Genomic DNA, 461,373 nt, shown 5'->3' with positions numbered 1-461,373 from the left:
TCTCCTTTAAACTTAATCCACAATTCTTTAAAAGTCAAAATTCCTTCCCTAAGATCCTTGTAATTAGAAAAAGCAGCGGTACAATCACTATACATTAAATTATAAAAATCAGAATCTTGTTTGTCTTTAAAAAAATCTATACTTGGTATTTTTTTAGCAAAGGCAAATCCTCTTTCATAGGCTGTACCTGCATCAACATAGTTAACCAAGGCTAAAACAATATCGCTACTAACTAGCTCTTTTAAATCTATTTCTCTTATCTTCTCTCTTATATCTCTATTTGCAAACTTATAATCAACCTTCTCAAGCAATCCCATCTTTTTGACAGCATGATGCTCTGGAGAAAATACATCTAAATTAAACTCTTCAAGAAATTTCAAAACCTCATCCCTTAGTTTAATTTCCTCTTCCTTAAAAAATGGAGAAGCTAAATAAATCTTCATAAAAACCCCTATCAAAATTCAAGTATAACACAATAAATCAATCGGGTAAAATCAACAATAAATAAATTTTTGAAATCTAAGTAGAAAATATTTACTATGAACGACTTCTGCTGACTAAAATAGTAAACTCTCCTTTAACCTTCTCCTTGCTAGATTCAAAATATTTTTTTAATTCTAAAGGTTTGCCAATTTGATATTCTTCATAAATTTTTGTCATCTCGCGACCAATAAGAACCTTTGCATCTAAACTAACAGAAGAAATTTCAATAAGCAATTTCAAAATTCTATGACCAGATTCAAGCAAAACAAAAGCATCTCCTCTTTTATATAGCTCAGCAATTCTTTTGAATCTTTTAAGGCCTTTGTTAGGCAAAAATCCCTCAAAAAGCACCGATTTATCTCTAAAAGGATTAACACTTACAATTGCATTAAAAGAACTTGCTCCAGGAATTGGACAAACTTTGTATCCCTCTTTAAAAGCAGCAGCAACTAATAAGCTACCAGGATCACTAAGCCCCGGAGTACCAGCATCACTAACAAAAGCAACAGAATCTCCTTTTGCTAAATAATCCAATAGTAAGCTTATCTTCTTATTTTCTGTTACGGCATTACAAGAAATCATTTTTTTATTAATTTTATATCGCAACAAAAGTTTACTAGTGACTCTCGTATCTTCTGCAAAGATAACATTTACCGACTTTAAAATATCAATTGCTCTATAAGTAATATCTTCTAAATTGCCTATTGGCGTACCAACAATATATAACACGGCTCCTTTTAATTCCTCCAAAACCAAAAATAAATAAAGTAATAAAATATATTAAAAGCATTTCTATTAATGATAAAAATCTAAAACCCCTTATTCGCAAAATACAAGAATAAGGTATAAGCTATATTTTATATATCTATCAAAATACTTGCTTTTGTATTACATTTAGTTATATCATTAAGTATTAATAATTAAAAAGTTAAAAGAAAGGGAAAATTTATGTTTGCATTGATTAGAAAAATATTTATGATCTATTTTCTATGCATTACTCTTGCAGGTTTTGCCATGATTTTTATTGACAGCAAATTTACCGAACAGCCTGATGCCAAAGAAAATCAAAACAAAATTAATCAACATACAATTGAACCCAATTTAATCATGTTTACATCTTCTATAGGAGGATTTTTAGGTGTTTATGCTGGAATTTGGATCTTCAACTATGATAAAAGCAATTTTTACCTAAATTGGGGAAATTTAATAATATTAATATACAACATAGCCCTAATTATTACTGTATACTCAAAGTCACGTAGTTAGCAAAACATAGCTCAATTATTTTCACACTTTATAAATTATTAACTATAATACCTCTTTTAATCATATACTTATAAACCTCTTCAGGGTTTTCCAAGCTTTCAATCAAGCTTTCTGCTCTGTCATTTATTTTTTCCACCAATTTTTTATAAGCTACTTTTATTCCTCTGCTTTCTAAAAAATCCTTTGCGGGTTGAGAAACAACCCCAGCTTGAACATTTTGAAGCCCTATATTATAAATAATAACGGCTGCTGCCTTGCCCACAACTTTATCATAAATTTCAAGCCCTTCTTTATTCTGGATATACTTATTGATAAAATTATCTACTTCTAAAAGAGGTTTCAATCCTCTTTCCATGTTAGAATAAAGTATTTTATGATCTTTAAATAACCTTAATGTTGGATTCAAGCCTGATATCATTTTTACCTCTTTTCTGGATATTTATAACAATCAATAATAAAAACAAACACTATTAATGATATACATAAACAATAAATACTGCAATATCTAAAAAGATAGTATACTTACGTTATATGATATTCGTGCCAAAAAACAGTAGTAATTCTAAAATTGAAATAAAGAAATCCATCTTTGTTTCATATATTTTTAATATTGAAAAAAAAGATGATATAAATAAAACTATTAAAAAATATAAAATAAAATTTAAAAATGCCACTCATGTAGTTTATGGATTTAGAATTGGAAACAAGAACTCATTCCTAAATGGAATGAGTGATGACAGAGAGCCTAACTTAACAGCTGGAAAACCTACATTGGATGCCATAATACATAATAATTTAACTGATACCTTAATAATCACATTACGATATTTTGGGGGCACTTTGCTTGGAAGGGGGGGATTAATCAAGGCATATTACAAGTCTGCCAAAGAAGTTATTAAAAATACATCTATAATGGAAAAAGAGGAATTAGAAACTTTAAGCTTAAATTTAACTTACAACCAATACAATTCACTATTAAAAATGAAAAATAAACTTGAAATAGAAATAATAGATTCAAACTTTTCAAACAAAATAAACACTTCAATTAAATTCAAAGCAAAAAATAAACAAAAAATATCGGAATTTTTTATAGAAAATGGCTTAATTCAAGAAATTTTAAAGTTTCATAAAGAATAATATGCATGTCAAATAATCAAATATTAAAAAACTAATTTAAAGTATTATTATTTTTATCATTTATGTTTTAAAATATAAAAACAAAACCAAATAAAAAGAGAAAATTTATATGAAAATAATATCTGTAATCAATCAAAAAGGGGGAGTAGGAAAAACCACAAGCGCCATTAATATTTCTTATTCAATGACCCTGCTTGATAAAAAAATTCTTCTAATAGATATTGATTCACAAGGAAATTCTACTAGCGGTACAAACACCTCAGAGTATATAGCCGAAAACTCAAGTTATGAACTTATTAATAAAAAAATAAAGGTCAAGCCTTTAAATCATTTTAAATTAGACATAATTCCTTCTAGTATTAAATTAGCTTTACTCGAAAAAGAATTGATAAATGAACTTTCAAGAGAAAATTTTTTAAAAAATGCATTAACACTGTATGAAAAAGATAAATATGATTTTATCATTATCGACTGCCCTCCTACGCTTTCAATATTAACTATAAATGCCCTTATTGCAAGTAATTACTTGTTAATACCAATTGAAACGGAATTTTTTGCATTTGAGGGCATAAATCAACTAATAGATACAATAAATACTGTAAAGCAAATAAATAAAAATTTAGAGATTGCGGGTGTTTTTATAAATAAATACGATATAAGGAATAAAAGTAAAGAAAAATATGTAAGCTCGTTAAAAAAAGTTTTTAAAGAAAAACTTTTAAATACAAAAATAAGGAAAAATATAACTATTTCAAAATCTCAAGAAGCAAAAATGCCTGTATATGAATATGATAAAGAAAGCAATGCTGCAAAAGATTTCTTAGAACTCTCAAAAGAGATAATAAACAAAATTAAGGAATAACTATGTCTGACAATTTAGAAACTTTAATGTTTCTAATGGGTAAAAAATTAGAAACATCTTCAAACAATTCAGAAAATATTGAAAAAAAAGAAATTATTTCGATCGAAAAAAAAGACTTTGACTACAATAAGCTAGATAAAGATATTTCTGATTTTTTAAAAAAAAAGCAATATGAAATTTTCAATATTTTCAACAACACTTATACAAAAATTGGAAAGATACTTAAAGATGCTCAAGACAAATTAAAAGGAAATAATCAATATAACGGGCTTTTTTATCAGTGGTTTAAAAGTATGGGATTTAAAAAAGATAAGGTTTACGCTTTAATATCAAGATATAATCTGCTTGTCGAAAATTCCGACAAGCAACTAACTATAGAAAAATTACCCTTATCATTATCATATGAAATATCTAAAAAATCTTGTCCCTCTATTTTAAAAACTGAAGTTCTAAATGGTAAAATAAATTCTTTAAAAGAATTTAAAATTGTTTATAAAAAAAGCTTTGATTTAAAGAATACACACAAATCATTACTTAAGAAAAACGAAAAATATGAAAACGACATAAAAGAAGCGCTGGATTTTATATTAAAAAATATAAAAGAATTTAAAAATATCGAATTTAACAAATTAAGGCAAGAAAACTTAAAATTATTGTTTCATTCTATTTTAGAAATAAAGAAAAAAATAAAATATATTAAAAATAATTCTATTTAAATTTAACTAAAAATAATAAAATATAAACTTTGCCTTTCATTTAAAGCTCAATATTTTTTAGAAATTAAACAATTTTAAAACAAGTTTAAAAAATTCATGTATTGTGATAAATACCTAGAAATAAAAACTCTTATAAAATTAAGAAAAGATATTTTACAATCATTAAATTATAAAAATAATTTAGCTACTATGCCCAAAAAAGGAAACAATCCTTTTTAAATCCCCCGCAGTAAAATACTCTATCTCTATTTTGCCCTTATTTTGATTCCCTTTAATATCTATTTTTGTTTGGATTTTATCAAATAAAAATTCTTTTATATTGCTTAAAAAAGGATCTTGTTCTGGTTCCCTTTTTTTTACTATGGATTTGGAAAAATTTTTAACATATTTTTCTGCATCTCTTACAGAAAATTTTTTTTTCAATATTATTAAATAAAGATTATACCTGTCTTGCCTGTCTTTTAAAGACAAAATAACTTTAGCATGACCAAAAGAAATTTCTTTTCTATGTACTGCATTTAATATTTCTTGCTCAAGATCCAAAATCCTAACTAAATTTGAAATATAGGTCCTACTTTTGCCAATTTTTTCAGATAAATCCTTTTGGGTTAAAGAATATTTATTCATTACATTTTTATAGGCATAAGCCTCCTCAACAGGAGTAAAATTTTCTCTTTGAATATTTTCAACCAAAGGCATAAAATCTCTACAAGATTCTTTTATGTTAACCTCAATAACAGGAATATTTGTCATCTGAATAAGTTTAGCAGCCCTAAACCTTCTTTCTCCTACTATTATTTTATACCTATCATTTGCTTTACAAACAATTAAAGGTTGCAAAATTCCATTTTCTTTTATGGAAATGCTTAACTCTTCTAATTCAACAAGATTAACAGACTTCCTTGGCTGATCATTATCAATATCTAAAAGATGAATATCTATCATTTTAAAAACTCCACCCATATTATCAGAACCTCCTACAACAAAAAATTTTACCAGGTTATAATATTGAATTACAATTTAAGAATAAAAAAAAAGAATGTTCCACGTGGAACATTCTTAAATAAGAAAAACCAATTCTTTATTTAATAAATTTTGAAACAGAAATCAAGCTATCATTATCAAGAAATAATACTTGAATTCCTCTAGCATCTTTACCTTGTTCGGATACTTTTCCAGCTACTGTTCTTAAAGCTTTTGAACGTTTACTTACAAGCAAGATTTCATCATCCTCTGAAACTGCTATAGCATCAACAACACTACCCGCTTTTTTATCAGATTTTTTATAACTAGTATAACCAGTGGCTCCTCTCTTAAGCTCAGATATTTTAGACATGCTTAACCTTTTTCCATACCCATTCTCAGAAACAATCAAAAGATAAGGATTTTCTCTAACCGCCAAAGCTTTAACAAACAAATCACCTTCTTTTAATTTCATTCCACAAACACCTTGGGTACCTCTATTAGTAAGCCTAACATCCCTTGAATTAAATATAAATGCACTACCCTTTTTGGAAAGACAAATTACTTTTTCATCCTTAAAAACAATCTCTGCACTTGTAACAAAATCTTTATCATTAAGTTTAATAACAATAACACCTCGTGATTTTACTGCTTTAAAATCTGTAGATTCGAATCTAGCTATCTTTCCACTTGCAGTTGTAAGCAATAAATAGGCATCATCAGTAAAATCCTTACTGTTCTTAATAGTTAATATTTCTTCTTGATCTCCCAAATTAATAAGCTCACTAATATTTTGACCTTTTGAAGCTCTTGAAGAATCTTTTATTTCATAAGCATTGATTAAATAAAGCTTTCCTTCATTTGAAATCATAAATAAAGAATCATGAGTATTGACACACAAAGCAATAACAATCTCATCTCCATCATTTAAATCAAACGAACTGAGACCTTTTCCTCCAGTACCTTGCAATTTATACTCATTTTGTGAAAGTCTTTTAAGGAAACCTTTCTTTGTAAGCATAACAACAATATTTTCTTTTTGCATTAAATCCGACATACTAGTTTTTAAAACCTCCTCATCATAAATTATTTTAGTTCGACGTTCATCGCCAAATTTCAAACCTAAATTAATAGTTTCTTCTCTTATAATATTAATAATCCTTACTGGATTCAAGAGAATATCTTCATAATCTTTTATTAAGCTTAACAGTACATTAAGCTCCTCTTCAAGCTTAAAAATTTCAAGGGCTGTAAGTTTTTGTAACTTCATATCAAGAACTGAATTGGCCTGAATATCTGAAAGACCAAAATTTGAAACAAGCCTCTCCTTTGCATCTTTTGCTAATTTAGATGATTTAATAATCTTAATAACCTCATCTATATTATTTAAAGCAATATTTAATCCCTCAAGAACATGTGCTTTCTCTTTTGCCTTTCTCAAGTCAAATTCAATACGTCTTTCGATAATATTTTTTCTATGCTCAATAAATTCAAATAATAATTCTTCTAAATTCAACTGTTTGGGAATACCATTAACAAGAGCTAAATTATTTATACTAAAATGCTTTTTAAATTCAGTATATTCATAAAGCAAGTTCATAATAACATGAGGATCAAATCCTCTTTTAACTTCAAGAACTATTCTAATGCCTTCTCTATCAGATTCATCTCTTATGTCTAAAAGTCCTTCCAACTTTTCTTCTTTTGCCAAAAGCGCAACTTTCATAAGAAGTGTAGATTTATTTACTGTATAAGGTATTTCTGTAACAATTATAGCATTTCTATCTTCTGTTCTTTCTTCAATATGATATCTTGCTCTAATAACAACACTTCCCTTGCCAGTTTTGTATGCTTTAATTAAATTATCATTATAAACAATCTCTCCAAAAGTTGGAAAATCAGGACCTTTAACTATCTTAAGCAAATCAAACATGGAAGCATTCTCATTGTCCAACATATAAACAATAGCATCACAAATTTCCCTTAAGTTATGAGGTGCCATATTAGTAGCCATTCCAACAGCAATTCCACTAGAGCCATTTACCAAAAGAAACGGAAATGATGACGGCATAATCTCGGGCTCACTTAAAGAATCGTCATAATTAGACTTAAAATTAACAGTCTCTTTATCTATATCCTTAACAATATATTCAGTTATTTTTTCCATTTTAGCTTCAGTATATCGCATAGCAGCAGGGGGATCTCCATCAATAGATCCAAAATTTCCCTGCCCCCGTATTACAGGATATCTAAGTGAAAAATCTTGAGCAAGTCTTACAAGAGCATCATAAATTGATTGATCTCCATGAGGATGATATTTTCCAAGAACATCTCCCACTATTCTACCGACTTTTTTAAAAGCTTTATCAGAGCGAAGTCCCATTTCATACATAGAATAAAGTATTCTCCTGTGAACTGGCTTAAGACCATCTCTTACATCTGGAAGAGCTCTGGAAACAATAACTGACATTGCATAATTTAAATAAGAAGTTTTTATTTCATCTTCTATCTTAACATTTAATATTTGTTCTTTATTTTCTCCAACTGCCATTAACGCTCCAATTACACATCAAGATTAATTACATTAAGTGCATTCTGTTCAATAAATTCTTTTCTAGGCTCAACTAAATCTCCCATAAGAGTAACAAAAATTTTTTCAGCTTCAATAGCATCATCTATATTCATCAATCTCATTTTTCTTCTAGCAGGATCCATAGTCGTTTCCCAAAGCTGCGCTGGATTCATCTCCCCAAGCCCTTTATATCTCTGAAGAGAAATACTATTGCGATTTTCAGTTTCAATAGAATCTAAAAATTTTTCTTTTTCTTTCTCTTCATAAAAATAATAAATACGATTGTCATACTTTATTTTATAAAGAGGAGGCATGGCTATATATATATATCCATTTTCAATTAAATCCCTCATATATCTAAAGAAAAAAGCTAAAAGCAAAGTTCTAATATGAGATCCATCAACATCAGCATCTGCCATAATAATAACCTTGTGGTAACGAAGTTTTCTAATATCAAAAGTTTTACCAACTCCTGCACCAAGAGATGCAATTATGGGAATAAGCTTATCATTGGTAATTACCTTGTCTTCTCTTGTTTTTTCAACATTAAGCATTTTCCCCCACAATGGCAAAATGGCCTGAAAAAATCTATTTCTACCCATTTTAGCACTTCCTCCAGCAGAATCACCTTCTACAATATAGATTTCTCTTTCCAAAGGATTTTTAGAAGCACAATCAGCCAATTTGCCGGGCAATGCCAAGCTTTCAAATGCATTTTTTTTTCTTTCTGATTCTCTTGCTTTTCTTGCAGCTTCACGAGCACGAGCAGCTTTTATTGCTTTCCCAAGAATGGTATCTATCTCTAAAGGATTTAAATTAATAATTTCAAGTAAATGCTCATATACAACAACCTCAACTATTTTTCTTATCTCAGAATTACCAAGCTTACTCTTTGTTTGACCTTCAAATTGAGGTTCTGGAACTTTGACAGAAATAACGGCTGTAAGCCCCTCTTTAAAATCATCTCCTGTAAGATTGGGAATATCTTTTTTGCTTATTTTTGAATTTTTAAAAGCTTCATTCATGGCCTTAGTAAGTCCACTTCTAAATCCCATAACATGGGTCCCCCCTTCTCTTGTATTAATATTATTAACAAAAGAAAGAATGTTGTCAGAATAGCTTTCAGTCCATTTAAGCCCCACATTAACAATAACATCATTAATAGAACCATCAATATAATAAGGTTCTGATTGAAAAGCTTTACTGTCATTAGTTAAATAATCTACAAAAGATTTTATTCCACCTTCAAAATAAAATTTTGAAGATTTTTCTTTACCAATTCTTTTATCTTCAATTGAAATGTATATTTTATCGTTTAAAAAAGCAAGCTCTTTAAGCCTTTTCTCAAGAATATCAAAACTATAATCTAAAGTTTCAAAAATTTCAGAATCCGCTAAAAAAGTAACCTTGGTCCCCGTAACAGAAGATTCTCCCACAACATCTACTTTAGAAGTTGGAATACCTTTTGAAAAAGTTTGCCTAAAAATTTTTCCATCTCTATTAACATAAACCTCTAAAAACGAAGACAGGGCATTTACGACCGAAATTCCAACGCCATGAAGCCCTCCAGAAACTTTATAAGTACCTTTATTAAACTTACCACCAGAATGCAATTTTGTTAAAACAAGTTCAAGAGCACTAATACCCTCTTCTTCATGAATATCGGTAGGAATCCCTCTCCCATTATCAATTACAGTTATAGTATTATCTAAATTGATAATAACATCTATTCTATCACAAAACCCAGCTAAAGCCTCATCAATACTATTGTCAACCACCTCATAAACCAAGTGGTGCAACCCATTAACAGAAACAGAGCCTATATACATGCCAGGCCTTTTCCTAACAGCCTCAAGTCCCTTTAAGACCTGAATGTTACTAGCAACATAATTCATAAACCTTCCATTCATTTAATCAAAATCTAGACACAGATAAATTCTACATTAAAAAAACAATAATATCTATTACATAGAAAGTACCAAAAACTTTTAAAAATTCACAAACAATTTAGATAGAATCCTAATTTAACATTATACTATATAATGTTAAAAGTATAGTACTAAAACCAACAAGGACAAAAAAATGGAAAAATCAAAAAATATATGGAGCTTGATTTTAACAGAAATAAAAAAAGAACTATCAGAAGAAGAATTTTATGTTTGGTTTGAAAATTTATACTTTTTAGAATCAATAGGTGACAATATTAAAATATCTACTCCAAATTTATTTCACAAAAATCAAATAGAAAAAAGATTTACAAAAAAAATTAAAGAAATCCTCAAAAACAATGGCTACAATAATGTAGTCATTGTTTTTACAAATCAACCACCTAAAAACCAATCCAACAAACAAGAAAGCATAAAAACAGTTTTTAACGAAACTTTTCCAAATTTAGACAAGTTAAAAGAAAAAACACTCTCTAAAGAACCAACTCAAAGTATTCAAGATCATATAAAAATGTATATCAAAAAAGAAGAAGAGCCCACAAATTTCAAAAACCCTTTTCTTAAAAAAAGATATACATTTGAAAATTTTATCATAGGACCAAATAATAAACTTGCATACAATGCCAGCTTGTCAATCTCAAAAAATCCTGGAAAAAAATATAATCCATGTTTAATTTATGGCGGGGTTGGACTTGGAAAAACACATTTGCTTCAAAGCATAGGAAACAAAACAGAAGAATTGCATCATAACCTTAAAATATTATATGTTACTGCTGAAAATTTTTTAAATGAATTTGTAGAAAGCATAAAGACACACGAAACAAAAAAATTTAAAAAAAAATACAGATACTTAGACATGCTACTTATAGATGATATCCACGACTTACAAAAAAAAGAAGGAATACAAGAAGAGCTTTTTCACACATTTAATGCCCTTTATGAAGACAATAAACAATTAGTATTTACATGTGACCGATCTCCTTCTGAGCTTACAAATTTTACAGATCGATTAAAAAGCAGATTCACAAGGGGACTAAATGTTGATATATCAAAACCCAATTTTGAACTCAGAGCAGCTATTGTCGAAAAAAAAGCAGAAGAAGATGGCATAAATGTCCCTAAAAATATACTAAATCTGGTTGCTCAAAAAGTTACAACCAATGTAAGAGATCTTGAAGCTGCTGTAACAAAACTAAAAGCATATATAGATTTAGACAATATAGAAATTGACATTGATATTGTTGAGAAAATAATCAAAGAAATAATAATTTACGAAAAAGAAACAACCAATGAACCAAATAATAAAATTAATATCGAAAATATAAAAAAAATACTCTTAAGAGAGCTAAAAATCACACACAAGGATATTGAAGGGCAGAGTAAAAAACCAGAGATAACAAAAGCCAGACATATTTATGCATACCTTTTGAGGAATTTTACAGAGCTATCAACAGTTGAAATTGGAAAAATTATTGGAGGCAAAACCCATTCAACAGTGCTTTATTCGATAAATAAAATAGATAGAGACAGAAATAATGACAAAGAAATTAACAATCTAATCACAGAACTTATGAACAAAATAAAAAAAAACTAAAATTAATTGAAGAATCAAAAATTCTTTTAAACAATTGAACCAAATAATTTATCAAAAATACAACAAAAAACAACATATAATTCAACAAGTTATTTACTTGCATTACATAACATTAAATACAATTGAACAATCAAACAGGGACTTACTACTATTACTACTATATATCTCTATAAAAACTAAAAGTACAAAATACAAAAAATCTTACAAAGATAAAATGTAATAGAATATATAAGGAGGCATTATGTTACATAACACATTTTTTATTTGCGAATCAAATCAAATTATAAATGAGATAGAAAAAGCAAAGGGAATAATATTGAACAGGAATATGAATGATATTTGGAGTGCATTATTAATAGAAGTAAAAAAATCCAATCTCATAATTAAATCAACAGACAGAAATATATTTTTTGAAAGCACAATTTCAATTGTTTCAGAGACAGATTTTAAAGTATTAATTAATGCTTCAAATTTTTATGATGCAGTAAAAGCATTCAGTTTTTATAAGAAAATCAAAATAGTTTTTAATGAAAATAATAGTAAATTGGAAATTATGGGAGAATTAAAGGATGAAAAAGAAGAATATGAAGATCATTTAAAGGAACCTACTTTTTCATACGAAGAAATAGAAAATTACAATTATGATATGACTAATGAAGATTACACCTTTGAAATTGAAATAAAACAAAAAACTTTTAAAAAAATAATAAATAGAATAGCTTTTTCAGCACATCTCGATGAATCTAAGAATGTGTTAAATGGTGTATATTTTACAAAAGATGAAGATTCTAAATTGCTACTTGTTTCTACTAATGGTCACAGAATGTCTATCTGTAAAACAGAAGTCATGGTTGAAGAAGGCGTGAATTTTATAGTTCCCGTAAAAATATTTAATTTTTTAAAACATCTTATGTCAGGAGAAGGTGTTGTTAAAATAAAATCTTCGGATAAAAAGTTTTATGTTGAATTTGATAATTATAAAATAGCTTGTAGTTTGATTAATGGTAACTATCCGGATTATAAGAGCATTATACCCAAGGAGCAGAAGAATAAATCTTTGGTTTCGCTAGGCATTTTAAAAGATAGACTTGCAAGAGTTAATTTATATGTTGATAAATCAAGAAAGTTAGTTTTAGCTTTTTCTGAAATGCAATTAAAGCTTCTTGGAGAAGATTTGATTACTGGAAGAAAGGGTGAATTTTTTATTAAAGATCCAAACTATCTGTATGACGGAGCAGATGAGGTTATGGCTATTAATATTTCATATTTTGTTGAAGCTATTAGTGTTTTTGAAACTTCAAAGATAGAAATACAATTTAATTCGGGCAATGTATTAAAATTAAGCGAACCTGAAAATTTTAATTTTACGCACTTGATAATGCCGATGTCTTTAGGTTAAAGTGAGTTATTAATGCTATTTTAAATCTATTTTGAATATTAAAATGAACTTTTCTGGGTTTATCTAATATTGTTTTTTTGTATTGTGGTATAAAAAATTGCTATGAATGATTCTGCTTTTAAAAAAATAGGCAATGTTCTTAAAGATTATTTAGAATCTAATTTTCTTGTTAATAAAAAAATGAGTTCGAAATTATTGATTGCCGATAAATGGAATCAGATCTTTGAGACGTTATCAGATGATGTAAAATTTTTAGATTTTAAAAATGAACAGATCCTTTTTATTGAGGTAAGCAATTCAAGTATTTTGTATAGTATATCGATTAATAAGGCAAAGATAATAAATTCAATAAAAGAATTAACAGGTATTAAAACAATAGATATAAAAGTTTTGGTAAGGTAATTATTATTGACAATTGCATTTATATGCTATACCATGGTAGTGTTCAATTTGTAGCTTGGCAGCATAAAATTGTTTTTAATGGAGGAGTGTTTTGAAAAGGACTTATCAACCCAGTCGTGTTAAAAGAAATAGAAAATTTGGGTTTAGAGCTAGAATGAAAACTAAAGGTGGAAGACTTATTCTTTCAAGGCGAAGGGCAAAAGGAAGGATAAAATTAACTGTTTCTGATGAGAAAAAGAAATATTAGTCTGAAATCAAAAATAGAAATTCAAAAAATTTTCAAAGAAGGTAATCTAATTAGATTTAGCAATCTTAATCTTAAAATGTTCTATAAATCAAATCATTTGGTTTATTCTAGAATTCTTGTTACCTTTTCTAAAGGTTTTAGAGGATCTGTTAGAAGGAATCGCATTAGAAGACTTTTTAAAGAAGCTTTTAGAAAAAGATTAGAATTGTTAGAAGGTATAGCTTTGGATATTATTTTTGTAGTTTCTTACAGCAAGTTAACTTTGACTTATTTTAGTATTGAATCTCTTATTAAAAGTTTGGTTTTAAGGTGCGAAAGGGGCATAAGTGAATCAAAGTAGAAGAATTTTAAGGACAGTTTATTTGTCTTTATTTTTAATAGGTCTTTTCATGCTTATTAATGATATTTTTTCTTCATACATTTTAAGTTCTAAGTCTTCTGACAAGGAAGTGCAGTTTGATTTAAACAAAAGTTTTGATGATAATGAGATGTTTTCAAGTAAGAGCAATGGCTTTAATTTGATTAATAAATCTCAAGATATTATTGTAGAAACAGGGATATATGTTGCTACTTTTTCTACATTTAGAGGAAATTTGGTTTCATTAAAGCTTAAAAATCATTTAAATTTGGAAAAAAATCCTACAGATTTGATTAATATTGATTACAAAAATGAAACTTTTTTTGATGTTAGTTTTGACTATTTAGTAGAGGATTTGTTTTTGTATAAAAAGATAGATGATTTTAATCATGAATTTAAAGCTTATTTTCAAAATAATGGTAAAACTTATGAATATGTAAAGAAATATACATTTTCTAAAAAAAATGAGTACTTGATGAAATTTAAAGTTACTGTAAATGGTCTTGAGGATTATAACTTATTTGATACTGATTCTTATAAAATTATTTTTAGTTCTGAAATTGAAAGGTTGAGTGATAAAGCAAAGCTACAATATAATAATTATTTATCTCAAATAATTTATTATGATAATAAGCTTAAATATGGTAAAGATGGTCTAAGGATTACCAATCCCAAATGGATTGGTTCTAGTACTAAGTATTTTGGGGTGTTAGTTTCTAAAGAAAATATGGAAGTTGAATTTAAGAAGGAAAGAGGAACTCTTAAATCGTTTATTATTAATAATGTTAGAAATAAAAAAAATATTAGCGATGAGTTTTTTATTTACGCTGGGCCTAAGGATAATAGATATCTAGACATTTTTGACAAGAATGTTGACAATACCTTTGGTTTATCTGATATTTCTTTTGGAATGTCGGTGGAAAAGAGTTTGTGGTATTTGATTCAAGTTCCCATGCAAATGGTAATGCAAGTTTTTTATGATGTTATACCTAATTGGGGGCTTTCAATTATCTTTTTGACAATTGTTGTTAGAATACTTATATTTCCTTTGACATTTAAAGGATTTAGAGCTACTGCGGAGCTTTCCAAGCTTCAACCTAAAATGAAAGAGCTTCAAGTAAAGTTTAAGCATGATTCTAAAAAGTTGAATGAAGAGATGGGAAGGCTTTATAAAGAAGAAGGGGTTAATCCTCTTGGGGGGTGTCTTCCTGTAATTTTACAGCTTCCTATATTTTTTGCTCTTTATTCACTTGTAAATAATTTATTTTTATTAAGAGGAGCTAGTTTTATTCCAGGATGGATTGATGATTTATCTATCGGTGACAGTGTATATCATTTTGGATATAAGCTTTATTTTGTTTCTTGGACCGATATTAGAATTTTGCCTTTTATTATGATGTTTACTCAATTGGGATCTACAATTGTTAGTTCTAATATGGATTTAAAAAATCTGGGATCGCAGCAGAAATTTTTATATTTTGGAATGCCCATTATGTTTTTTTTCATACTTTACAATATGCCATCAGGGCTTTTGATATATTGGATTACAACAAATATTTTTACTATTTTGCAACAATACTATATAAAGATGCATTTGTCTTAAAGGGGGAATAATATGAGCTATGAATTTTACGGAAAAACCGAACAAGAAGCAATAAAGAAAGCAATGAGAGATCTAGAATTAAAAGAAGGTGAGTTTGATGTAGAAATTTTAGATAAAGAAAGGGTTGGATTTTTATTTAAGAAAGAAATGATTAAAATAAGGGTTTCTCCTCATGTAAAGGAGGTTAAGAAAGGTGGCTTTGAAATTAAAATTGGTGATGAAATTTGTGATAAAATTTTAGAATTTGTAAAAGAAATGCTAGTTAAAATGGGATATTCTGTGCATTTGACAATAGAGTCCAAAGAAGGTGGATATGTTAAGATTTCTATTGAAACAGATAGTCCAAATATTTTGATTGGACGAGAGGGAAAAAATTTAGATTCTTTGCAGCTTTTAACAAATGTTTATGCCTCTAAGCTTATCGGTGAAAATGGTGCTTTTAATAGGGTTATATTGGATATTGGAGATTATAGAGAGCGATTTAAATCTAGGTTTATTAATTTAGCAATAAATTCTTTTCATAAAGTCAAAAGAACCAGACGTTCTATTTTGTTGCCATCAATGAATCCTTTTGAAAGAAGGATTGTTCATACAACTTTAAATCGTTATAGTGACATAAAAACTGAAAGTGAAGGAGATGGGAATATAAAAAGAATAAGAGTCTCTTATGTTAGAAATAATAGGTTTGGTATCAACAACAATTCTCGTAGTTATCAGAAGAGAGATATTGGTTTTAAAAAATAGATTGATGGTGTTACTTTGTATTGAATTTTAAAGAGGAACAATAGTATGAAGATTTTTTTAACCGGAATTGCAGGGTTTATTGGATTTCATGTAGCTAAAAAGCTTGTAGAAGAAGGGCATGAAGTTTTAGGTATAGACGTATTAAATGATTATTATGAACTCAAATTTAAGCATGAAAGGTTAGAAGCTTTAGGGTTTTGTTCTAAGGATGTCAAAATGCATAAGATTATTAAGAGTGAAAAATATAATAATTTATCTTTTGCTTATCTTGATATCCTAAATAAGGATAATCTGCTAGAGCTTTTTAAAGATCATAAGTTTACACATGTTTGCCATTTGGCTGCTCAAGCGGGCATTAGAGATAGTCTTGAAAATCCTGATAGCTATGTTTCAATAAATATTGTTGGATTTTTTAATGTTTTAGATGTATGTAGAGTTTATAAAGAAAACATCGAGCATTTTGTTTATGCTTCAACGTCATCGGTTTATGGTATAAATGAAAATATGCCGTCTAGTGAAGATTCTATTACGGATCACCCTTTAAATTTGTATGCAGCTAGTAAAAAATCTAATGAGATGATGGCGCATGCTTATAGTGCATCTTTTAATATTCCTACAACAGGGCTTAGATTTTTTACAGTTTATGGTACTTATGGAAGACCCGATATGGCTTTATATTTATTTTCAGATGGAATTAAAAATGGCAAGCCTATTAATATTTTTAACAATGGGAATATGGCTAGAGATTTTACATATGTGAGTGATATTGCAGACGGTGTTTATAAAGTCTTGAAAAATCCGGCTAAGAGCGATTGTAATTTTGACGTTAAAAATCCAAATTCGTCAACCTCTTCTTTTCCTTACAGAATATATAATATAGGAACCGGACATGCAACCAAACTGCTAGATTTTATTAGCGAACTTGAAGAAAATTTTGATAAAAAGGCCTTAAAAAATTATATGCCTATGCAAAAAGCAGATGTTGTGGAAAGTTGTTGTGATATTTTAAAGCTTAAAAATGATGTTGGATATGAAGCTAAAATTTCTATTAAAGAAGGAATAAAAGAATTTTCACAGTGGTATAAAATGTTAGGGTCTACCAAGAAGGCTTGATTTTAAACTTTTTTATGTAAAATGATAAATTTTTAATAAATTTTATGTTTGTTTTTGGTTTAATAATTATTTATTGATTTAAATTCAATTCAACTTCTTAGGTGTATAATTTATTATAGGCATTTTATAAAAGAAAAAATAAAATGGAAAGGAGTGATATAAATGGGTGTTTTAGATAAGATTAAACCGGGCGTAGTTTATGGAAAGGAACTACATTTTTTATATGAAATATGTAAAAAAGAAGGATTTGCTATCCCTTCTATTAATTGTATAGGAACAAATTCTATTAATGCAGTTTTGGAGGCAGCAAAAGAAATTAATTCTCCTATTATGATACAATTTTCTAATAGTGGCTCTGCTTTTATTTCTGGGAAAGGATTAAAGATGGAAAAACCACAAGGAGTTTCAATAGTCGGAGCTATTTCTGGTGCTATGCATGTTCATTTAATGGCAGAGCATTATGGTGTTCCTGTTGTTCTTCATACTGATCACTGTGCTAAAAATTTGCTTCCTTGGGTTGAAGGGCTTTTGGAGTATGGAGAAAAATACTATAGTCAGCACAAAAAACCATTATTTTCTTCACATATGTTAGATTTATCAGAAGAGCCTATTAAAGAAAATATTGAAATTTCTAAAAAATTCTTAGAAAGAATGGCAAAAATTGAAATGTTTTTAGAAATAGAGCTTGGAATTACGGGTGGGGAAGAGGATGGAGTTGATAATTCAGATAGAGCTTTGCATGAACTATTTTCTACTCCTGAGGATATTTATTATGGATATTCAGAACTTTTAAAAGTTAGTCCAAATTTTCAGATTGCAGCAGCTTTTGGGAATGTTCATGGAGTATATAAGCCAGGGAATGTTAAGCTTACTCCAAAAGTTTTAAAAGATGGTCAAGATTATGTCATATCAAAAACAGGAGTAAATGTTGCTAAGCCAGTTTCTTATGTTTTTCATGGCGGGTCTGGATCTACAATTGATGAGATTAATGAGGCACTTTCTTATGGCGTTGTAAAGATGAATATTGATACAGACACGCAGTGGGCTGCCTGGGAGGGCGTTTTAAATTATTACAAAAAAAATGAAAATCGTTTACAAGGTCAATTAGGAGATGGCAAGGACATTGATATTCCAAATAAGAAATTTTATGATCCAAGAGTTTGGTTAAGAGAAGCTGAAGTTTCTATGAAAGACCGTGTGAAAATTGCATGCAAAAATCTTAATAATATTAATAGGAATTAAATAAAAATTCACTAATTTTTATTTGCAAGCTGCTTTTTGAGCGGCTTTTTTATTATTCTAATTATATTATAGGTATTTAATTATAAAATTATTGATTGATATATTTTTTACTATTTATTAGGTACCTTTTTTTGTTATTTTTGTTTAATTTTTCAAAACATGAATAATAATTTGATAAAAAAATATTATTCAATGCTGCGTGTGTGTTTGTTGTTTGTGAAAAATTAAACCTTGAGATTTGAGACTTAATTTCTTGAAAGAACGGCAGGATATTGAAAAATTCTAAGGGTGGGTTAAGCTGATTTTATAATTTTAAAGGTATATGGTATGGCTTGCATTATGAATTAAGTGTCATCAGCAACAATATTGATTCCCAGTTCTTCGAGTTGTTCATTTGAGATTTTAGAGGGGGAATTATCAAGAGGGCTTGCTGCAAAAGAATTTTTAGGAAACAGTATTACATCTTTTATTGAAGTTGATTTTGTCATTAGCATTATTAGTCTATCAATACCAATAGCAATGCCACCATGATTAGGAGCTCCATATTCTAATGCTTTTAGAAAAAATCCAAATCTATCTTCTGATTTTTCTTTTTGAAATCCTATTATATTGAAAATTCTTTGTTGAAGTTCTTTATTATGTATTCTAATTGAACCTGAGCCAAGTTCTACACCATTTAAAACAAGATCGTAAATTTCACCTATAGTTTTTTTTGGATTTTTTTCTAAATTGTCAATATATTGCTTTTTAGGAAGCGAGAACATGTGGTGAGCTGGTGAATAGGTTTTTGTATTTTCGTTATATTCAAATAGTGGAAAATCATAGACCCATAGAAATTCAAATTTATTTTCATCTATTAGTTCAAGATCATTTGCAATTTTTATTCTAATTTGACCCATTGCTTTACATGCAGTTTCCCAGTTATTATTAGCTGTAAAGAAAATTATGTCATTATTTTCTAAAGAATAGGTTTTTATTAATTGCTGTTCTTCTGTTTTTAAAAATTTTGCAATTCCTCCAGAAAATTTATTGTTTTCAATTTTTGTAAAATAGAGCCCTTGTGCTTTGTAAAGCTTTGCAATTTCTTCTAAATTATTTATTTTTGTTCTTGAAAATTTGTCAGCTTTATCTTTTACTATTAAAATTTTAATTGACCCTTTGTTTTTTAGAGTATCTTTAAATATATTAAATTCTGAATTTTTTAGATTGCGACTTATATCTTGTAATTCAAGTTCAAATCTAGTATCTGGTTTATCGCTTCCATATTTGTTCATTGCCTTTTTGTATGTTATTTTTTTGAATTTTTTAGGTAAGTTAATACTAAGGCAATTTTTGAATATTAAAAAAAGCATATTTTCTATTAATTTAAAAATATTTTCTTTTTTGACAAAGCTCATTTCAAGATCGAGCTGGGTGAACTCTGGTTGCCTATCTCCTCTTGAATCTTCGTCTCTATAGCAGCGTGCTATTTGAAAGTATTTGTCAAATCCCGCTATCATTATGAGTTGTTTGTAAAGCTGTGGAGATTGAGGCAATGCATAAAAAGATCCCTTGTGAATCCTTGATGGGATTACAAAATCTCTTGCACCTTCTGGTGTTGATTTTACAAAAGTTGGAGTTTCTAGTTCTAAAAATTTTCTTTTTATTAAAAAATTTCTAATAAGATAAGTAGCTTGACATCTTAAAATTATTTTATTTTTCAAGGAATCTCTTCTTAGGTCTAAGTATCTATATTCAAGTTTTGAGTTTTCACTTGCATTATTGTCATCTTCTATCATAAACGGCAATTCATTACACTTTGAAATAATTTCAATGTTTTTTGCCAATATTTCAAAATGTCCTGTTTTCATATTTGCATTTATCATGTTAGGAGGTCTTTTGATCAACAGTCCTTGAATTTTAATGCAATATTCAAGTTTTATTTTTTCTGCGATCTTTAAAAGGTGTTCTTCATTTACCAGAACTTGAGCTTTTTCATATCTGTCTCTTATATTTAGAAAGATAAATTTTCCGTGGTGTCTAATTTTTTTTACCCAAGCATTTATTTCAACTTTTTTGTTTATCAATTTTTCATTCAATTCATTACATTTGATAACTTTAAACATAATTCAGCTCACTATTATATTATAAATTTCTTTATCTGTTTTTGCATTTAAAATTTCTTTTTTGTACAGATCAACTTTACCCACAACAGATGCTAAAATTCTAGGGTAGCTAACGTAATCTTTTGCTGGGCACAGTATTAATATGAAAACATGACTTAAGTTCTTGTCAAGAGCATTAAAGTCAATTCCCTCATGGCTTATTCCTATTGCAATATGTATTTTTGATATTAAATTTGTTTTTAAATGGGGAATGGCAAAGCCTTCTTTTAGTGCAGTAGTAATTAACTTTTCTCTTTCCATTAAATCTTGGAATATTCTTTCTTTATCAATTTCAATGTTTATTACGCTTAGAAGCTCTCTTATTACATCAGCCTTATTGCTTGATTTTAATTCTAGAATAATGTTTTCCTTTTTTATTCTTTTATTTAGGTTGATATTGCTAAGGATTTTATCGTAATTTATTGAGTAATCTAGTTTTTTTGCTCTTAAAGAGACCGTTTCAACTTCTTTGGTTATTTTTTCTAGGTTTAAGATTGTTTCTCTAAAAAGATCTTGTATTATAATTAAGTGATTGTTTGGGCATTCGAATGTGATTTTGCTACCTTCTCGTTTTATTGAGAAGGATATGTTATTTTTTCTTGCATTAATATATTGTGAAGAATCATTTTTAATTTGTTGCGTGAAAAATCCTTCTTTTCTTAACTCATTTTTAAAGTCCCATATAAGAATTTTGGCTAAATTATCATATTCAAATGATACACATATGTGTGTATTTTGATCTATTGGGAGTTCTTTTTTAAGTCCGCTTTTATTTATTTTAAATAAAAAGTTTATTATAGGTGTTGCAACGATTGTTGGCAAAAATACCATTATTATTATGATTCCAAATATTTTTTGGCTAATAAATCCTGAAGATAATGCTACATTTGCCATAATAAGTGAAACTTCTCCTCTTGGAACCATTCCAGTTGCAATTTTTAAGGCTCCAAGTTTATTAAATCCCAAAAAGAGTGCTGGAATAAAGCAAAATATACTTTTAGTAATTATTGCTATTGCACTAATTGCTAATCCTAAAATAAGAACTTCTTTTGAGAGTATTTCATTAATATCTGACATAAGTCCGATTGATGTAAAAAAGATCGGGATAAAAAATCTTTCAAAGATTGTTAGTTTATCTTGAATTACGTATACAATGTCTGTTTTTGACATGGCAAGTCCAAATACATAAGCTCCAACAACAAAAGACATTCCTAAATTTTGGAAAATGCTTGCAATAGTAAGGGTTAGAGAGAGTGTTATTACGGTTGCTAAGGTGACACTGTTTAATTTTTTCAACAGGCTTGAGAGTGTTTCTGATATATATATTAAAGAGAAAGTTAAGCATAGCCAAATTACTATGTTTTGAATTATGGTTTTTATCGAGCTTGCTATATCAAGATCTGATATAGATCTTGATATAGTTATTACGCTTGTAAGCATAAGCATTGAAAGCACATCATCAATAATTGAAGTTGAGATTATTGTCACTCCTTCTGAGGTACTCATTTTTTTCTTTGCTGAGAGTATGCTTGCTGCGATTCCTGCTGATGTTGGGGTTCCAATTATTCCAATAAAAAGTGAGGTTGGACTTATTAAGGGAACGTTAAAAATTATGCTTGCCATTAGTACAAAACTTGTGAAGGTTCCGACAACCTCTGTTATTCCAATAATTCCTCCACGAGGCAAAAATTTGATAAACAATTTTAAGTCAGTTTCAAGTCCTGCTGTGAAAAGCAATATTATTGAGGCTATGGTAGAGATTGCAAATATTTTTTCATTTATTAAATAATTTTCTCCAATTTGAGTTATTCCTAATGGGAATAATAAAGGTATTTGAATTTTTCCAAAGGCATTCGGACTTAGAATTATTCCTGCCGTTATTTGCCCTATTACTTTTGGAATTCCTATTTTAGCTACTAGATTGCCTATTGAAATAGATGAGATTACGATGATTGCCAGACTCATAACAAAAGCCGACATTTTTGCTTCAATGTCATATTTTGTTGAGTATGAAAATAGAAGATTAGGTAAGTGTAGCAGTATTGTTATGTAAAAAATTTTTTTGTTCATTTTTCAAGCTCTTTTGAAAAATTGTATTTTAGCAAATTTAACAAATTTTTAATTGCCAGTTTTTCTTTTTTTCCTGCGACTGTTATTTTTATTTTTTCTTTGTATATTATTCCCAATATGATAATTTCGATTGTAGACTTTGCATCAGCTTTTTTGCCATCTTTTGTTGTTATTTTTATGTCGCACGAAGAGTGTTTATTCGCAAATTCGGCAATGATGTTTGCCGACCTTGAATGTATTCCATCTTTATTTATTATCTCAATTTCTGCTTCTTGCATTTTTTACTTATCTTATTTGTTGTTTTTTTTCTCTTTCTCTTTAGTTGCTGTTTTATAAAGTTTTGCTATTGCGCTATCAATAAGATTGAGAAGTATTTTGTCATCTTCTCTTATATGTATTATTTTCCCCCAATTAAAGTGAATATGTGCGTCCAATTCAAAAAGCTCATGTTCTTTTTTAATTGTAATTTTTAAATTATCAACATGTTTTTTGATATGAGTATCAAATTTTTCTAGCTTTTTGAGAATAAAATTTTTTTCATTCTCATTTAAGCTATAATTAACCGTTTGAATTTTAGGTTCCATAATATGTTCTCCCTTTCTCAGATTTCAATTCATTTCTATACTTGTTCACTGTTCTTCTAGAAATAGAGATTCCTTTGGATTTCAGTATAACAGAAATTGCTTTGTCTGACATCTTTTTATTTGCTTCTAACAACTTTTTTACTGTTATTTTAATGCTTAATTTTGAAAATTCATTTGTTTTTGCTCCACCAACAGAGCTAAAAAGCTCTTTGATTAATATTGTACCCCATTCGCATTTTAAGTATTTATTTTTTATTGCTCTTGATATTGTTGATTTTGATACACTAATTTTTTCTGACAGAATGCTCAAGTTCATTGGCCTTAAGCTTTTAAACCCTCTTCTTAGAAATTTTTTTTGCAATGTATATATAGCTATTCCTATTTTTGCAAGTATTTCATCTCTATATCGTAAGGATTCGATCAACCATTTTGCTTTTTTTTGTTTTTGGAGATTTTCAGTTGTCCTTTTAAGTTCTTTTTTAAAGATGCTAACTTCTTTAATTTTGATTTTAAATTTATTATTGTGATTTATTATTAATATATCTGGATCGACATAGAAATTGGTGTCGTCTGGGTCTTTAAATTCGAGTGTTGGGTTGGGGTTAAGCTTTTGTCTGATAATTTCTAAAGCCGTGTTAAATTCTTTGCTTCTTATTTTGAGCTCCTCTTTTAACTTTTCTTGAGTTTTTTCAAGAAGCTCTGCTTTTTCAAGAATTTTAATAATATTAGTTTCTAATTTATGATGCTTTGCTTGCAAAATTAACGATTCTATTATGTTGGGGACACAAATTCCAATTGGATCAAATTTTTGAATAAGTTCAATTATTTTTTTTACTTTTTCTTTTTCTTCCTTTTTAAAAAGATCGTAAGGGTTTGTTATATGAAAACCTTTGCTGTTTAGATTGTTTATTAGTATTTCGCCTATTTTAATTTCATCTTCATTTATTCTTTGAATTCTTAATTGTAGTAACAGGTGTTCTTTTAAAGAAGTGTTTGTTTGTGTTTTTTCAAGAACCATGTCGTGTTGGTTTTTTATCACATCATCTTCTTTATAAAAAACTTTTTTAAATCGATATGTTTTTAATGTTTCAAAAAATATTTTATTTGGGTCTATTTCTAGGCATTCATTATTTTCGCTTTCTTCTAATATAAGCTTTGTTAATTCTTTTTGATTGAGGCCTAATATTTTTATTGTTTGTATTTGAATTGAGTTTAAATTTTGGGATAATTTTAATTTTTGTTTAATCATATTTATAATATTTATATTAATGTATAAAAAACCCCACTAAGTATAATTACTAATGCTGGGCTTATTTTATTATAAAAAAATAAAATAAAAAAATTAATTCCCACAATAGCCAGGGTTCTCAAAAGTTCTGTTTTGTTGTTTTCTATTTTTAAATATGTATTTTCAAGTAAAATGATTATTGTAATTATCCATAGTGCAACAATAATAGGTTTTAGATTCTCTAGGCAATAATTTAGAAAGCCGATTTTGTGCAGTATTAAGAGGATTATGATCATGATTACTATTGGAGCTGTTATTAATGCTACTGTAGCAATTATTGCTCCTGCAATTCCTGCAGTTTTCATTCCAACGTATGTTGCTATGTTTGTTGCAATAGGCCCTGGGGTTATTCTTGATATTGTAATCATATTAACAAATTCTTCTTTTGTTATCCAATGTTTATTATTAATTATTTCGTTGTTTATTATTGCTGCAATTCCATTGCCGCCTCCGAAATTTAATAATCCGATTTTTAAAAATGTAATGAATAAATTTATTAAAATCAACCGATATCCTTTTTCTATTTAGTTAATATTTTTTTATTGTTATATATTTAAATGTGTATACTAAAAAGAAAATTAACAATATGTATGATATTCTTATTTTTAATTTAAAGATTGCAAAAATTACAAGAAAACATATTGTCCATTTTATTATAGAATTATTCAACATTTTTTTTGAAAATTTTAAAACAACGGTTATCATTATGATAATTGAAGATATTTTTGCACCTTCGAGAAATTTTTCAACATGTATGTTGTCTGGTACTAATTTTAGGTACAGGAAAACCATTATTATTGCAATAATAGAAGGTAAAATTCCTGCAACAACGAGCAAAAGTGCGCATGGGAAACCCCCAAATTTTCTTCCTATTAGAAACACAAAATTAATCGCCGTAACTCCAGGAATAACATTTGATGTTGCTAGTATTTTGTTAAAATCGTCCTCAGATATTATTTTTCTTTTTTTAACAAATATTTTTTTAAGCTCAGATATAATTATTAATCCTCCGCCAATTGTAAGTGTTGTTGTTTTAAAGACAAGTAAAAACAAGTCCAGAATTTCATATATTTTTTTTTGTTTCTTTTTATACATTTGTTTTGTCAAATTTAGTAAAAACCTTTGAATACTAATTCTATCACAAATATTGTTGTAATGTTCATTTTGTTGTTGAATGGCAGTGATGAAAACATGCTTTATTGTGGTTTTAAAACATTGACCTATTGTGTTTATTAGGGGTTTTATTGGAAGGCTTGTTTGTTTTTCGTGCTATAATTCAATTAATTTATGTAAAACTTGGAAGGAAAGTTTAATTTGTTTAAGGAGTTTTTTATATTTCAAGATTATTTTAATTATATTGTTGAGGGCGTGGTAGGTTATGGTTTAAAAGTTTCGATTGCTATAGCGCTATGGTATTTTTTAAAGTTAATAGTTAATAAAATGGGAAAAATTTTATTTAAGACTTTGGAAAAGTCCAGATTAGAGGAGAAGTTAGAGGTTACAGTTTTTAACTTTTTAAAATCTTTTTTCAAAATATTAACAGACTTTGTTATTGTTTTAATAATATTGCCATATCTTGGAGTGCCTATAACATCTATTATTGCTGTATTTGGATCATTAGGGCTTGCCATTGGACTTGCTGCCCAGGGTATTTTATCTAATTTTGTTAGTGGATTTATTGTTTTGAATTCTAAGTTTTTCAAGTGTGGAGATCATATTCAATGTGGAGATGTTGAAGGCTTGGTTGAGGATGTCCAAATTTTTTTTACTACACTTAAAACATTTGACGAAGAAATTATTAAAATTCCAAACAGCAAGCTTACATCCAATTTTGTTGTTAATTTTTCGGCAAATCCCAGAAGAAGGGTTGTGTTTTCATTTCAAGTTCCTTATGATACGAACATTGGGTTATTAAAAGATAAAATAGAAGATTTAATGATTTTCAATAATAAGAAATTTGATGTTGAGATTTGTTCTCCTACTCTTATTGTCAAAAAGTACACTCCCTATTATATAGTTTTGCAGGTTCGATTTTTTGTTAATACAGAGGTTTTTTGGGATTTTAAATATTTTATTGGGGAGTCTATTAAAAATGTTTTATTGGATATGAAAATTAAGTTTCCAATTTGTTTTGTGCCTTTTGATAAACTATATTAATGATTTTTTCTTGCAATAATTTCTGAGTAATAGTTTTCAATTTTTTTTGTGAAAAAATAACTTGAAAATTTAGTGGAGTATTTTTTTGCATTTTGTTTAAATGTTTTTAGTATTTCATCATCTTTTATTACTTTGTCTATACATTGAGATAAGTTTTCGTACTTTTTTATTAAGAATCCGTTTACCCCCTCTTTTATTACGTCTTTATATATATAATCATTTATTAAAATAGCAGGTATTCCGGCAGTTAATGCTTCTATTACTGTCATTGGATATACTTCGCTTCTTGATAGACTAGCAAAGATATCAGAAATTTTGTAGTAATAGCATATTTCTTCCCATGGAATTGTTCCTATTAACAATATTTGTTTTTCAAGCCCATGTTTGATGCTAAAATTTTTTATTTCCTTTTCTTCACTTCCTTTGCCAATAATGATAAGCTTGTAATTTTTGTTTTGCATTAAAAGATCTTTTAAGTGTGTTACTAATAAATTTATGTTTTTTTCTTTGTTTATTCTTCCAACAAATATGATTATTTTGTCTGTTTGCTTTATATTGTGTTTTTTCAAAATTTCATCTTTTTTTTCTTTGCTTAGAGTTTTTATAAAAAGCTTTCTGTCAACTCCATTTGGAATTATTTTATAGTTAGAAGAATTATTTGAAAGTTGAAAATACCTCTCTTTTGCTTTACTTGATGGGTAAATAAAATATTTTATTTTATTATAATGTTTTTGCATCATTTTGTCGGGCTTAATAAAATATTTAAAAATTCCTAAGTAATGCAAATAATAATCCCACATTGTATGGCTTGTATGAACTATTGGTATGTTTTGTTTTAATGCAATTTGTTTCCCAATTTTTCCCATAGAAAACTCGGAGTGAGTATGAATGATGTCTGGTTTATAGCTTTGTATTATCTTGTATATTTTTCTTTTGTTGGGAAAAGCTATTACAGCATCAAGTTTTTTATTTATTTGAATAGATGAACATCTGTAAACGTTTTTTTCGTTTAAAGCTGTTTTGGATTTTGGACAAAATATGTAAACTTCATAGCCATTTTTTTCAAATCCCTCTTTAATTTGTTTTATTGATGTTGCCACTCCATTTTTTTCTGGGATATATGTATCTGTAAATATTGCAACTTTCATATTCTCCTCCTAGCTTAAGTATAATATATTTAGCACTTGGATTATAATTTACTTTGATGCAAGCGGTTTATTTATTGTTGGGTAATGAGCAGGGTTTAAAAGAGGCTTATTTAAAAGAGCTGTTAATCAAGATGGATGCTTTTAAATCCAAAGTTTCAGTTACTAAAATTTTTTTGTCAGAACTATCAGCTTTAGAATTTGCTGAGAAACTATTTTCTAATTCTTTTTTTTCAAAAAAAGAAATTTTTATTGTTTATGAATCTGAACTTTTAAAATCAGGAAAAGATTTAGAACTAGTATGTAATGCAATTTTAAAATCTAGAAATAAAACTGTTATTTTTATTTCTAATAGCAATACATGTAATATTGATTTTAAAAATAAGCTTAAGTTTATAAAAAAAGTTTTTTATGAGATTCCTGATGATGATAAATTTACATTTGTGAGAAGAAATTTTTTTAATCTTAATATTAAAATTACAGATTCTGCAATAAATTTAATGCTTTTAATGTTAAATTCAGATACTAAAATTTTGAAATTTTATATAGATTCTTTTGCACTTTTTGCCAAGAACAATACCATTGATGAGGAAGATATAACTTCTTGGATTAGTTTTATTCGCTTTGAAAACACCTTTTCCTTATTTAATTCAATTTTGAGAAAAGATATGACGCATTCTTTGATCAAGATTAAGTCTATTTTGGATCAAGGAGAAGATTTGCTTAATGTTTTAATGAGTCTTATTTGGCAATTTAAAAGATTATTAAAGGTACAAATAGATTATAATGCATGTGGTAGCTTGCAGAGTGCATTGAATAAAAATAAAATCTTTTTTTCATTAAATAAAATTTATAGAGTAGGGATTAAAAATTATTCAATTCCAGAAATTAAAATTGTTTTGAAAATTTTATATAAGTTTGATTTATATTTGAGAATTTATTCTAAAAATATTCATAAAAATTTGTCATATTTTTTAATATTCTCAATTTTAAAGCTTAATAATAATTTTTTAATGCATTATTCTGCAGAGTCAAAATTTGATTTTTAATGTATGAAGCAAAAATTAATTTGGATTGTATTATTTTGCTTTTTGTCTTGTAAATCTGAATCTAGATTGGCAGAAATTGTTTTAATAGAGTTTTTTGATTCTATTAAAAATTTTCAAAGCAGTCCTGAAATATTTTTTAATTATTTAAATATTCCAAGTGATGATGATTTGAAGGCAAAAATCCGTGGGTTAAAATCTCAGGCAAAGGACGATTACATTTTTTATCCTTTGTTTTTTAATAATATAAGATATGAGATAATAGGTAGAAAAAATATTTTTAAGGGTTTTGAATTTGAAGTTGTTATTAAAAATATTAACTTTCAAAACGGGATAGAAAAATTTTTGGCTAAATTAAATAAAATTGAAGGAAGATCTTTAAATATTAAAAATTTAGGGAAAAAAGAGCGTAAAAAAATATTTGACAATTTAATAAATGAGGTTATTGGAGAGCTAGATGATTTTGATTACACAGAGATTGTTCATTTTTTTAGAGTAGTTAAGAATTCTTCTGAAAATTATAAAATAGAGCTTTTGGGAGATGTTTTAAATATACAGGTTAGAAATAAACTTATTAATGATCTTTTTTTGGTTTTATCGCCTGGAATTTCAAATGGTGTTTTATTTTAAAAAAATATTAATAAACAATAATCTAGTTTAAAATTTATTTATCTTGATTATAATTTTTTATTGAGTTTTCTTTTATTGCAAATTCTTTTATTCTTTTTGCAAGTTGAATATTTACTTTTATTTTTTCCGAAATTTCGTTTTCACTTAAAGGCAATATGTCCTTATAGGTTCCAATTGATTTTAATATTTTTTGGGCTGTTTTTTCTCCAATTCCGTATATTTTTGTATACAATAGGGTTATTTTTTCTCGTCTTTTTTTGTTAAATCCGTTGGCCTTTCTGTGTGCTTCATCTCTTACATTTTGTAGTATCCTAAGAGCAGGATGTCCTTGGGGTAGATTTATTCCTTTTTTGTTAGTTGTTAAAAATATTGTTTCTTGTTTTTTTGCCAACGAACAGACTTTAACTTTGTTTTCTATTTTTAAGCCCTTTAAGATAGAAAGTGCAGCATTTAATTGCCCTTTGCCCCCGTCAATTAAAATCAAATTCGGTAGTTCTAAGTTATTATTAATTATTTCTAAATATCTTCTTGAGATTACTTCTTTTATTGCTTTACAGTCATCAATTTCTCCTTTTAATAGTGAATTTAGTTTGTAAAGTCTGTAGTTTTCTTTAAAGGGCATTCCCATTTTAAAAGTTACCATAGAAGCTACTGTTTCTTGACCTTTAAGATGAGCAATGTCAAATCCTTCAATTATTTTGGGAAGTTTGTCCATTTCTAGAAAAATTTTCAAACTCTCAAGTGCTTTGTTGCTTTTATTTTCATATTCTCTTAAAGATAATTCAGCATTAGATATGGCCATTTCCATTATTTTTAAAATTTCTTCTGTTTCTTTGTAAATAATTTCTGTTTTTGTATTTTTAATTTCATTTATTAGTTTTTCAGCATTTTTAGTGTCGATATCTTTGAGAAAAATATGAATTTTGTCTGGTACTATCATATTAATAGATGTGTAATATTGAATTAAAAATTGTAAAATCAGCTCATTTTCTTTACATATACTCTCATCAAAGTTTGCATCTCTTTCAACTAATTTTCCATTTCTATATTTTAATACTATTATTGTATTTACATTTTCTCCTGGATGAACATGTACATAGTCTATGTTTAAATTGTTGGTTTTTGTAATGATTTGGATTTTATTGATTTCTATTAAAGAATTTTTAATTTCTTTTAATTTGATAGCAGTTTCAAAATCTTCTTTTTGTATGGCAAGTTTTAATTTGATATCAATTTGACTTAATATTTCTGATGTATTTCCATTTAGTATGGATTTTGCCTTATCTAGTTCTTTTTGATATTCTTTTTCAAGGTTTTCCTTATAGCATACTCCAAGGCACTGCCCCATATGATAATATAGGCAAGGAGTGTTGGATTTTTTTTTACATTTTCTAATCTTAAATGTTTTGTTAATGAAATCTAGTACTTGGTCTAATTTTTTTACATTGGTAAATGGTCCAAAATATTCGCTTTTGTCATTAATTATTTTTCTAGTTTTGAAAATTCTTGGATATTTTTCATGGGTTATCCTGACCATGGGATAACCTTTCCCATCTTTTAATTTTACATTGTAATCAGGTTTGTGGGTTTTGATTAGATTGCACTCTAGAAGCAATGCTTCGTATTCGCTATTTGTTGTAATAACTTCTATTGATTTTACATTTTTCATTAATATTTTGATTTTGTGGCTATTTTTTTCTAAAAAATAACTTTTTACTCTTGATCTTAGATTTTTTGCTTTTCCAATATAGAGTATTTTTTTATTTTCATTTAGCATTTTATAGCAACCGCTTGTGGTTGGTAATTTTATTACTTTTTCAAATAAACTTGTTGGGTTCTCTTTCATAATGTCAGGTAGTTTTTAGATTTTAAAAATCATCTTATGATATAATATTGTAACATAAGGCAGCTTGGTTTATGTTTTGAGGTATTTAAAAATATGAATAATAACAAATAAAAGGTCAAAAATGAGATTAATTTTAATGCTCTTGCTATCTTTTTTGTGCTTTTCTATTCTTTTATCTCAAGAATTGAAGTTAATACTTGATTCGAAAAAAAATTTTAAATTTATTCAAGATTCTAACAATGTTACTTTTGAAAGGGATATGAGGGGTTTGCTTGGTATTTATTTGGATAGATATAAAGCTGTTTTAGATTTGAATAATATTGATTTGCGCTTAGAAATAGGAAGGGATAATAAATTAAAAGACACATCTTCAAATTATTTAGTTAGTGCAAAAAGTTTGAGAGTTTCAAATGAATTTCGTAATGTTTCTAATGGCTCTTTAATTTTTTATTCAAATCAAAATCCCGTTAAGTTTAAGCCGCTGACAAAGAAAGCTTTCTTTTTTTCAGGCAATACTGTTTCTGATTTTACTATTAAGTTTTGGGTATATCGAACAACTTCTGTTACAGGAGAAATTATTTTTAGTTGGGATGGTTATAAAAAGATTAATAATTCGTGGGTAGATCAGTCTATTAGATTGGAAAGCGATGAGGGAAATTTTGTTTGGGTTTTAAACAATGTCTTTTTAAAAGACAATAAAAATCCTATCAAAATTAGAATGAAAAGTAATGATGATTTTATTCCAAAGAAATGGCATTTACATACTTTAAGATATAGGCAAAAGGATGGCATACTTGAATATTTGATAGATTCTAAACCTCAGGCAATAGAATATATAACAGATGATAAGAAGGAAGGATCAGGGTATTTATTAAGCATTGGTAATTTTATTGATTTTACCTTGGGAACTTATTTTACTGGTGCGGTTGAGAATTTTGAAATACATAAAAGCTTTGAAGAGGTTAGTAATGCTTTTTTTTCAAAAAATATGGGATACATTATTACAGAGCCTATTAAGCTTTCTAAATATTATTCTCAAGTATTATCCTTTGATGTTGATTCCAATGTTCCTAAGGATACAGAGATTGTTTATTATTACAGATTAGATAATAAGGTATTTTATGATACAGATAGTCATGGGAATATTAAAAAAAATTTAACTGGGGCGTGGATTCATTTTGATCCTAAAAAAGATTTTCCAGATTCAAAGATATCAAAATATATTCAAATAAAAGTTGAATTTTATCCTAGTGGAGATTCTGTAAGCAGTCCTTCTCTTTATAGTATGTCAATTACCTATGTTCCTGAAGCAGCTCCATTCCCTCCTGTGATAACAAAAGTTATTCCAGGTTCTAGAGAAGTTTTTATTGAATGGATTCCTGTTGTTAATAGTAGCGTTGAAGGGTATTACATTTATATTGGCGTTACTTCTGGCAATTATCATGGAAAAACCAGTGGTGTTTTAACTTCTCCTATTGATGTTGGAAATCAAACTTCTTTTAAGATTACAGGACTTGAAGACGGAAGACTTTACTATATTAGTATTGCTGCTTACAATTTGGATAAAAGTGTTAATAAAACTTCTTTTTCAAAGGAAATTTCTGTAAGGCCTATGGAGATTTTTAAAAAATATGAATAACTTTAGTTTCGAGAAGGCTTTAAATTTTTATAAAAATGGTGATTTTAAAAGTTCTCTTGATAATTTAGATGTTTTTGATGAGAATTTTGATTCTCTTTCACTTAAAGCACTTATTTATTTTAAGAAAAAGGACTATAAGGCTCTTTTATATGTTTTAAATACTTATCCCGTTGTTTTGAGTGAGTATAATTTTTTAGTTAAACTTATAGATTATGGCAAAATTGAAAAAAATAAAGATGATCTAGGCCCTTTTGAGAATTATAATTTAGGTGTTTTTTATTTCAATTTAAAAGAATATGAACTTGCTTTAAGTTGTTTTTTAAAAGCTAAAGAGCAAAAATCTGATTTTGTACAAGCTTTAAACAATAGTGCTGTATTATTTGAAATGTTGGGTAACAAGGACGAAGCTTTAAAGTTATTTTTTGAGGCTAGAGATTTGGATCAAAACAATTCTTTAGTTAAGCTTAATATTTGGATTTTAAAAAACAGCGAATCTCTTCAAACAGCAAACTTTTTAAAATTAGATAAAAAATTTTTTGATGCCAATCTTGCTTTTGTTGTTAATTATTTAATGTATTATTTCTATTCTATTGGGGAAATAAGCAGAGCAATTAGGCTTTCTGAGAAGTTTTTAACAGATTCTTATTATTCTAAGTATATTTGGCACAATAGGGCAACTATTTTCCATAAAATAGGCAACATGACTCAAGCCACAACATCTTATGTTAAAGCCATTTTAAATTTTCCAAATATTTATACAATCTACAATATGCATATTGCAACAGTTGAGCTTTTAAAATTTTCTCCTAAAAAGTCTATTGAGAGAATGGTTAATGATTATTCTAATCTAGATTTAATATATTTGTATGCAACCTTATTTTTTCTTAGAAATCGTGATCTTGAAGATGCCTATTTTTACATGAAAAAACTTTGTGAGCTTAATCCAGAGCCTTATTTAAAATTTTTAAAATTATTAGAGTCCAGTGAGGATATGTTAATTGAAACTCTGCTTGAAGAATTTGCATTATCTTTAAGAGTAAATTGGTATTTAGAGTATTTATTTTTTATTGACAATTCTTTAAATTTGAGAGATCCTATTTTTGTTTTTGATCACAATATGAGAGTAAATACATATATTTGGAGAATTAAAGATGAGTGCATTGAATTAAAATTTAGCAACAATGAAGAAAAAATGGTTCAAGAGATCTTGCATAAAGAATGTGTTTTGCCTGAAATTGACATTTCTATTAGGGATTTTCAAAATTTAATAGAAGCTTATAAAGAGTTTAGAATAAATTACCAATATTTATAATTTATTTGGTTGACAATAATAATATCTCTAAGATAATATGTATTAATGTTATAGGAGAGATGCCAGAGTGGCCGAATGGGGCTTCCTGCTAAGAAGTTGTCCTTTTAAAAGGGGACCATGGGTTCGAATCCCATTCTCTCCGTAATTATTTAAATCTTGACAGCGTGTACTTTATTTATTAAAATTTGTTTTAACTCTGGAGAGGTGGCAGAGTGGTTTAATGCTACGGTCTTGAAAACCGTTGTAGGTGTAAGCCTACCGTGAGTTCGAATCTCACCCTCTCCGTAATTATCATTTAATTTTAAGTATTAATATTAAGAGTTAAGGTTTTTGTTTGATTGATATTCATTTTCTGTATTTTCATGTATGGGAAATTGAAACTCAATTTTATCGCAGTCATTACAATCATTTGAGAATGGATCATAAAAAACTATAATTTGGTTATTTTTAAAGTAATATTTATATCTTGGAAAGATTGTTGTGAATTTTTTTTCCAATTCTTTTGGACTGTGTTTTTCTTTAACATAAAAATCTTTAATTCTACTTTTTAGTTGTTCTTTTAATACGTTTATTAGAGAGTCTAGCTGATCTTTTGATATTATTTCTGAAATTTCTATTTTTTTGTTTCCTTTTAAGTTTAAAGAATAATATTTCCAGAAAGTGCTTGATTCTTTTTCTCTAAAAGATTCTTTGTATAAAATAGATGTAATGCCAATATTTTCATTTTTAAATATTGTAAAGCTGGAAAAATAAAAATATTCATTTTTTGAGTTTTTGGGTTTTGATATTTTATTTTCGATATCTTTTTTCCATTTTTTTATAAGATTTTCAAATTCAAAGTTTGTGTTTTCCATAAAAGGAATTTTTGCATCTATGTGGAGAATATTATTGTTTTTTAGTATTTCATTTTCTTTGATATTTTTAGTTTTAATTGCAAATTCAGAATTAACTTCACTTGAGACTGGCTTAGAGCATGATAGAATAGATATTATTGAAAGCAAAATGATTATTTTAGTTTTCACAATTTCTCCATTTTCTGTTGAATGTTTTTATTGTAATAAATAGTAATTTTTATTACAATAAAAATTAATTGTTTGTGTCCATAGCTCAGTTGGATAGAGCGTTAGATTGCGATTCTTAAGGTCGGAGGTTCAAGTCCTCTTGGACACGGAAAATTTGTTGTTAGTTTGGAGAGATGGCCGAGTGGCTTAAGGCGCACGCTTGGAAAGCGTGTATACAGTAAAATGTATCATGGGTTCGAATCCCATTCTCTCCGATTCCTAGGGCCCGTACTATCAAATATTGCTGAATCCCGTCAGGACTGGAAGGTAGCAGCGGTAAGCTATTTTTTTGATGAGTACGTAAGTCTTAGGTTTAATTTTAAGCCAAAATGTAATACTTTGCTTATGTTAAAATATGGATTTGTCTTTTTGAAACTTTCAATTTTATTATATTTTTTAGGAAGCTTTTCTTTGTTAGATATTTTTTATGTTTTATAAAATTCTTTGCTAATTCTTTTAAATAAATAGTCCTGAGATATAAATATGTTGTATATTATATATTTATTAGTGTTTTACTTATTAAAGCATAGGGAGGTAAAAAGTTAATGGCGTCTTCAAGAGGCACTGCTCTTAAGAAACGCCCCAGAGATTTCAACTCTCTTGAAGGGCAAGACTTTGTTGTTGAAACTCTAAAGCATTCTATAGAGAAAAATAAAATAGCCAATGCTTATATCTTTTCAGGGCCAAGAGGTGTTGGCAAAACTTCATCAGCCAGGGCTTTTGCCAGATGCTTAAATTGCAGGAATGGTCCAACAGTTATGCCATGTGGGGAGTGTAGCAATTGCAAATCTATTGAGAATGACAGCAGTCTTGATGTTGTTGAAATTGATGGTGCTTCAAACACTTCGGTCCAAGATATTAGACAAATTAAAGAAGAGATAATGTTTCCTCCTGCAATTTCTAAATATAGAATATATATTATTGATGAAGTTCATATGCTTTCCAATTCTGCTTTTAATGCTCTTTTAAAGACAATTGAAGAGCCTCCAAATTATATTGTTTTTATTTTTGCCACTACAGAGTCACACAAGCTTCCAGAGACAATAAAAAGCAGATGTCAGCATTTTAGTTTTAAACTTTTATCTTTAGAAAAGATTTATAATATGCTTAAGAAGGTTTGTTTAGAGGATCATATTAAATATGAAGATGAAGCTTTAAAATGGATTGCATATAAAAGTAGTGGTAGCGTAAGAGATGCCTATACCCTTTTTGATCAGATAGTTTCTTTTACTGATTCTAACATTAAATTAGATCAAATAAGATCCAAAATGGGCTTAACCAACGATGAATTTTTGGAAAAGTTGTCAGTTAGCATTCTTAGTGAAGATGTAAAAGAGTTAATTTGTGTTCTTGATTCTATTTTTTCATCTGGAGTGTCTTATGAGCAATTTCTTTTAGATTCAATCGAATTTTTTAGAGAGGCATTATTTTTAAAGATAGGTATTAAAAATTTTGAGTTTATTGGAATTAAATCTGAGGATTTTAGAAAGAAATTAATTGAGTTTGATTTGAACTATATTGAGAGAATTATTGTTGTTTTGCTTGAAACTTATAGAGATTTGCAATTTTCGGTTAATCCAAGATATGAACTTGAGATTAATTTTATTAAAATTTTAAGACTTAAAAATTATATTCCAAATCATGTTTTAATAAAGCAAATTCAAAATCTTGAAGACAATTTGTTAGAAAATATTGCTGTAGATTCAAACAATTTTAATGTTTTATCAAATGATAAGAGCGAAGATGATTTAGCTTTTATTCCAGCAAAATCTAGCTTAAAATGTGAATTTTCCGAAATTAAATCTTTAAAAAAAGAGGAAACTAATCATGATGAAAATTTGTCAATAAAAATTGATAAAAATATTTTAGAGACTAGTACCATTGACGAGATTGATGAGATTTTTATTGAAGATGATAATTCGAGCAATTCAAATGATTTTATTGATATAAGAGATAAATTTATTTATATTGTTTCAAGATATGTTCAAACTTTAGTTCATTCAGGAGAGGTTGCTATTGATGGCAATGTTCTTTATTATAAGGTGTTTAGTGAGTTTGAGTATAATGAGCTTCAAAATTATAAAGGCGAGATAAGATCTGAATTTTATAAAGAATTTCCCAATTTAAGCATTGTGTTTCAGAAAAATTTTAAAAACCCTGAAAAGGATTTTGAAAAATTAGAAACTGTAAAAAATATTTTTGGAGCAAGTGAAGTTTTGGAGGGATAAAAATATGGCAGTAAATCCGTTAGATTTTTTGAAAAATATGTCTAGTGTTAAGAATAATATTGACAATATTAAAAAGGAAATTTCTAAAATTACGGTTTGTGGTAAAGCTGGTAGCAATATTGTTACTATTGAGATGGATGGCGAATTTAATATTAAAAAAGTTTCAATTAATAAGGAATTTTTTGATGATTTAGACAATGATGCTTTTGAGCAAATGGTTAAATCTGCTTTAAATGATGCTGTTTCTAAGGTTAAAGAAGAGATAAAATTAAAAACCATGGGAGTTCTTCCTTTTGGAATGTAGTTTTTAATTTTATAAAAGTTATATTTTGATTTTTCAATATAATATTAAGCGTTTTGCAACTTGTAGTATTCCATATAAATTTAATTAATCAGATATAATTTTTGTATTGAATAAGTGTTTTTATTTATTCAATTATTTTTAAATACATGTCCTAAATTTAGGAGGATTTATGTCAATGTTATTGCAAAAAACTTTATGTATTATTAAGCCAGATGGAGTTAGAAGAGGCTTAATTGGTGATGTAGTTTCTAGATTTGAAAGAGTAGGTTTAAAGATGGTGGCTGCTAAAATGCTTATTGTTGATGAGAGTTTAGCAAAAAGACATTATTTATACGATGATATTGTCTTTAGACATAGTGAGGCGGTTTGGAATTCTTTAATTAAATTTATTTCAAATTCTCCTGTCTTTGCATTTGTTATTGAAGGGGTTGAAAGCATTGAGGTTGTTAGGAAGCTTTGTGGTGCTACTGAGCCAAAATTAGCTATTCCTGGAACAATAAGGGGAGATTTTTCTTATCATAGTTTTAAATATTCAAATGAAAAAGGTTTTTCAATTTACAATGTGATTCATGCATCTGCAAATGAGTTAGATGCGATTCGAGAAATACCAATTTGGTTTAAAGACAATGAAATTTTAAACTACAAAAGAGATGATGAATGTGAGCATTATTATTGTTAATTTTTATAAGGCTCTCTTCAAAGGAATAAGTTTTAAATTGCTTTTAATGCTAGTCTAAAATAAGAGCAATTTTTAAATTTTGTTTTTAGGAGAATTCTTATACAGAAGATTGTTCTTAGGGATGGTGTTTTGACCTTAATTTTATGCTTTACATTATAATTGATTATGTAAATAAATTTTGTTTGATAAAGTTTTTAATGTTATGTTGTTATGTTTAATGGATTGTTAATTAAAGTAGAAAAAATTTTTAGTTTTGTGAAAAATATTTATGAAAATACTTAGACTTTATTTATTATTTTTGTTTTTTTCTTGTACTTTCGATTATGATGAATATTCTAGTAGATCTGATGAGGCTAAAAAGTTTCCTTCAATACAAATATTAGGAATCAAGTATTATGATGTTGTATACAATAAGGAGCAAACCGTTTTAAATTCTTTAAGTTTCAGTTATTTTAATGACTATAAAATTTATAAGGCAGAGAATGGAAGGTTTTTATATCATTCGCTAGATAATGAAATTTCAGGGAAGTTTAATAATTTGGAGGGTTCTTATATTACAAAGGATTTGGATATGAGAGATTCTGTAGAATTTAAAATAGAAGATAAAAATAATTATTATTTGCTTAATTCAAATAGGCTTTTATGGAAGAATAAAGACAAGAAGTTGCAATCTCCTCCAAATGAGCTAGTATTAATTAGATTCAATGATAGCAAAATAAAAGGAAAAGGATTTTCTTATTTTTTAAAGAGCAATGTTTTTTATTTTGATTCTGGGGTTAAAGGAATCATGAATTGAAGGATTTAATTTTATTAATATGGATTTTTATTATTTTTATTAACAATATTCAAGCAACACAATTAGAATCCGGTCTTAAATCTGAAAGGCTTAAGGGAAGTGATGAGAAAAGCACTAATTTTACCTTTAAGTCAGATTTTGCACAAGGAATAGTGTCTTCTTTTTATAAAAAAATTGTTTTAAAAGGGAATTCAGAGGTTATTTCGTCAAGTTTTAAGCTTAGAGCAGATGAAATTGAAATTTATGGAGAAAATGGCTCTTATCTTGAAGCTAGAGGCAATGTTTTTTATGAAGATTATAAGAATAAGATGCATGTTAAGGCTCAGTTTTTGTTTTTTAATAGAAAATTGGATAATTTTTATCTTCAAAAAGGGGTTGAGCTTGAAGACTTAGAAAATAATATGCTTATTAAAGCGGAAAGGGTTGAAGGCAGCAATAAGGCTAATGTTTATATTATGCAATATTCTGTTAAAATATATAAGGACGATACTTTTGCAAGAGCTGAGAACGGGACTTATAATAAAGAAGAAAAAGAAATGCTTCTTGAGGGGGTTCCAGTAATTTACCAGAAAGACAACTATTATTCTGCTTCAAGGATAATTTTTAATACAAAAACTAACAGGTATAAACTTGAGGGAAGCGTTGAGGGAGAATTTACTCAAGTTGAGGACGATGTTTCTAAAGAAAAAAAATAAAATAAAAGAGATTAAGGAGAGTCTTAATCTTAATTCTATCAATAATGTTGTATTAAAAGCAGACAACATTATTAAGAAGTATGGTGAAAAGGTTGCTGTTAATGGCATTACGATTAACATTCATAAAGGCGAAGTTGTGGGGCTTCTTGGTCCAAATGGAGCTGGCAAAACAACAACATTTTATACTATTGTAGGCTTTATTAGGCCTAATTCAGGCAAAGTTTTAATAAATGATTATAACATTTCATCTCTTAATATGTATGAGCGCGCACGAATAGGAATTGTATATCTTCCCCAAGATGCTTCAATTTTTAGAGAACTTACAGTTGAAGAGAATATTATGGTTGCTTTAGAGAGAAGAGAGGATCTATCTAATGCTGAGCGCAAGATAGAGCTTGTGAATTTGCTTAAAGAATTTGAGATAAAAAGAATACAAAGCCAAAAAGCTTATACTCTTTCTGGTGGAGAGAGAAGGCGAGCAGAGATAGCAAGAGCTTTGGCTGTAAATCCCTATTTTTTACTCTTAGATGAACCTTTTGCCGGTATTGATCCTATTGCGATTGGAGATATAAAGAATATAATAAAAATTTTAAAAGATAGAAATATAGGGGTTCTTATTACTGATCACAATGTAAGAGATGCTTTTGATATAATCGATAGAGCTTATATTGTTTATCAGGGGCAAGTGCTTGATGAAGGTGATGTTGATTATATAATAAGGAGCGAGAAAGCCAAAAAGCTTTATTTAGGAGAAGAATTTAGATTATGAAAACAATAGATCATGAACTTTATTATGAATTTAGGATAGCCGATGATGTTAAAATGATTTATACTAAAAGACCTTTTAATCTAAATTTAAAAGAACTTAGTAATGATAATTTAAACTTTGTTCCTAAGTCTAAGAAAATAAAATATTTAAAGCAATTGCATACAGATATTATTCATAAAGTTGAAGATGATTTTATTAATTTTCAAGAAGGAGATGGTCTTATATCTAGTTCTTTAGATGTAGCTCTTGTTGCTTACTTTGCAGATTGTCTTCCAATATACTTTTATGATTCGGTGAAAAAAATTATAGGACTTATTCACAGTGGATATAAAGGAAGCTTTAATTTGATTATTTTAAAAATGTTGTTTATGTTTGAAAAAATGGGATCAACTTTTAAGGATTTGAAAATTGTTTTTGGGCCTTATAACAGATCTTGCTGTTATGAGGTTTCTGAAATTTTCTTAAAAGAAGTAAGTAATAAATTTAGCAAAGGATTGTTAAATGCTTCTTTTATCACAAGAGATGGTAAAATATATTTTGACAATGCTAGCTTTAATTTAAATTTACTTTCTAGTTTTAATTTAAATGTTTATAATTCAAAGCTTTGTACGTATTGTTTGAAAAATCTTTATTCTTATAGAAGATTAAGAGAAAGTCAAAGTTATGCTTTAATTTGGAGAATTTAATGTGAACGTAAGAGATTTGTCTTTTAAGCTTAATTTAATTTTTGATATAAATAAGTATGAGCATGTTGATAAAAATTTAAACGGACTTCAAGTAGGAAATCTTAATGCCAAGGTTAACAAGGTTGCCTTTGCTGTTGACGCCAGCTTTTCAACTTTAAAAGAAGCAAAAGGAAATGATTTTTTAATTACCCATCACGGTATTTTTTGGTCAAAAAAAGATCGCATTGTTTCTAATATGTATGATAAAACGAAATTTTTGATTGAAAATAATTTAGCTCTTTATTCGGTGCACTTACCTATGGACGCTCATTCTGTTTATTCGCACAGCAAAGTGTTCTCAGATTTTTTGGGATTAAAAAATCCTTTTGCTTTTGCAAATTATGGGGGGTTTGATTTAGGAATTATTGCTGATTCTGTTTTTAGCTTTTCTGAAATTTTAGAAAAAATCAAAAAGGAAAATAAACATATTCTTTTTTCGAAAAAGTTCAAAGAATCGGTGAATAAGGTTGCAATTGTTAGTGGTTCTGGATACTCTTTTTTTGAAGAAGCTTTATGTCATGATGTAGATTTGTTTATAACCGGTGACACTTCTCATCAGATATATTCTTTGGCAGAAGAATTCGGTGTGAACTTGATTTTTGCAGGTCATTATTTTACTGAAACTTTTGGTTTAATTAAATTAATGGAAGATTTCAAAATTCAAGAAGATTTAGAGGTTAAATTTATTTGTAAAGATACTAATTTATAAGGATTTTTGTATGGGCGCTAAAAGTAAGCAATATTTCAATATTTTTGTATTTATTATTAGTTTAATTTTTTTTGATCAACTTTCTAAGTATTTGGTTGTAAAGTATGTCAAATTGGGTTCAATATATTTTTCCTTTTTTGATGATTTTTTTAGGATAATACATGTAAGAAACACGGGCATTTTATTTTCTCTGGGTTCCAATATCCATTATAGCTTGAAAAAAATTTTTTTTCTTGCAATGCCTATTTTCATTTTAATATTTGTTTTTTATCTTTCTTTGAAAGAAAGAAATTGTATTGCTAGAATTTCACTTTTATTAATTTTTTCAGGAGGAGTTGGAAATGTTATTGATAGATTGTTTAGACCTTCTGGGGTTGTAGATTTTTTAGATTTGAAATTTTATGGAATTTTTGGACTTGATAGATGGCCTACTTTTAATTTTGCAGATAGCTATGTTGTTATAGGTATGATTTTATTTTTGGTTTATGATTTTTTTATAAAAAGAAAAGCGCTTAATAAATGAAGATTTTGGGTTTTATTTTATGCATGTTAATGAACTTATTTTTAATGTTTTTAGTTTTCTTTTTAGAGTTTTTTTTAGTTGTTAAATTTAGCATTATTGTAAAGCCCTATTTGCAATTTATATTGATTTTTATGATGATTGTTTTTGCTGTTTTTGTGGGGTATTTTGTGTCAATTTTTATTGTAAGAAGTTTGCTTATTAAGTTGTTTGAACTAGATCAATAAAAAGAGAGGCTTTGTGTCTTTAAGGGTTTTAATTACTGGCGAGGTTGTTGGCAAAGCTGGGATTATTGTTATAAAATCTTTTTTATCATCCTTTAAGGTTGAAAAAAAGATTGATTTTGTAATATCTGGTAATAATTTTACTACAGGTTTAAGAGGTCTTGGCAAGAGGCATGCCTTTTTATTAAAAAAGTATGGAATTGATGTTTTGACTTTAGGTGAAAATGCTTTTGCAAGGCCTGATTTGTCCGGCGATTTTGATAAATATAGTTTTATTTTAAAGCCTTTAAATTGTCCTGCAAAATTAAAAGGATATTCTTATTTTATTTATAATATTAATGGAAAAAAATTGGCTGTGATTAGAATTGTAGGTCAAACAGGAATAACTAAATATAAATTTAATCATCCTTTTTATAGTTTTGATTTTTTTTATCAAAGAATCAAAATGCAAACAAATAATATTATTGTTCTTTTTGATTCAAATACTACAGCTGAAGTTAATGCTTTGTTTTTTTATCTAAAATCAAGAGTTAGTGCTTGTCTTGGAACGGGGAAAAGGATTTTAACAGCTGATTTGAGAATTTTAGATAATACTGCCATTATAACTGATTTGGGTAGAGTTGGGAGCCTGGACAGTGTTATTGGATATTCTCCTAATTTCGAGGTGGATAAATTTTTGAAAGGATTTTTAAATCAGAGATTTAATGAATCTTGGGAAGGCCTTGGTTTTAATGGCGTTTTAATTGATATCGATGAGAATGGTCATTCTTTTTCTGTAGAGACTATTAGGGAATATATAGACTGTAAATCAAGTTTAAAAGATGTGGATATTGTTTGATATTTATATCTTCAGATATTCTTTAAATTTTAATAATCTTATCTGTATGATTTAATTTTATTAAGTTTTTATATATAGGAGGATGGATTATGCATAGTTATATTGTAGAAGGCGGTTATAAAATAGGTGGTCAAATTACAGCTAGTGGGAATAAGAACGCTGCTTTGCCTTGTATTTTGGCCACTTTGCTTACCGATGAAGAGGTTGTTTTAGAAAATATTCCTAATATTAATGATGTAAAAGTTGTTTTAGATATTTTAAGTGATATAGGAGCAGATATTGTAAGAGAAGGAAATACTTTAAAAATCAAAGTTTTAAATATTGTAAAAACAGAAATAGATTCCTCTCTTACGGATTTAATTAGGGCTTCCATACTTTTATTAGGACCCTTTGTTTCTAGATTTGGAAAAATAGATATGGCGCTTCCAGGAGGAGATGTGATTGGAAAGAGGCGCCTTGATACTCATTTTTACGGGCTTTGTAAGCTGGGAGCCAAGTTAAGCACAAAAGACGGAAGGATTGTTTTAGAGGCTAAAAAGCTTATTGGAGCTGAAATGTTTTTAGATGAAGCTTCTGTTACAGCCACAGAAAATATCGTTATGGCTTCAGTTCTTGCTGACGGAAATACTGTTATTATGAACGCTGCTTGTGAGCCACATGTTCAAGATTTATGTAATATGTTAAATTCAATGGGTGCTAATATTTTAGGAATTGGCTCAAATGTTTTAGAAATAAAGGGTGTAAAAAAATTAAGTGGAACCGTATTTAGAATAGGAGCCGATTTTATGCAGGTTGGTTCTTTAATTAGCCTTGCTGCATTAACAGGGGGTGAGCTGGAAATTAAAAAAGCAGATCCTAGGCATTTCAGATTAATTAGGCATGTATATTCGAGGCTTGGCATTAATTTTGAATATGACAGGGAAAATGTATATATAAGAGATAAACAAGAATTAAAAGTTAATTTAGATTTTGGTGGGCACATTCCAAAAATCGATGATGGTCCATGGCCAGCCTTTCCAACAGATCTTATGAGTATTATTATAGTCACTGCAACTCAAGTAGAAGGCACAGTTTTGGTTTTTGAGAAGATGTTTGAATCTAGGATGTTTTTTGTAGACAAATTAATAAAAATGGGTGCTCGAATTGTGCTTTGTGATCCACATCGTGTAGTGGTTACGGGTAAATCTTCTCTTAAGGGTAATGTTTTATCTTCTCCAGATGTGCGGGCGGGAATGTCTCTTCTTATTGCTGCTTTTGTTGCGGAAGGTCGCAGTGAGATTCAAAATGTTTATCAAATTGAAAGAGGATACGAAGATGTGGTTAGCAAATTAATTAATTTGGGTGCAAAAATCAAGAAAGTTAAAAGTCAATAGCTTGGTGTTGAGTTTTATTATGTGTATGATTTATTGAAGATGTTTTAAAGAGAAGATAAAAATAAAGTATTAAGAGGTTGAATTATGCATGAAAATATATTACATTAATTTTTATTGTTGGGATTTTTTATAATTTTATTTAGTTCGGCTGTAATTTGAAGTATTATTAGGGTTTTAGTATTTTTATCTAATCTATTAATTTTTTTATTATATATTTTAAAAATATTGATAAAAATTTGCAGAGAGGTATTTATGATTTTGAATTTTTGTTTTTATAATATTAATTATTCTTTTAAATAAAGTGTTTATTGCTCTGCTTTAATTCGCAAGAATGGTTTTAATTTTATTAATTACTGTTTATTTGTAATTAACATCAGAATTATTAAATTTTTGCTATTTATTATATTTGGTTATGATTTTTTAGTGTGGCAGGTTAATAGATTTTATTTGTATTTTGACCATTTAATGCATAACATGTTGACTACTAATTGTTTTGACGTTGTATATTAATGTTTAATTTTTGAAATTAGATATTAAATACTTGTTTATTACTGATGAATAAATTTGAGTTTAGATTTCTAATAAAAAATATTTTAGATGGGGATAAAATTTTATGTCTACAGATAAGAGCAAGACTAGGGAATTAATATTAAATGGCAATTTATATAAGGTTCTTTTTTTAATAAGCTTTCCTATTGTTATAACCAATGTTATTCAAGCTTTTTATGATCTTACCGATATGTTTTATGTTGGCAAGCTTGGAGCCATGCCTTTGTCAGCGCTTTCACTTGCTGGTCCTGTAAATTTTTTTATTATGGCTATTGCTATGGGAATGGCTACAGGAAGCATTTCTTTGATGTCAAAATGTATAGGAGAGGGAAATTTTTCTCGTTTTTCAAGGTATGCAGGGCAACTTATTGTTTTAAACTTTGCTTTATCCTTATTTGTTACTATTTGTGCTTTTTTTTTTATTGAGCATCTTTTAGATTTGTTAGGCGTAAAGGGGGAGCTTAAAGAACTCTCAAGAGTTTATTTTTATGTGACAATTTTTGGAATCCCTATTATGTTTTTAAGTATTTCAATTACATATATTTTAAATGCTCAAGGAGAAACCATCCTTTCAATGATAATAGTTATATTTGCCAATATTGTTAATTTTATTCTTGATCCAATTTTAATATTTAGTTTTAATATGGGTATTGCTGGAGCTGCTTGGGCCACTTTATTTTCAAAATTGTTAACCGTTGCTTTTTATTTATTTTTGACTTACAGGTTAAATTATGGATTTAAAATTTATTTGAAGGATTTAGTGATAGATATAAGATCCATTAAAGAAATTGTTAACCTGGGATTACCTTCAACTTTTGGGCAAATAATGGTTTCATTTTCTTTTTTTATTTTCAATTATATAGTTATTGATATTAGTCCGAAATTTTTGGCGGCGTATGGACTTACAAATACCATTATTTCTTTTTTATTTCTTCCTGCTATGGGAATTGGTACCGGAATTATTTCAATTGTTGGTCAAAATCTTGGTGCTAAGAAAATCAATAGGGTGGGAGAAGTTTTGAAAAAAGGGTTTTTTATTTCTTTAGCAATTTTATTGGTAATAAATTCGATTGTTATTTTTAATAAACAGCTTATACTAAGGTTGTTTACAAATGATTTAGAAGTTTTAAATTATGCTAATAATTATTTATTGTTAACAACTATTGGTACTTTTGGATATGGACTCCAACAAGTATTTTTTGGGGGACTTATTGGGTCTGGTAGGACAAAAATTGCAATGATTGTTATTTTTATTAGATTGTGGCTTATTCGTCTCCCAGTAGTTTTTATTTTTCAATATTTTGGCATAATTGAAAATTCTTTAGGTTATGCTTTTATAATTTCAAATTATTTAGCAATTGTAATTTTAATTGCTTTTACTTGTACTCGTTATTGGGCTAAGCCCATTTTAATTAAAAAATACAAATAGTAATTAAGATTTATTTATATTTGCATTTTACCAAAAGAAATGGTTGATGTATTTTTGATAAATTTAATGTTTTTGGTCTTATATGTAGATTTTAGATTCTTTGTTAATCTATTTTTAAGTGTAGTTGTTTGTTTGCAATAAAGCTTATTTAAGTAGAATTAATTTTAATAATTTTAGTTTTAAATCGTTTCTCTTTGTTATTGTTTTTCAAAAATATATAATGTGTTTTTTCTTTTAGTGTTGATTTTAGTTTTTAAATGAAAAGTTTTTGTTTCAAGCCCATTAAGCTTTTCTCTAATTAATTCACCTGTTTTGCTGCCTTCTTTAAAAATTGCCAATGAATTTGCATTTATATCTTCTGCGCTTTTATTTTTAAGAGTAATTATTAGATTGTTTTTGCTGTCGGATTTGTAGTTTACTATTTCCACTTTTTTGTTAGTTTTTATAGTGCTAATAAGATAGGTAATTTCTTTTGCATGTTCTTTTGATTTTATTGTGCTTGTTTTCATGCAAGACATAAAAGCAATTGAAATGCCATGAATTGCAAGTATTGATAGTAATTTAAGCTTAAATTTTTGAGCTTTCATCATTTTTATTATATTTTTTTATTGGGGGAGTGTTAACCTTTTTGATAAAATAAAGGTGTTTGCTCAATTTTAAATAGTTGCTAGATTTAAAGAAGTATTTACTATTGTTTTGAATTTTATGTTTTTGAATGTATTAGTTGAGCATTGTTTATTTTAAGTGGTTGCTTTTAAAACTTTATTTTTAAGAATTATGTGCTTTTCTTTAATTAATATAAAGTTTATGTTAGTTTTTGATGATATATTATTATGTGTGGTGAATTGAGTTTAAAAGTTTAAGCGTATTGACTATATTTTATAAAATGTGTAGAATTTTAAAGCTATTAAAATTTTTTAGAAAAACACGTGTAGTGCGGGTCAATTTCTAAGAAATTGATTTTTTATTTTTTTGATTATTTGTAGCTATTTTCTTATTTTGGTAAGAATTAATTTGTTAAAAATTTTTTAAAGAGATTAAATGTAAGTAGCTATTTAGAATGTGAAATTTAGGAGGTTAATCATGGCAAAAGAAGTTTTTCAAAGAACAAAGCCGCACATGAATGTTGGAACAATAGGTCATGTTGATCATGGTAAAACAACGTTAACAGCGGCTATTAGTATTTATTGTTCAAAATTAAATAAAGATGCAAAAGCGTTAAAGTATGAAGATATTGATAATGCACCTGAGGAGAAAGCAAGAGGGATAACAATTAATGCTAGGCATATTGAGTATGAAACAGCTAATAGACATTATGCTCATGTAGATTGTCCGGGCCATGCTGATTATATAAAAAATATGATTACAGGAGCAGCTCAAATGGATGCAGCGATACTTTTAGTTGCTGCTGATAGTGGTGCTGAGCCTCAAACAAAAGAGCATTTGCTTCTTGCTCAAAGAATGGGAATAAAGAAAATAATAGTTTTTTTAAATAAATTAGACTTGGCAGATCCTGAACTTGTTGAACTTGTTGAAGTTGAAGTTTTAGAACTTGTTGAAAAATATGGCTTTTCAGCTGATACTCCAATAATCAAAGGCTCAGCTTTTGGGGCCATGTCAAATCCAGAAGATCCTGAAGCTACAAAATGCGTTAAAGAACTTCTTGAATCTATGGATAATTATTTTGATCTTCCAGAAAGAGATATTGACAAACCATTTTTGCTTGCTGTTGAAGATGTATTTTCTATTTCAGGAAGAGGTACTGTTGCTACTGGGCGTATTGAAAGAGGTATTATTAAGGTTGGTCAAGAAGTTGAAATAGTTGGTATTAAGGAAACTAGAAAAACCACTGTTACTGGTGTTGAAATGTTCCAGAAGATTCTTGAGCAAGGTCAAGCGGGGGATAATGTTGGCCTTCTTTTAAGAGGAGTTGATAAAAAGGATATTGAGAGAGGACAAGTTTTGTCAGCTCCAGGTACAATTACTCCACACAAGAAGTTTAAAGCTTCAATTTATTGTTTGACTAAAGAAGAAGGCGGTAGGCACAAGCCATTTTTCCCAGGGTATAGACCACAGTTCTTTTTTAGAACAACCGATGTTACTGGAGTTGTTGCTTTAGAAGGTAAAGAAATGGTTATGCCTGGTGATAATGTTGATATTATTGTTGAGCTGATCTCTTCAATAGCTATGGATAAGAATGTAGAATTTGCTGTTCGAGAAGGTGGAAGAACTGTTGCTTCAGGAAGAATCCTTGAGATATTGGAATAGGTTAAGACTTTTAAGGATATATTTAATACTCTCTAAAGTTTAGGAGAATAATTTGATTGCTAAAGATAAGATACGCGTAAGATTATTTAGTTTTGATGTTAAAATATTAGACCAGAGTGCCGAATCTATTGTTAAAGCTGTTCAGAAGGCTAAGGCTCAGATTAAGGGTCCAATCCCTTTGCCGACAAAAATAAAAAAATATACTGTTTTACGTTCTCCTCATGTCAATAAAAAATCAAGAGAGCAATTTGAGATGAGAACTCATAAAAGGCTTATTGATATCTTAGAGCCCACTTCTGCCTTAATGGATTCTTTAATGAAATTAGAGCTTCCAGCAGGTGTTGAGGTGGATATTAAACAGTAAATGATATTTTAAGTATATTAATTTGAGGTGTTTTAATGTTGGGATTGATTGGAAAAAAAGTTGGCATGACTCAGATATTTCAGAAAAATGGCATTGTGGTTCCTGTTACTGTTATAGAGTTTCAGCCCAATTATATTATAGGGAAGAAAACAGTCGATAGAGATGGTTATAGCGCTCTTATAGCAGGCTCTGTTGATCTTAAGAGCTCTAAAGTTTCAAAGCCCATAAAAGGTCAATATAAAAGTTTAAAAGATATTGAACCTAAAAGATATGTGATAGAGCTTAAGGGACTTGACGGGTATGATGCTGGTGATGAGATTAAGGTTGATGTTTTTAAATCAGTTAAGTATGTAGATGTTACAGGTACTACCAAAGGTAAGGGTTTCCAAGGGGCTATGAAAAGGCATAATTTTAGTGGTGGGCCATCTTCTCATGGATCAAAATTCCATAGACATCTTGGTGGAACAGGACAAGCTACCACTCCTGCAAGAACATTTAAAGGTACCAAAATGGCTGGTAGAATGGGTGGAAATCAACAAACTATTCAAAATCTTGAAGTTGTTTTAATTGATGAAGAAAAGAGAGCCCTTCTGGTAAAAGGGGCTGTACCTGGTGCTAAGGGTTCTTTTGTTGTTGTTAAGAAATCTAAAAAGTAGGTATTTAGTATGGAAAGAAAAGTTTTTTCTAAAGATGGGAAAGAGATTGGAACTATAAATTTGGATGATAGAGTTTTTAATATAGAAATTAGTCATGGGTCTATTTATAATGCTATAAAAAATGAGTTGTCTAATCTTAGGGTTGGAACATCTTCAACTAAAACTAGATCAGAGGTTAGGGGTAGTTCTAAAAAGCCTTGGAAGCAAAAAGGAACCGGTAGAGCTAGGGTTGGTACAAAGCGAAATCCAGTTTGGATTGGCGGAGGCATAGCATTAGGGCCAAAGCCTAGAGATTATAGCTATAGATTGCCTAAAAAGGTAAAAAAGCTTGCATTTAAGTCTGTATTAAGTTTGCGTGCTACTGATGAAAATAGTTTTAAAGTTATTGAGAATTTTAATATTGAGTCTGGAAAAACGAAAGATCTTGCTTTAATAATAAAAAATTTTGCAAGTTTTAGTGGTAAGGTGGTTATTCTTTTGGGCAATGATGATCAGATGATAAAAAGGGCTGGTAAAAATATAAGAGATTTAAAGATTTTGTCTTTTGATAAGCTTAGGGTTGTTGATTTATTTTATGCTAAGAATTTAATAGCTTTAGAATCTGCTGTTAACAAGCTCAATGAGTTTTACATTAAATAAAAAGGATGTTGAGGATAAGTATGAAGGCTTATGATATAATAGTTTCACCTATGCTAACTGAAAAAACTAATACTCAAAGGGAAAGTATTAATGTTTATGTTTTTAAAGTTAATAAGAGAGCAAATAAAAAAGAGGTTGGTGCAGCAATAAAAGAACTTTTCAATGTTACTCCAGTATCATGTAATTTGCTCAATATTAAAAGTAAGGCCAAGGTTGTGGTGTCTCGAAAAGGGTATCCTATAGGTAAGGGAAAAACTTCTTCATGGAAGAAGGCATATGTTTATCTCAAAAAGGAAGATAAAATAGATATTTTTTAGTGGTTTTGGAGAAAAATAAATATGGGTATTAAGACTTATAAGCCAAAAACTTCTTCTTTGCGCTATAAGACGACTTTATCTTTTGATGATTTGAGCAAAGGTAATGATCCTTTGAAATCTTTAACAAAAGGTAAAAAATTTAAATCGGGCAGAGATTCTTCTGGTAGGATTAGTATTAGAAGAAGAGGTGGTGGGCATAAGAGAAAGTATAGGTTGATTGATTTTAATCGAAGAGATAAATTTAGCATTCCTGCTCGAGTTGCTTCTATTGAATATGATCCTAATAGAAGTGCTAATATAGCTTTGCTTGTTTATAAAGATGGAGAAAAAAGGTATATTATTTCTCCTAAAGGCATTAAGGTTGGAGATGTTTTGGAAAGCGGTCCGAATGCCCCAATTAAAATTGGCAATGCCTTACCTCTTGAAAATATTCCTATTGGAAGAACTGTTCACAATATTGAGCTTAATGTGGGAAAGGGTGGACAACTTATAAGAAGTGCCGGTGGATATGCTATGATACTTGCTTCTGACGGGAATTATGTCACTGTAAAATTATCATCTGGTGAGATGAGATTGATTTTTAAAAAATGTATTGCAACAATTGGTGAAATTGGAAATGAAGATTATGCCAATATTTCTATAGGGAAAGCTGGTAAAAGTAGGTGGCTTGGTAAAAGACCCAAAGTCAGAGGTGTTGCTATGAATCCTGTTGACCATCCACATGGTGGTGGTGAAGGAAAAACTTCTGGAGGTCGTCATCCTGTGTCTCCTTGGGGACAGCCTACTAAAGGCTATAAGACTCGCAAGAAAAAGAGATATTCAGATAAATTTATTATTAAAAGAAGAAATAAATAGGAGAGCATAGTGGCAAGATCTATTAAAAAAGGACCTTTTATAGAAAAGAGTCTTTATCAAAAAGTTTTATCATCTTTTGGAAGTGAGAAGAGAGTTGTTATTAAAACTTACTCCAGATCTTCGACAATAATTCCTGAAATGGTAAGTCTTACTATATCTGTTTACAATGGCAAAACTTTTATACCTATTTATATTACTGAGGATCTTGTGGGGCACAAGCTTGGCGAGTTTTCACCTACAAGGATTTTTAGAGGGCATGCCAAGTCAGATAAAAAGGGAAGGAAGTAAGTAGTTATGTTGGTAAATAGAAGATATACAGCAAAGGGCAAAAATTTACCCTCTTCTCCAAAAAAAGTTAGGCCAATAGCTGACAATATACGGGGGAAGCCTTATATTAAGGCTATTGCAGTGCTTTGTTCTATGCCTAATAAAGGAGCCAAGCTTTTAGAAAAAGTTGTTAAATCAGCAGCATCAAATGCGATGTATCACAATAAAAATCTTTCCGAAGACATGATATTTGTTAAAACAGTTATGGTTGATGATGGGCGTCGTCGTAAAAAGATTTGGCCTAGAGCTAGGGGTAGAGCTGATAGGCTTGTTAATAGAAATTGTCATATTTTTGTTGAAGTTGATGAAAAAAAAGATATTAAAGGATAAAGCATGGGCCAAAAAGTACATCCATATAGCCTAAGGGTAAAAATTAATAAGGATTGGAAATCAAAATGGTATTTTGATAAAAAATTGTATTCTGCAATTCTTCATGAAGACTTTTTAATAAGACGAGAAATTATGAAGTTTCTTAAAGGGATTAAATTTGATATTTCTGATATAGAAATAATTAGAAATAATCCTCAAAAGGTAACAGTAGTAATTGTTACTCCAAGGCCTGGTTCTGTGATAGGACTTAAAGGTTCTAATCTTGAAAAGATTGGTCAATTGTTAACCAAAAAAATTTCTAAAAAGATTAGCATTAAGATTAAAGAGGTTAAAAGGCCAGAGCTTGATGCTCAAATTATTGCTAATGGGATTGCAAAGCAAGTAGAAAATAGAGCGTCTTATAGAAAAGTTTTAAAATCATCTCTTTCTACCTCTATGTTAAAAGGCGCTCAAGGGCTAAAAATTAAGATTGCTGGTAGACTTGGTGGGGCGGAGATTGCTCGAAGCTTTGAGGTTAAGGAAGGTCGGGTTCCTTTGCACACTCTTAGAGCCAATATAGATTATGGATTTTCTGAGGCTCAAACTACTTATGGCATTATTGGAGTTAAGGTTTGGTTATTTAAAGGTGAAGTTTTGGGTAGACAAACCAATTCTGATGCTGGTCAGGTAATAAATAAAAAGCCTTTTAAGGAAAGAGGCGATGCTGTTAAAAATTTTGATAAAACTTTAAATAATAGAGAAAAGACTAATGAAAAGCAAGCTAGGTTTTTGAATAAAAAAGACGGACCATCTAAAGATGAAGTAGATCTTTTAAGTAAAAAAAAGCTTAGTGCATCTTTTTCTAAAGGAAGAAGCGATTCTAATGAGCAGGATATTGGAGGATAATTAGATGTTAAGTCCAAAAAAGGTTAAATATAGAAAAAAACAGAGAGGAAGATTGTCTGGAGAGGCCCAGAAGGGCAATAAAATTTCTTTTGGTGAATATGGACTTGTTTCTTTGGAAACAAATTTTATTACTGCTCGTCAAATTGAGGCTGCTCGTATTGCAATGACTCGTAAAATAAAAAGAGGTGGAAGGGTTTGGATAAGAATATTTCCTGATATTCCTTATACTAAAAAACCAGCTGAAACTAGAATGGGTAAGGGCAAGGGGGGTGTTGATCATTGGAATGCTCCCGTTAAGCTTGGCACTGTTATGTTTGAAATGTCAGGAGTTGTGGAAGAGCTTGCTCAAGAGGCTATGTCGCTTGCAAGCTCTAAGCTTCCAGTAAAAACTATGTTTGTTGTAAGGCGAGATTTGAGGTAATTATGTTAAAAAATTTTAAGAATTTTACTCTTGAGGATATGAAGGCTAAAAGGCTAGAATTAAAGAAAGAATATTTAGATTTAAGATTTAAATCTGTTGTTGGTCATGTTGAAAATCCTTTGAAGAAAAGAGAGATTAGACGTGATATTGCAAGGCTTAATACAATGATTTGTGAATATGAATTAGGTATTAGAAAGGTTTAGATATGGCAAGAGAAAATAAAAAAGAATTAATTGGCAAAGTTGTTAGTGATAAGATGTCTAAGACTATAGTAGTAGAAATTGTTCAAAGAAAGATGCATCCAATTTATCATAAGTATTTAAAGGTTAGTAAAAAAGTTAAAGCGCATGATGAAAAAGAAGTTTCAAAGATTGGCGATAAGGTAAAAATTATTGAGGTTCGACCTATTAGTAAAGATAAAAGATGGGCTCTTGTTGAGGTTTTAGAAAAATTAAAATAGTTTTGATTTTTCTAAAGGAGGTTGATTATGATTCAGATGCAAACTTATTTAACAATTGCGGATAATACTGGTGGCAAAGTGGCGCAATGTATTAAGGTGCTTGGTGGCAGTAAAAGGCGTTATGCCAAAATTGGGGATATAATAACTATTACGGTAAAGCAAGCAATTCCTAATTCTTCTGTTAAAAAAGGGGATGTTTATAAGGCTGTAATTGTTAGGACTTCTAAAGAAGTAAGACGCAAGAACGGAACTTATGTTAGGTTTGATGATAATGCTTGTGTGATACTTGATGCTAATTTAAATCCTAGGGGCAAAAGGGTATTTGGACCTGTTGCAAGAGAACTTAGGGATGCTAATTTTATGAAGGTAGTATCATTAGCTTCAGAGGTTATATAGCAAAAGGGGGTTTTGTGAAGACAAAGTTGAAGATAGGTGATAGCGTGAAAATTCTTTCTGGAAAAGATAGGGGTAGAATAGGCAAGATTGCTAGTATAAATAGAAAAAAAAATAAAGTTATTGTTGAATCTTGCAATATGGTTAAAAAAGTCATTAAAGCTAGGACGCCTCAAGAAAAAGGTAGAATAATAGATAAGGAGGCCGCTATAGATATTTCAAATGTGATGATATTTGTCAAGGGAACTTCTTCAAGATTAGGCATTAGATTTGAAAATAATGAAAAGATAAGGTATCTTAAAAAAAATGGACAGAGGATATAGAGTTTATGAATTATGTTCCTGAATTGAAGAAGTATTATAAAGACAGTGTTATAAAAGAGCTTGTTAAGGAATTTGAATATAAATCTATAATGCAAGTTCCCAAGCTTGAGAAGATAGTAATTTCTGTAGGTGTTGGGGAGGCTGTTAGGAATAAGAAGTTATTAGATTCTGCTGTTTTAGAGCTCGCTCAGATCACTGGTCAGAAAGCTGTAAAAACAAAAGCAAAAAAAGCAATAGCCGGGTTTAAAATTAGACAAGGGCAAGAAATAGGGGCTAAAGTTACACTTAGGGGTAATGCAATGTATGAATTTTTATATAAGCTTATTCATTTAGCATTGCCAAGAGTTAAAGATTTTAGGGGAGTCAATGGGGATGCTTTTGATGGTAATGGAAATTATTCTTTTGGGGTAACAGAACAAATAATATTTTCTGAGATCGACTATGATAAAATAGAGAGAATATCTGGTTTAAATATTACAATTGTGACAACAGCTTCAAATGATAAAGAAAGCAAGGCTTTGCTTTTAAAATTTGGAATGCCGTTTAGTAATTAGGGGATTTATAAGTTATATGGCAAAAAAATCAATGATTATTAGGGCTTTAAGAAAGCCTAAGTATAAAACAAGGCAAAATAATAGATGCAAGTTGTGTGGTCGTCCAAGGGGATATTTGAGAGATTTTTGTATGTGTCGAATATGTTTTAGAAAGTATGCGTCTGAAGGATTAATTCCTGGCGTTTCAAAATCAAGTTGGTAAGGGAATTTTATGGCGATTACTTATTCAGTAGGAGACATGCTAACTAAATTAAGAAATGCAAGCAGAGTTAGGCATGGATCTGTAGATTTAAAGATGTCTAATATGAATAAATCAATATTAAACATTCTTAAAGAAGAAGGTTATATTAAGGATTTTAATTTTTTAGAAAAAGAGGGAATTGCTTTTATTAGAGTTTTGCTAAAGTATGACAGCAAAAGAAATCCTGTTATAAATAAAATAGATGCCATTTCCACTCCTGGTAGAAAAATTTATTCTTCATATAAAAATATGCCAAGAATAAAGAATGGATATGGAATATTAATTATATCTTCTTCTCAAGGTGTTATTACTGGCAAGGAAGCTAAAGATAAAAAAATAGGTGGTGAGTTGATTTGCTCAGTTTGGTAGTTTAATAGGGGGATATATGTCACGTATTGGAAGACTTCCGATAAAGATTCCAGATGCTGTTAAAGTTGATGTTAAAGACAACTTAGTGGTAGTTGAAGGTGTTAGGGGAAGATTAGTTCAAGATATAAAAGACAGTATTAATGTTAAAGTTGAGAATGGCAGTGTTATTGTTGATCGGGTTTTTAATGATAAAAAAGCAAAAGCTTATCATGGTCTTTACAGAAGTTTAATTTTTAACATGGTAAAAGGAGTGACTGAAGGATTTTCTAAGTCTCTTACTATAAATGGTATAGGATATAGGGTAGAGAAACAAGGTAATAGCCTTTTTTTAAGCCTTGGTTATTCAACTCAGTTTGAATATGTTATTCCAGATGGTATTAGTGTAAAGCTTGACGGGAATACTAAAATTTCTGTTGAAGGAATAGACAAGTTTAAAGTTGGTCAGGTTGCTGCTGAGATTAGAAGTTTGAAAAAACCAGAGCCATATAAAGGAAAGGGTATTAAGTATGATAATGAAGTTATTAGAAGAAAAGTTGGAAAATCTGGTGTAAAAAAATAAATTTTGGGTTAATAATTATGAAAAAAATAAAAGAAGCAGAACAGAGAAAGCTTAGACGTAAAAAAAGAATAAAGGACAAAATAGGGCGCGGAGTAGCTAATAGACCACGAATTACCATATTTAAATCTAATAGATATTTTTATGCGCAAGTTATAGATGATAGCAAGGGACATACTGTTGTAAGTATTTCTACTATTGAAAAAAGTCTTAATTTAGGCAAAAATATTGATGATGTAAAAAAACTTGGAGAAGTTCTTGCTAAAAGGCTTAAGGAGAAAAATATAAATAATCTTATTTTTGACAGAAATGGTTATAAGTATCATGGACTTATTGCAAGTTTTGCAACTTCTTTGAGAGAGTTTGGTATTAATATTTAAGGGAGTGTATTTATGGTAGATGTTCAGGCTCAGAGAAAGCAGATAGAAAAATTAATATCACTCAACAGAGTTACTAAGGTTGTTAAGGGTGGAAGAAGATTCTCTTTTGCTGCTTTCATGGTTGTTGGAGATGGGGAAGGACATGTTGGTTGGGGCTTTGGTAAAGCTAATGATGCTAGTGATGCAATAAAAAAAAGCTTAACAAGTGCTAGGAAAAATTTAAGATTTGTTCCTATTCGAAAAGGTACATTGCCACATGAGGTTATTGGTTGCTTCAAAAAAGCTAAAGTTTTAATCAAACCAGCTACCCATGGTACTGGTGTTATTGCAGGGGGCCCTGTTCGTGCTGTAATGGAGGCTTTAGGAGTGCATGATATTTTAAGCAAATCTCTTGGTTCTAATAATTCTATGAATGTAGTAAAGGCGACTTTTAAGGCATTTGATTTAGTTTTGAATGCTGAAAAAGTGGCAGAAATGCGAGGAAAAACTTTGAAAACTTTATGGGGTTAATGTATGATTAAAAGGAAATTAAGATTACAACTAAAGAAAGCTAGGTTTAATGCTTCAAGGTCTAGGTCTAAGAATAAATGTTTTATTAGAAGAATAGAAAATAATAGAAAAATTATTTCTAAAAACAATATTAATGTGCAAGTTTTTCTTGTAAGAAGTCTTATTGGGAAATTAAATAAAAAGGTCAAAGTTTTAAAAGCATTAGGTTTAAATAAAATAGGCGATAAAAAGGTGCATTTTTTAAATGAATCTATTAAGGGCATGCTTAACGAGACTATTAATATGATTTTATTAAGCGAGGTAATGTAATGTTTAACTTGTTAAAGCCTAAGGGAGCGAGCAAGCGACGTAAAATTGTTGGCAGAGGTCCAGGTTCAGGACTTGGCAAAACTTCTGGGAGAGGTCAAAAGGGGCAAAAAGCAAGAAATACTTCGCCAAGACTTGGATTTGAAGGTGGACAGACTCCTCTTTATAGAAGATTGCCGAGGAAAGGTTTTTCTAATAGTGATTATAAATTGGAATATGCAATTGTTAATCTTGGAGATATAGATAAAAAATTTAAGGATGGACAAGTTGTCAATTATGATACTTTGCTTGAAAATAAACTTATAAAAAAGAAAAATAAAAAAATTAAGATTTTGTCTAATGGTAAGCTTACAAAAAAAGTTTCCTTTGAGGTTTCTAAAATTTCTAAATCGGCTGAAAGCCTTGTAATAAAAGTTGGCTGTACTATTAAATTAGTTTAAAGTGGAATAAAGATGAAAGAATTGTTTTTAAGTTTATTTACTGTTAAAGATTTGAGAAATAAGTTCTTGTTTACTTTATTTGTTCTTTTTCTTTTTAGAGTTGGTTCATATTTGCCGATACCAGGAATAGATTCTGTAGCGCTTAAAAGTTATTTCAAGTCGCAATCAGATTTTTCAATTGCTAATTATTTTGATTTTTTTTCAGGGGGAGCTTTTAGTAATTTTTCTATATTTATGCTTAGTATAGGGCCCTACATTTCGGCATCTATTATTGTTCAGCTTCTTGTTTATTCTTTTCCTTCTTTGAAAAAAATGCAAGAAGGTGATGGTGGGAGACAAAAGACTAAAAAATATACAAAATATTTAACAATAGTTGCGGCTGTAGTTCAAGGATACGCAACAAGCCTTTATGCTAAGGGTATTCCGGGTGCCGTTACCATTCCCTTTTATAGATATATATTCATTGCTATTTTAACAGTTACTACGGGGACATTTATCCTTTTGTGGTTTGGAGAGCAGATTAATCAAAGGGGTGTGGGTAATGGAACATCTTTGATAATTTTTTCTGGCATAGTGGTTAGACTTCAAGCAGCTTTGTTTAACTTGTTCCAAAGCATGCAGGATCCTTCTCAAAATGTTAATCCTGTTTTTGTTATACTTATTATAAGTATATTTATTTTAGTTGTTATATTAATTATATATGAATATAAGGCTCAAATGCGAATTGCCATTCATTATGCTAGGGCAAATTCTAATAGTACAGTTAGTTCATATTTGCCAATCAAGTTGAATCCATCGGGCGTTTTACCTGTTATTTTTGCTTCTGTTTTAATTACTCTACCTTTGCAAATTTTAAGTGGTTTTGCAGAAACTTCTTCGATAGCTAGACAAATTTTATCTTATTTAAGGCCCAATGGTTTTTATTATACTTTTCTGAATGTAATTTTAATAATTGGATTTACATATTTTTATTCTAAGATTCAGTTAAGCCCTAAAGATATAAGTAATAATATTCGTAAGAATGGGGGCGCTATTCCGGGAATAAAGTCTGATGAGATGGAAAAATATTTAGATGAAATTATGAATAAAACCTTATTTTCAGGGGCTATTTTTTTATCAATTATTGCAATTATTCCATTTTTAGTGCAAAATATTTTTAGATTTCCGCACGATGTTTCTAGAATAATGGGGGGATCTTCTTTGCTTATTATGGTAGGAGTTGCTCTTGATACATTAATTCATATTGATGCTTATTTGAAAACTCAAGGATTTTCTCATGGAAATAAAAAGAATTATGCATTTTTGCAAAAAATTTAGGAGTGTTTGATTATGAAAGTTAGAGTAAGTGTAAAGCCAATTTGTGAAAAATGTAAGGTTATAAAAAGAAAAGGTGTATTAAGAATTATTTGTGATAATTTAAAGCATAAACAAAGACAAAAGTAAAAATTAGAGGGAATAAAATGGCTAGAATATCGGGAATAGATTTACCAAATAACAAACAATTAAAAATAGCGCTTACTTCTATTTATGGTATAGGTAGAACAAGAGCTTTGGAAGTTTGCAATAAATCAAGTATTTCTCCAAGCAAAATTGCTAAAGATTTAGATAATGATGAGGTTAATCGACTTAGGAAGGTGATTGAGAGTGATTATGTTGTAGAAGGGAAACTTAGAAGTGAAGTTGCAATGTCTATTAAAAGACTTATGGATATAGCGTGTTATAGAGGTGTTAGGCATAGAAAAGGATTGCCTTTGAGAGGACAGAGAACTAAAACGAATGCAAGAACTAGAAAAGGAAAAAGAAAGACTGTAGCTAATAAGAAAATAGCTAGCAAATAAAATAGTTTTTAAGATTTGGAGGGCAAGTTGAGCGCAAAATTATCAACTAATAGTAAAAAAAAAATTAAAAGAAATATCGGAGAAGGAAACGTTTATATACAAGCTACTTTTAATAATACCATAGTTACTGTATCTGATATAAAGGGGAATGCTTTAGCTTGGGCAAGTGCTGGTGGGATGGGTTTTAAAGGTGCTAAAAAGTCGACCCCGTATGCTGCTCAAATAACAGCGGAGTCTGCTTTAAATAAAGTGAGAGATTTTGGAATTAATTATGTTCATGTATATATAAAAGGGCCAGGTATTGGCAGAGAGTCTGCAATAAGAGCTATTGGTTCGATTGGTATGACTGTAAAATCAATTTCAGATATTACTCCTATTCCTCATAATGGATGCAGACCGAAAAAAACCAGACGAGTTTAGCTAGAAGGAGTTATGATGCCTATGGAAAAATTTTTAAAAGATTTCACTATACCTGAAAAAATTGAATTTTTAAAAAGCCAAGGTGATGGGTCTTATGGTAAATTTACGATATATCCTTTTGAAAGAGGCTTTGGGATTACTATAGGTAATACTTTAAGGCGTGTGTTGCTTTCTTCTATTGAAGGGTATGCGATTACTGCTATGAGAGTTCAGTCTAACAATAAAGACTCTTCATCAAAGGTTGTTTCAAGTGAATTTGATTTGATTCCTGGAGTTTCTGAAGATACTCTTGAGGTTATTGCTAATATTAAAAATATCCATTTGAAACTTGGAGAAGGAGAGCAAAGAAAGACAATAAGCTTTAGTGTTAGCGGCAAAGATACCAATGTTTTGAAAGCTTCTCATTTTGAAAGAGATGGAGTTGAGGTTTTTAATAAAGATTTAGTTATAGCTACTTTGTCACATGATGTTAATTTAGATCTTGAATTTCAAATTAATTATGGTAGAGGTTATGTTTCTTCTGAGCAAAATTCTAAGTATTTAGAAGAAGTTAATGTTATTGCTTTAGATTCTATATTTTCTCCTATAGAGAAAGTTTCTTATTCTGTAGAAGATACTAGGGTTGGGCAAAGGTCAGATTATGATAAACTTGTAATGGAAATTTGGACTACAGGTGTTATTTCTGCCAAAGACGCAATAAAAAAGGCTGCATCAATAGTAAGAGAGTTTTTGTTTCCCCTTGTTGATTTTGAAGACAATGTTAATACATCTTTTGAGAAATCAAAATCAGAAAGCTCCAACTTACTTGATATGAGTATTGAGAAATTGAATTTGTCAGTCAGATCTTTAAATTGTTTAGCCAAAGAAAATGTTAAGACTTTAGGGGAACTTATTAGTAAAAACGCAGAAGAGCTTTCTAAAGCTAGAAATTTTGGAAAAAAAAGTTTAGAAGAGATAATCGAGAAACTTGGTTCTTATCGATTATATTTAGGAATGTCTAAAGAAGATGCTCTATCTGTATTGAGTAAGAATGTTAAAATATCTGAATAAAAGGAGAGTTTAGGCTGTTTCATGAAAACAAAATTGGGTTTTAATAGATTAGGTAGGAAGTCTAGTCACAGAAGAGCGCTTTTACAAAATATGGTAATTTCTTTTTTAAAGCATGAAAAAATTTCTTCTACTAAGACAAAATTGTCCGAAGTTAAAAGATTTGCTGAAAGATTGATTACAAGGGCAAAAGTTGATACTGTGCATAATAGGCGAGAATTATCAAAATTTATACATGATAAATATATTTTAAATAAGCTGTTTACCAAAATTTCTCCTGTTTTTAGACAAAGAAGTGGTGGGTATACTCGGATGATTAAATTAGGAAAAAGATATGGAGATGCGGCTGAAATGGCTATCCTAGAATTAGTTGAAAAGCCTTTAAAAGTTGAATAATTAATAATTTGAGCGCACTGTTTTAAAGATTAAATTTTAAATTGCTTTTAAACAGGATAGGAGTTAAATGATATGATATATATTATTTTTTCTTCTATTTTTGCTGGCTTTATATTAGGATTTTTAGTAAGAGTTTTTTTAGGTAGATTGTCTTTATTAAATTTAGAAAAAAATCTGAAAAAAGTAAGAGTAGAATCACAATTAGAGATAGAAAATGAAAGAAGGCAAATTATTGCTAATGCAAAATCTCAAATGCTTAAAGAAAAAAACCAGCAAGATAGGGATATAAGAGATCGGAAAAATGAGATTGTTAATCTAGAAAAAAGATTGTTACAAAGAGAAGAAACCTTAGATAAAAGAATATCTGCTCCTGATAAACAGCAGTCTAGAGTTGATTTTAAAATTAAAGAATTTGAACAAAAAGAAAAAGTAATAAGAGAGAAAGAGGCCGATCTTGTTAAAAGATTGGAAAATATTTCTGGTCTTACAAGAGAAGACGCAAGAAAAATTGTAATTGAAAAAGTTGAGCATGAGTCTAAAAGAGATGCTCAAGTTATTATCAATAAAAGTGAACAGGAAGCACAGCTATTAGCAGATAAGGTTGCAAAAGATATTTTAGTATCTACTATGCAGCGTATTGTTACTGAGGTAAGTTCTGAGTTTACAGTAGCTTCTGTTGAACTACCTAATGATGAGATGAAAGGTAGGATTATAGGTAAAGAAGGGCGCAATATTAGGGCTCTTGAGACTTTAATAGGAGCAGATATCATTATTGATGATACGCCTGAAGCTGTTGTTATATCTTGCTTTGATCCAATAAGAAAAGAGCTTGCTAAGAGGACTTTAGAAAGGCTTGTTACAGATGGTAGAATTCATCCTGCTAGGATTGAAGAGGTTGTGTATAATGTTACCAATGAGATAAATAGCATTATTCAAGAAGAAGGTGAGAAGGTAGTTTTTGACCTTAATATACATGGGCTTGATAAGAGACTTATTAGGGGGTTGGGAAGACTTTATTTTAGAAGTAGTTATGGTCAAAATGTTTTAAGCCATTCTAAAGAAACAGCTATAATAGGAGAAATTTTAGCTAAAGAGATGAAATTAGATCCTGTTGTAGTAAAAAGAGCATGTCTTTTGCATGATATTGGGAAAGGGATGGAAAGTATTTCTGATAATAGCGAGGGGCATGCTATTACTGGTGCTGAACTTGCTCAAAGTTGCGGAGAGAGTGAAATTGTTGTTAATGCTATTGCTGCGCATCATAATGAGGTGAAACCTGAGAGTCTTGAGGCCATTGTGGTTCAAATAGCAGATGCCATCTCAGCATCTCGCCCTGGAGCAAGAAGGGAAAGTTTAAATAACTATATAAATAGACTTAAAAGACTTGAAGACATTGCATATAGTTTTGAAGGTGTTCAAAAATGTTATGCTATTCAGGCTGGTCGTGAAGTTAGAATTATTGTTGACAATGCCTTGATTAATGATGAAAAATCAATTTTACTTGCAAGAGACATTGCTAAGAAGATAGAAGCTGAAATGAGATATCCTGGAAAAATTAAAGTTACAATTATTCGCGAAACAAGAGTTATTGAATATGCAAGATAGTACTATTAAAACCTTGATAATTGGGGATATAATAGGCGAGAGTGGATTAAAAAAAGTTTTTTTTAATCTTAAAAACATTAAGAATAAATATAGAATAGATTTGGTAATTGCTAATGGAGAAAATTCTTCAAACGGTTTTGGAATAACTCCAGAAATAGCAAATAATCTTTTTAGATCAGGTGTTAATGTTATTACTACCGGTAATCATGTATATTCTAATTACAAAATAAATGATTACCTAAATAAGCAAACATATATCTTAAGGCCAAATAATTTTTCAGATTTGTTAGATGGACATGGTTATTGTTTTTTAACTATTAGAGATGAAAAGGTTGCTGTTGTTAATGTTCAAGGGGTTTTAAATATGAATTTTATTGTTAAGAATCCTTTTGATAATACAAAAAAATTGGTTAATATGCTGAGTAATAAGGCTAAAACCATTTTTGTAGATTTTCATGCTGAGAGTAATTATGAAAAAGAAAGTTTTGGATATTTTTTAAATGGTTTTGTAACAGGTGTGGTTGGTACTCATACACATGTTATGACTCAAGATGAAAGAATATTGTCAAAAGGAACAGCTTATATTAGTGATATTGGGATGACAGGCGGATTAAATTCTGTAATAGGATTTAATCCCGATATTTCTCTTAAGGGTTTGCTTGAATATACCCCTTTAAGAGCTGAAGTTGTGGAAGATGATACAATTTTACAAGGAGTTATTATTACTTCTAATTTAAAGACAGGCCGTGCTTTAAAAATTGAAAGGATTCAGAAATAATTTATTAAATATACTTTGTAAAAGGTATCCAGAAAAAACTCGAGAAGAATTAATGATCTTAATTCTGAAAGGTAATATATATGTAAATTCTCATAAAGAAAAAAATCCTAAAATGTTAATAAACAAAACAAGTAAAATAGATTTAGTAGAGAATACTTGTCAAACATTTGTATCAAGGGGAGGTTACAAGCTTTTAGAGGCTATTAAATATTTTGAGATCGAAGTTAAAAATAAAATTTGCGTTGATGTTGGCTCTTCAACTGGTGGTTTTACTGATTGTCTGTTGCAGTGTGGTGCCAATTTTGTTTATTCAATTGATGTAGGCATTAATCAACTTTCTTATAAATTGAGAATTGATCCAAGAGTTAAAGTTTTAGAGAGAACTAACATTTTTGATGTTACAGAATTTAAGATTGTTCCCAATTTTGCTGTTGTAGATGTTTCTTTTAGATCATCAATAAGTATATGTATAAATTTAATAGATAAACTTTCTGATAATTTTATTATAGTTTTGATTAAGCCTCAGTTTGAGTTTAAAAGTTTAAATTTAGATATAAAAAATTTTAATGGTGTTGTGAATGGTAAGTATTTGAAGATAATTTTGCAAAGCGTAATTGAAAAATTCTATAAAAATAAATTACAAGTTAAAAGTATATTAAAGTTAAAAACTAAAGGTAAAAAAGGTAATCAAGAATTTATGTTTTTAGTTGTCAAGTCAAGTGTTTTAAATATTGCAAGTTCTATGCAATTGCTTAGCAATATTGAATTTTAATATTTGTTTAAAGTCTTTTTATTTAATATTCCCGAGAAATTTAAGTTTAATTCTTCAAGTATTATTGGATTATTTTCTATTGTTAAAATTATTCCATCAATTCCTTTAATTTCAAGACATGTTAGGGTTATTTGAGCGATTTGATTAATTATTCCTTCAATTCCAAAACTATTTTCATAAAATTCTTTAGATAAGTTTATTTTGGCAATTCCTTCGCTTAGGCTTAAATTTAAAAGCTTGGTTTTTATAGGGATTAAACTTAAAAAATTATTTTTTAGCTCATATTCATTTGGTCCTTTAATTAAAGATTTTAGTGTTTCTTCAAGAATATTTTTGTCGTAATATATAGCTCTTTTTACAGTTTGTCTTAAAAAATAACCTTCTGGGGTTACTTTTATAAAATAAAGTTTAATAAATTTTTTGTTTTTAAGGCTATTATTTCTTTGGTTTTGCTTGAGTTCTTCTTCAAGTTTTTTTATTTCTGGTGGTTGGATTAAAAAACTTTCATTTTTAAGTATTTTTATATTTGTATTTTTATTGCTGGTTTTTTTAGCTTCAATTAATTTATTATCTTGTGTTTGACTTGATTCGAATAAACTGTTATCGTAATTTTTTTCTTTAAAAATATGCATAATAAGTGAATTTTTGGTTATTAATAGTACACTAATTATTGTTAAAACAATGGCAATTAAAATTAAAAGTATGTCTGATTTGGTTGAGCTTGAACTTTTTTTTCTTTTCAATATAAACACTCATGTGTAATTGGCATAAATACTAATATTTGCTATTATAATGGAAATGTCGGAATAAATAAAGGGGTGTATTTGCTTTGCTTAGTTATAAAAAGGTTCTTATTGTTGGTAGACCAAATGTTGGTAAATCTGCTTTATTTAATCGGATTTTAGATATAAAAAGAAGTATTACTGAGAGTGCTTACGGTGTTACTAGGGATTTAGTTGAAGAGGTTTGTAAGGTTGGTTCTTTTAATTTTAAATTAATTGATACTGGTGGGTTTACGATCTTAAAAGATGAAATTAGTAAAATTGTTGTGAAAAAGGTTTTAAGCTCTTTAGAAAAAGTTGATTTAATTTTATTGGTTTTAGATATTAATGAAATTTTACTTGAAGATTATCAGATTATTGAAAGACTGAGAAAATATAGTAGTAAGGTAATTTTGGTTTTAAACAAAGTAGATACTAAAGATAAGGAATGTTTAGCTCATGAATTTCATAATTTAGGGTTCAAGCGCTATTTTATGGTTAGTGCAGCTCATTGCCGAGGTATTACTAAGCTTAGAGATTTTTTAAAAGTAGAAGTTGGTGAAGCTGATATTGAGAATGGAGCTGATATTAAGGTTGGGATTATAGGTAAGCCCAATTCAGGAAAATCTACTCTTATTAATTATTTGTCTGGAAATGAAATTGCAATTGTTTCGGATCAACCTGGTACTACTAGAGATTTTATTAAAACTAAGTTTACTAGAAATGGGAAAGTTTTTGAGATTATTGATACAGCTGGGATAAGGCGAAGGGCAAGGGTAAATGAAATTGTTGAATATTATTCTGTTAATAGGGCATTAAAAGTAATTGACATGGTAGATATTGTGTTTTTATTGATTGATGTTAAAGAAGAATTAACTTCTCAGGATAAAAAGATTGCGCATTATGTTGCTAAAAGGGGGAAAGGAATTATTATTGTGTTTAGCAAATGGGATCTTGTTGAGGAATCCAAAGGTTATTTTGAAGCCTTAAAGGGCCGTGTAAAGTTTTTTTTTCCTATTTTAAATTTTGCTCCTATATTTAGAATTTCTGTTCATAAAAAGATAGGTCTAGATTCTCTTTTTAAAGAATCTTTTAAGTTAAAAGATCAGCTTGAGCTTAAAACCAGTACTCCAGATCTAAATAAAATGTTAAATTTATGGATCAAAGATTATCATTTGAATATTTCTCATAAAATCAAATATATTACACAAGTTAGTACTAATCCTGTTAGGTTTATTCTTTTTGCAAATAAAATAAAGAATTTTCCAAATTCTTACTATAATTATTTAGTAAATAATTTGCGTAAAATCGGATATAAAAATATTCCAATTTTAGTAGAATTAAAGGAAAAAATAAGAGATTTAAAGTGAGATATATATTTTTATTCTTAATATTTAAGAGTCTAAATCTTTTTGCACTTGATAGTTTTTTTTATGATTTTGATGTAAGGACTAAATATTCAAAATATTTTAATTCAAGCTATGTTCAAAAAAAAATAAGTCCAATAAAGCATTTTATTGCAGAAGATTATTACATTGAAGTTTCAAGTGAAGTTTCTTCTGAGTATGTTTATTATTCTTTTTTTAATAAAAAAAAGAATGCAGGTTATATTTTCCCAGGGTCTTATGTGATTAAAGTAGGTAAAGAGGGTATTGAGCAGATAAAAATATTTTTTATAAACAGAGGGGATACGTTTATTAGAATAAAGTCTGCAAAATTTTCTTCTAGTGCTGATTTTTATTTAGTAAATACTTTAATTTATAAAGATGTTAAATTACCTTTTAAGATTAAAGAAATCGCGGTAATTTCCCTTGCCGATATAATAAATTATATTGGCAAGGTTATTGATTTTAGATATTTTATTCCTGAATATTTTGATATTTATAAAAATATTTCTAATATGGTAGTTAGTTTAAGAAAATCTCTTACATCTTTTCCCATTGCTGAGGTTGTTGATGGTGCAATGGATGAGTATGGCAAAATGGTGCATATAGAAACTGGGTTGTTGCAAAAAGATCCTGTGGGGTTTAATTGCTCAGGATTTGTTAAATGGGTGGCGGATTCGATTTATAAATCAATGACAGGACGACTTTTAAAAGTTGATGATCTTAAGCTTAGACATATTGGTGTTAGAGGCAGTGGTTTTACTAGAAGTCAGGAATTTAATAAGGATCCTTTTTTTGGTCTTGATTGGATTCGTAATATTGCTTATAGGATAAATAATATTAATGTAGATTTAAATTTATCTAAAATCAAGGAAAATGATGTCAATAATATTAAGTTTTTTGATTATATTGACAATCGTGGTTATGAAATTGAAAATTTAGAGTTTTTATTATATAGTCTGGCTTTAGATGAGCCTGGATATATTTATTTAGGATCTATTAGCACGGGTGTTGACAATTTATCAAGCATGGTGCTTCATAAGCATGTTGTTTTATTTCTTTCATTTCTTGATGAAAATAGGATTTTCAGGGTTTCTGTTAACGAGGTTAATGCTGAAACTTCAATTAAGTCTCTCCAGAAAAGATATCCAAAATCTTATATTCATTTAGTTAGAGTTAAGGTTCCTGAAAATTTACCAATAGTGCCTATACCTATAAAGGCAAATAATCAATCGTCATGATTAAAGCTGTAGTATTTGATTTAGATGGCACCTTGTATCCTGAGGCGGATAGAAATAAACTAATGTTTTTTGAATTTTTAACCAATGTTAAGTTTTTTTTAGCTTTTAAACAGATTAGGAAAAAAATACGAATTTTACAAAGCAATCAATTTTCACTTTCAAATAGGAGTGAACTCTTTTCTCTTCAGGTTAAAATGCTTTCTGAGTATTTAAATCTTGATGAGAATCGGTGTGCTTTTTTATTAAATAAAATATATTATAGTCGGATTTTTAGCGATAAGTTTAAAAAACTCAAGCCATATCTTGGAGTTCAAGATTTAATCTATTGGCTTAAATTTAAGGGAATAAAATTGGGTGTAATGTCAGACTTTCCTATTTTAGGTCGTGTCAAAAATTTATTGGGCATTCAAGACAGTTTTTGGGATATTCTTTATTCCTCAGAAGATACTGGATATTTAAAGCCACATAAAGCACCTTTTTTAAAAGTTATTGAAGATTTGAATTTAAGTAGTAATAATATTTTGTATGTAGGGAATTCTTATGAATATGACATTTTAGGTGCTAAAAATGTTTCAATGAAAGCAGCTTTTTTTTCAAAAAAGAATATAAATTATAAGGGGATGATCGATTTTATTTTTCATGATTATAAAGACTTAAGAGAATATATACGTTTGAATATATAGAATATGGGTAAAATATTTTATGATAGATTTTGCGACTATTTTAGTTAACCTTTTTTTGGTTTCAATAGTTTTATTTGTTTATAGGCAATACGATAAGCGTTCTAGAGCATTAGATAAAATTAAAAAGTTCGTTGACCTTACAAAGGTTAATCTTGAAGATTTTATTGAAGATAAGACAAAAGAGATTAATGATCTTGCTGTTGATATGGAAGCTTATCAAAGATCTAGTATAGAAATAATAAAAAAGATTGAGGAAGTTCAGCAAAAGATTAAAAATAAAAGCAATGATTTTGCAGAGGTTGAAAAAAAGATAGCTTATCATGATTCTATGCTTAAGGATCTTGATGAAATGACTTTTAAAGTTCAAGAGAATATACAAAGATTGCAAGTTGATGGGAAAATAGTAGATAAACTTTCAAAAACTTTAAAAGGATTTAATACTCAGATTGATTCGGTTGAATCAAATTTGAATTCAGTGTTAGAAAAATTTGACAAGACTAATAAAGAAAATCTCGAGTCTATTAAAATTGCTAGTTGGGAAAAGTTTGATACTAATATTAAGGAACTTGTTTTTAAAATGGATAATTTGAATAAAGAGATTAGTCTTTATGAAAAAGATTTAGCAAATATTGAAGAGAGAAAAAATGATATTTTAGTTAAGGGTAATGAGAAATTAGATTTAGAATTCAACAATTTTCTTGAAAAGGTCGAATTTAATATTAGCAAATATAGCAAAGAGATCGAAAGTTCTTTTAATTTTTATGAAAACAAATATAAGTTAATAGAAAATTCTATAGAGCTTATTATGGAGAGTGTAAAGAATAAAATTAATGAGAAAGAAGATTTTATTTTAAATAGACTAAATGAAGAATTACAAAATAAATTTAAGGATATTTTTACATATGTTGATGATTGCTCTAAGGAAATTCAAGATAAACTTGAAGATAAATTAGTTTTAGTAGACAATGAAATTTCTTCCATGAGTTCTTCTTTCAAAGACAATGTTTATTCAAGAATTAATTCACTTGAAGAGTCAATGCGAATAGAGATGGGAAAGTATGAGGAGCAAGTTGATGATGTTTTTGATAAATTTAGATCTCAAGTTGAGTTGAATCTTAAAAATATTTATGAGGATTATGAAGATAAAATAAGTCAAGTTGATAATAACATTCGAGAAAGGGTAGAGCTTAGTTTGTTAGATTTGAATTCTAAAATGGAAAACGTTCAGGCAGGTGCCATTAATTTAATAAAGAGACTTGAAGATGATTCTAATGGAATATATCTTGAATTTAAAGGTAAGTTTGGGGCAGATATTGAAGTATTTAGTGAAAGTTTTAAAGGTGATATTAATCAACTTAAAATGCAATTAGAATCTCAACTCTTAGATGTTGATTCAAATATTCAAGACAAGCTTATTAAGCTTAATGATAATTTAATTTCTAATTTTGAAGAAATTAATAGTAAGTTTAATAATAGCTATTCAAGCTTAAGTGATAACATAAATACCAAGTATACAACTCTTTTTGAATCTTTGGATTCTAGCAGCTCTAAATTTGAAGATCAAATGGAATCTAAATATAAGAGCTTTACAGATAAATTAACAGCAGAAATGGATGAATTTTCTTTAATTTATGGTGAGAAATTTGAGATAATCTCTCAAGAGGCGATCAATAATTATCAAGAATTTCAAAATTTAAACAAAAAATTAGAAAATGAAATTGGATCTTTTTATAATATGTTTGAAAAAACCCAGGAGACTTTAAAGGGAGATTTTAATGCTATTTTAATTAACATTAAAGATGAAATTGCTAAAAATATAGTGGAGTTTAAGGATCGTTATTACGATGAAGTAAATATTTTTGTTACTCAGTTAGAAGAAAGCAAGCTTCAATATTCAAAGTGGCAAGGTGAAATGGATTCTAATTTAAAAAATATTGAATCTCAAATAAATAAAACAAATGAAGAATTTTTAAGTTTAATTCAGATTCAAAAAGACAAAGGAATAGAGCTTAGTGAGAGCGTTTTTAATGATCTTTCAGATCATATTCAAAAAAAAGCTATTGATATGCATGGCAGTTGGAAAGATGAGCTTATTGCTTTAAATAAATCTTTACTTGATATTAAGATTTCTAGTGAAGAGCTACTATCATCTGCTACTTTAAAAATAGAAAATCTAGAAAAAGATGTTAACGATAGAATGGAATATGTTTTATTAAAAACAGGCGATATTGAGAGTTTAGTGATAGAAAAATACAAAGAATTAAAAGATATGTCATATTCACAAAGTGATGAGGCTATATTAGGAATTAAAGAATTTATTAATAGGCAAACAGAAATAATTAAAGATAAAAGTGTATTTATGCTTGAGGATTTGAATAAGAAATTTGATGATAAGAATAATTTTGTTATAAGCAAGATTGAAGAATGTGATTATAAATTAAAAGATTTCAAGATTGAATCAGAAGATATTTTAAATAATTTTAAATCTGATCTTAATGAGTTTATTGAGTCAAAACTACAAATTGTCTCTAATATAAAATCGGACAATCAAAAGCAAATTGATGATTTTTTAGATAGAATTTCTAAAGATATTTTAAACAGGAAGGATTCAATTAACAATGAAGTAGACAGTAAGCTTAGTGATTGGCAAAGTAAATTAAATGAAATAACTGTTAAAATTGAAAATTTATTGTCTTCGGGTAAAGTTGATCTGGACTTAATAGATTCTGAGGTGACTACAAAAATTAAAGACCTTAAATTTTCTATAGAAAGTCTCGAGAGTTATTATCTTGAGAAAATAGATGAGTTTAGAAATCAAGGTGCTATATATTCTGATGAGCTTTTGCAAGACATAATGAACCATTTTAATAAAGAAACTAGAGAACTTGAAGAAAATTTATCAAAGAAATTTGCCTCAGTTTTAAATAATTCAGAGGAATTCGTTAAAGAGGTTGATAGTTTGTTGCAGGATAAAAGAACCGATATTGCTTCTTTTCAGGCTAATATAGATATTACCCTTGATTCTCTTAGTGTGAAGTTTAATGATATAAACAAAGAAATTAATGGGAAATATAATGAGGTGATATCTAATTATAGGGGGTATTCAGAAAATATTTCTAGTAAACTTGAAAATGAAATAATGCATGAGATTGAAAATCTAAGTAGAAGATTGACAGATAGAATAGATAGTCTTAGTAAAGGTATGGATGAAAATCTTCAAAAACTTAAGGAATCTTTTGATGTATCAAAATATCAAGTTGAAAAATTTGAATTGAAAGTTAAAGATTTAACAGATGATGGAGAGGCAAAAATTAACGAACTTGTTAAAGAGATTGAACAGTATTATAAATCTAGATTAGAAGAAGCAATTGATTATAGGAGAACAATTGATAGCGATATTATGCAAGCAAAAGAGAGATTTGGGGAGATAACAAATGAGCTTAAAAATAATATTGAGAGTAAGTCTGAGTTTTTAAACGATCTTTATAAGGAAAGATTTAAACTTATTGAGAGTAATTTTGAAGAGAGATATTCTACATTTTTAATTGAAAGCGAGGGAGCTATTTCAAAAATTAGAGATGAAATCTATAAAACACTTACAAGCAATGATGAAAATTTGCAAATCAAGATTTCTGAAATGGATCATAATTTTGAGATAATAGAGCAAAGATCAAAAGATATTTTAGAATTTGAAAAAGAATTGCAAGATAAAATTAAAGATTGTTATGGTGTTATGAATTCTCAATTTGGAGAGATTAAAGCAAGTGTTGAAGAGAATATAAAAAATCATTTTGATGTTTGTATAAAAAAGGTAAACACCTTAATTGATGATGATATTGTAAAGTATGAAAATGAAATTCAAAAGAGAATTGATTCTTTGAAATCTATTGAAAGTACTTTTGATAGCATAGAAAAAAATTTGAATGATAAGGTAAGTGGGTGTATTGATAAAATAGCCAATGATTTTAATCTTAAGTATATTGAACTTGAAGAAAGGTGTAATGAAGGGCAATTAAATTTAGAGAATAAAATTGACAACAAAATTAAAGCCATTGATAATTTAGCTTTAAGTCAATATGATGGACTTGAGAAAAAGTATGCTGATATGTACGATGAGTTTTCAGCGAGATTAAATTCTTATATTGCAACTTTGAGTGAAGATTTTAAGAGTTCTAATAAAGAGATGATTTTTGAACTTGAATCTCAATTGAAAAATCTTAAAAATCTTGAATCTGATTTAAATAATGTTGAAAAGGATGTTATTAGATTGAAAGAAGAGTCTTATCACAATGTTTCATCGCATCTTAAACTATTAGAAGAAGACTTTTTTAAAGATTTAAAAATTAGAGGCGAAGAGCTTAAATATTCTTTGGAAAATTTTATTGCCTCATATAATGATAAAATTCAAAATTTAGAATATGATTTGTCTAAAAATTTGGAAGACAAAACAGAACTTATTCAAAGTTTCCGCTTAGATATTGAACAGAAAATGAAAGATGATAAAGAGAATTTTTATTTAGATTTTACTAAAGAATTTTCTTCTAAAAAAAAAGATATGCAGAGTGAGATAGCTTTAATGGAAACCAATATTACCGGGAAAGTAGATGAATTTGTTGATTTTGTAAATAATAAGCAAAGTATTATTGATTCTTGGTTTTTAAATATTAAAGATGATGTAAAAAATTGGCAAGAAAAATCTTATAGCACAATAGAGAAGAGAATAAATCTTGCTGAACTTGGAATTAAATCATTTGAGAATGATATTTTTAATGTTAAGATTGGTTTAGAATCTTTTAAAGATGGTTTTGAGATTAAGGCTGAAGAGATTTTTAGCAATTTGCAAAACGAGGCTAAAAAAATTGAACAATCAGTTCATCTTGATTTTAAAAATATTGGTGAGTCATTAAATCTTAAAGTTTTAGATCTTGAAAAATTTGTTGATTTTAAAGTAGAAAAGATAGACGAAAAGGTTAATAAGAAAACCGAAGACATCTTAATTCAAGCAGAAGTGAAATTTTTGACTCAGCAAAAGGATCTTGAAGATAAGATTTTTGAGCTTAATCAGAAATTAGAGCATGAATTTACAACTTTGTCTTCCAATCTTGATAAAGTAAGGCGGGAAATGGTTGATGTAATTTCTAGTGATAAAGAAAGCTTTGAAGGGCAAATTGAATTAATGAATAAAAATATTTCAGAATTTTCTGAAAAAATTAGTTTATACAGAAATAACATTGAGACATCAATTGAGAATGAATATAATTCGTTTTCTAAATCTATAAAATCAGATCTCGGTTTACTTGAGGACGAGCTTAAAAAAAGCTTAAAACATTCAACAACAGAGATTGAAACCATAAAGAATAGTTTGCAAGAACAAATTGATAAATTTGAGGTTGAATTTAAGAAAAATCATAAAGAATTATTAAAGGAAGTTGATACCAATATTTTAGAACTTGAATCTAAAATATTAAATTGTGATATTCAATTTAACAAATTTATTGGCGAGATTAAAGAGAATTTAGTTGAATATAAATCTGATTTGAGAGCAGAATTTGAAGATAGTTATGATAGAATAAATTTTCAAATTGAAAATCAAATTGAAAATTTTAAAAAATTGGATGCCGAACTTGAAAAAAATAATTCAATATTTTTGGAGGCTTATTCTCTTAAGGATAAGTTGGAAAAATTATGGGAAACTTTAAAAAATGAGATAGATCTTGCTCAGGAATATAAAAATAATTTTGAAAACGTTAACAAAGAATTTTATAATATTCAAAAAGAAATATTAGGTATTATTGAAACTTTTAATGAGTTAAAGTTAGAACAAGAATCAATTAAATCTATTAAGAATGATTTTAATAGATTTTTTGAATTTTACTCTTCATTTGATAGTAGATATAAGAGTTTAATTGAATCTTACGATGAAATGCAAATTTATAAAGCTAAAATAAAAGATATAGCTGACGAGCAGAGAACTATTCTTGATAATTATGAAAGAATTAGCAATAAAGAGAGTATATTAAAGAGTACTATAGAGTCTGTTGATAAAAACTTTGATTTAATAAATGAAGTGGAGAAAAGATTTAATAATTTAAGCAAGGAGAGCGCTAAGTTTCAAGACAATCTCAAGGACATGGAGAATGTTGTTTCAAGTCTCTTATTAAATAAAGGGCTGTCAGAAGAAGTGTTGATTAATGCTCAGAATTTAAAGGAAATGCTATTAGATATTGAAAATAAGTTGAAAAATACTTTGACTATGAGAGAGAAGGTAGTGAAATCTGAGACAAGGCTGGAGAATTTAAATATTGCAGCAGAAGAGAGAATAAAAACTCTTGGTATTCTTGTCAAAACCGATTCTAAATATCAAGATAATGTTGGTCTTAATAATGAAACTGTTAGAAATTCTGTAATAAAATTAATGAGGCAGGGATGGAGTGCTGAAGAAATTTCTAGAGCTACCAAATTGTCTATTGGTGAAGTTGAGCTTATTTTAGAGCTTGGTATAAGCAATAAAGGTGATTAAAGGTTGTATTTATGAGGTTAGATTTAAATTTAATAAAAACATTGCATCCTCTTGAGATTAAAGTAATTGCAAACAATGAAGAAGAGGATGAGATTTCTGCTTCAATTGTTATTGAAAAATTAGGGTTTAATGAAGGTCAAGCAAATAAGACAATTGAATGGTTAAATTCCAAAGGTATTATTGAAGAGATTTATAGAAAATCAAATGTATTTTATAAAGCGACAGAAAGGGGTCTTAGTGTTTTAAGAGATGGGTTTGTTGAAGAAAAAATAATAAATCTAGTATCTCAAAAGGCAGTGCTTGCTTCAAATTTAGCCTTAGAGCTTGATATTGATGTTAAAGAAGTGAGAAAAGCCTTTGGCAATTTGTTAAAAGAGGGCATTCTTTCTCTTGATTTAAATAAACAGATTATTGTAAATTGTTTAGACGGCATAGAGGCTAATTATCAAAAAGTACGTGTTTTGTTAGAAAGAGCAAAAAGTAGCGATCTTCTTAGAGAAAGTTTGACAACCAAAGAGTTTTTATTAATGTCAAATTTTTCTAAGAAAAAAGGAGCAGATTCTGTATTTTTTAAAATAATAGAAAAACTTGATTTAAAGTTTAGATTATCTAGTTTTGGATTGGAAGTTAAAAATTTTTTAATGAAAAGTAAATTGACCGGGGATGAGCTTACTAAGCTTACTCCCGAAATTTTAAAAAATAAAACATATGAGAATAAAAAGTTTAGAGCTTACAATATCCATATTCCATCAGCTAAAACTTTTATTGGGCGTGCCAATTCTTATTTAGATTATATTTCTAAAATTAAAGACAAATTAGTAGGTCTTGGCTTTCAAGAGTTTGATGGTCCTTTAGTAGAAACAGAATTTTTTAACAACGATGCTCTTTTTATGCCCCAATTTCATCCTTCTCGTGATATTAAGGATGTTTATTACATTTCAGATCCTAGTATGCAAAAATCTTTACCCGAACCTTATTTTTCTAATGTAAAATTAGCCCATGAAACAGGATATTCAACAGGTTCAAGAGGCTGGAGATATAGTTTTAGCGAAGATCTTTCTAAGAGATTGGTTTTAAGAACTCATGGTACCGTTCTTTCTGCAAAACAATTAATTAATGCTAAAAGTCCAAGCAGATATTTTGGAGTTATTAGATGTTTTAGATATGATCAAGTAGATGCAACTCACGGAGTAGATTTTTATCAAACTGAGGGGATTGTTATTGAGGATGGTGTTAGCATTAAAACTTTGCTGGGCCTTCTTGAGATTTTTGCCAAAGAACTTGCGGGTGCTACAGAAGTTAAATATGTTCCTGCATATTTCCCCTTTACTGAACCTTCGATTGAAATACATGTAAAACATCCTGTTCTTGGCTGGTTTGAACTTGGAGGAAGTGGAATTTTTAGGCCGGAAGTTACAAAGCCTTTGGGTATTGATATACCCGTTATTGCTTGGGGGATTGGAATAGATAGAATGGCTTTAATGCACTTGGGTCTAAATGATTTAAGAGATCTATTTACTTATGATATTGGTGATGTTGTTTTAAGACGAGGAAAGATAGATGCCAAAGGTAGAAATTTATAAAAATCTTTTTTTAGATAAAATAGGAAAAAATTTTACAAATTTAGAGATTTCAGAATTACTTGAACCATTTAAAGCAGAATTTGATGGGTTTGATGAAAGTTCCGGAAAAATTAAAATAGAATTGAATGATACAAATAGGCCAGATTTGTGGTCTTATTTAGGACTTGCTCGTCAGATAAAAACGTATTTTTTTGGAGAAATGCCTTATTATGATTTTTTTTCAAAAAAGGGAGATTTTAAAAAGTTTCATGGTGAAATTTTAGTGGATGGCAAAATGTCTCAAATCAGACCGTTTATTTTTGGATTTTTAGCAAAAGGATTAATTGTTGATGATAGAATGCTTGAGACATTAATTCAATTTCAAGAAAAACTTTGTCAAAATTATGGACAAAAGAGAAGAAGAGTTGCAATGGGGATGTATAATTCTAATTTTATTAAATTTCCAATAAGGTATATTGCATCATCTCCTAATCACAAATTTGTTCCCTTGGGAATGGATTGTGAGCTTTCTCTTTTAGAAATAAATGAAAAACATCCCAAAGGATTGGAATATTCCCATATTATCAAAAATTTTGATAAGTATCCGTTATTATTAGATGATAATAATAATGTAGTCTCTTATCCTCCAATAATTAATTCTAACAATATTGGATCTTTAAAGGTTGGTGATACTGATTTGTTTATTGAGGTTACAGGCATTGATTTTGAAGCAACTTTGTTGGCGTTGTCTATAGCGGCCTGTGATTTTTATGATATGGGTTTTGAAATTTTGCCCGTAAAAACTGTGTTTAGAGAGTCTTTTGGTTTAGATTTTAAAGAATTAGTATGTCCTTATTATTTTCAAGAAGAAGTGGAGTTTGATGTTAAAAATATTAATAGACTGCTTGGAAGCAATTTAACATTAGAGCGTATTTGCCTTAGTTTAAAAAAAATGGGAGTAAATTCTTATTCTAGAAATTTAAAAAACTATATTATTCCACCTTTTTATAGGAACGACTTTCTTCATGAGGTTGATGTAATTGAAGATGTAATGATAGGGGAAGGTCTTTCAAGTTTTAATCCAGAGCTTCCTAAGACTTTTGCGGTGGGAAGGCTTAGTCCTTTAGAAGAGTTTTCAAGGAATGCTAGAAATTTAATGGTGGGTATGGGATTTCAAGAGATGATTTATAATTATATGGGTTCTAAGAAAGATTTTATTGACAGAATGAATATTAATGATCAAAATTTTTTAAAAGTATCTAATCCAATGACAGAAAATTATGAATATATTAGGGCATCAATAATTCCTAATTTATTAAAATCAGAAAGCGTTAGTTCTAATTTTACTTATCCACACAAAATTTTTGAAATTGGTAAGGTGGCTTTAAAGAATCTGGATACTACTGAGGGAACAAGTACTTTTACTAATTTAGCTTTTTTAATGTCTGGTAAAGAAATTTCTTTTAATGAGATTAATTCAATTGTTGCAACGCTTTTTTATTATTTAAATATTGAGATTAATTTAATAGAATCAAAAACCACTTTTTATATTAATGGTAGGGGAGCGGATATTTTAATTGAAGGCTTTAATATAGGTAGTTTTGGCGAAATTTCACCTTATGTTTTAAATAATTTTGGTATTTTTATTCCATGTTCTGTTTTTGAGGTTAATATAAACGAACTTATGAGTCGATCTTAAGCATTGAATATTGGTTTTAGCAACGTTAAGATTAATATTCAAATTTTTAAGAGAGGCTTGAAGTTTAGATATGTTAGAATTTGAAACTATTAATATAAATCTAACCAAAAAGGAAAATCTGTCTCAAAAAGAGGTAGATTTTATTGAAGATGTAATAATTGTGGGATCTGGCCCGGCTGGATTAACAGCCGGGATTTATTCTGTTATGAGCAATTATAAGGCCGCTATTTTGGAAGGGCCTGAACCTGGGGGACAGCTTACTACAACCACAGAAGTTTATAATTATCCTGGCTTTAAAAATGGAATAAGTGGTAGAGATTTGATGTTAAATATGAGGAAGCAAGTAGTAAATCTTGGGGCTAAAGCTTTTCCCGAAACCGTTTTTTCTATAAAAAGGAAGGGTAATATTTTTTACCTTTATACAGAAAATTATATTTATAAAAGTAAAGCTGTTATTATTGCTGTGGGATCAAAACCCAAAAAACTTGAAACTATCAAAAATTCAGATTTATTTTGGAATAAGGGTATTTCGGTTTGTGCTATTTGTGATGGACATCTTTTTAAAGGGAAAAGGGTTGCAGTAATTGGTGGAGGCAACACCGCCCTTTCAGAATCGATTTATTTAAGCAAATTAGCGGACAAGGTTTATCTTATTGTAAGAAAAGATAATCTTAGAGCTATTGCTATGTTAAGAGATAGTGTTGCAAAGTTGCCTAATATTGAAATTTTGTATAATTCAGAAGCCATAGAGGTAGATGGCAAATCTTCTGTTTCTTCGGTTAAGATTTTTAATAAAAAAGATAATGTTGTTTATGAATTAGAAGTGAGTGCTGTATTTATGGCTGTTGGTTATAAGCCAAATACAGAATTTTTAAAGGGATTTTTGAATTTGGATGAAGAAGGATTTATTGTTACTAAAGATGTTGTTAAAACAAGTGTTGATGGTGTTTTTTCGTGTGGAGATGTTAGCAACAAACTTTATGCTCAAGCCATTACGGCTGCTGCTGAGGGGTTTATTGCATCTGTTGAGTTGGGAAATTTTTTAAAATAATTTTTATTAAGATGTTTTTGTTTTTTTAAAATGAAGTTTTTATTTAATTTAATGCTTTAGAGTAGATTTAATTGCCTTTTGATTTCAAAGATTAAAATACCCGCAGATACAGAAACATTAAGTGAGTCTATTTTCCCGCTAGTTGGGATCCTTATTAAAAAATCAGAATTTTCTTTTATTAGCTTGTGTACACCTTTTCCTTCATTTCCTAAAATAAGTGCAATTTTTTTGTCGTTTATTTTGAGTTTGTTTATATCTTGTCCTTTAATGTCGCTAGTGTATATCCAAAAGCCGTGGGTTTTTAATAGATTTATTGTGTTGTTTATGTTTGTCACTGTTATTTTTTTTACATATTGACTTGCGCCAGAGCTAGTGCGCAAAACTGTGGAATTGTCTTTTGCGCTGCGTTTTTGAGTAGTAATTACAAGATCTATACTAAACTGTTCTGCTGTTCTAAGGATTGCTCCAAAGTTTTGGGGATCTTCTATTTCGTCTAGAAGTAAAATGAAAGCATCTTCTTTTTTTTTAAATGTTTCTAGTAAGTTTTCAAAATCTTTGGCTTGTGTTTTTACATTTTTATTTTTTTCAATTTTTAATTTTAATGCAAATCCTCTGTGATCTTTATTTTTAAGAATTTTGTCAAGCTCATTTGTACTTATTCTTATTATTTTTACATTTTGTTTTTTAGCCAGTCTTTCGATTTCTTTAGTTTTTGAACTTTTTTTTGATATATAAAGTTCAAATCCTTTATTATTTTTTATGCTTTCAATTATTGAATTGGCATGAGTTATGTACATATTACACTTTGAGTAAATCTATTTCATCACCGTCTCTTAATTCTTTTCCCAAGTTTTCAAAAAGTTTAATAGCATTAGAATTTAAATTTTTAGGTGTTTTTATTTTGGTGATTAATATTAAATTTCCAAACTTTTCTGTTTGAAGAATTGGCATTCCTGCGTTTTTAATTAAGATTTGTTCTTCATTTTCAATTCCTTTTGGAATTTGTATTTTAATCTCTTTTGAAGCGATTGTTTTTATTTTTACTTCTTTTCCAAGGGCTGCTTGAATAAAGCTTATTGGAAGCATTGCATAGAGATCTTTACCATTTCTTTTAAATATTTTATGAGATCTTATTAATATTTTTACATAAAGATCGCCATATTCTTGGTTGTCTGGATTAACATTTCCCTTGCCTTTCATTTTTATTTGTTGGTTATTATCAATGCCTGGGGGAATGTTTAATTGAATAGTTTCTTGCTTTGCAAGGCTTCCTTTTCCCCTACAAGATTTACAAGGGTTTGATATTATTTTACCCTCGCCGTAACATTTAGAACATGTTGTTGTAACCCTGAAAAATCCTCCGCCTTGTACGACTCTCCCGCTGCCGTTACACATGTTACATGTCGAAGGACTTGTACCTTTTTCGGATTTTTTACCGAAACAAGAATTGCACAGTATTTGTCTTGTTATGTTTATATTATTTTTATATCCGAAGTATGCATTTTCAAGAGATATTTCTATGTTATATCCTACGTCTTCACCTTTTGCATGTTTTCTATTTTTTTCTTGTCCTTTGTTTCCAGTGAAAAATGAATCAAAAATATCGCCAAAATCTTCAAAGATGTCTGAAAATCCACTAAATCCACCTGAAAATCCTTCAAATCCTCCCCCTTCAAAAGCGGAATGTCCAAATCTGTCGTATTTAGCTTTTTTATTATCATCTATTAAAACTTCGTAAGCTTGAGTAGCTTCTTTAAAGATAGAAGCGGCTTCTTCATTCCCTTGATTTCTGTCTGGGTGATATTTAATTGCTATTTTTCTATAAGCTTTTTTTATTTCATCTTTTGAGGCTCCTTTTGAGAGCCCCAAAATTTCATAATAATCTTTTTTCACTATTTTTTATCCTCGTCAACAACTTCGTAATCAGCCTCTTTACCCTCTTCGCTTGTATTGCTTTGGGTACCAGTTTCTTGTTGGCTGCTTGCATTTTGCTGGGAAGAATCTTTATACATCATCTCAGCTATTTTGTAAGAAGCTTTTTGAAGTTCTTCTGTTCTAGATTTTATAAGTGAAATGTCTTCTTTTTCAAGACTTTCTTTTAATTCTTTTATTTTACTTTCAATAGCTTCTTTGTCTTCGCTTGAAATTTTTTCAGAATATTCTTTTAATGATTTTTCTGTTTGATAAATTAAAGAATTAGCTGTATTTTTTGCCTCAATATTTTCTTTTAATTTTTTATCTTCTTCCGCATGAGCTTCTGCATCTTTTACCATTCGATCTATTTCTGATTCAGAAAGCCCCGATGATGATTCAATCCTAATTTTTTGTTCTTTGCCTGTTCCCATATCTTTTGCAGACACGTGAACTATTCCATTAGCATCAATGTCAAAGCTAACTTCAATTTGAGGCACTCCTCTTGGTGCTGCTGGTATTCCATCAAGTATAAAATTACCAAGTATTCTATTTTGTGATGCCATTTCACGTTCACCTTGAAGTACTTTAATATCAACAGAGGTTTGATTATCAGCAGCTGTTGAGAATACTTGACTTTTTTTTGTAGGAATTGTAGTGTTTCGTTCAATAAGCTTAGTCATAACACCACCTAGTGTTTCTATTCCTAGTGAGAGTGGAGTAACGTCAAGGAGTACCATGTCTTTAGTTTCTCCTGTTAGAATACCACCCTGAATAGCAGCTCCAATTGCTACGGCTTCATCTGGATTTACTCCTTTATTAGGATCTTGTCCAAATATATCTTTTACAATTTTTTGAATAGCAGGAATTCTTGTTGATCCACCTACAAGTATTACTTCATTGATATCAGAAGCTTTAAGCCCCGCATCTTTAATAGCCTTAAGGCATGGTTCTTTTGTTTTTTGAACCAAATGGTCTACCATTTGTTCGAATTTTGCTCTTGTTAGAGTATATTGTAAGTGTTTTGGACCATTTGCATCTGCTGTAATAAATGGAAGGTTTATTGAAGCTTCTTGAGCGCCCGAAAGCTCTATTTTAGCTTTTTCAGCCGCCTCTTTGAGTCTTTGAAGAGCCATTTTGTCGTTTGATAAATCAATAGTGCTTTCTTTTTTGAATTCTGAAATTAAATGCTTTATTATCTCATCGTCAAAATTGTCACCACCAAGATGTGTGTCTCCGTTGGTTGACTTTACTTCAAAAACACCATCTCCAAGTTCCAATATTGAAATGTCAAATGTTCCTCCACCAAGATCGTAAACAGCAACAATTTCTTCGTGTTTTTTTTCAATTCCATAAGCAAGAGCAGCAGCAGTTGGCTCGTTAACAATTCTTTTTACTTCAAGACCCGCTATTTTGCCAGCATCTTTTGTGGCTTGTCTTTGAGCATCATTAAAGTAAGCAGGAACTGTGATAACAGCCTCTGTAACTTTTTCACCTAAGTAAGCCTCTGCTGTTTCTTTCATTTTTGTAAGAGTTGCTGCTGAGATCTCAGGCGGTGACATTTGCTTTTTTATATTGGAAATGTTTACTCGTGCATCACCATTTAGTCCTTTTTCTATTTTATAAGGAACCATTTTTATTTCGCTTGCAACCTCTTCAAATCTTCTTCCCATAAATCTTTTAATAGAATAAATTGTATTTTCAGGGTTTGTAACCATTTGGTTTTTTGCGACTTGCCCTACAAGTCTTTCGCCTTTATTTGTGTAAGCAACAATAGATGGAGTAGTTCTTCCTCCTTCTGAATTTTGTATTACAACTGGTTTTCCATGCTCCATTATAGCTACGCATGAGTTTGTTGTTCCTAGGTCAATACCTATTATTTTGCCCATATTATAAACCTCCTTTTTTTCTAATTAATTTTTACTTTGAGCAACTTTAACTTTTGCTGTTCTTAATATTCTGTCGTTGTAGCAATATCCTTTTTGGTACACCTCTACTATTTCTGGATTTTTAAGACCTTCTTTTTCTTCAATGCTTATTGCTTCATGACGACTTGGATCAAAATTTTCGCCATTTTCTCCAAATTTTTTTAAATTATATTTTTTATCAAAGATTGATAGTATTTCATTTTCAATCATACTGATTCCTGTTAATAAGTTGTCAAAATCTTTGGATTTTTTTGAAGAGTTAATAGCTCGTTCTAAGTTATCAAGAAAATTAACGACATCTTTCATTATGGTTTCGTTTGCAAATTTAACAAAATTGTCTTTTTCTTTTTCTAATCTTTTTCTGAAGTTTTCAAATTCTGCTTGTTTTCTTAAATACAAATCTTTAAGATTGGAGATTTCATTTTCAAGCTCAGTAATTTTTTTATCAGAATTTACTAAATTTAAGTTTTCTTTTTTTTGAGATTTTGTATTTTTATTATCTTGTTTGTTGGTTTTCTCAGATTCGCTTTTAGTTTCTTTTTTTTCCATTTTTCCTCCTTTGATAAAGCATTTTATCTTTAAAAAAAATATTTTACAAATTTTTTTCTTTCTTAAAATTTAATAAAATTGATTCATTTTGATCATTTGAAAGATGTATATTTTTCTTTAGCTTTCAGTAATAGTGTTGTATTGATACATATTGTTATTTGGTAAAATGTTCGTGTGTATTTTTTTGTCAAAATAAAAAATTTTAATTTTTTTTATTTATAAGAATATTTTTGGTGTCATTTTTTGGTTTTGTTTGTTTTTAGTGCTTTTATGACGCTCTTAATATTAAGGTATTGTTAAAATGTGGATGAGTATTGGTTTTGCGAAGCTATTAATTTTTTTTGTTGTAATTTAATGTATTATTGCTTATTATTTACCTATGAAAATAAGCATTGCTCAAACGAGATACAGAGCCTTAGATTTTGATAAATATATTGCTGACTTTAAAATTAATTATGATGAAGCTTTGCTAAGGGGATCGGACGTTTTAGTTTTTCCTTCTATGTTTTTATGCAATACTAAGTATGGTGAGTTGCTTAGGCGTTCTAAATATTCTCAAAATATATGTAAGTTCATTGAATTTATGAAAGAACAGGTTGATGATAACATTTTAATTGTTTTTGGTCATAGTGTATATAAGGGTGGCAAATTTGTAGATGTTATTTCTGTCATCAGTAATCATAAAGTTGTTCTAACTGTATCACAATGCAATTTGCCTGGGTTTTTTAGTTATAAGGGCAATGTATTTGCTGTATTAAATTTTAAGGATGCTTTGTTATTTGAAGAATTAGTTCCCAAATTTGGCGAGGATTTAAAGAAGGCTCAGTACTTAATAATACCGTCCAAATCTTATTTCACTAAGGAAAAGAATAATCTTAGGTTAAAATTCTTTGAAAGAGTTGCTATTGAGAATAATCTGGATGTTGTTTATTCGAATTTTTATGGAGCTGAAGATTCTGCAGTTTATGATGGGTGTAGCTTTTTTGTTAATAGTTTTGGCAAGATAAAACAAGCCAAAGGATTTGAATTTGATTTTATATCTAATGATACATTTCAAGATTTAAAATTTGATGCATATAATGAGCTTTTTGAAAAAATTATTTTAGCAATATCTCTTGTTTTAAGAGAATATGTTTCTTTTTCAGGATTTTCTAAAGTTCATTTGGGAGTATCTGGAGGTATTGATTCTGCTCTTGTTGCATATCTTGCATGTTTTGCTTTGGGTGCTGAGAATGTTGTTGGGATTTCTATGCCTAGTAAATTTTCATCGGCAGATTCTATTTCTGATGCTAAAGAACTTTCTAGAAAACTAGGTTTTAAATTGATTGAAATGCCAATAAAAGATTTATTTGAGGTAAGCAGTAGATTTTTTGAAGGATATTTTGATGTTAAGGGTGTTACTGGGGAAAATTTACAAGCTCGGTTAAGGGGGCTTTTATTAATGTCTTATAGTAATTCTCAAAATTCTTTGCTTTTAAATACTGGTAACAAAAGCGAGATTGCAGTTGGTTATTGTACCCTTTATGGGGATACTTGTGGAGGACTTTCTTTGATTGGAGATCTTTTTAAGACGGAGGTTTATGATCTTGCAAAGTATATTAATGCAAAGTTTGACCAATGTATTATTCCTGCTAATATTATTTTAAAGGAGCCTTCGGCTGAGTTAAGGTTTAATCAAAAAGATAGTGATTATCTTCCAAAATATGAAGTTCTTGATGTTATTTTAAATAGATATTTGATTGACAATGAATCTTCAGATTCAATTTATCTTCATTTTAAAAAAGGTATAGTTGATAAAGTTTTAGATCTTTATTTTAAAAATGAATACAAAAGAAGGCAGGGGGCTCCTGTAGTTAAAGTTTCTAAAAAAACCTTTGGTTTTGAGCTTTCAGTACCTATTTTGAATAATATGATTTGAAATTATGATTGGAGCTTAGTTTTGAATTTATCAAAGCATAATGCTTTTAGAGATGATTTTTCAATTTTAGAATTTATCATTAATAAGAGAATCGATATAAAAATGGATTGGGATTTTGAAAAAATTGTATTTTTATTAAATGAATTAACTAGGTTTGCATTAAGTGGTTGTGCTAAATTAATTTTAGATTTTAAATCTGATGGGTCTATTGTAATTTAAGTTGATAAGTAAATTGCGCAATTCTTATTCAAAGCAATCAAAAAGCCTGGTAATTTTGTTCTTGGGGAAAGATACAATATCTACTTGTGAATAAGAGTATATCAAAGATGTGTTAATTTCAGAGAGTATTTTTATTGTTGATTCTATTGATGGAACCTTTTCTTTTGCAGCGGGTCTTTCTTTATATGGAATATCACTAGCATATGCTAGTGGCGGCAAAATTATTGAAGGAATTATTTTCCTTCTTTTAAGCGGAGAGTTTTTTATTACTTCTAAAGATAGTGTATTTTATGCTAAAAAAACATTGGTAGCTATCCTTTAAAAAAAGATTTTAATAAATTTATTTTTACTAATTCTGAATGTTATAATATTCATAGTTTGCTTAGCCAGTTTCAAGGTCTATATAAGGTCATTTAATCTTGATATTTCTTCTAATATTCATATTAATGGCTCTTGTGTCTATTCTTTTGCCAAACACAGGTTCTTATAAGGCCTATTTTTCTTTTGTAGGGCTTTGGTATAAGCTATTGGGAATAAATTGGACATGTTTGGTGAATTTTATTGTGCTAATAAAATGAGATTGGATATTTTAGATTCAATGTATATTTAGAGTCCAATAATCATAAAAGATGGCCCTTGAAATATTGTTGATTTATTTTGATAATAAATCAACAATAAACATTGTAAGACAAGACGCAAATAAAAAAATTAATAAGTAATAAGATATAAAAAGAATTTGAAAATTATTATTTATGTTTTGCAGTTTTGTTGTTATTAGATTCAATATCTAGCGTTTTGATTAGCTTGTTTAAGGTCCAGCTTGAAAATTTTATGTAAAGCATTTTAATTGGATTTTTTGTATTCTTTTTTAGCACTTTTAACGATTCTATATTCATTAAAGCTATTATTTCTTTTAGTGTTTTTGGTAAGTTATTGAAAATTTTGGAACCTACTTTATGTCCTTCTAGAATAAAATTTTGAAGAGTTATTTGATCTTTTTTTTGTAGGCGCCTCATATATAGCTTCAAAATACGCTCTTGAGATTTCATGATTTCTGAATTAATTTGTTCTTGTTTTTTAGTAATTTTTTTCTTGTTTTCAATAATAGGTTTTTTAGGCAGAGACTTGTAAGGGTTTGTTCCTGGAATATAATTTTTAGGAATTTTCATATGTTTTACTCCTATTTAACTAGCTAACCTATAATTTTATTATTTTTTTTGTTTTTATGCAATCAATATTGATATTTTGATTTTTTATGATTAGAATCATCATATGAAGGAGTTTTTAAGGGCAGGGGCTTTTAATTTATTGCTTGGTGCTTTAATATTGTTTGTTGTTATTTTTTTACAATTTAGGAATTTAAACTTAAATATATTTTTTTTAAAAGATATAAAATTAGAAGTAAATAATAAGGTTGAAAATAGTGAATATATTTTAAATGATATTGTTGTTAATGTAAGGGGACTTAGGATATTTTTATCCAAACTTAATCCAATTGTTGTTTTAGAAACCGGTTTGAATCTTTTCCCCATCTCTTATAAAGTGCAAGACATGGGTATTTATGTTTATTTTGAGAATAATATTTTTCTCGGGTTTTTACTTGATTCAGAAAATAATTTTAGTATTGAATCAAATCTCTCTAAGAGCTTTTTGTTAAGTTATGAAGTTGAAGATCATTATGAAGTTTTGTTAGATAAACCTACTATTTCAATAAGACAAGGGGAGAATTTGGAATATAAAATCTTTTTAGGAGAAAATGTAAAGATAAGAGAAAAAGATATTTTACTCTCTCCTCAAGCAGCATTTAAAATTGGCAATGCTATTTATATCGATTCACCAAAGAAAAATATTCCAAATTCCATTATAGAGGGCAATCAAAATAATAAAAGTAATGTATTAGATTATTCTATTATGCATTCAAAAATTAAAGAGGTGGATAATAAAATTTTTAATGATACTTTAAACAATTTTAGACAAAATGCTTATGATTCTTGGAACAATTCTGTTAATTTTAATGTTTCAAAGGGAGGATGGCTTAAATACGGTTCTTATAGCTTTGATGAAAATTTAATGGTTTGTTTTTTAGCAGAATCTTTAATCAGAGGAGATCACGAGTCAATATTTTTAAAATTAGATTCTTTATTAGTTAAAAATGAACATAAGTTGACCTATTTAAGTTTATGTTATTATGCTAATTCAGATCAATTCGATAAATTTTTTTCTTATTTATCAAGAAATAAAACTTTTATTGACTCTCTTGAAGAAGACAGACTTGTGGTTTATTTAAAAGAGGATCCTTGCCTTTTGGAAAAAATTTTTTTATCAGAAAACGGTTCTAAATTAAATGGTGCTTTAAATCTTCTCAAAGATCCTAAAAAAATATTAAGTTCTAATTTTAATTTTATCCAAGCTTACAACATTTTATCTAATTATCTTACTTTTCTTAAGATTAGAACTGACGATTCTTTTTACTTAAGTTTTAAAAAGGAGCTTTATAAATTTGTATTTACTTTATTTGGAGTTACAAATGAAGGAAAAGTATATATTTTAAATAATAATATTAATTCATCTGATGTTGTTGAGTATGCATTAAAGATTTCTGGGGTTCTTAAAAGAATAGCATCTTATTTGAAAGATGGTTTAATATTAAAGATTGCATTTAATGCGATTTATTATTCTTTAATGAGTGAGCATGCCAAAGGAATTCCTTATGAAAGCTATTATTCTGATATTATTGATAATCAATATATGCCCCAATTTATCTTTATTTCTAGCCATGGATCTATCAGGTGGATATATACTGCTTCTAGGATTTTCAATCGCGAAATTACTGATACTAAAGTTGCAATTGATTTTGATCAAGGGATTAATTATTCAAGCTATATATTTTTTGGAAATATTTTAAATCCAACTTTAGTTAGATTTAGAGAAATTGATTGGTTTACAGATTATAAGTTTTACGTATATTCTGATGGTTGGAAGTATTATCCTTTGAGCAAAATTTTGGTTATTAAAGCAACACCCAAGAAAAAGAGAACTTTTAATCTTTTATTAAGATTTGACAAAATTGAAAAAAAAATAAATATTTATGAATAAACCTTTATTATCAGAATTGATAATTGATATTGGGAATACTAGCATTGCCTTTGCCTTATTTAAAGATAATCAAGTTAATTTGTTTATTAAAATGAAAACAAATCTTATGTTAAAGCGTGATGAGGCTTATAGCTTTTTTGAAAAAAATTTTGATTTTAATGTAAATCAAGTTTTTATAAGCAGCGTTGTTCCTGTTCTTAATGGAATATTTGAAAATATCATTTTTTCTTTTTTTAAGATAAAGCCCTTGTTTATTAGTTTTGATTTGAATTATGATTTGACATTTAATCCTTATAAAAGTGATAAATTTTTGTTAGGCTCAGACGTTTTTGCCAATCTTGTTGCAGCCATTGAAAATTATTCATTTGAAAATGTTTTGGTAGTAGATCTTGGAACAGCTTGTACCATTTTTGCTGTTAGCAGGCAAGATGGAATACTTGGTGGTCTTATAAATTCTGGTCCTTTGATAAATTTTAATTCTTTATTAGACAATGCCTATCTTCTCAAGAAATTTCCCATTAGTACTCCAAATAATCTTTTAGAGAGAACTACATCTGAGAGTGTAAACAGCGGTTTGTTTTATCAATATAAGTATTTAATAGAAGGTGTTTATCGTGATATTAAAGAGATGTATAAAAAAGAATTTAATTTAATAATTACTGGGGGCAATGCTAACCTAATTTTACCATTAATTGAGATAGAGTTTATTTTTAATATTCATTTAACTGTAGAAGGTATTAGAGTTTTAGGAAATTCTATTGACTTTAAGTTTGTTAATTGAAATATTTGTTTTTAGAGTTTTAAATTTTTTTGTTAAATAAATTTGGGAAGTTTTTTGTTTGGTGATTAAAATTATCCAAAATTGATGTAATCTCTTTGCATACTTCGTCATTAATTTCTGCTTTAAATGAATTCAAGTTTGATTCTACATAATTTTCCTTGCTGAAACCCACTATAAATCCACTTAATTTTGTTTTTTTAAGCCATGAATATGTTAATTCTAAAATTGTTAAGTTATTTTTCTTTGCTATCTCTTCAAGTTTATTTATGGTTTTTAAAGTATAAGGCCAAATTTCTTTTTTAAAAAGTATCAATTTTTCTGTTCTAATGTCATTAAATTTGTTTTTGTCTTTTATATTAGCTTTAGATAAAAGTCCTTGAGCAATTGTTGAATATGATATGGTTGCAATATTGTTGTCTTCACAGTAAGGAATTACATCTTTTTCTTTATTTCTAAATAAGAGGTTGTATCCTATTTGGTTTACGTCAATTTTACAAACTTTTTTTATGCTTTCCATGTGTGATATTTCAAAATTGCTTACACCTACATATTTTATTTTTTCTTTTGCTCTCATTTCTTCAAGAAATGCTGCAATTGGTTTTAGGTCAAAATCGTTTTTAGGCCAGTGTATATAGTAAATATCTATATAATCAGTTTTTAAATTTTTGAGACTTTCGTTAAAGTTCTTTATGTATTCTGAAATTTCCATTGGGTAGCATTTACTTGCAATTAAAATATTTTCTCTTATTGTTGGATCTTCTTCTATTATTTCACCAATTATTTTTTCTGAAATTCCATTTCCATAAGCTCTTGCAGTATCAATATTTCTGATCCCGTGATCATATGCTTTTTTTAATATTTTTTTGGCGGTTTCTTTTTCGACCTGTTTAAAATATCCTCCCCCAAATTGCCAAGACCCCAAAATTAGTTTGCTATAAGTATTTATCTTTTCCTTAAGATTATTCACCGATTCTCCTTTTTATTTTATGATAAATTAGTATTTTTGTTTTGATGATTTAAGTATGTCTTATTTTAAATGTTTTATAAATAAAATTTTATAGTTTGTTAATGTTTTTTAGTAATTTTTCTTTATTAAAATCTCTATTTATTCCAAATCTGGTTAAAGAGAAATCATATTTTACAGGATCTTCTTTATTTTCTTTTGAAAAGTATCTTGTAATTTTTATTGCTTTTTTAAGATTTACGTTTTTTATTTCTTTGATTTTAAATAGTTTTGAGGCAATGTTTGTCATATGAGTATCCATTGGCACTATAAGCTTATTGGGGTTGAATTTATTCCAAATGCCCAAGTCGACTTCATCTTTGCGTATCATCCATCTTAAGAATAAAAAAAGTCTTTTACAAGAACTTCCCTTTGAAGGCTTTGGAAGTAGCATTCCGAATTCTCTTCCATTTATTTTTTCCATATGCTTAATTAATTCATCTATGCTGAGTATAAAATTTTGGTTTTTATAATAAATACTGTAAAGAAGATTTTCAAGTGTATGGTGCTGTTCTTTTATTATCTTGAGGGTGCACAGTAGCCTTACAATATCTTCTCCTTTGAAAAATCTATAAACAAATCCTTTAAATATTTCTTTTAAGTCTTTTTCATTTACCAGCTTAAGGTTCTCAGAAGGGGATTTGCCAAGTGGTTTGAGTATTGTCTCGATTGCTTCTAAAATTTTTTCTACTCTTCCAAGTGCCAATGAAGAACTAATTAGGCCTACAAGTTCAATGTCTTCTTTTTCTTTATACCTGTATAGAAATTCTAAAGGGTCTGGATGTATAAATTTTTTTTTATTGTATTTTGAATATATCTTTTCTAGAAAATTATATAGTGAGCTTTTAGCTTTTATTTGCATTATTATATTCTAATAGTTCTAATAATATTTTTTTAAGTTTTTTATCGTAAAGCTTGTCTTTTGCCCATTTCCCAGTCAAATCATATATTGTTGGAGCAGATCCTCTTTTAACAAGGTAAAATCTAGGATCAACCATACTTGATTTGATATTTTGTTTTGAAGCATAAGCTTTTAAATGTTGAATATGGGCTTTAATTCCTTCTGTAATATTGGAAAAAGAATTTCCTTTTGTAAGATTATTAGTAGCGCCTATTCCTGAAAAATTGTGTTGTTCTTTTGAAACTATTCCATTAAATTTTAGGGCTCCTGTTTCTAGTAGCATTTGAGCATAGGCAATGTCATAATTAACTCCTTCGATCAAAGATTCGTCTATATAGGTTTTAGCAACGGTGTTTACATAGTTTTTGTCAAGGTCTGGATTTATTTCTAGAGTATATTTTACAAGGTCTTCCAGTTGAGTTTTTCCTCTGCTTATTAAAAAGGGAATATATTTTTCTTTTTGTATTTCAGTACTTATTTCAATTACCTCTTCATTACTATGAGCTTTATTTGTTAGGAAGATGTTGATCATTGTAAATAGTAAGAATTTTTTTATCATTATGATTTTTCCTCTTCAATAAATTTATTAATTTCATTAACTATAGAATTAAATCTTGATAACATTAATTTTTTGTTTTTTAAAAAATTAAAACTTTTTAAATAGTTTCTGCTAAAAATAAGATCAGAAATTTCTGCAATATTGCTTATGTCTGTTAGCTTTATAGAGTTTATATTAGCAACTTTTGTGTGAAGGTCCTTTTCATTTTCTTTTAGAATTAGTTGTAAGTTTTTTAAATTTCTTATTGTTTGTGGTTTTCCCCCTATATTTATATACTTTGTTATGTTGGTGTTTTTTGCAAGGATAAAATTAGCAATATTTGCTTGATTTCCTAGTGTAATTAACGTTAGTTTATTAAGGTTCATTTTTGAATTTAAAAATTTTAAATTTTGACTTGATTTTGCTAGTTCAATAATGCTTTGAATATCATTTTCAGTAGATGCAATATCAGCTTTTTCATTAAGAACATTGGCAGGTTCAATTAAATAACTAATGCTTTTATTGATTACATAGCTAAATATACTTTTATGGCTATTTTTAATAAAATCGTAGCTTTTCATATGTTTATATTTTGGTGAATATAAATAAACAATTTTTCCTTTCTTAACAAGCTTGCTAACTAGAGATTTAAACATTGAATCGTGAGAATAATAAGGAAGTATAAGCAAAACAGAATCATATAGTTTTTGGTTATTGCTAATAAGGGCTTGTTTATATATGTTATTTTCTTTTGGTAAATAATTCATTTCGTTTATGAAAAAAGGATTAAATTCGTACAAAAGAAATGGATTTTGTTTTTTAAGGCCCAATGTTGAGCTTACAGGATACCAAATCGATAAGTTTAAATCATTTTTGTGATCTTTAATTCTTGCAAATCCAATTTGATAGCTATTATTTTCATCTTTGGGATAATTTATAAAAAGTGCCAAATATGAAAAAATAGTTGCAATAATAACGGTTAAAATAGCGGGCATTACAAGTATTGTTTTTAGCAAAATTGAAAGAAATATTCCTTTTGATTGTTTTATAGACCTGTTGCTATTTCTTCTTCTACTATTTACTATTGTTTTTATGTTTTTAAAGAAGATGATTATCATAAAGATTAAGAATATACTGCCAATATATAACATTAGCGGTCTGATTTCTGTAAAGTATAAGGTTATTACAAAAAATGTACCTGGGAATATTATGAAGTAGTCTTCATAAGTGAATTCTTTTTTAAAATTAAATAAATTTACTATTAAAAATATGCTAAAACTGGTTAAGAAAATGAGTTCATAAATTTGCGTATCCATAAAAATAATTTTTCCTTAAATAATTATAAGCATAAAAGCAATTTTTCCAAAATAGTTTACAGAATTGATTATTAAATAGTGTTAATCTAATTTTAAATTTAGGAAGGAGTGTTTAATTAAGAGATTTTATTTTTGTTTAATATAAAATGTTGTGTTAAAATAGATTATGTTTTACAGGCGAAAGGTAGTAACATATGGTCGGAACCTTTTTAGGAACTGGAGCCTCAAGTGGTGTTCCTATGTTAAATTGTAGCTGTAGAGTCTGTACTTCAAGTTTTAGTAAAAATAAAAGATTGAGAAGTTCTTTTTTCCTTGAAACATCTTCTGGCATCAAATTGTTGATTGATACAGGCCCTGATATTAGACAACAACTTTTAAGAGAAAATATAGATAAGCTTGATTTAGTGCTTTATACCCATGAACATTATGATCATATTATGGGTTTTGATGATATTAAGTTTTATACACGAGCTGCTCCTTTAAACATTTATGCTAGAGATACTACCATGGTTCACATAATGAATGCTTTCCCACACGATTTTTCATCTAAACCTTCTTTAAGCGGAAAGGCAGACATTATTCCTAATGTGGTTAAAGATTTTGAGCCTATTTTTTTTAAAGGTCTAAAGATAGTACCAATTCCTTTGATTCATGGAGAGATAGTTAGTTTGGGTTATAGGGTAGACAATTTAGCGTATCTTACTGATGTTAAATTTATCCCTGAAGCGTCCTATGATTATTTAAAAAATTTAGATCTACTTATAATAGATGCTATAAGGATTAAGCCTCATCCGACCCATCTAAATTTTTCAGAGGCTATTAGTGAAATTAAAAAAATTAATCCCAAAGTTTCTTATTTTACGCATATTGCACACGATATAATGCATGAAGAATTTGATTATTTAGAAAAAGACAGTATCTATTTAGCTTATGATGGATTAAAGATTTATGTTTGATTTAAATTTAAAGAGGATTTATGAAATTAATTTCATGGAATGTAAATGGAATTAGAGCTGTTTTAAAAAAGGGTTTTCTTGAGTTTGTAAAAGAATATGCTCCAGATATTTTATGTGTTCAAGAAACTAAGGCCTTAAGAGAACAGTTGCCAAAGGATTTAATTCTTGAGAATTATTATTCTTATTTTTCAAAGTCAAAGATTAAAGGCTATAGTGGTGTTTGTATTTACTCTAAAGTTAAGCCTATTGCTGTAAATTTACTTGGAAAAGAAATTTTTGACAATGAGGGTAGGGGGCTTGTAGCATATTATGATGATTTTGTATTAATCAATGGTTATTTTCCCAATTCTCAGGCTTTAAGAAGAAGGCTTGTTTATAAACTTGATTTTTTATCTTATGTTGAAAATCTTATAGATTCACTTGTGGGTGTAGGAAAAAATGTAGTAATTTGTGGTGATTTTAATATTGCTCACACTGAGATTGACCTTGTAAGCCCTAATTCTAATAGAGACTCTCCCGGATATTATATTGAAGAAACGACTTGGCTAGACAGCTTTTTAAACAAAGGATATGTGGATACATTTAGGATATTCAATAAAGAGCCTGGTTATTATACTTGGTGGAGCTATAGAGCAAGAGCTAGGGAGAGAAATATGGGTTGGAGAATTGATTATTTTATTGTTAATGAATTTTTTAAGAGAAATGTTAAAAAATCTCTAATTTTAGACAAAGTAATGGGAAGTGATCATTGTCCTGTTTTTTTAGAGTTGGCTGATGTAGTTAGCTAAAGGGAGGAGACTAGATTGAAAAAAAACATTGCAATTTTTTATTTAATATTTAGTGTTAATTTTAGTTTTGGCATTGATTTAAATGATTTTGATTTTTACCGTAGTCTTGAAAAGGAAGAATTGATGTTTTTTATTAATTTATTAAAGAGAGAGCAACTTGTTTTGGCGAATAGTTGTGCTTTAGAGTATATTGAATTAGCTTATAAGGCGTTAAAAGAAAAAAATATAAATTTATTAATGAAAAATGACAAAGAATTGGCACTAGATAGTAATGCTGAGCATTTAAGACAATCTAAGGCATATAACAATGCAAGGCTTATCTTTAAAGCCACAAAGGATTTAAAGACTTTGGTTCATATTAGTAGAGATGGACTTTTAAAGACTTTAGATGGTAGAAACGTAGGGTTTAAAGAAAATAAATTTATTATTTTAGATTCTTTTTTGAATAACGATTTTTATGATGATATTCCAAGCGAATATACTACTATTGAAATTTATAATAAAAGTATTTCAATGCCTAATTTAAATAAATTTCTTCTAGATAAGCGTTTAAATCCTTTTATTTATCTTGAAGATTTTAATAAAAACATTTACTTAAATGATATTCCAAAATTAAGCAAAGAAGAGCTGTTGTTTTTGTTTTATGAACTATTTCCAGTTTCTAAGCTAAAGAGTTTAAAGGATTGGAATGATTTTGGATTTTCATCTATTTCAAAAGCATTGAATAAAATTTATTCTGAAAAAATAAATTCAATAAGAGGGAGTGCAAATGAATTATCAAAGAATTAAAAGTTATTGTAAATTTACAAGTATTTTTCTATTGTTTTTGTTTTCCTGTGTTTCTAATGAATTAAAGTTAGATCAAAGTTTGGTAAAGGGAAAACTTGCTAATGGGCTAAGGTATTATATTTATAAAAACCAAACTCCAAAAAATGCCGTTAATATGGGAATCGTTTTTAATGTAGGCTCTCTTAATGAAGAAGATAATGAGAGAGGAATAGCGCATTATCTTGAACATATGGCTTTTAATGGTACAAAAGATTATCCAGGGAATTCTATAGTTGATGTTCTTAAAAAATTTGGAATGCAATTTGGTGCTGACATTAATGCTGCTACTAGTTTTGATTTCACTTATTATAGACTTGATTTGTCAGATGGTAATAATAAAGATGAAATTGATGAATCTATAAATATTTTGAGAAACTGGGTTTCTCAAATTAGCTTTATGAAAGAAGAAATAGATCTAGAGCGAAATATTATTATTGAGGAAAAAAAGCTTGGCGAGACTTATCCTAGAAGAATTTATGAAAAAATGTATAAGTTTTTGACAAGTGGAAGTCTTTATGAATTTAGAAATCCTATTGGACTTGAAGAGCAGATTTTATCTTTTCGGTCAGAAGATTTTAAAAAATTTTATGGAAAGTGGTATAGGCCAAAACTTGCAAGTGTTATTGTGGTAGGAGATATTGACCCTAAAGAAATTGAAGAGAAAATAAAGAAGCAATTTATTTCTTGGAAGAATCCAACTGATAAAATTAAAGAAGTAAAAGTAAGTTTAGACGTGGAGCTTAAAGATAAGTTTTTACTTTTAGAAGATTTGGAAGTTGGGGATCCTAGTTTAATGTTCTTTAAAAAGGAAATTATTAACTTTGTAAAGACCAAGGATGACCTTTTAAATGATATTAAAAGGGCTTTATTGACTGCTCTTTTTGAAAATAGATTTTCTGAATTAAAGACTGCTGGGGTAAAACATTTTAAAAATGTTTCAAATAAAGATTTTTTTTCATTTAAATCAGATAACAATACTATTGTTGCAAAATCGATTACTTTAAACTTTAATCCAGATCATTTGAATGAAGGAATACAAGATTTTTTTTATGAGCTAGAGAGAATAAGAAAATTTGGATTTACCCAAGGTGAGTTTGAAAAAGTTAGATCTCAATTTTTCAAATCTTTAGAATTAAGGAAAAAGAATATAAATAAAACAAATTCATGGGCTATTTTTGAGGATTTAATAGAAATTGCTATTTATGGTTCTAATAAATTTGATATGAATGAATATTATGACCTTTCTGTTCAATATTTGGAAAAGATTGATTTGAAAACAATAAACAATCTTGTAGGAAGAGAGTTTGATGTAAAAAATTGTGCAATTTTTTATTCTTACCATGGAGGAGCACATCCTGTTTTAACTTTTGAAGATATTGATAATCTTCAAAAGTTAGCTTTAAAAAGAGAGTTAAAGTCTTATGAGAATTCTTCAATTGAAGGTAAATTTTTTGATAAGTCTTTAGATGATAAAGATATTGTTAGAGAAAATGAGTTTGAAAATGAAATTTCATCATTTGTTCTTGAAAATGGAGTTGAAGTTTATTTTAAATATAATGATCAAAAAAAGGGTGTAATTGATTTTAGTGCAACTTCTTGGGGAGGTTTAATCAATGAGGATTTAAAACTTATTCCCGTTTTATCTTTTGCGCCTGGAGTAGTATCTGGTTCAGGTTACGGGGATTATTCTGCATTACAGATTGAAAAATATTTATCGGATAAAGCTGTTTCTTTAAGTGTTGGTGTTGGAGCTCAAGAATCATATATTACTGGAAGTTCAGATAAAAAAGATCTTGAAACTCTTTTTCAGCTTATATATTTTACTTTTAAGGAACCCAAAATAGATGATGTTTTTTTGCAAAATGCTATTAATAATATAAAAGCATTAATAAAGAGCAATGAAAATAGTTCTAATTACCATTTTAAAAAGGCTATTAGTAAATTTTTGAACAATAATGATCCTAGATTTGAAGATGCAAAAGATAGTGATTTGCAATATTTTACAAAAGAAAATATTTTATCTTTTTATAAGAAAAGGTTTACTTATGCAAATAATTTTAAGTTTGTCTTTGCTGGAGACTCAGATATTCAGACAATAAAGGCTTATTCAAAGAAATATTTGGGCAATCTTAACTTTAAGGAAATAAGCGAGTATAAAGATTTAGATTACTCTTACAGTAAAGATTTTAATAAAATAGTTGTAAGGAAGGGAAAAAATTCAACTAGTTTTGCTTATGTAATTTATCCTTTTAAATTTAATTATTTAGCAGCGACCTCATTAAATTTAAATGCTTTAGCAGATCTTTTAACAGATGGGCTTATAAAAAATATTAGGGAAAAGATGTCTAGCGTTTATGCAATTCAAGCCTCTTTTGACTCCAATTTAAGGAAAAATGCAGATTCCGATGGCATTTTGTCTATTTTTTTTACTACCGAGCCTAAAGAGCTGGATAATGTTTTAAATTCTATTAATCGCTATATGATTGAAAGACAAAAAATAGATTTTAATGATAAAGATTTTTCTTATGTTAAGAAGAATTATATTAAAAATACAAAAATAAATTCGGAGAAGAATGGTTATTGGATTTCAAATATATTGGCGTCATTATCCTGGTATGGAGTATTTAAAAATAATTTTGGTGTTAAGTTTGTAGAGACAAATTTAAACAAAGATTTAATAAATGAATTTTTTAAGAAAATTAATCTTGACGAAAGAGCAGAGATATTATTAATACCCGAATAGTTTGTTTTTACTTGAAAAACATTCTTGTTTTCTGGGTATATTAGAAAGCAAGAATGTTAAGCTGATTTTTATTAGCAAGACATCCTCTAGGGGAATCGAACCCCTCTTGCCAGGATGAAAACCTGGAGTCCTAACCGATAGACGAAGAGGACAAAATTGAGCTCAGTAGGACTCGAACCTACGACAAACGCCTTAAAAGGGCGCTGCTCTACCACCTGAGCTATGAGCCCAAAAGTCATTTTATGACCATTAAAAGTAATAATATATTTATTTTCCAATAATGTCAAGCTAAATTGGCATAAAATTAATAATTTACACACCAAAAATGTATTTAACAATTTGAGCTGCACAGGACTTGAACCTGTAACCAGCGGATTAAGAGTCCGATGCTCTACCACTTGAGCTAGCAGCCCAGTTTATTAATTTGCTATCAATAAGAATAAATTTTTATAAATTGAATGTCAAGGTTTGCTGGTGCTTTTTTTTAATTCTTCTAGTAAATTTTTTGCCTCTAGATTATTAGGTGAGATTGTAAGAAGTTTAATTAGTGCTTCTTCTGCTAATATTTTATTTTTTGCATTTATTCTTGATTTTGCTAATTTTATTAATAAATTTTGGTTATTAGGAGAAAATCGTAAGGCATGTTCGTATGCAAAATCTGCTTCATTGTATCTTTTTAGCTCATAAAAAGAATCTGCAATCAAATTATAAACTTTTATTATTCTTGCTCCTTTAGAATCAAGGCTAATATATTCTTGAAAGTATTTTAATGCATTTTCGTAATTTTTTTGAAAAAAATAAGCTTCTCCTAGTGCTTGAATAATTCTTATGTCATATTTTTTAATGCCAAGTCCTATAATCGCCTCTTTTTCAGCTCTCTTGTATTCTCCTATGGCTATTAAGCTCCATATCAATATTGTCCTAGCATCTAAGTTGTTAGGATTTAGTCGAATTTCTTCTAATGTGTTTAAAATAGCTTCTTTAAATTTTCCTTCTTTATATAGGAGAAGAGAGTCTTCTTTTTCTATAGGTGGCGATTGTCCAAATAATAAGCTTGAATTAAATAGTAGAATTAAAGTTATTTGTAATAGAAAAAAAAAATTCATTCTTCTAAATCCTCCATTTCACAATTCCCTTTAAATATTGCTCCAGAATCAATGAAGAGTTCTTTGGTTTTAATGTTTCCTATTAATTTGCCGGTTTTGTAGATTTTAATTGTTTTTAAAGCCTCAATATTTCCTTTTATTTTGCCATGATTTAGTAAATGTTGACATTTTATTTCAGCTTCAACATCAGCTTTTTCTCTCAGATAGATTGAGTTTGATGAGTTTATTAAACCTTTGAGTTTTCCTTCTATTATTATTGGTTTGTTGCTTTCAATATATCCTTCAAACTCAAAATTTTTTTTTATTACATTTTGAGTACTACTTTCTTCGAATTCTAAGCTATCTATACTCATAGAAACCTCTAAAAATGAATGCTTTAACTTTAAAGCATTCATTTTTGATTGAATTTTTTATGATTTTTTATTGTTTTAGTCGTTTCTTCTTTGGCCCAAAAATCTTAGAAGATATAAGAATAAATTTATAAAATCTAAATAAAGCTTAAGTGAGGCTACAACTGCCATTCTGTTTTTTATTTCGGTGTCGTCTTGTAGCATTTTATCCATTTTAGAAATATTTTGAACGTCATAAGCTGTTAGACCTGTGAATATAACTACGCCCAAAATAGATATAAGGAAATTAAGACCTGAGCTTCTAAAAAACATATTAACAAGAGACGCAATAATGATTCCCCATAGGCCCATTATCAGATAGCTTCCCATTTTTGTTAGATCTGTTGTTGTAGTATATCCATAAACAGACATTCCAAGAAATGTTCCAGCAGTAATTCCGAATGTGAATACTATTGATCCTTGTGTATAAATCATAAATATAGAAGATAATGTTACTCCTGTTAGTGCTGAGTAGAGCAAGAAAAGAGCTGTTGCAGTATTGCTTGATATTTTATTAAGAGCACCACTTATTGCATATACAAGTCCAAATTGTATAAGTATTATAGCCATAAATGACATTGGGTTTGAGAATATTATTGCTTTGATTGTTTGATTTTCTGAGGTTGCATATGCAAACATTGCTGAAATTAAAAGTCCAATTGACATAAGCCCGAAAACTTTGGCTAAAAACTTGTTTTTTATTAGTATTTCTTGTTTTTCTTGTGCTAAATCGATCATAATAAAGCCTCCTTATTATTTTATTAAGATTTGTTTTGATCGTTAAATTTTTTGCGAAGTTCATCAAATATAGCGCTTGGAACTTTTCCATACTTTAAGAATTCCATTGAGAATTCTGCTTTTCCTTGGGTAGAGGATCTTAGGACTGTTGAAAATCCAAACATTTCGCTTAAAGGTACCTCAGCCTCAACTTTTGAAAAACTTCCATCTTCTAGCGAACCCGTTATTATTCCTCTTCTTTGGTTTAAAAGTCCAAACATATTACCTTGGAATTCAGTAGGCCCTTCAAGGGTAACTTTCATTATTGGCTCAAGGATTGTAGGCTTTGCTTTTTCATAGGCCTCTCTAAAAGCACCAATTGCTGCTAATTGGAATGCAATATCAGATGAGTCAACAATGTGATATTGGCCATCATTGATTGTAATTTTTATGTCAACTATTGGAAAGGCAATTAACGTTCCCCTTTCCATTGCTTTTTGGAATCCTTTGTCGCATGATGGGATGTATTCTGTTGGGATTACTCCTCCTTTTATTAGATTAACAAATTCGTATGTTTCTCCTTCTTTATCAAGAGGTTCCATAAACCCCGCAACTCGTCCAAACTGACCGGCTCCTCCAGATTGCTTTTTGTGAGTATAGTTGAATTCAGCTTTTCTTGTAATTGTTTCTCTATAGGCTACTTGCGGCATTCCGGTTTCAACTTCTGCTTTGAACTCCCTTTTCATTCTTTCAATGTAAACTTCTAAGTGTAGCTCTCCCATGCCTTGAATTATTGTTTCGTTTGATTCAATGTCAACATAAGTTTTAAATGTTGGATCTTCTTTTGTAAATCTTCCAAGGGCTTTGGCCATATTATCAGCAGATTTTTTGTCTTTCGGTTTTACAGAAAGAGAAATTACTGGATCTGGAATAAACATTGATGTCATTGAATAGTTGATCGATGGATCACAAAAAGTATCTCCTGATGCACATTCTATTCCAAATAAAGCAACAATGTCACCACTTCCTCCAAATTCAATGTCTTCTGTATTATTAGCGTGCATTCTGATAAGTCTTCCCACTTTGAATTTTTTAGAAGTTCTTGAGTTGATAAGTTCTTGTCCTTTTTTTAAAGTTCCTTGATAGATTCTGACATAAGTTAACTGTCCATATTGTCCGTCTTCAAGTTTAAATGCAAGAGCAACAGTTGGGAGTTCGTTGTCAATTTTAAGATTGATTTCTTTTTCATTATTATTGAGGTCAAGAGCAGTGTTTTTTATATCATGAGGGGATGGTAAAAATCTGGTTACAGCATCTAAGAGTAATTGCACTCCTTTGTTTTTATAAGCAGATCCCATAAATACAGGGCATAATTTTAAAGCTAATGTTCCTGTTCTAGTTGCATTGTATATTGTTTCAGTAGAGACCTCTTTTCCTTCCATGTGCAATTCCATAAGTTCGTCATTAAAGTCGGCAAGAGTATCAAGCATTATTTCTCGTTTGCTTTTTGCTTCTTCTAGGAGATCTGAGGGTATTTCTTTTTCTATTATTTCTGTTCCATCTTTTCCCTCAAAATAGTAGGCTTTCATTAATACAAGGTCTATAACTCCAATATGTTTATCTTCTAGTCCAATTGGGATTTGCATTAAAACAGAGTTTAGGTCAAGTTTTGACCTAAGTTGATCTTTTACATTGTAGGGATTTGCTCCGGTTTTATCGCACTTGTTTACAAATGCAAGGCGCGGTACGCTGTATCTTTTAAGTTGTCGATCAACAGTTATTGATTGGGATTGAACTCCTGCAACAGAATCAAGAACCAATATTGCTCCGTCAAGCACTCTAAGAGATCTTTCAACTTCAATTGTAAAATCTACGTGCCCGGGTGTATCAATAATATTTATCGGAAAATCTTTCCATTCAACGTGAGTTGCAGCTGATGCTATTGTGATTCCTCTTTCTCTTTCAAGTTCCATTGAGTCCATTGTTGCACCAACGCCATCTTTGCCTTTTACCTCGTGAATTGCATGAATTTTATTACAATAAAAAAGAATGCGTTCTGTAAGAGTAGTTTTTCCTGAGTCGATGTGCGCGCTAATACCTATGTTTCGTAACTTATTGTAGTCCATTAGACTTTGTCCCTCCTGATGATATGTGAGTAGAAGATTAACTATCTTAGTAATTTTACAAAATTTTTTTTTAAAAATCTATCTTATATCGTTATATATTACCAAATATTTGGAAGTTTAAATTATTTTGTATGATATTTGCCAGTTTGCTTGATTAAATTTGTATTAATGTATATCCTTATTGTAGGGAATATATCATTTAGTAGATTTTGATTTTATTGATTAAAACTTTTTATTTTTTATTTAGTGAATTAACTCTTACTTTATTATTATACTCCTAAGATAATTATTTGGAGGAATTTGAGTTGGAAACTTTAACAATATCTAATGAATTGAGCAAAATATCACAGGTAGGTTACGATTCTTCTGTGTCTGAGCTTTCTGTGTTTTTTAAGGATGGAAGAGCTTATAAGTATTTTAAGATTGAACCAAGACATTTTAGTGCAATATCTAAACTTGTTGAGGATAGAAGATCAGTTGGTAAATATTTAACAGAAAATGTATTTAACAAATATGACCAAGAAAAGCTTTAATTTGTTTTTGAGATAGTATTAAAGCCCTTTTGTTTTTAAAGCAGAAGGGCTTATTTATATTTATGACTAGCTTTTAGAGTAATAAATTTTGTTTTATAATCATCAAGATGGTTTATTTAATTTTAAAATTCAACAGCATTGAAGTTTAATATTTTTAATTATTATTAGATTTAGTGTTATTTTGCTGTTTTGAATAATTTAAATAGTATAAATAGTATTAAGGATTCAAGTAAATTTTTTATGTATAAATTGTTGTTTATTGTTGTTTTTGTTTTGTCTTGCAGTTCTATTTTTAAGGAATATCAAAACATATCAGGTGAATACTATAAGCTTGCTAAATTAAATGAAGAGCTTGGCAATGATGAGACTTCTGTTTTGCTTTATGAAAAATCTATTAAATTTAATATTAATGTTGGTGATGATTCAAGTTACAATTTTATTTTAGCTTGCATTAATTTGAAAAAATATGTAGAGGCTGAGTCGAAGCTTAATTCTATTATAAAAGAAGATCCAGAAAATATTTTGTTAATTAATCTTAAGGGATATTTGCTATTTAAGAAAAATGATTTGGACAATGCTTTGATTTTTTATTTGAAAACTTTAGAATTTGCGCCCGCAAATAAAGAGGCTCTATTTAATATTTTTTACATTTATCATTTAAAGAGCGACAAAAAAAATGCAAAAAAATATATCTCAAAATATAAAGAGCTAAATCATCCTATACCAAGTGGTGTGGAAGAAATAGTTTCTTCTGTTCTTAAGAGTTAATTTTTTAGTTTTTTGTTTACTTTTTACTTTATGGTAATCTTTATGGTAATTATTATATAATAAAGGTATGCAATATAAACCCTGTTTTATTTTTCATAAATTTTTGTAGGAGAGTTTGTATATGATTAGGCTTAAAGTTTTAATTTTGTGTTTGTTTGGGATTATTGTGGTCAATGGCTTTGCAGATACTAATTTTGAATTCAATTTTGGCGGTGGGGTTGCTTTTCCCGTTAGTCCCTTTTCAAGCTTTTACAATGAGGCTTTAGAGATTAATGCAAAGCTTAAGCAAAATTTGCCTTCAGATGTATCTCCAATAGAAAAAGAAGAGATAGTCCAAAATTTTTCTGATTTAGCCAATATTGCTAAAGCCGGAATAAGATATGGAACTTATGCTCAATTTGGTGCTAAATTTGATGATTTTGTTTCTATTGGGTTTGAGCTTTTGTTTGACATGAATCTTCTTAAAGCAATAAAGCGTTCAGATGGAACTGCAAATGAAAATTTCTCGTTTATTATGGCAGTAACACCAAGATTTTATACAAAATTAGATTTTTTTGTTTTAGCTTTAGCGTTTTTCACAGGTCCTAAGATCAATATAGCGACTTCTTCTGCAGATTCTGTTTTAGCAGAACTGGGGACAATGGGCTGGGATATTGGTGCTAGACTTTCATTTTCTTTTTTAATTCTTGAAGGTTACTATGTTTGGAATATTAAAAACCCTAAATTTTCTGATTTCAAGTTTGGAATAGGTTTTGAATTTGGAATTGTGTAGTTTATTTAATTTTGTTTTTAGGATTATGTATAATATTTGTTTTTGTTATTAATAGAATTTTTCGATTTTTATTTTTATTATTAAAGCTAAAATATTTTAAAGCAAGATCATTAAAATATTTTAGTTATTTTGCGTGTATAAGTTTTATTAATTATCAAGTTAAGATTGTTAAGATTTTTTAAAAAAGAACGAGGAACTGGGTGAATTTACTTAAAAAAAAATCAATAGGAATTATTGCTTGTCCTGGGGGTAGGGTTTTTGCTAGCAAGATAATAGAAGAGCTTGACAGAATATTTATAAATATTGAAAATGATATTGTAGAGAGTATATGCCAAGATTCTAAAGCCTTAAGGGAAGAAATTTTTAAGATTGAAAAAGTTTTATCTCCTTTTTTAGAAGGGCTTAGTTTATCTACTTTTAAAAGCAAAGAGCCTTTAGAAATTCCTGTAAAATTTGTTAAATTTGCCAATGGTGAATTTAAAACTGAAATTTTAAAAACAATCAGGAATAAAGATATTTTTATTGTTCAAGATGTTGCTAATGCTTATGAAGTTGACATAAATAATAGTGAAAAAATAATTATGACAGTTAATGATCATATAATGAATTTAATGACAACAATAGATGCTTGTATGCAGGCTAAAGCCAGCTCTGTTAGTGTTATTATTCCGTCTTATCCTTATTCAAGGCAAGATAAAAAGCATTCAAGAGAATGTTTAACAGCAAGTCTTATTGGAAGATTTTTAGAAGAGTTGGGTATTAGACATATTTTAACCTTGGATATTCACTCAAAGGCTATTGAGAATGTATTTAGGAAAGTTTATTTTGAAAATTTAAATGTTTCTTATGAAATCTTTAATTCTCTTAAGGATTTAATCGACATTAGGGATTCTAATTTAGTTATTGTTTCGCCTGATACAGGTGCTGTAAGTAGAAATAAATTTTTTGCATCAAGTCTTAAGAGCCCCCTTGCTTTGCTTTATAAGGAGAGAGATTATTCAAGAGTTTCAAATGATGTTTCTGATTCAAATATTTCTGTAACCAAGCTTTTAGGAGATGTTGAAGGTAAAAATGTTTTTATGAGTGACGACATGTTAGCTACCGGAGGTACTCTAATTAAGGCAATGAAGTTGCTTAAAAGCATGGGTGCTAAAAAGATTATATGTGGGATTAGTTTGCCGTTTTTTAATGGAGATGCTATTAAATATTTTGACAAAGCTTATGAGGAGGGATATTTTTATAAAATAATTGGAACGAATGCTGTTTGTCATAATGATGAATTAATAAATAAGCCTTGGTATCATGAGGCCAATGTTGCGCCTCTTTTTGCGCAGGCAATATTTGCAATTTATAATAAAGTTGGTTTACAAAAAATTCTTGATAGAAAGGATGATATTCAAAAATTGATTACCAAGGGTTAATTTATGAATGCTCTTAGTATTGATATTGGCACCAGTGTTTTAAAGGCAGCATTAGTTAGTTCTAAAAATGGAGTTTTAAGTTATATTGATGTTAGTTACTCGGATTATTTTGATGTTGATTTTGAAAATTTTGACTTTAATATATGGCTTTTTTCTTTTAAGAAAGCCATATCCAATTTTCAGCCTAGTAAAATAGATTGCATTTCTATTGGTGGTATTTCACCATGTTTAATTGCCTTAAATTCAAATTTAATTCCTTTGGAAGTGTTGCATTGGAATTCCTTTAAAATTAAACCTTATTTTAGAGGTAAGTCTGTATTTTTACCCTATGTGCTTAGTACTGTTGAAAGAGGAACATATTCTAAAATAAGCTATTTTGTTTCTTGTTTTGAGTATTTTATTTATTTGCTTACAGGAAAGCTTTTTACAAGCTTTCCAAGCATAGAGTATATTCCTTTTATTTGGGATGATATAGAGATAAAAAAATATGGGCTTGACAAGAACAAATTTCCTCCGTTCATAAAAATGGGAGAAAATATTGGCGTTGTAACCTGTAAAGCAGGAATTGAATTTGGGCTAAATAGCGGAATTAGTGTAATTAATGCGGGATCAGATTATTTGAGTGTTTTGGTGGGAAGCGGTGCTTTTCAAGAAGGAATTGTGTCAAATAGAATGGGTACAAGTGAAGGGTTTAATTTTCTTTCAAGTACATATTTACCAGGATTTTCCCTAGAATATCCTTATCTTTTAGAAGGATATTTTATTATTGGGAGAATTGTTCCTTTTGGATATTTGATTCAATTGCTAAAAGACAGTTTTTATGAAAAAAGTTTAACTTTTGAGTTACTCTTAAAAAAGATTGTTAAAAGTGCCACCTTAAATAATGTATACTTTTATCCAAGCAAAATTAAACTTTTTAATGATTTATTTATTTTAGATCCTTGTCTTTGCAAAGATTTAAGTAAAGGAATTTTTGGCAGTATTAAAAATCCATTAGAGATTGGTTTAGCAATGCTTGAATTTGTATGTTTTGCTTTTTACAACAGATTGGTAGAGCTAAAAGCCTGTAAAAAAGAAATTTTGAGCATTTTTGTTAGTGGATCTAATTCTGATAATTTGCTTTTAAATCAAATAAAAGCAAATATTCTTGGCAAAGATTTAAAAATTTTTGATTTTAAGCATTCAGAGATTATTGGGGGAGCAATTCAAGCATTTTATTCTTTAAGAGAATTTGGTAGCTTAAATGATTCTTTTTTAAAGCTTACAAGGATTAAGCATGTTGTTTCGCCTGTTATTGAGGTGCATGAAGAATATTTAGAAAAATATCAAAAATATATTAATAATTATAGTCTATTTGTTAACGGGTAATATATAAGTTTCTTTAAATTCGCCTATTCCTGCTATTTTTTTAAAGTCTGCTTTTGCTTGTGATTTTGTTTTATAAGGACCAGATCTTACTCTGTAGATATCTTTGTTATCTACTGTTGCAGAATATATTTTAGCAATTATATTATATTTAAGTAATTTTTGAATATAGTTGTCTGCATTGATTGGGTCAGAGAGTGATACAAATTGTATGTAATATTCTATATTAGGATCATAAATGTTGTCAGTATTTAAAGTTTTTTGGGCCACGGATTGAGATTTTTCAATAATTTTTGATTTCTGAGAAATATTAGGTATTTTTTGAGCTGTGGATTGAGTCTTTTCAATAATTTTTGATTTCTGAGAAATATTAGGTATTTTTTGAACTGTGGATTGAGTCTTTTCAATAGTTTTTGATTTTTGAGAAGCATTATGTATTTTTTGAGTTGTGGACTGAGTATTTTCAATAATTTTTGATTTCTGAGAAGTATTAGATGTTTTGTTTGTAGGTTTTTTTTCTTTATTTAAATCTTGTGTTAAATCTATGATTATTTCATTTTGAGTTTCAGATACCTTTAAAGATTTTTCATTTTGATCAACGTTTTCTAAGGTGTTTTGGTCTTTATCTTCTTCTAAAACAATATTTTTTTCTGCAATGTCTGAGGCCAAATTTTTGTTTGGAAAGAAAATAATTGTCCCAAGAAATATTATGATACAGACTGTTGCAATCGAAGTTAATGCTACAAAAAATCCTTTATTATTATCATTGTTTTCATTCAAATCTTTCATAGTTAATTATCTCCTGCATTTTTTTTTCAATTTCTTTTTCTAGATATGCATAATTCTTGTTATTAATTATATTGATTATTCTTAAGTTTATAATATTTTTTTTAAAAAAAATATCTTTTTGGATTTTGAGTATTTTATTGATTATATTCAAGTCAATGTTTGGTATAGAATATGATAATCTATTTTTTATTATAGAATTCTTTGCCTTAAGCACAATTATATAGTCGCAAAGTTTTTCTAAATTTATTTTAAAAAGTAAAGCAGCATTAATTATTATTTTTGTAGATTGGTTTTGAATTAGGATTTTTTTTATTTTACTGAGTATGATTGGGTGTGATATGCTTTCAAGCTTTTTTAATTCTTTATTGCTGTTAAATACAAGATTTCTTAGAAAGAGTTTGTCTATTTCATTTTTAGTATTTAATATTTTTTGACCAAATATTTTAACTATTTCTTCTTTTTTTTCATGTAATGCTGAATGTCCAAGCTTGTCTACATTTATTTCGTAAAATCCATATTTATTGCTAATTATTTTTGAAGCAGTATCTTTGCCAGATGCAATTCTTCCTGTTATTCCAATGATTAATGGATTTCTCCCCACGATTTACCCGTTTCAATATTTGCTCTTAAAGGCAGATTTAATGTGTAAGCAGTTTCCATCATAATTTTTAATATTTTCTTTGCTTCATTTTCTTCTTCAACAGGAGATTCGATGAGCATTTCATCGTGTACTTGCAGTAATATTTTTGATCCCATTTTTTTACTTTTAAATTCATTAAATACTTTGACCATTGCAATTTTCATGATATCAGCGGCACTACCCTGAATTATGCTATTTATTGCTATTCTTTCAGCAGCAGATCTTTCTAGATAATTATTGCTATTAATTTCTTTTATATATCTTCTTCTTTTTAAGATGGTTTCGCTATATCCAGTATTTCTTACAAAGTTTATTTGATTTGTTATAAACTCTTTGATTTTTGGATAAGAGTCAAAGTAAGAGTTTATAAATCCTTTTGCCTCTTCTTTTGTAATTCCCAGTTCTTTTGCAAGTCTAAAATCTGACATTCTATAAATTATTCCAAAATTAATAGATTTTGCTATTCTTCTCAAGTTAGGAGTAATTTCTTTTTCCTCTATTTTGAAAAGCTTAGAGGCAGTTTCTGTATGAATGTCTTTATTGTTTTCAAATGCTTTAATAAGGACTTCATCTTGTGATAAATGAGCAAGTATAGCAAGCTCAATTTGAGAATAATCAGCTGAAATAAAAATATTTCCATGTTCTGGTTTAAATACCTTTCTTATTTTTCGCCCTTTTTCATCTTTTATTGGTATGTTTTGCAAGTTGGGGTTTATGCTAGTGATTCTACCAGTTGCTGTTTTTGTTTGTATAAAGCTTGTGTGTAGTCTGTTTGTTTTATAGTTTATTAGTTCTATCAAATTATCTGTGTAAGTGCTCTTCAATTTTGCAATTTGTCTGTACTTTATTAGATTTTCAATTGATTCATGCTGTCCTCTGAGAGATTCAAGCACTTTTATATCAGTTGAATCTTTTTTCATTTTTTCTGGTAATTTTAGATTTAATTTTTCAAATAAAATTTCATGCATTTGTTTTGGAGAATTTAGATTAAAATCAATTCCTATGCTTTTTATTATTTCGTTTTCGATTAGTTCTAATTCTTTTCCAAGTTCTCTTCCATATTCTTTTAAATATTCTTTATCAAGGTAAATGCCATTTTCTTCCATTTCTATAATTACCTTGTTAAAAGGCATTTCTATTTCGTGCATTAATTTGTCGAGTTTGTCTTCTTTTAATTTTTTGGTAAATATATTAAATAATCTAAATGTAATATCAGCATCTTCAGATGAATAGCTTGTTGCCATTTCTAAAGATATATTTGCGAAGTTATCATTTTTTTGTATTACATCTTCATATTTAATATTTTTATGCATTAAATATTTTTCTGCAAGAAAATCAAGGGATACTTTTGAGTTTGTGTCGATAAGGTATGCTGCAATCATTGTATCAAAATAAGGTGGTATAGGGCTAAATCCATTATTTTTAAGTATTTTATAGTCAAATTTATAATTTTGACCAATTATTTTTGGATTTGACTTAAAGAGATTATTAAATTTTTGTATTATATAATCTTTTTCTATGTAAATTTTTCCTTTGGCTTCGATTGGAATATAGTAACCTTCAAATTCTTTAAATGAAATGGAAATCCCAATTAATTTTGCTGTGTAAGTGTCAAGCGAAGATGTTTCTGTGTCTATTGATATGTATTTAGCCTTTTTAAGGCTTTCTATTAAATTGTCAAGCTCTATTTTTGTTGTTATTGAGTAATATTTAACATTTTCTGTGTCAATTGTATTTATGTCATTTAAGCTGTTAGTAATAAGTTCTTGCTTAAATAGGCTTTTTTGGTCTACATTTTCTTTTTCTTGTTTTAAGATATCCTTTTTATAAGTTTTTATTAGGGCAATTGCTGAGTGCTTTTCAAACAAAGATATTATCTCTTCGCTAAAATTTTTTAAGGCGAAGTTTTCAATTTCTGGAATTTTTAAATTTTCTTCAAGGCTTATAAGTTCGTAGCTTAAAAAAGCATTTTCTTTTTCTTTGATTAAAAGTTCTCGGTGTTTTTTATTTATTAGTTCTAAATTTGAATATATTCCGTCTAGGGTTTTAAATTCTCTTAATAAATTTGCTGCTCCTTTTGGGCCAATTCCTTTTATTCCAGGTATATTATCAGACCTGTCTCCAACAATAGCTAAATAATCTTTTACTTGAAAGCTATTTACTCCAAATTTTTTTATTACGTACTCGTTATCCATTTCAATAAAGCTGTTGTTTTCAATTTTAAGTATTTTTATGTACTTTGACATTGTTTGTAGCAAGTCTTTGTCAGGAGAAATAATGTAAGTTAAATAGTTATTCCTTGCAGCCTTTTTGGCAAAACTAGCTAAAAGATCGTCAGCTTCGTAGCCTTCGAGCTCAAAGATTGGTATTTTTGCCTTTAAAAGGCCTTCTTTTATCCACCCGATTTGAGGTATTAAATCGTCCGGAGGTGAATCTCTTGTTGCTTTGTAGCTTGGATATTTTTGTTTTCTGAAAGTTGGTACCTCTGAGTCAAAGGTAACAATCAAATGTTCAGGATTTTTTTCTTTTATAATGAAAAATAATGTTTTGAAAAAGCCAATAAATGCGTTTACATTTTCTCCTTGTGTGTTTAAAAGTGGATAGTTTTTCATTACGTGATAATTTCTAAATATTATGTTTAGTGCATCAATTAGGTAAAGTTCTTTCATATTTTAATATCTAACATTATAGGTGAATTGTTTACTGCAAGGTTTTGGTGTTTTTTAATTTTTGGAATTTTTCTTTTTGCATTTGTAATTTGTTGTAAGATTTCACAACAAATTTGATATTTAATGTATATTTCTTCTTTTAGTAGATTAATTTCCTTAATCAAGTCATCGAAATTATCCAATTTTTGGTTTTTAGATTTCAACCATGCATTTATTGTTTTATAATAGTTTTTGATTGATTCTAATATTAAATCTTTTTTAGGATTGGTTATATTTAATATTCTTATTTCTTCTTTTTGCAATTTATCACTTTCTATTGTTAATATTAACTTTAATTCTTTTAATTCTAACAACAAATTGCTAAAATATTTTTTTAAAATTTCATTAGCTGACAATATTGATTCCTAATTTACCTTGAGTAACATTATTTTCTTTTTTTCTTAGCTCTTTCCAGGTAAAGCTTAATATTTGCAGTTGTTTTATAACATTGTCAATTTTGTGTATTTCTTTTTTTAAAAGAACATTTTCTAGCTCTTTATTTAGAAATAAGTATATTGAGAGTAAGTTTGTAGAGATGTTTCCACCTTGTTCAAAATTTAAGGTTGACATTAATTCAGTAATGATTTCTTGTGCATGAAAGATTTTTTCATTAGCTTTAACTGCATTTTGCCAATTTCCATCTTTTATAAGCTCTTTTGCAACTTTTAAATCCTGTATTGCTTTCTCATAAAGCATTATCAATATTGATAGGGGATTTGATGTGTTTACTTGTGTTTGTTTGTATATTTTTTCTTTTGCTATCAAAATTTCCTCTAATCCAAAAGTTTAATTTGCTCTATTATTTGGTCTTTTTTAAAAGGTTTTGTAATGTATCCTCTAGCTCCAAGAGATAAGGCTTTTTGTATTAATTCTTGTTTTCCAATAGCTGTAACCATTAATATATTAACTTTTTTAAGCAATTTTTTATTAATTTCATACATTCTCTCAAGAGCTGTGATTCCATCCATTCCCATCATTGTTATATCGAGTGTTATTAGATCAATATCGTTTTGTTTTTCAAATTCTTTAACAGCTTGAATGCCATCTTCGGCTTCTAAAAATTCTTTAAATCCCAATTGACTTAAGATTTTTATTAGGTTTTTCCTCATAAAAAGTGAGTCATCAGCTATTAAAGCTTTTTTGCTTTCTTCCAAACTAGCACTCCTTTTGTCCATTTTAACATATTAAAATATAATTCACATTTTTATAATATAGTCTTTTTGATTGATATTTTTCTTTAAAGATTATTTTAATTTGAATATAAATAAAATAATATGTATTCTTGGCAATATTTTATGGTTTGTATAGTAAAGTCGATTTTTACTTGTTAAGATTGTTTGATAAAATAATAAATAATATGTTAAATTTTACCCTATGAGCAGCAAAGTGCAGCAAGAAATTGCAGACTTGAAGAAGTTGATTAGAAAGTGGGATAAAGAATATTATGTCGATTCTTTGCCTAGTGTTGAAGATTTTGTATATGATAAGCATATTTTAAGGCTTCAAGAGTTAGAAAGTAAGTACCCCGAATATAAAACCTTAGATTCTCCTACTCTTAAATTTGGCAGTGATCTTTTAAACGACTTTAAAGAGGTTGAACATTCTGCTCCTATATTAAGTCTTGATAAGGTTTATGATCTTGATTTGCTAAAATCATGGATAGATAAGATTGATTTTAATAATTCTTTTAATATTTCTGTTGAACCAAAGATTGATGGATGTTCTATTGTTCTTTATTATAAAGATGGCATTCTTGAAAAAGCTCTTACTAGGGGTAATGGAAAATTTGGTAATGACGTTACTAAAAATATTAGAACCATTAGATATATCCCTTTATTTCTTGATGAAAAAGTTGATTTAGTATTAAGGGGTGAGGTTTATATTACTAAAGAAAATTTTTTGAAAATAAATAAATTTTTGGAAAAGCCCTATACTAATTCTAGAAATTTAGCTTCGGGAATACTTAGAAGGGTTGATAGTAGAGAGGTCGCTAATTTTCCTCTAAATATTTTCATTTATGATTTTTTGAATGCTGGATTGGAGTTTGAAACGAATGATTTAGCTACTGAAAGGCTTAAGAAATTGGGCTTTAAAGTCAATCCTTTAATTAGGTTTTTTGATCAAAAAAGTTCAATTGGAGAAGTTTTAAATTACATAGCAGATATAACAAAAAAAAGAGATTTTTTTGAATATGAAATAGATGGCGTTGTTCTTAAGGTTAGTGATTTTGCTTTAAGAGAAAGATTAGGGTATACTGCGCATCATCCTAAATGGGCAATGGCTTACAAATTTGAAGCGCTTTCGGGTTTTAGTAGGGTAAATAGCATTGTTGTTCAGGTTGGACGTAGTGGTAAAATTACTCCGGTTGCTAATATTGATAAAGTTTTTGTTTCAGGAGCTTTTATTACTAGCGCAACATTACACAATCAAGATTATATAACGTCTATTGGTTTGAATGTTGGTGATGTTGTTAAAGTTTCAAGAAGAGGGGATGTGATTCCTGCTGTTGAAATGGTGATAAATAAATTTTCAACAGGATTTTTTAAAGTTCCTGATAATTGCCCAGCTTGCAAAACGGTTGTAGTAAAAGAGGGGGCACATTTTTTTTGTCCGAATAATAATTGCCCTTCAATAGCAGTCGAGAGAATAAAATATTTTTGTAGTAAAAATTGTATGGACATTGAAGGATTTTCCGACAAGATAATTTCTTTTCTTTTTGAGAAAAAATTTATTTCTTCAGAAATTGATCTTTATACATTTGATTTTTATAAGCTTCTTGAATTTAAAGGGTTTAAAGATAAAAAGATAAATAATTTGATAAATTCAATTGAAGCTAGCAAAAAAAAGCCATTTAGTAAATTACTTCTTGGCATGGGAATTAAAGATTTAGGGGAAAATACAATAAGGTTGTTATTTCTTAATAATTTAAATTCATTTTCAAAGCTTTTTAAGCTTTGTCAAGACAGAGATTTTGCTATTTCAACATTGTTGAAAATTAAAGGCATAGGAGAAAAAATTGCTCTAAATATTATTGGAGCTTTTAATGATTCAATAATGCTTAATAAATTTAAATTTTTTGAAAATTTGGAATTTAAAATGGAAGAATTTATTGTGATTGATGGTGAGAATAAGTTATTGGTCGGTAAAAAGTTTTGCATTACTGGAGCTTTTAATGGTTATTCCAGGTCTATTGTTATTGACAAGCTAAGAAATAAAGGAGCAATTTTTAATACTTGTGTGACCAGGAGCTTGGATTTTCTTATTGTAGGAGAAAAAGCTGGCTCAAAGCTTAAAAAGGCTTTGAGCTTAAATATAAAAATTATATCTTTTGAAGACATAAAAAGTTACTTAGATTAGCTGGATAAAAGCGTTTATTTTTATTTAATTATTTTTATTTGCTTAAATTCAGGCTTTAGATTTTTATACATAATTCCTAGTTCGTGGATATTTTTGACTTCTATTAAGTTTCTAAAAAATTCTTCTTTATTTTTTAGAGTAGGGTTAATGAAATATTTTTCAAATTTATATTTTGAGATTATTTCATGATTTTTTAAAGCCTCATTTAAATTGTTGGTTGGATCTATTTCAATGTAGTATGTGTTTTCTTTTTTAAATGCAAATTGATCCCCTCTTTCTTTAAAATTATAGTTATTAAGATATATGTCAGGGTAAATTTGAAAATCGGCTGTTTTGATCATAGTTGTTTTTGGAGTGCTTTTGGTATTTTCTTCTGGATTTCGGCTTTCATTTTTTTCTATGGGCTTTAAATATTCCTTTTCTAATTTCTTATTTTCTTCTAAGTCGTCATTTTTATTTGTAATACTTGGAATAAAAGTTTCTTCGTTTAAGGGTTTTTGATAAATTTCTTTTTTTTTAAGATTGTTTAATTCTTTTTGAAGTTTCAAAATAGTCTCTTCATTCTCCTTTATTTTATCTTCTAATTCTTTGAATTTGTGTTTATCGGTTCTTATTTTTTTTTGATTTTCTTTGTTTATTGCTTCATTTGTGCTGATTTTTCTTTTTAGATCATTGATTATTCTTCCTATTGAAGATAAGTTTTCCTCAATTTCTTCTAAGTTTTTATCTGAGTTATCTTTTTTTTTAAAATTTCTTAATTCTCTTTGCAAGTCTAAAATAGTGTTTTCATTCTCGTTGATTCTGTCTTCAAGTTCATCGATTTTTTTTTCATTAATAGCATAATATTTTTCGTTTTCATGAAGATTTTCTTTTAGATTGTTTATTATTCCTTCATTAGAAGGGTAATTGTCCTCATCTGCTTCTTCAATTTCATCATTATATTCATAATTGTCTTCAAAATCATCATCGGTTTCTTCTTCAATGTTTTCAATATTTATTTTTTCGTAATTTTCATCTTCTTTGGGCTTGGTTTTTTTATTAAGGAGCTTTTTTATTTCTAATATTTCGTTTTTTAATTTATTGGTTAAAATTTCATATTTTTTTGCTTTTTTTTCGATTGATTCTATTTTTTCATTTTCTGATGTTTTTTGATTTTTGGTTTTTAAAAGCTTTTCTATATTTTTAATTTTATTTTCATAATTTTCAATTACAGATTTTAGGTCATTTTCGTCCATTCTTTTTTTAGGCAGTTTTTTGTCTCTTATATTTTCTGGCAATTTTAGATCTTTACCCTTTTTGGGGTCTTCATAAGAAATTATGTTTTTGTTTAAATGTTTTGAGGTATTTATTTGATCGCTTTTATTCCCAGAACTTTTAAAGTCTTCACTTAAGTCTTCTAGAGGAATTTCAATGCTAGAGTAGCTTATTGTATTATTATTTGCCCCAAATAATAATACACATAAAAGTATTATAAAATATTTAAAGCTTCGATTTTTTGTTTTATTCATAAGGTCCTTGTTTTTATTTAGAAAACATCTATAATTTATAATGTTAGCATAATTTGTCCATTTATCAAAAGAGATAAAAAATCTCTGGGGGCTATTTTTATTGACAAATAGTGCTGATTTCAAATTAGTTTTAAGTGAATTTTTTTAAGTTGTTTTAAGATTGTTGCATATGTTGGTAAGGTCAGATGTTTTTGAAGTTTTATTTTTTTAATCCTTTTTATTTATGCAATATTAGATTCTTGCTAATTTAATTAATTTTTTGTTTAGTGGAGTTTGTGAGTTTGACAAATGTGGATGCGCATGAATTTTGGGCTTTGCCAGTTTGTTGCAATGTTAAAGATTCTTTTATTGAGGATTTTAGTTTTATAGATGAACATGTAAATTCAATTTTTAGCATCAGTTATAAAGATAATATAACTTTAAAGTTTAGAGATTTTGTCGATTCTAATGAATTTAATTTAAAGCTTTTTGATAATAAAATAAGCTTTAAAGGTCAAATTCCTCTGGTTTTGTATTCAGATAATTTGGATTATTTGCTAAAAGCAGAAAAAAGTGTTCTTTTTAATCTAAGAGTTGGCGATGTGAGTAATAGTTATTCTTCTGGATTTACAAAGAAAGAATCTGGAGCTTGCAATGTTTTGAATGCTTGTTATGAATTTAGTGATTATAATAGTTTTTCAGACGATTTTATTTTAGTTAAAATATTTTTTGATTCTGAAAATTTAATTATTGATGCCAATGTAGACAATATTTCTTTTTTAAAATTTTTTATTAGTGAAAATTTTGGTGTAAGTAAAGACAAAATAAAAATCAATTCTCTTAATAATTACTGGTCTAGCTCTATTTTTCCTATTTCTTTTAATGCAATTTTACAAGGCATTGTAATTTCACAAAAAATTAATAAAAGGGTTAATGTTGTTTACTACAAAAGACATTTTGGAATTTTAGATAATTTAAATTTAACTTTTTCAGTTTCTAATTGTTTATTGGAAGATAATAAGCTTTCAAAGATTATTTTAGAAATTATAATAAATAGACCTTTAAATTTTTTATATAAGTTTTATTTTAAATTTATTAATAATATTTTTAAAAATTTATTTTTTGATGGGTTTTTAGAAATTTTTTTTGTTGAGAATAAAAGTGATTTTATCTTTTTTTATGACAATCTTTTGGCATTTGAGACTTCTGTTTATAATTTTATTTATTCCAATTTTTATAATATTGCTTTATCAATGTCTTGTGAGCCAATAGGTTATTTAATCACACAGATTAAAGGTGATTATACTAGCTTTTTAAAAATTTTTAAAAAACTAGATTTAAAAAATTCTTTAATAAAGAAGTCTGCTGTTTTAAGTGTTAATAAGGATTATGATATTTTTGATACTAGTCGAAGAGGAGTTGGTTTTGCTTATTTAAGTTCAAGCGCTTATTTTTTAAGTCAAGATCAATATGTTGTTGCTTTCTTGTATAAGGACGAATTAAATGTGTTTTTGCCCTACAGTATTATTGACAACAATTTAAGCAACTATTTGAAAAATAGTTTGGCTAAAACACTGGGCTTGACTTATAGCAGTGTAAATTTTTTGATAGACGAGAGCGTATTAGATTTTGCTAATTTTTATAATCTTCTTTTTAAAGATCCTTATTTAATTGAAAAAGCAATTTTAAGTATTAAGGACAATTTTTCTTCTTTGATAGGTGCAGACTTTGCAAATGAATATCCTGTAATTTTTAAGGAAAAAATAGCTATTAACGATGTTAGTGATTGCATGCTTGGGTGTTCTGTTGAGCTTAAATTTGAATTTTATTCTCTTAGCGCTGTTTTTAGCAATGTAAGCTTTTTTGTAGAGCAAGGCAAATTTACCAAGCTTAAGTTAAATAACAAGAGAATTCGTACAATATTTGGATTAGCGGTTGATTATGTATTTTGTCGTGCTAATGTAAGTTGCGACATTAAAGATTGTTTAAGCTTAGAGTTTATTGAAGATGGTGAGTTTGTTTTTTCTTTTAGAAGTGTTTTTATTGTTTCTGTTTCTGCAATTCGAACTGCTTTGATTCAGGTATTTGATTTTAATGCAAGCAGCACGCCTATTGATTTTGAAGAAATTTTAAATAGCTGGAGTATAAAAATTGACACTAATTAATTTTAATTTAAATGGAGAGAGTGTTTCAAAAAAGATTAGTCTTTCTTTGGGGACTAGGAATCTTTTGGATTCTATTTTTTTTGCTAAGAGCAATAGTTTGGAGTATGTTGTTAATAACAGATTTTTTTTAATTTTATTGGATTTTAAACTTGTTTATTCTGATTTAATTCCAGCTTTTATTTTAAATGGTCGGAGTGTAGTTACCCTTGAAGGACTCAAGAAGAAAAGTTTTTATAAGCACATGCAAAAGATTTTATTAGAAGACGATTTTAATTTTTGTAGCAATTGTTTTGAATCTAATGTTTTGCTGTTTTATTACTTTTTGGAAAACGAGATTGTAAGCAAATCGGATATTTTAGGCTATAGAAAGTCATTAAAATGTAATTGTATGGATGTTAATACTTTTTTATCTCTCTATTTAAAAGCTGAAGAATTGTATAGAAAAAATGGCTAATGTTAAGGTTTATTACCCCGAAAGTTTTAATATACTATCTAATTTATTTAACAAAAATTTAAATAATTATATCATTTATAATGAGCTAGATTTTAAAAAAAATCCTAATTTATTTAATATAGAAACACCTATTGATAATTTTTTTATTGTTGGTAATTTTGAAAAATTTAACAAGGTGTCTTTAAGGGGCAATTTTCTTGAGATGGGGCCATGTGTTACTTACAACGAGATACTTCAGATTGGTAAGAAAAATATTCCAAGTTTGTTTTATGAATTTATTTCAAAATTTAATGATAAAATATATTTAAACAGTATTAACCTTGCAAATGGGTTTTATTATAAAAACACCGTTTTTGATATTTATCCTTTGTTGCTAAGCCTTGATGCTCAAATTGAGTTTAAAAATGTTTTAACCAAAAAAACTTATGTTTTTAGTGCTTATAATTTAAATAGAGCCGAGTATATTGCAAATCGAAACACTATTCTTGTTACTAAATTTAAATTTCCGATGATGAATTTATGGAACAGAAGCTTTTATCATAAAATATTTTTCAATACCTTGTCTTTTGACATTTTGGAAGAAGCGGATATTATTTTTATATGCATTCTTTTAAACATAAAAAGAGACATTATAAATGATTTTTTGTTAAAGATATTTTATGATGACAAGGTGATAGTCATAAAGGATTTCCAGATTTTGCTTTTAAACAAATCTTTGCCGCTTTCATTTTCTGAGATAGAAAATTCTCTTAAAATGTTGGATAAAAATATAAGAGATTCTAAAAATTTCAATATAGGAGAGAGAAATTTAAAGCTAATAAAGAATTTTTATTTAGACATATTAATGAGTTTTAATTTTTAATTGTTTGAATAAGTTTAATTACTATCTTTAGTATGCTATATTTCTTATATAAAGGGAATATATAATTTATTTTTATGTATTATAATGTAAAAAGTTAATCAAAAAAAAAATAATATTCATAATGAGGGGTTTCTGTACTTATGGTAAAAAAAGAAGCAATTATTAAGGCTGTAAACGGTTTGCATGTTAGGCCTGCATCAACTTTTGTAAAAAAAGCTAAAGAGTATTCTAGTGAGATAACAATAGAATCTGATGGAAAGTCTGTTAGCGGGAAAAGTTTGTTCAGGCTTCAAACTTTGGAATTATCATCAGGTAAAAAGCTTTTGATATGTGCTGAGGGTGAGGATGAGGAGATTGCTGCTTCAGAGCTTGCAGAGCTTATCGAATCTTTTAAGGAATGAATTTTAGAAGGATTTAAGTTATGACTTTATCGGGCAAAAGAATATCCAAAGGAATAGGCATTGGAGAAGTTCTTTGTATTAGGAAAAATTTTGATAAAATTATAAATAGAGAAAAAATAGATTTTTCTCAAGTTGATAGCGAGATATCAAAATTCAATAAAGCGAAGTCAAAAGCAATTGAAGCTCTTAAGGATCTTGAGAGAAAAGCTGTGCTTCAATTTGGAGATGATAAAAAAGGTATTTTTGAAGGTCAAGTGTTGATCGTTGAAGATGATGAGCTTTCTGAGCTTGTTATTGAACTTATTACAAAAGAAAATTATAGCGCTGCTTATTCTATTTATTTAGCGTTTGAAAATTTGGTTAAAAGTGTAGAAGATTATAAAGATCCTTATTTAAAAGAAAGAGCATCTGATTATAAGGACATTAGAAATAGATTAATTTCTATCATTTTAGGCCAAGTATCCGATTTTTCTGAGATTAATAAAGATATTATTCTTGTTACCGAAGAATTAACCCCATCTGATACCATGCAATTTGACTTAAATTATGTTAAAGGGTTTTTAACTGCTGTTGGAGGAGAAACCTCTCATGCTGCTATTTTAGCAAGAACAATGGGGCTTCCAGCGCTTGTTATGACTTTGTCAGATATTGATGCGTTAAAGGATGGTGATAAAATAGTAATTGATGCAATATCTTCTATTGTTATTAAAAATCCTTCTTCTGATGAGGTTAATCTTTATGAAGGTAAGATTTTGCGTCAAGTAGAGATGGAAAAAGAGCTTTTTTCTTTAAAAGATAAAGATGCTGAAACAAAAGATGGTATAAAGGTGTTTTTAAAGGCAAATATTGGAACACCTATTGATATTACCTATGTTAATAAATATGGTGTTGAGGGAATAGGTCTTTTTAGAACAGAGTTCTTATATATGAGATCTTTACAACCTCCAACAGAAGATGAGCAGTTTGAAACTTATAAGAGAGTTATAGAAACAATGGAAAAAAAAGGGGTTGTTACGATTCGTACTCTTGATGTTGGCGGGGATAAAGAAATTCCCTATCTTAATTTTAAGAAAGAGGAAAATCCCTTTTTGGGCTTTCGGGCGCTTAGGATGTATAAGGAATATGAGGAATTAATCCAAGCGCAGTTTAATGCTATTTTTAGAGCCAGTCATTATGGGAAGATACGGGTAATGGTTCCTATGCTTACCAGATATGAAGAGATTGAAACGATAGAATATTTTGTGAATAATGCAAAAATCAACTTAAAGTCTAGATGCTTGCCTTTTGATGAAAATTTGGAAGTGGGTTGCATGATAGAAGTTCCTTCTGCAGCTTTAATTTCCTCTAAACTTGCCAATAAATTGAATTTTTTTAGCATAGGGACTAACGATTTAACCCAATATGTTTTAGCTGTTGATCGTGGTAATCAAAAAATATCAAATTTATATGACAAGTATAATCCTGCTGTGTTGAAATTGATCAAAAAGGTTCTTGATGATGGGGTTAGTTCTGGAATTGATGTGTCTGTTTGTGGTGAGCTTGGAGGAGATGATGCTGGAGCGTTGCTTCTTGTAGGCCTTGGATTTAGGTCTTTAAGCATGATTCCTAGTGCTACACTTAGAATTAAATATTTGCTTAAAAAGTATACAATAACGGAATTAGAAGAATTGGCAAACAGGGCTTTAAATAGTGATTCCGAGCAAGAAACTTTAAGTTATTTTGATAAATTTATAGGAGATTAGTTATGGGGTTTTTAGATTTTTTTAAAAAAACCGCTACATTGGATTTGATTGCTCCGATTAGTGGAAAAGTTATGTCAATTGATAAGGTTCCTGATGAAGCTTTTGCTGAAAAAATAGTTGGCGATGGAATTGCAATTCTTCCAACAAGCAATGAGTTGTTGGCGCCTTGTGATGGGAAAATAGGTAAAATTTTTAAAACCAATCATGCCTTTAGCCTTGAAACTAAAGAGGGCGTTGAAATTTTTGTCCATTTTGGAATTAATACTCTTAATTTAAATGGCAAAGGTTTTACAAGGGTTGCTGAAGAAGGCATTAATGTTAAACAAGGCGAAGTTATTATTAGGCTTGATCTTGAATATTTAAAAGAGCATTCAGAATCCGTTATTACTCCGGTTGTTATTGCAAATTCTGATGAAGTTTCAAGTATAGAATATTCTTTTGGAAAGCTTGAAAATGATACTGAATATATTTTGTTATCTTCAACTGTTTTGACTGAAGAAATTAGGCATAAAATATCTCAAACAAAGCCTGTTACAGCAGGCAAAGATTTGGTGTTGCGAGTTAGAAAGTAAAAAGAGAGAGTTTTAAGCTCTCTCTTTTTACTTTTAATTATAACAAGTTCTTTTCTATAAATTCGTTTATTATATTTATGAATTTACCTGGATTTTTGCTAGGCATTCCTGAAGTTAGCATAGCTTCCTCAAAAAGCAGGATACTTATCTTTTCTAATTTTTCAGGCTCTAGATTTTTTAAATTTTGGACTATTTTATTATTAGGGTTTAATTCAAGTATTGGTTTAATTTCTTTTACTTCTTGTCCCATTGACAGCATGATTTTTTGCATTTGGTAAGTTGGATCATTGCTATCAATTATTATTGCTGAAGGCTCTTTTATCAGCGTTGCTGATAAATTGACTTCTTTTATATGATCCTTGAGGATTTCTTTTACTTTTGTAAGGGTATCTTTGAATTCTTCTTCAATTTTTTTGAAATTTTCATCTTTTAATTCATTACTAGTTTCGTTTTTATTTATTGCTTTTAGTTTTAAGCCTTCATATTCTGGAATTAGATTTAAGATGGCCTCATCAAGTTCATCGTCCATGATTAGGATTTCAAATCCTTTTTCTTTATAAGCGGTTACTATTGGGTTTTCTTTTAATATATTTTCTTTACCACCTGTTATATAGTAAATGCTTTTTTGGCTTTCATTCATTCTTTCTTTGTACTCTTTAAAAGATACAAACCCATCTACACTTGAGGATTTAAATCTTATTAATGAGATAAGCTTTTCTCTGTTTTCAAAGTCAGAATAAACACCCTCTTTAATGCATCTCCCAAATTCTTTAGAAAACTCTGAAAATTTTTCAGGATTTTTTTTGCTTAGCTTTTCAAGCTCGCTTAGTATTTTTTTTACAGAAGATGATTTTATTTTGGACAAAATTTTATTTTGTTGCAAAATTTCTCTACTTACATTGAGCGGTAAATCTTGGCAATCTATAATTCCTTTTATAAATCTTAGATAGTTTGGAAGCAGGCTGCCTTCAGAATCCGTAATAAAGATTCTATTTATAAATAGCTTTACCCCAGGTTTAGTGTTTGGGTAATATAAATCATAAGGAGCTTTACTTGGGACATAAAATAAATTAGTATATTCTAAATTTCCTTCGGCTTTTGTATGAATATGCATCAATGGGTTTTCATAATCAAAGGTTGTATTTTTATAAAATTCATTATATTCTTCTGCTTTAATTTCGCTTTTATTTTTTGTCCAAAGAGCAGTGGTTTCATTTAATTTTTCTTCTTTTTCTTCTATTCCCTCTTGCTTCCCGTCCTTCATTATAGGTTCGCTGTATTTAATATAAATGGGATAATTTATATGATTTGAATATTTTTTGATAATTTCTTGAATTTTCCATTTATTGGCATATTCAAGTCCTTCTTTATTAAGATGTAGCTTTATTTCTGTGCCTGTCTCTTCTTTTTTTGCTTTTTCTATTTCATATCCTGTTTTTCCGTCGCTAGACCAAATATAAGCATCGCTTTCTAGTGCTTTTTTTGATGTAACTTCTACTTTTTCTGATACTATGAATGCACTGTAAAATCCAACTCCAAACTGGCCAATTAAACTTGCAGATTTTTTTTCATCTTGTTTTAAATTGTTAATAAATTCTTTAGTTCCTGATTTTGCAATTACTCCAAGATGATTAGTTAAATCTTGTTCATCCATTCCGATACCATTATCCTTAATTAGGATACTTTTATCATCAAATGATATTTCTATTTTTGGTTCTAGAGCAATGTTTTTGAATTTTTCGTTTGTCAAGCTTAAAAACTTGAGTTTATCAATGGCGTCAGACGCATTTGATATTAATTCTCTTAAAAATATTTCTTTATGGGAGTAAAGAGAGTGGATGATTAAATAAAGCAAATCATTTACTTCTGTATCAAATTGTTTTTTCATGCAATTTTTCCTTTTCAATTTAATCTTTACTTTTTTTATAATATAACATAATCTAAAAATAATAAATAAAGCAATTTGTTTAAAATAGAAAATTAGAATCAAGGAGAATGCAATGGATGTAGGAATTTATGGACTTGGTGTTATGGGCGGCAATTTGGCCCTAAATATTGCTGATAACGGTTTTAATGTTTCTGTTTACAATAGAGATAGTGAAAAAACTGAAATTTTTGTTAAACAAAATTCTCATAAAAAGATAAATGGTTTTAAAGATATTGAATCTTTTGTTAAAAGCTTGAAAACTCCAAAAAAAATCATCTTAATGGTGACAAGTTCGGCTGTAGAAAAGGTTGTTGAACAAATTTTACCCTTTATGAATAAATCAGACATAATTATTGATGGTGGAAATTCTCATTATAAGAGCACAATGAGATTGGAAAAAGAATTGTTTGCTAGGGACATTTATTTTGTAGGACTTGGAATTTCTGGAGGGGATAGAGGAGCAAGATTTGGTCCTGCGCTAATGTATGGAGGGAGTAAATCAGCTTATGAAATTCTTGAACCTATGTTAAATAAAATTGCAGCTAAAACTAAAAACAATGATATTTGTTCTACTTATATTGGAGAGAACGGTTCTGGGCACTATGTTAAAATGATACATAATGGGGTGGAATACGCTGATATGCAGCTTATCAGCGAGGTTTATTTTTTCATGAAAAAAGCTTTCAATTTAGATAATTTGAAAATTTCTGAAGTTTTTGAAAAATGGAATGAAGGCGATCTTTCAGGTTATTTGCTGGAAATAACTTCTAAGATTCTTAGATATAAAGAAAATAATGAATATTTAGTTGATAAGATTTTAGATATTGCAAATCAAAAAGGCACTGGTGTTTGGACGTCTGTTGATGCTCTTGAGTCTGGTATGCCTGTGAATTTAATTGTTGAATCCGTTTTTTCAAGATTTATGTCGGGGTTGAAACACGAAAGGATTATTGCTAGCGATTTGCTTAAGATGGATACTTCTTCTTTTGAGTTTGAGCTTAGTGATTGGATTTTAGATCTTTATTATGCTCTTTTAGTTTCAAAAATAGTAGCTTATGCTCAAGGTTTTATGATGCTTAAGACTGCGTCTGTGAATTATGGTTGGGATTTAAATTTAGGTAAAATTTCTTTGGTTTGGAGAGAAGGCTGTATTATTCGTAGCAGTTTTTTAGATAAAATTAAATTAGCTTATGATAAAAATCCCCATCTTATTAATTTGCTTTTTGATGATTATTTTTTAGATTTACTAAAAAATAATCACAAATCTTTAAGAAGAATAATTTCAAAGGCTAGTGAAATTGGGATTCCTTTGCCAGCATTTTATGCTAGTCTTTCGTTTTTAGATTCTTATTCCACTAATTATCTACCTTCTAATCTAATTCAAGCCCAAAGAGATTTTTTTGGTGCTCATTCTTTTGAAAGATTAGACTCAAAACGAGGTGAATTTTTTCATAGTGATTGGCAATAACTTTAATAAGTTAGAATGAATTAGTATTAGAAGATGTAGTACTTAACAAATATCCCCCCTGCAAAGTTTGATTTTATACCCGAATAGGTTCTGTGTTGCGCAAGAGATCTTGTATTTGAGATAAATTCTATTGAAGGTGCTATTTTTATACCCATTTCTAAATTTTCTGTAATGTCGTAAAAAATAACCAATGGAATTCTTATTCCAAATCCCAATTCTACATTTATTAATTTAGATGTGTGGGACGATATGCTTATATTTCCTCCTATTCCAATTCCTAAATTTAAATTTTTTATCAAAGACATTGTAAAAATGAAATCAAGTGCTGCTATTGCTAATAAATTAAAATCATAAAATTTTGATTCAAGTTTAGGGCCTGATAAATTTATTCCATTGCTACCGCCATAGCCTATTTCAAAATCAATAAAAGGAAGTGACATTATTAAGTTAATAATTGGATTTCCAATACTTGCCCCAAAGCCAATTCCTCTATTTAAATATGAATCTTTTGCAAAACTATTTGTAGATATGTTTGCAATCATGATAAATAATATAAATATTTTTTTCACCGCTGTCTCCCAAATTTTGTCTTATTATTATATTTATTTTTGAATTTTAAAACAATAAAAACAAGACTTTGACTTAAATCTTACTTATTCTTAATTTAAGTTTTTGGGAGCGGTTTGATTTTTCAACAATTGTTCTTTTTTGAAAAAATTTAAAAAAGAATTTTATTATTAAGTAAACCAGAATCTTAGTCCCAATCCCGCGAATACTTCCCATCTAAATCCAATGCCATTACTCCAAATATTCATCCCAAGTCCCGGCGCTATTCGTAAAAATATGTCGAATTTTTTCCTAAATACTGCAACATTTAAAGCTAAAGGCAATCTTGCTCCAATGCTCATTGGTCCTGAGCCTGACTTACTGCCTCCAAATCTTGAAAACCATATTGTTCCATATCCCCCTGCGCCAACTGAAAAATCCAAAATATTAGCAGCTCCTGGGAATGTATATATGTAGAAAATATAGTCCAATGCTATAAACAATGTTTTCCAGTCTGAAAATAAATTATTTACTCCGCTATAAAGACCAATATCAAGATCAAAGTTTCCTATATTAATCTGTAGAGCAATTGGCAATGGAAGTATAATTCCTGCTCCAAATTTACCCCTTGCATATTCTTTTGAATTAGCAAATCCTGAGATTGGGGCTAATAAAATAATAATTGACATAATAATTATTTTTGTTCTCATTGCTTTATTATCTCCTAAGTAATATTCTAGCCTTTAAAGCAATTTTAGTTCAATAATTTTTTTTATCTAAAAAGTAAAAACTATATCTTAAGGGAGCCTTTTATTCCGATAGAAAAATTACCTTTTATTGGAAATATTAAATTTCCGTTAGGCATTTGGCCAATAAAAATTGATGGTGTTGTTTTTATTATAATTTCAATAATGTCGTAATGAGCTTTATATATTATCCCTAAGGGCAAACCTATCCCAATTTTATAGGTAATCCCAGAAGAAACATTTGCTAAATTTGAGTTTGTAATTTTGCCTATTTCAAAAAATAGGCCAGATCCTAAGAAAAAGATAAAATTTGAATCTTTAATTCTTAAATTTAAAAATATATAATCACAATATGTTTTAAATAGCAATGCTATTGGTGATTTTGGAAAAAATTCTGAGACACTCAATATTGTTACTCCTATCCCAATATCAAAGTTATTAATGCTGAATTCTATTGCAGTAGGGTAAGGCAGAATAAAGCCAAATTTTATTTTAGTTTTTGTTTTTAAGCTTTCTATTTTTGGATCAGTTGTACTGTTTTGATCAGTTATATTGTTTGTAGATTTTTCGTTTGTGAAAATATTCTCAACATTGAAAAATAATGTAATAATAATTACTAATAATCTGATTAGTTTGTTTTTACTTTGCATTGTTAACTTTTTTTATGAAATTTAACTTAGACTGCAACTTTCTACCTTAAATTATAAGATAGAATTCTGCTAAAATTATATTTTTTATTGTTTTGGGGAAATTAAATTTTATTAACTTCTAATTTGTATTTATGAATATATGAGGTAATATTAATCTTGATATTAGCATTCTATTTGCGATTTAAATCACATTTAAAGGGGCGTTTATGGGCATAGATTCAGATGTGCAAGATTCTTTAAGTCAGTATCTTTTATTTAGTTTGGACGAACTTTATGCTATTGAGGTTAAATATGTTGTTGAGGTTTTAGAATATACTAAGATATCAAAAATCCCAAGAACTCCCAATTACATGGCAGGAATAATAAATAATAGGGGTAAAATCGTTCCAATAATTGATATTCGAAAACAATTTGGAATGAGCGATCGCGCTGTTGATGAGGATGATAAAAAGAGAAATAAGGGAGTTAACATTTCAAATATTATTATATTAAATTTAGTTTACGAAGGGGATGAATTTAATCTTGGAATTTTAGTAGATTATGTCAATGAAGTTCTTGAATTAGATCCATTTAGTATTGATGATGCTCCTAAGATTGGATCAGGGTTTAATTCAAAATTTATTTCCGGAATTGGCAAGAGTAATGATAAGTTTATTATTATTTTAAATGTAGAAAATTTATTTGACGTTAGAGAGCTTTCTAAATTTAGAAATACAACAATATATGATCCTGAATATCAGCAACAATAGGAGTTTTTAGTCATGATTTATAGGCCGGAAGGAGAGCTTGTAATAAATAGTATTTTTAAGGTAAAAGAAGATTTGTTGCATATTTTTAAAAAAATGAAAGAAGGGGATACTCTTACTATTGACCTTTCAAATGTTGAAAAAATAGATATTACTTTTATACAAATTTTGTATGCATCTAATAAATATGCTAAGAATAAAAATTTGTTTGTAAAAATTGAGTATCCATCCGACGAGGTTTTAAGTTCATTAATATATGGTGGGTTTTTAGTAGATATTGAAGATGTTGATAGCTTTGATTTGGGACTTAATTTGGTTGGATTTTAGATTTAAGGAAAGCTTATGGATAGTAGTGATGTTATTGATAAATTTAAGAATTCTTTTAAGGAAGAATCAATAGAAAATATTTCAGATATTGAGCAAGCACTTCTTAATCTTGAAGTAAGCTCAAATCAAGATATTATTAATTCTATTTTTAGAAATTTACATACCATAAAGGGAAGTTCTGGTATGTTTGGCTTTAATTTTACAGCATCGCTTGTCCACGAAATAGAAACAGTTCTTGATGTTGTAAAAAATGGTAAGGCCATTTTTAATCAGGCTGCTATTGATGCTACCTTAATGTCTGTTGATTTTATTAGAGAGCTTATTGAAGGTGATGAAGTAATTTCTGAGATCGACTTTGATAAGCGTAAACAGTTTTTGGTAAATGAAATTAAAAAGGTTCTTGAGATTTCTAATGATGTTAAGGGTGCTTTTCAAGAGGCTTTAGAAAATGATTTTTCAAAGTCTGATAACAGTTCGGTTTTAGAAGAGTCTGTTAAAGTAAATTCAGAGGATAAATTTGATGATGAGGCTTTGCGGTCTGAATTTAAGAGTTACAAAATTCTTTTTTCTCCGGCTAAGGGTATTTTGTTTCATGGGCACAAGCCTATAAATTTATTGAGCAAGTTGATTAATTTGGGTAGTGGCTATGTTAGGGCCAAAATAGATAACATTCCTGATCTAGAGCTTATCTCTCCTGATAATGTTTATGTTGATTGGGAGATAAGACTAGATACAGAAGAGAGTAGAGAGAGTATTGAAGATATTTTCTCATTTTTAGATTCTCAATCAAAAATTGATATTCAAGAATTGGATAAATGTTTAGAGGAAAATGAAGATGATAATGTAGAGTCTAAAAATTTTAATTTATCAGGCTCAGACAGAAACAGTAAAGATTCGACTGATTCTTCATTTAAAAAATCGGAATTTATTGGGAAATCCTTTTTCAATGGAGATAAAAATAGATCTAATGTTCAAGATGATACCGCTAGAAGCAAGGTTAATATCGCTAGTATTAAGGTAGATTCTAAAAAGCTTGATCATTTGGTAAATCTTGTTGGAGAACTTGTTACAATACAATCAAAACTTTCAAAAGAAGCTGAAAATAGGAATAGTAATATTTTAAATTCAATATCAGCAGAATTTTCTTTACTTATTAATGAGCTTAGGGATTATACAACGGGGCTTAGAACAGTTCCTATTGAGATTTTGTTTGTAAAATTTCAAAGGATAGTAAAAGATCTATCTACTAGCCTTGGTAAGTCAATTATTTATCATGCTTATGGAGGCGACACTGTTCTTGACAAAAGTATTATTGAAAAGCTAAATGAACCTTTAGTACATTTAATTCGCAACTCAATAGATCATGGAATTGAATCGTCTCAAGAGAGAGAAAGTTTGGGCAAGGATCCCAAAGGTATTATTAAGCTTTCAGCATGTCAATCTGGGGATTCTGTTATTGTTATTATTGAGGATGATGGAAGAGGACTTGATAAGAATAAAATACTTAAAAAAGCTATAGAGCGCAATATAATTTCTGACTCAGTTGCCAAAACTTTATCAGATATTGATGTTTATAATTTAATTTTTGAGCCTGGATTTTCAACTGCAAGTTCTGTTACTGATATATCAGGTCGTGGGGTTGGCATGGATGTTGTTAAAAAACAGGTTGAATCCTTAAGAGGACATGTTGTACTTGAAAGTGAATTTGGCAAATATACTAGAACTAAGTTAATTTTTCCATTGACCTTGGCTATTATTGAGGGTTGGCTTGTCAGAGTAAAAGATGAGCATTTTATTATTCCTCTTTCTAATGTTGAGTCTTGTTTAGAATCTAATAAGTTAATTTCTCAAATAGATGGGATTGAAACTAAAAGCAATGTAATGAATTATAGGGGCAGTATGATTAGTTATATTAGGCTTAGAGAGTTTTTTCAAGTTTCTAGTGAGAAGAGTTTAAATGAGCAAGTTGTTGTTGTAAATACAAATAGTGGAAAAATGGGCATTGTGGTTGACGAAGTTTTGGGGCAGCATCAAACTGTTATAAAAGCTTTGGGTAAAATTTATTCTCGAGTAGAAGGGGTTTCTGGAGCTACTATACTTGGTGATGGAAGTTTGGCTTTAGTTGTTGATATAGACGCAATAACCAAACTTATAAAATAAAGAAAATAGAAAATGTAGATTTTTGGTTTTAAAGGTTAAAAATATTAAAATATAATAATGAAGATATTAGTAATTGATATTCAAGGTCTTATAAAGCAGGTTTTTGTTAGAGCTTTTTCTAAAGATAATGATGTTGAGATATTAAATGCTGGTTTTAATTCTTTAAATCTTATTAATGTATTTTTACAAAAGTTTCCAGATTTAGTTATTATTGATGAGAATACAGCAAGATCTAATTTTGGGAATTCTTTAAACAATGTTCTTAATAACATATCTCTTCCAGTTGTATTTATTGCTCAAAATGAAATGTTTCCAAATTTTGGATGTCTTGAACAAAGCAAGGAAAAGGTTAGATTAATAATAAATAAGCTTAATTTTAAGCTTACAGTTGATTTATTTCGCAGTAAGTATTTAGCTTTAATAAAGCTGGAGTTGAAAAATCTAGGCAAAAATAAATTAATATCTTCTTTTGAAGTTAAAAGGATTCAAGCACCCGATTTTTCTAGTAATTCTAAAGTAGAGTTGAGGGAAAATAGTTTAAATGATTCAAGTATAAGAAAAAGTTATAGAGTTTCTGATGTTATTAATTTTGCTCCCAAAAATGATCCGGATGTTATTATTAAATATCAAGGTCTTATCAATAAGCGCAAAACCAGTAAAATTATTGTTGTAGGCTCTTCAACAGGCGGTACAGAGGCTTTAAGAATTTTTTTAAGGTCTTTTAAAAAAGATTCTCCCCCAATTATTATTGTTCAGCATATGCCTGGAGGGTTTACAAAATCTTTTGCAAAAAACCTAAACAATGAGTTTAATATTGATATTAAAGAAGCTGAGGATGGAGACATTCTTCGTCCAGGTCTTGTAATAATTGCTAATGGAAGTTATCATTTGATTGTAAAATATAGTAGCGGAAATTATTTTGTAAACCTATTAGATGGACCTCTTGTTAGTAGACATAAGCCTTCTGTGAATGTACTTTTTAGGTCTGCTGCAATGTATGCAGGCTCTAATGCTATTGGAGTTATCCTTACAGGAATGGGAGATGACGGTGCTGTTTGTATGCTTGAAATGAAAAAAAATGGCGCTTATACTATTGCCCAAGATCAAGAAACTTCTGTTGTTTTTGGTATGCCAATGGAAGCTATAAAAATAGGGGCTGTAGACAAAATCCTTCCTTTAAGCGAAATAGCAGATCATGTTCTAAGGAGATCTTAATAATGGATAATGACAATAATGGGGTTTTTGATGCCAACGATTATTTGGCAACCTTATTTCATAAACTTGAAGCTTTTGATGAGAGTACAAGGCATATTTATTCAAATTTAAGCAAATCAATTCCTAAATTAATAGAAAAAATTTCTAAAGATTCTAAGGATTTATCTTTTAGTATTGATTTGATTTCCAATCTTGATCTTGATAATGATGCTTCTTTGAATAATTTTATAGCTAAAATTATAGGAGCATTAGATGATTTTGTTGCTTACTTTAATTCTTCAACAACTTCTCTTGAGTCTCAATTTAGCATAATACGGAGTAAGGTTAAAGATATAGAAATACTTGAAGATGTGATTGAAAGGATGAAAAAAAGTTCTCTTGATATGGAAATAATGTCTATTAATACTTTAACAGTTGCTATGAGAGCGGGTAAGGCCGGTGGAGCCTTTTCTTATATTACAAGTGAAATTAAGGTTTTAACCCAATCTATGATCAAACAGGCAGATCAACTTACAAGCAAGGGGCGAGAAGTTAAAATTGGTTTAGATAGGGCTAAAAATCAAGTATATGAAAGCAATACGGCTGAAAATAAAATTCTTGAAGATTTTAGAGATAATTTAATGAAAAAAATAGATGCTTTTTCAGATGGAATAGGAAGCGTTATTGCTCTTTATGATGATATTTTAAAAGTTTTATCTGAATTTAAGTTTAAACTTGTAAATTCTATTTCTTATCTTCAGTTCCAAGATAGACTAACTCAATCTTTGCAACATTTAAATATTATGTATTCTAATATTGATGTTTTTAAATTTAGAGATATAAGCGAGATCCAAAAATTAAAAATTTTATCAGTTTTTACTGATACATCAAAAGTTATAGTAAAAGATGTTCTTGAAAAGCTTGAAAAAAATTATACTGTTTTTGAGAAATTTATTGATTCCTCTCTTAGTTCTATTCAAACTATTAACGATTTAAGGGCTGACAATTCTTTATACATAGACATTCCTAAAATAATAGAACAATTTTCTAGCATTTTGTCTGATCTGCTTAGAAGAATTGATGATGTTGAGAAGAATAATTCTAATTTTTTGAATTTATATTATGAACAGGTTAAGCTTATAAAATCATTAGAATTAATGTTTTCAAATATTTCAGCTATTTCTGCTAGGTTTCAAAACATTAATATAGCCTCAAAGATAGAAGTTGTCAAAAGATCGGAACTTAAAGCCATGGAAGGCAATATTTCAGAAATGTCTAAGATTATAAAAGAAATTGATTCTAATATTACCAAGGGAATAGAATTTTTAGATCAAATAATCTTTTTTCTTGAAAAAGTTGTTAAGGATTATGACAATAGATTTTATCTTGAAAAAAATTATTTTAATAAATTTAAAAAATTATTTATGGAAATTAAAAATGATATTCTTGATATTAAGAATATAGCTATTGATAATATTTTATCTTATGAAGTTTTTTCAATTGAATTTATGGAAATATTTGAAGAAATGAAATTAGAAGTCTACAATGTTAGAAATTTAAAAAATTCTCTTTTGGATATAGACAACTTTTTAAGCAATATGGAAAGCAAAATAAATTTCAATCTTAATCTAGAATTATCTAAGGTTGGAATTCAATCTATTGAGATTGAAGATAAAGAATTTGTTAATAGAATTGCTAATCGATTTACTTTATTTGTTCATAAAAAACACTTATTATCTTTGATAGAGGAAGCCAAGGATGTTCATTCCTTTGATGAGGGTAGTGTAATTTTGTTTTAATTTTTATATACTTTTGGGAGGGTTTTAGGAGAAAATTAGATGAAAAAAAGAATTTTGGTTATTGATGACAATAGAGCAATAAGGCAAAGCGTTGCTTATATTTTAGAACAAAACGGTTTTGGAGTCTCAGAAGCAAAAGATGGTTTAGAAGGGGTTTTAAAGTTTAAAGAAGCAGTTGGGCAAGGAGATAAAGATTTTGACCTTGTTATTACAGATATCAACATGCCTAATTTAGATGGTATTGGTGTTATTAAACAGATAAGAGAATTTGGCAGCTTTGTTCCTATACTTGTTCTTACTACTGAGTCTGAGCAATCTAAGGTTGATGAGGGTCGTAAAGCAGGTGCTACTGGTTGGCTTGTTAAACCTTTTAATCCTGAAGCTCTAATGAAAACAATCTCAAAGATATTTTAAGTTTATATTTGTAATTAATTTGTAGGCTTTAAAGTTTTATTATAATTAAAATGATTTTCAATATGTTATTTTAGAATAAAGATAGCATATTGAATAGGATGTTTTATTCTTATTGTAATAATATTAAATTTTATTAATCATAAGGGCTATATATAAATTTTTATTAGTATAAACAAGTAATTTATGAAAGAAAATTTTTTTAGAAGAATCAATTATTTTATTAGCAAGGCTTAATAATTTTAAAGTTTCTAAGAAGGTAATTAAAATACCGGTAGTCGGAGTCGAACCGACACGAAGTTGCCCTCACCAGATTTTGAGTCTGACGCGTCTACCAATTCCGCCATACCGGCATTAACTTTTATTTTACTATAACAGTGCCGAAAAAATCATTATTTTTGTTAAAAACTTTTTCTAAGTTTTCAATATTATTCCCATTTACTATGTAAAGGGTAAGCCCAAGTTTTGAAGAGAGTTTTGTTGCTATTGGGTCAAAAGGCAAATTTAAGCCTGGATTCCACTTTTGGCCTACAATGTTTTGCAGTTGTTCCCAATTTAATTTTTTAAAAGCTGTTGCGTTTTTAAATTTTTTTGGATCTTTATCATAAACTTGATTTACGTTTGTTATATTTATAATGTCTTTTTTATTAAATTTTTCTGCAAATTTTACGGCAATGTAATCTGTTGAAAATCCCGATTTCCATCCGGAAGCAATTAGTATTTTCCCTTTAAAAGAAAAATTTTTTAAGGGATTGGTGACAATTTTGTCTTTACAAAGGGGATTCATTACTTTACACAGAAATTCTGCGTTTAACTTTGTTGACATTATTCCAATTTCATCAAGCTCATGAACTTTAAAATCAGGGTTGATTTTTTTATAAGCGTCTTGGTATTCTCTTGCAACTCTTCCTCCACCAACTATTAAAATGATTTTTCTTTTTTCATTTTCTAGCAACCATTTAAAAACAAAGTTTTTAAAGTTTTTAATGAATTCTATATTGATTTGACTTGAATTTATTACTCCTCCTCCAAGACTTATTATTTCAAGCATTCAAGCTCCTTATTTAGGTTAATGTTTTTTAAATTTTTTGCTTTTAATAATATAGCAATTTCTGCTAAACTTTTCATTAAAAATGAGTTTAAAAAAATACAAACTTGTTGATTATATATTACAATTTAATTGTTATGCAAAAAATTAAAAGAATTTGCTGTAAAGTGTTTTAGCTTTGATTTTGCTTAGCAGTTTTTATTTTGGAGGATATTGTGCATAAGTATAAAGTTTCTGTTATTATTTGTTTTTTTAATTCGGCTGAAACTCTTGATGCAATGATAAAGGATGCTGTTAATCAAACATTAAAAGATAAAGAAATTATATTAATTAATGATGGTTCTTATGATGGTAGTTTAGAGATAGCAGAAAAATATGCCAATAAGTACAGCTTTATTAAGATTTTTAGTCAAAAAAATATGGGACTTCCTGCTTCTAGAGACAAGGGACTTTCTGAGGCTCAAGGGGAATATGTTATTTATTGGGATAGTGATGATTCTGTAGAGAGCACTATGCTTGAAGTTCTATATAATAGAGCAAAAGCAGACAATTCTGATGTTGTTTGCTCTCAATTTTATATTTATTTTTTTGCGATAAATGTAAAAAGAAAATCTCTGCTTCCTTTTCCCAATTATCCATTAACAGGTAAGGAGGCGTTTAAAAATTTGCTTTTTACTGTTTATGCAACTTTTGGAAGGAAAAATTTTGTTGTTGGAACTTTGTGGGATAAATTGATTAGACGAGAATTAATCTTAAAGAATAATATTCGGCAGCAAAATGTAGTATTTGAAGATATAGTTTTTGTTATGCAAATTTTTTTAAAAGCCGCTAAGGTTTCTTTTGTAAATAATTATTTTTATACTAATTTCCAAAGAATGGGAAGCATGAGTTCTTCTATTAGTGTTTTACATAAGTCTAAATTATCTCTTAATATAATGGAAACTTTATTAAAAAAAGAAGGTATTTTTAACGAGTGTCAACATTTGTATAAAAAATTTTTCTTGCAATTTTATTATTTTATTTCTTTTAAGCAAATTTATATTATTAGTTGGAATATTCCGGATAAGCTTGTGTATAGTGCTTATAAAGAAAAGCTTATTTCTGTTCTTGATGAGATTAAAGGATTATCTGAATTTCAAGATTGTTATGAATATGCAAAAAGTTTTGGATTTAATGAAATTCAAATTTTGCCTAGAATTATGCTAAAAATTTGGAATTTTAGCTCAAGGCTTTATGTAAATTTTTCTATATTTATTTATAAATTTTTTATAAAAAATTGAATTTATATTTTTGAGTTAAGTATTTTTTTTATATTTTGACCTTTAATATATTAAGGAGTGTTTATGGCTATTGAGGCTGTTAATGTAAAATTTTCCTATAGAAGAAAAGAAGTCTACTCAGATTTAAATTTAAACATTAAGACTCCTCAAGCCTATTTGCTTCTTGGCAAAAATGGCGTTGGAAAAACAACTTTGCTTAAACTTATAAGTGGACTTTTGGAGCCCATAAAAGGGAAAGTTTTGTTTAACTCTTTAGCAGCTTTTCCAAGAGATCCCTTGAATTTAGTTAATTTGTTTTTTATTCCTGAAGAATTTTCACTTCCTAAATTGTCTTTAGCTGAATACAGCAAAGCTTTGACTATATTTTATCCAAATTTTAATAAGGCAGATTTTAAAAAATATTTATCAGATTTTGATCTTGATATTTCTCTTGATCTATCTTCAGCTTCTTTTGGGCAGAAGAAAAAAAGTATTATTGCATTCTCTTTGGCTACAAATGTTTCTTGCTTATTGTTTGACGAGCCAACAAATAGTCTTGATATTGTTTCGAAAAATGTTTTTAGAAATATGCTTTCTAATTTAAAGGATAGAATCATTTTTATTACAGGTCACAATGTAAGGGATTTGACAGGAGCTGTGGATTATTTGATTATTGTTGGGGAAAAGTCAATTCTTTTTTCCAATTCAATATCTTATATTAATAAAAATTATAAGATTAAAATTATTAGCGAACTTAATGGAAATGAATTATATTATGAAAAAAATAAGGATGGATTTAAGGCGCTTTATTTTGAGAGTAGTAATGGAGCTGAAGTTGTTGATATTGAGTTTTTCTTTTTATATGTTACTAAAAATAAAAAGGAGAGGTAATAAAAGATGTTTAGCTTAAAAAAGATGTTTAGTTTAAAAAGATTTTTGAATTTATTTTATTTGGATTTTGTTTATAATAAAAAATTCTATACTTTATTAATAATTCAAATTTTAGGAATGATATTTATATCTTATTTGCTTGTTAGATTTTATTTTAATTTTTCAGCAACTGATTTTTTAAAATTTTTTGCTCCTAAAATTTTTATTTTAACCTTGATTATATCGATTTTTACTATGTGTGATTATTACAAAGTAATTCACGATCCGTTTAGAAATATTCTTTATTTATCTTTGCCCGTTTCAACTTTTGAGCATTATTTTTTTAATTTAATTAAATATTTATTTGCTCTACCTTTGATTTTAATATTTTTTTATTATTTAGGAGTTAATATTTTTTTATTTCTAGATAATGCATTCTTTTTAAGAGGTGGGGGTGCTGTATTCTTAGAATTAAGATATCTTTCTGATTTTTTCTTTTTTCGTTATTTTAATTTTTTATCTATTTTTCCAATCTTTATGTTTTTTAGAATAGCTTTTAAAACGCATCCTTTTGTTAAGGTTTTGATATTCTTTTTAGGGACCATTGTGTTATTATTTTTTTTCACGTCTTTTCTTTATTGGGGTTTTAAATATGTGCCATGTTTTTCAGATTTAATTTTTTCTTTTGATAGATTTTTAGGTGGCCTTTTTTTTAAAATAGTTTATGGTTTGGGATTTTTTTTATATTTAGCTTCATATTTTAAGATAGTAGAGTTTGGAAGTATTAGAAAAAAAAGCAATTTGTTTGCTATTCTTGGATTTTTAGTTTTTTTGGCAATGTTTAATTATTACTATTTAACCAAAGGCTCATTATATTGCTTTGTTAATTATAATTAAAATAGTTTAAGAGATTTAAAACAATGGCTTAGAAATAGCTTTGTAGCCAGGCATTAATAATTTTTATTTTAGTCTAATGTTTTTGTTTGTTTTAATGCAAATAAGTATATTTTATTATGATTTGTGAGTTCTTCTTAAGCGTAAGCTTAATTGGATTGAAATTTAAAGTTTTAATTTTGGGGTATACATGAAAAAAAACTTAAAGATTTTAGTAATAACAGGAGGCGTGATCTCTGGAATTGGCAAAGGAGTTACATCGGCAAGTATTGCAAGGTTGTTTAGATATGATTTTAGAGTTACTCCAATTAAATGTGATGGGTATTTAAATACTGATCCTGGGACTATTAATCCTGTTGAGCATGGAGAAGTTTTTGTGCTTGATGATGGAGGAGAGGTTGATATGGACTTTGGTCATTATGAGAGGTTTTTAAATCTTAATGCAAAGTCTAGTTGGAACATTACAATGGGGAAAATATACAAAAAGATACTTGAAAATGAGCGAAAGGGCAAATATTTAGGAAGAACAGTTCAGCTTATTCCCCATGTTACTGATGAGATCAAGTCTACAATTTTTCAGATTGCAAGCTCTGAGAATAGCGATATGTTGATAATTGAAATTGGTGGAACTATAGGAGATATGGAAAATATTTTATTTATTGAGACAGTAAGACAAATAAGACAGGAGATTGGAAGTGGTAATATTGCTTTTATTCATTTAACCTATGTACCAAGCCCAGCTGGAATTAATGAACAAAAGTCTAAACCTACTCAACAGAGTGTTAAAACTTTAAATAAAGCAGGTATTTTTCCTGATTTAATTATTGCTAGAAGCTCGCAAGTATTGACAGATCAAATCAGGAAAAAAGTGGCAATGTTTTGTAATGTTGAGAGCACTTCTATTATTGACAATGTTGATGTTTCTACTATTTATGAGATTCCTATATCTTTTTACAAACAAGGCGTACATGATATTTTAAGCTCTAAGTTAAATATTAAGGTTGATCCAAAAATAGAAGAGCTTTCAAAACTTGTAGGAGTTATAAAATCTAATTTTTTTACGCCTAAAAAAATTATTAATATTGCTGTTTGTGGTAAATATGCCGAACTTGATGATTCTTATGCGTCAATTAGAGAGTCTTTGGTTCATGTTGCAGCTCATTTGGACTTGCTTATTAAAAGTACTTTAATTGATTCTAATGATTTAAATGAGAGCTGCTTAAAAGAGTTTGACGGTATTATTGTTCCTGGCGGCTTTGGGGGAAAAGGATATGAAGGTAAAATTATGGCTATTAAATATGCTCGTGAGAATAATATTCCCTTTCTTGGGATTTGTCTTGGTTTGCAGCTTGCTGTAATAGAATTTGCTCGTAATGTTTGTGGAATACTTGATGCTGATACGGAGGAAAATTTATTAAAAGACAAGCCTTTAAAAAGTCCTGTTATTCATTTACTTCCTGAGCAAAAGGGAATTAAAGATAAGGGTGCTACAATGAGGCTTGGAGGATATCCTGTGATTCTTAAAAAGAATACAATAGCTTTTAAACTTTATGGCCAAGATCGGATAATTGAAAGATTTAGACATAGGTATGAAGTTAATAATGATTATATAGATTTATTTGAAAAAAATGGACTTATAGTATCTGGATTTTCAAGTGATTTTAAAATGGCAAAATTAATAGAAATTCCTAAAAATAAATTTTTTGTGGCTTGCCAGTTTCATCCAGAACTTATTACAAGAATAGAAAATCCAGCTAAGCTTTTTCTAGGGCTAATTAAAGCTTGTATTTGAGTGTCTATTTGGTTACTTAGTGAGTAGGCAGATTCTCAAAATTAATGTTTGTAGTGTTTTCAAATTGCAATATTTTGTAGCTTAAAAATAATTTAGAGAATATGGTTAGTAATATTATTATTAAAAAGTCAAAAAAAGCATTAGCTATTGTTAAATTAAATGGTCTTTTTTCATAGATTATATCGTTTATTACTTTTGGAAAGCTAAATGCAAGCCAGGTTATGCTAGATATTAGTATTGCAGATAATATATTGTAATTTAAGTCTGTTAAGCTTCCCAGAGAGTTGTTAGTAAGAGTTATTAAATTGTTAAATAAATTGATAAGAGCGTTTATTAAAAAACTTTGTAATAAATGATTTAAAGCTAAAACAAAGATAACAATTATTTTGCATTGTTTTTTTTGAGTATTTAATGTGTTAGTACTGTCAACCATTTTTTTTAATAATATTTTTCGGTACATTATTTCTAATAATATTTTAAATAAAGTCATGCCGACTATTAATATTAGATTAATATTTGAGAACATAAATTTGATTAACATAATTTTCCCTTTCATTTTAGGCAATGATTTAATTATAATTAGTATATAATAAAATACTTTGATTTCTTTAATAATATTCAGATTTTATTATATTTATATAATAGCTTTAATTTTTGGCAATTTTTATTAGGAGTATTGAATGAAAGAAGAAGACATTAGAAAAACAATTTTAATGAAAAGGTTAGTTAAATATTTTTTTGATGAGCTTAAGTATAGAATGAAGATTCCTTGTCTTAGAATAAGCAATAAAGAGATGAGCACTAAGTACATACTTCTCAATCTTTTCAGGAAAATTGCAAATCTTCCTTTTAATAAGCAATATGAGATAGAAGAGCAGTTTGCTCTTGAAGTTGGTGAGAGAGTTGTGCTTACAGATGCTGTTTTGATTAAAAGAATTGATCATGAAAGATGTGTTATTGTTGGAATTGTTGAAGCAAAAACGGATCAAGTTGATCTTGAGTATGAATTTAATAGATTTTTTCTTCAAGACAAAAAAATCAACGTTCTTTTTTGGCAGCCCAAAAAAGTTATTCTCAAGCAAGATGATAAATTATTTAAAGTAGAATCAGACGATATTTTTAATTTTGACAATGATTTTAACTTGCCAAAAGTTAAGGCTAAATTAGAAGAGTTTATAGATATTTTTTTATGCTTTTTTTCTTACAGAGATGTTCTTTTTGAGTATAATGAGGTTAGTGGACGTTATTCTTGGGTAAAAAGAAAGTAAATTTAATTTAAAATTAGTTTTAAATTTTATAAATGAGGAGAATGATTTGTATCTTTAGATGGTTTTATGGTTTAAGATGAAAGCTTGAATTTATTTCAAAGTGGTTAATTTTTACCATTTAAATGTAAAAATATTTTTTGTTTAGCAATGTATTTGATTTGATATTAAATTTGAAATAATGTATCAAATTAAGTACTTGGGGTTCTATTCAAAAAAAAGTTTTTATGGTAGAATCCCTTTATGAAAAAATTTTCGTTTTTTAAAAAAAATAAAAAAGTTGTTGATTCAAATCTTTTAAATGTTGTTAGTAATGACAAAAAAGATTTGAGTACTTATGAGTATAAAGTTCCTGTTAAAGAAATGCTAAAGGGATTTTATCATACCAAAGCTTCCATTTCTACTCTAAAAGTAGGATTTGAGTCATTGCAAAGAATTTTGTTTTCTGGAATAGAAGATTTTGATCAGATATTTTCCACTTTTGTTGAGATGACAAATAATGCTCGTGATCAGATAAACGTTATTTTTGGTGATCTTGGTAAAAATAATAAGGAAAAATTAAATCAAATATCTTCTGTTATTGTTGGAATTCAGGGCAGCTTAGAAACAATAAGTAATTTTTTGGGGGCTACCAATATGATTTCTCTTAATGCAAAGCTTGAGGCTGCAAGAGCTAAAGAATATGGTAAAGGATTTTCTGTTGTTGCAGATGAGATCAAGCGACTTTCTGATCAGGCAAAAGGTGTTATGAATATGATTTCTGTAAAGGAAATTGAGGAGGTTTCTAAAGATTTAATTTCTAATAACCTTAAGGATTTGCAGATTGATATTGATAAGTTCTTTGCCGAGATTCTTGAACAGCTTAATTATCTTGAGAGCATATTTAAGCGCTTTTCAAGAAGTCAAGAGGAATTTTCTTCTTTGATTGAAAGTCTTGAGAGTATAGATGCTAATATGGCTTATTATTCAAGAAACTGTGACTCTTTGATTGGCTCTGATACTTTTATGCTGTCTAATGATGAATTTTTAAAAGAGCTAGAATTTATTATCTCAGAGCAATTTTCTTGGATTAATAATTTGAGATTACTTGTTGAAGGACAAAGGAGAATATTTATTCAAACGGATGCTTCCAAGCACGGGTTTGGATTGTTTTATAAAGGATTGTCCCCCAAGAATGATGCTATCAGGCAGTTGTGGGAAGAAGTGTACATTCCTTATTTAAATATTAATAAGTTTGCAGCTGAAATTTTGATTATATTTAGGTTAGAAAATCGTAATGATAGCGGCTTAAGGCAAGCTAAAGATTTTTTGTCTCAAGCTGAGAGTTTGTCCGAAGAAATTGTTAGAAAACTTGAGCACATTAAAAAGATGGTAATTGAATTAGATAATCAAGGAATTAGTATTTTTTCCTGATTATTTTGATAAGATTTTTTGCAATAATTTAAATTAGAGATTTAAAATTATAGTGGCTTTTTAAGTTTTTATTTATTTAACTAAGGTTTGTTAAAAATCAAGTTTTATTTTGATAAAATAATTTTAGGTATGAGTTTTAGGGCTAGATTTATTCATTTGCATGTTCATTCAGATTATTCTCTTTTGGATGGAGCTGCAAAAATATCAGATATTATATCAAAAGCAAAAAAATGCAATATGTCACATATTGCATTAACAGATCATGGCAATCTTTTTGGAGCTATTAAATTTTATAAAGAAGCTAAAAAAGCAGGAATTAGGCCAATAATTGGCATTGAAGCTTATATGGCAAAAACTTCTAAGTTTTTAAAAAAACAGGACGATCTTGGAAAAATGTCTTACCATTTAATTTTGCTTGCCAAGAATGAGATGGGTTATAAAAACTTATTAAAATTAACAAGTATTTCTTATCTTGAAGGGTTTTATTATCGTCCAAGGATAGATAAAGAGGATCTTGAAAAATATTCAGAGGGATTAATTTGCACTTCAGCTTGCATTGGAGGACTCATTCCAAGACTTATTTTGGCTAATAGATTTGAAGATGCTAAGAATGAAATTCTTTGGTTTAAAAAAGTTTTTGGCAATGATTTTTATCTTGAGCTTCAAAGACATGGCATTAAAGATCAAGACATTGTAAATGAAAGGTTGGTTGAGTATTCTAGGGAACTTGGAGTTCCTTTGACAGCAGCTAATGATTCTCATTATGTTAACAGAGAAGATGCAGCCGCTCAAGACATCATTGTTTGTATTGGTACCGGTGCTAAGAAAAGCGATGAGAATAGATTAAAAATGGAAACCAATGAATTTTATATTAAATCTCAAGAGGAAATGTGTGAACTTTTTAATGATTTGCCTGAAGCTTTAGAAAATACTGTAAGGATTGCAGAAAAATGTGATGATTTTAAAATAACTTTTCCAGGCCCTATTTTACCTGATTATCAAATTCCTGTTGAATTTAATACTCTTGGTGAATATTTGGAACATCTTACTCTTGAGGGATTGAAATTTAGATATAAAACTTTGACAAGCAAAATAAAAGATAGAGCTTTTTATGAATTGAGCGTAATAATTGGAATGGGTTTTGAAGGGTATTTTTTGATTGTTTGGGATTTTATTAAATTTGCTCATGATCACGATATTCCTGTTGGAGCTGGGCGTGGTTCTGGTGCTGGTTCAATAGTAGCTTATGCTCTTAGGATTACTGATATTGATCCCTTAAAGTATAATTTACTTTTTGAGAGATTTTTAAATCCTGAGCGTATTTCTATGCCCGATTTTGATATTGATTTTTGTTTTGAAGGTAGAGAGGAGATTATAAAATATGTTACCAATAAATATGGAGAAGATAAGGTAGCTCAAATAATTACTTTTGGAACTTTAAAGCCCAAGGCTGTAGTTAAGGATGTGGCTAGAGTTTTAGATATTCCATTTGCTGAATCAAATGAACTTACTAAGTTTATTCCTGATGGTCCCAAAGTTTCTTTAAAAGAGGTTTTAGATGATAGTTCCTTAAAAGAATATTTTACTAGCAAGCCTGTTTACAAAGAATTAATGAATGCCGCATTGATTCTTGAGGGAATGAATAGGCATGCTTCAACTCATGCTGCAGGAATTGTAATTTCTAAAACCCCTTTAACCGACTATGTGCCTCTTTATAAGGATTATAAGCAAGGTTCTGTTTCTACTCAATACACAATGGATTTGCTTGAAGAATGTGGGCTTGTTAAGATGGATTTTCTTGGCTTGAAAACATTGACGTTAATAAAAAATGCGGAAAATCTTATTAGAAGTGTAAATCCAGATTTTAAAATAAAAAATATTCCAGATAATGATGTTAAGACTTTTAAAATGCTAGGAGAAGGAAGAAGTGCATCTGTTTTTCAGTTTGAATCTGAAGGAATGCAGCAAATTCTAAAAGACGCAAAGCCCGATAGCATTGAAGATTTAATAGCCTTAAATGCTCTTTATAGGCCAGGTCCTATGCAATTTATTCCTCAATTTATTGCTGCTAAAAAAGGTGTTAAGAGAATTAAATATCCTCATCCAGATTTAAAGGAAGTTTTAAGACCAACTTATGGGGTTATTGTTTATCAAGAACAAGTAATGGAAGTTGCAAAAATAATTGGAGGCTTTTCTCTTGGCAAGGCCGATATTTTAAGACGTGCTATGGGGAAAAAGAAAGAAGACGAGATGAATGAGATGAAGGTCGACTTTTTAAGAGGTGCTATTGAGAAAGGATATGACAAAGAAATTGCTAGTGAAATTTTTGAACTTTTAAAGCCTTTTTCGGGGTATGGATTTAACAAATCGCATGCAGCGGCGTATTCTTTAATAGCATATCAAACGGCTTATCTTAAGGCTAATTATCCTGAATATTTTATGGCTGCCAATTTGACTAATGAAATTAATAATAATGATAAGCTTTCTTATTACATTGAAGAGTCAAAAGCTATAGGTATAGACGTGCTCAAGCCCGATATAAATCGATCATTTAGGGAATTTCGTGTAACTGATTCTGGAATTTCTTATGGGCTTAATGGGATTAAAAATCTTGGAGGAATTGTTGTTGATTTAATAATTGATGAGAGAGAAAAAAACGGCAAATATAGTTCTTTTGAAGATTTTATAAGACGTGTAGATGATAAAGTAATTAATAAGAAATTTTTAGAATCTGCAATAAAATCTGGACTTTTTGATAGTTTGGATCAAAATAGAAAAACTTTATTTGAAAATCTTGATCGTTTGATTGAAGTTGTTTCAGAAGATAAAAATAATAAAAAACTTGGTCAAAATAGCTTATTTGGTGCTCTTGAAAGTCAAGATCCAATTCAGCAAAGTTTTAATTATCAGACTTTTAAAGAGTATTCTTATTCTGAGCTTTTAGGATTTGAAAAAGAGCTTTTAGGATTTTATGTGTCGGGTCATCCTCTTGATCCTTATAAAAAGGCAATTGATAGTTTCTCCAGTTTAAATGTTTTAAAAGATCTTGCTGCTAAAAAAGATAGCATTGTTCAATTTGCTGGTATTTTAAATTCAGTAAAAGTTATTCAAACTAAAAGAAATAATGCAAAAATGGCTTTTGGTGTTGTAGAAGATTTTAAAGGCGCAATAGATATTGTAGTTTTTACAGAAAGCTATGAAAGGTATAGAAATTTTTTACTTGAAGGTAATGTTGTTGGGGTTGTAGGTAGGCTTACGTTTAACAGAGACAAATTTTCAATTGTAGTTGAAAAAGTTGTAAATATTGAGAGACTTTCCAAAGATAAAATAAATAATATTCATATTAAATTTTTAAATAATAAATTAAATGACCTACAATTACTTAATTCTTTAAAAGAAAGTATAAGTAATTTTGAGGACAATTCTGGATTTTCAAATGTTTATTTTTATTTAAGGGAAAATGGCAAGGATTTAAAATTAAAAATGAATTCAATTTTAAATTTTGTGCCAGATGAAGATAAGCTTGATAAGTTGAGAAAGTGTGTGATAGTTGAAGATGTTTGGGTTGATTAGGAGGTGCTGTGTTAGTTGCTTTAATAGAAATTTTGATGGTATTTTTGCAGATTTATAGGATTTTAATTTTAATTAGGATCCTTCTTAGTTGGCTTGTGTCTTCAGGGATTAATACCAATGTATTTTTCAGATTTATACATATTGTCACAGAACCATTTTTATCTTTTTTCAGAAGAATTCCTTTTTTTACATTTGGTATGTTTGATTTTTCTCCAATTGCAGCTTTAATAACTTTAACTATTTTTGAAAGAATGTTGGCTTATGGCAATTATAGGCTTTCTACATTTATTATTTTATTCATTGTTGAAGTTTGGGGGATATTTAGAAGCATTTTTATTGCTATAGTTTTCTTTTTATTGTTGAGATTGTTATTGTTGCTTTTGAATTTGTTCCAAGGCTCAGACTTTTTAAAAACAGTCGATTCATTTTTACTTCCTTTATCCACTAGGATAAGCGGTGTAATTACCGACAAACATATGTCTTATGCTTTACGTTTGATTGTTGGGAGTGCTTTAATGGTAGCATTTATAATTATTATTGAACAGGTTGTATTTGCTATTAGAGTTTTAGGAACATATTTGCCTTTTTAGGAGATTAAAATGTTTTTACATGAGTTTGAATATGAACTTAAAGGTATAGGTGGTCTTGGTGAGAAAGGGGTTGAAAGGTTAAATAATCTGCAAATTTTTAATGTTAAAGATCTTATTGAGTTTTTTCCTGTAAAATATGAAGATCGTCAAAATATGCAAACTTTTCCGGATTTTTCTAAGGTGAAAAGTTGTGATATGATGACGGTGTTCACTGTTGTAGGGCATAAAAAATTTGGGGATAGTTCTAAGAAAAATTTAAAGTTAACGGCTAGAAGCGTAAATGATGAGCCTTTTGAAATCCTACTTTTTAATAGGGCTTTTTTAGAGAATGTTTTTAAAATAGATAAAAAATTTTATATTTATTCTAAATTTACTTATAACGATTATAGTGGTTTATGGAGTTGTTCTAATTTTGACAGTGAAGTTTACAGTGAAAAGCCTGAAAGGTTTAAGAAAATTCTTCCGGTTTATTCTTTGACAGAGGGATTAACATCAAAGAAAATTTCATTATATGTAAGGGAAGCTCTTGAATATTTTTTTAAGTTTGGTCAAACAGATATTCCTAAATTTTTAATAGAAAAGTATTCTTTATTGTCGTTAAGTGATGCTTTAAAAGAGATTCACTTTCCAAGTTCATTAGAAATGCTTGAAAAGGCAAAAAAAACTTTAATTTACAGAGAAATTTTCTTGCTTCAGTTTTTTTCAAGATATAGATCTTCTAAGGTTCTTTTCCGAGAAAAAAGGCATTTATCAAGAGATTTGCTTGATAAAGTTGTTTCAAGTTTGCCCTTTGAACTTACAGAAGATCAAAAAATTTCTGTTGATGAGATATTCTCAGATCTTAACTCTTCTAAGCCAATGAATAGATTGCTTCAAGGTGATGTTGGGAGTGGTAAAACCCTTGTTGCCTTGCTTTCGGGGCTTCCTTTAATTGAAGCTGGTTATCAGGTGGCATTTATGGCGCCTACTGATCTTTTAGCTCGTCAACATTATGATAATTTATCTAACATATTGTCGTCTTTTAACATTTCGGTGACTCTTTTGACTGGTAGTTTAAAAAAGAAGGATAAGGAGCAAGCATTAGAAAGTATTAAAAATGGAACTTCTGGTTTAATAGTTGGAACACATGCTATTTTTTGCGAAAGTACAGAATTTAAAAGATTAGCATATGTTATCATTGACGAGCAGCATAAATTTGGAGTTATTCAAAGAGAAGAGCTTAAAAACAAAGGAGAAGGGGTAGACATGCTTTTAATGTCTGCAACGCCTATTCCTAGAAGTTTTGCGTTAACACTTTTTGGTGATCTTGAAATTTCATTTATTAAAACCTTACCTAAGGGGCGTTTGCCTATTACTACTTATTTAGCAAAGCATGGCAATGAAGATAAAGTTTATGAGTTTTTAAGAAAAGAGCTCTTAAAAGGTCATCAGGTTTATTTTGTTTATCCATTAATTTCATCTTCAGAAAAATTTGAATTAAAAGATGTTAATAATATGTGTTTAAAATTAAAAGAAGTGTTTAGCGAGTATGTTGTGGATATGCTTCATTCTAAGTTGCCATCCGATTTAAAAGAAGAAATTATGAAAAATTTTTATTCGAAAAAAGTAGATATTTTGGTGGCTACTAGTGTTATTGAGGTTGGAATTGATTGTCCAAATGCAACTTGTATGGTGGTAGAGCATGCCGAGCGTTTTGGGCTTTCTACTTTACATCAAATTAGAGGTCGTGTTGGTAGAAGTAATTTACAATCTTTTTTCTTTTTACTCTATAAAGAGCCTTTAACAAGTGCTGGCAAATTTAGATTGAAAACTATAAAAGAAAATTTGGATGGATTTAAAATAGCAGAGGAAGATTTAAGGTTAAGAGGACCTGGCAATTTATTTGGGCTTGAACAAGCAGGATATTTAAAATTAAAAATAGCTAATTTTGTTGATGATAGAGATGTTATAGTATTGATTAGAGAAGAACTCGATTTGTTTTTTTGTGATAATTCTGCTTACGACAAGATTGATATTGATTTGCTAGATAATCTTTTTTGCTCTTATTTGAATGTTGGAAGAAGTATTTAGTTTGCGTATTTTTCAATTAGGTCAATAAGATTTGTTTTGTTATGGTTCCAGAATTCAAGAAGCTTATGTTGTAAATTATTAAAATATTTTTTCTGAATAAAGCATGGCTTAGGTCCTATGTATAAGTAGTGCCAAGGCTCTGCTTTATATCCAGTTTCTATTTCATATCCTTTTGGGTATGAAATAGAAAATCCATATTTTAGAGAATTTTCGTAAAGCCATTTTCCTTCTTTTGTGTTTAGTAAATTGTCATCTATAGATATAAAATCTATTGCTGTTCCCATATGATGTTGAGAATGGCCTGGAATTGCTGATTGAGTTTCTGCAATCTTTCTTCCATAAGTTTTGACATTGTAATCAAATAAAAATTTTTGGTATTCTTGCGTTCTGTAAGCAGATTTGATTTTAATTTCAATTCCATTTTTCTTTGCATCTTTTATTAGTCGAATTAAATCTTCGATTAATATTTTTCTTACTTTAATAGTCTTTGCTCCAAGATTCTTAAGATCTTTGAAATCATTAACATTTACCAGATCAGGTATTTTATAATCTGCAGGAATTGGTATTTTTTTATTTATTAGAATTAAGAGGTTGTTTTTTTCTGCATCTACTAAGGGCTTTATTTCTTTTAAGAATTGAATAGGATTTTTTTCAATAAAATTTTTGCACTCCTTATTCATTGTTTGGGCAATCTTTAGTAGTATTTCTAAATCTTTTTTTGAAACGTTGTTAGCCAACAAAGATAGTTTAATAAATAGAAGTAATAAAACATAAATTGATTTCATATTATTTAATTATAATATATTTTAGTATAATTAATAGTTAATTCTAATATATGTATATTCTAGATTAGATTAAGTTTATTTAAAAGCAATAAATAAAGGAGATTGTATATAAGGAATATGATCAAAAAGTTTAAAAATTACGACCAGATAATAAAAGAGCTATTTGTTATAGCTATTCCCACAGCTTTTGAATCGCTTTTATTTCAAATGGTAACTTTTTTTGATAATTTTATGATCTCCTATTTGGGTTCTTTTCATGTTACGGGAGTTTCTTTAGCAAATAGAGTAACTTTTCTTTTTTTTATTATTGTGTTTGGACTTGGTACAGCTTTAAGTGCTTACGTGTCCCAAGCAATTGCAAAAAAGAAGTTTCTTCAAGTAAGACAATCTTTTGCTTATATATTGTCAATTGGAACTACAATAGGAATAATTTTTTTTATATTTTCATTCTTTTTTCCAAGAAACATTATAAAGCTATTTACAGCTAATCAAAATTCTTTAAATTTTGGATCAGAGTATTTAAAAATTATTTCATTGTCTTATGTGTTAATGGCATATTCTTTTTTATCGACTATGGGGTTTAAGAGTGCCAAAGAAGTAAAAATACCTTTATATGTTACTTCTATTGTTGTTTTAATAAATATTGTTTTTAATTATATTTTTATTTTTGGTTTTAGCATGGGAATAAAAGGTGCTGCATATGCCACTGTGCTTGCTAGAATTGTTGAGTTTGTTTTTTATTTTTCATATAGTCTGATAAGCAGTAATTCATATTATCGGATTAAGTTTGGCGATTTTTTTGCTTCAAAGGTAGTTACTAGGGCTAATTTAAAACTGATTATACCTGTTTTGTCTCACGAGATTTTTTGGGTTTTGAGTATAACTATTTTACATGCATTTTATGCTCGTGTTGGGAGCATTGAATACGCTTCATTTGCTGTTGCATCAAATCTTTTTGACATTTGTTTTGTACTACTTCATGGTATGGGACTTGCAACAGGGGTTGTTATTGGGCATTTAATGATTTATGACAAAAAACATGTCCGGTCGGTTGGATTTTTTTTATCTTTTTTGGGATTTCTTTTAGGCATTTTTGTAGTTATCTTGCTTATTGGAATATCGGGCTTTGCCCCTTATATTTTTAGCAATTTAGATTCTTCCGAACTTGTTAGCGTGTTTATTTATGTTTTTGCAAGTATTGTAGTTTTTAAAGCTTTTACAGCACAAGTTCTTGTTGGGGTTTTTAGGGCTAGCGGTATACCAAATGTTTGTTTTTTTATTGAATCGGGAGTAATTGTTTTTTATACACTTCCAGTTGCTTATTTATTGGTGTTTTATACAAATTTAAGTTTGCCAATAGTGGTTTTTATTGTAAATTTGGAAGAGATCATTAAAAATATATTTATCATAATTGAATTTTTTCACGATGATTGGATACGAGAGATTGAGTATGAAGAGCTTGCTTGAACATGGGGTGGCGTGATATATTTGGTGTTAATAAAAATTTTAATAATCTTGGTGAATCTAAAATTAATTCTGATTATGCTGATTTAAAAGCAATTCCTTTTGCTGTATTGTAGGTTCTGGTATTTATCTTTGCAAAAATATTGATTTTTTATTTGGAGAATTTTATGTATTCATTAAGTGCATCAAAAAAGGATAGAATTTATAAAGATCTTTTAAAAATTGCAATTCCAACTGCTATTGAGTTTTTTTTATTTAATTTTATTTCTCTTACAGATAATGCCATGGTTGCATATCTTGGTGATTATCCTGTTGCAGGGGTTTCTCTTGCAAATAAATTTTTTGAACTGTTTGTTACCATTGGGTTTGCTATGGTGGGAGCTTACAACATAATTGCTACAAGGCAATACAATCAGGGTGATTTTAAGAGCTTTAGAAATACATTTTTTATTAGTATATTAATTATTATTTTATTTTCTTTTCCGTTTGTAGTTGTTTCTAGATTGAATCCCCTTTTTTTACTCAGATTGATTTCTAATGATACGCAGGCAATTTATTATGGGGCTATATATTTAAACATAGCTATTTTTTCTTTCGTATTTGCAATTATAAAAGGGCTTATTGCTAATGCTCTTAAGGTTATTGAAATTGTTAAATTCCAAGTTTACATTTCTGTTTTTGCAGTTTTTTTAAATTTAATATTAAATTATGTTTTTATTTTTGTTTTTCATATGGGGGTAGTTGGAGCTGCTATTGCAACAACAGTTGTTCGTGTCGTAGAGCTTGTTGTTTATCTTTTTTATACAGTGTTTAACAAGAATTCAATTTTAAATCTTAAATTTGATGATTTAAGTGTTAATGCTAATCTATTTTTTCAGCTAATTAAGTTTTTTATTCCAATCATTTTAAATGATTTTATTTGGTTTTTTGGCTATCTTGTACTGACGTCAATTTTTATAGGAATTGATGTTCACAGATATGCTGCTTACAGCATATCTTTTTCTGTTTATTTTATTATCTTTAATATAATTAATTCTTTTTGTATTTCTTTGAATATTATGATGGGCTATGAAATGCATAATAGTAAAAAAGAAGTCATGAAAGTTGCAATTTATTTAGGTAGAATTGGCTTAAAACTTGCTTTTTTAACATCTTTTGCATTGTTTGTGTTTTCATTTTTTGCTCCTTATATTTTTTATACATTAAAATATTCGCACCTTATAGGAATTATTTTAAGGTATTCTTCTGTTTCTGCCTTTTTTATGGCTCTTGCTTTTCAGTATCTTTTCGGATTTTTTCGTGCAGGAGCATCTCCAAGTTTTGGTGCTATCATGGAGGGTTCTGTAACTTTTGTTTATACTATTCCCATTGCTTTTGTTTTAGCAAATTATACAAATTTGCCTTTTGAAATTGTTGTTTTTATTCCAGCTCTTGAGGATGCAATCAAACTTGCTATTTCACTTCCTTATTTTTATAGTGAAAGGTGGATTAAATCTATTAAAACAGGCTGGTAGGTTTGATATAATCTTTATTGTGCGTTTAGACGAAATTAAAAATTTAAATTTTTTAGTCATGGGATTGGGTATTAATGGAGGAGGAGTAGCTCTTTCTAGATTTTTATTAAAGCATGGGGCAAGGTTAGTAATTACTGATCTTAAAAGTGAGGCAGAATTAGCTTTAAGTATTGATTCTTTAAGAGATTTTGATAATCAAATTAGGTATGTTTTAGGTAAGCATGATATAAATGATTTTAAAAATGCTGATATTGTTGTGAAAAATCCTAGTGTGAAACCCAATAATGAATATTTAAAGCTTGCCAAACGAGTTGAAACGGATATTAGCTTATTTTTGATATTCAACAAGAATCCTATAATCGCAGTAACGGGCACCAAAGGTAAATCTACTCTTGTGTCTCTTTTGTATCAGGTTTTGAAAAAAAAATATCCAAGGGCAAAGCTTGGAGGAAATATTGGTGTTTCTCCTTTAAATTTTTTTGATCAACTTGATGGAAGATCTCCTGTGATTTTGGAGCTTTCTTCTTGGCAATTGCAATCTTTAGATAATTTTAATCCTATTCTTAGCATTATTACAAATGTTTACAACGATCACCAAAACTATTATTTAAATTTTGATGACTATATTATCGATAAGTCAAAAATTTTTGTAAATCAAGCTTCAGGAATTGTGATTATTCAGGACAAGGCTTATTACAAATATTTTTCAAAATTTAAATCAAAAGCCAAAGTTATTTTATTTTCCGAATCCAATCGTTGTGATTTTGGTCAAGATATTTTTTATTGCAATGAAGGCAAAGTATATTTTAATGATAATTTGATTGGAAGTTTTTCTGAGTCGCAGGTTGTTTTTATGATTCCCAAGTTTATTGCTTTTTTTGTTTCGTATTATTTAAATATAGACCTTAATCATACGTCTCAGATTTTAAATAATTTTAAAGGCATTGAGCATAGATTAGAGTTTGTTAAATTAGTTCAAAATGTAATGTTTTATAATGATACAGCTTCAACTATTCCTGAGTCTACGGTTTTATCTATTAAAAGTTTAAAAACAAATGATAACCACATTAACTTGATTGTTGGGGGAACTGATAAAGAGCTTGATTTTTCAAGTTTTAGCAAGATAATAAATATTGTAAAAACTTGGATCTTAATAAAAGGTAGTGCAACTGTAAAAATTATTAAGATTTTAGAAAAAAGTAGCATACAGTATTTTGTATTTAATTCTTTAAAAGACGCAGTAAATTATTCTTTCAAAATTTCAAGTCCAGGCGACATTGTATTATTTTCCCCTGCCAGTGCTTCTTTTGAGCTTTTTGATAATGAGTTTGATAGGGGCTTGCAATTTAAAAATTTAGTTAATACGCTTGGTTAAATTTTTTTCCTTAATACTTTGTAATAAAAGTATCTAAGTTTTTCAAGATTTGCATAAATCCTATAAATAAAATTTTTGTAAGTAAAATCATAACAGCCAATTCTGTGAATAATATTGCCCCCAAATCCTGTTTTAAAACCAAAAAGACCATATAAGGGGTGTTTTTTATTTGCAATTGGAGGGATTCCCAATAAATCATATTCTTTTATTCCTAATTTTTTCAAAATTTGGATTGCTTTAAATTGTACTGCGTAATTGGGCATTAAATTTCTATATTCTTTGCTTGAAGCCCCGTAAAGGTAGATGGCTTTTTCCTTGTAAATTCCCACTATTATTCCAGAAATAATTGTGTTGTTATAAAATGCAATTATCATTTTTATTTGGGCATTTTTGTCTTGTTTGAATATTTTGATGAGGTTTTGTATATATTCTTCTGAATGAATAGCAAATTTATCTCTTTTGCTAGTTTCTTTGTAAAGTTTGTAAAATTCATTTAAATGTTTAAATTTATCATCTATTATTATATTTAGATTTTTTTTTGAGCTGAGCTTTATGTTGTATCTTGTTTTTTTTTTCATGTTAAGCAAAATATTCTCAAGAGAATTGTTTAAGTTTAATATTGTTGTGTTTGAAGGCTGTATGTCATCAAATGATTTTTTTAGATATTTGATTTTAATTTTTAGTGGAAAATATTTCTCATTCAGCGTTCTTTGATAGTAATACATTAAATCGAATCTTAAAAAAATTGTATTTTTATGTAAGTAGGGTTTTATTTTTGTGCTAAATTCTTTAATATTTTTGCTTATTTTATCAATATTAATGTTTTCAAGAGTTTTGTTTGAGAATTCTGGATGTGGAATATATGCTAAATAAAAATTTTTAAACAGTCTTCTCTGCATTACAATAATTTTACCAAGAATATCACTTTCAAATGCTATGGCTTTCCAATTGCTGTTTTTTGTTGTTTTTATTAATGCCCACAGTTCGCTTTGAAGATAATTTTCTTCCATTTCTTTTGTTTGTATTTTTTTAATAGTCATTAATAGCTCTTAGCAAACTATTCCGTTTGGAATATCTTTAGACAATATTTTGTTCTTAGAATTTTCTAATATTAAGCTTATTCCGTTTATTTTAAGCTCTCCGTTTTCTGCTACTATATTAACTTTTAAAAATTTATTTATGTCAATTTTAGGTGGGTAGGCAAGATCTTTATTCTGATCGGTTTCAAGTATTATTCTCTCTCCAGCAATAGGATTTTTGATTGAATCTTCTACAATTATAACTTTAAAATTTTTATTTTTGTCCTCAGTAGCTATTAGCATTCCTTCAGATTTTATTCCCCTAAACTTTGCAGGCTTTAAATTATCTACTATTATTATATGTTTTCCCAAAAGTTCTTCTTCTGTGTAATATCCTTCAAGACTGCTTACTATTTGTTTGTCCTTGTTATTTCCGTCATCTAATTTTAATATGAATAAGTTTTTAGCCTCAGGATTTCTTTCTATTTTATTTATTTTTGCAACTCTTAAGAGCACTTTTTCTCTAAACAAGTTTTCTGGTTGTTCTTTTTCTCTAAGCAGGTTTTCCGCTTGTTCTTTTTCTTTCATGTTTTTCTCTCCTGAATATTTTAGCTTTAAATTGTTAATTTTTTTTTGCTCTAGTTTATTGAATAATATTTCTGTGAATTCAATTTTTTTAATTCCCGATTTAGTTCCAAGAATTTTGGTCGAAAATTGATAACTGTTGCCAAAAAATTGTTGTATCTTTTTGCTTGTTTCGGGAATGAATGGCATCATTAAAATAGATAAGTCTCTTATTAGGTATATTAAGTTTGAGATTAGTTCTTTTGTTTCTTGTGGAGAGCTGTCTTTTCTTTTCCATGGTTCGTTATCTTGAAATATTTTGTTTCCAAGGGATGAAATTTTAAGTATTTCTTTGAGTGCAGATTTTAGTTCTGTCTTTTTAAAAAGATTTAGTATTTTATTATATTTTGGTGTTATTTGTTTCCAAAATTTATTTTGAATTTCTATTGTTTCTATTACATCTCCAAAGAATTTTCTTTGAAATGTTAATACTCTGTTGACAAGGTTTGAAAAATTATCAATAAGTTCTGTATTTACTCTTTCCAGGAGATCTTGCCACATAAATTGAAAATCAGATTTTTCAGGCCTATTGTAGTAGATGTAGAATCGCCAAATATCAGAAGGGATTCCCGTGGTAATAGCATCGTTTCCAAAAATCCCCGTTCCTTCTGATTTTGAAAATTTAAGATTTTCGTAATTTAGGTACTCGCTTGATGAGAGTTGATTTAATATTGTCCAATTTTCTTTACTACCAATTTCTATGCAAGGGAATATAATTGTATGAAACAATATATTGTCTTTTCCAATAAATTGCACAAGATTTACTTGATCATTGTTTTTCCACCAAGATTTCCAATTTTTGACAATATTTTTGGTAATTGAAATGTATCCTATTGGAGCATCAAACCATACATAAAATACTTTATTTTCATAACCCTTTTTAGGCACAGGAATTCCCCATTTTAGGTCTCTTGTAATTGCTCTTTCTTTAAGGCCATCTCTTAAAAAAGCTTTTGTCATTTTAAGGGCATTGGTATTCCAATTCTTGCTAGTAGTTGTATTTTTTATCCATTTTTCAAGTTTTGTTTTTATTTTAGGAAGATCCAAATAAAGATGACTGGTTTTTTTTAAAATAGGTTTGTTTTTGCAAATTATGCATTTTGGATTTATTAGGTCTGTTGGATTTAAAAGCTTAGAACAGTTGTCGCACTGATCTCCTTTAGCCATGCTTTGGCATTCTGGGCATTCTCCTATTACATATCTATCAGCTAAGAACATTGAATCTTTATTGCAAAAAAACTGTTCAGTTTCTCGCTCTTTTATATAGCCATTTTTTTCTAATTGTAGGAAAAAATTTTGTACAATGTCTTGATGGTGCTTGTTAGTTGTGCGGCCGAAGATATCAAATTCAATATTGAACCATTTGTAAATTGATTTATGTATTTCATAATATTTATTACAAAGTTCTAAAGGGGTAGTATTTTCAATTAGAGCTTTGGTTTCTGTAGCTGTTCCATATTCATCTGTTCCGCAGATATAAAGAGTTTCAATTCCCGACATTTTTGAGTATCTTGCAAAAGCATCAGCTGATAATACTTGCACTAAATTTCCAAGATGAGGTATGTTATTAACATAGGGTAGAGCAGCTGTAACCAGATTCATTTTTTTCATTCAGTTTCCCCTTTTTTTAAGCTATTAATATTGTAATACGGATAGGATATTTTTTTTCAATACCTTGCAAAAATTCTTTCAAAAGTAATTCTGTTTTGGATTTTTTTTGTATAAAATTGATATAAATATTCTTTTACTGTAAGGAGTGCAAGTTTATGAATAATTATTTAATAAAATTTTTTCTTTTTGTATTGGTTTTTTCAAACGGATATGTTGCTTTTTCTAAAAATATCAATGTTTTAATAGTAACTGCTATGGACTCTGAGGCTGAGCAGATAAACAAGCTTATGTCTAATAAGGAAGAAATAGTGCTTAAGGAGTATGGTCTTAATAAAAAGATTGTAAAGGGGAAGTTGTCTAATCGCAATGTTATGACTATTGTTTGTGGGATTGGCAAGGTTAATGCAGGTATGTGGACTGGCTATATTTTGTCAAAATACAATATAAGTCATGTAATTAATTCTGGAGTTGCTGGTGGTGTTGTTAGTGCTAAATACAAAGATATTAAAGTAGGAGATGTGGTAGTGTCTTCAGAGGTTGCATATCATGATGTTGATTTGATTAAATTTGGATACAAGGTGGGACAGCTTGTGGGATTACCTCAAAAATTTAGTGCCAATAAGAATTTGGTTAATAAAGCTAAAGAGGCGATTAAATCAAAGGTTGGAGATTCTAATACATATTCAGGATTAATACTAACAGGAGATCAGTTTATTGATCCAGCTTATATTAACAAAATTATAGGAAACTTTAAAGATGTAATAGCTGTTGAGATGGAAGGTGCAGCAATAGGGCATGTTTCTCATATATTTAATGTACCTTTTATAGTTATTAGGTCAATATCTGATATTGTAAATAAAGAAGGAAATGAAGTTGAATATAGTAAATTTTCTAAATTAGCTGCTTTTAATTCAGCTAAAGTTGTACAAGAGATTTTAAGAATGCTTTAAGAAATATTTAATTTTTATAATAGAAAATTATGCATGAGGAAAGATTTTTTATTTAAAAATGTCTTTTTTTTATGCATTTATCAATTTGTATTGTAATATTTTTATAGAGTGTTTTCTTTAAAAGATTATGTTTTCAATAAGGCGAAGATATTTGTAAAAGAGAATAAGTTTAAGGCCAATATAGTTTTTCCTGAAAGTAGTGATTCTAGAGTTTTAAGGGCAGCTATTGTTATTTTGCAAAAAAATCTTGCAGATTCTATTATTTTGATAGGCAAAAAAGATCCTGTTATTAATTCTTTAAAAGAATTTTCTAATTGTAATAATATTTTAGAAAGAATAGAAGTTGTTGATCCCAATTTTTTTCCAGACATTGAAATGTATTTGGATGAATATTGGAGCTTGCTAAAGCTAAAGGGAGCTACAAAGCAAAGTTTAAAGACTCAAGTTTTAGATGAGATTACTTTTGCCATGCTTATGGTAAGGTTTGGTTATGCCAAATCTTGTGTTTGTGGGGCGATTTCAACTTCTGCTAAGGTTTTGTCTAATGCTATAAGAATAATTCCCAAGTTGGAAGGTGTTAATATTGTATCGTCTTTTATGATTATGGATACCTTAAGTATTGCTCGTAATGTTGATTTTTGTTTTGGATATAATGGAATTTTATTTTTTGCAGATTGTTCTGTAGTAGTCAATCCTGATTCTTTAGAGCTTGCAGAAATTGCATTGCAAAGTGCTAAATCTTTTAAAGATATTTTAAATGCAAAGCCCAAGGTTGCTCTTTTAAGCTTTTCAACAAAAGGGTCTTCCAGTGCTAAAGAAACTGAAAAAGTAAAGAATGCTTTAAATATTGTTAAGACTAAAGAGAGTGATTTGCTTATTGATGGAGAGCTTCAACTTGATTCAGCCATAATAAAAGATGTTGCAGAAAAAAAATGTAGCAAATCTTTAGTAGCAGGTTCTGCTAATGTTTTAATATTTCCTAATTTAGATGCAGGCAATATTGGTTATAAATTAGTAGAGAGATTTGCTTTTGCTAAAGCCTACGGCCCCTTTTTACAAGGTTTTTCTAAGCCCATTAGTGATCTTTCAAGGGGCTGTTCTGTTGATGAAATTGTATTTGCAAGTGCTTTAATGATAAGCATTTAAAGTGTTGGAAATTTGTATAAATTCTTCAACGGAAATGTTCTCAGGTCTTTTTTCTAAATATTCTTTTAAAAAATTTTCCCTCAGAGTAGCTTTGTTTGCAATGAAATTAATAATGGTGTTTTTTAATTTTTTTCTTCTGCTTGAAAATACAGTTCTAACCAATTTGTTGAATTCATTGAAGTCTTTTATGTTGTTTTTTTTAGGAATTAATTTTAGTGTTGTAGACTTAACTTTGGGTGCAGGATAAAAATTGTTTCCTCCTATGTCTAATATTTTAATTGCTTTGAAGTGTGATTGTACTAAGACTGTAAATGAAGAATAGTTTTTGCTATTTATTTTTGCAGTTATTCTGTCGGCTAATTCTTTTTGTACTGTGAATACCATTTCTTTTAAAAAGTTTTCTTCAATTAATTTAGATATTACTTTTGATGCAATATTATATGGCAAATTTGAAAATATTTTATCAATGTTTTGATTTTCGTTTTTGTATTTTTTTAAAAAATCCCCTTTTATCAATTTAAAGTTTTTTAATTTTCCAAATTTTTCATTTAATATTTCTGAATATTTTAAGTCAATTTCAAATGCGGTTAAAAGATTGGTTTTTTTTAATAAAATTTCAGTCATTGCGCCAAGGCCTGGGCCAATTTCCCAGATTTTTTCATTTTCTTTTATATCCAAGCTTTCTATTATTTTTTGCCTTATGCTTTCGTTGATTAGATAGTTTTGTCCCCACAATTTTCTTGGAGCGATTTTTCTTTCTTTTAAGGTTTGTTTTATGCTAGCTATACTATTATAGTTGATATTCATAGATAAAAGAGATAGTACCATATTATTCTTCATAATGGCAGCTATTTTTAAATTATTTTAATCTTTTTTTAGTTTCGTTATTATAAATAATGTAAGTTATAAGAAGAATACTTAATATTAAAAATATAGGTATTTGGTGGTGCTCAACTATAAAGAATTTGCTAAAAAATGTTGCTGTAATTTTTATTATTTGAAATATGTAGGCATTTATCAGGTCAAGGGAAAAAAATAAGTTCAAGCTTGAAAAGTAAGTTATTAAGCTTAATATTGTTATTACTAAGAAAATTAATATTAGTGGAATAATTATTAAGTTTGAAAATACTGAGATTGGTGTTAGATCAAAATTGTTAATATAAATTATTGGTGAGGTAAATATTTGAATAAAAAATGTTGTAAGCATTGATGATGCTAGTCTGTTAAGACCATATCTATTTTTTAGATGAACTGATGCTGATATTCCTATTGTTGCAAGATAGGAGAGCTGAAATCCTATTGAATTTAGTGTTTCGGGGAATACAAAAGCATTTATTATAAAACTAATAGATATACAGCTTATTAAATTAATTTTGCCGTAAATTAGTTTATATATTATAAGAGATTCTGTCATTAGAAATGATCTTAGTGTTGAAGGTGTAAATCCAGTCAATATTAGATAATTTAATAAAATTATGCTTAGCATTAAGTATTTTAATTTTTCATTTGTTATTGTTAAAAGTAAATAATAACTTATTAAACTTATTAAATAAAAATGTAGTCCAGACACTACCAAAATGTGGGCAATCCCTGCATTTTGAAATAATGTTTTTTCATATCTTGTTATTTCTGATTTGATATTCAAAATTATTGCTTTTGAAAAATGGGAATAACTAGGATTTAATGCATTAAAAAAATTATTTAAGGTATTTGTATATTTTTCTCTAAGCTTGGTAAAAAAGGACCTTTTAATAAGTTTTATTTTTTGGTTTTCAATTTTAATGACATCTCCGATTTTGTAAATATTTTCAATATTTTTGAAGTCAAATTTGTATGTATTTGATTTATTGTCAATTACTTCGACAATGGTTTTTGAATCTTTTTTAAAATTTTTAATGTTTGTTATTTGGTAAATATTTTTTTTTAATGTTTTAAAATTTAATCTAGCTTGAAAGCCTAATAGCAATATTGTGTAAAAAATAAAACTAAGTGCTAAGTGTTTGTTATTTATTATAATAAAAAATAATGCTAGTATTGTATTAAAATAAATTAAATTGAGTTTTGAATAGTATTGAATTGATAAATTAAGTGAAATAAGGATAAATATTAAAATCATTTATAATATTCCTATTTTTATTTAGAAATAATTATATTTTTAATTTTAATTTGTTTTGTTTAATCAATCAATTTATTCGTTGACAATTAATAATTATTTAATTACAATACTTTATGCAATTGTTAAAAAATAAATATTCATTCAAGCGGGCTTTGCTTGAACTTTTTTTGGTCTACGCCGTTGTTTATCTGGCATCTCCTTTTGAAAATGTTAATTCAGAATTTTGGAATGTTGATGAAAACCATTTTTATTTTTGGATTTCAAGATCTTTTTTAATTATTTTTATAATTTATTTTTTTAAACTTACCAGTTCTTGTGATGATTTTAGAGTAGAGTTTTTTATTCCTAAATTTAAATTTATTTTTATTTGGGAGTCTGTTTTAATTTTTATTAAAACAATATTGACTTCAATGATAGTCATTTTTTTGATAGCTTTTTTGCTCGAATATCTGTTGCCAGAATCGGTGCTTGTCTATTATTTTCAAAACAATGCTGGATTTAATTGGAAGATTAGCAGTAAAAAAGCATTTTTTTTAATGACTTTTACCTCTTTTTTTACGGGAGCTTTTGAAGAGCTTTTTTACAGGGCTTTTGTTATTACTAAGTTTACACAAATGGGATTTCCTGTTGTAGTTACCGCTATTCTTAGTAGTATATTTTTTGCCTATGGGCATTTATATTATGGAATTTTAGGATTTTTGGTTACATTTATATTAGGGGTATTTTTTGCTTTTACCTATTTAAGGTATAAAAATGTATATTATGTGATTTTTATACATAGTTTTTATAATATTATTGTTAGTAGTCTGTTGCTTTTTTTAAATTAATTTTAAATTGTTATGAGGGGGATTTATGAGAGATACTGTGCCTAAGCGTTTTAAAGAGGTGGTGGCTCTTTATAGTGAGCTTGATATTTTTATATATAAGGAAGGGGAATCTAAAAGCTTTAAGAAGCAAATATATACTGATTTTTGGAATGAGACAAAAAGAGTGGCTTCTGGGCTTTTGTATTGTGGCATTAAAAGGGGAGAAAAGGTTGTAATTATTTCTGATTCTAGAAGGGAATGGATAATAATTGACATTGCTACTTTGGGGTTAGGTTGTGTTGATGTTCCCAGGGGAAATGATTCTTCTGAAGATGAATTAACTTATATTATTAACCATTCTGAATCCACTTTTATTTTTGTTGAAAACAATAAGCAACTTCACAAGGTTTTATCCAAAAAACATGATCTTAGATTAGTTAGATGTATTGTTGTTATTGATGATGATAAATCTTATGAAGAAAAAATGGGGAATATTACTATATTTTCTTATAAAAAATTACTAGAACTTGGAACTGAGTATTTAAGAGCTAATCCAAAGTCATTTGATATGGAGATTGAAAAAGGTTCTTCAAAAGACATTGCAACTATAATATATACTTCTGGTACAACAGGCATGCCAAAGGGAGTAATGCTGAGGCATGAATCTTTTATTTTTCAATTAGATAGACTTTATGATTATCTTCCAACGCTTAAACCTGGCAAGATAATGATTTCTATTCTTCCTCTTTGGCATTCTTTTGAGCGGTCTTGTGAATATATAGTTGCTTTAAAGGGCATAGCAATTGCATATTCAAAGCCCATAGGCCCTGTTTTGTTAAAAGATTTTTTACTTTTAAATCCTCAGATGATTATTTCTGTACCTAGAATTTGGGAAGGCATAAGAATAGGTATTATTAAAAAGGTATCAGAATCTTTTATTAAGAAGCTTGTATTTGGAGGGTTTTTAAAAATTGGAATTATTTATGCAAAGCTTAAGGAGAGGTTTTTAGGGCTTTCTCCTATTTATAAAAAAACCAATTTGTTTATTTTGCTTTTTTCAAAATTATTTTTATTTGTTGGGATTGTTTTAATTTTTCCTATTAAATTATTAGGTGATATTTTAGTATTTAGAAAAATAAAAAATGCCCTTGGGCAAAATTTTGAATTTGGGGTTTCTGGTGGTGGGGCATTGGTTGATTATGTTGATTATTTTTTCAAGGCTGTAGGAATTAAAGTTCTTGAGGGCTACGGTCTTACTGAAACGGGTCCTATTTTAAGTGTTAGGCGCCTTAAGAGACCTGTAGCAAGAACTGTGGGGCCTATTTTGCCAGATGTTGAATACAAAGTAGTTGGAATTGATGGGAGAGTTTTGCCTTATGGAGAAAAAGGCGAGCTTTGGGTCAGATCACCACAAATAATGAGCGGCTACTTTAAGGATAAGGCTAAGACAAATGAAGTTTTAACAGAAGATGGGTGGTTTAACACCGGAGACTTGGTTAGATTAACAATTAATAATGAAATTTCAATTGTTGGTAGAAGCAAGGATACAATTGTTCTAAGAGGTGGAGAAAATATTGAGCCTGAACCTCTTGAGAGAGTTTTGGGTAAATCTTTGTTTATCGAAAATATTATGATTGTTGGCCAGGATCAAAAATTTTTGGGGGCTATTATTGTGCCTAATTTTGACAATCTTGAAAAATGGGCGAATTCTAGTGGAGTGTCTTTTTCTTCCAGAGACGATTTGTTAACCAATGAGGACGTCAACAAACTTTATTCTAAGCATATTTCAGATACTATTAATACTAAATTAGGTTTTAAAAATTTTGAAAAAATAGTAGGCTTTGTTTTGCTTCAGGAGCCTTTTTCAATTGGGGAAGAACTTACCAATACTCTTAAGTTAAAAAGATATTATATAACCAAAAAGTATGAAGATAAAATAAAATTAATTTTTAGCAAAAGTGACTTAGATTTAAACGGATATTAGACAAGAAAATTTTGCAAAATTTTCTTGTCTACATTTTTAACATATAAGGGATATTGAGCAGGTACATGCAATTTTTTATTGTTTGTAATATGGCTTTTAAAAATTCGATTCTTGCGGCTGTTAAATCAGTATTGTTTATATCTATTACTTTAACTTCTTGATAGTATGTGCTAAAATGCTTTGCAAGCGAGTATGAATAGCTGGTAAGTATTGAAGGGTTTAAATCTTTTGCTGCCTTGATTATATTTTCTTCTAATTCCGATATAATTTTAATAATTTCCCACTCTTTTTCATGCTTTAAAAGCTCAAAATCAATTTTTTCCGTTACAGGAATAGAAATTGTGTTATATTTTTCAAGAATGCTATTAATTCTTGCTCCAACATATTGGATATATGGTCCAGAATTTCCTGTAAAAGATAGGCTTTCTTTTTTATTAAATACAATATCTTTATGTATAGCTGATTTTAGTAGATAATAGTGAATTGCTCCCAATGCAATATTTAAAGCATTTTTTTTAGCATTCCCTTTATTCTCAATTTTTTGTGTAATTTCGGGTATTATTGATTCTGTTAGGTCTGAGATTAGATTATCCGCATCAATTACATTACCTTCTCTTGATTTCATTTTGCCATCAATAAGATTAACCATTCCGTGTAACAAATGAATAAGTTTCTTGTTTTTAGAAAGTCCTAATTTTTCTGCTACAAAAAATAAACTTTTGAAGTGCTGAATTTGTTCGCTTCCAACTACATAAATCATTTCTTCAAAATTAAATTCTTTTGTTCTAACCGCTATATTTCCTAAATCCTGAGTAAGATAGATAGATGTCCCGTTTGATCTTATGAGCACTTTTTGTTTTACATTAGTGTCTACTTTTTCATCTGAGTCTGAGGGTAAGTCAATGCATATTGCGCCATCTTCTCGCTTGTAGCAAAATCCTTTTTTAAGCCCTTCTAGTACGACATTTTTACCAATTTCAAAAATTTCACTTTCAAGGTAAATTTTATCAAATGAGGTGTTTGTAATTTCGTATGTTTCTTTTATTCCTTCAATTGCCCATTTATTTAACTTTTTCCAAAGTTCAATTGTGCTTGCATCTTTTTGTTCCCATTGTAAAAGTAGATCTTGAATTTCTTTTTCAGCATTTTCATTTTCTTGAGAGTATTTGTTGTATTTAACATAAAAATCGCCAATTAAATGATCTCCTTTTTTGAAAGCTTTTTCGGGGGTAATGTCATTCCCAAATTTTTTGTATGCAAGCATTGATTTGCAGATATGAACTCCCCGGTCATTTATTAAATTTATTTTTGTAATTTTTGCACCTACAGCCTTTAATATTCTTGACAGACTTTCTCCTATTACATCATTTCTAAGATGTCCTACATGCAGTGGTTTGTTTGTATTTGGTGATGAAAATTCTAATATTATTTTTTTATTGTCTAGATATTTGCTTGTTCCATAGGCATCTTTTTGGGTATTTATCATTTGTATTGTATTATTTATATATTCTTTTCTAGAAATTTTGATGTTTAAGTAAGGCCCCATAGCTTTAATTTCATATTTAGCTTTAAGATTTTTTATTATTTCTTCAGAGATGGTTTCAATAGGGAGTTTTAAGGTTTTGCTAATTTCAAACATTAATATGGAAATATCCCCTAGAGCACTTTTTGGGGGTTTTTGAATATTTATATTAATTTTATCTAGCTTTATGTTATTTGATAATGCTAGATTGGCAACTATAATACTAATTTCGTCTTTAATCTTTTTTTTAGCATCTTTATTCATTTTTTTCCTCTTTAACACTTTTAGTAATTTTTTCTTCTTTAATACTTGTTAGCATATTGATTAATAGTAAAATTAAAGACGCTACAATAAAAATGTTTGAGCTGTGAGCTGACATTTTTGTATTTATAAGCTCCTTTATTATAGGTATTTCGGTGTTAAAAAGTTTTAAATTACCCGTGTTTAATATTTCTCTAATAAGTGAGGTTGTTGAGCTTAGGGCAATGAAAATTAAAATTGGAATTTTAGAATATTTAATTATCATCGATGGATTTTTTAGCATTTTAAAAGGCTCGTTTTTATGAAATGATATTATTATGGCTATTAAAATGGGTATTGAAAATTTAAATTCTTTGTATAAAGTTGGTGTTAAATAGAGCATGAATAAGTAAGTTAGACTAGTAAAAATTCCTATTATTAATAGGTATATCCCCAATATGTGGCTTTTATGCTTTTTCAGTTCTATTTGATTGATTATTAGGGCAGGAAGTATAATGCATATTGAAATCCAAATAGATGCGATACTAGCATCTAAAAAGTTTTTTGTATAAGCAAAAATAGGAAATAACATTAAATGGCTTTTAAGATATTTTTCAGTATTATAAAATGTTTTTTTTTGCATATTATTTCCTTTTAATCTAGTTTATTTGGTTTTAAATTGATTTGTACTTTCACTAATTTCAGAAATATGGCTTGAGTTTGTAGTTCCTAAAACTTTAATACGCTCAATTGCTTCTACGAGCTTATTAATTTCTTCTTTTAAACCTTTCATTGAGTTTGAGACTGTAATGTTAATTTCTCCTAGCAGTTTAATAGTGCTAATGATTTCTTTGTTGCCTCTAAACATATCATTTGAACCAATTTTTACTTCATATGTTATTTCCCGCATTGTATTTAAAGCCTTTAAAATTTCTTGGCTACCTATTGATTGCTCTTGCATTGTGTGATTTATTTCTTCTATTACTTGAACAACCAAATTGATTGAATCGAATATTTGGTTGAAAGCTTTATTTGTTAATTCAGAGGTGTTTACGGTTTTGGTTATTGAATCCATTATTTCGTTAATTGATGAGGCAACAGATTCTGATTGGGATGTCACTTGTTCTGCTAGGTCTTTTATTTCTTCTGCAACAATGGCAAATCCTTTTCCGGCTTCACCAGCGTGAGATGCTTCAATTGCGGCGTTCATTGAGAGCAGGTTGGTTTGGCTTGCTATAGATGAAATTAAAGAGTTTGCTTCTTGTAATCTTGTTGAGTTTTTGAAAATCTCTTTAATTTGAGTAATAACCTCTTCTTGTTTTTTTCGTCCATCATCAGAGAATCTTTTTAGCTCTTCTGTGCTTTTTGCAGCTTTTTGAGTTATTTCTGTTATTGATTGTATTCCTCCTATCATTTCTTCGATAGCTGATGAGGATTGTTCAACGCTTGCGGCTTGAGTTTCAATTGAATTGTCAAGGGATGAAATATTTTTTGAAAGACTTTCAATTATGTTTGTTGTATTAGAGATGAATTCTACCTGTTTTTCTACTTCTTCTTGTGTTTTTTCTATGTATTGATTTGAATTTTTTATTGTATTGTGGGTTTTGTTTATTTCGCTAAATAAATGGTCTCCGTTTTCTTTAAGCAGCTTTACTCGTTCTTGTAGTGAATTAATTACATTTTTTAGATTTTCAATAAAATGACCAAAAAGATTTATTGTTGAACTTATTGAATCTTTGCCTTTTGATTCGATTTTAAATGTTAAGTCACCGTTTTTAACTTTTGGAATAACAACATTGAGTTTATCTATTTTTGATATTATTAAAGTTTTTATGGTTGATATCATTATTAATATAAAAATTATTACCAAAATAAATATAATGGAAAGTGAAACTAATCTCATATTTTTAAATTCTTTTGAAAATATGTTGTTATAATCTATTTTTATTCCTAAGTACCAATGGGATGTTGTAATCCTTGCTAAGGAGATTATTTCATTTGAATTGCTTGTATTGTAATTTGCCTTTCCTTGAGATAATGCATTTAGTATTTCAGTTAATGTTTTTAGGTTAAAGCCAAATATGTGTTTTATGTTTTTTAAAACCTCGTCTTTTCCTCCAAATGCATCGCCACTATTGTTTATTAAGTATACATTAAAGTATTTTGATGAATTTTGGCTGCTTGCATTTTGTTCTAGTAATGAGTTTTCCAAAAGCAGTAAAAGATATTCTTTTAGTTCGGCAATTTTTTCTGAAATGTCAGCATATAAAATAATATATCCAATATTAGATTTTTTTGAATCTGTTATTTTATATGCTATTGGAATATAAAAATTGTTATTTATTTTTACTAAACTGTTGTGAAGAATTGAAATTTGAAATGTAGTTATAGCTTTGCCCAGAAGCAATTCTTTTAAGCTTATGTATTGACCGTTTCTTTTTTTTTCGCTTGATGCGATTATGTATCCATCTTTGTTTGCATACTCTATTATTTTAATAAAAGACGGCAGTGTAATTAAAATTTTGTCAGATACTAAGTGCTCTTCACTTTTGTTATTCAGAATTGCAGATTTATAATCATATCTGGCTGTTAATACGCTTAAAGCTTTTATTATTTCTCTAGATTCGTCAGAAAAGCTTTTAATCATTGCTTGGTTAATGAATTTTGTAAAATCTTGAAGTTCTTTTGTTATGATTTTTTTATAGCCTTGATCTAGTAGCAAAAAGGTTGTTGCAATAATTATTATTGTATATGCCAGAATTATAAAATTGAATTTATAAAAAAGGCTGGAGTTAAGTTTCTTTTTTTTCACTAATTCCCCTCAAAATTTTGTTTTTTTATAAAATTTTTAAAACATTAAATTTTTAGTATTCTACATGTTTTATTATATAATTATATATGCATGTAGCTAAATAATAAAATAATTATTTGCAAATATTTGAAGGATTTAATCTTTAAGATTCAAAAAGAAAGGTCTAATTTGCCAATTGTTATTAGTAATTATTTATATATGATTTATGAAGATGAAAGTTTTGTTTTAAGATTTTAATCATGCTAATGTTATGTTTGGAGAGCTTTTATGACAGATGAGAATTTAATCGATGTTAATCTGAAAAATACTAAACGATTTCTTTATCTAGTTTTATTTGGATTTCTTTTTTTAAATTTTTTATTCATAGGTTATGCTTATATGAATCATAAAAATGAATATTTGGATCGCTTTAAATTTGATTCTAAGTTGTTTTTAAACAGTGTGTCTTCTGTTATTAGAGCTAAATATTCGGAATCCTCTAGGTTTCTTGAGGAGCTTGTAAAAGATAGCTATAGGTTTGGGATATTGGTGAATTCTTCAAAAAGCTTTCTTTTATCTTCAAGTTTAAAATTGGGGGATAGTTTAGATGAAAATAGTGATTTGTTTTTAAAGTCAAGAGAATTTAGTTCTATAGATAAAATTTTCAAAACTATTCCTTTAGCAGAAGATTCACTTGAAGGCATATTTTATATTCCTATAGGGAAAAATGTTTTAATATCAAATTCAAATTTTTCATCTTTAGGCTTAAAAGATGTTAGATTGGATCCAATTTATTCTGTTCCTGTAGAAAAAAATTCTAAGTATTATTCAAGATATATGCAAATAGATGGGAAAATTTATTCTGTAATAAGTTTCCCGGTTAGAGATTCTGTTGCGACATTGGGTGTGATAGGGATTTTAGTATGCTTTGACGAGTCATTAGATATTATTGAAAATCAGTTGTATTCTTCTCTTAAATTTGGCAGTAAGAATTATAATTTTTTTATGCTTGATAGAAATTACATGCCCATTTTTTTAAATTTTAATAATCTTCAGGCCAAATCTTTTTCTACGGCTTATAGCGAAAATTTTTTGAGCAAAGTTATAGCTTATGCTAAAAAAGATTCTTCTGGTTCTCAGTACACTTTTAATTATGAAAGAGATTTTTATTCTTTGAACTTTGTAAAAACCGACGATTTTTTGACTCAAGGGCTTATTTTAAATGTCAATTCTATTCCTATTATGTTTAAATCAAATTGGGTTGTATTTTTTATGTTTTTATTATTATCTTTTGCAATTATATTTTATTTGTGTAATACTTTTGTTTTTTCATTAATTAATGATTTTAACAGAATTGTTGATTATCAAAAATCAAAAAGCGATCCTTTTAGTCTTGAGTCTCCCTTAGAGGTTAAGTATTCTTCGTCTATTATTGCTTATATTAGTTCAAAGCTAGATAATCTGTCTTCTAAGAGTAATGAATCTTTTGAGAAGATAAAATTTTATTCTGAAGATTTGAATGAATGTTTGGAACAAATAGAAACTGCCATATCAAATGCTGAGAGTATAGATTCTAGTATTTTAGTTTACGAACAGCTAAGAGATACTTTTTCTAGATTTGAAAAATCAATTACTGATATTTTAAAAGGCTTTGAATCTATTGCTGATCCGATTAATGACCACAATAAGTATATATCGGAAATCTCTTCAAATTTTGAAGAGAATGTTAGTTTTTTCTATAGTATAGATAAAAATTTGGAAATTTTTAATAAGGTTGCTACGATAAATTCTACTGATATTGAAAATATTAAAAGTAAAGTTTTTGATTTAAATATTGTTTTTGAAAATGTGAATAAAAATTTTGCAGATCTTTTGTCTCAAACAAATAGTTTACAAAGCGTAAATAAACTTTTAGTTTCAATTTCAGCTCAGACCAATATGCTTGCTATGAATGCAGCAATTGAAGCAGCAAAAGCAGGTGATGCAGGTAAAAGTTTTGCAGTTGTTGCTGAAGAGATTAGAAAGCTTGCTATTAATTCTGGAAAATATTCTAAAACTATTAAAGATGAACTTAAAACGGTCGACAGCATTATTGCAGTAATTAATTCAGAGATTGATACAATTTATAAAAATTTCATAGACATTCAAGATAATGTGGACAATAATTTTTCAAGACATGAGAAAGTAGATCTTACTCTTGCTAAGCACTTTAAAGAAATTGGCGAGTTTAAAGAAAGGTATTTATCTCACGATACTAAGATCAGAGATGCTAAGAATATGTATAAAGAAATATTTAATAACCATTATTTTATTAGTAGCAAGTTTAATAACTTTAGCCAAGATTTAAAAGAGTTTAAAGTTTCTAAGATGAATTTAGATGCGGTAAATTCTCTTCAAGAATATTCATCTTTGGTGAAATCTTCTAAAGATAAGATATTAAAGACAAAACAATTGATTCAAAAGATTAATGATGAGATTAAAGATATTCTTTTTTAGTCTTTTTGATTAATTGAATCCTATGTAAAGAACTTCTTCTTCAAGTAAAAGCCCAGTTTTCGAGTAGACTTCGGCTTTTACTTTTTCAATTAAGCTTTTTATGTCGTTGGAAGTGGCATTGTTAATATTGATAATAAAGTTTCCATGATATTTAGATACTGTGGCGCCTCCAATGCTTAATCCTTTAAGTTTGCACTCTTCAATTATTTGTCCACTAGGCTTGAGAAATGCTTTATTGTTTTTAAAAGTGCTTCCACTACTTGGAAATAGATAGTGACCCCTATTTATTCTTGCTTGCTTATTTTTATTCATTTTTTCTTCAATAATTTTTTTATTGTCTTTTTTTAAATTCAATTCAATTTTTAATATGAAAAAGTTTTTATTTTGAAAAGGTGATATTTTATACTTAAAGTCTTCTTTTTTAAATTCTTTGCAAATAGTTTTTCCTTTATCATTTATAAATGTAATTTTTTTTAGTATTTCAGAGATTTCATTTCCAAAGCATCTAGCATTCATCCATACAGCGCCTCCTAGTGTTCCGGGTAGTCCATAGATAAATTCTAGGCCACTTAAGCTGTTATCAAGTGCAATTTTACATAAATTTTCAAAATTTGCACCACATTCGCCAATAATTTTATTTTCGTGAATTTCTATTTTGTTTAGATATCCAGTGTATATTATTGGAAAATCAAGTTCTTTATCGTCATTGACCAAAATATTCGATCCTCCCCCAAGAATAAATAGTTTAATTTCCTCTTCTATTGCTGCTTTAAAAATATTTTCAGCTTCCTTAATATTTTTAGGAGTGAGAAATAATTTTGAAATGTTTCCAATTTTATATGTTGTATAGTCAGCTAGATTTTTTGTTTGAGGCTTAATGTTGATTTTTTTAAGAAAATTATTTAGGCTTTTAGGCATACGTACTTAATAATAAATTAGATTTTTTATTTTTTCAATTTTGAGAAATGTATGATTTTAAAGTTATATAATACTAGAACAAAGGATTTTTCAGAATTAACAAATTTTGAAAATGTTAAAGTGTATGCTTGCGGGCCTACTGTTTATAATTACGCTCACATAGGAAATTTTAGAACTTATATTTTTGGAGATTTATTAATTAAAACTTTAAGGTTTTTAGGGTATAAAGTTAATTATGCGATGAATATTACAGATATTGGGCATTTAACAGGTGATCTTGATGATGGAGAAGATAAAGTTGCTAAGACTGCAAGAGAAAAGGGCCTTACAGCTTATGAGATTAGCGAATTTTTTACAGATGCTTTTTTTAACGATTGTAGAAAATTAAACATTGTATATCCCAACAAAGTTCTTGTTGCAAGTAAACATATTCCCATCATGATAGAGGTTGTTAAAATTCTTGAAGAAAAAAAAATTACTTATTTTTCTAATGGTAATGTGTATTTTGATACTTCTTGTTTTAAAAGCTATGGTGAGATGGCCGGCATTGATCTTATTGATAAAGATATGACTTTGCCCAGAGTTGATGTTGATAAATTTAAAAGAAATAAAACCGATTTTGTTTTGTGGTTTACTAATTCTAAGTTTAAAGATCAGGAGATGAAATGGGATTCTCCTTGGGGATTTGGTTATCCAAGTTGGCATTTGGAATGCGCTGCTATGAATTTGGAGTATTTCAAAGATACGCTTGATATTCATTTGGGAGGAGTTGATCATATTGGAGTTCACCACATAAATGAAATAGCAATAGCAGAGTGTTTTTTGAATAAAAAATGGTGTGACGTCTTTGTTCATGGAGAATTTTTGATTATGGATTATAATAAAATGTCAAAGTCACGCGGAAATTTTATTACAGTTAAAGACTTGGAAGATCAAAATTTTTCCCCTCTTGATTTTAGATATTTGTGTTTGACATCACATTATAGGAACCAATTAAAATTTTCATTGGATAATCTTCAAGCAAGCAAGATTGCTAGAGAAAATTTGATAAACAAGTTAAGTTATTTTTATGAATCTTTAGATCAAGTTGATTTGAATATACTTAATAAGGATTTGAAAAATTTTGGTTTTAGCTTAGAAAAAGAATATTATGGCTCTTTTGTAGAAAAAGTTTCTTTTGATTTAAATGTTTCTCAAGGATTGGCTTTGCTTTGGGAGATAATCAAATCTGAAAATCTAGGCCTTGTTTCAAAGCTTAGATTAGCTTTTATTTTTGATGAGGTTATGTCGCTTAATCTGAGAGAAGAAATTTTAAAAAATTTAGAAAATCATGATGTAGTTATTGATGAGAATATGAAGGCTTTGATTGAAGAGAGAAGAATAGCTAAATGTGAAAAAAATTTTAAGCGTGCTGATGAAATTAGAGACTTTTTTGCCAAAAAAGGTTTTGTTTTGGTTGATACTAAGGAAGGAACTAAGGTTAAAAGAGGCTAGTATTTGGCTATTTTTTTAAAAAACAAATATTTTTATTTAAGCTTAATTTTTATTATTTTTTTATTTTTATTTGTTTTTTCTGGATTTTTATTTTATTCAAAGCCAATTATTTATGATATATCTCCAATTCCCACTTCACACAAGGATATTATTGTTATTAAGGGGAATAATTTGGGCTACAGTACAGGAGAGATTAATATCAACAATAATTATTTAGTTAAAAGCAGTATTATTAGTTGGAATAATACCGAAATAGTTTTTAAAATTACGGATGAAGTAAATTCTGGACTTATTTTTGTAAAAGGCGAAAGGGGTACTAGCAACGAACTTTTTCTTGTTATTAGTAGGCAAGTTCCTGTTAAGCTTAATAAGGAAAATTTGCCTTTTATTTTTTCAGAGGATAAAATAATTTTAAATGCCAATTCTTCAACTTTATTGCAGGGTATGAATTTGTTTTCACATTCTAGTACTATTAAAATTTTTCTTGAAACTAGGGACAAACTTTATACAATTTTACCTCAAAATATTTTAGATGTTTCTGAGAATAGAGTAGAATTTATTTCTCCTAGAACTTTAAATTCTGGTGGGAAGCTTTATGTTTTATTGGACAATATTCAAAGCAATAAGGTGCCATTTTCTGTTAAAGATGATTTTTTTAAGTGGACTTTGGGTGATTCGAAAGAGTTTACAATAATTGAAGAGATTTATTTTAGTCAAGATATTAGTAGTAATTTTGATTCAACCTCCGAAGATATTAATTTTAATATCTTCTATTTAAGACCGGTTGAAAATGAGCGTCAAAAAATTATGGAACGCAGTAATGAGCATCTTGATTTTAATATTGGTAATTTATTTTTTGAAAACTTAAAGACAAATAAATTTATTTTTAAGACTAAAGTGAAGACTCATAAACTTAATTTGCAATTTTTAGATGCAAAATATTTAGAAAGCATTGAGTTTAATAGAGATATTAACAATCAAGAGTATAAAAAGTACATTCAAGACAAAGAAAAAGATTATTTATCTTACAATTCTATTGATTTAATGCCGCTAGATTCTCTAATTTTATCCAAGACCGCTGGCAGTAATTCAGTTTATAAGTTAGCTAAAGCAATTATTGATGTTTTGACTTTAAATTTTGAAATTGTTGAGAATAATTTAAGTTTAAAGGATTCTATTAAAGAAAGAAAAATTTCATCTAGCAATTTAATAGTTCTTACGAATTTGTTATTTTTAAAGCATGAGATTCCGCTGAGAAATATAGTTGGGCTTTACTATGATTCTAATTCTCTTAAATTAAATGAGCATTTTTGGTTTGAATTTCTTTTAGCTGGGGTTGGTTTTGTATATTTTGATATAATAAATGTAGTATTATTTAAGGATAGCTCTAAGTATTTTTTGAATATGTCTCATAACTATATTCAATATGGATGCAAAGAGGACTATGATAAAAATGAATTTTTTGACGGATATTTAGATTCTGGGTTTTTAAAGTACAAAAGCTTGACGAACGGATCGTATTCTTTAATGCATAGGTTTGTTTTGGAGGATAATTTTTAATGAGAGATGATCAAATATTTAATTTAATTGAGAAAGAAAAATTAAGAGAAAGAGAACATATTGAGCTTATTGCTTCTGAAAATTTTACATCTTTAGAGATAAGGCAGGCTGTTGGGAGTATTTTAACCAATAAGTATGCTGAAGGATATCCTTTGAATCGATATTATGGTGGTTGTTCTTTTATTGATGAGATTGAAACTTTAGCAATTTCAAGAGCAAAAGAGCTTTTTGGCGCAAAATATGTTAATGTTCAGCCGCATAGCGGATCTCAGGCCAATATGGCTGCCATAATGGCTCTTATTAGTCCAGGAGACAGGATTCTTGGTATGCAATTATCTCATGGGGGACATTTAACTCATGGCAGCAGGGTAAATTTTTCTGGTATATTTTTTAACACTTATTTTTATGGTGTTTCTAGAGATTCTGAGCTAATTGATTATGATGAAGTTCATAAAATAGCTAGAGATTGTAGACCAAATTTAATAATAGCTGGAGCTTCTTCTTATTCAAGAGAAATTGATTTTAAAAAATTTAGAGAAATAGCAGACGATGTTTCTGCTTATCTTTTGTGTGATATTGCGCATATTGCAGGCCTTATTGTTGCTGGGTTTCATAATTCTTCAATTGATGTGGCGCATCTTACTACAAGTACTACGCATAAAACTTTAAGAGGCCCAAGGGGCGGAATAATACTTTCTGGAAAGGATTTTGACGAATTAGTAAACTTTAATGGAAAAGAGAGGCCTTTGTTTAATGCTGTAAATTCTACAGTTTTTCCTGGAACTCAAGGGGGTCCGTTAGTTCATGTTATTGCGGGTAAGGCTGTTGCATTCAAAGAGGCTCTTCAAGAAAATTTTAAAGAATACATTGCTAACGTAATAAAAAATACTAAAGTTATGGCTGAATATTTTAAATCGGAAGGATTTCGTATTGTTAGTGGGGGCACGGACAACCATTTGTTTTTGGTTGATCTTAGTAGCTCGGATCTTACTGGTGCTGATGCTGAGAAATTACTTGAGAGTGTAAATATCACTTTAAATAAAAATGCTATTCCTTTTGATAAAAAAAGCCCTTCTTTGGCTTCTGGCATTAGAATTGGGGGCGCTGCTATTACTTCTAGGGGCTTAAATGAAAGTGATTCTTTAAATGTTGCTAAATTTATTGTTAGGGCTTTAAAGGCAAAGTCTGATATTGAATTAAAACAAATAAAAAAGGAAGTTGTAAAATTTATTAGAGATTTTGACATGCCTTAATTACGTTTGGAGGTTATGATCAATAAATGCCAAGCCCAATTAGAGTGTTTTTTTTAGCGTTGTTGTTTATTTTTATTTTTAATCCCGTTTTAATAGCAATGCTTTTTATCTTATTTCCTTTTGTGTTGATATTATTTAGTTTTTTAGGTGTTTTTAGAATATATTTTACAAGAGATTATTCATATTCTAGATCTAGAGAGTTTGAATTTTATAAACTTTCTTTTTTATTAATGGCTAAATTGCTATCTATTTTGGGAACTGTAACCGGAGAGCAGCTAAATTATGTTAATTTTATTATCAATTCTTTAAATTTGTCTGAACGTGGCAAATCGGAATTGTATACTATTTTTCATTCTGCTATTACTAAAAATAATAATGCTGATAAAATTTTATATACCCTTAAGCTTGGCTATTTTCAGCATAAAGATCTTTTTATATGGCTTTTTTCCTCTCTTAAAGAAATTAACAGGCTTGCTAGGTATAAAAATTTAGAAGCTGAAAAATTTATTTCTTATGTTGGTGTTTTTTTAGAACTTGAATCTGATGGTTATGAAGCTTATAAAGATATTAATATTAAAATTGTAAATCCCTATAGTGTTTTGGGGTTAACATATAGTGCTAGCGATGAGGAGATTAAAAAGGCGTATAAAAGCCTTGTTATAAAATATCATCCTGATAAGTTTGCAAATGATCCTGTAAAGCAAAAAGATGCAAATGATAAATTTATTAAAATTCAAGATGCTTATGAAAAAATTTGCAGGGAAAGAAATATAAGGTGATCAATTGATCAATTGTTTTTAAAGATAAAAACGAAGGGCCAAAGCCCTTCGTTTTGTTAGCTTCCGCTGTAGGCTATTTTGAATTGCAAGAAAGCACTTCCAATAGCAGCATTATTTGTGTTTTTATTAGCAAGTTCTATAATGTTATTTGAATCCCATCCAAGAGAAATTGTTGTAAATCTTATTAGTTTTTCAAGGCTAAGTCCTGTTTTTAAATAAATTTTTGTAGCATCGCTTGAGAGTTTATTAGAAGGTCCTAAAATGTATGCTCCAATATAGGGTACTACATATGCTTCTGTTGAAATGGATGTTATTGGAATTGCATAATCAAGATATAAAGCCAAGCCGAGTTTCATTGCATCTTCAAATGTTAGATTAGGTGTTGTAGTCTTTGTGCTTGTTGAACTTTGTCCAGCTTGATTGCTTTCATTAGTACTTGGAGTTGATGTAGGATAGTTTTCTACAGATTTTTGTCTTAAAATATCGTAAAGGCCGATTGATGTTATCCATCCTAGTCCATTTATAATCCCTTTTTTGTTGTCTTCATAACTTGAAATTTCAACATTTAAGCTTTGAAATGTATTTTCGGATATGGTTTTTAATCTTTTTTCGGTATCTTTAGATCTGTAAAGGTTTTGTCCATAGCTTATTCCTAATGCAACTCCAGATTTTTTGTCTTGTTCTCCAAATAGTCTTGTACTGTAGGAATCAGATCCTTTAACCGCCCAGGATTCTTTTTCGCCAGTATCTTTATTCCAAGCAAATCCTATGCTTGCTCCTGTTGAAAATGCAATGCCTAATTCTGTATTTTTACTGAAATTAAGAGAATTGCCATTTGGATCAAATATGTTTTCAGCTTTTTTATTAGGATCTGAGGATGTTTCTTTTTTGAAATTCGCTGCTTTTGAGATGTGTCCAAATACAGAAAAATCGCTTGCAAAAGGATCTATTCCAAAATCAGTTCCCATTTGCAAAATAAGATAAGTATTTTTATCATTTATTTTTGTTAGTCCAAGCTTGTATTGAGCTCCAAAAGATGCTAAAATTGCAGAATTTGATAAAGTTGGACTTAATAAATCGTTGCCAATTACGGATTTATCTTTTAAAGAGTATGTTATTGATGAATTATTGAATGTTTCATTTCCATAGGCTCCTGACAAGCCAAAATTTAATTCAAAAGGTGTTTCTGCAATTACAGATTTAGTATCTTCATTTTGATCAAGTAGATTTTTTATTGGCTTCCATTTTGCTTGAATTCCATAAAGGATTCCCTGATATGTTTTATTGTAAGGGGTGTCTTTGTCATTTTCTTGATTTCTGTTACCCGTGCCTGTTCCGCCTATTGCAAATGTAAGGTCGAGTTTTGGGAGTTTGTATCCCAGCTGAATTGTTCCTATGTTTTTAGAAGTACCTCTTGCAAGAATTGTTCCCCTTACTGCTCTATCATTGCTTGGGAATCCATAATAAGTGCTTTTAAATCCAGTCATAGGTGCAAAACTAAACAAAGACTCTTTATTAAAGTCAAAATCCGTCATAGTACTTATTTTAATAAAAAAATCGTACATATTGATTTGGGCTGTAATATCTCCTACGTCAATTTTAAATTGATCACCTTTTTTGCCTTCTGCTTTTAATGCAAGATCTTCTACCTTAATGTAAGCTGAGAATGGATCGTCTTTGCCTAATTCGGGATTAGCCTCAAATGGTTTAAGCTTAATGGTAATTTTGCTTTTATTTTCAAACCCAGGAACAAGCTCATCCATATCTAATCTGAATTCGCTTGTGTTTTCAAATCCAAATGTCGGCATCCATGGATTTATTTTAAATATATCTTTTTCATTTAATGTGTCTGCTGCAAATATTGCTGCAGATGTAGTTAAAAATATAATTAATTTATATAAAATGTGGTTTTTCATAGTTATACCTTCCTGTTGTAACTATAAACTTTTATTAGTTCTAGTTATTAATTAAACGTATTAATAAATATATTATACATATGCTATTATATATAATATATTAACATATATATAACATGTATATAATATTAAAATATTAGGTAAAAATTCAAGGTCATATTAGTATTTTGTGATTTTTAAATTATTCAAATTTATAAATAAGATTAATTTTAGTATAAATTAATCTTATTTATTTTAAATGATTAATTTATACTAAATAAACTAGCAATCCCGTTGCTAAAATGTAGAATAAGGCATAAATTATTGTTTTTGATAAAAGTTTGCCTTCTTGCCCAATTAATCCAGCAGTTGTTGTTGCTATTGTGATGTTTTGGGGAGAAATCATTTTTCCCCCAGTTGCTCCTGTTGTATTTGCTGCTGCAAGCCAGTAAGGATTTGCTCCAATATTTTCTGCCATTTGCGTTTGTAAAGGTCCAAAAAGAACATTTGAAACTGTGTCACTTCCTGTTAAAAATGTCCCAATAGCTCCAATTAGTGGACTAAATAATGGGCCAAATTTACCTGTTATTATTGAGATTCCATTAGCAAGATCTCTTATCATTCCGCTGTGTGTCATTAATCTTGATATTGCAACAATGCATATGATTATAAATGAAGATAATGCCATTTTTTTCAAGGTTAGTGTAAATATTTTTAGCTGCTTTAATATTGGAACTCCTCGTATTGAATAGGATATTATTGTTGCGAGCACAATCAAGAAGCCCGGAGAAATAATCCATTTAAAGTGTAGGGGATTTGCTTCTGGATAAATACTAATAGTGCTTTGAAAAGTTTTTAGGTATTCGTGAATTTTGTTAAAAAGAGGAGATACAAGCACTATAAATGCTACTATTAAAATATAGGGCGAGCAGGCAATAATTCCTTTTGATAAGGGTATTATGTTTTTGTTTTGGCGCTCTGAAGTTTCTTTATTTCCAAAAAACTTTGCATAAACTATTGTTATTGTCATAGAAAGAATGCTTCCAAGGATTGCAGGAAGTTCTGGACCTAAAGCTTTTGATATAAATACTTGAGATATTGCCATTGACATTCCTGAAAGTAGGGTAAGAAGGAATACCCCTTTTAATCCTTTAATGCCTCCTTCTGTAAGAATTACCAGTACAAAAGGTATTATTAAGGTTGGAAGTATTAGTTGGAATGCAATCTCAGATGAAACGACGTTAACATCCAAGTTAGTTGCTTGAGCTAAAGATATTATAGGGATTCCCACAGATCCATAGGCGGTTGATGAGGTATTCATTATTAAGCAGATTAAGCAGGCAAAAAATGGTTCAAATCCCATTGCTATTAATATTGACACGGGGATTGCAACAGCAGTTCCATATCCAGCAACTCCTTCTAAAAAATTTCCAAATCCCCATGCTACTAGCAAGACTATAATTCTTCTATCAGAAGATACGTTTGATAAAATATTTTTAATAGTTTCTATGTCTTTTTGATCTTCTGACATTTTGTATGTAAATATGGCAGCAATAATTACAGTTGCTATTGGCCATATTCCCATTAAGGCGCCTTCAAGCATTGCAAGACTTGTGTTTAACATTCCCAAGTTTTTATAAAATATAACTATAGCAATAGTGGCTATTAATGATATGGGTATTACATAGTAAGCTGGCTTTTTTATTATGCCAAGTCCAATAATTATTAGGGTTATTGGTATCAAAGCTGTTATAAAATCATAAGAATTCATAAAAATGGCTCCTTTTTAATTGTATTGTAATTAACAATCAATAAATAATATATAATTTTAATATTACAACATGAATAGTATCTGTGTTATTAAAAAATTGTTAATAACTTTATTTTTAAATTTTTTTCTACTTTGTAATGATCTTTTTGCAGCTAATTTAGCTGAGATTGATAAATTATCAAAGTATGCAAAATCAATAGTTTTAATGGATTTTGATACTAAGCGAATACTTTATTCTAAGAAGCCCAATTTGGTTTTCCCTCCAGCATCGCTTACAAAGATTGTTACAATTTATACAGCTTTAATTGAAGCTGAAAAGCGAAATATAAAATTAAAAAGCATAGTTCCTATTAGTGATTCTGCTTCATATTATAATGCGCCTCCCAATTCTTCTTTAATGTTTTTGGAAAAAGGTCAAATTGTTAATTTTGAAGAGATTTTAAAGGGACTTTCAGTTTCTTCGGGCAATGATGCTTCTATTGCAATTGCTGAGTTTGTAGTAGGTAATTTAAATAGCTTTGTTAATTTAATGAATATTAATGTTTTAAATTTAGGGCTTTTTAATATGCATTTTGTTGAACCTTCTGGATATAGCAGCGAGAATAAAATTACAGCATTAGATATGGCTTTTTTTATAAAATCTTATGTAGAAAAGTTTAAATTTATGCTTAATGTCCATTCTTTAAAGTATTTTGTTTATCCAAAGAGTAAAAATTTAGGAACTACCTTGTCATCAAAATTTCTAAACTTAAAACAAAAAAATGCTAATTTATTAATACATAATTATCCTTATTCAGATGGTATTAAAACGGGATATATTAAGGAATCGGGCCTTAATCTTGTTGCTACTGCTAAAAAGGGAGAGATAAGATTGATAGCAGTTGTATTGGGGGTTGAAAAAGGGATTAATGGGTTTGGAGAGAATATGAGAGCTTCGATTGCAAAAAATTTATTTGAATATGGATTTAATGAATATTCTAAGTTTCCTTTAATAGTAAAATTAAGAGAAAAAGTCTATAATGGTACAGCAGATACAGTTGCTCTTTTTTCTAAAGAGCCTTTTTATTATATTTTAACTAAAGATGAATTTGATAAAATTAATATAAGTTATACTGTTGATAAGTTGGTTGCTCCACTTAGTGGGGATATGCCTGTTGGGAGGGCTATGATTTTTTTAGAAAATGAAAAATTAGGGGATGTTGCTTTGTTTAGCGAGAAGGTAAATAAATTAGGGTTTTGGCAAGGTCTTTATAAGAGTTTTATAAATTTTTTTTCAAGAGAGTATTAATTTTATGTTAAATCATTTTAATTTTAAATTAAAACGCGATGTTACGATAATAGTTCCTGGTGAAGCTTTTGTTTCAAATAAAAGAGTTATTTCTACAATTCTTGGCTCTTGTGTTGCTGTTGTGCTTTGCGACGAATCAAACAATTTAATTGGAATGAATCATTATGTTCTAGTTAAGTCAGATCTTGACATATCTCCTGACCAAAGGGGAAGATATGGGATTTATGCTATTCCTATGTTAATAAATGCAATGCTTGAAAATGGGGCCAATAAAAGTAATCTTAAGGCCAAGCTTTTTGGGGGAACTAATTTTATGGCAAAAGGATCGGTTAAGGTGGGACTTGAAAATTCAGAGTTTGCCGTTAATACATTGAATAAGTATCGTATTCCAATCTTAGCTAAAGATTTTGATCAATCTAAGTCGCGAAAGATTTTTGCTTTTCCTGAAAACTTTAAAGTTATTGTGGAATATCCAGAAGGAACAAGGGTTTTTTAATTTTGCTCAATGATGATTTTTTTAAAAATTCTCTCAATCAATTTCAATATGAAGCAGTTACTACTATTGAAGGCGCTCTTTTAATTATTGCTGGTGCTGGTAGTGGAAAAACAAGGGTTGTTACTCACAGAATAGCATATTTGCTTTTAAAAGGCATTGCTCAGAGGGAAATTTTAGCTTTGACTTTTACCAACAAGGCTGCTAATGAAATGAAAGACAGAATTAAAAGAATTTTAAAAAGCCCCCTTAGCAATCTTATGGTTTCAACTTTCCATGCTTTTGGACTTTTCTTTTTAAAAGAAAATTATAAATTATTAGGATATAGAAAAAACTTCAGCATTTATGATGACAATGATAGAATCTCTCTTCTTAAAGAGATTTTACTTGATGAGGGTCTTTTTAATAAAAAAATTTCTTTAAATTCACTTAGCAATGTTATTTCACTTTTGAAAAACGGCATTCTTACCCCTAATGATTTAAAGGAAGAAGATTTAAATATTTACAGGCTTTATGAAGAGCGATTAAGGCTTTATAATTCTTTTGATTTTGATGATTTGATTTTAAAGCCAAAAGAATTGTTAAGCAGCAATTTTGATATTAGAAGTAAATATTCTAAAAGATATAAGTATGTTTTGATTGATGAGTTTCAAGATACTTCTTTGATTCAATATAATTTTATTCGTCTTTTAATAAATCATAGTAATTTGTGTTGTGTTGGGGACGATGATCAGTCGATATATTCTTGGCGTGGGGCTAATTATAACAACATGTTGCAATTTGAAAAAGATTACAACGTTAAAGAAATAAAGCTTGAACAAAATTATCGTTCTGCAAAAAATATTTTAGATATTGCCAATTCTGTGATTTTAAATAATAAAAATAGAAAAGAAAAGACTTTATGGTCTTCGAAGATGTGTAGCAAAGTTATAGATGTTTTTATATTTGATGATGAAATTCAAGAATCTGAGTTTGTTGCAAGTCGAATCATAGAGCTTTCAAGGCTGGAAGGTTTTCAATCTAAAAAGATAGGAGTTCTCATGAGAACCAATGCTCTTTTTAAAAACGTTGAGATGATTTTTAGAAGACAGGGCATAAAATATAAAGTTTCGGGGGGAACATCTTTTTTTCAAAGAAAAGAAATAAAAGATATTATTTCTTATTTAAATGTAATAATAAATCCTAAAAGTGATTATGATCTTCTTAGAATTATTAATGTTCCAAGAAGGGGGATTGGCAAGGAATATTTGAAAAAAATTAGAGATATAGCAGACAAGAAAGGCTGTTGCATTTATGATGCTCTTTGTGACATTACTTTTTCTTTTACAAACATTTCTAGTTATGACAAAGCTTTAAATAAGCAGGTCATTGAAAGTATAGAAGATTTTGTATCTTTTATTGAAGAGTATCAATATAAGTTTAGTATAACAAAAAATACCTATTCTAATATAATCAAAGAAATGATAGAAAGTATTGAATATTGGGGATTTTTGGTCAGTGAAAATCCAAATTCAATCAAAGTGGCTGAATATAAATATCAAAATATAGAAGGGTTTTTAAGCATAATTAAAAATTGGGAATCCAAACAATTTGGTGAGTTGAGAGATTTAAGCAGTTTTTTAAATTACATAGTTCTTCAATCTAACGAAGTAAGTGAGGAATCTGAAAATATTAATATTAATTTAATGACAGTACATTCTGCTAAAGGTTTAGAATTTGATTATGTATTTTTTATTGCTGTTGAAGACAATATTATTCCTCATCATAGAATTATTGAAGATAGTGAAGTTGACTTGGAAGAAGAGAGGCGAGTTTTTTATGTTGCATTAACTCGTGCAAAAGATTCTCTTGTTATTACTATGGCTAATAAGCGCAAAAAAGATAGGCAAATTTTTGATCAGTTGCCTTCAAGATTTATTTCAGAAATTCCTAAAGAATTTTTAAATTTTAATTATTGTACAGATTTTGTTGAAAACAAAGCTTAGCCAACATTATTAAATTTATTGAATGAATTTAAAGATTAATTTAGTATATTATATGGCTAATTATAAATTAAATCTAAGTATATTTATGGATTTAATATAATCAAAGGAAAGTTATTATGAGTATTGTAATTGATTCTTTTAAAGAGATATCAAAAATTCCAAGATGTTCAAAAAATGTTAAAGGAATTATTAATTTTATTAAGCAGAGAGCCAAAAAATTTGGTTATTTTTTTAAAGAAGATAGTGTTGGTAATATTGTGGTGCAGATAAAGTCAAATAATAATATTGATATGCATCCTATTATTTTACAATCTCATGTTGATATGGTTTGTGAAAAAAATGAATCCAGTTTGCATAATTTTGAAACAGATCCGATTGAAATCGTTGAAGAGGATGGATATCTTAAAGGAGTAGGGACTACCCTTGGAGCTGATAATGGGATTGGGGTGGCTATGATGTTGGGGATCATGAGTGAAGCTAATAGTTTTCCTCATCCCGATTTAGAACTTCTATTTACCGTTGATGAAGAAATAGGCTTAATAGGTGCTCTTGGTCTTGATTCTAATTTATGTAGTGGTAAAAGCCTTATTAATCTTGATGGAGAGGAAGAGGGTTATTTTTTAGTTGGTTGTGCAGGATCAAGGCTTGTAGAAATTGTTTTTTCTCCTAAGTATAGTCTTGTAACTAAAAAAACAAAGGTAGAGATTTTGTTTAAAGGGCTTAAAGGTGGTCATTCTGGAGCAGATATTCATTTAGATTTGGCAAATTCTTTAAAATTAATGTTTTTTGCTCTTTTTGAAATTAAAGCAAATCTTGATTTTGAGATTGAAGGTATTTTTGGTGGAGATAGTAGCAATGCAATTCCAAATGAAGCCAAAGCTTTAATTTTTATAGATGATATTGATTATGATTTATTAAATAAGGAGCTTAAACTTTTTGTACTTAAAGTTAAAAGTTTATATTCTCTTGAAGATGAATTTGATATTATTATCAATAAAAGAGAATTTTCATCAGTTAAAGTTTTTGATGAAAATAGCAAGAACAAGCTTTTAAATATGGGAATGGGATTTTTACACGGAGTTCAAAAAGTAGAAAATTATGAAAATAAGCTTGTAAAGACCTCTTTAAATTTTTCAAGTCTTTTAAGAATGCAAGACGATTGTGTTTTTACTTTTTTAATAAGATCTTTATTGGATTCAGACAAAGAATATGTTTGTAATCATTTGCAATCAATAAGTGATTTATCAGGAGCTAATTTGCGTGTAATTTATGACTATCCTTCTTGGCAGTCTGATAAGAATAGCAATCTTTTAAAACATCTTCAAGGAGTGTATAAAGAGATGTATCTTGAAGATGCTAATGTTTCCATAATACATGCAGGACTTGAAACAGGCATAATATCTTCTAGGTTGGGGGGCATAGAATCTGTTACTCTTGGGCCTTGGATTGAATGGCCTCATACTACTAGGGAAAGAGCAAATATTTCTTCAGCTATTAGAGTTTATGATTTTTTGAAAAAAAGCTTAGAAAGATTTCAAAAATTTTAGTTTAAAAAAATTTAATGTTTTATTATAAATTTTTTAATAAAAGCCATAAGGCTTTTATTATTTTTATCTTTTATTGACTTAGGAATTAAATATTTATAAAATATTATAATAATCATAGTCACTAGTTATTGGTGGTTGTAGCTCAGTTGGTAGAGCGTCGGGTTGTGGTTCCGAATGTCGCGGGTTCAAGCCCCGTCAATCACCCTTTAATCAATTTTATTTCTAACTGCATTCATAGCTCAATTGGATAGAGCGGCGGACTTCGAATCCGAAGGTTGCAGGTTCGACTCCTGCTGAGTGCGAAATTATTATTTATTTAGTAGATTGGGCATACTTGCAAAAGCTTTTAAGTTTTTGTATACTAGTTTGAGTATGAAGTATGCAGGAGTGGTGGAATTGGCAGACACGCTAGACTTAGGATCTAGTGCCTTTGGCGTGTGGGTTCGACTCCCACCTTCTGTAAAAGCGCGAAAGTAACTCAGGGGTAGAGTGTCACCTTGCCAAGGTGAAAGTCGCGGGTTCAAATCCCGTCTTTCGCTTTTTAATAATTATCAATAAGGTTTAATTGAGGCATTAGCAGTGATTTTGAGTAAAGATATTAACCTTCTTCCAGGTTCAAAAGTTGAGGTTGTCATTAAAGTTTCAAAAAGTGTTATTCAGGAAAAATATAATTCATTATTGCAAGATTATTCTTCTCGACTTAAAATTCAAGGTTTTAGAATTGGAAAAGTTCCTATTAATATTATTGAGAATAAATATTCTGAGGGTTTAAGAGCTACTGTTTTAGAAGAAGTGGTTAATAGTTCTCTTAAAGAATTTTTCAAAGAAGAGTCTAAAATGCCTTTAAGCTATGCTCCTCCTGCTATAAAGGAAAAGAATTTAAGATTAAATCTTGATAAAGATTTTGAATTTACTTTTGTATATGAGACTTATCCTGAATTTAAAATTCCAAGTTTTGATGAGATTGATATTAAAGTAGAGGTTCCTGAAATTTTTATTGATAATTCTGATATTGATGATGAGATTAGGAATCTTCAAATGGAAAATTCAATTATCATTGAAGATGAGCAAGGAGTTGTTAAGGAAGATAGCATTGTTAAAGTAGATTTTGTTGAGCTTGATGACCTTTCAAATGAGATAGTATCAACAAGGAGGCAAGACTTTGTTTTTACGGTTGGAAAATCTGAGACCTATTATGATTTTGGCAAAGATGTAATTGGCATGAGAATAAATGAAGAGAGAGTTATAGAAAAATCTTATATTGCAGATTACAAATTTGAAGAACTTGCGGGTTCTTCAAGGAAATTGAAGATTAAGATTAAGAGCATTAAAAAAAGAGATCTCCCTTTAATAGATGATGAGTTTGCAAAGGATATTAGTGGCAAATATAATACTTTAGATGATCTTAAAAATTTTATAAGATCTAGTCTTTTAAACATTGTTGAAGAAAAAAAAGAAACTTTAAAGCTAAATAAATTTTTTTCTACTATTTCTGAAAAATTAGAAATAGATATTCCCTGTTCAATGATTGATGCTGAAATTGAAATTGCTTTTAAGGATGCCAAAAGGCAAAATAAAAATAATATGAGCCTTGAAGAGTTTAAAAGTATGTTTTATTCTTCAGGATCTGTTGGTAGTGATAATTTAAAAGATGAGATTCTTAAAAATTTGAAATCTAAGTTGATAATGCAGAAAATGATAGACTTAGATCCAATTAAAGTTACTGAGAGCGATGTTAAGGATGAAATGGCCAGACAGTCTGAGAATTCAGGTGTAAGCTATGAGGAAATTAAAAAATTTTATGAAGATCAAAATCTGATTTCTTATTTAAAGGATGATATCAAAAGAAAAAGAGTTAAGAAAAAAATTTTGGAAAATCTTAAAGAAGTAAAGGGTAAACAAGTTTCTTTTAAAGATTTTGTTAATTATAAGATTTGTGAGTAAGAAAAATGGAGTTTATGTATAATTTAATACCCACTGTAATAGAGAATACGGGAAATTATGAGAGAGTATTTGATATATATTCAAGATTGCTTAGAGAGCGTATAATATTTTTGAGTGGTGAAATTAATGATCCTAAAGCAGATACCGTGATTGCTCAACTTTTGTTTTTAGAATCAGAAGATTCAAACAAAGACATTTATCTTTATTTGAATTCTCCGGGAGGCAGTATTACTGCAGGTCTTGCGATTTATGATACTATGCAATATATAAAACCCGATGTAAGGACAATTTGCATTGGGCAAGCTGCTTCAATGGGGGCTTTTTTGCTTGCTGGTGGCGCCAAGGGTAAAAGAGAATCTTTAGCTTATTCTAGAATAATGATTCACCAGCCTTGGGGTGGAATAAGTGGCCAGGCTAGTGATATTAATATACAGGCTAATGAAATTTTAAGACTTAAAAAATTAATAATAGATATTATGTCTAATCAGATAGGGGTTGACAAGGAAAAACTGGCTCTTGATATGGAAAGAGATTATTTTATGACTTCAAGCGATGCTCTTAAATATGGTCTTATTGATAGTATCTTAGTAAGGGAGTAGGTTTATTTTCGGTAAAAGTTTTTATGGCAAGAGTAAAAGGTCAAAAAGTAAAAGAGTGTTCTTTTTGTGGACTTAGTGTCGCTGAGCTTGGTGGTAATGTTGTTATATCTAATGGAGTAGCGATTTGTCCGGAATGTTCTAAAATATGTCACAATCTTTTTAAAGAAAAATTATGCAAGCCGCTAGATTCTAAGTCCAATGGTTTGCCAACTCCCAAACGACTTAAAGATCATTTAGACATGCATGTTGTTGGGCAAGAAGATGCAAAAAAAGTTTTATCTGTGGCTGTTTATAATCATTATAAGAGAATATTGAAAAATAATAAATATGACAATGGTATTGAGATTGAAAAATCTAATATACTTTTAGTTGGCCCTACAGGCAGTGGTAAAACTTTGCTTGCAAAAACGTTGGCTGCAGAGATGAATGTGCCATTTGCAATAGCAGATGCTACAACTTTGACAGAAGCAGGATATGTTGGTGAAGATGTAGAAAATATTTTACTTAAATTGATACATGCTGCTCATGGGGATGTTAGCCTAGCTGAGAAAGGGATTATTTATATAGACGAGATAGATAAAATTGCTAAAAAGAATGAAAATGTCTCAATAACAAGAGATGTTTCTGGAGAAGGAGTTCAACAGGCTTTGTTAAAGATAATTGAAGGTACTGTTGCCAATGTTCCTCCAAGAGGCGGTAGAAAGCATCCTTATGAGGATACTATTGAAATTAATACTCAAAATATACTCTTTATATGTGGTGGTGCTTTTGTTGGTCTTGAAAATATTGTTAAGAATCGGATAAATAAAAGTTCTATTGGGTTTTCAGCAATTGAAAAAAAGAATATAAGAGAAGATACTTCATTAAAGTATTTAGAAATGGAAGATTTGATTAAATTTGGCTTAATACCAGAGTTTGTTGGCAGACTTCCTGTACATTCGTATCTTGAAAAGTTAAATAAAGAAGATTTGTTGAAAATATTAGTTGATCCTCAAAATTCTATTGTTAAACAGTATTATCATATGTTTAAAATGGACAATGTTGAATTGGTATTTGAAAAAGATGCTTTAGAATCAATTGTAGATGAAGCCATTTTAAAAAATACTGGAGCAAGAGGTCTTAGATCTATTTTAGAGGGTCTTCTTAAAGATGTTATGTTTGAGGTTCCTTCTATTAGTAAAGCTAAGAAGGTTGTTGTTACAAAAGAATCTGTTTTAAATGCAGATATTAACCCATTAATTTTGGTGGGAAATGCAATTAAAAAACCTTGGGCAAAAGAGTTATATGAAATCAATCTTAAATATGATAAAAAATAGAAAAGAAGATCTTCCAATTGTTATTTTAAAAGAAAATGTTCTTTTTCCCAATATGACATTATGGGTAACCTTTGATAATGAATATGTAATTAATTCCATAGCTCAATCCATGTTAGAGGAAAGATTGATTTTGTTTGCTTATCCAAATGAGTCTAATTATGATGAATCTGATAGGGGAGGAGTTAAAAACCTATGCTCCGTTGGCACTTATTCTAGACTTATCCAGGTTATAAAGGTCAGTAAAGATGTAATAAAAGTTTTGGTTGAGTGTCAAAGTAGGGTTCTTATAGGCAGTGTTTCCAAAAAAAATGATTATTTGAGAGCTAAAGTTACTTTTGTGCCTGATGCTGGTGGATTAAGCAGAGAGCTTTTTACTTATTCTAAATTTTTAAAAGAAACTTATGAAGCTTATAGAAATTCTTTATCTTTAAAATCTTATGATACTGACAGTGAACCAATTAATTATTTTGAGAATCCAAGTAAGCTTGTCGATATTATAGCCTCTAATTCAAACTTGGAAAGTAGCATAAAATTAGAGCTTTTGCAAGAGCTAAATGTTAAAACCAGAATAGAAAAGTTAATTGTTAATTTAAACATTGAAATTGACCTTTTAGATCTTAAAAAAGATATTAATTCTAAAGTTAGAGCTAAGTTGGATAAAGGTCAAAGGGATTATTTTCTTTCTGAGCAAGTTAAAGAGATACAAAAAAGATTAGGTAAAGATGAAAACGATTATATTGATAGATTAAACTCTAAAGATATTCCAGAAGATGTTAAATCTAAGATTGAAAAAGAAATTTCTAGATTGTCTAAAATGCAAATGAATTCACCTGATGCTAATATTATTAGAAGCTATATAGAATTAATATTAGATCTTCCATGGAATGAAAATACTGTTATGAAAAATCATTTAAGTGAGATTGAGTTTATCTTAAGAAATTCTCATTATGGTATGGATGAAGCAAAAGAAAAGATAATAAATTTTTTAGCTGTTTATCAAATTAATTCTAAGGTCAAAGCTCCTATTTTATGTCTTGTAGGGCCCCCTGGTATTGGCAAAACATCTCTTGTAGAATCTGTTGCAAGATCTCTTTCTAGAGAATTTGTTAAAATATCTCTTGGTGGCTTAAGAGATGAAGCAGAAATTAGGGGGCACAGAAGAACTTATGTTGGCTCTCTTCCAGGTGTTTTTATTAGTGCAATGAAAAGATCAGGCAAATCTAATCCGGTTATTCTTCTTGATGAGATAGATAAAATTAATAATAGTTATAAGGGAAATCCCGAATCTGCTCTTTTAGAAGTTTTAGATCCGGAGCAAAATTATAAGTTTATAGATCATTATTTAGAAATTCCTTATGATCTTTCTAATGTTTTATTTGTTACAACAGCCAATTCTCTTAATGGCATGTCAAAGCCGCTTCTAGATAGAATGGAAATAATTAAAGTTGAGGGTTATTCTTATATTGAAAAATTAGAGATTGCTAAGATTTTTCTGATTCCAAGCATAATTAAAGAGAGTTTTTTAGACAAAGTCTATATAAGAATAGAAGATGATGTTATTTTTAATTTAATTAGAAACTATACTATGGAATCTGGTGTAAGGGGACTAAAGAGAGTCTTAACTAATTTGATTAGGAAGCTTGTAAGGGAATTGCTTTATGAGTATTCTAAAGATCAAATTATCAAAGGCAATTTTTATTCACCAAGTTCTTTGATACATGGAAATAATTCGCTTTTTACTCATGATCCTGATATTCCAGGTATTTATAAAATAATCAATATTAATAATTATTACAATTATGTTGATACTGAGTATAACTTGGATTTAATTAAGATTGATTCTTCAGGATTTGTTTATGGGCTTGCTTGGACAAATTATGGTGGTACGGTTCTTCCTGTTGAGGCAACTAAGTTTGAGAAAAAGGGAGACATTATTTTAACAGGTAGCCTTGGGGCTATTATGAAGGAGAGTGCACAGCTTGCATATTCTATAGTTAAGACCTATTCTTCTAAGCTTAATTTTGATGTAAAGGAAAGCCCTGAAATTCATTTGCACTTTCCAGAAGGAGCAACGCCAAAAGATGGGCCTTCTGCGGGTATTACCATTGCAACAGCAATTGCTTCAATACTCTCTGATAAGAAAGTTCCTTTAGATCTTGCCATGACTGGTGAGGTGACTTTAAAGGGCTTTGTTCTCCCTGTGGGCGGTATTAAAGAAAAAGTTTTAGCAGCCTATAGAAACGGCATAAGTAAAGTTATTTTACCTAAAGACAATAAAAAAGATTATTCTAAGCTTCCAGAAGAAGTTAAGGACAATATAGATGTTAAGTTTGTCTCCAGCTTGGAAGAAGTTTTTGATTATTTGAATATTATTTAGAAATTTACATATTTAAATTTATATTTTAGGAGTAAATATATGAAAGATGGAGTTAGAAAGCCTTCGGGCAATAGAGCGTCTTTTAGTGCTCAGCCCAATGTTAAGGGCTTGAGAAAGAATAACAGCTTTTCTTGTTTTGCTAAGAGTAATTTGGGAAAAAATTTTTCAAAAGGTAAAAAAAAAGGTAAATAAAAAAGTGGCTTTAATTGGCCACTTTTTGTTTTTTAATAATACAGAAATAAAAGATATGTTATGCTCTCTTAGAATAATACTCAACAACCATTTGCTCATTAGCAAGCGTAGGTATCTCATCTCTTGATGGAGCATGCTTTACTTTTATATTTAAATCGTCAGCGTTTACTTCTATCCAAGTTGGTAAATTTCTAAGAGACGAAGTTTTTTCTATATTTGATCTTATTAATTTTTTTAGACTATCTTTTTCTTTTATTTGAATTTGATCATTTGCTCTTAGTATTATTGAAGGTATTGTAACTCTTCTTCCATTTAATATAATAATACCGTGAGAAACTATTTGCCTTGCGTGTGCTCTTGAGATGGCAAATCCAGCTCTATATACAACATTGTCAATTCTTCTCTCAAGTATTGAGAGCAAGTTGTCCCCAGTAACACCGTGATGTTTTTTTGCTTCTTTAAAAGTGTTGGTTAGCTGTCGTTCGCTTACCCCATAAGTAAACTTTATCTTTTGTTTTTCTATCAATTGTTTTCCGTATTCTGTGATTTTAGCTTTTCTGGCTTTTCCGTGCATTCCGGGAGGATGCGGCTTTTTTTTAAGGATTTTGTCATATTTTGGCTGCTCAAAAATGTTGATACCAAATCTCCTTACTAGCTTGCCTTTAGCTATTTGTTTTCTATTCATCAATTCCTCGCATATTAAAAATAAAGCATAGCAGGGATAGGACTCGAACCTATGACCTTCGGGTTATGAGCCCGACGAGCTACCAACTGCTCTACCCTGCGTCTTACAGTTTAAAATGTTAACACAACTTTATTATGAGTGTCAATTATTTGTTTATTATTAATTTAATTAGACTAAAAAATATATATCATTTATTTCTTTATATTCTTGTTTTATTATTTTTTTAATATCTTGTGTTTTATTTATAAAATTTTTAAAGTCATTTTCTGAATTTAAATTTATTTTGACATAAAGCACAAGTTTATTGCCTTGATTATGAAAATTAAGTGTTTTAAAGTTTATATGTGAATTTTTTAAGGTGTCTTTTACGCTTCTTTTAAGATCTATATTTTGCTTTGAAAGTAAATTGTTTGCGTTATTTATTATTACGTTAAGTCCTTCTTTTATTATGATAAAGCCAATAAATATAGACATTATTTTGTCAAAGCCACTCCACATGTAGGTTGCAAGTAGTAAGCTTAGTGTAATCCCACCATGTGAGAATATACAGTTTTTATCAGCTGAAGCTAGTGCTAAGAGAAGTTGGTTGTTGTATCTTTTTCCTATTTGGAATTTTGTCAAATATTCTATTATTTTCACTATAAAAAAAATGAAGGGGGTTAGTGGTATCCATAAGCTTTTTTTAAGAGATTTATTTGAAAATATTTCTAGTATGTTTTTTTTATCTTCTTCGTTGTGGTCGTTGCTATGGTCGTGATCGTGTGAGTGGCTATGTTCATGTTCATATATATTATCATTTTTATTTTTGTTTTGGTGTATGTGCAGATTAAATCCAGATTCCCCTCCAAGAGTTATAAATTTATTTAATCCAGTTGTATTTAAAAATAGTGTAAATCCTGCCATAAGTATGATTATTCCCATGATAAAAGCTATTAAGCTTTCCATTAGTTTGTGTCCATGAGGATAATGAATGGTTTCAGGTTTGCTTGTAATTTTTAAACTAAAGTAAGTTATTGTAGATAAAACAAAGTCGGCCATCACGTGGAAAGCATCAGCAATAAGTGCAAATGAATTAAACAGCATTCCAACAGTAAGCTTAGAAGATATTGATGCTACTTCGGTAAATATAGAGATTATTCCTATTCCCATTACAAATTTATCTTCTTCTATTTCAGGTGCTAATGCTTTTTTGTATTGAGAATCGCTATGTTCAAATCCTAAGCTTAAAAGCTCTTCTTGTATTTCAGCAATTTGGCATGAAATTGTTTTAAACTTATTTTTTTTGCCATAATGAATTAAATTGCTAATCATTATTTTTTCTATGCCTTCTGATTTAAAATCATCATCAATATAAAAAGTAATTATTTCAATTTGATCAGCTTTTGCTTTTGCTTTAAGATTTGAAATTAATTTTGAATTATTTTCAATATAAACAATGTAGATATCTTCTTTTTTTAAAGGATCCAGTTTTAAATAAGTAAATTTATGAATGTTTTTTAAGCTTATTACCTTGACCATAATTGTAACATTCTCCTAGTTGTTGCATAATTTTACTAATGTAGCATTAATGCTACATTTTATCATTTATTAAATTCAAGCTCAATCTTGGTTTGTTGGAGCAAAAGTGAGGGAATTTTATGCGGCAAGCGGATTTTTTTATGAAAAAATGCAAAAAAATTATTTTAAATAATAATGATTTGCATAGTTTAATTGATAATATTAAAAATATTTTTTATGAGATTTTAAAAGAGTTTGACAGAAAGTCATTAGAAGATATATTTGATTATTATTATGAAGCCTATGATCTTAATAATAGCATATACGGTTTTATAGAAAAATTTGTTCCAATTATTAATTTTTTATTATTTGAAGATTTGGAATATAATTTTAATTCTGATGAGAAAAAATTTATTTTAAATGTATTTGATTTATCTGCCAATACTCTTGAAAGTGGCAAATTAAATAGGCTTGCAAGTGCTTTAGTTTCTCTAAAGATATTAAATTGAATTAATTTTTTTAAGCTCTGATTATGTTACTCTTCGTAGCTCTTTTTTGTCAAAAGGAGCTTTAAGCAAATCTTTTAATGTATAAATTTTTATTGGTGTTTTGTTTTCATTAAATGATTTAGATTCTGTTATTATTATTTTTGTATCTTGATCAAAAAATTCTGCCATTACTTGCAAGCATATAGCGCACGGAATAGATTCAGGACTTGTATTAAGCAATAAAAAATCTATTGTTTGTACACCAATTTTTGCAATCATATTCAAAATCGCACTTCTTTCTGCGCAACAAGTTGCCCCAAAGCTTGCATTTTCAACATTTGTTCCAATAAAAAAATCGTTTGCTTTAGTCTTAATGCAGGCACCTACTTTGAATTTTGAATATGGAGAATATGAATTGTTTCTTGCTTTTTCTGCCATATAAAATGCTTTATCTATATCTTCTTGTTTTAGTTTTTCCACAATTTTCCACCTGTTATATTTTACTAGCCATCGTGGTTTATTTTATTGAAATATTGTAATATAGTCAATGTAAAATAAGCCAAAAACTTGTTTTGCGGAAGGTTTGTGAACTTTATTATGAGAGATGTTATTAATTTTATTAAAAAATACAATAATTTTATTATTATTGGCCACAAAGATCCTGATTTTGATTGCATAGGTTCATCTTTAGCTTTATCGTCTTTTCTCTCAAGAATTGGTAAAAATTCTATTTTGTTAAATGAAGGTCCTTTTATTAGAAAAGAAATAGCTCCTTTTAAGGATAAGTTTTTATCCGAATGGCCTAATATTAATCTTTCAGATTATTCAGTTATTATTTTGGATTGCTCGATTTTAGATAGGATAGGCGATGAATTTATATTTTATGTAAAGAAAATGCCTACTTTAGTAATCGATCATCATATGTCTGGTGAAAGATTAGAATGTGCGGGTTATATTGATCCTTTTGCGCCTTCTACTACTTTTTTAATTGAAAAATTGATCAGAGAGTTTGGATATGAGCTTACAAAAGAAGAGGCTTGGTATATTTTAGTAGGATTTTGCACTGATACCGGGTTTTTTAAATTTATTTCAAGAAGTGATCCAGAGCCTTTTGAAATGGTTGCAAGATTGGTTTCAAAAGGAATAAGTCTTAAAGAAGTTTATAGCTATATAGAAACCACCAAAAGCCTAAAATCCATAGAAACTCTTAAGTTAATGCTTAACAGTCTTGAATCTTATTGGAATGGAAAGGTTTTGTTTACATTTTTATCTTCTTCTAGTTCTGGCAAAGATGGTGGAGTTAGTGGGGTTAATGAGCTTTTTTATATGATTTTAAGCAATGTTGAGAATAATGAAATTTTAGGCATTTTAAAGGAAATGGAGGATGGTTCGATTATAGTTGGGCTGAGATCTAAAGATTCTTTTGATGTTGGAAAATTGGCAGAAGATTTTGGAGGCGGTGGGCATAAAAATGCCAGTGGGTTTAGAATCAAACAAGGTTCTCTAGAGATTGTGAAAAATCGAATGTTGGCATACATTAAGGATAATATTTATTTATAATATTTTTTAAAGGGATAGTTCCTTTTGGATCAAAATCCTTAGTGAGTGTTAAAAATCCAGATTTAAATGCCAGAGGCGTTGTTCCATAAATTATTACTATGTTTTTTATCCAATTCAATTTTTTAACATATTGAGGTGTAAGAGATACGATTACACTTATTTTATCTTTGTATTCTTTCAAATTTTCTAAATATTTTAAGCTTCCGGGTGTTGATAAACTAAATACGACTTGCTCAAATTTTTTAATTAATTTTTTAATTTCGTCGAGTTTTTGGAGGTTGATACTATTTAAGGGATAGTAGTTGTAATAATAAGCATATGTATTTTGAAATATTTTTTTGCCTTCTGCAATCATTTTGTAATAAGGAGATATTATAAGTGTTTTTTTAGTTTTAGATATTTCTTTTTCTATTCTTACTTTTGTAATGCCTCTTAATGTGCTTTGTTCAAAAAATTTTTCACCTTCTTTTGAATATATTTTCTCATTTTTATTGAATTTAGGATAAAGGTCAGATTTATTTTTTTTTAAGTATGCCAATTTTATTCTTAATATTCTTTTATTGGACTCAACAATATTATTTTTTATTTCCGAATCTTTTTTCATTAAGTTCAGTAACATGTCGTAAGCATTTTTTTGTATATTTTCATTTAAAGATATTAAAAAAATATCACTTTTTGTTCTAACTATTCTTTCGATTGTATTATAAATGCTCTCATTATTGTATTTTGCTGCGTTCATTAATAGATCATCAGTAATTATTATATTATTGTATTTCAGTTTCTTTCTTAGTATATCTTTAATTATTTTTGTTGAGGATGATGCAGGAATATTTTTACCATTTGTAAGTTTTGGATATGCTAGATGGCCTGTCATTATTACCGGAATGTTTTCTTGGATTAATATTTTATATGGCAAAAGTTCATTTAAGTTTATTTCTAGTAAATTAGAATTTATTATTGGAATATCTATATGGGAGTCAAGGGTGGTATTGCCGTGTCCTGGGAAATGTTTTGCAGTAGAAATTATTCCTCCTTGCTTTTGTCCTTTGTAAAAGGCCAGAGAAAGAAGTGATACTATTTTGGGGTTATCCGAATATGTTCTTGGACCTATTGTGAAATTATTTTCATCACTATATATATCTACTATAGGTGCAAAATTTAAATTTATTCCAAGCCGACTTAGCTCTTGTGCTATGTAATATCCTGTATTATAAGAATCTTTTGGAGAAAGAGATGCTGTAATTCCAAGATTGCCAATTGTTTCTGATGTATTTGATTTTATGTGCTGCGTCCATCCACCTTCTTGATCTGTTGCTACAAATAAAGGAATTTTAAATTTATTATTTTGAGATGCTTTTTGAGCTTTGTTAATACTTTCTGTTAAGTTTTCTAAATTTTTTGCGTTCCATCCAAAAATTTTAATTCCACCAAGATTTTTTTTACTTATAAAATCAAGAACAAAATTTGTTATTGATTGATTTGGATAGCTTATCATAAACATTTGACCTAGCAGCTCATGATCTTGCATTTTGTTTACCATTTCATTTATTAGTTTTTCTCTTTCTATCGTATCCCAAAAATCAATGGAGAAGCAGTTGTTAGTTATAAAAAGGATAATAATATAAAAATTTCTTTTCATTTAACCATAGAATAGTAAATGCTAATATATTATTTATGTTTATTAGCAAATCATTTTGTATTATACTTTATAATAATGCTTTTTAATAATAGCATTGACAAAGCATTGTTGAATTTATACACTTAATAAAAGTTTAGGCTGATGTAGCTCAGTTGGTTAGAGCACTCGGCTCATATCCGAGTTGTCGTGGGTTCAAGTCCCTCCATCAGCATTAGGGGTTTTATATGGTAGTGGGGATTATTCTTGCAAATGGATTTGAAGATATTGAGGCCATAATTCCGATTGATATTTTAAGGCGTGGTAATGTTAATATTCAAGTTATCAGTGCAAATGATAACAATGTTGTAATAAGTTCAAAAGGAGTTTCTTTTTTAACAGATGATGTAATATCAAACTGTAAGGAAAATTGTTTTGATCTAATAATTCTCCCAGGAGGCATGCCCGGAGCTACTAATCTTTTTAATTCAAAAGAATTAGATTTGATTTTAAAAGATATGAATGCTAAAGGTAAATATATTGCAGCTATTTGTGCTTCTCCAGTAGTAGTGCTTGCTGCTAAAGGTCTTCTAGGATTTCATAAGTTTACGTGTTATCCAGGTTTGGAAAAAAATGTGCTTGATGGCGAGTTTGTAGATAAAAATGTTGTTATAAGTGGTAATTTTATTACTTCTAAAGGTGTTGGAACCTCATTTGAATTTGCTTTTACTCTTCTTGAAATTGTAAAGGGAAAACAAATAATGGAAGATGTTAAAAAAGCAACTTTACTTTGCAAGAGTTAGATATAAAGCTATTTAAAATGCTTATAATAATAAAATCAAGTTTGGGTTTTAAAATTGTAAATTATAAATTTTTTGGAATTAAATTATAAATGTCTTCAAGAATAGTCAATTCTTCGTTTGTTGGCAGTACTAGTATTTTTGGTTTGCTATTAATGGTTGATATTTCAGATTCTAAATGCTTGTTTTGGGCCATTTCATTTTTTTCAATGTCCAGCTCTATTCCAATTTTTTCAAACCCTTTTAGTGCAAGAGCTCTTATTCTATGATCAATAACACCAATCCCGCCTGTAAAAACTATTGCATCAACATTAAAATCAAGAATGGCAATGTAAGATCCGATATATTTTTTTATTCTATATGTCATTATCTCTATTGCAAGTTTTGATTGATATTCTCCTTCTTCAATTTTGTTCCAAATATCCCGCATGTCATTTGATTGCTCAGAAATTCCTAGTATGCCACTTTCTTTATTTAATATTTCTTCAATTTGTTTTGTGGTTTTATTTAATATAGTGCTCATCAAATTAATAATTGATGGATCTATATCACCGCTTCTTGTTCCCATTGCAAGGCCTTCAAGCGGAGTAATTCCCATGCTTGTGTCATAAGATTTTCCATTTTTAACAGCATTAATGCTTGCTCCATTTCCAAGATGCAATATTATTAAATTTAGATTATCTATTTTTTTATTTAAAATTTCTGAAGATCTTTTTGTTATGTACGAATAGGAAAGGCCATGAAAGCCATATTTTCTAATATTGTGGTTTTTATACCAAGAATATGGAATTGCATAAAGAAAAGCATGTTCTTTTATAGTTTGATGCCATGAAGTATCAAAGCATAAAACTTGTTTTGCGCGTGGTAAAATTTTAAGCACTGCTTCTATTGCGATGATTGCATTTGGGTTGTGAAGTGGAGCAAGTTCAGAAATTTGTTTTAATTTATTTAAAATACTGTTATTAAGAATTACTGAATTTTTAAGGCTTGATCCTCCATGCACAACTCTGTGTCCTATTATTTTAATTTCACTGATAGTTTTAAGGATGTTTAAATTGCTGTTTAACAGCAATTTAAACATTTTTTCTATTGCTTTTTGGTGATTTTCAATTCCTTTTTCAAATCTTTCTGTTATTGATCCGTCAGTATTTATAATTTTTATGATTGATTTTTGTGATTTTATTTTTTCAATAATTCCAGATATTATTTTTTTTGAATTTTCATATTGATAAATAGCAAATTTTAACGAAGAACTTCCTGTGTTTATGATTAATATTTTCATTTTTTTTCCTTTTGTATTTGATAAGCTATGTGTTTGTTTTTAGTAAGTTAATGTTTTTATATATGTAATTTATTTTCTCAGATTTTTCAATATTTTTAAAGCTTAAAAATATTGATTTTTGATATGAGGGATTTAATATTAATAAATTGGGATGTTTTTGAAGTATTTCTATTATTTTTTCCATAGGAATGCTTTCTATATTTTTATATTCTATTTCCAAAGTTCTGTTTGTTTCTTTTAATTTTGTTATGTTTAAATCTTTTGCTAAAATTTTAAGTTCAGCCAACATTAATAGACTATTTATTTCTTTGGGTATTGGGCCAAAGTTGTCTTGGAGCTCTGATCTTATCTTTTTACTTTCTTCTTCAGTTTGAATTTTAAAGATTTTCTTGTAGATTAGTATTTTATCTTGTTCATTTTTTGCATAATTTTCAGGAATAAAGCCACTATAGTTAATTTCAATATCAACCTCTTCTTCTTCTGATGAGATTTTTCCCATTTTCTTTTCAATTGCTTTATTTAGCATTGTTAGGTAGTAATCCAGTCCAATCGATTCAATTTCTCCATGTTGTTCTCTGCCAAGCAAATTCCCAACGCCTCTTATTTCCATATCTTTCATTGCTATTTTAAATCCTGCTCCTAGATCTGAAAATTCTGTTATTGCTCTTAGTCTTTCAATAGAGCGTTCATTTAGCTTTTCGCTATCTTGATACAAAAAATAAGCATAAGCTTTCTTAGATCCTCTTCCAACCCTTCCTTTTAGTTGATATAGCTGTGCGAGTCCAAACTTGTTTGCATTATTGATTATTATTGTATTTGCATTTGGAATGTCTATTCCATTTTCAATTATTGTTGTTGCCAATAAAATTTGATATGCTTTTTTAATAAAATTGTGCATTATATTCTCAATTTCGTCTCCTGTAAGTTTTCCATGAATTATTGCAATTCTTGCATAAGGAGTTAATTTTTCAATGAGTCCCTTTAAATAATACAGTTCTTCAATGTTGTGATTTACTAAAAAAACTTGACCATCTTGAGATAGTTCAGTCTCAATTGCATGTTTTATTAAAAGTTCGCTAAACGATTCTAAATAAGCTTCTATTTTTATTCTGTTTTTAGGCGGAATTTTTAAAACGGAAATATCTCTAAGCTTAATTAGCGACATGTGAAGAGATCTGGGAATTGGTGTTGCAGAAAGGGCAAGGCAATCAACCGAAATTCTTATTTCTTTAAGTTTTTCTTTTTCTTTTACACCAAATCTTTGTTCTTCATCAATTATTATTAACCCTAAATTTTTGCAGGTGAATTTTTTTGAAAGAATTTTGTGTGTTCCTATGATTATATCAATTTTTCCACTTTTAAGTTCTTTTAAAATCCGGGTTTCTGCGTTATTTTTTATAAATCTGCTTAATACTTCGATTTTGATTGGAAAATTTTTAAATCTTTTTTTAAATGTATTGAAATGCTGTTCTGCTAAGATAGTTGTTGGTGAGAGTACAATAACCTGTTTGTTTCCCATTACAGCTTTAAAAGCAGCTCTCATGGCAACTTCAGTTTTTCCAAATCCAACATCTCCACAAAGAAGGCGATCCATCACTTTGAAGCTCATCATGTCTTCTTTTATTTCTTTTATTGCTCTTATTTGATCTGGAGTTTCATCGTATGGAAATTCAGATTCAAATAATAATTGTAATTCGTTATCTTCTGGGTACTTAATGCCTTTAATGCTTTCTCTTTTTGAATAAAGCTCTATTAATTTGTCTGCAATCTCTTCGATTCTTTTTTTTGCGTTTGCTTTGTTTTTTATCCATGTTTTAGAACTTATTTTATCTAATTTAATATTTTTAGGATCACTTCCAATGTATTTTTGGATTAAATTTGTTTGTTCAATTGGAATAAATAGTTTTTCTCCTTCAGCGTATTCAATCTCAATATAATCCTTTTCAAGCGAGCTTGTTTTTATTCTTTTTATTTGTCTAAATATACCAATTCCATGGTTTATGTGAACCACATGACTATTTTTCTCAATCTCGACAAAAGAGTCAATAGCTTTTGTTTTTGAAGATTCAAAGGCTTTGTTTATTTTTTGTCCCGTATTGAAAATGTTTGATTCAAGGATAATGGCAATTTTTTCTTTTTCTATTATTAAAGAGCTAGATATTTTTAAAACCTCAATTGATATTTTTGGTAATTCTTTGAAAATATATTTAAGTTTTTCTTTTTGTGATTCAGATTCTGCTGCAATAATGATTTTAAATCCATTTTTTAGCCAATTTTCAAATTCTTCTTTTGTAAGTGCTATATTTGAAAAAAAGTTTCTCTCACTTTCGATTTTAAATTCTATAATTTCTTTGGATTTAGGACTTTTAATTTTTGAAAATAAAACATCGCTTTTTAGATTGAAGGTTTTATAATTTAAGAGAATTCTTTTTGGATCAACTATGTTTTTACCGGCTTCTTCTGCTTCTTTATAAAGCTTTTCGTATTCTTGGTGTATTTTTTCAATTTCTTTTTCTAAATTGTTAATTTCAAAGTTAACAATAGGTGTTTGTTTTTCAATCTCATTAATTAAGTAGGTATTTGCTACTAGTGGATAAAACATTTCTTCTGTTTTTGTTTCTTTTTTAAAATCCAACTCTTCAAGAATCTTTTTATATTCAACAGATTCAATCTTTGTTTTTAAGGTGTTAATAGTTTCATCGTTCCAAATAATTTCTTTTTTTGGAAGAATTTGGAATTCTAAAATTTCATTATCGTGTTTTAATTGGGTTAAAGGATTGAATTTCCTTATTTCTTCTATTTTGTCAAAGTTTAGTACAATTCTTATTGGGCTTGGCTCTCCAAAAGGGTATAGATCTATAATTTCTCCTTTTATTGTAAATTCTCCTGGAATTGTTACTCTGAATGTTTTTTCATATCCCAATGTTATAAGAGTTTTTTCAATGTCTGATGTATTAATATTGGTATTTTTTTCAATTTTATATATATTCTTTAGTAATGTATTTTTATCGGGTATTTTGCTAAGCAATGATTTTAAGACTGTAATATATATTCCAGGATTTTTTCTATAAAAATTGATTAAAAATTTGATTCTTTCGTTAAAGATCGTGCTTTTTGAGCCAATACCCTTGTATACAAGGGGGCTAAAATAGTTAAGCTCAAAGATTTGATTTGTAATTACTTGCAAATCGTTTTTGATTTTATCTAATGTGTGCTCGTCTTTAACTATTAATATTATTTTCCCGGTTTTACTATATTCTTTGATTTTTTTAATTAAAAAGGCTTTGAAAAATCCTTCATATCCTGTTAATGAAAAAAATGTATTTTGTTCTAAAAATTCTTTCATTTTTTTTAAATTGGAATTATTTTTTAATACTGTTGTTAGTTCTTCATCTATATTCATTTTTTACCTTTTTGTTTAATTAATTTAGTATAATAATATACTATAGGTATTATTACTTTCTTTATATATAATGTGGTTAGGTTTTGAGGGGAGCTTATGAATATTAGAAAATTGCTTTTTTGTATCTTTTTTATAAATATTTCTTTTCTTTTGTTTGCGGGAGATTACGAGGGCCTTGATTTTAAAATCAAGTTTTTTAATCAATCTATTTATCGTGTTAATAGTAATGTTTTTATTGAAGTTTCTCTTAGCAATGCATCTGAGAATGTTTTAACTTTAGAAATAGGCGATATTAATTCTTTTGGCTTTGATTTTGATGTTACTGATACCACCAATATTAAAGTTAAAAGACCTATTGAATATGTTAAAAAGAGATCTAAAAATGTTGCAATTCCTGTTAGAAATATGAGCTTGAGACCTAATGAAAAGTTTTCTGTAGTTATTAACTTAAATCAATTTGTTAAGTTTAGTAAAGATGGAGTTTATTTTGTTAAGGGTATTTTTTTCCCAGACATTTCAGATCCATCTAAGAAAAAAGAATCCAATATTATTACGCTTTTTTTAAATGATAGTTTTGATGAAAATCCAGGCAGTGTAGATCTTGTTAATTTGTCTGAAAATAATGATATTCAAGATATCTTGAAAAAGAAAAAATTGTCTCCCGATGAGATTGTCAAATATTTGTTAAAGGCATTGCAGCTTGGAAAAAAAGAAAAGTTCTTTTTGTATCTTGATATTGAAGGTTTGTTATTAAATGACAAAGGCAAGGCATACCTTTATAAACAAAAGTTATCACCTGTTCCTAATAAAAATGTAGTTGAAGAGTATAAAGAATATTTGTGGAATTCTAATAATTCAGATATTTCAAAAGCACCAAATAAATTTTCTATTATTGAGACGACTTATTCTGATACTTCGGGCAAGGTGATTGCTGATTTATATTTTGACGATGGGCAATTTTATATTTCCAAAAGATATACTTTCTTCTTCAAAAAATATGATTATTATTGGATAATTTATGACTACATTGTTCAAAATACTGGCATTAAGGAAAAGTAAAACTTTTTGTGTTTTGCAAATTATAGAGCTTATTATATTATTTTATTTTTTAATAATAAGTCCTGTTAATCTTAATGCCGATTTTGAGTATAAGGTTGTCAAAGGAGATACTCTTTTTTCGATTGCAATTAAATACAAAGCCAAAGTAAGCGATCTTAAAAGGATTAATAAACTGAGTGTTGACAATATTAAGATAGGTCAAATATTAATTATTCCAAGTGATTCTAATTTAGGCCAAAACATTACTCATAAAGTTAATCATTCTTTTAATTCACTAGAGTCTATTAATAAAGGAGTAATTTTTTACACTGTAAAAGAGGGCGATACTATTGAGAGTGTCTCAAAGCTTGTTGGACTAAGTCAAGAAGAGATAATCGCTTGGAATGATTTACGCTCTAAAGATCTTAAGGTTGGAATCAAGCTTGTATTAACTGAGCCCGATTTTTTAAAGCCTTATGTGGTTAAGAAAGGTGATTCACTTTCAAAACTTTCTCAAGATTTTGATATTAGTTCTAAGGATATTTTAAAATTTAATTTTCTTAATGATGATAAATTAAAGATTGGACAGCAACTTTTCTTAAAGAAAGCTACTAAGAATGTTAATTTTCATTATGTAAAAAGAGGGGAAACTCTTGGCAGAATAGCTTATATTTATGGTGTTACTGCTAAGGATCTTGTAGCTCTTAATGGCAATCGAGCTGTTAATCTCAAAGCAGGTTCATTGCTAAATGTTTTAAAAATTGTAAATAATGATTTAGAAAAACTTGTTGAGGTAGATTTAAAAATTGAGAAAAAAATAGATAATAATTTTATTTATCATTCAGTTGCTGTAGGGGAGACTTTGTATAGCATTGCCAGACATTACGGTGTTTTAATTGAGGATATTAAAAATTGGAATAATTTAAATAGCAACAATATTATGCACGATCAAAAATTGAAAATTTTTGATAAAAAACTTTCAATTGATTCTTCTATAATTAAAACCAAAAACGATTTATATGTTAAAAACAAGGTTGATTCTAGCTCTAATTCTTCTAATAAAGTTCGAACAATCGTTAATCTTCCCTCAAGTAAAAACAAAAAGATAAATTTAAATACTTTTGGAATTACTGTCAATCAAGATATTTTTGATATTAGCTCTTTAGTTATTTTAGACTCTAAAATACCAATATTTGAGGTTGTTGGTGATTTCTATTATTGGTGTAGACCAAGAAAGATAAGTCAGCCAAGTGAGTTTTATTCAGAAGATTGGCATTCTCCTTTGAATTCTTATAAAAAGGCAACGCAACTTTTCAAAGGTTTTGAAAAGTTGGTAAATTCTAGGTTTAATAAAGGATCAAGACTTAAAGATAAGTTAATAATTCTTGATCCAGGTCACGGCGGTCTTGATCCTGGAGCTATTGTTAAGTCTAGAGATGGTCTTGGAAATGAAGTTTTTGTTGTTGAAGATGAATATGTATATGATATTGCCTTAAGGCTTTATGTATACCTTAAAGAAGAAGGAGCCAATGTTGAATTTACTATTTTAGCTCCCGACCATTTAATTAGGAATAGTGTTTTTGCTAACAATACTTTTGTTAATGTTAAAAACGAGGTTTACAATGATTATGATTTAAATAAAAATGATACTGTTGATTCCTGGATAAGCGGCACTCCATCAGGCCTTAAAAAAAGATTGGTCGTTGTTAAAAACATTGTTAATAAATATAAACATATTAAAGATAAGGATATAGCCTTTTTTAGTTTGCATGCGGATAATAGTGTTGGAGCGCCTAAGAGTATGGGGTTTTATTATCAAAAAGATGACGATAAAAAATATGATATTCATTCAAAGTCTGCAGCAGAAAAAATTACAGAAGGAATGAAAAGAAGTTTTTATATTAAGGGTCAAAATCTTCATGTTTTAAGAAATAATATAGTAATGACTAAGCTTTTAGTAGAAGTTAGAAATTTAGCATTTCCAGAGGAAGCTTGGTCTATTAGATCTTCTAAGCTTAGAGATCAAGATTCCAAAATTCTTGCTAATGGGATTTTAAAAATATTGGAAAATAATTGACAAAAATTTTTAAATTTAAGATAATGTTTTTAGTGTTCAATTTCCCCTATAGCTCAGTGGTAGAGCGGGTGGCTGTTAACCACTAGGTCGGAGGTTCAAGTCCTTCTGGGGGAGTTAATTAAATCCAATTGTTTTTTTAGGTCTGTTTTTGTTATTTTAAAGTAATTAAGCCTTTCTAGGAGTTTTTTACTATTTCCATGTCCCAAACAAAAGTGTTTTTGTATTTTATGTCTATTTTCTTTTGAGTTTTCTCCTATTATGCCAAGCTCTAACAAATCGCTTAATGTTAATAAATCTTTTTGATTATCTTTAGATAAAGTTCCAACTCCTTTAAGTATCTTTATTATTTCTGTTTTATTTACTGATTCAACTTCAGTGTCTTTAGTATTAAGATATGCATGTTTGATGTTATTATTTTCTCCTAAATGTTTGACTATTTTTTGTCTAATAATATTTCCAGATTTATCGCTGTCTGTTAAGATTATTATTCCTTTGTATTTTAAGGCTTTTTTTAACAATTCAATAGTTTCAATTTTTAAAGCAAATCCCTTTGTTTCTATTACTGTGCAGTCAAAAGATTCTTTAATTCTTTTAAGATCATCTTTTCCCTCAACTACAATTATTTCTTTTATTTTTTCCAATTTTAAATTCCTTTTTCAAAGAAAGCCCTTAGCAATTTAATTGCTTCTATGTGGTCAGCTATTGATACTGTTTCGCGTAGGGAATGCATTGCCCACATTGGTGTTCCAATGTCAATAGTTTCTATTCCTGTTCTTGCATTTGAAATTGGACCAATTGTTGTGCCTGAAGGAACATTTGCTTTCATTATTATTTCTTGAATCTTAATATTGTTTTTAATAGCCAAATTTTTTAATTTTGCAAATCCTGTTGAAGTTGTTGCATATCTGAAATTGGCGCTATTTTTTACAACTACGCCTTTACCCAGAGTTGATTGATAGTTTGGATCATGTTTAGATGTATAACCTGGATGAATGCCGTGAACGCTGTCAATCGAGATATTAAATGATTTGTTTGTTTTTATTAAATGCTCTTCTCTGGTTAAATTAAGAGCAAGATCTATTCTTTCTAAAACTTCTGATAGAAAGTTTGAATCAGCACCTCTTGAGGTTAAAGATCCTACTTCTTCGTTGTCAAAAAATACAGCTATTTTATTTTTATCATTGCTTGTATGAACATAAGAATTCATGATTGCATGGCATCCCGATTTGTTATCAAGATTTTTAGAAGCCAAAAATTCTCCTTCAGTTCCTATTATTTTGGAAGGTTGTGATTCTGTAAATATTAAATCACAAGATAAAAAATTTTCACACTCTATTCCAAGTTGTTCTAAGACATTATCTTTTATTGTTTTTTTAGTGCTACTGATTACTGTTAAATTGTCATGAGTATTGTATACAAATCCTTCGTTAATTTGTCGGTTTAAATGGATTGCAAGGTTTGGAATAATTCCTATGTTTTCAATATTGATTAATTTTGATTCAATATTCTCATTTTTTTTGAAATATACAATTCCTGCTAAGCTTAAGTCTCTGTCAATCCAAGTAGAAATTATTGGGCTACCATAAACTTCAATATGATTGTAAAACACACCGCTTGTTTTTTCCGTTGCATCTATTTTTAATTTTAATCCTGGACTATCTGTATGTGCTGCTGCTATTAGAAACGGTTCATATTTTTTTTCGACATCAATATTAAAGGCAATAAGGCTAGTTCCTTCTTTTTTTATGTAATACGATCCTGTTTCAATTTTCCATTTTTCATCAAGTTTTAATTGTTTTGCGTTAAAATAATTTATTAATTTCTCTTCAATATAGTTTACTAAGTGATAAGGGGTAGGGCTATTGTCTAGTAGGTTTTGAAAAAATTTTGGTTCTAGTGTTTTATCATGCACCATAGTTTGTTCTCCTTTAATTTTATTGCTTTATAGCTATATATTCTATTATAATAGTTTTTAACTGTTAGTTAGGAGTTTGTTATGAGAAAGTGTTTTGTTAGCTTAAGTTTATTGTTTATTTTTTTTGCTTGTAGCTCTAATGTTGAAATTGAGTTGAATGATGATATTAGTGGCATTGTTTCAATATTTGTTAATGTTGATAGAGAATTTGAAAAAATTAGAAAAGAACTCTTAACAACTTTGGTGGGAGGAGAAATTGCAAATATGCCTCTTTTCCCTGTAGATGAAATAAAAAAATATTTTAAAAATGGAGAGGAAAAGCTTGGACTTAAGCTTTTGAGTATTAAAACCCAAGGAGATTCTATTAATTTGGTTGTTAAGTTTGATAATTTAATTAAAATTTTAGGCGATTATATGAAAAAAACTGATACATCTGTGTTTAAGATAGAAAAAAAGGATGATAAAAATATTATTGAACTTAATATTAATTTGGAAAACGCTACTAAGAATATTAATGAAAATAAAGAATATATTAGTGATGCACTTGCTGCGCTTTTGCCATCGGATGAGATTCCAATGTCTGCCAAAGAATATAAAGATGTTTTGGTTTATTTTTTATCGGATTTTACTTCTAAAGCAAGTGAACTTATTGACAATTCCAAACTTAATCTTATAGTTAAGACTTCTAGAAATGTTCAAGAACAATTTGGATTCAAACAAATTAACTCAAACACACTAAAGTTTGAGATGGATATGGTTAAAGGATTAAGTCTTGAAAAGCCAATAAAACTTAGATTAGTTTATTGACTGTGTTCAAGAATATAAACTTAATCGTTTATATTCTTGAATTCTTTTTTAAAAATTCCTATTAAAATAGCTGTTATAATAGATCCTACTAGGATAGCTGTTATCCACATTAATGGGTTTGCTACTATTGGTAGAATGAATATTCCGCCATGTGGTGCTATAACTTCTACCTTGGAAAGTGCAGAAACAAATCCTCCTATAGATGAGCCTAGTATGCATGCAGGTATTACCCTTAAAGGATCTGCTGCTGCAAATGGGATTACTCCTTCTGTAATAAAGCATGCTCCCAAAAAATAACAAACTTTTCCGGATTCTCTTTCTTCTTTTGAGAATCTATTTTTAAATAAACTTGTAGCAAGAGCAATTCCTATAGGAGGTATCATTCCTCCTGCCATTATGCTTGCATGAGGAATATAATTTTTTGCGGTTATCATTGCAATTCCAAATGCGTATGCAGCTTTATTTACAGGTCCTCCCATATCTATTGCCATCATTCCTCCTAGCAAAGCTCCAAGTATTGCCATATTAGTTCCGCTAAGTTGATTAAGCATACCTGTTATTGATTCATTAATAGCAGATATTGGACTAAGCATTGTATATATCAAAATTCCCGAAATTATAACTGATAAAAAGGGATAAGTTAATACTGGATTTATTCCTCTTAAATTGCTAGGAATGATTTTGTCAGATATTTTTTTTACAGCTAGTGTAACGTAGCCTGAAACAAATCCTGCTAAGATGCCTCCCAAAAATCCTGCATTTCCATTGCTCATCATTAATCCTGTAATCATTCCAGGGGCAAGTCCTGGTCTTTCTGCTATGCTAAATGAAATATAGCCAGCAAGTATTGGGATCATTAAAGCAAATGCGCTTCCACCGCCGATTTGCATCAGAATATCTGCTATTTTATTGTAGCTTGGATCGTTTATGTCAAATGCTTTGATTCCAAACATGAATGATATTGCTATTATTATTCCTCCTGAGACTACAAATGGAAGCATAAATGAGACCCCATTCATTAAATGTTTATAAATTCCCGTTCTTTTGTTTTGTTTTTGGAGAGTTTCGGTGGTTTTGTTTGTGTTGCCTTTGTTGTAAATCGGTGCTTCGTTTTTAAGAATTGTTTGGATAAGCTCTTTTGCTTTGTGTATGCCGTCTTTTACTCCCACTTCGATTAAAGGTTTTCCTCTAAATCTTTCTTTATCGATAGTTTTGCCAGATGCAATAATGATCCCCTTTGCTTTTTTTATTTCTTCCTCTGTTATTGGGTTTTCGGTTCCACTAGATCCATTTGTTTCTACTTTTATGTTTATATTTAATTCTAAAGCCGCTTTTTTAAGGCTTTCTGCTGCCATATAGGTGTGAGCTATTCCCACAGGACATGCCGTTACAGCAAGAATGAAATCTTTTTTTGTATTTAAATTATTAGATTCATTCATATTGTCATTACTCATAATTATTTCTAAAAATCTATCTTCATTGTTTGTGCTCATAAGTTCATTTCTTAATAGGTTGTTGCTAAAAGTATTGCTTAGGTATGATATAGCTTTTATGTGTGCATTGCTTGGAGTTTCTTCGGGTAGAGCCATCATGAAAAACAGTTTTGAAAGTTTTTGATCAGAAGAGTTGAAGTCAAAACCATTACCAGTAACCCTTAAAATAGCAATTCCATGTTTTTTAATGAAATTACCTTTTGCATGAGGCATGGCAATATGCTCTTCAATTCCTGTTCCGTTAATTTCTTCTCTTTTTTTAATTTCTTTTATAAATGCTTCCATGTCATTTAAGTATCCATTTTTATTGAACATGCTAGCCATTTTTCTAATTACATCTTCTTTGCTAGTTGCATTGTAATTTAAAACAATCAAGTTTTTTGAAAATAAATTTTGCATAATAATCACCTTTATATATTATATAGTGTATATATATTAAATAAATTTTACATTTATTTAATTGATTTTATCAATCAAAGGAGATTATCTTGATATATACTCTAACACTTAATCCTTCTGTGGATTATAAAATAGTTTTAAAAGAATTTCAGGAAGAAAGTCTTAATTATGCTTTAAATAACAATTTTTTTGCTGGCGGTAAGGGAATAAATGTAAGCACTGTTCTTAAAAACTTGGGAAAATCCAGCACAGCTTTAGGATTTTTGGGAGGTTTTACGGGTGATTATATAAGATTTTCTCTTGATTCTAAGGGCATAAAAAACGATTTTATTAAAATAAAACATGATACAAGATTAAATATTAAAATGATAGCAGAGGGCAAAGAAACAGAAATTAATGCCAATTCTCCAGATATTTCTGAGAATGAATTTGAATTTTTGAAAGATAAACTTAAAAGTTTAACAAATAATAGTATATTGGTGATGTCTGGAAGTGTTCCCGCAACTCTTGGTGAGAATGCATACAATGAAATAGCTAATAGTATTTCTAATGATGTTAAGCTTATTATTGATACTAGTGGCAAACCTTTGCGAAAAATTCTTAGATTAAATCCCTTTTTAATAAAGCCCAATATTTATGAACTTGAGGATCTTTTTAATACCAAATTTAATTCTATAGAAGAATTAATTAAAATCGGGAAAAATCTTGTAGAAAGTGGGGTTCAAAACATTATAATTTCCATGGGAAGTGACGGAGCTATTTTTATTAGCAGTAAAAATGTTGCTTTTAGGGCCTTTGTTCCAAAGATTAATTCTGTTAGCACTATTGGAGCAGGAGACTCTGTGATTGCAGGATTTGTATATGCTTTTGATAATGAAAGTACTTTAGAAGATTCATTTAAATTTGGTGTTGCAGCTGGTACAGCTACGGCATTAAAAGGTAATCTTTGCGAATTTCAAGATGTTAAAAAGATGCTTTGTGATATTAGGATTGAGAAGATTTGTCTTTCTTGATTTTTTAAACAGATTGGTGGGGGGTGTGATTTTGAAACTTTACTGTAGCTTTTTAAAAGCTACAGTATTTAGTTTGCTTAAATTTTTAATTTTGATTTACATAATTTCTTTTTTGTTAGGGCTAATCCTGTAGCTACTATTAGCAATGCAAATATAGCTGCTATGCTTGCAAAAAAGCCTGTTGTATTTGATTGAGAGATTTTTGCGGCGATTTCTGTAGTTTGCTCATCGCAAATACAGTTAACATACCCGCATATTGGGCAGATCTCTTCTACTCCAAATTGGCTTAAGTTTCCATTTGGAATTACATTTTCTTTTGTTATTGTATTGGTTTGTGCGAAAACAGATGTTGAAATCAATAGCAAAGCAGTGAAAAATAGATATTTTTGTAGATTCATTTTACATTCTCCTTATATATTTTATCTTTTTTAATTGCTTAAATTATAACTTTTAAATTAAAGATTTGTAATTTTTTTTATTAAAAATTTGCCAGAGTATCAATAGATTCTCTAAGAAAAGCTGTTGACACGATAAAATGTAAAATTCATCATCGGGAGCGACGGGTCTCGAACCCGCGACCTCCTGCGTGACAGGCAGGCGTTCTAACCATCTGAACTACGCCCCCAAAGCCATTCTTTTAAAAGATTATAGTAGTTTTTAATTTATTTGTCAATTTCTTTAAATGAGTTTACGTGTTCTAATATTTTTGAATCTCTTTTGCTAGATTTTTTGCTTAGCTTAATAATAGTCTCTTCGTTGGAAATTATTTCTAAGCTATCCTTGGCTCTTGTTATTGCAGTATACATAAGTTCTTTTGTTAAAAAAGGGTTATTTTCTAATATTACTTTTATATGTTTATATTCAGATCCTTGGCTTTTGTGTATTGTTGTGGCAAAGCTGAATTCATAATTTGTTAGTAAATCTAAATTTATTTTTTTATATTTTTCATCTTTTCTTTGGAATAAAGCATAAAATTTAGAATTTTCATTAAAAATAACACCTCGTTCTCCATTAAATAATTTGTTTTTATAGTCAGTTTTAGTTATCATTATTATTTGTCCAATAAAGCTTCCATAGGTCTTTTTTAGGTAATTTTTTATTATGTCATTTAGTGTTTTAGTTCCAAATTTGCCAAAATTTTTTGAACTTAAAATTATATTTTCAAGTAAAGTTTCAAGTATTGTTTCAATTTTTGATTCTTTTAGTAGTTTAAGGTTAAAAGTGGATATTTTTTTATATAAATTGTTTGTATATTCTATTAGATCTTTTTTTAAGTTTATTTTTTCTATTTCTTTCAGTTGAATATTTTTATTGTTATTAATGTATTTGCAAATCAAAGTACTATCTTCTTTGTATATTGCTTTTGATAGCAAATTTATTTCTTTGTTGCTTCTGAAATTTTCTTTAAGATCTTCTACATTATCGTTATTTATTTTTTTTACTCCCAAAAGGCTTGAATATACATTTCCTTCGTTTACTGATGGGAGTTGATTTTTGTCTCCCACCATTATTAACTTAGTGGTTATTGGAGTTGCTTTTAGTAGTTTCAAAAAAGTATATGCATCTACCATTGAAGCTTCGTCAATTATTATTACGTCAAAATTTAATTGATTTTCTTCATCATATAGATTTTTTTTGTTTATGAATTTGATTCCCAATAGTTTTTGGATTGTATTGCATTCTATTTCTAAATTTTTGAATGAATAGTCGATGCTTGTTTGTAGCCTTAGGCTAGCTTTTCCTGTAGGCGCTGCAATTGCTACTAGACCCTTTTTTTTATTGTTTAATGTTTTGTTAATTGCTTTTAAGATATAGTTAATAGTTGTAGTTTTGCCTGTTCCAGGGCCTCCGCTTAATAGAAAGAAGTTGCTTTTTAATGCCTTTCTTACTGATGCAATTTGCTCTTTATTTAAATTATTGGTATTTAAATTTGATATTATATTTTGTATTTTGTTGTCATTTAATTCGCTTTTATGGTTTTCTAATCTTTTTATAATTTGTTTTATTAACTCTTCTTCTTCTCTGTAGTTTTTTTGAGTATAAATGTAGATATTGTTTTCCAGGATTAGGGGAGTTGTAATTTTAAGCTTATTATTAAATTCCATTAGTATGTTATTTTTCTTTAAAAGTAAAACTATATTTTTAATAGTTTCTAGATTTCCAAATGTTTCTAGCCCTTTTAGTATTTTTATTAATTTGTTGAAGCTTTTATTAGTTTTTTCTAGGTTGTCTTTTGTGAATATTATTGTATTTTGAATATCTTTTGCTAATAGATTTATGTCAGCTCTTAGGTGACCTTTATCAAAGTAGTTAAATAAAAAAATTAAAAATATTACAATATTTTCATTGTTTGTGGACTTTGCAAGTGTTTGTGCTTTATAGCAATTTTTTTTATTGATATTTAAAAGTTCAATTATTTCATAAAGTTTAAGCTCAGGTGTTAAGAATTTTTTGTTTTTATCTTTTAAAAATTCTCTTAATACTAAAAAGTCTCTCATAAGTGTCTTTTAATGCTTAATTCTAATATGATTTTATCTAAATCCACGTCGTTAAATTTTGGAAGATTAAAATAAATGCCATTTTCAAATTTTGACTTTAAGCATTCAATATTGTCTTTAAATGCTCTTGTAAAAAGATATATTATTCCACCAAATTTTTGATTATATTCTCTTTTGTTTTTAAATAATATTTTTTTTATTCCAAGAGCATATATTTTATATTGCAAATCATAATATTCCTTTTTTATTGCGTTTTCTAAATTTGTTATATTATAATCATCTTTATTTTTTCCAAGATAGTTTGTTTTGTAATCTAGGATATATATTTTATTATTAGCTTTAAATATGAGATCTACTATTCCTTTTAAATATCCATCATTTAGTTTTATATGAAGATCTTCAAAGTGTTTGTCAAAAAGATGTTTTTGTTTTTGAAATTCAGGATTTATTTTGATTAAAAATTCCATTTCTTTTTGTAATTCTTCAATATCGCACAGACGAGTATTAATTGCTCTTATATTATAAGTTAGTATGTTATAAATCATTTTAGTTAATGAATTTCGTATTTCTATTGTATTAAGATTTGAGTTAATTTTTTGTATTTGTTTTTCAATAATTTCAATGTTATTTTTTTTAAAATTATCAAATGTATCTTTTGCTGTACTAAAGGTTATTTCTTCCATCGCAGCATGTAAAATGTTTCCACTATCTTTTCCTTTAGGCAGAGTCTCTTCTAATCCAGGCTCGTAATCAAGTTCTGTTTCTTTTTCGTAGTTAATATTTTTAAAATCATAGTTTTCATAAAATGCTTTATGATGAGCTTGTGCTGTTAAGCTTGAAAAACTAGATGTATATTCTTTTTTAAACATGTTTTTAATTATTGGTTTTGGTGGAATTAATTTTGTATTTACATTTATATTGTCTTTTTTTTTATTGAATCTCTTTTGGCCAATAAATTCATTTATGTTAAAGTCATGTTTGATATTATCAATAGTAAAAATTTTTGCTATTTCTAATAATTTGCTAGTTATGCTATTTATTTTTGTAATAAAAAGAGCAAATTTAGCTCTTGTTGCTCCCACATAAAATATATTTTTTTCTTCGCTTAGTATTTTTAGTCTTGCGTGTTTTTTATTTTCTTCCAATTTAAAAAAATCATATTCAATTTTTCCGTCTTGATAAAATTTGTAAAATTGGTTTTTTTTTGAAAGAAAATTGCTATTTTCTATTGGAGTTGTATTGATTAAGAATACAATATTCATGCTAAGCCCTTTTGATTTGTGTATTGTCATGAGCTCTATAGATTCATTATTATTATTTATATTGTTGGTTTTTTCTTCTATTTCTTCAGGCTCTTCGTTTATTATTAGACTTTCTAAGGTAGAGATTAGAGATTGTATGTTTTGTTCTTTATGATATATTTTGGAGATGATCTCAAGTGTTGTTTCATAGGTTTTTAAATTTTCAAGCTTGCCTTCTTTAATTAGAAGGCCTTTGTAATTTATTTTATTTTTTGCCCATTCAATAATTTTTTGATCTTTGGTGTCATTTGCAATTTTGATCCATAAGTCTTTTTCAAATAAGATTTTGTTAATTGCATTTATTAATGTTATTTCATTTTTTTCAAGCAAAACTGTTATATTTTCAATAAATTCTTCTATAAGCTGAATTTTGTCTTGTTTTATTAAAATTCTTTGCAAATTCCACGGCACATTTAATATTTTACTGCTTAGAATATAATTTAGGGTTTTAAAACTTTGTTTTCGGTCTAAGCATTTAATAATATAGAAAATTTCGCTAAATTCTTTGGTTTTTAAAAATTTTTCTTGAGTTTTGTTTGTTTGGATTTGCTCTTTTTTTAATGCTTTATCTATTAAATTGATTTCATTTTTTCCTCTGCAAAGCACTTTAATGTCTTGCATTTTAATATTTCTAATTTGATTGTTATCAGCAATTTTTCCATATGCAAGCAAATATTTTATTGTTAATGCTGTTTTTTGGTAAATGTCTTCTTCGTTTTCTGTATTTGTGGTTATTATATTGATCCCTTCTATTTCTTGTCCGTTGATGAAAATTTTATTATTGTCGTTTTGTTGATTTGGAAGTGAATTGGTAAATTCAATTTTTTCAATTTCATCGGTTATTGCATTATTGTATATATTATTAAAAATTTTATTTAAAGGTCTGATGAGTTTTTTACTTGACCTGTGATTTATTTTTAGTATAATTCTAGCGTCCGTGTTAGTTTTATTTTTTATTTCTTTGTTATAAAATGAAATATCTGCTTTTCTAAAGGAATATATTATCTGTTTGGGATCACCTATGTATATCAATTTTATTCCCGCTGTTTTTAATATTTTAAATATCTCGATTTGCGTTAAGCTTAAATCTTGTGCCTCATCAATTAAAATGATTTTGTATCGATTTTTAATTGCATTTAGAAGCTTTTTGTCTTCTGATTTTAAGTAATTTTTTAAATTTGAAATTATGTAATTTTGATCTATTGTGTTTGTTGATTTAATAGCTTTCTCTAGTTCTTTTTCTATATACTTTAGTATTTTGTATTCAACTTTTAAAATAACATATTGCTTTAAATTGTTTCTATTTTTATTTCTATTGTCTTCTGTTTTATATTTTTCATGTTTAATATTAATTCCTAAGCAGATTAAATCATTTTTAATCTTAAGTTCTTGAGGCAATAATTTAGTATTTTTTTTAGTTTCTTTTTCTATTAGAGTTGAAAAAAATTTATTTTTTAATAATGTTTCTGCTATTTTGAATATGTCGTTTTCTTTAGAGTATTCTATTTCAAGTTTACCAGTTTTAATATGTTTATTATAAAAGCTTAATATTTCATCTTTTGTCATTTTATCTAAATCTTCTATTATTTTGTTGTAATCTTTGATCAGCTCTTCTTTTTTAAGAAGAATGTTTTCAAATGACTTTTGAGTTTTAAGCCAATCTCCAAGCTCTTGAGTTGTATCTCTTTCGTAAGCTTTTTTTATTTTTAAAACAATTTCTTCTGTTTTTTTAGCATCAGATTTAAATACTTTAAGTTCATAGTCTTTAATATCAAGAGTTTGAATCAAGCTATCTGATTTTCTTAAAAAGTCATAAACTATTTCATCTATTTCTTTTGAAAATGTTTCTTTAGGTTTGTATTTGGAATAATTTTCTGTTTCAATTTGAAAATTATTTAAGGCATGTAATGCAAATTTATTGATTGTTGATATAAAGAGTTTTTTTGATTGCTCATAGGCTTCTTTTAAAATTTCATTTGTTTTTGAGTTAAAATAAGAATTTTCTATTGATTTTAGTATTCTTGTGTGCATTTCTTCTGTAGCTTTTTTTGTAAAAGTTAATACTAAAATTTCATTTATGGAGTATAGCTTGGTTTTTATTAAATTTATAACCACATTTTCAAGTATGTGGGTTTTGCCGGTGCCCGCGGAGGCCTCTATTAATATTGTTGTGTTATTTTGAATTTTTTCTAGGATTTTATCCATGAATTTTAATTTTTTGTCCTTACGAATTTAATGTAAAATTTTTCTATCAATATTAATAAATTTTCGTCTAACTTTAAATCATGAGTGTCTTTAAATCTGTTATAGTAATCGCAGAGTGTTATTTCGCTAGTTTTTAAAAATCTTTCGTGTGCTTTGCTTGTGAAATAAGCTTTGGAAGGATTTTTTATCTGCATTTTTATGAAATTCTTAAAACAATTTGAAAAATTATTTTGATTTATTTTTGTTAAAATTTTAATTATCAAGCTTTGATAAATTGGAGTTGGATAGCTTGATATGTATGCAAATTGCATAAGCATATTTTCAATGTCCTCAATTATTATTTCTTTATGGTGATAACAATTAGTTGTTTTTGCAGTTAAGCTTTCAAGATCAATTTTTACTTCTGTTAATGAATTGAAGTTTTGTATTTCTTTTTTTATTAGCAGTCCTGTTATATATAAATCTATTTCATTTTTTATTTTATCTGGGATGCTGCAATAGTCTTTTTTTACAAAGTTTAAATAAAAATAATCGTTTTCGACTTTATACACATTCTCAATATCTTTTTTTAATTCAAATTCTATATTTTTCTTTTGAAAATTTAGTTTTATTGTTTTGCAAAATTTAATTTTACTTTTTGTCATTACTGAGAGCTTTTTTAAGCTTTCAGTAACATTGTATTTTAATTTATTTATTTTTTTAAAGATTTCATTTACAGTCGTTTTTTGATCTATGTTGAAGGGAATGCTTCCTTGTTGTACTTCATATCCAATGTGGTTTTTAATAATTTCTATTGCTTTTTTTGTATCATCTTTTTTCCCCGTTATGTATTCATGCAGCAGCGTTGAATTTTTTATAAGTCTGTAAATAATTTCAATAACACTGAAAATTTGTTCTTCTTGTTTTTCTTTGATTTCATTTTCTAACCTTATGTCTTGTATTTTAACGTTTAAAGTTTTTTCATAAAAATGTTTGTAAGGGTTAGAAAGTGCGTTTTTTAATTCGTATAAATTTAGTTTAATTGGGCTTTCTAGTTTAATTTTATTTTGCTTGAACTTAATTGGTTTAGAATTTTGTAGTATTTTTGCGATATTAAAGGCTTCTAGATCATAGTTTATTAAATAATTCTCTTTTGTATCTTTAAAATATGCTAGGTCGTGGTTTTCATTTGGATGCTTTTCTATTTGAAAATTTTTTTCATATTTTTGTATGTGTTCAAGTATTTTGTTTATTGTTTTTGATGTATTAATTTCTGGGCTTAAGTTGTCTTGAAATGAACAGTAAAGGTAAAACTTTTCTGATGTTGCAAAAATCAAATTAAAAAGAGCTGAGATTGCCTCTTTTTCGGCATTTTCATGTTCATAGTATTCATTTAATAAATTCATATTATCATAATTTATCTTAGAGTTGAACTTTTGAAATCCCAAAAAATGAATTTCTTTTTTTTGAAGATATTCTATTTCTTTGTAATTGGCAATCAATATTCCATTTTTTTTATACATTACTCCGTATTTTTCTTTTTCAAGACTTTCTTCTAACATAATCTTAAAAAGATAAAATTCAATTTTTATTTCATTAATTTCTTTTAAATAGTTTTTGTAAAGATTGTCATTTAAATCTTTGGGAAAATTTTTAAAGGATTTTATCTTATTTTGTAAATATTCATCAGTTGTATTAAATTCTTCAAGATCAATGTATTTTTGAATAAAAATTTCTATTATTTCTGCCCATTCATATACTTTATATACTTTATTTTTAAAATAGTTTATATCTTCGTACAAACTTTTTACTATTGTCATAAGCTTTATTATTGATTCTTGATCTTGAAATCTTATGCCTTCTTTTTGAGTTTCCCCTTCATATTTTTCGTCAAATATTTCAGACATTAAAAATCGATTAAATCCATCTTCCCACGAGTTTAAAAAGTTTTGATCATAGTTTAGATTTTCTTTATGAGTGTTGTTTGCGCCAAAACTAATGTTCATCGCATCGCTAAATTCTATTAAATAGTTTAATTCAGATGTTGATATATTAAATTTTTTCATTACTTTGTTGTTACTTAGCAGGTCAAATATTTCTTTTCTACTGAAATTGCTAATTGTTCCATTTTTTGATATAAAAAGATCCATTAGCCTTTTTAAGGCTATTATGCTTTCTCCTCTTGACAAATTGTTATAACATAAAACACTATATTCGATTTCATATTTATTTAGGCATTCTTCTATATATGGCAAATATTCATTAAATTTTTCTTGCAAACAAGTTATTGCTATGTCGCTTAATTTTAAGTTATTTTTTTGCATTGAGTGTACTATTTGATTTGTCAAAATTTCTACTTCGCGTTTTTGATTTTTAGCTTCTATTATTTTAAAGCTATCGTCTAATTTTGAAATTGGAGTTTTTGCTATGATGTTATTTTTAATGCTTGTTAAAAAATTTTTACCTTTAAATAATTCAATATCTACTTTTTCTAAAGCTTGATATTTTATTGGGTTGATTTTTGTTTTTGTTAACAATAAATTTGTAACAAGGGTAGATTCATAGTTGAGTAAATCTTCAAAAATTAACACATAAACTTTAAAATCAAAAATTTTTTCTAAAGAGTTAAGAATTTTTTTCTCAATCTCTCTATTATTGCCAATAAATATTATTTTTTTAATTTCAATTTCTATATTTTTTGTTGGTTTTACCCGAATTATTTTTTTATGTAAATTTAAAATACTTTTTTGCTTTTCAAAGAGTTTTTTAAATAGTTCTTTTTGCATATTCTCGTAGGGTTTTAAATTTTCTTCTTGGAATAAAAATCCATTGTCTTCCCAAGTTTCAATTAATTTTGAAAATTTTGAGTAATAATGATGGAATAAATCTATTATTTTTGATGCAAAAAAGTATCTATTCTTTGTTGATTTGAAATCTTTTATGTATTTTAGTTTTTCAGTTTTTAATATGTTATATAAAATGAATTTTTCTGTTTCCAAGTAAAATGAAAAAGTGTTCTCTTCTATGTATTTTTTTATATTAGGATTTTTTAAAGAAATTTCATATATGCTTTTTACGGCATTTTTTTTAATATTTAGATTATAAGAAATCTCATTTAGTTTTGCTATAGTTTTTTTAATTTCTTCTCTCAAGAGATCGTTTTTTACTATAATGAGCGTTTCTTTTTTAAAGATATCGTCGTTTTGAGTTAATTCTTTGATTTTATTATAAATTTTATTTACTTTGTTGGTTTTATATATATACATATATTAATTGTTTTTGCTATCTTTTATGAGCTTGTTTTTTAACTTTCTTAAGTTTTTACTGATACTTACTTTATATATGTGGGGATTAATTATTCTTCTGTATGTATGCTCAAGTTTGTTCAAGTCAAGTCTTGTTTTATTTCTAATATTGTTTAAGCTAGACTCATGGCCTTTGCAAAGCTTTCCATTTTCTAAGACAGTGTGAATTAGAAATTCAAAATCGTCATATTGTTTGATGATTTTGAAAATGTTATCTTGTGTTGGATGAAAAACAGTAAATTCTTTTTTTGAATTTAGATGGTTTTTGATTTTATCTTTTTCTTCTTTTAAAAATATAAAATCAAGGATCATCTGGCCATTTAAATAGATTCTTGCAACTTCTTTTTCATCAGGTAATGTTGATTTTTCTGCGTTATTTGATATTTTTATTTTTGGTATAAATTTTCCATTTTTTTCTATAGAGATCATTTTATATACTCCTGAAAGACTTGGATCTCCTTTTGCTGTAACCAGATTTGTTCCAACGCCCCAAATATCAATTGGAGCATTTATTGAATTTAAGTACATGATAATATTTTCGTCAAGCTCATTAGACGCAATAATTTTTACATGATTTAATCCATTTTCGTTTAATTCTTTTCTTGCTGCTTTACTTAAATATTCAAGGTCCCCACTATCAATTCTTATTGAAAAATTATTTTGTTCCTTTTGTTTTATTTCCTTAAATATTTTAATAGCATTTTTTAATCCGCTGTTGAGTGTGTCGTAAGTATCAATTAGCAAGCTTACTTTATTTGGATATGTTTTTACATATTCTCTGAATGCTTGCTCTTCGGTTTCAAAGCTCATTATCCAACTATGAGCCATTGTTCCTGTGACTGGTATATTGTATTTATATCCAGCAAGCATATTGCTTGTAAAGTCTGCTCCCCCTATGTAGGCAGCTTTGCTGGCAGATAGCGCCCCATTTATTCCTTGCGCTCTTCTTAATCCAAATTCTGCTAAAATTTTTGCACCAGATTCTTTTATTCTAGCGGTTTTTGTTGCTATTAAACTTTCAAAGTTTATTATATTTAAAACTAGCCCTTCTATTAATAGTAATTCTATTAAGTACCCCTCAATCACAACTACTGGAGTATGGGGGAAAACCAGGCGACCTTCTTCTATTGAGCTTATTTTTACATTTAGTTTCAATTCTCCTAGAAAGTTTAAAAATTGTTTATCTAACATATTAAAGCTTTTTAAATATTTGAGTTCATTTTCTCCAAAATGAATATTTTTTAATTCATTAATTAATGTGTGCATTCCAGCTAAAACAATATAGCCATTTTTAAACGGTGTTTTTCTAAAAAATACTTCAAATTTTGCCTTAGGATTAATGCCTTTTGTAAAATAAGCATTCATCATTGAAATTTCATAAAAATCTGTAAATAGTGATAGATTTTTCATTCTCCTTATTATATACTAGTTTTGTTTATAAAAAAATGATATTTAATTTGAGCTTAATTTTTGCTTGTTAATCTTTAGAATATGTTTTTTGTGATATATAATAAATTGACCAGATTGGACTAAATTCGATGAAAGAAAGAAGTGTTTCTAATTTTGATATTGTAATTTTTGGAGTTACTGGGAATTTGTCTAGAAAAAAGCTTATTCCTTCACTTTTTAATTTATTTAAAAATAAATGTATTAGCAATTTTAGGGTTATTGGTTTTTCTCGTAAAATTTTTACAGATAAAGAATTTAGATTGTATATTAAAGATTCTTTATGGCAGGAAGAGACCGATTCTTTAATTGAGGTTTTTTTAAATTTTTTTGTTTATGTATTTGGTGATTTTAATGAAAAGGAGCCTTATCAAAATTTATTTAAATTTTTGGATAAAAGTCGAGAAACGATATATTATCTTTCGACGTCCCCTACATTTTATGGGCCCATAATTAATCATTTGAAAAAGTATTTTTTAAGTGAAAGATTGACTTTGTCAAAAATAGTTCTTGAAAAGCCTTTTGGCTCTAGCCTTGAGACAGCAAAAAAATTAAATAGTTTGCTTTATTCTGCTTTTAAAGAAGATCAAATTTATAGAATAGATCACTATTTAGGTAAAGAGACGGTTCAAAATATTTTTACATTTAGATTCGGCAATTCTATTTTTGAAAATATTTGGAATAATCGTTATGTAGATTTTGTTCAGATTACGGTAGCAGAAGAATTGGGTCTTGATGGAAGAGTAGAGTATTACGATTCTGTTGGAGCTTTGAAAGATATGGTTCAAAATCATATTTTACAATTGTTAAGCCTTGTTGCAATGGAGTCTCCTATTAAGTTTGATTCTCAGTTTATTCATGATGAAAAAGTAAAAGTTTTAAAAAGTTTAAGGAAAATTAGCAAAGAAGATATTAAGAATTGCATTGTTAAGGGTCAATATATAGGCTCACAAGTTCAAGGGGTTTTTAAAAAAGGCTATAAAGATGAAACAGAATTTTTGGGAAATTCAAATACCGAAACTTATTTAGCTATGAAAGTGTTTATTAATAATTGGCGTTGGTCCGGTGTTCCTTTTTATCTTAGAACTGGCAAAGGTCTTGCTAGGAAATTTTCAGAAATATATATTCAATTCAAAAAACCAAGTTTTACTCTTTTTAACAATAGTTCTGTTGATTTTTCCAATGCTTTAATATTTAGGATTCAACCAAGGGATGGAATTGAAATTAAATTCAATACCAAAAAACCCGGATATAATTATGAAATTCAAACTGCTAATATGGAATTTTCATATCACGGGACATTTAAAAGATTGTTTGATGAGGCTTATGAGCGTTTATTGTTAGATGCTTTTTTAGGAGATGGTACTTTGTATGCGACAAGTGATGAGATCGAAAGTTCTTGGGAATTTGTTTCAGATATTGCAAATAAATGGGCAGATATTGAAATTTGTAATTATTTTTATGGTTCTGAAGGACCAAAAGAGATAGACTCTATTTTAGAAAAAGATCATTTTTGGCGTAAAATTTAATTTTCTAGTTTTTTTAAAGATATTTGATAAATAGATAAATAAATGAGATAAAATTTTTTATATAATTTATTCCTGTTTTTTTAATGCTTGTTTTATTTATAATTAGCGTCCCCAGATTTTTATTTCTTGCGACTTAGTAGTAAAGTTTTTGATAAATTTTATTTTTCTTTTTTAATATTTTTATAGAATTAGAGATTTTTGTTCTTGATTTGATTGTAAATTTATGAATCGATTAATAATTTGCGTTATTATTAAAAAATATAAGTAATTTTGTTTAGAAAAACAATGCTTATATTTAAAGGATGCATATGGAAAATGTTGAAGCAAGAAGGCAGCCAAATTTTTTTGGGCTTATTCCTTTTTTTGTTTTTATTATTATGTATTTAGGTACGGGGATTTATTTGGGGGTTATCGGTGTAGAAATGGCCTTTTATCAACTGCCAGCTAGTGTTGCAATGTTTTTTGCCTCCATTGTTTGTTTTTTGGTGTTTAAAGGAAAATTTTCCGACAAAATTCACATATTTATTAAAGGAGCTGCTCAGTACGATATTATACTAATGTGTCTTATTTTTATGCTTTCGGGAGCTTTTTCCTCTCTTTGTAAAGAAATAGGCTGCGTTGAAACTGTAGCAAATTTGGGAATTAAATATATTAATCCTAATTGGATTGTTCCTGGTATATTTTTTGTAACCTGCTTTCTTTCTTTTTCTGCTGGTACTTCTGTTGGAGCTATTGTTGCAATTGCTCCTATTGCTTTTAATATTGCTGTTAAAAGTAGTATTAATCCAAATTTAATAGCAGCATCTGTAATGTGTGGAGCTATGTTTGGGGATAATCTTTCTTTAATATCAGATACAACTATTGTTTCTAGTCGAACTCAAGGTAGCAGCATCTTAGATGTTTTTATTAGTAGCAGTTTTTATGCTTTTCCATCTGCTGTACTAACTTTTTTTTCTTTTTTCTTTCTTTCTGAAAATTTGCCTAATGCCACAAACTTTTTACATGAAGGTTCAATAATAGATTTGGTGAAAACTGTGCCTTATATAATAATTATATTTTTTTCTTTGGCTGGAATGAATGTTTTTATAGTTCTTTTTTTAGGCATTTTTTCTATATGTCTTATTGGTTTTTTGTATAGTAATTTATACTTTCTAGATATAATAAAAAACATTAATAAAGGATTTTTAAATATGGCAGATTTAATTTTTCTCTCAATTTTAACAGGGGGAGTTTCTTTTGTTGTGATTCATAATGGAGGTTTTAAATGGCTACTTATTAAATTAAAATCTTTGATTAGAGGAAAAAGTTCAGCGGAATTATCTATTGGGGCTTTTGTTTCAATAGTTGATGTTTTTCTTGCTAATAATACAATTGCCATACTTATTTGCGGCAAAGTAGTAAAAAAGATAGCTTTTGAAAATAACATCAGTGTTCAAAGAAGTGCTTCTATTTTAGATATGTTCTCTTGTATTTTTCAAGGCATTATTCCTTATGGTGCTCAAATGCTTATTTTAGTGAACTTTTCAAATGGACTTGTGTCGCCAATTAGTGTTTTGCCATTTTTAGTTTATTTTGGGTTTTTATTGTTTTTTGTTATTTTATCTATTTTGGGTCTTGATATAAAAAAAGTTTTTTTATTTTTTTTAAAAAAATAAAAATTTTTAAGATTTGCATTGTTTAATTTTTTTTGATTTTATTTAGAATAAATTGTTCTTAATTATGTTATATGATTTAGGAGGGTTAAAATTGGAAAGAGATTTGAAGTTAGAAAGAGAAACCAATGTGGTTCCAAATTTTTGGGGACTTATGCCTTTTTTTCTTTTCATAGGGATTTATATTGGCACAGGACTTGTTCTTTATTTTAATGGTGTAGAAAGGGCATTTTATCAAATGCCCCCCGTAGTTGCTATGTTTTTTGCTATTGTTTTGACATTTATTATTTTTAGAGGATCTTTTTTAGCAAAAATGAATAAATTCATTGAGGGGTGTGCTCAGCAAGATGTTATTTTTATATCTTTAATATTTATGTTATCCGGTGCTTTTTCTGCTGTTTGTAAAGAAATAGGAAGTGTTGATGCTGTAGTAAATATCGGTCTTAAATATGTTCCCTTAAATTTGATAGTATGTGGCATTTTTTTAATTACTCTTTTTTTATCTTTTTCTACTGGAAGTTTTATGGGAACCGTTGTTGCTGTTGCTCCTATTGCTTTGGAGCTCGCAGATAAGGTAAACATCCCTCTTCCATTGATTGCCGGTACTATTCTTAGCGCTGGTGCATTTGGAGACAATATGTCTTTAATATCAGATACTCCTATTATTTCAAGTCATACTCAAAAGGTTAATATTATTGATGTTTTCAAAAATGGGGCTTTTTATACGTTTCCAGCAGCAATTTTAGCGAGCATTGCTTTTGCATTTTTAGGTTCTTATTATTGCAAGACTAATAGCTTTGTTATTGAGCCTGGTGAGATAAATTTTTTTAAAATTATCCCATATATTTTTGTTATGGTTGTTGCAATTTCAGGTTTTGATGTATTTTTAGCCTTGTTTTTGGGCATTGTTGTTGCTGGTATTATTGGAATTTATTACTCAGATATTACTTTTTTGTTGCTGGCTAAAAAAATCAATGAAGGATTTTTAGGTCTAGGTGAAATGTTTATTCTTGTTGTTTCTACAGGAGGAATTTCTTATATGACAATTAAGTATGGGGGGTTTGATTGGTTACTCTTAAAATTACAAAAAATGTCAAAGTCTAAAAGAACTTCGGAATTTGTCATTGTTGTTTTAGTTGGCATTTTGACCATGTTTCTTGCAAATAATGGGCTTGCTATTTTAATGAGCGGTTCTGTTGTAAGGTCAATAACTAAGGAGAATAATTTAAATTCAAAGCGTATTGCAGCTTTACTTTGTATGTCTTCGTGCTTTTTTTTAAGTATTTTGCCCCATAGTATGCATGTTATAGCTCTTATAGATTTTACAAAAGGCAAGCTTTCTCCTTTTGACATTTTTCCATTTTTAATTTATCAAGGATTTTTGATCTTATTAATTGCTTTGTCTATAATTGGACTTGATATAAAATTAGTGTTTAAAGCTTTTTTAAAAAATAGTCACAAAACTTAAAAGCTTTAAATTTTAAAGGCTTTTAAGTTTTTTTTTGAATTTAAATATTCAAGAAGATAGATTTAAATATATTTTAAGGATTTCTTCTTTTATTTTTTTAGGTATTTTTTTAAAAATTTCAAATTTGGAAAAATCTTTTGGTAAAAATTTTTCTTCTAAATATAATTTCATTTCGGGGTTATTTTTTACCTCTTCTTCTATTCTTTTTATTACGTTTTTGTTTGGAGAATTATATCTAGTTTCTTTGAAATTTTTATAAGATGGTTCATTTTCGTATAAAAAGTTTATGAATTTGTAAGCCAGGTTTTTATTTGGAGCATCAATAGGAATTACAAATGCGTCTATCCATAGATTGGTGTTTTCCGGTGCATAAAAATCTAAGTTTTTGTCTTTTAGCATAGCGTTTTGTGCTTCGCCGCTCCATGTGAGTTGAATAGATGCTTCTCCATTTAGCATTAATGATTTTGCAGGCACATCTGAGAAATATCCGATTAATAGTGGATTTTGGATTTTTAAAAGTTCCCCAGCTTCTTTAATTTTATCTGTATCATGTTCATTTATTGAGTATCCAAGTTTTTTTAAAGCAACTCCAATATTGTCTTTGGGGGAATCTAGCATTGTAATCTCTTTTTTATATTTTTCATTAAATAATATGTCAAAACCTTGCATGTCATTTAAATCTATTTTGGTTTTATTATAAAGTATGCCCATTAATCCCCAGTAGGCTGGCACTGAATAAAGATTGCCAGGATCATGTTCCAAGTTTGTAAGATTTTGGGTAATATTTTTTGTTACATTTGGCAATTTTGAGTAATCTAATTTTTCAATTTTGCCTTCATCGATTAATTCTTGGATTAAATATTCTGATGGGACTATTATATCGTAGTAATTCCTTGTGTTGTTAAATTTAGCCATCATTTCTTCATTGTTGTGAAAGATTTCATAATTAATTTTTATATTGTTTTCCTTTTCAAATTGATCTAGCAAAGTTTCGTCAATGTATTCTGCCCAATTAAATACGTTTAAAGTTATTGTGTCTTTGTTGGTGCAAGTAAAAGTTGTAAGAATTGCTATTAATATAAAAATTTTTTTCATAAGTACTCCTTTTTTTATTTTAAAGTTCAGCATCTGTTGTTAATTTTTTAATTCCTATAAATTTATTAATAATAAACAAAAGGCTTAATATTGTAAAAAACAATATGGCAGAAATAGCATTTATTACGGGCTTGATGCCTCTTTTTGTTAGCGAGTTTATTAGAATAGATAAATTATTAAATCCCTGTCCAGTGGTGAAAAATGATATCAAAAAATCATCTATTGATAATGTGAAGGCAATAAGAGCTCCAGTTGCTATGCTTCCGACGATTTCTGGATAAATTATATTGAAGAATATCTGAATTTCTGAGGCTCCAAGATCTTTGGCGGCATCAATAATATTGCTGGGAAGAGAATATAATTTTGGCAAAATTATTATTACTACGTATGGTGTTGAAAAAATTATATGTGATATTAGCATTGTGGAAAATCCCAATTGCATTTTTATTGCAGAATAAAATGTCATTAAGCTTATTCCTGTTACGATGTCCGGATTAATTATTGTTATTTTATTTGCTGATAATAGTATTGTTTTTAATTTTTTGTTTTCTGATTTGTAGATTGCATAAGCGCCAATAATTCCAATGACAACAGAGGTTAAAGATGAGATTGTAGCTATTAAAATAGTGTTAAATATTGCTGATTTGATTTGACTTGATGCAAAAATTTCTTTATACCATTTTAGACTAAATCCTTGCCATATAAATCCGCTGTCACCAGAATTAAAGGAATAAATTATTAAGATTATTATTGGAAGGTAAATAAAGCTTAGTATTAGAAATAAGAAAATGTTTTTAAAGGCTCTAAACATATTTTACTTTCCATTATTTTTTCGCATTAATTTTATTATTATTAAATTAAAAATTAATATTACTAACATTAAAATAAATGAAATTGCAGCTCCAGTATTCCAGTCTTCTATAAAAAGAAACTGTTTGCTTATTAGATTTCCTATTAAAATTTGTTTAGAGCCTCCTAGTAAATCTGAAATTACAAATACCGTAATTGAAGGAATAAATACCATAATTATTCCTGTTGCTAGGTAAGAGAGCGTTAAGGGTACTTTTATATAAAGTAATATTTGCCACATTCTTGCTCCAAGATCTTGAGCTGCTTCAATGTATTCTGGCTTAATTTTTAGAAGTCCTGTGTATATTGGCAAGATCATGAAAGGCAAAAAATTGTATATCATGCCTATTGTAACAGCCTGTTCATTGTAAAGAAGATCTAAAGTGCCAATTCCGATCTTTTCAAATAAGTTGTTGATGAATCCGTTTTTTCCAAGTATTCTCATCCAGGCATAAGTTCTAAGCAATGTATTTATCCACATAGGAAGTATTATCATGATTATTAATTTGTTTTGAGCACTTTTTTTTGATAATGAAATTAGCCAGGCGGCAGGATAGCCTATTAAAATGCAAAAAATTGTTGCTATTGTTGCGAGCTTTAGACTTCTTGAAAATATATTAAGATAACTTGGGTTTAAAAGTCCAATAAAATTATAGATGGTAAATTCATTTTTTTCATTTAAAAATCCAAGCAATATTATTATTAGTAAGGGAAGGATGCTAAATGTTAATAGGAATATAGAGTATATGATTAATATCAGCTTTTTCACAACCATTATTCCTTGTGCATAACATGAATATCATCGGGTTCTAAGAATATATCAACCTCTTCTCCAACTTTTGTAAGTCTTGTGCTTTGAACTATCCAATTTGTTTTTTGAATTTCTAGAGTCATTTCATAATGAACCCCTTGAAAAATTGCTGATGTTATAGTTCCGCTTAAATGTCCTTTTCCTTTTGGGAGCAGTTTTACATCTTCTGGGCGTATTACAAGGTCAACTGCTTCTTCAGCTTCAAATCCCTTGTCAAGGCATTCAAATTCATGGCCGAGCAAACTTACAACCAGCTCCTTTTTATATGTTCCGTCAAAAATATTGCTTTCTCCGATAAAATCGGCTACAAATTTTGTTTTAGGCTCATTGTAAATTTCTTCAGGAGTTCCTACTTGTAAAATTATTCCTTCATTCATTACAACAATTCTATCACTCATTGTTAATGCTTCTTCTTGATCATGAGTAACATATATGAATGTGATTCCAAGTTGGCGCTGTATTTTTTTTAATTCTTTTTGCATTTCTTGCCGCATTTTTAAATCAAGCGCAGAAAGTGGTTCATCTAGCAATAGAAGCTTAGGTTCCATTACCATTGCTCTTGCTATTGCAACTCTTTGTTTTTGCCCTCCCGATAGTTCGTTAATATTTCTGTATGCATATTTTGGCATTCCTATCAATGAAAGAGATGTTTTTACTTTTTCTTTAATTATATCTTTTGGCGCTTTTTTCATTCTAAGTCCAAATGAAATATTGTCAAAAACATTCATATGCGGGAAAAGTGCATAATTTTGAAATACAGTATTAATTTCTCTTTTGTTTGGGCTGGTTTTAGATATTTCTTTAGAAAAGAAATAAATTTCCCCATTTTTTTGATTTAAAAAACCACCCAATATTTTTATTAATGTTGTTTTTCCACATCCAGATGGGCCTAGTAATGTAATAAACTCATTTTTTTTAATTTTTAAATTTATGCTATCTAAAGTTTTGTTTCCATTGTTATCATAATAATGACTTAGATTTTTAATCTCTAGGATACAATTATCCAACTAATTCCAACCTCCTTATGGCTGTATTAATACAAATCAAGATTATACTTAATATTATTATTTATGTAAATGCCTTTTTTAAAAGGCATTATAATTCTTGTCAAGAATTATTTTACCAAATTTACCTTCTCTAAATTCTTTGATTAATATTTTTGATGCTTTCTCAAGGTTAAGTTCATTTTTTTTACTGATTAATTTTCTTGCTTTTGCAAAATTTTGTAGAATATCAAGTGAATTTTTATGATATATTTCGTATTTTTTTAGTAAAATATTTTTATTATTTTGATCCATTATTTCAAGTAAATACAATGCAAGATCTATATTATCTACTATTTCATTTTTGATCATATCCAATATTGCAAGTTTTTTTGCAATCGATTGGTCTACTAGATTATGCCATAAAACTCCTGGCATATCAAAAAGATTGATTTCCTCATTTATTTTTACTATTTGTATGTTTTTAGTATATCCAGGTTTATTGGCAACTTTTGCACTCTTTTTACCGGATAATAGATTTATTATTGAAGATTTTCCAACATTTGGAACCCCAATAATCAAAACCTTTATTTTTTCCTTATAATTTTTTATCTTTTTAACAATGGCCAATTTTTTAATAATATCTATTATTTGCTTACGCATTCCTTTTTTGTAAATATTGCTTATTATTACAGTATTGCCAAGATTTTCAAAATATTTTTTCCATTTTATAATTTCATTTATTTGAGCAATATCAGATTTGTGTAAAAGAATTATTTTAGCTTGATTTTTAATAATTTTTTCAGTTAATGGGTTTTTGCTGCTAAATGGAGCTCTAGCATCAAGTATTTCTAGCACAATATTAGCTTTTTGCAAATTATTCTTTATCAGATCTAAGGCTCTTTTCATGTGGCCAGGAAACCAGTTGATTTTATTTACCATGCCTAAATTATAGCTTAATGTGTATTGAATGATAAATTATTTTTGTTTTTATTTTGTGAATTTATGTTAGTTTTCTTTAAAAGAATTGTTTTTTTTAAAGAAAAAATATAATCTGTATTTAAGTTTTTATATTTTTTTAAAAAAAATAAATTTTATAGGAGGTTTGATTATTATTGCAAAAATCAAAAGAGGGTTAATAGTATCTTGTCAAGCTCTTGAGAACGAGCCTTTACATAGTAGTTTTATTATGTCTAAGATGGCCTTGGCAGCTAAAATAGGTGGAGCTATTGGAATAAGAGCCAACGGAGTTAATGATATTAGCCAGATTAAGTTGGAAGTTGATTTGCCAATAATAGGTATTATTAAAAAAAATTATAATAATTGCGATGTGTTTATTACTCCCACCATGAAAGAGATTGATGAGCTTTGTAATGAAGGGGTAGATATAATTGCCCTTGATGCCACTTTTAGGAATAGGCCTAATGGTGTGCTACTTGATGATTTTTTTGAAAATATTAAAAAAAAATATCCAAAGCAGTGTTTGATGGCAGATATTTCTTCTTTAGATGAAGCTATTAATGCCGATAAATTGGGATTTGATTTTATTGGAACGACTTTGTATGGCTATACAAAAAATACTAACGGTTTGAATATTGCAGACAATGATTTTAATTTTTTAAAAACCTTGCTTAATTCTAATTTGAAAGCTACTTTAATAGTGGAAGGAAAAATAGACACCCCTTTAAAAGCTCAAAAGTGCTTTGAAATGGGGGTTGATTTAGTAGTTGTGGGGGGTGCTATTACAAGGCCTGCTGAGATTACTAAAAAATTTGTAGAAAAAATAAATCAGATTAAAAAGTAATTTTAAACTTAAGGGTTAATTTATTTTTTATTTAGGAGGGTTTTATGTTAAAGGGTTTTGAACAAGCTCAAAAATTTGGACGTTCTTTTATGCTTCCCATTGCTATTTTGCCAGCAGCAGGGCTGCTTTTAGGAATTGGAGGTTCTCTTTCTAATCCAGAAACTGTCAAGTCGTATTCTTTTTTGAATATATTCTTCTTACAATCAGTTTTCAAAATAATGAGCGCGTCAGGTTCTATTATTTTTTCAAATTTAGCACCAATATTTGCTATTGGAATTGCTGTTGGACTTGCAAAATCAGATAAAGGTACATCTGGAATTGCAGCATTTATTGGCTACCTTGTAATGAATGCTACTATTGGAGTTTTAATTGATTTATCAGGCAAAGCGGAGTCTTTCTCTAGTGGTGCTGTGGGTTTTGTTCTTGGAATTAAGACTTTAGAAACGGGGGTTTTTGGTGGGATTGTAGTTGGTATTTTGACCTATTATCTTCATTCTAGGTTTAACAAGGTAGATTTGCCCAGGGTTCTTGGATTTTTTTCTGGATCTAGATTTGTACCGATTGTTGTTTCTTTTTCTAGCATTTTTCTTGCTGTTATTATGTTTATTTTTTGGCCATTTGTACAAAGTGGAATTAATAAAGTAGGAGGCTTGGTAGATTCAACCGGTTATATTGGAACACTTATTTATGGAATTTTTTTAAGGATGCTTGGACCTTTTGGTCTTCATCATATATTTTATTTGCCATTTTGGACAACAGGCCTTGGAGGATCTGTTATTATTGATGGAAAGTTAATCGAAGGGACTCAGAATATCTTCTTTGCAGAACTTGCTGCTCAAGGTACAAATAGATTTTTTATTGGAACTAGCCGTTTTATGAGTGGACGATTTATTACCATGATGTTTGGTTTGCCCGGAGCTGCACTTGCTATATATTACACTGCAAAGCGTGAGGAGAGAACAAAAGTTTTTGGTCTTTTGATGTCTTCAGCGCTAACATCATTTTTAACAGGTATAACAGAACCCCTTGAATTTTCTTTTCTTTTCGTAGCTCCTATTCTTTATGTTGTTCACGCTACATTTGATGGATTTGCCTTTATGCTAGCTCATATTCTTCAAATTACAATAGGTCAAACGTTTTCTGGAGGGTTTATTGATTTCATTCTTTTTGGTATTTTGCAGGGAAATTCAAGAACTAATTGGCTTTTGGTGCCGGTTGTAGGCGTTGTTTGGTTTTTTCTTTACTACTTTACTTTTGTATTTTTAATAAATAAGTTTGATTTTAAAACTCCCGGTAGAACGCAAGATTTAAATTCTGAAGATTCTCCAAATTCCAAGAGTAGTGAGTTTGAAGAAAATTATGCTACTAAGGTTATTATTGGTCTTGGTGGTGCTTCAAATATTGTTGAGCTTGATTGTTGTGCAACTAGGTTAAGAATTACAGTAAAGGATGTTCTTAAAGTTTCTGAAAAAATTTTGAAAAAAACTGGTTCTAAAGGAGTAATTATTAAAGGCAATGGGGTTCAGGTAGTTTACGGACCAGGTGTTAGTGTTCTTAAGAATGAAATAGAAGAATTGCTGGAGGATTGATTTTTTTAATAAGTAATAGTCTTGAGGCTATTACTTATTAATTTTGTTTATGAAATCAACTGTATACTTTGTAAAGTATGATGTGTTTTGGGCGCTTTTGTAGCTTTGGTTTCCAATAGGTACGTGTGCATGTGAATTTTCAAGAAGTATAATGGGAATATCCTTTTTTTCACCCCCATAGTTTTTTATAAATTCGTTTATTTTTACTGGGTCTACTGTATGATCATTGGGTGTGTGGGCTATTATTAAAGGTATTTTGATTTCGTCAAAATTATATGAATTTAATAAGGTGACAAGGCCCATCATTGCAATAATTGCGTCTACATGCTGTATTCTTGAAGAGTGGCTTTTTATGCTCATGTGTTCTTTTCGTTTATACACTTTTGTTTCGAATTTATTGTAGCCGCCTGTTATAAGATATGCAATTTGTCGTCCCCAAGGATAGTAAACGATATTTGTTCTCTTGTCATAAGGGAATATATTAGGAGAAATTAATGCCACCGAATTTATTTCATCTGGATAGCTTGCTAAGGCCCAGATGCTAGCAGCGCCCCCATTAGAGGTGCCAATTAATATTAATTTATCACCTATCAATTTGCCAATGTTAATGGCTTCATCAATGTCTCTCAGCCAATCTTGAGTAGTTATTCCCCGAAATGCATTTTTATTGTTAATCCCATGTCCTTTAAGTCTTGTAAAAAAGATATTTGCATTAAGAGCTTTTGCAATATTATTTGGAACCGGATAAATTTCATTTTTTGATGCCCCAAATCCATGAATATAGACCACAGAATATTTTGTTTTTTTTGCTTTTTCTTTATACCAGATTATTTCTTTTTTTGTATTATTTTCTAAATTAAATTGTAATTCTTCTTTTAATAAGTAATTGTCAATTTCTTCTATGTTTTTAGGAATTGTTTTTTTTGAAAATTCATTTTTAAATTTTATCCTCGGACTAACTAGTATTAAGAGTAATAAGAATATAAGTATAAAAATGATATTTTTTATATTCATACAGTTATTTCCTTGTTTTCTGCTGGGACATTATTGTTATTATGAGTATCTTTTTTGTAGCAATTATTGCAATGTCCTGAGTAAATTATTTCAATAGATTTTGTTTCCCAGTTTTCTCCAAGTTTGTCTTTCAGAATATCTTTAATATCGTCAAGTTGAATAGGGTGGACTTGATTGCATTTATTGCATTTAAAGTGAGCTATTGTGGAAGCCAAGCTTAGATAAAATTTTGTTTCTTTTTGATCAGTAGTTTTTATATCTTTTAGTATATTTCTTTCTTTTAGAATATTTAATGTGTTATATACTGTTGCTTTTGATAGGCTTGGAATTTCTTTTATAAGTTTGTTATAAACTTCTTTTGCCGTAAAGTATTCTTTTGGGTTTGATGCTATATACAGAATAATTCTGTTTCTCGAGTGAGATGCTTTCATTCCTAATTCTGATGTTAAATTTTTCAATAATACAGGATCGTTTGTAATACCGACTTTTTCTAATGCGGAATGCACATCTATTATGTTATCGTTCATATTATTATACCTTTTTTTATTTAAATTAAAGATTAAATACTTTTTATGTTCTTCTTAGGATAATTTTATACCCAGTTATTAATATTTTACTACTTATTATTTATTTATTTTCATATTTTTTTATATTAGTATAAAAAATTAAATTTTTTATTTTTGAATTCAGTTTTATTTTGTTATCAAAATTATTATTTAATGGTAGTATCATTAAATTTAGTGTTTGAGAGTAATTTACTACATCTTGGATCTTAACTGTATTATAAGAACCCCCTATATTTAAAATTAACCATTTTTTAGAATTTATTTTTTCAATTTTATAATTAATTGTATGAATGATATGTTTTTCAACATTTAAAAAGCTTATAAAAAAGTTACTGTTTTTATCATTTCCTTTGGATATCAAAAATTCTGTGCCATTAATGTAGCCTTTGGGATTGTTTTTAGTTATTATTATTTTTTCATAAGTATCAAGATCGCTGTATTTTGCTGTTATTTTTAAATTAGTGCCTTTTGCAATTTCAAAAACAGGTATTTCAAGAGCTGAATATTCAAGAAGATAATCAGGATTGCATTTTTTTAATGTTTTTTTATCTAGATCTATTTTAGAAGGCCATTTTATTTTAATCGATATAAAGAAGCTAGAGATAGCCTCATCTATGAAAAAATCAATTGTTGATTTTTTAGCAGAGTTAAAAGCTAAATATTGTTTTATTCCTAAAATTTTTTCATTTGAGAATGAAAATGAGCTTTCAATAGATGCTTCTTTTATTAATTCTTTTTTTGATGAAACTTTAAAATAGGTTCTAGATGTGTTTAGAAATTCAACTTTTTTATCTTTAAATTTTATTTTATTTAATTTTCCATTTTCGAATTTGATATTGTATTTATCGTGGGATAGTGTAAAATTTCCTTCCATATTGTATTCCAAATTCTTAGGCACAATTGATTCTGAATTTTTGACAATTTCATCTTGATGTTTGTTTATTAAAAATTCTCTTAAGCTTTTTTCGTTGATTTGATAATCTTTGAGTCTTTTGTTTTGAAAATTTATTATTGGTTCTTGCTCTTTAAGGGAGTTGAATTTTGGAATCTCTAGTAGTTCAATAGTAAGCTTGGATCCTTCTAGATTTTGTATCTTAATGCTGTGTAAGTTGTTTTCCAAGGCTTTTAAATAAAGTAAAAAATTTTTTAATTCTTGATTATCATAAGTTTCTTTGATTTCATAAAAATAAATAAGAGTTTCTACGTTGCTTTTTGGAGAATCTATTTTTTGTACCTCGTATAAATATTGGCAGTTATTTTTGTAAAAAATTAAGTAATTTTTATTATTTTTACTCTGCCTTATTCCTTCTGTATAATTGAAATTAAGCTTTCTATAAAGCTCAGTCACTTTTTTTCTAAACTTTTCTATATTGTATATATAAAACATAATAGGCATATTTTGAAATATGTCTTTATATCCACTTTTGAATGGGTTTTTTAGTGCCCAATACAAATCTAAATGTATTTCATCGTGCAGCATGTATTCATGAGGGCTTCCACTGTAAGTTCCAGGCATATATATATCTGTATTGGTTTTGAATCTTTCAAATAGCCATTTATTCAATTCTTCGTGTTTTCTTAGAATTTCAAAAAAGTATATTGGAAATGTCCAATGTATTTTGTAAGCTAGCTGTTTGTGCTCAATCAAATATTTTATATTTGATATTATTAATAACAGGTTATCTTCTGAAAATTTAGTTATTGAAATAATAATAATATAAGTTTTTGATTTTTTTAGTTTTCTAAACATAAATTCTTTGTCTTTATAATATAAAGATTAGTCAATATTTACATTATATAATAAAAATTTGTGCTGGCTTTGTATATTTTGTATTTTTTGATGTATAGAAGTAATACGCTATAGCGAATGTATTAAGTTTATGTTAATCTTATATTGTTATACATAAATTATTTTTATTTATAGAAAGGGGTAAAATTTTTATGGCTAAAGACATATATTTTAATGAAGATGCTAGAAAAAGCTTACTTAGCGGCGTTGAAAAATTATCCAATGCTGTAAAAGTAACTCTTGGGCCAAAAGGGAGAAATGTTCTTATTGATAAAAAGTTCGGTTCTCCAACGGTTACAAAGGATGGGGTTAGCGTTGCTCGTGAGATTGAGCTTGAAAATCCGTTTGAAAACATGGGGGCACAGCTTTTAAAGGAAGTTGCCATTAAAACAAATGATGTTGCTGGCGATGGAACAACAACCGCTACTGTTCTTGCTTATGCTATTGCAAGAGAAGGCCTTAAGAATGTGTCTTCAGGAATTAATCCTATTGGAATAAAAAAAGGAATAGATCACGCTGTAAATTTGGCTGCTGAGAAAATTCGCCAGTCTGCAAAAAAGATTACAACAAAAGAAGAGATTGCACAAGTAGCTTCAATTTCTGCTAATAATGACAGTTATATAGGTGAAAAAATTGCTGAGGCAATGGATAAAGTTGGAAAAGATGGTGTTATAACAGTTGAAGAGTCAAAAACTTTTGATACTACGATTTCTTATGTTGAGGGTATGCAATTTGATAGAGGATATCTTTCTCCTTATTTTTCTACCAATAAAGAAAATATGAGTGTTAATTTTGATGATGCTTTCATATTGATATATGAGAAAAAGATTAGCTCTATTAAAGAGCTTTTACCAGTTCTTGAGAAAGTTTTAGGGACAAATAAACCTTTATTAATTATTGCTGAGGACATTGAGGGGGATGCTCTTGCTGCTCTTGTTTTAAATAGCGTTAGAGGAGCTTTAAAGGTATGTGCAATTAAATCTCCTGGTTTTGGTGATAGACGAAAAGCAATGCTTGAGGATATTGCAGTGCTTACTGGTGGTGTTTTAATTAGTGAGGAGCTAGGTCTTACTCTTGAGACGGTTGAGATTGAGCAACTTGGACAGGCTAAAACTATTAAGGTTGATAAAGACAATACTACTATTATTAATACTGGCAATAAAGAACAAATAAAGGAACGATCAGAGCTTATTAAAAAACAAATTGAAGATTCAACATCTGAATATGATAAAGAAAAACTTCAAGAGCGTCTTGCAAAGCTTGTTGGCGGAGTTGCTGTTATTAATGTTGGAGCTGTTACTGAAGTAGAGCTAAAGGAGAAAAAGCATAGAGTTGAGGATGCTCTTTCTGCAACTCGTGCTGCTGTTGAAGAAGGTGTTGTGCCTGGCGGTGGATCAACTCTTATTGAAGTTGCCATGTATTTAGATACAATAGATACAAGTAAATTAAGCTATGAGGAAAAGCAAGGTTTTGAGATTGTAAAAAGAAGTCTTGAAGAACCAATGAGACAGATTATTTCAAATGCTGGTTTTGAAGGGTCTATTTATATTCATCAAATTAAAACCGAGAAAAAAGGGCTTGGGTTTGATGCTTCTAGCTTTAAGTGGGTAAATATGATTGAAAGTGGAATAATTGATCCTGCTAAGGTTACAAGAAGTGCGCTTCAAAATGCTGCTTCAATTGCTGGACTTTTATTAACAACAGAATGTGCAATCACAGATATTAAAGAAGAGAAAAATACTTCTGGTGGTGGTGGTTATCCTATGGATCCAGGAATGGGGATGATGTAAATTAAAGCTTCACCGGTAAACTTGTGTTTTTGCCGGTGAATATTTTATTATTCAAAGGAATTATTTTGAGTGAGGATGAATTTGTTTTTTGTATAGGCTATGATTGTTCAAAAGCAATAGTAGATAGACAGCTTTTAAGAGAAAATAAAGGTAAAAGTGCTAAAGAACTTTTTGAACTTGGACTTTATAGAAGTGCCTTTAGCAAAGCTCTTTATAGAAATGACGAAGGTCTTATTAATTATTTAATTGAAGAGTATAATAAAATAAGTAACTCTAATTATACCAAAAAAGATGATTTTAAGCTTTTATTTGGAGTAGTTTATCCTGAGGATATTAATAAGATAAAAGTAACATATGTATAGTTAGGAGGTTTTGTGTTTTTATTGCAAGAATTTATCAGCAATAGTAGCTTTTTACGAAGTTTATTAGTTTTTGTGCCCGTTATTGCTATATTTTGGTTTTTAGTGATATCTCCTCAGCGCAAGGAAGAGAAGAATAAAAAGGAAATGATAAAAAATTTAAAAAAAGGCGATAAGGTATTAACAATAGGTGGAATTTTTGGAGTTGTGAAAAAATTGGGCGATACGGATGTTATTTTAGAATTAAGTCCAAATAACGAAGCAGTATTTATAAAAAACTCTATTGATAAAGTTTTGTCTGAAAAAAATGAAGTTAAAAAAGGTATTGTTTAAAGGTAAAATTAGAACTGTTAGCTAATAATGGTATTTTTTAAGGATTTGTATAATGAAAAAAGGATCTAAGCTTATATTGATATTGTTGGTGACGTTTTTTGCATGTCTTTTAATATTCCCGACTTTAAAGTGGTATTTTTTAATGAGTGTTGAGGATAAAAAAATAAGTTCATATTCACAAGAGGCTTTAAGGGATTATTCAAAGAAAAAAGCTTTGGATGATCTTGTTAAGCTTAAGGAGCTGTATAATAAAGATCCCAATAGCAGTATTCCAACTAGTTTGTCTTATTTAATTCCAATAGCAAAAAATAATTATAGGGCTTCAATGAAAATCCCACCCAATATTTTTACTGCTAAAACCTTGCGTGAAGGATTTTTGACTGATTCTGATATGGGAGAAGTAAGCTTAGAGATTTATAGATATTATGACAACATAAAGAAGGGCAAAAGTAGAATAATACATCTTGGACTTGATTTGTCTGGAGGGATGAGTGTTACGATTTCTCTTGATTATTCAAGTGTTGAAAAAAAATTAGGTCGTTCTTTGACTTTTGCCGAGAGAGAGGATGCTATTTATCGGATAATGCAAATTCTTAAGGATAGGGTAGATAGGTTTGGTCTTACAGAGCCTAAAATCGTAAGAGAAGCAGGGGGAAATAAAATTTTCTTAGATATTCCTGGAGAAAAAGATGAGAGTAGAGTAAGTACTCTTTTGAGTGGGAAAGGCAATTTGACTTTTTATGTGGTTGATGACGAGTCTACATCTCTTTTACATAGAAAAATATTAGAAGCGGGCTCTCTTTTTTCTATTCCTGAAATTCAAGCAAATATGAACCTTCCAGATAGTAAGCAAATTTTTCCTTGGTATATTAAAGATTCTTATGGGGTGGATGATGAGTCATCAGTTCGTTATTATGTAGTTGATGCAAGTCCTGAAAATTCATTTGATGGTGCTCACATTAAAGATGCTGGGGTTTCTAACGATCCTAGAACGGGTCGAGATACTGTTGCTTTTAGTCTTGATGTTGATGGAAGTGAAAAATTTTTTAAATTTACTCAAAAAAATGTTGGGAAGTCTTTGGCCGTTGTTATGGAAGGCAAAATTAAGTCTGTGGCAGGAATTGGGTATGCTATTACTGGGGGTAATGTTTCAATTCAGGGTGATTCTTTTGATAAAAAAGAGGCCTTAGATCTTGCTTTAGTTTTTAAAACCGCAGCTTTTCCAGTTGATATTAAAATAGATGATTTGAGAATAATAGGGCCTACTCTTGGTGCTAGAACTATTGATCTTGGTATTAAAGCTTCTGCGCTTGCTCTTTGTTTGGTTTTTTTGTTTATGTGTGTTTATTATGGTTTGAGCGGCATTGTAGCTGGATTTTCACTTGTTATTTATAATATATTTTTAATTTTAGCAATATTGTCGGCCTTTAATTTTACTTTAACTTTAACAAGCATTGCAGGTCTTATTTTGACAATGGGTATGGCCGTGGACATAAATATAGTTATTTATGAGAGAATTAAAGAAGAAATTAGAGAAGGCAGAAAATTTGAAAATGCTTTTGAAGATGGTTTTAAAAAAGCCTTTTTATCAATTATGGATGCAAATATAACGACATTTATTGCGGTTCTTTTTTTAACTCTTCTTGGGACAGGAGTTATTCAAGGTTTTGCATGGTCTCTTTCTGTTGGAATTGTGGCATCTCTTTTTAGTAGTTTGATTTTTTCAAGATTTATTTTGGAATTTATCATATCTGTTAGAAAAAGCAAATTTATAAGTATATCTTGGGGTTCAAAATATGCAAAGAGTAATTAATTTTTCAAAATATGGAAGTAATGTTTTAATTGTTAGTGTAGTTTTGATTTTGGTTGGGCTTATTTATACTTTTTTTTATCATGGTGGATACAATTGGGGAATAGATTTTTCTTCTAGGGTTAATATTAATCTTTCAATAGAAAAATCAAATATCAAAGAAAATGAAATTAAAGAAATATTCTCTCCGATTTATAGGGCTTTAGATGTTAATAGTATTTTTTCGCCAAATGAGAATAAAAGTGAATTCTCTATTATGGTAAAGTCTGATGTTATTGATTATGCTTTTAAAACAGAAGTTCAAAAAACAATATTAGATAAACTTAAAAAAACATTTAATGCTGATATTGAAGTTTTGGATTCTTATTTTATTGATTCAAGTTTTTCTTCTACTTTGAGAATTAGGTCAATATTTTTGGTATTAGGAACATTTATCTTGATTTTGATTTATATAACTTTAAGATTTAAACTAAGTTATGCTATTGCTTCCATACTTTCAATACTTCATGATATATTTTTTATAGTTGCTTTTTTAGGGGTATTTAGAATAGAGATTAATAGCTATATTATTGTGGCAATACTTACCATTATTGGATATTCTTTAAACGACACAATAATTATTTTTGATAGGATTAGAGATAATGTTAAGCGATTAACCGATAACACATTTTTAAATGTATTAAATATAAGCATTAGTCAAACTTTATCAAGAACTGTTTTGACGTCAGTTACAACATTTGTTGCAGTATTTTCTATTTATGTGTTTACTGAAGGATCTATAAAAGATTTTTCTTTGATATTTATGGTAGGGGTAATTGTTGGAACTTATTCTTCTCTATTTATAGCGTCTCCAATACTTTTAAATCTGTATAAAAAGATAAAGTAGATTTTAAATAAGATGATATTGTGGCATGAAGTTTTTTGATTTTGGTTCATTAGGATTTTATAGATTTTTCGATTTTCAAAAATATCTTAATTTTAGTATTTTTAGGTATAGTTTAATAAATTATTATTCTTATCGAGAACAGTCAAGCCTTATTAACGATGCTAATTTGCTAAAAGATAAACTTGTGTTTTTGGATAAGATTTATAGGGATTTTAATCCCAGCATCAATAAATCTTGGGGTGCCAATAAAGCTATTTTTTTAGATACTTTACTTATTATTAAAAATTTGATAAGAAAATATCATCCTAATTCTCAATTTTTAGACATTCATGAAGATGAATTGTTAGAAGATGTTTCCTGTTTTAATAAATTTTTAGACAAGCTTAAATATTTAAATTTTAGAGTAGATCTTAAACAAAAAATTGAAAATTTTGAAAAAAAGAGCAAAGCTCCATTTTCTTGCATAAGAATTGCTACATTTTTTATTCAAGAAGAATTTTTAGATCGACTTAGCAATTCATTGGATTTTTTCTCCAATGAGGCCAATAGTAATAATTTAGATGTAATTAATAAAGAAATTAATGATTATTATGAAAAAGTAGAGCAAATTAAAAAAAGTAGCAATATTAAAGAAACTCATAAAAAATTTATTATAGATCACACAAAAGAGAGAATTGATAAAATCATGAAAGATCATAGTCTTGACATTTCTAAACTGCTTATAAAAATTGCTTTGCTTGAAATTACAATTCAATGTTTTGATAGCTATTATTTAAATTTATTAGAAATTTTACAAATTCTTTTATCTATCAATAATATAATTGAGATTGGTTTAAACGAATTACCAGATGCTATTTTTAACGAGTGGAATGAGCTTATTTATTTGCGAAGAAAAGAGTTTCAAAAATTTGTTTTAATCTCTGATTATGTTTTCCAAAAAAGAATTGTATCTACTATAAATTCTGGAAATTGGAAATTTGCCTTTTTTACTCTTGCCCCCAGACAAGGGGATGTTTTTCAGTTTTCAGTGGATATTACTAAGAATTTTGATAATATTGAGGACGGAATCAAAGAATATGAATCTAAAATAAATAAATTTAATGAATATAGATCGGGCTGGGAGGCAAATTTAAAAAATTTTGGTCATTTATTTTTAGAAACACTTTAGCTGTATATTTCTTTTAATCTTTCGTAAATAGTTTTTACTTCATTATTTATTATTTTAGGAATTTTTACTATCAAAGTGACTTTAAGATCCCTTTTTGAGCTACTTCCAATTATGGGCATTCCTAATCCTTTTAAGTTCAGAATTTCTCCATTTTTTGCATCCGAAGGAATTTTAAGTTTTATTTTTTTCCCTTCAATTGTTTCAAATAGTTTTTCGCAACCTAAAGCTATTTCCCACGGATAAACCTCTATTGTTGTTTCTAAGGTTTTTTCATTCAGTTTAAAATTTTTATAACTTGATATATTAAATTTAACTATTAAGCTTCCTTTTGTTCCAGAAATTGGATTAATAGGACCTTTGTTGTTTATTTTTATTTTAGTTGTTTCTAATGTTCCTTTTGGGATTATTATTTCAATTTTTTTGTTGTTTATAAGTATTATTTTTTTACTTCCCATATAAGCATCATAAAGTGAAATATTTACAGTTATTTCTCTGTCTGCTGTTTTCCTTGAAGATCCTCCAAAGATTTTGGAAAAAAAATCTAAATCTTCAAAATTGCCAAATCTTGTGCTGCTAAATTCTCTTTCAAAATGGTCACTGTTGCCATTAAAATTGGTGCTATCCAAAGAGTCATAATTTCTTTTTTTATCAGGAGAAGATAAAATTTCATAAGCTTCATTTATTTCTTTAAACTTTTCTTCAGCTATTTTATTTCCCTTGTTTTTGTCCGGGTGATATTTTATTGCCAATTTTTTGTAAGCTTTTTTGATTTCTTCATTACTGGCATTTTTTTGTATTCCAAGTATATTGTAGTAGTCTTTGGTCATTAAAAAATCTCCTTCAAAGCTCCCTTGTTTATTATATTTTTTAAATATATTTTAATATTTGTACTTTATATATGTTATAATTAAACCTAAATTTTTAAAAGACCAATTATGAGAGTAGATCTTTTACCTCTTATCGAGTTAAGCCTTTATATTAATTTGTCATTTTGTTGTAAAGATTTTAGCATTTTTAATAGAATTTTAGAGGAATTAAAATGTCATTTAACCTTGTTAGGTTATCCAATTATAAAAACACTTTACATTAAGCATGTAGATTTTTGTTTATGCAGGCAAGATAATTTAAAATTTATTTTCACTTCTTTGTCCAAATATATTAATTTGGCTTTATTAGAAGAATTTACTTTAGAAATTATTCCAGGTTATGTTGATTTTGAAAAATTCAAACTTTTGGATGAATTTTGTATTACTCGAATTAATCTTAATGTTCAAAGTTTTTCTTTAGAGTTTAGAAAGATTGTAGGGATGCCTGAAATTTCTTATGAAAAATTGAATATTTTGATTAAAAATATTAGAAAGTTTCCTTTTGATTTGAATATTGACATGACTATAAATATGCCTTTGCAAAAAAAATCTCATCTAAAGCAAGATTTGAAAGAATTGCTTTCATATATGCCTGAGCATATTTGTTTTAGCGATTTTATATGTGAAAAGAAAGGCCTTATTTTAAGAGATTTTGATAACAGTATTAATTCGGAAAAGCTTTGGTTTTGTGCTCTTGAGTGTTTAGAATCTAGTGGCTACATTAATTATGAAATTACTAATTTTGCATTAAAGGGACATGAGAGCAAACACAATAAGCTAAATTGGGAGTTAAAGCCGTATTTAGGATTAGGATTGCATGCTGTAAGCTTGCTCTTTTGTAATGACAAGTATAATAATGTAAGAGCTTTGATTAGAAAAGATTATGGTTTTGTTAAAGCTAATCACTTGGTAACGTTTAAATTGTTAGAGGATTTAGAGTTTTTTATTTATCATTTTATTCAAGGGCTTGGAACTATTCAAGGTGTCAGCATGCAATCTCTTAGGCTTAGATTTGAGTATAATGAAAAACAATTTATTCAGTTTATTAATTACTGCTCAACTTTAAGTAGAAAGTTTGTTTTTGATAATAATATTATGTTGTTAAAAGGGTATGAAAGGTTTAAGTTGGATTTTTATTTAGTAAAAATTATAAACTATTTTGATGATAACTTTTTTAAAGTGAAATTTAGGCTTCCTTGATTTGTTTGTTTTGGTAATAAACTATTTTTGTGTTTTTGTGGTTGAATATTCCAATTTCAAGTATACCTGGAAATAGTTTAAAGTATTTTTCTGTTCCTTCAGGATTTTCCACATGCATTTTTACATCTAAGATATAATTATTGTTATCAGTTATAGTGGGCCCTTTTTTTTCGTTACAAATTCTTAAGGTTGCGTCTAAATTCATTTCTTCAAGTCTAGTCATAATAAATCCAACAGCACTTTGGGCAACTTCTATAGGGATAGGCATTTTTGTTCCCAATTTTTTTACAATTTTTGTTTCATCTGCTATTATTAGCAATGTTTCTGAATTGTAAGCTATTACTTTCTCCATTAGATGAGCACCCCCCATTCCTTTTATTAAGCTTTTTTTTTCTAATAAAATTTCATCAGCGCCATCAATTGCAATGTCTAGATTTTTGTTAAGTTTTGAAAAATTTGATTCATAAGGAATTTGTTCTTTTGAGAGTAAATATTTTGTATCGCTACTTGTTGTATAGAATTTTAAATTTTTCAAGCTGCCCGATTTTATCTTTTCGCTTAAATATTTTATTGCATAATAAATAGTTGTACCTGTTCCGATCCCAAGGTTCATATTGCTTTTGATATAGTGATCAATTGCATATTTTGCTACCAAACTTTTTTGATTTTCCATAAATTCTTTTCCTTGCTTGATGAACTTAAAGCCCAATATATTTTAAAGTATATCATTATTTAATTAAGGTTGAAATCTTGACTAGATTTTGTGCTAATTTATAATTATTAGTATTGGTAAATAAAATAATATGCAGGAGATTTTATGTATAAATTAGTTTTAGTAAGACACGGAGAGAGTGAATGGAACAGAGAAAATCTTTTTACTGGTTGGACAGATGTTAAACTTTCTAATAAAGGCATCGATGAGGCTGTAGAGGCGGGCTTGCTTCTCAAGCAAGAAGGTTATTCTTTTGATATTGCCTTTAGCTCTTTATTGTCAAGGGCTAATGACACTTTAAATATTATTTTGCGAGAACTAGGTCAATCTTATATTAGTGTAAAAAAAACCTGGAGGTTGAATGAGAGACATTATGGGGCTTTGCAAGGTTTAAATAAGTCAGAAACAGCTGCAAAATATGGGGAAGATAAGGTTTTAATTTGGAGACGTAGTTATGATGTGCCACCAATGTCTTTGGATGAGTCTGATGATCGTCATCCCATAAAAGACCCAAGATATAAATATATTCCTAAAAGGGAGCTTCCTTCAACAGAGTGTCTTAAAGATACTGTTGCAAGAGTTATTCCTTATTGGACTGATGAGATTGCAAAAGAAGTTCTTGAAGGTAAAAAAGTTGTTGTTGCTGCTCATGGTAATTCTTTAAGAGCGCTTGTTAAATATCTTGACAATTTAAGTGAAGAAGATGTTTTAAAGCTTAACATTCCCACAGGCATTCCTTTAGTTTACGAATTAGATAAAGATTTAAACCCTATTAAGCATTACTATTTAGGTGATGAAAGCAAAATTAAAAAGGCAATGGAATCTGTTGCTAGTCAAGGAAAGTTAAAGTAACGATTTATTTGTATTAAAGTGTTAATAAGTCATATAATTATGACTTATTTTTTTATCATTTTAAGGCTTAAATATATTTACTTGCAATTTTTTCAAAGCGATCAATACCAATTATTTTGATAAATCCAGCTAATTTGGGCCCTTTTTCTTTGTTGATTAAAATTTTATAAATTTGCTTAAAAAATAAAGCGGGTTCTATATTATTTTCTCTTGAAATTTTATATATTTCGTTTTGAATGTCTTGTTCTGTAGCAATTTCAAAATTTTTCTTTAAAAAATCTAAAAGTTCATTAATTGCTTTTTTGCTATTTTCTTCTAGTATTTCTATATTGTCAAATTTAGATCTTAATGAAAATTTGAAATCTTCAGGTGCAAAGTCTCTTATCCAATTAATTGCACAGTTTATTTTATTTATTAGTTTGTCTTTTTGATCTTCTTGAACGTTTTTCAAGTAATTTAGAATTTTATTTATATTATTTTCAAATATTTGACAGATTACACTTAAATGTCTAAATCCGATTTGATAAGGGATTTTTTTGCTTGGCATGTATGGTTGAGATAGCTCATAAATTCTTTTAAATGCTCTTTTTTTTTCTTCTTTTATATCTTCTACTCCATAGTAGATTCTTTCAAACTTGTCGTAATCTTCGTATATTTTAATTACGTCAAGATCAAATGAGATTGAAAATTCAGTATTTGGCTTTGTAGCGGCAAATAGAAATCTTGTGACCTCCGGGGTATAGACCTCAAGAACATCTTTAAGCGATATGACATCTCCTGATGAGGAGGATATTTTCCCGCCGCGGCCTTTTATTGAAATAAAATCATATTGAAATGTTACAGGGGGGCTACCTTGAAAAATTTTTACAATATTTTTAGATGTATCAAAACTACCGCCACTGCTGTGGTGGTCTTTTCCTGCAGGTTCAAAGTCGACTTTTTCATATTTCCATCTCATAGGCCAATCTATTCTCCAAGGAAGTTTAATTGCCCATGTGGTTCTTATATCTAGAGATTCTTGATTTCCACATTCACATGAGTATTTAACAGAGTAATTATTGTCATAATTATTTACAGTTGTTGTATCTCTATTGCATTTTGTACAAAATATACTGATTGGATACCAATTTTCTTCAAGCTTTGAAGTTCTATATTCGTTTAATACTTCAGAGAGCTCTTTTTTATGATCAAGTGCAAATTTTATTTGGTTTGCATAAGCGTTGTTGGTATATTGTTTACTTTGGTCAATGAATTCAGGATTGATCCCCACTACAGGCAGATATTTTTCAAATTCAATTTCATTAGCCCTTGCATAACTTGTTTTATGGCTTCTTGTATCAGGGACCCTTGTTATTGCTTGCCTTAAATAAGTTGTAAGAAGTTCTTGTTCTGGCATATTTTTGGGAACTTTTCGAAATACATCGTAATTATCCCAAGAATAAATAAATCTTACTTTTGATCCGGAGTCTCTCAAAGCTCTTGCTACAAGGTCTACCGAGATAACTTCTCTAAAATTGCCAATGTGCACAGTTCCAGATGGAGTAATTCCCGATGCTACTGTGTATAAGTTTTTTGGTCCTTTTTCTTTTTTTATTTTTTCTGCGTAAAAATCTGCCCAATGCGCTGTTTTCACATTTTATTCCTAATTTAAATTTAGGTAAATTTTAGCATTTTGTTTTTCAAGTTTCAAGAATTTAGAAAATTGTAGCTAAATGTTAATTTATAAGTCTTTTTATTAGCTTGTCTTCCTTGTTCCAATTTTTTTTAAGTTTCACCTGTAGGAATAGGTTGCATTTTGTTTCAAAAATTTTTGAAATCGTTTTTCTTGCTCTTTCTCCTATTGATTTTATTTCTTTCCCGTTTTTTCCTACAATTATTCCTTTTTGACTTTCGTTTGCTACAAAAATATTTGCCCTTATAAAAAGACTTCCTTTTTTATTTTCTAGTGTATTAATATCCACATACAAAGAATAAGGAAGCTCCTCTTTTAGGTTTTCAATAGCCTTTTCTCTTATTATTTCACTAATTCTAAAATTTATTTCTTGATCCGTGTAGTATTCTTGTGGATAATAAAGTGGGCCTTCTGAAAAGTTTTCATAAATTTTATTTTTTAATTCTTCTGTGTTAATTTTTTTTTCAGCAGATATTTTAATTATATTGCTATCTTCTATTCCTTTTTCTTTTAGAAATTGTGTTATTTCTTTTATTTTTGTATTTTGAAGGTCAATTTTATTAAGTAGTACTAAAAATTTAATTTTAGATTTTTTAATTATTTCTAGCATTTTATTTTCTTCTTCTCCAGGTTTGTCTTGAATGTCTATTATGTATAAAATAAGTTCAACTTCTTCTATTGAAGAGTGTATGTTTTTCATCATTGCAATATTAAACTTTTTTTTACTCAGATGAAATCCTGGTGTGTCTATAAAAATAATTTGTCCTCTGTCGTCCGTAAAGATTCCTTTTATTTTATTTCTAGTTGTTTGCGGAATGGGGGATATGATTGATATTTTATGTCCGCATATTGAATTTAAAAGGGTAGATTTCCCAGTTGATGGTCTACCAAGTATTGCTGCAAATCCCGATTTCATGTTTTAGCATTCCTTAAATATGTAATATTCATACATTTTTTATTATAATTAATTATATAGTATTTTAAATACTTATTTTTAAGTAAAATTTGAGGAATTTTCGTTTGGCAAAGGTAAATTTTGAAGTTTTTTGCGAGCAATGTGGTGAAAAAGTTGGACTTAATCGGTCTGTTTGTCCCAACTGTGCTGCTAAGCTTGGTGATATCGAATGTCCAAATTGTAGACATGTAGGTCCAGTTTCTTCTTTTGGAGAAGGCTGTCCTAATTGTCACTACAGTCCTTTTCAAGAACTTAAAGAAAAACCCTTTAAAAGAAAAGAAAGAGTAAGAGTGGTAAGTGATAGAGCAGCTTCTAGAGTCTTTGTAAGGCTTTTCCATTTTGGGATTAATGTTGATATTTTGCTTTATTTATTTTCAAGTTTTTTATTTGTTATACTTTTTCTTTATATTGTTTATGGCTAAAGGCTTTTTATGGGTATTACAGTTTTTTATTTATTTTCTATTTTTACATCTTTTGTTATGGGTTCTAGCATGGAGTCTGTTAAAGAGAATGTTCTCAAGAGTACGATTTTTTATTATGATGTTGAAGAAGTTGAATTTCCTTATGCTAGGAAGCAAACTTTACAATTTATTGCTAAAACCCATTTAAAATATGCTGTTTTTAATTTTGACAAAAATAAAATGTTTTCATACACTTTTGTTTTTGATAAAAAATTAATATCTCAGTATGCAATTTTTATTGAGGTAAAGAAAAAGTTTGGCGAGGCTACACAGGTAACACCTTTGAATTATTTATGGGATCTTGGTGATTGTATTATTGTTTTAAATAAAAATATTTTAAGAATGACTTTAAAATCTTATATTTCAAATTATAATAAATGATTTTTAATAGGGCTGATAATTGAAAAAAATTTTAAAACGGTGTTTATTTTTAGTTTTGTCTATGTTTTTTTTATCTTTTACTGATCATTTTTACGATAAAGAAGTTGTGATAAATGGGGTTAAGTTTTTTGTAAAAATAGCATCTAATGAGTTTGATAGGGCAAAAGGCTACATGGGTACTGAAAAAGTTGAATATGGTAATGGAATGCTTTTTGTTTTTAAAAAAGAGCAGAATTTATCTTTTTGGATGGAAAATACACCTTTGCTGCTTGAAATAGCTTATATTGATTCAAATGGAATTATTAAAGAGATTTATGATTTAGAACCGTACTCTAGGGCAAATGTTAATTCTCTTTATAAGGCAAAGTATGCTCTTGAGCTTCCAAGGGGCTCATTTTCTAAATTTCAAATAAAAATAGGTGACAAGGTGCATTTTTGCTTTGATATTAATTCTTTATTAGTAGAATGATTTTGAAATTATTGGGCTTTGATTTCTTGAAGTTCTTCTTCGATTTGATCTTCTTTGAGTTCATTTTTATTAGATTCTTTTGTTGAATTTGTTTTTTCTTGCTTTAAGGTAGACGGCTCATTTGATTCATTTGTATTGTTATTTGCTTCATTATTATCAATGTTTTCGTTGTTGGTTGTTATTATTTTTTTGAAAATAGTTATTGTTGAGGCAATCTCGTCAATTGCGTCAAGCAAAAATGTATCACTTGCAAATTCTTCTGCTTTTACAATATATACTAAAGAGTTGATTCCTCTTTCTGCATTATGAATAATCTCCCATGATCCGAATACTCTGTTGTTATAACTATCGCTCATAAGGGAGTCAGATATTTCTTTTATTTTTTGTGTGTTTATATCAAATACTTTCACAATTCCAAATATTTCTCTTATTTTTGAATTTTTGTATGAGTTTAGTCTTGATCTGATGATCACCTCTTCTTTTTCGTTATTGTTGATATCTTTAAATGCTATAAAGTCATTTTCTGAGTCTATTTTATATTCAATTTTGTTTTTATCTAAAAATTTTTTAATTCTCTTATCGTACTGTATATTCTTGTGATTGCAAGAAATGAGTGCAAAAATGATAATAATCATTGCGTAGAATAATGTATTAATATTCATTATTCTTGCGATTAACATTGTATTATGTAACATATGATTATTATAATTTAATTGTAAGGATTTTAAAAGTAATTTATGCGTCTTTCAGATAGTGGCTATTCATATACTGTTATTCAATCTAAAAATAATTATTCACAAAAATCTTCTTTTGGAATTTCTTTTGTAATATTAAGCAGAGGAACAAAAATTTTTAGAGAAGATTTGTTTGAATTTTTATCAAATTTTGATTTTATAAGAGAAATAATTTCAATTGAAAAACAGAGTAATAGAAGTTCTTTGCAGTTTATCTCAGAAAGTTATGGTAAATTGAAATTTATTTTACTTTCTGATGATTTGAATTCTGGAGAAAAGGTTAATTTAGCAATGAAAGAATCCAGTTGTGATTTTGTTTTTGTTTTGCAAAGTGATATGTATCTGTTAAATCCTTTTTGGATTCCAAATATATTCGATGAAATAGTTAAAAAAAATGTTCTTCTTGTTGGGGGTGAGTTTTTTGATAAAGAAGAGGAAATGATTCCTTCAATTTTTCTTCCCAGCATAGATAAAAAGCAAAAGTTTAAGGTAATTTTAGTAAATTCTGAGAAAGACTATGAAAAAACTTTGATTACCATGGATTATTGTGGACTTTATTCTAAAGAGAAATTTTTACAGCTTGGAGGTTTTGACGCAAGGATTCAAAATGAATATTTTCAAAGAATAGATTTTGGACTAAGAGCAGTTTATTTTGGAGAACATGTTTATATTTATAGAAAGCTGAGAATCCAGTATACTGCATTAAATTCACCAGAAAATTTGACCAAAAGCAAAAGTTTTTTGATTTTTTTGCTTAAGAATTATGTCCCAATTTTTGTTGGAAATGGCGTTGTTTTTTCTTTTTTAAGATTTTGTAAAATTTGCTTAAAATACAAAATTAATCCCTTTCTCTTCCAAAAAGAGTTTAAGCAGATAAAAGGGGAGATTGCTAAAAATAGCTTAAGATTCAAAGGAGACTTAAAGAGTGCCATTGAGCTTTGGGAAAATGATATTATTGATTGATTTGATTTTGTTTTCATATTTAAGCTTGTATTCTAAGACTCCCAATTACTTAAATGTTCTTGATTTTTTTGATACTAATGTTTTTAAGTTTGATTTTAACATTGAAAATGATGTTTTTACAATTGAAAATAATAAGGGATATTTGAAGTTTAGGGTAGGTTTTGAATATGCGCTTACATCTTCTGGTTATTATATGTTTGTGGACCCAATTATTGACATTCGTGGAGAAATTTTAATAAGTCAAAAGGTATTAAAACAAATTGAAAATTATTTCAGTTCTCTTAAAGACTATAATAAACCCAGAATTACTTCAATAATCATTGATCCTGGACATGGCGGACATGATAGTGGTGCGGTTGTAACTTTAAAGATAAATGGTTATGATGTTGTGCTTAAGGAAAAAGATTTTGCGTTAACCTATTCTATATATTTGTCTAAAATTTTAAGTAATTATTTTGTAAATAAAAATATTTTGTTAACTCGTATAAATGACGTTTACTTGACTTTAAAGGAGCGATCGGAATTTGCAAATGCAATAAAGCCAAATTTTCCAAATAATGTTATATTTTTATCCATACACGCTAATGATGCTCCAAACAGTGAAGCTAGAGGAGTTGAGTTTTGGTATCTTCCCAAGGATTCAAAAAGAGAGGTTATTAAAGATTTTAAGGGATATGATATTAAAGGCAATAGATACTTAAGCGAGCTTAATGATATACTAGATATTAAATATAAATATGAATCAAAAAGATTGGCTGAAATTTTGTATAAAGTGTTTAAAAATGAGTTAAGCGAAACTAATATTAGGCCAATTAGAGAAGAACAATGGTTTGTAATAAAAAACAGCAGTATGCCTGCTGTGTTGATTGAAATGGGGTTTTTGTCCAATATTTTAGATGCTAAATTAATTTTGGATTATAATTACATGAGCAAGTTTAATATTCTAATACTTAAATCTTTAATGGAATTTATAAATTTTTATGAAAAATAATATTTCGGATGTATTTTTTAAATATAATGCAGCGATTTATAAATTTTTAAATTCGAAAAAAGAGTATATGGTTAGGGTGCTTTTGGGGTCTTTGGCAGGAAGCTTTTTGTTTTCTATTTTTATGGTTTTTTTAAATTATGATAATCTTTTTTCAAAAAAGGTTTTTTATTTTCATTCTAGCAAGGGATTTGTTGCTAATTTAAGATATTTAAGAGATGAAAAAAATTTGAAAGATAATTTGGATCTTTTAGTAAAAGATTTTCTTTTAGGAAGCAATGAAGGGTTTTCTTTTGGATTTTTATTAAGTGATGCAAGATTCTTATATTCTTTTTTAAAGAATGGAGTTTATTATATAAACCTTTCAAGAGAATTTTATGATTCTTTTAATAATGGTGATTATAATGAATCTTATGAATCTTTTGATGTTAAGGTTAATCTGTTTGCTATGTCTTTAATAAAAACAATGCGCTTTAACTATCCTGGCAAGATAAAAAAGCTTGTTATTCTTATTGAAGGGTGTATCTTGAAGGAGCAAAGTTGATAAATTTAATTTTACTAATAACAACAATTAAAAAACGAAAATTTTATAAAAGATTTATATATAAGGAGTTGGTTTACATGAAAAGGAAAGCTAAATGTATTTTATTTTTTTTATTATCCACCGTTCTTTTTGCTCAAGAGACTGATGGATTAGCAGAGGGTTCTAAAAGGTCAGAGCCCGGAGAATTAGTTTTAGATTTTGCCGAGCTTGCAAGAGATCCAAGTTCAACTAGACTTGATCTTACAAATTATGTTGATTATGTATATTCGGGCGCTTCTGGTATTGTTAAGCCGGAAGATATGGTTGTGGATCTTGGGATAAATAATTGGAGTGTTTTGCTTACTCCTTCTGCAAGGTTGCAGGCCTACGTTAAAAATTCAGTTGTTGCACCTGCTGTTGTTAAGAGCGAGTCAAAAAGGTATGCAGGTGATACTATTTTAGGAGTAAGAGTTTTATTTCCAAGTTATTCTCAATCATCTGCTATGATTATGCCTCCATTTAAAATTCCTTTTTATTCAGGGGAAAGTGGAAATCAATTTTTAGGCAAAGGTCTTATTGATAACATTAAAACCATGAAAGAAATTAAGGTATCTGTTTATAGTTTAGGATATGAGATAGATCTTGAGGTTTTATTTGAAGATATGAATGGCATGGAATATGCTTATTCCATGGGTACTTTAAAGTTTAAAGGGTGGGCTGATTTAATTTGGTCAAATCCTAACTATATTCCTAATATATCATCTAGAATAATTAAAGACGATGTTCCAAATTATCCTCTTGCTTCAAGTAAAATGAGATTTAAGGCTTTTAGAGTTTCAAAGGCACATAGTTCAAAAGAGCAAAATTTTATCTTTTATGTTAAAGACTTAAGAGTTCTTTATGATAAGTTGAGTGTTTCAATAGATTCTGATATTGACAGTGAGTCTGTATTTAAAGTTTATGAGACTAGTGGAACTGAATCCCTTCGTAAATTAAAGGCACACGAAACTTTTAAAAGAGTTTTAAAGCTTCGAGAAAAAATTTCTATGCCCGAAGGCTCTTTCCAAAACTTTGTAGAAAAGGTTGAGAGTGAAAAACCCGAAGAATCATCTCCTAAAAATTAGGTTTAAATTAATATGTAAAGCTGCCTAAAAGGTTGGCTTTACATATATAAGATAATAGGAAATAGTATGGAAATATTAGATTTGGAAAATGAAGAGCTTTTAGGAGTTTTTTTTGAAGAGGCTCAAAATCTTGTAGATATCCTTGAAGAGAATATTATGTCATTAGAGGATGATCCTAATAATTCTGATACTATTGATGAAATATTCAGAGCAGCTCATACTTTAAAAGGAAGCTCTGCTTCTCTTGATATGATGGAGCTATCTGATTTTACCCATATTGTTGAAGATGTTTTTGATGCTATTAGAGATGGTAGGGTAAATATAAGCAATGATCTTGTTGATCTGCTTTTAAGCTCATTAGATGTTATTAAGGAAATGCTTGCGCTTCGTCTTGATGGCAAGGTTTATTTGAATGACATAAGTGATCTTAAAAGCAAATTAAAGCAATTTTTAGTAATTGATGATCAGGCTTCTATTAAGAGATTTGACGAAAATTCAACTAAAAATAATTTTTGTCTTTCAGAATCAGATCTTGAGGAGATAAGAGAAGGACTAGGAATCGGACAAAAGGTTTTAAGGGTTAGCGTTGTTTTTAATGAAAATAATGATTCTGAAGTTGAAAATGGTGGATTAAAAATATTTAATATTTTAAAAAATTTAGGATCTGTACTTCATACAATTCCTAAATATGAGCAAATCATAGAAGATAAATTTTTAAAAAGAGTTGATTATTATTTGATATATTCAGATATAGAGGGCGTGAAAAAAAGTTTAGATTCTTCAAGTTTAATTGAAAGTTATTTGGTTGATGAATTTAACGTAAAAAAAGAATTAAAAAGGCTAGCAGATAAAGAGATTAAAGATATTGATTCAGATTCCAATTTTGTTTTAAATGATAATTTTGATTTTACAGAGGATGAGATTTCTGATTTATTGCTTGAGGTTGAAAATCAAAAGTTATTTAAAGTTAGGCTGGATTTTGTAAAAGACAATCCTATGGCTACTATTAGTGGGCTTCAAATGCTTCAAGCATTAAAAAGTCTTGGCAAGATTTTCAAGTCTCTTCCAGATTCTAGCGAATTATTGGCAGATAAGTTTTTTGATTTTGTAATATATTATTTAATATCAAATACCGGCGAAGAGAGTATTGCTAAAAAGATTAATTTACCAGATGTTGTTAGTCATTTTGAAATCAAAAATGTTAATTTAGAATCTTTGAAGAATGTAAGGCTAAAAGAAAACGATGAAACACCTTTTAAGGAAAATAAAAATATTAAGAAAAATAGTCCAATTAGTGTTAATTTAATTAGAATAGATAGTAAAAAAATAGATTATATATTAAATCTTGTCAGTGAGGCTGTGATAAGTAAATCATCTTATAATCAAATAAATTCAGAAATGATTGCGTTATTTTATAATTTTAATTATTTTTATGATTATCAAGAAAGTTTTCAGAGAAACTTTTTAATTGATTTAAAGATAGTTTTCAAAGATGCAGGCTTAATATTAGAAGATGAGATTGAATCACATATTAATTCTTTGATGAGTTTTAAAATGGAAAAAACCCTTAATGATATATCTGAATTGAGAAATTCTTTTTTCAGGCTTCTTCAAAATTTTAAAATGACCTCTGGGCGACTGTCAAGAATAATTACAGATTTGCATGAGAGCGTTTTAAAAACTAGAATGTTGCCAATATCTAATATATTTTCAAGGTTTACAAGAGTTGTCAGAGATCTTTCAAAGAAATTAAATAAGATTGTAAATCTTAAAATGGAAGGTGAAGAAACTGAGCTTGACAAGTCTGTTATAGATGACCTTGTAGATCCTTTGATGCATTGTGTTAGAAATTCAATGGATCATGGCCTTGAAACAGTTGAAGAGAGAGTTAAAAAGGGAAAGAGCAAAGCAGGTACTATAATTTTGCGTGCTAAGAATGAGGGTAATGTAATATCAATTGAGATTGAGGATGATGGTATTGGTATAGATCCAAAGGTCATTAGGCGCAAATTAATTGAAAAGGGAACAATAAAAGAAGATGCAATTTACTCTGATTTTGAACTTATTAACTTAATTTTTGCTCCTGGGTTTTCAACGGCAGTTCAAGTGACAGACCTTTCAGGTAGAGGAGTTGGTCTTGACGTTGTGAAAAAAAGCATTGAAAAGCTTAATGGAACTATTTTAGTGGAATCAGAAATTGGCCTTGGAACAATTTTTAAAATTAAACTACCATTGACTTTAGTGATTATACAAGGGCTTTTAGTAAAGTCGGGGTCTGAAACTTATGTTATTCCTTTAAATAATGTTCTTGAAACTCATAGAATAACTGAGCATGATATAAAATTGCTTGAAAATTATCATGAAGTTTATAATTTAAGAGATGAAGTCATTTCTGTTCTCAGGCTTGATAAACTTTTTAACATAACAAGAGATGATTCATTAATAGAAAAATTTTTAATAGTTGTTAATACTAGCAACATGAAGACAGCAATTGTTGTAGACTCTATTCTTGGTGAGGAAGATTTTGTAGTAAAGCCTATTAAGGATAAATTTTCATCAAGCGCGGGTATAGTTGGAGCTACTACGCTTGGCAATGGTAAGGTTGTATTGATAATTGATGTTTTTAAACTTTTTGATTTACAAAAGGATACTAAGGAGTGAATCTCTTGTGCAGATAAAAGAAATTTATTTTGGACACAAAATTTTAGATGATAAAAATTGTAATTCTAAATTGACCAATTTTGATTTTAAAGTTGTTTCTTTTGAGCTTGGATCAGATCATTATTTAGTAGACATTATGCAGGTTAAAGAAATTAGAAAATCTAGTAATTTTACTTATGTCCCAAATGCTAAAAAGTATGTAGCTGGGCTTGATAATTTACGGGGTGAAATAATTCCCATTATAGATCTTAGAATAATGTTTAATTTAGAATTTAATAAAAAAGATCTTGAAGATATTATGGTTTTAAAAAACGAAGACCTTCTTATAGGGGTAATTGTTGATAAAATTAATAATGTTTTTTCAATAGATTCTAGCCTTATTCAAGATCCACACCCAGTTTTATCTCAGGATTCTTTAATAAACTATATAAAAGGTGTTGTAGATTATAACGAAAAGCTTTATATACTTCTTAATGTTTTTAAAATTTTTAATTATGGCGAAGAAGAAAAGTTATTAAAACCTGGTCAAAATTTTGTTGAAAAAAGCGACTTTGTAAGCGATTGTGATAATTTAGATATGCTAGAAAATTGTAAGAGCGATTTTTCCAATGAGGGGTCTTCAAAAAATGATGTTAGCAATGAAAATTCAACTCTAAACAATGCTGCGACTTTTAATTTGGAAAATATTAAAAAAAATCTTTTGAAATATTCGTTTAATGCTTCTTTGGTAAATGATGTGTTTTTGGAAAAAGTTGGAGTAAAATTTAATATGGTTGATGCTGATTACTTGCCTTACGATAGTTTTTTAAATGAATTTTATTCAAAATCATCGGGAAATTTGTGGGGAGCTGATTGTTTGGAAGAATTTAAAAATGAAATTGTTAAGAGTCGCTTAAATTTTATGAATAACTTAAATTCTATTTTCAATGTATTGGAAATTGGTTGTGGTAGTGGAAAGGAGGCTATGGCTTTAGCTAATGCTTTGTCTGAATATTATGCAAAGCCTTTTAAGTTGACAGCTATTGATAATGATTTATCAAAAGTTGTCGAAACTTCTAGGTTGATATTTTCAGAGTCAGAAATTAGCACTAGTGAAATTTATCGTAGGAACTCTTTTGAACAAAGTCCCGGAGTTTATAAATTTAAGTCAGAAATTCTAAGTAATATTTTGTTTGAATATTCCGATGCTCTTTTTTCAGATTTGCCTGATAATTTGGGAATGGTTTTTTTAAAAGATGTTTTATGTTTCTTGGATAGTAAAGATCAGATTTTAATTTTAAATATCATTGCTTCCAAAGCTATTAAAGGGGCTCTTTTGGTTTTGGGAGATAACGAAGAGCTTAAAAATAATGATGTTTTTATAAAAGAGAAATCCACAAAATATTTTAACTTGTACAGGAAAGTCTAAAGGAGAAATTAATGAGAATAGATTATATAGAGCCATTTTTGGATGCTGCTTCTTCGGTTTTAAGAGATATGTTGCTTGTTGAGAATATAGAAATGGGTAAACCCGGGCTTAAGTCGATAAATCAAAAGATAAAAGGTGTTTCTGTGATAGTAGGACTTGCTGGGTCTGTTGAAGGTAGTATAATTATTGATATGGATATAGAAACAGCTCTTTTTGTTGCTTCTAAATTAAATTTTGAAGAGTATGATGATTTTGATGATGAGGAAACAAAAGAGATGGTTGCCGCAACTCTAACTGAGGTTGGCAACATTATTGCTGGAAATTTTGTTACTACTTTGCATGCCAAAGGTTTTGTATTTGATATAACCCCTCCAGCCTTTATTTATGGAGAAAATATGAAAATAAGCAATAAAGGTTCTGAGGCCTTAATTGTTCCTTTTTCTTTGCCTGATGGTAAAATTATAGAAGTTAATATTGCAATAAGAGAGAGGGTTTGATATGAAAAAAATTCTTTTTATTAGAAAAGAGAGGTTAATATGATCCAAAAGACTACAATTGCTGCAGATTCTTCATCTAAGCCTAGAGGAATCAATTATGATACAGGCATTCCTTTTAATGTTTTAATTGTTGATGACTCTGTTTTTACCGTAAAGCAGCTTACTCAAATTTTTACATCAGAAGGTTTTAATATTATTGATACGGCAGCTGATGGAGAGGAGGCTGTGATAAAATACAAGAATCATTACCCTAATATTGATATTGTTACTCTTGATATTACTATGCCCAAAATGGATGGAATAACTTGTCTTTCTAATATTATGGAATTTGATAAAAATGCTAAAGTGATAATGATATCTGCTTTAGGCAAAGAACAATTAGTTAAGGATTGCTTAATAAAAGGAGCAAAAACATTTATTGTTAAGCCATTAGATAGAGCAAAGGTTCTTCAAAGAGTAATGTCTGTATTTGTTAAATAAATTATTTATAAAAAAAGTTCAAGCTTTAATTTTATTATTTTCATTCCTTTGGGAAAAAAATCATTTCATTGCTTGTTTTATTTGAATTCTTTAAAAAATAAGTAATGTTAAGGTTAAATATTTTAAGAGGCTCTGTATTATTTTCTATGTAAAGCTCTAATTTGTAAAATCCTTTTTTTGTGTATATTAGTGAATAGCTTTTAAAAATCCCATTTATATTTTTAATTTTAAATATTTTATATTTTAAAAATTTTTTATCAATAATTTCGCTTTGAATTAGATATTTATTTGCTTCTTTGTAGCTTGAATTTAATAAGCTATAGTTAGTTTTATTGAGTGTTATGCTTTTTACAAAATGTTCTGTTAGTTTATAAATATTTTTTTCTATTTCGCTTGTTGGAAAATTGGTATAGTATTCTTTTTCTAAAATTAAATTGTGAGACGAATATTTTTTTATTTCTTCATCTGCTCTTTTTTCAATTGAGATGTCCAAAAGCCTAGCATTAAGTGGAAAATTTAACAATGTAAGTAGTGCTATAATTATTTGAATTTTCATTTTATTTCCTGGTTTTTATTAATTATTTTTTTTACTTTTTCAATTTCTAAAGGTATTTTGCTTTTTCGCTTTGCGTTTAGTTTTTCTTTTAGCAAAAGATTGTTAAATGATTTTGCAAGTTCATATACTTTTTCTTCGCTTAAAGTAAAAGGAATTTGAATTTTTCGATATTCTAATGGGTCTTGTAAAATTTTTGTCATTAAAATAATAGGATTTAAAAAGCTTGCTTTAAAAAATTTATAAAAATTCATTAAAAAAATAGTAAATGATGCAAACAATGTAAATAGAAAAATTCCAAGAATAGAATCGCTTTTTCTTTGCAAATATTTATCTATATAAAATTTTGTTTTCTCTATTTCTATTACTCTGTATTCACTAGGACTGTAGTAAACAAATATTTCGTCCGATTTTGAGTATATTATGTCATCTTTTTCCTTGATTATTAAGATGAAGGGATATTTTTCTTTAATGTAAGCTTTTTCATTTATTATTGATATATTTTTAATAATATTAAATTCTTGTTTTTCTGGTATTGAATTTACAATTTTTGAGCTTGATATTATTATAAAAAATGTAAATGGTATTAATAAGCTCATTGAAAATGTCCTAGCAAATGCTATTAGTATTAGGTTCTTTTCTTTTGAATTGTAATATATTTCTATTATTAGATCGTTAAACCTAAGAAGTCTTAAAAATCTCAACTTGAAAAGTGATAGCATTATTGGATTTAGTATTGTTTCATGAGCGACAATTATGTTTTTAAGCTGATATGAGCTATAAAACGCTAAAGGAATAAGGCAGTGAATTATATCGAAAAATAGATTGTTTCTGACGTAGATTTCTAATCTTTGAGAAAGGTAAGCTTTGGTTATTTTGTATAAAAAAATGAAAATAAAAATTGCATCGAACAGAAAACCAAGAAATATTAGTGCAAATCGTATTTTGTATGGTAAAAAAAGAATTATTGAGAGTTCCTCGATTAAAAGTTCAAATATTGAAAAAATTATTATTGCTTTTAAGAAAATTGAAAATTTTTTTACCATTTATTTCCCTTGGCTATTTCTAATAATTCTTTAATTATTCTTGAATCATATTCTTTAGAGCCCGACTGTTTTATTGAAAACCAACTTTCATCATACCCAATAAAACCTTTAACAGGATTGTTTTTATATTTTGGAGTTCTTGCTCTGGCTGAAAAAATAGCAATTAATGTTGAAATTGGAGACATTGTTTGTAAAGTCTCATATTTGAAAAAGCTTTCAATTATAATTTTGGCTGTCTTTTCGTCTAGAAAATCGGTATCATTGCTTATTGCTTTTGAGGTCGATTCAATATTTTTAGTAGTAAGCTCTATTCCTTTTTCAAAGCAGTACTTAATTACCAATACTTTTAAGAGAAGTAGTATCTTTATATAATTTTTTATGATGTCTGATGAATAAAGAGCTTTATTTTCCTTTTGTATTAAGTATATTGTATAAGAGTTTTTTCCTTCAAATAGTTTGTTTATATAAAAAGTAATGTATCCGTTGCTTATAGTATTAAAATTATAAAAGAATTCTTTTCTTAAAGACGAGTTAACTTTGACAAAGTTAAATATCAAATTTAAGTCATTTTTTGTCAATTCTTTGCTAAAAAGAGGCTTTACAATGCTAAAATCAATAGCTTCAATGCCAGACAAAACAAAGGGTGTAATCATTATATCTGTTTTATCTTTGACGTATTGAATTAGGTCTTTTAGTTCTGATTCAAAATCATTTTTTATGAATGTAGCAATAGTTTTTTTGTTTTCTTTTAAATAGTTGAGCATTTCAATTTCTTTTTCTATAGCAGATAAACTTTTTATGCTTTCATGATTGAATAGATAATGATATAGATAAGGAAAATATGGTTTTATATTCATTTTATTAGGTCCAATAGTTCAAGTGGATTGTGTATTATGTGTTTTGCTCCACTTTCTTTTAATTCTTGAACACTTCTAAATCCCCAAGAAACTCCTATTGGCATAAATCCAGCGTTTAGTGCAGTTAGCATGTCCACATCGCTGTCTCCAATATATGCAATTTCTTCTTTTCGGACATTTAATTCTAATATCATATCAAGGGCATTCTCAGGATCTGGCTTTGGTGGAAATTTTTTTGAATAACCTCTGATTTCAAAAAAAAATATATTTCCAAAAATATTTTTTACCAAATTTATTAATTCTTCGTGGTTCTTATTGCTTAAAATTCCAATTGGAATGTTAAGTTTATTCATAGTTTCTAGAAGGGTTTTTATGTTTTCGTATGGTTGTGTTTGGGATGAAAGGTTTTTATTGTATTCTTTTACAAATTCTTTGTAAAGTTTTTCTTGTAAATTAGGATTATTATGTTCAAGAGATAATAGCTTTAGAGTGTCTATTACAAACTTGTTAAATCCTCTGCCAACAAGAGCATTGAATTTGCTTAGTTCTATTTGATTATATCCTAAGTTTGAAAGAGCAGAATTCATTGAGAATGCAATATCCATGATGCTATTTACCAGGGTTCCATCCATATCAAAAATGCAGGCTTTGATTTTCATAGTACTCTCTTTTATAATAGTTTATTTATTCTTTTATTTTAACATTAATTTTCTCTCTTTATTAAGGTTTTTATATTTTAAGCATTTTTTATTTATTAGCAATTAATTTTTATAGATAATTTATTTTGTTTATTAAAATTTAAAATGCTATTGAAAATATAAATTTTAAGCTTTATTATATTTCATTAGAATATAATGTTGTAAGTCATTTGTGTTTGATATTTATTAGGGTTAAAGCTTGATGGAAGAAGACGTACTAGTATTAGAAAATATTACAAAAAGGTATGGTGATTTTGTTGCCAATGATAATGTTTCTATTAAATTTAAGGCAGGCGAAGTTCATGCTATTCTTGGAGAAAATGGCGCTGGAAAGACCACCTTAATGAAAACTATTTATGGGATTCATCAAGTAAATAGTGGTCGAATTATTTTAAAAGGTCAAGAAATAAGCTTTAAAGATTCAAGCGAAGCTATTCGAAATGGGATTGGAATGGTTTTTCAGCATTTTATGTTAATTCCGCAATTTACTGCTGTTCAAAACATTATTTTAGGGTATGAAAATTCAAAATTTGGTTTTCTTGATTACAAACAAGCTAGAAAAAAGATAAGCTCTCTTTCTGAAAAGTATGGTTTAAAGATAGATTTAGAAAAAAGGGTTGAAGACTTAAGTGTTGGCATGGAACAAAAAATAGAGATATTGAAAGTTCTTTATCGAAATGCAGATATTATTATTTTTGATGAACCTACAGCGGTGCTTGCTCCAAGTGAAGTTGATGATTTTATGAATATTTTAAAGGTACTCACGCAAGAGGGTCACACTGTAATACTTATTACTCATAAAATAAAAGAAATTAGATCTATTGCAAAGAAATGTACAATTATGCGTCTTGGGAAAGTTGTAAAAACCGTTAATATTGCTGATATTTATGACAGAGATCTTACAAAATTAATGATAGGAAAAGAAGTTGCACTTCGCTCATCTAAAATTAAATTTGAAAATCATTTTAATGTCCTTGAAATAAAAAATTTAAGTGTTAAAGATGAAAGAGGAGTTTTAAAAGTTAAAGATGTTAATCTTGATCTGAGAAATGGAGAAATTCTTGGGATATCAGGTATTGAAGGTAGTGGTCAGGAGGATTTAGTTGATGCAATTTTGGGTTTGAAAAGCATATTTAAGGGCGATATTTTTAAAAAAAATTCTTTAGGAAATTTAGAATCTTTAAAAGGTTTAACTATTAAACAAAGAATAGATAAAAAAATTGGAAATATTCCTTCGGACAGGCAAAAACACGGTCTTATTTTAGAATTTAATGTTATGCAAAATATTGGACTTAAGAGCTTTGATAATCCTGATTATTTGAGATTAAAAAAAATTCATTCAAAGAGTAATTTTGATTTAAAATTCAATTTTTTCAATTTTATTAAAAGGCAATTTGATAAGGTTAAAAGACAATTTGTGGGGTTTGATCTTAATATTTTAAAAAAATTGAGCAATCAACTTGTAAGTTATTTTGATATTAGACCAAGAGATATTTCAAACAAGGTAAAGTATTTATCTGGGGGCAATCAGCAAAAAGTTATTGTTGCTCGTGAGATTAGTTTAGAGCCAGATATTCTTTTAGCTATTCAGCCTACAAGAGGCCTTGATGTTGGAGCTGTTGAGAATATTTACAAAAGAATAATAGAGCAAAGAGATGCAGGCAGATCTATTTTATTGGTTTCTCTTGAACTTGATGAGCTTGTTAATGTTTGTGACAGGATAGCTGTAATGCATGGCGGAAAGATAGTAGGTATTTTAGAGGATAATTTTGATATTGATGTTATTGGCAAAATGATGATAGGTTTAAGCTAAATGAAAATTAGTAAAAACGTATTTAGTAAATTTATGTTGAAGTTTTTAAATTCTTCAGCATTTGTTAGTGTATTTGCTCTATTTGTTGGATTTTTAATTGTTGGGCTAGTGGTGATGGGGCTTGGTCATTCTCCTTTTAGAATGTATTTTATAATATTGGAAATTATATTTTCTTCTCCCAAACATTTAGGTTATGTTTTAAGTTATGCGGCTCCTTTGATTTTTACAGGTCTTTCTATTGGCATTTCTTTAAAAGCAGGTCTTTTTAATATTGGGGTTGAAGGTCAGTTTATACTAGGATCTATTGTTGCTTTAATAGCATCAGTTTTACTTGATTTGCCTCCAATTTTACATGTAATTACCGTTTTTGTTATTACTTTTTTAGCGTCAGGTAGCTTAGGAATTTTAACTGGCTATTTAAAAGCTAAATTCAATATTAGCGAAGTGATTTCAGGAATAATGTTTAATTGGATATTATTTCATTTAAATAATATAATTTTGGATTTTAGTTTTATTAAAAGAGATAATAGTGATTTTTCAAAGCCCATTAAAGAAAGTGCGTATATTGATTTTTTAGGTTCTTGGAAGCTCTCTCCAGAAGGTCTTGCTTATAGGTCTTCTCATCCTTTTGTTAATGAGCTTTTAAAAGCACCTCTTCATTTTGGAATAATTTTAGGTATAATTTTTGCTATTTTAATATGGTTTTTGCTTAATAAAACTATTATTGGATTTAAAATAAATGCCACAGGAAGCAATATTGAAGCTTCAAGATGTATGGGTATTAATGTAAAAGCTGTGCTAATTTTTTCAATGTTTCTCTCAGCAGCTGTTGCAGGTCTTGCAGGTGCTATTCAACTTATGGGTGTTAATAAAGCCATATTTAAACTTTCTTATATGGAAGGAATTGGTTTTAATGGGATAGCTGCTTCTCTTATGGGAAACAATTCACCAATTGGCATAATATTTTCCAGTATTCTTTTTTCTATATTGATTTATGGAAGCAGTAGGGTTCAAAGTTTAATGGGCCTTCCATCTTCAATTGTATCTTTGATGATGGGAATAATTGTTCTTGTAATTTCTGCTAGCTATTTTTTAAATAAAATTGTTTTAAAAGGTGTTAAGCGTGTCAAATGTAATAATATTCTTGATTAGTGAAACTCTAATAAATTCTCAAACCTTAATTTTAGCTGGTCTTGGGGGTCTTATAAGCGAGAAAAGTGGAATTATTAATATTGGACTTGAAGGAATAATGACAATAGGAGCATTTTCAGGAGCTACAGTTGCATATTTTACAAATGATCCGTTGTTTTCAATTTTTGCTGGTGGGCTAGCGGGGCTTGTGCTTGCTATTTTGCACGCAGTTTTTACAATTTTTTTAAAATCAGATCAAATTATAACTGGAATGGCACTTAATTTTTTAGGACCCGCTATTGCTGTTTTTATAAGTACTTTGATTTTTTCTTCTATTTCAACTCCACCTATAGAAATAAAGTTGCCGATACTTTTTGATGGAATTTTAAACAAAACATCTTTTATCTTCCAAATTTTTGGTAAGAGATATTCTGTATACATTGCAATCTTAAGTGTGGTTTTATTTCATGTTGTTTTCAAATACACTAAAATTGGGCTTAGAATTAATGCTAGTGGTGAAAATCCAGAGGTATTAGAGTCTGTTGGAGTTAGTGTAAATAAAATTAGATTTTTTTGTGTTCTTTTGAGTGGTTTTTTAGCAGGGGTTTCAGGCGCTGTTCTTACAACAGTGGTTGCATCAAGCTATGTTCAAGGGGTTACAGGAGGACAGGGTTTTATAGCTATTGTAATGTTAATTTTTGGAAAATGGACGCCTTTGGGAGTTTTAATGGGTAGTTTTTTGTTTTCATTTGTGAAAACTTTGTCAATTGTTTTGACTCAATTGCCCTTTTTGTCTTTAATAATGCCTCCCAAAATGTTAGTTATTACTCCATATTTAATTATTATTTTAAGTCTTATCTTTTTTTCAAAAAGAAATTATGCGCCTAAGTTCTTAGGAACACCTTATAAAAAGCATTAGTAATCAATAATAGCTTATAAGCTGTTTTTCATATTGTGAAAATTCTTTTAATTTTTTAAGAGTTTTTGATTTTTTGCTATAAGTTTTTTCTTGATACCCTTTGGTCTTAAGTTTGTTTGATTAAATAAGTAGATGATTTGTGAGGTAGTTTATTATGTTATTGAAGCTTAAATACAGGTTTGTTGGATTTTTATTATTGTTTTTAATTTTCATACTATTGCTTTTTTCCATGATTTTTAACTTTATTTTATGCGGTTATTTAGAAGATTATTATAAACAGCTTACAAGGGCACAAGTAAGAAGAGCAGCTTTTTCTACGCAATCTTTTTTAGACACTCTGTATGTCATAATCAATGGTGCAGCTTCTAATTTGGCACTCGAAACCATATCAGAATTTGCAATTTCTGAGAATAGAGGAAAAGATTTTTCTGAGTCTGAATTGATAGATTTAAGAAAAAATTCAAAATTTGTTATTGATTCTGTAAAGGTAAGTAAAAAATATCGACAATATTTATACAATTTTATGGCCAATCTTAAAAATGATACCTTTTTTGAAGAATTCGCTTTTTTTGATTTTGAAGGGAGGATAATTGTTAGCACAAGACATGAGAATAATATGGATTTTGGTCATTCTGAGGCCAATACTAATTATTTTAAAAAAGCTATTGAGGATTATAAGCAAGACCAATTAAAATTTATAGGCTGGTATTCAAATCTTTCTGAAGGAATATCTGCAGAAGTTGCTATTAGGTCTAGACAAAGCGAAAAAAAGGCTTTTGCAATAATTGTGCCTGTATACTCTCCAGAAGATAAACTTGTTTGTGGGTATTTGGCTGGATATCTGCTTAATGATATTTTAGCAGATAGTTTTGATAGATTTAGATTTGGTTTTTATAAAAGAGGCAATTTTATTTATGTGGATCCTAATAATATAGCAGTAAATCCTTTTGAAGAATACAATGAAACTAGTAGAGTTAGTTCTAAATTTTTGAATGTTCTTAAAGATGTTTTTTCTAAGCCGCCTTTTTTATCAAATGTTTCCACCGAAGTGTCGGTTTACACTATTGATAGAATATTTTTATCCGAAATGGGAGAAGAGTGTTACTATGCACTGTTGCCTATAAGTAGTAAGTTGGGAGAGAAGAGTGGAATACTTATTGCTAGGCTTCCCTATAAAGATATTTATGGAGTAATATCTAGTCTAAGATTTCAGTATATCTTATATTCTGTCTTAGGCGTTATTGTATTAAGCCTTGTTCTTTTAATGAGAATAGATAAGATTATTAGTTTTCGTTTAAACTCAATTAGAGTTTTAGTTCAAGATATGGTTAAAGGGAATTTAAATAAAGATTATGCTCTTGATGATGATGATAATTTTTTTGACGAGCTTGGAATGTTGAGTCTTCAGGTTGTGAAAATGAAAAAAGCTATTTCTGTAGCGATTGCAAGTGTTTTGAGAAATATTAGTTATGTAAATAAGGCAAGTTTAGAAGTTGCTAGCTCAAGTCAAAATTTAAGCTCTAGTGCGTTGCAGCAGGCATCTGCTCTTGAAGAAATGTCAGCTAATGTTGAACAAATAGCCTCAGGTGTCAATATGAGCGCTAATAATTCTTATGAAACAGAACAAATAGCTTTAAAAACGAATGAGAATTCTCAGATAGGCGGTAAGGCCGTAGAAGAATCTGTTATTGCTATGCAAGATATTGTAGAGAAAGTTAGTGTTATTGAAGAAATAGCCAGAAAGACCAATTTACTTGCTTTGAATGCGGCTATTGAAGCTGCAAGAGCAGGTGATGAGGGAAAAGGATTCGCTGTTGTGGCTAGTGAGATTAGAAAGTTGGCTGATTTGAGCAAAGTTTCAGCTCTTGAGATTGGAGAGCTAGTTGAAGATAACTCTAGGGTAGCGACCGAAGCAGGGGTGATTTTTAAAGAAATGTTACCCGAAATTGAGGAAACGGCTAATCTTGTTAAGAAGATTTCAGAAGGTAGCTCTAAGCAAAGTGATCAGATTGCTCAATTTAAAATGGCTTTAGACCAGGTTGGAGAAGTTGTTCAATCTTCAGCTTCAAGTAGTGAGCAACTTTCTAGCATGTCCGATAAAATGTTAGAAAAGTCTAAAGAGCTTAGAAAATCTGTATTATTTTTCAAAATTAAAGATTCTACGATTGAAAATCTGGAAGAAGACGATTATGACTTTAGGTTAATGGATTGTCCTGAAAATTCTTTTAATAAAGATGAAAATCAAAATTTGAAAAGCAATGGAATTTCTACTTCAAATGGCGGTGGTCATAATAATTATTCTTTAGATATTGAGAGCGAGCCTTCTGTAAGAACTATTAATAAGCGAGTTGATCCTAAAAAAGCTATCGATATTGCTGATAAGGATTTAAATTTTGATGATGATTTTTCGGAGTTTTAGAATTTATTTTTTGTGAAAGAGGTGGTTAGTATGAAGCTGAAAGCTAGGATGTTGCTACTTGTTCTTGTTCTTATAGCATTCTTTATATCAATTCTGTTTTTTATTTTTGGAATGTTGATTAATAGTAAATTGGTAGATCAACAGTTTGATCTTATGATCAATCTTATTGGAAACATTAAAAATTCTTTTAACCTTTATATTTCTTCAATGGAAGAGAAGGTTAGGGTTAGTTCCATGTATTTCAACTCTGCTGAAAAATTTAATGAGGCTAGTAAAATTAAATCCAAAAGGTTGAGTTTTATTTCAGATCAATCTGAAATTCTTATTCAAACTGGTAGTAATATGATGGTTACAAACAAAGAGGGTAAAATAGTTTTTACTACGGCTATTAAGGATAATAGTGATTTTGGCAAATCTATTGGGGATAGAGAATATTTTACAAAGCTTAAAGAGTCTCAAAGTATTGTTTACAATTCTTTTGTTATGTTGGCAGATCCTGGGTCTATTGAAGAGTCTTTAGTTAAAGATATTTCCAAGATAAAAAATAAAAAAGGTCAGATTCCTTATATATTAATAGGTATACCATTAAGAGATTTTGAAACCGGTGACATTTTTGGGTATTTTATGTTTTTCTATTCAATGGATTATATATATAGGTCTTTTAGAGGAATTAATTTTGGAATACTTTCTAGCGGCCGTGCGTTAGCTTATGATACTACGGGTAGATTATTAGTTCATCATACGGTATTGCCAGGTGATGTTTTGACCGATATTAGTGCTTCTTATTCCAATATTATTAAGAAAACATCTGAGGATTTGTTGCAAAAGAATAAAGAAATTTCAACTGTTTATTATTATGATCCTAATAGCAGTAAAAAATATGTGGGAATTAGTCAAAAGGTGTTATTAAACTTGTCTAATAATAGATTTATTCTTTTAATGCGAACTTCAGAAGATGATTTTTATTACATGTCACGAGCTACAACTATAATCTTAGCAATTAGTTTTGCATTTACATTGCTTATGCTTGCTATTGCAACTCTTTATCTTGTGAAAAGGTTAAGCTCTTCTTTGAATAAGATACTGGAATATTCTGAGCGCCTTGCTTCTGGTAATTTTACTGCTGATATTAATTTTGGCAAATGGGACACTGTAGAGCTTTATAGCTTGTACGAAGGTCTTGAGCAATTGAGAACCAATTTTTCTTCAGTTGCAAAAGGAGTTATTGAAAATCTAGATTACCTTTATGAAAATGCGATTCAAATAGCAAATGCAAGCCAGAATTTGAGTTCTGGTGCTGTTGAGCAGGCTTCTACTTTAGAGCAAATGACAGCAAATATTGAGCAAATATCACAAGGTGTTTCTGAGAATACTGAAAATGCGTCTACTACTGAAAAAATTGCTGTCAATACCAATGAAAGAACTAAAGAGGGGCATAAATCTGTTGTTAAAGCTATTGAGGCAATGACTGTAATTACTGAAAAAATTGGAATTATTGATGAGATAACAAGGCAAACCAATTTGCTTGCTTTAAATGCCTCGATTGAGGCTGCAAGAGTGGGAGAAAAAGGCAAGGGCTTTGAAGTGGTAGCTGCTGAGGTTAGAAAGCTTGCAGATCAAAGCAAAGAATCAGCAAGAGAGATTATTGATATTGCAAACAAAAGCTTAACTGTTGCAAGTCGCGCTGGGGAAAATTTTGAACAAATAGTTCCTGGTATGGAACAAACGGCCAGACTTGTAAAAAATATTTCTAATGAAAGTTATAAGCAAAGTGTTCAAATAGAGCAATTTAAAAATGCAATAGAGCAGGTTAGTCAGTTAGTCCAGACCACAGCTTCAAGTAGCGAAGAGCTTTCTGCAATGTCTGAAAAGATGTTAGAGAGTGTAAAAGATTTAAAAGAATCTGTTGATTACTTTAAGATCGAAAAGTAAGGAGAAGGTTTTTAAATCTTCTCTAACTTTTTTAGCGTATCATTCTATGATTTTTAAAATTTTAGCACCTCCCAGGCATTCTGTGTTTTTGTAAAAAATTGCAAATTGTCCTGGAGAGATTCCACTATCTTTTTTGTTTAAAGAAATTTCCATTAAGTTATTTGTAATAAGTTTTAATTTGCATGAGCATTTCTTTTCACCGTGTCTTATTTTAATTTTGAAATTTTCAAAGTTCGAAGGTGTGTCGTTTATCCAATGTATTTCGTGAACTAAAAATTTGCGTTTTGCTTGTTTTAAATAATTCTCGTTATGGGATATATATATAATATTTTTTTCTAGGTCTTTTTCTATGACAAACCATGGCCCGTTGCTAAGCTTTATTCCTCTTCTTTGTCCCACTGTAAAAAACCAATATCCATTGTGAATTCCTATTATTTTTCCTGTTTCTTTTTCAATTATATTCCCTTTTTTCTCTCCAAGATGGTATTTGATAAATTCGTTATATTTAATTTTTCCTAAAAAGCAAATACCTTGACTATCTTTTCTATCTTTGTTGGGTAAATTTATGCTTTTAGCTATTTGCCTTACTTCGCTTTTAAGTAATGTACCTAAAGGGAAGTATAGTTTTGACATTTGTTTTTGAGAGAGATGAGATAAAAAGTAGCTTTGGTCTTTAATTTTATCTTTTGCCTGTTTTAAAAAAAATTTACTTTCTTTTATTTGTATTTTAGCGTAGTGTCCTGTTACAACCAAATCATATTGGTTATTGATTTTCTCAAAAAATGCTCCAAACTTTATTCTTTGATTACAAAAAATATCTGGACTTGGAGTATTGCCATTTTTAAGTTCTTCAATGGCATAGCTTACTACTTTGTTATAATATTCTTTTTGAAAGTTTATTATTTCATACGGTACATTAAATTTGTTGCATATAGCTTCAACATAATTTAAATCTTCTTGCCAAGGGCAGTTTCCAATATAAGATAGTTCATCTTCAACCCAAATTTTTAAATAGTAGCATTTTATATTTGAATATCCTTTGTTTATAATTCTATAAAGGGCAACAGAGCTGTCAACTCCCCCAGATAAAAGTACGGCTATTTTCATAAACTTCCATTTTTAGGTTTCATTATATAAGATTTTGCTAATTTTTGTAAATTATAATATAATACTTAAGTCCATTAATTCATTGAGGAATATATGAAAATAGGTATTAGTGATATTAGAATTTTTTTACCTTTAAATTATTTAGATTTTTCTGTTCTTTTGGAAAATCCTTTATATTCTTCTAATGAAGTTCTTTTTAAGAAAATCAATAGAGCAATAGATGCTACCTTGCAAAAAGGTTTTAGGTTTACCAGTCCTAATGAGGATAGTGTAACGATGGCAAGTTCGGCTGTTAAACTTATTTTTGATAATAATAATCTTGATTTAAGCAAAATTAGAATGCTTTTGGGTGGAACTGAGACAGGTGTTGATCATTCAAAAGCAATTTCTTCTTATGTTTTTGGAGCTTTAAAGCAGTCTGGTATTTGTCTGGGGAATAATTTTTTAACTTTCCAAGTTCAGCATGCGTGCGCTGGTGCTGCTATGTCTTTACACACTGTAGCAAGTGTTTTAAGCCATTCTAATAATTCTGAATATGGCATAGTTTTTTCTTCAGATATTGCGCATTATAGCAATCTTACTACGGCTGAGATTACTCAAGGTGCTGGTGCAACTGCAATTTTGGTTGAAAAAAATCCAAAGCTACTCTCGATCAATTTATCTGAATTTGGAGTTTATACTGATGATGTTGATGATTTTTTTAGGCCTTTTGGAAGTGTTGAAGCTAAGGTAAGAGGTCAATATTCAGTTGAATGTTACAATAATGCAAACGAAAATGCTTTAAGAGATTTTGCTTTCAAAAAGCAACTTAGTATGAAAGATTTATTTTCTAATTATAGATTTGTTTTACATGTTCCTTTTGCTAAAATGCCAATAGATTCAATGCATTATATTTTGAAAAAATATTATAGTGATGACGAATCTGTTAGAAATGCTTATTTAGAGTCAATAGATTTTTACGATGGCGTTGAAGCTGCTATGGAAGTGGGGAATTTGTATACAGGTTCAATTTTTCTATCTTTAGCATTTTATTTAAAAAGAGTATTTTCCAAGAAAGATATTACAGGAGAAAAGATATTATTTTGTTCTTATGGATCTGGCAATATTATGGTTATTTATGAACTTACCATTGAAAAGAGTGCTTTTGATGTTGTTAAATTGTGGGATCTTGATGGACTTATAAAAAATAGAAATAATGCAAATTTTGAAGAATATAAAGATTTTTTTCAAAATAAAATAGTTCCTAGTGAATCTAGAGGATTTTATTTAAAAGAACTAAGGAATGATGGATACCGAGTTTATGGGTATCGAGCCTAATATATTAGAAAATAAAAAAAGACATATTGAGATTTGTTTAAATAAAAATAATGTTAAAAGTGGCTGCAATTTCTTAGAGTTTATCAAGCTAAAACATAATGCTCTTAGTGATTTTAATTTTTCTGAGATAAATACAAAAGAAGAGATATTTGGATACACTATTAGCATGCCTGTTTTTATTTCCTCTATGACAGGAGGCAGTAAAGAGGGGAATGATTTTAATAAATCTTTAGTTAGAATTGCAAATTATTTAAAAATTCCTATGGGCTTAGGTTCTTTTAAGCTTTTGTTTAAGTATCCCGAATACATAAAAGACTTTGCTCTTAAGAGGTATGCTCATAATATTCCTTTGTTTGCCAATGTTGGTGCTGTTCAGATTGTTGAGTTTGGTATTTCTAAAATAGCTGAAATGATCAAGAGATTAGAAGTTGATGCAATTATTGTTCATCTTAATGCAGGGCAAGAATTGATGAATGTTAATGGAGACAGAAATTTTAAAGGAATAAGAGAGTCGATAGCTAAATTGTCTAACTTTTTAAGTGTTCCATTAATTGTCAAAGAGACAGGTTTTGGAATTTCACCAAAAGACGTTAAGGAATTATTCAGTCTTGGCGTTTCTTATATTGATCTTGCGGGGAGTGGTGGAACCAATTGGATTTTAGTAGAAGGCATAAAGGGTAATAATCCAAACATTGCATCTTGTTTTTCTGATTGGGGTATTCCTTCTATTTTTACTTTACTTAGTGTTGATGATTCTCTAAAGGCTAATATTTTTGCATCTGGTGGATATGAGACAGGTATGGATATTGCTAAAGGCATTGCCCTTGGAGCTAGGCTTGTAGGTGTTGCAGCAGTTGTTCTTAGGGCTTTTTATGATTCAGGAGAAGATGCTGTATTTAGTCTTTTTTCTGATTATGAACATATTTTAAAAATGTCTATGTTTTTAAGTGGCAGCAAAAGTTTGTCAGAACTTAGAAATAATAAGTATTTTTTGAGTAGTTATTTGCTTGATGAGCTTGGAGTCTTTAAGCAGTTTTATGGAACTTAGTAAAAATTTTAGACATAAAAGTGTTTTAGAAAAAAGGCAAGAGATAAAAAGTTTTTTGGGATTATCTTTTAAAGATTTTTTTTATAATAGTGCCAATGAAGATTTTCTTTTTAATATGATAGAAAATTATATTGGATATTTATCTTTTCCTATTGGAATTGTAAAAAATTTAAAAATAAATGGCAAATATTATTCTTTGCCAATTGCAACAGAAGAATCTTCTGTTGTTGCTGCCTTAAATTTTGCGGCAAAAATTCTTGAAAATGCTGATTTGAGGTATTCTTTGGGGGAAGTGTTGGGAATTTCTCAAGTTTATATAAAATCGGGAAAAGATTTAAGTAATATTTTTGTTGATCTTGACGATAAAATCAAGATCTGGATTGAACCTCTTTTAACCAATATGAATCGAAGGGGGGGTGGATTTAGAAGGTTGTCAACTAGGTACATTAAAGAGCTTGGTATTCAAAAATTGAATCTTTATGTGGATACTTGTGATGCTATGGGTGCTAATTTGCTAAACTCAATTGCAGAGCGTGTAGCAGAATCCATTTTTTTAGAATTCGGATATGAGTGTGTTTTAAAAGTTTTAAGCAATGATATTAGTGAATTTACAGCCAAAGCCCATTTTGTTTTAGATTTTAAGTATTTGCTACCGGATAAAGAGGATTCTTGGAATTTGGCGAAAAAAATCGAACTTATTTCTAGTATAGGTTTTTACGAAGAGGAGCGAGCTGTTACTAATAATAAAGGTATTATGAACGGAATTACAGGAGTATGTCTTGCAACTTTTAATGATACAAGAGCTCTTGAGGCCTCTGTCCATAGATTTGCTTCAAAAAGCGGCAAATATCTTCCCCTTAGTAAATTTTATACGACTGACAATGCTTTGGTTGGAGAAATTGAAATTCCTTTGCAAGTTGGAACTAAGGGTGGGGTTATATCTTTTAGTGAAGCTTCAATTTTAAGTTTTAGAATTATTAATGTAAATAGTAAGAGCGAATTTATTGGCATTCTCTCTTGTGTTGGACTTGCTAGTAATTTTGCAGCATTAAGGGCTCTTGCATTTAATGGGATTCAAAAGGGTCACATGAGATTGCATGTTGATAAAGTGTTCTACCTTTTAAAGACAAAATATAATATTTCTGATTTCGAGAAAGACAAATTATTATTGGAAATGGAAAGAATGAATATTTATTCTTTTGATTTTGCTTTTAAAATTTTGAAGAAAATAAGGTTAGAAAATGAAAATAAAGTGTAAAGTTCATGCAAGCTTGGCTTTAATTAAATATTGGGGCAAGAAGGATGTTCTTTTAAACATTCCAGCGACTTCTAGTCTTGCCGTTAGTGTTGATAAGTTTTATTCAATAAGTGAGCTTGAACTTTCAGATCGAGATGAAATAATTTTAAATTCAAAGCCAGTTATATTGAAAAATAGAGAAAAGGTGTTTTTTGATTATGCAAGAAAAATTCTTAGTGAGCCGAATGTTAGATTTAAAATTAAAAGTGAAAATAATTTTCCAACATCAGCAGGCCTTGCAAGTTCAAGTTCAGGTTTTGCTTCTATTGCTGCTTGTATTTTGAAATATTTTAATAAATATTCTTGCAATAGTGCATCTAATCTTGCAAGAGTAGGATCAGCTTCTGCGGCAAGGGCTATTTACGGGGGGTTTACCATTTTAAAAGAGGGTTCAAAAGAATCTTTTCAATTAAGAGATCAATCTTATTTTAATGATTTGCGAATAATATTTGCCATAATTGATACTAATGAAAAAGAATTGTCTTCAAGAGCCGCAATGAATATTTGTAAACGGCATGAATTTTATTATGATGCTTGGATTGCCTCTAGTAAAAAGATTTTTAAAGATGCTTTATATTTTTTTTTAAAAAAAGATTTTATACATTTTGGAGCAAATATTGTAAAAAGTTATCAGAATATGTTTGCCTTAATGTTTGCATCTTCTATTTTTTATTTTAAAAATAGTACAATGGATTTAATTAGGTATGCTGCTAGTTTGAGAAATGAGGGGATTTTTGTATTTGAGACAATGGATGCAGGCCCCCAAGTAAAGTTTCTTTGTTTGGAGAAAAATTTAAATACTATTTTAAAAGGACTTAAGAAAAATTTTGCTGGCATTGATTTTATTGTTTCAAAGGTTGGGCGTGACTTAGAATGGATTTGATTAGTTTTTCTGTGCCTGGGAATTTACTTTTAATGGGAGAGTATACTATTTTAGAGGAAAAGGGATTGGGGTTGGCAATTGCCATCAACAAGAGAGCATTTTTTTCTTTTAAAAAGAGCGATTCTTGGCGGTTTTTTAGCAAAAAGAAAGAGATAGACGATTTTTCTTTAATAGAAAATAGAAACGATTTTGTTTTTAAAATGTTTACTTATTTGAATCAAAATTGTTTTTTTAATCTAGATAACTTTGCATATGATGTATATATTGATACAAGTAATTTTTTCTTTAATAATGGAACTAAAAAGGGATTTGGCTCAAGTGCTGTTGTTGCTATTGGTATAGTGTGTGGGCTTTTTTTAATTTATAATGCTACTAATGTTGTTGAAAAGGATGAAATTTTTAAATATTGTTTGGAGGCTTACAGGCACTCTCAAGGAGGAATAGGTAGTGGATATGATATTGCTACTAGTATTTTTGGGGGTGTTATTGAGTTTGAAGGCGGTTTTAATCCTAAATGCAGGCAGATAGATGCTGTAGAGTTTAATGATTTTTATTTAATGCAGGGTTTGCAAGCAATTAAAACCACTGCTTCTATTTGTGAATACAATAAACACAGAGATTCTATTTTAGATTTTATATTTAAATGCAATTTGGAGATGAAAAAACTTGTTTTAAATGTTAGTAATTCTAAATCTGCATTAATTTCTAGTTTAAGAAGGGCTAAAGAATTGGGCTTGGCAATTGGAGAGGCAATAGGAGTTTCGGCAGATTTGCCCTCAAGTTTTGATCACCTTGTGGGTCAATGTGATTTGATTAAAGCTTTAGGCGCCGGAAATGAAACTTTTTTAGTTTACAGGCCTAATGTTAAAGCTTTTGATTTGTCAAAAATTATTCCAATTGTTTTAGAACATGAAGGCATTAAGTTTGAAAGCGATAAATGCTAAGAATAAGAAAGCCCGCTAAAATATTGTTCTTAGGCGAACATAGCGCTGTTTACGGGTTCCCAGTTATTGGAGCTACAGTTCCAATTTATATGGATCTGGTTTATAGTGTTTCTAAAAATTGGAAATATTTAGGAAAATCCAGTACAAGATTAAATAGCCTTATAAATTTTATTGTTTCAAATTATAGTAAAGTTAATCCGATTGAGTTTGCTGTAATTTCTGAAATTCCTATTGGAGTCGGACTTGGTTCTTCTGCTAGTCTTAGTTTATGCTTTGCAGAGTATATTACAAGTCATTTTGAATATAGGGATTGTAATAAAATTTTGTTGGCAAATCAAATTGAAAACATTTTTCATGGCAAATCTTCTGGAATGGATATTAGGCTAATTGATCTTGGTGGAACTTTTTATTTAGAGAAAAAAGAAGATGTTTTACATTCAAAAAAAATAAAAGATTCTGGTTTTTATTTTTTAATAGGAGCGATAAAAAGAGATTTTACGACTAAAGAAATAGTGGTTAATTTAAAAAAACGGATATTATCTAATGCTGATTTATTTGTTTTTATTGAAAAGCTTGGTCTTACAGTAAACAATTCTTATATTTCTTTTCAGAATAAGGATGTGTATTCTTTAGCAAATGAAATGAATATTGCACAATATTGCTTAAGACGTTTGGGATTGTCTAATGATGCTCTTGATTGGCTTATAAGTAAGGGAATCGAATTGGGCGCTCTTTCTGGCAAGTTAAGTGGTGCTGGTAAAGGGGGAGCGTTTATTTTTCTTTTTGAAAATCTAAGAAAAGCCAATGCAGTACAAAAAGAATTAAATAATATACTTAAAAATTCTAAAATAACCTTACTTTTAGAGCTAAAAATAATTGAGGTCTAGATTATTTTTGGGCCCAGAGAGATTCGAACTCCCGACATCCTGCTTGTAAGGCAGGCGCTCTGACCAACTGAGCTATGAGCCCTTTTACCACTAATAAGTAGTATACAGTATAATCTTTAATGGTGTCAATTCTTATATTTTCTTTTTCCAAAAAGAACTACAAATATATCTATATTGTCTGCTGTTTTTAATCTATAGCCACCCATTTTGTCAGTATCTGTATTAATAAGAGCTTCTTTGTGGCTTGGGCTATTAAGCCATGCATTAACTACTCTGTTAAGTTCAATTCCTGATGCCAGTATTTCTCTTGTCAAATTAAAAGATTTATCGTATTTATGTATTCTTTCCATTGGTGTTGTGCCAAAAAGGGTATGAGTTAGCGTTCTATTTTCTCCCAGTTTAATGGCATATTCTTTTGCAACTTTTTCAAGAGTTTCATCTATTTCTAGATGGTTTAGATTTAAATTTTTTCTCAATTCAGCAATTTCTGAATATAGAATTTTCATATCTTCTTTTGTGTTTATTGGGTGCATTGTATTTAAATTGCATGCTTGAGATAAAAACAATGTAAAAATTAAAATCAATATTTTCATTAAATATCCTTTTTATTTATTATGGTATTAAAATTATAATTATATCTCATTATGTATTATAATGATTATATAAAGGAGATACTTATGGAAAAGTATTTAAGCTATATAAAAAAGGATGATTTAGAAGTAATACAATTAAAACTACAAGAATTGTTGGCAAGTTTGCATATTTTTTATTCTAATTTAAGAGGTATTCATTGGAATATAAAAGATACCAATTTCTTTGTTATTCACAAAAAAACTCAAAAACTTTATGAATATATTGAAAAAATTATTGATATTGTTGCAGAACGCTCAAGAATGCTTGGATATGATTCTGAATTTAGATATTCTGAGTTTATGAAAAAATCTTTTATTAAGGAACTTGATATTGAATCAACATCCAATTTTTTACCTTCAATGCAAAGCATTGTTTGCAGTCTTTCTGAGATTTTGAAAAATATTTTTGGAATGAGAAAATTGATCGATACTGCTTGTGATTATGGTACTGCTAATATTATGGATGATATCATGAGTGATCTTGAGAAACATTTATGGATGCATAAGGCGCTGCTTGAAAATTGCGGTTGTTTTTGTCACGATGAGAATGAAAGTAAATGTTGTGAGTGCGATACAAAATAGCAATTTTATTGAAAGGTTTAACTTGTAATAATGAGTTTATCTGCATTGAGGCTGTAGTAGTGTTGAGGGATTTATGAGTATTAGAAATATTGGAATTATGGCTCATATTGATGCTGGAAAAACTACTACCACAGAAAGAATTATTTATTATACTGGCAAAAGTCATAAAATGGGGGATGTAGATTCAGGAAACACTATTACTGATTGGATGCCTCAAGAGCAAGAAAGAGGAATTACTATTAGTTCAGCTGCCATTACTTGCCATTGGAAGGATTGCCAAATAAACATTATTGATACCCCTGGGCATGTTGATTTTACGGCAGAAGTTGAAAGGTCTCTTCGGGTTCTTGATGGCGGTGTTGTTATTTTTAGTGCTGTTGATGGAATTCAAGCCCAAACAGAAACTGTATGGAAACAGGCAGAAAAATATGAAATCCCACGACTTGCTTATGTTAATAAGATGGATAGAATAGGTGCTGATTTTTTTAAAGTTGTGGGAGATATTGAAAATAAATTTAAAACTATTCCTTTAGTTTTGCAAATTCCAATTGGAAATGAAAGTAATTTTGAAGGAGTAGTTGATATTATTTTAAATAAAGAGCTTCATTTTTCAATGGAAAATGGAATTCCAAAATTAACTTATAGTCAAATTAGAGAAGAATTTGTTGAAAAAGTGATTCTTTTAAAAAAAAAAATAATAGACATCCTTAGCCAATTTAGCGAAGAAATTACTCAATTATTTCTTGAAGATAAAGAGATTGGCTTAGACATTATTAAAAAAGAGATTAGAAGAGGTACTGTTTCTAGATTTATTATTCCTGTTTTAATGGGAACTAGTTTAAAAAATATTGGAATAGAGCCTTTGATTGATTCGATTGTAGATTACTTGCCAAGTCCTTTTGAAAAAAGTTTTAGTGCTTTTTCTTTAGATGAAAATAAAAAAATTTTAGTTGATCCTAATGAAAATAAAAAATTGTCAGCTCTTGTTTTTAAAGTTCAATATTCAAGTGTAATTGCTGCTCATCTTTATTTTGTTAGAGTTTATTCTGGTGAGATTAATTCTAATAAAAAAATTATCAATGCTTCAAATGGCAAGCGTGAAAAGTTTACAAAAATTTTTAGAGTTTTTTCGAATAAAAATGAACAAATAGATTGTGTAAAAACAGGTGATATTGGTGCTGTTTTGGGATTAAAGTTTTCTGTTACAGGAGATACTCTTGTTGAAGAAAACAATAATGTTTTACTTGAGTCTGTTATGTTTCCAGAGCCTGTTGTTTTAATGTCTGTTGAGCCTGAAAGATCATCAGACGAGGTTAGACTAAAGGAAATTTTTGAAATAATATCTAAAGAAGATCCTACCTTTAGTTATTCTGAGAGCAAAGAAACAGGGCAATTGATTATATCTGGAATGGGCGAATTACATCTTGAGATTATTTTGACAAGAATTAAAGATGAATTTAATCTTAATGTTTATACAGGAAAGCCTCAAGTAAGTTACAGAGAAAGTGCTGGCAAAATTGTAAAAGAGGTTTTTGAGTTTAACAATATTTTTGCTGGCAAGAATATTGATTTTAAAATTGGAATGATCATTAAACCTTTGTCACGAGGCGAAGGAAATAAAATTGATTTTGAATGTGGTGTTGAACCTGTAATTAAGTCTGCAATATTGAGGGGAATTACAGCCGCATTTGTAAGTGGAATTTTTGGATATCCTATTATTGATATTAATGTTAGTATTTTTTCTATTGTTTGTGGGGCGAATAAGATTAGCGAGAGTGCTTTTGAGTCAATTTCAGGATTTGCTTTTCATAGTATTTTTCAAAAATCAGATCCTATTAGACTTGAGCCAATAATGTTATTAGAAATTAGAACACCCATTGAGCATACGGGAGAAATTATTTCTACATTAAATGTTATAGGGGGCGTCATTCATTCAGTTAACAATATTGGAGGGTATGATTTGATAAAATCAGAAGCGGCGTTTGAGAAACTTTTTGGGTATGCTTCTATTTTAAGAAGTTCTACTAAAGGAAGGGGCAGTTTTACTATGGAATTTTCTTATTTTAAAGAAAAAGTAAGTTAAGGTTATTAGTTTTTAAGGATAAATGGCTTTTCTTGTGTTTATTATTTTTAAACCCAATTAATTTTTATTGATGAGTTTTTATGTAAAAATGATTTTATTCCTTTTTTTGTCAAGCTTTAAGTTTTTGATAGTTTATGAATGTGATATTATGATGTAAAATATTTTTTAGCCTTATAAAGGCATTTTTGTCTTTTGTGAATAGATATAATATTGTATTGGTTTTTTCAATATGATATTTTATAATATTTTTTTATTTTAAAAATAAAGGAGGTGTAATATGCAGGGTGAAAATATGGTTTCAATTAGAGGCGGAAATAGAAGAAAAATTCTTCTTAGTCTGAAAAATATGCAATATTCAAGAACAGACTTAGCTCGTAAGTTAAGCTTGACAAATGCTGCAGTTACTATTTTAACTAATCAAATGATAAAAGAAAATCTTTTGATTGAAGTTGGTTCTAGGGTGTCTGATGTTAAAAAACATGGACGAAAAGAAATACTTCTTGACATTAATAAAGATTATGCGTATTCAATGGGAGTTATTATTTCTAGCAATTATTTTCAAATAGGTATTGCTAATCTTAAATGCGAGGTTTTAATAAGCGAAACTCATTCTTTTGAGCCCCCAGTTAGTGCTTATGATATTTTAGAGAAAATAAAAGATCATATGATAGAAATTATTTGGAAACATAATTTCTCAAGAGATAAGTTTATTGGCTTAGGCTTTAGTATTACGGGGTTAATAAAGGATAAAGAATTAGGCATTGTTAATGATAGTTATGGAGCATGGATTGAAAAAGATGTTCCTGTCAAGAGAATACTTGAGGAATACTTTTCACTTACAGTTTATCTTGAAAGCTATGTTAAAAATTTATCTCTTGCTGAATTTATGGGTAAGAATATAGATAATATTATGTTTTTTGATTACACAGATACTGCTGAACTTTCGATTTGGTCAGGCGGCAATGTTTATCCTGGTTTTAATAATAAATCAGGTATGGTTAGTCACATGATAATTGATTATGAAGGAGAAAAAAATTGTCCAACTTGTGGTAATAAGGGTTGTGTCAATATGCTAATATCTAATTTTGCTTTGCAGAGATTGATTTCAAAAGAGTTTATGAATGGTGAGATTCCTGAGCTTTATGAAAAGTATGAGGGTAGATTGAAAAAGGTTACAATATATGACATTTTTTCTCTTTATGAAAAATATGATTTTATAAATAAAATTATGCAAGATACTGTTAAATATTTGGCAATAATTATTATTAATATTCAAAGAATGCTTGATTTTAATTATTTAGTACTCTATGGTCAAAGTTTTAAATTAAAAGCTTTTTTTGATTTGTTAAAAGAAGAGATTAAAAAGCTCAATAAAGAGAATATAGTATTAAAGCTTAGTTCATTAGATACCGAAGTTTCTGTTGTTGGACCTGCTTCTAGTGTTATTTTTAATAAATTTTATTTGACAGGAGGAGATATTGATTAATATTGCCTTTTTTTGTATCTTATATTTGACAAGATTATTTTTGAGAATAAGGGTTGTTTTTAATGCTTGAAAGTTTGGGGTCAAATTTTAGAAATTTTATAAACTATCTTTCTGGAAAATCTACAATAAATGATAAAAACATTGCCGAGGCTATTGAGATTATTAAAAATTCTTTAGTTGATGCTGATGTTAACTTAAGAGTTATAAGGCGTTTTTTAAATTCTATAATTGAAGAATCCAAGGGAGTAAAAGTTTTAAGGGGTATTGATCCTAAATCTCAGTTTATTAAAATTGTCAATGATAATCTTGTTAAATTTTTGGGAGGCAAAAGTTATGAGCTTAGTTTACATCCTGCCAATAAACAATCTTATATTCTTATGCTGGGACTTCAGGGTTCTGGTAAGACTACAACATGTGCCAAGCTTTCTTTAAAGCTTAAAAAGGAAAATAGAAAAGTGCTTCTTGTGGCTGCTGATACGTTTAGAGCGGCGGCTGTGGAGCAGTTAAAAATATTAGGCGGCCAAGTAGGTGTTCCAGTATTTTCAATTGAAGGTGAAAAAGATCCTATTAAAGTTATTAAAGCGTCTATGAAGTTTGCTGAGTCTAATTTTTTTGATTCTGTAATAGTTGATACTAGAGGGCGGCTTGAGATTGAATCTTTGTTAGTTGAAGAGATAAAAAAAATTAAGGGGATTTTGCAACCCGCAGAAACCATTTTAGTGGTAGACTCTATGACGGGGCAAGTTGCTGTAAATATTGCTAAGGAATTTAATGAGAATGTTGGACTTACCGGTGCAATATTTTCTAAGTTTGATTCAGATACTAGAGGGGGCGCTGTATTATCTTTTAAAAGTATTTGTGCAGTTCCTATTAAATTTATTGGTGTTGGAGAGAAAATTGAAGATCTTGATTCCTTTTACCCAGAAAGAATTGCCTCTAGAATTCTTGGCATGGGGGATGTTGTTAGTCTTGTAGAGAAGGTTCAAAGTGTTATTGACAAAGAAGAGGCTATTAAGCTTGAAGAAAAAATTAATAAAGCTAATTTCAATTTCGAAGACTATCTGATTCAATTTAGGCGCATTAGGCAAGTAGGAGGGTTTTCTAATTTTGTAAGTTTTTTACCGGGTGTTTCAAAATCAATGCTGAATAGCAATAATTTAAATGAAGAAAGTTTTAATAAAGAAGAAGCTATTATTCTTTCTATGACTAAAAAAGAAAGAATAAATCCAGTGATCTTGAATAATCCTTCAAGAAAAAAAAGAATAGCTTTGGGAAGTGGAACAACTGTTTTTGATGTTAATAAGCTCATAAAAAAGTTTAGTCAAACAACTTTGATTATGAAAAAAATGAAAAACAAAGATTTTCAAAATAAGATTGCATCCCTTTGGGGAAAATAAGGAGGAATAAATTTGAGCGTTAAGATAAGATTGAAGAGAATGGGAGCTAAAAAAAGGCCTTATTATAGGATTGTAGTTATGAATTCTACGTCTCCTAGAGATGGTAGAGCAATTGAAGAACTCGGTTATTATCATCCTGTTGAAAAGCAAAACCAAATAAAAATTAAGGAAGATAGAATGAAAGATTGGGTAAGCAAGGGAGCAATTTTAAGTGATACAGTGAAAATGCTTTTAAATAAAAACAACTTGAATGCGAAAAGTCAGGAGGTTTAGATGAAAGAGTATGGGAATGAGATTGAACTTATAGAGTTTATAGTAAAGTCTCTTGTAGATAAAGAAGATGAAGTAAAGCTAAATGTGATTGAAGGAGAAAAATCAACTATTTTAGAATTAAGGGTTTCTCAAAGCGATGTGGGCAAGATAATCGGAAGACGAGGGCGTATTGCTCGAGCTATTAGAACTTTGCTTGGGGCTTGTGCTGCTAAAACCAATAGGCGAGTGCAATTGGAAATTTTAGATTAATTTATGTTTATTAAAGGCGTTATATTGTCGTCTTATGGAGTTAATGGGTATGCTAAGGTTAAAAGCATATCCAATAATTTTTGTGATTTTGTTAATCTAAAAAACAATAAAGTTATTTTAAAAAAAAGCAATAGTTCTACTATTGAAGTTAAAGTTGTAGGTGTTAATATAAAAGGTAATTCTTTATATTTGAAGTTTGAAGGGATTAATACCCCAGAGGCAATTAGGCTATTGATTGGTTTTGAATTGTGGGTTGACGATTCGCTTGCATCGAGTTTAAAAGAAGGCGAATATTATTTAGGAAAACTGATTGGCTATGACATTGTTAATAACAATAAAAAACTAGGAGAAGTTGTAGCTTTTTTTGAATATTTAAATAGTGTATTTCTTGAGGTCAAAGTGGGTATTAAATTTTTCTTTATTCCCTTTTTGAGTATATATATTGGAGATATAAATGCTCAAGAAAAAACAATTGAGCTTAAGGTTTTAGATCTTTTAAAATGAAATTTACGGTTTTATCTCTTTTCCCAGCAATAATTAAACCATTTTTTGAAAATTCAATAATGAAGAAGGCTATTAATAAGGGAATAGTAAGTTTTGAGCTTGTTGATGTTAGAGATTTTTCAAAAGATAAGCATAAAAGATGTGATGATTTGCCTTACGGAGGCGGTGCTGGGATGGTATTGAAGGCCGAGCCGATTTCTTTTGCTCTTGAGCACGTAGAATCTGCTAAGAAAACAACAATATTCTTAAGTCCTTCTGGGATAAAGTATACCCAAGAGTTGGCGTATTCCTTGTCAAAAAGAGAAGAAATTGTTATAATTTGTGGAAGATATGAAGGAATTGATCAACGTATTATAGATTTGTATGTTGATTTTGAGATTTCTATTGGAGATTATGTTTTATCTTCAGGAGAGATTGCAGCTCTTGTTTTAATAGATAGTGTATATAGGTTGCTAGATGGAGTAATAAATCCTAATTCTTTATTAGAAGAATCATTTGGTGTAAAAAATGGATTGCTTGAATATCCTCATTATACCAGGCCCTATGATTTTAAGGGGATAAAGGTTCCAAAAGTTCTTGTTTCAGGACATCATGAAAATATAAAGAATTGGAGGCTTGTTAAAGCTAGAGAAAAAACTAAGAAAAATAGATATGATTTATACCTTAAATATTTAGAGATAATAGGAGAAGATGATGGATTTGATAAGAAAAATTGAAGCTCAGAATAAGAAAAATGAGGCTTTTGTCTTTAATGTGGGAGATACTGTTAGGGTTGTTTATAAAATTATTGAAGGTAGTAATGAAAGGTTGCAGAGTTTTGAAGGGATTGTTATTTCTTTCCAAAATAAGGGAATTGGAAAAACATTTTTGATTAGAAAAATTTCTTCAGGGATAGGTGTTGAAAAAATTTTCCCAGTATATTCTCCTATTATAGAAAAGGTTGAAGTTTTAAGAAGAGGAAAGGTTAGAAGGGCAAAGCTTTATTATATGAGGAATAGAATTGGTAAAGCTGCTATGAAGATAAAGGAGCGCCTTAATATTAAAAAAGTTAAGCATTAGTTTTTAATTATTTCAAATATTTTAGCAGATTATGTCATAAGATGAATCAAATTAGATTGAGATTAAAAATTATTTTTGATTGATCTTTTGTTTTGTAAATTTTTATTCAAGATTTAGTAGGATTTTTACTGTTTTAAGAAATAATTTTGGCAAGCTTGGTCGTGTATTTATTATAATTAAGAGCACTAACTAACCGTTTTTATTAAATTTCAATGAGGGTTTGATTGTATTTTTGCCTTTAAAAAGTTAAAGATTTAAAGTTTTGATTTTTTAAAAAACTTTCAAGCTATGTGATTGATTTTGTTCTTAAATATTTATTTTTTGTCGTTAAGGAGAGTTAGTTTTGAAATATACTCAAAGTAAGTTCAAGAGTAGCAATTTTCAGAAACACAATAAACGTTTTTATGGTTTTAAGAATAAAAGATTAAATTCTGAGAGCAAAAATCAAAATTTTGCCTCGCCAAATAGTTTTAATAATAGATCGACTGTTTTGAATACAGATAAACAAAATGTTTTTAAAGGTAAATTTAGAAGAAAAAGTATAAAATTTAAAACAAGAATAAATCTTGATGTTTCTTGTGCTATTTGTGAAAAAAAAATAAATGATATTGTTTTTAGCATGTCCTTAAAGGTTGAAAATGAAGATAAACCTGTTCATTTTGATTGTGTTATCAATAAATTAACAGCTGAAAATAATCTTTCAAGTAATGAGAAATTGGTTTATAAAGGTGCTGGTAAATTTTTTATTGTAGATAAATCTTCTAGAGGAGAATATTTATATTTCAAAATTATTAAAGAAATTGAATTTGAAAATTTAGAAGAACAACCAATATGGCGTAAAAAAATTCTTAAAGATATTAATAGAGGGTTTAGGCTTTCTTGATATGAAGGTGGCAGTTTTTCCAGGATCTTTTGATCCAATTACCTGGGGCCATATTGATTTAATTAAAAGATCGTTGGCTATTTTTGATAAAGTTGTTGTTTTAGTAGCTAAAAATAAATCAAAAAAATATTTGCTAAGTGATATTGAGAGGTTTAGCCTTACAGAAGATGTTATTTCGTCTTTAAATTTTTCAAATGTGCTTGTAGATAGGTATAGCGGGTTTATTGTTGATTATGCATTAATTAATTCTATTAAATTTATTGTTAGGGGAATTAGGGCTTTTAATGATTTTGATATAGAGTTTGAAAGATATCTTGTTAATAATAAGTTAAATTTTAAAATTGATACTATATTTTTACCAAGTAGTGCAGAACATTTATATGTAAGGTCAGATTTTGTAAAGGAATTGATGAGCAAAAAGGATGTTGATCTTTCTAATTTTGTTCCAGAATTGGTGTTCAATAGATTAAAATCTAAGTTTATTGACAAATGACTTGGTTAATATATATATTATTAAGATAATTTAATGTAGTTTAAAAGTAGTTAGGAGAAAGTAATGGCTGTTCCAAAATTTAAGCCTTCAAAGTCTAGGAGTAGAACAAGGCGCAGTATAAATATGAGGAAAAAAATTCCGCAATTTCAAGAATGTTCTAATTGTGGTAACCTTGGAGTGAGACATAGAATTTGTTTAAAATGTGGATATTATAGGAATAACCAATATCTAGAAATAGGTTTGTAGCTTGTAGTAAGGAAGGTGTATTCATGGATAATGATGAAATTTTTAGCAAGGTTAGGTCTATTATATCTGAGCAACTTGATAAAAAAGAAGATGAAATTACTATAGACTCTAGATTTGTTGAGGATCTTAATGCAGATAGTCTAGATATTTATGAGCTTTTGTATTTGCTTGAAGAGGCCTTTGATGATAAAATCCCAGAGAACGAAGCCAATGAATTTGAAACGGTAGGCGATGTTGTTAATTTTATTAAAAAGAGAAAAGGTTGATGAAAAAAAATTCTTCCGATTTTTGTTTGGTTAGTGAAAGAAAAGCTCAATTGAGTGAATTTTTGGAAAATTTGAGCATTGATTTTAGTAATTTTGATTTATTAAATACAGCATTGAGCCACTCGTCATATTCTAATGAGTTGGATCAAAGATCTAGCAATAATGAGAGATTAGAATTTTTGGGAGATTCTGTGCTTAATTTGATTATTACAGATCATCTTTATAAAACTTATCCAAATAAAAGTGAAGGAGAGCTCAGCAAGGCCAGATCTTATATTGTTAGCGAAGATTCTCTATCTAATATTGCTAGAGAGATTAATCTTGGGTCTTATATTTTGCTAGGTAGAGGAGAGGAGAGTAATGATGGTCGAAACAAAAAAGGCATTCTTGCAGATGCTATTGAAGCTTTTGTAGGTGCCATTTATCTTGATAGTGGATTTTCAAGGGCAACAGAATTTGTGGTTGGACTTTTTGATATGTATATAAGATTGATGTTTAATAGAGGTGATTTTAAAGATTATAAGAGTTTGTTGCAAGAATATGTTCAAAAGAAATATAAAATCTCACCAAGTTATAAACTAGACAAGGAAATAGGTCCAGATCATGATAAAGTTTTTTGTGTTGAACTTTATGTTGGGGAAAATTTTATATCAAATGGAAAGGGCAAATCTAAAAAAGAAGCCGAAATGAGAGCTGCTGAAGTAGCTTTAAAAGCTATGGAAAATATTAACCTTTAAGGTTTTAATTTTTTTTATAAGATAATTTTTAGTATTAAGCTTGGGATTTTCAATTACACAGCTTAATAGTGTGTTTAAAATTTTACCTATATTTTTATTTTCTATTTGTTCTAGATTTTGAATATCTTTTCCATTTATTTTTAAATCTTTTAAAGAGAGAGGATTTTTTAGCAATTGTTTTCTTTTTATGTTTTTTATTATAAATAAATATTTTTTATTTTTTCCTTTGAGCGCTTTGTATATATCAATTATTTCTTTATAATGTTCTCTTGTGCTCTTGCTAAGCAAATATCTAATATCGCTTAGTTTTTTGACATTAAAAATATTGTTATTATCGATTATGCTTCTATAAAATAAAATTAGCTTAATTTCTTTATTTGAGAATTTAAGTAAAGTTAATTTTTCTTTTAGCTCTTTTATAGGTTTTTTAATTGTCAATATTGTGATTGCCTTTAGATAAAATTTGTCTTTATCAAGTAGGACAATTTTTTTGATTAATTTTGTTTTTATTTCTAGATTAAAAAAATTTTTAAAAAAATCAACTTTTTTAAGATAATAAATTCCTTTTTGTATGTTTGTCCCTTCTAACAATTTGTGAAATTCATTTTTTATTCTTTCTTTTGAAATCATTAAAATATTTTCTTTTTTATATTTCATTGAAATTAAAGTATTTTTTTCAATGTTAAAATTAAGCGTGGATGAAAATCTTGCTGCTCTAAGTATTCTAAGGGCATCTTCTTCAAGTCTTTTATTTGGATTTCCTATGCATCTTATTATTTTCTTATTAAGGTCTTTTTTCCCGTTATAGCAATCTATTACATTGAAGTTAAAAATGTCCATTGCAATTGCATTAATTGTAAAATCTCTTCTTTCAAGATCTTTAATTAAATTTTTGGTGTATTCTACTTGTTTGGGGGCTCTGTTGTTTTCATATTCTTTTTCTATTCTGTATGTGGTGATTTCAAAGATTTTTTTATTAAAAATAATGCCAATTGTGCCATGTTTTATGCCTGTTTTAATGTTATTTGGAAATAATGTTATTATTTCTTCAGGAGTTGCATTTGTTGCAAAATCAAAATCGTAAGGTTGCTTATTGAGTAGCAAGTCTCTTAAAGCGCCTCCAACTAAATAAAATTCGTAGTTGTTTTTTTTAAATATTTTACCAATTTTAATTATACTTTGATTGTTTTTCCCTAGATTCATATAAAATTATATTATAGTGTAAATAATTTTTTTCTAAAATTGATTTATAATTTTAATTTATTTGAAGTATGTTATAAGTAGTACTTTATTTTTAAATGGTTTTATTGGGGTTTTATGAGTGGTAATAACAATAGCGTATATAACTCTATAGGTCAACTTTCAAAAGAGACTAAAAATAGGTTGATGAATGATATAAAAAAAAGTTTAGGTTTGAATTCTTCCGATTTTGTTTTACCCAATAGTAGCAATGAGCCTTATGTTGATTCTCAGCTTGAAAAATTTCTTTCAGGGCGCTTAATGGAAGAATCATTTCTTATTAGAATGTGGTTAACTATTTTAAATTTTTTTCAGAAAGATAAAAGTAAAGAAGATATATATAAAGCCTATGTTATAAGAAACCTGGAAAATCAAATTAATGAAATGTGTAAAAATCCAGTAATAGATTTTAAGAGAGAATGCTTGCATGTTGGTTTTGTAGAAATGTTTTTTAGTGTTTACCGATATTCAATGGAATTGAAAGAATTTTTTAAGAAATTAGAAAAAGGTGGTGTTGTTGTTGAGCAAACTATTTTAGAAATTATTCAAAGTAAAGTTATTAATTCTAAGAACAATTTGGAAGATTTTTTAGATGAATGCGAATATGAGCTTTTTTTGAAAAAAGAAAAAACCCAAAACGATTTAGAAGAATCTCTTAAGGTCAAGATAAATGAGTATATTAATTCTATTCCATACAATACTTACAGAATTGTCTCTGATATGTTTGAGTTTTATTATGTTTTTAATAGTTTAGCGTTTTTCCCTTACAAATCTTTTTTTTCATTTTTCAATGTAGACCTTTTAGATAATGCAGAAAATATTAGCATTGTTGATCTTGAGGTTGGATTTGGAGCCAGCTTTTCAAGTGTTAGTAAGTATTTGAATTATTTTTTTGACATTTTGTATACATTAAAAGATATTGAGATAGATGAGGATATCGTTAAAAGCATTATATCAAATTATTTTTCAATATCTGATGATATTAGTAATTCAGAGATAATTTCAAGAGAAGATCATATATCTCGAGTAGAATATGTATTGAAAAATGTTTTATCGATTGTATCTAAGATTGTTGGCTTGTCGAGAACTTTGCCCTATTTGGATGTTTTTAAAGTATATTGCAAAAATCCTGTTGCATCTCCTAAAAAATATGTACCCTTTTTTGATGTAAAAAATTTTTATGAGAACATTTTATTTTTAAATGTTATGGGTCAGGCTATTAAAAAGCGTGATAGCTCTTTAAAAGTTCTTGTAATCAAAGAAATAAAAAACCTTGTTAGAGATCCTAGTGTGATTTTAAATTTAAAAGGTGAGATTTTTAATGAATTAAATCTTGATCGTTATAGTTTTAAAAAGTTGTATTTTCTTAATGAGTTTTTTAAAAACATATATGATGTTAGAATGATGGAAGTTTTAAGAACTATAAATAATGTCGTATTAATTAATAATCATGATTTGAGAAATGTATATGTTGACATTGAAAATAATATTACTGATTTGAAGAAAGAAATTTATAATATTTACTTTGAGATTGATTATAAAAATGAAGAATTTGAAAGGTATAAAAGAGATGGTAAAATTGATGACCTTTATAAGGAAAGGATTTTGAAGTGGTGCTCAAATGAATCGGTTTCTATTGATAAGGTTTCAAATAGATTTGTAGATTATTTTATTGAGCTTAAAAAGAGATGTTTGTCTTTATTGGAAAATCATAATGTTTTTATTCGAAAATCTTTAACGGTTTCTTACAAATCAATGGTAACTGAAAATAAAACAATTACATTAGCCGATGTTATTGGAAATCTTTTGGAAATCATAAATCAGGCACTTTTTATAATAAAAAATTTATAAATTACATGAAAGCTTTTAAAGTAAAAAATCTAAGACGTTTATCAAATTTTATTAGAATTTTGGTTATTGTATTGTTTTTAAATTCTTTGTTAAGTTTATTCGTATTTTTGGCTGGTTCTTACAATATTTTTGTTTACAATTTTCAGAAATTTTATCTTGATCTTGCTATTATTTTAAGCTCTGTTTCTTTTGGGCTTGAATCTACTAGGCTGATATTTTTTTATTTTTTGAAAAAGAAAAAAATTAATTATTATTTAATTTTAATTTTTAGTTTTATAATTTTTTTTTGTGCTCTTGTTTTTAAAATTTTCCTTTCTGGCAATAAATAGATTAGTAAGAAGATTATATTAATTATTTATCGTTATTCTATTGACTAATAAATTTTATTTTTATAAACTAACTATTAGTTTTTATTTGCCGACTTAGCTCAGCTGGCCAGAGCAGCGGTCTTGTAAACCGCAGGTCGTCGGTTCGACTCCGACAGTCGGCTTTTATGGGGCGGTACCGAAGTGGTTAACCGGGGCAGACTGTAAATCTGTTGGCTTTGCCTACGTGGGTTCGAATCCCACCCTCCCCAATTTAGTGGGATTATAAATAATTATCTTTTTATAATTTTGATTGTGATCTTTTAAATGTATTATGTCGTTTCATTTTAGTGCTTGTATTTTTGTCTATTTAGAAAAGTTATTATTTGGTTATAAAATATGATGTTAGCTATCAATTAAAAATTTTAATTGATAGCTAAAGTGTAATTAGCAAAGACTTTTGTTTGGCTAGGAGATTCTTGTGCTTATTAAAATTGGGAAAGTAATTATTCTTTTCTTCTTTTTAGGATCTATTTTGTCAGTTTTTATATATTTCTTAAATTTATCTTCTTTAGCAAACGGCTTAGTTTATGAATTTAATATTGAAAAAGGTTGGGGAGTCAAAAAAATAGCTAAAGAATTGAAAAAACAAAAATTAATTAAATCTGAACGACTTCTTGTTTTTATTTCGTATATTTTAGGTAGTGATAAACAATTTAAAGAGGGAAGATATTTAATCAATGGTGATCTTTCTACTTTTGAAATATATAAAGAGTTTTTAAAGGGATCTTCTAATGTAAATATTGATGTTACAATACCCGAAGGGTATACTAGCAGAAGGATTGCTTTAAAGCTTAAAGAATTTTCTGTCATTGATGATGTTCAAGATTTTATTTTTTTAATCAACAAAAAATCATTTATTTATGAGCTTGGACTTGATTACGACTCTCTTGAAGGATTTTTATTTCCAGATACTTATAAATTTTATAAAGGTATAGAAATAAAGAATGTAGTTCGTATGTTTGTTGATAATTTTTTAAGTAAGCTTAAATCTATAGGTGTTGTTCTTGGTGATTATTCGAGTAAGGAGCTTTACAATAGGGTAATAATAGCATCTATTGTTGAACGCGAGTATAGGGTTAAAAGTGAGGCCCCAATAATGTCTTCGGTTTTTTATAATAGAATAAAATCTGGTATGGCATTACAATCCTGTGCTACTATTGAATATGTTATTACAGAGGAGCTAGGACGAAGTCATCCTAAGAGAATTTATTTTGCAGATTTAGAGATAGATTCTCCTTATAACACATATATTAATAAAGGATATCCTCCTACTCCAATTTCAAATGCCGGCATTATTTCGCTGCAAGCAGCTTTTTTCCCAAAAAATACGCAATATTTATTTTTTGTGGTAAAAGACTCTAAGTTGGGTACACATCAATTTTCATCAGAATATTCTTCGCATCTTTTAGGGGCAAAAGATTATATTAAAAATTTTATTACTAAGGATTAAGAAGTATGAATTATTTACAAACCGCAGCCTCAATGAAAAGCAAATTTGATATTGTAGCCATTGTGGAGCAATATATTAAGCTTGTTAAATCAGGATCTGCTTATAAAGGGCTTTGCCCTTTTCATGCTGAGAAAACCCCCTCTTTTTTTGTAAATCCTTTGCAAGGATATTTTTATTGTTTTGGATGCAAAAAGGGTGGAGATGTGATTGGATTTTTAATGGATATGGAAAAAATCAATTACAATGATGCTCTTAAGATTTTATGTGAAAAATCTGGCATTCATTATGATGATTTAAAAATAAGTCGAGAAAGTGAAAATAAAAATGAAAATAAAGACATAGTTTCAAAAATTTACTCTTTGAATTCTAGGTTAATTAATACCATTAAATTTTTTTTGAATAAAAACAAAAAAGTTTTAGATTATGTTTTAAAGGGTAGATCAATATCTAAGGAAGTCGTTGATTTATTTGAACTTGGTTATTTGCCATTTAATGTTAAAAATGGTTTAGAGCTTTATGATTTTTTAGTTTCAAAAGGATACTCTTTTGAAATACTTAGAAAAAGTGGTTTGTTTTCAAAAACAAATCCCAAAACTTCTATTTTATCTCAAAGATTAATTTTCCCAATTAAAGATTTTAAAGGAAATGTTGTTGGTTTTGGGGGTCGAGATTTAGATGGGAGAGGTTCTAAGTATATTAATTTAAGTGAAACTGAAGTTTTTAAAAAAAAGGAACTTCTTTATGGATTTTATGAGGGGTTTGATGAGATTAAATCTACAAAATCAGTCATATTGGTAGAAGGATATATAGATGTTCTTGCTTTTTTTACATCCGGGATTAAGAGAGCCGTATCTACTCTTGGCACTGCTTTTTCAAAAGAACATCTAGCTTTGATTCAAAGATATGCTGATGAAATAATATTTTCTTTTGATGGGGATGATGCTGGACTTTCTGCAACTTTAAAAGCTTATCAAATTTGTTTGCCATTTAATATCAATGTTAGTGTTGTTAGAATGGATTTTGGCCTTGATCCCGCTGATGTTCTTAAAAGTGAAGGTGTAGGCTCTTTGCAAAAAATTTTAAATAATAGATGTGATGCTTTTGAATATCTTTTAGATGTTTATTCTAATAAATATGATTTAAATAAAACTGTAGATTTGAATGCTATGATTAATTTATTTTTAAATTTGATAAATTTATCAAAAGTAGATACTCAAAAAAAAATTTTTTTAGACAAGCTAAGCAATAAACTTGGTATTGGTGTTACAATTTTATTAAAAGATTATTATAGAATAAAAGAAAGATTTGTAGTTGACAATAGTAAAAGAAATTTGTATGCTCATAATGATGATTCTTATGAGAGGTATCTAATAGTAGCTTTGTTGAAAAATTTTAGTTATTTTAGTATAGTAAGGCGTAATATTATTGATAGCGATTTAATTAATATCGATGCCAGAAAAATTTTTATGTGCTTTGAGAATTTATTTGAAAATAATAAAGATTTTTCATTAATGGATTTAAAAAAAAATTTAAAAGATACCTATAAAGTTAGTGAATTTTTTTTTGAGGAAATTTTAAATTCTGAATTTGAAGTAGATGATGAGATGCTCATTCATATTTTACTTGCAATCAAGAGAAGAAAATTAGATTCTCGTGTTTTGCTTTGCAAAAAAAGATGTGATGGAGACTCTTTGGTAGATGCTAAGATTCAAATAAATGAGTTAATGTTTTTAAATATGCAGAGAAAAAATTTAAAAATCTACATAGACGGTATTCCAGGGAGTTAGGTTTTGTCGGATTTTGAAAAGAAATATTCGAAGCTGATAGAGGGTATTATTACTCATTTGGGAGATAAAAAATCTCTTAGTTTTAGTGAATTATCAAATTTACTTCCCGATGACATATTAGAACCAGAGATTCTTGATTGTATTTGCTCGATGCTTGAGGATAGGGGAATAAGATTGGTTAATAAAATTTCTGAATTAGATCTGGTTGGCAGCGAAGATGGAAATGATGAAGAGGAAGAAGTTGAAATTGAATCTGATAGAAATTTTATGATTTTAGATGATGGTTTTCAAAGTGATGAGGAAGATATTGATATTGATGTTAAGCTTGATGATTGTGATGAAGAAGATATTTCTGTTAAAGATGATTTGGGTTCAGGGTATATTAAAAGCAATGTTTTAAAAGATAGTCACTCAGAAGATCCAATCAAGCTTTATTTAAAGGAAATAGGAAAAGAGTTTTTATTAACAGGAAATCAAGAAGTTGAACTTGCAAAGCAAATGGATTCTGGAGAGAGTATAATTGAGAATATTCTTAAGAATGAGGGACTTGTTATAGAAAATTATTATAATCTTGTGAATACTATTTACTCAAGAATGGAAAGGGAAGAGTTTTTCAAAAGAGAAAAAGATAAGGACAAAGAGAGTAGCCCAGATTATTATAATAAAAAAAAAAGAATTGCCTCTTTTTACAAAATTCCTTTAAAACCAATTCAAGATCGTTTAATAAGTTATGTAGATAATAAGCATAGGGTGTATGATCTTGGGGGGGATATTTTTGAAAAGAATTTAAAAAAGGAAAGATTAGCTCTAAAGGAGCTTTTGAGAGACATTCCTTTGTATCAAGAGGAACTAAGGATTTTTTCAGATGATTATATTGATTCTGCTAACAAAATAAAAGATTTACAAAGACAGCAAAGGATAATTCTAAGCAGGCTGAAAATTGAAAAAATAAGAGATTTAAGGGTGCTTGGAAGAGATTTGACTATTGCTGAAAAAAAAATAGAGATAGAAAAGTCTCTCAAACTTAAAGAAGATGTTATTAAAGAGCAGATTACAGAGGCTCAGCTTGCTCAAAAAGAACTTGAGAGAATTGAGATGTATTATGAATATCCAACTGATAAAATAATAAGCATGTCAGAAGAAATTGCTAAAGGGAAACAAATGATGCAGCATGCTAAAGATCAGTTGATTAAGGCTAATTTAAGGCTTGTTGTAAGCATTGCTAAAAAATATGCAAATAGAGGTCTTCATTTTTTTGATCTTGTTCAAGAAGGCAATATTGGATTGATTAAAGCTGTTGAAAAGTTCGAATATAAGAGAGGTTTTAAGTTTTCAACTTATGCTACTTGGTGGATTAGGCAAGCTATAACAAGATCTATTTCTGATCAAGCTCGCACAATTAGAGTTCCTGTGCATATGATTGAACAAATAAATAGGCTTAATAGAGAAACCAGATATTTAATTCAAGTTTTAGGCAAAGACCCCACAGATGAAGAGCTTTCAGACAGACTTGGATGGGAGCTTAAAAAGGTCAAGACTGTAAAGAGCGTTTCAAGAGAGCCTGTGTCTCTTGAAACGCCAATTGGAGAAGAAGAGGATTCTGTTCTTAGCGATTTTATTGAGGATAAGGCAATAAAAAATCCCGCAAATCACACATCCTTTGTAGTTTTGCAAGATCAAATAAGAGCAATTCTTGGAACTCTTCCTGAAAGAGAACAAGAAGTTGTAAAAATGAGATTTGGGCTTGAAGATGGCTATTCTTTAACTCTTGAAGAGGTTGGACTTCATTTTAATGTTACAAGAGAAAGAATTAGGCAAATTGAATCTAAAGCATTAAGGCGGCTTAAAAATCCCAAAAAAACTCAAAAATTAAAAGATTATCTTGAAGATTTAAATTGAAACAGGAGGATTGATGGAAAATAATATTGATACATTAAAAAAACTTGAAGTTATATATAAGTCTAAGTTTGAACTTGAAGAAAGGCGAAAAAGCATTCCCAAGTATTTGGAGGCGAAAAAAAATCAGATTGAAGAATTGTCAAAAGTTCTTGTTGATTTGCAACAAAAGTTTAAAGAGTATCAAAAAGAAGACTCTGCTTTAAAGTTAGATATTCAAGATATTAATTCAAGAAAGAGCAAGGCTGAAGAAAAAATTGATAGCATTAAAACGCAAAGAGAATATGAAGCCCTTGAAAAAGAACTTCAGGTTATTATTGACGATGAAGTTACAATTAGAAAAAAGATGACACATGTTAATGGACTTAAAACTAAAATAGAAAAGGAAATATTAGATGTCAACGAGAAACACAGCAAAGAAGAAGAATGTTTTATAGCTGAGAGTAGTAGTTTTGAGCTTGAGCTTTTAGAAATTGAAAAGAAACTTTTAGAAATAGAAAGTGAAGAGTTAAATTGTGCTTCTAAAATGAATGAAGATTTTTTATTTAAATTCCAAAGAATAATAAGAAATAAATCAAATGGAGTTGTGCCTTTGGTTAACAATGTTTGCAAAGGTTGTCATATGATACTTCCTATTGAATTTGCAAATAAAGTAAGACGTGAGCCCAACGATATTAAATTTTGCCCTTATTGCAGTAGAATACTTTATTATCAGGATAAAATACGAATAAGTGATGAAATAATTCCTGGCAGTTTAGCAGATCTTGTTGAATAAAATTTATTAATTTGATACTTTTTATTTAAGCTGGCAGTCAGCCATCGCTTAGTTTTATAGTAATTAAAGCTTAAGAGGAAAGTCCGAGCTCCAATAAGAACATAATGCTAGGTAATGCCTAGGGGTTTAAAACCTAAGAAAGTGTCGCAGAAAATTACCGCCATAAAAGGTAAGGGTGAAAAGGTGAGGTAAGAGCTCACCGCTTATTTAGCAATAAATACAGGCAAGATAAACCTCATTAGGAGCAAGATCAAGTATGTAAGCACCCTTTGTTCTTGAGGACATGCTTACGGGTAGATCGCACGATTTTTTTAGCGATAAAAAAACAAGAGAGATGATGGCATAGTACAGAACTCGGCTTATGGGTGTCAGCTTAATTTCATTAGCCTAAAAGAGAGTTTTAAATGGAAATAAGATATTTAAGATATATTTTTTACTCATTTATGATTTTGATTTTCATTTTTTTAATTTATTACATTTTATCCTATTTTAAATCTTTTTCTAGTTCTTATTTAAAGGCAGGGCCAACAGAGGTCGATTTACTTTTACTCTGGGATAAAAAAGAATATAAAGAAATAATAGATTATGCTGAGAATGATATTAAAAATCATAGATTTGATTTTAATTTAAATTTGCTTTTGGGATTTTCATATTTTTATTATTCTTTAATAGTAAATGAAGGATATTTAAAAGGAGAGTTTTTAGATAAATCCATAGAAAGATTGAGATTTTTAATTTCTATAAATGATGGGGTCTCCATAAGCCCTTTGTATTATATATTAGGAAAGGCATATTCTCATAAAGGAGAGTTTTATAGTGAGCTTGCTGTAAAATTTTTAAAGAAAGCCTTAAGCGCTGATAATTTTGATTTAATGAACATTAAAGAAGATATTTTTGAATATTTGGGATATTCGTATCAGCTTTTAAGAGATTACAAGTCTAGTTTAAAGTTTTTTGAAAAAGCTTATAATGAAAATAAATCTGATTTAGTGCTTTGGAGTTTGGCTTATGTTAATTATAAGTTTAATGATATAAACAAAAGCATTGAATATATAAAAAAAATAATAGAAGAAGAGAAAAAAAAATTGTCAAAGGGTGAGAAAACGGATGAAAATTTAATTCAAAAGGTATATTTGCTTTATGGAGATATTCTATTAGATAAAGGTGATTATGACAATGCTTTTAATTACTATAATAAAGTTCTAGAAATTAATAGTTCAAATTCTAGCGTTTATGTTAAAATAGGAGATATATATAGAAAGAAAGATAAAGATTATCCTAAAGCTAGAAAATACTGGAGAGAAGCTCTCAATCTTAATCCTTATTTAGAAGCAGCAAGAGAGAGACTTGGAATTACTTTGGAAGACTTTTAGGGAGGTTGATTTGAATTTGTTTAAGTCTTTTTTGATAGATATTGGCATTGATCTCGGAACATGTAATACATTGGTTTATATTAAAGATTATGGTGTGGTTATGAGTGAGCCTTCTGTTGTTGCAATAGATATTACCAAAGGTAATAAAGTTGTTGCGGTTGGCAGAAATGCTAAAAAAATGCTTTGGAAAACTCCAGAAAATATTAAAGCTGTGCGCCCACTTAGAGATGGAGTTATTGCTGACATTGAGAATACAGAGAAGATGATTAAATATTTTATTAATCAAATTTTTTCTCGTAAAAAATTGTTTTTTAAGCCAAGAATGGTAATAGGTGTTCCCACTTGTATTACAGAAGTTGAGCGAAGAGCTGTTAAAGAGAGCGCAATGAATGCTGGTGCAAGAGAAGTTAAAGTAATAGAAGAATCTCTTGCAGCTGCTATTGGATCTGATATTCCTATTTTTGAACCTACAGGTCACATGGTGTGTGATATTGGAGGTGGAACTACAGAAATATCTGTTATTTCTCTTGGTGGTATGGTTGTAAGTAGAGCAATTAGGACTGGTGGTGACGAATTTGATGAGAGCATAATAAAGTATATGAGAAATTCTCATAATATTATAATTGGTCAACAGACGGCAGAAAAATTGAAAATTAAGATAGGAAATGTATATCCTGATATTCAAAATTTAAGGGTAGAAAAAATAGATATTAAGGGTACAGATGCTGTAACTGGTCTTCCTAGAAAGCAACTTGTTGATTCTATGGAAGTAAGAGAGTCTTTACAAGAACCTATAAATGTTGTTGTGGATGAAGTTAAGCGTACTCTTGGTGCAACGCCTCCAGAGCTTGCTACAGATATTGTTGAGCGTGGCATTATTTTGACAGGAGGAGGAGCTCTTCTCAAGGGTTTAAATAGGCTTCTTTCAAAAGAAACCGGAGTTCCTGTTTATGTTGCGGACAATCCTCTTCTCTCTGTGGCCGTTGGTGCTGGGTTATTTTATGATTATGCTAATAGAATAGATATTAGTAAGAATATTTACAGTTTTATCAATGAATAAGTTATGAATTTTCTTGTCAAATTCAAGAATTTTATCAAAGTACTTTTAGTATTGATAGTTTCTCTTGTTTTTATGATTTATGATTCAAGCAGTATTCAAAAGAGAAGATCTGATAATTTTTTGTTTTTTACTCTTAATTCTTATATTCAAAACAGAATGCACGGGGTTTTTAGTTTTATTTCCAACGTTTTTAAAACTGTAAATGAATACAAAAATTACAAGGACAAGATAGAATTTTATAAAAAAAGGATACAACAGCTTGAAATAGTAACTCAAAATATACAGTCACTAAGGCAAGAGAATGTTCGTCTTAAAGAGCAATTAAATTTTTATTCGTCAAGTTCTAGCGATTTTATTTCAGCAGAGATTATATATCTAAACTATTCAAACATATCAACTTTAATGGCCATTAATAAAGGATTCAATGATGGGATAGAAAAGGACATGATAGCAGTTGCATATCAAGATGGATTTAGTGGTCTTGTAGGTAAAGTTGTAAAGGTTTATTCCAATACCGCTAAAATTTTGCCTTTGACCAATTATGAAAATTTTGTGTCTGCAAGGATTCAAAGTAGTAGGTTTATAGGTCTAATAGAAGGCAATGGTTATGGCAAAAAACTTGAAATGAATTATGTTAATAGGCTTGCTGAAAAAGATTTAAAAATAGGCGATTCTATTGTTACTGCCGGATTTAGTGAATATCCGGTTGGTATTTATATTGGAAAGATTACAAATTTTCATATTCTTGATTACAATTCTCTTTTAAAAATAGAAGTAGAGCCAGCTATAGTTTTAGATAAGCTTGAGTATGTTTTTCTTGTTAAAAACAACAAAGAGATTGGTGAATAATGGCAGCATTTTTTACATATTTTATTTCTAGCGCATTTTTAGGTAAAATTTTTCAACACTATTTTGCAACTTATTTTTATTTTTCAATAGATATTTTTTTAATTTTTCTAGTTTTTAATTCTTTAAATTTTATTTTTAATGTGGGATTATTATCTAGTATTTTATATGGTCTTCTTATGGATTATTTGACTGGATTGCCGCTTGGATTTTTTGTTTTTGGGTATACGATAATATTTTATTTTAACAATAAAATAAAGTTATTCATGCCTAAAAATATGCTTAGCATGACAATATTTTTTATTCTTTCAAAAGTTATATTATGGTTTTTAGCTATTGTATTTTATGATTTTATAGATTTAAAATCTTTTAATTATTCAATTTTTAATCTTGATCTTGTTGTAAATATAATGTCTATTAACTTTTTATATCCAATTCAAAATTATTTTACTAGAAATTTTTATTCTTTTAAAGAGGATTATTAGTGGGTGTTATAACAAATTTTAGATACAAGTTCGGCATATTTTTTTTAATAGTAATTATGTTGCTTTATTTGGCGATTTTATTTCAAATGCAAATTGGTAAGCATTTGTTTTATGACAGAGAAGCCAATGTTTTTTTATCAAGATTGGAAAAAATCAATGCCTCAAGGGGTGAGATTTTAGATTCTAATTCCAATATTTTGGCAAATAATTTAACTATGTTTATTTTAAAGATAAGTTTGCAACAGTATTACAATATGCCCGCTGCTACTAGAATTGAGATGATAGATTTTTTATCAAACACGCTAGATATTGATAAATCAGTTATTTTATCTAAGCTTCAAGAGCCTGGTGGATATCTTAAAGATGTTGAAATAATTGAACTTACCCCAAAGATGCTTTTTAAAATTTCTGAGAAAAAGTTTTATTATCCTGCTCTTTTATGGACCTATTCTTTTAAGCGTAACTATTTAGTTGACGATTCATATTCCCATTCAATCGGTTATGTTGGACAAATAAATCAAAGAGAGCTTAGAACGTTTTACAATGTTAGTGGGTATGACAATACTTCTAAGATTGGAAAGTTGGGTATTGAACAAGTTTATGATAATTACATAAGAGGGCAAGAGGGATTAATAAAATACAAAGTAGACTCTAAGGAGAGAAGAATAGACGATGGTTCTATTATAAGAAATATGGTGCCCGGCAATGATGTTGTGCTTAATATTAATAAAGATATTCAAGATCTTGCTAAGAATGCTTTGGGGAAAAGGTATGGTTCTATTGTAGTATTAAAACCATCAACAGGTGCTGTTCTTGCTCTTCACAATTATCCTTATTATTCTATGAAAGATGTTTACAATAAAGATAATAAGGAAGATTACTCTTTTTTAAATAAAGCAATTCAATCTGTTTATCCACCGGCATCTATTTTTAAATTAGTTGTTGCTGCTGCTATTCTTGAAGAAAGAGTTATAGATAAAGATCGTAAAATTTATTGTCCTGGACATTTTAAAGTTGGAAATAGAATTTTTCATTGTTGGAAGCCTGGTGGTCATGGGTATGTTAATTTAGAAGAGGCGATTGCACATTCTTCTAATGTTTATTTTTATACACTTGGGCTTAAGTATCTTGGGGTTGATAGAATTAGAAAATATGCAAAAGAATTTGGGTTTGGAGAAAAAACAGGAATTGATTTGCCAAATGAAGTGGCTGGCCTTCTTCCTAGTCCTGAGTGGAAAGAAAAAACTTTTAATCAGCCTTGGGTAGGAGGAGATACTGTAAATTTTTCAATAGGTCAAGGATTTTTAAATGCTACTCCTATTCAGATTGTTAATATGGTTGCTATGATTGCAAATGAAGGTGTTGTATATAAACCTAGAATTGTAAATAAAATTTTAAAGGGTGGTACGAATAAAGTTATTCTTGAAAATAAACCAGAAATATTAAGAAAGACAAATCTTATTAGTAAAAACACATTTAAACTTCTGAAAAAATATATGAGAAGTGTTATAACTTATGGTACAGCAAGATATGCAGTTCTTACGAAAGCTGTTAAAGTTGGAGGAAAAACAGGTACTGGTCAAACCGGTATAGATGGTTTTGAAAATAGTTCTTTTATTGGACTTGCTCCTTATAATGGTTCAGCCGATAATCAAATTATTGTTTTTAGTTTGGTTGAGGCAAGAAGTAATGTGGATTGGTGGCCTGCAAAATCTACAGATTTAATAATGCAAGGCATTTTTGCAAATCAAAGTTATGAAGATATTCTTAAAGGTTATAGACCATGGTATATTAGGTAGGTTAATGGTTTTTAGAAAAAATTATGATTATTTAGCTTTGATAAGCTTATTTATAGTTTCTTTTGTTGGTATATTGTTGATTTATTCTAGCGATTATAATATTAGTGGATCTTTAACTAAGAATGAATATATAAAACAAACCTTTTGGGTAATTATTGGATTTTTTTTAATTTTTATAGTGGGCAAATATGATTTAAAATTTGTTTATAGCATAGTATATCCTTTATATTTTTTATTAATATTAGCTTTAATTTTTACTGCATTTTTTGGAATGACAGTAAATGGAGCAAGGTCTTGGATTGGTATATGGAAACTTGGGGGACAGCCTTCTGAATTTGGTAAAGTTATTATAATTTTGACCCTTTCAAAATTTTATACTGAAAAAAAGGGTTATAATGAATTTTTTACATTTATTGCTGCATTTTTATTAATTTTTCCATCAGTAATTCTTATATTATTGCAACCCGATTTTGGAACAGCAATAGTATATTTAACCATTTTTATATTTATTTCTTTTTTTGCAGGAATAGATTTGCACTATGTTTTAGCATTTGCGTTGATAGGGTTTTTTTCTTTTGTTTTTGCAATTTTACCGGTTTGGTATGAATATAAGGTGAATATGGGCAACGTATTTTATCTTATTTTTTCAAATCCTTTTTATTTTAGAGTAATAATGGGGGTGCTGCTTTTAATACTTTTGATTTCTGTTTTAGGATTTTTTATTTCTAAATATGGTTTGAGTATTAAAATAATTTATTTTTATGTATTTTTTGCAAGTTCTATTTTATTAGTTTCAATAGTGTTTTCAAAGGTTCTTTCAAAGTTAATGAAGACCTATCAGATTAAACGGTTTTTGGTATTCTTAGATCCGGCTATTGATGCTAAGGGCGCCGGTTGGAATTTGAATCAGGTTAAAATAGCAATTGGTTCTGGTGGACTTTTGGGCAAAGGATTTTTAAAGGGGCCTTATACTCATGCTAATTATGTGCCATCTCAAAGCACAGATTTTATTTTTTCTATTCTTGCTGAGGAGTTTGGGTTTTTAGGTGTTAGCACCATTTTAATATTATTTTTTTTCCTTTTTTTAAAATTTTTGATAATAATGAATAAAAGTCAAGATAGGTATATGGCCTTAGTAATATCTGGAATTTTGGGACTTTTATTTTTTCATACCTCTTTTAATGTTGGAATGTCTTTAGGAGTTCTTCCTATTACTGGGATTCCTTTCCCTTTTCTCTCTTATGGAGGTTCTTCTACTATTACATTTTTTTTAGCAATGTCTTTTTATTTTAATATTGAATCAATAGTTGCTATGGATTGAGAATTTATTTTTAGTTTTTTGTTTTCTTATCTCTATTTTTTTAGAAAATTTTTTTGTATATTTTAATTTAGTAATTATAAATATTTGAGGTGCGTATTTTTGCGTAAAAGTGATGGATTTGAATTTTAATTTTTTAATAAAAATCGAAAGGCTAAAGGTATTGTTGTGAGCAAAGATTTAGATAAAGAAGATATTCTTTACAAAAAAAGACACTCAATAGCTCATGTTATGGCAGAAGCTGTACGTGATTTATTTCCAAATACCAAGATTGCAATAGGTCCTCCCATTAAAGATGGTTTTTATTATGATTTTGAATTTAAAAGGCAGATTACAGAAGATTCTCTTTTAGACATAGAAAATAGAATGAGAGAGATTTTAAAGACCGGGAGTTCTTTTGAAAAGGAGATAATAAGCGTAGAACAGGCTCTTGAAATTTTTAAAGATGAACCTTATAAGATTGATTTGATTAAAAATTTTGATTTACAAAATGAAATTTCTATTTATAAGAGTCATAATTTTGTCGATCTTTGTAGGGGTCCTCATGTTGAGAATATGAATAAAATTGATCCAAAGGCATTTAAGCTTACTAGCATTGCTGGAGCTTATTGGCGAGGCAGTGAAAAAAATCCAATGCTTACCAGAATTTATGGAACTTTATGGAATAATGAAAAAGAGCTAAGATCTTATCTTAATTTAAGAGAGGAAATAAAAAAAAGAGATCATAGAAAGCTTGGAAAAGAGCTTGATTTATTTTCTATTCATGAAGAGATTGGCCCAGGACTTGTTTTTTTTCATCCCAATGGTGCCAAAATAAGAGCTTTAATAGAAGATTTTTGGAGAGAAGAGCACTCTAAAAATGGGTATGATATTCTTTTTACTCCTCATGTTGGTAAATCTTGGCTTTGGCAAACTTCTGGCCATTTAGATTTTTATAAGGACAGCATGTTTGAAAAAATAGAAATGGATAAAAGTGATTATTATCTTAAACCCATGAATTGTCCTTTTCATATTGCAATTTACAATACAGGTAAGCATTCTTACAGAGATTTACCATTTAGATGGGCCGAACTTGGTACTGTATATCGTTATGAAAAGATAGGCGCCTTGCATGGCCTGATGAGAGCTAGAGGGTTTACTCAGGATGATGCTCATATTATATGCACGCATTCTCAAGTTGTAGATGAGATTAAAGAAGTTCTTAGGTTTGCTATTTATATGTGGAGTAAATTTGGCTTTAGTAATTTAAAGGCATATCTTTCTACAAAGCCTGACAAGTCTGTTGGGAATGATGCTGATTGGGAAATGTCTTTAAAAGTTCTTGAAGAGACTTTAAGCGATTTTGAAGTTCCTTATGAAATTGATAAAGGGGGAGGTGCTTTTTATGGACCTAAAATTGATCTTAAGATAGTTGATTCGCTTGAGAGAGAGTGGCAGATGAGTACAATTCAATTTGATTTTAATCTTCCTGAGAGATTTAATATGACTTATACTGCTGAGGATGGTAAAGAAAAAAGACCATTTATGATTCATCGAGCTTTGCTGGGATCTATTGAAAGATTTTTTGGAATTCTTGTAGAGCACTATGGCGGGGCGTTTCCTTTATGGTTATCTCCTATTCAAGTAGTAATCATTCCTGTTAACAATATTGTAGAAGATTATGCTATTAAAGTTTTTAATAAATTTAAAAATGAGGGGATTAGAATAAAGCTTGATAATAGTTCCTCAAGAATGAATGCTAAAATTAGAGAATATCAGGCCAAAAAAATACCTTATATGTTTATAATTGGTGAAAGAGAAGCAACAGAAGAGAGAATATCTATTAGAACAAGAACAAATGAGCAAATAAATGGAATTAAACTTGATGAAGCTCTTAAATTTATTTTATTTAAAATAAGGGATAAGGAGATTTGATAAATTGAATAATTTAATCAAGTTCATTACTCCTAATAAAATAACATTAGCTAGGATTATACTTTCCTTTATCATATTAATTTTACTTTTTTTGGAAAATGTATTTTTTTCATATTTGTTTTTTGGAATTATTTGGTTTTTAATCATTTTTAATGAATTTACTGATTTTATTGATGGATATCTTGCAAGAAAATATGATCTTGTTAGCAATGTAGGTAAAATTTTAGATCCTTATGCGGATGTTTTGCAGCATTTAACATATTTTGTTTTTTTCTTTTACAAAGGTATAACCCCCTATTATTTTTTTGTAATATTTATTTATCGTGAAATTTCTATTGGGTTTGTTAGAAATTTAATTATTCAGTTTAATATAGTTCAACAAGCAAATTTTTTGGGGAAATTAAAGTCACTTCTTTATGCTGTTTGCACTTTTGCAAGCCTTTTGTTTTATACTTTAAATCAACTCAACTTTACAGAACCTGTTCAAAATTTTATTAGTTACATTTTAATTTTTGAATTTAAATTTTTATTTATTGTTCAAATGACGTATGTTTGTGCTGCTTTTTTTGCAATTTTATCATTTTTAGAATATGTGTTAATATTTTTGAATGTAAAAAAATATGAAAATAAATAAGACATTAATTTTGATATTTTTATTTACAAAACTTTCTTTTATTCAAGCTCAAGTAAATCAAATATTAACAGAAATTAGTCCCTTAAGTATTTTAAGTAAAAATGGGAAAGAAAGTATTTATTTAAAAGTCAGCAAATCTTCTGATTATATTTTAACCTTAGATAAGAGTTCAAATTCCGATTTTGTTTTTAAAATTTATGATATTTCTAATAAAAAATACATAACTGATAAAGTAAAAAGAAGAGATTTTAAAATAAGGTTAGATAAAAATTTTCTTTATGCAATAATATACGTTGGTACTAAAAATGAAAATATAAAGTTTTCGCTTACAGATTTAGATTTTTCAATTTTAAGTAGCGATTCCCTGAAAGCTAAAACATCTAAGATTGAAAAAGAAGATTTCTTTTTTACTTTAAAAGATTTGCCTGTTTTAAATTTAACCACCAAGCTTAAAAAGTATATATTAAGGATTTATAAAGGCAATATTTATATTGCTTATCAGTTAGAAAATAGTGATGATATTAAAGTTGCGGAGTTTATTCAAGATGTTGGTTGGTTTAATCTTGATTCATCTGTTAATGGAAATATTACTAATATAGTTAATTTTGATTTTTCAATTAATTCGAAGGGGAATTTATATATTGCTTTTGTTACAAAATCAGGGTCTGATTTTGCCAGCGAGCTTATAGTTAAAAAATTTAATAGTAGAAAATGGATTGATATTAGTCCCAGTCACGTAGAAAATTTTGGATCTTTATTAAATATTAGCATTGATTTAAAGGATAGATTGTATTTGGCATATTTAAGAGAAATTGGGGGTGAATATAAAGTCAATTTAATCTCAAATATGGGCTATGGAAGTATTTGGACTGATGTAATACATGCTTATTTAAGTAAAGGTGATTCTAATGTTAATTCATCAAACATTGGGCTAATATCGGAACCTTTTTTGGGCATTTTTTATAATTATAAGTCAAATAATGATATTAAATCTGAATTTATTGTAAACAATGAGAATGCTTGGGTAAATGCTAATATTCCTTCTGTTTATATGGCTAATTTTATTAAAGGCTTTTTTGATTCTAATTTTAATCAAATAATTATGAGTTTTGTTTCTGAAAATAGACCTATTATAAACATTTGTCCTTTGAAAAGTAATAAGTGGATTAATATAAGTCCTAATGTTGAAATGGAAGGTTCAAGTACTGACATTGGGCTTTATAAAAATAATTTGTTTTTAGCCTTTGAAGACAATAATAATGTGAGATTAATTTATTTTAAGAATAAAAATTGGTATTTTTTAAATAAGTTGGAGAATTTTAAAAGTGATGTTAAAAGTCCTCAGATTGGAATTTATAGCAATCAAGGGCTTGTGGTTTCTACCTTAAGCTCTAATTCCAATGAATTATTTTTTACTTTGGTTTGCCAATGAGAGTAATTCAGAGTAAGGTCTAGTTTCAAGGTTTTCTTTTAATCCAAATTGGTTGATTATGTTATCAATTTCTTTTTTTGCCAAGTCTATATCATTTTGATTGTTAATTATTTTTTCTATTTCTAAAAAAAATCCAAGATTTTTTATTTCGTTTATCTCTACATTTAAATTATTAGTTTGATAAATTAAACTTTTTTTTATCTTTTTATATAGCTTTTTAAATTTAAGTTCTTTTATAAGGATTAAAAAATTATTAATACTATCTATTTTGAATTCTATCTCTTTATTAATTTCTATAGTAGTGTTTTTGTCTAATATTTTTTTTTTAAATGTAACAATTTTTTCTAGATTATTTAATTTTCTTATTCTTATAATTTTTTTTTGGTTTGAGTAATAGATGTCGGTTTTTATTTCTTCTTTAATAAATTTGAATTTTTTATTTGCTAGCTTAATAATTCTTTTTAACTCTTTTGGAGGAATAAATGCTTTTGATTCTATTTCAAACATATATTAAAAATAATGTAATTATGATAATATTTCAATGTTAAAATATTATGCTATATAAGATGAATTTTTAATAATTTAAACAACTTTTTGTATGATATGTTGAAATTTGAATTTAGCGACAGGTTTTTACTTTTTAGTTATTTTGTTTTAATTATGTTTATAGGCTCTCTTTTGTTGATGTTGCCTATTTCCTGGGAAGGAGATGGTAAATTAGCATACATTGATGCTCTTTTTACCGCTGTTTCTGCTGTAAGTATTACAGGCCTTATAACGGTTAAAATGGAAGGCTTTTCTACTTTTGGATTTATTTTGATAATGTTGCTAATCCAGCTTGGGGGACTTGGATTTATAAGTATTACCACTTTTTATTTGCTTATACCTAAAAAGAAAATGAATTTAACAGATGCAAGAATAATAAAGCAATATTCCCTTTCAAATATAGAATATAATCCTATTAGAATTTTAAAAAGCATATTGTTTATAACTTTTTCAGTTGAAATGATAGGTTTAATATTAATACTTATTTGTTTTAAACTTAGGGGAGTGAATATTTCTTTTTTAGAGGCGTTATTTACGACAATTTCTGCTTTTTGCAATGCAGGTTTTTCTATGCATTCTGAGAGTATTTATGCATGGCGAGATGTTCCTGAAGCTATAGTTGTGGTCTCTATTTTAATAATTTGTGGTGGGCTTGGATTTATGGTTTATAGAGATGTAAAGAATACTATTAAGAACAAAAAAAAATTATCGCTTCATGCCAAAATAGTTTTTTCTTTAAGTTTCTTTTTAATTATAATTGGTGCAATTTTATTTTTTTTTACAGAGATGCATAAATTAAAAGCTGGTTATTCAATGAGTACTTTAATATTTAATTCAATTTTTTATTCGATTAGTACTAGAACTGCTGGTTTTAATTATCTTGATAATTCTTTAATAAGTGGAAGAACTCAAATAGTTTCTTTACCATTCATGTTTATTGGTGGTGCACCCGGATCAACTGCAGGAGGAATTAAGATTACAACATTTTTTTTAATTGTATTAGCTGTTGTTAAAAATCAAAACGGCAATGGATATATTATTGGGTCTTACAAGGTTTCAATAGATAGTATAAGATTTGCACTTTTATTTTTTGCAAGAGCTATTTTTATTTTAAGTTTTTCCTTTTTTATGCTTCTTTTTTTTGAGGGAGGATCTGGCAATTGGAAGGTTATTGATTTGGGTTATGAAGTATTTTCTGCTTTTGGAACGGTTGGTCTTTCAGTTGGAGTAACTCAGGATTTGTCATTTTGGGGGAAAGTCATTATAATTTTTACTATGTTTGCAGGACGAATAGGGCTTTTTTCAATGGCTGTTTTTGTTTCAAGAAAGTCACGTTTTGAAGAATTTACAAGGCCAAGGCAAGATATTTTGGTTGGTTGAAGCATATGAAAACATTTGTTATTATTGGACTTAGTAATTTAGGAATTCACCTACTTGAAGATTTAAGCAGGCTTGATTGTCAAATTATTATTATAGATACATCTAAAGAACTTATTGAAGAATATGATGTGATATCTACAGAAAGCTTTGTTGTTGAGCAATTCACTAAAAATGCTTTAAAAAGGATAATCCCAATAGATACGGACGCTGTTGTTATTGACTTTGATGATGATCTTGGCAAAAGTGCTCTTGTTACTCACTATTGCAATCTTTTGGGCTTGAAGGAAATATGTGTTAAGACAGAAAATAGGGATGATGCTGAAATATTAAAAACTCTTGGCGCAACAAAAATTATATTTCCAAGTAAAGATGCTGCAAGAAGATTAACTCCGTTATTAGTATCTCCGAATCTTTCAACTTATAATATTATTGGGTATGATATTATTGTTGCTGAAACTGTTATTCCCAAAGAATATGTTGGTAAAACTCTTTTTGAAGCCGATCTTAGAAGAGAATGTGGAATTACAGTTATTGCTGTTAGGAATTTAAGTAATTCTAGATATGAATTTGTTGATGGTGATTATTTTTTTTTAAAAGATGATAAAATTGTAATTTGTGGTAAACCAGATAGTATTGAAAATTTTACAAATAATAAAGATTTAATTAAAGATTTAATTTCAAGCTCTAAAGAGGATGAAAATTTGAATAAAGATGCTGAAAAGAAATCGAGATTTGTAAGGATTTTTAATTTTATGAAAATTTTTCAAAAAGATCGTAAGGATAATTAGGATTTAAGAATGACTAAAATTATTCCTGTAGCAAGTGGCAAAGGTGGTGTTGGAAAAACATCTTTTGTTGCAAATGTTGGTTATAAGCTTTCTAGTTTAGGTAAAACTGTAATACTTGTTGACCTTGATCTTGGTGGCTCTAACCTACATACGTGTTTGGGAGTTAAAAATAAGGGTGTGGGTATTGGTTCTTTTATTAATAAAAAGAGTAAAAGTTTTTCAGATTTAGTATGCAAAACACCTTATGATAAACTTTATCTTATTCCAGGCGATGCTCTTTATACAGGAACAGCTAATCTTCCTTTTTCTATTAAGAAAAAGATTATAGAATCCATTCAAAAAGATCTTATTGCCGATTTTATTTTTTTAGATTTGGGATCTGGAACCTCTTATAATACAATAGATTTCTATTTGGCATCTTATAGTGGGGTAATTGTTACAATACCAGAAACTCCTTCCATACTTAATGCTTATTCTTTTTTAAAGAATGCTCTTTATCGTCTTTTATATTTAGGATTTCCGCAAAAAAGCCCTGAACGGGATTATATTGGTAATTTTTTTAAAGATAAGATTGAGGGAACAAACCTTGGATTTAAAGATTTGGTTGTTGGGATTGAACTTATTTCTTTGAGTTCTTCTTTAAAAGTTAAGAGAATGATGAATAATTTTTATCCTAGAGTTGTGTTAAACAGAATAGAAACTAGTGAAGAGATTGCTATGTGTGAAAATTTGATTAATGTTGTTAAGAATAATATTAATATACCAATAGAGTTTATAGGTTTTGTGCCTTTTGCAAAAAGTTTCAGAGAGGCTATTAATAATAGAGTTCCATTTATTGATTTTGAGAAAAGTTCAAAGTTGAATAAATATTTTGAATTTATAGCTGGTAATCTAATTAAATCTCCTATTGAAGGGTCTCCTTATATTTACGATGACATATACGATATGATTAAAGATCAAAGTCGATTTATTAGAAAATAATTAGGCTATAATTCTATAAAGGAGTATTTGGTGTATAGAATTAAAAATGAAAATTTAGATTTTAAAATAGATAACTTGGGAGAATGCAAGCAAAACAATCCTTTGATTGATTTTTATGCTAGTGAGGGTTCTTCACATTTTGTTAATGAAAAAAATAAGATTAAGTTTAGTGTATATAGAGATGAGGACAAGGGAGATAGGTATGAAGATGTTCTTTTAGAAAAAGCCGGACCTAGAGAAAAAATTTATTTTGTGCCCAGACATGTTAAAGCTGCTATTACTACTTGTGGTGGACTTTGTCCTGGCTTTAACGATGTTATTCGTTCTATTGTGCGAACTTTGTGGAAAATTTATGGGGTTCGCAATATTTATGGAGTAAAATTTGGATATCAAGGGCTTCTTCCCGAGTCAAATTCACCTTTTATTAATCTTAATCCAGATGTTGTTGATGATATTAATAAATTTGGAGGCACTATTCTTGGTTCTTCAAGGGGCAGTATTAAACCTGTAGAAATAGTTGATACTTTAGAGAGAATGAACATTAATATGATTTTTAATATTGGCGGGGATGGTACTCAAAAGGGGTCTCTTCTTATTGCTGAGGAAATAGAAAAAAGAAATTTAAAAATAGCAGTTGTGGGCATTCCTAAAACCGTAGACAATGATTTTATGTTTGTTCAAAAATCTTTTGGATTTGAGACCGCTGTAGAACAGGCTGTTGCAGCTGTTGCTGGTGCTCATTTTGAAGCTAATAGTGCTTATAATGGCATTGGACTTGTTAAAGTTATGGGGCGGGATTCTGGTTTTATTGCTGCTCATACTGCGCTTTCTTCTAATGATGTTAATTTTTGTTTAATTCCAGAGCTTGATTTTGACATAGAAGGTCCTAATGGATTTCTTGTTCATCTTGAAAGACGACTTTTGGAGAAAGAAAGCTTAGAAGAGATTCCTCATGCAGTAATATTGATAGCAGAAGGAGCAGGTCAAAAATATTTTGATCATTTTCCTAAAAAGAAAGACGATTCTGGGAATTTGCTTTATGAGGATATTGGGCTTTATATTAAAGATAAAATTACAGAATATTTTAAGGCAAAAAATATACAATTTACTCTTAAATACATTGATCCTAGCTATATTATTAGAAGTTCCCCTGCTAATGCTAGTGATTCGCTTTATTGTGCTAGGCTTGGGTCGAATGCTGTGCATGCTGCAATGGCTGGTAAGACAAAAATGTTGATTAGTTTGTGGAGTACAAAATTTGTGCACATACCGATTAAGATGGCAGTAATTGACAGAAATAAGGTTAATCCAAATGGTTCCTTTTGGAGAGATGTTCTTTCAAGTACAGGGCAACCAATTAGCATGAAGAATTAAATTAATTTAATTCTTCCTATTTGGCAGCATTTCCAGCAATATTTAATATATCCCAAGTTCTTGAGAAGGGTGGAGAATATGAGAAATCCATCATCCCTAAATCTTTTGTTGTAAGTTTTGAATAGATTGCAATTGCTAAAGCATGAATTCTTATTACGGCTCCATTTTTTCCTATTGCTTGTGCTCCAAGGATTATTTTGGTATTTTCCTCATAAATTAATTTAATATAAAGATCTTCTTGCCCTGGATAATAATTTGTATGATTTTTATCCTTTACAAAAATCGTTTTATATTTTATTTGAAGCTTTTTTGCATCTTTTTCTGTAAGCCCTGTTCTAGCAGCTTCTAAAGATAGTATTTTAATTGAAGCTGAGCCCAATGTGCCTTTAAATGCTATACGATTGCCAGCTAAATTTTCACCAACTATTCTTCCAAGTTTATTGGCTGTTGTTGCCAGGGGTATGTATTCATTTTTTTTACTTACTATATTATAAATAGTTGCGCAATCTCCTGCAGAAAAAATATTTTTTATGCTGGTTTCGCCATACTCATTTACAATTATTGCTCCATTTTCAGTAGTTTTAAGCTGGTTTTCTAAAAATTCAGTAGCAGGTTTTATTCCAGTAGCAAGTATGACAGCGTCAGCTTGATAAGTGTTTTTGTTTGTTACTACTCCTTTGACCTTTTTTTCTCCTATTAAACTTTTTACAAACTCATTTGTGTGAAGATCAATCCCCTTTTTTATTAGTTCTTCTTCCATTATTGTAATTATTTCTTCGTCAAAGGAATCTGTGAGGATGTGCTTGTCTAGTTGAATTAATCTTACATTTTTTCTTTTATTTTTTGCTGCCTCTACCATTTCAATTCCAATGTATCCAGCACCAATTATCACTATATTTTTAATCTCTTCTTTATCCATTAAATTTTTTATTTTTTGACCGTCTTCTAAATTTCTAAGCGTATAAAAATTTTTTAGATTGATATTATTGATTGGCGGGATAATAGGGTTTGCGCCAGTTGCTATCATAAGTTGATCGTAAATATTATTAAAAATGGTTCCTGTTTTTTGATTTTTTATTACAATTGTATTGCTTTTTGTATCTACTTTGATAACTTCGTGGTTAGTTTTAACAGAGATTCCAGTTTTTTCAAATTCTTCTTTTGTTCTTGATATCATTGTATTTGGATCGTCAAAGAATCCTCCCACAAAGTAAGGCAAGCCACAGGTTCCAAAAGATACAATATTTGTTTTTTCATAGATAGTAATGTCTAGCTTTTTGTTTAAGCGGTTTGCTTTAGCTGCGGCACTAGTTCCTGCTGATGTGCCCCCAATAATTATTATTTTCATCATTGTTTTCCTATTTATTTGCTTATGAGCTCTTTTTGGTTGTATATATTGTGGTTGAATTGTTTGAGCTGTTTAGCAGATATAACGCCTGCAAGCATTGAGCCGCCTACATTAACAGCTGTTCTTCCCATGTCAATTAAAGGCTCAACAGATATTACAAGCCCGACCAATCCCACTGGAAAGTTCATTGCTGAGAGTACCATTAGTGAGGCTGTTGTTGCACCTCCGCCAGCTCCAGCAGCTCCAAATGAAGTTATTATTATTAATCCAAGAAGTGTGAGTATAAATGAAATATCTGTAGGGTTTATTCCTTGAGTTGGTGCTATCATTATTGCAAGCATAGCAGGGTGTAGTGCTGCACAACCATTTTGCCCAATTGATGTTCCAAAGGAGCTTGATAAATTTGCTATTCCTTCGCTTACCCCTAGGTTTTTAGTTTGAATTTCTATATTAATAGGTATGGTTGCAGCACTAGACCTAGATATGAATGCAAATGATAGTGCTGGGAATATTTTTTTTATAAAAGTAATTGGGTTTAATTTATTTATTGCAATTAATGCCATATGCATAAGAAATGTAAGACCTATGGCAATGTAGGAAGCAATTACAAATTCTCCAAGCTTTATTATGCTTTTGATTTCGCTTGTTGCTGTAATTTTTGTCATTAAAGCTAATATAGCATAAGGTGTTAGTTTTAAAATTAAAGTTACTACACCTAATATTATATCTTGAAGCGTTAATATTATTTTTTTAAAAAATTCTATTGATTCTGGCTTTTTTATAGATGTTTTAAGAGCGGCTATTCCTATGATAGCTGAAAATATCACAACTCCAATTGTTGAGTTTTTTCTAAGTCCTGCAAAATCTTCAAATATATTTTGTGGAATAAGATCTGTGATTTTTTTTGTGATTGGTGTTTGTTTTAATATTTCAAGTCCTTTTTGCAATTTTTCACTTTGTAAAATTTCGCTAGTTCCTGCTTGTAGTCCTTCGGCTGTTAATCCTAATGCTAAAGCAGTGAAAATGCCAATTATGGCAGCAATGCCTGCTGTAAATACTAGCGTTAATATTACAAGTAGGCTCATTTTTCCAACATCTTTACTGTTGGTTAATTTTATTATTGCAGAGATTATTGATGTTATTATTAAGGGGGTTATAATCATTTTAAGGAGCCTTACGTATCCATCGCCTAAAATACTTATCCAATTTATAGTTTCGTTTGTTATTTCTGAATTTGTTCCATAAAAATATTGAATAGTCATTCCAAATGCTATTCCAATTGCTAACGATATAAACACTCTTTTTGTAAAAGAAATATTTTTTCTTTTACAAAGATAAACTATGCTTATTAGAATAAGCATTATTATAATATTAATTAATGTATATAATATACTTACCTTATTCATTATTACCTCTTGTATAAGCTTAGTGCATTCTTTTTTAAACTTAAGGTGATATATTCAAAAATTAATTAATTAATCTTGTTTTAAAATTTTTTTAGAATAAGATTCTATTACTTCATCTTTAAAAGTGTCTTTTTTTAAAATTTGATTTGCAATAATTTTTCCCAGCTGAACTCCTTCTTGGTCGAATGAGTTTATATTTAATAAAAATCCCTCAAACATTACTTTATTCTCGTAATGGGAGAGTATTGCTCCTATTGTATAAGGCGTTAATTCTTTTGAATATATTAGTGCAGAAGGCCTCTCGCCTTTAAAATTTTTATTTTTGTTATCATTTTCTTTGCCTTTTGAAAATGCTATTATTTGGGCTATTAAATTTGCTTTTAATTTGTCATTGCTTGAGCTGTTATCAGATATTACATCTTCTTTAAGTTGTGTTTCATTAAAACCTATGAAATCCATTGGAACTATATCTGTTCCTTGGTGAAGCATTTGAAAGAACGAATGTTGAACATCTGTTCCAATGCCTCCCCAAATTATTCTTACAGTTTTGTAATTTATTGTTTCGTTAAATCTGTTTACACTTTTTCCATTACTTTCCATTTCAAGTTGTTGTAAGTGAAGATAAAAATTTTCCATTGCTTTAGAATAGGCAATGATGCAGTTGCTACTGTAGTTGAGAACATTTCTTTCATATATGCTAATTAGCGCTGCCAAGAGAGATGCATTGTCTTTTACGTTTTTGTTTAATGATTTTTTGTCAGCCCTGTTGGCTCCTTTTATAATTTCTTTTACAATTTTTTCTGTGAAGCAAAGAGTAAGCAGTGTAAGTCCAACTGCTGATGTTGGAGAAAATCTTCCACCTATTGAGTCATGCATGAAGAAATATTCAAGATATCCTTTTTCCTCTAGTGCTAACATGCTATCTTTTAATGTTATAATCACCATTTGTTTTTTATATTCTTTTATGCCATTTAATTTTAATTTGTTTATTAAGAATTGCATATTAGCTTTGGTTTCTAATGTATTTCCACTTTTTGAGACAATAATAAAAAGCGTTTCATCAATATTAATGCTGCTTAATACTTCTTCTGATTCGTCTGGATCAATGTTTGAAATAAAATAACCATTCATTAAAGCTAGATTATGTTTTTTTGCATAATTTTTTATTGAGCTATAAAGGGCCTTTGGGCCTAAGCTGGATCCACCAATTCCTATTTGAACTACATTTTCAAACTTTTTACCATTTGCACTTTTAATATTCCCAGAATGAATTTGCTTTGCAAAATTATATATTTTTTCAAGTTCTGATTGGAAGAACTCCCTCATATTTTCTTTATTGTCTTCTATTACGTCCTTACCAATTTGCCCTCTTGTAAGGTGATGCAGGACTTTTCTATTTTCACTAATATTGATCTTTTCCCCATCAAGTACTTCTTTATATTTTTCTATTAAATTTGCTTCATCGCTTAAATTTTGAAAAATTTTAAGGTGGTTTTCATTAATTTGCTTTGAAGCATAGTTATAATGTACACTATCTCCTTCTATTGTAATGTCGTATTCTTTTATTCTTTTCCCAGTTAATGCCGTTTTGAGCATTTCTGGAGCAATTCCTTCAAGGATTTTAAAATTTTCAAGTTCATTAAGATTTTTGTAATTTAACATAAACACACCCCTTTGTTATGGTTTAAATTTTTCTATTTTTTCTTTTACACATGTTTTTAATTTTTAAGATAATAAATTTAAAGAATCTTATTATTATATTGCTTTCAGAATAAATTTTTAAATAAGCTTCTCCCGTGTTTGCCTCGCTTCTTGTAAATGATTTTCTAACATTATTCTCGTCAAGTTCAATTTCAAGTAAAGTTTTTTTGTTTTCAATTGAGATTACTTTTACTTCAACTTCTTTATAACCGATTTCTTTTAAAGCTTGATATCTTCTAAGCCCCGCTATCAAATTTTTATTTTTATCTATTATTATTGGATAAATTAATCCATGTTTTATAATGCTGTTTTTAAGAGTTTCAATGTCTCCTATATTTTTTCTAATTCTTTTTTTTATTTTTATTTGATCAATATCTATTAACATTTTATTGTTTTAATCCAATTGGATATCTTCTCCATTGACGTCTTTATTGTTAATTTTCTCATTTTCATTATTGTTTGAATTTAATTCTTTTGTGCTTTGTGCTTCTATGTTTGTTTCATTAACAATGACCTCGTCTTTAATTTTTTTGGTATTTTCAATAAGCATTTCCTGGTTATTATTGTTATTATTTATTAAATCTTGTTGTGAGTTTTTATTTTCTATTTCATTTAAGGGTTCTTTCATGTTCATTTCTATTTCATCTTCATTTTTATTTTCTTCATTATTATTGGTGCTCTCAAGATTATTGTTATCATTATTGTTGTCATTGTTAAGGCTTTCAAGATTATTATCAAGATATTCAAATTCAGGAGTGTCAAAATTTATTTCATCGTTATTATTAATCTCATCAATTCCGTATATGTTAAATTCTATTGTATTTTTAAATTCTTGTTTATTTTCATAATATTTTGATTTTTCAACTGGTTGGGTACCAGAAATAAATAGTTCATTTATTATTTTCTCATCAGCAATTTCTTCTGGTAGTAGCCCTGTTTCTGCTTGCACAGGGATACTAATTATTCCTGCAGGCTTTACAAAAACCTTTTTAGGCAAGTTTTTGTGATATTCTGCCATGAATTCTCCCCAACTAGGTCCTGCCAATCCTGTTCCTGTTCCAGATATTCCTAGTGAATATCCTTTTTTGTCAAATCCAACCCAAAATGCTGTTGTTATATAAGGAGAGTATCCTATTGCCCATCCGTCTGCCCAATTTTGTGTTGTTCCCGATTTTCCAGCAATGTCTGATTTAAAATTTTTGAGATTTGTATATCTTTGATTTGCCAAGGTTCCGTATTGAATTGTTGATTTCATCATATCTGTGATGATATAAGCAGTTTGAGGAGACACTATTTGAGCCTGATCTTTACTTTTTATTTTAGCCAATATACGTGCTTCTTCATTTATTATTATTCTTCCAGCTCTATCTTCAATGTATCTTATTCCATAAGGTTCGATTTCGTTACCACTATTTCCTAAAATTGCAAAGGCTCTTGCCATTTGGATTGGAGAAACCGATATTACACCTAGTGCTAGCGGATAAACTTTTGGAAACGTTTTTTCTATTTCTTTTGGATTTGTTATTCCTAGTAGTTTTGAAGAGTAGCTAATTGCAGCGTCAAAACCTATTTTGTCTAATATTCTTAATGCTGGAATATTTAAGGACAAGGCTAATGCTTGACGTGTTAAAACGTTACCTCTCCATTTGCCACCATAATTTCCTGGAGCATAAACCTCTCCATTTTTATTTAGGAATGCTACCGGAGAATCTGAAAACATTGTGGCAGCTGTTATTTTTTTTAGATCAATTGCTGCTGCAAAATATAATGCTTTGAATGCACTTCCAGGCTGGACTTTTGCTTGTGTGGCTCGATTAAATTCATTGTCTTTAGTATGCCCACTTCCCCCAACCATGGCTCTTATTGCTCCGCTTGTTGTATCTATTGCTATCATTGCTCCTTCAGGCTGTGCAATTAGTTTTGGTGTTAATTTATTTTTGATAATATATTCTTTTGTTGCCTTATCTATTTTATCAATTCCAAGTATAGCTCCAAAGCTTGCAATTAGATCAATATTGTCTTCGTAAAATTTTCTTTTTCTCAGTTTTTTATATTGCCTTCCATTTATTCTTAAATTTTTAATTCCTAATAAATCTGATATTGCATCTACTACAGGGACAATTTCTGAATTAATAATTATTGTTTCGGATGATCTATTTAAATTGTGCATTGTTCTTGCTTTATTAATCATATCGTTTGTAACTTTGTCTGCATATTTTTGTGCCTCAAGATCAAGGGTTGAATATATTGAGTACCCATCTTTATATATGTTTGCACCATCTGGTAAATATTTTAGTATTTTTTGCCTTATATATTCAGAGAAATAAGGAGCCTGGTCTTTTTTGTTTGAAATTGCAGATGTGTCAGCCATTCTAGTCCAATCATAATTTTGCCAGTATTCATTAAATTCTTTTTCAGCAATTTCAGCTTTGACTATTCCATTTGATACAACTTGGTTTAAAACCGCACGTTGTATTTTTTTTGAAAATTCTGGATTGTAAAGAGGTGAATAAAGTTTTGCATTTGGAAGTTGAATTATCATCATCACAGATTCTGCTGTATTGATTTTATTTACACTTTTGCCAAAAAAGAATTTTGATGCTGCAACTATTCCATAGTTTCCGTTTCCAAAATAAACTTTATTAAGGTACTTCTCTAGTATTTCGTATTTTGAGAGTTTTTTTTCAAGTTGAATTGCCCACCATATTTCATGTAATTTTCTCAAAATAGATCTTCTTGCTTGATTTGTATAGAGAAGCTTTGCAAGTTGTTGGGTTAATGTGCTGCCGCCTGAAAAATATCTGCCAAGAACAATATTAAATGCTGCTCTAAATATTCCCATCAAAGAAAAACCTCGATGAGAAAAAAAACCAATATCTTCTCGTATTAAAAGTGTATTAATTAGATTGTCAGGCATTTTTCTCAAAGGCATTAATTCTCTATTTTCATCGGATATAAATTGAGTTATTTGTTTCCCATTAATATCTAAAAGCCTTGAAGGAACTGCTGGGTTTACATATCCAAAATTTTTATCTTTTTGTATGTTTATGGTCTTAGATACTGCTAATGAGAGGGTGATAATAGAAAAGCTAACTGTGAAATATGTTAAATAAATAAGCAGCTTGTGCGTATTTATTTTTTTCAAATTGGGGCTATTTAATTTCATACTTTTTACTAAAGTATACTATAAGTGTATAAGAATTAATAATGTTATAGGTTGATTGTTATAGTGTAAAATTATTGTTATAATTTTACACTATGTAAGCAGCGTTTTTTAAGTTTTATTAATTAAAAGATGCTATGAGGAGTGGGTGATGGTATGTTTTTGATTTTAAGAGTAGATTTATTTATTGTTGATTAAACGTGTGTATAGCTTAATTGTTTTAAACTTTTTTATTAGTGTAAAACTGTTTAAAACAGTTTTAAGCTTTGTTTAGTATTTTTATATTCAAAAAAGGAGAAAGGAGAGGTTTATGCTTTTATCTAGAAAAATAAGAGATTATGGAGCTAAGTATAGGGGCAAAGAGATTAAAATGAGTACAGAGATAAATAGTTTTTTAAATCTTCGCAATACTATTGAAATGAGAATAGGCTCTTATACTGTTTTTGGAGTAATTTATTCTATTTCTATGGATTCTCTTAAGCTTATCTTTCAAGAAGATACGGTATTGCCCGCTTTGGCTAAAAATAAAAATTTAGGCTCTATTCAACTTAAAAAAAATTCAGATTCTAAGAGTAGTGCGGCTTTTTTTCCCTTTTTGTCTGTAAAGCTATTGAGTGCTTCTGCTTATTCTTCTTTGAATAAAGAATACAATTTATTAACATTAGAATTTTTATCTCCTGCACCAGAAGAGATTGCTATTAAAGTTGGAAAGCTTCTTGATTTAAAACTTGGTCAAAATCAAAGAATTCATGAGAGGATTATTATTGATAAAGATTCTATTAGAAAGCTAAAAATTGATTCTGATAGAGCTTTTATCAAGTTTAATGGAACAAAACATAAATGCTTAATAAAAGATTTATCTTATGGGGGTGCTTTAGTAATTTCTTCTTTTGATTATGGGGATGTTGAGGAAGATACAATTGATTTGATTTTTAGTTTTGAATTTATGGATGAAGAAATTTTTATTGAAGGTAAATCAAAAAGTTTAAGCATTATTCAGACGCCTAGTGGGAAGGTTTTTGCGCTTGGTATTGCTTTTGATGAAGACAAAATACCACTTGAGTATACTATGTTAATCCACGATTATTTCAATTAATCAAAAGATTGAAATTTTTCTTATTTGATTATGCGAAAATTTGCTTGTAATACTTAAGCTTAAGTCTTCTTGGTTGGTATTTGCTGGTTCTTGTTGAGGGTGGGGGGTGTTGTGGTTTTAGACTTTTAGTTTTAGCATTGTTTTATTAATGAATATTTATGCTTTTTGAATTTTTAAAATAATAATTTAGCATCATTTTTTGTTAATGAATCTATTTGAACTGGCTTTTTTGATTCTATTGTTTATTGAGTATCCAAGTTCTTCGTCTTTTAAGAATTCACTAAGTATTTGTTTGTAGCTGTTTTCAGCATTTACCAGCTCTTTATAAAGATTTTGTGCATATTCTTCAAGAGTATTAAATACTGTAATATTTTTTTTATCCCAAAAAAAATTAAATAAATAGGATTTTAGAGTAGCTTTTGTTATAAGTATTTTTGTATCTTTGTTTAAATATCTTCTTATGTTATCTTGACTTTTAAATAAATAGACAGGAATTTTTGGCTTGTAATGTTCTATTATGTTTCCGGGTGATTTTTCTAGTTCTATTTTTGTTTCTGCATAATTTACTGTATATTTTCCTTGAAGTTCATTTTCTATCATTTTTTTTGTTATTGCACCCGGTCTTAATATCAGCACGTTATCTTTTAGGTCAAATCCAATCACAGTTGATTCGATTCCAATATTAAAGTCTTTGCTCCCCTCTGTTTTTATTATTCCCCCTACAAGTCCATTTAATTCTTTTAAGGCCATTTCGAAATTTGTTGAGCTTGGTCTTTTTGATATATTTGCAGACGGTGCTACTATGGGGACTTTGGATGCTTTTATTAAGCTTAAAGCCGTTTTATTCGCAGGAATTCTTATTGCCACTGTGTCTAGGTTTCCACTTACAAATCTAGATATTTTTATTGATTTTTTAAGAACATAAGTTAAAGGGCCCGGACTAAACTTTTTGATTAGCATGAGGGCACTTTTGGGAATATATTCTGATAGTTCTTTTATTTTTTTTACTGTATCAACGTGTACTATTAAAGGATTGTTAATGGGCCTTTTTTTTACTAAAAAAATCATTTTTACAGCATCTTCATTGTAAGCATTTGCACCAATTCCGTAAACCGTTTCTGTTGGGAATACAACAAGCTCTCCCATTTTGATAAGTTTTGCTGCTTTTTGTATTTGGCTGCTGCTAATTATTTCTGTTGATATCATTTTTTAGACTTTTTTCTTTTTATAATTAAATCAAAAAAAATGTAAATAAGCAATTTGCAAGCTTAATTGTTTGTTGAAATATGTTTTTATATTATAATAAACATTATGAGAAATTTAATTGATGCCATCTTAAGAGATAATAAAAACTTTGTTTTTCTATTTGTATTTTTTTTTATTGCTTCTCATTTAAATTCTGCCACAGTAGGCCTTGCTTCATGGTATGGCGAAGCTTTCCATGGTAAAATTACTGCTAATGGCGAAAAATTTGATATGATGGCGCTTACTGCTGCTCACAAGGAATTGCCTTTTAATACTACCGTAAGGGTTACAAATCTTTTAAATAATAGGTCAGTTGTTGTAAGAATTAATGATAGAGGGCCTTTTAGGAAGGATAGAATAATTGATTTATCAAAACATGCTGCCGAGAAGCTTGATTTTTTAGGAATAGGGGTTGCTCCTGTAAAAATTGAAGTAATTAGTGCGAATGAAAAAAGACCTTCTGTATCAAAATCTAGATCTAGCGACTTTAAAAAAACATTTAGTGCTCCTGAGATTAAAGAAGAGAAAAAAACTAAGCAATCAGACGAAAATATTTCTGTTGAAAACAAATCTTCGAATTTATTGGCAGATTACGCAGCTTCTGCTGATAAAGAAACAGATTTTTACATACAAGTTGGATCTTATAGAAAAAAAGATTATGCCGATAGGGCCTATCGAATATTAAAGAAAGCGGGTCTTTTTGTTGTAGTAAATTCTCACGGGCCGTTTTATACCGTTTTTATCCCTACTAATGCTGATGATGTTCAAAGAAATATAGAGCTTATTAAATCTACTGGATATAAAGATACTTTAATAAGAAAAACCAAGGTTCCAGGCGAGAGCCTTATTATGGATTGATTTTTTAAGTTATTTTTTTATTAAAATTATTTATTGACTTTTAAAATTTTATGATTATATCCTTTATTGACAATCCTTTAGTGTTGTTTTTTTATTTTAAAAATGGCAATGTTCTTTTTAGAGATCTAAATTTATTAAGCGGCTGTTTTATTTTTCTTAAATTTTCATTTTATTATTATATAGTCATTTTATGAAGTTTTTATTTGATATTCCTCTTCCAATTATGATTTTGGCTCCAATGGAAGACGTTACCGATACTGTTTTTAGAAATTTAATTCATTTAATAGGATCTAAAGAAGGAGAACCCGATATTTATTTTACTGAATTTATTTCTACAAAAGGAATTTTAAATGGATCAAAACAATCTATTCAACATATTTTTTTAAAACCCAACGAACTTAATAGGCCTTTAATTGCTCAGATTTGGGGCAATGTTCCTGAACAATTTTATAGAGCAATAGAAATATTAGGAGGCATGGGGTTTTGGGGAATTGATATTAATATGGGTTGTCCCAAGAGTAAAATAATTAAAAAAGGAGTTTGTTCAGCTTTAATTAATAATAAATCTTTGGCTAAAGAAATAATTCTTGCAAGCAAAGAAGCTTGCGCGAGATTTAATTTGCCTCTTAGTGTTAAGACCAGGCACGGATTTTCATATCCAGAAGTTGATGATTGGCTGGGGTTTTTGTTAGGCCTTGAAATTGATATGTTAACGGTTTATCCAAGACTTGCTGTTAATCAGAGCAAAGGTCCTGTTAATTTTGATATTTTTTATGAACTCGTTAAATTACGAAATAATCTTAGTCCTTCTACTCTTATTATTGGCAATGGGGATGTTTTGAGCCTCAAGGAAGCTAGATATTATGTTGATAAATATTCAATTGATGGGATTATGTTTGGTCGTGGAATTTTTGATAATTTGAATTTATTTAAGACTTCTTCAAAACACTTTTTAGACAGTAATTTAAATTTTAGGTTAAATATATTAAAATTCCATATAAAGGATTTCCATGCTACTTGGGGACTTGAAAAAGATTTTAATAAACTTAAAAAATATTTTAAGATATATTTTACTGAGAAAGAAAGACAGAGTAGATATTTCTCAAATCTTATAAATTCAAAAACTTATGAAGAGGTTTTTGAAAATTTAAAAGTTATTGAAATGGTAGGAGATTTTTAAAACGATGAATTGTAGACCTCTTGAAAAATATGATCCTAAGGCATTTGAAGATGAAATTTACACTAAGTGGCTTAAAAATAATGTTTTTTTGCCAGATAATTCTTTATTTGAAAAATTTAGTATGGTTGCGCCTCCTCCTAATGTCACTGGCGTGTTGCATATGGGGCATGCTCTTAATTTTGTTTTGCAAGATGTTCTTGTTAGGTATAAAAGAATGAAAGGGCACAATACTTTGTGGCTTTTTGGCACAGATCATGCAGGAATAGCAACGCAGGCTGTTTTTGAAAGACATCTTAAAAAGATTGGTAAAAGCAAGGATGATTTTAAAAGAGAAGAGCTTGTTCAAGAAATTTTTAAATTAAAAGATAGGCATAGGGGTATAATTGTTAATCAGATAAACAAACTTGGGGCGTCTTATGATCACTCAAGAGAAAGATTTACTCTTGATGAGAGTCTTTGTAGGGCTGTTAACAAAGTTTTTAAAGACTTATATTCTAAAGGCTTGATTTATAGGGGCGAGTATCTTGCTAATCTTGATCCTGGATCTGGGAGTGTTGTTAGCGATGAAGAGATTGAATACAAAGAAGTTGATGGCAAGCTTTATTTTGTTAAGTATTTTATTGATAATTCTTCTTTTATTGAGATTGCAACAACTAGGCCTGAGACAATGTTTGGGGATACTGCTATTGCTGTTAATCCCAATGATGAGAGGTATAAGTCTTTAGTTGGCAAAGAGGTTACAATTCCTTTGACAACTAAAAAGATAAAAATTATTGCAGATTTTTATGTTGACAGCGCTTTTGGCACTGGGGCTTTAAAAGTTACTCCTGCGCATGATCCTAATGATTTTGAAATTTCAAAAAGGCACAATATTCCCAAGGTCAATATTTTAACTCAAGATGGAAAACTTAATCAAAATGTTCCTTTGCAATACCAAGGATTAAGCGTGAAGGATGCAAGATTTAAAATTGAAGCAGAATTAATGGAAAAAGGCTTTTTGCAAGATGTTAAGAAGCATAAGCAACAGGTTGGACATTGTTATCGCTCAGGTGAGGTTGTTGAACCTTATTTGTCTACTCAGTGGTTTGTGAGAATGAAGCCTTTGGCAGACAAAGCTTTAAAGGCTTTAGAGAATGGAGAATTAAGGTTTTATCCTAAAAAGTGGGGAAATACATATAAATATTGGCTGTCAAATATTAAAGATTGGTGTATATCAAGACAGCTTGTATGGGGGCATAGAATACCGGTTTGGTATGATGTTGATACATCTGAGCTTATTGTTAGTGATGCTGATCCTTCTTTAGATGAAAAGAATGTGGGGAAGAGGTTTGTTCAAGATCCGGATGTTCTTGATACTTGGTTTTCTTCTTGGTTATGGCCTTTTTCTTCGCTTGGATGGCCCAATGTTACTGTTGATTTTAAAAATTATTATCCAACAAATACCTTAATAACAGCTTACGATATAATATTTTTTTGGGTTGCAAGAATGGTGATGGCAGGATTAGAATTTACAGGGCAAGTTCCTTTCAAAGATGTTTATATCACGCCTCTTTTGCGTGATAAACAAGGCAAAAAAATGTCAAAGTCTTTAGGCAATGGAATAGATCCTCTTGATATTATTTATGAGTATGGAAGTGATTCTTTGCGGTTTACTTTATCCTTTTTATCAGTTCAGGGTCAGGATTTAAATATTGAGACTAAAGATTTTATGTTTGGAGCTAAGTTTGCAAACAAAGTTTTTAATGCTTCTAAATTTATTCTTTTAAATTTAAAAAATAGAGAAATATTAAATGATTTGAAATTTAACAACATTGACAAATGGTTGCTTACAGGCTTAAATTCGACTATTCTTGGCGTAGAATCTTCTTTTGCAAATTATAAATATAATGAAGCTTCAAAATTTGTTTATGAGTTTTTTTGGAATGATTTTTGTGATTGGTATATTGAAATTAGCAAAATTGATTTAAATAATGAAAATATTGATATTCAAAATATGGCTATTTCTAAGTTGCTATTTTTTCTTAAAAAAGCATTGTTAATTTTACATCCGTTTATTCCTTTTGTTACAGAAAAAATTTATTCTGAATTTTCAGAAAAAGAAGATATTTTAGCTTTAAATGAATATCCAAGTTTTGATATTGCTAATAATTTTCAAGAAGAATTTGAAAGTTTTAAAGTATTGAAAACTTTCATTATAGCTATTAGAACACTTAAGAGCGAATTTAATATACCTGCTAGCGTTGAAATTGATGTTGCTTTGAAGTTTGATGCTGACTTTAAATATGAGGCATATTTAAAGGCTAATGAAAGCATTGTAAAAAGAATGATTAATTTTAAAAACATATTTTACAATGAAAATTATGATGGCATGCTTGGTGTAGCTGCAGTTGGTTTTGAAATTTATGCGGATGTTAAGTTATTGATAGATAAAACCAAAGAATTGATAAGGCTTGAAAAACAGCTTGAAAAGTATAAAATGCTCAATATTTCTGTTTCAAAGAAACTTGAAAATAAAAATTTTTTAATGAATGCTCCTAAGGAAATTATTGAATCTGAAAAATTAAAATTTATAGAATTTTCTTCTTTAATTAATAAAATAAATAGCTATATTATTAATTTAAAAAATCTGTAAAAAGATTTAAAAATTTATTATGTAATGAAATTGGTGTGGTTAACTTTTAAAAAAAATGCTATTAGAAATAGCATTTTGAATCTTTAATTATTATTTAATATTTGAGAGGATAAGAAGTTTGAATCTTGTAGCTTTATAAAGCTGTTTGTTATTGTTGAGACATCTTCTTCTTTAATGTAAATTGATGGAAATGTTTTTCTTTGATCAAAGATAAAATCGAAATCAAGAATTAAATAAATTTGATTATTTTTTCGAGTTACACTCAACTTTAATTCAAAATCATCGTCATCTTTGTATCGTTTATAGGGATTTTCTTTAATCATTTTTGTCTCTAATAGCATGATTTCATTTTCTTTAATGTTTTTTGGTCTGCTATCAAATAAGCTTAGACTTTTGATTATATTGCTAGTATTTAAAAGATTGAAAAAGCTAAAATTTCTTCTATATCCGTTTTCTTTTAAGATAAGCTTAACTTCTGAATCGTGATCTTTAATGTATGGTCCGTTATGTTCAATTTCAATAATGCCTTCGAGGCTTGCATTATTTAGAACTTCGGAATATTTTTCTTTTTTTATTAGTATATCTTTTATAAAGAACAAATCTTTGATTGTGTCTTTCGCAAAAACATAATTATTTGATATCAAAAAGATTAATACCATAACAAACATTTTTCTTGTCATTAAAATTCTCCTTGTGCCATTTAGTAGTATATCATACTTGATGGAATTTTTTTAACGGCTTATGTTAAAAGTAAATTTTTAATTTTTTTGAGCTTTTATCATATGTCTTTTATTTCCAAATCCTTTTTCTATGTTAATGTATTTGAAATTAGCGAGTTTTAGGCCATCTTTTACAATTCTTGCAGAGGAAAATGTTGAAAGCTTGCATTCTGGGCTGCTTTTTTCAGAAATTAAATTAAATATTTCATTGTTCCACATTTCAGGATTCTTTTTGGGATTAAATCCATCTAAAAACCAGTATTCTACATTTTTTGGAATTTCTTTGATTTTTATTTTAGCGTCTCCAATTAAGATTTTTAAATTAACATTTTCTGTTATTTTTAGTTTTAAATTTTTTTTTGGAATTTTAGGATAATGTTTTAACATTAATTTAAAATAAGCAGTTTCTTGAACAAAGAACTTTGAAATTTGCATTATTGTTTTTTTTTCGAGTGGAAATTTTTCTATAGAATAATAATTAATTTTTGAGGTTATGTTGTTTTCTTTTATGAATTTTAAAAGACATATAAAGTTTAATCCTGTTCCAAATCCCAACTCTGCTATTAAAAGATTTTCTTTTGTTTTTAATTCTGAATCTAGATTGCAGCCTTTAATAAATGTATAAAAACTCTCTTCAATGCCATGCTTTGGATTGTAATAGATGTCATCGAATTTGCTTGAATATATGGTTTTTTCTTTAAAAATTGGCTTTTCCATTTAATTTTATTTTTTCAAGCTTACAGAATTCTGTAAGCTTGAAATTTTTAACTTGATTGATCAGAATAATAAGTTTTTATGTATAAATTTGTAATTTTTATAAAATATTTTATAAAAATTAAAGCTAAGTAGCTAAACTTAGCTTTTTACTCTTCTATTATTGCAACTATTTCTTTTGCTTTTAGTATTAAATGTTCTTTATTCTCAATTTTTACAGCAGCTCCTGCATATTTTTCGTAAAGCACAGTGTCACCAACTTTTACAGTGATCTCTTCTTTATTGGAACCAACAGCTATAACTGTTCCAATATTTGTTTTTTCTTTTGCATTTTCTGGTATGTAAAGTCCTGAGATTGTTTTGCTCTCAGCTTCTTTGATTTTTATTAAAACTCTATCAGCTAACGGCTTAATATTTTTCATTTCAAACATCTCCTTATGTAATAATATTAAATATACGAAAAAATTGAGAGTTGAGTCAATATATTATATGGTGCTTGAAAATTAAATTAATTTCCAAGATAATTTTGTTATTAGAATATCAATTTAGGCAGGGTAATGGTTTGATAACTGTAAGTAATTTGGAAGTTGCATTTGGAGAGAGAGTTTTATTCAAAGATGTAAATATTAAATTTTCTCCTGGAAATTGCTATGGAATAATTGGTGCTAATGGGGCAGGAAAAAGCACTTTTTTAAAAGTATTGGGGGGAATGATTGAAGCTAGTAAGGGTGAAATATCTATTCCTAAAAATCAAAGATTAGCAGCCCTTGAGCAAGATCAATTTGCTTATGATGGATATAAGGTTATCGATACTGTTATTATGGGTCACAAAAGACTTTATTCTGTCCAAAAAGAAAAAGATGAAATTTATAGTAAACTTGATTTTACTGATGAGGATGGGATTAGGGCTGGAGAGCTTGAAGCAGAATTTTCAGAGCTTGGAGGGTACGAGGCTGAATCTAATGCAGCGGTTCTTCTTAAGGGTCTTGGAATAGATGAGGCAATTCATAATAATCTAATGGGTGATATTGAAGGGGCTTTAAAAGTTAGAGTTCTTTTAGCTCAAGCACTTTTTGGTGATCCTGATATATTGCTTCTTGATGAGCCTACCAATAACCTTGATCTACAATCTATTAAATGGTTAGAAGAGTTTTTAATTAATTTTGAAAATACAGTTATTGTTGTATCTCACGATAGACATTTTTTAAATCAAGTTTGTACTCATATTGTTGACATTGATTATGGAAAGATTCAAGTGTATCTTGGAAATTATGATTTTTGGTATGAAACAAGTCAGATTTTAAACAAGCAACTAAAAGATGCTAAAAAGCGATCTGAAGATAAAATTGCTGAACTTAAGACATTTATTCAAAGATTTTCTAGTAATGCATCTAAGTCTAGACAAGCAACATCAAGGAAAAAGTTGATTGAAAAAATAAGGGTTGAAGATTTAAAGCCTTCTTCAAGGAAGTTTCCTTATGTTAATTTCAAAAGCGAAAGAGAACTTGGCAAGAATGTTCTTACAATTAAAAATTTAATAAAAGAATTTGAAGGGAATTTAATTTTAAATAAATTTAGCATTATTATTGAACCCCAGCAAAAAATTGTTTTTTTGGGAAATCCAATGTTTGCAACTTTTTTGTTTGATATTATTACAAATGAAGATAGAAATTATAAAGGTCATTATGAATGGGGCTCTACTGTTAATTTTTCATATTTTAATAAAGATAATGGAAAATACTTTGATTTAGATTTAAATTTAGTCGATTGGTTGCGTCAGTATTCAAAAGAACAAGATGAAACTTATATTAGAGGATTTTTAGGTCGAATGCTTTTTAGCCAAGATGAAGCTTTGAAAAAGGTAAATGTTCTCTCAGGGGGAGAAAAAGTAAGATGCATGCTTGCTAAGGCTATGCTTAGCGGAGCTAATGTTTTAATACTGGACCAACCCACGAATCATTTAGATCTTGAGGCAATTACATCTTTAAATGCCGGGCTTAAAGAGTTTAAAGGAGTTGTTCTTTTTACGTCACACGATCATCAATTTATAGATACTGTTGCTAATAGGATTATTGAGTTTACTCCCAACGGAATAATTGATAGGTATATGACTTTTTCCGAGTATGTTGATGATGCTAAGATTAGGGATTTGAGAAATAATCTTTATGGCAATAATGCTGGTTTTAGGCTTTAGTAGCAGTTTTTTAGAAACTCAAAAGGTTTTTTATTTTGAGAAGTCTACTTTTCATATTTGTGTTTTTAGCTTCTTTTTTAAGGCTTTATTCTGATATTAGTTTATATTTTCAAAAAGCATTAACTGGTAGAGTTGCAGGCAATCCAATTATTGATGAAAAGCGTGATACTATTACGGTTTTAACAAAAGATAGGTGGTTAACTACTTATACAATGTCATTTGAGAAGAAATATTCTTATAGACTAAATAGAATGCCATATCCTTTTCTTTTGAAAGATTTTGATAATGGGTATTATGTTATTACAGTTAGAAATGAAGTTCAAAAGATTAGAAGAGGAAAGCTTGTTTGGAAGTATAAGCTTGATTTTTCACCTTTGAGCTCTCCTGCCATAGGAAATGTTAACATCCTAATTCCTCTTGTTAATGAAAAGGTTGTTTCTATTGATTTAAATAGCGGTAAAAAAATGTTTGAGGTTGACATAGGTGGCAGGCCTGCTACTTCTCCTGTAGTTTTTGATAATGGTGATTTTTGTATTGCAAGTGAAAATGATGAAATAATTTTTTTTGATTCTTTGGGTAATAAGAAATGGTTTTCCAGGTTAGTTGCTTTTCCTTTTTTGTTAATGATAAATACAAAAAAAGAGATAGTTGTTGGGCATAAGTCAGGACATATTGTTGCTTATGGAAGAGATTTTGGGGAAGTTGTTGGCTCTATTAAGTTAGATTTTCCTATTAATTTTTTGTTTGAAAAGTTTAATGGTGAATATGTCGCAATTTCAAATGTTGGCATATTTTTTGATTTGAATAGAAACTTTAAGCTTAAATTCAAAAAAAAAATGAACTTTGAGATTGAGAAAGCTGTTCTTTATAATAATAGAAATCTTTTAATTTCAACCAAATCAAATGGAGTTTTGTCTTTCAAGGAAGATTTTGATATATCTTTTTCAGATGCTAAGCTTAAGGATTTGTCAGGACTTAGTGCTAATTCAGGTATTATTGTCTTAGGAGGAGGTGATTGGATTCTTAGTACTTATTATTACGAATACGATAAAGAGCTTGATGTTAGCGTTTGGAACCATTTTGGAGGTAATAAATATAATCAAGGCAGAATAGATTTAAAAGAAAAACGTTTTGTAGATTATGATAAAAATTATTTACTTCTTGAAGAGATCCTTAATTCCAATTATAGTGATGCTGCTTATAATAAATTTTTAGAGATTTTGGATTTTCTTGCAAATGAACATGGAAATTTTCCCACAAAATATTTAAATTTATATGAAAAAGCTTTTAATGTGTGGCTTTTGTCAGAAAAGAGGTTTGATAGAATTGCTTCAAGAGGCAAGCTTTATAGATATTTTGTATATGTTAATGATGAAGCTTCAATTAAGAGTTTTATTAATTTGGCAATTAGAGAGAGAGATATTAATAATATAATTGCCATAGTTCAAACTATTACTAAATTTGAAAGTTATTATGGGCAAGATTGTATTATATACAATTACATCCAAAATATAGTGTTAAATTATCAAGGTAATTTAGAAATAGCTTATTCTGTGATTTTAAATTTGAGAAATATAATTTTAAATTCAACAGCTGAACTTCTTAAACTTTGTAAGCATAAGTATATAAAGTTATTAATGTTTATGAGGCGGCAAAATTTTTCTGAAAATATTAACAAGTACATTAATGAAATTATTTCAAGCATTCAAGATATTTCAAGCACGCAAGATTGAATTAGCTGTTTTGCATATAAATCCGATTGTGTTAAAATTAGGTTTAAATTGGTGAATTTAGTTGGTAAGGTAGATTATAATTAAATTTATAGGAGAATTTCTTTTATGAAAAAAATGTTACTAATCTTTAGTTTTTTTCTTATTTTTTTGAATGGATTTCCTCTTAATGCAAGGGAAGTTGATAAGGAAAAATTAAAGGACTTTGTTAATATGGATCTTGAGTTTGTAAATTATAAAGGCCCTTATGATTCTACAAATACATATGAACAAATAGTGGGTATTGGGGAGTTTTTAGCAAGGCCGTTGACCAATTCCAATAGCAACTCAAGTTATTATGGTAAATATTTTATTAATAGATTTATTGATGATCAAGATAAAAAAGCAAGCGTTGATGTTTTTTCTATTGGCAGTAAGTCAGAGCTTGACAGTATATTCAACTTAAGAAAAATTCTTGCAGGGTATTTAATAAAGTCTTTCGATTATGATAGGTCTAGCGCAGAATTAATTGCCAAGGTTATTACAATATATAATGCTGTTTATAGAGGGGATTTGGATTATTATAAAGGGTTTTATATTGAGGCTGCATTGAAGTCTTTAACTAAAGAAAATGCAGGTCTTTCTAGGGTTTACAGTCAGTGGGCCGGAAAGACACAAATATTTATTCCTCTTAAAAAAGATATTCTGTCTGGAAATATTGAGTCTGACATTGATATTGACAGTTTGGTTACAGATAAGGTGGTAGCAGCTCTTTTAAGTGAAAATGAAGCGGGTGTTAACTTTGCAAGAGATATTACAGATATTCAAGGCGAAACTCATAAGGCAGATCAAGATAAAATTGACATTGAATTAGACAATATTCATGAAAGTGATTCCAATATAACAGAAACTATTGAAAATTTAAGGGATCAGCTTGAAAAAGCTACAGATGAAGAGCATAAAAAAGAGATTGAAAGTCAGGTTGATGCTAAAAAGAAACAAAAAGAAGAGCTAGATAAAAAGGCAATCAATCTTGATAAGGCTCAGCAAAAATTAGATTCTGCTGAAGATAATTTAGATGTTCAAAGAGATACTGTTAGGGAGAAAATTCAAGAGGATATTAACGAGATTAATAAGGAAAAGAATTTGCCAAAGCCTGGTGATGTAAGTTCTCCTAAAGTTGATAAGCAACTGCAAATAAAAGAGAGTATAGAAGATTTGCAGGAGCAGCTTAAAGAAACTGATGATGAAAATCAAAAAATAGAAATTGAAAAGCAAATTGAAATCAAAAAAAATGATGCAGAGCTTTTGAAAAGTAAAGATGATAAAGCATTAGATCTTGATCGAGAATTAAATTCTAAAGCTTCTAGCAAAGAAAAAAGTAAAGCAAAGGAAGAAGAAATAACCAAAGGTAAATCACGTGCAAACTTAGGCGATTTGAATAATGATAAAAATCTTATAATGTCAGAAGATCAAAAATTACCTGAAGATAAAAAATTAGATAGTAAAAAAGAATTTAAACCTGTTTCTGAGGTTGAGAAATTAGATAAGATTTCCAAATCTAATAGCAATGTTGGTGAATCGTCACCATTAGATAAGCCTTCTTATAACGACATTGATTCAAAAGAGAAGGTAGATAATAAAGATGCTAATTTGCAAAAGACTAAGCCTCAGGCTAAAAAAGACCAAGATACTTCTTTAGATAAAGATTTGACTACTATGTCTATAGATTCCAGTAGTCCTGTATTTTTAGAGGTTATTGATCCAATTACAAATTTAGGAACTCTTCAGCTTATTGATTTAAACACTGGTGTTAGGCTTAAAGAAAGCACTCAGCAAGGCATTCAGCGGTATGGAATTTATGAACGTGAAAAAGATTTGGTTGTTATTAAAATGGATTCAGGAAAAGCTAAGCTTCAGATACTTAATAAGCTTGAAAATTTAAAAGTGGTATCAGAGTCTAATTTTGAGATTAATAAAAATTCATCTCTTTATGTTGACTCCAAAATGATTTTAGTAGCTGTTAGAGATAAAGAGAGTAGTAATGATTGGAGATTGGCTAAATTTTCTCCTAAAAATTTAGATGAGTTTATTCTTTCAGAGAATAAAATTATGCCTTTTACTAGCTTTTCTGTGAGAAAAAATTTTATTTATTTGCAAGATGAGTTTAAAAGCTTAGTTATTTTAGATTTAAATACTTTAAAGAAAGTTAAATAACTTAACAGGTTGATTAAATTTCTGTAAATTTTTCAAAAACTAAAAAAGCTAAAAACAAAAGTTTTTAGCTTTTTTAACATTTTTTCGGGATGGTGGGATTCGAACTCACGATCCCCTGCTCCCAAAGCAGGTGCCTTAGCCACTAGGCCACATCCCGAATTAAGCGCACCAATTAGGACTCGAACCTAAAACCTACAGATTAGAAGTCTGTTGCTCTATCCAATTGAGCTATTGGTGCATTTTAAATTCTAATGATGAGTATATCATTTTGAAAAATCCTTGTCAATAAAGTCTAGATACCTTTACTTTGTATGTTTTTTATTTTTGTTTTGTGTTTATAATGTTTTATAATTTTTTTATGATTAATCTTGATTTGATTGTTGATGAGACTTTGTTTAGATATCCTGATGTTAAGCCTTTTTTAAATTATAAAAACAATTATGAACTTTTAATAATGGTGATTTTAAGTGCAAGAACAACAGATAATTTGGTGAATAAAATTTCTCCATACCTTTTTGAAAGGTACGAGAATTTTGAAAGTTTATCAAGGGCAAATGTGAGAGATGTTGAAAAATTAATTTATAAGACTGGTTTTTATTCAAGGAAAGCCAAAAATATTGTAAATTGCTCTATTGATATTTTGGAAAAATTTAATGGTGTTATTCCAAATAATATTTTTGATCTTGTTAAGCTACCCGGAGTAGGTCGAAAAACAGCAAACGTTATTCTTGGATCTGTTTACAATAAGCCTGCAATTATTGTAGATACTCACTTTAGTAGAGTTATTACAAGGCATGCTCTTTCTTTGGAAAATTCTCCTATTAAGATTGAGTTGGATCTAAAAAGAAGAATAAAGCCTTGTAAGCAATATAGATTTTCTATGGCTATCAATAAGCATGCAAGAGAAATTTGTACTTCTAGAAATGTAAGTTGTAATAATTGTTTTTTAGAAAAATTTGCTCCAAGAGTTTGTTAATTTTTTATTTAAGATGATATTAAATGTTTCATTTTTTTTCTTAGCTGAAAATTTATCATTGCTAGTATTATGTTTATGCCTATTAATATGAGTAAGGGATTGATCCATATCCATAGATATTTATTGCCCATTTGCATATAGTTGAGTAGTTCTCCAAGGCTGGGGTATAGATTTTTATCTTGTTTTTGTAAAAAGCTTACTACTTCAAAAGTAGTAAGGCTTCTTCCCATTTGTAATGGGATTATAGATGATATTGATGAGAATACTTCTGGAAAAATATGATGCAATATTATTCTAATTTTGCTTGCCCCCATAGCTTCACTAGCTTTAACATAATCTAAATTTTTTATTATTAATGTATTGTTTCTTGCAATAAAAGCAAATCTGATCCATCCATGAATCAATGCTAATAGTGTTGCTGCTTGAAGCATATTGTAAGTTTTTTGTTTTAGAAAATAATAAAAAACTAGAGACACAATGTAAAAAAAGGGCAACGTTTGCAATGTTTCGATTGGTTTTGAAATTAGCATGCAAATTTCAAAACTAAACATGCCAATTATTGTTCCAATGAAGATTCCAATTATTGCAGAAATTGTTGCATAACTTAGTGAAAGTAGAATAGAGTTTCTGGTTGCAATTATTAGTCTTGCCATAATATCTCTTCCCATTTTGTCGATTCCTAGTGGGTTGTCTTTTGTGGGTGGCATAGGCACATTTTTAATAGATTTTAAATAGACTTTATTTGGATCTTTTTTATAGATTGCAATTTTTGAATTTTCATTAACCAGTGATGGAGTAATAATTAACAATACAATAAATATATTGAATATTACGATATAAATTTTTTTTATTATTGTATTTGGTTTCATTAGTTTAGAGTGTCCTTATATGGGTTAATTTTGTAAATTAGTATGTCTGTTATTATATTTGGAATAAGCATAATGAAAACACCAATAAAAATTAAATCTTTAGAAATAGCATAATCGTTGAATTTCAAAGCATTTAAATATAATGCTCCAATTCCATCAATTTCAAACATTGATTCAATCATTGATGCTCCAAAAAAAGCAGTTGTAAGAATAGGCCGCATGTTTGTGAGCAGTGGTGTTATTGATGGAATTAATGCATGTTTTAAGATTATTTGTAATTTATTTATTCCTCTTGATTTTGCAGCTTTTATGTAAAATTCTGATAAAGTTTTGTCAATAGATTGTTTAAAAATTACGGAATTAAATATGAAGAATGAAAAAAAACATGCAAATCCACCTATTATTAAATTTTTAGGGTTTAAATTAAGGTAATATATTAAAGACAATATTAAAAATACTGTTAAGTTTCTTGGCATGGAGTGGAGTAATAGCATTAAATATTCTAGAATGTTATTTATTAGGTTGTTTTTTATGTAAATTTTCCAAATTATAATAAGGACTGTTGCTGCAATATAAGAGAGCAGGGCACCTGGAATTGATACTTTTAAAGTATTGAATATTTTTTGAAAAATTATTTTAGTAGTTGGCTTTCCTTTGCTCAGTGGAGAGTATCGATGATCACCCCACAGTATTCCTTCATTTTTTGTTTTGTATATTATATATGAGTTGCCAGCTATATGCTTTAAAAAGCAATCTTTTTTTAATTTTGATTTAGGGTTGAAGTCATGTATCAGGGTGTATCTTTCTATACTTTTATATACTCCAATGTATTGTAAGTAATTTTTTAAGACATTTGCTTTAACAAAAGGAGTATACTGTTGTTCATTTGAAAAAAAATCTACTAATGATACGCAAAAAAATGATGCACAAATTAAATTAATTAATAAATATATTGTATTTTTAAGAATAAATATTTTCAATAAAGACTAATCCTTAGAGCTGTTGGAAGCAAGTTTATTGCTTTTTGTAATTTTTTTGGTTTGGATAATGCAGCTTGATAAAAAATAATAAATTAAACTTATTGCTATTGATATAAGGTAAAAATTTTGATTCTTGGAAAGGGGTTTTTGTAAGGTTAATATTTGCCCTTGGTTATATTGATCTTTATTGTTGGTGATTTTTATTACTGTTGAGTTTTTTGGGTAGTAGCCCAATTTCTTTGCTTCTTTTAGAATTTCTGATTTAGATACTTGTAAGTTAATATATCTTGCTTTTAATTCTTTTTGAATTTCTTTTAGTTTTTCGATGTGATTTTTTATTAATGTTAAGTTGTTATCCAATTTTTGATAATTAACAAATCCTCTCTCTCCAAATATGGGAGCTATTATAAAGTAGCTTAGTATTCCTGAGTAAAAAGACATTGCAATTTTTTTATAAATAATCATACAGCTTGTAATTATATTCTTAATATACTATATTTACAAGTAGTTAAAGTTGGTTTAGATTTTATTTCTATTGAGTAGTTTTTGGAGAGCAAGTTTGGCATGAAGGAAAGTATTTTTTTTATCAAAGAAGGTCCCAAGGAAGTTAATTTTGATATTGAAAAGGTATTTTTAAAAAGTGAGTTTGTTGATATTGTTTCAACATCTCCAGATAATCTTAAAACTTTTCTAGATGAAAAGCTTTTAAAACTCGATAACATATTAAAAGAAAGGCATGGCGAGCTGATTAATTGTTTAAAGGGCGTTGAGCTTCGTGTTGAGAGAGTTGAAAAAGAAATGCTTGATAATAGTCTTAAGCTTGTTCAAAGGGATTTTATTTCTTATGATTCGAAGGATTTTGAAAAAAAGTCATCCGAGACGGATGATTCATTTTCCAAAAAAGAAGATAATTTGCCTAATATTTCTATTGGTCAAGAAGAATTAGATGCGCTTCTTGAAGGTATTAATTATTCCCCAAAAGAAAATGAAGAAGTTCAGAATGATGTTAAATTTAATAGAGATAAAGATTTAAATTTGACTAATAATTTGCATGTGGCTGATAATATTTCTAATAATATTCTTAGAAAAGAAGATATTAATGTTGGCAGTGATAATGTGTCTGGAAATATAGAGTTAGATAATAATAACGATCGCGGTGAAAAATTGGAAAGTTTTGTTATAGAGGCAGGTAAAAACTTAGACTCTGTTAATAAAAATTTGGATAATAGTTCTTCTTCGGGGTATAAGGTGAGTGGAGAAGATCCCCATTCTATTGCTAATTGTGATAACTTTGGAAAATTGGAGAGCTTCATAGATAATAAACAACGTTTAGATTTGATTGATGAGAATGAAAACATTGAGGAGCATGAGAATGGTGGCAATTGTGCTATTCTTAAAAGCTCTGGTGAACGTTTTGAGCTAAAAGAATTTGATGATTTTGAAAATATTTTAAAAAAGGACCTAGATTCTAAAGTTGTCGAGAGCTCTTTTTCTAATGATGAAGAGAAAGATTTGCATAATAATTTGAGAGATGAAGCAGATCAAGACCAAAGCAATGATGTTGCTAATTATGAAAAGCCCGGCTCTCAAAATATAACTAATGATCCTTCTTTTTCTAATTTAAATTTTAATGATGTTGAAAAGGTTGTGAGCAAATTTAATGCTGAAGAATCTTTAAGCAATGTTGTGCTAAATAGCGATGAAAAAGCCATATTAATAAATTTTATTGACAGGGTAGAAAGTGAGCTTGAGTTAAATCCTAATAGAAATATTTTTAAAATTAAACAAGAGTATGAAGTTTTAAAAAAAGTTAAATTTTTACTTACTAAAGGTTAAAAATCCATTCGTTTAAATTCTATTTTTTATAAAAACTCTTAAATTAATTTTTGATAACTGAGCGGTTTTTTTATTTGGTATTAATTTTAATTTAAAAGATATTATCAGTAAAGCCAGACAACATCTTATCTTTTGATAAAATGTTGTCTTTGCTATGGTTACATTTTGATTATATTTATTTTTATATGTTTTTCTTTTTCTGCTTTTTATGTATAGCAAGATTAATCTGCATTGTTGTGATGTTCATGATTATCTTCTTGATTATCATTGCTAGAAATATTATCTTTTTCTATTAATTTTTTTTCTAAGTTAAATACATCAAAAAAAGTCCATTTGCTAGTCATATAGTAATATTCATCTTTATCTTTTTTGATTAATATGTCTTTGTCATTTTCTTCGTTTTTATTAAAATAAACTTCAATATTATTGACACTTTTATTGTTCCATTTAACTTCAATCTTGTATTGAAGCTTATAGTCGTCTATTTTAGATTTATCAATTTCAAGTCCATCGGCTTTAAATTCAGCAATAATATTTAAAGGCCTTTCCTTTGTCATTTTTTGGTTATTTAAAAAATAAAGGCCATCTTTAGTAGTAATCTCATAGTTATTATTTATATTATTTTCATTTTCTTTGTTTAATTTTCTTATTATTTTGAATGATAAATTTTCTAATTTTGTGTTTTTTTCTTGGAACAATGTAGTATCTGAAAATGTATTATAAGAATTTCCTTTATATGATAAGAAAATATTTTTTGTTAAGTAAACATTTTCGTCACTGCCTTTAATGTATGCCAGTCTTGAATCGCCTTCTCCTGATTTTCCAACAAAAATTTCTGTTAACAGCTTGTTATTATTGTCAAATAATTTGAAGCTTGGGTTTTCTCCAATTCCCAGTTCTTTGTGTTTTTTTTGATCCCTACTTACAAGTTTATTTTTTTGAAGCTCGTCTAATGCTTTGATTAGAGAGTTGACTTTTTTATTGTCGACAGGAATATTTTGTTTATTATATGTTAGCATCCAATCTTTGCCAAGTTTTGTTAGCGTTCCTTCAAGCTCTGTTTCAATTTTAGAAATTAAATTCAAGTCAAAATCAAAAAATTTTTCTTCCAGGATCCTTGCTACTTTATTTTCATTTGAAAAAATTATTCCCAATAAGAATGTAGATGTTAACACTATTATTATCAATATTTTTATTTTTTCTTTATTGATTGAGAATATTTTTGGTTTTGTCATAAACACTCCTTTATTCTTAATTTGCTTTTCTTTTTCTAGTAAATCTAACAAGTCCAAATATTAATATTATTGTTGGAAGAATAATTAAGTTAACAATTATTAATGAAAACTTTGCATTGACCATTTCGTTTGAAGAGCTTGCAAATTTTAATTTAGCTCGTACTTCTCTGGACTTAATATTAAAAAATTCTTCCTTTTGCATTAAATAATCCGAAATTCTTCCTGATAGTTCAAAGTTTGATGGGGAACCGTTGTACATATAATCACTAAATATCATGCTTGATCCTGTTAGGATTATTTTAGAATTTTTGGAATATTGATCTTTATAAGGACTTTTAATTTTTCCTTCAATTGCATATCCTAGTATTTTAACTTTATTCTCTTCAAATTTATTTGGAACTTCAAATGCATTCAAAGATATGTTTGAAAGATTAGGTTCTTTAACTTGCCATGATTGTTTAGAACTTGCAAATAGAGGTAAAAATTTTACTTCCGCTTCATCTTTTTTTATAAGTTCTAATGAGCTGCTCCAAGGAATTGTAGCAGTATAAAAATTTTTAAGTAATGGCATGTCTTCTTTTACAATATTGCTTTTGTCTATCAAGATCCATGGATAGTAAGTTTGGAAATTGCCACCCAAAAAGATTGTAGGCGCTCTTTTATCAAGAATAATATTGTCGTTGTATTTTATGCCATAACTTTCAAATAGATTAAATAGGCTAGATTTAATAGGAGTTATGCCATATGGATTTTGAGGATTGTAATCAATTGCACTTGTTGCAACAAATATTTTTCCATCATTAACAATAAAATCGTCAATTTTTTTTGCAATTTCTTCATCAATTTCTTTAGCACCAATAATGAATAATCCATTTATATCTTTTCTAATGTCTTCTAATTTTTCAGTTTTTAAATCTATTTCTTTTATTTCAATTCCAAATGCTTTTTTCATTATTTCGGAAAAGTTTTTGTGTGCTTCTTTTAAAGTGCTGTCTCCAAAAGCAAGTCCTAAAACTTTTTTTGTATTGTTTATTAGCTTGTCAAGTCCATTTGCAAGGTCATATTCTAAATTACTGATTTCTGTTACAACCGGTATTACTTCTCTTTTGCCCTCGTAAATAATTTCAATTCCTGAGTATATTTTGAGTATTGAGAGCTGATTAATGTCTCTTAGGTCGATTTGCTGAGAAGGGATACCAATGTGCTCTAATGGTGTTGAAATTTTATCAGCGTCAATTTCTTTGTAAATTACCTTGCCTTTTGAAGCATCAGAAAAACTTATTAAAAAATTTTTTATTTGGTTTGGAAAAGCAAAATAGTTTTCAAGACTTCCTGAATTGTAGTATGTTATATATATTGTTTCATTTGCACTTGAGAACAAATTTTTTGTAACTTTAGATATTGTAAAAGCTTTGTGTTTTGTAAAGTCTATTTTAAAAATGAAAATAGATATATTACAAAAAATCAAAAAGATTATTGTAAGGTTCAAAGTTAGGTTTAAAACTTCATTTTCTTTATTTTTCATAAAATTTATCTCCATTTTTTTAGTGTTATACTGTGTGTGCTTAGCATTAGAAATGTGATTGTGAATGTAATAAAATAAATAAAGTCTGATAAGTTTAATATGCCCATATTAAAATAGCTAAAGTGATTAGTTATTGAAACAAAATTAAGCATTTCTCCTATTATATTTTCTTTTCCAAAGATCATAACCAATTTCCCAGAAAATAGTATTAATATTAGTGTAAATACGGTTAGAATGTAAGAGACTATTTGACTTTTTGTGATAGAGGATATAAATGTTCCCATGCTTAGCACGGAAAGAGAATAAAGAATTATTCCTAGATATTGAAGCAAGATTATCCCAAGATCAAATTCGCCCATGAAAATTGTCATTATTGTAAGAGGTAGGGTAAGTGAGAATAATATTAAGGTAAATATTTTAAGCGTAATAAATTTGCCCAAGACTATCTCTTGAGGACTTAGCGGTAGAGCATAAAGAAGTTCAATGCTTCCTGTTTTGTGTTCTTCTGAGAATACTCCCATGCTAAGTGCTGGCAGCACTAACATTAAAATAATAGGCATTGAAGAGAAATAAGAGGTAAGAGATGCATTGTCTTTAATAAAAAATCCTGATAAAAAAATAAATGAAAAGTTTATGAATATTAAAAAAAATAGCATCACAACGTATGCAGTTGGAGTTCCAAATAATATTTTTAGTTCTTTTTTAGAAAGCGATAAAGATTGTTTTAAATCTATTTTCATTTTTCTCTCTCCTTGGTTAATTTGCTAAATATCTTTTCAAGGCTTTCATGTTTTGGGATCATTGCTTTTAATATTATATTATTTTTTACTATGTAGCTAAAGAGATCTTCTTCTGTTTTGCCTTGAGATAGTTTTAATGAAATATTTAAGTCTTTTTCGTGTTCTTCAAGCTGTATTAATGTGAAAATATCATTTTTGCTATTGAAAAATTTTTTTTCATTTTCAGATTTTTTTAAAGCTATTAATTCTATTTCAATTTCTTTAAGTTTGTTTTTAATGATATTTTCTTTTGTGTCGTCAGCAACAATTATTCCGTTGTTGACAATAATTATTCTTTTGCAAATAGATTCTACTTCGCTTAATATGTGTGAAGAGAATAATATTGTACTTTCTTTTGCAAGTTCTCTTAAGAATTCTTTAAATTCAATTATTTGATTTGGATCAAGACCATTTGTTGGCTCATCGAGTATTACAAGTTTAGGATTGTTTATTAAAGCGCCAGCTATTCCTACTCTTTGTCTAAATCCTTTTGAAAGTTGAGAAATCAGCTTATCTTCAACTTCTTTTAATTTGAATATGCTTATCACTCTATCAATTTCTTTTTTTAAGTTTTTAACACCTTTTATTTCTGATATAAACTTTAAATATTCCTTAACAGAAAGCTCTGGATAAAGAGCTAATTTTTCAGGAACATATCCTATTTGTTGTAGTATTTCTTTTGAATGCTCTACGATGTCTTTTCCAAAAATTTTTACATTACCTTTGCTTGGATAATGAAATGATGTTAATATTTTAATTAATGTGGACTTTCCGGCTCCGTTTGGGCCAAGTATACCAAGCACTTCGCCTTCTTCAACCTTAAAGCTAACATTAAATAGTGCTGTGAATGGCCCATACATTTTAGTAACTTTTTCTACATTTATCATATACCCTCCTACTTAATAATAAAGTTATTTTTGTTTGCTTCAAGTCTCATTCCATCTCTTGTTAAAAAAATTTCTCCGTCGGGATATTCCAATTTTGCCTCCTTTAGTAAGTTTTCAAGATCTTTTCTTAATGTATATCTTTCGCTAAAATGAATAAGCCCTGTTTGTAAAACTTTTGCCTGCTTGACAATATTTGCAGCTCCACCAGCTGTTAAGTGAAGTTTTTTATCTGCTTCTTTTTTTAGCTCATTTTTAAATGTGCTCTCAATTATTACAAGGTTAAAATTTTTGATTTGCTGTATGAGTTCTTTAAAATAACCAGTATCTGTAATATATGCAACTTTTAATCCTTTTTTAGATTTTCCAAGTATTTCTGACGGCTTTATAATTTTTCCGTTTACCAATATTTCTTTTCCATCTTGTAGGGCTTTTCTAATAGGCCCTTTAGGAATATTTAACTCTTCTGCTTTTTCTGTATTGAATTTGCCAGGTTTATCTTTTTCTATGAATAAATATCCAACACATTCTATTGAATGTTTTAGCTTGGTGTATTCAATTTTTTTTGTTTTATCTTCATATATTATTTTTTCGGTTTTATCTATGATTATTTCTTTATAAATTATTTCATAGTTTTTATATATTTTAAGCATATCTATATTAGTTTTTGTATAGTTTTTTATTCCAACAGGTCCAGCGATTATTAATGGGTCTTTTCTTGTTTCTCCACTTTGTGACATTAGCATCACTATCCCGAGTAGCCCCGTGATATGATCAGCATGCAAGTGAGTAATACAAATCATTTTTATCTTTTGCCAAGATATTTTTTGTTTTCTTAAAGACATTTGAGTTCCTTCTCCACAATCGAATAAAAAATTGTCTCCATTGTATTCGATTAGTACGGACGACAAATATCTATTATGGAGCGGTCTTGTTCCTCCAGTTCCTATAATGTTAATATTGAATCCCAAAGATTATTCTCCTGGTTTGTTCTGAAAGTATTAATTAATTTTAATTGCTTTGTTAAATCTTGCTTCACTTTCTAGTTTCTCTTTGGATAAGAATTATTTTAGCTTAACTTAAACATTATATTATTTTTTCCTTAATTTAGAAATATTAAGAGATAAAATTGCTTGTCAGCACGGATTTAAAAATTTTGATTTTAAGAATGATCCAAAATATTATAATATTTTTCATATCTTTTAATATTATAATGATTTGGAATTTTGTCGATTTTTTCAATATTATTAACCAATAAATTGGACAAGTATGGCGCCATCGATATACCCCTTGTTCCAAAACCATTTAATATGAAGATATTTTTATACTTAGGGTGTTCTCCCAAGAAAGGCTCTCTGTCAAGCGTTGAAGGTCTTATGTGTGCTTTTTGACCAATGACTTTGCATTTTAGATTTGTTATTTTTTTCAATTTTCCCAATAATTCTAATTTTGCCCATTCGTTTGTAAGTGTATTCCAAGTGTTCCATTCATAAGTGCCTCCAAGGTAAAATGTATTGCCTTTTAAGTGAATTAAAGATACGTGTCTATTGTAAACTTCTTTAAAATTTAATTTTTTGCATTCTAATATAATGATTTCGCCTTTTGCAGGCTCAAATGGGAGATAAGAAAAAAAACCTTTGAGTTTTTCTTTATATCCTTTTGCAAATATTAATTTTTCAAATTTGAAATCTTCTATTTTAAAAAAACTTTCTCCAAGTTTAATTTTATTTTCGTCTATATTTTTGTTTATATATGATTTTTTTTTGATTAAATATTTTTTAATATTTTTTATATAGATTTTTGTATCAATCCTGGCGCCTTTTATTGTCATTCCGCCGTTAGAGTCGTTTGAGAAATTGTAAATTTTTCCATCTTGTATTTTTAAAATAAAGTTTTTAATGTTTTTATCATTTTCAAGTTTATCAATCAGTTCATTTTTTTGATTTTTAGTAGTAAAGGGTCTAAAGATATTTTTTTCTATAAAAAAGTTGGATTTAATGTTTTTTTCAATTTCTTGATAGTAGTTTTTTGTAAACTCAAAAATATGCGATTCTTTCCAGGCAATGTTCATTTTTCTGCCCATAATAGGATTAATAAGTCCGCCTGCTACTATTGTTGCTTTTGTATCTTCATCATCAAAAAGAATTACTTTTTTATTTCTTTTAAGCAGTTCGTAAGTAACAGTGCTTCCTGCTATTCCTCCTCCAATAACCGCAAATTCATAGTTCACTATAAGCTCCTTTTTAAATTTTACTTATTTATAAATTTAGAGTATTTTTTGACTTTAATTAAAGATCCGTTAGTCTTTTGCTTTTCAGAAATTAAGTGCAATTGTTTAGTTTTTATGCTTTTTTATCATTTAAAAACCTTTTATTTTCAATTATAATATATCATTATGTTTTTGTATAAGGGATGTTTTATGACCGGGAAAGAAGATAATGATACTTGTATTTCGCATGATAAATCATTGAAATTGGTTTTAAAGAGTAGATCAATAGTTGTTGCTGGTGAGATTACCAAGGATGTTTCTAGGCTTTTTCAAGAAAAAATATTATTGTTAGAAGCTTTAGATTTTAAAAAGCCTATATTTGTATACATTGATTCAGAAGGGGGAGATATTGATGCCGGGTTTGCTATTTTTAATATGATTCGTTTTGTTAAGCCTAAAGTTTTTACAGTTGGAGTAGGACTTGTTGCTAGTGCTGCTGCTTTAATTTTTTTGGCTGCAAAATTAGAAAATAGATTTTCACTACCTTTTGCTAGGTATTTATTGCATCAACCCTTGAGTGGATTTAAAGGAGTTGCTACAGATATTGAGATTTACACTAATGAGTTAAATAAAGTCAAAAAAGAACTTAATAATATTATTTCAAAAGAAACAGGTCAAAAAATTTCTAAAATAGAAAAGGATACTGATAGAGATTTTTGGTTAGACAGTGGTGCTGCAAAAAAGTATGGACTTGTATTTGAAGTTGTTGAGACAAAATGTCAACTTGAAAAGTTTATTTCTGCTTAGTGTTTTATTTTTTTCCTGCAATTTTGTAGATACAGATTTTAGCGTTTTAGAGCTTAAGGTTGCAAATTTTAATTTAAATGATAATTCTTCTCAAGGGTTACTCGATTCTGCTTATAATATTCTAAATCAAAGTTTTGATTTAATAATTATTAAGAACCTTGAGAATAAAAATGTACTTGATTTAATTAATAATAGAGTTTTATTTGGAACTTTTAAGAATGCTTATTTTATTGATCAAGAGAATGAACTTTCTGTTAGTATTCTTTCTAAGCGCCGAATAAATATTAAAGTTTTAAGCGTAATGCGAGATTCTTGCGATGTAAAATTAGGATTGCTTGTAGATTTCAAATTTAAGGGTAATCACTATGGGATTGTTATTTATAATTTAAGCAATGATTTTATTAAAAATCCTGCTAGTTTGCAAATTAGTGAGCAAATTTTATATTTAAAAGCCCAAATAGATAAATTAATGTTTATTTTAGATGGATCTGAATTTGTTATTTTTGACTTATTAATCAAAAATGGATTTTTTAGCTTAATAAATGATTCAGATAATATTTCAATGTTGGCAAATAAAATTGATTTTAGAGTTTTTTCTAATTTTTTTGCTAGGGTTTCTTTAAATTCATTTATGTTTGTAATTGCAGATTATTTGCATAGCAATTATTTTATTGAGAATTTTCCTCAAAAAATAGTTATCAATTGAGTTTTTATATTTATTTTCTTATTTAACTTGACATTGCAATATATTATTATTTATTATATTATTCTATGCCGAAGTGGTGGAATTGGTAGACACACAGGACTTAAAATCCTGAGGAGGAAGCTCCGTACCGGTTCAAGTCCGGTCTTCGGTATTTTTAAATTTTTTATTTATATTTCTCAGCCAATTTTTTGTTTATAAAGATTCCCAGTATGAATGATGCTCCTAAAGATGTAAAAGATGTAAAGCTGATTTTAAGGTTCAATTTTAATACAATTAATATCATTTGTAGAATTGATCCAAAAATTAAGCCTTTTGATAAATAAATAAAATTATTTAAGTGATTATCTATTATTTTTTTTATTATTAATATTGATGTAACTATTCCTATTGTTGCAGCTGTTGCAAATATTGTAATAAGAGTAATGTTAAATTCAGACACAATAAGTATTATTTCTTTATAAAAGCCAAATAGCAAAAGCATTGCGGATCCTGAGATCCCTGGTAAGATCATTGATGCTCCGCTTATTATTCCAGAGGATATCAATAATAAGTAATATTTTATTGAGTTTTTGTCTTTGGGTATTGTACTTTGCAATTGTATATTAGATTCTTTGATTATTAAGAAAAGTACAATAATGGTCATGCCAATAAAAAACAATAAAGTATTTAATATTTTTGTATTACTATTTATTTCTTTTATAGATATTTCTGTTTTTAGTGTTAGTATATTCCCAAATGTTAATCCTATGAAAAATACTATTAGTAGTGCTTCTATTATTCCATTGTCAAAAGCATAAGCTTTAAATATTTTTGCAGTTAATAATATTGAGGTTAACATTCCTGTTGCCAAAATAGTTAAAAACATTAAATTTTTTTTAATTTCTGTGAGCTTTAAGATTTCTGAGATAGAGTCTATTATTTTGTAATAAATTTTTAATATTAAAGCTAGCGTTCCCCCAGAAATCCCTGGGATTATGTTTGCAATTCCAAGTAAAATTCCCTTGAGATAAATATTAAGCATTTTTATTTTTAGACGTTAAGTATTTTCAATTTAGATGCCCTATCTGTCATCACCTTCGCCATTTATTGTTCCATTTTCATGTCGCTTTTGTATTTTTTTTAGGTTTGTAAGGGCAACATCTTCAAGCGTAATGCCTAAATTGTTACTTAAACTTGATAAGTACCATAATACGTCCCCAAGTTCTTTTTTAATTGATATTAAATACTCATCATCAATAATGTAATTTTTGTCTCTTCCCAATTTTTTTATTTTTTCAACAACTTCTCCAGTTTCGCCAGCAAGGCCAAGTGTTGTTAAAATTAATTCTTCTTTTTTATTTTTGTATTTAGCAGTTTTTTTTGCTCTTTCTTGGTATTCGTTTAGCTCCATGTTGAGAGACAGTTTAATACAGTTTGTTATTATTTGCAAGTCCAAACAGGATTTATTTTTTTTATGTTTTTTATTATATTTGACTAATTAATCGTAAAAGAATTTGTAGTATGAGTAAAGCTTTTTTGTTATTTAAAGTAGTTTTCATTTTTTTAAAAATAATTTGTGTTTTTTCTTATCCGGAAATAAAAAATTTCTCAAGAAAAGATCCTATTTTTTCTGATCTTAAAATTAAAGTTTTGAAATATAACAAAAAACAGCATATTCCCTTGTTTTTTTATTTGTATAAAGTTAAAAAAGGAGATACTTTTTTTAAAATTGCTAATAAAATAAACGGATGGCAGTCTGGCATTGCTACTGTTAATTTATTAGATTCTCCTATTGTGAGTGTTGGGCAAGAGATTCTTATTCCTAGTAAAAAGGGAGTTTTTGTTTTTGATAGTAAGGATTATAGGTTTAATAATTTGCTTTTAGCAACAAGAGATCTTACCAAAGCTGAAAAAGTAAAAATTAAAAGAAATGACAGGGTTTATGAGTTTTATTTTTTTGATTTTGTCAAGAATCCAGATTTTGGACTTTTTTCAGGTACAGAGTTGCTTTTTTTCTTAAATGCCAATTTTATTTTTCCTTTAAAAAAATTTATTGTTAGTTCTGATTTTGGATTTAGAAATGATCCTTTCACTGGCAATAAAAGTTTTCATACAGGAATAGATCTTGCAGCTCCAATGAATACGGAAGTGTATTCCTCTTCTTCTGGAATAGTTATTGAAGTTGGATACAATGATCTTTATGGCAATTTTGTTGTAGTTGGTCATAAAAATAATATTAAATCTCTTTATGGGCATTTAAATTCATATTCTGTAAAGATAGGGGATTTTGTTAAATCAGGTGAATTACTTGGAAGAGTGGGGCATACGGGGCGTTCAACAGGGCCTCATTTACACTTTGAAATATTAAAAAAAAATGTTCCCATTAATCCGTTAAAGTTTTTAAAGTAAGGCTAGTTGCAAGCCAGTTAAATATATGATATTATCAAATTGTATTGATTATTAATAAATAATGGTGTATAATTATTTGTTTGATAAAAATATTTTTACACTTTTGCACCAAAATTTTAAAAGAAAGTGTTTCATTTTAATATAATTATTGGCATTAAAAAATTTTTTGGTTTCAAAACTATACATTTAATTTAAAGCAATATTATTTTTTTATATTGATTATAATTTAATAATTTAAAATAAATCTTATTGATCAATGTTATATTCGATTATTTTATTATGTAAAGTTTTTCTTCCTATTTTTAGTATTTCGGCGCATTTACTCTTGTTGTTTTTAGAATGAAAAAGCGTTTGTTTTATTATTTCTTTTTCAGCCTCTTTTAGGCTAATTCCTATTGGTAGTGTTATTTTAAATATAAGATTTTCATTATTTTTGATTTTTGCTGGTAAATCTTCTTTAGTGATTTGTTTGCCTTTTGATAATATTAATGCGCTTTCAAGTACATTTTTCAATTCTCTAATGTTTCCTGGCCAATCGTAATAATAGAGAGCTTTCATTGCATCATTAGAAAGAGTTTTTTCTTCTCTATTGTTTTCCTTTGCAACGTCTTTTATTAGTATGTTTGTTAAATAGGATATATCATCTTTTCTCTCTCTTAAAGGTGGTATGTTTATATTAATGATATTTAGTCTATAAAATAAATCTTCTCTAAATTTTTCCTTTTTAATTTCCTCTTCAATGTTTTTGTTTGTTGCAGCCAGAAGCCTGATGTCAACTTTAATTGTAGTTTCTCCACCAACACGCTCAAAGGTTTTGTTTTGTAGTACTCTTAAAAGTTTAACTTGAATTTCAGGTGAAATTTCTGCTATCTCATCAAGAAAAATTGTACCTTTGTTTGCAAGTTCAAATCTGCCTTTTTTTTTGGAAATTGCGCCAGTAAATGCTCCTTTTTCATGGCCAAAAAGCTCGCTTTCAAGGATGCTTTCAGAAAGTGCAGCGCAATTTACTTTTATAAATGGCTTGTCATTTCTATTTGAAAGATCAAAAATAGCATCGGCTATTATTTCTTTGCCAACACCGCTTTCACCCGTTATAAGAACAGATGCATTTGATTTTGCTATTTTTATTACAAGCTCAAAAATTTTTTGCATTAATAGCGATTTTCCCATGATTTTTTCATAGTATTTTAGGTCTTTTCTTATTAGTATATTTTCTAAATTAGCATTTTCATTGTCGTTATTTTCTTTTTTATTTAGCGATCTTTTTATTATTAGCAAAAGTCTTTCAAGGTCTAAGGGCTTTGTTAAAAAATCATAAGCACCTTCTCTCATGGCATCTACAGCAGAATCAACTGTTCCGTGGGCTGTTAGGATGATAAAAGGTATTCCTAAGTTTTTTTCTTTAACTATTTTGAGTAATTTTTCTCCAGATATCTGAGGCATTCTCAGGTCAGATATTATTACATCAAGATTTTCATTTTCAATTGTTTCAAGAGCCTCTTCTCCGTCACTAGCAGTGAAAACAAAATATCCTTCATCCTCAAGATAAGTGGCAATTCCTTCTCTAATATTCTTTTCGTCATCAGCTACAAGTATTTTGCTCATTTTCAATACCCTTCAATTAAAATATTTTTTTTATTTAGTTTAGGAAGTGTAATTGTAAAAATAGTGCCTTTGCCTTCTTTGCTTTCCATAAAAATTTCACCTCCAAGCTCTTTTATTATTTTATAAGAAATAGTAAGTCCTATTCCACTTCCTTTTTCTTTTGTGCTAAATTGAGGTTTAAATATTTCCTCTTTGACCTCATCTTTTATTCCGTTTCCGTTATCTTTTATGTTGATATGTATTTTATTCTCTTTTTCGAAAAGAAAAATTTCTATTTTTTTTATTTCTTTTTTTGTTTCAAGCAGTGCTTCTTCTGCGTTTTTAACGATGTTTATAATAACTTGTTTTAATAGTTTCTCATCAATGAGTATATTGCTTATTTTGTTTAAATTAAGAAGCAGCTTTATGTTTTTGTTTTCTAGTCCAGGATTTAACAATTCACACACACTGCCTATTACTTGTTTAATGTCTTTTTCTTGTAAGTTGATTTTTATTGGTCTGACAGTTAATAAAAATTCTGTTACTATTTTATCTACTCTGTTTATTTCTTCTTTTATTACTTTAAAATAATTTTCAGCTTTGCTATTTTTCATTTTTTGTTTTTCAATTTCCTTTTTTAGTAGTTGTAAATTTATATCGATTGCTCCAAGTGGGTTTTTGATTTCATGTGCAATATTTCTTGCATGTCTTGTAAAAGAGGCCAAAGCTTCAACTCTTCTAAACAGTTCTTCTTGTTTCTTTTTCTCTTTAATATCTTCGATTAAAATAATATTGCCTTCAAGTTTTTTTTCTTTTACATAAGGCATAAATGAAATTTTAATATATATATTGTTTGATATTGGAACTTCTAATCCTATTATTTTATCCTCTGTTCTAACTAGTTCTTTTATTAAATTTATTAAGATTGGAATTTGAATATCATCAAGAATTTCTATTTTTGATTTAGATGTTAATGCTAAAATTTGGTATAAAATCTTGTTTGAATAAATTATGTTGTTTTGTTTGTCAAGTACAATGATTCCTTCATTAATTGATGCAAATATTCCATCATATATTTCTATTTTTTTGTAAATTTGTTCGATAAATTTAGTTTTTTGCTCATTAGATAATTTGTTTAGCTTTGTTAAGGCTTTTTTAAAAAAATTATTCATATCTCCTCATAATTTAGCATCAAGTTTTCTATTATTAATTTTTTATTTTGATTATAAGGGCGATATTTGTAAATATTTTTCAAATGTTCTGTATATTTTAGATATTGATTAATATCTATTTTGTTTTCTAAAAAATCTTTTCTAATGTTAATTGCAAGTTCGTTTAAAAATATTTTAAAGCTTTGATCATCTTTTATAAAATCTATTTCTTCAAGATTTAATATAGATTTTTTTTCTTTTATTATATTTAGAATTTTTATTAATTCTTTTTTTATTTTTTTACTTTCTTCTTTGTAAAATGAGGCAAAATACTCCTCAATTGTTATATCTTTATTTATTAGAAAGCTTTCTTTGAATATTTGAATTTCTAAGTTTCTTTCTGGTTTTGTGAAATTGTAAACTCTAAGTCTTGAAAGTATTGTTTTTGGTATTTTGTTTTTATTTCTTGCTGCTAAGATAAAGTAAATATTTGAAGGAGGCTCTTCTAGTATTTTTAAAAGTGAATTGTGCACATTGAATGATAAATTTTCGATTTCGTTTATGTAGATTACCTTTGGTTTTTCTTTTTCAGAAAAAATCCAAGTTTGAATTTTTTTTACATCATAAACAGTAATACTATGATTTAATTCTTTGTTTATATTTTCTATATTTTTTATAAGCTCATTTTTTATGTTTTCATTGTATTCTTTTTCGTAATAAGCAGAATTAATGTAGTTGATATTTTTCTCTATTTTTTTCAAATTTTTTTCATTACTGAAATAACATTTGGTAAAAATTACAGTTTTAATGTATTCTAGGTATTTATGTGCTACCTTGTGTGAATTTGTAGAAAGATGTGCTTTTGCTTCTACTGTGTCAAGATTTGAGAAAATGAGCAAATTGGGATTTGTTAAATTTTTTCCGTTTAATATTTTTTTTGCAAGCTCAATTGCGCTAATCTTTTTTGATGAAAATTTTTCTCCTAGTAAAAGAATTGCATTTGGTAATATTTTTTGATCATATGCGTTTATTATGTCTTTGGCAATCTCTGGAAGCATTGTCATTGTTGTTTCCTTATTTTGTTTTTGAAATTTTAAAGAGATAGTTTATTCCAGGATTTAAATAATCAAGTAGTTTGCTTTCTTTTAGAAAATATTCAGGTTTAAATATTTGCTGTGAGTGTATTATGTAAACCACGATTGCAATTATTCCAAAAGCTTCAAGTAGGCCAAGTACTAAGCCCAGTATTCTGTTGAAGAATAATAATTTAAGTTGACTTATTATTGATTCTATTAATGATTGTAGGATTAAAAATCCTATATGTATGAGCAGAAAAAATACAAGTAGTGCTTGAATGTAGGATAGTTCAACAATAGGTTCAACTAGTCTTCTAAACTCTTCAGTTTTTTTATAAAGCAGTAGTATTAAAACAAAAACCTCAGCAAATCCGCTAATTTCTTTAATAAATCCTCTTAAAAATCCTCTAAATCCTAAAGATGTAAAAATTATTATTATTAGTATGTCTACTATTCCGGTTATTTTTACAGGATCGTTTGCTATCATTTAGATTTTGTCTCCTTAATGTCTCTTATTAGCAATTTGGCTATTAAAGTTGAAGAATGCTCATTATTGAATTTTTTAATATTTTCTTTAAGAGAGTTGATTTTTTCTCTATCTTTTAAAGTTTCTTTTATAATTTTTAAAATATTTGTATTTATAATTTCATCTTCATCTATATAAATGCAAGCATTTTGATTTTTTAGTAATTTTGCATTTTTAATTTGATCTCCTCTAGAGCCTTTTTTAAATGGAATCAAAATTACACATGCGCCAGCATTTGCAAATTCTTTTATTGCTCCAGCTCCAGCTCTGCTTATTATTATATTGGAAAATTTAACTATACTTGCCATTTCTTCTGCGTTAAAAAATTGTCTTCTTAGGTAATTGTCTTCTCTTTGGTCATTTAAGTTTTTGCCCGATTGATGGATGAAGTAGATTTCAGTATCCTTTTTAATACAGAGTGCAAGATTGTTTAAAGCATTGGCTCCAAGAGATCCTCCAAGTATGCTAACAATTGGTTTGCTAGTGTTTTGGGTCAATTGTTTAATGATTTTGGGATTTGGATTTAAAAATTCTCTTCTTATGGGAGATCCTGTGTAGACAATATTTTTGTGGTTTTTAAAGTATTTTTCACTTTCTTTGAAGCTTATATGTATTTTATTTGCGAATTTGGAGTTAATTTTTGTTGCAAGTCCAGGATCTAGGTCCATTTCATGGGTTATTCTTTGTATTTTTAGCAAACTAGATGCAATAATTGTAGGAGTTGAAACAAATCCCCCAGTTGCATAGATAATTTGAGGTTTATATTTTTTTAAAATGTAGAAGCTTTTTATTATTCCAAGTATTACTTTAAAAAAGTCAGTAAAGTTTTGAAAAGAAAAATAGCGCCTAAGTTTTCCACATGGAACCGAAATAAATTTAATATTATTTTGTTCTTTTATTAATTTTTCTTCTATGGAATTTTTTTGGCCTATCCAAAAAAATTCAATTTCATTGTCAAATTCTTTTAATGCCTGTATTATGGATATTCCTGGAAATACGTGACCCCCAGTTCCCCCTCCTGTAAAAAATATTATTTTTTTATTTGACATATATTTATTTACTCATAAAAATAATAAAGCACTCGCTTTGTAATAGATTTTTGTACATTTTATTCTAATAATAATATATTGCAATGCAAATATTTCCTTTGTACTAAGAATCGATTCAGTCTTTAAAATTGAATTTAATGAAATTTAAATTCAAAATGTATTTTTTAAAAAATTTTCAATCCGAACCCCTTCTTTTTTTAAAGCATTTTCTTTAATTGAATCTTTTATTATTAGGTGAATGGCTTTTGTTGTTTTTTCTAGAGCCTGTTCTATTTCGAATTTTTCTAAGTATCCTATAAGTAAGCTAGTAAATAAGTCTCCTGTTCCACTGAAATTTTGTTCTAATTTTTCTAAAAAAAACTCTGAGTATTCTTTGTTTTTAGGATTGTAACAAATGTTTCCCAAAAGATCTCCTTTTTTGACGCTTGTAACAACTACTATTCCTTTTGTATCAAGATTTAATATTGCTTTTATGATATCATCTTTGTTGTTAAGTTGTGAACTTTTGCTTAGCATTTCAAGTTCTGTGATGTTGGGAGTTATTATGTTTGCATGCTTTATTATTTTTCTAAATCCACTAATTATTTTATTATCAAATATAGGATAAATTATTCCATCGTCAGCAAATACAGGGTCAATTACAATTTTTTCAAATTTTATTAATTTAATCATTTTTTCTATTGTTATTTGTTGTTTTTCGCTTCCCAGAAATCCGGTATAGAGTATGTCAAAGTGTTCATTTTGCTCTTTCCATATATTGATAAATTTTTCTAAATGATCGGTTAAATCCACTATTTCAAATTTTTTATAAGCTGTAGAGGCAGAAAGGACGGCTGTCACAAAAGGACACACTTGCATATTAAACGAAGATATTACTGGTATACATATTGTAAGAGATGTTCTTCCCATGCTTGAAATATCATGCATTGCTAAAATTCTTTTCATTATTTTTTCTCCTATACCGGTTTTTATAATTTTCTATTCTTGAATTTGCATCAATTTCGATTGGACTTTCTCCATATTTTAAATACATATTAAATCCAAGTCCCGCAATCATTGCTCCATTATCTGTGCAAAGATCAAGAGGAGGGTAGTAAGTTTGTATTTTAAGCTTATCTATTTTTTCTCTTAAGTATAAATTGCTCGCAACACCGCCCGCTATTACTACTTTGTTGATTTTGGTATCTTTTATTGCTCTTTTTAGTGGGGTGATTAGATTTTCAAAGGCAGCTTTTTGGAAGCTTGCAGCTATATTATTTTTTGTTGTTGGATTATCTTTGCTTTTGAATTTTTCTAGTTGGTGTATGCAAGCTGTTTTTAGTCCAGAGTATGAAAAATCATACCAGTTTTCTTTTTTTCTAAAGGTGGTAACTGGAAATTGAAATGTATTTTCATCTCCATTTTTAGATATTTGTTCGATGTTTGGACCTCCCGGAAATCCCATATCGTAATGTTTTGCTACTTTATCAAAAGCTTCTCCACAAGAATCATCTAGAGTTCTTCCAAGTATTTCAACATCATCGAAATTTTTTTGTTTGGCAATCAATGTATGTCCACCACTTAATAATAATGATATAAATGGATATTCTATTTTTGAGTACATTAAAGGGGCATAAAGATGGCCTAAGATGTGGTCAATGCAGATAATAGGTTTTTTTAATGAAATTGCTAGACCTTTGGCAAAGTTTAATCCAACTATTAAAGACCCAATAAGTCCAGGTCTAGATGTTACAGCTATTAAGTCAATTTCAGATATTTTAGTATTTGCCTTTTTGAGTGCTTTTATACAAACAGACATAATAGCTTCTGTATGAAGTCTTGAGGCAATCTCAGGCACTATGCCGTAATATTTTTTGTGTTCTGTTTGATTTAATTTTATATTGCTTAAAATATGAATTCCATTTTCTACTACAGCTACGCAGCAGTCATCACAAGAGGTTTCTATTCCAAGCACTTTCATCTGGTTGTTTCCTCGTAAAGATTTAATAAGTTGTCGAATTCGAATTCCTGGTTTAAATCAGGCTCTTCTTTTTTAAGGACTTTTAGCGTATTTTTAGACCAAATGTGTCCTATCACTTTTACCATTCCGTTTTTTCTGGCAATATTTTTTGCTTTTTCAAGCTCCTTGATTACGGACTCTTCTGTGTCTTTGCTATCAAGAAATACATCTCTTTTTTCTACTTTAACCCCAATTTCTTTGCCTATTATTTCTGGTACGCTTCCTGCAATAGTTACGCTGTCGAAAAAATATCTGTCAATCTCTTTAAGCTTTTCTAAAATGATTTTCATCAAATCTTTATTCGAAGTGATTAAACTTCCCATATGGTTATTCATTATTTTTACATCGGGATACTTTTTAAATGCTTTTTCGATTTTTTTGTGTATTTCTTCTTTTTTGTCTTTTATGCTTATATGAAATTTTTCTATTGAATTTCTATGTTTTGATTGCATTGGGAAATGTATTATTACTGTTTTGTTAGCATTTTTGAGTTTTTTGTATAAACTCATTGATTTTGGTAAAAATGGAATAATGGCATAATTTATTTTAAGATTAAGTTTTATAAATTGTTCTAACATAAATTCATCATAACCCACGTCGTCGATGATTAAGTAAAATTTAGGTTTGCTTTTGGCTTTTTGATCTTCTTTGTTGTTTTTTATTATTAAGCTTTCTTTTTGTATTTTTTCAAATCTATTTTTAAGTGGGACATTTGCAACTTTTGAATTGTTGTTAAAATAGAAAAAACTTGCAAATGCCTGAGTTACTGCAATAACAATAGAAATTATAATAAAAATTACAATAATAAACTTGTTTTTTTTAATATAAAATATAAACATTCATGACCACTGACTTAAAAGTAGACCAGAACATGTCATGAATGTCAATGTTAATTTATTTCTTCTTTTAGTTTTTTAAGAACTCTTTTTTCAATCTGTCTTACAGTTTCTGATGATATTCCAAGTTCTGTTGAAATATCTTTTAAGGTGCTTTTTTTGGGACTATTGTCTAGGTTATATCTTTTTTTGATTATGTATCTTTCCTTTTCATTTAATTTTGTTTCAAGTATGTAATTCAAATGTTTTAGAGTTGAATCTTGTTCAAGGGTAATTTCAGGGTTAAAAGAATTATCCTCGTATAGATTCAAGAGTGTGGAATTTTCAGATCCCTCTATTTCTTTGTCCAGAGAATATTCTTTTTCAAGATAGGGAATAATTTTTATATACTGAGCAGGAGATAAGTTGAATCTTTTCATTATTTCTTCTTTTTTGGGCGATTTTTCTTCTTCTGTTAAATATTTATTTATTTGTAGTATTAGATTTTCTTTTCTGTATGGGACTTTTACCAATCTGGTTTTAGTGTTTAATGCTCTTTGGAGTGATTGCTTAATCCAGAATGATGCATAAGTTGAAAATTTGGTATTTTTATTTGGGTCATATTTTTCAGCAGCTCTTATTAATCCCAAGTTGCCTTCTTGAATTAAGTCTTCAATTTTTAGCCCTTTGCCCGCATATCTTTTTATTATTTTTAAAACAAGTCGCAAATTTGCATTTATCATCTTGTTTTTTGCTTTTGCATTGCCTCTTTGTATTTGTCCTGCAAGCTTAATCTCTTCTTCGTGAGTAATTAGCTTGTGTTCTCTTACCGATTTTAAATATATGTTTAAATCCTCGTTACTAAATATATTCATAGTTATTATATTTTCTCCCCTTTATTGAATATTGTGATTAGGTTTTTACTACTTAACTTCCATGCAAAAATTGTGCCAATTTAGTTTAAAACCATTTTTAAATTAAATTGGATATAATTTTAAGGTTGGGGATGGGGTGTTTTTCGAATTGTTTACTTTTTTTGTAATTGATTGTAAATTAAATCGGCAAGGCCAAAGCTTTGAGCTTGTGCTATTTGTTTTGCTCTTTGCTCGCAAAGCATGTCTTCAAAAATTTCTTCTACTTGGCCTCCGTTTAGCAAATTTTGATCTTTGTTAAGAGTTTTTTTCATGCTTTCAAGCATTTGCTTGATAAACATAGCTTCAAATTCTAAAGAAGCTTTTCGAAGTTCTTCATTTTTTTGAAAGGATTTTTTTATTTCTAAAGAATTTTTAAAATTATTTATTTGATTTTTAAATTTTAGATTTTGCGAATTAATTAAATTTTGTGAATTAATTTTAGTTTCCATCAACTTCCTCCAATATAAGTTCTCCATTTAATTTATTGATTTTTTTAGCAGCTTGAATTATTTGAATTAATTCTTTATTGCTGAGATTGTTGGAATTTTTTAATATAAATTCATTTAATTTCATTGAGTTTACTTGAATTGTTGTTTTATTATTTTTACTTAAAATATTTTGATTGTCTTTTTCAATGGAAAATGTAAACGTTCCTATTTTTGCATTTTCACTTGCTAGAATAATACCATTTTTTTTGTCTATTAATATTTTAGGGTTTGTTTCTATTTTAATATTTTCAATCTCTTCTAATAAGCTTATGTTTTTTGCTTCTATTTTTATTGTGTTATCCGATTTAATTTTGTTGTTGATTTTTTTAGAGGTCAATATTTTGTGAATTCTATTTATTAATGTATAATTTCCTTTTTTAAGAATTATATTATAACTGTAGTTAATATTTTGATTTTCATTTATTATTACACTATCTAGGGTATATCCAGATCCTTTTAATTTATTATTGCTCTTTATAATTCCTGATGCAATTGCTATTATTTCTCCCTCTTTATTTTTGAGATTTGTTTTTAAAAGTATTCCATTTGTTAAATCTTTTGAGTTTAGTATTGATGCAATGCAAGCTTTATGTTTTGAACCTTTGATTGTATTACCTTTTACCTGGAGACTGACATTTACTAGTGCAATATTTTTACTTTCTATGTTATTTAAGTCTATTTCATTTATTGTATTGTTTTCTTCTAAAATTTTAATTATAAGGTCTTTTTGTTTTATAGAGTCTCCTTTTCCAGCAAGCCCTGCTACTATTCCAATACCTGTTAAAAAATTTGTGTTTGTGGGATAAATATCTGCAATTTCTCTTAATTTTACGCTTTCAGATAGGCTATTGTTAAATGATTGCTCTGTTTTTAGTCCTGTTAAATCTTTGTTTGTTTGGGCTAATAGACTTGTTGCAAATGTAATTAACATCAACATTAGTTTGTTCATTCTTTACCCTATTTCTTTTATTTCTTTAATATCTATTATTTTATATCAATTATTACAATTAATGAAACTTTTTTCGTAAAATTACTAATTAATCCTTGATTTGTTAAATATTGTCTGTATTAAGACAGATTAAAATTAATAATGATAATTTTTGGATTGAGGAAGATAAAATAAGGCATTATTCTTTTTGCACTTTATTTAATCTTATCTCTTCATTTTTGATTGTGTTGCGTATAACTTTATATTTACTATTGTTTAATTCATTTAGACTTAAAACATCATTTATTCTTGTTGTGTTAATTTTGTATTTAAAGTATATGTTGTGTTCATTAAGGATTTCATTTTTTTTTAGATTTTCTTTTGCAAATACAATTGGCTCGATTATATCAATGTACATGTTAATGTAATTATGTCTTTTGTAGCTTTCAAAGTTTTTTGCATAATAAACCAGAGTTTTTTGAATTGGAATATTTTTATATGAGTTGTTACTTTTTACTTTAAATTTTATTTTTTTGAAAAATTTATCTTCTATGTTTATTTCAGATTCATCAAAGTTAAATTGAAGTATGTAGATATTTTCATTTGATAAATTTTTTGTGATGTAATAGATCATTTCAAAAAGTATTGATTTTTTTGTTAAATTTGGAGGAATATATATTTTTGATAAGCTTTGATTGTTGCATATTTTTGAATAATTCTTTGAAAAGAAATATGCTTTACTAGGAGTAATGTTGAAGCATAAATCATGAGCACCACTTATAATTGAGCTTGTTGTGAAAAATAAAATAAAAATAAATAATCTTTTTTTTATTTTATTGCCTTTTTAAGTTATTTGCAATTCCTAACATATTGTCAGAAGTTTGAATCGCTTTTGAGTTTATTTCATAAGCTCTTTGAGCTACTATCATTGTTACCATTTCTTCAGCAATAGATACATTTGACATTTCAAGTATGCCTTGTCTTAGTCTTCCCATGCCTTCACTTCCTGGTATTCCTGCTATTTCTTGGCCTGATCCAGCTGTTTCTTTAAATAAATTGCTCCCAATAGCACTTAGTCCTGCAGGATTAACAAATCTTGATATCTCAATTTGTCCAAGCTCTATTGGTTCGTTGTTGTTATCAATTTTTACCGACACTATTCCTTGCTCAGATATTGTAATTGAGCTTTGGATATATTCTTCTGGGAAAAATATATTGGGCAATACCTTGTATCCTTGGCTTGTTACAAGCTCTCGATTAGAATCAATTTTAAATGATCCGTCTCTAGTATATGCATAAGTTCCATCAGGCAGAAGAATTTTGTAAAATCCATCTCCTTCAATAGCAACATCAGTTAGTAAATTAGTTGATTGCATTTTCCCTTGTTCAAATATTCTCTGAGTCGCAGCAATTTTTGTTCCGTGACCAACTTGATTTCCAAGCGGTCTTAAAGTATTTTCAGTTGCAGGGGTTCCTGCTCTGTTTTGGGTCTGATAAATCAAATCTTCAAATTCTGCTCTTATTTTTTTAAATCCTGTAGTATTTACATTTGAAAGATTGTTGGCAATTGTATCTACATTGTATTGTTGGGCAGTCATTCCACTTGCTGCTGTCCATAATGCTCTCATCATAAAATATGCTCCTTAATATTTTCCAATTTCATTTATTAATTTTCCTAAGAGGCTGTCTTCAGTTTGTATTGTTTTTTGATTAGCTTCATAAGCTCTGTTAATTTCAATCATTAAAACCATTTCTTTAACAGCATTGACATTGGAAGCCTCAAGAGTTTCTGTTTCTATTTTAGGCCTTAATGATATATCAATTTCTTGCGCTTTGCCAGATGTTTTTGTATCGATCCATAAAGAATTGCCCTGTTTTTTGAGAAATCTGGGATTTTCAAAATTTACAATTCTGATAGTATCAAGCAGTTCATAATTTTCCCAAGAATTTTCATATTCACTAACAAGTCTTTTGGGGTCTGATTCAAAGTTTGAATTGTGAAAGATTTGTCCCTGAGGGGTTATTTTAAAATTATTTTTTTTAAGATATATATATCCTTTTTCTCCTAGAACGGGAAATCCGCTTTTTGTAACAAGGATCCCTTCTTTTCCAATAGTAAAAGAACCGTTTCTCGTATATCTTTCTCCATCTGAAGTTTGTATTACGAAAAATCCTTGATCGGTGAGTGCTAAATCTAATGGATTGCCAGTAGTTTTTAATGGACCTTGTTCAAATACCGTGTATATCTCATTTTCTTCAACCCCTGTTCCTAGTTTACCCACAACTGGAGCCGTTTCAAGATGCCCTTTGGGGAATTTATAAAGGCCATCATCATTTAGCCTTCTTATTAGCATTTCTGGAAATGCTTTTTGAATGGACAAATCTTTTTTGTATCCAATAAGATCTATGTTTGCTAAATTATTTGATACTGTGTCAAGCTTGCGCCTTTCTGCCATCATTCCGCTGGCAGCTGTATAAATTCCTCTTACCACGACGGTTAAATCCTTTAAGACAATTAACTTTATTAATATTAGCATTAATTGTTTCATATAACAATTAATGGACCTATTGTGTTTTTGCTTAATTTTATATTTTTTGTCTGGGTTTTTCTCTTTATAAATAATTAAACTTATGCAATAAGTTGTATAATGATGTTTGTGGCTAATTTTTAAATTAGCCACCTTAAATGAGTAATTTAAAAAAAGAGCTATAATTTAGGATTATTTAGTTTTAAGGAGGATTGATGACTAGAGTTTTTTCAAAGTTTTTTATTTTCTTTTGTTTTTCAATGCTTTTATTTGCAAATTCAGAAGATTCAAATGAAAAGGAAGTTGTTAATAAGGGTGAAAACCTTGGTTTTGAAGATGAAGTTTTAGGATATTGGGTTGGCTATAATGATGTGAGTAACATAAAAAATTCTATTATTTATATTTATAAATATAATGGAGAAGTTTATGGCCGAATTTTAACTGTAATAAAAGATGGCAAAAAGTATGATGCTAAAAATCCTTCAGGAGACACTGTAGTTGGGTTTGAAAATCTTGCAATAGAGGGTCTTGATTTTATGTGGGGCCTTAAGTATTCTTCTTCTTCTAAAAAGTGGGATAGGGGTAAAATAATAGATCCTAAAAACGGTAAAATTTATAATTCTGAGATGAGTGTTGATAGTAAAACTGGGAATCTTATTACCAAGGGGAAAGTTTGGATTTTTGGCAGAAGCAAAATTTGGACAAGAGCTAAAGATGATGAAATACCAAAATTAGACTTGCAAAATCTTGTTCCAGCGCCCCCTGTAAAAAAATAAATTTGGCTTTTGGTCTTACTATTTTGAAAAAATATATAAGCATATAGATGGGATAAGTAGGTTATGAAAAATAAGACAGAGTATTATGATCAGTTTATTTCAAAAATACCCGATTTTCCTAAAAAGGGTGTTCTTTTTTATGATATTACTAGTGTTTTGTTAAAGCCCGAAGTTTATAGTTCATTAATAAATGAGGTATATTCTTTTTATAATTTTAAAAAGATTGATTGCATTGCAGTTGTTGAGTCTAGGGGATATTTGATAGGTGCTCCTTTGTCTTTAAAAATGCAACTTCCTCTTGTTTTAATTCGAAAAGAGGGCAAATTGCCCAGAGAGGTTTTTAGTGAAGAGTATGAGCTTGAATATGGTTTTGGGAGAATAGAGGTGCACAAAGATGATGTTAGGACTTATTCCAATATTCTTTTAATAGATGATATATTAGCTACTGGTGGAACTTTAAAGTCTTCTGCAATTTTACTAGAGAGAGCAGGAGGTAAAGTTAAAGATATTTTTTGTTTTATTGAGCTTTGTGGTATTAATGGTAGGCAAAGTCTTGAAAGTTATGAAGTCAATTCCCTTGTAAGGTATAATTAGTTTAATGCTTGACTTTTCTTTTTTATTAAATTTACAATGTTTAGTTGAGGTAATATATGTATGCATTGGTAGAAATAAATGGCAAGCAGTATAAGGCTATTGAAGGTGAATTTTTAAAAATAGATAAAATTTCTCCCATTGAAAAAGATAAGTTAGAATTTAATAGTGTTTTGCTTATTAATAAAGACGGAGAGGTTAAAATAGGAAAGCCTTATGTTGTAAATTCTCTTATTAGATGTACCTATAAAGAAGATAAAAAAGATAAAAAGGTTGTTTCTTACAGATATAGAAGAAGAAAATCAAGTGAGAGAAAGGTTGGGCACAGACAAACCTATTCTTATATTTTGGTTGATGAAATAGTTTTTTAAGTATATTGATTAATGTTTTGGTAAAAGTAAAAGACGATGTGATCATTTATCTTTTAGCCAATGGTCATGCTATAAGTAAGAATAATGTTAACGTTGTTTGTTCTTCTTTTTCTTTTATTTTGAGAACCTTTTTTAGCGTTCTTGATCTTGAGGGTGAGGCTTTTGTTGTGAAAAATTCAAAAAGAGGTTATTTAGAATTTAAGCCCTTTTTTAAGGATTTGAGCAAAGAAAGTCTTTTTTATTATAGTAGGTTTTTAATTAGAGGCATAAATGATTTGTGCTTTGAGTATCCTGATGATATTAAATTAGTTTTGGAGGAAAATTAATGGCAACAAGTAAAAGTGGTGGTAGTTCAAAAAATGGACGAGATTCTATATCCAAGAGACTTGGAGTTAAAAGAAGCGGTGGTCAGTTTGTTAAAGCTGGAGAAATAATTGTTAGACAAAGAGGTACAAAATTCCATAAAGGTAAAAACGTTGGCCTTGGAAGAGATTATACAATATTTGCGCTTTCATCTGGTAAGGTAGAGTTTAAAACTTTAAAGGGACGAAAATATGTAAGTATTGTTTAGCTTTAATTGAAAAGATCGGAGAAAGTTTGTATAACTTTAAGGACTCTGTAAATATAACGGTAGTTTCGGGCAATGGTGGTTCTGGGTGTGTTTCTTTTTTAAGAGAAAAGTTTAATGCAAAAGGTGGTCCAGATGGTGGAAACGGTGGGAGTGGCGGAAGTGTAATTTTCAAGGTGAGAGAAAATCTCAGCACCTTATCTTTTTATAAAAATGGTCATGTGCTTTGTGCCGAAAATGGTAAACCTGGAATGGGTTTTAAAAGAAGTGGCGCTAATGGTAAGGATTTAGTTCTTTTTGTTCCCCCAAACACAGAAGTTTATAATGAAAATGATGGAACTCTTTTGTGTAGGCTTAAAAATTTAAATGATGAATTTGTTGTTTTAAAAGGTGGCAGAGGTGGGCTTGGTAATTGGAATTTTAAAACTTCAGTTAGAAGAACGCCAAGGTTTGCTCAGCCTGGAGAATCGGGCAATAGCTTGAGCGTGCGTCTTGAGCTTTTTTTGGTAGCAGACATTGGGCTTGTTGGTTTGCCTAATGCTGGTAAATCTTCTCTTCTTAATAGAATAACTTCGGCCAAATCTAGGGTTGCAAATTATCCTTTTACAACAAAGATTCCTCATCTTGGCATGCTGAGGCGTTCTTATAATGATTTAATTATTGCAGATATTCCTGGAATAATTAAAGGTGCTAGCTTTGGAGTAGGGCTTGGGACTAAATTTTTAAAACATATTGCTAAAACTAAAATTTTAGCTTTGGTTATTGATATTTCTGAAGCAAATTTTTTGGATTCATACAGCATTCTTTTAAATGAATTGCAATCTTATAGCCATGAGCTTTTTAATAAAAAAAAAATTATTATTGCCAATAAACTTGATTTGGATGGTTCTGAAAAAAATTTTGATTGCTTGATAAAAATATTAGGAAAAGAAAAGGTTATTGGCATATCTATTTATGAGAATAGAGGAATTGATGAACTTATTAAAGAATTTTTTATTTTGGCTAAAACTTTTTAATAAAATTGATTTTTATTGTAGGCTTTTTTATTTTTAAGACTTGGTTTTTGGATATCAGATTTGATTTAGGAAAGAAATCGTGAGAATTGCAATATTGGGGGGTACTTACAATCCAGTCCATATTGGACATATTTTTTTGGCTAAAGAAATAGAGTATTTATTAAATATTGATAGGGTAATATTTATTCCTACTTGTAATCCAGCTCATAAATTGATTGAGGAGGATGTTAGTGTTAACAATAGAATAGATATGCTCAAGCTTGCATTAGAGAATGAAGATAAAATGTTTATAGATGATTGCGACATAATAAATGGTGGTATAACTTATACCGTTGATACTATTTCTTGTGTTAAAAAAAAATACAAAAACGATAAACTTTTTTTAGTTATTGGTGATGATCTTTTTCAAAATTTTGATTCATGGAAAGATCCCCAAAGCATTGTAAACTCCGTTGATCTTGTTGTTGCTCACAGAATCTACAAAGAGAGACTTAAAAGTTCTTTTAAGCATATTTATATAGATAATAAAATAATACCGATTTCCTCATCAGAGATTAGAAATAGAATTGCAAATGGATTTCCTGTCAGCTATTTATTACCTTTTGGTGTGTTAAAATACATTAAAGATAATAATTTATATGTTAAAAAGGTAAATATTTGAGAAAGGATTTAATTTTTTTATTTTTAATTGTTCTGATAATAGCGAGTGTAGTAATTTTTTTTATTAGAAGTTCGAAAAAAGAGTTGGTTTACTTCGAGCTTAATACAAAGAGCAATATTAGTTTTTTGTTTCTAATAGAAGATCTTCATAAAAACCTTGTAAGTATGCAAGAAATTTTTATTAATATGAAAACAGGAAATATTGGGTTTTTAGATATTCCAATTCATACTGGATATGAAGATTTAAAAGGGAATATATCTTGGTTTAAAGATCTTTATAAAAAAAATTCTTTTAATAAGTTTCTATCTAAAATTTATACACAATTATCTCATGAATCAGATTATTATATTCGTTTCCAAAAAGAAAATTTTGTCAAACTTATTGATTATTTAGGAGGAGTTAGACTTCTTGTTAAAAACCCAGTAAAAGTTTATAGTTTCGAGGATTCTATTTTAATACCCTCTGGTACCTCTAATTTTGATGGTGATAAGGCGTATGATTATTTGAGATATTTTAATGATGTTAATCAGTTTGAAGAGAGAGTTGAATTTTTTAAAGAGTTTTTTAAAAGACTTCTTTTTCAAATTTCAGATTTTGGCATTGAAAATGACAATTTTTTTAAAATATATTCCATGTTAGATACTAACCTTTCAGAGGTTGTTTTTAAGTATATTGTTAAAAATTATAAAATAAATAATGATAAAATTATTTCTATTAATATTAAAGGGCAAGAAGAGATTTTTAAAGATAATGATAATAATTTAATAAAGGTGGTTTTTCCTTATTATGGGGGTGCTATTTTAAAAGAATCGGTGGATAAATTGAACAAAGAGCTTGTTAATGAAGGCGCAGAAGAGATAGTAAAGATTGTTGTTTTAAATGGAACAAAAGTTGTTGGGCTTGCAAAAAAAACAGCAAATATTTTTAATTCTTTAAAATTTAAAGTTTTAAAATTTGGTAATGCAGATAAAAATTCTTATAAAAATACCTTGATTATAAATAATTCGGATAATTTAGAAATGGCTGTTAGGGTTGGAGAGGCAATTAAAACCTCAAATATTAAGCCAATTTCTGAGGTTCAAACTAAAAAATTGTTAGAGCTTGATAATCTTGATATTAATCCTGATGTAATAGTTATTTTAGGAGATGATTTTGATGGAAGATATGTTAAAAGTAAATGATATTAATGATTTATGTAAAATAATAAGTGATTTTAATGGAATTGATGTTATAGGCATTAATGTTAGTGATATTTGTAATTGGACTGATTTTTTTATAATAGCTACTTTTGTATCATTTAAGCAAATGGAAGCTTTATATATTGATAAGATAGTTAAATTTTTTAAAGAAAAAAAAATTAATCTTAGTGTTCAAGGAAAAGGGCTGGTTTATGACTGGACTGTTGTTTCGGGTGCAAATTTGGCAATTCATTTAATGAGCGAAAAGTCTAGGGAATACTATGAGCTTGAAAAAATATGGTCCAAAGGAATTATTATTTATCCTTAATTACTGTTTAATTGAAATTAATTAAAAAAACTAAAAATATCATAAAAATATGTTTACAAAAAATAGAAAATATTTTAGATTTAAGTTATGTACTTTTTGCGGGAGGCTTATAAGTGGATATTACAGACATAAGGATTAAGAAAGTTGATAGTAAAAATTCTGGTTCTAAATTATTGGCATATGTTGCAGTTACTTTTGATAACTGTTTGGTTCTTCACAATATTAGAGTTATTAAAGGGCAAAAGGGAGTATTTATTGCTATGCCTAACAGAAGAACTAGAGTCGGCGAATATAAAGACATTGTACATCCTATTAGTCAGGATTTTAGAAAAGCTTTGCAAAGTTCTATTTTTAAGGAATATATAAGAGAAAATCCAGCCGATCTTGAACTTGAATTAGATTTTTAGATAATTGTTGACAAAGCTCGTTGTATCTTGTATGCTTGTCAATTGTAAGTATTAATAAGGTATTTGGGACGTCGACAAGTGGTAAGTCAACTGGTTTTGGTCCAGTCATTCGAGGGTTCGAATCCTTCCGTCCCAGTATTTTACATTAGGAGTTTTTTGTGGAAAGTAGCAGGATTTTAAGTTGTCAATATAGATCAAGCTTTGGATCTTCTAATGCTCGCAGAATAAGAGCTAAGTGTGAAATACCGGCTGTTGTTTATGGGCAAGGCAATGATGTTTCACACTTGAAAATTAAGAGTAGTGAGTTTAATAAGAAATTTGCAAAATTTACGGATAATACTGTCTTAATATTAGATGATGGTAAGCTTGAAAGATGCGTTTTTGTTAAAGATGTTGCAGAAAATATTGCCAGCAAGCTCATTTATCATATTGATTTTTACGAAGTAGACAGAAATGTTGAGCTTGAAAAATATGTTCCTATTAAGCTTGTTGGAGCTTCTGTTGGGGTTAAAGAGGGTGGAATTTTGACTGTTTTAAAAGAGCAGGTTAAGGTAAGGTCTTTACCCTTGGATTTGCCAGAATTTATAGAGCTTGATTTGACTCCCGTTAATAAAGGGGATAGCGTTCTTCTTAAAGATCTTGTGTTGCCTTCTAATGTTAGGCTTGCAGAAAATGACGAGAATTTGGAAGTTGTTATTATAAAGTGATTTTATGGGGTTGTTGATACTTGGATTAGGAAACCCTGGATTAGAATTTTCTTTAACTAGGCATAATGTTGGTTTTTCTCTTTTGGATAAAATTGTTTCTAAAAACGGCCTTTTTTTAAAGAGAAAAAAAAAATATGAATATTCAGAATTAAAAATGATTTCTGGAAGAGTAATTTTGGTGAAGCCATTGACCTATATGAATCTAAGTGGGTCTTTATTTCCTTCAATATTTTCAGATTTTTATATGTGTATAAAGAATTTATTAGTGGTTCTTGATAATGTTGATCTTCCTTTGGGAAAATGCAGGCTTAAAGAGCGAGGTGGTGTTTCTACTCATAATGGTCTTAGGTCAATTTCAAGTGTTCTTGGAAGCTCTAACTATAGTAGACTTTATATTGGGGTTGGGAGCAATGTTATGGGTGATATAAAGAGCTTTGTTCTTTCTAAATTTTGCAATGATGAAATGGATAGGCTTGAAAAATTGTATGATTTTTTAAGTGATGAGCTAATTGATATTAGCGAATCAAATTTTAAGAGCAAGGTTCAAAAAATTAATTCTAGTAATTTTTAATGCATTTTTTAGACGATAACATACAAATTAAAATAGATAAGTTTTATAAAAAAAATTTTTTAAATAAAAATCGGGTTATTGTTGCTTTTTCTGGTGGGGCTGATTCTACGGCTTTGTTATTAAATTTAAAATATTATTTGAGCAATAATGTTATTGCATTTTATTTTGCTCATTTTATTAGATCTAATAATGAGCAAAATAAAGAGATAGAGCATGTAAAGGGGTTTTGTGATCTTTACAATATTGCTTTACAAATTGAAAAATGTGATATAGATATAAAAAGCGAATCAGCTAGATTAGGAGTATCTATTGAAGAGCTTGCAAGGAAATTCAGATATGCTGCTTTAGAAAATGCTCTTAAAGAAAATGGTGCAAATTATATTGCACTTGCTCATAATGAAAACGATCAAATTGAAACAATAATTATGAGATTTTTTCAAGGATCTTTTTTGGATGGTCTTTCGGGTATTCCTGATGTCAATAGAAACATTATAAGACCCTTGCTTGAGGTTTCAAGACTAGAAATTGAAAGTTTTTTATCTTTGAATAATATTGGTTTTTTTGTTGATAGTACAAATGCTCAAAATTTATATCTAAGAAATAGGGTTAGAAATAATTTACTACCTGCTATAAAAAAGGTTTTTAAAGGATATGAAAAATGCCTTAAAAGAATATCTGAATTTTCAAAGGAATTTGCGGATTATTTTGAAAAAGATGAATTTTTTCCTGTTGAGAAAGGCAAATATTATTATTCTTTTGATTTGAAAACTTTATTAGATTTTCCTAAGTATTTGGTGTTTAGATTGATTTTTAAAATTTTAAATTCAGAAGGAATTGTAGCCAAAGTTTCTTATAAAGCTCTTAATGAAGTGTTTAAGGTAGAGATTAATAAAAAGAAAAATAATGTTTTGTTAAAAACCAATGATTTTTTTTTAGAAAAAAGGCATAATAAGATTAATTTAATTTTTAAAAGGGATGAAAAATTTTACAAACCTTTTGATTTTATTTTGGAAGTTGGTAAATGGCATAGTTTATCTTTAGGTAAGATTTTGCTAAAATATTTAGAGTGTAATACAGCTTCTGTATCAAAATTAAAATGTTGTTCTTATGAGTTTAGGTATAAATTTTTTAAGGATAAATTGAAAGCAAAAAAATTTTTTTCTAAGTTTATAAGGTGTAATCCGGTTTATTTAATGTTGTTAGCATTAGATAATAGGTTAATTGGGATTATTGATTTAAATACTTTAAACTTAGTATGGAGTGAAAAAAGCATTCTTAAAAAAATTAATATATCATTGATTGGAGGGCTTTTAAAGGAATGAATGGCAATAATAATATGAATAATAATGGAAAATCTAATAACAAAAAGAAGAATAAAAATTGGATTTTGGGACTTGTTGTTGTTTTTCTAATTTCAGCAATATTTATGTCATATTTTATAAGGGGGGGGGAAAGCTATAAAAATGTTCCTTATAGCACTTTTCAGAGCTATTTAGACAATGGTCTAGTTGAGTCTGTAGTTATAATTGATAAAAATTTGATTCAATTTGTTGTCAAGGGTTCTAACTTTGCAAAGTCTTATTTTTCTACTAGTATTCCCTATCTTGATATAAATCTACTTTCAGAACTAAAAAGCAAAAAAGTTGAGCTTAGCTCAGGGAAAAGTCAAGCTTCTCTGATTGGGGTTTTATTACAAACTTTGCCATGGATTTTATTTTTTATTTTCTTTTTCTTTATATTTCGTCAAACTCAAGGCGGTGGTGGAAAGGTTTTTACATTTGGGAAAAGTAATGCTCAAAAGTATGAAGCTGGAAAGAATAAAATCACCTTTAAAGATGTGGCTGGTCAAGAAGAGGTTAAGCAAGAGCTTCGCGAAGTTGTTGAATTTCTTAAAAATCCAAAAAAATTTGAAAAAATAGGTGCAAAGATTCCCAAAGGAGTGCTTTTAGTTGGTTCTCCGGGTACTGGCAAGACTTTGCTTGCCAAAGCTGTTGCCGGTGAGGCTGGGGTTAGTTTTTTTCATATGTCAGGCTCAGATTTTGTGGAGATGTTTGTTGGGGTTGGAGCAAGTCGTGTTAGAGATTTATTTGATAATGCTAGAAAAAATTCTCCATGTATTATTTTTATTGATGAGCTTGATGCTGTTGGTCGAAGTCGTGGTGCAGGGCTTGGCGGTGGTCATGATGAAAGAGAGCAAACTCTTAATCAGCTGTTGGTTGAAATGGATGGATTTGGAACGCATACCAATGTAATTGTTATGGCTGCCACAAATCGTCCAGATGTTCTTGACTCTGCTTTGCTTAGACCTGGACGATTTGACAGACAAGTAACAGTTTCTTTGCCTGATATTAAGGAAAGAGAGGCAATATTAAATATTCATTCTTCAAAAACAAAACTTTCAAAAGATATTAATTTACAAGTAATAGCAAGAGCTACTCCTGGAGCTAGTGGTGCTGATCTTGCAAATTTAATTAATGAAGGAGCCTTAATAGCGGCAAGGAATAATCAAGATGAAATTTTAATGAAGGATATGGAAGAGGCCAGAGATAAAATATTGATGGGGGTTGCAAAAAAATCCATGACTATTACTGATAGGCAAAAGCTTGAGACGGCTTATCATGAGGCAGGTCATGCTTTGCTTCACTATTATCTTGAACATGCTGATCCACTTCATAAGGTTACCATTATTCCAAGGGGCCGGGCACTTGGTGTTGCATTTTCTCTTCCAAGGGAAGATAGGCTTTCAATAAACAAACACCAAATTCTTGACAAAATAAAGATATGTTATGGCGGTTATGCTAGTGAGCAAATAAATTTAGGTGTTACAACAGCGGGTGTTCAAAATGATTTAATGCAAGCTACTAGTTTGGCTAAAAAAATGGTTACAGAGTGGGGAATGGGTGAAGAAGTTGGTCCAATATTTTTAGTAGACGATGAAGCACCTATTTTTCTTCCAAAAGAGTTTTCAAAGGCTAAAGCTTATTCTGAGAACACTGCTGATAAAGTTGACAGAGAGGTAAAAAGAATACTTGAAGAATGTTTAAAAGAGGCATCAGATATCCTTTTAAAACATAAGGATCAACTTGTTAAGCTTGCAAAAGAACTTGTTTTAAAAGAAACTTTGACAGATAAAGAAGTGAGAGAGCTTTTGGGTTTTGAAGCTAATAAAGATGAATATGATTTATTAGCGGCAGACTCTAATGCAAAAGAAGTAAAGGAGGAAGATACAAAAGGTTAGGTAAGTGTTTATGCTTTATTTAAAGATGGGTTTCATTCTTTTTATTTCTATAAACCTATATGCAATTTCAGTCAAAGAAGATGAAGATATTTCAAATATTCTTTTCAATGAGTCTAGAAATTTTTCCAATTTACAAAAAGGAAATGATTTAATTTATGGATCTCTTGATTTCAATTTGTTAGCTTCAGATGCTCTTTATGAGCTTTCATTAAAAGATAATGTTGCTTTAGCGGATAAAATTTATTTATTAAAAGAAGCAATTAATATTAATAACTTTAAAGTAGCAACTTTTAAAGAAGTATACACCTATTATTTTTCGTTGCTTTTAAGGCAAAATGAAAATAAAAGTATGTATGAAGAAATTATTACTTTGTATAGAAACTTAAATGAAGAATTGCAAATAGATAAAGATTTAATTTACATGAGGCTTGAAGCTTCTGGCAGACTTGAAAGTTTTGGAGATGATTTTAAAAAAATTTTATTTAAAGCTTTTTCTTTATATGGTAATGATTTTTTATTTTTTAAGTGGTTTTTGAAAGAAGATAGGTTTTTTTTTAGCATTTTTAATACTATTAGATCAAAAGAAGACTTTTTCTTTACAACCGAAAACATTAATTATATATTTAGAAATTCAAATTTTAATTATGACAATTCTGTTTCTTTATTTTCTTTTCTTAAAGGCAAAATTAAAGAATATAAGGGAATTCACGGTATTTATTTTTTAAAATATAAACTTTTAGATCCTGCCGAAGCTTATAGAATTTTTAAAAAATTTCCTCCTAAGACAATAAATGAATACAAAATGTTTTATGATCTTTTAGAAGATTACGACATGAAGAGTAAATTTTTAGAAGATTATAAAAGTTTGTCAGGAATTTATTGTATTGATAATAAAAATAATTTTGTCATACTCAAAGATGGAGTTTTAGTAGGTATTTTTTCAGGAATAGGAGATTTTGACAACAAATTTAGTTTAAATAGCGAATATTTTAATAAAATTTATTTTAAAGACAAGTCTCCAGTTTATTATGAGAATAGTTTGCTTGGTTATAAAATAAATTATTCTGTTTATCCTTATGTTGATATGATTGAGGTTCAATATCCTGGCAAAAGAGATGTTTATACCTTTGCTTTACATGCTTTTAAGTGCAATCTTTTTAACAATTTGGGTTACAATTTTAATAGTCTTGGGATCAGAGAGTTGTTCTTGATTGATATTAAAAATTTTTTTATGCCAAATGCTTTAAATTTATTTTTTGAAAAAACGTCTGTTTTAGATATTAGATCAAGCTTGATAAGTAAAAAAAAATATTTTGGATCTAATTTGGTAGAAATTAAAAATTATGTGGTTGGAAGTTTGGTTTCAATTTATAGAAAAGTTAATGGTTCTAAAAAATTTAATTATATTGAAATTTATGAAAAGAATAAACTAAAAATAAAGAAAGCTTTGTTAGATGATGATAATTTTGAAAGTTATTATTCTTTTGAATAATAACTTTCATAGAATTCTAAATAATCAATTTTTAGGCTTTTAATGATAATGTTTTTTTGTTGTTTTTATTTAGATAATTGAATTTTAATTTACTTTGGGGAGGATTTTTGGGTTTTTGTTTAGACTTTGCTAATAAAGAAGATACTAAATTAAATAACATTGTCTCTATTAGTCATTTTGATTTTAAAGTAAAAATAAACTTAATTCTTGTAGTTGGACCCATGGGAAGTGGAAAAACAGAATATGCTGCAAAAATTTATAAAGATTCGCTTGTTGTAAGAAAAAAATCTTTCAAGGTATTGGGTAATATTATTAAAGGAAATAGAAGCAGGGTTAATGTATTTTTTATTAGAAATTTTCTCGACAAGAGGAGATTTCAAGATTATCCAGAAAACGTGATACCATATAGAGGTGGCGGAAAAGATAAAATTGATGAGATTGGTTTTGCTAGCAACTCTTTTGATATTGAAAATTTAATAGCTTCTAATCCCAGTTGTGGCACTTTTATTATTGATGAGGCATGTTTTTATGATGAACGTTTAATTTTTGTTTTAAATAAAATTTCATTAAATGAGAATATTTTATTTATATTGCCTACACTGCTTTATAATTTTAGAAAAGAATCTTTTAATGATACTGCTAAACTTTTGGTAGAATATTCAGATAAGATTTATAAGCTTGGAGCTTATTGTGGGCATATTGATTGCATGGAAGAATCTTTTTTTTCGTATAGATATTATTTTTACAACAATAAAGAAATTCCAGCTCCTTATTTTGATCCTTTGCTTATTGTTGGTGGCGATGAAGAGATTGAATCTGCTATTTACCCAAATTACTCTACAAGATGTTCAATGCACCATTATCTTGTAGGCAAAGAATATTTTTTTTCTTTTTTAAAGCCATTTGCTTTGCTATATTCACAAGGAGATAAAGAATTTCTTGAAAATGAAGTTGTAGCGCTAAGCACCGATGTTGAAAATTCTAATTTTGTAAATTCTTTAGACAGTGAAAAAGCGTGTGAATTTAGAGCTGAAATTTTAAGAAATATTTTAGAACTGCCTTTTTTAGCAGAAAGAGCGTTAATAACGCTTTTCTCAGAATATAGTATTTTGAGTAAGGATAATTTTAAAGATCTTGTTTTTAAGTTTTCTTTAGATAAGGATTATATAAATAAAATTTTTTTTTCCAAAGAAGGCAAAGAGTTTTTTTAATAATAGTTTGGCCTTTGTTCAAAAAATGCTTTAGTTTCGTCAATTCTTAGTAGTTCTTTTTTAATAATATCATAGTAATTAAGCTCTTTAAGAGAAATTTTATGATATTCATCTTCCCAGTTTGTTATTCCATCGTTTTCTAGTTTAACAGATTTGTAATTTTCAAGTTTTTTGTGGTATTTTAGCGCTTCATTGTAGTAATTAATAGCCAATTTATATAATTTTTTTGATTTTTCTAGATTGGAAATAATTCCATTTTTTTCTGGAGTTTTGAAAAAATATAAATTTCTTGTGTCGAATAAATCTCCCAAATATAAATTTTGCTTAACTAGAAGCAAATTTACATGCATTTTGAAAAGAAGTTTATATTTTTCCCACTGCTTTTTCGTTTCTATTTTAGTTAGTGAGTATTTTGGATTACCAAATGGATATTTTAAGGCTTTTTGAAGAAAAAATATATTTTTTTTATAGTTTTCAGGTTTTTTTTTCATTTGAGAGTTAAAGATTACATACCACTGTTCTGCGTAATAAAATTTGGACGATGCATTTATTTTTACAACTGATACTAAAAGAAGTAAAATTAAATTCATTTGGAAGGTGGCGTTTTTAAAAATACAATTAAGCATATGATTAATTATATTAGAATTTTATTAGATTAAAAATTTTTTTTGCGTTTTTATCTAAATTATCTTTTATTGAATTGTTAATGTAAATCACATTAATTTTTTTTTCTAGTTTTTTAAATATTTTTAAATATTTTAGAGCAATTTGTTCAAAAGTTTTATATTTTTCAAGTTCAAAAAGATCACTTTGTGTTCTATTTTTTTGTATTCTTTCATAAGCTATGTTTGGGTCTGTTTCAATAAAGAATACTTTTTCAGGCAATGGAAAGTTTTTATTTAATTCATATCCCAATTTTCCTTGATAGGCAATTGATGAGAATAAATAGCGATCAGTTATTATTTTTGTGGATTTTGTGTTTAAAATTTCTAGTATGCCACCTTTTTTATATAAATGATCATGTCGATCTGCAGCATAAAGATATGCAAATGTTGATTCTTTTAAAGGATTTTCAAAATTCATTAATTGTTCTCTTATCATTTCTCCAATTATTCCGCTTGATGGTTCTTTTGTAAAATAATATCTTGATTCATTATTGCAAAGAGCTTTCAGTTTATTTGTGATGCTTGTTTTCCCGCTTCCATCAATTCCTTCTATGCAATAAAAATTTTTCAATATTTTAATCACAAATATTTTTTCTTCCTTTCTTTTGGTGTCAATAATTAGGTTATCGATAATTATTATATAATAATAATTATCGATAGAGTGTATGGATTTGTTGTTTTTGAGAAATAAGACATTTTTATTGTTGATTTTACCATTTTTCATTTTTGTTTTAATAATTTTTTCCATTAATCTATTTGTTCAAGTTCAAATTTATTCTGCAAAGTTTTTTGCTATAAAATATCTTGAATCAAAATTTGGCTTTAAGATTAAATATGATAAAATTTCACCGTATTTCTTATCATCAATCAAGATAGACGGTTTAGAGTTAAGCTTGGATGGAAAAGATAAAATATTAATAGATATCGTTAGGGTAGATTTAAATTTGTTTAAATTAATTTTGGGTGATGAAAACATTATTTTAAATGTTTATGTTAAAGGGAGTAATTTTAATTTTGATATAAACGACTTTAGTTTGTCTGGTGATTTAAATCCTAGCAATGCTTATCCTGATAATGGAAATGTAATTTTAAATAAAATTTTAAACTATCTTTATAGATTGAATATTAATTTAGAAAATATCAATATTAATATTAGGCTTAATAATGATAGTTGGTTGAATTTTAAAGTTAAAAATTTTTCCTTAAATACCGTAGATGAAGATTTTTTATTTAGCTCTGTAGTTGATTTTAGTACTGTTAAAAATTTAGAAATTGATTTACCGTCTGAAAGAGTTTATGATGGAATTTTTGATTCAACTTTCTATTTTGAGGGGAAATTCAAAAAAGGCTTTGAGGATGGCTATGTTAATTTTAGTTTTTTTGAATTTAAAACAAGTTATTTTTCTTTACTTGAGCAAGGGTTCCAAATAAATTATTCAAAAGGAAATTTAAAAATTTTTAATTTACGAAGAGAGAATTTTGATTTTAATTTAACTTATGACAAGGCTAATGGTTTTGTTCGATTAGATGCTTTATTTTTCAATGTTAATCTTTTAGATTGGATTAAGCTAAATAAAGGCTTTGAAATCTATAAAGATTATTTTGATATAAGTTTAAATGGTCAATTGGCATTTTCCTATGATTTTAAGGATAAAGATTTAAGATATGCAGGAATAATAGATTCATCTTTAAATGTAGATACCATAGGTAAAGAAGTTCAAGGCTTACAGCTTGAAATTAAGGGGGATGATAGGGTTGTAAGTATTAAGAATGCTTTTTTAAAGCTTAAAAGGGGGGTTGTAAGCTATAAAGGTTATTATTCTTTGAAAGATTTGCTTCCAATAGGACGTCTCAACTTTAAGTCCGCAAAAATTTTAAATTTTAATGATCTAAATGGGTATCTAGATTTTAATAAAGATAAAGATGTTTTTTTGGTTAAGTCTGATAATTTTAGTCTTGGAAATCTTGGTTTTCAAAATTTAAGTTTAAAAACTTATTTTTTAAAGGATAAAATTTTTGTTAACTATTTGGTTTATTTAGAAAATAAAAACTCTCAAATTTCTTTAAAAGGAGATCTTAATGATGAAGAATTTTCTTTAAGTTTAGGCATTAAAGAATTTCCTTTGCTTTTTTTAAAAGAAGTTATTCCCAGTTCTCACTTGATAAATTTTTTTCCCAAGACTTTATTCTCAGGTAAATATTTAAATTTGGTTTCTGATTTTAATTTAAATAAATTTGATTATCATAAAAATAAATTAAAAAAATTCAATTTCATGGTATTTTCAAAGTTGGACAATTTCAAATTTGTGTTTGATGCTAGTGGAGAAAAGAATTTTTACAAATCAAACAATTTTGATTTGCAGTACAATGATCACAATTTGCATTCCAGCTTGTTTGTTGAGTTATTTGAAGGTGGGCTTAATATTGGCACGAATTTTTCTTATTTGAACAAAGTTTATCCTTTGCATTTTAATGTTAATCTTAAAGATAGGTTTATTGTTGCCGAATCTCCTCTTGGTATTAAATTAGATTTTAATTATTTTGATTCTAAAATAGTTTATAACCTTAATTTTAATGATTTTAGAGTTTACAATAAAACTTCTGATCTTTTAATAAATATAAATTTTCATGGGAGCTATTTAGGTCTTAATGAAGATTTGAAATTTAAAATAGACGAGTTTAATATAATAAAAGCTTCTAAAATACCTGCCTATAATTTCAATTTTGGCTTTAAAGGCTTATATGAATATGATAAATTGTACATTTCTGATGTTAAACTTGTAAACAAACTTTCAAATTTGCAAGGATATGGACAATTCAATTTAAAAGATAATTTTAATGGAAGCTTGAATCTATTTTCTAGCTTAAATTCAGAACGATATTTTTTAGGGGTTAATTCCGATGAATATGGAAGTTATTTTTTGCTTAAATTTCAAGACTTAGATTTTAACAATTTTAATTCTTTGTCCCTTTTAGAAGGAAAGATTAATGGTAATTTTTTGCTAAATTTTAAAAAGAATGATTTTAAAAATTATTCTTTGAGTGGATATCTTGAGGCAGATAAATTAACCTTATTGGGCGTTCCCGTTAAGTTTTCTATGAATTTAGGATTGTTAGACAACAAGCTTAACATATATGATATAAAAGCCAAGCGCAATAAAAAAGAGTTTCTTACTGGGAGCCTAAGATATGACCTAATCAGTTCTATAGGCGTATCCAATATAGTTTTTAATAGCGACTTGCTTTCTTATAAGTTTAATGCAAATTTTAGAAATTTCCAAAGTGGAGTTGAAGAGCAATTTGGAGTTTTGAAAACCAAAACGGAGGGAGAATTTTTCTTTAGAGATATTAAATATAAAAATGAATTTTTATCCAATCTTACGATTGAATTTAGTAATGATTTTGAAAAATTTAATATGGTTTCGATTGATTATGACCTTATTAATGTTTTATACCATTATGGCAGTGGAGAATATAGCTTTATTTTAAAAGATTATTTGCCTCTTAGTTTTAATTCGTCAGGCAAAATAATTAAAAATAAAATTCTTGGAAATGTCAGAGATCTTAAATTTGATTCAAAAATAATCACCAAAGATTTTTTGGATTCACATTCTTTATTTAATGTTGACAATCATTTTATTCTTTACGATCTTATTTTAAATGGTGAATTTGATATTGATGGGGATTTGTATAATCCTAATATTAATGGAAGTTTAAATATTCAAAAAGGATCAATTAGCACTGAGTATTTAAGAGCTTCTAGAAAATTTGGTGGTGATAGAGCTTTAGAAATATTTGATATGCCAGTTGAAATTCAGGATAATAAAATCATTTTTAATAATGAGTTTAGCCTAGATCGATATTCTAAGATTTTTGTTTCTACTAGTTTAAATTTAAATTTTTTAAGTGATACTATTATTGATTATTACAAAATAGATATTAATGTGACTGGTAGAACGGGAGTTCCTATTAAATTTGACAAAATTGCCTTAAGCTTTACAGGTTATGCTTTAGGCGATTTTTCAATTGAAGGAAATGCTGATGAAATAATGTTTAAAGGCATTTTAAATATTTCAAATGCTTGGGTTTATTCTCTTGAAAGTTCTGTTGTTGATTTATTAATAAATCCTTTTAAGCGAGCAAAAAGATTGCAAACAGTTGATATTAATGTTCTAGATTTTGATATTTTAACTGATCTTGAGATAAATTTTGACAGCGGTGTTACTTTTCATTGGCCAGATAGTAATATTTCTTTTTTACAAGCTACTATTTCAAGAGGGGATAAACTTGTAATAAAATCTGACACAAAAACAGACGATTTTATTATTAAGGGGGATTTGAATATTGCAAGCGGCTTTGTTAATTATAATAATAAAAAATTTATCTTTAAAAGTGGCTCTTATATATCCTTTAATGAGAGCAGAACTAAATTTGATCCATGGATAAAAGCGGAGGCTACAAATACTATTAAGGATAGAAATGATAAACTGCTTGTTACAATAAGTATTGATAGTCCTTTAAGTTTATGGAAAATTGAGTTTATGTCTTATCCTTCTAGAAATGAGCAGGAGATTAAATATTTGCTTTCAGGCTCAACAATAGGAGGGGCTGAGGGAGGATTGCGATCGGCAGGGACTAATGCTGCTGAAATGGCAATTGGAATAGTAAGTGACATTGCTCTTGATTTTTTAATTCAACCCATTGAAGATTATATGCGTTCTGTATTAAACTTAGACTTGTTGAGTATAAAGACAGATATATTGAAAAATTCTATTAATAGTAATTTTTTCAAAATCGGGAATCCTACTTTTGTTGATGTTCTTGACAATACAAGTGTTAAGGTAGGTAAATATCTTGTTGAGGGTGTTTTTATTAGTGGGGGCTTTGGTTTTTTGAAAGAACAAATGACTCCTTTTTCAAAAGATTTAAATTTTGTTATCAATTTGGGTATTGAGTTTGATTCTCCATTTTTTTTGGTTAATTATGAGTTTGATTACAATTTTATGAAAAAAGGTTTAGATGGAATAGGAAATAATATAGGCATTTCTTGGAAATTTAAATATTAAATTGTTAAGAGGTTAAGATGGGTTCAATTAGAGGTTTGTTTTTTGTAAGTTTTTTAATATTTTTTGTTGTTTTTAGTTTTGGTCAAGTTGAAAATTACAAAGGAAAAATAATAAAGGGTATTAATTTTGAAGGACTTAAGAATAAGAAGGAGAGAGATTTTATTAATATTTTAAAACCTTACATTGGCGTGGCATATTCTAATGAAATTTTTGATAAATTGCAAATTGATCTTTATTCTCTTGATTATTTTTCTGGGCTTATTAAGCCTCTATTTAAAATAGATGGTGAGAATCTTTTTATTACATTTATTGTAAAAGAAAAATCTTTAGTTAATTCTGTTGTTTTTTCTGATAGCAGTAGGGTTTTTTGGAATAGCGAACTTGTTGAGAAGGTAAATATTAAAACCAATGAGCCTTTAAATCTTGCGAGTGTTAATAAAGGTATTGACAAGCTTGAAGAGATGTATAAAGATATGGGATATCTTGATGTTTCTGCAAATTTTGAAATAAAAGAAGAAGGAAATTTAGTTGATATTATTTTTAATATAGTAGCTGGGCCCAAATATGTTGTCAAAGGGATTGACTTTGAAGGAAATTTAAGCTTTAAAAGCAGCACTTTGAGAAAATCTTTAGCATCAAGAGTAGTGTCTCTTTTCTCAGATGGTAAATATTTAAAAAGTAATGTTGATAAGGACAAGCGTCAACTAGAGTCTTTTTATAAAAATAATGGATATATTGATGTTAAGATTATCAATAGTACTGTTGATATTAAAGATTCCCTTAAAGATTCTAAAAGGCTAGAAAAGGAAGTTTTTTTGAAATATTTTCTTTCAGAAGGCAATGTTTTTAGGTTTGGAAAGCTTGAAATTTCTGGTAATTCAGTTTTTAGTTTAGAGGAATTAAAAAGTTTTATTACCTTTAGCGAAGGTGATATTTTTAATGATTCTAAATTTGAGCAGGATTTTGCCAAAATTAAAGAAAGTTATTTTAAGGAAGGGTATATTTTTACGGAAATTATTCCTTCACAAAAGATAAGAGGGGAATTTGTTGATTTGTTAATTAAAATTTTAGAAAAGGATAAAGCTCATATTGAGTCTATTACTGTTTCTAAAAATAAAAATACAGCTTCGCATGTAATACTTAGAGAGATTCCCCTTCAAGAGGGAGATGTTTTTAGTTTGGACAAGTTTAAGATGGGCATGGCAAATTTACAGCAGCTTGGTTATTTTTCAAATGTAATTCCTGATATTGTTCCAGGCAATACAGAAGGGCTTATGAAAATAAATTTAAACATTGAGGAGCGAGCAACAAGTAATTTTGGATTTGGTATGAATTTTGGAGGCAATTCAAATTCTTCGTTTCCATTCTCAGTATTTGGGCAGTGGGAGCTTTCTAATTTTTTAGGCGAAGGCTATTATTTTGCCGCAAGACTAAATTTATCTTTTTTAGAGCAAAGTCTTAGTTTGACATTTAGAGATAATTGGTTTTTTCAGAAAAGATGGACCGTAGGTGGATTTATAGATTTTTCACATTCTGTTAATACTGCTTATCAGGATATTAATGGGCCTATTTTTTCTGGCAAAAGAGAAGTTCCTGATCCATTTACAAGTTGGGAAGAATATCGAGATGCTAAAAGCTTTTCTGATTTTAATGCCATGAATTATTCCTTGCTTAAACTTAGTTTTGGAGCGTTTACAGGGTATACTTTTTCTAATTATCTTGGTAAGCAAACCCTTCTTGGTACTTTACAAACCGCTTTAAAATATGTTTTTTATGATAACGAGGTTAACAGACCTTCAAATTATTATTTAAGAGATAATTACAAAACTTTTAGATTTGAAAATTCTCTTAGTTTGAGCGCGGCTTGGGATACAAGAAATTCTACTTCTTTATCTAATAATGGATTTTTACTTAAGCAGCAGTTTGATTTTTTTGGTGGATTTTTATTTGGTCAGAGCCATTTTATTAAATCTTCTACAACCTTTGAGAGATATTTTTCTCTTTTAGGATATGAGGATGTGTTTACTCCTTATTTTGATATTATTTTGACCTTAAGGAGTGTATATTCAAATATATTGCCTCCTCTTGGTAATGGTTTTGAAATTGAAATTCAACCCCATCATCACATAATTCTTAGTGAAAATTTTATGCAGGCTAGAGGTTGGGGGATTTTGAAAAATATTTACAGTTCTTTTGTAAATACTGTGCAGATATCTATTCCTTTGTTAAAAAATATTTTAGTTTGGGATGCTTTTTTTATAGATTTTGCTTCCTATTCTTTAGAAGGGCAAGAAAATTCTTTGTTTAGACCTTTTAGTAGTTTTGCTTTTAGCTGGGGAACTGGAATTAGAAGCCTTTTGCCTCAATTGCCGTTGTCTTTTGTAATAGCTTATCCTTTTTATTTTGACAATGATAAAGCTAACAGTTATTACAAATATTATTCTGGATTTAAATTTTTCTTAGGAATTGAGATGAGATATTGATTAATAATGCTATGGAGAAATTTGTGTTTTTTTTGATTTTACCATTGTTTTTTTTATTGTCTTTTAATGTTTTTTCAATAGATGTTGTTAAAATAGGCATTGTTGATTTTGATAGAATTGTGATTGAAGTTTTAAATCCTCAATTGAAAGCTAATCTTGATCAAATAAAAAATCGTTATCAAGAACAAATAAATACTTTAAATTTAGAACTTAAGAATTTAAAACAGATGTATGATAGATCGATTGCTGATAATGATTTAGATAATGCAAGATCTTTTGGAAATCAATATAATTTAAAAGTTGATGAGCTAAAGAGAGTATCTAGTTTGGCAAAGAATAATTTAGAACAGCAGAGATTGGCCAATATTAATAGTTTAAATAATAATAGTGAATCTTTAAGTAAAATACTTCGTGGCATTCAATATATTGCAGAAATTAATGGGTTTTCTTTGATTATGAAAAAAAATAATCCATATATTCTTTACCACAATAGCACTGTTGATATAACAGATGATGTTGTTAAGCATCTTTTAGAAAAGGACAATAAAAATCCTTAAAGACTTTTTCTTTCAAGGTATTACTTTCTTTTTTAAATCTGTAATGTTCTGCCTCAGAATAAGTTTAAATCCAACTTAAACAAAAAATTATTGTTTATTGTGAAAAGTTTTTTGCAAACAAATTTTTTAAAATTAATTAAATTTAAAAAATAGACTTTTTAATAACTGGGTAGCAGTTAATTGTATAAAATATTGCTTTTATAGTCTTTTTATTATTTTATATTCTTTCTTTTTAATTGAATTATATTTATTTTATAATATCAATTGTAATTCAATATTATTTAGGAAGCATATGGAAAAAAATGTTACCCCAATGATGAGGCAGTATTTAGATATCAAGAAAAAATATAAAGATGCTATTCTTTTTTTTAGAGTAGGAAGTTTTTATGAAATGTTTTTTGATGATGCAATTGAGGCAAGCAAGCTTCTTAATTTAACATTGACAAAAAGAGAAAATGTTCCAATGTGTGGGGTGCCTTACCATACTAGTAAAGAATATATAAGGAAATTAATTTTATTTGAGAAAAAGGTTGCAATTTGTGAGCAAGCCTCTAATTCTACTTCTGGGGGGCCTTTAGAAAGAGAAGTTGTTGAGGTAATAACCCCAGGCGTTATTATTGATGAAGATTTTTTAAATGATGATGTCAATAACTATTTAGTTGCTATTAGTGATTATAAAAATTATTATTCGTTTTCTTATATAGATTTATCTACTTCTAGTCTTGGGATAATGTTTTATGAGAATAGCTTTTTTGAAAAGCTTAAAAGGGATCTTGAGAAATACTCTCCCAAAGAGATAATAGTTTCTGAAAATTTTTATTATGAATACTCAGAGAAACTTAATCTTAGTCGGTTTTTAATTAATAAAGTGCCTACTTGGCATCTTGATAAGGATATTGCAATAAAAACAATAAAGGAGCATTTTAACATACTTGGATTGAGCTCTCTTGGATTTGATGAAGATAAGCCTTATTACATTTCAATTTTTCTCATTATAAATCATATAAAAAATAATTTAAAAAATTTATTAAGCAATATTGATAAAATAGATATTAATAATGATTCTTCGTACATGTTTCTTGATGATGTAACTCAAGTGAATCTTGAACTTGTAAAAAATAATAATGATTTTTCTTCTCAATATTCATTATATTCTGTGTTAAATGATTGCAAAACTGCAATGGGAAAAAGACTTTTAAGGGAATATATTTTAAATCCAATTTTAAATATATCTGAGATTAATGCCAGACTAGATCATGTTGAATTTTTTTGCAAAAATATTAGCTTAACTATGACTTTAAGAGAAACTTTTATTAATATATGGGATATTGAGAGAATAATATCTAGGATTCAAATGAAAAGATATGTTAAAAAAGATTTTTTATTTATTGAAAAAGCCCTTTCTGTATTTTTTACGGTAAAAAAGTTATTTGACAAGCATAATTTTGATTATTGGAATTTTGATAAGTTTGAAGAAGATAGTATTTCTAAGGTTTATTTTTTGATTAATAGTGCAATTTCAAGCTTGCCCGATGAGCTTATAAAAAGAGGTTATGATTTAAAGCTTGATAGCTTGAAAGATTTAAAGATTAATGCAAATAAATATATTGATCAATATCTTGAATCAGAGAAATTGCTTAGCAAGATCAATAACTTAAAGATTAGAAAAACTAATAATAGGGGATTATTTTTTGAAGTTACAAAGAGTAATTATGCTCAGGTGCCTCCACATTTTATGGAAAGCCAATCTTTAAATTCTTCAAAAAGATATAAGACAGAAAAACTTATTTCTCTTGAAGTGGATATTAATAATGCTGAAGACAATGTGGTTGCTTTTGAGCAGGAAATTTTTGATGAAATAGCATCAAATGTTGTTAAGCATAATAAAGTTCTTAAAAAGGTTGCAGAATTTTTTGCATATATTGATTTGGTTGTTAACTTTGGTTATTTGGCAAAAAAAAATGAATATAAAAGGCCTGTATTGACATCCAGTAAAGAAATTTTTCTTGACAAGTCTCGTCATCCTGTTGTTGAGCGCTATGTGAAAAACGCTGAAATCTTTACTGAAAATTTTGTAAGGATTAATAAAGAAAAGCATTTTTGTTTAATTACTGGACCTAATATGGCAGGTAAATCAACTTATTTGCGTCAGGTGGCTTTAATTACTTTAATGGCGCACATAGGTTCTTTTGTTCCAGCTTCTAAAGCTGTAATAGGTATTACAGATAAAATTTTTTGCAGAATTGGAGCAAGCGATAATATTGCCAAAGGGGAATCTACTTTTTTGGTTGAAATGAATGAAACAGCCAATATTTTAAGGAATGCAACAGAAAAGAGTTTAATAATTATGGATGAAGTTGGAAGAGGCACTAGTACTAATGATGGGCTAGCTATTGCTTATTCTATTATAGAGTATATTTTAGAGTATATTAAGGCTAGAAGTTTGTTTGCCACACATTTTCATGAGCTGTCGTCTATTAATCATAAAGCTTTTATTAATCTTTCAATGAAAATTGAAAAGCAAGGCAACGAACTTGTTTTCTTAAGAGAAGTTGAAGAAAAGCCATCTCTTAATTCTTATGGGATTTATGTTGCTCGCATAGCGGGACTTCCTTTAAGGGTAATAGATAGAGCCAATGTTATTTTAGAAAGTTTGCTGGGCCGAGAGGGTAGCTCGTGCTTAGAATTTATTCCCCATGTTTCTTCTAATGGTAATGATAAAGGGGGCTTGAAAAATGACACTGATGTTCATGTTAAATTAAATGAGTATTTAGAGTTAAAAAATTTTATTTCTAGCATAGATATTAATAATATTACCCCTTTTCAATCAATTGAGCTTTTAAATCAACTTGTTTTAAAGGTTGTCTCTCAGTCCAGTTAGTATGAGCTATTTAAATGTTCTAAAGAGTATATTTTTACCCTTTTGTGTGTTTTGTGGAAAAAGATATATATCTTCTAATGCTCTTTGCGACCAATGTAAGTTACTTTTTAATTTTAAAATTAAATTTGATGAGAATTTGATTTATTTTTTTGAATATAAAGAGCATTACAAATCTTTAATTTTGTCTTATAAGAGGGATTCTCAAAAGTCAATTGGTAGATTTTTAGCAAGTGGAATTGCTGAATGTTTGAATAATATTGATTTTGATCAAATAGTAACCGTTCCTTGTAGTTTTAAAAGAAAATTATTTTATGGTTTTGATCATATGGAATACATTGGTATTTTATTAAGCCGTTTTGGTTTTAATTATATAAATATTTTTTCAAGAAAGTATGGGAAAAGTCAGAAGTTAATGAAAGGGAATCTCAGATTTAGAAATCTTGAAAATAAAATTAAATTAAGATCAAAATATAAAAATTTTCAGTTTAAAAAGATTGTTTTATTTGATGATATTGTTACTACAGGAGCATCTATGCGCACTTGTGAAGATCTTATTATGCAATTGGGAGCTTGTAAGGTTATAAAGCTTTCGTTGGCCAAATCTTATAATTTGATTTAATGTTGACATTATTTTTGCTAAGTGTTAACCTTGACTTAAGGTTTAGTTTATGTATTTAATAAGGTTCTTTTAAAGAACCTTATTATTTTTAGGAATACAGTTGATTAAATATTTTGACTATAATAATGAAGTTTTTAATTTGATAAAAGATTTAACAGAGCGGTTAAATGTTGAGATATTAGAAATTAATATCTTTAGAAATAAAAATAATGGAAAAATTCAAATAGTTCTTTATAGTAAAAATTTTTCCTTAGGTGTTGATTTGTTGACTGATTTGCATAAGATGATTTTATTAATTTTAGAAGCAAATCTTAAATATGGTTTTGCTTTAGAACTTTCTACTCCAGGAATAGATAGAAAAATAAAAAGTGACAGAGAGTTTAAAATTTTTGAAGGTAAAAAGATTAAGTTGATGTTGGATAATGAATTTGAAGAGGGTTTTATATTAGAGTCAAAGCCAAAAAGTTTTATTTTTAAAACAGATAGCAAAGAAGTAAATGTTTTTTATAGTGATGTTAAGAAAGCCAGGTTAGTTTAAGGAGGAAGTTTGGATGATAAAGGGCACGGGGCATATGATTGTTAATATTGCAAATGATCGCGGCATGAGTATAGATTCTATTAGAAAAACAATTAAAGAATCAGTATTAATAGCTTATAAGAAGTATTTTGGAAGCAATGAGAATGCTTTTATTAAGTTTGATGATGATACGGGAGATTTGTCTGTTTATGCAAAAAAGAAAATTGTAGAAGAGGTAAAAGATTCTTTTCTTGAAATATTAGAAAAAGATATCTCAAGGGAAAATATTGTAGAAGGTGGTTATGCTTACATTGAAATTAATCCTAAAATTTTTGATAGGCTTTCTATTCAGGTTGCAAAGCAAAGAACCAAAAATGACTTGCAAGGAATTGAGGATAATGAGATTTTGTCAGAATTTAAAAGCAAGTTGAATAAGGTTGTTATTGGATACGTTCAACAAAATAGAAATGGTGATCTTTATGTTAATCTTGGCAATACGGATGGTATAATTCCCAAGAAGTATCAGTCGCCAAGAGAAGTTTATAACCTTAATGATAAGATTAGAGTTTTAGTTTATAATGTCAAAAAGGGTAAAAATGGTATTGAAGTTATTCTTTCTAGAACCCATCCAAAGTTTATTGAAGAGCTTTTAGCGCTTGAAATTCCAGAAATTGAAGAAGGTATTATTAAGATTCATAAAATAGTTCGTGATCCTGGTTACAGAATTAAAGTTGCTGTTTATTCTGAAAAAGAAGAAATTGATCCTGTTGGTCCTTGTATAGGGCAAAAAGGAGTCAGAATTCAATCTATAATTAAGGAACTTGAAGGAGAAAAAATTGATATTATCCCTTATAGTAAAGATATTAAAGAATTTATAAAGGATTCTTTGACTCCTTCAAAGATAGAGCATGTTTATATTCTTGACGAGGATTTACATAAAGCTTTAGTAGTTGTTAGTGATGACCAACTTTCTCTTGCTATAGGTAAAATGGGTCAAAATGTTAGACTTGCTAACAGACTTCTTGACTGGGCTATTGATGTTAAAACTAGCAGTCAATTTGCAGAAATGAAAGCTAATTCGGAGTTTAAGCAAGAAACACTCGAAATGTTTGATAAAGTTATGCAGGATGTTGTTGAAGAGGAACAATTTGAAGATATTAGCAAAATAAGTGATCTTAAATTACTCGATTCTTCTGTGATTTCTAATTTATCAAAAGAGGGGCTTGATGATATTGACAATTTTTTACAAGCGGATGAGGGAGTGCTTTTTAATCTTGGTGTAAGTTATGAAAAACAAGAAGAAATTAACAAAATATTAAAAGAGGGTATGATAATAATTGCTAATGACAATGATGAGTCTATGGAAAAGGTAGAAGAAGATGAAGAGCTTCTTTGTCCTGAATGTGGTGTTGTTATTAATGAAAATATGACCTCCTGTCCGGGTTGTAAAATAGGGCTTAGTTTTGAGTTTGAGGAGGAGTAGGTTTGTCGAAAAATATTGATGATATTAAAAATGAAGATGGCAAAAAAATTAAGATTATTAAGTTGAAAAAGAAGGTAGTAAAAATTGTAACACATAATGATTTAAGCGGTAAAAATGATTCAAATAGTTCTGTTGATTTGCATAAGCAGAACAATAAAATTGAATATTCGCAAAACAGAGACAACAGAGGTGGATATTTTCAAAATAGAGACAACAGAGCTGGCGGGTATTCGCAAAATAGAGACAACAGAACTGGTGGATATTCACAAAACAGGGACAACAGAGCTGGCGGGTATTCGCAAAATAGGGACAACAGAACTGGTGGATATTCACAAAACAGGGACAACAGAACTGGTGGATATTCGCAAAATAGGGACAACAGAACTGGTGGATATTCACAAAACAGGGACAACAGAACTGGTGGATATTCGCAAAATAGGGACAACAGAACTGGTGGATATTCACAAAACAGAGACAGCTCAGTCTCTCAATATCAGGGTTCGGTAAAGAAAACATATGTTGCCAAAAATAATCCCCAAAATAAATATACTACTACTTCTATGTCTTTTAGAAGAGTTATAAAAACCAAAGTTCCCGTTATTGTTAGCAGCGCATCTTCAGCAGATTCTGAGAATAGCAAAGAGTTAAATCGTAAGCTTGGCGAGAAAAAAAAACAGCAACAAGAGAGTCAAAAAAGCTATAAAAGAAAAAAAGCAGAAACTGAGAGCAAAACGATTGAACAAAAAGTTTTTGAGCAACTTCAAAAAAAGAAAAGAGAAAATTTAGCTAACCCTATTCCAAAGTCAATTGACATTATGGGCAGCATTACTGTTTCTGATCTTGCAAGAAAGATGAATTTAAAATCTTCTGATTTAATTGCTAAATTAATGGCTTTGGGCGTAATGGTGACTATTAATGAAAAAATAGATTCTGATACGGCAACTATTTTAGTTGAAGAGTATGGTTCAAAAGTTAATGTTGTCTCTATTTATGATGAAACGGTTATAGAAGAAGAAGTGGAGGATCAAAGTAAAAGAATTGAAAAACCTCCTGTTATTACAATAATGGGTCATGTTGATCATGGCAAGACTAAATTACTTTCTGTGCTTCAAAATATAGATATAAATCAAACAGAGTCTGGTGGCATTACTCAGCATATTGGAGCTTATACTATTGTTTATAATGATCGAGAAATAACATTTTTAGATACTCCCGGTCATGAAGCTTTTACTATGATGAGAAGTCGTGGGGCTCAAGTTACAGACATTGTTGTTCTTGTTGTGTCAGCAATTGATGGTGTTATGCCTCAAACTATTGAGGCTATCAATCATGCAAAAGAAGCAAATGTTCCAATTATTGTTGCTATAAATAAGATTGATTTGCCGGATTCAAATCCCGATAAGATTAAACATCAGCTTTCAGAATACGGTTTAGTATCTGAGGATTGGGGGGGAGATACTATTTTTGTGCTGATTTCTGCCCTTAAAAAGATAGGAATTTCTGAGCTTCTTGACATGATTCTTCTACAGTCAGATATGATGTTATTAAAGGCAAACCCATCCAAAAGAGCTATTGGAAAAGTACTTGATGCTAAGATTGATTTGGGGCGCGGAATAGTTTGTTCTGTTATTATTGAGGATGGAACTCTTTATGTGGGAGATTCTTTTGTGGGCGGAGCGTGCTATGGTAAAGTTAAGGCATTAATTAGCGACAAGGGTGTTCCCGTTAAGAGCGTTGGGCCTGCTAAAGCCATTAGTGTTTTAGGATTTTCTTCAATGCCTCAGGCCGGGGATCCTTTTCAAGTAACTAAAACTGAAAAAGAAGCAAAATTGATCAGTTCTAAAAGGCAAGATCTTAAAAAATATGAATCTTCCAAAAATGTAAAGAAAGTTACCATGTTAAATCTTTATGATTCAATCAAAGAAGGAACGCTTAAAGAGCTTAAAATAATTTTAAAAGCAGATGTTCAGGGTTCAGTCGAAGCTTTAAAGAATTCTCTTGAAAAATTAACAAACGATGAGGTTCGAGTAAGAGTTGTGCATTCATCAGCAGGGGTAATAACTGAAACAGATATTAGCTTTGCTTCAGCAAGCGATGCTATTGTTATTGGATTTCATGTAAGGCCTACTGCAAAAGCTCAGGTACTAGCAGATCAGGAAAAAGTTGAGATTAGAAAGTATAATGTTATTTATGATGCTATAAATGATGTTAAGTCAGTTCTTGAGGGAATGCTTGAGCCAGATGTTGAGCAGCAGTTTATTGGCTTTGCTGAAGTGAGAGCTGTAATAAATGTTCCTAAAATCGGGGTAATAGCTGGTTGTTATGTTTCTCGAGGACTAATAAAACGAGATGCGATTACTAATGTGATGAGAGATGGTTTGCAGATTCATTCCGGCAAAATTTCATCTTTAAAGCGATTTAAAGATGATGTTAAAGAAGTTGCTGAGCAATATGAGTGTGGCGTTGTGATCGATAATTATGCTAATATTAAAGAAGGAGATATAATTGAAGCATTTGAGGTAAAAAAGGTGAAAAAAACTTTTAAAACTTAGTATTGTTTTATTTATATGTGTTTATGTATAAGAATATTAAAAAGTTTAAACTTGAAAGTTTTATTGCTCAAGAAATTGGCAATTTAATAGTAAGCGGGGGGATTAAAGATCCCAGAATTCATTCATTTTTAACCGTGGTTAAAGTAGAATTTTCAAAAGATTTAATAAATGCTAAGGTGTTTGTGGGTTCTATTAAGGAAGGTGCTTCTTTGGATAATGCAGTTAAAGCTTTAAATAATGCTAAGGGGTTCATTCAAAGTCAAATTATTAAGCGAATTAAAGTTAGAAGTACTCCTAAATTATTATTTTTTAAGGACGATTCTCTTTCTAAATCATTTTATGTTAATAAGTTAATTGAAGGATTAAATACTACAAGAGAGAATTAAATTTGAAAAATGGATTCCTTTTAATTAATAAAGAACAAGGCAAAACTTCTTTTGAAACTCTTTTTCCTATAAAAAAATATTTTAATACAAATCGTGTTGGGCATGCTGGCACACTTGATAAATTTGCAAGTGGAATTTTGATTGGTCTTGTAGGAAAATATACAAAGCTTTCAGGTTATTTTACTTCTTTAGATAAAGAGTATGTAGCAGAATTTAGATTTGGATTAGAAACAGATACTCTTGATCCGAATGGAAGAATAGTTAGTAAAACAGATTATATTCCTAATTTAGAGGATATAGATTTAAAGCTTAAAGATTTTGTAGGAGAGATTTATCAAAGTCCCCCTAGATTTTCTTCTGTTCATATTGATGGTAGCAGGGCTTATAAACTTGCTTTGAATGGGAAGTTTTTTGAAATTAAAAAACGAAAAGTGACTGTTTATAATATTCAAAGATTAAGTTATGATTTTACTTCTTCTTTGCTTAGTTTAAAAATTAGTTGTTCAAAAGGTACTTATATTAGGAGCATTGCAAGAGATTTGGCTTATTCTCTGAATTCTTTAGCGTATGTTAATAATTTAAAAAGAACTAAAGTAGGTATGTTTGGATTAAAGGATTCCACATTGTGTGGAAATTTGAGTAAAGCTTCTTTAATTAGTCTAGAATCTTTAAGAAGTTTTGAAAAGGTTTGCATTGATTCTAATAAGATAAATCTTGTTAAAAATGGTGCTTATATTGAAATTAAAATTAATATTAATGAATTTAAGATTTTAAAATCCAGAGAAGAGAAAATATTAGCAGTAATACAAGGAGTGGGTTTAAATAAATATAAATATGTTATTATATTTTAATTTTATATTTATTTTTTAAACAATTTAACAATTTATTATTAAAAATAACCTAAAAAGGATAAATTGCTTTTGTTATTTTTAAGAAAAAATATTATAATTTATCATAGTAAGTTTAAATTATGGCAATAGGTTTGTTAGAGCTTTGCTATAATGGTATAGGAGTTGCTTTATGATAGATAAAAAGCAAAAGCAAAAAATAGTTTCTGAATTTGGAAAAAATGAAAGCGATACTGGTTCTGTTGGGGTTCAGATTGCACTTATTACAGGTAGAATAAAGTATTTAACTGAACATTTAAAGATAAATAAAAAAGATCACAGTTCAAAAAGAGGCTTATTAAAGTTGGTAGGACAAAGGCGAAGTTTATTGCGATATTACCAGAAAAAAGATTTAGAAGCTTATAGGATGTTGATATCTAAACTTGGTCTTAGAAAATAAAAAGAGGTTGAATTTTGAGGAAAATATTAAAGTTGAAAATAGGTAGAGACGAGTTAGTGTTTGAGACTGGATTTATGGCTAAGCAGGCTAATGGATCGGTTCTTGCAACTTATGGAGGATCTTCGGTTCTTGCAACTGTTTGTTGTTCGAGTAATGTGAGAGAAGATTTAGATTTTGTCCCGCTTTCTGTTGAGTATAATGAAAAATATTATGCAGCTGGTAAAATTCCAGGAGGATTTATCAAAAGAGAAGGAAAGCCAAAAGATAAAGAAATACTTGTTTCCAGGCTAATAGATAGGCCAATGAGACCTCTTTTTGATAAAAGATTTGGTCGAGAAATTCAAGTAATTCCTACGACTTTAGCTACAGATCAACTCAATCCCCCTGATATTGTTGGAATGAATGCTGCTTTTACGGCAGTTTTTTTGTCAGATATTCCCTTTAATGGTCCAATTGCAGCTGTTAGAATGGTTTATTTGAATGGTAAGTATATAGTAAACCCTTCATTTGAAGAGATTCATGATTCTGATCTTGATATTGTTGTTGCCGGAAGTTTAAATGGAATTACTATGGTAGAAGGTGGTGCTAATGAGGTTAGTGAGGATATTTTGCTCTCAGCAATAGACGGTGCGCATGAATATATTAAACAAATTTGCAATGCTCAAAAAGAATTTTTAGATATTGTAGGTAAGAAGGAAAAACTTCCTTTAGCTTTTGAAGAAAAAATATTTGAATTTAAAGAGGAGCTTAGGGATTTTGTTTATGCTGACCTTAAAGAAGCTTGTTTTGTTAAGGGAAAGCTTAATAGAGATAAAGCTATAACTTTGCTGCGAAATAAATCTCATGAGCATTTTTCTTCTCTTGAGAAATTGACCGATAGTAATGAGTCTCTTTTTCAGAAAGCTTTTGATGATTTTGAGAAGGAAATTGTTAGAAATTCTATTCTTAACGACAATATTAGAACAGATGGCAGAACTCCTAATGAGATAAGAGATATTATTGCAGAAGTTGATATTTTAAGTAGAACGCATGGATCTGCACTTTTTACAAGGGGAGAGACACAAGCTTTAGCAGTAACTACTCTTGGTACAAGCATTGACGAGCAAATAATGGATGATATTGATGGCGATAAGCGCCTTAATTTTATGCTCCATTACAATTTTCCTCCATTTTCAGTTGGCGAGACTGGTAGACTTATGACCGGCAGGCGCGAGATTGGTCATGGCCATTTAGCTCAAAGAGCTTTAGAATCAATGGTTCCTGGAAAAAATGATTTTCCTTATACTATTAGAGTAGTTTCTGAGGTTTTAGAATCTAATGGATCTTCTTCAATGGCTACTGTTTGTGCTGGGAGCATGTCTTTAATGTCAGCAGGAGTTCCTGTTAAAGGGCAAGTTGCAGGGATAGCTATGGGGCTTATTAGCGAAGGGGATAAATATGTAGTTTTAAGTGATATTCTTGGAGAAGAGGATCATTTAGGTGATATGGACTTTAAAGTGGCTGGTACAAAAAATGGAATTACTGGATTTCAAATGGATATTAAGATTGAAAATGTTACCAAAGATTTAATGAGGGATGCTCTTGAGCAGGCAAGAATAGGTAGAATACATATATTATCTATTATGAATACTGTAATTTCGGATTCAAGAGTTGGTATATCTAAGTATGCTCCCAAAATTGTTCAACTTCAAATTGACATTGACAAGATATCTCTTGTGATAGGATCTACTGGAAAAACCGTTAAGGCTATAACAGATGAATTTGAAGTTAAGGTTCAAATTGAGCAGAATGGAAAAATCATTCTTTTCGGGGATGATGATTTTAAGATGCAAAAGGCTAAAGAAAGAATAGAGAGTATTGTAAGAGAACCAAAGGTAGGCGAAATTTATGAAGGAACTGTTAAAAAGATTAATAGCTTTGGGGCTTTTATTGAACTTACTCCTGCAAAGGAAGGATTTTTAAGTACTCGTTTGAAACCTAGGGACAGTAAGTATGGTTCTGGAAGATTTGGGAATAATGTTAATAGATATTCTAGATTTGGTGGCGGTGGAGATAATATAAGAGGCAATGCGGGGTTAGTTCGACCTCCAAAATTAGAAGAAGGTCAGCGAATTAAAGTTAGAATAATTGATATAGACAAATTTGGCAAAATTGATCTTGAAATTGTTAGAGATAAAGATTAGTAAAATAATATGAAATTTGTTTTGAATAATTTATTTAAAGGTTGTCTTATATGTTTTGTCTTGTTTTTTTCTTGCTTTACTACAAATAGATCTATTCAAGATTCTCATATTAGTGATATTGTAGGGAAGAAAAAAGAAGCAGTCATTATTGATGATAATAATGTCGTTCTTGATAGCAAATTTAAAAGAGACTATTTGATAGGATTAAAAGATAATGAATCTTTTTTCCTTAGTGATGCTTTTTTAAAAGAAAATAATTTTTATTTTAAAAAAGCTAGAGAGAGTTATGCTAAAAAAAATATTGGCTTGACAAATTATTATTTAAATAAAATAGTGGCTAATGAAAATCAGCACAGTAGGGAATTACTAGCTAAGGCGAATTTGTTTTTTGGATATGTAAATTATGAGAATGGTTTTTATGATCTTTCCGAATATAATTTTGATCTATTTTTAAAAGACTATAAATATTCTCATGCTAGTTTAAGATCAGCTGAATTAAAATATCTTGTTAAAGAAAAATCAGATGCAATTTCTGTATTTAAAGAGATTAATGAATTTTCTATCTCAGGTTATGATAAAGAAATTTATGACTTTTTAAGCAATAAGCTTGGAGTAAGTCATTTAAACTTAGAGTCTTTGGGGTTTCTTGACAATAGCGTTTTTGATACATTTGTCTTTAATGATAATATATTTGTAACTAATATATTGGGGGGGCTTTTAAGATATAATATTAAAAAAAATGATTGTAGAGTCTATCTTAAGGATAAAAAAAGCATTTTTTTAAATGGCATTAGGGGTTTTGCAGATTATAATGGAACAATTTACATTGGTGGTAAAAATGTTGTTTATTATATAGATGATGTTGATGGAGATTTAAAGCAAATAAATGTTCCTGGTAATGCTGATTTTAGTAATGTACAAGTTTTGCTTGGTGTTAAAAATGGAATATTTGTTGGTACTCTAAATTCTGGGTTATGGTTTTATGATTTAAAAAATTGGAAAAATATACCGCTTGGATCTAATAAAATTTCTTCACTCTGCTTTGATAGTTTAAAAAATTTATTATTAGTTGGAACAGTTGACAAGGCTATTTATAGTATTAATGTCGATAATTTGAAAAAGATCAAACATTTGGATTTTTTTAGCAAAAATGATAATGAAAAAAATATTAATTTTATAAAAGAATATAAAGATAGTTATTTTGTTGGAACATATGGCGGGGGTCTTTTTGAATTAAATTTAAATAAAAATAGCTATAAAAAGCATGTTATTGCCAATAATATTGATGTTAATTATTTTATGGATATGGAGATTAAAGATAACAAGTTGTTGTTTGCAACCTTTGATCATGGATTATTGATTTATGATTCTGAAAATGGCAATTGGGATTATTTTGGACCCAATAATGGACTTCTTAATTTGAATTTAATAAAAGTTTCTAAATTTAAAAATTATGTCATACTTGGCACTCTTAATAACGGTTTGGTTTTTGTAGATGAAAATATTAAAAAACAGTTATGAGTCTTACATAATTACTGAATTTTTTAAATATTTTTTAATTACGTTTTTATTTTTCTTTTTCGTATTTTTTATAAATCAAATTTTATTCTTTATGAGAATACTTCTTCAAAATTATGTTCCCTTTTTTAAGGCTTTTATTTTTATTATATATTCTCTTCCTATGGTTATTGCGCTTTCTCCACCTTTTGCTTCTTTGATTTCAGTAATTCTTACTATTCATAAATTCAAGCTTCACAATGAAATTTTAGCTTTTCGTTCAATTGGCATATCAATTTTTGATTTACTTTTTCCATTTTTTAAATTGGGAGTAGTTGTTGTTTTTGTATCTTTCATATCTAATGATATTTTGCTTCCACTTGGATCTATTGGTAGGTTAAAAATTTTTAATGAAATAAAAGAAGAAGTCCCCCATTTAGTATTAAAGCCTTATTCAAGCAAACAGTATGGAGATTTAATTTTTGTTTCTGGTGAGAAATCGGAAAATGGTTATAAAAATGTAACTTTTTTTGATAATACTAGGCTTAAGGGTTTTGATAGAATATTTATGGCAAAAAATCTTGATATTAAAAAAGAAAATTTTCAAGTGTATTTTATTTTAAATGATGTTCTATCTATTGCTTTAACAGACAGTGAGAGTGGATTTTATGATTATTTTTATGCAGATAAGATGAAATATTCAATCGATCAGGTTACATTTAGTGATAGTTTTTTATTAAATTATGTAACTCCTTCCCAAATGAGTATGAGGGATGTTATAAAATTAATTAAAAAGCAAAATAATTTAATTGCAGATTCAAATATAAAAAATAATTTAGAAGGAGACTTTTTAAGTTTAAATTTTTCAAATCTTTATTTAAATTATTTATATAATCAAAACTATTATATGGATGAATCTTATGTGTTTGAAAATTTAAACTATATGTATAATTTAAGTTTAAATTTTAAACCTTATCAAGATAAAAGCATGAAGCAAAATTTGGCTTTGTTTAATCTTGAATTTTATCAAAAAATTAGTTTACCACTTTCAGTTCTATTTTTTATTTTTTTGGCTTTTTCAATGGGAATGTATTCTAATAGGAAATATTCCATTATTCTTGAGCTTGTAATTTCAATTATTGTTTGTGTTTTTTATTGGGTAATGTTTATTGGTGGAAAAGTTTATACTGTGCAGTATGCACCAAATCCTATTATTGTTACTATTTTGCCCAATTTAATTTTAATTGTTGCAGGAGCAATTCTCTTTTTGAGATTGTTAAAAAAATGAAAATAGATAAGCTTTTTGTAAAAAGCATCATTCTGACTTTTCTATCCATGAACTTACTTTTCATGATTTTAATTATGCTTGGGGATTTATTTGTTAATCTTCTCAATTATCTTGAAAAGAATATTGCCTTTAAGGATATTCTTTATATTTATTATTTGTATTTGCCAAAAGCGTTCTCAGATGGAGTGGCTTTATCTTTTCTTTTTGCCATTTCTAACCTTATTGGTAATCTTTCTATGAGAAATGAAATAATAGGTCTTTTTAGTTGTGGAGTTTCACTTGCCAGAATATTAAGACCAATCATTTTGATTAGTGTATTTATTTCAGTTGTTCTTTTCTTTTTTGATAATTATTTGGTAATAGATACTGTAGCAAGAAGAGATATTCTTATTAAGAATAGCATTGGTAATAGTGGATCTAGGGATAAAACTATAATAATCAGAGATCTTGCTAGAGAAATTTATAATATTAAATCTTATGATATTGATGAGAATACTTTTTCTAACTTAATAATTATAATTAAAGACAGTGAGAATGAGTTTCAAGCAAGGTACGATATAAATAAAGCTGAATGGAAAGATAATAAATGGAAGCTTTATGGTATTAGAGAGTTTGTTAAGGTTGGTAAAAAAATTAAAGAGAATGCCTACGATGTTCTTGATGGGACAGGGATTATTAAGCTAGCGCCTGATTACATAAGAACTGTGATGCTATCATCAAAGGCATTGAATTTTACTAAACTTATTAATTGGATAAGTTTTCTCAAAGCCGAACGTTTAAATTATTCTGACGCATTGTTTGATTTATTAAATAGGGTATTCTTTTCATTTAGATTGATTCTTCTTAGCTTTACTGTTGGGTTTATTGCTCTTGCTTTAAAAAAAAATATTTTTATACTCAGCTTATTAAATAGCATTGCTTTTGCTGTTGTTTATGTTATTTCTATTGTAATTTTTAATTTTTTGGCGGATCTTGGTTATTTGCATATATATATAGCAAGCTCTTTTACAACTGTGTTTTTTTTGATTATCAATTTTTTTGTTTATAGGGTTGTTAGGAAATAATATATAATAACTATTTGAGATGTTTATATGTTTAGTGTAATTAAAAATGACAAACATTCTAATGCAAGGATTGGATTTCTAAATCTTCCCCATGGCAGAGTAGATACCCCTTGTTTTATGCCAGTTGGTACTTTGGGGGCAATGAAAGGATTAAAACATGCTGTTCTTGAGAAGTTGGAATGTAATTTGATGCTTGCAAATACTTATCATTTATATTTAAGGCCGGGCATTAAAACTATTGAAAAATATGGTGGTCTTCATAATTTTACAACTTGGAATAAAAATTTTTTAACTGATTCGGGCGGATTTCAGGTATTTTCTCTTTCTGGTCTTAGAAAAATTGATCTAAAAGGTGTGCATTTTAAATCTCATTTAGATGGATCGTATCATTATTTTACTCCTGAGGGAGTGTTTGCTATGCAAGAAATTTTTGGCAGCGATATTATTATGCCACTTGATATTTGTAGTTCTTACGGGATTGATTATAATGAAGCCAACTTATATACAAATATTACAACCAATTGGGCTCGCAGTACATTCAAATCTTATAAAAACAGAAAAGAGGGATATGGTGGGCTTTTATTTTTAATAGCTCAGGGGAATTTTTTTAAAGATTTAAGGAAGAGAAGCATCAATGATATATTGGAATTAGACAGTCCAGGTATTGCCATCGGAGGCATTTCTGTTGGAGAACCAAGAGAAAAATATTTAGAAATTCTTGAATATAGCTCTTTGTTGATACCAAAAGAAAAACCAAGGTATGTAATGGGTATTGGCACTCCTCATTACATACTTGATGCCATATATTACGGAATTGATATTTTTGATTGCGTTAATCCTGCAAGAATTGCTAGGCATGGGTCTCTTTTGACAGATAATGGGGTTATGCGCATTGGTAGAAAGGAGTATAAGGATGATACTTCTCCGGTAGATAAAAATTGCGTCTGTACTTTATGTACAAGGTATTCAAGAGGATATTTAAGACATTTGATAAAATCGAAAGAGCTTTTTGGAATAGTTTTGGCAAGTGAGCATAATATTCACTATATGTTTCGGTTGATTTCAAAGATCAGAGCTGCAATTCTAAATGATAATTTTTTAAACTTTAGAACTGCATATTTAAAAAAGTATGAAGAGGGAAAATTAGATGAATAAATATGTTGTTTCTACAATTTTGGTCATGATTTCCACTTTTTTTTCAAGAATAATGGGCTTTGCAAAGATAAAGATTTTCTCTTATTATTTTGGTGCAAATCTTGATGCTGATATTTTTAACTATGTTTTCAATATTCCTAATAATTTGCGCAAAATTCTTTCAGAGGGCGCGATGACTTCGGCTTTTTTACCTGAATTTACACATGAAAAAAACAAATCGCACGAAAAAGCTGTTTCTTTTTTCAGAACCGTTATAACCTTTAACGTTATTTCTATTGGGTTAATTGTTTTAGTTATGATTATTTTTGCAAAGCCTATTATGTATTTTATATCTTATTATAGGGGCGAAAACTTAATTTTTGCAAGTTCTGTATTTAGTTATTTGGTATTATATATTTTATTAATAAGCCTATCATCAATCTTTGTATCTGTTCTAAATTCATATAAAATTTTTTTCATTCCTTCATTTTCGCCTATTATGCTTTCTTTTGGCATAATATTGAGTACATTCTTATTTTATGGCCGTTTTGGGATATATAGTGCTGTTATTGGCGTAATTTTTGGGGGATTTTTGCAATTTTTGATTCCATTTGTAAATTGCCTTATGATTGGTTTTGCCTGGAAACCAGCATTTTATTTTAGAGAAAAAGTATTTTTAAATTTTTTAACCAGATGGCTTCGTATGATTTTTGGATTTTCCATTTCAATTGTTACTCAGCAGATTTCATTTGCATTAGCATCTACCCTTGAGATAGGAAGTGTTTCTATTCTTAGTAATGCTGTAGTTTATTATCAGCTCCCTGTAGGAATTTTTTATATTTCTATTGCAACAGTAATTTTTCCCAAAATGGCAGAGCATGCTGTTTTGGGAAATAATATAAAATTAAATGCTCTTTTAGTAGATGGAATTAAAATTTTATTGTTAATTTTTATTCCAGTATCTTTTTTAATGTTTATTTGGTCTGATTATATTTTAAATTTATTTCTTATGGGGGGTAAGTTTTCTATTTATGATACTCAAAAAACAGCGGGTGTTTTGAAATGTTTTCTTTTGGGCTTACTTTTTTATTCAATGTTTAGTTTTTTCCAAAAATATTATTTTTCTATTCGTGATGCAAAAACACCATTTTATTTGAGTGTTTTATTTTCTGTTCTTGATATTGCACTTTCTGTTTTTGGCATTAATTATTATGGGTTGAATGCTTTAGCATTAGCCCAATCTATTTCTTTTATGATTTGTGTAATTGTTTTTTATTTTATAATATTGAAAAGTGGGGTTAAAATTGATTTAATTGAAATTTTATTTGTTCTTTTGAAGTCAATTATTACACTTTTCCCTTTGTATGCAATTTATCTCTTTTTTGAAAAGCTTCAGTGGGATGTGGGGTTTAGTTTTAAAAATCTTTATTTTTTAATTGCAGCTGGAATTGTTAGTATTTTTATTTTGTTTATTTGTTATTCTGTTTTAGGAATAAATAAGCTTTTTAGGTATATTAGGAGGGATGCTTTATGAAATACTTTGATTTTTTATTTTTTTTACTTATTTTTAATGTGTATGCTCAAAATGTTAACTCCCCAGCTCTTCCTAGCCCCCCTTTGTTGCCCAAAATTACAGAAAATAAGCTTATTGAGAGAGAAAATTCTTCTAAGGGTGAGAATTTTTCTAATGTTGGTTTAGATGTTAAGTATGTTAACGATACAATTCTTTATGGGCTTGATAGTCAAGTTACAAGCATTATAAAAGCCCTTAAAAAATCAAGTGATAGTCAATATAATTTTTCTCTTAAAAAAAGACTTGAGAAAACTTTTAATGCTGAGATTAAAAAGGAAATACTTGAATTGTTTATTTCTCTTAAGTATTCAGGAGGTATTGATACAGCAAATTATATTCTTGAAAATTATGAGAGTAAGAGATATTCAAATGCTTTATTTGGCTTGGCAATTTCGTATCTTAAGGAGTTTGATGATAAAGAGAAATTAAAAAAAACTCTTATTGACATTCTTGAAAATAAAGAGGGTAATGTGGTATCTATTGCGGCTTATTATTTAGGAGAGCTTAAGTCTCTTGAATATTCTAAAAATATGATGGAAGTTTTTGAAAAATATTCTGGGAATGATGGGGCTAGAAGAGAAATACTTATTGCTCTTGGAAAAATGGCCGCTGCTGATTATCAGGATAGAATTTATGAAATTTCTTTGGATAATTACGAGGGTCCATCAATTAAGGCTGCTGCAATTGAAGCGTTATCATATCTTGCTCCAGATAAAGTAACTGCAAATGCCGATTTGTATCTTCAGAGTAATAACAATAATTTAAATGTTAAATTAGCTATTATTGCTTCTTTATCTAAAGATCCTTCTTTAAAGTCCAAAGAGATTTTACAAGGATTTTTAAGAGATTCTGATGATAATATTAGATTTAAAGCTATTAATGCAATCAAAGGACATAAGGACTCCTCAGCAAAGGATATTTTGATTTACAAGCTTAAAAGCGATCCATCTCTTAAAGTCAGGGAGGCTTCTGCTAAGGCTTTAATTGATATGGATCTTGGGGATATTGAGATAAAAAACATTATGTTTGATTTTAAGATTGACAATAATTTTAAAATCTCAATGTTTAGTTACCTTTTGGATAAGGATTCTCTAAAAGCATTGTCTATTTCTTTAGAAATTATTAATAAAGAAAATGTTGATAGACCTTCAAATGTTTTAAAAGGTATTGCTTCAATGTTGGCTGGTAAAAAGGGCAATTTTGATAATTTTTATTCTAAAATCATTGACAGCAAAAATATTGATTTAAAGCATTTTGCATTAAAAGGAGCTGTTTATAATAAATCCTTATTGCTTTCTGATAAGCTTAAAAAAATTAAAAGTGAAACGAACTCCGAATATATTAAAATGCTTTTAAAAGATTATTGATTATTGAAAACCATTAAGCATTATTAGTATAAAATTTTTAAAATTTCTTTAGCTACTTCTGATTTTTCCATTTCTGGCAGTTCTTTTGCGCTTTGTTTATTTAGTATATAAACTTTATTTAAGTTTGAACCAAAATATTTAAGTTCATTTGCAATTATAAAGTCCAAGTTTTTCTTTTTTAATTTTTCTTTAGCTTTTTGAATTAAATTTTTAGAATTCTCAGCGCAAAATCCAATAACAATTTGGTTTTTAAGCTTATTGTGTCCTATGTGTTGGATTATGTCGGGATTTTTTACTAATTTTATATACAATCCGTTGGTTTTATTTTTTTTAATTTTACTATTGAAAATGTGTTTGGGTTTAAAATCGGCAACAGCTGCAGCTCCAATTATTATTTCAAATTTATTATATATTTTGAGAGCTTCTTTGTACATTTCCATTGCAGTTTTTATTTTTATAATGTTGACCCCTTCAGGCTCATTTTCATTGGTTGGTCCTGTAATAATTGTAACTTGAGCTCCTAGTTTGACAGCCTCTTGTGCTAAACAAAACCCCATTTTTCCCGTTGATGTATTTGAAAAATAGCGAATTGGGTCTATTAATTCTTCAGTTCTGGATGCTGTTATAAGTATTTTTTTGTTTTTTAGGTAATCTTTTTGATTAAATTCATTCAATATTATTTTTATAATTTCATCTTCATTTTTAAGGCGCCCTAAAGCATTTGATGAGCAAGCCAAAAATCCTTTATCAGGTTCAATGAATTTATAATTATAGGCTTTAAGCTTTTTTATATTTTCTTTTAAAATAGGGTTTGAATACATTATATTATTCATTGCTATTGCAAAATAAGTAGGTGCTGTGCTTGCAGATATTATTGTAGTTAATGCATCATCAGCGATTCCTGATGCAATTTTAGATATTGTATTGTAGGTAGCAGGAATAATAAGAATTAGATGTGCCCAGTTTGCAATTTTTATATGCTCAACCTCATTGCGGTCTAAATCCCATAAATTAGTAATTATTTTGTTCTTAGAAATGGTTTCTAAAGTTAATGGAGTAATAAATTTGGTTGCATTTTTTGTCATTATAACTTTAACGCTGTATCCTAATTTAACTAAACTAGAGACTATGTAAACTGACTTGTAAGAAGCTATGCCCCCACATATACCAATTAATATATGTTTATTTTTATTCATATAATATATATTATATGATATACGTTATATTTGAATTTATAAATTTTGATATCCTTTTGTTAAGGTTGTTTTAAATGAGAAATAGGATTTTGTACGCTGTATTATTGTATATTTTTATGTTTGTATTGTGGTTTTGTTTTGCTTATTTTATTGACACATCAGCTACTATATTTAATATTCCTTTGTGGTTTTTTTGGTCAGGAATTTTATTTCCCAGTATAAATTTTATTTTGGTTTGTTTTTTTATTTTAGTAATTAGTAAAACTTAAAACATTATTGATCATTTTTTTATTTTTAGATTTTTTTAAAAAAGAAATAGAGGTAGGTTTTTGTTATTAAATAAATATTTTCTTGCAAATCGAAATATTAATTTTATTGTTATGGCTTTGTTATTTTCTTCTAGCTATATTAGTGCTAGTAGTTTTATTTCTGGTCCTTCTGCTGTTTATAAGTATGGGTTATCTTTTATATTATTAGCCACCATACAAATTCCTACAACTTTAATTGTTTTTATTATTGTTGGTCAGAGATTAAATTGCGAATCAAAAAAAATTAATGCAATTAATATTATTGATTATATTAGACATAGGTATGAAAGTGATTTTTTGGCGTTAATGAGTGGATTTGTATTGATTTTTTTTTCAATGTTTTTGATTTCTGCCCAATTAATAGGTGGTGCTAAGCTTATAGAGGTTTTTTGGGGTATTGATTACGTAATTGGTCTTTTGTTTTTTGTCTTATTAGTTTTTATTTATGTGTTTTTTGGTGGCTTTAAGGCAGTAGCTTATACGGATTTGATTCAAGGATTTTTAATGCTAGTTTCATCTGTTATTTTATTTTCCAAGATGCTAGATTTGGGAGGGGGTATTAATAATTTATTCAGAACAGCAACGTCTAGCTTAGATAAAAGCCTTTTACTTCCTTCAAATATTGACTTAAAACCACAGTATATAATTTCTTTTTGGATATTAATAGGAATAGGAATATTAGGGCAGCCTCAAATTATTAACAATTTTATAGCATTTAAAGATGAGAATGCTATAAAATTGTCTCTTCCCATTTCTACTTTTATTATCAGCTTTTTAATTGTTTTAATGCATTTAATAGGGTTTTTTGCTATTATTCTTTTTCCAGATTTAAATCCAAATGATAAAGTTGTTTTAAATGTAGCTTTAAAAGTTTTAAGTCCTTTTTATTGTTTTATGTTTTTTATGGGTCTTTTATCTGCAATAATGTCTACAGTAGATTCAAATTTGCTCTTAATGACATCTGTTTTAATAAAGTCAATATTTATTTATAAAAAAGATTTAAAAGAAGATGTAAAGATTGAAAGAGTAATAATGATTTCTAATATTTTTTTTATTTTAATAATACTTATATTTTCTCTCTTTCCTCCCAATTTTTTATTCTTCGTTAATATTTTTGCTTTTGGAGCTTTGGAGGTTTCATTTTTTCCTATTATTTTTTTTGGACTTTATTTAAATTTTGTAAGCAAAATAGCGGCTTTTGCTTCTATGTTTTTAGGCTTAATGTTTTATTTGGCCATTTTATTCTTTAGTTTAAATATTTGGTTTTTTCACCCCGTTTTTCCAGCATTTTTTGTTTCTATATTTACATTTTTAATAGTTAATTTTTTTTGTAAAAAAAATACTAAGTTTTGTTAGGGATATTTTTTGCGTTTGGATAAGTATATTCTTTTAGAAGTACTTGCCAATGATAATGGCAAGCGTCTAGATTCAATTTTAATTAAAATTTTAAATTTATCTAAAGCTCTGATAATAAAACATATTAGAAAAGGTGATATTAGGCTAAATGGTCTAAAATCAGATTTTTCATGTAGAGTTTGCAAAGGTGATAAAATTTATTTGTATAAATCTTTAGCCCAAAGTTTGAACTTAGCCACAGATGAATGCTTTAAAAGCAATATTGATTTTAAATATATTCGAAAAAGAATAATTTATGAAGATAGCGATTTACTTGTTTTGGATAAGCAAAGAGGCATTTTAGTTCATGGAGGCAAAGATTCTCTTGATTTTTTAGTGAATGCTTATCTTTTAAGTCAAAATTTAAGATCCTTAAGCTTTAAGCCTTCGGCAGTTCATAGGCTTGACAGGAATACTTCTGGTATTATTATTTTTGCAAAAAATATAAATACTGCAAGAAAGTTAAGTGCGGCATTTAGTGATGGATCTATAATTAAAAAATATTTTGCAATACTTTTAGGTGAGGTTAAGTCAACTGTTATTTATAAAAATCATTTATTTAGAAATAAAAGGTTAAGAAAAACTTTTGTTTTAGAGGATAAAGGGGTTATTAATGCAATTACAAAGGTTAATCCAATATTATCTTCCAAAAGAGCTACTCTTGCTGAGATTGTTATTGAAACAGGCTTTACTCATCAAATAAGGGCTCAGTGTTCCTTTAACAATCATCCCTTAATTAATGACAAGAAATACTATGATAAATTCAAAAAAAGCGATTACTTTTTACATGCTTTTTTGGTAAAATTTAATGGGACATTCTTTAAAAAGAATGAATTTTACTCTAAGCCCAGTTTAGAATTTTTAAAGCAAGTAAAAGATATTTTTGATGTCTATGAATTTTCAGAATTTTTCAAGTAATTTTTTTTTAAAAAAAATATTAAGCAAGGTTAAAAACTTTGCAACTAGTATTAAGCATAAATTTGTTAGAGTTAGGGTGTATGCATTAGTAGGATCTGCTGGAACTGGTAAGAGCTTTAGATCGCATTTGGTAGCAGATAAATATTCAATACCTTTAATCATTGATGATGGTGTTTTAATTAAAGACATGAAAATTATTGCTGGAAGTTCTGCTAAGTTTGAAGATAATGTTTTTAAAGCGGTAAGGCGATCTGTATTTGAAGATGATGCTCATTGCAGTGAAATGCTTGAAGTTCTTGCAAAAGAAGAATTTAATAAAATATTAATATTAGGAACAAGCCTTAAAATGATAGATAAAATAATTTCAAGACTTTTGTTGCCAAATGTTTTTAAGATTATTTACATAACAGATGTTTCAACCAGACAGGAAATAGAAAAAGCAAGGATTTCAAGGCAAATGGGGGAGCATGTTGTACCAGCAGCTGCTTTTGAAATAACGTCTATTAGACCCAATTTGCTATTAAACTCAATTAAAGTTTTTTTTAAAAGCGGATGGTTTTTTGCTAGGAAGAAAAATTATATTCGATCTGTTGTAAGGCCCCATTTTTATGAAGAAGGGGTTTTGTCTATTTCTAAGAGAGCTGTAAGGCAAATTATTGAACATTGTGTTTCTGAGTATGATAGGAATTATATTGTTTATGATCTTAAAATCAAAAAAGATGGGAACAATTATCTTTTTAAACTGTTTTTAAATATTCCTCTTGGAAATAATTTGCTTAATAATACAGAAATGCTTAGAACCTATATTATTACGAACGTACTTAAGTATACAATAATTAATATATTATCTATTGATATAGTTATACATAAGTTTTATGACAAGAAAGATTATTTAGAAGAGAGCTATGAAGGTTGATTTTGACGATTTGAATAGTATTTTTTTTGTAGGAATAAAAGGAAGTGGGGTTTGTTCTCTGGCTTGTTTTTTAAATTCAAAAGGATATTGTGTAGAAGGGGTAGATGTTTCTGATAAATTTTATACCGATGAAATTTTAAGTAATAATAAAATATCTTATTATGAGAATATTTATGAGTTTTCATTAAAAGGGCTTGATAGGTCTTTTGATTTAATAGTATATTCTTCAGCCTATGATAAGGATAACTTGCAAGTTTTACTTGAGGCAAAAGAATTAAATATACCTATTTTGTCTTATCCTGAGGTTCTAGGTGAGCTTTCTAGAAAGTACTATAGTATTGGAATTGCAGGCTCTCATGGAAAAACCACTACTACGGCGTTTTTAGGTGTTCTTTTTAGCAAATTAGGATTGAATCCTAATGTTATTGTGGGATCAAGTGTTAAAGATTTTAAAGATAATTCTGCAATAGCAGGTATTAGTAATATTTTTATTGTTGAGACTTGTGAGTATAAAAAACATTTTTTGAATTTTAGTCCTAATATGCTTATTTTAACCAATGTTGACTATGAGCATGTTGATTTTTTTAAAAATTATGAAGCCCTTGAAGACGCTTTTTTACAGTATATTAATAATTTAAAGAAAAATGGAATATTAATAATTAATTCTGATGATAATAATTTGCTTAAAATTAAAAGGCAAATCAACAGAAAAGATATCAATATTTTCAGCTATGGAACAAGAGATTTGTCCAATTTTCAAATAAGTAATATTGCAGTTAAGAGTGAATATTTTTGTTTTTCTTTTTTAGGCTTGTTAAACGTTAAGCTTAAGACAGTTTTATTTCATAATGTATTAAATTTTTCAGCAGCTCTTTTGGCTTTAAATCTTTTTTTAGAAAGTAATGGAAAATCAATTTTTGATTTTGAAGAAGCAGTAAAGAGAATTGCAAGAAATTATAGTGGTATAAAAAGAAGGGTTGAAGTTGTTAAAGAGGAAAATGGAGTGATTTACATGGACGATTATGCTCATCATCCTAGGGAAATTAAAAATACGCTTTTGGGTATTAAAAATTTTTATAAGAATAAACGTATAATTTTGGATTTTATGCCCCATACCTTTACAAGAACAAAAGAATTTTTTAATGATTTTGTTGAAGTTCTAAGTGCTGCTGATATATTAATTTTGCACAATATATATCTTTCAAATAGGGAAAATTTTAATCCAGACGAACTTTCCGTTAAATTATTTTTAAATATTAAAAAAATAAATAAAAACACTTATTTTTTTAAAGATTTTAAAGACTCTGTTAAATTTATAAAAAGTTTATTAATATCGGGAGACTTGTTTATTACAATGGGCGCTGGAAATAATTTTATTTTACACAATTTTCTGTAAGGGTGTTATAGTGAAAAGTATGACGGGATTTTTTTATTTGGAAAAGATAATTGGTAACTATATGTTTAGTGTTAATTTGAAATCTTATAATGGAAAGTTTTTAGAATTTAAATTTAGGTTACCAGAAATTTTTTCTGGCTATGATCTTGATATAAGAAATTTGATTTCAAAATACATTAGCAGAGGCAATGTCTTTTTGAATGTAGGATATAAAGAATTGGTTCCTCGTATGAATTTTACAGTTAATCCCAATTATATTGAGGCTATTTCTAGACTTAGAGATTCTTTGGCACATACCAATCTTAATATTAAAAACGAACTAAGTTTAGGCGATTTTTTATCATTAAAGGGAGCTTTGATAATTGATGAGGATAGTGAGCATCAAGAAGAGATTTATGGGTTGTTTAAGGGTGTTTTAGAGGAAACCTTATTTCATTATAATAATGGACGAAGTTTTGAAGGAGAAAATACTAAGGCAGATATAGTGTCAACCCTTGTGCTAATAGAGCGAGACCTTAAAATTGTTAAAGATGCTTGCAGCGATATAAATGTCAGATTATTTGCAAGCATTAAAGAAAATATCTCTAAATTAATGGATGACTTTAGAGATTTAAGTATTGCAGAAGAGGCAGCTAAAATGGCAATTCGTCTAGACATCAATGAAGAGATCATGCGTTTAGATTCTCATATAGAGACTTTTTATAAAAATCTTGAATATGAGATATGTGGTAAAGTTCTTGAATTTATTTCTCAAGAAATGCACAGGGAAATAACAACTATGAGTAATAAGGCGGTTGATCTTGATATTAAGAATTTGATTTTAAATATGAAATTAAATTTAGAAAAAATAAAAGAGCAAATAAGGAATGTTGAATGAGAATAGCACTTTCTGGTAAGAGTGGTTGTGGCAATACTACTGTAAGTGGTATGATTGCCAAACATTATGGTCTTGAGTTTATTAATTATACTTTTCATGATATTGCAAGAGAGCATAATATTCCTTTTTCAGAGTTTTATGAGAAAGAGATAATAGGAAGAGATGATTATTATTGGGATAGATATCTTGATAATAGATTGTCTGTGCTTTCTAAAAAAAATAATACAGTGCTTGCTTCTCGTCTTGCTATTTGGATTTCTAAGAGTGCTGATTTAAAAATATATCTTTATGCTAAAATGGAAGTTAGAGCCGAAAGAATAATGACTAGAGAGGGGGGCATGTATTCTGATGTTTTAAGCAGTACTTTTAGTAGAGATGAAAATGATAAAAAAAGATATTTAGCTATTTATAATATAGACATTGATGATTATTATTCGGAGACCGATTTAGTGATTGATTCTACAAATATTAATTCAAATGAAGTTTTTGAATTAATTAGAGATGAAATTGATAAAAGAAACTTAAAAAAAATTAGCTAAACTTATTTAATATGTTTAGTTTATAAGGAGATTAAATGACTAAAGTGCCTTTAAAAAAAATACAAGATTTTGATGGAAATTTTTATGAACTTGTTGTTGCGACTATAATGCGCACAGAGCAAATTATAGACAATATTTCTTTAGCAGAACATGCTCTTTTTGATGATAAAATATTAGGACAAGCTTTTAATGACATTTTGACTGGTAAATTTAGCTATTCAATTGAAGGAAGATAGAATAGTTTTTATTTTTGGCCCTACAGCTGTGGGCAAAAGCAATATTTTGTTTCATTTTCCAAGAAATAAAGCTGAAATTATTAATGTTGACTCTATTCAAGTATATAAGGAGTTCAATATAGCTTCTTCAAAACCAAGTAAAAATTTAATGAAACACATAAAGCACCATTTAGTGGATTTTTTAGATCCTGAAAAGGAGTATACTCTTGGAATTTTTTACGAACAAGCTTTAAAAATAGTAAAAGAAATAAGACAGAGAAAAAAAATTCCTATATTTGTAGGAGGTACTGCTTTTTATTTTAATCATTTAAAGGATGGATTTCCTTCAACGCCTTTGGTTACTTCTCAAATAAGAATTTATGTAAACAATCTTTTAGAACTTAAGGGCAAATCTTATCTTTTAAAAGAATTGAAAAATGTAGATCCCATCAGATTTAATATGTTAAATAAGAATGATATTTATCGCATTAAAAGATCGCTTGAGGTTTACTATCAAACAGGAATTCCTATTAGTCAATTTCAAAAAAAACAAAATAGCGAATTTAAAAATATTGTGATTATAGGCCTTAAGAGGTCTTTTGAGGATTTGAAAACTAGAATATCAATAAGAATTAATGAAATGCTCAATAGTGGATTACTTTCCGAGATTAAAGGTTTATTTAGTAAGGGGTACAATGAAAATACTCCGGCTTTTAAAGGGATAGGTTATAATGAGTTTTTATTATGGAAAAGTAGACCTTGTTATGGTTTAAATGATATAATAAGTTTAATAAACAAAAATTCGTTTTTATATGCAAAAAGGCAAATGACCTTTTTTGCCAAAATTTCTGATGTTTTATGGTTTCATCCAGAGGATGATTTAGATGACATTTTGAATTTAATTTTTAAGGTTGATAAGGAGATTTAGGGAGTGCCTTGCGGAAGAAAAAGAAAATTAAAAAAAATTTCTACCCATAAAAGGAAGAAAAAAAGAAGAAAAAATAGACATAAGAAAAAAAATAAGTAATTTATTACATTGACCGGACTTTTGTTCGGCTATGTAGTGAAGCTATTTAGAATGATCAATTATTAGATTGTTGACTATATTTATGTCTTTGCTAAAGATGTATCTTTTAGTTCCTTTGTAATTGACTAGGATCCAATTTCCTTCAATTCCATAGCGCTCTGTTTTTTCTAGTGTTTTTTCAATTTTTACGACTTCATCTTTTCTGAGTAGAATTGCGTAATCATAATCCAATTCGCTATTTTTCTTAGTGCTTTTACTAAGAAAGGCATAATCTTTTATTATTATGCCCATTTTATTGCTAAAGCCAAGAATACTACTTTTGGGCAAATTTAATTTTTGAATGAGAGGAATTTTGTTATTTTTATTGCAAGCTAAAAGAATTAAGGGTATTAAATATAATGTTTTTGTATTCATAATTTCCTTGATTTTTTATATACTATTTTAGTGTGTTACTATAATAATATAGTATTTTTTAGAATTTTTAAGGATTGTTAATGAAGAAATATCTTTTTTTTATTTTATTTCTCATCTCTTCTAATAATTTGATTGTTTCTTATCCACTTTCTTTTGGTGGAGGTTTTTCTTATCAATTTACTAATTATACTGATAAAACAGGCGCCACTAAATTTGCTCCAAACTTTACTAGAGCAGATCATGGGATTAATTTAAATTTGTTTTTTGATGCAAATTATGTACTTTTTGAAATGTCTTACAAAGAGGCTTTTGTTGCTACTCACAATGGGAGATATTTCTCGCTTGGGCTTTATGGAACATATCCAATGGTTTTCAAAGAGCAGGTTAGGATGCTTTTCCCATTAATTGGGTTTAAATATGCTTTTGATTTGAGCTCTAATAACTTCAATCTATTTTTTTTAAGCATGGGGCTTGCTGCTGATCTTTTTATTCCTGATCTTGATGGTTTATATATTAGGCCTTTGTTTATGCTTTCCATCTCACCATTTTCTAATCATAAGAATTTTTCTGGGTTAACAACTGAGATTATGCTTGGATTTAATATCGGTTGGAGATTTTTCAATTAAGGAAGCTTTATTCCTAAATGAAATGGGACAGATCTTTCCTGTCCAAAGATGTTTGCAGTGAAGTTTAATTTGTAAGGAGCGTTATTTGATTTTACAACAAGAGTGCTTGAGCCCCCCCCATCTAGATTAATGGCGTTAGTCATGCCATAACTTAATGCAAAATCAATAGCTTCATTAAGAGAAGCTCCTTTGCTATTATTTACACCTCTTCCTTCTATTGTAACAAGAAATAAATACTTATTATTTTTATCAGTTCCTATTATTGTTCTTGGGTGCTTTGTTTCTTTGAAATTTTTTTTATACTTTCCGTTTTTGATTAAAACAAAAAATCCGCTAAATCCATAATCAGAGCTTTCTATTTCGTCTTCTTCGGGATTTAATATAATTTTATTGCGTTTTATTACAATCTCTCCGTAGTTATTTATTTGTTTTGAAATCATTTTTTTATTATATATGTATAGTCCTTTTGGAAAAAACATGTTTTGTTTAACTTCGTATGGACTTGTGTTAATTGCAATGTCAACATTGTTAGAAATTAAGAAATGGCTTGTTGTTTGGCCTTTAAAGAAGTAATTATTTAGCTTTTTGTCGTAAATAGGTTTTGATATGGTAAATTTTAGATCTTTATTTTCAATTTTCACTAGAACATAATTGCTGTTTATGAAATAATCCCTAATAATTTTGTATTTGGCTTTTTTAGTGATTGATTTGGACAGCATTAGTCCTGATGAAATGCTTAAAATCAATACTAGCAGTGTTAATATTTTTTTATTCATTTCTTTTTATTTTATAAGAATAAATGCTTTTGGGATAGTTTTTTAGTATGAGGTTTTTAATTTTGGTTGCTAATTTTTCATTTTTAAATTTTATAAGACTAAATATTTGATAAATTATTTTGACATCTATATTTTTTTCGTTATTTAAAATTTTTTTAATTTCTTCTTCATTAATATTATCTTCATTTATTCTTAATTTTAGCGAAATGATTTCATTTTTTATTTTTTGATTTTTGATTTTTTTTTGGTTTATTTTTTTTAAAAAATTATTAGCTTCTTTATATTTTTTTATTTTTAGATAGTATTTTGTAATTAGCAGATAATACTGTTCTAAGTCAAAATTTTTAATTTTATTTATTGTTTCTAATTCTTTTGACAGGTTATTGGTTAAATCATAAAGCATATGTAGCTTTATTAAATTTTCTATATTTTCTTTATTATCATTACTCTGTAATTCAAAAGGAGAAATTACTAAAAATAATAAAACATAAAAAAAGGATAGCCAGTCCATAATTTATTATAAACTTTGTTTTGAGAATAATGAAAATAATTTGAAATTATTGCTAGTATTGCTGCTAATTTTGAGAAATATTTGATTGTTATCTTTTCTATTATAACAGCTTTCAAAGTTTAGTTTTTAAAAAAAGTAATTTAATTTTTTGTAAACTTTATTTATTAATTTTTTTATAAAATGTAGTTTTTGTATGTATTCTTTGTTTTCTATAAGGCTTTTTATGCTTTCCATAGATTCTTCTATTGCCATTATGAAATTTTGTTTGGGCTTTAGTCTAAAATTTCCAGAATAATCTGTTTCCAATGATAAAAAAAGAGCAATTTTTTTAGGGGTTGAGCTTATAAATTGCATTGTACATTCTAAAAGATTTTTCATTTTTTCGGGTTCGTCAATGTTTACATTCCTTGTTTCATATTTTTTTATACAATGCCAATCTTTTCCCATGTTTTTGACTATTTCTATAGTTTCTAAAAATTTCTTGTTGTTAAAAACTGTTATATTTTTATGCATTAATTGTATTTTAATTTTTTTCAAATCTTCATTATTTTGATTGTTTAGTTCGTTTTTAAAAATCATTTCTTTTAGCGATTCTAGGTTAATTTTTATTATATAAATGTTATTTTTGTATTCCGCTTTGAAATTTTTTTTTCCTATTTTAATTTCATTGATGATTTTTGTCTGCACGGTATTTGTTATTTGTTTCTCTTTGCCAGATATGTCTTTATTTTTAAACTCTTCATTAAGGATGATATCATCAATCCATTCTTTTTTTAAGACACCAATAGATCTTGCATACATTTTCGTAGTTTCTATAATTTCTCCTGCAACGAAATATTTCACAGAATCGGTACTAATAAGTGAGCCGGGATGAATTATTACGTTTTGAGCCTTGATGGTTTTATATTTCTTTTTTGAAGTTTTAAAGCAAATATAATCCCTCATTCCTCTCATTATTGATTTTAAATATCCTTCGTTGTCAAAAACACCTTTTTGTATTATTGGTATATTTAATTTGCTAACAATGTTTTCAAGTTGCATTTGTACATTTGCTATCTCTTCAAGTCCTTGTAGATCTAAATAATTTTCCTTTGTGAAAGCTTCTTTATTTAGAGCTTTTTTAAAATCTTCAAAGATATTAACAAATCCAATTAAATCTCCCATTGGATTTTTATATTTTAAGTGGGCTTGTCTGGCTTCCATTTCTTCATTTTGAGGTAGTAGAAAAATTCCACTTGTGGATAAAAATGATAGACCTATTGTGGTTTGATAGATCGCTTGTGGGTGATTTATCATTGCTTCGACTAATGCTCTTGAATGTGCTGGTATTAATGGGAATAATATCATATATTTTCCAATTTCTGTAAGTTCGTTTTTATTGTTTATAGCATCTAGAGATTTTAATATTTTGCTTGCAGTTTGAATAGAATGTATTGATGGTTTTGAGATAAAGTCAAAGTGGGTAAAATCTCTAATTCCAATATCTGCCATTCTCAGAACTACTTCAGATAAGTCTGTCCTATATATTTCTTCTTTTTGATAATCTTCTCTTAATTGATAATCTTCTCTTTTGTAAAGTCTATAGCAAGTTCCTTTTGAAAGTCTTCCTGCTCGACCAGCTCTTTGAGTTGCTGATGATTTTGAAATTGGAACTTCTTGGAGCGAATAGGTATGAGTTTTTGTTTGGAATTTGTTTGTTTTAACTTTTCCGCTATCTATTACTATTTTAATATTTTCAATTGTGATTGAAGTTTCTGCGATGTTTGTTGATACTATTATTTTTCTTTTATTTTTAGGGGTAGTCATAAATATTTGCTCTTGAGCTTCTTTAGGCATTCTGCCGTATAAAGGAAATATTATTAAATTTTTTTTTGAGTTTAATTCTTGTAATTCTTTTATAGTTTCTTTTATTTCTTTCTCTCCAGATAAAAATATAAGAATATCTCCTGCTTTTTTTTCTTTTATTACGTTTAAGACAATTTCTTTTATTTTTAATATCATTCCTTTTGATGTATTTAAAAGAGGAGGATTGTATATTATTTGTACTGGGTAAGTAATAGTTTCAATACTAACAACAGGTGCATTATTAAAATATTTTGAAAATATTTTTGTGTTTATTGTGGCAGATGAAATTATGATTTTAAAATCATCCCTTTTTCTTAAAATGTCTTTAATAAGCCCCAATATAAAATCGATATTCAAACTTCGTTCGTGTGCTTCGTCTATTATGATTATGTCATATTCATAAAGTAGTGTATCTTTTTTTAACTCTTGCAGAAGCACCCCGTCAGTCATTAGTTTGATTTTGGTTTTTGGGCTTGTAATTTCTTCAAATCTTATTTTGTAGCCAACTTCTTCTCCAACATTTACGCCAATATGCTTGGCAATATATTCAGCTATTGATATTGTAGCTATTCTTCTTGGTTGGGTTACTCCAATTTTTCCTAATTTTGCAAAACCTGCTTCATATATTATTCTTGGTAGTTGGGTTGTTTTTCCACTACCTGTTGGACTTTCGACAATTAAAACATTATGTTTTTTTAGTACTTTAATTAATTCATCTTTGTATTTATAAATTGGGAGTTTGAAATCATTCATATTTATAACAAGCTGAATACATATTTCTCATTTATTTCGTCAAGATTAATGTTATCAGGTAAATCAATCCTCTTTCTTTTAATTTTAGCATAAAATTTTTCGTTTTTTTTGTAAATATATATTTTGTTGCCGATTTTGTTTTTAGAAAATGTGATCATTTTAACGATTATGCCCACTTTATTGGCTCTTTCGTTGAGTAAGCTGATGGCCTTGTCTAGTGTTATGTCATATGCTTTTAAATCTTTTTTTAGCGAGCAAGCAATACTTCCGCTTTCGGTTTTAATATAATCTCCAAAAACACCAGTTGCAGCAATGATTTGTTCATTAGTTTGGGGATGTTTGCCGATTGGTTTTGGCAGTGAGAGCAATTTTAAAGCAAGTTCTAATGTTATGCTTTCAGGGGCAATTTTTTTAGTTGATGCTTTTTTTGCTTTTATTATTTTTAATTTTTTAGGTTTTCCCTTTTTTGTGTATTCTTGAGGAGCATAAGTGTCTTCTCCAAGCTGAACAATGTTTCCATAAATTGTATTTTTAAAGATTACATTAAGTCCTGTTGAAGGATCAATCCCAAGTATATTTGGTTTTAACTCTTTTTCATTTATTATTTTTTCTATTTCATCTTTTTTGTACAAATTTTCTAATGGAGTTTTTGTATTAATTGAGTAATTATGACCTTTAAATATCAAATAAGGTCCATATTTACCAATGTTTATTGTATAATTAATGCTGTTATTATTTTTATTTTCTATGCTTTGACTTTCAATAACGGTTCTAAATTCAGAGGAATCAATTTTGGGCTCTAGTTGCATTACTGTATATTTTAGTCCTTTTTTGCCATTATAAAATTTACTTAGATATTTTATTTTATCTAGCTTTCCTATTGCTATTTTATCTAATTTTTCTTCCATATTAGAGGTGAAATTTAGTTCAATCAGTACTGGAAAATATTTTTCAAGAAGATTTATTACAGCAGCTCCTTTTATAGTTGGCATTAATGTGTTGTTAAGTTTGAATGCATATTCTCTTTCTAAAAGCGTTGATATAATTGTAGAATAGGTCGAGGGACGACCTATTCCTTCTTTTTCCATTTTTTGTACAAGAGACGCTTCTGTGTATCTAAATGGAGCCTTTGTTTCGTGCTCGCTTGTTTTCATTTTAACTATGGAAAATGTATCTCCCTTTTTAATTAAGTCAAAATTTATGTTAAGATATTCATCTTTTTCTTTAGTGTGTTTAAGAAATCCATCAAAAATTGTTTTTGTAAAACTTGATCTGAAAATTAGGTTTTTATACTTAAAAGTCAATTTTATATTTTCTTTTATTGCATCTTTCATTCCAGAAATGATGGCTCTATCCCATATTATTTTGTAAATTTCTTTAGCAGTTTTGCTTTCTATTTCTATATTTTCATTTGGAATAAACATTTCAGAAGGTCTTATTGCCTCATGTGCATTTTGAGCCATTTTTTCTTTTTCATAAATTCTATCTTTTTCCTCTATATAGTCTTTTCCATATTTATTTTTTATTATTTTTGTTATTTTTTCTTTTGCAATTTTAGCAATATTGTGAGAGTCTGTTCTCATATAGGTAATGTATCCGTGTTCGTAAAGTTTTTGAGCGTGTTGCATGATTTGTTTTGTTCCAATTTTAAGGCGCTTATTTATTTCTTGTTGAAGTGTAGAGGTAGTAAATGGCTTTGGAGGAGATATTTTAAGTTTTTTAGTTTCTATTGAAATTAATTCAATTTTTTGTCCATTTTTTAATTCTTTTTCAAGCTCGATCATTAAATCTTTGGTTATTATTATAGTTTTGGCGCTATTTTTAAGTTTTCCAGTTTCATTTATAAAGTCTTTACCCTCTGCTATGTTTTTACCGTCAATTTCTTCTAATTTTGTTTCAAGCAACAAATCTTTTTTTTCGTGTTTGCATTGAATTAAAATTGAATAATAATTTGCCTTTTTGAAATTTATTCTAGTTTTTTCTTTCTCTATTAATAATTTTAATCCAACAGATTGTACTCGCCCAGCAGAAAGTCCATAAGCTACTTTTTTCCAAAGTAGCGGAGAGATTGTATACCCATATAGTCGGTCTAATATTCTTCGAGCTTCTCCAGCATTAACAAGGTTCATGTCTATATTTCTAGTATTTTTTAGTGATTCAGTTATTGCGGTTTCTGTGATTTCATGAAATATCATCCGTTTATAATTTTTAATTTTTAATATTTCTTTTAAGTGAAATGCTATAGTTTCTCCTTCTCTGTCTTGGTCGGTTGCAAGATATATTTCATTTATTGTTTTTACTAATTTTTTTAGTTTTGATACAATTGCTTTTTTATTGCTGGGAATAATGTAAATTGGATTGAATCCGTTGTTATAATCTATAGAAATATTTGCCCATTCGTATTTTTTATATTCTTTGGGGATTTCTTTTGCATTGTTTGGTAGATCTACTATATGTCCAATGCATGCTTCTACTAGAAATGATTCATCAAGAAACTTTTTTATTGTTTTGGCTTTTGTTGGCGATTCAACTATTATCAATTTTTTATTTTGCATAAATTCCCTATGTTTATATATTGTATTATAATATATAAATATAATTTAAGAATTAAAAAAAGTGAGAGTATTTTGTGAGCAATTATAAAATTCTGCATACTTCAGATTGGCATATAGGAAAAAAAATTGAAAATTTTTCAATACTTAGAGAGCAGAAAAATTTTTTATCTTTTCTTTTAGAATTTATTAAAAAAGAAAAGATAGATCTTCTACTTGTTGCTGGGGATGTTTATGATTCCAAAAGACCTGGTTTTGAGGAGCAAAGATTAGTGAATAATTTTTTTTATGAGCTTTCTTTTACTTCTTGTAAATGGTGTGTGGTTATTTCTGGAAATCATGACAAAAAGGATTATTTGAGTATAAATAAAAAACTTCTCTCACGGTTTAATTTTTTTTTAATAACAGAGTATGATTCTGACGAGCAAATAGTTTTATTAAAGGATAATGAAAATCTTAAGTTTATTATTGTTTGTCTTCCACATATAAATGAAAGGCTTATTTTAGGGCAAAGTTTTGACAATATTTTTGGTTTAGAAGATCAGTCTTCCAGTAAGCTATTTCTTGAAAATTTAGAAAATGCTTACAGAGAAAAGATATCAAATTTATCCAATTTTTTAGAAAACAAGTATAAAGGAATTCCTAAGATATTAATGGCGCACTCTTTTTTTGGTAGTAGCAAAAAGATTGATGCCTTGGGAGGCAGTTATATTATCCCTTTTAATGTTTTTGGAAATGGTTTTTCTTATGTTGCTCTTGGGCATATTCATAAATTCATGAAACTAAGAGATAATATTGTTTATTCAGGATCTCCTATGCAATATTCATTTAATGAGACCTGCGATAAATATATAAATGTTTTACATTTTAATGACAATAAATTAATCTTGCAAGAAGCATTTCCGGTGCCGGTTTTTAATAAATTAATCTTTGTTAAAGGTTCTTTAAATGAAGTTCTTGATTTTTTGTCTAATGTTAAAAAAGAAGAGTCTTTTACTATTTATTTGAAAATTGAACTTAATGAAGCAGTTGATACTAGTGCTGAGGAGACTATTTATGATTTAGCAAGGCTTAATTTTATTAATTTAGTTTCTATTTCCTATTCTTTACCCTCAAGTCAGGATTTGCAAGATGATTCCAACTTTATTGAAGAGCTTGAAGTGCTTGAAATGGATGAAAAATATTTTTTTGAGAAAAAGTTGAGACGAGATTTTGAGAACGGTGTTATTAGGGATATCAAATTTAAGGAAGAAGAGCTCATTTCTCTTTTTAACGAGGTTTTAACTAACGGATATTTGGGTGAATATGAGGATAAATAAGCTCATATTTAAAAACATTGCTTCTTATAAGGGTGAGCATGAGTTAAATTTCGATACACTTCTTTTAAGACAATCAGGCATTTTTTTGATTTCTGGCAATACTGGATCAGGTAAAAGCACCATTTTAGATTGCATAACTTTGGCGCTATATGCTCGTGTTTACAGACTTGGAAAAAAAATTGTAGATATTATATCAAAAGGCGAGACTAGTGCTTATGTTAAATTAACGTTTACTATTTCTGGGAAGATTTATGAATCTTTTGTTGAGCTTAATGTAAAAAATATAGAGACCCCTAAAAGCATGTTGCTTAATTGTTTTTTTGATGGTAGGATTATTGAGGGTCGAACCGATGTTTTAGAGCATATTAAAAGTCTTTGTCGATTAGACTTTAACCAATTTTGTCAAACTGTAATTTTGCCACAAGGTAATTTTCAAGAATTTTTAACATCAACTCCTAAAGAAAAAGCAGCAATAATTGATAATATTTTTAATTTGAAAAAATATGATAATTTAGAATTTTATTTAAAAAGTGACTTTGAGCGTACAAAGTTTAATATAGATAAATTGTTGAATTCTGAATCTTATGAAAAATCAATTCTTGATTATGATGAGAGTGAGTATAAATCCCTTAAGGATTATTTGGATTTAGTTGATATTGATCGATTAGAAATTGATCTTGAAAATATTAGAGGGGCTATTTCTTTGTGTAATCAGGCAATAGCGTCTAATGAGAGATATTTGGGTTTAGAAATTGAAATGTCTTCTTTAGAGGATCAATTATCTTATCAGATTGAATATCAAAATTCTTTAGAGAAGGATCATTCCCTTCAAAAGAAATTAAAAGAAAATTTGGATTTGGATCGAAAAGTTTATTTATGCTCAGATTTTTGGACTTTGAAAAATCTAGTTGCTATGCAAGGTGAATTGTTTAATGATATTGGATTACTTGATTTAGAGCTTTCAAAAGTGATGAGTAATTTAAAAGAAATTAAAGATTTGGATAGCAATAATTTTAATTTTAATTATGTTAAGGAGCTTTATAACAAAAATTGCAATCTTTTTAATTTAAAACTTGTTGAGAATGATTATCAAAGCTTGCTTTTAAGGAAAAATAGTCTTGAGAATGAAAAAAAAGAATTATTAATGTCTCAGAGTAAAAAAAATGATGAGATTAAAAGCATTTCTTCTGAGAAATCTAATTTTGATTTTGACAAATATGTTTACTATGAAGCATTGAAATTGTTTCAAGCTTTTAATGATGAGTTGATTTCAAAATATAGAGATAGGTTAGAATTTTTATTAAAATCCATTGACAAAGAAGATTTTAATAAAAATAAGGAAAAAAATATTATTAAGATTGACTTATATAAAGAGTTGTTAAAATATCTTGATGATAAAAATTTTTCTATTGAGAGTGATAAAGAGAAACTAAAATATATTGAGACTGAATATAAAAATTATCAGCATAAAGATAAATTATCGGTTTGTGGTTTGAAAGAGCTTTACGCTTTAAATTCAAAACTTCATTTGATACAAAATCAAATTGATGAGCTTAAATATCAGCTATCTTGTAGACAAGAAGAAATCTCTAAACAAGAGGTTAATGCTTTGGAGTTTAAAAAGAATAATGCTGAGATTTTAAGCTTGATTGGAAAAAATTTATTTGACAAATACATAAATTATTTTGACAAAGAAAAAATTTTAGCATTTGAAAATAAATTGCAAAAGCTTGAACGATTTAAGGTTAGGAAAAAAGATTTAAAAATTGAAATTTCTTTGAAAAATAAAAATTATGATCAAAATCTTTTAAAGATTAAGAGTTTATTATTAAAGCTTAATTTAAATTTAAGTTTTAACGATTATTCTTCTTTGGAAAGAGAATTTAATGTTGTTTTGGCTAAGCAGAAAAGGGTAGAAAGTGAATGGAATATGCTTGTTTTAAATCTTAAAAATTTAGAAGATTTAAAAATTAAAACCGAAACTCAAATTAAATTTATAAAGGAATCTATATTAACTTTAAAGGCGAGATTAAATGAAGAGCAAAATAGTTTTATTAATATAATTTCAAATTTAAAAAATGTTTTTTTTAGTTCATTTTCTTTTGAATCAGAAACTGTTTTGGAACAAATCAATAAGAATAGTTTGCATTTCTTGCAAAAATTGAGCTTATCAATTAGCTCTAAGCTTGAATTTTTATCCAGAGATATCGAAAAGTATAAAATCAAGCTTTTAAATTTTCAAGCTCTTCAAAAAAAGATTAATCAACAAAAAATTAATTTAGACGCGCTGAGAGGGGAATTAAATCTTGCTAAAGAAAGAAAAGATAAACTAGATGTTTTAAGGAAGGTGGTTATTAGATCTTCTGGATTGAAATATTATGTTCAAACTTTTTTAATTAATGATATTTTAAGGCTGGCAAATGAAAAGTATTTAAGGTGGATTTTCCCTGATTTTGAGCTTAAAACTAATAAAGAGAGTAAGGAGTTTGATTTTTTAATTGAAGATAAAAAAGATGTTAATAAAATAAGAACGGTAAAAACTTTGTCTGGGGGTGAGAAATTTCTTGTGTCTTTGGCTTTGTCTTTGGCTTTATCTGATAAAATAAGGGATAGTGAGTTGAAAATAGAAGCTTTTTTTCTAGATGAAGGGTTTGGCAATCTTGATGAAGATACTTTGGCTCAAGTTATGCCTAAGCTTTCTAAGTTTCAAATGATGACTGGACGACAAATTGGTATAATTTCTCATGTTTCTTATTTGAAAGAGATGATTAAAGCACAAATAGTTATAAACAAGATTTCTAAAATTTCTTATATTGCTATGGAAAATTTATAATCATTTATGTACAATTAGGGTCTGAGGATAAATATGAAACGTTATTTAGCAATTGATATTGGCGGAACTAGTACTAAATATTCGCTTTCGGATTCAAGCGGTGTTTTTTTTGATAAAAATGAAATAAGCACTGGTGCTACTTCTGATGAGCAAGTAAATATTTTAGTTAACCTTATTAATTCTTACAAAGAATCAAGTGATATAGCGGGAGTTGCAATTTGTATTCCCGGGTTTGTTGACCTTAAGGGAAATGTCCTTAGGGTAAATGCTATTTCTGGATTCGTTAATTATCCTTTAAAAGAGCGATTAGAATCTTTAACCGGAGTAAGTACAGAGATTGAAAATGATGCTAATTGTGTAGCCTTGGCAGAAAAATTTAAGGGCAATGCCATTGACTCCAATGATTTTATTGCTATAACTCTTGGCACAGGAATTGGTGCTGGAATTTTTGCAAATGGCAAGCTTTTAAGAGGGAGTTCTTTTATGTCTGGAGAAGTTGGATTTATGATTACTAGAGGTATCAGCAATAATATTCCTTTTAATTGTAGATGGGAATCCATTTCTTCTGTTTATGCCTTAAGAAAAAGAGTTGCTATGCGATTAGGGAAGCCTTTAAAAGAGATTTCAGGAGAATTTGTTTTTGATCTAGCTGAGAATGGGAATATTCATGCCAAAAATGAAGTTGATAGATTTTTTGAGAATTTGTCATTTGGTATTTTTAATTTAACTTTTATTTTAAATCCTGAAAAAATTTTGATTGGAGGAGGAATAAGCGCAAGGCCCGATTTAATAGATAAAATATATGAAAAATTAGAAAATTTATGGTCTTTAGAAATGGCTTTTGATAATAATAATAATATAAAAAATCTTGTAACACTTGAGCCTACTAAATTTAATAATGAATCTGGTAAAATTGGAGCTTTGTATCATTATTTTACTTGCAAAAAGCAGAATAATACCTCATTTTAGGTTTGAATGTTTGAAGCCAGTTTTTCTATAAGGTTTTCAACGCTAGATTTTTGAATATTAAATTCTATTTCTACTGTATTTTGGTCTTTTATTGTGGTCTTTATGTGGCTTGATATTGTGAGATTGGTCATGCTTGTCAAGACAGTTGGAATTAACCTTTTTGATAATATTTTTAGTATTGGCGGGTTATTTGTTTTGATCAGGGATTTAAAAATATATTCTTTTTGATTTAAGCTGTTTATAGACAGGGTTCCGCTGCTAAAAGGGATTAAATTTTTGCTGCTTACTATTTGGTTTGGGAGCAATAATGCTGGATTTTGGATCCAAAAAAACATTTCATTTTTTCCTACTTCCTTAATGTATTTTGTTGTTAGTATATTATTGTCTTTTATGATTTTATCTTTTTGGGCTATTGTAATGCTGGTTCTAGCTTTGTTTGGGATAATGTATATATTTGAATTTTTAAGTTTCCATTTTGGATTTGTAAGTATATTACCTATTGATTCTGTATTTCTATTTTTATGAATTCCCCAGAAAATATCTTTTGGAAAATTGCCCATTATTAGTAGAGCAAAGTCGTTATTTTCTTTTTTATAGCTAAAGTATAAATCGCTTATAAGCCCGAGAATGGATTTGTATTTAGGGCTTAAGGAGTTGTAAATAGACCTGTTTTTAATTAAATTTATATGGGCGTATAAATTTGCGTCAGGCAAAAGTTCCATTAAGTAATTTAGTTTTTGTTTTGGAGGGCTGTAAGGCAGACTGGCGCATCCTACTATGAGACATAAAATGGTGAGTATTTTTGTTAATGTTTTTAACATTTTTCAATTCCTATTAGTGTAAATATGTCATCGGCAAGGTTTATTTTTTTTTCTAGCTTACTTTTGTTTGATATGATACTTAAGGTCAATGTTTCAGTTTTAATGTATTTTTCAAATTTATTTAGTATTTCTTTCAATGTTTCATTATTTTCTATGTATAAATTTATTCTATCGCTAACATCAAAATTTTTTTCTTTTCTTAAATTTTGTATTTGTCTTACAAATTCTCTTGTAAGCCCTTCTAAGTACAATTCTTTAGTGATAAGCGAATCTATTCCTATTGTAATGGATTCTTCATTGATTACTTTTAAGTTCTCTTTTTCTTCTCTTTCTAAAATTATATCATTTAATGATAAATAATGTTTTGCATTAGCTATTTTTATTTCATAAGATGTTCCATTTATTATTTTTATTATGTCTTCATTTTTTAGCTTGCTAATCTCAGCAGATACCGCTTTCATATCTTTTCCAAGCTTTTTCCCAAGTTCTTTAAAGTTTGCTTTTGCTTTGTAAGTTATAAGCTCCTCTTCGTTAGATTTTATTTTCATTTCTTTTGCATTTATTTCATCTAATATTATTTCTTGCATTTCCATTAGCATATTTTGTTCATTTTGATTTTTTGTGACAATATATATCGTACTAATGGGCATACGTATTTTTATATTGTGCAATGATCTGAGTGATCTTGCCATTGAAGTTATTTTTCTTGCGAGATTTATTTTCTCTTCAATTTTTTTGTTAATGAAATTTTCATTTGCTTTTGGATAATCGTTGAGGTGTATTGATTGTTTATCTTCATCGGTTTTTAAATTTTGATAAATCTCTTCTGTTATAAATGGAATAAAAGGAGCAAGTAAAATCATTAAAGTTTTTATTGCATAATATAATGTTTCGTAGGCATCATTTTTGTCTTTATCGTTTTCTGATTTCCAAAATCTTCTTCTTGATCTTCTTATGTACCAATTGTTTAATTTATCTATAAATTCAAGTAAAGATTCTATTGATTTTGTTAGATTGTATTTATCTATTTCTGTATTTAGTATTTTTTTTAGGCTTTCAAGTTCGCTTATGATCCATTTGTCAAGGCTATTGTTTTTAGCTAGGCTTAGATTTTTTGGAGGTTTGAATTTATCAATTATTGCATAAGTTGTGAAAAATGAATAAGCGTTCCAAATGGGTATTATTATATTTTTAAGAACGTCTCTTACTCCATTGTCGCTATATTTTAAATCATCGGCTTTAACTACAGGGCTCATTATTAAATAAAGCCTTAAGGCATCGGCTCCGAAAGTGTTTATTACTTGCATTGGATCTGTATAATTTTTAAATGATTTTGACATTTTTCTTCCATCGCTTGAAAGCACAAGTCCATTTACAATTACGTTTTTGAATGCTGTGTTTTCAAAAAGAGCAGCTCCCAGGATTGTAAGAGTATAGAACCATCCTCTTGTTTGATCTAAGCCTTCTGCAATAAAGTCAGCAGGAAATATATTTTTAAAATTATTTTCATTTGCGAATGGATAATGGTTGCTTGCGTAAGGCATTGCTCCAGATTCAAACCAACAATCAAGAACCTCGCTTGTTCTGATAAATGTGCCACCATCTTTGCTTGGCCAGGTTATTTTATCTATTTGGTCTTTGTGTAAGTCTTCGACTTTTTGACCAGATAGGTCTTCAAGCTCTTTTTTTGATCCAACGCAAATTTTTTTTCCTGTTTTTGAGCATATCCAAATTGGAATTGGATTTCCCCAAAATCTGTTTCTACTTATTGCCCAATCCTTTGCATTTTCTAACCATTTTCCAAATCTTCCTTTTTTTAAATGGGCTGGCATCCAATTAATTTTTTCATTTACCTCTAAGAGTTTGGTTTTTATTTTTTCTACATTTACAAACCACGAGCTTATTGGTCTGTAAATAATTGGGCAATTTGTTCTATAGCAAAATGGATACCTGTGCAGATAATTTTCTCTTTTGAATAAAAAATTGCTTAATTTTAGGTTTTCTATTATTTTTTTATCAGCATCTTTTACAAAAAGTCCTTCAAAATCTTTTGTCTGGTTTGTGAATTTACATTCAGCATCTAAGGGGTCTATTATATCGACATTTGTGTGTTTTTTAAGTATTCTGTAGTCTTCTTCTCCAAAAGGAGCAAGATGAACAATTCCTGTTCCATCGTCAGTTGTAACATAATCAGCTGTATGTACCTTGAAAGCCCCTTTATCTTTTTGTTCTAAAAAGTAGTTAAAAATAGGTTCATATTCTATGCCTGCAAGCTTGCTTCCTTTGAATTTTTCAATAATAGTATATGAATTTTCATCATCATAATAACTATTAAGCCTTTTTGATCCAAGTATTAAAATCTCTTCTTTTTTTTTGTCAAAAATTTTAGAATATTCTATTTCTTGTCCTACTGCGATTCCAAGGTTTGAGGGCAATGTCCAAGGGGTGGTTGTCCATACTAGTAAGTATTCGTTTTTATCTTTGATTTTAAATTTTATTGTTAATGATGGGTCATTGACCTCTTTGTATTCTCCAAGATTCACTTCGAAATTTGAAAGCGGGGTTGCAAGCTTTGGGGAATAGGGGAGTACATAGTAACTTTCGTAGATTAAACCTTTGTTATAAAGATTTTTAAATACCCACCATACAGATTCCATGAAGCTTGTATCCATGGTTTTGTAGCCTTTTTCAAAATCTACCCACCTTCCAAGTCTCAAGATTATATTTTTCCATTCTTTTGTATATCTGAGTACTATTTTTTTGCATTCTTTGTTAAAATTTTCAATACCATAATTTTCTATTTCGTATTTGCCAGAAATTCCCAGTTTTTTTTCTACTTCGTATTCAACAGGTAATCCGTGAGTATCCCATCCAAAATTTCTTTTAACATATTTGCCTTTCATTGTCTGATATCTTGGAATTATGTCTTTTATTGTGTTTGGAACAAAATGTCCAAAATGAGGAAGTCCTGTTGCAAAAGGCGGTCCGTCATAAAATGTAAATTCTTCACATCCTTCTCTTTGCTTTATTGATTTTTCAAAGATCTTATTGTCATTCCAAAATTTTAATATTTTTTCTTCTATTTTAGGAAAATTTGCCTTGTTTTCTACTTTTTTAAACATAATATAATTCCTCTTTATTCTATTATTATTTTTTCTTTTTCTAAATAAATCGTTATTTTATTTATGTTTTGATTTTCAGCTATTTTGGTGATAATATTTTCTTCTATTTTTTCTTTTATTGCAGCAATTACGCTTCTTGCCCCTGAATTTTTTTTATAGTATTTTGTGGTTATGAATTTATCAACATCTTTTTTTATTTCTATCTCGATTCCTTTAGAGTAAAATTTTGTTTTAAGGGTGTCTAAGTAGTTTTTGCAAATTTCTTCTACATTGTCTTTTGTGAGAACATTTAGGATAATTTTTTTTTGAATTCTGTCTAAAAAGGATAACTTAAATCTTTTTTCAAGATCTTGTTTTATTTCTTCTTTAAAGTTTTTTGTTTCTAAGCTTTTTTGTTGATTTTTGTTGAATCCAATATTTTTTTCTCCAAGAAGCATTCTAGATCCAATGCTTGTAGTCATTATTATAATTGTGTTTTTAAACAGTATTTTATCTTCTTTGCTGTCAATAAGTTCTCCATTTTCAAGCATTCGACTTATTAGGTTTAATATAGAGTTGTGGGCATTTTCAATGTTTTCAAACAATATTAAAGTTTCAAATGAATGTTTTAATTTATTTGTCAGAATGCCTCCATCAGAGTAGCCTACGTATCCTGGATTTGTGCCAATTAATTTTGAAATAGAGCTTTCTTCTTTATAGTCTGACATATCTAGTCTTAATACTGAATTTTGATCTTTGATAATTTTTTTAGATATTTCATCAGTTAAAGCAGTTTTTCCACAGCCACTTGATCCTATTAACAATATTGAGGTTAAAGGCTTAGAATCGTCATTAAGCCCAAGTTTGACTTTAATAATTTCTTTAATAAGTTCGCTTACTGCATGTTTTTGTCCAATCACTTTTTTATTTATTTCGCTTTCTACTTCTTTTAATTCTAAAATTTCTTCTTTAGTGTTATTTGCTGTTTTAATAGATAGTATTTCATTTATTGCCTTTTGTATATCATCTGATGTTATAATATTGTCTTTTGTAAGTTCTTCCTTTTTAATTGCACCGGCGATGTCTATTATATCTATTGCTTTATCTGGGAATCTTTTATTTATTAGATATTTGGATGAAAGTTTTACTATATTTAAAAGCGCACTTTTTTCATAGATCACTCCATGATAGTCTTCAAAATTTTTTGCAATATTTTCGATTATTTTTAGTGTATCTTTTTCATCAGGCTCTCTTACAGTAATTGTTTGGAATCTTCTGGCGAATGCCTTGTCTTTTGAAATATATTTTCGATATTCATTGTAAGTGGTTGCCCCAATAATTTGTATTTCAGTTCTAGAAAGTGATGGTTTTAGTATATTTGATGCATCAAGAGCTCCTTCGGAGTTTCCAGCTCCTATTAGAGTGTGTATTTCGTCAATAAATATTATTGTGTTTTTGTTTTTTTCAATATACTTAATTATATTATTTAAACGGTCTTCAAACTCGCCTCTATATTTTGTTCCCGATACCAAGTTTGAAACCTTGAGCATTAAAATTGTTTTGTCTTGCAGTTTGCTACTTATTTTTTTTTGTACTATGCTTGATGCAAGTCCTTCAACTATTGCTGTTTTTCCTACACCAGGTTCGCCTATTAGCATTGCGCTATTTTTATTTCTTCTCAAGAGTACATTTGTAAGAGTTTTGATCTCTGCTTCTCTTCCAATCAAAGGGTCTAATTTTCTATCTTTTGCAAGTGCTGTTAAATTTTTGACATACTTTCCAATTTCGAAGTGTTCATTTTCAAGTCGTATTTCTTCATCAAATTCTTTGTAAGTTTCAATTAATCTTATTTTATTTTTTTCCATGTATTCTAATATATTTTGATCTTTAAAGTTGAAGCTGGATTTACTTAGTTTGTGCTTTTTAAGAAGTTTTTTATTTTTTAATATTTGATAAAAAATTTCTTTTGCCCCTATTAAGGGTTTGGATTTAAATTCCTTTTTAGCTTCTTTTATGAGGGTAAAGATTTCTTTATTAATTTTTGGAATAATTATCTCGTTTTTTTCTATTAAAATTTTCTCTAATTTATCTATTTCGCATATAGCTTCTTGTTTAATGTTTTTTAGAGTTTTGGTATCTATAAATTTTATTTCGGATTTTTTTGAAGAGTTAATTATAGACATTAATAAGTGCCAAATTGAAACTTCTTTATTTTTATTTTTTCTTGCAATTTCTTTTGAATCTATTTCTACCAAATTTATTAAATTTTCTGTTATGTTAATATTTTTTTATCTCCATCTTTATTGCATTTATTATACCAAATATTTTGTATTTTTCCTTATACTCTAGCTTTACAGATATATAAAATTTAATTTTTGGCTCTGTTCCAGAGGGTCTTACAATTATTATAATTTCGTTTTCAAGTATAAATTTTATTGCGTTTATGGGATATTTATATTCTTTGATTTCTGAAATTTCATTTTTAAAGTTAATCTTTTTAAGAGTTTTATAGTCTAATTTTTCAATAATTTTAATTCCTGCGAATTGTACTTTTTGTTCTTTTCTTAGTTTTAGCATTAGCTTTTCTCTTTGAATTTCCCCATTAGCTCCTTCAAATGTTTTTTCTATATTAAATTCTTCATAATATCCAAATTCTTTGTATATCTTTTCAAGATAATCCTTAATTGTTTGCTGTTTGGCTTTTAAGTCAAGCACTAAAGAACAAATCCCTTTTATGGCTGAAAATGCATCCTTATCTCTAACCTTTCTTCCTATTAGATATCCATGACTTTCTTCGCATGCAAAAGCAAATTTTTTATTTGGTTCATTTTTTTCCATTTCATTAATTAAGTTTCCTATCCATTTGAATCCTGTGTAAGTTCTAAAAATTTGAGAATCATATTTTTCTGCAATTTTTTCTAGCATTGGTGTTGTTACAAATGATGATATTACAAATGTATTTTTAGGATTTATTTCTTTTGAGAGTATATAGTTCATTAAAATGCATGATATTTGATTTCCGTTTAAGAATATCCATTCGCTTTGATCTTTAAACGCAATCCCTATTCTGTCAGCATCTGGATCTGTTGCAAGGGCAATGTCACAATCTACTTTTTTTGCAAGCTCTATTACTTTAAGCATTGATGTTTGTTTTTCTGGATTAGGATAATTTATTGTTGGAAATTCAGGGTTTGGTAGTATTTGACTTTTTTCTAAAAAAAGCTGTATTTTACTATTTGCAAAGAGTTTTTTTATTATGTTCCCACCAGTGCCGTGTAATGCTGTGTAGGCTATTTTTAAGTTTGTTTCTTTGCTGTCCTTTTCAAAATCAGGGAATTCTTTGTTTATTGATTCCACATACTCTTCGTCTATCTCATTGCTAAGTTCTTTAATGATTCCTTTTTCAATGCCTTCTTTTATGGTAATTGTATTTATTATGTTTTTTGTATTTTTAATTTCATTAGTTATTAGTGTGTCATGAGGTGGTATTATTTGGATTCCACCTTTCCAATATGCTTTATATCCATTATATTCTTTTGAATTATGACTTGCTGTTATCATAACACCAACATCACAGTCAAATTTTCTTATTGTATAAGATAGTTGGGGGGAAGGTCTTAAGCTTTTATATATATATGTTTCAAAATTATTTGAGGCAAAAATTTGAGCAGCATTGTAAGCAAATTCTTTTGAAAAATATCTTGAATCATAGCTTATTGCAACTTTGGGGTTTTTATTTATTTTAAGTACATAATTGCATATTCCCTGGCTTATTTTTTTTACATTATATGTGTTCATATAGCATGTTCCAGCTCCAATGATTCCCCTTATTCCAGCGGTGCCAAATTCTAGATCTTTGTAAAATCTGTTTAGAATTTCTGTTGAATTATTTGTTTTTTGAATTTTTATTGCTTCTTCTTTAAAATAGATATCTTCTTCAAGAACAATGTAATTTTTTAATTTTCTTTTAGCTTCGATTTTTTGCATCAAATATTTCCTTTTATTTTATTAAACAAAGATTAATTAAATTATATTGATTTATAATGAATTTATATACTTGATATAGAATTTATTATCATATAATTTATAAGAATGTGTATTAAATTTTGGTCGTTAAATTAATGATAGATTTTTTTTTGAAGTCGGAATATCTTCCCGCTGGTGATCAGCCTAAAGCAATAAAAGAGATTGAAAATTCTATTTTGCTGGGGAATAAATATCAAACATTAAAAGGCGTTACAGGTAGTGGGAAGACTTTTACAATTGCAAATATAATCAAAGATCTGAACAGGCCTGCTTTAGTTGTCAGTCACAACAAAACATTAGCAGCACAACTTTATAGAGAGTTTAAGGATTTTTTCCCAAATAATGCTGTTGAGTATTTTGTTTCTTATTATGATTATTATCAGCCAGAATCTTATGTTCCTTCAAAAGATTTATTTATTGAAAAAGAAGCCACTATTAATACTGAGATAGAAATTAAGCGAATAAGAACGGTAACGTCTCTTGCTAAAAGACGAGATGTAATTGTTGTTGCAACCGTATCTTCAATTTATGCTCTTGGATCTCCAGATTTTTTCAAAAAATCAGCACGAGAATTTTTTGTAGGCCAAAAGATTTCTATTAAAGAAATATCAGATATTTTTGTAGAGCTTTATTATGAGAGAACTTTAATGAATCTAGAAAGAGATAAATTTTCAATTAAGGGAGATATTGTTGAAATTTGGCCTAGTAGTGAGCATGGAGAGTTTGCTTATCGAATTTGTTTAGATTTTGATGAAATTGTTGAAATATATAGGGTTAGTTCATTTTCTAAAAAAAATTTAGGAGCCACAAATAGTTTTACCCTTTTTGCTAAATCTTATTTTGTAATTCCTTATGAGAACGTATTAGAGGCAATACCTAAAATATCTCATGATTTAAGTCTTCAATTTCAATATTTTAAAGATAATGGCAAACTTGTAGAAGCCGAGAGACTTAAGCAGAGAGTAGAGTATGATTTGGAAATGCTTAGAGAAACAGGGTTTTGTTCGGGCATTGAAAATTATTCTAAATATTTGAGTGGAAGCACAATGGAAAGACCCTATTGTCTTTTTGATTTTTTTCCGAAAGATTATCTATTATTTGTAGATGAATCTCATGTTACATTGCCTCAATTTAGGGGAATGTATAATGGAGATCATTCTAGAAAATTAAATCTTGTTAACTTTGGATTTAGACTTCCTGCAGCGCTTGAAAACAGACCCCTTAAATATGATGAATTTGACGCATTAATTAATCAGGTTGTATTTGTGTCTGCAACTCCGAGTGTTGAAGAGAATGAGAAAAGTAGCGTGGTTGTTGATCAAATAATTCGTCCCACAGGTCTTGTTGATCCTGAAATTATTACTAGGCACTCTGATGGGCAAATGGAAGATCTTTACAGTGAAATTCAAAAAAGAGTAGCTCTTAAAGAACGTGTTTTAATTACCACTTTGACAAAAAAAATGTCTGAGGATTTAACCGAATATTTAGTAAGTCTTGGCATAAAGGCAAAATATTTACATTCAGAGCTTGACACTCTTGAGAGAGTGGAAGTTATTTCGCTGCTTAGAAAATCTGAAATTGATGTTATTGTTGGCATTAACTTGCTTAGAGAGGGCTTAGATATTCCAGAAGTATCTCTTGTTGCAATATTAGATGCTGATAAGGTGGGTTTTTTAAGATCTACTACTTCATTGATACAAACAATTGGTAGGGCTGCTAGAAATTCTAATGGACTTGTAATAATGTATTACGACAAAATTAGTGTAGCTATGCAGGAGGCAATTGAGGAGACTAATAGAAGACGTCAAATTCAGATTGATTATAATAAAAAAAATAATATTACTCCTAAGACAATTGTTAAAAAGATTCAAAATATTTTAGAAAAAGAACTTAATAATAAAAATAAAAATGTTGGCTATGATTTTGAAACAATTATTTCAGGCGAGAGATTGTCTAAAAAAAAGCTTATTAATAAGCTTAAATTTGAGTTAGAAGAAGCTGTTAATGATGAGAGATTTGAAGATGCAATTGTTTTAAGAGATAAAATAAAAGAGCTTAGTAGCAAAATTAGTATAGCTCGTAATAAAAAAAGAGAGGTATAATTTTTGGAAAAAATTTTGAAAAAAAAAATTATTGTCAGAGGAGCAAAAGAACATAATTTAAAAAATATTGATGTAGATATTCCAAAAGATGGTTTAGTTGTAATATCTGGCAAGAGTGGCTCTGGCAAGTCTTCTCTGGCTTTTGATACTATTTTTGCAGAAGGGCAAAGAAGGTATATGGAGTCTGTTTCAGCTTATGCAAGGCAGTTTTTGGGTGTAATGAAAAAACCCAATGTTGATTATATAGATGGACTTTCTCCTTCTATAGCTATTGAGCAGAGAACAATAAGCAGTAATCCTCGCTCTACTGTTGGAACAATTACTGAGATTTATGATTATTATAGACTAATATTTGCGAAAATAGGTAAAGCATACTGCCCAAATGATGGTAGATTAATAGAAGAGCAATCTTTAGATAAAATAGTTAATACTATTTTAAGTTATTCTGAGGGATCCAAGGTTATACTTTTTGCACCAGTTGTAAGGGGTTCTAAAGGCTCTCATAAAAAGGTTTTAGAAAAAATATTAAATCAAGGTTTTAATAGGGTTAGAATAAATTCTGAAGATTATTTAATAGAAGATGCTCTTAATTTAAATTTACATAAAAATAAAAAGCATACCATTGAAATTATAGTTGATAGGATTAAGCTTGGTAATAATGTTCGAGTTAGACTTGCAGAATCTATTGAGACTTCTCTCGCTGTTTCTAATGGATATTTACGAGTGGAAATTGATAATGATTTGGAAAAAATAGACAAACTATTTACAGAGCACAATAGTTGTCCTTTGTGTGGATTTTCACTCCCTCTTATAGAACCCAGACTTTTTTCATTTAATAGTCCATTTGGTGCTTGCAGCGAGTGCTCTGGTCTTGGCGTTACACTTGAGTTTGATTTTGAGAGCATTTGTCCTGATACTAGTCTTTCTTTTAATGATGATGCTTTTCTTACCTTTAAGACAAGTTCATCTTGGTCTGTAGCTATTTTTAAAGGACTTGCCAAACATTATAATTTTGATTTAAATACTCCTATAAAAGACATTCCAGATAAAGTTCTTAAACAGATTTTATACGGCTCAAATGAAAAAATAGATTTTATTTACCAGTCCAAAGAAATGGAAGCAAAGGAGTTAGATGGAGGATTTCATTATTCTAAAACATTTGAAGGACTTTTGCCTCTTTTAAAAAGGCGATATCTTACAACAGAATCAGAAAGCACTAAAATTTTTTACGAAAATTTAATGTCTAAAAAAATATGTAATTCATGTAAAGGGAAACGTTTAAGCGTTGGAGCTTTAACTGTGAAAATTAATGGAAAAGACATTCAAGATCTTACTAATTTGTCCGTATTTGATTCTTATGTATTTTTTGAAAACTTGCAGCTTGATATGGTGGATGAAAAAATATCTAAAGAAATTTTAAAGGAAATTAAAAGTAGGCTTAAATTTTTAATTGATGTTGGTCTTTCTTATTTATATTTAAATAGAATATCAGGCAGCCTATCTGGTGGTGAGGCTCAGCGTATTAGGCTTGCTACTCAAATAGGATCAGCACTTTCGGGTGTTATTTATGTTCTTGATGAGCCAAGTATTGGTCTTCATCAAAGAGATAACGAAAAATTAATTTCTACCCTTGTTAATCTTAAAAATCTTGGCAATACTGTAATTGTTGTTGAGCACGATGAGCAAACTTTGCGTACTGCAGACTATATTATTGATATGGGGCCTGGTGCTGGCATTCTTGGGGGGGAAATAGTTGCAAAGGGATCCTTAATTGATATTTTAAATAGCAAAAATAGCTTAACTGGTCAATATCTTAGCGGCAAGTTTAAAATAGATGTTCCAAGCTCTAGAAGAAAGGCGGATAAGGGAGAAATTTTGCTTTTAGGTTCTAATAAAAACAATCTTAAAAATATAGACGTAAGTATCCCTTTGGGAGTTTTTACCGTAATAACAGGTGTTTCTGGTAGTGGGAAAAGTACTTTGCTTAACGAAGTGTTATATCCAGCTCTTGATAGTAGATTGAAGTTTAATGAAAAGTATTGTGATGGTTTTAGAGATATTGTTGGGTACGAAAGAATTGATAAAATTATTCAAATAAATCAAAAGCCAATAGGGAGAACTTCAAGGTCAAACCCAGCAACTTATGTTGGATTTTTTACAGAAATTAGGGAGCTTTTTGCTAAACTTCCAGATGCAAAGGCAAGAGGTTTTAAAGCTGGTAGATTTTCTTTTAATGTTAAAGGTGGAAGGTGTGAGAAATGTCAAGGAGATGGGTATCTTAATATTCAAATGCATTTTTTACCGGATGTTTTTGTTCCTTGTGATTTGTGTAAGGGTAAAAAATTTAATGAAGAAACTTTAGAAGTTAGGTACAAAGGAAAAAATATACACGATGTTTTAGAGATGAGTGTGTTTGAAGCAAGTAAATTTTTTGAGAATGTCCCCAAAATTAGTCATTGTTTAAAATTTTTAATTGAAGTTGGGCTTGAATACATTAAATTAGGACAATCTGCAACAACTTTATCAGGAGGGGAAGCTCAGCGCATTAAGTTGGCTTTTGAGTTAAGTAAAAAGAGCACAGGTAAAACCTTTTATATTATTGATGAACCAACAACTGGACTGCATTTTGATGACATAAAGAAGTTGTTAGAGGTTTTGCAGCGACTAGTTTCCAATGGTAATACAGTTGTGCTCATAGAGCATAATTTGGATGTAATTAAACAGGCAGATTATATAATAGATTTGGGTCCTGATGGTGGGTTGGCAGGGGGAAATATCGTTGTTTCTGGTATTCCTGAAGAGGTTGCAAAATGCGAGAATTCCTATACAGGAATGTTTTTAAAAAATCTTTTATAATATTTTTAATTTTTTTAACATTTTATAATGCAATTTTTGCCCAGACTGTAAATGATGAGAATTCTAAAAAAAGAGATAAGCTAACCTTAAGTCAAAAATCTTATTTAAGAGAACTTGAGCTTTCAACCGATGAGGATTTAAAAAAATGGGCTTTGCAAGAGGGTATAAAAGAAACAGATGTTTCAAAAATACGAGAATTGCTTTTAAAAAAATTTGGAATAGATCCTGAGCTTTTTGTCAAGGGAAAAGGACTTGTCGGATCTGGTAGATATAAAATAATAATTGAAACTACAGATAATCTTGAAAATTTTACTTATGGACTTACTAAGGATGAAAGTATTATTTTTGAAGGAAGAGTTAATATCTTGGTTGAGGATATTAAAGAGAATAAAAAACACAATATTAAAGGTGATAGGATAGTCCTTAATAGGAACTCTAAAAAACTTTATTCTATTGGAAATGTTGAATATATTCTTGATATGGACACCAATGAAAAACTTTATTTTTATGGTAATGAATTTCTTGTCGATTTTGATTCTCAAAATTTTCTATTAAAAGACGGTATTCTTCAAAAAAAACTGCAAAAAAATCAAATTGATCATATTCTTTCGTTTGGAGGAAAGGTTTTAAGAAAGATAGACAATGATGTTGCTATTTTGGAACAAGCTTTTGCAACAACTAGTAAAATTCCAGAGCCTTACTATTCAATCAAGGCTTCTAAGATATGGGTATTGCCCTCAGGGGATTTTGGGTTTTTAAATGCTATATTTTACATGGGAAGAGTTCCAGTATTTTATATTCCTTTTTTTTTCAGACCGGGAGATAGTTTATTTTTTAATCCATCTTTAGGCCTAAATCCACGAAAAGGTTTTTCTGTTTTTAATACCATTTATCTTTTTGGTAATAAATCTTCAAGTGAAGATTCTTCTTTTTTGGATTTTGATTTCAATTCTGTTTATAATTCAGGCAAAAAACCTTATATAAGAAATGGATATTTAACTTATTTTTTTGCAGAAAATTTAGCACCCAGTGTTAATAAAGATTATGTTAAGTTGATTTTTGACATTTATGCTAATCTGGGATTTTATTCTGGAATTGATGTTAATTTGGGCAATACTTTGGGGCATTTTAAAACTTTGGAAGGGAATTTTGGATTAGGTTTTACTAGGAATGTTTATAGTTATGATGGAGGATATTATCCTTTTGATAATAGGACTTTAAAACAATCTCTTTTTAGTTTTTCCAATCTTAACAAAGGAGATATATTTGGGTTTGAAGTTCCTTTTAGATATTTACTTAAATTTAAAACAGAATTTCTTTTAAGTGATGCACTTTTTTCGGTTGTTTTAGAGCACTATTCTGATCCGTATGTTAATATTGATTTTAGAGATAGAATAGAAAGCGCTACATTTTTTTCTCTTTTAAATTTAGATAAAGATTCGGTTAAAGAGCAAACTAGCATTAGCACTTTTGATTGGAATTTATCTTCTTTTTATAAGAGAACATTTAATGATGGTTCAATTTTAGATTATAAATTAAATAATTTAGGCTTAAATTTTAAATTGTCGGGCTATGAAAATCTTTATGTTAAATCTCCTTTAGAAAGGCCAAAAGAGACTAATGATCCCACAAGAAAATGGTTTTATTTGGAGAGAATTTATGCTCCATATATTGATTTAAATTTCCAAAAAGACCTTTACAATAATCAATGGACATTTTCAGATACTAAAGAAATGATAATGCGTCCAGAAGTTAAAAATCTAGAAGATAAAGATAATAATAAAAAGAGTGTTAAGGAGAAAAATGCTAAAAAAACAACAGAATTGACTAAAGATTTATATATTCCTCCAGAACCAATTACTTTAAAAAATATTGATCAATCTGATTCTTTTTTTATTAGGTTTGGCATTAATCCTTATTTAAGAAATAATGTTTTTTTTAATAATTATGGCATAACAAGCCCAAAGGACTTTAATTATGAAATAAAAAATTATTTATTTGATATAAAAAATAAAACGGATATAAAAATCCATGCTGATTTTTATAATCGTTTAATTACTTTTGAAAATTTATTATATCTTAATACTATTGAGTATAATCCTTTAAATAAAGATTTTAAGGTTGAGGATAAAGATAAAAAAAGTGAGCACTCTATTATTAACCAAATAAATTTAAACTTGCTTCCTTTTATTAGATATCCTTTATTCTCTAGAAGTACTTTAAAGTTTGAAAATAAGGCTACTTTATATTCATTTAATAAAAAATATGATTCTAATGTAAAATCTTTGGTTAATAAGAATAGTAGTATTTTTTTATCTGATCCGGAAACTTTTTATCAAAGTTTAGCAGCTTCTTTAATTTATGATTATGATTATTTTACTACTGAGCTTTTAGGTGAATTAAAAAATAGTTTTGAAGATATTAAGGCTTCTTCTGAGCTTAAATTTTCTTTAGATTTCCCTTATTTATTACAAGAAGCTGGGCTTGGAATTAAATATTATAAAAAGTTTAAAGAAGATGCTATAAAAAACTCTGAAATTTCTTCTGTTCAAAATCCTTTGGATCCCCAAAAACCAACATCGCCTTATAAAAATTTAGAAATGTCTCCCGCTTTGTATTATAAAATTGAACCGAGATATTTGGATTATTTTAAGTTTAGTTTTTTAGCTGCTTATGATCCTTTGATAAATAGAGTTTCCGAGCTTTCTTTTAAGCTTAATGTTTTTGATTTTCAATTTTTGTTTGCTATGAAAGACGACTTTGAATATAATTATGATCCTTTAAAGGGAGATTTTTCCAAGATTGGTACTACAACCAAACTTGTTCCATATTCTTTAGATTCTAGTTATAAGAAGGAATTGTACGTTTTAACTTTTTTTGACAATAAGCTTTCTTTTACCTTAGGGGTAGATGTTGGCTGGAAAATAAATTTACAGAAATTTACGGATAATGAACTTCGATCCGCATTGACTTTTAAGCTTAAATATACAGAATTTTTAGAAATTTACTTTTCTACTTTATCTGTTAATACCAAGACTTTTAAATACTTTAAAGGATATATGGACCAAATTGGCCTTGAACCGGTTAATGTCTTCTCTGATTTATTAAAATCTTTCAATTTCTTTAATTCTCAGGACAGAAAAGATTCACTTTTTAAAATTAAAAAATTTTCATCAGGCTTTAAATTCAATTTTTATGATTGGAAATTTGTTGGTGAATATAATTTAGAGCCAGATTTGCTAATAGGATCTAACGGGATTTATTCTCCTATTTGGAGAAATAATTTTACAATTTATATTTCTTGGAACTTTTTTGCTCCTATAAAAGCCTCATTTGAAAACAATAAAGATACAAACTATGAGCTTATTATTAATAGAAAAACAAAAAAATAATAACGATTTTCATGTATTAGTAATATTAATTTTTCTAGTCCTTGTTATTAAAACATTTATTGTTTTTTTTGCTTCAATTCCTACTTTTGTTATGTTGAGTTTGAAAATAGACGGATATTTAATGGTTAAGCTTACGTTATTGCTATTTTTGTTTTTAGAATGAATTTTTAGTGGATATGCTTTAAATTTAAATGAAGTTTTAGGACCAATAAAAAACTCTCTATATCTATTTTTATACTTCGTTTCATTGTTTATTGTAAGATCTTCTTTTTTTAAGACGATCTTATCGTTATTAAGGCTAGTGTTTTGCCAATTTATTTTTACTATGTCTAAGCTATTGTTTGTAATTTGAATATAAATATATTCATTTGTAGCTTTAATTACATCTATGTTAATGTATTTAGAGGGAGATTCTAGAACTTTAAAATCAGTTTCATAATCATGGTTTATTTTAATTGTAGTACAACAATTAAAATAAACCATTGAAATCAGAAATATTGCTTTTATGTATTTTTTGACAATATTTCTACTTAGTTTTATGAAAACCAAGATCTGCAATATTTTCATTTCCTGGAATAAAAGAAATTTTTCCACCTTGTTCTTCAAATTTTTTCCTTAATTCAGCTGTCTTTTTGATTAAATTAATAGTAATTTGTGTTAATTTTTTGCTATTATAGATTCCTTTTGACCAATATTCAATTATTAATTTACTGTCGCCAAATATGTTTGTTGTATTTTCTTTTAATGCTATTTTGAGAGCTGTATATAGGGCAAGCAGTTCCCCAAAATTATTACTAATCCCTTGAAAATTTTTGACATAATAATTTCCATATTCATTAATCAGAGATTTGTCTAAGATTTTATCCAATATTGAAATTTTTTTTTCGTTTACAACTCTAATTTCTACGCCCTTTCCTCTTCCTGTTCCAGAATCAAAATATATTCCAATTGGGTGATGATGAATTTTGTTCTCATTATTAAATAGCCAATTTTGAGCTTGTTCTATTGTTTTGAAACTTTTTATTTTATTATTTTTCCCTTTAATAGTTGTTTTGCATTCTTCCCAGGATTTGAAAATAATTTTTTCATTACTATTAATCAAAATACAGGCATAATATTTGTTCATAGGTAGTATTAACTTCCTGAGCACCAGAGATTTGTTATATTGCAAGCTCTTCCAAAAATTTTTTCTTTCGATTTTTTAAATTCTATTGTATCTACTATTTCTTTATTGTAACCAATGAATTTTTCTTTTAAGGTTGGTTTAATGAGCCTTTTTGGAAGCACGCTTGGAAGTATTCCTGTAATCGTATAAGACATGTAAAAATTGTAAGCCGCTGCATTTATTTCTCCAGGAGTAATTATTCCCGAAATTTCGTAATTTCTTGATACATTAAGTCCTGCTATTTTATATATTCTATCAACCATTAAAGAGCAATAGGTTTTGTTGTGAATTTCTTCAATATTAAATGAATCTGTCCATAAATTAGAGGATATTAAGGGAACCATATATCCAAAGTTATTGTCAATGTATCTGCTTCTTCCAAAATTAATAGCTTTTTGAATTGTTCTTGTGTCTGTTATTGGCGAGAATATTTTTAATATTCTTGATTGTACATATGTTGAAAGTTTTTCATATCCTGAGCCTTGAGTAGATGCTGTATCGAATTTGATTTGATTGCTTGTAATTATTGATTTTATATCAAAACTATCATTTCCATTGAATGCAATTTTTTTAGTAGCTTCGTATTTTTCTTCATCAAATATTCCTACATGTTGCCAAAAATAAAAAAACTCTGTCCAATCTATTTTTGGCTTGATTAGTATTATGTCGCCATTTGATAAAAGAGATCTTAAACTTTTAGGGGTTATTTCAATGCCTGTATTTGGGTCTATTATTTTTGGTATTATGTCGTATTTATTGCTATTATCCGGGTCGGCAGTTGATCTTTTTCTTCTTCTGGGCGGCGGGGGGGATTGCTTTGAGTAATACAGTTCATTGTGAATATCTGAAATTTTTTGTTTTTCAATTATTGTTTTTATTGTGCTATTTTCAACTTTTAAAAAGTGCATAAATTGTTCAAAATATTTTTTATCTTTTATTTTTAATAATTGATTTGCTATTATGTGCGGTGCAACATATTCTTTCCCATCTATTATTTCTTTTGTTATTGAGTTTATATTTTCTTGAGGAAAGAATGAATTGATGTGGTTTAATTGTATGTATCCTAAATTTTTATCATGAAATGTTTGCTCAATTAAGTTTAAAATTTCTTTTTCTAGATGCATTTGCAATTCTATTAGTTCTGTTAAATTTTCATTATCTGAATTTTTATGATTAAAATTTGTTTTTTTTTCAAAGGAAGTATCAATTTTAATTGTTAGATTGCCATTAACGCTGCTTTGTTCTAAAAACTTTATCCATTCGGTTTCATTATTTAGGTAGTTTTTATAAGCGTTTAGATAGTTTTTTATTTCTTCAAGTTTTTGTGGGCTTATTTTGATTTTTGCTGCTGTTTGTTTTATTAAAAAGGAATTATCATTATTGTTTAAAATTTCTTGGATACTGGATATTGGTATTCGATATTCTACATTAGAAGGATTTTTTATTAAAGAGTTTTCTAGTGGTGTTTTTTGTGTTAATATGATTTCTGATATGCTTAGATTTTTTGACTTGTTGTCTGTAATTAAGGCACAAGAGAATAATAAAATGTGTGTAGTTAATATTAACAATATTAATCTATTAATTTTCTTCATGAGTAGTATTTTAGCATAATTTTTTGTTAATGTTTTTGATTTCTAAGTTTAGAACTTATTTTTTTGTTTTTGCAATTTTTTACATTTATATTAATTTTTTAAATTTTTTAAAAATAGTTGATATTTTTCAATATAAACTATAATATTTTAATATATGGCAATTTTCATAAAGGGGAAAATCGATGGAAGAAGAATATTTAAATCCAATAAATATATTTTCGGAAATAGGTCGTTTGAAAAAAGTTTTGCTTCATAGGCCAGGAGAAGAATTGGAAAATTTGACGCCCTTTATTATGAAAAATTTTTTATTTGATGATATTCCTTATCTTAAAGTTGCAAGGCAAGAGCATGAAGTTTTTGTAAATACTTTAAAAAATAATTCAGTTGAAATTGAGTATGTTGAGGATCTTGTTAGCGAGGTTCTTGCTTCTTCTGTAGCGCTCAAAGATAAATTTATATCTCAATTTATTCTGGAAGCAGAAATAAAAACAGATCGTGCAATAAATATTTTAAAAGATTATTTTTCTAATTTAAATGTTAATAATATGGTTTCTAAAATGATTTCGGGTGTTGCAAGAGAAGAGCTCAAGGATTGTTCATCTTCACTTGATGATTTGGTTAATGGTGAGAGTCTTTTTATTATTGATCCTATGCCCAATGTTTTATTTACCAGAGATCCTTTTGCTAGTATTGGCAATGGAATTACAATAAATAAAATGTATACCAAGGTTAGACGCAGAGAGACAATATTTGCGGAGTATATTTTTAAATACCATTCCATTTACAAAGAAAATGTTCCAATTTGGTTTAATAGATGGGAAGAAACTTCTTTGGAAGGTGGGGATGAGTTTGTTTTAAATAAAGATCTTTTGGTTATTGGAATTTCGGAAAGAACAGAAGCGGAGTCTGTAGAAAAACTAGCTGCTAGTCTTTTTGAAAATAAGGCCTCATTTAACACAATTTTGGCTTTTAAAATTCCAAAAAATAGAGCTTATATGCACTTAGACACAGTTTTTACTCAAATTGATTATAGTGTTTTTACAAGTTTTACAAGTGATGATATGTATTTCTCAATTTATGTTTTAACTTATAATTCAAATTATAATAAAATCAATATTAAAGAAGAAAAGGCCAAACTTAAAGATGTTTTGAGTTTTTATCTAGGCAGGAAGATTGACATAATAAAATGTGCAGGTGGAGACTTAATACATGGTGCAAGAGAACAATGGAATGATGGTGCTAATATTTTGGCGATAGCCCCAGGAGAAGTAATTGCTTATTCTAGAAATCATGTAACGAATAAGTTGTTTGAAGAAAATGGTATCAAAGTTCATAGAATTCCGTCTAGCGAGCTTTCAAGGGGGCGTGGTGGGCCAAGATGTATGTCTATGCCTTTAGTAAGAGAGGGTATTTAAATTTAAGCGTGAGTTAAATGAGTTTTTAAAAACTTGATTGTAAAGGTTGGTGGTTGATGTATAATTTACGAAATAAGAGCTTTTTAAATCTTTTAGATTTTACAAGCAAAGATATTAAATATTTACTTGATTTATCGATTGATTTAAAAAAGTCAAAATATGCAGGAATTGAAGTGCAGAGACTTAAAGGTAAAAATATAGTTATAATTTTCGAAAAAGATTCAACAAGGACCCGGTGTGCTTTTGAGGTCGCTGCTTATGATCAAGGGGCAAATATTACTTATTTAGGATCCAAGGGGAATCAAATAGGCTCAAAAGAGTCTATGATAGATACTGCCAGAGTTTTGGGGCGCATGTATGATGCCATTGGCTTTAGAGGTTGTTCTCAACAGGCTGTTGAATGTTTGGCAAATTATTCCAATGTTCCTGTTTACAATGGATTGACAGATGTTTCTCACCCAACCCAAATATTAGCCGATTTAATGACAATAAAAGAACATAAGGGAAGTTTAAAGGGAATTAAAATAGTGTTTTGTGGCGATGGTAGGGGGAATGTTGCCAATTCTTTGTTGAAAGGCTGTGCTATTATGGGACTCGATTTTAGAATTTTTGCTCCCAAGGAGCTTTTTCCAGACCCCGATTTGACGCTTAAGGCTATGTCTTTAGCCCTAGAGAGTGGGGGTAAAATTACAATTACAGATTCTAAAGAAGAGGCTGTTAAATGTGCTGATGTTGTGTATACAGACGTATGGGTATCTATGGGAGAGAGTAATTGGGAAGATAGAATAAATCTTCTAAAGTCTTATCAGGTTAATAAAGAGATAATGCGCATGGCAAAAGATAGTGCAATATTTATGCATTGCTTGCCCGCTTTTCATGACTTAAGCACTGTGATTGGTAAGGATATTTTTGATAAATACGGACTTGATGGAATTGAAGTTACAGAAGAAATTTTTGAAAGTAAAAATTCAGTTGTTTTCGATGCTGCTGAAAATAGAATGCATACCATTAAAGCTATTATGGTAGCGACTTTGGGATAACGGTATTTTTTATATGAAATTAAATTTATGAAATTGAAATTATTTAGGAGGAACGTTATGATCAAAATGCCAAGTAGTTTTACAATAATATTTTCTTTAATTATATTTGTTACCATTTTAACGTATGTGATTCCTGCTGGTAAGTTTGATAAAGAATTTAAGCAAATGGGTGATGGATCTAAAAGGGAAATAATTGTTGCTGGAACTTATCAGCCTGTAGATCGAGGCCCTAGAGGATTTTTACACCCTATTATGACTATTTTAACTGCAATGTCAAAGGGCATGGAACATGCAGTCGAAGTTATTGTTTTTGTTTTAATTGTTGGGGGTGCTTATGGGATTATTATGAAAACCGGAGCAATAGATGCAGGAATTTATTTTTTAATTAAGAAGTTGGGGCATAAAGATAAATTGCTTATTCCTTTGTTAATGTTTATTTTTTCAATTGGTGGAACTGTAACCGGAATGAGTGAAGAGACCCTTCCTTTTTATTTTGTTATGATTCCTTTGATAGTGGCTTTGGGTTATGATAGTCTTGTTGGAGCGGCTATTATTGCCTTAGGAGCCGGAGTAGGGACTTTGGCTTCTACTGTAAATCCATTTGCGACAGGAATTGCATCTGCAATAGCTTCTATTAGCTTGCAAGATGGATTTTATTTTAGAATTGCTCTTTATTTTGTATCAGTATTAGTTGCTATAATCTATGTTTGTGTTTATGCGTCTAAAATTAAAAAGGATCCCTCAAAATCGCTTGTGTATTCTCAAAAAAATGAACATTATCAATATTTTGTTAAAAAAGATGGACTTTCTACTGGAGATAATACTCAGAATGCTCTTGAGTTTACTTTTGCTCATAAATTAGTTTTACTTTTATTTGGATTTATGATATTGATTTTGATATTTAGCATTGTTAATCTTGGTTGGTGGATGCAAGAAATGACAATGTTGTATCTTGGGGTTGCTATTATAGCGGCTTTTATTTGTAGATTGGGTGAATCTGAAATGTGGGATGCGTTTGTGAAGGGTTCTGAAAGCCTGTTAACGGCTGCTCTTGTTATTGGACTTGCTAGAGGTGTTATGATAGTTTGTGATGATGGGTTGATTACAGATACTATGCTAAATGCTGCTACTAATTTTTTATACAATCTTCCAAGACCTCTTTTTATCATTTTGAATGAAATTATTCAAGTATTTATAGGATTTATTGTTCCATCTTCATCAGGACATGCTAGTCTCACTATGCCAATAATGGCTCCGCTTGCTGATTTTTTGTCAATTCCAAGATCTTCAGTTGTTATTGCTATGCAAACATCATCTGGACTTATTAATTTAATAACACCTACTAGCGGAGTTATAATGGCTGTATTGGGGATATCTAGATTAAGTTATGGTACATGGTTTAAGTTTGTTTTACCATTATTTATTATTGAGTTTTTTATTTCTATTTTAGTTATTATAGCTAACATTTATTTGAGCTTTTAGGGGGGGGCGGGTTATTTTCTTTTAGTTATATAGAAGGAGGATTTAAATCTTTTAGAGAATTTTTACATATGTTTAAACTTGCCAAAACACAGGCTTATTTATATATCAAATTAGCTACAGCGATTGAATTTGGTATCATATAAGAAAAGTATATTATTGGTAATAGCATAAAGGCCGCTATTGATCATATCAAAACCAATGAGAATGTGGTTATAGATAAACTTAATAAAGAAAATTTAATAAAGCCATTAATATGTTAAGACTTATAAAAGATAAAGAAAATATAAAATTTACAGAGTTTCTTTTAGAGTCGATTTTTTTCAAGTGAGAAAGATTTAATTAAAAAGTTTAAAAATAGATTTAATAATTAACAAAAGGTAAGAATTATAATCTATAAATGAACTAATAATTTTGAGATTCTTTATTTAAGAGTCCCAGCTTAATCGTGATATAATAAATAAAAAATAAAGTCAATCGTTATTACATTTAATAAATTTTTAGTTTTGTTATCTATTAACTTATAGATAACAAAACAATTTTTATTATTTTTTACAAAAAGAAAGCGTTTCATTTATGAAAACCCAACAAAAAAACTGCCCCTTCATTCCACCTAAGGAATATAAATACTACATACAATAAAATTTAAAGGTATATTACAACAATGCACAATTACAAATTTAATTTTTCTAGTATAAGACTAATAAAGTGGTCTTTGTTTTTTCCTAATTATATTGTCTATAAATAAATTGTAAAAAATAGAATTAATATTGATTAATAAACAAAGTTTTATTTTATTGAAAAATAGCCTTAATGAAATATATTTATGTGCAACAATTGAATTTTAAATTTTATCTGTTTGGAACATAAGGGGTACGAGTTTTATGTGTAGTAGACTTTTGTCTATGCTTTTTGTGATTTGTTTTTTAAGCTGTGGGTTATACAAAAATAATAAAGATCCCTTATTACAGGATGTAGTAAGCGAAGAAAGTATTAATACAAAATTAGATTGGAAAAGTACGTTTGGACTTAATAATGAAGAGTGTAATACATTAGCTTTTTTTATTAATACATTAAAAAGCGAATTAGCAAAAACATCTACTGAAACACATCATTTTAATATTTATTTAAAAGGAGATGTATCTCAAATAGAAGAGTATATTAAAAGGTTTTTATTTAAACTAAAAGATAGGGGTAAGGTTAAAGAACTGATTAATTATATTAAATATGGTAGAGATAATCAGCCCAATGTAGCAGGTAAAGATGAAAATAACGGAGGGGATATGGATGCTAAGGAACATCATAAACTAGAGAGTAGACTTGCTAGTGCTTTTAACCATTACTTCATGTTATTAAATCCTCCATCTCCTACTCAAGAAGAAGGAAATAACAATAATGTAGCATTGGACAACAATACTGCCCCTCCTACTATTAATAGTGATCCTGAAAATACAATATTAAATGAAATTAAGAAGGTTTGTTATGAGTTTAGAAGTTCAGAACCTAAAAACCCAACATAGTTTTTTAGTAATGATATTATTTTGATATGTTTTTCAAAGTATATACTTATTCGCCTAAAAAGGTTATCATTTAACTTTTTGCCAAAAGTATATTAATTTTAATTATAAATTAAGCTTTACCGCATATAATAAAAATTTTAAAAGATTTAAACTTAGTTTGCTATTCGTTTGTGTAATTTCTAATAAAATTAGGAGCTTAACAATAAAAAAACAATAAATTTAAATTTGGATTTAAAATTGAGCAAAGGGATTATAGAGACTTAAGGAGTTTTGCCTATAAATAATAAAGCAGTATCTACCAACAGTAAATATTGTATTAATTAAGTAGTGTTCCCATTTAACATGGGAACACTACTTAATTAATACAATATTTACCCATAATCCCATCAATTTTCATTTTGAGTAGCTTACAAGGGCTTTTTGCAGGATTTTTTTGTAAAAGTTGGTTAAAATAACTTTTTATAAATTGAAGTTTTACAATCTATTTAATAGATATAGTATTGTATTTGTATTCTTGATTTGAAAATACAAATACACTGTAATCATATAATGGAATTTTATAAATTTTATATGGAACAGAGCTACATATTTTTTGGAATTTCATTAATGTGCATTTTAATTACTATATTTATACAAACTAAAAAATAAATTTTAACAAGACTAATAAAAAATTTACTAAGTAGTCTTTTTGCAAGGATGATAAGTAAAAATGGTTTAGACCACTAAACAACTTTTATTTTGACATGCCCTCGCGCTACTTAATTTAGTTTACAGAAATTCTCATACCCCTCTATTAAAAATAAAATATATTCTGTTCCTTTCTTATTTTTTAGCACCCTAAAGTCATTAAGTAAAATCTTAAAATCTTCTTTGGTTAATGAATAAAGACTGGCTACAATAAAGTTATTTTCTTTTTCATTTTCTTTTTCATTAAAAAACTTATCCTTAGTATCTAATTTTAGTATTTTATCAGCTTCTTCTTTGCTAAACCCAAAGTGTTTCAAGTAAATTAAATTAGAGAAATTTAAAAGATCATTTTTGGCTATTAGAAAAGCAGTATTTTTTACTAAAGTTAAGTACAGTGGATTAGCCAAAATATCTTTTTCTTCAGGCTGAGGCATTGAACATTGATAAAGGGATGACTTTACCACAGTTATGTTAACAAATCTTCTTAGCAAAAAATCAAATGCAAGAGAGTTAAAAATAGATATAATAAATAATTTTTTATAAAGTGATATTGGTATTTTTTTCACAATCTATGTTTAACGACGATGTGCAATAGGAATTTTTAGGAGACAAAGTAGTAATCATAGTTCTTAGATCCATATTGCTCGAAACTGATCTACAAACTACTCTTTCAGTTTAACATTGGTCATATTTGGTTAATACTTTTTTTAAGCCTTCTTTATCTATCCATAGTAATTTATAACTTTTCTTTGCATCTTTATCTTCAAAAAATCTTGAATTGAACTGATGAATATTCGCCCCAGAATAAAGAAATATAAAGTTTAAAGACTTAGCAGATTTTATGGCCATATCATCAATTGAAGAACAGTTTAAAACTGAGTCCCCTTTAAAATATAAGAATCATTGATAATTCTTGTGATTCAGGGCATCTTTTGATTGTTTGTTTAGATTACTTAACAGAAAGAGTATGGTATCAGCTAGATAAGTTTGAAGATGTAAAGAAAGATCTTGATAAAGAATATAGAGCTTTTCTTAAAGAAAGTGAAGAATATGATGTTAAAGACAGTATAAGTAAAGAATTAGTACTTAAAAGAATGCTCTTAAAGAAAGTGTATTTATGGTGTTGATATTAATCCTATTGCGGTTGAAATTACTATGTTAAGTTTGTGGTTTGACACCTTTATTTTTGGAGCTTCGCCAATCTTTAGTAAAGACAATCATCCTTTGAGCGTTGATAGTTCTAGAGTGCTAAGAAAACTAATCCTTATAAAGGTATTGAATTAAATATAAACAAATTAAAAAACTATCCCTTATTCAGGAATCAATAATAGAATTTAAAGACAATGAAGAATTTAGCTTGATTAAAAAATTTTAAGTTCATTTAGTGCTTTTGGTAAAAAGTATATTGATTTTGAAAGAGGGCTTAATATTAAGAATAAGCTTTTATTAAAAGAATATAATAATGAAGTATTAAAACTAAATGAAGGACACTTAACTTCTGCTATAAGTAAGATATCTTCAGCTGGATAGGCTCATTATTTTTTTTAGCTTCTTCTAATTTATTATTAACATCTACTTTGTCTTTTTCATTTTTAAAAAGTAGTATACCTGCTCTAGATTTTACCCCTTCTATTTGCTCACATTTTTATTGTTCCACTGAATAATTTAGTTCTTCAAATATAGATTTAGTGAAGACTCCATATTTGTTTCTGTTGAATTATTATCTATTGAAGAAAATCTATTTTTAACAAAAACAAAAAAATCTTTCATCCTCTTAATATTTTCTTTTTTTATAAAGTCTTTTGATAGTTTCTTATACAGAGATATATTGAAATCATTTGTTTTTACAATGTCATTAATTTTCATAATTTATGCTTACGCCCTCGCTTATTTTATTTATAAATCTTTTTTACCTTTTATTAATAATCAAAACATGGCCAAAGATTTGGTTTTTAATCAAAAAAACCTTTGGCCATATAAAATAAAATTTGTTTTTATTTATTTAATATACTAAATCTATCCCTAGAAATAAGATTGTTCAAGCTTAAACTAAGAATTGCTATCAAATTTTCACATAATAAGAATCTTAATTTTCTAATTCATGAAAATAATTATGGATTAACATTAGTACTATTCAGCTGCCTAATGGAAAGGGCATTGCGTTTGGCATTGCTTTTGATGAGGACAAAATACCACTTGAGTATATAATATTCCTTGATTCGCCCTCAATAAAAATCTCTCTGCCCATATATTCAAAACTAAAGGTCAAATCGACTCCATCTCTAATAGAATATATGTAGAAGAACTCAACAATTTTACAGGCAAAAAGGGATAAAAATCCGAACTATTATTAGCATTTTGATTTTTCCCAAGTTTAATAAAACCTAAATTTTTATTTTTAGCCAAAGCTAAAAATAAATCATCTTCTTTAAAAATAAGCTTAATAGAATCTACAGAGATAGAATATATTATCCCACGTATAAATAAGTATCTATCCTAATCTTAACAGTATTGCTAAGATTCAAAAAATTATTTATCTCTGCACTAAATTTAACTTCTTTGTTCCTATACTCTCTTATCTTTCGATGAGACCACAAGCCCCCCCTATAGTTTGTTTTTAGTTATATGGATAAAATTGATTTAGCACTTAATCACATTACTTAAAAAGTGCACTTCTTTTTTATCAATTGATTTTATAATTTTTTATGCATAGCTCTTCTAAAGGGCTGCCTTTATGTGATGATTAAAATAGAGATAATGTTGATAATGATCATATCTTTATTGATCAAAAATTTCAAGAGATAAATAAAAGTTTAGAATTAATATGGCTTATAGTGCACAATTTGTAATTGTAAATTACTGCCTTATTTTAATATTAAGAAATACCAAGTTTAATTGGTTTTTGTTTTTAAATTTATTGCTTTATATATTTTTATTTTTGGTATACAAAAATCCATATCACATTAAGAGAATAAAGCAACAATTAAGGGCTATGGTTTACTTCCTTTTCTTTGGAGCTGTTGTAATTATATAACTATACTAAAAAATAATAAATTTATTTATTATTTTTTAGTATAGTTATATAATTACAACAGCTCCAAAGAAAAGGAAGTAAACCATAGCCCTTAATTGTTGCTTTATTCTCTT

At 28.4% G+C, this 461,373-nt stretch carries 408 protein-coding genes, 22 tRNA genes, 2 other RNA genes and 4 pseudogenes (1 of these 436 only partly in view); 285 read left to right on the top strand and 151 right to left on the bottom strand.

Translation table 11 applies throughout. The annotated features are described in order from the left end of the window. Window positions 1-443, bottom strand: the 5' portion of a protein-coding gene (locus HNQ06_RS02165) for a 2'-deoxyribosyltransferase (RefSeq protein ID WP_184107316.1). It extends 106 nt beyond the left edge of the window; the window shows 443 of its 549 coding nt (coding positions 1-443); the start codon lies at window positions 441-443; its stop codon lies beyond the left edge, outside the window. Window positions 444-537: 94 nt separating this feature from the next. Continuing rightward, the gene (gene rsmI, locus HNQ06_RS02160; RefSeq protein ID WP_343056747.1) at window positions 538-1,212 is read right to left on the bottom strand and encodes a 16S rRNA (cytidine(1402)-2'-O)-methyltransferase; all 675 of its coding nucleotides are present in this window, start codon (window positions 1,210-1,212) and stop codon (window positions 538-540) included. A gap of 219 nt (window positions 1,213-1,431) precedes the next feature. Between rsmI and HNQ06_RS02155 the strand changes: the two genes are divergently transcribed. Continuing rightward, the gene (locus HNQ06_RS02155; protein ID WP_184107314.1) at window positions 1,432-1,749 is read left to right on the top strand and encodes a hypothetical protein; all 318 of its coding nucleotides are present in this window, start codon (window positions 1,432-1,434) and stop codon (window positions 1,747-1,749) included. Window positions 1,750-1,777: 28 nt separating this feature from the next. On the opposite strand, the gene HNQ06_RS02150 is transcribed toward HNQ06_RS02155, so the two are convergent. Beyond that, window positions 1,778-2,167: a DUF1893 domain-containing protein gene (locus HNQ06_RS02150; RefSeq protein ID WP_002557021.1), complete on the bottom strand. Its 390-nt coding sequence runs from the start codon at window positions 2,165-2,167 to the stop codon at window positions 1,778-1,780. Between the two features lie 113 nt (window positions 2,168-2,280). On the opposite strand from HNQ06_RS02150, the gene HNQ06_RS02145 reads away from it, so the two are divergent. The 3 genes from HNQ06_RS02145 to HNQ06_RS02135 all read left to right on the top strand — a co-directional run bounded on the left by HNQ06_RS02145 (window position 2,281) and on the right by HNQ06_RS02135 (window position 4,464). Continuing rightward, entirely contained in the window at window positions 2,281-2,886 is a 606-nt protein-coding gene (locus tag HNQ06_RS02145; RefSeq protein WP_184107313.1) for a YigZ family protein, read from the top strand. A gap of 109 nt (window positions 2,887-2,995) precedes the next feature. Then, the gene (locus HNQ06_RS02140; RefSeq protein WP_184107312.1) at window positions 2,996-3,748 is read left to right on the top strand and encodes a ParA family protein; all 753 of its coding nucleotides are present in this window, start codon (window positions 2,996-2,998) and stop codon (window positions 3,746-3,748) included. A gap of 2 nt (window positions 3,749-3,750) precedes the next feature. Then, on the top strand, window positions 3,751-4,464 hold the full coding sequence (locus tag HNQ06_RS02135; protein ID WP_184107311.1) for a hypothetical protein: 714 nt from the start codon (window positions 3,751-3,753) through the stop codon (window positions 4,462-4,464). Window positions 4,465-4,644: 180 nt separating this feature from the next. On the opposite strand, the gene HNQ06_RS02130 is transcribed toward HNQ06_RS02135, so the two are convergent. The 3 genes from HNQ06_RS02130 to gyrB form a co-directional block, all read right to left on the bottom strand. After that, window positions 4,645-5,427 (bottom strand): ParB/RepB/Spo0J family partition protein, encoded by a 783-nt coding sequence (locus HNQ06_RS02130; RefSeq protein WP_184107310.1) that lies wholly within the window; start codon window positions 5,425-5,427, stop codon window positions 4,645-4,647. A gap of 118 nt (window positions 5,428-5,545) precedes the next feature. Further along, complete coding sequence (gene gyrA / locus HNQ06_RS02125) at window positions 5,546-7,978, bottom strand: DNA topoisomerase (ATP-hydrolyzing) subunit A (protein WP_184107309.1); 2,433 nt, start codon at window positions 7,976-7,978, stop codon at window positions 5,546-5,548. Window positions 7,979-7,989: 11 nt separating this feature from the next. Beyond that, window positions 7,990-9,894 (bottom strand): DNA topoisomerase (ATP-hydrolyzing) subunit B, encoded by a 1,905-nt coding sequence (gyrB, locus tag HNQ06_RS02120; protein WP_184107308.1) that lies wholly within the window; start codon window positions 9,892-9,894, stop codon window positions 7,990-7,992. Window positions 9,895-10,081: 187 nt separating this feature from the next. Between gyrB and dnaA the strand changes: the two genes are divergently transcribed. The 9 genes from dnaA (at window position 10,082) to fbaA (ending at window position 18,647) form a co-directional block, all read left to right on the top strand. Beyond that, the gene (gene dnaA / locus HNQ06_RS02115) at window positions 10,082-11,539 is read left to right on the top strand and encodes a chromosomal replication initiator protein DnaA (RefSeq protein ID WP_184107307.1); all 1,458 of its coding nucleotides are present in this window, start codon (window positions 10,082-10,084) and stop codon (window positions 11,537-11,539) included. A gap of 241 nt (window positions 11,540-11,780) precedes the next feature. Then, window positions 11,781-12,938 carry a DNA polymerase III subunit beta gene (gene dnaN / locus HNQ06_RS02110; RefSeq protein WP_184107306.1) on the top strand — a complete coding sequence of 386 codons (1,158 nt, stop codon included), beginning with the start codon at window positions 11,781-11,783 and terminating at the stop codon, window positions 12,936-12,938. Window positions 12,939-13,040: 102 nt separating this feature from the next. Further along, the gene (locus HNQ06_RS02105; protein WP_184107305.1) at window positions 13,041-13,340 is read left to right on the top strand and encodes a hypothetical protein; all 300 of its coding nucleotides are present in this window, start codon (window positions 13,041-13,043) and stop codon (window positions 13,338-13,340) included. Window positions 13,341-13,431: 91 nt separating this feature from the next. Beyond that, complete coding sequence (rpmH, locus tag HNQ06_RS02100) at window positions 13,432-13,587, top strand: 50S ribosomal protein L34 (RefSeq protein WP_004789541.1); 156 nt, start codon at window positions 13,432-13,434, stop codon at window positions 13,585-13,587. Continuing rightward, on the top strand, window positions 13,568-13,927 hold the full coding sequence (rnpA, locus tag HNQ06_RS02095) for a ribonuclease P protein component (protein WP_184107304.1): 360 nt from the start codon (window positions 13,568-13,570) through the stop codon (window positions 13,925-13,927). Before rpmH ends, rnpA begins: the two co-directional genes overlap by 20 nt. Further along, the gene (yidC, locus tag HNQ06_RS02090) at window positions 13,914-15,548 is read left to right on the top strand and encodes a membrane protein insertase YidC (RefSeq protein WP_184107303.1); all 1,635 of its coding nucleotides are present in this window, start codon (window positions 13,914-13,916) and stop codon (window positions 15,546-15,548) included. Before rnpA ends, yidC begins: the two co-directional genes overlap by 14 nt. A 12-nt stretch (window positions 15,549-15,560) precedes the next feature. After that, entirely contained in the window at window positions 15,561-16,292 is a 732-nt protein-coding gene (jag, locus tag HNQ06_RS02085) for an RNA-binding cell elongation regulator Jag/EloR (RefSeq protein WP_184107302.1), read from the top strand. Between the two features lie 45 nt (window positions 16,293-16,337). Continuing rightward, window positions 16,338-17,405 carry an NAD-dependent epimerase gene (locus HNQ06_RS02080; protein ID WP_184107301.1) on the top strand — a complete coding sequence of 356 codons (1,068 nt, stop codon included), beginning with the start codon at window positions 16,338-16,340 and terminating at the stop codon, window positions 17,403-17,405. A gap of 162 nt (window positions 17,406-17,567) precedes the next feature. Beyond that, window positions 17,568-18,647 (top strand): class II fructose-bisphosphate aldolase, encoded by a 1,080-nt coding sequence (fbaA, locus tag HNQ06_RS02075; RefSeq protein ID WP_184107300.1) that lies wholly within the window; start codon window positions 17,568-17,570, stop codon window positions 18,645-18,647. A gap of 344 nt (window positions 18,648-18,991) precedes the next feature. Here the strand turns inward: fbaA and aspS are convergent, their stop codons facing one another. Genes aspS through HNQ06_RS02040 form a run of 7 tightly spaced genes read right to left on the bottom strand, consistent with a single transcriptional unit; the run spans window position 18,992 to window position 25,840 of the window. Beyond that, complete coding sequence (gene aspS / locus HNQ06_RS02070; RefSeq protein WP_184107299.1) at window positions 18,992-20,752, bottom strand: aspartate--tRNA ligase; 1,761 nt, start codon at window positions 20,750-20,752, stop codon at window positions 18,992-18,994. Between the two features lie 3 nt (window positions 20,753-20,755). Then, window positions 20,756-22,861: a cation:proton antiporter domain-containing protein gene (locus HNQ06_RS02065; RefSeq protein ID WP_184107298.1), complete on the bottom strand. Its 2,106-nt coding sequence runs from the start codon at window positions 22,859-22,861 to the stop codon at window positions 20,756-20,758. Next, window positions 22,858-23,139 carry an HPr family phosphocarrier protein gene (locus HNQ06_RS02060; RefSeq protein WP_184107297.1) on the bottom strand — a complete coding sequence of 94 codons (282 nt, stop codon included), beginning with the start codon at window positions 23,137-23,139 and terminating at the stop codon, window positions 22,858-22,860. The genes HNQ06_RS02065 and HNQ06_RS02060 overlap by 4 nt, the downstream gene beginning before the upstream one ends. 12 nt (window positions 23,140-23,151) lie before the next feature. Beyond that, window positions 23,152-23,445 carry an HPF/RaiA family ribosome-associated protein gene (locus HNQ06_RS02055; RefSeq protein ID WP_184107296.1) on the bottom strand — a complete coding sequence of 98 codons (294 nt, stop codon included), beginning with the start codon at window positions 23,443-23,445 and terminating at the stop codon, window positions 23,152-23,154. Further along, entirely contained in the window at window positions 23,435-24,694 is a 1,260-nt protein-coding gene (gene rpoN, locus HNQ06_RS02050; RefSeq protein WP_184107295.1) for an RNA polymerase factor sigma-54, read from the bottom strand. The genes HNQ06_RS02055 and rpoN overlap by 11 nt, the downstream gene beginning before the upstream one ends. Before the next feature lie 11 nt (window positions 24,695-24,705). Continuing rightward, a complete protein-coding gene (locus HNQ06_RS02045) occupies window positions 24,706-25,239 on the bottom strand; it encodes a chromate transporter (RefSeq protein WP_184107294.1) in 534 nt (177 codons plus the stop codon). A 22-nt stretch (window positions 25,240-25,261) separates the two neighbouring features. After that, window positions 25,262-25,840, bottom strand: a complete 579-nt coding sequence (locus HNQ06_RS02040; RefSeq protein ID WP_184107293.1) for a chromate transporter — start codon at window positions 25,838-25,840, stop codon at window positions 25,262-25,264. Between the two features lie 207 nt (window positions 25,841-26,047). Between HNQ06_RS02040 and HNQ06_RS02035 the strand changes: the two genes are divergently transcribed. Then, entirely contained in the window at window positions 26,048-26,890 is an 843-nt protein-coding gene (locus tag HNQ06_RS02035) for a mechanosensitive ion channel family protein (protein ID WP_184107292.1), read from the top strand. Here the strand turns inward: HNQ06_RS02035 and HNQ06_RS02030 are convergent. Continuing rightward, window positions 26,887-28,038: a lipid galactosyltransferase gene (locus HNQ06_RS02030; RefSeq protein ID WP_184107291.1), complete on the bottom strand. Its 1,152-nt coding sequence runs from the start codon at window positions 28,036-28,038 to the stop codon at window positions 26,887-26,889. The two genes, HNQ06_RS02035 and HNQ06_RS02030, sit on opposite strands and share 4 nt — an antisense overlap. Before the next feature lie 56 nt (window positions 28,039-28,094). On the opposite strand from HNQ06_RS02030, the gene holA reads away from it, so the two are divergent. Further along, window positions 28,095-29,084, top strand: coding sequence for a DNA polymerase III subunit delta (holA, locus tag HNQ06_RS02025; protein WP_184107290.1), 990 nt, complete (start codon window positions 28,095-28,097; stop codon window positions 29,082-29,084). Window positions 29,085-29,087: 3 nt separating this feature from the next. After that, entirely contained in the window at window positions 29,088-29,711 is a 624-nt protein-coding gene (locus tag HNQ06_RS02020; protein WP_184107289.1) for a hypothetical protein, read from the top strand. A 34-nt stretch (window positions 29,712-29,745) separates the two neighbouring features. On the opposite strand, the gene uvrC is transcribed toward HNQ06_RS02020, so the two are convergent. Then, window positions 29,746-31,557 carry an excinuclease ABC subunit UvrC gene (gene uvrC, locus HNQ06_RS02015; protein ID WP_184107288.1) on the bottom strand — a complete coding sequence of 604 codons (1,812 nt, stop codon included), beginning with the start codon at window positions 31,555-31,557 and terminating at the stop codon, window positions 29,746-29,748. A 121-nt stretch (window positions 31,558-31,678) separates the two neighbouring features. Here uvrC and HNQ06_RS02010 point away from each other — a divergent pair, with 121 nt between their 5' ends. The 4 genes from HNQ06_RS02010 to HNQ06_RS01995 all read left to right on the top strand — a co-directional run bounded on the left by HNQ06_RS02010 (window position 31,679) and on the right by HNQ06_RS01995 (window position 34,793). Further along, window positions 31,679-33,196: a fibronectin type III domain-containing protein gene (locus HNQ06_RS02010; RefSeq protein ID WP_184107287.1), complete on the top strand. Its 1,518-nt coding sequence runs from the start codon at window positions 31,679-31,681 to the stop codon at window positions 33,194-33,196. Beyond that, entirely contained in the window at window positions 33,189-34,508 is a 1,320-nt protein-coding gene (locus HNQ06_RS02005) for a tetratricopeptide repeat protein (RefSeq protein WP_184107286.1), read from the top strand. The genes HNQ06_RS02010 and HNQ06_RS02005 overlap by 8 nt, the downstream gene beginning before the upstream one ends. A 53-nt stretch (window positions 34,509-34,561) precedes the next feature. Continuing rightward, window positions 34,562-34,650, top strand: a tRNA-Ser gene (locus tag HNQ06_RS02000). A gap of 56 nt (window positions 34,651-34,706) precedes the next feature. Continuing rightward, window positions 34,707-34,793: transfer RNA gene (locus HNQ06_RS01995), tRNA-Ser, on the top strand. A 29-nt stretch (window positions 34,794-34,822) separates the two neighbouring features. On the opposite strand, the gene HNQ06_RS01990 is transcribed toward HNQ06_RS01995, so the two are convergent. Beyond that, on the bottom strand, window positions 34,823-35,530 hold the full coding sequence (locus tag HNQ06_RS01990; protein WP_184107285.1) for a hypothetical protein: 708 nt from the start codon (window positions 35,528-35,530) through the stop codon (window positions 34,823-34,825). A 74-nt stretch (window positions 35,531-35,604) separates the two neighbouring features. On the opposite strand from HNQ06_RS01990, the gene HNQ06_RS01985 reads away from it, so the two are divergent. From HNQ06_RS01985 to HNQ06_RS01910, 16 genes are all read left to right on the top strand, one after another. After that, window positions 35,605-35,678 (top strand) — tRNA-Arg (locus HNQ06_RS01985). A 19-nt stretch (window positions 35,679-35,697) separates the two neighbouring features. Next, window positions 35,698-35,784: transfer RNA gene (locus HNQ06_RS01980), tRNA-Ser, on the top strand. Window positions 35,785-35,787: 3 nt separating this feature from the next. Further along, window positions 35,788-35,884, top strand: an RNA gene (ffs, locus tag HNQ06_RS01975) — signal recognition particle sRNA small type. Between the two features lie 230 nt (window positions 35,885-36,114). After that, window positions 36,115-37,797 carry a DNA polymerase III subunit gamma/tau gene (gene dnaX / locus HNQ06_RS01970; RefSeq protein WP_184107284.1) on the top strand — a complete coding sequence of 561 codons (1,683 nt, stop codon included), beginning with the start codon at window positions 36,115-36,117 and terminating at the stop codon, window positions 37,795-37,797. Window positions 37,798-37,801: 4 nt separating this feature from the next. Beyond that, window positions 37,802-38,101: a nucleoid-associated protein EbfC gene (efbC, locus tag HNQ06_RS01965; protein WP_184107283.1), complete on the top strand. Its 300-nt coding sequence runs from the start codon at window positions 37,802-37,804 to the stop codon at window positions 38,099-38,101. Window positions 38,102-38,270: 169 nt separating this feature from the next. Next, window positions 38,271-38,780 carry a nucleoside-diphosphate kinase gene (locus tag HNQ06_RS01960; RefSeq protein WP_184107282.1) on the top strand — a complete coding sequence of 170 codons (510 nt, stop codon included), beginning with the start codon at window positions 38,271-38,273 and terminating at the stop codon, window positions 38,778-38,780. Between the two features lie 268 nt (window positions 38,781-39,048). Next, window positions 39,049-39,576: a hypothetical protein gene (locus tag HNQ06_RS01955; protein ID WP_184107281.1), complete on the top strand. Its 528-nt coding sequence runs from the start codon at window positions 39,049-39,051 to the stop codon at window positions 39,574-39,576. Beyond that, complete coding sequence (locus tag HNQ06_RS01950; protein WP_184107280.1) at window positions 39,573-40,271, top strand: LptA/OstA family protein; 699 nt, start codon at window positions 39,573-39,575, stop codon at window positions 40,269-40,271. Before HNQ06_RS01955 ends, HNQ06_RS01950 begins: the two co-directional genes overlap by 4 nt. Further along, on the top strand, window positions 40,249-41,040 hold the full coding sequence (gene lptB / locus HNQ06_RS01945) for an LPS export ABC transporter ATP-binding protein (RefSeq protein ID WP_184107333.1): 792 nt from the start codon (window positions 40,249-40,251) through the stop codon (window positions 41,038-41,040). Before HNQ06_RS01950 ends, lptB begins: the two co-directional genes overlap by 23 nt. Further along, on the top strand, window positions 41,037-41,726 hold the full coding sequence (gene pgeF, locus HNQ06_RS01940) for a peptidoglycan editing factor PgeF (protein ID WP_184107279.1): 690 nt from the start codon (window positions 41,037-41,039) through the stop codon (window positions 41,724-41,726). Before lptB ends, pgeF begins: the two co-directional genes overlap by 4 nt. A 1-nt stretch (window position 41,727) precedes the next feature. Further along, window positions 41,728-42,474 (top strand): Nif3-like dinuclear metal center hexameric protein, encoded by a 747-nt coding sequence (locus HNQ06_RS01935; RefSeq protein WP_184107278.1) that lies wholly within the window; start codon window positions 41,728-41,730, stop codon window positions 42,472-42,474. 10 nt (window positions 42,475-42,484) lie between these two features. Continuing rightward, window positions 42,485-42,997: a signal peptidase II gene (gene lspA, locus HNQ06_RS01930; RefSeq protein ID WP_184107277.1), complete on the top strand. Its 513-nt coding sequence runs from the start codon at window positions 42,485-42,487 to the stop codon at window positions 42,995-42,997. Between the two features lie 44 nt (window positions 42,998-43,041). Further along, window positions 43,042-43,221, top strand: coding sequence for a hypothetical protein (locus HNQ06_RS05825; RefSeq protein ID WP_184107332.1), 180 nt, complete (start codon window positions 43,042-43,044; stop codon window positions 43,219-43,221). Window positions 43,222-43,234: 13 nt separating this feature from the next. After that, entirely contained in the window at window positions 43,235-44,056 is an 822-nt protein-coding gene (locus tag HNQ06_RS01920; protein ID WP_184107276.1) for a TIGR00282 family metallophosphoesterase, read from the top strand. An 89-nt stretch (window positions 44,057-44,145) separates the two neighbouring features. Further along, complete coding sequence (gene murA / locus HNQ06_RS01915; RefSeq protein ID WP_184107275.1) at window positions 44,146-45,429, top strand: UDP-N-acetylglucosamine 1-carboxyvinyltransferase; 1,284 nt, start codon at window positions 44,146-44,148, stop codon at window positions 45,427-45,429. 613 nt (window positions 45,430-46,042) lie between these two features. Beyond that, window positions 46,043-47,407 (top strand): MATE family efflux transporter, encoded by a 1,365-nt coding sequence (locus tag HNQ06_RS01910; RefSeq protein ID WP_184107274.1) that lies wholly within the window; start codon window positions 46,043-46,045, stop codon window positions 47,405-47,407. A 197-nt stretch (window positions 47,408-47,604) separates the two neighbouring features. Here the strand turns inward: HNQ06_RS01910 and HNQ06_RS01905 are convergent, their stop codons facing one another. Beyond that, complete coding sequence (locus tag HNQ06_RS01905; RefSeq protein WP_184107273.1) at window positions 47,605-47,994, bottom strand: hypothetical protein; 390 nt, start codon at window positions 47,992-47,994, stop codon at window positions 47,605-47,607. A gap of 496 nt (window positions 47,995-48,490) precedes the next feature. On the opposite strand from HNQ06_RS01905, the gene tuf reads away from it, so the two are divergent. The 31 genes from tuf (at window position 48,491) to HNQ06_RS01750 (ending at window position 65,857) form a co-directional block, all read left to right on the top strand. Further along, complete coding sequence (gene tuf, locus HNQ06_RS01900; protein ID WP_184107272.1) at window positions 48,491-49,675, top strand: elongation factor Tu; 1,185 nt, start codon at window positions 48,491-48,493, stop codon at window positions 49,673-49,675. A 52-nt stretch (window positions 49,676-49,727) separates the two neighbouring features. Beyond that, window positions 49,728-50,039 (top strand): 30S ribosomal protein S10, encoded by a 312-nt coding sequence (gene rpsJ, locus HNQ06_RS01895; protein WP_002557068.1) that lies wholly within the window; start codon window positions 49,728-49,730, stop codon window positions 50,037-50,039. Window positions 50,040-50,074: 35 nt separating this feature from the next. Next, entirely contained in the window at window positions 50,075-50,695 is a 621-nt protein-coding gene (rplC, locus tag HNQ06_RS01890; RefSeq protein ID WP_002557069.1) for a 50S ribosomal protein L3, read from the top strand. 9 nt (window positions 50,696-50,704) lie between these two features. Next, window positions 50,705-51,334, top strand: coding sequence for a 50S ribosomal protein L4 (gene rplD, locus HNQ06_RS01885; RefSeq protein WP_184107271.1), 630 nt, complete (start codon window positions 50,705-50,707; stop codon window positions 51,332-51,334). 20 nt (window positions 51,335-51,354) lie between these two features. After that, on the top strand, window positions 51,355-51,651 hold the full coding sequence (gene rplW, locus HNQ06_RS01880) for a 50S ribosomal protein L23 (RefSeq protein ID WP_002557071.1): 297 nt from the start codon (window positions 51,355-51,357) through the stop codon (window positions 51,649-51,651). Between the two features lie 21 nt (window positions 51,652-51,672). Beyond that, window positions 51,673-52,506: a 50S ribosomal protein L2 gene (rplB, locus tag HNQ06_RS01875; protein WP_184107270.1), complete on the top strand. Its 834-nt coding sequence runs from the start codon at window positions 51,673-51,675 to the stop codon at window positions 52,504-52,506. Window positions 52,507-52,515: 9 nt separating this feature from the next. Next, window positions 52,516-52,794 (top strand): 30S ribosomal protein S19, encoded by a 279-nt coding sequence (gene rpsS, locus HNQ06_RS01870; protein ID WP_002557073.1) that lies wholly within the window; start codon window positions 52,516-52,518, stop codon window positions 52,792-52,794. A 6-nt stretch (window positions 52,795-52,800) separates the two neighbouring features. After that, window positions 52,801-53,163, top strand: a complete 363-nt coding sequence (gene rplV, locus HNQ06_RS01865) for a 50S ribosomal protein L22 (RefSeq protein WP_184107269.1) — start codon at window positions 52,801-52,803, stop codon at window positions 53,161-53,163. 3 nt (window positions 53,164-53,166) lie between these two features. After that, window positions 53,167-54,048 carry a 30S ribosomal protein S3 gene (rpsC, locus tag HNQ06_RS01860; RefSeq protein WP_184107268.1) on the top strand — a complete coding sequence of 294 codons (882 nt, stop codon included), beginning with the start codon at window positions 53,167-53,169 and terminating at the stop codon, window positions 54,046-54,048. Between the two features lie 4 nt (window positions 54,049-54,052). Next, entirely contained in the window at window positions 54,053-54,469 is a 417-nt protein-coding gene (gene rplP / locus HNQ06_RS01855) for a 50S ribosomal protein L16 (RefSeq protein ID WP_002656214.1), read from the top strand. A gap of 2 nt (window positions 54,470-54,471) precedes the next feature. Next, a complete protein-coding gene (rpmC, locus tag HNQ06_RS01850; RefSeq protein WP_002557077.1) occupies window positions 54,472-54,672 on the top strand; it encodes a 50S ribosomal protein L29 in 201 nt (66 codons plus the stop codon). 2 nt (window positions 54,673-54,674) lie between these two features. Next, entirely contained in the window at window positions 54,675-54,929 is a 255-nt protein-coding gene (gene rpsQ, locus HNQ06_RS01845; protein WP_184107267.1) for a 30S ribosomal protein S17, read from the top strand. Window positions 54,930-54,956: 27 nt separating this feature from the next. Continuing rightward, a complete protein-coding gene (rplN, locus tag HNQ06_RS01840; protein WP_184107266.1) occupies window positions 54,957-55,325 on the top strand; it encodes a 50S ribosomal protein L14 in 369 nt (122 codons plus the stop codon). A 14-nt stretch (window positions 55,326-55,339) separates the two neighbouring features. Next, on the top strand, window positions 55,340-55,645 hold the full coding sequence (rplX, locus tag HNQ06_RS01835) for a 50S ribosomal protein L24 (protein WP_002557080.1): 306 nt from the start codon (window positions 55,340-55,342) through the stop codon (window positions 55,643-55,645). 5 nt (window positions 55,646-55,650) lie between these two features. After that, entirely contained in the window at window positions 55,651-56,199 is a 549-nt protein-coding gene (gene rplE / locus HNQ06_RS01830; RefSeq protein WP_184107265.1) for a 50S ribosomal protein L5, read from the top strand. A gap of 16 nt (window positions 56,200-56,215) precedes the next feature. Further along, on the top strand, window positions 56,216-56,401 hold the full coding sequence (locus HNQ06_RS01825; protein WP_002557082.1) for a type Z 30S ribosomal protein S14: 186 nt from the start codon (window positions 56,216-56,218) through the stop codon (window positions 56,399-56,401). Between the two features lie 9 nt (window positions 56,402-56,410). After that, window positions 56,411-56,809, top strand: a complete 399-nt coding sequence (gene rpsH / locus HNQ06_RS01820) for a 30S ribosomal protein S8 (protein ID WP_184107264.1) — start codon at window positions 56,411-56,413, stop codon at window positions 56,807-56,809. 16 nt (window positions 56,810-56,825) lie between these two features. Continuing rightward, the gene (gene rplF, locus HNQ06_RS01815; RefSeq protein ID WP_184107263.1) at window positions 56,826-57,368 is read left to right on the top strand and encodes a 50S ribosomal protein L6; all 543 of its coding nucleotides are present in this window, start codon (window positions 56,826-56,828) and stop codon (window positions 57,366-57,368) included. Window positions 57,369-57,385: 17 nt separating this feature from the next. Next, window positions 57,386-57,745 carry a 50S ribosomal protein L18 gene (gene rplR, locus HNQ06_RS01810; protein ID WP_184107262.1) on the top strand — a complete coding sequence of 120 codons (360 nt, stop codon included), beginning with the start codon at window positions 57,386-57,388 and terminating at the stop codon, window positions 57,743-57,745. A 12-nt stretch (window positions 57,746-57,757) separates the two neighbouring features. Further along, on the top strand, window positions 57,758-58,255 hold the full coding sequence (gene rpsE, locus HNQ06_RS01805; RefSeq protein WP_002557086.1) for a 30S ribosomal protein S5: 498 nt from the start codon (window positions 57,758-57,760) through the stop codon (window positions 58,253-58,255). 3 nt (window positions 58,256-58,258) lie between these two features. Continuing rightward, window positions 58,259-58,564, top strand: coding sequence for a 50S ribosomal protein L30 (rpmD, locus tag HNQ06_RS01800; RefSeq protein WP_184107261.1), 306 nt, complete (start codon window positions 58,259-58,261; stop codon window positions 58,562-58,564). Next, window positions 58,564-59,001: a 50S ribosomal protein L15 gene (gene rplO, locus HNQ06_RS01795; RefSeq protein WP_184107260.1), complete on the top strand. Its 438-nt coding sequence runs from the start codon at window positions 58,564-58,566 to the stop codon at window positions 58,999-59,001. The genes rpmD and rplO overlap by 1 nt, the downstream gene beginning before the upstream one ends. Before the next feature lie 12 nt (window positions 59,002-59,013). After that, window positions 59,014-60,318 (top strand): preprotein translocase subunit SecY, encoded by a 1,305-nt coding sequence (gene secY, locus HNQ06_RS01790; protein ID WP_184107259.1) that lies wholly within the window; start codon window positions 59,014-59,016, stop codon window positions 60,316-60,318. 12 nt (window positions 60,319-60,330) lie between these two features. Continuing rightward, the gene (gene rpmJ / locus HNQ06_RS01785; protein ID WP_002557090.1) at window positions 60,331-60,444 is read left to right on the top strand and encodes a 50S ribosomal protein L36; all 114 of its coding nucleotides are present in this window, start codon (window positions 60,331-60,333) and stop codon (window positions 60,442-60,444) included. Window positions 60,445-60,461: 17 nt separating this feature from the next. Continuing rightward, window positions 60,462-60,839, top strand: a complete 378-nt coding sequence (gene rpsM, locus HNQ06_RS01780) for a 30S ribosomal protein S13 (protein WP_002557091.1) — start codon at window positions 60,462-60,464, stop codon at window positions 60,837-60,839. A gap of 27 nt (window positions 60,840-60,866) precedes the next feature. Then, window positions 60,867-61,259, top strand: coding sequence for a 30S ribosomal protein S11 (gene rpsK / locus HNQ06_RS01775; protein WP_002557092.1), 393 nt, complete (start codon window positions 60,867-60,869; stop codon window positions 61,257-61,259). A gap of 15 nt (window positions 61,260-61,274) precedes the next feature. Next, window positions 61,275-62,309 (top strand): DNA-directed RNA polymerase subunit alpha, encoded by a 1,035-nt coding sequence (locus HNQ06_RS01770; protein ID WP_184107258.1) that lies wholly within the window; start codon window positions 61,275-61,277, stop codon window positions 62,307-62,309. A gap of 21 nt (window positions 62,310-62,330) precedes the next feature. Then, window positions 62,331-62,702, top strand: coding sequence for a 50S ribosomal protein L17 (gene rplQ, locus HNQ06_RS01765; protein ID WP_184107257.1), 372 nt, complete (start codon window positions 62,331-62,333; stop codon window positions 62,700-62,702). A 72-nt stretch (window positions 62,703-62,774) separates the two neighbouring features. Beyond that, window positions 62,775-64,307, top strand: coding sequence for a ribonuclease Y (gene rny, locus HNQ06_RS01760; RefSeq protein WP_184107256.1), 1,533 nt, complete (start codon window positions 62,775-62,777; stop codon window positions 64,305-64,307). After that, window positions 64,297-65,085: a TIGR00282 family metallophosphoesterase gene (locus HNQ06_RS01755; RefSeq protein ID WP_184107255.1), complete on the top strand. Its 789-nt coding sequence runs from the start codon at window positions 64,297-64,299 to the stop codon at window positions 65,083-65,085. Before rny ends, HNQ06_RS01755 begins: the two co-directional genes overlap by 11 nt. Continuing rightward, window positions 65,066-65,857: a TlyA family RNA methyltransferase gene (locus HNQ06_RS01750; RefSeq protein ID WP_184107254.1), complete on the top strand. Its 792-nt coding sequence runs from the start codon at window positions 65,066-65,068 to the stop codon at window positions 65,855-65,857. Before HNQ06_RS01755 ends, HNQ06_RS01750 begins: the two co-directional genes overlap by 20 nt. Here HNQ06_RS01750 and HNQ06_RS01745 read toward each other — a convergent pair. After that, window positions 65,854-66,600 (bottom strand): GerMN domain-containing protein, encoded by a 747-nt coding sequence (locus HNQ06_RS01745; protein WP_184107253.1) that lies wholly within the window; start codon window positions 66,598-66,600, stop codon window positions 65,854-65,856. The genes HNQ06_RS01750 and HNQ06_RS01745 overlap by 4 nt on opposite strands. 86 nt (window positions 66,601-66,686) lie before the next feature. Here HNQ06_RS01745 and der point away from each other — a divergent pair, with 86 nt between their 5' ends. From der to trxB, 7 genes are all read left to right on the top strand, one after another. Then, window positions 66,687-67,988, top strand: coding sequence for a ribosome biogenesis GTPase Der (der, locus tag HNQ06_RS01740; protein ID WP_184107252.1), 1,302 nt, complete (start codon window positions 66,687-66,689; stop codon window positions 67,986-67,988). Continuing rightward, on the top strand, window positions 67,985-69,244 hold the full coding sequence (locus tag HNQ06_RS01735) for a hypothetical protein (protein ID WP_184107251.1): 1,260 nt from the start codon (window positions 67,985-67,987) through the stop codon (window positions 69,242-69,244). The genes der and HNQ06_RS01735 overlap by 4 nt, the downstream gene beginning before the upstream one ends. Next, a complete protein-coding gene (locus tag HNQ06_RS01730) occupies window positions 69,241-69,927 on the top strand; it encodes an HAD family hydrolase (protein ID WP_184107250.1) in 687 nt (228 codons plus the stop codon). The genes HNQ06_RS01735 and HNQ06_RS01730 overlap by 4 nt, the downstream gene beginning before the upstream one ends. A 19-nt stretch (window positions 69,928-69,946) precedes the next feature. Continuing rightward, window positions 69,947-76,447, top strand: coding sequence for a SpiroCoCo family coiled-coil protein (locus HNQ06_RS01725; protein ID WP_184107249.1), 6,501 nt, complete (start codon window positions 69,947-69,949; stop codon window positions 76,445-76,447). An 11-nt stretch (window positions 76,448-76,458) separates the two neighbouring features. Then, window positions 76,459-78,030 carry a phenylalanine--tRNA ligase subunit alpha gene (gene pheS / locus HNQ06_RS01720; protein WP_184107248.1) on the top strand — a complete coding sequence of 524 codons (1,572 nt, stop codon included), beginning with the start codon at window positions 76,459-76,461 and terminating at the stop codon, window positions 78,028-78,030. Then, a complete protein-coding gene (gene pheT / locus HNQ06_RS01715) occupies window positions 78,008-79,708 on the top strand; it encodes a phenylalanine--tRNA ligase subunit beta (RefSeq protein WP_184107247.1) in 1,701 nt (566 codons plus the stop codon). Before pheS ends, pheT begins: the two co-directional genes overlap by 23 nt. A 70-nt stretch (window positions 79,709-79,778) precedes the next feature. Beyond that, entirely contained in the window at window positions 79,779-80,759 is a 981-nt protein-coding gene (gene trxB, locus HNQ06_RS01710) for a thioredoxin-disulfide reductase (protein ID WP_184107246.1), read from the top strand. A gap of 56 nt (window positions 80,760-80,815) precedes the next feature. On the opposite strand, the gene rlmB is transcribed toward trxB, so the two are convergent. From rlmB to grpE, 4 genes are read right to left on the bottom strand one after another with little or no spacing between them, the layout of a single operon-like run. Then, the gene (gene rlmB, locus HNQ06_RS01705; RefSeq protein WP_184107245.1) at window positions 80,816-81,556 is read right to left on the bottom strand and encodes a 23S rRNA (guanosine(2251)-2'-O)-methyltransferase RlmB; all 741 of its coding nucleotides are present in this window, start codon (window positions 81,554-81,556) and stop codon (window positions 80,816-80,818) included. A gap of 1 nt (window position 81,557) precedes the next feature. Continuing rightward, window positions 81,558-82,652, bottom strand: coding sequence for a molecular chaperone DnaJ (dnaJ, locus tag HNQ06_RS01700; protein WP_184107244.1), 1,095 nt, complete (start codon window positions 82,650-82,652; stop codon window positions 81,558-81,560). Further along, entirely contained in the window at window positions 82,652-84,559 is a 1,908-nt protein-coding gene (gene dnaK, locus HNQ06_RS01695; protein ID WP_184107243.1) for a molecular chaperone DnaK, read from the bottom strand. Before dnaK ends, dnaJ begins: the two co-directional genes overlap by 1 nt. A gap of 24 nt (window positions 84,560-84,583) precedes the next feature. Further along, window positions 84,584-85,147, bottom strand: coding sequence for a nucleotide exchange factor GrpE (gene grpE, locus HNQ06_RS01690; protein WP_008882627.1), 564 nt, complete (start codon window positions 85,145-85,147; stop codon window positions 84,584-84,586). Between the two features lie 379 nt (window positions 85,148-85,526). Between grpE and nadE the strand changes: the two genes are divergently transcribed. Further along, window positions 85,527-87,065 carry an NAD(+) synthase gene (gene nadE / locus HNQ06_RS01685; protein ID WP_184107242.1) on the top strand — a complete coding sequence of 513 codons (1,539 nt, stop codon included), beginning with the start codon at window positions 85,527-85,529 and terminating at the stop codon, window positions 87,063-87,065. A 102-nt stretch (window positions 87,066-87,167) separates the two neighbouring features. Further along, a pseudogene (locus tag HNQ06_RS05820) lies at window positions 87,168-88,003 on the top strand (inositol monophosphatase family protein). Between the two features lie 27 nt (window positions 88,004-88,030). Here HNQ06_RS05820 and HNQ06_RS01675 read toward each other — a convergent pair. Beyond that, window positions 88,031-88,453 carry a hypothetical protein gene (locus HNQ06_RS01675; protein WP_006433858.1) on the bottom strand — a complete coding sequence of 141 codons (423 nt, stop codon included), beginning with the start codon at window positions 88,451-88,453 and terminating at the stop codon, window positions 88,031-88,033. Between the two features lie 103 nt (window positions 88,454-88,556). Between HNQ06_RS01675 and HNQ06_RS01670 the strand changes: the two genes are divergently transcribed. Both HNQ06_RS01670 and HNQ06_RS01665 read left to right on the top strand, forming a co-directional pair. Beyond that, complete coding sequence (locus tag HNQ06_RS01670; protein ID WP_184107241.1) at window positions 88,557-90,380, top strand: hypothetical protein; 1,824 nt, start codon at window positions 88,557-88,559, stop codon at window positions 90,378-90,380. Continuing rightward, a complete protein-coding gene (locus HNQ06_RS01665; protein WP_184107240.1) occupies window positions 90,373-91,161 on the top strand; it encodes a type III pantothenate kinase in 789 nt (262 codons plus the stop codon). Before HNQ06_RS01670 ends, HNQ06_RS01665 begins: the two co-directional genes overlap by 8 nt. 19 nt (window positions 91,162-91,180) lie before the next feature. Here HNQ06_RS01665 and HNQ06_RS01660 read toward each other — a convergent pair whose 3' ends face one another. The 4 genes from HNQ06_RS01660 to HNQ06_RS01645 all read right to left on the bottom strand — a co-directional run bounded on the left by HNQ06_RS01660 (window position 91,181) and on the right by HNQ06_RS01645 (window position 94,919). Then, on the bottom strand, window positions 91,181-92,128 hold the full coding sequence (locus HNQ06_RS01660) for an aldo/keto reductase (protein ID WP_184107239.1): 948 nt from the start codon (window positions 92,126-92,128) through the stop codon (window positions 91,181-91,183). A gap of 88 nt (window positions 92,129-92,216) precedes the next feature. Continuing rightward, window positions 92,217-93,026 (bottom strand): TIGR02757 family protein, encoded by an 810-nt coding sequence (locus HNQ06_RS01655; protein WP_184107238.1) that lies wholly within the window; start codon window positions 93,024-93,026, stop codon window positions 92,217-92,219. After that, window positions 93,010-93,624, bottom strand: a complete 615-nt coding sequence (locus HNQ06_RS01650; protein ID WP_184107237.1) for a glucosaminidase domain-containing protein — start codon at window positions 93,622-93,624, stop codon at window positions 93,010-93,012. The genes HNQ06_RS01655 and HNQ06_RS01650 overlap by 17 nt, the downstream gene beginning before the upstream one ends. Then, window positions 93,624-94,919 carry a hypothetical protein gene (locus HNQ06_RS01645; protein WP_184107236.1) on the bottom strand — a complete coding sequence of 432 codons (1,296 nt, stop codon included), beginning with the start codon at window positions 94,917-94,919 and terminating at the stop codon, window positions 93,624-93,626. The genes HNQ06_RS01650 and HNQ06_RS01645 overlap by 1 nt, the downstream gene beginning before the upstream one ends. A gap of 194 nt (window positions 94,920-95,113) precedes the next feature. On the opposite strand from HNQ06_RS01645, the gene HNQ06_RS01640 reads away from it, so the two are divergent. Genes HNQ06_RS01640 through HNQ06_RS01625 form a run of 4 tightly spaced genes read left to right on the top strand, consistent with a single transcriptional unit; the run spans window position 95,114 to window position 100,234 of the window. After that, window positions 95,114-95,875, top strand: coding sequence for an MBL fold metallo-hydrolase (locus HNQ06_RS01640; protein ID WP_184107235.1), 762 nt, complete (start codon window positions 95,114-95,116; stop codon window positions 95,873-95,875). A gap of 20 nt (window positions 95,876-95,895) precedes the next feature. After that, the gene (gene xth / locus HNQ06_RS01635) at window positions 95,896-96,663 is read left to right on the top strand and encodes an exodeoxyribonuclease III (protein ID WP_184107234.1); all 768 of its coding nucleotides are present in this window, start codon (window positions 95,896-95,898) and stop codon (window positions 96,661-96,663) included. A gap of 15 nt (window positions 96,664-96,678) precedes the next feature. Next, a complete protein-coding gene (locus HNQ06_RS01630) occupies window positions 96,679-97,452 on the top strand; it encodes a hypothetical protein (protein ID WP_184107233.1) in 774 nt (257 codons plus the stop codon). After that, entirely contained in the window at window positions 97,433-100,234 is a 2,802-nt protein-coding gene (locus HNQ06_RS01625) for a M16 family metallopeptidase (protein ID WP_184107232.1), read from the top strand. The genes HNQ06_RS01630 and HNQ06_RS01625 overlap by 20 nt, the downstream gene beginning before the upstream one ends. Window positions 100,235-100,391: 157 nt before the next feature. Here HNQ06_RS01625 and HNQ06_RS01620 read toward each other — a convergent pair. From HNQ06_RS01620 to fusA (HNQ06_RS01595), 6 genes are all read right to left on the bottom strand, one after another. Next, a tRNA-Lys gene (locus HNQ06_RS01620) sits at window positions 100,392-100,464 on the bottom strand. 110 nt (window positions 100,465-100,574) lie between these two features. Further along, window positions 100,575-100,647: transfer RNA gene (locus HNQ06_RS01615), tRNA-Lys, on the bottom strand. Window positions 100,648-100,695: 48 nt separating this feature from the next. Continuing rightward, window positions 100,696-101,340 (bottom strand): tetratricopeptide repeat protein, encoded by a 645-nt coding sequence (locus tag HNQ06_RS01610; protein ID WP_184107231.1) that lies wholly within the window; start codon window positions 101,338-101,340, stop codon window positions 100,696-100,698. Beyond that, window positions 101,337-101,735, bottom strand: coding sequence for a bactofilin family protein (locus HNQ06_RS01605; protein WP_184107230.1), 399 nt, complete (start codon window positions 101,733-101,735; stop codon window positions 101,337-101,339). Before HNQ06_RS01605 ends, HNQ06_RS01610 begins: the two co-directional genes overlap by 4 nt. 33 nt (window positions 101,736-101,768) lie before the next feature. Further along, the gene (locus HNQ06_RS01600; RefSeq protein ID WP_184107229.1) at window positions 101,769-102,467 is read right to left on the bottom strand and encodes a Bax inhibitor-1/YccA family protein; all 699 of its coding nucleotides are present in this window, start codon (window positions 102,465-102,467) and stop codon (window positions 101,769-101,771) included. 23 nt (window positions 102,468-102,490) lie between these two features. Beyond that, entirely contained in the window at window positions 102,491-104,572 is a 2,082-nt protein-coding gene (fusA, locus tag HNQ06_RS01595; RefSeq protein ID WP_184107228.1) for an elongation factor G, read from the bottom strand. 305 nt (window positions 104,573-104,877) lie between these two features. Here fusA (HNQ06_RS01595) and HNQ06_RS01590 point away from each other — a divergent pair, with 305 nt between their 5' ends. From HNQ06_RS01590 to HNQ06_RS01570, 5 genes are all read left to right on the top strand, one after another. Beyond that, the gene (locus HNQ06_RS01590; protein WP_014023757.1) at window positions 104,878-105,105 is read left to right on the top strand and encodes a KTSC domain-containing protein; all 228 of its coding nucleotides are present in this window, start codon (window positions 104,878-104,880) and stop codon (window positions 105,103-105,105) included. 240 nt (window positions 105,106-105,345) lie between these two features. After that, window positions 105,346-105,873, top strand: coding sequence for a tetratricopeptide repeat protein (locus HNQ06_RS01585; protein ID WP_184107227.1), 528 nt, complete (start codon window positions 105,346-105,348; stop codon window positions 105,871-105,873). Between the two features lie 121 nt (window positions 105,874-105,994). Beyond that, window positions 105,995-106,645 (top strand): hypothetical protein, encoded by a 651-nt coding sequence (locus HNQ06_RS01580; protein WP_184107226.1) that lies wholly within the window; start codon window positions 105,995-105,997, stop codon window positions 106,643-106,645. 200 nt (window positions 106,646-106,845) lie between these two features. Continuing rightward, window positions 106,846-108,066 carry a ribose-phosphate pyrophosphokinase gene (locus HNQ06_RS01575; protein WP_184107225.1) on the top strand — a complete coding sequence of 407 codons (1,221 nt, stop codon included), beginning with the start codon at window positions 106,846-106,848 and terminating at the stop codon, window positions 108,064-108,066. Window positions 108,067-108,069: 3 nt separating this feature from the next. Then, window positions 108,070-109,434, top strand: coding sequence for an FGGY-family carbohydrate kinase (locus HNQ06_RS01570; RefSeq protein ID WP_184107224.1), 1,365 nt, complete (start codon window positions 108,070-108,072; stop codon window positions 109,432-109,434). On the opposite strand, the gene HNQ06_RS01565 is transcribed toward HNQ06_RS01570, so the two are convergent. Genes HNQ06_RS01565 through HNQ06_RS01540 form a run of 6 tightly spaced genes read right to left on the bottom strand, consistent with a single transcriptional unit; the run spans window position 109,417 to window position 114,722 of the window. After that, entirely contained in the window at window positions 109,417-110,220 is an 804-nt protein-coding gene (locus HNQ06_RS01565) for an SPOR domain-containing protein (protein WP_184107223.1), read from the bottom strand. The two genes, HNQ06_RS01570 and HNQ06_RS01565, sit on opposite strands and share 18 nt — an antisense overlap. Next, window positions 110,204-110,821 (bottom strand): dephospho-CoA kinase, encoded by a 618-nt coding sequence (gene coaE / locus HNQ06_RS01560; protein WP_184107222.1) that lies wholly within the window; start codon window positions 110,819-110,821, stop codon window positions 110,204-110,206. Before coaE ends, HNQ06_RS01565 begins: the two co-directional genes overlap by 17 nt. Further along, window positions 110,803-113,529 (bottom strand): DNA polymerase I, encoded by a 2,727-nt coding sequence (gene polA / locus HNQ06_RS01555; protein WP_184107221.1) that lies wholly within the window; start codon window positions 113,527-113,529, stop codon window positions 110,803-110,805. Before polA ends, coaE begins: the two co-directional genes overlap by 19 nt. Further along, window positions 113,526-113,924: a hypothetical protein gene (locus tag HNQ06_RS01550; RefSeq protein ID WP_184107220.1), complete on the bottom strand. Its 399-nt coding sequence runs from the start codon at window positions 113,922-113,924 to the stop codon at window positions 113,526-113,528. Before HNQ06_RS01550 ends, polA begins: the two co-directional genes overlap by 4 nt. After that, window positions 113,914-114,333, bottom strand: a complete 420-nt coding sequence (gene fliS, locus HNQ06_RS01545) for a flagellar export chaperone FliS (protein ID WP_184107219.1) — start codon at window positions 114,331-114,333, stop codon at window positions 113,914-113,916. The genes HNQ06_RS01550 and fliS overlap by 11 nt, the downstream gene beginning before the upstream one ends. A gap of 8 nt (window positions 114,334-114,341) precedes the next feature. After that, on the bottom strand, window positions 114,342-114,722 hold the full coding sequence (locus HNQ06_RS01540; RefSeq protein WP_184107218.1) for a response regulator: 381 nt from the start codon (window positions 114,720-114,722) through the stop codon (window positions 114,342-114,344). 220 nt (window positions 114,723-114,942) lie between these two features. Here HNQ06_RS01540 and ligA point away from each other — a divergent pair, with 220 nt between their 5' ends. Continuing rightward, complete coding sequence (gene ligA / locus HNQ06_RS01535; protein ID WP_184107217.1) at window positions 114,943-116,925, top strand: NAD-dependent DNA ligase LigA; 1,983 nt, start codon at window positions 114,943-114,945, stop codon at window positions 116,923-116,925. A 20-nt stretch (window positions 116,926-116,945) separates the two neighbouring features. Here ligA and HNQ06_RS01530 read toward each other — a convergent pair whose 3' ends face one another. Beyond that, window positions 116,946-118,433, bottom strand: coding sequence for a coiled-coil domain-containing protein (locus tag HNQ06_RS01530; RefSeq protein WP_184107216.1), 1,488 nt, complete (start codon window positions 118,431-118,433; stop codon window positions 116,946-116,948). 281 nt (window positions 118,434-118,714) lie between these two features. Between HNQ06_RS01530 and HNQ06_RS01525 the strand changes: the two genes are divergently transcribed. The 6 genes from HNQ06_RS01525 to crr all read left to right on the top strand — a co-directional run bounded on the left by HNQ06_RS01525 (window position 118,715) and on the right by crr (window position 124,608). After that, window positions 118,715-120,577, top strand: coding sequence for a hypothetical protein (locus HNQ06_RS01525; protein WP_184107215.1), 1,863 nt, complete (start codon window positions 118,715-118,717; stop codon window positions 120,575-120,577). Beyond that, window positions 120,564-121,031, top strand: coding sequence for a hypothetical protein (locus tag HNQ06_RS01520; RefSeq protein WP_184107214.1), 468 nt, complete (start codon window positions 120,564-120,566; stop codon window positions 121,029-121,031). The genes HNQ06_RS01525 and HNQ06_RS01520 overlap by 14 nt, the downstream gene beginning before the upstream one ends. Next, on the top strand, window positions 121,024-121,893 hold the full coding sequence (locus tag HNQ06_RS01515) for an FAD binding domain-containing protein (RefSeq protein WP_184107213.1): 870 nt from the start codon (window positions 121,024-121,026) through the stop codon (window positions 121,891-121,893). The genes HNQ06_RS01520 and HNQ06_RS01515 overlap by 8 nt, the downstream gene beginning before the upstream one ends. A gap of 140 nt (window positions 121,894-122,033) precedes the next feature. After that, window positions 122,034-122,294, top strand: coding sequence for an HPr family phosphocarrier protein (locus HNQ06_RS01510; RefSeq protein ID WP_002557145.1), 261 nt, complete (start codon window positions 122,034-122,036; stop codon window positions 122,292-122,294). A gap of 20 nt (window positions 122,295-122,314) precedes the next feature. Next, entirely contained in the window at window positions 122,315-124,036 is a 1,722-nt protein-coding gene (gene ptsP, locus HNQ06_RS01505; RefSeq protein ID WP_184107212.1) for a phosphoenolpyruvate--protein phosphotransferase, read from the top strand. A 2-nt stretch (window positions 124,037-124,038) separates the two neighbouring features. Then, window positions 124,039-124,608, top strand: coding sequence for a PTS glucose transporter subunit IIA (crr, locus tag HNQ06_RS01500; protein WP_184107210.1), 570 nt, complete (start codon window positions 124,039-124,041; stop codon window positions 124,606-124,608). Window positions 124,609-124,645: 37 nt separating this feature from the next. Here the strand turns inward: crr and htpG are convergent, their stop codons facing one another. Then, window positions 124,646-126,496, bottom strand: coding sequence for a molecular chaperone HtpG (gene htpG / locus HNQ06_RS01495; protein ID WP_184107208.1), 1,851 nt, complete (start codon window positions 126,494-126,496; stop codon window positions 124,646-124,648). A 112-nt stretch (window positions 126,497-126,608) separates the two neighbouring features. On the opposite strand from htpG, the gene gnd reads away from it, so the two are divergent. Further along, complete coding sequence (gene gnd, locus HNQ06_RS01490; RefSeq protein ID WP_184107206.1) at window positions 126,609-128,003, top strand: decarboxylating NADP(+)-dependent phosphogluconate dehydrogenase; 1,395 nt, start codon at window positions 126,609-126,611, stop codon at window positions 128,001-128,003. A 26-nt stretch (window positions 128,004-128,029) separates the two neighbouring features. Here gnd and HNQ06_RS01485 read toward each other — a convergent pair whose 3' ends face one another. The 3 genes from HNQ06_RS01485 to HNQ06_RS01475 all read right to left on the bottom strand — a co-directional run bounded on the left by HNQ06_RS01485 (window position 128,030) and on the right by HNQ06_RS01475 (window position 129,945). After that, window positions 128,030-128,572 (bottom strand): DUF3996 domain-containing protein, encoded by a 543-nt coding sequence (locus HNQ06_RS01485; protein ID WP_184107204.1) that lies wholly within the window; start codon window positions 128,570-128,572, stop codon window positions 128,030-128,032. Window positions 128,573-128,740: 168 nt separating this feature from the next. After that, window positions 128,741-129,259, bottom strand: coding sequence for a DUF3996 domain-containing protein (locus tag HNQ06_RS01480; protein WP_184107202.1), 519 nt, complete (start codon window positions 129,257-129,259; stop codon window positions 128,741-128,743). Between the two features lie 80 nt (window positions 129,260-129,339). Further along, window positions 129,340-129,945 (bottom strand): BAPKO_0422 family outer member beta-barrel protein, encoded by a 606-nt coding sequence (locus HNQ06_RS01475; protein WP_184107200.1) that lies wholly within the window; start codon window positions 129,943-129,945, stop codon window positions 129,340-129,342. A gap of 206 nt (window positions 129,946-130,151) precedes the next feature. On the opposite strand from HNQ06_RS01475, the gene HNQ06_RS01470 reads away from it, so the two are divergent. The 6 genes from HNQ06_RS01470 to HNQ06_RS01445 are packed head-to-tail and all read left to right on the top strand — an operon-like array spanning window position 130,152 to window position 136,585. Beyond that, window positions 130,152-130,694 (top strand): chemotaxis protein CheW, encoded by a 543-nt coding sequence (locus HNQ06_RS01470; protein ID WP_184107198.1) that lies wholly within the window; start codon window positions 130,152-130,154, stop codon window positions 130,692-130,694. Window positions 130,695-130,706: 12 nt separating this feature from the next. Further along, window positions 130,707-131,018, top strand: a complete 312-nt coding sequence (locus tag HNQ06_RS01465) for an STAS domain-containing protein (protein WP_014023782.1) — start codon at window positions 130,707-130,709, stop codon at window positions 131,016-131,018. Window positions 131,019-131,033: 15 nt separating this feature from the next. Beyond that, a complete protein-coding gene (locus tag HNQ06_RS01460) occupies window positions 131,034-133,178 on the top strand; it encodes a chemotaxis protein CheA (protein WP_184107196.1) in 2,145 nt (714 codons plus the stop codon). Window positions 133,179-133,235: 57 nt separating this feature from the next. Continuing rightward, the gene (locus HNQ06_RS01455; RefSeq protein ID WP_184107194.1) at window positions 133,236-134,393 is read left to right on the top strand and encodes a CheB methylesterase domain-containing protein; all 1,158 of its coding nucleotides are present in this window, start codon (window positions 133,236-133,238) and stop codon (window positions 134,391-134,393) included. A 2-nt stretch (window positions 134,394-134,395) separates the two neighbouring features. After that, window positions 134,396-136,171, top strand: a complete 1,776-nt coding sequence (locus HNQ06_RS01450; protein ID WP_184107192.1) for a BB0569 family chemotaxis protein — start codon at window positions 134,396-134,398, stop codon at window positions 136,169-136,171. 39 nt (window positions 136,172-136,210) lie between these two features. Then, window positions 136,211-136,585 carry a response regulator gene (locus HNQ06_RS01445; RefSeq protein ID WP_002557158.1) on the top strand — a complete coding sequence of 125 codons (375 nt, stop codon included), beginning with the start codon at window positions 136,211-136,213 and terminating at the stop codon, window positions 136,583-136,585. Window positions 136,586-136,851: 266 nt separating this feature from the next. Here the strand turns inward: HNQ06_RS01445 and HNQ06_RS01440 are convergent. Together HNQ06_RS01440 and pyrH are read right to left on the bottom strand one after the other, a co-directional pair. Then, window positions 136,852-136,935: transfer RNA gene (locus tag HNQ06_RS01440), tRNA-Leu, on the bottom strand. Between the two features lie 8 nt (window positions 136,936-136,943). Beyond that, window positions 136,944-137,633, bottom strand: coding sequence for a UMP kinase (pyrH, locus tag HNQ06_RS01435; protein ID WP_184107190.1), 690 nt, complete (start codon window positions 137,631-137,633; stop codon window positions 136,944-136,946). Between the two features lie 200 nt (window positions 137,634-137,833). Here pyrH and HNQ06_RS01430 point away from each other — a divergent pair, with 200 nt between their 5' ends. The 4 genes from HNQ06_RS01430 (at window position 137,834) to pyrG (ending at window position 142,445) form a co-directional block, all read left to right on the top strand. After that, window positions 137,834-138,910 (top strand): glycosyltransferase family 2 protein, encoded by a 1,077-nt coding sequence (locus HNQ06_RS01430; protein WP_184107188.1) that lies wholly within the window; start codon window positions 137,834-137,836, stop codon window positions 138,908-138,910. A 63-nt stretch (window positions 138,911-138,973) separates the two neighbouring features. Beyond that, window positions 138,974-139,780, top strand: a complete 807-nt coding sequence (locus HNQ06_RS01425) for an ATP-binding cassette domain-containing protein (protein WP_184107186.1) — start codon at window positions 138,974-138,976, stop codon at window positions 139,778-139,780. A gap of 24 nt (window positions 139,781-139,804) precedes the next feature. Then, window positions 139,805-140,656, top strand: coding sequence for a hypothetical protein (locus HNQ06_RS01420; protein ID WP_184107331.1), 852 nt, complete (start codon window positions 139,805-139,807; stop codon window positions 140,654-140,656). Between the two features lie 187 nt (window positions 140,657-140,843). Continuing rightward, window positions 140,844-142,445: a glutamine hydrolyzing CTP synthase gene (gene pyrG, locus HNQ06_RS01415; protein ID WP_184107184.1), complete on the top strand. Its 1,602-nt coding sequence runs from the start codon at window positions 140,844-140,846 to the stop codon at window positions 142,443-142,445. Window positions 142,446-142,461: 16 nt separating this feature from the next. Here pyrG and HNQ06_RS01410 read toward each other — a convergent pair whose 3' ends face one another. Next, window positions 142,462-142,986 (bottom strand): DUF1761 domain-containing protein, encoded by a 525-nt coding sequence (locus HNQ06_RS01410; RefSeq protein ID WP_184107182.1) that lies wholly within the window; start codon window positions 142,984-142,986, stop codon window positions 142,462-142,464. Between the two features lie 139 nt (window positions 142,987-143,125). Here HNQ06_RS01410 and HNQ06_RS01405 point away from each other — a divergent pair, with 139 nt between their 5' ends. From HNQ06_RS01405 to recG, 5 genes are all read left to right on the top strand, one after another. Further along, window positions 143,126-143,713 carry a hypothetical protein gene (locus tag HNQ06_RS01405; protein ID WP_184107180.1) on the top strand — a complete coding sequence of 196 codons (588 nt, stop codon included), beginning with the start codon at window positions 143,126-143,128 and terminating at the stop codon, window positions 143,711-143,713. Window positions 143,714-143,953: 240 nt separating this feature from the next. Then, window positions 143,954-145,123: a methyl-accepting chemotaxis protein gene (locus HNQ06_RS01400; RefSeq protein ID WP_184107178.1), complete on the top strand. Its 1,170-nt coding sequence runs from the start codon at window positions 143,954-143,956 to the stop codon at window positions 145,121-145,123. A gap of 87 nt (window positions 145,124-145,210) precedes the next feature. Beyond that, window positions 145,211-148,696 (top strand): DNA polymerase III subunit alpha, encoded by a 3,486-nt coding sequence (gene dnaE / locus HNQ06_RS01395; RefSeq protein WP_184107176.1) that lies wholly within the window; start codon window positions 145,211-145,213, stop codon window positions 148,694-148,696. 35 nt (window positions 148,697-148,731) lie between these two features. Then, window positions 148,732-149,286, top strand: coding sequence for a YggT family protein (locus HNQ06_RS01390; protein WP_184107330.1), 555 nt, complete (start codon window positions 148,732-148,734; stop codon window positions 149,284-149,286). Between the two features lie 9 nt (window positions 149,287-149,295). Further along, window positions 149,296-151,356 (top strand): ATP-dependent DNA helicase RecG, encoded by a 2,061-nt coding sequence (gene recG, locus HNQ06_RS01385; RefSeq protein WP_184107174.1) that lies wholly within the window; start codon window positions 149,296-149,298, stop codon window positions 151,354-151,356. Here the strand turns inward: recG and HNQ06_RS01380 are convergent. After that, entirely contained in the window at window positions 151,353-152,141 is a 789-nt protein-coding gene (locus HNQ06_RS01380; protein WP_184107172.1) for a M15 family metallopeptidase, read from the bottom strand. The two genes, recG and HNQ06_RS01380, sit on opposite strands and share 4 nt — an antisense overlap. A gap of 117 nt (window positions 152,142-152,258) precedes the next feature. On the opposite strand from HNQ06_RS01380, the gene HNQ06_RS01375 reads away from it, so the two are divergent. From HNQ06_RS01375 to murD, 3 genes are all read left to right on the top strand, one after another. Then, complete coding sequence (locus tag HNQ06_RS01375) at window positions 152,259-153,608, top strand: MATE family efflux transporter (protein WP_184107329.1); 1,350 nt, start codon at window positions 152,259-152,261, stop codon at window positions 153,606-153,608. Window positions 153,609-153,772: 164 nt separating this feature from the next. Further along, window positions 153,773-155,119: an MATE family efflux transporter gene (locus HNQ06_RS01370; protein ID WP_184107170.1), complete on the top strand. Its 1,347-nt coding sequence runs from the start codon at window positions 153,773-153,775 to the stop codon at window positions 155,117-155,119. A 19-nt stretch (window positions 155,120-155,138) separates the two neighbouring features. Beyond that, window positions 155,139-156,494 carry a UDP-N-acetylmuramoyl-L-alanine--D-glutamate ligase gene (murD, locus tag HNQ06_RS01365; RefSeq protein WP_184107168.1) on the top strand — a complete coding sequence of 452 codons (1,356 nt, stop codon included), beginning with the start codon at window positions 155,139-155,141 and terminating at the stop codon, window positions 156,492-156,494. Here the strand turns inward: murD and HNQ06_RS01360 are convergent. Together HNQ06_RS01360 and metG are read right to left on the bottom strand one after the other, a co-directional pair. Next, window positions 156,491-157,534: a lipid II:glycine glycyltransferase FemX gene (locus tag HNQ06_RS01360; protein ID WP_184107166.1), complete on the bottom strand. Its 1,044-nt coding sequence runs from the start codon at window positions 157,532-157,534 to the stop codon at window positions 156,491-156,493. The two genes, murD and HNQ06_RS01360, sit on opposite strands and share 4 nt — an antisense overlap. A gap of 9 nt (window positions 157,535-157,543) precedes the next feature. Then, window positions 157,544-159,748: a methionine--tRNA ligase gene (gene metG, locus HNQ06_RS01355; RefSeq protein ID WP_184107164.1), complete on the bottom strand. Its 2,205-nt coding sequence runs from the start codon at window positions 159,746-159,748 to the stop codon at window positions 157,544-157,546. Window positions 159,749-159,903: 155 nt separating this feature from the next. On the opposite strand from metG, the gene HNQ06_RS01350 reads away from it, so the two are divergent. Then, on the top strand, window positions 159,904-160,698 hold the full coding sequence (locus HNQ06_RS01350) for a 5'-methylthioadenosine/adenosylhomocysteine nucleosidase (protein ID WP_184107162.1): 795 nt from the start codon (window positions 159,904-159,906) through the stop codon (window positions 160,696-160,698). A gap of 108 nt (window positions 160,699-160,806) precedes the next feature. Further along, the gene (pta, locus tag HNQ06_RS01345) at window positions 160,807-161,844 is read left to right on the top strand and encodes a phosphate acetyltransferase (protein ID WP_184107160.1); all 1,038 of its coding nucleotides are present in this window, start codon (window positions 160,807-160,809) and stop codon (window positions 161,842-161,844) included. Here pta and rsmA read toward each other — a convergent pair. Then, window positions 161,827-162,672: a 16S rRNA (adenine(1518)-N(6)/adenine(1519)-N(6))-dimethyltransferase RsmA gene (gene rsmA / locus HNQ06_RS01340; RefSeq protein ID WP_184107328.1), complete on the bottom strand. Its 846-nt coding sequence runs from the start codon at window positions 162,670-162,672 to the stop codon at window positions 161,827-161,829. The genes pta and rsmA overlap by 18 nt on opposite strands. A gap of 31 nt (window positions 162,673-162,703) precedes the next feature. Then, window positions 162,704-163,960: a ComEC/Rec2 family competence protein gene (locus tag HNQ06_RS01335; RefSeq protein WP_184107158.1), complete on the bottom strand. Its 1,257-nt coding sequence runs from the start codon at window positions 163,958-163,960 to the stop codon at window positions 162,704-162,706. A 113-nt stretch (window positions 163,961-164,073) separates the two neighbouring features. On the opposite strand from HNQ06_RS01335, the gene HNQ06_RS01330 reads away from it, so the two are divergent. Together HNQ06_RS01330 and HNQ06_RS01325 are read left to right on the top strand one after the other, a co-directional pair. Continuing rightward, window positions 164,074-164,787, top strand: a complete 714-nt coding sequence (locus tag HNQ06_RS01330; protein WP_184107156.1) for a CPBP family intramembrane glutamic endopeptidase — start codon at window positions 164,074-164,076, stop codon at window positions 164,785-164,787. A gap of 25 nt (window positions 164,788-164,812) precedes the next feature. Next, window positions 164,813-166,750: an AMP-binding protein gene (locus HNQ06_RS01325; RefSeq protein WP_184107154.1), complete on the top strand. Its 1,938-nt coding sequence runs from the start codon at window positions 164,813-164,815 to the stop codon at window positions 166,748-166,750. A gap of 28 nt (window positions 166,751-166,778) precedes the next feature. Here the strand turns inward: HNQ06_RS01325 and argS are convergent, their stop codons facing one another. Genes argS through HNQ06_RS01310 form a run of 3 tightly spaced genes read right to left on the bottom strand, consistent with a single transcriptional unit; the run spans window position 166,779 to window position 171,324 of the window. Beyond that, complete coding sequence (gene argS, locus HNQ06_RS01320) at window positions 166,779-168,536, bottom strand: arginine--tRNA ligase (protein ID WP_184107152.1); 1,758 nt, start codon at window positions 168,534-168,536, stop codon at window positions 166,779-166,781. Further along, window positions 168,529-169,155: a hypothetical protein gene (locus HNQ06_RS01315; protein ID WP_184107150.1), complete on the bottom strand. Its 627-nt coding sequence runs from the start codon at window positions 169,153-169,155 to the stop codon at window positions 168,529-168,531. The genes argS and HNQ06_RS01315 overlap by 8 nt, the downstream gene beginning before the upstream one ends. 21 nt (window positions 169,156-169,176) lie before the next feature. Continuing rightward, window positions 169,177-171,324 carry a methyl-accepting chemotaxis protein gene (locus tag HNQ06_RS01310; protein ID WP_184107148.1) on the bottom strand — a complete coding sequence of 716 codons (2,148 nt, stop codon included), beginning with the start codon at window positions 171,322-171,324 and terminating at the stop codon, window positions 169,177-169,179. 267 nt (window positions 171,325-171,591) lie between these two features. Here HNQ06_RS01310 and HNQ06_RS01305 point away from each other — a divergent pair, with 267 nt between their 5' ends. Then, window positions 171,592-173,799 carry a methyl-accepting chemotaxis protein gene (locus HNQ06_RS01305; RefSeq protein ID WP_184107146.1) on the top strand — a complete coding sequence of 736 codons (2,208 nt, stop codon included), beginning with the start codon at window positions 171,592-171,594 and terminating at the stop codon, window positions 173,797-173,799. Window positions 173,800-173,808: 9 nt separating this feature from the next. On the opposite strand, the gene murB is transcribed toward HNQ06_RS01305, so the two are convergent. Beyond that, the gene (murB, locus tag HNQ06_RS01300; protein ID WP_184107144.1) at window positions 173,809-174,717 is read right to left on the bottom strand and encodes a UDP-N-acetylmuramate dehydrogenase; all 909 of its coding nucleotides are present in this window, start codon (window positions 174,715-174,717) and stop codon (window positions 173,809-173,811) included. Between the two features lie 51 nt (window positions 174,718-174,768). Between murB and HNQ06_RS01295 the strand changes: the two genes are divergently transcribed. The 4 genes from HNQ06_RS01295 to HNQ06_RS01280 are packed head-to-tail and all read left to right on the top strand — an operon-like array spanning window position 174,769 to window position 179,803. Continuing rightward, entirely contained in the window at window positions 174,769-176,211 is a 1,443-nt protein-coding gene (locus HNQ06_RS01295; protein ID WP_184107142.1) for a cysteine--tRNA ligase, read from the top strand. Between the two features lie 3 nt (window positions 176,212-176,214). After that, entirely contained in the window at window positions 176,215-177,771 is a 1,557-nt protein-coding gene (locus HNQ06_RS01290; RefSeq protein WP_184107140.1) for an IPT/TIG domain-containing protein, read from the top strand. Beyond that, on the top strand, window positions 177,771-179,024 hold the full coding sequence (gene glyA / locus HNQ06_RS01285; RefSeq protein ID WP_184107138.1) for a serine hydroxymethyltransferase: 1,254 nt from the start codon (window positions 177,771-177,773) through the stop codon (window positions 179,022-179,024). Before HNQ06_RS01290 ends, glyA begins: the two co-directional genes overlap by 1 nt. Before the next feature lie 26 nt (window positions 179,025-179,050). Further along, window positions 179,051-179,803, top strand: a complete 753-nt coding sequence (locus HNQ06_RS01280) for a J domain-containing protein (RefSeq protein ID WP_184107136.1) — start codon at window positions 179,051-179,053, stop codon at window positions 179,801-179,803. A 56-nt stretch (window positions 179,804-179,859) separates the two neighbouring features. Here the strand turns inward: HNQ06_RS01280 and HNQ06_RS01275 are convergent, their stop codons facing one another. Beyond that, complete coding sequence (locus HNQ06_RS01275; RefSeq protein WP_184107135.1) at window positions 179,860-181,719, bottom strand: integrin-binding adhesin P66; 1,860 nt, start codon at window positions 181,717-181,719, stop codon at window positions 179,860-179,862. Between the two features lie 247 nt (window positions 181,720-181,966). Further along, entirely contained in the window at window positions 181,967-183,469 is a 1,503-nt protein-coding gene (locus HNQ06_RS01270) for a lactate permease LctP family transporter (RefSeq protein WP_184107132.1), read from the bottom strand. Window positions 183,470-183,539: 70 nt separating this feature from the next. Between HNQ06_RS01270 and HNQ06_RS01265 the strand changes: the two genes are divergently transcribed. The 13 genes from HNQ06_RS01265 to HNQ06_RS01205 all read left to right on the top strand — a co-directional run bounded on the left by HNQ06_RS01265 (window position 183,540) and on the right by HNQ06_RS01205 (window position 195,210). After that, window positions 183,540-184,757, top strand: a complete 1,218-nt coding sequence (locus HNQ06_RS01265; protein WP_184107130.1) for a D-alanyl-D-alanine carboxypeptidase family protein — start codon at window positions 183,540-183,542, stop codon at window positions 184,755-184,757. Window positions 184,758-184,761: 4 nt separating this feature from the next. After that, window positions 184,762-185,253: a chemoreceptor glutamine deamidase CheD gene (cheD, locus tag HNQ06_RS01260; protein WP_184107128.1), complete on the top strand. Its 492-nt coding sequence runs from the start codon at window positions 184,762-184,764 to the stop codon at window positions 185,251-185,253. A gap of 2 nt (window positions 185,254-185,255) precedes the next feature. Then, window positions 185,256-187,235, top strand: a complete 1,980-nt coding sequence (locus HNQ06_RS01255; RefSeq protein WP_184107126.1) for an ATP-dependent helicase — start codon at window positions 185,256-185,258, stop codon at window positions 187,233-187,235. 116 nt (window positions 187,236-187,351) lie between these two features. Further along, window positions 187,352-188,782, top strand: a complete 1,431-nt coding sequence (pepD, locus tag HNQ06_RS01250) for a beta-Ala-His dipeptidase (protein ID WP_184107125.1) — start codon at window positions 187,352-187,354, stop codon at window positions 188,780-188,782. Window positions 188,783-188,913: 131 nt separating this feature from the next. Then, a tRNA-His gene (locus HNQ06_RS01245) sits at window positions 188,914-188,986 on the top strand. Between the two features lie 24 nt (window positions 188,987-189,010). Further along, window positions 189,011-189,084: transfer RNA gene (locus tag HNQ06_RS01240), tRNA-Arg, on the top strand. A 79-nt stretch (window positions 189,085-189,163) separates the two neighbouring features. Next, window positions 189,164-189,244, top strand: a tRNA-Leu gene (locus tag HNQ06_RS01235). A gap of 5 nt (window positions 189,245-189,249) precedes the next feature. Beyond that, a tRNA-Gly gene (locus HNQ06_RS01230) sits at window positions 189,250-189,321 on the top strand. 40 nt (window positions 189,322-189,361) lie between these two features. Further along, a complete protein-coding gene (gene tig / locus HNQ06_RS01225; protein WP_184107123.1) occupies window positions 189,362-190,726 on the top strand; it encodes a trigger factor in 1,365 nt (454 codons plus the stop codon). Between the two features lie 14 nt (window positions 190,727-190,740). Then, window positions 190,741-191,325: an ATP-dependent Clp endopeptidase proteolytic subunit ClpP gene (gene clpP, locus HNQ06_RS01220; RefSeq protein WP_184107121.1), complete on the top strand. Its 585-nt coding sequence runs from the start codon at window positions 190,741-190,743 to the stop codon at window positions 191,323-191,325. A gap of 23 nt (window positions 191,326-191,348) precedes the next feature. Next, window positions 191,349-192,641 carry an ATP-dependent protease ATP-binding subunit ClpX gene (clpX, locus tag HNQ06_RS01215; RefSeq protein WP_184107119.1) on the top strand — a complete coding sequence of 431 codons (1,293 nt, stop codon included), beginning with the start codon at window positions 191,349-191,351 and terminating at the stop codon, window positions 192,639-192,641. Then, complete coding sequence (gene lon, locus HNQ06_RS01210; protein WP_184107327.1) at window positions 192,628-195,018, top strand: endopeptidase La; 2,391 nt, start codon at window positions 192,628-192,630, stop codon at window positions 195,016-195,018. Before clpX ends, lon begins: the two co-directional genes overlap by 14 nt. A gap of 39 nt (window positions 195,019-195,057) precedes the next feature. After that, on the top strand, window positions 195,058-195,210 hold the full coding sequence (locus HNQ06_RS01205) for a hypothetical protein (protein WP_184107117.1): 153 nt from the start codon (window positions 195,058-195,060) through the stop codon (window positions 195,208-195,210). A gap of 58 nt (window positions 195,211-195,268) precedes the next feature. Here the strand turns inward: HNQ06_RS01205 and rpsD are convergent, their stop codons facing one another. The 3 genes from rpsD to HNQ06_RS01190 form a co-directional block, all read right to left on the bottom strand. Next, entirely contained in the window at window positions 195,269-195,895 is a 627-nt protein-coding gene (gene rpsD, locus HNQ06_RS01200; protein ID WP_002557202.1) for a 30S ribosomal protein S4, read from the bottom strand. Between the two features lie 28 nt (window positions 195,896-195,923). Then, a tRNA-Met gene (locus HNQ06_RS01195) sits at window positions 195,924-195,996 on the bottom strand. A 67-nt stretch (window positions 195,997-196,063) separates the two neighbouring features. After that, the gene (locus HNQ06_RS01190) at window positions 196,064-197,413 is read right to left on the bottom strand and encodes a cation diffusion facilitator family transporter (RefSeq protein WP_184107115.1); all 1,350 of its coding nucleotides are present in this window, start codon (window positions 197,411-197,413) and stop codon (window positions 196,064-196,066) included. A gap of 119 nt (window positions 197,414-197,532) precedes the next feature. On the opposite strand from HNQ06_RS01190, the gene HNQ06_RS01185 reads away from it, so the two are divergent. Continuing rightward, window positions 197,533-197,901, top strand: a complete 369-nt coding sequence (locus HNQ06_RS01185; RefSeq protein ID WP_184107113.1) for a hypothetical protein — start codon at window positions 197,533-197,535, stop codon at window positions 197,899-197,901. A gap of 21 nt (window positions 197,902-197,922) precedes the next feature. On the opposite strand, the gene cdd is transcribed toward HNQ06_RS01185, so the two are convergent. Beyond that, window positions 197,923-198,360 (bottom strand): cytidine deaminase, encoded by a 438-nt coding sequence (gene cdd / locus HNQ06_RS01180; RefSeq protein ID WP_184107111.1) that lies wholly within the window; start codon window positions 198,358-198,360, stop codon window positions 197,923-197,925. Window positions 198,361-198,477: 117 nt separating this feature from the next. Here cdd and HNQ06_RS01175 point away from each other — a divergent pair, with 117 nt between their 5' ends. After that, on the top strand, window positions 198,478-199,440 hold the full coding sequence (locus tag HNQ06_RS01175) for a DHH family phosphoesterase (protein ID WP_184107326.1): 963 nt from the start codon (window positions 198,478-198,480) through the stop codon (window positions 199,438-199,440). Here the strand turns inward: HNQ06_RS01175 and HNQ06_RS01170 are convergent. Continuing rightward, entirely contained in the window at window positions 199,418-201,007 is a 1,590-nt protein-coding gene (locus tag HNQ06_RS01170; RefSeq protein ID WP_184107325.1) for a glycoside hydrolase family 3 N-terminal domain-containing protein, read from the bottom strand. The two genes, HNQ06_RS01175 and HNQ06_RS01170, sit on opposite strands and share 23 nt — an antisense overlap. Before the next feature lie 209 nt (window positions 201,008-201,216). Between HNQ06_RS01170 and HNQ06_RS01165 the strand changes: the two genes are divergently transcribed. Next, window positions 201,217-201,290, top strand: a tRNA-Met gene (locus tag HNQ06_RS01165). 13 nt (window positions 201,291-201,303) lie between these two features. Then, entirely contained in the window at window positions 201,304-201,858 is a 555-nt protein-coding gene (locus HNQ06_RS01160) for a DJ-1 family glyoxalase III (protein ID WP_184107109.1), read from the top strand. A 61-nt stretch (window positions 201,859-201,919) separates the two neighbouring features. On the opposite strand, the gene HNQ06_RS01155 is transcribed toward HNQ06_RS01160, so the two are convergent. Then, the gene (locus tag HNQ06_RS01155; protein ID WP_184107107.1) at window positions 201,920-203,137 is read right to left on the bottom strand and encodes an acetate kinase; all 1,218 of its coding nucleotides are present in this window, start codon (window positions 203,135-203,137) and stop codon (window positions 201,920-201,922) included. A 25-nt stretch (window positions 203,138-203,162) separates the two neighbouring features. Further along, on the bottom strand, window positions 203,163-206,540 hold the full coding sequence (gene mfd / locus HNQ06_RS01150; protein WP_184107106.1) for a transcription-repair coupling factor: 3,378 nt from the start codon (window positions 206,538-206,540) through the stop codon (window positions 203,163-203,165). A gap of 96 nt (window positions 206,541-206,636) precedes the next feature. Here mfd and HNQ06_RS01145 point away from each other — a divergent pair, with 96 nt between their 5' ends. The 3 genes from HNQ06_RS01145 (at window position 206,637) to HNQ06_RS01135 (ending at window position 209,769) form a co-directional block, all read left to right on the top strand. Continuing rightward, window positions 206,637-207,599 carry a hypothetical protein gene (locus tag HNQ06_RS01145; RefSeq protein WP_184107104.1) on the top strand — a complete coding sequence of 321 codons (963 nt, stop codon included), beginning with the start codon at window positions 206,637-206,639 and terminating at the stop codon, window positions 207,597-207,599. Next, window positions 207,559-209,655 (top strand): LysM peptidoglycan-binding domain-containing protein, encoded by a 2,097-nt coding sequence (locus HNQ06_RS01140; RefSeq protein WP_184107102.1) that lies wholly within the window; start codon window positions 207,559-207,561, stop codon window positions 209,653-209,655. Before HNQ06_RS01145 ends, HNQ06_RS01140 begins: the two co-directional genes overlap by 41 nt. 42 nt (window positions 209,656-209,697) lie before the next feature. Next, window positions 209,698-209,769: transfer RNA gene (locus HNQ06_RS01135), tRNA-Asn, on the top strand. Here HNQ06_RS01135 and rnmV read toward each other — a convergent pair. Then, a complete protein-coding gene (rnmV, locus tag HNQ06_RS01130; protein ID WP_184107100.1) occupies window positions 209,751-210,296 on the bottom strand; it encodes a ribonuclease M5 in 546 nt (181 codons plus the stop codon). The genes HNQ06_RS01135 and rnmV overlap by 19 nt on opposite strands. Before the next feature lie 2 nt (window positions 210,297-210,298). After that, on the bottom strand, window positions 210,299-211,570 hold the full coding sequence (locus HNQ06_RS01125) for a M18 family aminopeptidase (protein ID WP_184107098.1): 1,272 nt from the start codon (window positions 211,568-211,570) through the stop codon (window positions 210,299-210,301). An 81-nt stretch (window positions 211,571-211,651) separates the two neighbouring features. Between HNQ06_RS01125 and HNQ06_RS01120 the strand changes: the two genes are divergently transcribed. Further along, window positions 211,652-212,377 carry a hypothetical protein gene (locus tag HNQ06_RS01120; protein ID WP_184107096.1) on the top strand — a complete coding sequence of 242 codons (726 nt, stop codon included), beginning with the start codon at window positions 211,652-211,654 and terminating at the stop codon, window positions 212,375-212,377. Between the two features lie 20 nt (window positions 212,378-212,397). On the opposite strand, the gene HNQ06_RS01115 is transcribed toward HNQ06_RS01120, so the two are convergent. Beyond that, complete coding sequence (locus tag HNQ06_RS01115; protein ID WP_184107094.1) at window positions 212,398-214,269, bottom strand: fructose-specific PTS transporter subunit EIIC; 1,872 nt, start codon at window positions 214,267-214,269, stop codon at window positions 212,398-212,400. 89 nt (window positions 214,270-214,358) lie between these two features. Between HNQ06_RS01115 and pfkB the strand changes: the two genes are divergently transcribed. Continuing rightward, window positions 214,359-215,282, top strand: a complete 924-nt coding sequence (gene pfkB / locus HNQ06_RS01110; protein ID WP_184107092.1) for a 1-phosphofructokinase — start codon at window positions 214,359-214,361, stop codon at window positions 215,280-215,282. Between the two features lie 77 nt (window positions 215,283-215,359). Here the strand turns inward: pfkB and HNQ06_RS01105 are convergent, their stop codons facing one another. From HNQ06_RS01105 to HNQ06_RS01080, 6 genes are all read right to left on the bottom strand, one after another. Beyond that, window positions 215,360-215,680, bottom strand: coding sequence for a hypothetical protein (locus tag HNQ06_RS01105; RefSeq protein ID WP_184107090.1), 321 nt, complete (start codon window positions 215,678-215,680; stop codon window positions 215,360-215,362). Between the two features lie 153 nt (window positions 215,681-215,833). Further along, a tRNA-Asp gene (locus HNQ06_RS01100) sits at window positions 215,834-215,907 on the bottom strand. 37 nt (window positions 215,908-215,944) lie between these two features. After that, window positions 215,945-217,780 (bottom strand): exodeoxyribonuclease V subunit alpha, encoded by a 1,836-nt coding sequence (recD, locus tag HNQ06_RS01095; RefSeq protein WP_184107088.1) that lies wholly within the window; start codon window positions 217,778-217,780, stop codon window positions 215,945-215,947. Next, window positions 217,777-221,286: an exodeoxyribonuclease V subunit beta gene (recB, locus tag HNQ06_RS01090; protein WP_184107086.1), complete on the bottom strand. Its 3,510-nt coding sequence runs from the start codon at window positions 221,284-221,286 to the stop codon at window positions 217,777-217,779. The genes recD and recB overlap by 4 nt, the downstream gene beginning before the upstream one ends. A gap of 5 nt (window positions 221,287-221,291) precedes the next feature. Then, window positions 221,292-224,531, bottom strand: coding sequence for a PD-(D/E)XK nuclease family protein (locus HNQ06_RS01085; RefSeq protein ID WP_184107084.1), 3,240 nt, complete (start codon window positions 224,529-224,531; stop codon window positions 221,292-221,294). Window positions 224,532-224,534: 3 nt separating this feature from the next. Continuing rightward, complete coding sequence (locus HNQ06_RS01080) at window positions 224,535-225,980, bottom strand: nicotinate phosphoribosyltransferase (protein ID WP_184107082.1); 1,446 nt, start codon at window positions 225,978-225,980, stop codon at window positions 224,535-224,537. A 128-nt stretch (window positions 225,981-226,108) separates the two neighbouring features. Between HNQ06_RS01080 and zwf the strand changes: the two genes are divergently transcribed. From zwf to HNQ06_RS01065, 3 genes are all read left to right on the top strand, one after another. Continuing rightward, window positions 226,109-227,545 (top strand): glucose-6-phosphate dehydrogenase, encoded by a 1,437-nt coding sequence (gene zwf / locus HNQ06_RS01075; protein WP_184107080.1) that lies wholly within the window; start codon window positions 226,109-226,111, stop codon window positions 227,543-227,545. A 308-nt stretch (window positions 227,546-227,853) separates the two neighbouring features. Beyond that, the gene (locus HNQ06_RS01070) at window positions 227,854-229,200 is read left to right on the top strand and encodes a Na+/H+ antiporter NhaC family protein (protein ID WP_184107078.1); all 1,347 of its coding nucleotides are present in this window, start codon (window positions 227,854-227,856) and stop codon (window positions 229,198-229,200) included. A 64-nt stretch (window positions 229,201-229,264) separates the two neighbouring features. Next, window positions 229,265-230,665 carry a Na+/H+ antiporter NhaC family protein gene (locus HNQ06_RS01065; RefSeq protein WP_184107076.1) on the top strand — a complete coding sequence of 467 codons (1,401 nt, stop codon included), beginning with the start codon at window positions 229,265-229,267 and terminating at the stop codon, window positions 230,663-230,665. A gap of 48 nt (window positions 230,666-230,713) precedes the next feature. Here HNQ06_RS01065 and HNQ06_RS01060 read toward each other — a convergent pair whose 3' ends face one another. The 5 genes from HNQ06_RS01060 to ylqF form a co-directional block, all read right to left on the bottom strand. Continuing rightward, on the bottom strand, window positions 230,714-231,760 hold the full coding sequence (locus HNQ06_RS01060; RefSeq protein ID WP_184107074.1) for an ABC transporter substrate-binding protein: 1,047 nt from the start codon (window positions 231,758-231,760) through the stop codon (window positions 230,714-230,716). 19 nt (window positions 231,761-231,779) lie between these two features. Beyond that, window positions 231,780-232,571 carry an ABC transporter permease gene (locus tag HNQ06_RS01055; RefSeq protein WP_184107072.1) on the bottom strand — a complete coding sequence of 264 codons (792 nt, stop codon included), beginning with the start codon at window positions 232,569-232,571 and terminating at the stop codon, window positions 231,780-231,782. A gap of 3 nt (window positions 232,572-232,574) precedes the next feature. Beyond that, on the bottom strand, window positions 232,575-233,378 hold the full coding sequence (locus HNQ06_RS01050; protein ID WP_184107070.1) for an ABC transporter permease: 804 nt from the start codon (window positions 233,376-233,378) through the stop codon (window positions 232,575-232,577). Window positions 233,379-233,383: 5 nt separating this feature from the next. After that, a complete protein-coding gene (locus tag HNQ06_RS01045; protein WP_184107068.1) occupies window positions 233,384-234,427 on the bottom strand; it encodes an ABC transporter ATP-binding protein in 1,044 nt (347 codons plus the stop codon). A 78-nt stretch (window positions 234,428-234,505) separates the two neighbouring features. Beyond that, a complete protein-coding gene (gene ylqF / locus HNQ06_RS01040; RefSeq protein ID WP_184107066.1) occupies window positions 234,506-235,345 on the bottom strand; it encodes a ribosome biogenesis GTPase YlqF in 840 nt (279 codons plus the stop codon). 163 nt (window positions 235,346-235,508) lie between these two features. Between ylqF and HNQ06_RS01035 the strand changes: the two genes are divergently transcribed. Both HNQ06_RS01035 and HNQ06_RS01030 read left to right on the top strand, forming a co-directional pair. Further along, entirely contained in the window at window positions 235,509-236,207 is a 699-nt protein-coding gene (locus HNQ06_RS01035; RefSeq protein ID WP_184107064.1) for an N-acetylmannosamine-6-phosphate 2-epimerase, read from the top strand. A 44-nt stretch (window positions 236,208-236,251) separates the two neighbouring features. Next, window positions 236,252-237,796 (top strand): maltose/glucose-specific PTS transporter subunit IIC, encoded by a 1,545-nt coding sequence (locus HNQ06_RS01030; protein ID WP_184107062.1) that lies wholly within the window; start codon window positions 236,252-236,254, stop codon window positions 237,794-237,796. Between the two features lie 30 nt (window positions 237,797-237,826). Here HNQ06_RS01030 and HNQ06_RS01025 read toward each other — a convergent pair whose 3' ends face one another. The 3 genes from HNQ06_RS01025 to HNQ06_RS01015 form a co-directional block, all read right to left on the bottom strand. Next, window positions 237,827-238,810 (bottom strand): alpha/beta hydrolase, encoded by a 984-nt coding sequence (locus tag HNQ06_RS01025; protein ID WP_184107060.1) that lies wholly within the window; start codon window positions 238,808-238,810, stop codon window positions 237,827-237,829. Then, window positions 238,807-239,337 carry an oxidative stress transcriptional regulator BosR gene (gene bosR / locus HNQ06_RS01020; RefSeq protein WP_184107058.1) on the bottom strand — a complete coding sequence of 177 codons (531 nt, stop codon included), beginning with the start codon at window positions 239,335-239,337 and terminating at the stop codon, window positions 238,807-238,809. Before bosR ends, HNQ06_RS01025 begins: the two co-directional genes overlap by 4 nt. Window positions 239,338-239,437: 100 nt before the next feature. After that, window positions 239,438-241,126, bottom strand: a complete 1,689-nt coding sequence (locus HNQ06_RS01015; protein WP_184107050.1) for a histidine kinase — start codon at window positions 241,124-241,126, stop codon at window positions 239,438-239,440. A gap of 191 nt (window positions 241,127-241,317) precedes the next feature. On the opposite strand from HNQ06_RS01015, the gene groL reads away from it, so the two are divergent. From groL to HNQ06_RS00985, 6 genes are all read left to right on the top strand, one after another. Continuing rightward, window positions 241,318-242,955 carry a chaperonin GroEL gene (gene groL, locus HNQ06_RS01010; protein WP_002657108.1) on the top strand — a complete coding sequence of 546 codons (1,638 nt, stop codon included), beginning with the start codon at window positions 241,318-241,320 and terminating at the stop codon, window positions 242,953-242,955. A 65-nt stretch (window positions 242,956-243,020) separates the two neighbouring features. After that, window positions 243,021-243,317, top strand: coding sequence for a hypothetical protein (locus tag HNQ06_RS01005; RefSeq protein ID WP_184107048.1), 297 nt, complete (start codon window positions 243,021-243,023; stop codon window positions 243,315-243,317). Between the two features lie 12 nt (window positions 243,318-243,329). After that, window positions 243,330-243,647, top strand: coding sequence for a preprotein translocase subunit YajC (yajC, locus tag HNQ06_RS01000; protein ID WP_184107046.1), 318 nt, complete (start codon window positions 243,330-243,332; stop codon window positions 243,645-243,647). Window positions 243,648-243,699: 52 nt separating this feature from the next. Further along, entirely contained in the window at window positions 243,700-245,460 is a 1,761-nt protein-coding gene (gene secD / locus HNQ06_RS00995) for a protein translocase subunit SecD (protein ID WP_184107044.1), read from the top strand. Further along, on the top strand, window positions 245,444-246,343 hold the full coding sequence (gene secF / locus HNQ06_RS00990; RefSeq protein WP_184107042.1) for a protein translocase subunit SecF: 900 nt from the start codon (window positions 245,444-245,446) through the stop codon (window positions 246,341-246,343). The genes secD and secF overlap by 17 nt, the downstream gene beginning before the upstream one ends. A 25-nt stretch (window positions 246,344-246,368) precedes the next feature. Continuing rightward, the gene (locus tag HNQ06_RS00985) at window positions 246,369-247,511 is read left to right on the top strand and encodes a hypothetical protein (RefSeq protein ID WP_184107040.1); all 1,143 of its coding nucleotides are present in this window, start codon (window positions 246,369-246,371) and stop codon (window positions 247,509-247,511) included. On the opposite strand, the gene HNQ06_RS00980 is transcribed toward HNQ06_RS00985, so the two are convergent. Next, window positions 247,508-248,338, bottom strand: coding sequence for a DnaJ domain-containing protein (locus HNQ06_RS00980; protein WP_184107038.1), 831 nt, complete (start codon window positions 248,336-248,338; stop codon window positions 247,508-247,510). The two genes, HNQ06_RS00985 and HNQ06_RS00980, sit on opposite strands and share 4 nt — an antisense overlap. Before the next feature lie 108 nt (window positions 248,339-248,446). Between HNQ06_RS00980 and psgB the strand changes: the two genes are divergently transcribed. After that, window positions 248,447-249,577 (top strand): HemN-related non-iron pseudo-SAM protein PsgB, encoded by a 1,131-nt coding sequence (gene psgB, locus HNQ06_RS00975; RefSeq protein WP_184107036.1) that lies wholly within the window; start codon window positions 248,447-248,449, stop codon window positions 249,575-249,577. On the opposite strand, the gene rpiA is transcribed toward psgB, so the two are convergent. Further along, on the bottom strand, window positions 249,564-250,250 hold the full coding sequence (gene rpiA, locus HNQ06_RS00970) for a ribose 5-phosphate isomerase A (protein WP_184107034.1): 687 nt from the start codon (window positions 250,248-250,250) through the stop codon (window positions 249,564-249,566). The genes psgB and rpiA overlap by 14 nt on opposite strands. A 144-nt stretch (window positions 250,251-250,394) precedes the next feature. On the opposite strand from rpiA, the gene gpmA reads away from it, so the two are divergent. Further along, a complete protein-coding gene (gene gpmA, locus HNQ06_RS00965) occupies window positions 250,395-251,141 on the top strand; it encodes a 2,3-diphosphoglycerate-dependent phosphoglycerate mutase (protein WP_184107032.1) in 747 nt (248 codons plus the stop codon). Between the two features lie 67 nt (window positions 251,142-251,208). On the opposite strand, the gene lysS is transcribed toward gpmA, so the two are convergent. Beyond that, window positions 251,209-252,774, bottom strand: a complete 1,566-nt coding sequence (gene lysS / locus HNQ06_RS00960; RefSeq protein ID WP_184107030.1) for a lysine--tRNA ligase — start codon at window positions 252,772-252,774, stop codon at window positions 251,209-251,211. An 82-nt stretch (window positions 252,775-252,856) separates the two neighbouring features. After that, window positions 252,857-253,729: a GTPase Era gene (era, locus tag HNQ06_RS00955; protein WP_184107028.1), complete on the bottom strand. Its 873-nt coding sequence runs from the start codon at window positions 253,727-253,729 to the stop codon at window positions 252,857-252,859. A gap of 104 nt (window positions 253,730-253,833) precedes the next feature. Between era and HNQ06_RS00950 the strand changes: the two genes are divergently transcribed. Genes HNQ06_RS00950 through HNQ06_RS00940 form a run of 3 tightly spaced genes read left to right on the top strand, consistent with a single transcriptional unit; the run spans window position 253,834 to window position 255,079 of the window. Next, on the top strand, window positions 253,834-254,190 hold the full coding sequence (locus tag HNQ06_RS00950; RefSeq protein WP_184107026.1) for a hypothetical protein: 357 nt from the start codon (window positions 253,834-253,836) through the stop codon (window positions 254,188-254,190). 9 nt (window positions 254,191-254,199) lie between these two features. Continuing rightward, complete coding sequence (locus tag HNQ06_RS00945) at window positions 254,200-254,610, top strand: hypothetical protein (protein ID WP_184107024.1); 411 nt, start codon at window positions 254,200-254,202, stop codon at window positions 254,608-254,610. A gap of 19 nt (window positions 254,611-254,629) precedes the next feature. After that, window positions 254,630-255,079, top strand: coding sequence for a DUF192 domain-containing protein (locus HNQ06_RS00940; protein WP_184107022.1), 450 nt, complete (start codon window positions 254,630-254,632; stop codon window positions 255,077-255,079). A gap of 8 nt (window positions 255,080-255,087) precedes the next feature. On the opposite strand, the gene HNQ06_RS00935 is transcribed toward HNQ06_RS00940, so the two are convergent. Next, window positions 255,088-255,759: a hypothetical protein gene (locus HNQ06_RS00935; RefSeq protein ID WP_184107324.1), complete on the bottom strand. Its 672-nt coding sequence runs from the start codon at window positions 255,757-255,759 to the stop codon at window positions 255,088-255,090. Between the two features lie 57 nt (window positions 255,760-255,816). Here HNQ06_RS00935 and HNQ06_RS00930 point away from each other — a divergent pair, with 57 nt between their 5' ends. The 8 genes from HNQ06_RS00930 to HNQ06_RS00895 all read left to right on the top strand — a co-directional run bounded on the left by HNQ06_RS00930 (window position 255,817) and on the right by HNQ06_RS00895 (window position 264,457). Further along, window positions 255,817-256,776, top strand: a complete 960-nt coding sequence (locus HNQ06_RS00930) for a glycosyltransferase family protein (RefSeq protein WP_184107020.1) — start codon at window positions 255,817-255,819, stop codon at window positions 256,774-256,776. Continuing rightward, window positions 256,769-257,767, top strand: a complete 999-nt coding sequence (locus HNQ06_RS00925) for an N-acetylmuramoyl-L-alanine amidase (RefSeq protein ID WP_184107323.1) — start codon at window positions 256,769-256,771, stop codon at window positions 257,765-257,767. Before HNQ06_RS00930 ends, HNQ06_RS00925 begins: the two co-directional genes overlap by 8 nt. Beyond that, a complete protein-coding gene (locus HNQ06_RS00920) occupies window positions 257,757-258,308 on the top strand; it encodes a flagellar filament outsheath protein (protein ID WP_184107018.1) in 552 nt (183 codons plus the stop codon). Before HNQ06_RS00925 ends, HNQ06_RS00920 begins: the two co-directional genes overlap by 11 nt. Before the next feature lie 77 nt (window positions 258,309-258,385). Then, window positions 258,386-259,411, top strand: a complete 1,026-nt coding sequence (flaA, locus tag HNQ06_RS00915) for a flagellar filament outer layer protein FlaA (RefSeq protein WP_184107016.1) — start codon at window positions 258,386-258,388, stop codon at window positions 259,409-259,411. A gap of 66 nt (window positions 259,412-259,477) precedes the next feature. After that, window positions 259,478-262,072 (top strand): chemotaxis protein CheA, encoded by a 2,595-nt coding sequence (locus HNQ06_RS00910; protein ID WP_184107014.1) that lies wholly within the window; start codon window positions 259,478-259,480, stop codon window positions 262,070-262,072. A 7-nt stretch (window positions 262,073-262,079) separates the two neighbouring features. Beyond that, complete coding sequence (locus HNQ06_RS00905; protein ID WP_184107012.1) at window positions 262,080-263,480, top strand: CheR family methyltransferase; 1,401 nt, start codon at window positions 262,080-262,082, stop codon at window positions 263,478-263,480. 11 nt (window positions 263,481-263,491) lie between these two features. Continuing rightward, a complete protein-coding gene (locus HNQ06_RS00900; RefSeq protein ID WP_002557258.1) occupies window positions 263,492-263,977 on the top strand; it encodes a chemotaxis protein CheX in 486 nt (161 codons plus the stop codon). Window positions 263,978-264,016: 39 nt separating this feature from the next. Next, complete coding sequence (locus HNQ06_RS00895) at window positions 264,017-264,457, top strand: response regulator (RefSeq protein ID WP_008882238.1); 441 nt, start codon at window positions 264,017-264,019, stop codon at window positions 264,455-264,457. 40 nt (window positions 264,458-264,497) lie between these two features. Here HNQ06_RS00895 and HNQ06_RS00890 read toward each other — a convergent pair whose 3' ends face one another. From HNQ06_RS00890 to HNQ06_RS00875, 4 genes are read right to left on the bottom strand one after another with little or no spacing between them, the layout of a single operon-like run. After that, window positions 264,498-265,013: a hypothetical protein gene (locus HNQ06_RS00890; protein WP_184107010.1), complete on the bottom strand. Its 516-nt coding sequence runs from the start codon at window positions 265,011-265,013 to the stop codon at window positions 264,498-264,500. Continuing rightward, window positions 265,010-266,056 carry a hypothetical protein gene (locus HNQ06_RS00885; RefSeq protein ID WP_184107008.1) on the bottom strand — a complete coding sequence of 349 codons (1,047 nt, stop codon included), beginning with the start codon at window positions 266,054-266,056 and terminating at the stop codon, window positions 265,010-265,012. Before HNQ06_RS00885 ends, HNQ06_RS00890 begins: the two co-directional genes overlap by 4 nt. Next, the gene (locus HNQ06_RS00880) at window positions 266,050-266,913 is read right to left on the bottom strand and encodes a hypothetical protein (protein WP_184107006.1); all 864 of its coding nucleotides are present in this window, start codon (window positions 266,911-266,913) and stop codon (window positions 266,050-266,052) included. Before HNQ06_RS00880 ends, HNQ06_RS00885 begins: the two co-directional genes overlap by 7 nt. Continuing rightward, window positions 266,910-267,572, bottom strand: coding sequence for an HAD family hydrolase (locus HNQ06_RS00875; protein WP_184107004.1), 663 nt, complete (start codon window positions 267,570-267,572; stop codon window positions 266,910-266,912). Before HNQ06_RS00875 ends, HNQ06_RS00880 begins: the two co-directional genes overlap by 4 nt. Window positions 267,573-267,813: 241 nt before the next feature. On the opposite strand from HNQ06_RS00875, the gene HNQ06_RS00870 reads away from it, so the two are divergent. The 5 genes from HNQ06_RS00870 (at window position 267,814) to HNQ06_RS00850 (ending at window position 275,825) form a co-directional block, all read left to right on the top strand. Beyond that, window positions 267,814-269,424, top strand: coding sequence for an ABC transporter ATP-binding protein (locus HNQ06_RS00870; RefSeq protein ID WP_184107002.1), 1,611 nt, complete (start codon window positions 267,814-267,816; stop codon window positions 269,422-269,424). Then, on the top strand, window positions 269,425-270,576 hold the full coding sequence (locus HNQ06_RS00865; protein ID WP_184107000.1) for an ABC transporter permease: 1,152 nt from the start codon (window positions 269,425-269,427) through the stop codon (window positions 270,574-270,576). After that, on the top strand, window positions 270,548-271,474 hold the full coding sequence (locus HNQ06_RS00860; RefSeq protein ID WP_184106998.1) for an ABC transporter permease: 927 nt from the start codon (window positions 270,548-270,550) through the stop codon (window positions 271,472-271,474). The genes HNQ06_RS00865 and HNQ06_RS00860 overlap by 29 nt, the downstream gene beginning before the upstream one ends. 154 nt (window positions 271,475-271,628) lie before the next feature. Further along, window positions 271,629-273,893, top strand: a complete 2,265-nt coding sequence (locus tag HNQ06_RS00855; protein WP_184106996.1) for a methyl-accepting chemotaxis protein — start codon at window positions 271,629-271,631, stop codon at window positions 273,891-273,893. Window positions 273,894-273,923: 30 nt separating this feature from the next. Then, entirely contained in the window at window positions 273,924-275,825 is a 1,902-nt protein-coding gene (locus HNQ06_RS00850) for a methyl-accepting chemotaxis protein (protein ID WP_184106994.1), read from the top strand. A 39-nt stretch (window positions 275,826-275,864) separates the two neighbouring features. On the opposite strand, the gene mnmA is transcribed toward HNQ06_RS00850, so the two are convergent. Continuing rightward, on the bottom strand, window positions 275,865-276,932 hold the full coding sequence (gene mnmA, locus HNQ06_RS00845; RefSeq protein WP_184106992.1) for a tRNA 2-thiouridine(34) synthase MnmA: 1,068 nt from the start codon (window positions 276,930-276,932) through the stop codon (window positions 275,865-275,867). 93 nt (window positions 276,933-277,025) lie between these two features. On the opposite strand from mnmA, the gene HNQ06_RS00840 reads away from it, so the two are divergent. Genes HNQ06_RS00840 through mvk form a run of 6 tightly spaced genes read left to right on the top strand, consistent with a single transcriptional unit; the run spans window position 277,026 to window position 283,308 of the window. After that, window positions 277,026-278,249 carry a hydroxymethylglutaryl-CoA synthase gene (locus HNQ06_RS00840; RefSeq protein WP_184106990.1) on the top strand — a complete coding sequence of 408 codons (1,224 nt, stop codon included), beginning with the start codon at window positions 277,026-277,028 and terminating at the stop codon, window positions 278,247-278,249. Next, entirely contained in the window at window positions 278,233-279,297 is a 1,065-nt protein-coding gene (fni, locus tag HNQ06_RS00835) for a type 2 isopentenyl-diphosphate Delta-isomerase (RefSeq protein WP_184107322.1), read from the top strand. The genes HNQ06_RS00840 and fni overlap by 17 nt, the downstream gene beginning before the upstream one ends. Then, the gene (locus HNQ06_RS00830) at window positions 279,287-280,555 is read left to right on the top strand and encodes a hydroxymethylglutaryl-CoA reductase, degradative (RefSeq protein ID WP_246343336.1); all 1,269 of its coding nucleotides are present in this window, start codon (window positions 279,287-279,289) and stop codon (window positions 280,553-280,555) included. The genes fni and HNQ06_RS00830 overlap by 11 nt, the downstream gene beginning before the upstream one ends. Beyond that, a complete protein-coding gene (gene mvaD / locus HNQ06_RS00825) occupies window positions 280,539-281,477 on the top strand; it encodes a diphosphomevalonate decarboxylase (protein ID WP_184106987.1) in 939 nt (312 codons plus the stop codon). Before HNQ06_RS00830 ends, mvaD begins: the two co-directional genes overlap by 17 nt. Beyond that, the gene (locus tag HNQ06_RS00820) at window positions 281,468-282,421 is read left to right on the top strand and encodes a GHMP family kinase ATP-binding protein (protein ID WP_184106985.1); all 954 of its coding nucleotides are present in this window, start codon (window positions 281,468-281,470) and stop codon (window positions 282,419-282,421) included. The genes mvaD and HNQ06_RS00820 overlap by 10 nt, the downstream gene beginning before the upstream one ends. Beyond that, window positions 282,415-283,308, top strand: a complete 894-nt coding sequence (gene mvk / locus HNQ06_RS00815; protein WP_184106984.1) for a mevalonate kinase — start codon at window positions 282,415-282,417, stop codon at window positions 283,306-283,308. The genes HNQ06_RS00820 and mvk overlap by 7 nt, the downstream gene beginning before the upstream one ends. Window positions 283,309-283,316: 8 nt before the next feature. Here the strand turns inward: mvk and HNQ06_RS00810 are convergent. Together HNQ06_RS00810 and HNQ06_RS00805 are read right to left on the bottom strand one after the other, a co-directional pair. Then, window positions 283,317-283,390, bottom strand: a tRNA-Val gene (locus tag HNQ06_RS00810). Between the two features lie 43 nt (window positions 283,391-283,433). Next, window positions 283,434-283,901 (bottom strand): BB0689 family surface lipoprotein, encoded by a 468-nt coding sequence (locus HNQ06_RS00805; RefSeq protein WP_184106983.1) that lies wholly within the window; start codon window positions 283,899-283,901, stop codon window positions 283,434-283,436. Between the two features lie 84 nt (window positions 283,902-283,985). On the opposite strand from HNQ06_RS00805, the gene napA reads away from it, so the two are divergent. The 14 genes from napA to rnc all read left to right on the top strand — a co-directional run bounded on the left by napA (window position 283,986) and on the right by rnc (window position 294,198). Beyond that, window positions 283,986-284,522, top strand: a complete 537-nt coding sequence (gene napA, locus HNQ06_RS00800) for a neutrophil-activating protein NapA (RefSeq protein ID WP_184106982.1) — start codon at window positions 283,986-283,988, stop codon at window positions 284,520-284,522. Between the two features lie 73 nt (window positions 284,523-284,595). Continuing rightward, the gene (gene fusA / locus HNQ06_RS00795; RefSeq protein WP_184106981.1) at window positions 284,596-286,605 is read left to right on the top strand and encodes an elongation factor G; all 2,010 of its coding nucleotides are present in this window, start codon (window positions 284,596-284,598) and stop codon (window positions 286,603-286,605) included. Window positions 286,606-286,882: 277 nt separating this feature from the next. Further along, window positions 286,883-288,091, top strand: coding sequence for a host adaptation transcriptional regulator BadR (badR, locus tag HNQ06_RS00790; RefSeq protein ID WP_184106980.1), 1,209 nt, complete (start codon window positions 286,883-286,885; stop codon window positions 288,089-288,091). A 62-nt stretch (window positions 288,092-288,153) separates the two neighbouring features. Further along, the gene (ffh, locus tag HNQ06_RS00785; protein ID WP_184106978.1) at window positions 288,154-289,488 is read left to right on the top strand and encodes a signal recognition particle protein; all 1,335 of its coding nucleotides are present in this window, start codon (window positions 288,154-288,156) and stop codon (window positions 289,486-289,488) included. A gap of 12 nt (window positions 289,489-289,500) precedes the next feature. Next, window positions 289,501-289,761 carry a 30S ribosomal protein S16 gene (rpsP, locus tag HNQ06_RS00780; RefSeq protein WP_184106976.1) on the top strand — a complete coding sequence of 87 codons (261 nt, stop codon included), beginning with the start codon at window positions 289,501-289,503 and terminating at the stop codon, window positions 289,759-289,761. Then, window positions 289,762-290,010, top strand: coding sequence for a KH domain-containing protein (locus HNQ06_RS00775; RefSeq protein WP_002557283.1), 249 nt, complete (start codon window positions 289,762-289,764; stop codon window positions 290,008-290,010). Between the two features lie 3 nt (window positions 290,011-290,013). Further along, complete coding sequence (gene rimM / locus HNQ06_RS00770) at window positions 290,014-290,514, top strand: ribosome maturation factor RimM (RefSeq protein WP_184106975.1); 501 nt, start codon at window positions 290,014-290,016, stop codon at window positions 290,512-290,514. After that, window positions 290,511-291,230 (top strand): tRNA (guanosine(37)-N1)-methyltransferase TrmD, encoded by a 720-nt coding sequence (trmD, locus tag HNQ06_RS00765; protein ID WP_184106974.1) that lies wholly within the window; start codon window positions 290,511-290,513, stop codon window positions 291,228-291,230. The genes rimM and trmD overlap by 4 nt, the downstream gene beginning before the upstream one ends. Further along, on the top strand, window positions 291,208-291,573 hold the full coding sequence (gene rplS / locus HNQ06_RS00760; protein WP_002557286.1) for a 50S ribosomal protein L19: 366 nt from the start codon (window positions 291,208-291,210) through the stop codon (window positions 291,571-291,573). Before trmD ends, rplS begins: the two co-directional genes overlap by 23 nt. 343 nt (window positions 291,574-291,916) lie before the next feature. Continuing rightward, window positions 291,917-292,456, top strand: a complete 540-nt coding sequence (locus HNQ06_RS00755; RefSeq protein ID WP_184106971.1) for a hypothetical protein — start codon at window positions 291,917-291,919, stop codon at window positions 292,454-292,456. A gap of 1 nt (window position 292,457) precedes the next feature. Continuing rightward, window positions 292,458-292,949: a pantetheine-phosphate adenylyltransferase gene (gene coaD / locus HNQ06_RS00750; RefSeq protein ID WP_184106969.1), complete on the top strand. Its 492-nt coding sequence runs from the start codon at window positions 292,458-292,460 to the stop codon at window positions 292,947-292,949. Window positions 292,950-293,012: 63 nt separating this feature from the next. Then, complete coding sequence (gene rpmF / locus HNQ06_RS00745; RefSeq protein ID WP_002557290.1) at window positions 293,013-293,195, top strand: 50S ribosomal protein L32; 183 nt, start codon at window positions 293,013-293,015, stop codon at window positions 293,193-293,195. Window positions 293,196-293,218: 23 nt separating this feature from the next. Beyond that, window positions 293,219-293,461 carry an acyl carrier protein gene (acpP, locus tag HNQ06_RS00740; protein ID WP_004789379.1) on the top strand — a complete coding sequence of 81 codons (243 nt, stop codon included), beginning with the start codon at window positions 293,219-293,221 and terminating at the stop codon, window positions 293,459-293,461. After that, window positions 293,461-294,198: a ribonuclease III gene (gene rnc, locus HNQ06_RS00735; RefSeq protein WP_184106967.1), complete on the top strand. Its 738-nt coding sequence runs from the start codon at window positions 293,461-293,463 to the stop codon at window positions 294,196-294,198. The genes acpP and rnc overlap by 1 nt, the downstream gene beginning before the upstream one ends. Here the strand turns inward: rnc and HNQ06_RS00730 are convergent. Continuing rightward, window positions 294,169-295,401, bottom strand: coding sequence for a CCA tRNA nucleotidyltransferase (locus HNQ06_RS00730; protein ID WP_184106965.1), 1,233 nt, complete (start codon window positions 295,399-295,401; stop codon window positions 294,169-294,171). The genes rnc and HNQ06_RS00730 overlap by 30 nt on opposite strands. Window positions 295,402-295,515: 114 nt before the next feature. On the opposite strand from HNQ06_RS00730, the gene HNQ06_RS00725 reads away from it, so the two are divergent. The 18 genes from HNQ06_RS00725 to HNQ06_RS00640 all read left to right on the top strand — a co-directional run bounded on the left by HNQ06_RS00725 (window position 295,516) and on the right by HNQ06_RS00640 (window position 314,425). After that, entirely contained in the window at window positions 295,516-297,288 is a 1,773-nt protein-coding gene (locus HNQ06_RS00725) for a hypothetical protein (protein ID WP_184106963.1), read from the top strand. A 5-nt stretch (window positions 297,289-297,293) separates the two neighbouring features. Next, window positions 297,294-297,617, top strand: coding sequence for a hypothetical protein (locus HNQ06_RS00720; protein ID WP_184106961.1), 324 nt, complete (start codon window positions 297,294-297,296; stop codon window positions 297,615-297,617). Window positions 297,618-297,704: 87 nt separating this feature from the next. Further along, window positions 297,705-297,778, top strand: a tRNA-Thr gene (locus HNQ06_RS00715). A gap of 5 nt (window positions 297,779-297,783) precedes the next feature. Next, a tRNA-Tyr gene (locus tag HNQ06_RS00710) sits at window positions 297,784-297,865 on the top strand. A 209-nt stretch (window positions 297,866-298,074) separates the two neighbouring features. After that, window positions 298,075-299,106: an endolytic transglycosylase MltG gene (gene mltG, locus HNQ06_RS00705; RefSeq protein WP_184106959.1), complete on the top strand. Its 1,032-nt coding sequence runs from the start codon at window positions 298,075-298,077 to the stop codon at window positions 299,104-299,106. A 5-nt stretch (window positions 299,107-299,111) separates the two neighbouring features. After that, entirely contained in the window at window positions 299,112-300,893 is a 1,782-nt protein-coding gene (gene dnaG / locus HNQ06_RS00700; RefSeq protein WP_184106957.1) for a DNA primase, read from the top strand. 3 nt (window positions 300,894-300,896) lie between these two features. After that, on the top strand, window positions 300,897-302,792 hold the full coding sequence (gene rpoD / locus HNQ06_RS00695; protein ID WP_184106955.1) for an RNA polymerase sigma factor RpoD: 1,896 nt from the start codon (window positions 300,897-300,899) through the stop codon (window positions 302,790-302,792). 13 nt (window positions 302,793-302,805) lie between these two features. Continuing rightward, window positions 302,806-303,564 carry a zinc ribbon domain-containing protein gene (locus HNQ06_RS00690; RefSeq protein WP_184106953.1) on the top strand — a complete coding sequence of 253 codons (759 nt, stop codon included), beginning with the start codon at window positions 302,806-302,808 and terminating at the stop codon, window positions 303,562-303,564. Window positions 303,565-303,590: 26 nt separating this feature from the next. Then, window positions 303,591-303,944: RNase P RNA component class A (gene rnpB / locus HNQ06_RS00685), an RNA gene on the top strand. Window positions 303,945-303,968: 24 nt separating this feature from the next. Continuing rightward, window positions 303,969-304,937 (top strand): tetratricopeptide repeat protein, encoded by a 969-nt coding sequence (locus HNQ06_RS00680; protein ID WP_184106951.1) that lies wholly within the window; start codon window positions 303,969-303,971, stop codon window positions 304,935-304,937. Window positions 304,938-304,947: 10 nt separating this feature from the next. After that, window positions 304,948-305,997 carry a rod shape-determining protein gene (locus HNQ06_RS00675; protein WP_002557301.1) on the top strand — a complete coding sequence of 350 codons (1,050 nt, stop codon included), beginning with the start codon at window positions 304,948-304,950 and terminating at the stop codon, window positions 305,995-305,997. A gap of 3 nt (window positions 305,998-306,000) precedes the next feature. Next, window positions 306,001-306,846 carry a rod shape-determining protein MreC gene (gene mreC / locus HNQ06_RS00670; RefSeq protein WP_184106949.1) on the top strand — a complete coding sequence of 282 codons (846 nt, stop codon included), beginning with the start codon at window positions 306,001-306,003 and terminating at the stop codon, window positions 306,844-306,846. Beyond that, window positions 306,846-307,328, top strand: coding sequence for a rod shape-determining protein MreD (gene mreD, locus HNQ06_RS00665; protein ID WP_184106947.1), 483 nt, complete (start codon window positions 306,846-306,848; stop codon window positions 307,326-307,328). Before mreC ends, mreD begins: the two co-directional genes overlap by 1 nt. Further along, window positions 307,328-309,127, top strand: a complete 1,800-nt coding sequence (gene mrdA / locus HNQ06_RS00660; protein ID WP_184106945.1) for a penicillin-binding protein 2 — start codon at window positions 307,328-307,330, stop codon at window positions 309,125-309,127. The genes mreD and mrdA overlap by 1 nt, the downstream gene beginning before the upstream one ends. A gap of 4 nt (window positions 309,128-309,131) precedes the next feature. Continuing rightward, window positions 309,132-310,448 carry a rod shape-determining protein RodA gene (gene rodA, locus HNQ06_RS00655; RefSeq protein WP_184106943.1) on the top strand — a complete coding sequence of 439 codons (1,317 nt, stop codon included), beginning with the start codon at window positions 309,132-309,134 and terminating at the stop codon, window positions 310,446-310,448. A gap of 165 nt (window positions 310,449-310,613) precedes the next feature. After that, the gene (gene thrS, locus HNQ06_RS00650) at window positions 310,614-312,359 is read left to right on the top strand and encodes a threonine--tRNA ligase (RefSeq protein WP_184106941.1); all 1,746 of its coding nucleotides are present in this window, start codon (window positions 310,614-310,616) and stop codon (window positions 312,357-312,359) included. A gap of 4 nt (window positions 312,360-312,363) precedes the next feature. Further along, complete coding sequence (gene pgsA, locus HNQ06_RS00645) at window positions 312,364-312,993, top strand: CDP-diacylglycerol--glycerol-3-phosphate 3-phosphatidyltransferase (protein ID WP_184106939.1); 630 nt, start codon at window positions 312,364-312,366, stop codon at window positions 312,991-312,993. Then, entirely contained in the window at window positions 312,980-314,425 is a 1,446-nt protein-coding gene (locus tag HNQ06_RS00640) for a hypothetical protein (RefSeq protein WP_246343334.1), read from the top strand. Before pgsA ends, HNQ06_RS00640 begins: the two co-directional genes overlap by 14 nt. Here HNQ06_RS00640 and cyaB read toward each other — a convergent pair. Continuing rightward, entirely contained in the window at window positions 314,399-314,932 is a 534-nt protein-coding gene (gene cyaB, locus HNQ06_RS00635) for a class IV adenylate cyclase (RefSeq protein WP_184106937.1), read from the bottom strand. The two genes, HNQ06_RS00640 and cyaB, sit on opposite strands and share 27 nt — an antisense overlap. A 96-nt stretch (window positions 314,933-315,028) precedes the next feature. On the opposite strand from cyaB, the gene HNQ06_RS00630 reads away from it, so the two are divergent. From HNQ06_RS00630 to HNQ06_RS00615, 4 genes are read left to right on the top strand one after another with little or no spacing between them, the layout of a single operon-like run. Beyond that, window positions 315,029-316,351, top strand: a complete 1,323-nt coding sequence (locus HNQ06_RS00630; RefSeq protein ID WP_184106935.1) for a TrkH family potassium uptake protein — start codon at window positions 315,029-315,031, stop codon at window positions 316,349-316,351. Between the two features lie 5 nt (window positions 316,352-316,356). After that, entirely contained in the window at window positions 316,357-317,139 is a 783-nt protein-coding gene (locus HNQ06_RS00625) for a potassium channel family protein (RefSeq protein WP_184106933.1), read from the top strand. Window positions 317,140-317,148: 9 nt separating this feature from the next. Further along, entirely contained in the window at window positions 317,149-318,120 is a 972-nt protein-coding gene (locus tag HNQ06_RS00620; RefSeq protein WP_184106931.1) for a MinD/ParA family protein, read from the top strand. Window positions 318,121-318,150: 30 nt separating this feature from the next. Next, window positions 318,151-319,494 carry an ATP-dependent 6-phosphofructokinase gene (locus HNQ06_RS00615; RefSeq protein ID WP_184106929.1) on the top strand — a complete coding sequence of 448 codons (1,344 nt, stop codon included), beginning with the start codon at window positions 318,151-318,153 and terminating at the stop codon, window positions 319,492-319,494. 16 nt (window positions 319,495-319,510) lie between these two features. On the opposite strand, the gene HNQ06_RS00610 is transcribed toward HNQ06_RS00615, so the two are convergent. The 5 genes from HNQ06_RS00610 to HNQ06_RS00590 form a co-directional block, all read right to left on the bottom strand. After that, window positions 319,511-320,842 carry a CoA-disulfide reductase gene (locus tag HNQ06_RS00610; RefSeq protein ID WP_184106927.1) on the bottom strand — a complete coding sequence of 444 codons (1,332 nt, stop codon included), beginning with the start codon at window positions 320,840-320,842 and terminating at the stop codon, window positions 319,511-319,513. Window positions 320,843-320,856: 14 nt separating this feature from the next. Further along, window positions 320,857-322,248: an L-cystine transporter gene (locus tag HNQ06_RS00605; protein WP_184106924.1), complete on the bottom strand. Its 1,392-nt coding sequence runs from the start codon at window positions 322,246-322,248 to the stop codon at window positions 320,857-320,859. A gap of 69 nt (window positions 322,249-322,317) precedes the next feature. Continuing rightward, the gene (locus tag HNQ06_RS00600; protein ID WP_184106922.1) at window positions 322,318-323,910 is read right to left on the bottom strand and encodes a glucose-6-phosphate isomerase; all 1,593 of its coding nucleotides are present in this window, start codon (window positions 323,908-323,910) and stop codon (window positions 322,318-322,320) included. A gap of 22 nt (window positions 323,911-323,932) precedes the next feature. After that, window positions 323,933-324,334 (bottom strand): ParB N-terminal domain-containing protein, encoded by a 402-nt coding sequence (locus tag HNQ06_RS00595; RefSeq protein WP_184106920.1) that lies wholly within the window; start codon window positions 324,332-324,334, stop codon window positions 323,933-323,935. Window positions 324,335-324,343: 9 nt separating this feature from the next. Beyond that, window positions 324,344-327,115, bottom strand: coding sequence for a penicillin-binding protein 1A (locus HNQ06_RS00590; protein WP_184106918.1), 2,772 nt, complete (start codon window positions 327,113-327,115; stop codon window positions 324,344-324,346). 307 nt (window positions 327,116-327,422) lie between these two features. Between HNQ06_RS00590 and plzA the strand changes: the two genes are divergently transcribed. After that, a complete protein-coding gene (plzA, locus tag HNQ06_RS00585; RefSeq protein ID WP_184106916.1) occupies window positions 327,423-328,208 on the top strand; it encodes a c-di-GMP-binding receptor PlzA in 786 nt (261 codons plus the stop codon). Window positions 328,209-328,400: 192 nt separating this feature from the next. On the opposite strand, the gene HNQ06_RS00580 is transcribed toward plzA, so the two are convergent. Then, the gene (locus HNQ06_RS00580; protein ID WP_184106914.1) at window positions 328,401-329,414 is read right to left on the bottom strand and encodes an L-threonylcarbamoyladenylate synthase; all 1,014 of its coding nucleotides are present in this window, start codon (window positions 329,412-329,414) and stop codon (window positions 328,401-328,403) included. Between the two features lie 105 nt (window positions 329,415-329,519). On the opposite strand from HNQ06_RS00580, the gene HNQ06_RS00575 reads away from it, so the two are divergent. The 3 genes from HNQ06_RS00575 to valS all read left to right on the top strand — a co-directional run bounded on the left by HNQ06_RS00575 (window position 329,520) and on the right by valS (window position 334,123). Beyond that, window positions 329,520-330,311, top strand: coding sequence for a septal ring lytic transglycosylase RlpA family protein (locus HNQ06_RS00575; RefSeq protein WP_184106912.1), 792 nt, complete (start codon window positions 329,520-329,522; stop codon window positions 330,309-330,311). A 190-nt stretch (window positions 330,312-330,501) separates the two neighbouring features. Further along, window positions 330,502-331,491: a tRNA dihydrouridine synthase gene (locus HNQ06_RS00570; RefSeq protein ID WP_184106910.1), complete on the top strand. Its 990-nt coding sequence runs from the start codon at window positions 330,502-330,504 to the stop codon at window positions 331,489-331,491. 4 nt (window positions 331,492-331,495) lie between these two features. Then, window positions 331,496-334,123 carry a valine--tRNA ligase gene (gene valS, locus HNQ06_RS00565; protein ID WP_184106908.1) on the top strand — a complete coding sequence of 876 codons (2,628 nt, stop codon included), beginning with the start codon at window positions 331,496-331,498 and terminating at the stop codon, window positions 334,121-334,123. 83 nt (window positions 334,124-334,206) lie between these two features. On the opposite strand, the gene HNQ06_RS00560 is transcribed toward valS, so the two are convergent. From HNQ06_RS00560 to groES, 3 genes are all read right to left on the bottom strand, one after another. Beyond that, window positions 334,207-334,803 (bottom strand): hypothetical protein, encoded by a 597-nt coding sequence (locus HNQ06_RS00560; RefSeq protein ID WP_184106906.1) that lies wholly within the window; start codon window positions 334,801-334,803, stop codon window positions 334,207-334,209. A gap of 78 nt (window positions 334,804-334,881) precedes the next feature. Then, the gene (gene mnmC2, locus HNQ06_RS00555) at window positions 334,882-335,559 is read right to left on the bottom strand and encodes a tRNA (5-methylaminomethyl-2-thiouridine)(34)-methyltransferase MnmC2 (protein ID WP_184106904.1); all 678 of its coding nucleotides are present in this window, start codon (window positions 335,557-335,559) and stop codon (window positions 334,882-334,884) included. A 146-nt stretch (window positions 335,560-335,705) separates the two neighbouring features. Next, window positions 335,706-335,978: a co-chaperone GroES gene (gene groES, locus HNQ06_RS00550; RefSeq protein ID WP_002557327.1), complete on the bottom strand. Its 273-nt coding sequence runs from the start codon at window positions 335,976-335,978 to the stop codon at window positions 335,706-335,708. A 140-nt stretch (window positions 335,979-336,118) separates the two neighbouring features. Here groES and HNQ06_RS00545 point away from each other — a divergent pair, with 140 nt between their 5' ends. The 3 genes from HNQ06_RS00545 (at window position 336,119) to HNQ06_RS00535 (ending at window position 341,676) form a co-directional block, all read left to right on the top strand. Next, a complete protein-coding gene (locus HNQ06_RS00545) occupies window positions 336,119-337,750 on the top strand; it encodes an ABC-F family ATP-binding cassette domain-containing protein (protein WP_184106902.1) in 1,632 nt (543 codons plus the stop codon). 35 nt (window positions 337,751-337,785) lie between these two features. Continuing rightward, window positions 337,786-339,483, top strand: coding sequence for a PQQ-binding-like beta-propeller repeat protein (locus HNQ06_RS00540; protein WP_184106900.1), 1,698 nt, complete (start codon window positions 337,786-337,788; stop codon window positions 339,481-339,483). Between the two features lie 105 nt (window positions 339,484-339,588). Further along, a complete protein-coding gene (locus HNQ06_RS00535) occupies window positions 339,589-341,676 on the top strand; it encodes a P83/100 family protein (protein WP_184106898.1) in 2,088 nt (695 codons plus the stop codon). Between the two features lie 84 nt (window positions 341,677-341,760). On the opposite strand, the gene HNQ06_RS00530 is transcribed toward HNQ06_RS00535, so the two are convergent. Further along, window positions 341,761-341,833, bottom strand: a tRNA-Pro gene (locus HNQ06_RS00530). A gap of 7 nt (window positions 341,834-341,840) precedes the next feature. Beyond that, a tRNA-Arg gene (locus HNQ06_RS00525) sits at window positions 341,841-341,914 on the bottom strand. 102 nt (window positions 341,915-342,016) lie between these two features. On the opposite strand from HNQ06_RS00525, the gene HNQ06_RS00520 reads away from it, so the two are divergent. Beyond that, window positions 342,017-342,652 (top strand): endonuclease III domain-containing protein, encoded by a 636-nt coding sequence (locus tag HNQ06_RS00520; RefSeq protein ID WP_184106896.1) that lies wholly within the window; start codon window positions 342,017-342,019, stop codon window positions 342,650-342,652. Window positions 342,653-342,660: 8 nt separating this feature from the next. On the opposite strand, the gene HNQ06_RS00515 is transcribed toward HNQ06_RS00520, so the two are convergent. Genes HNQ06_RS00515 through HNQ06_RS00505 form a run of 3 tightly spaced genes read right to left on the bottom strand, consistent with a single transcriptional unit; the run spans window position 342,661 to window position 344,966 of the window. After that, window positions 342,661-343,521: an ABC transporter permease subunit gene (locus HNQ06_RS00515; RefSeq protein WP_184106894.1), complete on the bottom strand. Its 861-nt coding sequence runs from the start codon at window positions 343,519-343,521 to the stop codon at window positions 342,661-342,663. After that, entirely contained in the window at window positions 343,521-344,501 is a 981-nt protein-coding gene (locus tag HNQ06_RS00510) for an ABC transporter permease subunit (protein WP_184106892.1), read from the bottom strand. Before HNQ06_RS00510 ends, HNQ06_RS00515 begins: the two co-directional genes overlap by 1 nt. Before the next feature lie 6 nt (window positions 344,502-344,507). Further along, window positions 344,508-344,966 carry a septum formation initiator family protein gene (locus HNQ06_RS00505; RefSeq protein WP_184106890.1) on the bottom strand — a complete coding sequence of 153 codons (459 nt, stop codon included), beginning with the start codon at window positions 344,964-344,966 and terminating at the stop codon, window positions 344,508-344,510. A gap of 99 nt (window positions 344,967-345,065) precedes the next feature. On the opposite strand from HNQ06_RS00505, the gene HNQ06_RS00500 reads away from it, so the two are divergent. Next, window positions 345,066-346,337, top strand: coding sequence for a hypothetical protein (locus HNQ06_RS00500; protein WP_184106888.1), 1,272 nt, complete (start codon window positions 345,066-345,068; stop codon window positions 346,335-346,337). Between the two features lie 221 nt (window positions 346,338-346,558). On the opposite strand, the gene HNQ06_RS00495 is transcribed toward HNQ06_RS00500, so the two are convergent. From HNQ06_RS00495 to HNQ06_RS00470, 6 genes are all read right to left on the bottom strand, one after another. Further along, window positions 346,559-347,572 carry a DUF4340 domain-containing protein gene (locus HNQ06_RS00495; RefSeq protein ID WP_184106886.1) on the bottom strand — a complete coding sequence of 338 codons (1,014 nt, stop codon included), beginning with the start codon at window positions 347,570-347,572 and terminating at the stop codon, window positions 346,559-346,561. A gap of 16 nt (window positions 347,573-347,588) precedes the next feature. After that, complete coding sequence (locus HNQ06_RS00490) at window positions 347,589-349,097, bottom strand: GldG family protein (protein ID WP_184106885.1); 1,509 nt, start codon at window positions 349,095-349,097, stop codon at window positions 347,589-347,591. Window positions 349,098-349,102: 5 nt separating this feature from the next. Then, window positions 349,103-349,837, bottom strand: a complete 735-nt coding sequence (locus HNQ06_RS00485; RefSeq protein WP_184106883.1) for an ABC transporter permease — start codon at window positions 349,835-349,837, stop codon at window positions 349,103-349,105. Further along, window positions 349,834-350,763, bottom strand: a complete 930-nt coding sequence (locus HNQ06_RS00480) for an ABC transporter ATP-binding protein (RefSeq protein WP_184106881.1) — start codon at window positions 350,761-350,763, stop codon at window positions 349,834-349,836. The genes HNQ06_RS00485 and HNQ06_RS00480 overlap by 4 nt, the downstream gene beginning before the upstream one ends. 8 nt (window positions 350,764-350,771) lie before the next feature. Beyond that, complete coding sequence (locus HNQ06_RS00475) at window positions 350,772-351,731, bottom strand: ribonuclease Z (RefSeq protein ID WP_184106879.1); 960 nt, start codon at window positions 351,729-351,731, stop codon at window positions 350,772-350,774. Window positions 351,732-351,922: 191 nt separating this feature from the next. Then, complete coding sequence (locus HNQ06_RS00470) at window positions 351,923-352,990, bottom strand: NAD(P)/FAD-dependent oxidoreductase (protein ID WP_184106877.1); 1,068 nt, start codon at window positions 352,988-352,990, stop codon at window positions 351,923-351,925. 189 nt (window positions 352,991-353,179) lie between these two features. Here HNQ06_RS00470 and HNQ06_RS00465 point away from each other — a divergent pair, with 189 nt between their 5' ends. The 3 genes from HNQ06_RS00465 to HNQ06_RS00455 all read left to right on the top strand — a co-directional run bounded on the left by HNQ06_RS00465 (window position 353,180) and on the right by HNQ06_RS00455 (window position 354,633). Next, the gene (locus tag HNQ06_RS00465) at window positions 353,180-353,776 is read left to right on the top strand and encodes an ATP-dependent Clp protease proteolytic subunit (RefSeq protein WP_184106875.1); all 597 of its coding nucleotides are present in this window, start codon (window positions 353,180-353,182) and stop codon (window positions 353,774-353,776) included. Continuing rightward, a complete protein-coding gene (locus tag HNQ06_RS00460) occupies window positions 353,754-354,482 on the top strand; it encodes a hypothetical protein (protein WP_246343345.1) in 729 nt (242 codons plus the stop codon). The genes HNQ06_RS00465 and HNQ06_RS00460 overlap by 23 nt, the downstream gene beginning before the upstream one ends. Window positions 354,483-354,549: 67 nt before the next feature. Beyond that, window positions 354,550-354,633, top strand: a tRNA-Leu gene (locus HNQ06_RS00455). A gap of 12 nt (window positions 354,634-354,645) precedes the next feature. On the opposite strand, the gene HNQ06_RS00450 is transcribed toward HNQ06_RS00455, so the two are convergent. After that, complete coding sequence (locus tag HNQ06_RS00450; RefSeq protein WP_184106873.1) at window positions 354,646-355,503, bottom strand: DUF368 domain-containing protein; 858 nt, start codon at window positions 355,501-355,503, stop codon at window positions 354,646-354,648. Between the two features lie 39 nt (window positions 355,504-355,542). Then, window positions 355,543-355,872, bottom strand: a complete 330-nt coding sequence (locus tag HNQ06_RS00445; protein WP_075552402.1) for a nucleoside triphosphate pyrophosphohydrolase family protein — start codon at window positions 355,870-355,872, stop codon at window positions 355,543-355,545. Between the two features lie 110 nt (window positions 355,873-355,982). On the opposite strand from HNQ06_RS00445, the gene HNQ06_RS00440 reads away from it, so the two are divergent. Continuing rightward, on the top strand, window positions 355,983-356,870 hold the full coding sequence (locus HNQ06_RS00440; RefSeq protein ID WP_184106871.1) for a LysM peptidoglycan-binding domain-containing M23 family metallopeptidase: 888 nt from the start codon (window positions 355,983-355,985) through the stop codon (window positions 356,868-356,870). 246 nt (window positions 356,871-357,116) lie between these two features. Here the strand turns inward: HNQ06_RS00440 and HNQ06_RS00435 are convergent, their stop codons facing one another. From HNQ06_RS00435 to flgF, 14 genes are all read right to left on the bottom strand, one after another. After that, window positions 357,117-358,475, bottom strand: coding sequence for a sigma-54-dependent transcriptional regulator (locus tag HNQ06_RS00435; protein WP_184106869.1), 1,359 nt, complete (start codon window positions 358,473-358,475; stop codon window positions 357,117-357,119). 2 nt (window positions 358,476-358,477) lie between these two features. Then, window positions 358,478-359,626 (bottom strand): two-component system sensor histidine kinase NtrB, encoded by a 1,149-nt coding sequence (locus HNQ06_RS00430; protein ID WP_184106867.1) that lies wholly within the window; start codon window positions 359,624-359,626, stop codon window positions 358,478-358,480. Continuing rightward, on the bottom strand, window positions 359,623-360,669 hold the full coding sequence (locus HNQ06_RS00425) for a hypothetical protein (protein ID WP_184106865.1): 1,047 nt from the start codon (window positions 360,667-360,669) through the stop codon (window positions 359,623-359,625). The genes HNQ06_RS00430 and HNQ06_RS00425 overlap by 4 nt, the downstream gene beginning before the upstream one ends. A 10-nt stretch (window positions 360,670-360,679) precedes the next feature. Continuing rightward, window positions 360,680-361,168, bottom strand: a complete 489-nt coding sequence (locus tag HNQ06_RS00420) for a CvpA family protein (protein ID WP_184106864.1) — start codon at window positions 361,166-361,168, stop codon at window positions 360,680-360,682. After that, window positions 361,165-362,256: an undecaprenyldiphospho-muramoylpentapeptide beta-N-acetylglucosaminyltransferase gene (gene murG / locus HNQ06_RS00415; RefSeq protein WP_184106862.1), complete on the bottom strand. Its 1,092-nt coding sequence runs from the start codon at window positions 362,254-362,256 to the stop codon at window positions 361,165-361,167. The genes HNQ06_RS00420 and murG overlap by 4 nt, the downstream gene beginning before the upstream one ends. Window positions 362,257-362,406: 150 nt before the next feature. Then, on the bottom strand, window positions 362,407-363,201 hold the full coding sequence (locus tag HNQ06_RS00410; protein WP_184106860.1) for a PfkB family carbohydrate kinase: 795 nt from the start codon (window positions 363,199-363,201) through the stop codon (window positions 362,407-362,409). Further along, window positions 363,176-364,216, bottom strand: coding sequence for a tRNA (adenosine(37)-N6)-threonylcarbamoyltransferase complex transferase subunit TsaD (tsaD, locus tag HNQ06_RS00405; protein WP_184106858.1), 1,041 nt, complete (start codon window positions 364,214-364,216; stop codon window positions 363,176-363,178). Before tsaD ends, HNQ06_RS00410 begins: the two co-directional genes overlap by 26 nt. Further along, window positions 364,213-365,094, bottom strand: a complete 882-nt coding sequence (locus tag HNQ06_RS00400) for a divergent polysaccharide deacetylase family protein (RefSeq protein ID WP_184106856.1) — start codon at window positions 365,092-365,094, stop codon at window positions 364,213-364,215. Before HNQ06_RS00400 ends, tsaD begins: the two co-directional genes overlap by 4 nt. Window positions 365,095-365,144: 50 nt before the next feature. Continuing rightward, entirely contained in the window at window positions 365,145-365,945 is an 801-nt protein-coding gene (rpoS, locus tag HNQ06_RS00395) for an RNA polymerase sigma factor RpoS (RefSeq protein WP_002557358.1), read from the bottom strand. A 152-nt stretch (window positions 365,946-366,097) separates the two neighbouring features. Further along, the gene (locus HNQ06_RS00390) at window positions 366,098-366,433 is read right to left on the bottom strand and encodes a rod-binding protein (RefSeq protein WP_184106854.1); all 336 of its coding nucleotides are present in this window, start codon (window positions 366,431-366,433) and stop codon (window positions 366,098-366,100) included. Continuing rightward, window positions 366,423-367,421 carry a flagellar basal body P-ring protein FlgI gene (locus HNQ06_RS00385; RefSeq protein WP_184106852.1) on the bottom strand — a complete coding sequence of 333 codons (999 nt, stop codon included), beginning with the start codon at window positions 367,419-367,421 and terminating at the stop codon, window positions 366,423-366,425. Before HNQ06_RS00385 ends, HNQ06_RS00390 begins: the two co-directional genes overlap by 11 nt. Before the next feature lie 178 nt (window positions 367,422-367,599). After that, complete coding sequence (locus HNQ06_RS00380) at window positions 367,600-368,034, bottom strand: hypothetical protein (RefSeq protein WP_184106850.1); 435 nt, start codon at window positions 368,032-368,034, stop codon at window positions 367,600-367,602. A gap of 199 nt (window positions 368,035-368,233) precedes the next feature. After that, window positions 368,234-369,031: a flagellar basal-body rod protein FlgG gene (gene flgG, locus HNQ06_RS00375; protein ID WP_184106848.1), complete on the bottom strand. Its 798-nt coding sequence runs from the start codon at window positions 369,029-369,031 to the stop codon at window positions 368,234-368,236. A gap of 12 nt (window positions 369,032-369,043) precedes the next feature. Continuing rightward, complete coding sequence (flgF, locus tag HNQ06_RS00370; protein ID WP_184106846.1) at window positions 369,044-369,892, bottom strand: flagellar basal-body rod protein FlgF; 849 nt, start codon at window positions 369,890-369,892, stop codon at window positions 369,044-369,046. A 251-nt stretch (window positions 369,893-370,143) separates the two neighbouring features. On the opposite strand from flgF, the gene HNQ06_RS00365 reads away from it, so the two are divergent. The 17 genes from HNQ06_RS00365 to HNQ06_RS00285 all read left to right on the top strand — a co-directional run bounded on the left by HNQ06_RS00365 (window position 370,144) and on the right by HNQ06_RS00285 (window position 383,043). Then, window positions 370,144-370,704: a DUF2147 domain-containing protein gene (locus HNQ06_RS00365; RefSeq protein ID WP_184106844.1), complete on the top strand. Its 561-nt coding sequence runs from the start codon at window positions 370,144-370,146 to the stop codon at window positions 370,702-370,704. 63 nt (window positions 370,705-370,767) lie between these two features. Continuing rightward, the gene (locus tag HNQ06_RS00360; RefSeq protein ID WP_184106842.1) at window positions 370,768-371,298 is read left to right on the top strand and encodes an adenine phosphoribosyltransferase; all 531 of its coding nucleotides are present in this window, start codon (window positions 370,768-370,770) and stop codon (window positions 371,296-371,298) included. 56 nt (window positions 371,299-371,354) lie between these two features. Further along, window positions 371,355-371,666 (top strand): 50S ribosomal protein L21, encoded by a 312-nt coding sequence (gene rplU / locus HNQ06_RS00355; protein WP_184106840.1) that lies wholly within the window; start codon window positions 371,355-371,357, stop codon window positions 371,664-371,666. 5 nt (window positions 371,667-371,671) lie between these two features. Further along, window positions 371,672-371,992 (top strand): ribosomal-processing cysteine protease Prp, encoded by a 321-nt coding sequence (locus HNQ06_RS00350; RefSeq protein ID WP_184106838.1) that lies wholly within the window; start codon window positions 371,672-371,674, stop codon window positions 371,990-371,992. After that, a complete protein-coding gene (gene rpmA / locus HNQ06_RS00345) occupies window positions 371,992-372,237 on the top strand; it encodes a 50S ribosomal protein L27 (protein WP_002656482.1) in 246 nt (81 codons plus the stop codon). Before HNQ06_RS00350 ends, rpmA begins: the two co-directional genes overlap by 1 nt. 26 nt (window positions 372,238-372,263) lie before the next feature. Next, the gene (obgE, locus tag HNQ06_RS00340) at window positions 372,264-373,250 is read left to right on the top strand and encodes a GTPase ObgE (protein WP_184106836.1); all 987 of its coding nucleotides are present in this window, start codon (window positions 372,264-372,266) and stop codon (window positions 373,248-373,250) included. 79 nt (window positions 373,251-373,329) lie between these two features. Further along, on the top strand, window positions 373,330-373,911 hold the full coding sequence (gene nadD / locus HNQ06_RS00335) for a nicotinate (nicotinamide) nucleotide adenylyltransferase (RefSeq protein ID WP_184106834.1): 582 nt from the start codon (window positions 373,330-373,332) through the stop codon (window positions 373,909-373,911). Beyond that, window positions 373,908-375,092, top strand: a complete 1,185-nt coding sequence (locus tag HNQ06_RS00330; protein WP_184106832.1) for an LCP family protein — start codon at window positions 373,908-373,910, stop codon at window positions 375,090-375,092. The genes nadD and HNQ06_RS00330 overlap by 4 nt, the downstream gene beginning before the upstream one ends. Beyond that, entirely contained in the window at window positions 375,067-375,417 is a 351-nt protein-coding gene (rsfS, locus tag HNQ06_RS00325) for a ribosome silencing factor (RefSeq protein ID WP_184106830.1), read from the top strand. Before HNQ06_RS00330 ends, rsfS begins: the two co-directional genes overlap by 26 nt. A 113-nt stretch (window positions 375,418-375,530) precedes the next feature. Further along, window positions 375,531-375,824 (top strand): DNA-binding protein SpoVG, encoded by a 294-nt coding sequence (spoVG, locus tag HNQ06_RS00320; RefSeq protein ID WP_184106828.1) that lies wholly within the window; start codon window positions 375,531-375,533, stop codon window positions 375,822-375,824. Between the two features lie 64 nt (window positions 375,825-375,888). Beyond that, window positions 375,889-375,960 (top strand) — tRNA-Gln (locus tag HNQ06_RS00315). Between the two features lie 22 nt (window positions 375,961-375,982). Further along, window positions 375,983-376,531 (top strand): 50S ribosomal protein L25/general stress protein Ctc, encoded by a 549-nt coding sequence (locus HNQ06_RS00310; protein ID WP_184106826.1) that lies wholly within the window; start codon window positions 375,983-375,985, stop codon window positions 376,529-376,531. Between the two features lie 4 nt (window positions 376,532-376,535). Continuing rightward, window positions 376,536-377,102: an aminoacyl-tRNA hydrolase gene (gene pth, locus HNQ06_RS00305; RefSeq protein WP_184106824.1), complete on the top strand. Its 567-nt coding sequence runs from the start codon at window positions 376,536-376,538 to the stop codon at window positions 377,100-377,102. After that, the gene (tilS, locus tag HNQ06_RS00300) at window positions 377,102-378,424 is read left to right on the top strand and encodes a tRNA lysidine(34) synthetase TilS (RefSeq protein ID WP_184106822.1); all 1,323 of its coding nucleotides are present in this window, start codon (window positions 377,102-377,104) and stop codon (window positions 378,422-378,424) included. Before pth ends, tilS begins: the two co-directional genes overlap by 1 nt. Then, a complete protein-coding gene (gene ftsH, locus HNQ06_RS00295; protein ID WP_184106820.1) occupies window positions 378,421-380,340 on the top strand; it encodes an ATP-dependent zinc metalloprotease FtsH in 1,920 nt (639 codons plus the stop codon). Before tilS ends, ftsH begins: the two co-directional genes overlap by 4 nt. Before the next feature lie 10 nt (window positions 380,341-380,350). Next, window positions 380,351-381,832: a hypothetical protein gene (locus HNQ06_RS00290; protein ID WP_184106818.1), complete on the top strand. Its 1,482-nt coding sequence runs from the start codon at window positions 380,351-380,353 to the stop codon at window positions 381,830-381,832. 107 nt (window positions 381,833-381,939) lie between these two features. Further along, on the top strand, window positions 381,940-383,043 hold the full coding sequence (locus tag HNQ06_RS00285) for a thymidine kinase (RefSeq protein WP_184106816.1): 1,104 nt from the start codon (window positions 381,940-381,942) through the stop codon (window positions 383,041-383,043). Here HNQ06_RS00285 and HNQ06_RS00280 read toward each other — a convergent pair. Together HNQ06_RS00280 and tmk are read right to left on the bottom strand one after the other, a co-directional pair. Beyond that, window positions 383,040-383,669, bottom strand: a complete 630-nt coding sequence (locus tag HNQ06_RS00280) for a hypothetical protein (protein ID WP_184106814.1) — start codon at window positions 383,667-383,669, stop codon at window positions 383,040-383,042. The genes HNQ06_RS00285 and HNQ06_RS00280 overlap by 4 nt on opposite strands. Before the next feature lie 13 nt (window positions 383,670-383,682). Next, entirely contained in the window at window positions 383,683-384,291 is a 609-nt protein-coding gene (gene tmk, locus HNQ06_RS00275) for a dTMP kinase (RefSeq protein WP_184106812.1), read from the bottom strand. An 82-nt stretch (window positions 384,292-384,373) separates the two neighbouring features. On the opposite strand from tmk, the gene HNQ06_RS00270 reads away from it, so the two are divergent. The 18 genes from HNQ06_RS00270 (at window position 384,374) to HNQ06_RS00185 (ending at window position 411,645) form a co-directional block, all read left to right on the top strand. Beyond that, window positions 384,374-388,774, top strand: a complete 4,401-nt coding sequence (locus tag HNQ06_RS00270) for a translocation/assembly module TamB domain-containing protein (RefSeq protein ID WP_184106810.1) — start codon at window positions 384,374-384,376, stop codon at window positions 388,772-388,774. Between the two features lie 17 nt (window positions 388,775-388,791). Next, entirely contained in the window at window positions 388,792-391,257 is a 2,466-nt protein-coding gene (gene bamA / locus HNQ06_RS00265; RefSeq protein ID WP_184106808.1) for an outer membrane protein assembly factor BamA, read from the top strand. 23 nt (window positions 391,258-391,280) lie between these two features. After that, the gene (locus tag HNQ06_RS00260; protein WP_184106806.1) at window positions 391,281-391,814 is read left to right on the top strand and encodes an OmpH family outer membrane protein; all 534 of its coding nucleotides are present in this window, start codon (window positions 391,281-391,283) and stop codon (window positions 391,812-391,814) included. Window positions 391,815-392,106: 292 nt separating this feature from the next. Next, window positions 392,107-394,695 carry a DNA mismatch repair protein MutS gene (gene mutS / locus HNQ06_RS00255; protein ID WP_184106804.1) on the top strand — a complete coding sequence of 863 codons (2,589 nt, stop codon included), beginning with the start codon at window positions 392,107-392,109 and terminating at the stop codon, window positions 394,693-394,695. A gap of 1 nt (window position 394,696) precedes the next feature. Next, a complete protein-coding gene (locus HNQ06_RS00250; RefSeq protein ID WP_184106802.1) occupies window positions 394,697-395,314 on the top strand; it encodes a ComF family protein in 618 nt (205 codons plus the stop codon). A 100-nt stretch (window positions 395,315-395,414) separates the two neighbouring features. Continuing rightward, window positions 395,415-395,852 (top strand): ribosome maturation factor RimP, encoded by a 438-nt coding sequence (gene rimP / locus HNQ06_RS00245; protein ID WP_184106800.1) that lies wholly within the window; start codon window positions 395,415-395,417, stop codon window positions 395,850-395,852. Between the two features lie 13 nt (window positions 395,853-395,865). After that, on the top strand, window positions 395,866-397,314 hold the full coding sequence (gene nusA, locus HNQ06_RS00240) for a transcription termination factor NusA (protein ID WP_184106798.1): 1,449 nt from the start codon (window positions 395,866-395,868) through the stop codon (window positions 397,312-397,314). A 2-nt stretch (window positions 397,315-397,316) separates the two neighbouring features. After that, a complete protein-coding gene (gene infB, locus HNQ06_RS00235) occupies window positions 397,317-399,866 on the top strand; it encodes a translation initiation factor IF-2 (RefSeq protein ID WP_184106796.1) in 2,550 nt (849 codons plus the stop codon). A 23-nt stretch (window positions 399,867-399,889) separates the two neighbouring features. Continuing rightward, a complete protein-coding gene (gene rbfA, locus HNQ06_RS00230; RefSeq protein ID WP_184106794.1) occupies window positions 399,890-400,252 on the top strand; it encodes a 30S ribosome-binding factor RbfA in 363 nt (120 codons plus the stop codon). A 2-nt stretch (window positions 400,253-400,254) separates the two neighbouring features. Further along, the gene (gene truB / locus HNQ06_RS00225) at window positions 400,255-401,103 is read left to right on the top strand and encodes a tRNA pseudouridine(55) synthase TruB (RefSeq protein WP_184106792.1); all 849 of its coding nucleotides are present in this window, start codon (window positions 400,255-400,257) and stop codon (window positions 401,101-401,103) included. A 169-nt stretch (window positions 401,104-401,272) separates the two neighbouring features. Beyond that, on the top strand, window positions 401,273-401,539 hold the full coding sequence (gene rpsO, locus HNQ06_RS00220; RefSeq protein ID WP_002557393.1) for a 30S ribosomal protein S15: 267 nt from the start codon (window positions 401,273-401,275) through the stop codon (window positions 401,537-401,539). 14 nt (window positions 401,540-401,553) lie between these two features. After that, a complete protein-coding gene (gene pnp / locus HNQ06_RS00215) occupies window positions 401,554-403,722 on the top strand; it encodes a polyribonucleotide nucleotidyltransferase (RefSeq protein WP_184106790.1) in 2,169 nt (722 codons plus the stop codon). A gap of 9 nt (window positions 403,723-403,731) precedes the next feature. Beyond that, window positions 403,732-405,243 carry a ligand-binding sensor domain-containing protein gene (locus HNQ06_RS00210; RefSeq protein ID WP_184106788.1) on the top strand — a complete coding sequence of 504 codons (1,512 nt, stop codon included), beginning with the start codon at window positions 403,732-403,734 and terminating at the stop codon, window positions 405,241-405,243. Next, window positions 405,218-406,507, top strand: a complete 1,290-nt coding sequence (locus tag HNQ06_RS00205; protein WP_184106786.1) for an LptF/LptG family permease — start codon at window positions 405,218-405,220, stop codon at window positions 406,505-406,507. The genes HNQ06_RS00210 and HNQ06_RS00205 overlap by 26 nt, the downstream gene beginning before the upstream one ends. Beyond that, complete coding sequence (locus tag HNQ06_RS00200; protein WP_184106783.1) at window positions 406,504-407,571, top strand: LptF/LptG family permease; 1,068 nt, start codon at window positions 406,504-406,506, stop codon at window positions 407,569-407,571. Before HNQ06_RS00205 ends, HNQ06_RS00200 begins: the two co-directional genes overlap by 4 nt. A 27-nt stretch (window positions 407,572-407,598) precedes the next feature. Next, entirely contained in the window at window positions 407,599-408,726 is a 1,128-nt protein-coding gene (gene tgt / locus HNQ06_RS00195) for a tRNA guanosine(34) transglycosylase Tgt (protein WP_184106781.1), read from the top strand. Beyond that, window positions 408,719-410,239 carry a murein biosynthesis integral membrane protein MurJ gene (gene murJ, locus HNQ06_RS00190; RefSeq protein WP_184106779.1) on the top strand — a complete coding sequence of 507 codons (1,521 nt, stop codon included), beginning with the start codon at window positions 408,719-408,721 and terminating at the stop codon, window positions 410,237-410,239. Before tgt ends, murJ begins: the two co-directional genes overlap by 8 nt. Continuing rightward, a complete protein-coding gene (locus tag HNQ06_RS00185; protein ID WP_184106777.1) occupies window positions 410,236-411,645 on the top strand; it encodes a HEAT repeat domain-containing protein in 1,410 nt (469 codons plus the stop codon). Before murJ ends, HNQ06_RS00185 begins: the two co-directional genes overlap by 4 nt. A 23-nt stretch (window positions 411,646-411,668) precedes the next feature. Here HNQ06_RS00185 and coaBC read toward each other — a convergent pair whose 3' ends face one another. Next, window positions 411,669-412,841 carry a bifunctional phosphopantothenoylcysteine decarboxylase/phosphopantothenate--cysteine ligase CoaBC gene (coaBC, locus tag HNQ06_RS00180; protein ID WP_184106775.1) on the bottom strand — a complete coding sequence of 391 codons (1,173 nt, stop codon included), beginning with the start codon at window positions 412,839-412,841 and terminating at the stop codon, window positions 411,669-411,671. Between the two features lie 74 nt (window positions 412,842-412,915). On the opposite strand from coaBC, the gene HNQ06_RS00175 reads away from it, so the two are divergent. The 9 genes from HNQ06_RS00175 to miaA are packed head-to-tail and all read left to right on the top strand — an operon-like array spanning window position 412,916 to window position 420,333. Next, window positions 412,916-413,110, top strand: coding sequence for a DUF997 family protein (locus HNQ06_RS00175; protein ID WP_184106773.1), 195 nt, complete (start codon window positions 412,916-412,918; stop codon window positions 413,108-413,110). A gap of 60 nt (window positions 413,111-413,170) precedes the next feature. Then, complete coding sequence (gene panF / locus HNQ06_RS00170; protein WP_184106771.1) at window positions 413,171-414,505, top strand: sodium/pantothenate symporter; 1,335 nt, start codon at window positions 413,171-413,173, stop codon at window positions 414,503-414,505. Window positions 414,506-414,514: 9 nt separating this feature from the next. Then, complete coding sequence (locus tag HNQ06_RS00165; protein WP_184106769.1) at window positions 414,515-415,462, top strand: pseudouridine synthase family protein; 948 nt, start codon at window positions 414,515-414,517, stop codon at window positions 415,460-415,462. Then, complete coding sequence (locus tag HNQ06_RS00160) at window positions 415,431-416,378, top strand: hypothetical protein (RefSeq protein ID WP_184106767.1); 948 nt, start codon at window positions 415,431-415,433, stop codon at window positions 416,376-416,378. Before HNQ06_RS00165 ends, HNQ06_RS00160 begins: the two co-directional genes overlap by 32 nt. After that, entirely contained in the window at window positions 416,368-417,774 is a 1,407-nt protein-coding gene (gene murC, locus HNQ06_RS00155) for a UDP-N-acetylmuramate--L-alanine ligase (RefSeq protein WP_184106765.1), read from the top strand. The genes HNQ06_RS00160 and murC overlap by 11 nt, the downstream gene beginning before the upstream one ends. A gap of 10 nt (window positions 417,775-417,784) precedes the next feature. Then, window positions 417,785-418,651 (top strand): YicC/YloC family endoribonuclease, encoded by an 867-nt coding sequence (locus HNQ06_RS00150; RefSeq protein ID WP_184106764.1) that lies wholly within the window; start codon window positions 417,785-417,787, stop codon window positions 418,649-418,651. Further along, window positions 418,648-419,190, top strand: a complete 543-nt coding sequence (gene cmk, locus HNQ06_RS00145) for a (d)CMP kinase (RefSeq protein ID WP_184106762.1) — start codon at window positions 418,648-418,650, stop codon at window positions 419,188-419,190. Before HNQ06_RS00150 ends, cmk begins: the two co-directional genes overlap by 4 nt. Before the next feature lie 35 nt (window positions 419,191-419,225). Beyond that, on the top strand, window positions 419,226-419,426 hold the full coding sequence (locus tag HNQ06_RS00140) for a DNA-directed RNA polymerase subunit omega (RefSeq protein ID WP_075552456.1): 201 nt from the start codon (window positions 419,226-419,228) through the stop codon (window positions 419,424-419,426). Beyond that, the gene (miaA, locus tag HNQ06_RS00135; RefSeq protein ID WP_184106760.1) at window positions 419,413-420,333 is read left to right on the top strand and encodes a tRNA (adenosine(37)-N6)-dimethylallyltransferase MiaA; all 921 of its coding nucleotides are present in this window, start codon (window positions 419,413-419,415) and stop codon (window positions 420,331-420,333) included. Before HNQ06_RS00140 ends, miaA begins: the two co-directional genes overlap by 14 nt. A gap of 141 nt (window positions 420,334-420,474) precedes the next feature. Here the strand turns inward: miaA and HNQ06_RS00130 are convergent, their stop codons facing one another. After that, entirely contained in the window at window positions 420,475-420,846 is a 372-nt protein-coding gene (locus HNQ06_RS00130; RefSeq protein WP_184106758.1) for a hypothetical protein, read from the bottom strand. Between the two features lie 80 nt (window positions 420,847-420,926). Here HNQ06_RS00130 and HNQ06_RS00125 point away from each other — a divergent pair, with 80 nt between their 5' ends. After that, a complete protein-coding gene (locus HNQ06_RS00125; protein WP_184106756.1) occupies window positions 420,927-421,472 on the top strand; it encodes a hypothetical protein in 546 nt (181 codons plus the stop codon). Here the strand turns inward: HNQ06_RS00125 and HNQ06_RS00120 are convergent. The 4 genes from HNQ06_RS00120 to topA form a co-directional block, all read right to left on the bottom strand. Continuing rightward, the gene (locus tag HNQ06_RS00120) at window positions 421,469-422,248 is read right to left on the bottom strand and encodes a phosphodiester glycosidase family protein (protein WP_221415454.1); all 780 of its coding nucleotides are present in this window, start codon (window positions 422,246-422,248) and stop codon (window positions 421,469-421,471) included. The two genes, HNQ06_RS00125 and HNQ06_RS00120, sit on opposite strands and share 4 nt — an antisense overlap. Beyond that, a complete protein-coding gene (locus HNQ06_RS00115; protein ID WP_184106754.1) occupies window positions 422,241-422,759 on the bottom strand; it encodes a hypothetical protein in 519 nt (172 codons plus the stop codon). Before HNQ06_RS00115 ends, HNQ06_RS00120 begins: the two co-directional genes overlap by 8 nt. Window positions 422,760-422,885: 126 nt before the next feature. After that, window positions 422,886-425,357 carry an ATP-dependent RNA helicase gene (locus HNQ06_RS00110; RefSeq protein WP_184106753.1) on the bottom strand — a complete coding sequence of 824 codons (2,472 nt, stop codon included), beginning with the start codon at window positions 425,355-425,357 and terminating at the stop codon, window positions 422,886-422,888. Window positions 425,358-425,359: 2 nt separating this feature from the next. After that, complete coding sequence (gene topA / locus HNQ06_RS00105; protein WP_184106751.1) at window positions 425,360-427,912, bottom strand: type I DNA topoisomerase; 2,553 nt, start codon at window positions 427,910-427,912, stop codon at window positions 425,360-425,362. Window positions 427,913-427,986: 74 nt separating this feature from the next. On the opposite strand from topA, the gene HNQ06_RS00100 reads away from it, so the two are divergent. Genes HNQ06_RS00100 through HNQ06_RS00090 form a run of 3 tightly spaced genes read left to right on the top strand, consistent with a single transcriptional unit; the run spans window position 427,987 to window position 433,030 of the window. Next, on the top strand, window positions 427,987-429,228 hold the full coding sequence (locus HNQ06_RS00100; RefSeq protein ID WP_184106749.1) for an exonuclease SbcCD subunit D: 1,242 nt from the start codon (window positions 427,987-427,989) through the stop codon (window positions 429,226-429,228). Continuing rightward, window positions 429,215-432,061, top strand: a complete 2,847-nt coding sequence (locus HNQ06_RS00095; protein ID WP_184106747.1) for an AAA family ATPase — start codon at window positions 429,215-429,217, stop codon at window positions 432,059-432,061. The genes HNQ06_RS00100 and HNQ06_RS00095 overlap by 14 nt, the downstream gene beginning before the upstream one ends. A 33-nt stretch (window positions 432,062-432,094) precedes the next feature. Next, the gene (locus HNQ06_RS00090) at window positions 432,095-433,030 is read left to right on the top strand and encodes an ROK family protein (RefSeq protein WP_184106745.1); all 936 of its coding nucleotides are present in this window, start codon (window positions 432,095-432,097) and stop codon (window positions 433,028-433,030) included. On the opposite strand, the gene HNQ06_RS00085 is transcribed toward HNQ06_RS00090, so the two are convergent. From HNQ06_RS00085 to HNQ06_RS00070, 4 genes are read right to left on the bottom strand one after another with little or no spacing between them, the layout of a single operon-like run. Beyond that, a complete protein-coding gene (locus HNQ06_RS00085) occupies window positions 433,027-433,851 on the bottom strand; it encodes a hypothetical protein (protein ID WP_184106743.1) in 825 nt (274 codons plus the stop codon). The genes HNQ06_RS00090 and HNQ06_RS00085 overlap by 4 nt on opposite strands. Continuing rightward, on the bottom strand, window positions 433,845-436,973 hold the full coding sequence (ileS, locus tag HNQ06_RS00080) for an isoleucine--tRNA ligase (RefSeq protein ID WP_184106742.1): 3,129 nt from the start codon (window positions 436,971-436,973) through the stop codon (window positions 433,845-433,847). The genes HNQ06_RS00085 and ileS overlap by 7 nt, the downstream gene beginning before the upstream one ends. A 14-nt stretch (window positions 436,974-436,987) precedes the next feature. Continuing rightward, window positions 436,988-439,207, bottom strand: coding sequence for an AAA family ATPase (locus tag HNQ06_RS00075; protein ID WP_184106740.1), 2,220 nt, complete (start codon window positions 439,205-439,207; stop codon window positions 436,988-436,990). Window positions 439,208-439,229: 22 nt separating this feature from the next. Further along, window positions 439,230-440,939: a phospho-sugar mutase gene (locus HNQ06_RS00070; protein ID WP_184106738.1), complete on the bottom strand. Its 1,710-nt coding sequence runs from the start codon at window positions 440,937-440,939 to the stop codon at window positions 439,230-439,232. A gap of 134 nt (window positions 440,940-441,073) precedes the next feature. Between HNQ06_RS00070 and uvrB the strand changes: the two genes are divergently transcribed. Genes uvrB through HNQ06_RS00055 form a run of 3 tightly spaced genes read left to right on the top strand, consistent with a single transcriptional unit; the run spans window position 441,074 to window position 449,328 of the window. Next, window positions 441,074-443,080, top strand: a complete 2,007-nt coding sequence (gene uvrB / locus HNQ06_RS00065; RefSeq protein WP_184106736.1) for an excinuclease ABC subunit UvrB — start codon at window positions 441,074-441,076, stop codon at window positions 443,078-443,080. Between the two features lie 3 nt (window positions 443,081-443,083). After that, window positions 443,084-445,936, top strand: coding sequence for an excinuclease ABC subunit UvrA (gene uvrA / locus HNQ06_RS00060; RefSeq protein WP_184106734.1), 2,853 nt, complete (start codon window positions 443,084-443,086; stop codon window positions 445,934-445,936). Then, a complete protein-coding gene (locus tag HNQ06_RS00055; RefSeq protein WP_184106732.1) occupies window positions 445,891-449,328 on the top strand; it encodes an LPS-assembly protein LptD in 3,438 nt (1,145 codons plus the stop codon). The genes uvrA and HNQ06_RS00055 overlap by 46 nt, the downstream gene beginning before the upstream one ends. 9 nt (window positions 449,329-449,337) lie before the next feature. Here HNQ06_RS00055 and HNQ06_RS00050 read toward each other — a convergent pair whose 3' ends face one another. From HNQ06_RS00050 to HNQ06_RS00040, 3 genes are read right to left on the bottom strand one after another with little or no spacing between them, the layout of a single operon-like run. After that, window positions 449,338-449,886 carry a hypothetical protein gene (locus tag HNQ06_RS00050; RefSeq protein ID WP_184106730.1) on the bottom strand — a complete coding sequence of 183 codons (549 nt, stop codon included), beginning with the start codon at window positions 449,884-449,886 and terminating at the stop codon, window positions 449,338-449,340. Continuing rightward, entirely contained in the window at window positions 449,855-450,454 is a 600-nt protein-coding gene (locus tag HNQ06_RS00045; protein ID WP_184106728.1) for a ribonuclease H family protein, read from the bottom strand. The genes HNQ06_RS00050 and HNQ06_RS00045 overlap by 32 nt, the downstream gene beginning before the upstream one ends. Before the next feature lie 8 nt (window positions 450,455-450,462). After that, a complete protein-coding gene (locus tag HNQ06_RS00040; protein WP_184106726.1) occupies window positions 450,463-452,085 on the bottom strand; it encodes a hypothetical protein in 1,623 nt (540 codons plus the stop codon). A 182-nt stretch (window positions 452,086-452,267) separates the two neighbouring features. Here HNQ06_RS00040 and arcA point away from each other — a divergent pair, with 182 nt between their 5' ends. The 5 genes from arcA to HNQ06_RS00020 all read left to right on the top strand — a co-directional run bounded on the left by arcA (window position 452,268) and on the right by HNQ06_RS00020 (window position 457,539). Then, window positions 452,268-453,500 (top strand): arginine deiminase, encoded by a 1,233-nt coding sequence (gene arcA, locus HNQ06_RS00035; protein ID WP_184106724.1) that lies wholly within the window; start codon window positions 452,268-452,270, stop codon window positions 453,498-453,500. Between the two features lie 56 nt (window positions 453,501-453,556). Continuing rightward, entirely contained in the window at window positions 453,557-454,540 is a 984-nt protein-coding gene (gene argF, locus HNQ06_RS00030) for an ornithine carbamoyltransferase (RefSeq protein ID WP_184106722.1), read from the top strand. 57 nt (window positions 454,541-454,597) lie between these two features. After that, entirely contained in the window at window positions 454,598-456,022 is a 1,425-nt protein-coding gene (locus tag HNQ06_RS00025) for a YfcC family protein (protein WP_184106720.1), read from the top strand. Window positions 456,023-456,051: 29 nt separating this feature from the next. After that, entirely contained in the window at window positions 456,052-456,165 is a 114-nt protein-coding gene (locus HNQ06_RS05940) for a plasmid partition family protein (protein WP_472841110.1), read from the top strand. Window positions 456,166-456,903: 738 nt separating this feature from the next. Continuing rightward, window positions 456,904-457,539, top strand: coding sequence for a hypothetical protein (locus HNQ06_RS00020; RefSeq protein WP_184106718.1), 636 nt, complete (start codon window positions 456,904-456,906; stop codon window positions 457,537-457,539). A 758-nt stretch (window positions 457,540-458,297) separates the two neighbouring features. Here HNQ06_RS00020 and HNQ06_RS00015 read toward each other — a convergent pair. Then, window positions 458,298-459,051: pseudogene (locus tag HNQ06_RS00015) on the bottom strand (class I SAM-dependent DNA methyltransferase); the annotation flags it as partial. 1 nt (window position 459,052) lies between these two features. On the opposite strand from HNQ06_RS00015, the pseudogene HNQ06_RS00010 reads away from it, so the two are divergent. After that, window positions 459,053-459,447: pseudogene (locus HNQ06_RS00010) on the top strand (class I SAM-dependent DNA methyltransferase); the annotation flags it as partial. A 248-nt stretch (window positions 459,448-459,695) separates the two neighbouring features. On the opposite strand, the pseudogene HNQ06_RS00005 reads toward HNQ06_RS00010, so the two are convergent. The 3 genes and pseudogenes from HNQ06_RS00005 to HNQ06_RS05815 form a co-directional block, all read right to left on the bottom strand. Further along, window positions 459,696-460,092, bottom strand: a pseudogene (locus HNQ06_RS00005) (class I SAM-dependent DNA methyltransferase); the annotation flags it as partial. A gap of 268 nt (window positions 460,093-460,360) precedes the next feature. Then, the gene (locus tag HNQ06_RS05785; protein WP_281381997.1) at window positions 460,361-460,495 is read right to left on the bottom strand and encodes a hypothetical protein; all 135 of its coding nucleotides are present in this window, start codon (window positions 460,493-460,495) and stop codon (window positions 460,361-460,363) included. Further along, a complete protein-coding gene (locus HNQ06_RS05815) occupies window positions 460,492-460,662 on the bottom strand; it encodes a hypothetical protein (RefSeq protein ID WP_343056748.1) in 171 nt (56 codons plus the stop codon). Before HNQ06_RS05815 ends, HNQ06_RS05785 begins: the two co-directional genes overlap by 4 nt. Between the last annotated feature and the right edge of the window lie 711 nt (window positions 460,663-461,373).

This window comes from Borreliella lanei, assembly GCF_014205895.1.
Lineage (GTDB): Bacteria > Spirochaetota > Spirochaetia > Borreliales > Borreliaceae > Borreliella > Borreliella lanei.
The sequence above is the reverse complement of the archived record's forward strand: the minus strand, read 5'-3'. Positions and strand labels throughout refer to the sequence as shown.

Excerpts from the sequence above, each read along its gene's own strand:
- HNQ06_RS01175 (WP_184107326.1), top strand. The coding sequence starts at position 198,478 with ATGAGAGATGTTATTAATTTTATTAAAAAATACAATAATTTTATTATT.
- aspS (WP_184107299.1), bottom strand. The coding sequence starts at position 20,752 with ATGTTTAAAGTTATCAAATGTAATGAATTGAATGAAAAATTGATAAAC.
- HNQ06_RS02140 (WP_184107312.1), top strand. The coding sequence starts at position 2,996 with ATGAAAATAATATCTGTAATCAATCAAAAAGGGGGAGTAGGAAAAACC.
- HNQ06_RS01655 (WP_184107238.1), bottom strand. The coding sequence starts at position 93,026 with ATGCAAATAAAAGCTAAAAGCTCACTATATAATTTTCTAGAAAAGATA.
- HNQ06_RS01295 (WP_184107142.1), top strand. The coding sequence starts at position 174,769 with ATGATTTTAAAGTTATATAATACTAGAACAAAGGATTTTTCAGAATTA.
- HNQ06_RS01190 (WP_184107115.1), bottom strand. The coding sequence starts at position 197,413 with ATGGTCAAGGTAATAAGCTTAAAAAACATTCATAAATTTACTTATTTA.
- HNQ06_RS01420 (WP_184107331.1), top strand. The coding sequence starts at position 139,805 with ATGTTTAGTTTAAAAAGATTTTTGAATTTATTTTATTTGGATTTTGTT.
- HNQ06_RS01770 (WP_184107258.1), top strand. The coding sequence starts at position 61,275 with ATGCCTATGGAAAAATTTTTAAAAGATTTCACTATACCTGAAAAAATT.
- HNQ06_RS02080 (WP_184107301.1), top strand. The coding sequence starts at position 16,338 with ATGAAGATTTTTTTAACCGGAATTGCAGGGTTTATTGGATTTCATGTA.
- gnd (WP_184107206.1), top strand. The coding sequence starts at position 126,609 with ATGGATGTAGGAATTTATGGACTTGGTGTTATGGGCGGCAATTTGGCC.
- HNQ06_RS01015 (WP_184107050.1), bottom strand. The coding sequence starts at position 241,126 with ATGTTTAGAAAACTAAAAAAATCAAAAACTTATATTATTATTATTTCA.
- rnpA (WP_184107304.1), top strand. The coding sequence starts at position 13,568 with ATGAGAAAAAGAAATATTAGTCTGAAATCAAAAATAGAAATTCAAAAA.
- HNQ06_RS00280 (WP_184106814.1), bottom strand. The coding sequence starts at position 383,669 with ATGCTTAATTGTATTTTTAAAAACGCCACCTTCCAAATGAATTTAATT.
- HNQ06_RS01910 (WP_184107274.1), top strand. The coding sequence starts at position 46,043 with ATGTCTACAGATAAGAGCAAGACTAGGGAATTAATATTAAATGGCAAT.
- HNQ06_RS00140 (WP_075552456.1), top strand. The coding sequence starts at position 419,226 with ATGACTAAAGTGCCTTTAAAAAAAATACAAGATTTTGATGGAAATTTT.
- HNQ06_RS01370 (WP_184107170.1), top strand. The coding sequence starts at position 153,773 with ATGTATTCATTAAGTGCATCAAAAAAGGATAGAATTTATAAAGATCTT.
- HNQ06_RS00605 (WP_184106924.1), bottom strand. The coding sequence starts at position 322,248 with ATGAATAAGGTAAGTATATTATATACATTAATTAATATTATAATAATG.
- rpmJ (WP_002557090.1), top strand. The coding sequence starts at position 60,331 with ATGAAAGTTAGAGTAAGTGTAAAGCCAATTTGTGAAAAATGTAAGGTT.
- HNQ06_RS00130 (WP_184106758.1), bottom strand. The coding sequence starts at position 420,846 with ATGAATACAAAAACATTATATTTAATACCCTTAATTCTTTTAGCTTGC.
- HNQ06_RS01470 (WP_184107198.1), top strand. The coding sequence starts at position 130,152 with ATGGGCATAGATTCAGATGTGCAAGATTCTTTAAGTCAGTATCTTTTA.
- HNQ06_RS01510 (WP_002557145.1), top strand. The coding sequence starts at position 122,034 with ATGGTAAAAAAAGAAGCAATTATTAAGGCTGTAAACGGTTTGCATGTT.
- argF (WP_184106722.1), top strand. The coding sequence starts at position 453,557 with ATGTATAATTTACGAAATAAGAGCTTTTTAAATCTTTTAGATTTTACA.
- HNQ06_RS01335 (WP_184107158.1), bottom strand. The coding sequence starts at position 163,960 with ATGATTTTAATATTTATCCTTATTTCACTTAATTTATCAATTCAATAC.
- groL (WP_002657108.1), top strand. The coding sequence starts at position 241,318 with ATGGCTAAAGACATATATTTTAATGAAGATGCTAGAAAAAGCTTACTT.
- mnmA (WP_184106992.1), bottom strand. The coding sequence starts at position 276,932 with ATGAAAATAGCCGTACTTTTATCTGGGGGAGTTGACAGCTCTGTTGCC.
- argS (WP_184107152.1), bottom strand. The coding sequence starts at position 168,536 with ATGAATAAAGATGCTAAAAAAAAGATTAAAGACGAAATTAGTATTATA.
- ylqF (WP_184107066.1), bottom strand. The coding sequence starts at position 235,345 with ATGGTAAATAAAATCAACTGGTTTCCTGGCCACATGAAAAGAGCCTTA.
- cyaB (WP_184106937.1), bottom strand. The coding sequence starts at position 314,932 with ATGTTTGAAATAGAATCAAAAGCATTTATTCCTCCAAAAGAGTTAAAA.
- rpiA (WP_184107034.1), bottom strand. The coding sequence starts at position 250,250 with ATGGAAAATCAAAAAAGTTTGGTAGCAAAATATGCAATTGATCACTAT.
- ileS (WP_184106742.1), bottom strand. The coding sequence starts at position 436,973 with ATGTTTAAAAAAGTAGAAAACAAGGCAAATTTTCCTAAAATAGAAGAA.
- HNQ06_RS01570 (WP_184107224.1), top strand. The coding sequence starts at position 108,070 with ATGAATGCTCTTAGTATTGATATTGGCACCAGTGTTTTAAAGGCAGCA.
- dnaN (WP_184107306.1), top strand. The coding sequence starts at position 11,781 with ATGTTACATAACACATTTTTTATTTGCGAATCAAATCAAATTATAAAT.
- HNQ06_RS00385 (WP_184106852.1), bottom strand. The coding sequence starts at position 367,421 with ATGAACAAACTAATGTTGATGTTAATTACATTTGCAACAAGTCTATTA.
- plzA (WP_184106916.1), top strand. The coding sequence starts at position 327,423 with ATGCTTTTATCTAGAAAAATAAGAGATTATGGAGCTAAGTATAGGGGC.
- HNQ06_RS01305 (WP_184107146.1), top strand. The coding sequence starts at position 171,592 with ATGACAGATGAGAATTTAATCGATGTTAATCTGAAAAATACTAAACGA.
- HNQ06_RS01185 (WP_184107113.1), top strand. The coding sequence starts at position 197,533 with ATGCGGCAAGCGGATTTTTTTATGAAAAAATGCAAAAAAATTATTTTA.
- HNQ06_RS00070 (WP_184106738.1), bottom strand. The coding sequence starts at position 440,939 with ATGCAAAAAATCGAAGCTAAAAGAAAATTAAAAAATTACATTGTTCTT.
- HNQ06_RS00040 (WP_184106726.1), bottom strand. The coding sequence starts at position 452,085 with ATGAAGAAAATTAATAGATTAATATTGTTAATATTAACTACACACATT.
- rpmA (WP_002656482.1), top strand. The coding sequence starts at position 371,992 with ATGGCAACAAGTAAAAGTGGTGGTAGTTCAAAAAATGGACGAGATTCT.
- HNQ06_RS02150 (WP_002557021.1), bottom strand. The coding sequence starts at position 2,167 with ATGATATCAGGCTTGAATCCAACATTAAGGTTATTTAAAGATCATAAA.
- HNQ06_RS00160 (WP_184106767.1), top strand. The coding sequence starts at position 415,431 with ATGTCTATGAATTTTCAGAATTTTTCAAGTAATTTTTTTTTAAAAAAA.
- HNQ06_RS01330 (WP_184107156.1), top strand. The coding sequence starts at position 164,074 with ATGCAATTGTTAAAAAATAAATATTCATTCAAGCGGGCTTTGCTTGAA.
- HNQ06_RS00480 (WP_184106881.1), bottom strand. The coding sequence starts at position 350,763 with ATGATAAATGTAGAAAAAGTTACTAAAATGTATGGGCCATTCACAGCA.
- HNQ06_RS00570 (WP_184106910.1), top strand. The coding sequence starts at position 330,502 with ATGAAGTTTTTATTTGATATTCCTCTTCCAATTATGATTTTGGCTCCA.
- rpsE (WP_002557086.1), top strand. The coding sequence starts at position 57,758 with ATGGTAGATGTTCAGGCTCAGAGAAAGCAGATAGAAAAATTAATATCA.
- HNQ06_RS01410 (WP_184107182.1), bottom strand. The coding sequence starts at position 142,986 with ATGTTAATCAAATTTATGTTCTCAAATATTAATCTAATATTAATAGTC.
- HNQ06_RS00590 (WP_184106918.1), bottom strand. The coding sequence starts at position 327,115 with ATGAAATTAAATAGCCCCAATTTGAAAAAAATAAATACGCACAAGCTG.
- HNQ06_RS02010 (WP_184107287.1), top strand. The coding sequence starts at position 31,679 with ATGAGATTAATTTTAATGCTCTTGCTATCTTTTTTGTGCTTTTCTATT.
- rpmF (WP_002557290.1), top strand. The coding sequence starts at position 293,013 with ATGGCTGTTCCAAAATTTAAGCCTTCAAAGTCTAGGAGTAGAACAAGG.
- fni (WP_184107322.1), top strand. The coding sequence starts at position 278,233 with ATGGGTATCGAGCCTAATATATTAGAAAATAAAAAAAGACATATTGAG.
- ftsH (WP_184106820.1), top strand. The coding sequence starts at position 378,421 with ATGAATGGCAATAATAATATGAATAATAATGGAAAATCTAATAACAAA.
- HNQ06_RS00610 (WP_184106927.1), bottom strand. The coding sequence starts at position 320,842 with ATGAAAATAATAATTATTGGGGGCACATCAGCAGGAACTAGTGCCGCA.
- pyrH (WP_184107190.1), bottom strand. The coding sequence starts at position 137,633 with ATGCTTGAAATAATAAGTCTTGGAGGAGGAGTAATAAATTCAAGTCAA.
- HNQ06_RS01905 (WP_184107273.1), bottom strand. The coding sequence starts at position 47,994 with ATGAAAGCTCAAAAATTTAAGCTTAAATTACTATCAATACTTGCAATT.
- HNQ06_RS01315 (WP_184107150.1), bottom strand. The coding sequence starts at position 169,155 with ATGCAAAAAAAAACATTTTATAATACTGAAAAATATCTTAAAAGCCAT.
- HNQ06_RS00450 (WP_184106873.1), bottom strand. The coding sequence starts at position 355,503 with ATGCTTAATATTTATCTCAAGGGAATTTTACTTGGAATTGCAAACATA.
- HNQ06_RS02065 (WP_184107298.1), bottom strand. The coding sequence starts at position 22,861 with ATGAACAAAAAAATTTTTTACATAACAATACTGCTACACTTACCTAAT.
- murA (WP_184107275.1), top strand. The coding sequence starts at position 44,146 with ATGCATAGTTATATTGTAGAAGGCGGTTATAAAATAGGTGGTCAAATT.
- rplC (WP_002557069.1), top strand. The coding sequence starts at position 50,075 with ATGTTGGGATTGATTGGAAAAAAAGTTGGCATGACTCAGATATTTCAG.
- clpX (WP_184107119.1), top strand. The coding sequence starts at position 191,349 with ATGGCAAGAGTAAAAGGTCAAAAAGTAAAAGAGTGTTCTTTTTGTGGA.
- groES (WP_002557327.1), bottom strand. The coding sequence starts at position 335,978 with ATGAAAAATATTAAGCCGTTAGCTGATAGAGTTTTAATAAAAATCAAA.
- rsmA (WP_184107328.1), bottom strand. The coding sequence starts at position 162,672 with ATGGTACTATCTCTTTTATCTATGAATATCAACTATAATAGTATAGCT.
- HNQ06_RS01645 (WP_184107236.1), bottom strand. The coding sequence starts at position 94,919 with ATGGATACGCAAATTTATGAACTCATTTTCTTAACCAGTTTTAGCATA.
- murB (WP_184107144.1), bottom strand. The coding sequence starts at position 174,717 with ATGCCTAAAAGCCTAAATAATTTTCTTAAAAAAATCAACATTAAGCCT.
- rplD (WP_184107271.1), top strand. The coding sequence starts at position 50,705 with ATGGAAAGAAAAGTTTTTTCTAAAGATGGGAAAGAGATTGGAACTATA.
- HNQ06_RS00505 (WP_184106890.1), bottom strand. The coding sequence starts at position 344,966 with ATGATTATTTATAAAAAAATTGCAATGTCTTTTTACTCAGGAATACTA.
- HNQ06_RS01600 (WP_184107229.1), bottom strand. The coding sequence starts at position 102,467 with ATGATCGATTTAGCACAAGAAAAACAAGAAATACTAATAAAAAACAAG.
- psgB (WP_184107036.1), top strand. The coding sequence starts at position 248,447 with ATGAGAGTAGATCTTTTACCTCTTATCGAGTTAAGCCTTTATATTAAT.
- HNQ06_RS01725 (WP_184107249.1), top strand. The coding sequence starts at position 69,947 with ATGATAGATTTTGCGACTATTTTAGTTAACCTTTTTTTGGTTTCAATA.
- rplS (WP_002557286.1), top strand. The coding sequence starts at position 291,208 with ATGGATTTGATAAGAAAAATTGAAGCTCAGAATAAGAAAAATGAGGCT.
- xth (WP_184107234.1), top strand. The coding sequence starts at position 95,896 with ATGAAATTAATTTCATGGAATGTAAATGGAATTAGAGCTGTTTTAAAA.
- HNQ06_RS00840 (WP_184106990.1), top strand. The coding sequence starts at position 277,026 with ATGAAAATAGGTATTAGTGATATTAGAATTTTTTTACCTTTAAATTAT.
- HNQ06_RS00270 (WP_184106810.1), top strand. The coding sequence starts at position 384,374 with ATGGATTTGTTGTTTTTGAGAAATAAGACATTTTTATTGTTGATTTTA.
- rplV (WP_184107269.1), top strand. The coding sequence starts at position 52,801 with ATGTTGGTAAATAGAAGATATACAGCAAAGGGCAAAAATTTACCCTCT.
- HNQ06_RS02105 (WP_184107305.1), top strand. The coding sequence starts at position 13,041 with ATGAATGATTCTGCTTTTAAAAAAATAGGCAATGTTCTTAAAGATTAT.
- mvk (WP_184106984.1), top strand. The coding sequence starts at position 282,415 with ATGCTAAGAATAAGAAAGCCCGCTAAAATATTGTTCTTAGGCGAACAT.
- HNQ06_RS00440 (WP_184106871.1), top strand. The coding sequence starts at position 355,983 with ATGAGTAAAGCTTTTTTGTTATTTAAAGTAGTTTTCATTTTTTTAAAA.
- HNQ06_RS00445 (WP_075552402.1), bottom strand. The coding sequence starts at position 355,872 with ATGGAGCTAAACGAATACCAAGAAAGAGCAAAAAAAACTGCTAAATAC.
- lon (WP_184107327.1), top strand. The coding sequence starts at position 192,628 with ATGATAAAAAATAGAAAAGAAGATCTTCCAATTGTTATTTTAAAAGAA.
- HNQ06_RS00515 (WP_184106894.1), bottom strand. The coding sequence starts at position 343,521 with ATGAAACCAAATACAATAATAAAAAAAATTTATATCGTAATATTCAAT.
- ligA (WP_184107217.1), top strand. The coding sequence starts at position 114,943 with ATGAGCAGCAAAGTGCAGCAAGAAATTGCAGACTTGAAGAAGTTGATT.
- rpoS (WP_002557358.1), bottom strand. The coding sequence starts at position 365,945 with ATGAATATATTTAGTAACGAGGATTTAAACATATATTTAAAATCGGTA.
- HNQ06_RS00500 (WP_184106888.1), top strand. The coding sequence starts at position 345,066 with ATGAAGGAAAGTATTTTTTTTATCAAAGAAGGTCCCAAGGAAGTTAAT.
- trmD (WP_184106974.1), top strand. The coding sequence starts at position 290,511 with ATGAAATTTACGGTTTTATCTCTTTTCCCAGCAATAATTAAACCATTT.
- HNQ06_RS00805 (WP_184106983.1), bottom strand. The coding sequence starts at position 283,901 with ATGAAAATATTGATTTTAATTTTTACATTGTTTTTATCTCAAGCATGC.
- HNQ06_RS02030 (WP_184107291.1), bottom strand. The coding sequence starts at position 28,038 with ATGAAAGTTGCAATATTTACAGATACATATATCCCAGAAAAAAATGGA.
- topA (WP_184106751.1), bottom strand. The coding sequence starts at position 427,912 with ATGCAAAATAAAAAATTGATAATAGTTGAATCGCCAACAAAAGCCAAA.
- HNQ06_RS01450 (WP_184107192.1), top strand. The coding sequence starts at position 134,396 with ATGGATAATGACAATAATGGGGTTTTTGATGCCAACGATTATTTGGCA.
- era (WP_184107028.1), bottom strand. The coding sequence starts at position 253,729 with ATGAAATCGGGATTTGCAGCAATACTTGGTAGACCATCAACTGGGAAA.
- tgt (WP_184106781.1), top strand. The coding sequence starts at position 407,599 with ATGTTTAGTGTAATTAAAAATGACAAACATTCTAATGCAAGGATTGGA.
- HNQ06_RS01605 (WP_184107230.1), bottom strand. The coding sequence starts at position 101,735 with ATGAATGCTTTAAAGTTAAAGCATTCATTTTTAGAGGTTTCTATGAGT.
- bamA (WP_184106808.1), top strand. The coding sequence starts at position 388,792 with ATGGGTTCAATTAGAGGTTTGTTTTTTGTAAGTTTTTTAATATTTTTT.
- flgG (WP_184106848.1), bottom strand. The coding sequence starts at position 369,031 with ATGATGAGAGCATTATGGACAGCAGCAAGTGGAATGACTGCCCAACAA.
- mreD (WP_184106947.1), top strand. The coding sequence starts at position 306,846 with ATGGCAGCATTTTTTACATATTTTATTTCTAGCGCATTTTTAGGTAAA.
- cheD (WP_184107128.1), top strand. The coding sequence starts at position 184,762 with ATGTTAAATCATTTTAATTTTAAATTAAAACGCGATGTTACGATAATA.
- nadE (WP_184107242.1), top strand. The coding sequence starts at position 85,527 with ATGAAAATAAGCATTGCTCAAACGAGATACAGAGCCTTAGATTTTGAT.
- lspA (WP_184107277.1), top strand. The coding sequence starts at position 42,485 with ATGGGCGCTAAAAGTAAGCAATATTTCAATATTTTTGTATTTATTATT.
- HNQ06_RS02060 (WP_184107297.1), bottom strand. The coding sequence starts at position 23,139 with ATGCAAGAAGCAGAAATTGAGATAATAAATAAAGATGGAATACATTCA.
- HNQ06_RS00110 (WP_184106753.1), bottom strand. The coding sequence starts at position 425,357 with ATGAATGATTTCAAACTCCCAATTTATAAATACAAAGATGAATTAATT.
- HNQ06_RS00900 (WP_002557258.1), top strand. The coding sequence starts at position 263,492 with ATGAGAATAGATTATATAGAGCCATTTTTGGATGCTGCTTCTTCGGTT.
- rnc (WP_184106967.1), top strand. The coding sequence starts at position 293,461 with ATGAAAAAAAATTCTTCCGATTTTTGTTTGGTTAGTGAAAGAAAAGCT.
- HNQ06_RS01475 (WP_184107200.1), bottom strand. The coding sequence starts at position 129,945 with ATGCAAAGTAAAAACAAACTAATCAGATTATTAGTAATTATTATTACA.
- rplN (WP_184107266.1), top strand. The coding sequence starts at position 54,957 with ATGATTCAGATGCAAACTTATTTAACAATTGCGGATAATACTGGTGGC.
- HNQ06_RS00425 (WP_184106865.1), bottom strand. The coding sequence starts at position 360,669 with ATGACAATGCTTCCAGAGATTGCCAAAGACATAATAAACGCATATGAT.
- HNQ06_RS00980 (WP_184107038.1), bottom strand. The coding sequence starts at position 248,338 with ATGACCAAAGACTACTACAATATACTTGGAATACAAAAAAATGCCAGT.
- rodA (WP_184106943.1), top strand. The coding sequence starts at position 309,132 with ATGGTTTTTAGAAAAAATTATGATTATTTAGCTTTGATAAGCTTATTT.
- HNQ06_RS00725 (WP_184106963.1), top strand. The coding sequence starts at position 295,516 with ATGAGTGGTAATAACAATAGCGTATATAACTCTATAGGTCAACTTTCA.
- cmk (WP_184106762.1), top strand. The coding sequence starts at position 418,648 with ATGAGAATAGCACTTTCTGGTAAGAGTGGTTGTGGCAATACTACTGTA.
- recB (WP_184107086.1), bottom strand. The coding sequence starts at position 221,286 with ATGGATAAAATCCTAGAAAAAATTCAAAATAACACAACAATATTAATA.
- nusA (WP_184106798.1), top strand. The coding sequence starts at position 395,866 with ATGATAAAGGGCACGGGGCATATGATTGTTAATATTGCAAATGATCGC.
- HNQ06_RS01350 (WP_184107162.1), top strand. The coding sequence starts at position 159,904 with ATGAATAATTATTTAATAAAATTTTTTCTTTTTGTATTGGTTTTTTCA.
- HNQ06_RS01080 (WP_184107082.1), bottom strand. The coding sequence starts at position 225,980 with ATGAAAAATCTATCACTATTTACAGATTTTTATGAAATTTCAATGATG.
- lptB (WP_184107333.1), top strand. The coding sequence starts at position 40,249 with ATGTTTCTAAAGAAAAAAAATAAAATAAAAGAGATTAAGGAGAGTCTT.
- HNQ06_RS01400 (WP_184107178.1), top strand. The coding sequence starts at position 143,954 with ATGAAAAAATTTTCGTTTTTTAAAAAAAATAAAAAAGTTGTTGATTCA.
- pheS (WP_184107248.1), top strand. The coding sequence starts at position 76,459 with ATGAGGTTAGATTTAAATTTAATAAAAACATTGCATCCTCTTGAGATT.
- clpP (WP_184107121.1), top strand. The coding sequence starts at position 190,741 with ATGTATAATTTAATACCCACTGTAATAGAGAATACGGGAAATTATGAG.
- HNQ06_RS01960 (WP_184107282.1), top strand. The coding sequence starts at position 38,271 with ATGTCAATGTTATTGCAAAAAACTTTATGTATTATTAAGCCAGATGGA.
- tilS (WP_184106822.1), top strand. The coding sequence starts at position 377,102 with ATGCATTTTTTAGACGATAACATACAAATTAAAATAGATAAGTTTTAT.
- HNQ06_RS00095 (WP_184106747.1), top strand. The coding sequence starts at position 429,215 with ATGAGGATAAATAAGCTCATATTTAAAAACATTGCTTCTTATAAGGGT.
- HNQ06_RS01480 (WP_184107202.1), bottom strand. The coding sequence starts at position 129,259 with ATGAGAACAAAAATAATTATTATGTCAATTATTATTTTATTAGCCCCA.
- HNQ06_RS00200 (WP_184106783.1), top strand. The coding sequence starts at position 406,504 with ATGAAAATAGATAAGCTTTTTGTAAAAAGCATCATTCTGACTTTTCTA.
- HNQ06_RS01465 (WP_014023782.1), top strand. The coding sequence starts at position 130,707 with ATGATTTATAGGCCGGAAGGAGAGCTTGTAATAAATAGTATTTTTAAG.
- HNQ06_RS01460 (WP_184107196.1), top strand. The coding sequence starts at position 131,034 with ATGGATAGTAGTGATGTTATTGATAAATTTAAGAATTCTTTTAAGGAA.
- HNQ06_RS01070 (WP_184107078.1), top strand. The coding sequence starts at position 227,854 with ATGGAAAATGTTGAAGCAAGAAGGCAGCCAAATTTTTTTGGGCTTATT.
- mfd (WP_184107106.1), bottom strand. The coding sequence starts at position 206,540 with ATGAATATAGATGAAGAACTAACAACAGTATTAAAAAATAATTCCAAT.
- HNQ06_RS00730 (WP_184106965.1), bottom strand. The coding sequence starts at position 295,401 with ATGAATCTAGGGAAAAACAATCAAAGTATAATTAAAATTGGTAAAATA.
- HNQ06_RS01120 (WP_184107096.1), top strand. The coding sequence starts at position 211,652 with ATGAGAAAGTGTTTTGTTAGCTTAAGTTTATTGTTTATTTTTTTTGCT.
- HNQ06_RS00430 (WP_184106867.1), bottom strand. The coding sequence starts at position 359,626 with ATGAATAATTTTTTTAAAAAAGCCTTAACAAAGCTAAACAAATTATCT.
- flaA (WP_184107016.1), top strand. The coding sequence starts at position 258,386 with ATGAAAAGGAAAGCTAAATGTATTTTATTTTTTTTATTATCCACCGTT.
- HNQ06_RS00250 (WP_184106802.1), top strand. The coding sequence starts at position 394,697 with ATGAGCTATTTAAATGTTCTAAAGAGTATATTTTTACCCTTTTGTGTG.
- rbfA (WP_184106794.1), top strand. The coding sequence starts at position 399,890 with ATGTATAAGAATATTAAAAAGTTTAAACTTGAAAGTTTTATTGCTCAA.
- HNQ06_RS00205 (WP_184106786.1), top strand. The coding sequence starts at position 405,218 with ATGAAAATATTAAAAAACAGTTATGAGTCTTACATAATTACTGAATTT.
- zwf (WP_184107080.1), top strand. The coding sequence starts at position 226,109 with ATGAAAGAAAGAAGTGTTTCTAATTTTGATATTGTAATTTTTGGAGTT.
- HNQ06_RS01610 (WP_184107231.1), bottom strand. The coding sequence starts at position 101,340 with ATGAATTTTTTTTTTCTATTACAAATAACTTTAATTCTACTATTTAAT.
- HNQ06_RS01455 (WP_184107194.1), top strand. The coding sequence starts at position 133,236 with ATGAAGATATTAGTAATTGATATTCAAGGTCTTATAAAGCAGGTTTTT.
- HNQ06_RS01665 (WP_184107240.1), top strand. The coding sequence starts at position 90,373 with ATGAATAAACCTTTATTATCAGAATTGATAATTGATATTGGGAATACT.
- HNQ06_RS00485 (WP_184106883.1), bottom strand. The coding sequence starts at position 349,837 with ATGAAAATAGATTTAAAACAATCTTTATCGCTTTCTAAAAAAGAACTA.
- HNQ06_RS01360 (WP_184107166.1), bottom strand. The coding sequence starts at position 157,534 with ATGACTATTAAAAAAATACAAACAAAAGAAATGGAAGAAAATTATCTT.
- HNQ06_RS00895 (WP_008882238.1), top strand. The coding sequence starts at position 264,017 with ATGATCCAAAAGACTACAATTGCTGCAGATTCTTCATCTAAGCCTAGA.
- HNQ06_RS00920 (WP_184107018.1), top strand. The coding sequence starts at position 257,757 with ATGAAAAATAATATTTCGGATGTATTTTTTAAATATAATGCAGCGATT.
- HNQ06_RS02020 (WP_184107289.1), top strand. The coding sequence starts at position 29,088 with ATGAAGCAAAAATTAATTTGGATTGTATTATTTTGCTTTTTGTCTTGT.
- HNQ06_RS00985 (WP_184107040.1), top strand. The coding sequence starts at position 246,369 with ATGAAGTTTTTTGATTTTGGTTCATTAGGATTTTATAGATTTTTCGAT.
- ptsP (WP_184107212.1), top strand. The coding sequence starts at position 122,315 with ATGACTTTATCGGGCAAAAGAATATCCAAAGGAATAGGCATTGGAGAA.
- HNQ06_RS00400 (WP_184106856.1), bottom strand. The coding sequence starts at position 365,094 with ATGTTTATATTTTATATTAAAAAAAACAAGTTTATTATTGTAATTTTT.
- mnmC2 (WP_184106904.1), bottom strand. The coding sequence starts at position 335,559 with ATGGAAAAGCCAATTTTTAAAGAAAAAACCATATATTCAAGCAAATTC.
- secD (WP_184107044.1), top strand. The coding sequence starts at position 243,700 with ATGAAAAAAGGATCTAAGCTTATATTGATATTGTTGGTGACGTTTTTT.
- rplQ (WP_184107257.1), top strand. The coding sequence starts at position 62,331 with ATGAAAACAAAATTGGGTTTTAATAGATTAGGTAGGAAGTCTAGTCAC.
- dnaA (WP_184107307.1), top strand. The coding sequence starts at position 10,082 with ATGGAAAAATCAAAAAATATATGGAGCTTGATTTTAACAGAAATAAAA.
- HNQ06_RS01280 (WP_184107136.1), top strand. The coding sequence starts at position 179,051 with ATGCCAAGCCCAATTAGAGTGTTTTTTTTAGCGTTGTTGTTTATTTTT.
- HNQ06_RS00930 (WP_184107020.1), top strand. The coding sequence starts at position 255,817 with ATGCGTCTTTCAGATAGTGGCTATTCATATACTGTTATTCAATCTAAA.
- HNQ06_RS01155 (WP_184107107.1), bottom strand. The coding sequence starts at position 203,137 with ATGAAAATATTAATCATAAACACAGGAAGTTCTTCGTTAAAATTTGCT.
- HNQ06_RS01160 (WP_184107109.1), top strand. The coding sequence starts at position 201,304 with ATGGTAGTGGGGATTATTCTTGCAAATGGATTTGAAGATATTGAGGCC.
- HNQ06_RS02130 (WP_184107310.1), bottom strand. The coding sequence starts at position 5,427 with ATGGGTGGAGTTTTTAAAATGATAGATATTCATCTTTTAGATATTGAT.
- HNQ06_RS00120 (WP_221415454.1), bottom strand. The coding sequence starts at position 422,248 with ATGAATAAAAAAATATTAACACTGCTAGTATTGATTTTAAGCATTTCA.
- HNQ06_RS01265 (WP_184107130.1), top strand. The coding sequence starts at position 183,540 with ATGAATAGTATCTGTGTTATTAAAAAATTGTTAATAACTTTATTTTTA.
- arcA (WP_184106724.1), top strand. The coding sequence starts at position 452,268 with ATGGAAGAAGAATATTTAAATCCAATAAATATATTTTCGGAAATAGGT.
- efbC (WP_184107283.1), top strand. The coding sequence starts at position 37,802 with ATGGCAGTAAATCCGTTAGATTTTTTGAAAAATATGTCTAGTGTTAAG.
- HNQ06_RS00630 (WP_184106935.1), top strand. The coding sequence starts at position 315,029 with ATGTTGAAATTTGAATTTAGCGACAGGTTTTTACTTTTTAGTTATTTT.
- HNQ06_RS00890 (WP_184107010.1), bottom strand. The coding sequence starts at position 265,013 with ATGAAAATTCAAATAATTATAGCACTACTTACATTGTTAAATTTTCCA.
- HNQ06_RS00875 (WP_184107004.1), bottom strand. The coding sequence starts at position 267,572 with ATGAAAATCAAAGCCTGCATTTTTGATATGGATGGAACCCTGGTAAAT.
- HNQ06_RS00020 (WP_184106718.1), top strand. The coding sequence starts at position 456,904 with ATGTGTAGTAGACTTTTGTCTATGCTTTTTGTGATTTGTTTTTTAAGC.
- HNQ06_RS02135 (WP_184107311.1), top strand. The coding sequence starts at position 3,751 with ATGTCTGACAATTTAGAAACTTTAATGTTTCTAATGGGTAAAAAATTA.
- HNQ06_RS01955 (WP_184107281.1), top strand. The coding sequence starts at position 39,049 with ATGAAAATACTTAGACTTTATTTATTATTTTTGTTTTTTTCTTGTACT.
- HNQ06_RS00935 (WP_184107324.1), bottom strand. The coding sequence starts at position 255,759 with ATGTTAATCGCAAGAATAATGAATATTAATACATTATTCTACGCAATG.
- uvrB (WP_184106736.1), top strand. The coding sequence starts at position 441,074 with ATGATAGATTTTTTTTTGAAGTCGGAATATCTTCCCGCTGGTGATCAG.
- HNQ06_RS00045 (WP_184106728.1), bottom strand. The coding sequence starts at position 450,454 with ATGAACAAATATTATGCCTGTATTTTGATTAATAGTAATGAAAAAATT.
- HNQ06_RS00680 (WP_184106951.1), top strand. The coding sequence starts at position 303,969 with ATGGAAATAAGATATTTAAGATATATTTTTTACTCATTTATGATTTTG.
- HNQ06_RS01515 (WP_184107213.1), top strand. The coding sequence starts at position 121,024 with ATGGCTAATGTTAAGGTTTATTACCCCGAAAGTTTTAATATACTATCT.
- HNQ06_RS01390 (WP_184107330.1), top strand. The coding sequence starts at position 148,732 with ATGGTATTTTTGCAGATTTATAGGATTTTAATTTTAATTAGGATCCTT.
- HNQ06_RS00490 (WP_184106885.1), bottom strand. The coding sequence starts at position 349,097 with ATGAAAAATAAAGAAAATGAAGTTTTAAACCTAACTTTGAACCTTACA.
- HNQ06_RS00830 (WP_246343336.1), top strand. The coding sequence starts at position 279,287 with ATGGAACTTAGTAAAAATTTTAGACATAAAAGTGTTTTAGAAAAAAGG.
- rplR (WP_184107262.1), top strand. The coding sequence starts at position 57,386 with ATGAAAAAAATAAAAGAAGCAGAACAGAGAAAGCTTAGACGTAAAAAA.
- coaD (WP_184106969.1), top strand. The coding sequence starts at position 292,458 with ATGAAGGTGGCAGTTTTTCCAGGATCTTTTGATCCAATTACCTGGGGC.
- rimM (WP_184106975.1), top strand. The coding sequence starts at position 290,014 with ATGTTTATTAAAGGCGTTATATTGTCGTCTTATGGAGTTAATGGGTAT.
- HNQ06_RS01145 (WP_184107104.1), top strand. The coding sequence starts at position 206,637 with ATGAATATTAGAAAATTGCTTTTTTGTATCTTTTTTATAAATATTTCT.
- HNQ06_RS01530 (WP_184107216.1), bottom strand. The coding sequence starts at position 118,433 with ATGAATAAAACAAAAAATCGAAGCTTTAAATATTTTATAATACTTTTA.
- bosR (WP_184107058.1), bottom strand. The coding sequence starts at position 239,337 with ATGAACGATAACATAATAGATGTGCATTCCGCATTAGAAAAAGTCGGT.
- HNQ06_RS00410 (WP_184106860.1), bottom strand. The coding sequence starts at position 363,201 with ATGAAAAGAATTTTAGCAATGCATGATATTTCAAGCATGGGAAGAACA.
- HNQ06_RS00360 (WP_184106842.1), top strand. The coding sequence starts at position 370,768 with ATGAAAAATAAGACAGAGTATTATGATCAGTTTATTTCAAAAATACCC.
- HNQ06_RS00115 (WP_184106754.1), bottom strand. The coding sequence starts at position 422,759 with ATGGACTGGCTATCCTTTTTTTATGTTTTATTATTTTTAGTAATTTCT.
- metG (WP_184107164.1), bottom strand. The coding sequence starts at position 159,748 with ATGAAAAAAATGAATCTGGTTACAGCTGCTCTACCCTATGTTAATAAC.
- HNQ06_RS01755 (WP_184107255.1), top strand. The coding sequence starts at position 64,297 with ATGCAAGATAGTACTATTAAAACCTTGATAATTGGGGATATAATAGGC.
- HNQ06_RS01270 (WP_184107132.1), bottom strand. The coding sequence starts at position 183,469 with ATGAATTCTTATGATTTTATAACAGCTTTGATACCAATAACCCTAATA.
- HNQ06_RS00885 (WP_184107008.1), bottom strand. The coding sequence starts at position 266,056 with ATGGTAAAAAAATTTTCAATTTTCTTAAAAGCAATAATAATTTTTTCA.
- secF (WP_184107042.1), top strand. The coding sequence starts at position 245,444 with ATGCAAAGAGTAATTAATTTTTCAAAATATGGAAGTAATGTTTTAATT.
- HNQ06_RS01445 (WP_002557158.1), top strand. The coding sequence starts at position 136,211 with ATGAAAAAAAGAATTTTGGTTATTGATGACAATAGAGCAATAAGGCAA.
- crr (WP_184107210.1), top strand. The coding sequence starts at position 124,039 with ATGGGGTTTTTAGATTTTTTTAAAAAAACCGCTACATTGGATTTGATT.
- HNQ06_RS02145 (WP_184107313.1), top strand. The coding sequence starts at position 2,281 with ATGATATTCGTGCCAAAAAACAGTAGTAATTCTAAAATTGAAATAAAG.
- HNQ06_RS00595 (WP_184106920.1), bottom strand. The coding sequence starts at position 324,334 with ATGTTAATAGATATTGATCAAATAAAAATAAAAAAAAGAATTAGAAAA.
- HNQ06_RS00945 (WP_184107024.1), top strand. The coding sequence starts at position 254,200 with ATGGGTATTACAGTTTTTTATTTATTTTCTATTTTTACATCTTTTGTT.
- HNQ06_RS01675 (WP_006433858.1), bottom strand. The coding sequence starts at position 88,453 with ATGAAAATTCCTAAAAATTATATTCCAGGAACAAACCCTTACAAGTCT.
- HNQ06_RS00880 (WP_184107006.1), bottom strand. The coding sequence starts at position 266,913 with ATGAATATAAAACCATATTTTCCTTATCTATATCATTATCTATTCAAT.
- pheT (WP_184107247.1), top strand. The coding sequence starts at position 78,008 with ATGCCAAAGGTAGAAATTTATAAAAATCTTTTTTTAGATAAAATAGGA.
- dnaX (WP_184107284.1), top strand. The coding sequence starts at position 36,115 with ATGGCGTCTTCAAGAGGCACTGCTCTTAAGAAACGCCCCAGAGATTTC.
- HNQ06_RS00210 (WP_184106788.1), top strand. The coding sequence starts at position 403,732 with ATGAAATTTGTTTTGAATAATTTATTTAAAGGTTGTCTTATATGTTTT.
- recG (WP_184107174.1), top strand. The coding sequence starts at position 149,296 with ATGTTTTTACATGAGTTTGAATATGAACTTAAAGGTATAGGTGGTCTT.
- murJ (WP_184106779.1), top strand. The coding sequence starts at position 408,719 with ATGAATAAATATGTTGTTTCTACAATTTTGGTCATGATTTCCACTTTT.
- HNQ06_RS01730 (WP_184107250.1), top strand. The coding sequence starts at position 69,241 with ATGATTAAAGCTGTAGTATTTGATTTAGATGGCACCTTGTATCCTGAG.
- gyrA (WP_184107309.1), bottom strand. The coding sequence starts at position 7,978 with ATGGCAGTTGGAGAAAATAAAGAACAAATATTAAATGTTAAGATAGAA.
- mvaD (WP_184106987.1), top strand. The coding sequence starts at position 280,539 with ATGAAAATAAAGTGTAAAGTTCATGCAAGCTTGGCTTTAATTAAATAT.
- rplB (WP_184107270.1), top strand. The coding sequence starts at position 51,673 with ATGGGTATTAAGACTTATAAGCCAAAAACTTCTTCTTTGCGCTATAAG.
- HNQ06_RS01565 (WP_184107223.1), bottom strand. The coding sequence starts at position 110,220 with ATGAAAGATTTGAATGAAAACAATGATAATAATAAAGGATTTTTTGTA.
- rlmB (WP_184107245.1), bottom strand. The coding sequence starts at position 81,556 with ATGTACATAACTCATGCCAATTCAATAATTGAAAGCATAAAAAATAAT.
- HNQ06_RS00865 (WP_184107000.1), top strand. The coding sequence starts at position 269,425 with ATGAAAATTAGTAAAAACGTATTTAGTAAATTTATGTTGAAGTTTTTA.
- HNQ06_RS02005 (WP_184107286.1), top strand. The coding sequence starts at position 33,189 with ATGAATAACTTTAGTTTCGAGAAGGCTTTAAATTTTTATAAAAATGGT.
- HNQ06_RS00720 (WP_184106961.1), top strand. The coding sequence starts at position 297,294 with ATGAAAGCTTTTAAAGTAAAAAATCTAAGACGTTTATCAAATTTTATT.
- rpsM (WP_002557091.1), top strand. The coding sequence starts at position 60,462 with ATGGCTAGAATATCGGGAATAGATTTACCAAATAACAAACAATTAAAA.
- HNQ06_RS00575 (WP_184106912.1), top strand. The coding sequence starts at position 329,520 with ATGAGAAATTTAATTGATGCCATCTTAAGAGATAATAAAAACTTTGTT.
- dnaG (WP_184106957.1), top strand. The coding sequence starts at position 299,112 with ATGAATTATTTACAAACCGCAGCCTCAATGAAAAGCAAATTTGATATT.
- HNQ06_RS00910 (WP_184107014.1), top strand. The coding sequence starts at position 259,478 with ATGGAAATATTAGATTTGGAAAATGAAGAGCTTTTAGGAGTTTTTTTT.
- gyrB (WP_184107308.1), bottom strand. The coding sequence starts at position 9,894 with ATGAATTATGTTGCTAGTAACATTCAGGTCTTAAAGGGACTTGAGGCT.
- HNQ06_RS01085 (WP_184107084.1), bottom strand. The coding sequence starts at position 224,531 with ATGTATATATATAAAACCAACAAAGTAAATAAAATTTATAATAAAATC.
- HNQ06_RS00600 (WP_184106922.1), bottom strand. The coding sequence starts at position 323,910 with ATGTTAAATTACAAAAATCTTAATGAACTTGAAAATTTTAAAATCCTT.
- HNQ06_RS01030 (WP_184107062.1), top strand. The coding sequence starts at position 236,252 with ATGTTAAAGGGTTTTGAACAAGCTCAAAAATTTGGACGTTCTTTTATG.
- HNQ06_RS01065 (WP_184107076.1), top strand. The coding sequence starts at position 229,265 with ATGTTATATGATTTAGGAGGGTTAAAATTGGAAAGAGATTTGAAGTTA.
- HNQ06_RS02055 (WP_184107296.1), bottom strand. The coding sequence starts at position 23,445 with ATGGAACCTAAAATTCAAACGGTTAATTATAGCTTAAATGAGAATGAA.
- rpoN (WP_184107295.1), bottom strand. The coding sequence starts at position 24,694 with ATGATTAAACAAAAATTAAAATTATCCCAAAATTTAAACTCAATTCAA.
- HNQ06_RS01140 (WP_184107102.1), top strand. The coding sequence starts at position 207,559 with ATGACTACATTGTTCAAAATACTGGCATTAAGGAAAAGTAAAACTTTT.
- rplF (WP_184107263.1), top strand. The coding sequence starts at position 56,826 with ATGTCACGTATTGGAAGACTTCCGATAAAGATTCCAGATGCTGTTAAA.
- uvrC (WP_184107288.1), bottom strand. The coding sequence starts at position 31,557 with ATGAAAGAGAACCCAACAAGTTTATTTGAAAAAGTAATAAAATTACCA.
- HNQ06_RS00870 (WP_184107002.1), top strand. The coding sequence starts at position 267,814 with ATGGAAGAAGACGTACTAGTATTAGAAAATATTACAAAAAGGTATGGT.
- HNQ06_RS01105 (WP_184107090.1), bottom strand. The coding sequence starts at position 215,680 with ATGAATCTACAAAAATATCTATTTTTCACTGCTTTGCTATTGATTTCA.
- tuf (WP_184107272.1), top strand. The coding sequence starts at position 48,491 with ATGGCAAAAGAAGTTTTTCAAAGAACAAAGCCGCACATGAATGTTGGA.
- pgeF (WP_184107279.1), top strand. The coding sequence starts at position 41,037 with ATGAAAACAATAGATCATGAACTTTATTATGAATTTAGGATAGCCGAT.
- HNQ06_RS00535 (WP_184106898.1), top strand. The coding sequence starts at position 339,589 with ATGAAAAAAATGTTACTAATCTTTAGTTTTTTTCTTATTTTTTTGAAT.
- HNQ06_RS01025 (WP_184107060.1), bottom strand. The coding sequence starts at position 238,810 with ATGAATATAAAAAATATCATTTTTATACTTATATTCTTATTACTCTTA.
- dnaK (WP_184107243.1), bottom strand. The coding sequence starts at position 84,559 with ATGGGCAAAATAATAGGTATTGACCTAGGAACAACAAACTCATGCGTA.
- HNQ06_RS00855 (WP_184106996.1), top strand. The coding sequence starts at position 271,629 with ATGTTATTGAAGCTTAAATACAGGTTTGTTGGATTTTTATTATTGTTT.
- HNQ06_RS00125 (WP_184106756.1), top strand. The coding sequence starts at position 420,927 with ATGAAGAAATATCTTTTTTTTATTTTATTTCTCATCTCTTCTAATAAT.
- HNQ06_RS00775 (WP_002557283.1), top strand. The coding sequence starts at position 289,762 with ATGAAAGAGTATGGGAATGAGATTGAACTTATAGAGTTTATAGTAAAG.
- HNQ06_RS00640 (WP_246343334.1), top strand. The coding sequence starts at position 312,980 with ATGAAAATAAATAAGACATTAATTTTGATATTTTTATTTACAAAACTT.
- rsfS (WP_184106830.1), top strand. The coding sequence starts at position 375,067 with ATGGAAGATATGTTAAAAGTAAATGATATTAATGATTTATGTAAAATA.
- murC (WP_184106765.1), top strand. The coding sequence starts at position 416,368 with ATGAAGGTTGATTTTGACGATTTGAATAGTATTTTTTTTGTAGGAATA.
- HNQ06_RS01585 (WP_184107227.1), top strand. The coding sequence starts at position 105,346 with ATGTATAAATTGTTGTTTATTGTTGTTTTTGTTTTGTCTTGCAGTTCT.
- HNQ06_RS00520 (WP_184106896.1), top strand. The coding sequence starts at position 342,017 with ATGTTTTATAATTTTTTTATGATTAATCTTGATTTGATTGTTGATGAG.
- rpsH (WP_184107264.1), top strand. The coding sequence starts at position 56,411 with ATGGCGATTACTTATTCAGTAGGAGACATGCTAACTAAATTAAGAAAT.
- recD (WP_184107088.1), bottom strand. The coding sequence starts at position 217,780 with ATGAGAGACTTTTTAGTATTAAGAGAATTTTTAAAAGATAAAAACAAA.
- HNQ06_RS00390 (WP_184106854.1), bottom strand. The coding sequence starts at position 366,433 with ATGGAAACTAAAATTAATTCACAAAATTTAATTAATTCGCAAAATCTA.
- mutS (WP_184106804.1), top strand. The coding sequence starts at position 392,107 with ATGGAAAAAAATGTTACCCCAATGATGAGGCAGTATTTAGATATCAAG.
- coaBC (WP_184106775.1), bottom strand. The coding sequence starts at position 412,841 with ATGAATAAAAATAAACATATATTAATTGGTATATGTGGGGGCATAGCT.
- fusA (WP_184107228.1), bottom strand. The coding sequence starts at position 104,572 with ATGGACTACAATAAGTTACGAAACATAGGTATTAGCGCGCACATCGAC.
- napA (WP_184106982.1), top strand. The coding sequence starts at position 283,986 with ATGGAAAAGTATTTAAGCTATATAAAAAAGGATGATTTAGAAGTAATA.
- HNQ06_RS00620 (WP_184106931.1), top strand. The coding sequence starts at position 317,149 with ATGACTAAAATTATTCCTGTAGCAAGTGGCAAAGGTGGTGTTGGAAAA.
- rny (WP_184107256.1), top strand. The coding sequence starts at position 62,775 with ATGATATATATTATTTTTTCTTCTATTTTTGCTGGCTTTATATTAGGA.
- rpsQ (WP_184107267.1), top strand. The coding sequence starts at position 54,675 with ATGGCAAGAGAAAATAAAAAAGAATTAATTGGCAAAGTTGTTAGTGAT.
- pepD (WP_184107125.1), top strand. The coding sequence starts at position 187,352 with ATGAGTATTGTAATTGATTCTTTTAAAGAGATATCAAAAATTCCAAGA.
- HNQ06_RS01375 (WP_184107329.1), top strand. The coding sequence starts at position 152,259 with ATGATCAAAAAGTTTAAAAATTACGACCAGATAATAAAAGAGCTATTT.
- rplU (WP_184106840.1), top strand. The coding sequence starts at position 371,355 with ATGTATGCATTGGTAGAAATAAATGGCAAGCAGTATAAGGCTATTGAA.
- holA (WP_184107290.1), top strand. The coding sequence starts at position 28,095 with ATGCAAGCGGTTTATTTATTGTTGGGTAATGAGCAGGGTTTAAAAGAG.
- HNQ06_RS00495 (WP_184106886.1), bottom strand. The coding sequence starts at position 347,572 with ATGACAAAACCAAAAATATTCTCAATCAATAAAGAAAAAATAAAAATA.
- HNQ06_RS00435 (WP_184106869.1), bottom strand. The coding sequence starts at position 358,475 with ATGAGCAAAATACTTGTAGCTGATGACGAAAAGAATATTAGAGAAGGA.
- tsaD (WP_184106858.1), bottom strand. The coding sequence starts at position 364,216 with ATGAAAGTGCTTGGAATAGAAACCTCTTGTGATGACTGCTGCGTAGCT.
- HNQ06_RS01325 (WP_184107154.1), top strand. The coding sequence starts at position 164,813 with ATGAGAGATACTGTGCCTAAGCGTTTTAAAGAGGTGGTGGCTCTTTAT.
- HNQ06_RS01060 (WP_184107074.1), bottom strand. The coding sequence starts at position 231,760 with ATGAAAAAAATTTTTATATTAATAGCAATTCTTACAACTTTTACTTGC.
- pyrG (WP_184107184.1), top strand. The coding sequence starts at position 140,844 with ATGAAAAAAAACTTAAAGATTTTAGTAATAACAGGAGGCGTGATCTCT.
- HNQ06_RS00185 (WP_184106777.1), top strand. The coding sequence starts at position 410,236 with ATGAAATACTTTGATTTTTTATTTTTTTTACTTATTTTTAATGTGTAT.
- HNQ06_RS00380 (WP_184106850.1), bottom strand. The coding sequence starts at position 368,034 with ATGATCTATTACATCACAAAAAATTTATCAAATGAAAATATCTACATA.
- HNQ06_RS01125 (WP_184107098.1), bottom strand. The coding sequence starts at position 211,570 with ATGGTGCATGATAAAACACTAGAACCAAAATTTTTTCAAAACCTACTA.
- HNQ06_RS01055 (WP_184107072.1), bottom strand. The coding sequence starts at position 232,571 with ATGTTTAGAGCCTTTAAAAACATTTTCTTATTTCTAATACTAAGCTTT.
- HNQ06_RS01405 (WP_184107180.1), top strand. The coding sequence starts at position 143,126 with ATGAAAGAAGAAGACATTAGAAAAACAATTTTAATGAAAAGGTTAGTT.
- htpG (WP_184107208.1), bottom strand. The coding sequence starts at position 126,496 with ATGAAAAAACAATTTGATACAGAAGTAAATGATTTGCTTTATTTAATC.
- murG (WP_184106862.1), bottom strand. The coding sequence starts at position 362,256 with ATGTCAAATAAAAAAATAATATTTTTTACAGGAGGGGGAACTGGGGGT.
- HNQ06_RS01205 (WP_184107117.1), top strand. The coding sequence starts at position 195,058 with ATGAAAGATGGAGTTAGAAAGCCTTCGGGCAATAGAGCGTCTTTTAGT.
- HNQ06_RS01580 (WP_184107226.1), top strand. The coding sequence starts at position 105,995 with ATGATTAGGCTTAAAGTTTTAATTTTGTGTTTGTTTGGGATTATTGTG.
- HNQ06_RS00850 (WP_184106994.1), top strand. The coding sequence starts at position 273,924 with ATGAAGCTGAAAGCTAGGATGTTGCTACTTGTTCTTGTTCTTATAGCA.
- HNQ06_RS01625 (WP_184107232.1), top strand. The coding sequence starts at position 97,433 with ATGAATTATCAAAGAATTAAAAGTTATTGTAAATTTACAAGTATTTTT.
- HNQ06_RS00175 (WP_184106773.1), top strand. The coding sequence starts at position 412,916 with ATGAGAAATAGGATTTTGTACGCTGTATTATTGTATATTTTTATGTTT.
- rpsD (WP_002557202.1), bottom strand. The coding sequence starts at position 195,895 with ATGAATAGAAAACAAATAGCTAAAGGCAAGCTAGTAAGGAGATTTGGT.
- HNQ06_RS00580 (WP_184106914.1), bottom strand. The coding sequence starts at position 329,414 with ATGATATCAACAGAAATAATTAGCAGCAGCCAAATACAAAAAGCAGCA.
- HNQ06_RS00465 (WP_184106875.1), top strand. The coding sequence starts at position 353,180 with ATGACCGGGAAAGAAGATAATGATACTTGTATTTCGCATGATAAATCA.
- mreC (WP_184106949.1), top strand. The coding sequence starts at position 306,001 with ATGAATTTTCTTGTCAAATTCAAGAATTTTATCAAAGTACTTTTAGTA.
- valS (WP_184106908.1), top strand. The coding sequence starts at position 331,496 with ATGAATTGTAGACCTCTTGAAAAATATGATCCTAAGGCATTTGAAGAT.
- HNQ06_RS00290 (WP_184106818.1), top strand. The coding sequence starts at position 380,351 with ATGCTTTATTTAAAGATGGGTTTCATTCTTTTTATTTCTATAAACCTA.
- polA (WP_184107221.1), bottom strand. The coding sequence starts at position 113,529 with ATGAAAGAACTTTACCTAATTGATGCACTAAACATAATATTTAGAAAT.
- HNQ06_RS00365 (WP_184106844.1), top strand. The coding sequence starts at position 370,144 with ATGACTAGAGTTTTTTCAAAGTTTTTTATTTTCTTTTGTTTTTCAATG.
- HNQ06_RS00055 (WP_184106732.1), top strand. The coding sequence starts at position 445,891 with ATGCGAGAATTCCTATACAGGAATGTTTTTAAAAAATCTTTTATAATA.
- HNQ06_RS05825 (WP_184107332.1), top strand. The coding sequence starts at position 43,042 with ATGTTTTTAGTTTTCTTTTTAGAGTTTTTTTTAGTTGTTAAATTTAGC.
- HNQ06_RS00690 (WP_184106953.1), top strand. The coding sequence starts at position 302,806 with ATGGAAAATAATATTGATACATTAAAAAAACTTGAAGTTATATATAAG.
- glyA (WP_184107138.1), top strand. The coding sequence starts at position 177,771 with ATGAGAGATGATCAAATATTTAATTTAATTGAGAAAGAAAAATTAAGA.
- HNQ06_RS01115 (WP_184107094.1), bottom strand. The coding sequence starts at position 214,269 with ATGCAAAATTTATTTTCAAAAAACTTGATTGTTTTAAATTACAATGCA.
- gpmA (WP_184107032.1), top strand. The coding sequence starts at position 250,395 with ATGTATAAATTAGTTTTAGTAAGACACGGAGAGAGTGAATGGAACAGA.
- HNQ06_RS00820 (WP_184106985.1), top strand. The coding sequence starts at position 281,468 with ATGGATTTGATTAGTTTTTCTGTGCCTGGGAATTTACTTTTAATGGGA.
- trxB (WP_184107246.1), top strand. The coding sequence starts at position 79,779 with ATGTTAGAATTTGAAACTATTAATATAAATCTAACCAAAAAGGAAAAT.
- HNQ06_RS01275 (WP_184107135.1), bottom strand. The coding sequence starts at position 181,719 with ATGAAAAACCACATTTTATATAAATTAATTATATTTTTAACTACATCT.
- rpmD (WP_184107261.1), top strand. The coding sequence starts at position 58,259 with ATGATTAAAAGGAAATTAAGATTACAACTAAAGAAAGCTAGGTTTAAT.
- HNQ06_RS01380 (WP_184107172.1), bottom strand. The coding sequence starts at position 152,141 with ATGAAATCAATTTATGTTTTATTACTTCTATTTATTAAACTATCTTTG.
- HNQ06_RS02155 (WP_184107314.1), top strand. The coding sequence starts at position 1,432 with ATGTTTGCATTGATTAGAAAAATATTTATGATCTATTTTCTATGCATT.
- pth (WP_184106824.1), top strand. The coding sequence starts at position 376,536 with ATGGGGTTGTTGATACTTGGATTAGGAAACCCTGGATTAGAATTTTCT.
- rpmC (WP_002557077.1), top strand. The coding sequence starts at position 54,472 with ATGTTAAAAAATTTTAAGAATTTTACTCTTGAGGATATGAAGGCTAAA.
- HNQ06_RS00085 (WP_184106743.1), bottom strand. The coding sequence starts at position 433,851 with ATGTTAAAAACATTAACAAAAATACTCACCATTTTATGTCTCATAGTA.
- fbaA (WP_184107300.1), top strand. The coding sequence starts at position 17,568 with ATGGGTGTTTTAGATAAGATTAAACCGGGCGTAGTTTATGGAAAGGAA.
- HNQ06_RS01670 (WP_184107241.1), top strand. The coding sequence starts at position 88,557 with ATGAAGGAGTTTTTAAGGGCAGGGGCTTTTAATTTATTGCTTGGTGCT.
- HNQ06_RS01650 (WP_184107237.1), bottom strand. The coding sequence starts at position 93,624 with ATGATAAAAAAATTCTTACTATTTACAATGATCAACATCTTCCTAACA.
- HNQ06_RS01425 (WP_184107186.1), top strand. The coding sequence starts at position 138,974 with ATGGCTATTGAGGCTGTTAATGTAAAATTTTCCTATAGAAGAAAAGAA.
- rplW (WP_002557071.1), top strand. The coding sequence starts at position 51,355 with ATGAAGGCTTATGATATAATAGTTTCACCTATGCTAACTGAAAAAACT.
- badR (WP_184106980.1), top strand. The coding sequence starts at position 286,883 with ATGCAGGGTGAAAATATGGTTTCAATTAGAGGCGGAAATAGAAGAAAA.
- fusA (WP_184106981.1), top strand. The coding sequence starts at position 284,596 with ATGAGTATTAGAAATATTGGAATTATGGCTCATATTGATGCTGGAAAA.
- HNQ06_RS00420 (WP_184106864.1), bottom strand. The coding sequence starts at position 361,168 with ATGATAGCAAACGATCCTGTAAAAATAACCGGAATAGTAGACATACTA.
- HNQ06_RS00025 (WP_184106720.1), top strand. The coding sequence starts at position 454,598 with ATGATCAAAATGCCAAGTAGTTTTACAATAATATTTTCTTTAATTATA.
- HNQ06_RS01825 (WP_002557082.1), top strand. The coding sequence starts at position 56,216 with ATGGCAAAAAAATCAATGATTATTAGGGCTTTAAGAAAGCCTAAGTAT.
- secY (WP_184107259.1), top strand. The coding sequence starts at position 59,014 with ATGAAAGAATTGTTTTTAAGTTTATTTACTGTTAAAGATTTGAGAAAT.
- jag (WP_184107302.1), top strand. The coding sequence starts at position 15,561 with ATGAGCTATGAATTTTACGGAAAAACCGAACAAGAAGCAATAAAGAAA.
- rplE (WP_184107265.1), top strand. The coding sequence starts at position 55,651 with ATGAATTATGTTCCTGAATTGAAGAAGTATTATAAAGACAGTGTTATA.
- acpP (WP_004789379.1), top strand. The coding sequence starts at position 293,219 with ATGGATAATGATGAAATTTTTAGCAAGGTTAGGTCTATTATATCTGAG.
- ffh (WP_184106978.1), top strand. The coding sequence starts at position 288,154 with ATGCTTGAAAGTTTGGGGTCAAATTTTAGAAATTTTATAAACTATCTT.
- rplP (WP_002656214.1), top strand. The coding sequence starts at position 54,053 with ATGTTAAGTCCAAAAAAGGTTAAATATAGAAAAAAACAGAGAGGAAGA.
- rpsC (WP_184107268.1), top strand. The coding sequence starts at position 53,167 with ATGGGCCAAAAAGTACATCCATATAGCCTAAGGGTAAAAATTAATAAG.
- HNQ06_RS00625 (WP_184106933.1), top strand. The coding sequence starts at position 316,357 with ATGAAAACATTTGTTATTATTGGACTTAGTAATTTAGGAATTCACCTA.
- HNQ06_RS00560 (WP_184106906.1), bottom strand. The coding sequence starts at position 334,803 with ATGACAAGAAAAATGTTTGTTATGGTATTAATCTTTTTGATATCAAAT.
- grpE (WP_008882627.1), bottom strand. The coding sequence starts at position 85,147 with ATGGAAAAAAAAGAAACTAAAAGCGAATCTGAGAAAACCAACAAACAA.
- HNQ06_RS01640 (WP_184107235.1), top strand. The coding sequence starts at position 95,114 with ATGGTCGGAACCTTTTTAGGAACTGGAGCCTCAAGTGGTGTTCCTATG.
- rplO (WP_184107260.1), top strand. The coding sequence starts at position 58,564 with ATGTTTAACTTGTTAAAGCCTAAGGGAGCGAGCAAGCGACGTAAAATT.
- rpsO (WP_002557393.1), top strand. The coding sequence starts at position 401,273 with ATGATAGATAAAAAGCAAAAGCAAAAAATAGTTTCTGAATTTGGAAAA.
- HNQ06_RS00090 (WP_184106745.1), top strand. The coding sequence starts at position 432,095 with ATGAAACGTTATTTAGCAATTGATATTGGCGGAACTAGTACTAAATAT.